The following is a 461373-nucleotide window of genomic DNA, read 5'->3' as shown; positions in this document are numbered from 1 at the left end:
ACGCTGATCAGCTTGTCGCGCTCGCGATACTGCGTGACGGTGTAGCCCGAGAGCGTCATCGCGAGGAAACTCGAGACGTCGTCGGAGGTGACACCGAGTTCGCGCGCCTTCTTCTGATCGATCTCGAAGCGCACCGAACGCTCGGCCGGTTCATCCCAGTCGAACTGCACGTTGGTCGTGTGCGCGTCGGCACGCATCGTTGCGGCAACGCGTTCGGCGATTGCACGTACGGTCGCGATGTCGTCGCCGCTCACACGGAACTGCACGGGATAACCGACCGGCGGGCCGTTTTCGAGCCGCGAGAGCCGCGTGCGGATCGCGGGAAATTGATTGCGCAGGATCGGTTCGAGCCACTGCGCGAGTTTCTCGCGATCTTCGACGCTCTTCGCCGTGACGACGAACTGTGCGAAGTTCGCTTGCGGCAGTTGCTGGTCGAGCGGCAGATAGAAACGCGGCGCACCGGTGCCGACGAAGTCGACCATATGATCGATTTCCGGCCGGCCATCGAGCGTCTTCTCGAGCCGTTGCGCCTGCCGCAATGTTGCTTCGAACGATGCGCCTTCGGGTAGCCGTACGTCGATCAGCAGTTCGGGGCGATCCGAACTCGGGAAGAACTGTTGCGGCACGAGCGTAAAACCCGCGAGCGCCACGACGAACAACGCGACAGTGATGCCGAGCACGACGAAGCGTCGTTCGATACACCAGCTGATCCAACCGCGCAGGCGGCCGTAGAAGCGCGTGTCGTAGATGTCGTGTTCGTGTTCGTGTTCTTCAGTCGTACCTTCAGCGTGGGCGTGCTCAGGCGTTGCGCGCTTGCGCTCGGGCAACAGGTGATACCCGAGCAACGGGATCAGCACGACCGCGGCAAGCCACGACGCGATCAACGCAATGGCGGACACTTCGAAGATCGAGCGCGTGTATTCGCCGGTACTCGATTTGGCGAGCGCGATCGGCAGAAAGCCCGCTACCGTGACGAGCGTACCGGTCAGCATCGGAAACGCGGTGCTCGTATAGGCGAAAGCAGCCGCACGGGTACGGGTCCAGCCCTGTTCGAGTTTCACGGCCATCATTTCGACGGCGATGATCGCGTCGTCGACAAGCAGCCCGAGTGCCAGCACGAGCGTACCGAGCGAGACCTTGTGCAGCCCGATATCGAACAGATACATGCACAGCGCGGTCACGGCGAGCACGATCGGAATCGAGATCACGACGACCATGCCGGTGCGTACGCCGAGCGACACCAGACTCACCACCAGCACGATCGCGATTGCTTCGGCGACCGCTTCGAGGAAGTCGTCGACCGAGTGCGACACGGCGTGCGGCATGCTCGATACTTCGACGAGTTTCAGTCCCGCCGGCAGCGATGCGCGCAACTGCGCCATGCTCGTGTCGAGCGCCTTGCCGAGGCGGATCACGTCGCCGCCAGGCTGCATCGTCACACCGATGCCGAGCACGTCGTGGCCGCCAGCGCGCATGTGCGTCGACGGTGGATCGTCGTAACCGCGTTTGATCGTCGCGATGTCGCCGAGGCGGAACGAACGGTTATTGATGCGGATCAGCGTATCGGCGAGCGCTTTCACGTCGCCGAACTGGCCGGTTGGGCGCACGAAGACGCGGTCATCGGTGGTGGTTAGCGTGCCCGCGGGCGAGACGCTGTTTTGCGAGTTGATCGCCTGGGCGAGCTGCTGCGGAGAGATGCCGAGACGCGTGAGCTGCGTGTTGGCGATCTCGATGTAGACGTGCTGGTTCGGATCGCCGAAATAGTCGACCTTGCCGACGCCAGGTACGCGCAGCAGGACCGTGCGTAACTGGTCCGCGTAGTCGTGCAGTTGTGCCGCAGAGAAACCGTCGCCCTGCAGCGTGTAGATATTGGTGTAGACGTCGCCGAACTCATCGTTGAAGAACGGTCCCTGCACGCCGGGCGGCAGCGTCGCCGCGATGTCGCCGACTTTCTTGCGCACCTGGTACCAGGTTTGCGGCACATCGGCAACCGGCGCGGAGTCCTTCATCGTGAAGAAGATCATCGATTCGCCGGGTCGCGAGTAGCTGCGCAGAAAATCGATCGACGGTGTTTCCTGCAGCTTGCGCCCGATCCGGTCGGTGACCTGTTCCTGCACCTGCCGCGCGGTGGCGCCGGGCCAGAAGGTCTGGATCACCATCACACGGAACGTGAACGGTGGATCTTCCGATTGCGCGAGCCGTGTGTACGCCATGATGCCGAACAGCGTGGCGAGTGTGATCAGGAAAACGACCAGCGCCTGATGCCGCAGCGCCCACGCGGACAGATTGAAGCGTCCTTCTTCGTGTGCTGCGCTCATGACGCGAAGTCCTCGGGATGCAGCGGCGCCATCACGCGTACCTTTTCGCCTGCGGTGACCGTATGCACGCCTTGCAGTACGACGCGTTCGCCGTTCTTCAGGCCGTTGGAGATGGCGACCGTACGTTCCTCGTAGCGTGCGACCTGTACGCGGCGCAGTTCGAGCACGTCGTCGGTGCGCACGACCCATACGGCCGGCGCGTTACCGTCGTGGAAGAGGGCGGTGGCGGGCACCGTGAACGACGCGGCGGACTGCGCGGCGTTGCCGTTCAGCGCGACGTCGGCAGTCATGCCGAGGCGCACGTCGGTGCCGGGGTTTTCGAGCGTGAGCCGCGCGCGCCATGTGCGGCTTTGCGGATCGGCGGCGGGTGACAGTTCGCGCACGCGCGCGGTAAAGCTGCGGCCCGGCAACGCGGCGAGCGTGACCTTCGCGGTTTGGCCGACGGCCAGCGCGGCGAGCGCGCTTTCGGGCGCATCGACGATGATATCGATGTCGCCGCTCCACGCGAGGTTGTAGACGGCCTGTCCCGCGGATACGTTTTGCCCTGTGTCGGCCTGCTCGGCGGTGATCACGCCGGCGTGGTCGGCGGCGAGCGTCGCGTATTGCAACTGGTCTTTCGACAGCGCGGCCTGCTGCGCGGCCTGGTCGCGCTGGGCGCTCGCCGCGGCGTACGAATCTTCAGTCTGTTCGAGCTGGGCTTGGGCGATCAGGTTGTCGCGCGCCTGGGCGCGGTCGCGATCGAGTTGCTGCTTCGCGTACACCAGACGATGCTGTGCGGCGTCGAGCTGGGCTTGCGCGCTGGCGGCGTTTTTCTGCGCATCGGCGGGGTCGAGGCGCGCGACGATCTCGCCGCTCTTCACCGTATCGCCGAGCCGCACCCGGCGCTCGACGATCTTGCCCGCAATCCTGAACGACAGCGGGGTCGAATAGCGGGACTGGACTTCGGCCGGCAGCGTCATGGTGTTGGGCCGTCCGTCCGCCTGTACGGCGGTGGCAACGACGGGCCGCGGCGTGGGCGCGGCAGCTTCTTTCTTCTGGCACGCGGCAAGCAGGACGACGCTGGACAGAACCAGCGCGTACGCTGCGCGGCGCAACGGCACGGGCCGTCGGGACGAAGGGCGCAGCGCCTGTGCTGCGCGAGAACCGGGACGATTCACGATGACTCCGATCTACAGAAAGCGAATAAGGGCACGTTTGTAGACAAGGAGTCGAAGCCCTTGCCTAAAATGCTGACTCGCATTCTAATACATACCTGTATCTGAGTGTGCAAGTGAATCGAAATCCATTCGATGCTAGACTTCGGCCCATGAAACGAACCCGCCTTACCCGTGAGCAGAGCAAGGACCAGACGCGCCAGCGCCTGCTCGATGCTGCGCAAGCCATTTTTATGAAGAAGGGATTCACCGCGGCCAGCGTCGAGGACATCACGGCCGCGGCCGGCTATACGCGCGGTGCGTTCTATTCGAACTTCCGCAGCAAGCCGGAGCTGTTTCTCGAGCTGCTGCGGCGCGACCATGACCTGATGCAGACGGAGCTGGAGGATATCTTCGCGGGCGACAACACGCGCGAGGAAATGGAAACCCGTGTGCTGCGGTACTACAGCCGTCTGCCTCTCGATCAGAAATGTTTCCTGCTATGGGCCGAAGCCAAGCTGCTCGCAGCACGCGACGCGCGCTTTCGCGTGCGTTTCAACGCGTTCATGTATGAGAAGCGCGAACAGCTTGCGGCCTATATTCGCGAGTTTTCGGTGCAGACAGGTATCCCGCTGCCGTTGCCCGAGGAGCAACTGGCGCTGGGGCTGATGGCGCTGTGCGACGGTGTGCAATCGATGGTCACGACCGATCCGAAGAACGTCTCGGACGATATGATCCAGTCGGTGCTCGGTGAATTTTTTGGGCGGGTTGTGTTTGGGCGCGGCGCCGGCTGATTTGCCGGTGCCGGCCTGAAGCGTTGTGCGGCGAACGCCTGGTTTCAGGTTTGCAGATGCTCGTCGGGGGCGTCGAAGGCGTGGCTCAGATGGCGGGACTTCGGCAGCGCAATGGTTTCCCACTGCTGCGGTGCGCTTCCCGCGGCCGTTGAGCCGGCGGAAGCAGGGTTGGTGGACAGGCCATCCGCCCGGTCGGCAAGTGTAGCCTCCGTGCTGTCGCGTGCGGTATGCGCCGGCGCGGCAAAACACGAAGCAGACAGCAGCACCATGGTCATCAGCGTCGAGGTTTTCATCGCGCGACCTCCTTTCCTCATGCGGCGCAAGGGCCGCAGCAAGCGCCGTGCCATTTGCGCCGGCCGCGCAGACACGGACGCCGGGCGCGCAGTCGCTTCGCAGCGAGACGCGCTTTCTACCATCTTATACGGCAATTCTTGCAAGCGTCGGTGGTGGCGACGCACGGTTGCAACCAACCGGGGACGAACAAGCGTTAGTGCGAACGGTCGTGCGTTTTGAGGCTGCGAGCTCTCAGCGCTGCACGTCGAAGCGCGTCCACGGCCACGACGGCCGGTCGCGCATATAACCGTTGAGCCAGTTCCACTGCGGATGGCGTTTCATGAACGCCTGCGCATCGAATGGCCGCCCGCACGGGTGCCCCCAGCGCGCGTAGAACGCCATATCGCGCGCCATCTCGCTGTCGACTACCTTACCGTCGTTGGCTCCCCACGGATTGAACGGCCCGTGGTCCGAGCCGCCGAAGCGCGCGTCGTCCAGCTCGAGATGCCCGCAGACGGTTCGCGAGCACGGGTTATCGGCGCGATCGAGATAGACGTCGTGGTGATCGGCGATCATCTGCTTCGCGAGTTCGGTATCGATCTTGCCGTGATGCTGTTCTTCGAGTTGCATGAAGCGGAGGCGCCGCGCGCCGTTTTTGCGGACGTCCGTATAGTCGTCACCTTCGCCGATGCATTCCTGGTTGCGGATCTTCAGATCGGTGGCGGTGTTGTAGCCGCTGTAGAAGCCGTCCTTGGTGCTCTCGAAGCCCGAGTAATGCAGGCCGAGTTCATAGCGCGCGATCTCGCCGGTTTTCGCGTCGCCGAGCAGCCAGCTGTTCGCGTAGCCGCCGTTGTTGGCGAGCGCGAACATCTCGCACCATTCGGCGATGCTGTTCGCGTACTGGCTCGCGCGCCGCGACCGGTAGAACTCCGGAGCGCCCGCCGGGTTGTAGCCGACGAAGTTCGAGATCGTCGTTTCGGTCACCATCAGTCCGGCCGCAGTGACCCAGAAGTCCGTCAGGCTCGAGATGCAGCCGGGCAGCCCTTGCATCAGGATGCGGTGGCCCGACTCGGGGACGATGTCGAACACGACGTTGAACGCATCGCCGGCCGCGTAGCGATCCCATGAGTTGTGCGCCATCACGATGCGGCCGTCGCGCGTCGCGCTGCCGGTCGCAATGAACGCGCTGCAATGATGGCCGCGCCGGCCGCGCCATGGCTTCACGCCGAGCTGGGGCTGCGCCGCTGTCGCATGGGTCGGCCACCAGCTCTGCAACAGATCCATATAGCCGTTCCACGCGAGCACTTCCGCGAACGGCAGCTTCGCGCCGTCGGCGATGCCCTGGATTTCGTCGGTGAATTCGCGGTCGAGTTTCGGTGCGAACTGCGAGACCGCCGCCTCGACGAACGTGTCGAAGTCTTCGCCGGTGTCCCACTTCGCGAGGTAGCGCGCGGTGTGAACCGCGTTGCGAATCTCCGTGGCGAGCAACTGGCCGTGCTGTTCGCCGCGGTCATACGGCTCGCCTTCGAGGTGGACGAAAATCCAGCCGGCATGATCGCGGCGGGCGGCATCGATTGAGGGTTCGCTCATCTTCGCTCCGGTCGGCAACACAGACGCAACAAACAAGTAACGCGTGCTCACCACTGCGCATCGAAGCTCGGATGCACGGCGGCGGGGGATCGTTTCATTGTAGAAAATCTGCCGGCGCTTTGCCGGTACAGATGCATCGCGAGTGTCGCGCGATCGCTCAGCGGTGCGGATTCATCCTGAAGTACGCATCGAGCAGCGACGTCTTGTAGACAACTCCGGCAAGCAGCGGATGCTGCGCGCTTTCGATCACCGGCAGCCGTTCGCCCTGGAACGCCATGAAGTGCTGAAGCGCGACGCCGAGCGGCATGTCCGGCGTGAGCACGTCGAAGTGCGGTTGCAGGTAATCGGCGGCGGTGCGCGTCGAGGTCTCGCGTCGCTCGAGCAGATCCGAGGTGATGTCTTTCAGCGCCACGACGCCGAGAAAGCAGCCGGCCTCGTCGGTCACATACAGATACTTGACCGGGTACTCGAGAAACACGCGCGTCATTTCCTGCACCGTCGCACCCGGTTGCACGACGGTGTCCGGCGGTTTGATCAGTTCGCGCACCTGGGTCGCGCGCAGCCGCACACGCTCCTGTTCTTCGCGATTCCGATGCAGCGTGATTTCGTACATCGACGTCTTGGCGATCGCGCGCGAGACGAAGTACGCGACCACGCACGACAGCATCAGCGGCAGCACGACCTGGTAGCTGAGCGTCATTTCGAAGATCATCAGGATCGCCATCAGCGGCGCCTGGGTGGCGCCGGCGAGGAAGGCGCCCATGCCGACCATCGCGTAGGCGAACGGCGCGGACGTGCCGTGTGGCCACAGTGCGTGCATCGCCTGGCCGAACAGCGAGCCGAGCACGGCGCCGACGAAGAGCGTCGGTGTGAAGATCCCGCCTATCGCACCGGAGCCCGCAGTTGCCGCAGTGGCGACGAGCTTGAACACGAGCACCAACACGAGTGCGCTCCAGGTCCACGGCGAATGCAGGATCGCGTTGACGACGCTGTAGCCGTTGCCCCAGACGTCGGGCGTCCAGACCGACAGGATGCCGACCACGAGACCGCCGAGCGCAAGCTTCAGCGGTAACGGCAACGCAATGCGATGGAAGCCCGCCTTCGATACATCGAGTAGCCGCAGGAACTGCGGCGCCGCCGCGCCGCACAGCAGTCCGAGCGCGACGAACAGCAGCACTTCGACGCCGGTCACGGGCGGAAAGACCGGCATTTCGTAAGGCGGACGATAGCCGCCGAACTCACGCATCGTGATGTTCGCCACCACCGACGACACGACGACCGGCCCGAAGCTTTCCATGGCGATCGAGCCGAGCACGATTTCGGTGACGAAGAACGCGCCTGCAATCGGCGCGCTATAGGCCGCCGTGATGCCGGCCGCGGCGCCGCAGGCGACCAGCAGGCGCAGCCGCGGCGGGTCGAAGTGCACCCAGCGGCCGATCAGCGACGCAGCGAGCGCGGCAAGCTGGACCATCGGACCTTCGCGGCCGATCGATCCGCCGCTCGCGATCGTGAACAGCGACGACACGCTGCGCCACAGGCTGAGTCGCACCGGCACGACGCCGTCGCCGATCGCGACCGCTTCCATGTAATCGGTGTGATTGTTGCGTTCCGTCCCGCGCCGTGCGATCAGCAGGATGACGCCGGCGATGAGACCGCCCGCTGCGGGTAGCCAGATGCGCACGGTCCATGGCAAGCGGCGCGCCATTTCGACGAGGCCGCCACCCGATTCGCCGGAAATTGCGCGTTGCATGAGCGCGATGGCTTCGCGGAAGGCCATCGTCGCGAACGCTCCGGCCACGCCGACGACCACCGACCAGAGCAGCATCGTGTGCGCATCCGAGAGCCCGAACAGGCGTTGCGCGCGGGTGCGCAGTTTCAGCAGGAATGAGAGCACGGCGGGAGCGTGAGAAGCGTGAAACGTGAGTGGGTTGGCGCGAGCCGAAGGATAGCACCGCGCAAGGCGCGTAATGCGCGCGAGGGCGCCGTCGAGTATGCCCGGAGCGACATGACGTTCGCGCCGCTGCGTCCACTATGCGTGGTAGTTACGATACGACGGCGCACTAGCGCGCAGTTTTGTCGAGTTCTGGGTAGTGCCGGAAGACGCACGCTTCGTTGTGCGGAAGCCGCCGGTCGGAGGCGAGATAGGCGGCGATCCGCGGCCGCGCGATCACCCGGTCGTGCAGGGCGGCAAGCTTTGGATACTGCGTGCCGAAGCGCTTCGTCGCGCGCGGAAACGCGTACATCAATCCGTCGATCAACTGAAACATCGACAGGTCGACATACGTCAGCGCATCGCCGACCAGGAAGTCTTCGCTGGCGGGATTCTGTTTCATCACCCGCTCGAAGTAACGCATGAACTTCGGTATGCGGTGATCGATGAAATCGCTCGCCCGTACTTTCGCGGCGTCTTTCTGATCCTCGTAGTACAGGTTGCCCGCGAGCGGATGATGCGTATCGTGCGCTTCGGTGACCATGTCGGCGATGGTGAGCTGCAGGCCGTTCGCGACGTAGCGCAGGCCTTCGTCGCGCGGTGCCAGACCAAGCTTCGGACCAAGATAAAAGAGGATGTTCGCGGTCTGCGACACGATCAGCTCGCCGTCCTGCAGAAACGGCGGCGCGAACGGTGGATAAGCCTCGTCCTTGCTGCCGAGCCGCGCCATCATCGCGCCGGTGCCGAGCCCGGCTGCTTCGTCGCCGCGTGTCACTTCGACGTAGTCGGCGCCGGCTTCTTCCAGCGCGAGCCGCACGAATTCGCCGCGGCCCTGCAGGCCATCCCAGTAGTAGAGTCGGTAGGTCATCGATCGGTCCTTGCTCAGGCTGTGTGAGTACATCGGGCGAGCATGAAGTATGCCGCGCGCGCAGTGCATCGGCGCACACCGGTGCGCGTAAAAGCGCAGAAGCCCTGCCATCGGCAGGGCTGCGGGCGTGCCGGGCGAGGCCGGCCGCGGGGGGGCGGTTTACGCGAAGAGGCGCTCGACAGCCCATGTGATACCCAGTCCGCCGACTGTCAACCATACGTAGAGAATCAGTCCCGTGGTCAACGCACGCGGACCAGCCTGACGGATCTGCGAGATGCGCGTTTCGATGCCGAGAGCGGTCATGGCCATCGTCAGGGCGAAGGTGTCGAGCGTGTTGATCGTTTGTGTGGCCGGGGCAGGGAGAATGTGCAGCGAGTTGACGACGACCATCGCGAGGAAACCGAGGGCGAACCAGGGCACGGCCAGCTTGCGCGCCGCGTGGGTGCCGGGCTCGCTGTTGGCGCTGTTCGTGCTGTTCGCGCCGTTCAAGCCGCGAGCCGAGCGGTTCAGCCAGATACCGATGACCAGCAACACCGGCACGAGCAGCATGACCCGCGTCATCTTGACTATCGTTGCGACATGCGTGGCTTCCGGACTCACGTTGGCCGCGGCGCCGACCACCTGGGCGACTTCATGAATCGTGCCGCCGAAAAACAGCCCCGCACCGAGGGTATCGAGATGCAACCAGCCGGCCCGATAGAGGGCAGGGTAGAGAAACATCGACAGCGTACCGAACAGCACGACACTGCCAACCGCCATCGCACTCTTGTGCGGTTTGGACTGCAGCGTCGATTCGAAGGCGAGCACCGCGGCGGCGCCGCAGATCGCGCTGCCGGCGGCGGTAAGCAACGCTGTGTCGCGATCGAGCTTCATCAGCTTCATGCCGGCCCACGTGCCAATGACGAGCGTGCTGACGACGACCAGCACCGACTCCGTCAGACCCGGCAGTCCTACCTGGGCAATCTCCTGCAGACTGACTCGCAGACCGAAGAACGCAACGGCGATCCGCAGCAGCCTGCGTGCCGAGAAGTTGACACCGGCAGCCCAGCTGTCAGGCATACCGTCGCGCAACGCATTGCCGTAGATCGCACCGCCGACAATACCGACGATCAGCGGACTGAGCCCGAGTCCGGCGATCGCCGGCAGTTGCGCGATGCGCGTGACGGCTGCCGCGAACAGCGCGACGAACAGGATGCCGTTGAGGTGGCCGCGCGTCGACGAAGCGTTGCTGGGGACGGCGTGTACATGAGCGGTGGACATGGCAGATGGCCTTCGAATAGAGCGATTCCGACGCGATGGCCTAATCCTAGTTTGGATATATCGGTATGAGAAATCGTCATTTGCGACGTAAAATATCGGAAAATATGATATTTCTATCTCATGACCCCAGATCAGCTGATAACCTTCGCCGCCGTAGCCGAGCACCGCAACATCAGCCGTGCCGCCGAGGCATTGCATCTGTCGCAGCCGGCGGTGTCGGGACAGCTGCGTCTGTTGCAGGAGGAATTCGGCGAGCCGCTGTACCAGCGGGAAGGGCGTGGCGTGCGTCTGACGCCGACCGGCGAGCAACTCGCCACCTATGCCGCACACCTGCGCGACACCTGGCGGCAGGCTCACGCCTATCGCGACGCCTTGCGCGGCATGGAGCGCGGCACGCTGCGCATCGGGGCGAGCACGACGCCGGCCAGTTACCTGCTGCCCTATCTGATTGCTGATTTTCATCAGCGCTATCCCGACGTCACGCTGCATACTGCCGACGGCAATACCTCCGAGATCGTCGCAGCGCTCGCTTCGGTCGACATCGCGTTGATCGAAGGGCCGGTCGGCTCGGATCTGCCGCTCGATACCGCGGTTCACCCATGGCGCGAAGACGAGATCGTCGCGATCGTGCCGCGCTCACACCCGCTCGCGCAGGGGCCGCGCCAGGCGACGCTCGCCGAACTCGGTGCGTGGCCGCTGGTTCTGCGCGAGGCGGGGTCGGGCGTGCGTCAGGTCGTCGAGCGAGCTTTTGCGCGGGCAGCGGCGCCGATGCGCGTCGCGCTCGAAATCGCCGGGGTCGAGGGCGTGAAGGAGGCGGTGCGCGCGGGCATGGGCATCGGTTTCGTCTCGGCGATGTCGATGCGCCATGAGGGCACCGCGTTGTGTCTTGTTTCGCTGGCGCCGGAGCCGTGCACGCGCCGGTTCTCGATCCTGCTGCCGCACGCCAGCGCACCGTCGCGCGCCGCGCAGCGCTTTCTCGAACTGTGCATGGCGGAGCACGATCGATATGCCGGATAGGGGATTACCACGATGGCCTGCCATGCTGACGAGGCGCATCATTCGTCGCAACGAGCGCAACTGCGCTTTTTTTCAAAACGCTTTTGGAACCGGTTCCATTTGTGAAAAACGGTGCGAAAAGGGATTTTTGACATGGCTGAAGTCGTAATTGTCGCGAGCGCGTTCGGCGTGGATGCCGTGCGGCGCGACGGTCACCGGGCGTGGCTTGCGACTGCTTCGGAAGCTGGCGCGGCAGGGTTCGAAGTGCGTCGCGAGCTGTTTGCTTCGGAAGCCGACGCCGAGCCGCAGGCATTGCGCGCTCTGGGCGCGGCGATCGACGAACTCGGCATGTGGTCGGTCTATTCGACGCCCGCTGCGCTCTACACGCCGCACGGCGCGCTCGATGCGGCGGCGCTTGCGCTGGCCCTCGACGGAGCCCATGCGCTCGGTGCGCGCTTCGTCAAACTGCAACTGGGCGGCTTCGCCGGCGATGCGGCTGGCGACGCGCTGGCTGCATCGCTCGACGGAGCGCACACGCGTCTTGTCGTCGAGAACGGTCAGTTGAAGGAGGGCGGCACGCTGGCGCAATTCAGCGGGTTATTCGATGGGCTTGCCGGCAGCGGCCACGCAGGATTGATCGGCATGACCTTCGATATCGGCAACTGGCAATGGCCGGGCGAACAACCGGTTGAAGCCGCGCAACGACTGGCGCCGCATGTCGAGTATGTCCATTGCAAGGCAGTGAGAGGCGAGGGCGCAAGACGCTTCGCGGCCGCACCTACCGCCGACGATCCCGTCTTCGCCGCCGTACTGCCATTGTTGCCGCGCACCGTGCCGCGCGGCATCGAATTTCCATTCGACGCGAGCCGACTCGCGGCCGACGCGGCGCATTACGTCACGTGGCTCGCTGAGGCATAACGTACGCACTTGGGCACACAACCGAGCACACAACGAAGCAAAGCAGACAATGACGCAAACACCCGATACCCAGCACCCGCCGCGAGCCACCATGACCTCGACACTCGATATCGTCACCTACGGCGAAGCGATGGCAATGTTCGTCGCAACCGAGCCCGGCCCGCTCGCCGGTGTCGGCCAGTTCACGAAGCGGATCGCCGGCGCCGACCTGAACGTGGCGATCGGCCTGTCACGGCTCGGCTTCAAGGTCGGCTGGATGAGCCGCGTCGGCCGCGACTCGTTCGGCGAATACGTGCGCGAGACGTTGCGCCGCGAAGGCATCGATCAACGCTGCGTGACAACCGATGACCGCTTCCCGACCGCCTTCCAGCTCAAATCGAAGAACGACGACGGCAGCGATCCGAGCATCGAGTACTTTCGCAAGGGCTCGGCGGCGAGCCATCTGTCGATGGACGACTACGTCGCCGACTATGTGCTCGGCGCGCGCCATCTGCACCTGACCGGTGTCGCACCCGCCATCTCGGCGTCGTCGCGCGAACTCGCATTTCATCTGGCACACGAAATGCGCACCGCAGGCAAGACGATTTCGTTCGATCCGAACCTGCGTCCGACGCTCTGGCCGTCGCGCGCCGCGATGGTCGAAGCGCTGAACGCGCTGGCAGCGCTGGCCGACTGGGTGTTGCCGGGCATCGGTGAAGGCGAGATCCTGACCGGCTACACGAGCCCCGACGATATCGCCCGTTTCTATCTCGACCGCGGCGCACGCGGCGTGATCGTGAAGCTCGGCCCACAGGGCGCGTACTACCGCACAGCCGAACGCACCGGCACCGTTGCCGCGCAGCCGGTCGCGAATGTCGTCGATACCGTGGGCGCCGGCGATGGTTTCGCGGTCGGCGTGGTCAGCGCGTTGCTCGAAGGCCGGGCGCTGCCCGATGCGGTGGCGCGCGGCAACCGCATCGGCGGCCTGGCGATCCAGGTGATCGGCGATTCCGAGGGCCTGCCGACGCGAGCACAACTCGACGCGCTCGAACGCGAAGACGATCGGCACAACGGTAACGGGACGACGCCGGCAACGGCAGGGCGAGGCGCGGCCTGAATCGTATCGATTAGTCACATCGCTTAGCGGCATCGCTGAGTCTCGGCACTTTCGCGGCAGCGTCACGATACACGCGTCCACCGCACCCGGACTTCAGAACCAGGAGACAACCCCATGACCTCATCGCTCGCCGTGCGTCGCTGGTGGACGATCATGCCGATCGTGTTCATCACCTACAGCCTCGCGTATCTCGACCGCGCGAACTTTGGCTTTGCATCGGCGGCCGGTATCAACCAGGACCTCGGTATCGGCAAGGGACTCGCGTCGCTGATCGGTGCGCTGTTCTTCCTCGGTTACTTCTTCTTCCAGATTCCGGGCGCGATCTACGCGGAACGTCGCAGTGTGAAGAAGCTGGTGTTCTGGAGTCTGATCCTGTGGGGCGGCTGTGCGTCGTTGACGGGCGTCGTCAGCAATGTGCCGTCGCTGATGGTGATTCGTTTCCTGCTCGGTGTCGTCGAAGCGGCGGTGATGCCGGCGATGCTGATCTTTATCAGCAACTGGTTCACCAAACAGGAGCGTTCGCGCGCAAACACCTTCCTGATTCTGGGTAATCCAGTCACGGTGCTGTGGATGTCGGTCGTGTCCGGCTACCTCGTGCATTCGTTCGGCTGGCGGCACATGTTTATCGCCGAAGGTGCGCCGGCCGTGGTGTGGGCCGTGTGCTGGTGGTTCATCGTGAAGGACAAACCGGCGCAGGTGTCGTGGCTCACGCGTGCGGACAAGGACGCGCTTGACGCAGCGCTGCGCGCGGAACAGGCAGCCATCAAACCGGTGCGCAACTACGGTGAAGCGTTCCGTTCGCCGGCGGTGATCAAGTTGTGCGCGCAATATTTTTGCTGGAGCATCGGCGTCTACGGTTTCGTACTGTGGCTGCCATCGATCCTCAAGAACGGCTCGACACTCGGCATGGTCGAAACCGGCTGGCTGTCGGCATTGCCGTACCTGGCCGCGACGATAGCGATGCTCGTCGTGTCGTGGGCATCGGATAAACTCGATCGCCGCAAAGCCTTCGTCTGGCCGTTCCTGCTGATAGGCGCGGTCGCGTTTGCCGCGTCATATGCGCTGGGCACGACGCATTTCTGGCTCTCGTATGCGTTGCTGGTCATCGCGGGCGCTGCGATGTACGCGCCGTACGGGCCGTTCTTCGCGATCGTGCCGGAACTGCTGCCGAAGAATGTCGCGGGCGGCGCGATGGCGTTGATCAACAGTATGGGTGCGCTCGGTTCGTTCGTCGGTTCGTATGTGGTCGGGTATCTGAACGGCGCAACCGGCACACCGGCGGCATCGTATGCGTTCATGAGCGTCGCGCTCGTCGCGGCGGTAATCTTCACGCTGGCAGTGAAGCCGCAGAGCTCAGCGGCACGTACGCTCGCCACGCCTCTTCATGGGAAAGGAAGCTGATGAAAAAGATCGTTGCCTACAAACCGCTGCCCGACGATGTGCTCGCCTATCTGCAGGAACACCTCGAAGTCGTGCAGATCGACACGTCATCGCGCGATACGCACGACGCATTCGTTGCGGCACTGCGCGACGCCGATGGCGCGATCGGCGCGAGCGTGAAGATCGATTCGTCGATGCTCGAAGGTGCGACGCGGTTGAAAGCGCTGTCGACGATTTCAGTCGGCTTCGACAACTTCGATGTGGCCGATCTCACACGGCGCGGCATCCTGCTGGCAAACACACCTGACGTATTGACCGAATCGACCGCCGACACGGTGTTCTCGCTGATTCTCGCGACTGCCCGCCGGGTCGTTGAACTGGCCGACTGGGTGAAGGCCGGCCACTGGCAGCGCAGCATCGGCCCGGATCATTTCGGTGTCGACGTGCAGGGCAAGACGCTCGGCATCGTCGGTCTGGGGCGGATTGGCGGCGCGGTCGCTCGGCGCGCGGCGCTTGGCTTCAACATGCAGGTGCTGTACACGAACCGCAGCGCGAACCAGGCCGCCGAAGAAACGTACGGCGCGCGCCGCGTCGAACTGTCGGAGCTGCTGGCGGTGTCGGACTTCGTCTGCCTGCAGGTACCGCTCACGCCCGAGACGCATCATCTGATCGGCGCCGCGCAACTACGCGCAATGAAGAAGAGCGCGATCCTGATCAATGCATCGCGCGGTGCGACCGTCGACGAAGCCGCGCTGATCGATGCGCTCCAGGCGGGCACGATCCACGGCGCGGGGCTCGACGTATTTGCACATGAACCGCTCGCCGCAGATTCACCGCTCCTGAAACTGAACAACGTGGTCGCGCTGCCGCACATCGGCTCCGCGACCCACGAAACGCGCCACGCAATGGCGCGCTGCGCCGCCGAAAACCTGGTGGCGGCACTCGCCGGCACGCTAACACGCAACGTCGTGAACCGCGACGTGCTCGGCCGATGAGCGGATCGTCCGCTGGCCGGCAGAGGCCCGCGACGATCAGCGACGTCGCGCGCGAAGCCGGCACCGGCAAGACCAGCATCTCGCGCTATCTGAACGGCGAGATGAGCGTGCTGTCGGCCGATATGCGTACGCGCATCGCCGCGGCAATCGAGCGTCTCGACTATCAGCCGAACCAGATGGCACGCGGCCTGAAGCGCGGCCGCAACCGCCTGATCGGCATGCTACTCGCCGACCTGACGAATCCGTATTCGGTCGAAGTGCTGCAAGGTGTCGAGGCGGCGTGCAATGCGCTCGGCTACATGCCGCTGATCTGTCACGCGGCGAACGAAGTCGAGATGGAGCGGCGCTTCCTGCAGTTGCTCACGACGTACCGCGTCGAAGGCGTGATCGTCAATGCGCTCGGCGTGAGCGAGGAAACGCTGCAGCCGGTGGGCGGCGGTATTCCGGCGGTGCTTGTCGACCGGTTGGTGGAAGGGCTCGCTGCCGATATGGTCGGCCTCGACAATATCGATGCGGCGACCCGCGGCACGCAGCATCTGCTCGAGCGCGGCTTCACCGAGATCCGCTTCGTGGTCCAGCCGTACGAGCAGGTCAGTTCGCGGCGTCTGCGCGAGGCCGCTTTCCATGAAACGCTGGCTCGCTTCGCAGGTGAAGTACACGGCGAAACGGTCGTACTCGATCTCGCGAACGACGTGAGCGCCGAACGTACACTCGCCACGCTCGATCGCACAATCGATACCGCATCGGATCGCCTCGCGCTATTTGCGGCGAACGCGCCAGTCGCGCTACGCCTCGCGCTGCACCTGAACCAGCGGCTGGGTCCGCGCTGGACCGAGCGTGTCGCGCTGCTGTCCGTCGACGATCCGGAGTGGGCCGAACTCGCTGGCGTCACGGCGATTCGCCAGCCAACTTACGCGATCGGCTATCGCGCGGTCGAGTTCCTGCATGAACGGATCGAAGGCGGCAATGCGCCCGCGCGCGACTGCCTTTTGCCCGGCGAATTGATCGTGCGCGCCTCGACCGCGCGCTGATCTGCGATCATTCGGGTTGCGGCGCACGTTGAACATGCGCCGCCTGTTCGCCCGTCACTGCAAGGAAACTCATGGTCGTCGCACCGCTCACGCTTATCTGTCTCTCGCTCGCCACTCTGTTCGTCGCGGCTCTGCCGGTCATCTTGTATCGCCGCTGGACGCGCACGTTTGTCTTTAACCGACGCGACACGATCGCCGGCATTGCGGTGTTCGCGCTGTTTGCCATGGTGGTCGAGCGCGCGGTGAACGACTACGTGCTGGGCATGAATGCGACGACCGCCGGGTGGCTCACGCACCCGCTGACGTTCGTCATATATGGCGCACTGATAGCCGGCGTCTGCGAAGAGGTCGGGCGTTTCATCGCGATGCGGATGATGTGGCAGCGTGCCGCGCCCGGCACCGCGGCCGCCGATCCGTCGTCGGACGGACGCGCACTGGCGTACGGCATCGGCCATGGCGGCGCGGAAGCGTGGCTCGTCGGCGTGCTGGTGCAGTTTCAATGGATCGTCTTCGCGGTACTCGCCAATCGCGGCCAGCTCGACGAGCATCTGACGAACCTGCCGAGCGATTCGATGGTGCGTGTGCACCTGGTACTCGCCACCTTGTCGCCGCTGATGAGCGGCGTCTTCGTGCTCGAGCGGCTTGCGGCGCTGGCGTTCCAGATCGGGCTGTCGGTGCTGATGTGGCGCGGCGTGCGCGCGGGCTGGCGTGGTACCTTGCCGCTCGCGATCGCCATCCACGCGCTGATCGAGTTGCCCGCTACGCTGTTTCAGGCGCGCATGCTGTCGCTGTTCGCAGTCGATGGGATCTATGTGTTGCTGGCGCTAGTCGTGACCGCGGTGCTGGTGCGGCAGGTACGCCGGCCGGCGCGCACCGCGTGAGCCGAATTGACGAAGACCCGAGCCCCGAGAAAATGGAAGCCTACCAATACGACTGCGCAAGTCCCGATATCGAGGAACTGGCGCGTGTCATCAGCGATCTGTTTCCCGAGCAGACCCAGTTCACCGAGCGTCCCGCCGACGACGGCACACCGACGCTCGTCGTTCATTGGGTGGCGATGCGCTTTGGATCGACAGCACGTCGCATCGCGTTGACTGTGGCGATCGCCCCCGCAGCGCTGGCGCGTTATCGCGCGTTGCCGGCGCAATTGCGCGGCCGCAGTTTTGCGGTGCTGCGTGCGTATGTCGAAGCGGCGATCGGATCGCTGGAAGAGCAGTATGCGAACGGCGAGGCAGTCCCGCGCGAAGTGACTGTCGATCTCGATGAAGAGTTCGCGTGAGCGCCGCGCGAACCGATCGTTACTTGTCTCTCGCGAGACGATAGACCTTGGCGAAGCGCGCGGCCTGCACGACGCCGTAATCGCCCGGTGCGTACTGCATGATCCAGTCGCCGGCGGTGCCGTTGAGCACATCGCCGCCGCCCTCGGACCGCGCAAGCGAAAACGCCTCGTCCATGCGTTTTGCGAGCACGATTGCAGGGCGGTTGCGATACGGGCCCGCCACGCCATGCGCAAGTCCGTCGCGCGCCGGGACGTATTTCGCATCGAAGCGTTCACGCGATACGACCCAGCGGTCGCCGGTCGAGCCGGTGATCAACGCGTCCCCGCTCACATAGCGGTTCGGTCCTTCGAGGCTCATCAGTTCGCCGTCGCGGTCAGCGAAATTGACGGTGACGGTTTCGTCCTTGACGACACGCCGGGCGGCGGCGTCGGTGCGCAGGTCGATGTTGCGGAGTTCGATCATGAGGCGGTTGCCCGACACGGTGGGGCGCATGCTGTTGAAATGGCCGCCAGCGTAGCGCGAAAGCGTGGCGCTTGCATGCACCGAATGCCGAAAATGCGCAGCACATGAAAAAACGCCTGCCGGTGAGGGCAGGCGTTCTGTGCCGGGTGAGCAGCGCGGGTACGCCGGTTGGGGCGTACGTCTTGCGATAAGCTTAGCCGGCGCCGTACTGCGGAGCTTACTGGGCGGCTGCGTCGCTGGCCGATGCCGCAGGCGCCTGCGCCTTGCCCGAATGCTTGCGATGGCCGCGCTCAGACGGGTGCGACGACTGGCGGAAGGTCGCATCGGCGAGCTTCTTCTGGTCCGGCGAGAGGGCGTTGTACAGCGGTTCGAAAGCATCGACGAGTTTCTTCGTGCCGTCGGCCTGCGCCTGGGTGATCTGCGCATACTGCTTCATGTCGTCGAGCGCGGTCGCGGTCGTGTTCGCGTGACGCTCCTGGTACAGCTGGCCCATGGTTTGACCATTGCTGCGCATTACGTCAGCGAAAGCGTTCCACTGGGTTTCCTGCTGCGGCGTGATCTTCAACTGCGTACGCAGCCAGGAGATGCGCTCTTCCACGTGCTGTTCGTGCGTGAGCTTGCCAGCAGGCGCGGACGCCGCCGACGGAGCGGGTGCGGCCGGCGCGGAAGCCTGGGCGAAAGCGCCGCTCATCGTGAGGGCGGTGGCGAGAATAGCGAGGGTTTTTTTCATCGAGACTCCTGATGGTCGTTCGTATCGGCGGTAAGGGATCATGCCAACCCCGGCTGTCCGCTTCGCCTTGGGCAATATTAGTATCACGATATCCGCGCATTGCGGCTGCAATGCGACAACTGCTTACAAACGAAACGAACAGGAAATAGCGGGTGGACAAGTTCGCCAGCATGGAAGTCTTTGTGGCCGTGGTCGAGGCCGGTAGCCTGACGGCGGCCGCCACGCGCTTCGGTATTTCGTCGGCAATGGCCGGTAAACATATCCGCTCGCTCGAAACGCGGCTGGCCACGCGGCTCCTGACGCGCACGACCCGGCGCCAGAGTCTGACGGAGATCGGTCGCCAGTATTACGAACAATGTCGACGGATTCTTGCAGAAGTGAAAGAAGCGGAGTCGCTCGCGGAAGCGATGGCATCGGCGCCGCGCGGCGTGCTGAAGGTGACGGTGCCGCTCACTTACGGCGTGGAAGTATTCGTGCCGGCGATGACCGATTACCTGAGCGCCTGGCCCGACGTGATCCTCGAACTGGATCTGTCGAACCGCGTCAGCGATCTCGTCAACGAGGGTTTCGATGCGGCTGTGCGGATCGGGCAGTTGCCCGATTCCAGTTTCGTCGCGCGGCCGTTGAAGCCGTACCGGATGCGCGCGTGCGCATCGCCGGACTATCTTGCGCGAGCGGGCACGCCACGCATTCCCGCCGATCTCGCGCAGCACGAGTGTCTCGGCTTTCTGCACTGGGGACGCGAAGGGTTGTGGCGGCTCGACGGCGACGCCGAAGGCGAGAGTCAGTTGCGACCCGGACGGTTTCGCGCCAACAACGGCCAGGCGCTAAAGATGGCCGCGCTGCGCGGCTTCGGTCTGGTGCTGCAACCCGAAGCGCTGCTCGCGAAGGAGATTGCGAGCGGACAACTCGTGTCGGTGCTCGAAGACTATCTGCCGGCAGGCATTCCTGTGCATCTGATCTATCCGCGCGACCGTCGCGCGGCACCGAAACTCACTACGTTCATCGACTTCGTGATCGAGCATCTCGGCACATGACGCATCGGCTCGCCGCGAACCCGGGCATAATCCGCGTGTGCTGCGGTTCGTACGGTGTTGCTGATGTTGTCGAAGATGCCGCGCGCTTTTCCTTTCCCTTGTTCCTCTGACCTCGATCCTGCCTTCGATGAGACCTCCGCGACTCGACCAACTCGACGATCTCGACCGTAACCTGGTCGCCTTGCTGCAGGCGAATGCGCGCGAAAGCGTCGCAAATCTCGCGCGCCAGCTCGGCGTGGCGCGTACGACCGTGATCGCACGGATCGCGCGCCTTGAGCGGACCAATGTGATCGCGGGCTACAACGTGCAGCTCGGTCAGGATGTGCTCGACGCGAGCATCTCTGCTTACGTCGGCATCATCATCGCGCCGCGGCACGGCGCCGACGTGCAGAAGCGCCTCGCGAAGATGCCCGAAGTGCAACTGCTGTGCGCAGTGAGTGGCGAGTTCGATTACGTCGCCTGGCTGCGTGCCGATTCTCCGGACCGGATCAACGACCTGCTCGATCAGATCGGCGGGCTCGAAGGTGTCGAGCGTACGACGACGTCGATCATTCTCGCGCGCAAGATCGACCGCGGCACGATGGGCAACTGAAGCATCGGATGCGGCCGCGGCCGGCGATTTTCTCGGCCCGGCGCGGCGTGCTGCAGTGCACTTCGACTGATCGACGACCCGCTTCGTCATATCGTCGAAAACGATGGTCATTTCGCAGCATTTTGCGCCTAGGATCTGTCTCTCTTTCTCCTTACACTGTGTCGCAAGGGTTCGGCCCGTACTTTCGGCTGGAGACAGCCCGTCCACACAGAACAAGGAGAAGCGCATGAAAGTAGCCATCGTAGGCGCAGGTTTGATCGGTCACACCATCGCCCACATGCTGCGCGAAACCGGCGATTACGAAGTCGTCGCAATCGATCGCGATCAACAGGCGCTCGACAAACTCGCCGCTCAGGGCATCCCGACCCGTCGCGTCGATTCCGGCGATGCCGCTGCGCTGCGCGCAGCCGTGCAAGGCTTTGATGCACTCGTGAACGCATTGCCGTACTACCTCGCGGTGAACGTTGCGACGGCTGCGAAGGGCGCCGGCGTTCACTACTTCGATCTGACCGAAGACGTCCGCGCGACCCACGCGATCCGCGCCATCGCTGAAGATGCCGACCATGCATTCATGCCGCAATGCGGCCTCGCTCCCGGCTTTATCGGGCTCGCAGCACATGAACTTGCGAACCGCTTCACCGAAATCCGCGACGTGAAGATGCGCGTCGGCGCGCTGCCCGAGTTCCCGACCAACGCGTTGAAGTACAACCTGACGTGGAGCGTCGACGGCCTGATCAACGAGTACTGCCAGCCCTGCGAAGCGATTCGCGACAACCGTACGCAATGGGTGCAGCCGCTCGAAGGTCTCGAGCATTTCTCGCTCGACGGCACCGAATACGAAGCGTTCAATACGTCGGGCGGCCTCGGCACGCTGTGCGAGACGCTCTCGGGCCGCGTCGAATCGCTCGACTACAAGTCGGTGCGCTATCCGGGTCACCGCGAGCTGATGAAGTTCCTGCTCGAAGACCTGCGCCTCTCCAGCGACCGCGACACGCTCAAGACGATCATGCGCAAGTCGGTGCCGTCGACCGAGCAGGACGTCGTGCTGATCTTCATCACGGTGAGCGGCATGCGTAACGGGCAACTCGTGCAGGAAGTGTTCACGCGCAAGATCTTCGCGAAGACGGTCTGCGGCGTACCGATGAGCGCGATCCAGATCACGACGGCCGGCGCGATGTGCGCGGTGCTCGATCTGTTCCGCGAGAAGAAGCTGCCGCAAAGCGGTTTCGTGCGTCAGGAGCAGGTGTCGCTGCGTGAGTTCCTCGCGAATCGCTTTGGTCAGTTGTATGAAGGCCAGACGATGGATGCGATGGCAACGGTCTAATACACCGCTGCTTGAGGGTCGTGCGGATGCGCGGACAGGTCGCATAGACGGCCGCCGGTGTCCGGAGCAGACGACGCGCGTGTCGTGTCGAAGTAGAGACGAAATGCCTCACTCAATTGAGTGGGGCATTTTTGTTGTGGGCGTGCGGTCGTTGCCCGCGTACTGCGGCATTCGCAAATCGCGTGAACACCTCCTATAACCTTTGAAACAGCCCGATGCTTCTACCGAAATGGTAAGCGGCGGAAAGGGTTCGTTCATGGAGTCTCATATGACCACGCGACGCGACGTTCCAGGAGTTCGCCCGTATGACGCACCTGCCGGAGGCTGGGGAGCGCTCCGTGCCACGGCCCAGGCCGTCCGCACGCAAATGGAAAGCGTCGAGGCGCCGATTACGCTGCTGCGTACCAACCAGCCTGACGGTTTCGATTGTCCGGGGTGCGCGTGGCCGGACAAGGAGCACCGTTCTACATTCCAGTTCTGCGAGAACGGCGCCAAGGCGGTCACCTGGGAGGCGACCACCAAACGGGTCGGGCCGGACTTCTTCCGCAGCAACACGGTGACATCGCTGCTGCAACGCTCGGATTTCGAACTGGAGGATCTCGGCCGACTGACGCATCCGCTCGTCTACGACCGCACAACTGACACGTTCCAGACTGTCGAATGGGACGACGCATTCGCTCGCATCGGCGAAGTGCTGCGCGGGCTGTCGTCGCCCGACGAGGCCGAGTTTTATACCTCGGGCAAGGTGTCGAACGAGGCCGCCTACCTCTTTCAGCTATTCGCGCGGGAATACGGGACGAACAATTTCCCCGATTGCTCGAACATGTGCCACGAGGCGACCAGCGTTGGCCTGCCTCAGTCGATCGGGATCGGCAAAGGTACGGTATCGCTGGATGACTTCGACGCAACCGAGCTGATCTTGTCGATCGGGCACAACCCCGGGACGAATCATCCGCGGATGATGGGCACGCTCCACGAATGCTCGCGGCGTAACGTCCCAATCCTCGTGTTCAATCCGCTGCGCGAGCGTGCGCTCGAGCGTTTCGCCGATCCGCAGAGCGTCATCGAAATGGCGACCTTCGGTTCGACCCGGATCGCGTCGACGTATTTTCAGCTGGCCGCGGGCGGCGATGCGGCTGTCCTCAAGGGCATCATGAAAGCGCTGCTGCAGCTCGACGCGGAACAAGGCAACACCGTTCTCGACCACGCGTTCATTGCAACGCATACGCAGGGATTCGAGGCGTTCGCCGCCGATCTGCAGGCGACGTCGTGGGACGACATCGAAAAGGTAAGCGGACTGACACGCGAAGATCTTGGCAAGGTTGCCGTTGCTTACGCAAAATCGAATGCGACGATCGTCACCTACGGAATGGGTATTACGCAGCACAGCAAAGGCACGGCCAACGTTCGCCTGATTGCCGACCTGTTGCTACTGCGCGGCAACATCGGCAAACCAGGCGCCGGCATCTGCCCTTTGCGCGGCCATTCGAACGTGCAGGGAAACCGCACAGTTGGCATTACCGAAAAACCGTCTGCCGCCTTCCTCGAGCAGATCGAAAAGGTTTTCGGCTTCAAGCCGCCGGCAACGCATGGGCACGATACGGTGCGAGCGATGCAGGCGATGATTGCCGGTACCGCGAAAGCACTGATCTGCCTCGGCGGAAATTTCGCCGTTGCGCTCCCCGATTCCGAGCAGTGTTTTCCGGCGATGGGCAAACTCGATCTGAGCGTGCATCTCGGCACGAAGCTCAACCGGTCGCATCTGCTCGTGGCAAAGGAAACGTATGTGCTGCCCGTTCTGGGCCGCACGGAACTCGATATGCAGGTGACCGGCCGGCAGGCCATCACGGTGGAGGACTCGATGTCGATGGTCCACGCCTCGTCGGGCAAGCTGAAACCCGCGTCAGGGCACCTGCTATCCGAACCGGCGATCGTCGCCGGCATGGCCCGCGCAACGCTGCCGGAGAGCAAGGTGGGCTGGGCGGATCTGATCGCCGACTACGACAGGATTCGGGATTTGATCGAGCAAACGGTGCCGGGGTTCGAAGCGTTCAATGCGCGCATTAGAACGCCGGGGGGATTTCGTATGCCGCTTCCTCCGACGCAGCGCGTGTGGCCTACACCGTCGGGGAAAGCCGTGTTCTCGGTGTACGGCGGCGTGAAGGAAGATGCAGATGTGTTCGGCGCGGACAATGTGCTGCGTCTGATCACGATCCGCAGCCACGACCAGTACAACACCACGATCTATGCGCTCGACGATCGCTACCGTGGTGTATTCGGCCGGCGCGACGTGCTGTTCATGAACCAAGACGATCTCGCCGCACGTGGACTCGAACACGGCGATCTGGTCGACATTGAAGCGATTTCAGCGGGACGACAACTGCGCCTGAAGAAGATCACGGCCATTGCCTATAACATCGCGCCGGGATCGGTGGCCGCCTACTATCCGGAAGCCAACGTGCTGGTGCCGCTCGACTTTATCGACAAAGAGAGCGGTACGCCTGCGTACAAGTCGGTTCCGGTACACGTCCTGCGCTCGGCAGAAGCCTGATGTCGGACTAGCTTGATCGGCAGATCAGACCGGCAGCGGCGGCAACATCGCGCCGGTCGCACGCGGCCGGTCGACCAGTTGCGCAAGCAATGCATCGTAGTCGGCCGCAGTTGGCGCGCTGCTGTCGAACATCAGCAGATCGCCGCGAATGTCATCGGCGGGCTCGAAGCGTCGCTCGCGGTAGGTTTCCCAATGAGCAAGCTTCCAGGCATCGTCGGGATGGCCGCGTGCAGCGATGCGCTCATGTGCAAGCGCTTCGGACGTATGCACCCAAACGACGCGAATCGCGACATCGTCCGCGACACCAAGCCACGCGCGATCGATGAGCCGCCGTTCGCGCACTTCGCGCGACAGCGGTGCGACCACCAGGGCACTCACGCCGAGTTCGAGATTGTCACGCGCGGTGTCGATCAAACCGCGGTATTCGGGATCGCGCAGATGCTGCAGATAGAGCGGACTGTCGCGGTCGTTCGGATTGCCGGTCAGCGCGCCGATCGCAGCTGCGCCGGGCGGTCCGTACAACGTGTCCTTGTCGAGCAGACAGAATGGCATGCCGGTCGCGCGCATGAGCGGCGCGGCGAGATGCTTTGCGACAGTTGTCTTGCCGGTGCCGGCATGGCCGCAGAAGAAAAACAGATACGTCATGGGTCGGTTCCTCGCGCGGGGTTGACGATTCCGGTTGCCGCTCTAACCGGTGTGTTCCGGCGGGCACCTTCGCAGGTAGCGGTTCAGCGGGGATCATGAACAAGAAGCGCGCACCGTGCAAGAGCGTACCGGGTTGGCCGGGCGCGCAGGTATCATGGGTACAGATTGCGCCGCGCGGAACGTCATGCAGCGACACAGGACCCAGGCGCGGCACGCGATGTAGCGACCATACAAGAGGGAGACCGTCATGCGAGTGCACCCGGGCGTTGCAGCAACAGCCGTGAGAGTCATGACTGCGGTACGACGCGCATGGCTCGCAACCGCAACTGTCGTTGTTGTTGCGATCACAGCAATCGCAACGGTCGCGCCGCTCGCAGGCTGCGCACCATCACCCGCCGACCCTGTACCGTTCAAGCCGGTGCCACCCGAGCGCATTCTCAAGCGCGAATACACCCAGCCCGCCGCCGGCCTCGTCGCAGTCGAGATACGCCGCGAGCGCTCCGCCGATGTGATCGTGCGTTTTCGCGACGTGCTCGTCTATGTCGACGGCGAGCAGGTCATCGATCTGATGAACGGCGAACACGCCGTCTTCTATCTGACGCCTGGCGCACATCGCCTCGCGGTATCCACGCAGTTCGATCCGGTGCTCGAATTCGCGTTTCCAGTCGACGCCAGCTACACGAATCACGCGAGCATCGTGTTCGACAAGGATCATCGGGTCGGGCTCGTGCGGATGCCGAAGTGACGGTTGATCGAGCGACGCTGCGCTCAAGCGTAGGCAATTCGTAATCTAACGAAACGGTAAGATTCGACACATTCGCGGCATACTGGCTCGCTAATATGCCGGCTGCGCTATGTCCGCACCGCACCGCAATGCGCGAATCCGGCGCGGCGCGTGCGGGCCATTGCTCCGTATCCGTTTTGAAGGTAACCCCCACATGCTGATCAATTGCGCCGCCTACCAGGACGGCAAAAAGCTGGCCGATATCCATATCGACGACATCAGTGTCTATGTGGCGAAGCCTGAGTGCTTCGTCTGGGTCGCGCTGAAAGACCCGGGCCCAGATGAGCTCGAAACGATGAAGGAGGAGTTCGGGCTGCACGAACTCGCCATCGAAGACGTCCTCAACGGACACCAGACACCGAAGATCGAAGAGTTCGGCGAGTCGCTCTTCGCGGTGATGCACACCGTCGAAATGGACGAGCACGGTGAACTGAAGATCGGCGAGGTCGACGTGTTCGTCGGCAGCAACTATGTGCTGTCGATACGCAACCGAACCCAGCTCGGTTTCCAGGCCGTGCGCGAACGTTGCGAGCGCGAGCCGCAACTGCTGAAGGAAGGTTCCGCGTTCGTGCTGTATGCGCTGGCGGACAATCTCGTGGACCGCTATTTTCCGATTCTCGAAGCGATCGGGACGGAAATCGAAGGCGTCGAAGACCGCATTTTCGACAAGCACAATCTCGCGTCGTCGCGCGCGATCATCGAGGACCTGTACTCGTTGAAGCGTCGCCTCGTCATTCTTCAGCATCACATCGCGCCGCTGCTCGAATCGATCGGCAAGCTCACCGGTGGACGGATTCCGCAAATCTGCGTCGGCATGCAGGCGTACTTTCGCGATGTCTACGACCACCTCGAGCGGATCGTGAAGACGATCGAAGGGCGCCGCGAAATGATCGTCACCGCCATCCAGGTGAACCTCGGAATGATCTCGCTCGCGGAGAGCGAGGTGACCAAGCGGCTTGGATCGTTTGCGGCGCTGTTCGCGGTGCCGACGATGATCGCGGGGATCTACGGGATGAACTTCCAGAGCATCCCCGAACTGCACTACAAGTACGGATACCCGATCTGTATCGCGTCGATGTTCGTCGTCGATGTGTTTCTGTGGTGGCGGTTCAGGCGGGCGGGGTGGTTGTGAGCGATCTGTCTGGGCTGTCTGCGGCGACGAACTGTGGGAAGAGCGCGATAAGATATCGAGTTGACATAGTGAGGGCACAGCCATGATCAGAGCAGACCTTGGACAGCAACTCGAGGTGTACGTCGCCAGTCTCGTCGAGACGGGCCGCTATGGTTCGGAAAGTGAGGTCTTGCGTGAAGGCGTGAGGCTGATTCAGAACCGCGAGACGCAGCTTCTCGCACTGGAAGCAGTGATCGGGCACGGCGTCGCCGATTCGGACGCGGAGCGGGGCAAACCTGCTGGCGATGTGTTCGATCGCCTCGAAGCAAAATATCAGGCACTGGCGAACGACAGGCAGTGATCATTCAAGCCCTGCACGGCGCACGCGATTACGCCGCAATACTCTTCGAGTAGACCGGCATAAGCCGCCTCGCCGGATTCGCCGGCTACATTCGCATCCTCCATGCGCCACAGGCCGATCGGCCGACCCCATACTCGCCATCCACCCCTCACACCCTTGCAGCGCCCCCCAGAAAGGGCCAGCATAAGCGGCCCGGCCACGGCACACCTCGCTGCGACCGGGCGTGCTACGAAGTACGATCCGCACCAACGCTACGAGAGACCTTGCCACGCCGCCGCGCGACGCGTCGTGTTCACAACACGCGGTACTTGCCGCATCGGCAGAACACGCAATCGGCCGATGCAGCGCAACACTGCGAAAAGTTGACATTTCGCATAAGCTGCGTCGAGAATAGGCGCTCGCAAACGTTTGCGCGTACGAAAAATAGGGTTTTCCCTGAACCCAACAACTGGAGATAACGCATGAACCACCGCATTCGCCGCCGCGTGCTCGCGGCAGCTGTCGCGCTCACCGCAGTCGTTTCCCTGCCGCTCACCACCGCCGCCCAGGCGCAGACCGCGAAGAAGCCCAAAGTCGCGCTCGTGATGAAATCCCTCGCCAACGAATTCTTCCTGACCATGGAAACCGGCGCGAAGGATTATCAGAAGCACAACCCGGCCATGTTCGATCTCGTGACGAACGGCATCAAGGACGAAACCGACACCGCCAACCAGATCCGCATCGTCGAGCAGATGATCGTCTCGAAGGTCGACGCGATCGTGCTGGCGCCTGCCGATTCGAAGGCACTCGTGCCGGTCGTCAAGAAGGCGGTCGACGCCGGCATCATCGTCGTGAACATCGATAACAAGCTCGATCCGGACGTGCTGAAGTCGAAGGATCTGAACGTGCCGTTCGTCGGCCCGGACAATCGCAAGGGCGCGCAGAAGATCGGCGATTACCTGGCCCAGAAGCTGAAGGCCGGTGATCAGGTGGGCATCATCGAAGGCGTGTCGACGACGACCAACGCACAGCAACGCACCGCGGGTTTCAAGGACGCGATGCAGAAGGTTGGCGCGAACGTCGTGTCGGTGCAGTCGGGCGAATGGGAAATCGACAAGGGCAACGCAGTTGCATCGGCGATGCTCAACGAGTACCCGAACCTGAAAGCGCTGCTCGCCGGTAACGACAACATGGCGATCGGTGCGGTCTCGGCCGTGCGTGCAGCCGGCAAGCAGGGCAAGGTCTACGTGGTCGGCTACGACAACATCACCGCGATCAAGCCGATGCTGAAGGATGGCCGCGTACTCGCCACCGCCGATCAATACGCCGCGAAGCAGGCAGTGTTCGGTATCGACACGGCACTGAAGGCGATCTCCGAGCACAAGAAGCAGTCGGAGCTGTCCGGCATCGTCGAAACACCGGTCGATCTGGTCACGAAGTAACCCAACCAGGAACGCAGCAGAGAACGCAACGAGCAAGTAATGCAGCGATGCGGGCTACACAGCCTACATCGCTGCCGCTCAACCAGCGCTCAAGAAACCCGCTACGCGGCCGATATGCCAGAGGTAAGCGTCATGACGATGCAGACAGTGCGTGCAGCATGTGCGCGCTACCTGCCGCCAGTTCGTCGCGCCTCGCCGCGCTTCGCCAGTTAGCCAGCGAAACGCGCAAGAACCCGCTGCCGCAAGCAGCCCGACGAGCGCGTCATGACACACGAGGCTGTCCGCATCGACCTTGGTCCGGTAACGACCGGCAAGGCCCCGCACGACAGCTCCGGAACCAGGATTGCAATGGATTTGACCGACAACGACGCATCGTCTGCCGTACTGTCCGTCACCGGCATCGGCAAGACCTATGCCGAGCCGGTGCTCGCGGACGTGAGCCTGACCTTGCGCGCCGGCGAAGCGCTTGCGCTGACCGGCGAGAACGGCGCGGGCAAGAGCACGCTATCGAAGATCATCGGCGGACTGGTGGTGCCGACCACGGGCACGATGCGGCTCGCCGGCGCACCGTATGCACCGGCGAGCCGCACCGAGGCCGAAGCGCTCGGCATACGGATGGTGATGCAGGAGCTGAACCTGCTGCCGACCCTGTCGGTCGCGGAGAACCTGTTCCTCAATCGCCTGCCGCAGGTGGGTCCGCTGCGCCTTGGCTGGATCGACCGGCGCAAGTTGCGCGAAGACGCTCGCGAGGCGATGGCGCAGGTCGGGCTCGATGCAATCGATCCCGATACGCTCGTCGGCGAACTGGGCATCGGCCATCAACAGATGGTGGAGATCGCGCGCAACCTGATCGGCGATTGCCGTGTGCTGATCCTCGACGAACCGACCGCGATGCTGACGGCTCGCGAAGTCGATCTGCTGTTCGTGCAGATCGAGCGGCTCAAGGCGCGCGGCGTCGCACTGGTGTACATCTCGCACCGGCTCGAAGAACTCGCGAAGGTTGCCGAGCGCGTCGCCGTGCTGCGCGACGGCAAGCTCGTGCATGTCGATGCAATGGCGCACCTGTCGAGCGATCGTATCGTCACGTTGATGGTCGGCCGCGAGATCGGCGAGCGCATCGATCTCGGTGTGCGCAACATCGGTGCACCGCTGCTGAAAGTGGACGGCCTCGGGCGGGCGAAGGTCGTCAACGACGTGTCGTTTGAAGTGAAGGCGGGCGAGATCTTCGGCATTAGTGGGTTGATCGGCGCTGGCCGGACCGAACTGATGCGGTTGATCTACGGTGCGGACCGCAAGGATCGCGGCACGGTGTCGCTCGCACGCACACCGGGCGAAGCACCACAGTCGGTGCAGATCGACACGCCCGCCGACGCCGTGCGCAACGGCATCGCGCTGATTACCGAAGACCGCAAGGGCGAAGGCCTGCTGCTGCCGCAACCGATCGCAGCGAACGTGTCACTCGGCAACATCGGTAGCGTGTCGCGTCACGGCGTCGTCGATGCGAAACGCGAGAACGCGCTCGCCCAGCAGCAGATCGACGCGATGCGCATTCGCACCTCGGGGCCGGCGCAACCGGTCGGCGAGCTGTCCGGCGGCAATCAGCAGAAGGTCGTGATCGGTCGCTGGCTGGCACGCGACTGCCGTGTGCTGCTGTTCGACGAACCTACGCGCGGCATCGACGTCGGCGCGAAGTTCGATATCTATGGATTGATGGGAGCGCTCGCCCGCGAGGGTCGGGCGCTTGTCGTGGTGTCGAGCGACCTGCGTGAACTGATGCTGATCTGCGACCGGATCGGTGTGATGTCCGCCGGTCGCATGACCGGTGTCTTCAGGCGCGACGAGTGGTCGCAGGATGCACTGCTCGCCGCAGCGTTCGCGGGCTATCGCAGCCGCGACGCCTTGCTGGACAGCCACGATAGCCACCACGGCAACGACAAGCAAGAAGCAGGGAGCCTGTAATGACGAATCAACCGGTGCCGCAAGGCGGCACGAAGCAAGCAGCGAGCGCAGTCGATAAACAAGCCAGTAAGCCCGCCGGCACGCGGTTCGGCTTTTCGAATTACCTCGGTCTCGCCGGCGCACTGCTCGCGATGATCGTCCTGTTTTCGCTGCTCAGTTCGCACTTCTTGAGCTACGACACGTTCAGCACGATCGCCAACCAGATCCCGGATCTGGTCGTGATGTCGGTGGGCATGACGTTCGTGCTGATCATCGCGGGAATCGACCTGTCGGTCGGCTCGGTGCTCGCGCTCGGCGGCTCGGTGGTCAGCGTCGCGGCGCTGAAGTGGGGCTGGGGGCCGATACCGTCCGCGCTGCTCGGCATGATCGCCGCCGCGTTGACGGGCACCTTCACCGGCGCTGTCACGGTCGGCTGGCGGATTCCGTCGTTCATCGTGTCGCTCGGCGTGCTCGAAGGCGCGCGCGGCATTGCCTACCAGATGACGAATTCGCGTACCGCCTATATCGGCGACGCCTTCGACGTCCTGTCGAATCCGATTGCGTTCGGCATCTCGCCGGCGTTCCTGATCGCGGTCGTCGTGATGATCGTCGCGCAGTTCGTGCTGACGCGCACGGTGTTCGGTCGCTATCTGGTCGGCATCGGCACCAACGAGGAAGCCGTTCGGCTTGCCGGCGTCAATCCGCGGCCGTACAAGATCATCGTGTTCGCGCTGATGGGCGCGTTGTCGGGGCTGGCGGCGCTGTTCCAGATCTCACGCCTCGAAGCCGCCGATCCGAACGCCGGAGACGGGCTCGAACTCCAGGTGATCGCGGCGGTCGTAATCGGCGGAACGAGTTTGATGGGCGGTCGCGGGTCGGTGATCAGCACGTTCTTCGGCGTATTGATCATTTCGGTGCTCGCCGCGGGCCTCGCGCAGATCGGCGCCAGCGAGCCGACCAAGCGCATCATCACCGGTGCGGTGATCGTCGTGGCCGTGGTGCTGGATACCTATCGCAGCCGGCGCAAGCGCAGCTAGCGCGCCGGGCACAATCAAGAGAGGCTGTTACCGGGCAACGCGTCGTGCGCAAAGGGTGCACGCGAACGGCGCGCAGGACAGCGGCGACAACACGGATAACAGGCAGGAGAGCAACGGGTTATGGCGACGATCAAGGATGTAGCGGCCGTGGCCGGCGTGTCGTTCACGACGGTATCGCACGTCGTGAACAACTCGCGGCCGGTGTCGGCCGTCGTGCGTGCGAAAGTGGAGCAGGCGATCCGCCAGTTGCACTACGTTCCGTCGGCGGTTGCGCGCTCGCTGAAGGCGCGTTCAACCGCAACGATCGGGCTGGTGGTGCCGAACAGCACGAATCCGTATTTTGCCGAACTGGCGCGCGGCATCGAGGATGGTTGTTCGCGCAACGGCTATTGCGTGTTCTTCTGCAACTCCGACGACGACCCTGCGAAGCAGCGCAACTATCTGCGGGTGCTGCAGGAAAAGCGTATCGACGGTTTGATCGTCGCGTCGGCCGGCGACGACGCGGTGCTGGCGCAGACGCTTGCGCACTCGCGCGAGCCGCTCGTCGTGGTCGACCGGAACATCGAAGGGCTCAATGCCGACCTCGTGCAGATCGATCACGAGAAAGGCGGCTATCTGGCCACGCGTCATCTGCTCGAACTTGGACACGTGAAGATCGGCTGTATTACCGGGCCGATCGCGACGGCCGTGAGCGCGATGCGCGTGCACGGCTTCATCCGTGCGATGGCCGAGCGCGGCATCGAGATTGCGCCGGGCGCGATCGTCGAGAGCGACTTCTCGGGCACCGGCGGCTATCGTGCCGCAGGTCAGTTGTTCGATACCGTGAAGCCGAGCGCGATTTTCGCGGGCAACGACATGATGGGAATCGGCGCGCTGCGCGCAGCCGCGGAGCGCGGCATCCGCGTGCCGGCCGACTGTTCGATCATCGGTTTCGACGACATCGAACTGGGGCGCTTTACGTATCCGGCGCTGTCGTCGGTCGGACAGTCGGTGCGTGCCCTCGGCGAGATGGCCGCGCAGACGCTGATCGAGCGCATCACGCGCACCTCGGCGGGCGGCGAAGGTGCGCCGGCGCGGCGCCGCGTCGTGGCGCCGCAGTTGATCCTGCGTGAATCGACGGCTGCGTGGAACGGTACCGATGCGGGTCATCAGGGGCTGGCCGCGTGATGTGAGACGCTGGCGTACCGCGCGTGCGCTGCGGCGAACCGCGGATCGACATGAAACAAAAAACCGGGCAGTACGCCCCAGAGCAGCGCGGCATGGGCTCCAGATGAGATCCGCGTGTGCGCTGAAGCACTGAGGGTGGCCGACAGATCGAGCGCTAGCGCGGGTCGGTTGCTCTGGACGGGATGGGAGAAAGACGTGACGAACAATGCAGCACAAGGGCGGGTCGCGGTAGTGGGCAGCCTGAACATGGATCTCGTGGCGCGCGCGCCACGTCTGCCGCGCCCGGGCGAAACGCTCGCGGGCCATGCGTTCGCGCAGGTCGCCGGCGGCAAGGGCGGCAACCAGGCGGTCGCTGCCGCCCGGCTCGGCGCGCAGGTTGCGATGCTCGGTTGCGTGGGCGCGGACGCGAACGGTGCGCAGTTGCGCGCGGGACTCGAAGCGGAAGGGATCGACTGCACGGCGCTCGATACCAGCTCCACGGCGCCGACCGGCGTCGCGCTGATCGTCGTCGATGACGGTAGCCAGAATGCGATCGTGATCGTCGCCGGCAGCAACGGCGAGGTAACGCCGGCCTCGATCGCGCGGCACGAAGCCGTGCTCGCCTCCGCCGACGTCGTGATCTGCCAACTCGAAACCCCGGATCCGACCGTCGAGGCGGCCCTCGCGACGGCGCGCCGGCTCGGCAAGACGACGATCCTGAACCCGGCGCCCGCGACCGGTCCGCTACCGTCAAACTGGTTTCCGCTGATCGACTACCTGATCCCGAACGAGCTTGAAGTGGCCACGCTGAGCGGCGTGCCCGTTACCTCGGCGGCCGATGCCGCGCTGGCGGCTGCGGCGCTGCGCAAGGCCGGCGCGCGCAACGTGATCGTGACGCTCGGCGCCCAGGGCGTGTACGTCGCGCTCGAGCACGGTGAGCCCGCGCATTACGCGGCACCGCGCGTCGACGCGATCGATACGACGGGCGCAGGCGACACGTTTATCGGCGGCTTTGCTGCGCAGCTCGCAGGCGGCGCACCGGTCGACGATGCCATCCGCTTTGCGCAGCGGGCCGCGGCTATTTCGGTAACGCGCGCAGGCGCGCAACCGTCGATTCCGACTCGCGCCGAACTCGACAACTAGCTGACAGCAGCACCCACAACGTAGCTGAAACCGCGCTGCCGTGTCGAAAGACGCGGCCGGCGCGGTCGGTCGTTGTAACTTGTACTAACACCTTTCGAGAAATTCCTCCGACCATATAAAAGCTTCAAGTTCACCCCGGTGAGTGCCGTAAACGGAGAAAGAAGCGGGCAGGGAGTGAGGGTCACCGCCCACACGTCCGCAGCCAGAGCGCATGACCACAGGCGCCGTGCAGCCGTACCTCTCCATATGTCACTCTCACAGGGAAGCACATGAACAAGGGCATCACCATCCGGGCGCGCATCGGCCTGACGATGGCTTTTCTCGCCGCATTGCTGGTCGCGATCGGCGTGCTGGGGCTGTTCGGTATGAGCAGCTCGAACGATGCGTACCGCGACACCTTTAGGAACCAGATGCCGAGCGCCGTCGCCATCGACAATGCCGAGCTGTATGCGGCGCGCGAACGGCTGGCGCTCGATCGGGCGGGATTCATGATGGGTACGCCCGAGGCTGCCGGGTCGATCGATCGTTCCCATTTCATGCGCAAGAACGCGGATGAGTGGTGGAAAAAGTATCTGGCGCTGCCGCGCGACGCCGAGGAAGACCGGCTCGCCCAGGCCGTTTCCGCGAAACGCGAGGCGCTGCATCAGGTGATGGATGCGTTTGCCGCGACGGTGATCGCAAACGACCCGTCCAGCCTCGTGGATGGCGCGAAACGCCTGCAGGCCGTCTACACAGAGATGTCCGTCGACGACGACGCCCTGCGGGCGTTCCAGTTCGCCGCGGCCGAAAAAGGCTTTACCCAGGCCCAAACCACCTTCGACACGTTCCGCATGGTGGGGCTTGGCGCGCTGGTCGCCGGTCTTGCCGCGGCCGTGTTCTCGTACCTGACGCTGCGCCGCGCCATCGGCCGGCCGCTCGCCGACGCACTGGGACATTTCGAGGCGATCGCCGCCGGCGACCTGCGCCACGAGATCGTCGTCCACTCGACGGACGAAATGGGGCAGTTGTTACAAGGCGTCGCGAAGATGCAGCGTAGCCTGACCGGTACGGTGCGCTCGGTGCGCATGGGCAGCGAATCGATCGCGACGGCTACGCGGCAGATTTCGGCGGGCAACCTCGACCTGTCGTCGCGCACCGAAGAACAGGCTTCGGCGCTGCAGCAGACGGCCGCCAGCATGGAACAGCTGACCGGCACCGTGAAGCAGAACGCCGACAACGCCCGCCAGGCCAGTTCGCTGGCTGCGAACGCCTCGGAGATCGCCAGCCGCGGCAACGCGGTGGTCGGCCAGGTGGTCGGCACGATGGGCGACATCAATCAGAGTTCTGCAAAGATCGCGGACATCATTTCAATCATCGAGGGCATTGCGTTCCAGACCAACATCCTCGCGCTGAATGCCGCCGTCGAGGCCGCGCGCGCCGGCGAGGAAGGGCGCGGCTTCGCAGTCGTGGCCGGCGAGGTGCGGAGTCTCGCGCAACGCTCGTCGGCGGCGGCCAAGGAGATCAAGGCGCTGATCGATACGTCGGTGGAGCGCGTGCAGGCGGGCTCGGCGCTCGTCGACCAGGCCGGCCGCACGATGACCGAGATCATCGGCGCGGTGCAGCGCGTGACGGACATCATGGGCGAGATTGCCGCGGCATCGACGGAACAGAGCGGCGGGATCGACCAGGTGGCGCGCGCCGTCACGCAGATGGACGAGGTCACGCAACAGAATGCGGCGCTAGTCGAAGAAGCGGCGGCCGCGGCGCAATCGCTGGAGGATCAGGCGACGAAGCTGCGTACGGCGGTTTCGGTGTTCCAGCTCGGCGATGAGGCTTCGGCGGGAGTCGCCGCGAGTGATATGCAGCGCCGGTCTGAGTCCGTGCCGGTGCGTTCGCCGGTAAAGGCGCTTGCGGCAAGTGCCAGGACACGCCCCGCGCCCGCGCCGGCGGTCAGGCCGCTTGCGATGGCGGTGGCCGGCACCGGTACGGAGCGCGACTGGGAGACGTTCTGATCGTGCACCAGTAGCGCGCATGAAAAGGCACGCTGGCGCATGTTGTGCGGCGTGACCGCGCGCGCTCCCGCCAGTGCAACGCGGCGGTGCTTGCTACAGCGGAATAATCCCTGCACATCGACAGCAATAGGTGTTGCTGTAGGGACAATCAAGACCGTGTTTGCCTTGGCAACCACGGTCTTTTTTCATGCCCGGCGGCGAGGGCGCTCCCTGGATCGACTTCTGTTCCGGTACATTGACGGGCGCAGTCGCCACCCGGCGACCGTGCTTCTTCCCTCACCGCTCGCCCCGCGCGATGCCTTCTTGACCCTGCGCCCGCACGCCCGCTTAAAGGACCGACATGACGCATCAAGACCTTGCGCTCCGCCTCGTGGAGGCCCGCCGTCAGCATCGGCTGATCGACGTGTTGCGGCCAGCCAGCCTGCCGCCCGACGCGGCGACGGCCTATGCGATCCAGCAGGCGGTGCTCGCCGGGCTCGGCACGTCGACGGGCGCGTGGAAAATCGGTGCGCGCTCGCCGGGCGGTGCGGCAAACGGGGCGCCGATTCCGGCTCCACTCGTACTCGAATCGCCCGCGCAAGCCGGCTACGACGGATTTTTCCGCGTGCTGGTGGAACTCGAGATCGCTTTTCGCTTCGCCGAACCGATCGCGCCCCGCGGCGAAGCCTATGCGCGCGACGAAGTGCTGGCCCGGGTCGGCACGGTGTTACCGGCTATCGAGATCGTCGACAGCCGCTTCGCCGAATGGCCGGACATCGCGCCGCTCGCACAACTGGCCGATGCGCAGAACAACGGTGCATTGATTACCGGTCACCCGGTGCCGTATGCGGGTTTTGCGCGGCAGTTCGACTTCGTCTCGCCGCAACTCGAACTGACCTTCGACGGCACCTCGCTCGCGCCCGATGCGCCGGGCAATCCCGCCGGCGACCCACGTGAGCTACTGGTCTGGTTCGTCAACCATTGCGCGGCGATGGGTATTGCGATCGAACCTGGATGGACCATCACGACCGGCTCGTATGTCGGCGCGCATCCGATCGGGCAGCGGGGCATCGTGCACGGTCATATCGACGGGCTTGGCGAAGTGGAAGTCGAGCTGACGTAGTTTCGGGCGCACCCATGCGCTCTGTTCGCGTTGCACATGTATCTGTGGCGCGTCAGCTTGCGCATCTTCGACGGCGCGATTGCCTTCCACCTCGCGCCACGCGTGTGTCGCACCCAGCACCGATCATCCTTCATCCTGATATCCGCTTCAGACCATAGGGTCTGCGCGGGTATTCACGCATACGCGGCATACGCCACGTATGCCGCGCACAGCGTCACACGGAACGAAATGCGAAACGCACGGACGAACGTCAGGAGCGCGCGCAGCAGGCACGTGTTGCAGCCGATTTAACGTTTGTTTGTAACCGATGGTTGCGGTGTAGTCCAAAGCGCGTCGCTGCGCGTTGAGGAACAAGGAAGCAGTGCGCATGCATATCGTGTTACACAGCGCGTGTTACACCGCAGGTGTTACAACGCGCGACAGTTGCCTCGTATTCCAGTACAGAGGACGTCCGTGTGCGACAGCAGCGAGGACCGTTGTTATCGGTGCAATTTTTTGCGGTCTGGAGGGAAGATTGTATGTGACCGAATCTGCGTTTCCAAGAGAGGGATGTTACGAACATGCGATGGCACGATTTTCATAACGTAGTTCGTGAAAAAAAATTAGAAAGGGTTTAGGATGAATTCGAGCGATGTCGTTTCCGATTAGCGCGCCGCGCACGACATCGATCCAGACTTCGGCGAGGAGGTAGCATGGATATCTACAGCAGTTTCGCGAGCCGCTTCGAGAAAACGCGAGAAGATGAACTCTCGCTTGAAGAGTATCTCGCGCTCTGCAAAGACAATCCCGCCGCGTACGCCACTGCGGGCGAACGCATGTTGACGGCAATCGGGGAACCGGAACAGATCGATACTCGCAACGACACGCGTCTGTCGCGTATCTTCGCGAACAAGGTGATCAAGGTATACCCCGCGTTCCGTGAGTTCTACGGAATGGAAGAAGTGATCGAGCAGGTCGTGGCTTATTTCCGGCACTCGGCGCAAGGGCTCGAAGAAAAGAAGCAGATCCTCTATCTGCTGGGTCCGGTGGGTGGCGGCAAGTCGTCGATCGCCGAGCGTTTGAAGCAGTTGATGGAACGCGTGCCGCTCTATGCAATCAAGGGCTCGCCCGTCAACGAATCGCCGCTCGGGCTGTTCGACTACGACGAAGACGGTCCAATCCTCGAAGAACAATACGGTATTCCACGCCGCTACCTGAAAAGCATTTTGAGCCCGTGGGCGGTGAAGCGTCTGCACGAGTACAACGGCGACATCCGCAAGTTCAGCGTGGTGCGTCGCTATCCCTCCATCCTGCGGCAAATCGGTATTGCGAAGACCGAACCGGGGGATGAAAACAACCAGGACATTTCGTCGCTGGTCGGTAAGGTCGATATCCGCAAGCTCGAACAGTATGCGCAGGACGACGCCGACGCATACAGCTACTCCGGTGGCCTGTGCCTCGCGAATCAGGGGCTGCTCGAGTTCGTCGAAATGTTCAAGGCGCCGATCAAGGTGCTGCATCCGTTGCTCACGGCGACCCAGGAAGGCAACTTCAAGGGCACGGAAGGGTTTGGTGCGATTCCGTTCGACGGCGTCATTCTTGCGCACTCGAACGAGTCTGAGTGGAAGGCTTTCCGCAATAACCGCAACAATGAGGCACTGCTCGACCGGATTTTCGTCGTGAAAGTGCCGTACTGCCTGCGCTATTCGGAAGAGATCAAGATCTACGAGAAGCTGATCCGCAACTCGTCGTTGTCCAACGCCGTGTGCGCGCCGGGAACGTTAAAGATGATGGCGCAGATGTCGGTGCTCACGCGTTTGCAGGAACCCGAAAATTCGAGCCTCTTTTCGAAGATGCAGGTGTACGACGGCGAAAACCTCAAAGACACCGATCCGAAGGCGAAGTCGTATCAGGAGTATCGCGACTTCGGTGGCGTCGATGAGGGCATGACAGGTGTGTCGACGCGTTTCGCGTTCAAGATCCTGTCGCGCGTGTTCAACTTCGACTCGACGGAAGTCGCTGCGAACCCGGTGCACCTGATGTATGTGCTCGAACAGCAGATCGAACGCGAGCAGTTCCCACCGGAAACCGAGCAGAAGTATCTGTCCTTCATCAAGGACGTGCTTGCCTCGCGCTACGCGGAATTCATCGGCAAGGAGATTCAGACCGCGTACCTGGAGTCGTATTCGGAGTACGGGCAAAACATCTTCGATCGCTATGTGACGTACGCGGACTTCTGGATCCAGGATCAGGAATTCCGCGATCACGACACCGGCGAGAGCTTCGACCGTGCGGCGTTGAACGCCGAACTCGAGAAGATCGAAAAGCCTGCGGGCATCAGCAACCCGAAGGACTTCCGCAACGAGATCGTCAACTTCGTGCTGCGTGCGCGCGCCGGCAACGCAGGCAAGAACCCGGCGTGGATCAGCTACGAGAAGTTGCGTGTCGTAATCGAGAAGAAGATGTTCTCGAATACGGAAGAACTTCTGCCGGTTATCTCGTTCAATGCGAAAGGGTCGGCGGAGGAGCAGCGCAAGCACGAAGACTTCGTCAACCGGATGGTCGCCAAGGGCTACACGCCGAAGCAGGTGCGACTGCTGTGTGACTGGTATCTGCGCGTGCGCAAGTCGTCATGAGATGGTTTGCGTTCCGCCTGCGCGGCGACACCGCGCAGGCACCCGGCGAGGCGCAAGCGGTGTGGACATGAATGAGCATGACCACTTGTGTCTCGCGCGCCCGAAATTAGCGCAGCTGCATGGGGTCGGAGTGAGTGGGCTGCAAATGAGCTGCACACACTCCGATCGACAGCTCTGCATGGGATGGGAGACTGGATGTGCTTCATCAAATCATCGACCGCAGGCTGGCAGGTAAGAACAAGAGCATTGCAAACCGCGAACGCTTTCTGCGGCGCGTAAAGAACTACATTCGGCGCGCCGTATCGGAAGCGGTGCGCGATCGCAGCATCAAGGACATACAGAACACCCAGAGCATCACGATTCCGCGTAAGGACATCGCGGAGCCGTCATTCCGTCATGGTCCCGGTGGCAAGCGCGAAATGGTGCACCCGGGCAACGCGGACTATATCCGCGGCGACAAGATTCCGCGGCCGCCTGGCGGCGGAGGCGGGGGCGGTGGCAACAGCGCCAGCAACGAAGGCGAAGGACAGGACGACTTCGTATTCGAACTGAGCCGCGAAGAATTCATGCAGTACTTCTTCGACGACCTCGAGCTGCCGCGGCTCGTGAAAACCCATCTGCTCGCCGTGCCGACCTGGAAGAGCATCCGCGCGGGCTGGGCTGCCGAAGGTACGCCGAACAACATCGACGTCGTACGCTCTTTGAGAAGCGCACTGGGCCGACGCATCGCACTCGGCGCGCCGCTCGTCAACGAACTCCATGCACTCGAAGAGAAGCTTGAAGCGATGAAGGCCGATCCGGCCGACCGTCGTGACGAAATCAAGTTGCTCGAAGAGGAAATCCATCGTCTGCGCGGCCGCATCTGGCGCATTCCGTTTATCGATCCGTTCGATCTGCGTTACGTGAACCGCGTCAAGCAGCCGCAGCCGTCGAGCCAGGCGGTGATGTTCTGCCTGATGGATGTATCCGGTTCCATGGACGAGCAACGCAAGGATCTGTCCAAGCGCTTTTTCATCCTGCTGTACCTGTTCCTCAAGCGCAATTACGAGAAGATCGAAGTGGTCTTCATTCGCCATCACACGCGTGCGGAAGAAGTCGACGAAGACACGTTCTTCCATTCGACCGAGAGCGGCGGCACGGTGGTATCGAGCGCGCTCGAGCTGATGAAGAAGGTGATGAACGAGCGCTATTCGCCGAGCGAGTGGAATATTTACGGCGCGCAGGCGTCGGACGGCGACAACTGGACCGACGACTCGCCGAAATGCCGCAAGATTCTCGAAGATGACATCCTGACGAAGGTGCGCTATTTTGCGTATATTCAGGTGACGCCCGAAGAGCAGAACCTGTGGCTCGAATATGCGCAGCTGGCGCTGACGGCGCCGCAGATGGCGATGAAGAAGGTCGAAACGGCTGCGGATATCTACCCGGTGTTCCGGGAACTGTTCGAGAAGCAGGTTGCGACTTCATGACCAGCAAGCATCTGCACAACGAAGCGCGCGGCTATCAGCCGGAGCGCAGCAAGAGTAAGCCGGAGCCAGCGCAGGCCGGGGCCGCCGCCGAAGGGTCCATAGAAGGGCCCAATGAAGGGTCAAGCAGACAGCCCACCGCGATGCCCGGCGACGGGCAAAGGGAAGTCCGTATGAACGTAGCCGATAGACGGCCTCTGCCGTGCCCGTCCGACTGGACCTTCGAGCTGATCGAGGAGTACGACACCCATATTGCTCATGTTGCGGAGCAATATGAGCTGGACGTCTACCCGATCCAGCTGGAACTCATCAGCGCCGAACAGATGATGGACGCCTACGCGTCCGTCGGCATGCCGGTCAATTACCGGCACTGGTCGTTCGGCAAGCACTTCCTTTCCACCGAGAAAAGCTATCGTCGCGGCCAGATGGGGCTCGCGTACGAGATCGTCATCAATTCGAATCCGTGCATCGCGTATCTGATGGAAGAGAACACGATGACGATGCAGGCGCTCGTCATCGCGCATGCCGCTTACGGGCACAACTCGTTCTTCAAGGGCAACTACCTGTTCAAGCTGTGGACCGACGCGCACGCGATTATCGATTACCTGGTCTACGCGAAGAACTACATTGCGGAGTGCGAGGAGCGCTTTGGTCTCGACCGCGTCGAGGAACTGCTCGACTCGTGCCATGCGCTGATGAACTACGGCGTCGATCGCTACAAGCGGCCGCAGAAGCTGTCGCTCGTCAAGGAGTCGGAGGCGCGGCGCGAGCGCGAAGCGTATCTGCAGTCGCAGGTCAACGAACTGTGGCGCACGTTGCCGGCTACGCACACGCCGCTGCCTGAGGAAACGGAAGAGCGCTATCCGCCCGAGCCGCAGGAGAACCTGCTGTATTTCGCGGAGAAGAATGCGCCGTTGCTCGAACCGTGGGAACGCGAGGTAATCCGCATCGTTCGCAAGGTGGGGCAGTATTTCTATCCGCAGCGGCAGACCCAGGTGATGAACGAAGGCTGGGCGACGTTCTGGCATTACACGTTGCTCAACACGCTCTATAACCAGGGCAAGCTCGAAGACGGTTTCATGATGGAGTTTCTCCATTCGCACAGCAACGTCGTCTATCAGCCGCCGGTCACGAAACCGTATTACAGCGGGATCAATCCGTATGCGCTCGGCTTTTCGATGATGAGCGACATTCGTCGCATCTGCGAAAACCCGACCGACGAAGACCGCAAGTGGTTTCCCGAACTGGCGGGTAGCCCGTGGTTGCCGGCCATGCACTACGCAATGCGCAACTTCAAGGACGAGAGTTTCGTCGCGCAATATCTGTCGCCGCACCTGATCCGCGAGATGCGCCTTTTCTCGGTGCTCGACGACGACATGCGCGATGCACTCGAAGTGTCGGCGATTCACGATGACAACGGTTATCAGTACGTTCGCCAGGCGTTGTCGAGGCAGTACGACATGCATCATCGCGAGCCGAACATCCAGGTGTGGTCGGTGAATACACGCGGCGACCGTAGCCTCACGCTGCGTCATTTCATGAGCGACAACCGGCATCTTTCCGGCGATAGCGAGGAAGTGTTGAAGCACATGGCGCGGCTGTGGCAGTTCGATGTGTTTCTTGAAAGCGTCGACGAGAACGGGACGGTGAGAAAGCGCTACGACTGCCGGTATGTGCCGCCGAGCATCCGGGTCTAGCGTTCCGCTAGCTCGTGCAGATAATCAAGCCAGCCTTCGGGCTGGTTTTTTTATACGGCGCCCGCCACGCGCAGGCGCACGCGCGGCAAGGATTCGCGCTGTCCTGCGCGCTCTTGCCGGATCACAGCCAGTGTTGTGCCGCTATCCGGTAACATACCGATCCCTCAAACCTTTCAGGTCTGTAAAATTCAACGCGCGTGGCTTCATGCCCGCCAAAGCGGCGATACGACCGCTGTCTTCCGCTCCAGTTCAAGGGAACACATCAGCATGACCGTCCAGACCGACCCAACCGACCAAACCGTCCTCTCCGCGCACGACACCCGGCGACGCATCTTTGCGATCGTCGGCGCGTCGTCGGGCAACCTCGTGGAGTGGTTCGACTTCTACGTGTATTCGTTTTGCGCGCTGTATTTCGCGCCGGCGTTCTTTCCGAGCGGCAATACGACGACGCAGCTACTGAATACCGCCGGCGTGTTCGCCGCGGGCTTCCTGATGCGTCCGATAGGCGGCTGGTTTTTCGGGCGTCTCGCCGACAAGCGCGGCCGCCGGACCGCGATGATGGTGTCGGTGTTCATGATGTGCGGCGGCTCGCTGGTGATCGCCGTGTTGCCCACCTACGCGCAGATCGGCGCGCTCGCGCCGGCGCTGCTGCTGGTGGCGCGGCTGTTCCAGGGGTTGTCGGTGGGTGGCGAGTACGGCACGAGCGCGACCTATATGAGCGAGGTCGCGCTGAAGGGGCGGCGCGGTTTCTTCGCGTCGTTCCAGTACGTGACGCTGATCGGCGGCCAGTTGTGCGCGCTGCTCGTGCTCGTGATCCTGCAACAGTCGCTGAGCACCGAAGAACTGAAGGCGTGGGGCTGGCGCATCCCGTTCGTCGTCGGTGCGGTCGCGGCGCTGGTCGCGCTCTATCTGCGTAAATCGCTCGAGGAAACCACGACCGCCGCAACACGCCAGCGCAAGGAAGCAGGCACGCTGCGCGGCCTGTGGATCCACCGGAAGGCGTTTCTCACGGTGGTCGGCTTCACGGCCGGCGGCTCGCTGATTTTCTACACGTTCACGACGTACATGCAGAAGTACCTCGTCAACACGGCCGGCATGCACGCGAAAACAGCCAGCAACGTGATGACCGGTGCGCTGTTCGTCTACATGCTGATGCAGCCGCTGTTCGGCGCGCTGTCGGATCGCATCGGCCGGCGCCAGTCGATGCTGTTCTTCGGCTTCTTCGCAACGGTCGGGACCGTGCCGCTGCTGCATGCGCTGAAGGACGTCACGAATCCGTATATGGCGTTCGGGCTGGTCGTGATCGCGCTCGCGATCGTCAGCTTCTATACGTCGATCAGCGGGTTGATCAAGGCTGAAATGTTTCCGCCGGAAGTGCGTGCGCTCGGCGTCGGGCTCTCGTATGCGGTGGCCAATGCGGTGTTCGGCGGCTCGGCGGAATATGTTGCGCTGTGGCTGAAGCAGGCCGGCAGCGAGCCGATGTTTTACTGGTACGTCACCGCGCTGTGCGCGATTTCCGGGCTCGTGTCGCTGCGCATGCGCGATCCGTCGAAGGAAGGGTATCTGCGGCACGAGCCGTAAGCGTTTCGCAAGCAGTCATTGCTTGCAGACGGCGGCCTGGGTGTTCCGGGCCGCCGTTTTCGTTTCTAGTAGCGTTCACGAACGGCTCAGGTGCAGCGGCGCTGCATCCGGTCCAGCAGCGGGTTTATCATTTCAGCAGATAACCGTATCCGATTTGCTTGGTTGCCCGCGCGCAAGCCGAGCGGTAGATTCGGGAACTTGCCGCAAAGCGGCACTGCGCATTTTGTAGTTCAATGGGCCATGCGCGCGATGTCGACTCCACCAGGACGCGACGTCAAGCCGGCTCACACCGACCCGACCGGAAACCCCCGTGACGACCGCTCCTTCTTTTGCTGCAACCACTGGCCCATCGCTTCATACCAGCGAACCGTCGCCGATCGAGATCCGTGCCTTCGACGGCCCGCTCGGCGCCGAAGTGCTGGGACTCGATCTGAGCCAGCCGCTCAGCGCGGCCGATTTCACGCGCATCCATCGCGCGCATCTCGATTACCACGTGCTCGTGTTTCGCGATCAGCGCATCACGCCCGATCAGCAGATCGCGTTCAGCCGACGCTTCGGCCCGCTACAGATCCACGTGCTGCATCAGTTCCAGCTAGCGGGACATCCCGAAGTACTGGTGGTCTCGAACGTCGTCGAGAACGGCAAACCGATCGGACTCGGCGACGCCGGCTACTTCTGGCATTCGGACCTGTCGTACAAGGAAAAACCGAGCCTCGGTTCGCTGCTGCATGCGCAGGAACTGCCGGCAGAGGGCGGCGATACGCTGTTCGCCAACATGCACCTGGCGTGGGACACGCTGCCCGCGCATCTGCGCAGCGCCGTGGAAGGTCGACGCGCCGAACACACCTATCTCGCGAAGTACGCCGAGTTGCAGCAACGCAGCCCGTGGCGGCCGAACCTGTCCGCGGAACAGGTCGCGCAGGTCAAACCGGTGGTGCATCCTGTCGTGCGTACGCATCCGGAAACCGGCCGCAAGGCGCTCTTCGTCAGCGAGCACTTCACGACTCGTATCGTCGATCTGCCCGAAGACGAAAGCGCCGCACTGCTCGCCGAGCTCTTCGCACACAGCGTGCGCGAAGAGCATCTGTACCGGCACGTTTGGGCCGAGCACGATATGGTCTTCTGGGACAACCGCTCGTTGATGCATCTGGCTGCCGGCACGCCCGATCATCTGCGTCGCAAGATGTACCGCACGACGATCGAGGGCGACGAACCGTTCTAAGGGTGTAGCGCTGCGGCGATCAATGCGTCATGCAACGACGATGTCGGTCGCAAGTTCGTGCAGCAGATCGCGCAGTGCTTCCGCCTGTGGCATGCGCGCGTTGCTGCGCAGATGGATGCGCAGCGCGTGGCCTTCCAGACCATCGACGGGGCGCAGGAGCCACAGTTCGACGGCGAGCCCGAGGCCCTCGGGTTGATTGTCGACGACGGGTTCGACGACACGTGGTGTGAAACAGGCACTCTCGGACATGGCGGTATTCCTCGCGATGCGGCGCTGGATCGCAGCACCGGATGAGCGCCATCGTAGCGGCCGGCAAGCGTGCGCCCAAACGAGAAATCCACGTATGCAAATGAAAGGTTTGCTTGGAGTTGTCGACGGAACTGTTCTATGACGCTCGCGCAGATGCATGAACATGAGTCTCAGGATCTCGCTCGAAGCCCGCAAGCCGCCCACCGATGCGTTCGCGCTTAACGCGCTATCCTTCCATCTCTCTTCGTCACCTCGATCGCCCCATCATGTTCGCGCTCCAGACCCCAGCCTCATCGCAGCCCAAACCCGCTCACTACGCCGAGCTCGTCGCGCAAGCGCGTTCGCTGCTCGCCGACGAGCGCGATCTGATCGCCAACGCCGCGAATTTTTCAGCGCTGGTGTTTCATTCGCTGCCCGATCTGAACTGGGCCGGTTTCTATTTCCATGACGGCCATGAACTGGTGGTCGGTCCGTTCCAGGGCAAACCGGCCTGCGTGCGGATTGCGCTCGGCCGCGGCGTGTGCGGCACTGCCGCGCAGAGTCGTACGACGCAACTGGTGCGCGACGTGCACGCATTCCCCGGACACATCGCGTGCGACGCTGCTTCGGAATCGGAAGTCGTGGTGCCGCTGGTTGCTGCTGACGGTACGCTCGTCGGCGTGTGGGATGTCGATAGTCCGGTGCTGAACCGTTTCGACGAAGACGACGCGCGCGGCATGGAAGCGCTGTGCGCCGTGTTCATCGAACTCGCGTGGCCACATGCCGAAGCGCGCCGTTCGCATGCGGGCGCTTGAACCCGCGCTTTAGCAGAAAACACGCTTTTTACAGGACCAATGCTTGGTTCTGCGCCGCGCGCGCGACTGTTATCGTAGCCGCCCGTGCATCGTCACAAGCGGTGCACACGGGTCAGCAAACAGATAACGTCTCTCGAACAAGAAGGTTCATAAAAATGAAATTCAAAACTCTCGCTACATGCCTGATGGGGTTGATGGTCGCGGTGTCGGGCGTCGCACACGCCGATCGCCTCGACGACATCAAGAAAGCCGGTGTATTGCGTGTCGCCACGTTCGACAGCAATCCGCCGTTCGGTTTTGTCGATCCGGCAAGCAACCATATCGTCGGTCTCGATGTCGACTATGCGAAGGCGATCGCCGACAAGCTCGGTGTGAAGCTCGAACTGCAACCGACCAATCCGGCCAACCGCATTCCGTTCCTCGCGTCGAAGAAAGTCGATCTCGTGCTTGCAAACTTCACGATCACCGACGAACGCGCGAAGCAGGTCGATTTCAGCATTCCGTACTTCTCGTCGGGCCAGCAGTTTCTTGCGAAAAAGGGCGTGCTGAAATCTGCCGACCAGATTAACGGTCTGCGCGTCGGCGCCGATAAAGGCACGACCAACGAGATCACGCTGCGCGAGAAATTCCCGCAGGCAACCATCGTCGCCTACGACGACACGCCGTTCGCGTTCGCCGCGCTGCGTGCGGGCAACGTCCAGGCCATCACGCAGGATGGTCCGAAGCTGGTCGGCCTGCTCGCCAACGTGCCGGACAAGCAGAACTACGAAATCCCCGCGTTCACGATCTCGAACGACTACATGGGCGTCGGTATTCCGAAGGGTGAGACGCGTCTGACCGCGTTCGTCAACGACACGCTGAAGGGCCTCGAAGCCGACGGTTCGGCGGCGAAGATCTACAACCGCTGGTTCGGTCCGCAAACGAAGACGCCGCTCGTGCGCATCTTCAAGATCGGCGACAAGACCTGAGCTAGATCCGACGATGCAGGCATGGCTCGCTCCGAAGTATCTGATGTGGTTGTGGCAGGGCTTCGGCGTGACTGTTGGGCTCGCGTTGTGCGCAGCCATCACCGCGACGGCTGCGGGCTTCATGCTGGCGCTGGTACGTCAGTCGCCGTACGGCGCGGTACGTCGTGCGGTGGGTGCTTATGTGCTGGCGTTTCGCAATACACCGCTGCTCGTGCAGTTGCTGTTCTGGTATTTTGGCGTGGCGACGTTGCTGCCCGATGCAGTCATGCAATGGCTCAACGCGCCGCACGTCGTGCACCTTGCGACGTTTTCGTTGCGCTGGCCGTCGTTTGAATTCGTCGCGGGATGGGTCGGGCTCAGTTGCTATACCGCTGCGTTTATCGCACAGGAATTCCAGGCGGGCCTGCGCGGTGTTCGTGAGGCCCAACATCAGGCCGCCGCAGCACTCGGCTTGTCGCCGTTGCAGGCGTTCCGCTATGTCGTGCTGCCGCAGGCCGTGCGCATCGCGTTGCCGCCGTTGTTCGGCCAGTACATGAACCTCATAAAAAATTCGTCGCTGACGATGGCGATCGGCCTTGCCGAGTTGTCGTATGCGTCGCGCCAGGTCGAAACCGAAACGTTCAAAACGTTCGCGGCGTTCGGCATTGCAACGATCCTCTACATTGCCGCCGTCGCGACGATCGAGTCGGTGTCGCACGTCGTCGCGCACGCGCGCGACCGCTCGCTGCGTTCGTTCGGAAGGCGTTGAACATGCAATGGTCGTTGTTCGCTACGAATCTGCCGTACCTGCTGGTCGGGGCGTTTCCCGATGGGCCGCTCGGCGGCGCTGCGCTCACGCTCGTACTGGCCGCGACATCTGCGTTCGCGTCGGCGCTGCTTGGTCTCGTGGGCGGTATCGCGCTGGCATTGGCAGGACGCGTGCTGCGCATTCCGCTGCTCGCGGTGATCGGCTTCTTCCGCGCAATCCCTGTGTTGATGCTGATCTTCTGGACATACTTTCTTCTGCCGGTTGTCTTTCATGTCGACGTGCCGGGGTTGGCCGCCGTGGTGTGCGCGCTGTCCCTGATCGGCGGGGCGTATCTCGCGCATTCGGTGCACGCAGGGATTCTGGCGGTCGGCGAAGGGCAGTGGCAGGCGGCGCTGTCGCTCGGCTTCACGCGTGTCGAAGCGCTGCGCTATGTGCTGCTGCCGCAGGCTATCCGCATCATGGCACCATCGTTCGTGAACCAGTGGGTGTCGCTCGTGAAGGACACGTCGCTGGCGTATATCGTCGGCGTGGGCGAACTGTCGTTCGTCGCGACGCAGGTCAGCAACCGGCTCATGGTGTACCCGGCGCAGATTTTCCTGTTTGTCGGTCTGATCTATCTGGTGATGTGTACGGCGCTCGATCGTTTCGCGATGTACTGGCTCACGCGGCCGACGCGCGTAGCGGCATCTGGCGTACGCATTGCTGGGGGCGACATACTGCCCGAACGTGCCGCAGATGCGCGCGACGGGACGCCGGGGTAGCGCCACCGGCGTGCTCAACGACGCGCTGTGATCGCGTCCCGATGCATTACTCACTCAAGCCGACGCAACCGGTCAAGAGCCGCCTGTCGAGCCACGCCCCACACACTTGGCGGATGCGCCCGGCACAACCTCGCCGGGCGCCGCCCAGGTCTCCCCACGTTTTTAAGGTTTTGCCGCGACAGTCGCACGCGCGAGCATCGCCAGGTGATAGTAGAAGCGCGCGCTCAAGCCATAGCGATAGGCGTAGAGATGAGTGAGGGCGACGCGCAATCCGCGCCACGGCGCGGCATTCTTCGCATAGACCGACACGACGATCGGTACGATCCGCCGTAACGCGGTTTTGCGAGCCGGCTCAAGTGCGGCGGGCAATGTCAGCGTGTCGAGGAACGCGTACGCGCTGACGGAGGCCGAGGTGGTCGAACCACGCGTAGTCGTCGACACCGATACCGCGGTTATGCGGTAGTACGACACGTACTCGGGCACGTAGTAGACCTGCCGCGCGGCGAGGCACAACTCCACGCCGAACGCATAGTCGCAGCACATGCCGTACTGCTCGCTGTAGCCGATCCGTTTCACGAGATCCGCGTTGGCGAGCCAGCCATTGTTCGGAAACATCTGGATCAGCCCGGTCTTGCCGGCGAGCGGCTGGATGCCAGCGGCTTCCTTCACACGATGGAAATCGGCGTTCAGCTTGTCACTGACGGCGCTGTCGACGGTGCCGTCCACGGCAACTTCGTACTGGTTACCAAACGCGACTTCAAGAAGCGGATGGGTCTGCCACGGTATGAGCAGACGCTCGACACCGTTCTCCACAAGGTAGTCGTCGTCGTGGATCAACAGGATCTTGTCGCCGGTCGCACGCGCAAACAGGCTCGCGACGTTGCGCGCCTGGCCGAGTCCCGGCGTATTGCGCAGATAGCGGATGCGCGCATCGTGCGCGTAGCGGTTTGCGATCAGCGTCTCGGTGCGATCGTCTTTCGAGTCGTCGCCGATGACGACCTCGATATTCGCATGCGTCTGTGCAAGGCACGAATCGATGCACTGCGAAATCAGTTCAGGCCGGTTATACGTCGGCACGCAAATGGAAACTTTCAGCTCGGTCGTCATGGCTTCGCCTCGATCCTTGGGGGGAGCGTAATGGGTCCGTCCTGCGAACCGCTTCTGTCACCGGTAGCAAGGTAGACGAAAAAAAGACAAAAATAATTCGCCATTAATCGGCAGGTCGTTTCGACTGGTTGCGCGGCGCGGCTCATGTCGATATTTCCGATTGCAAACAGAAAACTTTCGCTAGACCATCTATTCCTTCCCGGTTTGTAATATTGCCCGGGCGGCATCGGCATTGCGCGGTGCTCGTGAAGAACCCATCCATCCCAATCGGCGAACCAGAAGAAATGACTAACAAGAAAATCCGGCCGTACCTGTCGGCGGCGCTGGCGGCGCTGCTGCTGACCTCGTGCGGAGGAGACATCGGAAGCGACGCGGGCTCCGTGCCTGTAAAAGACGTCAGCTGTCTTGCCGTCGACAACAGCGGCTCGGCCGTCGTGGTCGGCTCGAACCAGCCGGGCGACCCATCGCTGCCGGAGGCGGCGTCCGGCTACCGGACCGGTCTCAAGCCTGTCTACGCGAAGACCTACATGGTCGTGACGTCGAATGCCTATGCGAGCGCGGCGGGCTGCAAGGTGCTGAAGCAGGGCGGCACTGCTGCCGATGCGGCCGTCGCGGTCCAGGCCGTGCTCGGGCTGACCGTGCCCGAGGCGACCGGTCTCGGCTCCGGCGGCGTGCTGCTCTATTACGACGCAGGCAAGAAGACGGTGCAGGCCTACGACGGACGCGAAACGGCACCGGCCGCCGCCACCGAGAACTATCTGCGCTATGTCGACGACGCTGCCGATCATTCGCTACCGGTGCCGAGCGCGCGCGCGAGCGGCCGCTCGATCGGCACGATCGGTGTGCCGCGTCTCATCGAGGCGCTGCAACAGGACCACGGCAAGCTGCAATGGAAAGACCTGTTCGGCGATGCGATTACGCTCGCGACGAACGGCTTCCCGATCGGTGGGCGCCTGGCCAGCGCGATTGCATCGAATGCGACGAGCCTGAAACGCGATCCCGACGCGGCTGCGTACTTCCTCAACGCCGATGGATCGCCGAAGGTGCTCGGCACCGTGCTCAAGAATCCTGCCTATGCGCGCACGTTGTCGCTGCTGGCGCAGAACGGTGCGAACGCGCTGTACACCGGACCGATCGCGCAGGATATCGTCGCGAAAATTGCTGTCGCGCGCGGCGCGGACGGCTCGGCGATCACGCCGGGCAAGACCACCGTCGCGGATCTCGCCGCGTATCAGGCGAAGCGGCGGGAGCCGGTCTGCACGACCTATCGGACGTATTGGGTATGCGGCATGCCGCCGCCTTCGTCGGGTGGGATCGCGGTCGCGTCCGCGCTCGGCATTCTCGAGAACTTCGATCTCAAGTCGCTGAAGCCCACGGCGATCGATCTCGAAGGCGGCAAGCCGACTGTCGCGGGCGTGCATCTCGTCACCGAAGCCGAGCGGCTCGCGTACGCCGACCGCGACATGTACGTTGCCGACACCGACTTCGTGCCGCTGCCCGGCGGCACCTGGGACACGCTGCTCAACAAACCGTACCTGCGCTCGCGCGCTGCGCTGATCGACCCCGCACACAGCATGGGGACCGCTCAGCCCGGCAATTTCGGTGCGATAGCGCTCGGTGTCGACCGCACGCTGATCGAGCACGGGACGAACCAGTTCACGATCGTCGATGGTCAAGGCAACGTACTGACCGCGACGACCACCGTCGAATCGAGTATGGGTTCGTTCCACATGACCAATGGGTTCCTGCTGAACAACCAGCTAACGGACTTCTCTGCAAACCCGACCGACAGCAACGGCAATCCGGTCGCCAACCGGTTGCAGCCTGGCAAGCGTCCGCGCAGTTCGATGGCGCCCACGCTTGTGTTCAAACAGGCCGCCGATGGTTCGAAGGGTGACTTCGTGATGGCAACCGGGTCGCCCGGTGGCGGCACGATTCCGCAGTACGTCTTGAAGACGTTGGTCGGGACGCTGGACTGGGGGCTCGATGCGCAGCAATCGGCGGGACTCGTCGACTTTGGCGCGAGCAACAGTCCGACGACGACGGTAGGCGGCGAGCATCCGGACATCAATGCCACCGATAACGGCGCGCACGATCCGCTGATCGCCGGATTGACGGCACTCGGTCACCAGGTGTCGACGTCCGCGCAGGCAAGCGGCGTCAACACGGTGCTGGTGGTGACGAGCGGCACGGGGACGCTGCTCCAGGGCGGTACCGATCCACGTCGCGAAGGGATCGTGCTCGGCGATACGGTCGCGCACTGAGTCGTCGAATCGCGTCGTTGCCTCGTCGCCGGCTTGTTATGCGGCGGCGAGGCAACGCGGTGTTACCGGTCCGAGAAGCACCGCTGTTACTTCACCGCTGATAGCGCTGCGCGGCATGCGTCTGGGCGAAATTCGGCACCATCGCTACGCGCGCAGCCGACAGCGCTTCCCACTGCTTGACGTCGGGCAGCGACGGAATCGTCACGGCTTCGCGGCGATCGAAGCCGACGAGCGCCGCATCGACGAGCTCGCCTACTTCCATCACACCCTGCATCGCGTCGACATCGCGACCCGAACGCTCCCAGATTTCGGTGCGGGTCGCGGCCGGCAGCACGGCTTGCACATAGAGCCCGCGCCCGCCCAACTCCTGTTGCAGCGTCTGCGAATACATCAGTACGTAGGCCTTGGTCGCGCCGTACATGCCAAGCGGAAACTCGGGAGCGAGCGCCACCACCGACGCGATGTTCACGATCGAACCTTCGCCGCGCGCAATGAAGCGGGGAATCACCGCGGCAGCGAGCCGAGTGACCGCGGTGACGTTGAGCTGGATCAGACGATCCTGCGCTTCGACGTCGGAGCCTTCGAATCCACCCGGTGCCGCGGCGCCGGCGTTGTTGACGAGCAGCCCGATATTGGAGTCGTCGCGCAGGCGCGCTTCGACTTTTTCCCGCTCGGCGGGCTTCGTCAGATCCGCGACGATGATGTCGATGCCTACGCCGGTTTCCTTGCGCAAACGGGACGCAAGGGCTTCCATGCGCGCGCCGTCGCGTGCAACCAGCACGAGGTCGTGTCCGCGGTGAGCCAGACGGTCGGCGTAGACAGCGCCGATGCCGGCAGATGCGCCTGTGACGAGCGCGGTGGGTTTGGTCTGTTGAGTCATGACAAATTCCAGTGAAAGGGGGTTAGCTAAGGGTGTGTATCGATGGCCAGCAGGGCCATTCACGCTAATCATTACGATCATCAGCATTACAATAATGATGATCGTAATGTATAATGTCAAGCATCAATTGAAGGGGTAGGCGATGAAGATCAGTCGGGAGCAGGTGGCCGAGAACCGCCAGCGCATTCTGGATGCGGCCTCGCGCATGTTTCGCGAGCGCGGCTTCGAGGACGTGACGGTGGCCGAAGTCATGAAGGCGGCCGGTCTGACGCATGGGGCGTTCTACGGGCATTTCGAATCCAAGGACGACCTGATCGCCCAGGCGTTTGCGCACGTATTGACGCCGCCCGCAGACGGATCGGCCTCCCGACTCCCCGACGACCTGAAAGAATTTGCCGCGTTTTATTTGCGCGCCGCCCATCGGGACGACCCGGGCGGTGCGTGCCTGTTTTCGACCTTGGGAACCGAAGCGGCGCGTGCATCCGACGAGGCGCGCCATACGCTCACGCTTAGCGTGCGCAACCAGATCGAGAAGTTCAGCCGGAGCGCACCGGGGAACACCGACGACGAGCGCCGGCAGGCCGCCACCGGCGCCTGGGCGGCGATGATCGGCGCGGTGATGCTGGCCCGGATCGTCGACGATCCGGCGTTATCGGACCAGTTGATGGCGGACACGAAGGAGTGGATCGACGCGCTCAGTTAGGTGGCGCGTATTGCGGCCGTGTTGCACAGCGCGCGCCGCGCGGCGTTCCGTCAACCGACTGGCGTTTCACCTTCGCCGGGCTTTTTGCCTGGCTTGTCTGCTGGCGATTGTTTGCGCGCGGCGTCGTCGCGCTCCGGCAGCTTGCTCTTTTCGTTGTCGCTATGGTGGACCGGTTGCGGATGCTGCAAATCCGGCGTTTGCGGCTTCGTTTCGCTCATGGTGGTTCTCCTTGTGCATTGAGGCTGGGGCTTTCGACAGTGCAGCAACTCTTGCGCCCGACTTGCCCGGCCGGCTTGATCCGCTCGACACACCCGCCGCCCCCAGAACCCCGGTCCGCCACCTCATCCCGACTTATCGTCAAGCCGCTGGAATAAACCCGGAGCAACGGTGTTCGCCCTGTCATGGCAGTTTCCCGATCCACACATGGACATGCGAACCACTCCTTTTCCCGACTCTGACGTGCTGTCGGAAGCCGATGTCCAGGCTTTCGTCGACGGCAGTCTTTCGCCCGAGCGTAACGAGCAGGTGCAGCGCTATCTGCGCACGCGCCCCGACGAAGCGCGTCGGGTGGGGTTCTACGAGCGGTTGAACCGGGAGATGCAGCAATCGTTCGAGCACCTCGATGGCGGTGCGGCGCAGCCGTCGTTCGCAACGTTCGCGACGTTCTCGCTGATCGTCGCCGGCTGCACCGGCTGGCTGCGTCAGCACCTACGCGCAATCGTTGCGGTACTGCTGCTGGCGGTGTGCGCGGCAGGCGGCTGCGTGTGGGCGACGCGGGTGCCCGCCACGGTGCTCGACGCGGGTGCGCTGATGGTGCTGGAGCACGTGCTGCAACCGGCCAATGTGCCAGCCGCTGCGGCTGCGCCCCTGCTGCATACCACTGCGCCGGACCTGTCGAGCCTCGGCTGGCAGCCGGTCGAACGCAGCACGGCGCAGGTCGGACCATTTGCACGTGCCAATGGTTTTATCTACCGGAATTCAGCCGGCGACTTTGCCGTATTGCTGTCGGTGCGGGACTGGACGGCGCCGGCCCAGCCGCAATGGCAGGCACGACGGGTCGGTGAAGTGCGTCTGCTGGGCTGGACAACGGCGCATACGCGGTTCGTGCTGGCCGGGCGCGCGCAGATGCGCGGCCTGATGCGCGCGGCGGATCTGATGACGATGCGCTGATATCGGCAAAGGCAAAGAGCGAAAAAAGCGCGCAGCGGGAATAAACCGGATGGCGTAGTGTTCACAGGCTATCCCGACACGCTTGAACCCCCGACCATCGGTGTTCCTGCGGTTAGTCGGACTCACTGAAAAGGGAAGGGCGATGAACGTCCGTGACGGACTGATGGATCACGTGCCGCGTCTGCGACGCTATGCGCGCGCACTGATCAACAATCGCGAACTGGCCGACGATCTCGTCCAGGACACGCTCGAACGCGCACTGCGCAACGCTGCGCAGTTCCAGCAGGACACGGATCTGCGCGCGTGGCTCTTCACGATCATGCACAACGTATTCGTCAATCAGGTGCGCAAGGCGAGCGCGCGCGCCGTGCATCTGTCGGTCGACGACGACGTGCCCGAAGGTGAGTTCGCCGTGGCCGGCAACCAGGCGCAGTCGCTGGAAGTCCGCGATCTCGACTACGCACTGCAACGTCTGCCCGACGAACAACGCGAGGTCGTGCTGCTGGTGGGACTCGAGGAGATGAGCTATGCCGATGTCGCGCTCGCGCTCGGTGTGCCGATCGGCACCGTGATGTCGCGGCTCTCGCGCGGCCGCGAGCGGCTGCGGACCTTGATGGCGGGCGCGCAGCCCGGCGTGAAACTGAAGGTGGTGCGATGAACGAACAACCGAGCCCGATCAGCGACGAAGAACTGCACGCGTATGTCGACGGATCGCTGGCGGCGCATCGTCGCGAGCAGATCGACACGCTGCTTGAGAGCAACGACGAACTGGCCGCGCGCATCAGCGACTACTTCGCCTTGAACAACATGTTCCATGAGCGCTACGACCGCGTGCTCGCGGAGCCGGTGCCTGTGCGTCTGCAGATGCCGGAAAAGAAACGCTCGCGCATTGCCGCGAACTGGTCGCAGTTCGCGGGGATGGCGGCCGCGCTGGTGCTCGGTATCGGCATCGGGATCGGCACCGATATGGGCCGCCAGATGCAGGTGGCGGGGCGTTCAACGGGAGCGAACGAGCACCTGGTCAGTGCGGTGAGCGGAGAAGGCGAATCGTTCGCGCGGCAGTCTGCGATCGCTCACGTGATGTATGCGCCCGAGGTGCTGCGCCCCGTCGAAGTCGGCGCCGACCGCGAACAGGAACTCGTGACGTGGGTATCGAGCCGGCTCGGCACCGACGTGCGTCCACCGATCCTCACGCGCACCGGCTTCGAGTTGATGGGCGGACGGATGCTGCCCGGCAACGACGGGCCGGTCGCGCAGTTCATGTATCACAACACGCGCGGCGAACGCATCACGTTGTGCATTTCGCACCGCAAGACGAGTAGCGACGTGACGGAGTTCAAGCTGTACCAGGACGGACCGGTGAACGTGTTCTACTGGATCGACGGCGACTTCGGCTATGCGGTGTCGGGTGCGATCGATCGCAAGGAACTGCGCGAACTCTCGCACGATGTGTACGAGCAACTGACTGCAAGAGGCACGGTGCCGGCTGCGGGGGCTGCGTCGGCGACGCAGGAGTGAAAGGCGTGAGCGCGGCTTTGCGGCGCGCTTTGCATCGGTGAACTATCTGGGAGAGAATGGCGGCCACCTCGACGTTAAACAAGATCGAATTCAAGGAGCCGGCCCGTGAACTACACACTCTACTATTCGCCGAGTGGCGCAAGCATGGCGGTTCATTGGATGTTGATCGAAATGGACATAGCGTTCGAGGCACGGCTTACGGACATCGACACCGGCGCTCAACGCAGTGCCGAATATCTGCGGTTGAATCCGGCGGGCCGGGTTCCTACACTGATCGTCGACGGTGTGCCGCGTCATGAATCGGCCGCACTGCTGATGTTGCTGGCCGAGCGCCACCCCGACAAGGGTCTGGCACCTGCGCCTGGATCGCCGGATCGCGCGGAGTGGCTGCAACTGATGATCTATCTCGCGAATACGCTTCTACCAGCCATGCGCGACTGGTTTTACGCGGACGAGGATGGCGAGCCCGCTGGTGCCGAAGCGGTCAGGACGCTTGCGCGTCGGCGGATCGAAGACGGATGGGCGCGGCTAGATGGACATCTGGCCGATGGTCGCGCGTACCTGGTGGGCGGAAAACTCAGCACGGTTGACCTGCTCGCCGTGATGTTGATGCGCTGGTCCCGTAACATGCCGACCCCGGCAACGACCTGGCCGCACCTTGCGCCCTACATCAAACGGATGCGTGCGTTGCCGTCGTTTGTCGAGGTGAATTCAAGGGAAGGTCTGGTTGACTGGCTGAATCCCGAAGCCTGACGTCAGGGTGAATCGTTAGCACCCCCGCGCCGCCCAGAACGCCCGCTGTACCCGCATCACCTCATCTTCGATTTCCACAACCGGGCCGATCCGTTCGCCTGGTACGCGGTATCGGCACACATGCAGCAGGGCTCGACGGTCGCGTACATCGTGCAGTCCCACAGATACTGCGGCACGTAGTTCATCGCGGCGGGAAAGATTTGTACGTTGATTTCGCCATACTCTGAGCCCATGCGTCACTCAGGTTTGAATTTTTCGGAGTCTGGTTCGTTTATCGTTTGTACGGGTCCACGTGCGCATCTTCCGGAAAATTCTCGACTTGTTCAAATTCGATCACAGTTGGATGATTGTTGCGAAGATCTTTTACCATGTCGAGGCAGTCAACGTTTCGTAACGCGGTGATGGGGGAGTTGCACTTCGATTTTCTCCACGATAGCTTTATTCTCAATTCGACAAAACCAATATGAATGCCCATGCGAACCACGCACGGCCGCGATCACTTCCTGTCGGGACACAGTGGTTGTGGTGGTGGAGTGCGCTTTGGTTGTTGATGGCGTTGAGCGGCCTTGACCAGAATTTCGGATTGCCCGGATACAGACCTTGGCAAGGCATTGTCTTTTTTGTTTCGTCTGCGTTGGCCGCAACCGCCATCGCACTCATACAGTTTCGCCGGTGCACGCTTACCACCAATTTCCGAAACCTATGGCACTGGTTCCGGTATACCTTTGCGTGGATGCCTCTGCAGACGGCGGCTTTTGTGGCGTTTTGCTTTGCCGTAAAAGCAATGATCGGTGTGCCGTGGTGGTACGGTCCATGGAGTCGTGAACTGCCAGGAGATGTCGCGAGCTTCGTGCTCGTCTACGGGGTGACCAGTGGCATTTGGTTTGGCGTCCATTCCTACCGCGTGTGCGTGTCCGAGCGAATTCGCGCCGACCGGCAAGAAAAACTGGCGCAACTTGCACGGCTTGCCCAGTTGACTCAGCAGTTGCAACCGCACTTTCTGTTCAATACGTTGAATACCGTGTCGTCACTGATTCACAGCGAACCGGATACCGCCGACATGCTGCTCGCCAGTGTGGCCACTTTGCTTCGCGCCGCTACCGATTCCAGCAAACGGCCGGAGCAGCCCCTTGCCAACGAACTTGAGTTGCTGCGCGCTTACGCGGACATCATGGAGACCCGATTCTCGGAGCGCATGAGTCTGTCATGGGACATTGATCCGAATGCGCTGAATTGCCAGGTGCCGACGCTCGGTTTGCAGCCGCTGCTGGAGAACTGTTTTCGGCATGTTGTCGAACCACGCAGCAAGCACACGCATCTCGTCGTGCGTGCTGTTCGCGACTCAGGCGTGCTGCGGATCGACATCGAGGACGATGGGGATAGGTGCGTGGTGCCGCGCGCGCGTGGCGTTGGACTCGGCAATCTGGAGGAGCGTCTACATTCGCTGTACGGCGCGCTTGCCAGTCTCAGCCTGGTGGCGCGGCCGGACGGCGGGATGGTCGCACGCGTGGAGTTGCCATGCGCGCGCTGATCGTGGATGACGAGAGACCGGCACGCCAGAAGTTGCGGCGCATGCTCTCCGCCTTCCACGATGTCGAAGTGGCGGGCGAGGCGAGAAACGGCATCGAGGCGTTGGCGCTGGTCGAACAGCTAGACGTCGATGTCCTGTTCCTCGATGTGCAAATGCCTGAGGCCGACGGTTTCGACGTGGCTGCGTCGTTGCCTGATGGAAGTGTAAAGATTGTTTTCGTGACGGCATTCGACTATTACGCGCTGCGTGCTTTCGATGTGCGCGCAACAGATTACCTCCTTAAGCCCGTCGAGACCCAGCGCCTGTGTCGAACGGTACAACGCTTGCGCGAATCGGCGCGCGATCCAGTGCGCCAGCTTGCGAATCGACCCACGCGGCTGATTGTGACGAACCGGGGCCAGACGCGCGTCATAGCATGCGCAGAAATCGACTGGATGGAAGCGTCGGGAAATTATGTATCGCTTCATTTGTCGGGGCGAGTGTTGCTGATGAGGCGTGCGCTGGTCGCCTTGCTCACCGATCTCGGCGATGACTTCGTACGCGTGCATCGCAGCGCTGCTGTGGCGCTGAGTGCCGTGGTCGCTGTACGACCGCTTAGCAAAGGCGATGCCGTAGTGGTCCTGCGAGACGGCGAAGAGATTGCCTGCAGCAGGCAATACCGTGTTTCTTTGATGGAAAGACTGTAGCCGCCACTCGCGGCCATCCAGCTCATCCCCGCAGAAACCCGACTCGTACCAAATCGATTGCCGAGTGCTACGGCAGTAAGTATCGTTTCTCAAAGAACGGAATCGCCGAGATATCAATTCCTGAGCGAAGGAGGTGTTCGGATTTAAGAGATTCGAGAGTGCCGCAACGATAACTCCGGGGATCAGGTTGATAAATCAAATTCAGGAGAGCCAGTTCGATCTAGCGAAGATCCGACTGACGGGAACACTCGCGCCTGTTGCGCCATATTCTCCTTTCCCGAATGCCAGGCGCGAAATCGCGCTTAAGGAAAATATTAATCGGCCTATATGAAAGAACCTATGAGTCGATTAATCACGTTGTTTCGATCAGGTCCCAAGGAAGCATTGATTCGCGATTAAACAGAAAACAGGACCCTTATGAAATCCATTGCGTGGATGGTTATGACCGCTTGTCTTACGCTCACGGCGTGTGGCAGCAACGATGTTTCTACGGCTGGCGGTTCCGGATCGTCTCCCGGTACCGGCACCGGTACCACCGGCGGTACTACCGGTGGCACAACTGGTGGTTCAACCCAGAAGCAGGCCGGCTGGTCGGCGGTGACGGCGTTGGATGGTCAGCCTGGAGAGGGTGAGCCGGCAGTGGTGGTGGACGCGAAGGGCAACGCTGTCGCCACATGGTTAACGGTCGGGAATAGCAGCGTCGATACCAATGAACTTTGGAGCAGCCGCTATGTGCCCGCTCAAGGATGGGGAGCGCCGACACGAGTCGACGCGACCGACGGCTCAGTCAACCTGACCGGACCAGGTGTGAGTCCACCGCAGGTAGTCGGCAACGATGCCGGTCAGGCGCTCGCGCTATGGGTCCAATGGACGCCGGGTCCCAATGTCTACGCGTTGTGGGCGCGTCCGTACGATTCTTCGTCCGGATGGGGAACGGCCGTTCAGATTGCGCTGAACGTCACGAGCGCGACCTCTAACGACTCGAGTGCGTCGTATAGCGCGGGCATGGACGCGAACGGCAATGCGCTTGTCGTGTGGAAGCAGGAGTCGACCCCAGGGTCGTCGTCGATCGCGTGGACGCGCTACACGGCAAATGGTAAGTGGTCGCCGACGGCGCTCGTACCCGAACCCGTGCAAACGGGTCCGGGAGCAATCACTGGCGGTGTCCTCGCGAACATCTCGCCGAACGTCGCTGTGACTCCGTCGGGCAATGCGGTGCTCGCCTGGCAGCAAACCAATTCAACGACACAGTCGGCCCTCTGGACGGCGACTTACGACCCGACTAACGGCTGGACGAACTCGGCGCCGGTCGTCACGGAAACTGCAACTGGGTTGAAGTCGGTTTATTCGCCGGCAGCAGGCATGGACAGCCACGGAAACATCACGTTGATCTGGGGCGAGGGCGACACGGACACTACGGGTTCTCACACGACAACGATGTCGGAACGCTATGTGCCGGGCACGGGTTGGGGCGCCCCACAACCTGTTGCACCTGCCATCAACATGGCCGATGGCGGTTATTACCCGGTGGTAGCCGTCAATCCGCAAGGCGTGGCACTGGCGGCGTGGTACGGAGCGGACGGTGCTCTGTACGCGAATCTGTCCGATACCAATGGTAAGTGGGCGACGGTGCAACAGTTATCCACGCATCTGGACCTGCTTGAAAGTCGTCAGCCGCAGATTGCGTTAGACACTGCCGGAAATGCGACCGTGGCCTGGCACGACACTGGCACACCGGGCTCATCCAACATCCTTGCGAGCCGCTACTCGAACGGAGCGTGGAGCGCACCGACACTGTTCGGGGCCGATCCGCAAGGGGCTTCCTGGGCAGCTCTCGGCAGCAGTTCGAGCGGCGCCATGGCGCTGCTGTGGGTGCTCGACGTGACGGTAAACGGATCGGAGGTCGGCGAGGTGCGAGCGAGCCTTTTCACACCGGGATCGTAAGCCTGCCATCTTTCTTGGAGAGCGGGCGGCCAACGCAGTCTATGGCGGTGGCCGGTCTTCACCCTAACAGGCAATCGTCCGCCTTCCCGATTGACTCTCACGTCGCACCATCGCGAAATGGCACCGCAAGGTTGCCGGCGGGCGAGTCGATTCATTGATACGGCAGGTTCTTCGACCTGCCTGCTCCAACCAGCAACCGTTCAGGAATTCAGCATGTTTCGCAAAATCTTGTGTATCGGCTTCTGCCTTGGAATCTCAGCCTGTGCTGGCATGGGTTCAGACGCAGATCATCCTTCACCATTCGATAGTGCTTATCTGAAGGCTCATGTGATTCCTGGTCAGACCAGCGAAAGCGATATCGCGCAGATATTCGGACCTCCGTTCCAGAAGCAGAGCTTCCCGGCGCTGAGGAAAGACGTCTGGGTTTACTCGAACATGCATACCCCTGGCCAGAGCAACAAGCTGCTGTCGATGGCCGGCTTTGCTGCGGGGCTCATTCCCGGTGCGGGGCTGCTTGCCCAGGCCGGCGCGGTAGGGCAGGCAGCAAGTGCGCAGTCGGGGCCAGGCAAGGCGAACACAATGCAGTTCGAGTTCGACAGCAGCAGTGGGATGGTCAAGGACTGGTTTGGAGATGTGCAGTAACTCGAAGGAACGAACGGGTACCCTGGGGTTGTCATCGTAGTACGCGTACTTCAACGCAGTCACCCCCGCCTCGCCCAGAACGCCCGCTGTACCCGCATCACCTCATCCTCGATTTCCACAACCGGGCCGATCAGTTCGACCGCCTTCTGTCCATGCTCGAACACATAGCGCGACGACACACTCATGGTCGGGTTCTCGTGATGATCGCCGGTCGCTTCGAGCAATCGTTCTTCGGTCATACCGAATACCACACGACCGATGTTCGCCCAGTACGCGGTACCGGCACACATACAGCAGGGCTCGACGGTCGTGTAGAGCGTGCAGCCCCACAGATACTGCGGCGTGAAGTTCATTGCCGCGACGCGTGCCAGCACCGATTCCGCGTGGTTGACCGTATCGACGTTGCCCTGTTCCATCAGCACCGTCTCCTGATCCGGCCCGACGAGTAGCGCGCCGAACGGATGATGCCCGAGCAACGTGGCACGTTCCGCGACGACGCACGCACGACGCAGATGGCGGATCAGTTGCTCGCGGGTCGGCGTGAGGCCCTGGGGCGGCCACGCCGGCGACCCGCCTGCGGATGGTGCCGATGCAACGGTAATCACATGCGCTCTCCGGTGGGATACATCACATCACTTCGGCAAGGTACCGTCCACACCCTCGACGAACCAGTTCAGTCGCAGCAAATCGGCATCGCTCAACGCTTTGCCGGCCGCAACCTTGATCGCACCCGACTGATCCTTGATCGGCCCCGCAAACGGATCGAACCGGCCGGCCACGATGTCGTCGCGTTTCTGGTTGACCGCTTTCTGCGCGACGGCGGAAACCGCGTTCGTATTGATGTCGGCGAGATCGATTGCCTTTTCCTTCAAACCCCACCAGGTCGGCGCATTGGTCCACGTACCGGCCTGCACCTGTTCGACCAGATGCGAGTAGTAGACGCCCCAGTTGCTCACGCACGCACCCAGTTGCGCGTTCGGGCCGAACTTCTTCATGTTGGAATCCCAGCCGAACGCGTGCACTTTCTTTTGCTCGGCGGTCTGCATTGTTGCCGTCGAATCGGTGTTCTGGATCAGCACATCCGCGCCTCCGCCGATCAGCGTTTCCGCGGCCTGTTTCTCGCGACCCGGATCGAACCATGTGTTGATCCAGAGCACTTTCACCTTCGCGTTCGGGTTGACCGAGCGCGCGCCCATCGTGAACGCATTGATGTTGCGGACCACCTCCGGTACCGGAACCGAGCCGACGAAGCCGAGCGTGTTGGTCTTCGTCGTATAGCCGGCGACCACTCCTGCGAGATACGCGCTCTGGTAGGTGCGCACGTCGTAGGTGGCGAAATTCGCGGCCTTCTTGTAGCCGGTCGCGTGTTCGAAGACGATGTCCGGGTAGTCCTTCGCGACCTTCAGCTCGAAGTCCTGGAAGCCGAAGCTCGAACCGACGATGATCTTGTTGCCCTTCGCCGCCAGGTCGCGAAAGACCCGCTCCGAGTCCGCCGATTCCGGCACGTCTTCGACACGCGTCACCTTGATCTTGCTGCCGAACTTCGCCTCGATGGCCTTGACGCCTTGTTCGTGCGCGTAGGTCCAGCCCGCGTCGCCGGGGTTGCCGAGATAGACGAAGGCGATACCGAGCGGTTCACTGGTCGCGGCAGCAGCACTGCACGTAGCGGCGGTGCCGAGTAACACGAGACTGGCGAAGAGGGTGGCCGCGATGCGTAGCGGATGGCGGAAGACGCGAGCCGTCTGGTCTTTCATGAAATCTCCGGGTGCGTGAGCAGGCTGCGATAGATGAACGAGTGGTCTGCAGGCATGGTCGCGAGCCAATTTTCGCGGAAACATTTCGATTTGTTATCGCCTGCATAACAGAGTCGTTATAAAGCATCGCGGACGATCTACGGATAACATGACGGTCCCGACCGATGACGAACCTTGTTCCATGACGACAGCGCTTGCTCTCGATGCCGACTTTTGCGCGCTGCTAGCCGGCAGCTACCTCGACCGCGTCGGCACGCCGTTGCTCGATCCCGCTCTCGCACGCGCCGACGCGGCACGCTGGCTTTACGAAGACGCACCGTTCTGCGTGGTCGCGCACAACACCGAGGCCGACCCGCGGTTCGTCTATGCGAACCGCGCCGCGCAACGCTGCTTCGAATACGACTGGGCGGAGATGACCACGCTGCATTCGCGGCTTTCCGCGGAACAACCGAATCGCGAGGAACGCGAACGCCTGCTCGAATTGGTGCGCACGCGCGGTTTCATCAGCGACTATCGCGGCTTGCGCATCGCGAAGTCGGGCCGGCGCTTCTGGATCGAGAATGCAACGGTCTGGAATCTCGTCGATGGCGACGGTGTGTACCGCGGTCAGGCGGCAACTTTCCGCGAGTGGCGGGACGTCTGAACCTCGGCAAGGTCCGCCGGCCGGACCGGAGCGGAGTGGAACGAAGCGCGCGGCGGTCTGTAATGGACGTTAATATTCGCTAACAACCGGCAACCCGTCCGCAGGGACAGATTGCTATAGTCCATGCTTCATTGACCCCGTCCATATACCGGGCCGGCAAACCATCGCCGCGCAGCCCGCTGGACACACAGCTCGCTCCTTCATCACGATCATGTCCGACACACCTGTCCAGGTCCTGCTCGTCGACGACGACACCGAATTACGCGACCTGTTGAGAACCTTTTTCCAGCAACGCGGCATCGAATTTTCGGTCCTGCACGACGGCGCGCATCTGCAGCGCCGGCTCGAACGCGAACGGCCGTCTATCATCGTGCTCGATCTGATGATGCCGAATGTCGACGGGCTCACCGCGCTCAAACAGCTCCGTGCCGGCGGCGATACGATCCCGGTCATCATGCTGACCGCGCGCGCGGAAGGTATCGATCGCGTGGTCGGCCTCGAACTCGGTGCGGACGATTATCTCGGCAAGCCCTTCATGCCGCAGGAACTGCTCGCGCGGATTCACGCCGTCCTGCGGCGCCAAAGGCGCGAGCCCGAACCGCGCTCGCCTGGGAGCAACGACCCGGTGCGCTTTGGCCGCTTTCGCGTCGACTTCGGCGTGCGTACGCTGTTTCGCGACGGCAAGGCCGTCAAGCTGACCGGCAGCGAATATGCGCTGCTGGAAGTGCTGGTGCGGCATCCGCGTGAGGCGCTCTCGCGTGCGAAGCTGCTCGATATGCTGCATGGGCCGTATGCGGAGCTGACCGAACGCGGTATCGATGTGCCGATCTGGCGGCTGCGGCGTCTCCTCGAAGACAACCCGTCGCAGCCGCGTCTGATCCAGACGTTGCGCGGCATCGGTTATATGTTCGTGCCGGTCGAAAGCGTCAATGAAGAATCCCTTTAACACACTGTTCGGCCGTCTTGCGTTGATGACGGTGAGCCTTATCGTGCTCGTCCATCTCACGTTGACGCTGATGGTCGAACGCGAGCGCGCTTCGCTCGACGTGAGCCAGGTGAGCCGGGTGCTGTCGCTCGCGATGCTGGTGCGCACGAAGCACAACGAAGCGTCGCCGGCCGTCTCCGGGATTCTCGATCTCAGCTACGTCGACCCGCACGACGCGATTGCGTACGGATGTCCCGCACCGTGCACCGATACGCACGGCCCCTACGAAAACAATCTGCGCAGACATTTGCCGCCGGGTAGCCACGTCGTCGGTGCGGGCGACGACGGCACCGTGTGGGTCCGCTTTCCGTCGGGCGGCGACTGGATCGCGTTACATCACATCATGCTGCCGCTCGGGCGCTATCTCGGCGCGTCGACCTTGATGCTCGTGCTGGCCATCGCGGTCGCCGTGCTCGGTGCGTGGTGGCTGCAACGACCGTTGCGCCAGCTTGCGCGTGCGGCGCGCGAGTTTCGTGTCGGCCATCGCGCACCCGTCGTGCAGACGAGCGGCCCGCGCGAAGTGCGGGAACTGATCGGCGATTTCAACGACATGGTTCACGAACTCGAGCAGAGCGAACAGGAACGCGCCGTGATGCTGGCCGGTCTCGCGCACGATCTGCGCGCGCCGATCACGCGCATGCAGGTGCGGGCGGACCTGCTGCCCGACGAAGCCAATCGCGCCGGATTCCTGCGCGATGCCGAATCGCTGTCGGGCATCGTCACGCAGTTTCTCGACTTCGCGCGCGATACCGCCGATACGTCGCCGCGCACCGCCGTCGACACGCACTGCCGGCGGCACTATGGCGACAGCCTCACCGACGAAGCGCTAGTCATGCTGAACCTGCAGGCCGGCGACGGTTTTAGCTTGCCGCTCGTCGATCTCGAACGCATCCTCGCGAACCTGATCGAGAACGCGCTCACCTATGGCGAAGCACCGGTCGAAGTCACGACAGCATCCCATCATGGCGGTTACTCGCTGACGATTCGCGATCACGGCGCGGGCATTCCCGCGGATCAACTCGAGCGTGCACTGCGACCGTTCGTGCGGCTTGATGCCGCGCGAGGCGGCAACGCGCATTGCGGGTTGGGCCTCGCGATCGTGCGGCGGCTCGCGCGCTACAACGGTGGCGCGTTTGCCGCGGGCAACGCGCCCGGTGGCGGTTTTGCGGTTACGCTGACTTTTGCGGAGTCGGCGCGCGGCGCGTGAGCGGCGGTGCCTCGAGTTGGCACAGTCCGGTCTGACGGCAAACGTGTCAGCCGGACTGCAATAACACCCAACGCCGGCTAAAAGCGATGAATGATACCCACGCCCGCCGCAAACTGACTACGCGACGAAGCGGGAGAACTCTGATAACCGTCCCCAATGCTCGGGGTAGCGTTGATCTGCTGATTCACCGTAGCCGGATTCAATGAAGGCGTACCAAGCGTCTTGCCGTTCGCGCGCTGGAACGCCTGCAATGCATACAGACCTGTGCGCTTGGACAACGAGTAGTACTCGGAGAGATTCACCTGCTGATACTGCGCCGGACTCGTGATGCCGTTGGCTTTGGTCGCGCGCGTGTAGCTGTAGCCGGTCGCGAAGTCCCATGCGACGACGGGCTTCCAGTGCAGCACCGCGCCTGCTGTGTTGAAGATTGCCGAATCGGTGAAGCGTGAATTGACGCCGGGAATGTACTGGACATTCGAGTAGGACACCGAGATGTCCCACGCGTTATTGAACTTGTAGCCGCCCGTCACTGCAAAGCGCTGCTGTGACTGCGCGTCCTGGTAACCGTTGGTCACGGCCGAGATCCCCGATTCGCCGCCGCTGTTCATCGTCGAGTCGCTGCCCCATGGGCCGCCGCCGATGGTCGAATTCTTCGTGCGTACGAAACCCGCTGCAATGCCGAACGGACCGTTGACGTACTGCAGCGCGCCGCTCCACGTCGAGCCTTGCGACAGCGTGCCTGGCACGCCCGCCAGCGAGTACGACGCGCTGAACACGAGCCCGCTAATGTTCGGTGACGTGTACATCAGCGTGTTGTTCGCGCGGTACAGCGTATCGAGCGAATCGAGGTCGCCCGGATGCGCGCCGTAGTAACCCGTGAGCCAGGTAGTCGGGCTATACGGCGAGAGCAGCAGGAAATAAGGCGTGTATTGCCGGCCCGCCGTGAGCGTACCGTACGTCGCATTGCTCAAACCGACCCATGCCTGGCGTCCAAACAACGCGTTCGTGTATTGCGCACCGCCGGTGTTCACGTTGAAGCCCGACTCCAGCTGGAAGATCGCTTTCGTACCGCCGCCAAGATCTTCGCTGCCTTTGAGCCCGAAACGACTGCCCGCCCACACGCCCGAGCCGAGCTTGACGCTGGAGCGGCCACCCGAGGTCGAACCGAGCGACGTCTGGCTGCTTTGCCAGGAGATCGAGTCGTCGAGGATCCCGTACAGCGTCACGCTGCTTTGCGCGTGGGCAAGCAGCGGCAGCGTGCCGAGCATCGCGCCGACGCACAGGCTATGGAAGCGCGGCGTGCGGCTCGCTACGTTCGGTTTGCCGGTCGGGACGGACGGGCTGTGGTGTTGTTGTCGTCTGCTCATTGTCGTGCTTTCCTTTTTTGTCGGTGGGAAATGCGTGCGAGTTGTATCGGTCGAGGACGTGTGTCAGCTCGTCGTCGTGATCGGCCATTGCAGCCAGCTCACGGCGTCGGGGAGGTGGTTGCTCACCGCATCGAGCGCGGCTGTCAGTTGCGGGGTCGCGCCGTACAGCAACACCGCCTGCTGCAGCACCGGCAGCACGCCGTCGAATTCGTTGCCATCGCCGTCGTACTCGATGCCGGTCAAATCCTGGTACGGCCAGCTCGATGGATTCGCCACGTAGGGCGCAAGGAATGCGACCGATGCCTGCAGCGATTGCGGGCTACCCGCAACGGCGGACGCGTGCGCAATGTCCACCTTCGCCGCCGCACCGTATTTGGCGAGTCGCAGGAACGCCACGAGGTTGAATACGCTGTAGTGAAACGGCCGGGTGCGCGACAGCTCGAGTGGCTCCTTGCCGGTGCTGTCGAACTGTGTCGGCAGCAGTTTGGTCAGTGCATGATTGAGCGCGTTCTGTGCGGTCGCGGTGTCGCCGGTGAAGAGTGCGAGGTTCGTAACCTGTGCGTCGTAGAACGTGCCGTGATTGTTGGGCGCCGCGGCTTCGTCGGTGCCGTTGCTGCTGGTCAGTAGCCAGTTCAGGTAATCCGCGAACCACAGGTTCAGCGCGCTCAGGTCGCTTGCACTGAGCACATTCGATGAAGCGAGCAGACCGATACCGTCGGTGATCTGCCAGAAGTTGCGGGTGTCGATGATGCCGATGCCGCGACCGCTCGTCACACCCGGAATACCCTGACCGTAGTTGAGATTCGGGTTCATGCGCGTCGTCGGGTCGATGAACCAGGTGCGCAGCAACGATGCGGCCTTGTCGGCATAACGCGCATCGCCGCCGAGAAACCACGCGGTGGTCAGCGTGCCGATGGCCGAACAGAACGCCTGCATCCGCACTGAATCCGAATCGTTGTTCTTCGACGATGGATTGATCTGGCCGTCGCGCTGGATATACGGCAAGCCATTGGGTTTGGTGGGGTCGGGCCACCAGTACGGCGCGAGGCTCAGGTAGTCGTGCTTGTCGCCGCTCGGCGGCACCATGTTCTTGTCGACGACCGAGAACGGTGCCAGTTGAAGGGCAGCATTGGCGCTCGCGAGCAGGGCGGACCAGGACGTTTGCAGCGACGCGTTGCCGGCGGCGACGAGTTGCTTTGCCTTGAGCATTTCGCTTGCGTCGAGCGTAAAGACGACCGGTGGCGTGGGTGCTGCGGGTGGCGGTGTAACCGGAGGTGTGCTCTGCGATCCGGTCGCCGACGATGCGCTCGCCGACGGCGTCGCATCGATACCGCCGCAGCCGTACAACAGCAGACCGAGCGAGCCGGCGCCGAGTGCGGCAAGCGTGCGGCGCCGCGCCGCGAGCGATGGAGCAACAGTCACAGCGTTAGAGCCGGCAGTGGGAAATGCGGGTCGTTGATCGCGACGCGGATGACGCATGAGCTTCTCCTGATGAGAACGCGCGACGAACCCCGTCCCGGACCGGCTCGGCATCGATGCGGAGCGTCCAGCTACACGATTCGTTTGACGAAGCCGGTCTCAGCCGCGAAGCGTTGACAGCTTGCGCGCCAGAAACGGGCGATGAGTAACGGCGGACCGCGCGGTCCGCCGCGAGACGGTTATGCGTTGACGGGTTTGCCCACTGGTGCGAGCGCACGCGTAACGGTCGGCCTGACCAGCGACCAGATCAGTACGACTCCAATCAGGTCACCGAAACCCAGTGCGACGAAGAATGGCGTGTAGCCGATCGTCGCGACGAGTGCGCCCATTGTCAGTGTGAAGAGCAGGTTGCCGATGCCGGCCGCCAGCGCCGCGAAGCCGGTGACGGTAGCCACTTCCTGCTTCGGGAAGAGATCGGCGGACATCGAGATGACGGTGACCGACAGCGTCTGGTGAGCGAAGCCGCCGAGGCACAGCAGGAAAATCGCCATCCCCGGGTCTTTCACGTAACCGACGCCGACCATCGAGATCATGATCACCGCGCCGATCGTGAAGACGATCCGCTTGCCGTTCAGGATCGCGATGTTGAAGCGCCTGTTCAGAAACATCGAGATCGTGCCGCCCATCATGCAACCGACGTCGGCTGCGACGAACGGCAGCCATGCGGTCATGGCAATCGCCTTCAGGTCGAAGCCGCGCGCCTGGTGCAGATAGAGCGGCATCCAGAACACGAGCGTGCCCCACACGGGGTCGGCGAAGAAACGCGGCAGCGCGATGCCCCAGAAATTGCGCTGCTTGAAGATGCGGCTAAGGCGCGGACGATCGCCGTCCGGTACCGGCACGACGCGCTCGTCGCCGGCGATGTAGGCGGCTTCCTCCTGGGACAGCGCCTTGTGCTCGCTTGGATGCCGGTACAGCACGAGCCACAGCACGGCCCACACGAGGCCGAGCGCACCGGCGATCACGAAAGCGGTTTGCCAGTTGTAGCGCAGGATCGACCACGCGATGAGCGGCGGCGCGGCAATCGCACCCACCGATGTGCCGATGTTGAAGACCCCCGCTGCGATCCCACGTTCGTGCGCGGGAAACCAGAATGCCGCGGCGCGCATGCCGGCCGGAATGAACGACGCTTCGACGAGACCGAGCATGCCGCGCAGCACGAAGAGCCCGACCCAGCCGTTCGCCAAACCGTGCGCCATGCACACGATGGACCACAACACGCCGCACAGCAGAAAACCAAAGCGCAGACCGACGCGGTCCATCAGATAACCGGTGAGCGGACCGCCGATCGGATACATCACGAGGAATGCACCGGTGATCCAGCCGTATTGCGCGGTGGTGATGTGCAGGTCCTGCATGACCGTGGGCGCGGCGACGCTGAGCGAACTGCGCGCGAGGTAGTTCATCACGGTCCCGAGCGTGAGCAGGCCGATCATCCACCAGCGAAGGCCCTTTATCTTGTGCGCCATGTGTTGTGTGTCTCCGTGTGTTTTCTATGAGGGGCACTCTTGCGGCCACACGTACCGGGGCAGAAGGACCGGGAGCATGACTCGACAGAGGTCATGCTAAGTCATACGATGTCCGGAGACAATAGTGATGGCGTCAGGGTTTACACGACGAACATTTAGCGTAAATTCGGCACTTTTTCTCGTAACTACGCCTCACGGACTCGTTTTTGGCCGAAATGAGTCAGACAAGATGGCGTGTGTGCCATATTTAGATAAGACGTCGTATGACATCTTGAGTCGCGGAAGACAAATCTGGAGAGGTTTACTGCGATCGGATAACGGCAGATTCTCGAGGTGTTTTTATTGTTTTGTGGCGCAGGCGCAGACGCGCCGGTGTCGCGCGCGGCGTGATGGTCTGTCTGGCGGGGGAAATGGAAGGCGGGCGAAGCGCGGATTGCAGGCGAATTGCGGGCAAGCGGAATCTCGTACCCGGTAGCGGCGTGTCTCTTTCGCGCGATGCCGCTCAGGCCATCGAGGCCGTTTGACCTTCGGCGATCAGCCTTCGCCAGTTTTTCGCGGCATAGGCATGAGCCTGGCGCAATGCGGCCCACAGGCCGACGAGTCGCAGCACTTTCAGCAGGCCGGTGGCCTCGAATTCGGTCGTGCGGCGCACGAGAGTACGGTTGCCGTCGAGCGCTTCGAGCGTGAAGGTATCGATCAGTTTGCCGACCCATTCACGGCACCACACCGTGCTTTGCTGCATCTGATATTGCAGCAGCCGGTTGGGCTCGAGTTGCAGGATGCGCTGGTCGATCGTGCCGCGGTCGGTGGTGCACTGGCGCGTGTTGCCGACTGCCGCCACGCCTTCAAGCACACGACAGCTCATCGGCTTCGGAATGCCGAACCAGAAAAGTAGTGGGCGGGACGAGTCCATCTGGGCGTGCAGAAAGTGCGGCCACACGTGCTGCGGCTGGCACTCAAAAACCCATTGCGATTCGATCTTCATGACAGGATCCCCTTGGCGTCCGATGGCGTTTTAGCAGCAGGCATCCGCCGATGCGGTCTGCCTGCCGTGTGCTACAAGCCGAGCCAGGGGTGCCAGGGGTGGGGAAGCGCCAGAGTTGCAAACGCTGACGCCCCCGCGGGCATTACTCGCCCAGGTACTCCGGCTCGATCTGGATGTTCTTCTCACCCGCGGCCTTCTTTTCCCAGTAGCGCTTGACCCACGACTCGAAGGTCTTGCCGGCCGCCGTATCCTTGCCGGTAAAGCCGAGTACGGCGATGTCCGCGTACGGGATCACTTCCTTCGTTTGCGTGCCGGTCGGAATGATCCGCACGAAGCAGTCCTTGAAAGCCGCACCGTATTGCCGGTCGTACAGATAACCTTTCACCACGACGCCGCTCTTGCGCGTGATCGTCACGTCGCCGCGATAATCGAAGGCTTTTTCGAGCGCTTCGCGTACTTCGGCTTCGGTCGTGAGCGGCGGCGTCCAACCTTCGAGCTTTTCGTGCACCGTGCCCTCGGCGGTCTCCATCTGGTCGGGATTGACCGGAGCCGGCGCGGGTGTGCTGGCAACCGCGGCGGCAACCGGTTCTGCCGGCTGGGCGGTTTGAGCTGCGTTGGCAGCATCGGCAACCTGAGCGGCGCGCGGCGGCGTGGGGACGAACACCATCGGGACTTCACGCGAAGGGGACTTCCAGCCGGCGAGTATTTCGTTCGCTTCCGGGTCCTTGTAGCTATTCAACACCATCGCCTTGACGGTCTGGAACAGCCCCTTGAACGAGCCAAACGTGTAGTTCACACCGCTTGCCTCGTAGCCCGAGTGCACCATGCAGTTCGCGCATTTCGGATTGCCGCTCTCGGTGCCGTATTCGGACCACTTCACGCTTTCCATCAGCTCGTCGAAGGTGTCCGCATAGCCGTCCTGCAGCAGGTAGCACGGCTTCTGCCAACCGAAGATGCTGTAAGTCGGCATGCCCCACGGCGTGCAGGTGAGCTGCTTCTTGCCCATCAGGAATTCCATGAAGATGGGCGATGCATTGAAGCGCCAGCTCTTTTTACGGTTCGACAGGATCGCGCGGAACAGCTTCTTCGAACGGGCGCGGCCGAGGAAGTGCTTCTGGTCCGGTGCCTTGTCGTACGTGTAGCCCGGCGACACCATCATGCTTTCCACGCCCGCCGTCATCATTTCGTCGAAGTGCAGACGTACGCTGTTCGGATCGGCGCCGTCGAAAAGCGTCGTATTGGTCGTGACGCGGAAGCCCGCTGCGACCGCGGCGCGCACGCCTTCCATCGCGATGTCGTAGCCACCTTCGCGGCACACCGCGAAATCGTGGTGCTCGCGCTGGCCGTCGACGTGGACCGAGAACGACAGGTACTTGCTCGGCTTGAACAGATGCAGTTGCTTGGCGAGCAGCAGGGCGTTCGTGCACATGTACACGTACTTCTTGCGTGCCACGAGCCCAGCGACGATTTCCGGCATCTGCGGATGCAGCAGCGGTTCGCCGCCCGGAATCGCGACCATCGGCGTGCCGCATTCCTCGACGGCCTTGAAGCATTGCTCGGGCGTGAGTTCCGACTTCAGCACGTGGGCCGGGTACTGGATCTTGCCGCAACCCGCGCAGGCCAGATTGCAGCGCATCAACGGCTCGAGCATGAGAACGAGCGGATAACGGCTGCGGCGCAATAATTTTTGCTTCAGGACATAGGTGGCAACCGTCCATGCCTGTGAAATTGGCACTGCCATGCTGGGGATTCTCCTCAATAACCGTGTCGCGCCGCCCCGGTGACACCGGCGGCTGTACTCAATAGATCGTTTCGCGCCGGCAACAGGCGCGATCTGCATATAAAAGACTCGATCTCCCGCGCAAAGGGCGGCTGGATCGATGTGGGTGCCGGGTGCGTCGCCGGACCTGGATTTCTAGCTATCCCGAATCATCGCACAAACTGGGGTTTCCGTTCGGCCGGCCGGGCGTCGGCGGCTATTGGCGCGGGCGGGATCGAGCGGCTTGTGGGCAACCCGAGCGGTTCGCTTTGAGGGCTCATCCTGCGTCGTCGACCGCGGCGCCTACCGGTGGAAGGCGGCGTAAGCCGCTTCCAGGGCCCAACGCTTCGATTTATTTAGGATTTTCTTTACGCCGGGCGCGGGTAGCCTTTCAGGAGGCATTTAAAGAGGCGCATCATGCGCGCAAATCCGTCCATTCCGGTGCAGTCCGCGAAATCGCTGAAAATCGACGCGATCCGCTTCATGGCGGCCGCATGGGTCGTTTTCTATCATTTCGGGCCGCCTCCGTTCAAGTCGATCTTCACGGGCCATCTGGCGCTGCTGGGCGGCGCGTTGTGGTCAGGTCTTGTCGTGCTGTTTGCCGGTCCGGCCGCGGTCATCGTCTTCTTCGTGATCTCCGGTTACTGCATTCACAACGCCTACCACCGCGACGCGAGCCTGCGGCCGGTCAGCTATTTCGTGTCCCGTTACGTGCGCATCGGAGTGCCGCTCGCCGTCGTCGCGCTGGTTTCGCGGCCGGTCGGCGATGCGTCGACGCTGCTGGAATCGGTGCTGTGGTCGCTGTATTGCGAGCTCGTCTATTACACCGTTTATCCGCTCGTGCGGCAGCGCTTTCATCGGGTCGGCGAGATGATCGTCTGCGCTGTGATCGGCGGGGCGTTGATGGTGTGGCTCACGCATACGCAAGCGCGGGTCGTCTGCGATCACTGCGTCTATCAGAACTATGGCGTTGCCGGCACGTCGCTGCTGTATTTCCCGGGCTGGTTGCTCGGCAGCCTGATCGCCGACATGCAGCGTACCCGCGGCGGTATCGATGGTCGCCGCGCGTATTCGCAACTGACCGGCTGGATTGTTCGCGTGTTGCGGGCCGTGGTGCGGGGACTGTCCGCACAGCTGGTCGCGGCGCGCGTCGCGCTGGTCGCGGCGGCTTCGCTGACTTTCGTGCTCGCGTCGTCGTCGCACATCAAGCCGGCATTTCTGCCGACCGTAGGCCCCGACATCTCGCTCACGTTGTTCCAGTTCTTTGCCGCCGCATGGATCGCGGCTGAAACAACGACACCGGCGCGGGAATCGTCGCGCGGGGTGTGGGCGCGACTCGCGGGCTCGGTGCATGGTCGTACAGCCTTTACCTGTGCCACAAACTCGCGCTCGCAATCCTCAGCGCGGCGGGCTACCCGCCAGGACCGGCGTGGACCTGGCTCGCAACCGTCGCCTTTGCGTTTGCTCTGAGCTACGCGTTCTATCTCGCCGTCGAGCGGCCGTCGCACCGGTTTGCGGGCCGGTTGCGCAAGCTTGCGCCGAAGGTGCCGGTGCCACCGCCGGGCGCGGTGAACTGACTAACGGCGCACCACCCCCGGCAGCACGCACAACATTTCGTACAGCAGGTTCGCGCCGAGCAGCGACGTATTGCCGGTCGTATCGTAAGGCGGCGACACTTCGACGAGATCGCAGCCGACCAGATCGAGCCCATGACAACCGCGGATGATCTCGATCGCCTGGATCGTCGTCAGCCCGCCGATCTCCGGCGTACCGGTACCCGGCGCCCACGCCGGATCGATACCGTCGATATCGAAGCTCAGATACACCGGGCCGCCATCCACCTTGCGCCGCACTTCGGCCATCAACGGTTCGAGCGACTTGTGCCAGCATTCCTCGGCCTGCACGACGCGAAAGCCCTGTTCGCGGCTCCAGTTGAAATCGTTCGCGGTGTAGCCCTGCGCACGTAAACCGATCTGCACCACGCGTTCGCAATCGAGCAGCTCTTCTTCGACCGCGCGCCGGAACGTCGTGCCATGCGCGATCTTCTCGCCGAACATGTGATCGTTCACGTCCGCATGCGCGTCGACGTGCACGAGCCCGACCTTGCCGTGCCGGCGTTTGATCGCGCGCAGGATCGGCAGGGTGATCGTGTGATCGCCGCCGAGCGTGAGCGGTATCGTGCCGTGTTCGAGAATGCCGTCGTACGCGTGCTCGATGATGCGCACCGAGTCGAGCAGGTTGAACGTATTGATCGCGACGTCGCCGATGTCGGCGACTGCCAATGAATCGAACGGTGCGGCGCCAGTCGCCATGTTGTACGGCCGGATCATCACCGACTCCGCGCGGATGCCGCGCGGCCCGAACCGCGTGCCGGGGCGCAACGACGTCCCGACGTCGAGCGGCACGCCGACAAACGCGGCATCGAGCCCGGCCGCGGAGTCGCGCTGCGGCAGCCGCAACATCGTGGCGATCCCGCCGAAACGCGGCATTTCGTTACCGCCGAGCGGTTGATATAGCTGCTTTTCCATGACGTTCCTCGTGTTCCTTCGTAACGCGCGTGCAGGCTCGACAGGTTCGAGACAGGCTCAATACTGACGACGTCCTCGCCGCGGAAAAATGGCTGGCGCGAAATATTTAGTTCAGTTATTTCTAAAGTATAGGTAACGCTCCCCACCGAGGCGCCACCGCGCCGCGCTGTCACTTCACCACTCCCACTTCATGCACGAGGACCGGGCTTGGCCACTGTTCTGCCGGAAGCGCGACTGTTGCGCATCTTCACCTGTGTCGTGCGTCATCAGGGGTTCGCGGCCGCCCAGCAGGAACTGAACCTGTCGACCTCGGCGATCAGCACCTACATGAGCCAGCTCGAAACGCTGGTTGGCGTGGTGCTGTGTCATCGCGGACGCGGCGGTTTCAGCCTGACGCCGAAGGGCGAAGAGTTTCATCAGGAGGCGCTCAAGCTGCTTGGCGAAGTCGACGGTTTCGAGCGCTATGCAGCGGGTTTGCGCGGCGAACTGCGCGGCAATCTGAAGCTCGGCGTGCTGGATGCGACAGTCACCGACAGCGCGCTGCCGCTTCCCGATGTGATCGGTGCCTTCACGCGCGAGCACCCGGCGGTGCATCTGCATCTGAACGTCCAGAGTCCCTACGAACTGCAATTGAGCGTGCTCGGCAATCGCCTCGATATGGCGATCGGTGCGTTTCCGATTCGCATGAACGGGCTTGTCTATCACGCGCTGCATCGCGAGCAACACTGGCTGTATTGCAGCCATCGCCACGCGCTCTTCAACGAGCGCAACATCCCCGCCGAAGTGATCAGCCAGCAGCGCATGGTAGGACGGGCGTACTGGAGTCAGACCGAACTCGCGCGCCAGGGCTTCAAGCGCAGCGAGGCGACTGTCGACAGCATGGAAGGCCAGCTGATCCTGATTCTGTCCGGCGCTTACATCGGTTTTCTGCCCGAGCATTTCGCGCAATCGCGCGTCGATGACGGCAGTCTGCGCGTGCTGGCGCCGTCCGCGTTCGGCTATCAGGCGCCGTTCTCGCTAGCAGTACGCAGAGGGCGTTCGAAGGAACCGCTGGTACTGAAGTTTCGCGAAACGCTGCGGCGCGCACTGCCAGACTGAACTTGCGCAGGAGCCGCGGGCGGTACCGCTGCGCCATGCGATTCGATACCGATGAAGCGACGCACGCGTTCGGCGCAGACAAGCTCGTCAATCGCCTGCGGCGATCCATCGAATTCGATCGCGCCGTTTTCCATGAAGACGATCCGGTCGGACAGCGACATCGCGAAGTCCATTTCGTGCGTGACGATGAGCATCGTCATGCCTTCCGCGGCGAGTGCGCGAATCACATTGAGCACGTCGCCGACCAGTTCCGGGTCGAGCGCCGAGGTCGGTTCGTCGAACAGCATGATGGCCGGGTCCATCGCGAGCGCGCGCGTGATCGCGACGCGCTGCTGCTGGCCGCCCGACAATTGATGCGGATATTTGTACGCATGCGCGAGCAGGCCCACCTTGTCGAGCAGCGCCAGTGCATGCAATGTGGTTTGCTCGCGCGTGCCGCGACGATGGTAACGCGGTGCAAGCGCGACATTGTCGACGATGGTTCGATGCGGGAACAGGTTGAAGCTCTGGAACACCATGCCGATGCGGCCGACGCCTTCGCGCACGCGCCCGATGCCGGGTCGGTCCGCGGCGGCGATGAACGCTTCGCCGAACAGGACGATTTCGCCGCGGTCGATCGTTTCGAGTGCATTGATCGTGCGGATCAGCGAGGTCTTGCCCGAGCCCGACGGCCCGATGATCGAAATCACTTCGCCTGCATTAACTGCGAGATCGATGCCCTTCAGTACCTCGTGGTTGCCGTAACGTTTGTGCAAATCCTTGAGCAGCAGCGCATGAGGTGTACCGCCACCACCGGGCGTAGCGGTACGCACGCGTGCCGCCACGGGCAGACGGGCGCGCTGCGCTGCGAGCGCGGTGTCGTCGAGCGTCTGTGGTTTGCGCCGCGTCAGATCGAGCGATCGTTCGAAATATTGCAGCAGCCAGCCGAACACCGTGACGATCAGCACGTAGTAGATCGCGATCGCGGATAGCGTCTCCATCACGAGAAAGTTCTGCGAGTACAGCCGCTGGCCGACCATCAGCAGTTCGGTCAGCGAGATGACCGATACCAGCGAGGTCAATTTCACGTTGGTGATGAACTCGTTGATCAGCGTCGGCAGCGCGACGCGGAACGCCTGCGGAATCACGATCAAACGACGCAGCCCCAGTGGGCCGATGCCAAGCGCGCTACCGGCTTCCTGCTGGCCTTTTGCAACCGCCAGCAAACCGCCGCGATGGATCTCCGCCATATACGCGGTCTCGGTGAGGACGAGCGCGACGAGGCCGGAGAAGAACGGATGCGACAGCGCGACGCCGGCGGACGGAATGAGCTGCGGCAGGTTGTAGACGAAGACGACGAGCACCAGCAGCGGCACGCTGCGGAAGAACCAGATATACAGCGCAGCCGGTGCGGCGAGCCAGCGCGCACCGGACATCTTGGCAACGGCAAGCGGGAAGCCCAGCACCATGCCGATCGACCATGACAGCGCGCTGAGTTCGACCACGGTGACGCTGGCCTGCCAGAAGGCGGGCAGGGCGAACAGCGACAGGAAATAGTTGAAGTCGAAGTGCATGAGCGGCTCGCAGTGCGCGGTAACGCAGGCAGAAAACTATGGAATCAGGAGGCTTTCGCCGCGGGCGGCGGTGCGAGATCGTATTTCTTCAGCACCGCGTCGTATTCGCCGTTTTTCTTTAACGCGTCGAGGGCGCGTGTCAGCGCGTCGAAGAGCGGCTTGTTGTCCTTGCGCACATAGATACCAAGTGTCTGCGGATAGATCAGTTGCGTCGACGAGACGACCACTCGCCCGGACGATTTCGCGGACAACGCATGCGCCGCACCGGAGATTTCCATCTGCGCCTGCACGTTGTTCGACAGCAGCGCCTGCAGCACTTCGGGCGCGGACGGATATTCGCTGACGACGATCGGCCCCTTGCCGTTGGCCTTGCAATACGACGTCGACAGCGACTGCAACTGCGCGACCCACGTGGTGCCCTGTTCGAGTCCGACGCGCAGTCCGCACAGGTCTTCGGCGGATTTTGGCTTGAGCGGACTCGCCGTTGGAACCATGATCGCCGCGCCGGTCTGCGCATACGGAATCGCCTGCGCCTGGGCGACACGCTCGGGTGTCACGTACATCCCCGAGATGATCGCGTCGTAGTGGCGCGCGTTGAGCCCGAGGATCAGCCCCGAGAAACGCGTGTCGACGAAGCTCGGGTTCGCGCCCAGTTGTTTCGCGAGCGCTCGCGAGAGATCGGGATCGGAGCCCACCACCTTGTCGCCGTCATACGACTCGAATGGCGGGTAGGTGATCTCCATACCGACCTTGAACTGCCCCGGCGCCAGCGTCGCGGCCGCGCCGTTTGTCTGCGCGGTCGCACCGGTGCACGCGAACGCTGCGAAGATGCTGCTGGCCGTGAAAGCGGCCAGAGCGCGTGTCGTGTTTCGCTTGAAGATCATGGTGGAGCTCCGGTCGTAGTGTTGGCGGTGGTTCGAACAGGGTGCGCGTAACGTTGCGCGCGGGTGGGCGTGTGTTGCTCAGCCGGGCTGACTGCTTTTCTTCAGATGCCCGAAGCTGGCCGGCTTGCGAGCGTGTGCCGGCAGCGTTGCTTCGCCGTTTGCGACGCGCTTGCGCAGGTACTGGTAGGTCTGCAGCGCCTGCCCGTACATGTGCTCGCCGATCGTGATCGCTTCGTAAGTTTCACCGTCCCGCGCGAATGCCGGCAGCGGCTTGATCAGCGTGTGGTAATCGCACGCATAGAAGAGCGGGAACGAATAGCGCTCTTCGCCGACGGTGCGCACGCGGTGTGCCGTCGCGACGAATGCGCCTGCCGTCATCACTTCGAGCATGTCGCCGATGTTCACGACGAAACTGCCCGGCAGCGGCGGCGTATCGATCCACTGGCCGAGGCCGTTCATTACCTCGAGCCCGGGTGCGTCGGCGTGCAGGATCGTGAAGCATTCGTAGTCGGTATGCGCACCGATGCCAGGCGCGTCCTGTGCCGCGCCGTCGAACGGGTAGTGGATCAGGCGCAGCTTCGACGGCGGCCGTGTGACGAGCGCATCGAAGTGATCCTCGGGCAGACCGAGCGCCAGCGCGAAACCGCCGAACAGCCGGCGCCCGAGCGCGAACACCTGCTCGTAGTAGCGCTGCACCGCGGGTTTGAAGCCCGCGAGTTCGGGCCAGTGATTCGGACCGAGCAAGGGCGTGCCGGCCAGCACGAGCGGATCGTCGGCGCGCAGTTCGTAGCCGACGTCGAATGCTTCCTTATGGTCCGGCTTGCCCTTTGCATAGACTTCCTCGCCTTCGGGTACGAAACCCTTGTGTGTCTCGGACGTACCGATGTAATGCGCCATCTTCTGTTCGAACGACTGCGCGAAGTAATCCTTCGCCGCCTGATGCAGACCGTCGATCACTTCCGTATCGATGCCGTGGCCCGAGATATACAGAAAGCCGACGTCGCGCGCCGCCTGCCCGAGTTGCGCGGCGACGGCTTCGCGGTCGGCCACCCGCTCGCTGAAAAGACCGGCAATATCGACGACCGGAATCGACGTGAAATGACTGGCCGGGGTGAGATGCGGGATCGGAGCGGCTTGCATCGCGTGGTTCTCCTGGGTTCAGTGCGGGCCCATTGCCCGATGAAAATGTTCGCGTTCGGTGTGCACCATCCATGTGTTGAGCGCGGCCAGATCGGCAACCGGCGCGTCGGTGAACGGCAGATGGTGTAGATAGCCGTCGGCGCCGAATTCCGGCGTCAGCGTGCTGTGCGTGTAGCCGCGCGCCTGCTGCGCGTGCCACACCGCTTCCCAGTGCCGCTGATGGAATGCGAGCGCCGCTGCGTATTCCGGTGCGCCGGGATGCGGCACCTGCGGCCCCTGGTCGTAGCCGACACGTGCCTGGATGTGATGGACGCGCTCGACGAACGGCGTCAGGTCGTCTGCGGGATCGTCGAGCAGGCGCTCGCAGACCACGACCCAATGGCTGATATCGCTGGTGAAGCGCAGCGCCGGTAACTGGCGGATCAGATCGAGCGTGACCCACGGGCTGTACAACGAACGCGCGCGATGCGTCTCGAAGCTGCAGATCAGCGCATGACGCTGCGCCAGTTCGAGCGCGCCGCCGAAGAAATCGACTTGCTGCGCGAGCGGCCAGCGGTCGTTGCCGGCCAGCACGTTGACGAAGCGCGGCGTCAGTTCGGCGGCCCAGTCGAGCTTGCGGTTCAGGTCGAGCAGATGCGCGGCGGGCGTCGCGTGCTGGTCGGGCAGCACGGCGCTATCGGTGAAGCAGATCGCGATGTAGTCGAGCGCGTGGTCGGCCAGATCCTGGGCGAGTGCAATGCGCGCTTCGACCTCGAGCGGCAGTCGCGCCTCGATGCCGGCGAGCCCAGCGGCGCGTGCGCTGGCGAAGGCCGCCCGACGGTTGCCGCGATAACCCCAGAGCGAACGAAAGATGTCCAGCTGCATGTGTCGAGCCTCGATTCCAGCGGGCGTCGGTTAGCTACCGACAGATTGAAGCCCATGGTGCAGTTGGCCGAAAAAGCGAAGAATCCTGGAAACAAAACAATCACTTCAGGATTTTCTGAACTAACGTATGGGGCTGCGGCTACCATTAAGGCGTTCATCGCAAGGAGTGGATCGGCCATGGCTCGACGGCAGATGGTCTTCGTAATGCCAGCCCCGGCGACTGCCGCATTCGAAGCCTTTCATAACCACGGCAAGCGGCTGGAATGGGACACGTTGCTGTCGAAGGCGGAAGTGGAGGGCGGCGGAACCTACCCGTACGTCGGTGCAGTAACGCTGAACGTCGGCCGGGGTGCGCTACGCGGACCCGGCATGCGAACACGCTTCGTGAGCTATGAATCGCCCCGGCTTGCTGCGGCGACGATCGTCGAACCCAGCGGCCTGTTCGCGTACTGGGGGGCTTCGATGCGCCATCGCGATCTGCCGGACGGCACCTCCGAACTGATTTATACGTTCAACCTGAAACTGCGTCCGCGGTTGCTGGGTCTGCTATTCGATCCGCTGGCCGCGCGAATTTTCGCGCATGAGACGCGGCGCCGGTTCACGGCGATGGCGGCCTGGCTGGAGGCGAACCAGGCCACGAAAAGAGGATGAAAATGAGTTGACGGTACGCATTCTTGCGTATAGCGGAATCGCTGTACTTCCCGCGCAGAGGGTATACAGTGGGTTCAAACCAGCGACTGGTTCTGGAAATCCTTCAGGCCTTGATGCCGGGCCGATTCTTGAGTTAACCGGGTGCGCTCGCACGGTTGGCCGACACAAATCAACGCACCGTTCCTCTGCCTTTTCACCCGCAGGCCAGAGCCATCGAACCTGTCCAGTCGTACTCGTCCTCGCATTCTCTGCGCTGAGAACGCGCATTCGACACTGCTCGCGTGGTTGCGCATGGGGCGGGTCCTCGTCGCGATGGTTGCCGCGATTTACACAGACGCCTTTGTTGCGGGTGAAGCGTTTCACCTCGCCTATTGGGAGCAAATCATGATCGACGATCAAGTTAACCTCGAAGAACTGGAAGAGAGCAGGAAACGACGAACTGCGCAGGAGACCACGGCTGAGGGCAGCACACCGGGAACCCCGGAGGTGCCGGTCCATACTCCCTACAGAAAGCCGAAGCAGTGGATAAGTGAAGCCAGGAAATGGCTCGGCGTCGGTGGTCGCACCGGCTAGTCAACGCTGGCGCGTCGAACGAAACGCCAGGTAGTCGTCTCAGGTCTTCAGGACTGTGTGCGCAACCCAGATTACTGTCTCATAGCGGGAGAACAACGTGATGGATGAACAGGCAAAAGCAGACGAACTGGCGGAACGCAAGAAACAAAAGGAATCCGGAGCGATCGCGACTGACGATGGCATGCCCGTCGGACCAGAAAACAAGCGCGGAGAGGTCGAGACGATTCGTTACAGTGCGCCGAACAAATGGGTGAGAAGTACCAGAAAGTGGCCTGGCGTGCCGGGTGCGGCCATAGAGTCGGTGCGGTCGTCGAGCCCACGGCGCAAGGCCGATCTGTCTTGAGAGCGTGGAGTTGAGGGGCCAGCGAAGCGCCGAACTCCCCGGTTTTTGTGTCCCCGCAGCTAACCTCGTGCAAGTGCCACGAAGCCTCGCCATCTTCGAAACTGTTACTCTCTCGTCTCCCCACCGCGGCAGGCTTGCCCGTAGTGGGCCAACCGCCCGTGTCGGGTGAGACAGGATTTTGAATGTTCGGCTTTCTGCGCAGTTACTTCTCAAACGATCTGGCGATCGATCTCGGTACTTCAAACACACTGATCTACATGCGCGGCAAGGGCATTGTCCTCGACGAGCCTTCGGTCGTGTCGATCCGTCAGGAGAGCGGGCCGAATGGCAAGAAAACCATTCTGGCAGTCGGCAAGGAAGCCAAGCAGATGCTGGGCAAGGTACCGGGCGACATCGAAGCGATTCGCCCGATGAAAGACGGCGTGATCGCCGACTTCACCATCACCCAGCAGATGATCAAACAGTTCATCCGCATGGTGCACGCGCCGCACATTTTCGCGCCGTCGCCGCGCATCATGATCTGCGTACCGTGCGGCTCGACCCAGGTCGAACGGCGGGCGATCAGGGAGGCTGCACACAGTGCTGGCGCATCGAAGGTCTATCTGATTGAAGAACCGATGGCCGCGGCAACCGGTGCTGGCCTGCCGGTATCGGAAGCGACCGGCTCGATGGTGGTCGATATCGGTGGCGGTACCACCGAGGTCGGCGTGATCTCCCTCGGCGGCATCGTGTACAAGGGCTCGGTGCGGGTCGGCGGCGACAAGTTCGACGAGGCGATCGTCAACTACATACGCCGCAACTACGGCATGCTGATCGGCGAACAGACCGCCGAAGCGATCAAGAAAGGGATTGGTTCGGCGTTCCCCGGCTCCGAAGTCAAGGAAATGGAAGTGCGCGGCCGCAACATGTCGGAAGGTATTCCGCGCAGCTTCACCGTGTCGAGCAACGAGATTCTCGAAGCGCTCACCGATCCGCTGAACCAGATCGTATCGGCGGTCAAGATTGCGCTTGAACATACGCCGCCGGAACTCGGTGCCGATATCGCCGGGCGCGGCATCATGCTCGCCGGTGGCGGTGCGCTGCTGCGTGATCTGGATCGGCTGCTTGCTGAAGAGACCGGGTTGCCGGTGTTCGTTGCCGAAGATCCGTTGACCTGCGTCGTGCGCGGCTCGGGGATGGTGCTTGAATATATGGAGAAGTTCGGCGGGGTGTTTACATACGAATGAGCGTGTTGGTCACCTGGCACGATACTCGCGCGGCGAACACCCGATGATGCGCTTGAATGCATGGCTAAACGCACTATCCGAGTCGTAACCGAGTTCCTGCGCGACAGCGGAAACCGATGCGTCCGAGCGTCGTAACTTCCGTGTCGCGAGTTGCATGCGCCAGCGCAGCAGGTAATCGAGCGGACCGAATCCCATCTTTCGCTTGAAGTGCAGCGCGAAGGTCGAGCGCGATACGTTGCAGCGGGCGGCGAGATCGTCGACGGTCCAGCGCCGTGCAGGCTCCGCATGGATCGCATTGAGGGCAGCCGCGATGCGCGGGTCCGCGAGCGCCGCGAGCCAGCCGGCCGCGCCTTGCGCGTACGAGTCGGCGTGGAGCCGCAGAATCTGCACGAGCATCATATGCGCAAGGTGTTGAACCATCAGCGAAGCGCCCGGTAGCGACGTGCTGAATTCCTGCGCGAGTTGCTGCAGTGCCCAGCGCAGTATCGCCGCCTGCTCGGAATGACCACGCACCACGATGAGAGGCGGCAGATCGTCAAGCAGCAGTTTCGCGTCATCCTCGAATGAAAAGCGGCCGCCGATCAGAAAGAAATCATCCGCTTCGCCATAGCGCGAGATGCCACCTTCGGGCGGGACGCGATAGACATCGGCCAGCGCGATGGGTGTGACGGATAGATCGCTCGCCAGCGAATACCTGCGCGGCCTGGCAAGCAGGACGCAGTCCCCTGCGTGCAATTGAACAGGCGGTCCGGCGTCTTCGACCGTCAGCCAGCATGTGCCCTCGACGACGGCGCTGAACTTGATGCCCACCGGCGCTGGAATGTCGAACGCCCAGTCGCCACCCGCCCGCAGTCCGGCGAAATATGAATTGCGCGTTTCCAGCAACGAAAGGACTTCAGACAGTGGGTCCAAGCATCTGCTCCAGACGATAGCGACAGAACTCCGGATTCTATTGCATTCACAGGCTGACATGCAGGCCCGAAAATGGCACGTCACGATCGCATGGATGCGATCGTGGCAGCAGGTCATTTCAAAGGAAACCGGTCAATGCAAAAGCGCAAACTTGGTAACAGTGGGCCCGAAGTTTCGGCTATCGGTCTTGGTTGCATGGGTCTTAGCTTCGGCTTGGGGCCCGCGGTCGAGAGAGCCGACGGTATTGCACTCATCCGTGCGGCGTTCGAGGCCGGCGTCACGTTCTTCGATACCGCCGAGTGCTACGGTCCGTTCGTCAACGAAGAACTTGTGGGCGAAGCCGTCGCGCCGTTTCGCGATCAGGTCGTGATAGCCACCAAGTTCGGGTTCGAGGATGGCGATCCCAGTAAGGCGGTCAACAGCCGGCCCGAACGCATCCGTGCGGTGGCGGACGCGTCGTTGCAACGGCTCAGGACCGATCGAATCGATCTGTTCTATCAGCATCGCGTCGATCCGGGCGTGCCGATCGAAGACGTTGCGGGAACGGTTAAAGACCTGATTCGGGAGGGCAAGGTCAAGCACTTCGGTTTGTCGGAGGCGGGCAGCCAGACAATTCGTCGCGCCCACGCGATACAGCCCGTCGCTGCGCTACAGAGCGAATACTCGTTGTGGTGGCGCGAGCCGGAGCAGTCTGTGCTGGCGACGCTCGAGGAACTTGGCATCGGCTTTGTGCCGTTCAGTCCGCTGGGTAAGGGCTTTCTCACTGGCGCAGTGAGCGCAGGCACTGAGTTCGGCGCGGGCGATGTCCGTCATTTCCTGCCGCGTTTCTCGGAAGATAATCGCAAGGCGAATGCGGCGCTCGTGGACGTGCTCGGCGACATCGCGGCCGGGAAAGGTGCAACGCGCGCGCAGATTGCACTGGCCTGGCTGCTCGCACAAAAACCGTCGATCGTACCGATACCGGGCACGACGAAATTGCCTCGGTTGAAAGAGAACCTTGGGGCTGCAACCGTGGAACTCTCGGTGGACGATCTGGCGGCGCTCGACGTCGCGTTGCGAGGCATCGAGATTGTCGGCGAGCGGTATCCAGCCCGGTTTCAGCAGCTCGTTGATCGCTAGCGCCTTTCCGTTGCGGTCGGTGTTTTGCGAAACGCGTCCCTTTCCACGGTACGCGTTTCGTCGACAAAACATCGATTCTGGCCTGGCCTTACGTCTTCGCGGACCCGATCGTGTCCAGCGACGCCAGGATATCCTCAGGCAAATGAAGACCCGCGCTGCCGATGTTCTGCTGCAGATGCTCGACCGACGAGGTTCCAGGAATCAGCAGGATGTTCGGCGAGCGCTGTAGCAACCACGCCAGCGCAACCTGCATCGGCGTTGCGTTGCATCGATCGGCAGCGTGATTCAACGCATCGGCCTGCAACGGCGAGAAACCGCCGAGCGGAAAAAACGGCACGTACGCAATGCCATCTTCCGCAAGACTGTCGATCAGCGCGTCGTCGTTGCGGAAAGCCAGGTTGTAGCGGTTCTGCACGCACACAATGTCGGTAATCGTGCGTCCCTGCGCGACCTGCCGCGCGGTCGCATTGCTCAGCCCAATGTGACGGATCAGACCTTTCTCCTGCAACTGCGCGAGTGCCGTCAAAGGTTCTTCGATATCACCCTCGGCCGGTGCCAGTACGTCGAACATCACACGAAAGTTCACGACATCCAGCGCGTCGACTCCGAGATGACGAAGATTGTCATGCACCGCCGATTCTAATTCGGCCGCCGATATCGCAACGTTCCATGACCCATCGCTGCCGCGGCGAGCACCGACTTTCGTGACGATGGTGAGCGCATCCGGATACGGATGAAGCGCCTCGCGGATCAACTGATTGGTCACGTGAGGGCCGTAGTAATCGCTCGTATCGATGTGCGTGATGCCGCTTTCAATCACACTACGCAGCACGGCAATCGCCGCGGCGCGATCTTTCGGCGGCCCGAAAGCGCGCGGGCCGGCCAGTTGCATCGCGCCATAGCCGAGGCGTGTAACGGCCAGATCGCCAAGTTGAAAAGTACCGCCGCGCGTCACTTCAGCCATTGATGCACTCCTTCCTTCCGATGGTTGTTTCGTCGCTACAGGACGTTCGAATAGAATACGAACAATCATTCAGATTGTGAATTCGCATATGCGCGTCGATAACGGACAGGGGCTTGACGCCCGCAAACAGCCTCAGCAAGCGCGTTCGCAGGCAACGGTGGACGCGATTTTCGACGCGACTATTCAGGTTTTGCTGGCCGATGGGCTGCAGCGCCTGACCACTATCCGGGTTGCCGAGCGAGCCGGTGTATCGGTGGGGACGCTCTACCAGTACTTTCCGCAAAAGCAGGCGCTGCTCTTCGCGGTGCTGCAGCGGCATCTGGAACGGGTGGCGCGAACGATGGAGGTTGCCGCTACGTCGGCACACGGCGCCTCTGTGTCGACAATGGTGAAGACGGTTGTCGGTGCGTTCGTGAAAGCAAAGACGGAGGACCTGGACGAAGCGCGTGCGCTTTATGCGGTGGCCTTCGAACTCGATTCGCGCAGCTATGTTCACGCAGTGGGGGCGCGTAACCGCGTGGCGCTGGAGGCCATGCTGAAGACCGCTTCCGATGCGGATTTTGCCGACGTGGGTATGACCACATTCATGCTGATGGGCGCATTGCTCGGACCGATCCGTATGCTGCTCGAGGCGAAGTCGCCGCAATCGATGATGCGCAAGTTTCACGAGCAACTCGAGTCGCTGTGTCTGGGGTATCTGGAGCGCGAGGCGCTTCCAAAGCGGCCGGTAGGCTAGCTCTTTACCCGTCGACCCTGCCGCAGGAAAGGCGGCGACTCTCCGTGTTTTCAGCGGATGTCCGAAGATGGTCGCCGATGGACGCAGCGGCCGGATTCGCGCAGCACCGTATAATCCGGCATGACTTTTCTTTTCCCTCCGGCAACAGCCGCGCGAGCGACAGCGTTCGCGATGTTTGCCCGCCAGTCCGCCGCGCACATCGTTGCGGCGCGCTCACGTCTCCCCAACTTCATGCGTAAGTCTCGCGAACTACATCGGGGAGGCGTATGAAAATCCCTAAACGGCTCGCACCGCTGCTCGAAGAAGGGCTTATCGACGAAGTCATCGGCCAGTTGATGAGCGGCAAGGAAGCGACGGTGTATGTGGTGCGCAGCGGCACCTCCGCGCGTTGCGCGAAGGTCTACAAGGATGCGAAGCAGCGCAGCTTCCGCCAGGCCGCGTCGTATCGCGAAGGCCGCAAGGTCAAGAACAGCCGCGAAGCGCGCGCGCTGGAGAAGGGCACGCGCTACGGTCGTCAGGTGCAGGAAGAACAGTGGCAGAACGCGGAGGTCGATGCGCTATTCCGGCTCGCCAACGCCGGGGTGCGTGTGCCGCAACCGTATATCTGCACCGATGGCGTGCTGTTGATGGAACTGGTGGTCGACGGTGCCGGCAACGTTGCGCCGCGTCTGAACGATGTCGATCTGACCGAAGCACGCGCGCTCGAACTGCACACGCTGCTGCTCAACCAGGTCGTGCGGATGCTGTGCGCGGGCATGATCCACGGCGATCTGTCCGAATACAACATCCTGCTGGCTGCCGACGGCCCGGTGATCATCGATCTGCCGCAAGCGGTCGATGCCGCCGGTAACAGCGAAGCCGCCGCGATGCTCAAACGCGACGTCGACAACCTCGCGACATATTGCGGACGGTTCGCGCCGCAACTGCTCGATACCGATTACGGAACGGAGATCTGGGCGCTGTTCGAAGCGGGCGGCCTGCATGTCGACGCGAAGTTGACGGGACACGTCGAAGCCGACACGCGACCCGTCGATCTCGATGCGGTGTTGCAGGAGCTGGAAGACACGCGGCTCGATGAAGAGGCGCGGCTGCGGCGCGAGCAGGAGCTGAACGCGCAGCGGTAAGCCGTAGTATCAGCCGGCGCTTGCGCGCCGCGCACGCTCTCTCGACGCACGGGCGATACCAGACACAGTTCGCCCGTAGCGACCTACCCAGCGCGTCCCGGCATGCCCGTGCCGCTCTCCCACTCAGTGACATATGACGGCGCCTCGGCCCGTGCGTCGTGCGCCTCGGCGGGCCGCGGCGTCAACTCCAGCGGCAGCACACCTGCCCACACCGGCCGGTCGAGGTCTGCCTCGTCATCATTCGGGCCACCCGTGCGGATCTTGCACGAGTACTCGTCGAGCGGTACGCGCAGCACGGTCGTCGCCGCGAGCTCTTTCGCATTGGCGCGCCGCGCTTCGTGCGAGCGGCCGCGGGCGATCTTCTCGACCAGCGCATCCAGCGATTCGGCCTTGTGCTCGCCTTCCACCTGTTCGCAGACACCGTAAATAACAGCGGTCCGATAGTTCATCGAGTGATTGAATGCAGACCGCGCGAGCACCAGCCCGTCGATATGCGTGACGGTGACGCACACCTGGGCGCCGTCGGCGGCGGCTTTCAGCATCTGGCTGCCATTCGAGCCGTGGACATACAGATAATCGCCCTGGCGCCAGCACGCGGTAGGGATGCAGTGCGTACCGCGCTGATCGGTGAAGGCGATGTGGCAGAAGTACGCTGCATCGACGATCGCGTCGAGCACGGCGCGATCGTAGCGCGCCCGTTCCGGTTCGCGGCGCACACGAGCGCGGTTCGAGAGGGGACCTGGTTTTTCGTTCACGGGGAGTCTCATGGTCGGTGAATTTTCCGCCAGCATAATCAATGCATGGCTCCTTCACTAGATCCATCTAGTGCGGGAAATCTGGAGCCAGTCTGAGCGGGCGGTTGCCGCTACTAACGCAGCAACCCCATCGCCGACGCCTTCAACGTCGCCGCTGCCCGCGTCGTGCATTCGAGCTTGCGAAACACCCGCTCGACATGCGTGCGCACGGTGCTCGGGCTGAGATTGAGCGCCCGTGCCGCTTCCTTGTTGCTGGCGCCGTGACTGATCAGGTTCAGCACATCGATCTCGCGCGACGAAAGACGCGTCGTTTCCGCCGCGTAGCGTATGTTGCGCGGCGAAGCCGATTGTGTAGCAGTGGGTTCACCTTCGAGCAGCGCTTCGACGACATCGCTATCGAAGCGTCCCTGTTCGGCTTCGGTACGCAGCAGTTCGCTGGCTGCGACATCGGAGAGCGCGTCGCGCCACGGCCGCTTCGAACGTAACGCGACCCACGCAGCCGACGCAGCAAGAATGCGCGCTTCGAGACCGAGCGCCGGGCCGCCCACAGCGCGGAAATAGCCGCTGCCGTCCAGACGTTCGTACGCATACGAAGCCAGTTCCGTCGCCTGATCCAGCGTGCCCATCTGTTTGCCCGCGCGCGAAGTCCAGTAGGGCACGAGGCGCACCTTTTCCCACTGTGCGGCCGAAAGACGCGTCGGCGTGTCCCAGATCGCATTCGGCACGGCCGCGCGTCCTATCCCGTGGATCAACCCCGCCCGGTACACACGTTCACTCGCTTCGGGATCGGCGACGAGACGCGCGCAGCAGGCTGCGGCAGTCGTCGCGACGGCGCGCGAATAACCGGTCATCCACGGTAGTTTCAGGTCGAGCACATCGGCGATCAGGTCGGGGGACGTGCTGTGCTGCATCTGTGGCGTCAGCAGCGCGGCGTCGAGCGCGGCTGGCGCGAGCTGCGCCAGCGTATCGAGCCACTGTGCCGCGTGCGTATTGACGGGAATCGTCAGCGTAGCCGGATAGCGGAAATTCGCGCGGTGCGCGATCAGTACGAGTGCGTGTTCGAGCCCATAAACCCGGCTGAAAATTTCCAGATCGCCCGCCAGCGCCACGACGAACACCGCTGCCGGTACCGCCTTGCCGTTCAACTGGTTCGGCATGCCGTTGCCGTCCCACGTCTCGAAGATATGCCGCAACGTCGCTTCGGTCTCGCTGCCGAGACCAAGGATGCGTGCGACTTCGCCCGATACCTCGCAATGAATCTGGGCGAGCGGCGCAATCGCCTGTGCGGGGCCGCCTTGCGCATTGAGCAGTTCGGCCCAGTCGGGGCGCTCGGCCAGCATCGCCGCGCGGCCCTCGACGTCGTCGCCAAACGTGTTAGTGAATTCCGCCGCATTTGCGGTGCAGCCCGACCAGCGCAGCAGCGATGCCTCGCGCACCGTGTCGCAGATGTCTGCCCTGAAACTGGCCGCGCCGGCGATCTGCGCGGCGAGCCAGGCCGTGCGCAGTGAGTGATCGGTGGGTTGCCCCATGCTGAGATCGCCGATAAAGGCGAGCGCCTTGACGGCGTCGAAGGTGCGAATGTCCAGGCCGCCGGCCGGCATGATGGGGTTTCCTCGAACGGTAAGCGGGAGCGTGGCGACGACTATACGCGACGCGGCTACCGGCCCGGGTCGGTCATTTGACCGATACCGGCACGCGGCGCCGTTTGCGATGCTCTGGCCTCGACATCACATTTGAGGAGTTGATCCAACATGAATACCCGAATGAAGAAGTGGTTTGCAGCGGCCTGCCTGTTCGGTGGCCTGTTCTCCGTGCAGGCCGCTCACGCTGAGGCGCAGGGCGATCTGAAGGGCACCAACGTCGTCCTGGTTCATGGCGCGTTCGCCGACGGCTCGAGCTGGAGCAAGGTGATTCCGCTGCTGGAAGCGCGCGGCGCACACGTGGTGGCTGTGCAGAACCCGCTGTCTTCGCTGGCCGACGACGTCGCCGCGACGAAACGCGTGATCGACGCGCAGACAGGCCCGGTGGTGCTGGTCGGCCATTCGTGGGGCGGTGTCGTCATCAGCCAGGCCGGTAACGACGACAAGGTCAAGGCACTCGTCTATGTCGCGGCCTTCGCGCCGGACAGCGGCGTGTCGATCAACGACATGCTGAAAGGCAAGCCGGCGCCGGCATGGGTGAGCCAGCTGCAGAAGGATTCCGGCGGCTTCCTGACGCTGTCCACCGACGCGATCATCCATCAGTTCGCACAGGACCTGCCGCTGCCGGAAGCGCGCCTCGTCGCGGCGACCCAGGGCCCGTGGTTCTCCGGCTGTACCGACGACAAGGTCACGACCGCCGCGTGGCACACGAAGCCGTCGTGGTACGTGCTCGCGGAGCAGGATCATATGATCGATCCGGGTCTGCAGCAGGTGATGGCGACGCAGATCGGCGCGACCGTGACGCGCGTCAAGTCGAGCCACGTCGCGATGCTGAGCCAGCCTAAAGCGGTGGCGGCGGTGATCGCTGCGGCGGCGAAGAAGTAAGGCGCATTGCCGCAAAAACAGGTATGACCGGCACAGTCGGGTCTGTTCGGCTCAGGTGCGATCGACGATCGCACCTGAGCGATTGGCTGTACGTTTCAGTTAGGCATGTCTTATGTTTCATTTAGGAGCGAACCGATATCTACGTTCGGAGATATTCGATAAGGTATGGCGTTTCACTGTGCGCAAGATATCGAATATCCATGACCAACTCGCTCCCCACTACTACCTGGCCGTCGACCGACGCTGCAGACCCGTATATCGGTCTGGAAAAACTCGACGATCCCACCGTCGATTCATGGGTACGTGCGCAAACGGCCCGCACCATGGAAACGTTCGGTCATACGCCCAACGCCGACATTCGCACCAGGCGGCTTTTCGAAGCCATGACGGCCCAGGACCGCATCGTTACCTGTTTGCGTTATGGCGACTGGGGCTACAACTACTGGACCGACGAAGCACACCCGCTCTTCTTTGTACGCCGCACGCCCTGGGACGCCTGGATTGAAGGCGTGCCTGAATGGGAAACCGTGCTGGACGTCAATGCACTCGATCTGAACAACCGGGACGGCGACGAAACACGCTGGGTTCTGGCCGGCTTCGATCTGATCTATCCCACCTTCGATCGCGCGCTGGTCTCTCTTGCACCGGGAGGTTCCGATTCGATCATCGTGCGGGAGTTCGACGTCGAAGCACGCGCTTTTGTCGACAACGGTTTTGCACTACCTGATCCAGGTTACCACCGCGTCGGGTGGATCGATCGAAATACGATCTACGTGAGCTGGGATGACAGTGCGGTGAGCGCGGTTCCGGCCGTGACGGTCGCCGGCTATCCGCGACAGGTACGCAAATGGACGCGCGGAATGCGCGTATCCGATGCGCCGATCGTATTCGAATGTGAACCTGACGACCTGTCTGCGGAGGCCTTTTTCGATCCGATTCACAGACGTCATTCCGCGTACCGCAGCGCATCGTTTTACGACGTGGTGTACTTCTGGCTCGACGAGAAGACGGACGAATGGCGGGAATTCGATGTGCCGCGCGATGCAACGCTGTTCGGGTGGAACGACTGGTTGCTCGTTACGCTGCGCACCGACTGGGACGTCGATGCGGCCACGTATCGCAGCGGCTCATTGCTCGCTATCCGGCGTGACGCATTTCTCGACGGTAGCCGCTGCTTCGTGGTGCTTTTCGCGCCTGCGGACGAAAAGGTACTTTCCGGCGCGCACTATACGAAGCATTGGCTGATCGTTGCGCACAAGAGCGAAAGCGTTACCCGTGTGACACTCTGGCGTCCACTCGCGGCCGCCGATGGCACCTGGGAGGCGCGGGACTATCCGCTGCCGGACGGGTGCGAGGCATCGGTGACAGCCATCGACCACACACGCGACGACACCGTGTTGATTTACACCAATCACTTCCTGACACCGCCGTCGCTGCATCTTGCCGATCTCGCCAGTGATACACCCTGGCGTCTGCTCGCGCAGCTTCCCGCCCGCTTCGATGCAAGTGGATTCGTCGCACTGCGCCGGCATGCCGTTGCTGCCGATGGCGTGCGGATTCCCTATTGGGTAATCGGGCGCGAGACGGATCTTCAAGGCGATCCACGGCCGTGCGTGCTCTACGGATACGGCGGATTCGAAATCCCGCTCGATACCCCCGGCTATATCGACACCCTGGGATTCTCCTGGCTCGAACCAGGTGGCGTGTACGTGATCGCCTGCATCCGGGGTGGCGGGGAATATGGACCTGCCTGGCATCGGGCCGCCCAGCGCGAGAAACGTCAGGTTGCATTCGACGATTTCATCGCCGTGGCCGAAGCATTGATCGATTCAGGTGTAACGACGCCCACGCAGCTCGCCATTCAAGGTGGAAGCAACGGTGGTCTGTTGACAGCGGTATGCATGATCCAGCGCCCGGAACTGTTCGGCGCCGTCGTCTCGGAAGTACCGGTCCTCGATATGGCGCGCTTTCACCTGCTGCTGCAGGGCGCCTCGTGGGTCGAGGAGTACGGCGATCCCGACAATGCCGACGACCGCCGGATGCTGATGGATTACTCGCCGTATCACAACGTGAAGCCAGACACGCACTATCCGCCTGTGCTGTTTACGTCGTCATCGACCGACGATCGTGTGCATCCTGCTCACGCCCGCAAGATGGTGGCGAAAATGCAGGCACTCGGGCACGCCGACGTCTGGTACCTGGAACATCGCGATGGAGGGCATGGCGCAGGTGTCGAGCCCGAAACCATGGCCCGCGCAGTAGCCACGACATTCGAGTTCCTGCGCGCGAAGATCGGAGCAGCGTTACAACCGGTTCGCCCGTAGTTTTCAGCCGCGCACGCAGACCCGATAGCGGGTCTGCTGGCGGTACACCTTGCCAGGTCGAAGCACGGTCCGCTCACCGTCGGCCATGTGGACCTGGTCGGGAAACCCGCCGGCTTCGAAGCACAGCCCCGCATGTCGTGCGAGCACGACACCCTGACGACCGCGCACGCCCTGCAGGTAATTGCCGGTATAGAACTGCAAGCCCCACTGGTCTGTCTCGACGACCAGTTCGCGCCCGCTGCCCGGATCGTAGGCACTCGCGACGCGGCGGCAGGGCTGCACATTTCCAGGCTCATCGGCTGCGTCGCGCAGCACATAGCAGTGATCGAAGCCGCCCGCGCGTGCGAGCTGCGCGTGCGGCCAGTCGAGCCGCGCCCCGAGCGGCGCGCTGTGCCGGAAATCGAACGCATTGCCGGCAACGTCCGCGCGCTTCGCCGGAATCATCGCCGGGTCGACTTCGAAGAACGCGTCCGCATCGATCGAGATGACGTGACCGCGCACGTCCGTCCCGGCCTGGCCCGTCAGATTGAAGTAAGGATGGCTCGTCAGGTTGAGCGGCGTCGGGGCATCGGCGAGCGCTTCGTAGTCGAGCGTCAGGGCACCGTCGTCATCGAGTGCATAGCGCACCTGGACCGTCACGTTGCCCGGAAAACCCGCATCGCCCTCCGGCGACTCGAGCCGCATCACGAGCGTGCCGTCCTCGTCGTCGGCTTGCCACAGCGCGCGATGAAACCCGGCAGCGCCGCCATGCAGGCAATTGTCGCCTTCGTTGCGATCGAGCGCGTAGTCGATCCCATCGAGCGTGAAGTGCGCGCCGGCAATGCGGTTCGCCCAGCGGCCGATCAGTGCGCCCATATAGGTCGTCGCCGCGTGATAGTCGGCGGGACTGTCGTGGCCAAGCAGGATGTCGCCGAGCCGTCCTTCCCGGTCCGGCGCGTGCCACGACACGAGCGTCGCACCGAGATCGCTGATGGCGACTTTCATGCCGTGCGTATTGCGCAGCGTAAACAGACTGACCGGATCGCCGCCTGGCAGCCGGCCCCACGTTTCGGTAGATATTTGCGCTGTACTGATCATGTTTCTGGAAGAAAGAGAGAAGAGGGTGCGGTGCGTCAGTTCGCCGATGTTTCCGGGCGCGGACGCTCCTGATATTCGCGCGGCGTACAGCCGAGTTCGCGGCGAAACACGGCATACATGTACTGCAGCGAGGTGAAGCCGCAACGGATCGCGACTTCCGCGCTCGACACATCGCGCTGCTCAAGCAGTGCTTTCGCCGCATCGAGTTTATGGCGCAGGATGGCCTGATGCACGGTACAACTCAGTTCGCGGCGAAAATGTTCTTCGAGCGACGAGCGCGACACGCCGACGTAATCGGCGACCTGCTCGGTGCGAATGCCCTGACATGCGTACTGGCGGATGAAGTGCCGCGCGCGCATCACATAGGGGCTCGCGAGCGGCTGATGACGGCTCGATTCCAGCACGTTGATACCGACCGGTGGCACAAGGATGCGCCGGCCCGGAAAACGCGCGCCGTGCAGCATCTGATGCAAAAGATACGCGGCGGTGCGACCCATTTCCTCGGTACCCTGAATCACCGACGACAGCGGAATACGTGTGAGCGTCCGCGTGAGCGGATCGTTGTCGATACCAATGATTGCCACCTGCTCCGGTACCGCGATGCCCGCCATCAGACACGCCTGCAACAGATGCCGGGCACGCGCGTCGGTCACCGCGATGATGCCGACCGGCTTCGGCAGGCTCGCGAGCCAGCCGGTCAACTGCTCGCTCGCCTGGTTCCACGACGGCGCGCTGGTGGACAGTCCGCGATAAATCTCGGCGCCGATCTCGGCAGCACTGCGCCCGTCGGCGGCGCGCAGATGCGTGAACGCGCGCTCGCGTTGCTGTGCCCAGCGGTTTTCCTGGGCCTCGGGCAGGCTATAGAGCGCGAAGTGCGCAAGCCCGGCGCCGATCAGATGGGTGTAGGCGAGCGAGACGAGCTTCGCGTTGTCGGTGGCGATGTAGGGTAGATCGGGCGGATAGTGCGCCTGGTCTTCGAATGACGAGCCCACCGCGACGACCGGCAGCGCACAGCCGCGCAACGCATCCGACACGGCCGGATCGTCGAAGTCCGCAATGATGCCGTCGCCTTCGAAACGCTCGATGCCGGTCAGGCGGCAACGGAAATCGTCCTCGAGAAACAGGTCCCATGCGACCCGCGTGGACAGCAGGTACTTGCCGATTCCGCCGATGATCTCGCGATCGTAGATCTTGTTCGCGTTGAACAGCAGCGCGATCCGATGGGTCGTCTGAGGCGTGGGGTGCGTCTGGACTCGGGTCATCGGTGGGCGCGGCTCGCGGGATCAAGCGGTTACGAAACGATTACGAAACGTGCAGCAATTCTAGTCCGGGAACCTCCACCCTGCGCGGTATGCGCGGCGAGGCGGTAAGAAACATCAAGCCGCTTACGCAATTTCGTAATTGCCGGTCTTGCGCGGGCACGGCAGCATGGCGTCACCTGGCGAGCCACATTCGCCCCGAGCGCGAGCATTGCGGCGCAGCATAAACATAGAAAGAAAAGGAGACATCGATGTCGTATTTCGAGCACATCCAGCCGATCCACTATGAAGGACCGGACTCGGACAACCCGCTGGCATTCCATCACTACGACAAGGCGAAGATGGTGCTCGGCAAGACGCTCGAAGCGCATCTGCGCATCGCCGTATGCTACTGGCACACGTTCGTGTGGCCGGGCGCCGACGTGTTCGGCCACGGCGCATTCCGCCGGCCGTGGCACGAGCCCGGCGACGCGATGGAGCGCGCCAAGCAGAAGGCCGACGCCGCGTTCGAACTGTTCACGAAACTCGGCACGCCGTACTACACGTTCCACGACACGGACGCATCCCCAGAAGGCCGCAACCTCAAGGAATATAGCGAAAACTTTGCGCGCATGGTCGACTACCTCGCGCGCAAGCAGCAGGACAGCGGCGTCGGGTTGCTGTGGGGCACCGCGAACCTGTTCTCGCATCCGCGCTATGCGGCCGGTGCGGCGACCAATCCGAACCCTGAAGTGTTCGCATTTGCCGCGGCCCAGGTCCGTCACGCGCTCGACGCAACCCATCAACTGGGTGGCGAGAACTACGTGTTGTGGGGCGGCCGCGAGGGCTACGACACGCTGCTCAACACCGAGCTCTCGCGCGAACGCGAACAGTTCGCGCGCTTTCTGCATATGGTCGTCGAGCACGCGCACCGCATCGGTTTCAAGGGCACGCTGCTGATCGAACCGAAGCCGCAGGAGCCGACCAAGCATCAATACGATTACGACGTCGCGACCGTGCATGGCTTTCTGACGCAATACGGTTTGCAGAACGAGATTCGCGTGAACATCGAGGCGAATCACGCGACGCTCGCCGGCCATTCGTTTCATCATGAGATCGCGACGGCATTCGCGCTCGGTGTGTTCGGCAGTGTCGATGCGAATCGCGGCGATCCGCAGAACGGGTGGGACACCGATCAGTTTCCGAACAGCGTCGAAGAACTGACGCTCGCGTTCTACGAAATCCTGCGGCACGGCGGCTTCACGACCGGCGGCATGAACTTCGATGCCAAGGTACGGCGTCAGAGTATCGATGCGGAAGATCTGTTCTACGGCCACATCGGTGCAATCGACAACCTCGCGCTTGCGGTGGAGCGCGCGGCGAAGCTGATCGAGCACGACCGCCTCGAGCAGTTCCGGCAGCAGCGTTACGCGGGCTGGGATACGGAGTTCGGTCGCAAGATTCTGGCAGGCGGTTATTCGCTTACATCGCTAGCTAGCGACGCGCTTGCGCGCGGCCTCGATCCGCAGCATGCGAGCGGCCGCCAGGAGTATCTGGAGAGTGTCGTGAATCAGGCGATCTACGGCGGCCACTGAGCGGCTGCCAGAACTGCAAGAACCGCACGAGCCGAAAGCACGGCAAGCATGACAAAGGCTCGCGTTGCTATCCGGCCGCATGGTCCACCATGCGAGCCGTCCACACCGGCACGCCGGTGATTAAAAGAGAGGAGTGAGACATGAGATTTGCCACCCGCCGTTCCGTTCTGGGTTCGCTCGTCTGTGGAGCGGTACTCGCCAGTCTGTCGCTCGCTGCGCCGCTCGCGCATGCGAGCAAGGATCACCCCGAAATCGGTTTTTGCATCGACGACCTGCGCGTCGAACGCTGGTCGCGCGATCGCGACTACTTCGTCGCCGCCGCCGAAAAGCTCGGTGCGAAAGTGTCGGTGCAGTCGGCGGATGCGAGCGAGGAACGCCAGATCTCGCAGATCGAAAACCTGATCTCGCGCGGCGTCGACGTGATCGTGATCGTGCCGTTCAACTCGAAGACGCTCGGCAACGTGGTCGCTGAAGCGAAGAAGGCCGGCATCAAGGTCGTTTCGTACGACCGGTTGATTCTCGACGCCGACGTCGATGCATACATCTCGTTCGACAACGAGAAAGTCGGCGAACTGCAGGCGAAGGGTGTGTTCGATGCGCAGCCGAAGGGCAACTACTTCCTGCTCGGCGGTGCACCGACCGACAACAACGCGAAGATGCTGCGCGAAGGCCAGTTGAAGGTGCTGCAGCCGGCCATCGATCGCGGCGACATCAAGATCGTCGGCCAGCAGTGGGTGCCGGAATGGAGCGCCTCGACCGCGCTGCGTATCGTCGAAGATGCGCTCACCGCGAACAACAACAAGATCGATGCGATCGTCGCGTCGAACGACGGCACTGCGGGCGGCGCGGTCCAGGCGCTTGCGGCGCAGCATATGGCCGGCAAGGTACCGATTTCGGGGCAGGACGCGGACCTCGCAGCGGTCAAGCGGCTCATTGCCGGGACCCAGACGATGACGGTTTACAAACCGCTCAAGCTGATTGCAAGCGAAGCTGCCAAGCTTTCCGTACAGCTTGCGAAGGGCGAAAAGCCGGCCTATAACGCGCAGTACGACAACGGCCGCAAGAAGGTCGATACGGTGCTGCTGCAGCCGACCCTGCTGACGAAGCAGAATGTCGACATCGTCGTGAAGGACGGTTTCTATACGCAAGCGCAGATCGCGAGCCAGTAACGCTGCGTATGAGTCTCTCCTGAGTGCGTGCCGCCCCACGTCGCGAAGCAGAGCGGCGTGGGGCGCGCCGCGTTTTCTCCTGCAACGGGAACAGTGAATGGCGACTCCCTTGCTGGCGATGCATCGCATCGTCAAGACGTTCTCCGGCGTCAAGGCGCTGGACGGCATCGACCTGATCGTGATGCCCGGCGAATGCGTTGGCCTGTGCGGCGAGAACGGCGCCGGCAAATCGACGTTGATGAAAGTGCTGTCGGCCGTCTATCCGCACGGTACGTGGGACGGCGAGATTCTCTGGAAGGGCGTGCCGCTCGAAGCGCAGAACGTGCGCGACACCGAGCGCGCCGGCATCGTGATCATCCACCAGGAACTGATGCTCGTGCCCGAGTTGTCGGTGGCCGAAAACATCTTTCTTGGCAACGAGATCACCTTGCCCGGCGGCCGCATGAACTACGCGGCGATGTATCAGCGTGCCGACGAACTACTACGTGGGCTCGGGATCGACGGGATCAACGTCGCGCAGCCTGTGATGAACTACGGCGGCGGCCACCAGCAACTGATCGAAATTGCGCGGGCGCTCGCCAAAGAAGCGCAACTGCTGATTCTCGACGAACCGTCGTCGTCGCTGACCGCGACCGAGACGCGCATCCTGCTCGATATCGTGCGCGACCTGAAGCGGCGAGGTGTCGCCTGCGTCTATATCTCGCACAAACTCGACGAAGTGGAAGCAGTGTGCGATACGGTCACGGTGATACGCGACGGCCGGCATGTCGCCACCGAACCGATGAGTACGCTTACCACCGAGCGGATCATCGCGCTGATGGTCGGCCGTGAAATCGCGAACCTGTTTCCGCGCGTCGAGCATGCCGTCGGCGAGATCGTGTTCGAAGCGCAGCATGTCACGGTGTTCGACGTGACGAACCCGCGCCGCAAGCGGGTCGACGACGTGTCGTTCAACGTGCGGCGCGGCGAGATTCTCGGTGTGGCGGGCCTGGTCGGCGCGGGGCGGACCGAGCTGATGCAGGCCATTTTCGGGGCGTGGAATGGCGTCAGCCACGCGACATTGCAGCTCGAAGGCAAGCCGCTGCGTGTGCGCACACCGTTCGATGCAATCCGCGCGGGCATCGCGATGGTGCCCGAAGATCGCAAGCGGCACGGCATCGTGCCGCAGCTCGGCGTCGGCTACAACATCACGCTCGCCGTGCTCAACCGGTTCGCACACGCGGGCCGGATCGATTCGAGCGCGGAACTCGATACGATCCACGCACAGATGAAGCTGTTGTCGGTGCGTGCCGCAAACCCGATGCTGCCGATCGCGAGCCTGTCCGGCGGCAACCAGCAGAAGGCCGTGCTGACGAAGATGCTGCTGACCGATCCGAAGGTGCTGATTCTCGATGAGCCGACTCGCGGCGTCGATGTCGGCGCGAAGTACGAGATCTACAAACTGATTTTCCAGCTGGCGCAACGCGGCGTGGCCATCGTGATGGTGTCGTCGGAATTGCCCGAAGTGCTCGGCATCAGCGACCGCGTGCTCGTGATCGGAGCAGGGCAGTTGCGCGGCGATTTTCCGAACGACGGCCTCACGCAGGAAGCCATTCTCGCCGCCGCGCTGCAGTCCGCGCCGTCTTCCACCCATCCCACTTCAGCGAGTGCAGCATGAGCGGCATGATTCCCGACGCTACCTCCGGCGACGCGAAGCGAACGGTATCGAAACCGTCGTTCGACGTGGCTCAGCAGGCCCAGCAACTCTTCGCGCGTTACAAGATCCTCGCGCTGTTGATCGCAGTGGCCGCAATCTGGGCGTTCTTCTCGTTTCTCACGCAGGGCGCCTTCGTGACGCCGCGCAACCTGTCGAACCTGCTGCGTCAGATGTCGATCACCGGCATGCTCGCGTGCGGCATGGTGTTCGTGATCATCGCCGGCGAGATCGATCTGTCGGTTGGTTCGTTGCTAGGGCTGCTCGGCGGCGTCGCGGCGATTCTCGACGTGAACCGCCACTGGCCGCTTGCGGCGACCGTGCCGGCGGTGCTCGTACTCGGCGTGCTGGTCGGCATGTTCAGCGGCTGGTGGTCGACTTACCGGCGGGTGCCGTCGTTTATCGTCGGGCTTGGCGGCATGCTGGCGTTTCGCGGTGTGCTGCTCGGTCTGACCGGCGGATCGACTATCGCGCCGGTGTCGGACGGGTTCGTGTTTATCGGCCAGGGCTATCTGCCGCGCGCGGCCGGCGATGTGCTCGCAGTCGTGCTGTTCGCGCTGATCGCGGTGCTGACGGTGTCGCAGCGGCGCTCGCGCCAGCGTTATCAATTGCCGGTTGTGCCGCTGTGGCAGGACATCGTGAAGATTGTCGGCGCCGGCGCGATCCTGCTGGCGTTCGTCGCGACACTCGACCGGTACGGTGGCATTCCGGTGCCGGTGCTGTTGCTGCTCGCGCTGCTTGGTGTGTTCACGTATATCGCGACGCAGACCGTATTCGGCAGGCGTATTTATGCGGTCGGCTCAAACCTCGAGGCGACGCGGCTTTCCGGTATCAACACGAATCGCGTGAAGCTGGCCATCTTTGCGCTAATGGGCTTGATGTGCGCATTCGGCGGCATCGTCAACACGGCGCGGCTCGCGGCCGGTTCGCCTTCGGCGGGCACCATGGGCGAACTCGATGCGATCGCGGCGTGCTTTATCGGCGGCACGTCGATGCGCGGCGGCTCGGGTACCGTGCACGGCGCGCTGATCGGCGCGCTCGTGATGGCGAGTCTCGACAACGGCATGTCGATGCTCGACGTCGATGCTTACTGGCAGATGATCGTCAAAGGCAGCATCCTGGTGCTGGCGGTGTGGATCGACGTGGTGTCGGGATCGAACCGGCGTTGAGTGCAGAAGCGGCGCTTGAAGGTGAAGACGATGGCGCGCGCTGCGTTATGACGGCCACGCTAGCAATTTGCGAAGTGAGTCCGCGCGGTTGACGGCCGCCCGTTGCTCGTCGGCGTTACCGATCAGATACTGGTTGACTTCCGAGGTCCCGGTCTTGAAGAGACTCACCTGCAACAGCGCCAGCGTGTTGCGCGTCAACTGCGCATCGGTGCAGGCTTTGGGCGAGGCGCACCACTGGCTGAGCAGCGCGAGCGCGCTTGCATTGCCGTGGGCCGCGAGTGTCAGCACCCGGTCGCCCAGCGTATCGCTGCCCGCAAGCGGGACGTTGAGCCATTCCGCGGGGTAGAGGTTCGCAAGCGCGAGTACGGCTGCGGGTTGACCGGCTGCAGCGGCCTTGTGCAGCAGATCGTCGGCGTACTTCGCGTCGCGCAGGCGCGTATCGCTGCAGCGCAACGACTGCTCGTTCGCGCTCAGGGTGCCGCGCACGCAGGCATCCGCCCATGCTGCAGCTTCGAACAGACCCTCCGCATCGGCGCGATTCTCCAGCGCGCTGAAGTTCGGATAGGAAAACGCATGCTGCAGCGCATCGGCCATGGTGTCGCTTGCGATGCCGCCGGGCTGGAATGCGGCGTTGCTACGCGCAGCTTCCAGCCGCGCGAGCATGTCGACAGGACTGCCTGCCGTAGGTCCTTGCGACACAGGTAGAGAAGGCGCAACCGGTGCGGCGGATTGGCCCGTCTCCACTGGCCGCGGCTGGGTTGTCGCACGCGTCACCGCCGCCACGATCCCGCCGGATTGTGCAGGCGCCAACCATGCCATCAAGCCTAGCGTCACTGCGATCGTCGCGACTCCGCAGGCGATCCATCCCAGCCATCCCGACATCGATGTTGCAGTGCGTCTTTCAGCAATGTTTTTCCCGGCAGTGCTTTTTCCAGCGTTATGCAATAACGGCATGCATGCTCTCCGATTTAACTATCTGGCCAGACGCATTGACGACGGATTGTGCCAAACATGAAGCGGCGGGTGGCCGTTATTCACAATAACTCATATTGCATCGCGAGACGTATTGATGGCCGGGTTCGGCACGTGTGCCGATTAATTCGACTGTTTGAAACATTGCGGAGAACGAATCTGGACAATACCATCCACTGTCTGCACCGGTTTGGATCAAAGGCTCTATGTACACCCGGCGCCAGCGGGACTAATGTACGCCCAGCACAATTATCCGAATACAGGCCAGCGAGGACACGGTGCAGACAACGTCCATAGCCACGAGGAACCACATCGCATAAGAGACGCGCACACTTTCGGGTGTGCCGCGAGGGTATCGCTCGATCAAATGCAATGTGCATTTTACGTATGACCGGTCTCCCTTAACGATAAAAGGGAGTGGGAAGAGCGTTGCTTAACGGACCGGTTTGATCCGGAAACCGTTTAAGACACCGGCCGTAAATGCAAAACGAATAAAAATAGCGATATAGCTAATAATCGTTGAATGGAGACATGGATGGCAGATCACTTCAATGGACGCGAGCGCGGGTCGCACACGATGCCACCTATCGCGCAATCGAATCCCAGCCGCGTCGGCTTTGCAGCGACGCACCTGGCATCACGCAATTCCTCGATCCACGTTGTCGGCAATACCGGCGCGACGCCGCTCTTCGTCGCGCCCGGTTCGCTCGTGCAATAGACCTTCGTATCAGGCATGCGGTCCGACCGTCCGCGGTATCTACCCGATACCCGGCTGAACGGGCGACACCGGCGGCAGCGTGGTTACGAAGCGCGTTGCGCGGTCCGGTCAGCGGAAGTTTGGCAGTTCAGTAGTTCAGCAGGGCAGTGTTTCGAATAGCGGCGCCCCCGTGCATCGCTGTGCTGTGTTCATCCTCCGGCAACTCTGTTGCCACAAATAAGGAAGTTAAATCATGAAATCCTTGAAGATGCGTGTGTGCAGTGGTGCTGTTGTCGCGATGTGTGCTTTTTCGTCGGTGGCGTTTGCCGCGACGATCGCACCGGCAGGTGGTTCGTTCAGCGCGCCTGGCACGATTGTGGTGAGCAACCCGATCGCCGCGAATGTGTCGTGCGGCATCACGCTGAGCGGCGTGGTCGCTTCGGACGGCTCGTATGCGCAGATCAATTCGGTAGTCGTAACAGGTGGCGGGCTGTGCGGCGTGCCGCAGATCATCGGTCTGCCGTGGAAGCTGGTCGCAAGCAGCACGACGGCCGGCAGTGTCGCAAACGTCGGCTTCAGCGTGCTCGGCACGAACTGCGGTCCGTCGACGATCAACGGCAGCTGGAACAACGCGACCGACACGCTGACGGCGACCAATCAGCCGCTTAGCGGCAACTGCACGATCAACAGCCTGTCGGTCAAGCCGAGCCCGGCCTTTACGGTTTCGCCGTAACTTCGCAGTAACGGGGATCGGTCTGCGCCGGGTTACGCGGCGCAGACCGGCTTAAGGACATAAATTATGAAATCGTTGAAGATGCGTGTGCTCGGTGGTGCCGTCATCGTGATGTGTGCCGCCGTTTCTGCAGCGACTTTCGCCGCAACGATCGGACCGGCAGGCACTTCGTTTAGCGCGACCGGCTCGATCATAACCAGCACTCAGTTTTATGCGAACTCAGGCTGTGGCATAACAGTGAGCGGCGTGGTGGCTTCGGACGGCTCGTATGCCCAGATCAATTCGGCGGCTATCACCGACGGGGGGTATGCGGTTTACCGGTACTCAATGGTCTGCCGTGGAAACTGGTTGCAACCAGTGCAACGACGTTCAGCATCGAAAACTTCGGATTTGGCTACGCAATTAGCGGCCTCGGCGAGTGCGGTCCGTCGACCATCAACGGCAGCTGGAACGTCGCGGCGAACACGCTGACCACGAGCAATCAACCACTCGGCGGCAAGTGCACGGTCAACTACCTGTCGATCAAGGCGAGTCCGGCTTTGACGGTCTCGCCGTAACAGGGATCGGTCTGCGCCGTATCGCACGGCGCCGCACAGCTTTTCGTCGCGTTTCGCGCGGACCGGATTTATCGGTCCGCGCAAACTCGACCCGTTGTGCCGGCAACCAGCCCTATCCCTGCTGCACCCGCCACCCCAGCCCCAGACTCTTCTGCAGCGACACAAAATCCTTCAGCAATTCCGCCTGCCCAGCGACCACATTCTGTTGCGCCGTGAATTCCTCACGCTGCGTATCGAGCAGATCGATCAGGTTCGACACGCCGGCCGTGTAGCGTTGCCGCATCAACGTAGCCGAATGATCGGCGGATGTTTCCACCTTCTGTAACGTCACCACATGCTCGCGCTGGTGCCCGTAGCGCGACAGCGACGAATTCGCATCCTGCAGCGCGCCGAGCACAGCCTTCGTATAACGCGCCTCGGCCTCGTCGCGCGACGCTTCGGCGGCATGTACGGTCCCAAGCGTGCGGCCGAAATCGAGCAGATTCCATTGCAGATACGGCACGCCGACCCAGCTGAAGTTGCTCTTGCGCAGCAGATGCCCCGGGTCGCCCGCACTAAATCCCAGATCGCCAAGCAGCGTGACCTTCGGGAAAAAATCGGCGATGTGTTCGCCGATCTGCGCATTGCTCGACGCGAGCCTGCGCTCCGCCGCGCGAATATCGGGCCGCTGTTGCAGCAGCGATGCCGGGTCTCCAATCGCCACCGACTCAGGCATCGCCGGCAGCGGCTGCGTGCCGGCCAGCTGTGCATCGAGCGCGCCGGGCGCGCGGCCCGTCAGTACGGCGAGACGATCGAGCGAATCCGTCACTTGCGCATCGAGCGGAATCAACGTCGCGCGCGTGTTCTCGACCTGCGTGGTCAGACGTTCGATGTCGATGTCGGCAGCCGTGCCGCGTGCGCGTCGTTGCTGCGTCAAGGTCAGCATGTGCTGTTCGACTTCGGCCTGGTGCTGCGCGAGCACGAGACGCTGTTGCTGGTCGCGCAGATCGACATAGGCACTGGCGACTTCGGCCGCGAGCGAGACCTGCGTGTCGGCGAGGTCCGCGTCGGTGGCCTGTGCTTCGGTCGACGCAGCTTCGATCGCGCGTCGCGTGCCGCCGAACAGATCGATCTCCCATGTCGCATCGAAGCCGGCCGTGTAGAACTGCAACGGCCCGCCACCCGTCGACGAACCCGCACCGCCTGGCGACTGCAACGCACTGAACGAACCGAGATCGGGCTCGCGTGTGCGCAGTGCGGCGGCATCGGCGGAGACCTTCGGCAGTTCGTTCGCGCGCTGCTGTTGCAATTGCGCTCTCGATTCGCGCAGACGCGCCTGGGCGATATGCAGCTCGGGGTTGTGAGCGAACGCCGCGTCGATCAAGTCGTTGAGCTGTGGGTCACCGAGTGCGAGCCACCACTGATTCGGTGCGTGGGTGACCACGACGCCCGCGGCCGGCGCGCGCACGAACGTGCCGCTGCTGGTCGAGTCGCTCGCGACGGACGGGGCGCCGCGATAGTCGGGGCCGACCGAGCAGGCCGTCAGCGCTGCTATAGAAGCCAGCGCAGCAAGGGATAAAGCGGAAAGGCGGAAAGACATCATGGCGATCGTTTCGATTCTCAGTGGCCGGCGGACGGCGGAGGCACATTCCGGGGCGGCGTTCTCAGCAGCAGCGCGAGCGGAATGCACGCGAGCAGCGCGATACCGAGCAGGTAAAAGGTTTCCGAGTAGGTCATCACAACGGCCTGCTGCTGGATCTGCACGGCGATCTGCCCGAGCGCACGCATCTGCGAGTAAGCCATGTCGCCGGTGCGCGCGAACCAGCCGGCCGCGCTCGCGGCGATATGGTCCTGCCCGAGCAGCGAGTTCGCGCTCAATGATTCGCGGATGACCGCGGTGTGGAACGTCGTGCGCCGATCGATAACCGTGCCGATGACCGCAAGGCCAATCGAGCCTCCCAGGTTGCGCGCCATGTTGTAGAGACCGGCGGCATCGCCGGAGTCTTCGCGCGACACGGCGGCCATCGACGCCTGGTTCAGCGGCATCATCGCGAGCATCTGCGCGGTGCCGCGTATCAGCTGCGACCAGAGGAAGTCGTGGCCGACGCTCTGCGCGGTCAGACCGATATCGAGCATGCAGCTGAATCCGAACAGCAGCAGCCCGCTGATCACGAGGATCCGGAAGTCGACCTTGCTGAGCAGCTTCGGCAGGACCGGCATCATCAGGAAGGCGGGCAGCCCCGATAGCAGCATGATCGCGCCGGACTGCTGTGCGTTGTAGCCGGCTACGATGCCGAGAAACTGCGGCACCAGATACGACACACCATAAAGCCCGGCGCCGACCGCGGACACGATCACGATCACGCTCGCATAGCGCGGATTGCTCATCAGGCTCAGACGCATAATCGGTTTTTTTGCGGTGAGCTGCGACAGCGCGATCAGCACGAAGCCTGCGACCGTGAGCCACGTCAGCCCGACGATCACGCTCGATTCGAACCAGCGTTCGCGCTGACCTTCTTCGAGCACGACAGTGAGCGAACTCAAGCCGATCGCCAGACCGACGATGCCGAGCCAGTCCGCCTTGAAGAACGCTTCCCAGTGTGGCCGGTCCGACGGCAGCCCGACGATCAGCAGCGTCATCAACGCGAGACAGACCGGCAGGTTCAGGAAGAAGCACCAGCTCCAGCTGATGTTCTCAGCCAGCCATCCACCGACCACGGGGCCCAGCAACGGCCCCAGCAGCACGATCAGCCCGAACATCGTCATACCGACCGGCAACTGCGACAGCGGCAGCCGCGTACGGATGATGGTCTGTGCCGTGGGAATCAGTGCGCCGCCGGTGAAGCCCTGGCCGATGCGGCCGGCGATCATCATCGGCAGGGTGTGCGACCAGCCGCACATCATCGAGAATGCGATGAAGAGCGCGGAGTTGGCGAGCAGGAAATTGCGCAGACCGAACACGCGCGTGAGCCATGCGGCGAGCGGGATCATCACGATCTCGGACATCAGGTAGCCCGTCGAGATCCACGTGCCTTCGGTGCCGGTCGCGCCGATTTCGCCTTGAATCTGCGGCAGTGCCGAGTTCGTGATCGAGATGTCGAGCGTTGCCATCAACGCACCGAGCGAGCCCGCGGCCACCGCGATCCAGTCGGTTACGCTCGCGCGCTCCGGAGCCGGTGGCGCCGCAGGTGTGGCTTGCGGTGCGTCGGACATTGCGTTGGCAGTCGGTTCAGCCACGGTGATTCTCGGCTTCGATGCGCTGATCGCGTTCGCGTGCGGAACGCGTGTCGACCTCGACGTTCACCGACAGCCCCGGCAGCAGCACGCTGCGGGTTTCCGGGCCGGTGTCGATACGGATGCGCACCGGCACGCGCTGGACGATCTTCGTGAAGTTGCCGGTGGCGTTTTCCGGCGGCAGCAGCGCGAACTGCGAACCCGTGCCCGGCGAAAAACTATCGACGACGCCGTGCAGCGTCTGGCCCGGCAGCGCATCGATATGCATCTCGACCGGCTGTCCCACGTGCATGTGGCCGATCTGCGTTTCCTTGAAGTTCGCTTCGAGGTAGGTGCTCTGCACCGGCACGACCGTCAGCATCCGCGTGCCGGGTTGCACATACTGGCCGACCCGCACCGAACGATCGCCGATCTTGCCGCCGAGCACGCTGCGCACGACCGTGTTCTCGAGATCGAGTCGTGATTGTTGTGCGCTTGCCTGGGCGGCTTCGAGCTGGGCGCGGGCCTGCGCGAGCTGGGCGTTGGTGGAGGCGATCTGCGTGCGGGCCGCATCGACCGCGGCCGCGTTCGCAGTGAGCGTGGCGGCGGCCTGATCGCGCGTGCTGGTCAGCTCGGCAAGGCGTTCGCTGGTTTCGGCGCCGGTCGCAACCAGTGGGGCGTAGCGCTGTACTTCGTCGCTGGCATGGCGGGCGCTGACGCGCGCCACCTGTTGCTGGGCCTGCGCCTGTTCGATATTGGCTTGCTGCTGTTTGATCTCGGCCTGGGCGCGCGCGATGTCGGCATTGCGCGCATCGACGGTGGCGAGCGCCTGGTCGAGTGCGACCTGGTATTGACGCGCATCGAGGTGCACGAGCGGATCGCCGGGTTTGACGACCTGGTTGTCGGCAACGTAGACCTCGGTCACGTAACCGGCGACTTTCGGCGCAACCGTGACGCTGTCGGCTTGCAGATAGGCGTCGTCGGTGGTTTCGATGAAGCGGCCGACGGTCCACCAGCGCCCGAGCCAGACCGCGGCGACGATCAACGCGACGATTCCAAGGCCGATCAGCAGCGTGCGCCGCCCGGGGCGGCGGCTGGGCACGGCGGATGCGTCATCGATGGGCAGATTGCCCGGGGAGGTGCCTGCGGTGGTTGACATCGGTTTTCCAATTTTTTCCAGTTGGCATAATTATTCCAGTCGTTAAAATTGTGTCAAGTGATATATTTGTATCTGTCTGAAACGAGAGGGGTCTATGAACGACATCAAGAAGCTTCGTCGTCCGCAGGAGGGCGGGTACGCGCGAGGCGATGAGACGCGGCGCAGGATCATCGACGCGGCGGTCGATCTGTTCGGCGAGAAAGGTTTCGATGGCGCGTCGACCCGCGACATCGCCGCGCTCGCCGGCGTCAACGCACCGGCGCTGCAGTACTACTTCGAGAACAAGGAAGGCGTCTATCGCGCCTGTATCGAAGCGTTAGCCGACGACGCGTGGGAGATTTTCGGCCCCGCCATCGAGAACGCGCACGAAGTGCTGAGCAACGACGACGCGGATACCGACGAGCTCATCGAAGCGTTCATCCGTATCCAGGAAGCCACCGCGGACAGCATCTGCGTCAAGGCCACGGTGCCGGGCCGACGGCTCTTTTTTGCGCGCGAGCAATCGGGATCGGAGCCCGCCAGCGCCACCGAAATTCTCATGAACCGGGTTCGCAAGCCGTTCAACGCCGCGGCCGCGGCGCTCGTTGCCCGCATCTCGGGCCGCGCGGTCGACGATCCGATCACGCTGATCCGCATGTTCAGTCTGCACGGGCAAATGGTGATCTTTCACGTCGCGCATCGTACGACGCTGACGTTGCTCAACTGGGAAACCTTCGACGCCGACAATGCCGCGGTCCTGAAGACGACGGTCGCCGATCAGACCCGCATGTTGCTCAGGCAATGGAGCCTCGAGCGGGCGTTGCATGAGGGCGAGGCGAAGCGCAAACCGGCGGCGAAGCGGCGTGCTGGTAGTGCGGCGCGCAAGAAGACCGAGGCGTAACCGCGCGACCGGCTCACCGTCACCGGTTGGGCACGTCGGTCCATTTCCGCGCGAGGTCGAGCCGTTCGACCCGCTCGATCAACCCTTCGGTAAACACACGAATCTTCGCTGGCTGGTGCCGTCTGCTTTGATAGGCGAGATTGATCGTGAGGCGGGGCAGGTGCCAGTCCTCGAGCACCGGCACGAGGCGTCCGGCGACGATGTCGTCGTGCACGATATACAGCGGCTGGATCACGATGCCCATGCCCGCATAGCCGGCCGCGCAGATCACCTGGCCTTCGTTCGAATCGAGTGCGCTCGCGATCGGGACATCGCGCGTTTCAGCGCCGCGCGTGAGGTGCAGCACGTACGGGTCTGCCGCCAGGTGATAGACGAGCATGCGGTGGCGGGCGAGATCGTCGGGAGTTTGCGGGCGGCCGTGTTTCGCCAGATAACCGGGCGACGCCGCCAGCACACGCCGCGTTTCCGCGAGCCGCCGCACCGTGATGCCCGAATCGCTTTCATGCTCGCGTGTGCGGATCGCGACGTCGATGCCGGCTTCGATAAAGTCCGGATACCGGTTGGCCGCCACGATCTGCACCGACAGTTGCGGATACTGCTGGCTGAATTCCGGCAGCCACGGCGCGATATGCATCATCGCGAACGAAACCGAACTCGTCACCCGCAACGTGCCGCGCGGATTCATCGCGGTATCGCCGGCGGCTGCATCGGCTTCGGCCATTTCAGCCAGCAGCGCACTGCAGCGCCGGTGATATTCGCGCCCCGCGTCGGTCAGCCAGAGCCGGCGCGTGGTCCGCTCGATCAGCCGCGCGCCGAGCCGGTCTTCGAGCGCGGCCAGGGTCCGGCTTGCCGCCGCGTTCGACATGTTGAGCTTTTCCGCCGCCTTCGACAGGCTGCCGGTTTCCGCGGTCAGGACAAAAAACTCGATCTGGGTCCATCGGTCCATACGCTTACTCTTCCGCCTGGTGGAAATATCATTTCACTATAGCGCGTTTTTTTCCAGGCGATCGGCGACTACTATCCGCATATAGCGCGGCTTGCGGCCGCGACAAACGGAGACGCCCCGCCATGCGCAATATCAGTGAAGACACGATTACCCAGGCGGTGCTCGCCTCGATGGACGGTTGCCGCGACGAGCGACTGCACACCGTGATGACGAGCCTCGTACAGCATCTGCACGCGTTTGCCCGCGAGGTGAAACTCACTGAAGCCGAGTGGTTTGCGGCGATCCAGTTCCTGACCGATACCGGTCATATCACCGACGACAAACGCCAGGAATTCGTGCTGCTGTCCGACACGCTCGGCCTGTCGATGCTCGTCACGACGCAGAACAACCGCAAGCCGGCTGCCTGCACTGAAGCAACGGTGTTGGGGCCGTTTTTCGTGGACGGCGCGCCCACCTATGAGAACGGCGACGATCTGTCGAACGAGGCGCTTGGCGCACCATGTTTCGTGCGCGGCCATGTGCGCGGCGTGGACGGCGAACCGGTGGCAGGCGCGTCGCTCGATGTCTGGCAATCCGACGAAGACGGCTTTTACGACGTGCAGAAAACCTCGGCCGAAGTCGGCGAGATGGTCCATAGCGCACGCGGCAAACTGCACACACAGGCCGACGGCAGTTTCCATTTCCGCTCGATTCTCGCCGAAGCCTATCCGATCCCTCACGACGGTCCGGTCGGGCGCATGCTCGATGCGCTCGGGCGCCACCCATGGCGGCCCGCGCATCTGCACTTCTGGATCAAGGCGCCGGGCTACGAAACGTTGATCACCCATGTGTTCCGTCAGGGCGACCAGTACCTCGATTCGGATGCGGTGTTCGGCGTGCGCTCGACGCTGGTGGTCGAATGGGTGAAGCACGCGCCCGGCATCGCGCCCGACGGTACGTCGATGAGCGTGCCGTTCTATACGCTCGACTACGACTTCGTGCTGAATCCCGCTCCTGCTGGAGCGACCGTATGATCCGGCACATCGTCATGTGGCAGGTGCGCGGCGATACCGCGCAGGAAAAACGCATTTCGGGCGAACGCGTGAAAGAGGCTTTTGAAGGATTGCGCGGACGGATTCCAGGCATGCGTCATCTGGAAATCGGCATCGATACCAGCACGGTCGATTACGCGTGCGACGTCGTGCTCGTCAGCGACTTCGAATCGCGCGAGGCGCTCGAGGCGTATGCGAACCATCCCGAGCATCTGCGCGTGAGGCAACAGCTCGGCGATGTGCGCACGGCGCGGTATCAGGTGGACTACGAGGTGAGTCAGCCGATCACATCATCGTTGGTGTCATCCGTGTCGCCCGCAGCGGAGGCAAGCGATGCCAACGCCTGATTTCGTCTACACGGCGCGTGCCGCACGTGTCGTGTTCGGTTCGGGAAGTCTGCAGCATCTCGAGCGCGAGGTACTGCAACTCGGTGCGATGCGCGCGCTGATTCTCTGCACACCCGAACAGCGTTCGCTCGGCGAGGCGATCGCCGCGCGGCTCGGCACACGTGCCGCGGGCATCTTCGATCGAGCCGTGATGCACGTGCCGCTCGAACTCGCGATCGAGGCACGCGCCGTTGCGCAACAACTGAACGCAGACTGTGCGATCGCCGTAGGCGGCGGTTCGACGATCGGGCTTGGCAAGGCGATCGCGCTCGACTCCGGTCTGCCGATTCTCGCCGTGCCGACCACCTACGCCGGCAGCGAGATGACGCCGATCTTCGGATTGACGGAAGACGGCCTGAAACGCACCGGCACCGATCTGCGCGTGCTGCCGAAAACCGTGATCTACGATCCCGAACTGACGTTGACACTGCCCGCGCCGATGTCGGTCACGAGCGGGATCAACGCGATTGCGCATGCGGCCGAAGGACTCTACTCACGCGATGCGAACCCGGTGATCAGCCTGATGGCCGAAGAGGGCATCGCCGCGCTGGCGCGTGCGCTACCGAAGATCGTCGAGCAGCCACTCGATCTCGAAGCGCGTTCGGATGCGCTATACGGGGCGTGGCTATGTGGTCACGTGCTGGGTAGCGTGGGGATGGCGCTGCATCACAAGCTGTGTCATACGCTGGGCGGCAGTTTCAATCTCCCGCATGCACAGACCCACACGATCGTATTGCCGCACGCACTCGCTTATAACGCGGCGGCCGCACCGCACGCGATGTCGCGTATCGCCCGCGCTGTCGGACACGACAACGCGACGACCGGCATCTACGAACTGGCGCGCGCGAACGGCGCACCGGTTGCGCTCAAGGACATCGGCATGGAGGCCGGCGATCTGGATCGCGCGGCGCAGATTGCGAGCGCCAATCCCTACTGGAATCCGCGCGAGATCGACTACGCGTCGATTCGCGCGTTGCTGCAGGATGCGTTCGACGGCGTGCCGCCGCGGCAGGTCTGACAATCCTTATCGCTGCGTCGCGCGACTGAACAACCGGTCGCGCGCGAGCACGATCAATCCACCGCACGACGCGAGCGCAGGTACTGCTGCAGCCAGAAATAGATGCGCCGACGACCAGTGCAACTCCATCAGCGTGCCGGCAACGATCGGCCCGACGATCGATCCCGCGCGACCCACACCGAGACTCCAGCCCACTCCGGTTGCACGCAGTGAAGTCGGATAGATCGAAGCTGAAAGTGTGTTGTTAGCCGGTTGCCCGCCGACGATACCGAAGCCGCTGATCGCGACGCACACGAGCGTCAACGCAAGCGACATCTGCGCAGTCTGTCCGATCGCAGCGATCGCGATGCAGGCGATCAGGTAGCAGGGCGCCAGCACGCGGAAGAACCCCCAGCGGTCGATCAACGGTCCCATGACGATCGTGCCCACTACGCCACCGACCTGCAGGGTCGTGCCGATCACCGCAGCGTGCGCCACGTCATAGCCGGCATCGGCGGCGATGGTCGGCAGCCAGTTGGCGAGGAAGAACAGGTTCAGCAGATTCAGGAAATTCACGGCCCACAGCAGCAGCGTGACGCGTGCGCGGCCGGCTTCGAAGAGGGCACGGACCGGTGTGCTGCCGGTCGTCCGTTCGTGCACGAGATAGCGGGTGCCGGGCGGACACGGGAGATCCGGTGCGATCTTGCGCAGCCACACACCGACGCGCTCGAGGCCGCATTGCCGCAGCACGAGGAACTGCATCGACTCCGGCAGGAACGCAACCATTGCGGCGGCGATCACGAGCGGAATCGCGCCGCCCAGCAGAAAGACCGCCTGCCAGCCCGCGACAGGAATCAGCGCGGCCGAGAGCACACCGCCGAGCACGGCACCCCCGGTGAAACCGCAGGACACCCACATCATCAACGTTGCCCGTTTGCGCGCGGGGCTGTACTCGCTGACGAGCGCAATCGCGTTACCCATGATGCCGCCGAGCCCGAAGCCGGTGATCAGGCGCATCGTCAGTAACTGGGGCAGCGTCGTGGTGAAGGCGGTAGCGAGCATGCAGACGGCGAGGAACGCGGTCGAGCCGATCAGGACCGGCCGGCGCCCGACCCGGTCGGCGAGCGGCCCCAGTGCGAGCGAACCCAGCAGCATGCCGACGAGACTGGCACCGAACACCGGCCCCATCGCCGCGCGCGACACACCCCACGCATGGATGATCGACGGTGCGACGAAACCCATCGCCTGCACGTCGAAGCCGTCCATCACGACCGATAGACCCACGAGTACCATCAGCCACACCTGGAAGCGACCGACCGGACGCGCGTCGACGATTGCCGCGATATCGATGGCGCCGGTGGAGCCGGCGCTTATGAGGTCTGCGGGCACGTGCTCTCTCATTGCAGACCAAACAGACGGACGGCATTATCGCGGCCGATCTTGCGCCGGTCGTTCTCGCTGATTTCGCAGTGATCGAACCAGCGCGCGGCATCTTCGTGTTTCTCGAACGGATAGTCGACCGAGTACATCACGCGGTCGCTGCCCACTTCGAGCAGCGTGGACAGCAGCGTCGGCGTGCGGAAATTGCCACTGGTGGTGATGTGCACGTTATTGCGCAGGTAATCGCCGATTTCGCGCTCGCACGGCATGCCGCGCCGGCCTTTTCGAAGGATGTGATCGATCCGCCAGACATTGAACGGGATCCCTTCGCCGAAGTGCCCAAGAATCATCTGCAACTGCGGATGACGGTCGAACAGCCCGCTCGACATCAGACGCAACGCGTGCACGCTCGTCTCGGCAGCGAAGGCCCAGGTCGGGCCGGTCAACCACGGCTGGCCTTCATAAATCGGCTCGCGTTCCGGCAACGGATCGCGCGGGTGCATGTAGAACGGTTTGTTCAGCGCCGCGGCGTGCTGCCAGAAGTCGGCGAAACGGGGCGCGTCGTAGTAGGCCACCGTGCGTTCGTCGCCGACCTGCGAAAAGCCGTTGACGAGAAAGCCGTGAAACCCGAGTTGCGTCACGCAGCGTTCGAGTTCGCGCGCAGCAGCGTCCGGGTCCTGCAGCGGTACCGCGGCGAAACCGCCGAAGCGCGCCGGATGACGGCTGATCTGTTCTGCAAGGATATCGTTGGCTTTCTGCGCGACGACGAGCGCCCTGTGCGGATCGGGGATGGCCTGCACGGCGGGCGAGTTCAGCGACAGGATCGAGAACGCCGTACCCCATTCGTCCATTTTTTCGAGTCGCTGCTGCTCGAAATCGAGCAGATTGGCGCGCAGATGCGTCCACACCTCGGGGCGTGCATAGACCTGCGAATCGCCGATGGTCAGGTCGATGGCAAAGTGTTCTTCCAGGGCGATTTTGTCTTTCATAGCGGCATGGTTGAAAAATCAAGTAATGGAACGTGCAGTCTATACTTGAATTTTCAATTAATCAAACGGGAACACCCTGGGTCGCGAGGACGGGAGTCCGGGTCTGGTTTCCGTGAGGTCGTCGAGGGTATACTTGAATCGGCAATCAAATCACGACGGGCACGGTGGACATGGCAAAGAGAAAGCAGACCTCGATCATCGTCGATCACGATCTGGAAGCGGCGATTCCCTACCTGGTGGCGAGGACCGGCAGCCGGATGGGCAACGCTTTTTCAAAGGCGCTCAAGCCCTATGGGTTGAGCCTGACGGAATGGCGTGTGTGCGCGTCGCTCGGGCATACGCCGCATCAGCGGCTCTCCGAACTGGTCGTGCGGGCGTGTGTCGATATGTCGGCGCTGTCGCGCATCATCGATCGTCTGATCGAACAGGGGTTCGTGTGCCGCGAGCGCAGCGAAGAGGATGCGCGCGCGCTGCGGATCTCGCTGACGGAAGAAGGGGCGGCGCTCGCGCGCGAAATCGTGCCGCTTGCGCAGCACTATGAGGCGATTGCGCTGAACTGTTTCACGAAAGCAGAAGTGAAGGTGCTGCGCACATTGCTCGATCGTCTATACGAAAACACCGAAGTGCTGGTGTGACCGGGCGATGCGTCGTGGGCGAACCAGATGACTAACCCGAACCGGAAGAACCGTGCCGATTCAATTGGGATCGTGGGCCGGTTCATTCGCTGTTTGCGCATGCAGCCACGTGATGAAAGCTCGCGCAATATCGGATAACGGGTACGAGGTCGGATAAACCACGTAGTAATCGAGACGTGCCTGAATGGCCGGACCGGGCAAGCGACGTAAAACGCCGTCTCGAATAGCATCGGATACGAGCCAGTTACGCCCCAGCGCAATTCCCTTGCGTTCTTCTACTGCACGCAATAATAGTGACGAGTCTTCATAAGTGGTGCCGTGAAGAGCAGACGCGGGGTTGACTCCGGTTCGCTTGAACCAGCGCTCCCACTCGTCGTATGGGTTCAGCAATGGGTAACGGAGCATGTCATTCGGGCAGGAGGGTAAATCGTCATAACCCTCGACACCGGCAGACGATATAACGGGGAATAGCGTCTCGGTAGCCAGCTTTTCTGCCGCCAGCCCATCCCATTTCCCATTTCCGGTACGGATGCCCAATGGAATCTGTTTCTCGGAAAGATCGAGCGCCGCAATCGTAACGACCAGTTCTACAGTGATGCTCGGGTGGTGCGCATGAAAGTCCGCAATCCGTGCCATCAACCAGCGGTTCGCAAACGATGGAACCACGGTCACCCGAAGCCGACCCGGCGATGGCCGGGTTTCCTGGCGCAATTCATTGACGGCGTCGGAAATGAGTTGCAGCGCGCCTGACATCGCGAGCTGTAGACGCTGCCCATGCTGGGTCAGCACGACACGCCGTCCGACCCGGGCAAAAAGCTTGATTCCCATTTCTTCTTCGAGCGCCTTTACCTGCCTCGTTACCGCGCCGTGTGTGAGAAACAGCGATTGCGCGGCTTCACGGAAACTCTGATACCGGGCTGCGGCTTCGAAGACCTGCAAATTTCTCAAAGAAGGTAGTCGCATAACTGGTTGGTGAGTTTAAATCACCATCACGTTAGCAAATTTTTCATCTTTACCAAAAATAATTTTTGTTAATATTGGTTGTGCGTCGCACCAACCAGAAGAACAATCAGATTTATTGTGCCAAACCGTTTTGAGAAAGATTGATTTTTAAGTGATCTTTTCTGAGGTGCCTAGAGTTTTTCTTCAAGCCGTCACAAAGTTTTATTGATTTGGTGTATCCGCCAGAAGCTTGTCTGGCGGGCGTATGCGAGATACATACTTTATATGCCGAATGAATAAAGCAGAATTTCCTGGCACCCCGCAATCTGTTTGTATATGTCCGTTTGCGTACGGACCATTAAGTTTGCATCGCTTGACGTTGCAGTAAAACCCACCAATCTGAATCGAGTTATGAATTCGACTACTTCTCCTATGGCGACGTCACCGTCCCGGCAGGTTCTGGTTCTTATTGCCGTCATTCTGGCGTGTTTCAGTGTGCCGCTGAATTTCACTGCCGGCCCAACCGCCCAGCCGTATATCGCGAAGGATCTGGTAGGTGGAGCGGCAGCGCTGTCGTGGATCACCAATGCGTTTTTCCTGAGTTGCGGCAGTACGTTGATGGCGGCCGGCGCGATGGCCGACCAGTATGGCCGCAAGAAGATATTCGCCATCGGCATGGTGGTGTCGACCGTCATGTCGTTCCTGATGCCGTTCGCGTCAAGCGTGTTCACGCTCGACCTGCTGCGGGTGCCGCAAGGGTTGGCGGCGGCATGTGCCTACTCAGGCGGCATTTCGATCCTGGCACAGGAATTCGAAGGTCACGCCCGCACGAGGATTTTTAGTGTGATCGGCATCACGTTCGGCGCAGGACTGGCGTTCGGTCCGACCATTGCCGGCATCCTGATCACTCTTCTCAGCTGGCGAGCGGTGTTCTTCGGCAGCACCATCATCAGCCTCGTTGCCCTTGTGCTGTGCGTGACGTCGATGACCGACAGCAAGGATCCGAACGCGCGCGGCCTCGACTGGTGGGGAGCATCGATCTTCACGCTGATGTTGTCGTGCTTCACGTTTGCGATGATCGAAGCACCGACGGCAGGCTGGACAGCCCCGTTGACCATCGGCCTGTTCGCGCTGTCTGCTGTGGCGTTGGTGGTGTTCGTCGTTGTCGAGAAGCGCGTCGCCAACCCGATGCTCGATCTCTCGCTGTTCGCCTATCCGCAGTTCGTCGGGGTGCAGTTGTTGCCGCTTGCCGCCGCATATTGCTATGCGGTGCTACTGGTCGTGCTGCCGCTGCGCTTCATCGGCATTGAGAATCTGAGCGCACTCCAGTCGGGCGTGTTGATGATTTATTTCTCCGGCTCGCTGCTGTTTATTCCGTTCGTCGCCGCAAGCATGACCCGCTATGTGCCCGTCGGCGTTCTGGCTGGCGTCGGTATGCTGATTTCGGTGATCGGCATGTTCTTTCTGATGCATGTACCGATCGGCGATCACGGCATGGCGATGCGCATCAATCTTGCCGTGATCGGCTTCGGTGTAGCAATCCCCTGGGGGTTAATGGACAACCTCGCGGTTTCCGTGGTGCCGAAGGAAAAAGCGGGCATGGCAATCGGCATCTTCGGCGCATTACGTGTCTCGTTCGACACGACTGCAATTGCGATTGTCGGCTCGCTGCTCGCATTCTTCATCGCACGAAATCTGGGCGCGATACCTGGACTCGATCCGCAGGCGGTCGCGGTGGCCTCGGCGCAACTCTCGGCCGGTGCGGTTCCCAAGGCGCTCAGTCAGTTGCCTTCGGTGACGCACGCCCAGTGGCTGGACGCGTATGACCTGGCGTTTCGCCATCTTCTGATTGCGTTGATGACGTTGACGAGTGCCGCCACGCTGCTCGTGTTCGGGTTGCTCGGGCGCGTCAGTCTCAATCACGACGAGAGCAACGCAGAGTCGTCGCTCGGCGTGACGCTGACAAAAGAACTGAGCGGGCAGGAATCATGATTCTCCAAGACATACTTCCGCAATTACTGCACAAGGGATCGGCAGACGACGTCCTGATTCACCGCTACCGGCCGGCTGCGCCACTCTATCTGGATGCTGCTGCTGCGCCACGTACAGACGACGACGTGCTCGCCAGCGTCTACGCAACTCACGACGAAGCGCGCCGTCGGCTGGACGTACCGCTCGACGAGCGCGGTCACTTTGTCGCCGATGCGTCGCTGTCGAGCAGCGTGCCGTTCGATCCGGCCTGGAACACACTACGCGCCGTGCCGTATCAGGTACTCGAGCCGTGGTTTGCGCAGCGCCGCGATGGGTCGCACGACTCGCAGTCGCAGTCACAGTCGCAGGACGACGCGTTCGCATGGATTGCCCGCGCGTACGGCGAAGAGCGACGCTGGTCCAGTTCGTACGAAATGATCAATCGCGCCGATCACTACTATTTCTACCGCAAGGAACACGAACACGTACCAGGCGTCATGCTGATCGAAGCGCAGCGCCAGGCGGTCTACCACCACCTGTACAAGCACACCCGTCATCAGCGCGGCAAGGTAACGGTCAGCCTCAACGAGCTCAATTCGGCGTTCTACGCGTACGCGGAATTGATGTATCCGATCGAGCTGGTGGTCGACGATCTGACGCCGGGCAACGCGCCGTGTCCGAGGAATATTCACTACCGGGTTTCGTTCTATCAGCGCAGAAACCTGCTTGCCGTCATCGATACGAAGGCCAGCGTCATCGAGATGAGCAGCTTCGAGAAGATCCGCAACATCTTTCTCACATCGGACGACTGGTACACGCCGCTTGACCCACGTCTCGTGCAATCCACGCTCACGGAGAGCGATGGAGCGCGCAGCGATGTTGCACTGATCGCCGTTTCCAGAGACGCCTGCGTGACAGGCCGTCTGAATATCGAGCACGGGAATGTGCGGTCCATCGTCGTATCGGACAGGGAAGGCGTCACGTTTTCGCAAGACGTCGCGTTCGAGCGCGAACTCGGCGACCAGACGCTGTGGCGCTTTGTGAATCTGACGCCGGGCAACGTAATCGACATCGGCAAGGTGATCAAACGCGGGTTCATCGTCGCTGCGGGGACGCCCGACGTCGCGTCGAACAGTTGATCTTTTTCGTATCGATCAGGTAGTTCGAGTCAATCGAGTTAATCGAAGTATCCGAGTTCTTCATTACCCAACGCATCCGCCTACGAAACTTTCAAGGATAAATATCATGAGGCAAGAGATCCGGGACATCATCAATCGAGCAATCGACTCGCAGGAAACCCTGTTGCCAGCCGCGGTCGATCGCTCCGCAGGCGACGCGACACCGATCTTCGGCGAGGGCGCTCCGTTTGACTCCATGGGGCTCGTTTCGCTGATCGTCCAGATTGAAGAGATGGTCGAAAGCGAGACGGGTACGGCGATTACGCTCGTCAGCGAGAAGGCGATGTCGGCACATCGAAGCCCGTTTGCGACGATCTCCTCCCTCGGAGAATTCATCGAGTCGCTGCTGCTGGAGGACGCACGTGTCTGACACTCCCATCACACTGATCACCGGCACGCGCAAGGGCATCGGCAAGTATCTCGTCGAACACTATGTGTCGCTTGGGCACCGGGTGATCGGATGCAGCCGCGAGAACGCGGACTGGACATTGCCGGGCTACGATCACATGTGCGCGGACGTGGCCGACGAATCGGCCGTGCGCAAGATCATGTCGTCGATTCGCGAGAAGCACGGCCGGCTCGACAATCTGATCAACAACGCCGGTATCGCGAGCATGAACCACGTCATGCTCACGCCGCTCGCGACCGTCAACCAGATCCTCAACACCAACGTCGTCGGCACGTTCCTCTTTTGCCGCGAAGCGGCCAAGTTGATGACGAAAGAGCGCAAGGGACGCATCGTCAACTTCACGACCGTCGCGACGCCGCTCAAGCTCGAGGGCGAGGCCATCTACGCCGCGTCGAAAGCGGCGATCGGCTCGCTGACCGAAGTGATCGCGCGAGAACTTGCACCGTTTGGCATCACGGTGAATGCCGTGGGACCGACGCCGATCGAAACCGACCTGATCCGTTCGGTGCCAAAGAGCAAGATGGATCGTCTGCTGGCACGCCAGGCGATTCCGCGCTTCGGCACGTTCGCCGATGTTTCCAACGCGATCGATTTCTTCCTGCGTCCCGCTAGCGACTTCGTGACCGGGCAGAACATCTTCCTGGGTGGGGTATGAGCGCGCCCGACGCCCTCGACGCCCTCGACATTCTCGACGCGCGGTTTGCCGACGCCGGCGATGCGGTTGCGCTTGTCATCGGTGGTGACCGGTTTACCTATGCGCAGTTGCGCGCCGAGGTGAGGCGAGTCGAGCAGTTGCTGGCCGCAGAGAGCTGCACAGCGGGGACGGTCGCGCTCGTGGCCGACTATTCCCTGCAGTCGGTTGCGTATCTGCTCGCGCTCTGGCGGTTGCGTAACGTAGTCGCGCTGTTGAGCGGGCGTCAGGCGAACCAGGAGCGTGAGCTGATCCGTCTCGCCGAAGCGGGTTGGGAGATCCGCGTGGACGCAGGAAAAGACGTCGAACTCACGCGCACCGGCGTCGCGACCACGCATGCATTGCTGACGGGGTTGGGTAGCACGCAGGAACCGGGTTTCATCATTTTTTCCTCGGGCTCGACCGGAAGTCCGAAAGCGAGTGTCCATCGGGCAACGCCGTTTCTCGACCGGCACATCGCCCCCAAGCGGTGTCTGCGCTCGATTTCGTTCCTGCTGTTCGACCACATCGGCGGTCTGAACACGCTGCTTTATGTCCTGTTCAATCAGGGTACGTTGGTCGTGCCCGCGTCCCGTCGTCCGGAAGTGGTTGCGCAGGCAATCGAAACGCAACGCGTGCAGGCACTGACGACATCGCCGACGTTTCTCAATCTGCTGATCTTTAGCGGAGCGCTCGAGCGTTTCGACCTGGGTTCGCTGCAGGTCGTGAACTACGGTACCGAACCGATGCCCGAGCGCGTGCTGGAACGGCTTACCGCTGCGCTGCCCGCAACGCGCTTCTCGCAGGCGTATGGGTTGACGGAGACCGGTGTCGTACCGACCCGTTCAGAATCGTCGACGTCGAACTGGCTGAAGATCGGCGGCGAGGGGTGCGACGTGCGCGTCGTGGATGGTCTGCTCGAAATCCGCAGCGAAACGACGATGCTCGGCTATCTGAATGCCGAGAATCCGTTCACCGCCGACGGCTACTTCAAGACCGGCGATGCCGTCGTGCAGAAAGGCGATCACTTCAGGATCGTCGGTCGCCAGTCGGATCTCATCAACGTCGGTGGCGAGAAGGTGTATCCGGCCGAGATCGAACAGGTGCTCAAGGATGTCGACGGTGTGATCGACGTCATGGTGAGTCGCGCCGAGCACCCGCTCGTCGGTCACATGGTGGCGGCGATTTTTCGTCTCACCGAGCCCGAACCGCTCGAAACATTTCGTCAACGGCTGTACGCGTTCTGCCTGGACAGACTTCCGGCAGCGCGGATTCCTCGCAAGATTCGTATCACGACCGAGCCGCTGCACGGCGAGCGCTTCAAGAAAATGCGCACACCGCTCAGCCACGATTCACTTGCCAACGAAGAGGCCTGATGTCATGGACATGGAAGAACTACGGGTGGAGCTTGCTGCGCTCCTCGAAGTGCCGGTCAGCGAACTGACGGATGACGCGACGCTGCAACAGTTTGCCAACTGGGACTCGCTTGCGATGGTTTCGTTGATCGCGGTGCTGGCCGGCGGCGGCGTGAACGCGTTGAACGTACAGAAGCTCGAGAAACTCGAGACAGTGGGCGAGATTCGCGGCCTGCTTGTGCCAGTGTGCGAGAGCGCTGCGCGATGATCGTGTCGATCGATCGTGTCCGCGTGTCCGCAATCACGGCCGCGCTGCCGGCCGCGAGGCTCGACATGGCGAGCCTTGCCGACGAGCATGGAGCGCTCGAGATCCGCCGCATCATCGAGAGCACCGGGATTCGCGCGGTGCGCGTCGCAGGTGCCCTGTCGACCGGCGATCTATGCGAGGCGGCCGCACGGCACCTGCTCGCCGCGACGGACGTGCGAAAAGAGTCCATCGATGCGGTGGTGGTCGTCACGCAGACTCCCGACGATTTCATGCCGGGCGCGGCGGTTGGCCTGCAAGCGCGGCTCGGTCTGTCGGAAGAGTGCCTTGCGTTCGACATCGACTACGGTTGCTCGGGTTATGTCTATGGTTTGTTGCAGGCGTCGATGCTCGTGCAGGCCGGTTGCCGGTCGGTCTTGCTGTGCACGGGCGACGTGACGACGAAGCTGCTCAAGCCCGGCGATCGTCACGTGCAGATGGTGTTCGGCGACGCGGCGAGTGCGTCGCTGATCGAGGCGGGCGACGGGCGAATCGACTATGCGTGCCGTACCGACGGAAGTGGCGCAAGCCACCTGCGGACGCCGCTCGACTACGCCAACGGCTCACACGGCTCGGCGCAGGTTGGACATCTGCATATGAGCGGCAACGAGGTCATGAATTTCGCGTTGACGCGCGTGCCGCCGCTGATCGACCAGTTGCTGGCGCACTGCGGTATCGACAAGGCGGCACTCGATCTCGTGGCGCTCCATCAGGCCAACCAGTTCATGCTGCGCTACCTGCGCAAGATCATGAAACTCTCGGAAGCGCAGACACCGATCGGCTTGTCCGAAGTCGGCAATACCGGACCTTCGTCGATTCCGCTGTTGCTTGCCGGCGGTCACGGTCTTGCCGGGCGTGCGCGCAAGGAATCGCTGTTGTGCGGATTCGGAATTGGCTTGTCGCTGGCGGCGGCGCGGCTCGATCTTTCTGCGACGCGCCTGATCGCACCGGTCAATGTCGTGGCGCCGCTCGTGCCCGATCGTCTTGCCGCGCAGGTGTCCGTATGACAGGACCGGTACTTTTCCATCGCATCGCAGGCACCGGCACCGGCGAGGACGCGGTCATCCTGCTCCCGGGCCTACAGGCGGATCACCGGATCTGGCGCGCCGTCCTTTCCATACTCGCGGCCGACTGGCGAACCGTGGCGGTCGACAATCGCGGCTTCGGTCAGACCCGCTTCTGCGGCGAGCCATTGTCGATCGAGGCGATGGCAAACGACGTGCTCAGATTGATGGACACACTGTCGGTGTCGCGTGTCTGTATCGCGGGACATTCGATGGGCGGCGCAATTGCCCAATGGCTCGCCTACCACCACCCTGAGCGTGTACGCGCGCTGGCACTGTGCAACACGTTTCGCGCGATGCGCAGTGTCGAACTCGCGGCCATCGCGGATCGCCTGAAAGAGCCGTGCGACGCGCGCGACTGGGCGGACATCCAGCGGCAGCTGACGAGCCGTCTGTTCGCGGGCGGGGCGCTGCTAGGCGCGGCAGGCGCTGCAATCGCCGAGCGGCGTGCCGCCACCACGAATGCAATTCACGCGAGCGGCCTGCGCCGCCAGATCGAGGCGCTGCTGTCGTTTGATTCGCGAGACTGGGTCGGGCAACTGAGCCTACCCACATTGATCGTGGATTCGGCCGCCGATCGTCCGTTCTTTGCAGAGGAAGCCAGTTCGCTGAGCCGCGCCATCCACGCTTCGCGGCGCGTCACGTTGCCCGGCGGTCATGCCAGTACAGTCGAGCAATGGCGAGCGCTTGGCCATCTGTTGAAAACATTTTTCGGCGAGTTCGGTCAGCCGGACCGAAGCCCTGTGTCTGTGTACGGCGGACAGGGCGTCCCGCGGCTTCAGGGCGTGTCGCAGAACAGGCAGGTTTCGAGGAACGTTGCACCGTTGTAGCAAGGGCTTCAGACGCACATGACCGTCTCGCCGTCTTTTCAATCACTTCACAGGAGTATTTATGTATTTGATCGTTTCCCAATACGTCGTTGAACCGACCGAGGTCGATCCGCATCGCAAGTCGCACGCGGAATGGGTGACGAAGTACATCAGCGACGGCACCTTCATCGCGGCCGGCCCGCGCGAATCGAAGACGGGTGGCGTGATCATCGCGAAGGGCATCGAGCAGTCGGCGCTTAACGCGATTGTTGCCGAGGATTCGTTCGTCGAACACAAACTCGTGAAGATCGAGATCATCAGCTTCGATCCGGTGTTCGCCTCCGAGCAGTTCGCGGCGCTCAAGGAACTGTGACGCGCCCGGCACTGTAAGCGGGTTTCCGGGCTCGCTGCGAGCCCGGAGCGAGGACCGATCCTGGCCGCGCCGGGCTGCACCTGCTGTGCCCGGACGCGCCGTACTCTATCCACGAACCACACTGATCATGACGCACTCACGGACGCACTATGACGTCGTCGTCGCGGGCGCCGGCCCCATCGGGCTGCTGCTCGCCGCCAACCTGAAGCGGCTCGGCCTGCATGTTGCGGTGCTCGAGAAGCGTGCGACGCGTTCGACACAATCGAAGGCGTCGTCGATGAACGCCTATTCTCTTGCGATCCTCCACGCACTCGGTGTCGTGCCGCGTTTTCTCGCGGCCGGCAAGCCGATCGAGGAACTGGTGGTGTACTGGGACGAACGCAGGCTGGCCCGTGTGGACTACCGGAATCTGCCGTCGCGCTACCGTTACATCCTCGGTCTGTCCCAGCCCGAAACGGAGGCGCTGCTCGAGGAATACTTCGTCGAACTCGGCGGCGATCTGCGCCGTAGCACCGAGCTGCTTGGCTTTACCGAAACCGACGATGCGGTGTTGCTGGATATCTCGCCCGGACAGTCGTTGTCGTGCCGTTATCTGGTCGGCTGCGACGGCGGGAAGAGTACCGTCAGGTCCCAACTCGGTTTCGACTTCGACGGGCTCGATCACGGCGTCGGATTCATCATGTTCGACAGCCAGATCGACTGGGACGGCGATCTCGATCAGGTTCACTACTTCGTGAAGGAAGGCAGTTTCCTGATCGTCATCCCGCAGGCGACCGGTACGCATCGAATCATCATCAAAACGCGCGACGGTGAAGTCGTCGAAGAAGACGAGCCTGCGAAGGCCGCTGCGTATCAGACCCTGGTCGACAAATACGGGCCGCCCGGCATACGTGTCGAAGCGGTGCTCTGGGAATCGAAGACGCAGTACTACAACCGCCTTGCGGAGCATTACGCGCGCGGCCGGGTATTTCTCGCGGGCGACGCCTGCCATCTGTTCAGCTCGATCGGCGGTCTCGGCATGAACACGGGCTTTCAGGACGCGTTCAGTCTTGCGTGGCGCCTCGCCGGCGTGATCAAGGGGCGTTTCAACACGCGCGTGCTCGAGTCGTATACCGAAGAGCGCCGCGGCATCACACAGCAATTGATAGCCAGCACCGATATCAACACGCGGCTCATCACGAGGCTCGACAAAGACGAGCGCGGACCGCTGCGCGACTGGTTGCCGACCATGCGTAACCGGCAGCGTCTCGCGCACGATTTTCCCTACAACTTCTCCGGGCTCGGTCAGCGCTACGTGAGCGGGCTAATTCGTGCCGGGGCAGGGCTGGTCGGAAAACTGGTGCCCTACACGGAGTTTTTCGTCGGCGGTACGCGGATCAGCAGTTACGACCTGATCGACAGCGAGCACTTCATATTGTTGAGCGCCGCCGATGCAGCGGGCGCGCTCGCAGCGCGCCTGTCGTCCAGTCCACTGGTGAAGGTTGTTGCGATCGATCGCACGGCGGTGAACCTGGGCGCGCTCGACGTGCTCGGGCTCAGCGGGCAGCACGCGCTACTCGTACGTCCCGACGGCATCGTGTGCGTGCAGGACGTCGCGACGAACGAGACGGTATTTGCGTCGTTTGTCGACGAGGTCGCGCTCGAAGCGGAAGCCTTGCGTTGCGACTGATTGGCGCTCGTCAGGCGCCCATGTCCGCGACGCTATTCGTACCGCTTCATCCACTTTCAATCGAGGATCAAAATGAAACCTCTTCTGGTGTTCGATCTTGACGGCACCCTGGTCGACACAGCCCGGGATCTCGTGGGCACGCTGAACGCACTGTTGCGCGAGCACGATCTACCTACGGTCGACATGGCCGACGCGCAAAACCTGATCGGCCGAGGCGCTACGGCGTTGATCGAACGTGGCTTCGGGGCGCATCTGCAAGACTATTCGAGCGAGCAGAGACAGGCGCTGCTGCCGCGCTTCGTTGCTTACTACGAAGCGCACCTGCTCGACAACACGGTCGCGTACGCAGGCGTCGCGACGATACTCGAGCAACTGCGCGTGGACGGCTACGAAATGGCTGTCTGCACGAGCAAGGGCACGGGCCCTGCAAAGACCATTCTGGAAGGACTCGGCATCGCGCATTTCTTCCTGGCGGTATGCGGCGGGGACTACTTTCCCGGTGTGAAGAAACCCGAGAAGGGACATGTGCTCGGCACGATCGAGGCGGCAGGTCGTACGTTCACACAGGGCGCGATCTATATCGGCGATTCCGGCGTCGACGTAAAGACCGCACGCAACGCGAGTCTCCCGCTTATCTACGCAACGTATGGCTACAACGACGTTGTTGCGGAATCGATCGACTGCGCCGGTGTGATCGCAACGTTCTCCGAACTGCCGGACGCAATCGCAGCGCTCGAAGCCCGCATCTGATGGGCGCGTCGATTCGCTCCCTGACTCCGACGATAACGATAACGACAAGACTCCTATGAATCGCTTCAAGAAAATCAAACTGATCGCGGTGGACACGAACGGTGTGCTGCTAAAGGACACCTTCGGCGTCACGATCAAAAGATTCATCGAAGGTCACGGCGGCGTCTATACGGCCGAACTGGAACGACTGGTGCTTGGGGCACCGCATATTGCAGGAGGACACATCATGTCGCTCGCCTGCAGGTTGCCGTGGACGGCGCAGGAGACCATCGATGCGTTTCTTGCCGAGCACAAGATCTACACGCGCGACGATCCCGTGGTGGTCAATCCTGGCGTGGACGATGCGCTGGCGTTGCTGCATGGCACGGGTGCCCGCATCACGACCTATGGCGGTCGCCCCGAAGACTCCATGTTCAGCGAATTCCTGCATCCGTTTCGTCAGTACTTCGACCGGGACATCCCGTACGTCAACATCGATCAGATCCGCCCGGGCATGAAAGAGATCGTCGAGCGTTTCGGTTACCGCTCCGACGAGGTGCTGTTCATCGACGATCTCGGCAAGGTCGGAGAGGTGTGCAAGACCCTGGGCTGCGGATTCATCGGCGCGCCCGTCACGGCTTTTCAGCGGCAATTGATGCAGGAGGCCGGCGTCACGCATCTCGTCGACTCGATCGCGGAGATCAGCGTGGAACTGCTCGATCGCATCGACGACGCGTTGTATCACGCTCACGCCTGAACGAATGGCCAACGGGCACATCAATTTAAGAGGTGGGTTCGCATGTCCCAGCAGGTTTCGAATTTATTGCCCGATGGAATCGACCACACGCCGTATGCCGTCTATACGGACATGGAACTGTATCGACGGGAGCTGGAAAGGTTTTTCTACACGGGCCACTGGTGCTACCTCGGACTCGAAGCGGAGATTCCCCAGCCGGGCGATTTCCGCTTGACCGAAGTGGGCGAGCGTCAGGTCATCATGACGCGACTCGAGGACGGTTCGATCAGTGCGGTCGAAAACGTCTGCGCGCACAAGGGCATGCGGTTTTGTCGCGAGCGGGCGGGCAATGCGACCGAATTCAGATGTCCGTACCACCAGTGGAGCTACAACCTGAATGGCGATCTCGAAGGCGTACCGTTCCGGCGCGGCGTGAAGCAGGGCGACCGTGTGAATGGCGGGATGCCCGCGGATTTCCGTCTTGCAGATCACGGTCTCGTCAAGCTGAAAGTCGCGACACGCGGCGGCGTCATATTCGGCAGCTTCGATCACGATGTCGAATCGCTCGAGGACTTTCTCGGCCCGGCCATCCTGAAGTATTTCGACCGGCTGTTCCATGGGCCGAAGCTGACGCTGCTCGGGTACACCCGTCAGCGCATCCCAGGCAACTGGAAGCTGATCCAGGAGAACATCAAGGACCCGTATCACGGCGGCTTGCTGCATACGTGGTTTGTCAACTTCGGTCTGTGGCGCGTGGATAACAAAGGCGAGATGGTCATGGATGCGCATCACCGGCATGCCGCGATGGTTTCGACCCGTAGCGAAGGGGGAAGCGGCGCGGCAACGGAGGGCATCACGAGCTTCAAGAACACGATGGAGCTTAACGACCGCCGGTTGCTCGACGTGCAGGCGGAAGCATGGTGGGGAAATTCGACCGTGGTCATGCTGACGCTGATGCCGAGCGTGATCATCCAGCAGAACGTCAATACGCTCGCTACCCGGCGGATTCGCCCCGTTTCGCCCGGCGTGTTCGATTATGTGTGGACCCATTTCGGCTTCGAGACCGACGACGCAGCGATGACCGAGCGACGCCTGCGCCAGGCGAACCTGGTCGGCCCGGCCGGCTACGTGTCGGCGGATGACGGCGAGGTGGTCGAGTGTCTGCAGCAGACCTTCGCGGCGAGCCCGGTCGGTTCGACCGTCAGCATGCTCGACGGCAAGGGCACCGAAGAATATACCGGTCACATGGTGACCGAGACGCTCGTGCGTGGCATGTACGACTACTGGCGTCGTGTGATGGAGGCATGAAGACCGTGGATTTCAAGGACTATTACGCACTGGTCGAACTGTATGCCGGCTATAGCGCCGCGCTCGACTCCGGCGACTGGGACCGCTGGCCGGAGTTCTTCACGGACGACTGTCTGTACCGGATCGTGCCGCGCGAGAATCACGAGCAGAATCTGCCGCTCGCGCTGCTCGCGCTCGAAACGAAAGCGATGCTCAAGGATCGGGCCTATGGCATCAAGGAGACGTTCTTCTACGACCCGTACTACCAGCGGCACATCGTGGACAACCCGCTGATCCGCGCAACCGACGGCGATGTCTGGGAGGTGGAAGCGAACTACGCGGTGTTGCGTACGAAAACCGCCCAGCTCAGCGAGGTCTATAACACCGGGCGCTATTTCGACCGGATCAGGAAAACGCCGGATGGTTTGCGCTTCGCCACGCGCGTCTGCGTTTTCGATAGCGAGCTGATTCCTAACTCCATGATTTTTCCGCTATGAGCACGTTGACCGATGCATCCTGGGCGCTCGTCGCGCTGCGCAATGACCTTCCTGCGGACAGCGTGACGGCGGTGACGGTGGACGGTCGCGAGATCGCACTGTATCGGCTCGCGGACGAAGTGTTCGCCACCGCCAACGCGTGCACGCACGGCAACGCGCGCCTGTGCGACGGTTTTGTCGAGGCTGGCGAGATCGAATGTCCGTTGCACCAGGGCCGCTTCGATATCCGCACGGGAAAGGCGATGTGCCGCCCGCTCAGGGAGGATCTGCGGATCTATCCGGTGAAGCTCGATGGCGAGCGTGTTTATGTCGGTCTGAACCATTCAGTCAACCCACAGTGAGTAAGCGGCGCTATTTTTTATGAACATCAATTTTTTGCGGATTTCCAGAGTCGTTGCGTTGGCAATCGGTCTGACAGCGGGCCTGGCGGGAGCAACAGACGCGATGGCGCAAGACACGATCAAGATCGGGGAGATCAATAGCTACCGGGCGCAACCGGCGTTTCTCGAACCGTACCGCCAGGGCTGGCAAATGGCGCTCGATGAAATCAACGCGTCCGGTGGCGTACTCGGCAAGAAGCTCGAGGTCGTCTCGCGCGACGACAACGGCAATCCCGGCGACTCGATCCGCGCGGCGCAGGAACTCGTCACGCGCGAACAGGTTTTGCTGCTGTTCGGCGGCTTTCTGTCGAATACAGGGTTGGCACTCACCGATTTCGCGAAGCAGCACCAGATATTTTTTCTCGCCGCCGAGCCGCTGACAGACAAGATCGTCTGGGAGGATGGCAACCGCTATACCTACCGCCTGCGTCCGTCGACCTACATGTTCGTTTCGATGCTCGTCAACGAGGCCGTCAAGCTCAAGAAGAAGCGTTGGGCGCTCGTCTACCCGAACTACGAATACGGGCAATCTGCGGCGGCGACCTTCAAGCAGCAGATGAAGCTCGCGCAGCCCGATGTCGAGTTCGTCGCCGAACAGGCGCCGCCGCTCGGCAAAGTCGATGCCGGTGCAACCGTGCAGGCACTGGCCGATGCGAAACCGGACGCGATCTTCAATGCGCTGTTTGCGGCCGATCTTGCCAAGTTCGTGCGTGAAGGCAATACGCGTGGTCTGTTCGAAGGACGAGAGGTGGTATCGCTCCTGACCGGCGAGCCCGAGTACCTCGACCCGCTGCAGGCCGAGGCGCCCATCAACTGGCTGGTGACGGGGTATCCGTGGTACGCGGTGTCGAGTGCCGACAATCAGCGTTTCGTCGATGCGTATCGCAAGCGCTACGGCACGGCGCCGCGCATGGGTTCCGTAGTCGGTTATACGGCGCTGATGTCGATCGCGGCCGGCCTGCGCAAAGCGGGTAGCCCGGCAACGGAGCCGATGATCGCGGCGTTCAGCGGACTTTGTCTCGGTTCGCCGTTCGGCCCGATCTGTTACCGCGCGCAGGACCATCAGTCGACGATGGGTGCTTTTGTGGGCCGTACCGCGCTCAAGGACGGTAAGGGCGTGATGACGAAGTTCGTCTATGTGGACGGCGCCGCTGTGCAGCCGTCCGACGCGGAAGTCCGCAAGCTGCGGCACGCCGATTGACCCATTGCCGGAGGAGACAAAATGAATCGACGATTTTTTCTGAAGACCGCGAGCCTGTGCGGCATGACTGCGGCAGCTGGATTGGCTGCGCGTGTCGCCTTCGGCCAGAGCGCACCGGCCAGCATCGAGCCCGGTGCCGACAGCGTACTGCTCGTGGTGGATACGCAGAACTGCTTTACGTCGGGCGGAACGCTCGCCGTCAAGGACGGCGAGCAGATCGTTCCGGTGATCAACCGCATCGGCAAGGCGTTCGCGAATGTCGTGCTGACCCAGGACTGGCATCCGCGCGGGCACGTGTCGTTTGCGTCGTCGCACCCGGGCAAGAAGCCATTCGATACCGTGCATCTCTCGTACGGCACCCAGGTACTCTGGCCCGACCACTGCATTCAGGGCACAGAGGACGCCGGGTTGCGCCAGGACCTCGATGTCCCGCAGGCGCAGCTCATTATCCGCAAGGGTTATCACAAGAATGTCGATAGCTACTCCGCCTTCATGGAGGCGGACCGGCACACGTCGACGGGACTGGGTGTCTATCTGAAGGCACACGGTATCCGGCGCGTGTTCGTCACCGGGCTGGCAACCGATTTTTGCGTGGCGAACAGCGCACTCGACGCGCGGGCAGAGGGGTTCGATGTGTATGTGATCGAGGACGCCACGCGTGCTGTCGATCTGAACGGATCGCTTGCCGAGGCTTGGGACGCTATGCGTCGCGCAGGTGTCAAGCGCATTCAGTCGAGCGATCTTCGTCTTGTGTCCGGGCCTGTCAAATCATGAGCAAACAGACTCGACGCCCCGACATCGACGGGCTGCGCGCCGTCGCCATCCTGTCCGTGATGGCCTTTCACTTCAATCCCCGCTGGCTGCCGGGCGGTTTCGCGGGGGTCGACATTTTCTTCGTGATCTCGGCATACCTGATCACGAGCATCATCCACGCAGGGATGCTCGACGGGAGCTTCTCGTATCAAGCCTTCTACGTGCGACGGATCAAGCGCATCTTTCCTGCGTCGATTCTCGTGTTCGGTGTCACCGCGTTTCTCGCCAGCCAGTTGAACGGCCTGTTACTGTCCGATGCGAAGTACGTGCTGCTGTTCCTGTTCAATTCCCACACGAGCAACTACTTTACGCAGAACAGTCAGACCAATTTTTTCCTGCACTACTGGTCGCTGTCTATCGAAGAGCAGTTCTATTTCATCTGGCCGCCGTTGTTGGGGCTTGCCCTGTGGGGCGGCGCACACCTGTTCGGGCCGAATACATGCCGAAGATGGTTGCGTGCGCTACCGCTTGCGATCGCCGTGACCGGATTCGTACTCGGCGAAATCTGGGTTCACGATCCTGCTTCATCGGGCACGGCCTACTTTTACTCGATGCCGCGGTTTGGCGAACTGGCCATCGGCGCGTTCGCCGCCCTGTTGCCACGTTCGCCGTCGCTCGGCAGGCTGGCGGGCAATCTGCTCAGCGCCGCGGGCGCGCTGGCGATCGCGCTGGCCTTCGTGTTCCTCGACGAGAAAGTTTATCCCGGCGTTCAGGCGCTCCTGCCGTGCGTCGGCGCCGCGCTGATCCTGTATTGCTGGAACCCGGCAGGCGGCGTTGCGCTCGTGAATCGCGTTCTTGGCAGCCGCCCGCTTGTCCTGATCGGGCTCATCTCCTATTCGCTCTATCTGTGGCACTGGCCGGTGTTGTCGATCATGCGCTTCTGGCGTGGGCAGAACGCGCTGCCCGCGTCGTGGATGGCGAGCGCGCTCGGGCTGATTTTCCTGCTGTCGATTGCGACTTATCACTTTGTCGAGCAACCGTTCATCCGTTCGAAACCCGGCTTCAAGGTCGTATTTCCGGCGTTCGTGAGTACGACGCTCGCGGGAGTCGCCCTGATCCTGATGATGACCGGCGTCGACGCGTACAACATTGCACCGGTGCTCGGCAGGACCTTCACCAACGTCACAATCGACGGCCAGAACACCCACCTGACAAGCGGCTGGATCGACCCATGCTTCGACAAGAGCTTTCATGGCAAGTCGAAAGACGTAGTCGACAGGACGTGTGCGATCGGCGCGGCCAGGTCGCCGTCCATCCTGCTGGTCGGCGATTCGCACGGCGCCGCGATCGGCGCGTTCATGGACCAGTTGGGCAAGCGCGAAGGATTCGCGTTGACGTCGTACGAAGTGGGCGCGTGCCAGATCGCCGAATGGGGGCTCGCGGCGCGCGCGCCCGACGTGGTCCGTACGCCGGAGCGTATCCGCAACTGCCAGGACATGCTTGCCTTCATCAAGGCTAATCACGAGAAATACCAGGCAATCTTCGTCGTCAATGCGTTCAATCTGTTCGCGGGCGACTACAACGTGTTCTCGCATGCGCCGGAAGCGGCGCCGAGTGTGCGCGTCGACATCCTGAGCGAGATTGCGAAGACGACGCCGATCTATTTCTTTTACGACAGTCCGGTTATCGACCGCTCGATTCAATACTCGCCATTCTTCGCATGGCTGCACTTGCCGACCGGCGGGTACCCCGTGAAAGACGGCGATCGGGGCAACCCGCTTATCGCGCGCGCCGTGGCGTCGATTCCCGGTGCGCACTGGATCGATCTGGGCGACAGCTACCATGCCCTCACGAAGGATCATTTCGTCTACAAGGGGTACCCGGTGTATGTGGACAGCAATCATCTGAATGGCTACGGCGCCCGCTCGCTTGCCGACATCTTCATACAGGGCGACGATGCCTGTTTCTTCTGCCGTGTTCTGACCGCGCAGTCATCACGATGACGCCGGTACACTGGATATCGCCGCTGGCAGATCGACGCGGCGGCGCGGTCCATTTTTACAATCATCATTGGTCAGGAGACCGCTGTTCATGACTGGAGCACAAACCAAACCTGACGCCGTGCATCGCGTCGCCATTGCCGGTGCGACGGGCCGGATGGGCCTCATGCTGCTCAAGGCGGTCATTGAGGCCGACGACTGCCGCCTGAGCGGCGCCTTTGCGGGCGCCAGCGCGCATGGCCAGGATGCCGGCACGGCGCTGGGCATCGAGAGCGGCATCGCGATCGTGGCGGACCCTTACGCCGGATTGAAAGGCGCGCAGGTTCTGATCGATTTCTCGCGCCCCGAAGCGACGATGGCGAACCTGGCCGCGTGCCGCGAACTCGGCGTGGGTCTCGTGATCGGCACGACTGGTTTTAGCGCGGAACAGAAGGCGGACATCGCCGATGCAGCACACCATATTCCGATCGTCACGGCACCGAACATGGGGATCGGCATCAACATCACGTTCAAGCTGCTGTCGATTGCCGCGAAGCTGCTTTCGACCGGCTATGACATCGAGATCATCGAGGCGCATCACCGCCATAAGGTCGATGCGCCGTCAGGCACCGCATTGAGAATGGGCGAAATCATCGCCGAGGCATTGGGCCGCGATCTCGACACGTGCGCAGTCTATGCACGCGAGGGCGTGACCGGCGAGCGCGATCCGTCGACGATCGGCTTCTCATCGATTCGCGGCGGCGACATTATCGGCGATCACACAGTGATGTTCGCGGGAACCGGCGAGCGCATCGAAATCACGCACCGTTCCGCCAGTCGCAGCGCTTACGTGCAAGGTAGCCTGCAGGCGGTGCGCTTTCTCGCGGATCGGCAAACGGGTCTGTTCGATATGTTCGATGTGCTCGGTTTGCGTTAGTGCGCAAGCCGGACTAGAGGGGTAGGGACACCATGTACGACGTATTCCAGACGGACCGCCTGATCGACCTGTGGTTGACCGAGGACATCGGCTACTGCGACCTCACTGCGCAACTGATGATCGAAGCGCACGAGACCGGCGCGTTCTACATGAATGCACGCGAACCGCTGATCGTCGCCGGTATCGATGTCGCCGCGCGCGTATTCCGGCGCTATGACTCGACGCTCGATGTTGTCGTGCACGTGAAGGACGGCGACAAGGTTGGCCCGGGTACGGTGCTGGCCGACGTGCGCGGCAATGCACGCAGCGTGCTGACCGCGGAGCGCACGGCATTGAACATCGTGCAGCGTTTGTCCGGCATTGCGAACCTGACCGCGCAGTACGTCGCAGCCATCGCCGGTACGCGGGCACGGCTGATCGACACGCGCAAGACGATGCCGGGTCTGCGGATGCTCGAAAAGCATGCCGTGACGTGCGGCGGTGGGTTGAATCACCGGCTCGGTCTCGACACCGGTGTGATGATCAAGGACAACCACATCGCCGTGTGCGGCGGTATCGCGAAGGCCGTGCAGCGCGCGCGCCGGCAGTTGCCGGTGCTGACGAAGCTGGAGGTGGAGTGCGATCGCCTGGAACAGGTCGGCGAAGCGCTCGAAGCGGGTGTCGACGTGATCATGCTCGACAACATGTCGATCGAGGACATGACGCGCGCTGTCGAGATGGTCGGCGGCCGTGTGCAGATCGAGGCATCGGGTGGCATCAGTCTCGCGACCATCGGTGCGATCGCGAAGACCGGTGTCGACTACATCTCCACGAGCAAGATCAACCAGGCGGCGTCATGCGTCGACATCGGCCTGGATGATACGAAATAGCCGCCATGACGGCGGCCATCTCGCGGCGTTGTAGCTCGAAGCCTGGCATCGAGCGATACCGTCAGATCGACCGGTATCGCTCACTACTTGCGACTAGTGTCGCTGCTCTTCGTGGTGACCACCACCACCTCCGCCGCCGCTCGGGTGCGCTTGCGGTTGCGGCCGCGGTTGTGGTTGTGGACGCGGCTCGAAGTGCTGCTGCGGTTGGGGCTGCGGACGCGGCTGGAAGTGCTGCTGTTGTTGCTGCGGTTGAGGCTGAAAGTGTTGCGGTTGCGGTTGCGGACGTGGCTGTTCCTGAGGACGCGGTTGCTCCTGCTGCCGCGGCTGTTCTTGAGGACGCTGTGCTTCACGCGCCTGTCCCGCTGCGGCCTGATTCGTGCGCTCCTGATTCATCCCGGCTGCACGCTGCTGCGCTTCGGCTTGCCGCTGCTGTTGCTGTTGTTGCTCCTGCTGCTGCCGTTGCTGCTCGTTGTGTTGCTCCATCGCAGCTTCACCCTGCGGCCGTTGCCCGCCATTGAATTGCGCTTCGCGCCCAGCCTCGCCACGCGGCTGCTCGTTGCGCTGCGGCGCCGCGGCACCGTTTGCGGGGCGTTGCGCGCCAGCGGCGAAGTTGTTCTCACGAGCGCCTTCAGGACGCGGCGGCTGGCCGGCGCGCTGCGCTTCAGCCGGCGCCGGACGGGCGCCTGCGCGCATGTCGTTCTGCGTGAAATGCGGCATCGTCATCGGGCCGGAGTGGGCCTGATTCTGCGCTACCCGGGCCTGCTCCTGCGCGCGGTTCAGGTTCGCCGGGTTGGCGCCGAAGTTCGGCCGACCCTGGTTGTTGTTCACGACGTTGTTCGTCGTGTTGTTGCGCGCGAAGTTATTGTTCGTGCCGTAGTTGTTGTTGGTGACGCGCGAGTTGTTGATGTTGTTGATGTTGTTCACGCGATTGATGACCGTAGTCGACTTCGAGACGTAAGTGGTGTTGTTATAGACCACCGACGGACGATGCCATCCACCGCCGCCGCCACCACCGCCATACCCTCCGCCGCCGCCATAGCCGCCGCGGTCGCCACCCCAGTTCATGCCCCACGAATGCCATCCCCATCCGTAGTGATGGCTGATCGCCGCGCCGACGATAATGCCGACGCCGAACGTAATGACGCCTGCCGCGACGATGTCGCCGGTGGAGTAGACCGGCGGGCTATACGCATAGCCCGGGTAGACCGGCACCGGTTCGCCGTACACGACGGCCGGATTGTAGGTCGGGACATAGACCACATCGGGCTGGGTCGGCTCGATGACGATGGTCTGCGGCGGCGCTTGAACGATGGCCGGCCCCGCATACACATCCGGCTCGTCCGGGTCATTCGAATAGACTTGCGGCGGCGGTGCGGAGCGTGCAACCGACGAAACCGCCTGTTGCGGCGTCGACTTCAGGTTGCCGTCCTGCTGGGCGCGTTGACGCATCACCTGGATCGCGTTCATGACGTCGTTCGGATCGTTCACGTAGGCTTCGCCGAGCGCGGTCGTCCATTGCGGGTTGCTTGCCATCTGGTTCAATACCGCGGGGAACGCCGTCAGCGATTTCACGCTGACGTCCCAGGGCTGCTGGTTCGCGGCGTTCTGCAGGGCGTCGCCCTTCAGCGACGGGTTCTGCGTAAGCCATTGGTTAGCTGCGGTGACCTGGTCCGGGTAGGTCGCGCCGGCCAGTACCTGGGCCACGAGCTTGTCGGGGAACAACGCGATCGGCGCGACCATCTGTTCGAGTTGATCGGCGGTCGGCGGCGTATAGGCGCTTGCAGCAGCGGAGGCCGGCTCGGCTGCGGATGCCGCGGAAGCCCCCGATGCCGCCTGGCTCGCGTCGGTCGAGCCGGTCTTGTTGCAGCCGGCCAGAACCAGCAGACTTACGATCAGCGACGACGCCACGACGTTGCTGAAAACCTTCCTGTTCGCTTTCATATTTCCCCCAGTGTGTCCAGTGTCGCTATCCCTAGCGATTCAGTACTAATTAACGCACTGAAGGCTGTATTGGAGTATCCAGAATGTGTTACAAGCATGATTTTGTGTTTTTGAAAGAATTCCGCGTGAACTTGAATAACCCGTGAAATAGACCGGCAAAATGGACAGACTGCAGACAAAACGGAGCCGGCATTCCGACCGGCTGCCGGCAGGGGCGAAAAGCGGGTAGTGCAGACAAATGCTGACAAGCTGACAAAGCCGGAAGGTAAAACCGTGTGTGCAGCGCAGCGCCCGGAAACGCTTCGGCAAGGGGATCGGTTCGGACGGATACGGAGTGTGCCAAAATCAGAGCGGCATTTCAAATTTTACGAAGTCCGGGTCGGTTACGCATAAATGGCTGTGGTAACGTGCTGGCCGACGTCGGGCAAATACCCCGTGCATCGGCGTTTACTCTAATCCAGAGCTGATCAGGTTCGCGCGTGCCATCATTTTTTATAGACCGCCCGGTCTTTGCGTGGATCGTTGCACTTGCCATTATCGTGGCGGGTGCGCTGGCGATTCCGCAATTACCTATTGCCCAGTATCCGCGCCTCGCTCCGCCGCGGATCATCATTTCGGCCACCTATCCGGGTGCGTCGACCGAGAACGTCGACAATAACGTCGCGAGCGTGATCGAGGAAAGCCTCGACGGCGCGGACGGCATGCTCTACTACGAGACGACCAGCGACGCGCTCGGCAACCTGGAAATCGACGCGACGTTCACGCCCGGCACGAATCCGGACATCGCGATGGTCGACATCCAGAACCGTCTGAAGCAGGTCGAGCCGCGCTTGCCGCAACAGGTCGTGCAGCAGGGGATCGGCGTTTTCAAGGCCGCCAATACGTTCCTGATGCTGGTCGGGCTGACCTCGACCGACGGCACACTCGATTCCGTCGAACTCAGCGATTACCTGAGCCGCTACGTACTGCGCGAACTGAAGCGCGCACCCGGCGTCGGTTCGGCCCAGCTGTGGGATGCGGACGAAGCACTGCGTATCTGGATCGATCCGGTGAAGCTGCGCGAATACGATATCGCCGCGGGCGACGTCAACACGGCGATTGCCGCGCAGAACGCCGCGATTACGGCGGGCACGGTCGGCGATGCGCCGTTTGTTGCCGGCCAGCAGACCACAGCGTCGGTGATCGTGAAGGGACAGCTCCTGTCGCCAGCCGAGTTCGGTCAGATCGTGCTGAAGGCGAAGCCCGACGGGTCCGCCGTGCGTTTGCGCGACGTCGCGCGCATCGAAATCGGTCGCGCCGACTATTCGTTCTATTCGCGGCTGAACGGCCACCCATCGGCTACCGTCGGCATTCAGCTCGGGCCGCGCGGCAATGCGCTCGAAACATCGAATGCGATTCGCGCACGGCTCGGCGAACTCGCGAAGAGCCTGCCGCCTGGCGTCAAGGTCGAGATCCCGTTCGACGGTGCGCATTTCGTGCAGATTGCGATTCACGAAGTCGTGGTCACGCTGCTCGAAGCCGTGGTGCTGGTGTTCTGCGTGATGTGGCTGTTCCTGCGCGACCTGCGCTATACGCTGGTGCCGACCGTGGTCATTCCGGTCACGCTGATGGGCGCGTTTCTCGCCATGTACGCGCTCGGCCTGTCGATCAATGTGTTCACGATGTTCGGCCTCGTACTGGCCATCGGGATTCTGGTCGACGATGCGATCGTGGTCGTCGAAAGCGTGCACCGGGTGATGGACGAAGAGGGGCTCTCCCCACGCGACGCGACCCGCAAAGCCATGTCGCAGATCACCGGCGCGATTATCGGCGTGACCGTCGTGCTCACCGCCGTGTTCGTGCCGATGGCATTTTTCCCGGGCGGTGTCGGTGGGATCTACCGGCAGTTCTCGGTGGCGATGATCGCCTCGATGTTGGTGTCGTCGTTCATGGCGATGTCGTTGACACCGGCGCTCTGCGCCAACCTGCTGAAGGCGCCGAAGCAGACGCCGCAACAACGCGATGCGCGACGTGGTCCGCTCGGGTTTGCCGCGCGCTGTGCAACCGGTTTCGCTACGGGTTTCGAGCGTGCCTCGAACGGCTACCGCTGGCTTACCTCGCGCACCGTGCGACGCGTGGGCCCCGTGCTCTGCGTGTATGCCGTGCTGGTCGGTATCTGCGCGGTGCTGTACTGGCAAATGCCCGGTGGCTTCCTGCCCACTGAAGACGAAGGGCAGATGCAGGTGATGATCCAGATGCCGGCGGGCGCGACCCAGGCGCGCACGCTGGCTGCAGCCGAACGTGTCGAACAGATCCTGCATCGCGAGTCCGCGATTGCGAACGTGACGACGGTGATCGGCTGGAGTTTTCAGGGTAGCGGTCAGAACGTTGCGATGGCCTTCGTCGAACTGAAGGACTGGAGCAAGCGCAATATCACCGCGATGGCACTGCGCGACAAACTGAACGAACAGTTTGCCAAGATTCTCGACGGTTCGATCGATGCTCAACTGCCGCCTGCCGTGCCCGGTCTCGGTCACTCGGATGGCTTCGTACTGCGGCTCGAAGATCGTGGCGGGGTCGGCATCGAAGCGCTGAAAGCCGCGCGTGCGCAGTTGTTCGCCCAGGCCAAAGCCGACCCGATGCTCGCGTCGATACGCTCGGAGGATCTGCCGGACGCGCCGCGCATCGAACTCGATATCGATCGCGCCAAGGCCTATGCGCTCGGTGTGCCGTTCGACAAACTGTCGGACCTGCTCGGCAGTACGTTCGGTTCGTACTACGTCGACGATTTTCCCGCGTCGGGCCGGATGCGTCGCGTGATGGTGATGGGCGATGCCGCGACGCGCATGAGCGTCGACGACCTGATGAACCTGGCGGTGATCAATTCGTCGGGCGCGATGGTGCCGATGTCGGCGATCGCGTCCGTGCACTGGACGGTCGGCCCCGTCGTGCTGAGCCGTTATAACGGCTATCCGTCGCTGGACGTGAGCGGCCGCGCGGCGCAGGGCTACAGCTCCGGTGCGGCGATGGCCGAGATGGAACGGCTTGCGGGGTCTTTGCCGCTCGGCGTTTCCTACGACTGGGTCGATGCCGCACGTGAAGAAACGGTGGCAGCGAAGTTGACGCCGCTGCTCGTCGGTCTCTCGCTGCTTGCGGTTTTCATGGCGCTGGCCGCGCTCTATGAAAGCTGGACGATTCCGCTGTCGGTCCTGATGGTGGTCCCGCTTGGGGTGATCGGTGCGGTTTCGGCAGTGCTGTTGCGTGGCATGCCTAACGACGTGTACTTCAAGGTCGGGATGATCACCGTGATCGGCCTGTCCGCGAAGAACGCCATCCTGATCGTGCAGTTTGCGCGCGATCTGCACGCCCGCGGCGCCCCGCTGATGCGCGCCGTCACCGATGCCGCGGCGATGCGCTTCCGGCCGATCGTGATGACGTCGGCGGCGTTTCTGCTCGGTGTGGTCCCGCTGGTGATCTCGAGTGGCGGAGGCGCCGAGAGCCGTCGTTCGATCGGTACCGGTGTGTTCGGCGGGGTGCTGGCCGCCACGCTGCTGGGGCTCGTATTCGCGCCGGTCGCGTTCTATGCGGTCGTCTCGGTCACGCAGGGCAGACGCCGGCTCGCCGAACTGAATCGTCGACGCCGCGAGCGTGGCGCACGACGCAGCGCACCAGCGCTCGGCGAGCGCGACAGACGGTTGCAATCCGGCAAATAATCTCTGCGCCGGCCGCCGTGCGAGCGCGGCCGGTTCGTCGTGCTACACGTCGCAAACGACGTGTCATGTTGCTGACACAGGTTCTGCCCACTTGGGCGTATACCCGCAACGCGTCTATCCACAACTCATAAAAACTCTCACTTGATGGGATAGCACGAAAAATCTGGAAACCCGCTGCACTGCTGAATATAGTCACCTCCGAAACCCATCCTGCATCACGCGGCGACGCGATTTCAACAAGGAGACTGACATGGCTTTGTCTGGCTACAGGCAGTGTATTGTCCCGTTGTTATTAGGACTGGTATTGAGTGTGTCGGGGTGCGGTGGCGACTCCGGTTCGAGCGGCACGGCCGCCAGTGCGCTGAAAAGCGCGGCGAATGCGAGTGCTGCTCCCGCCAGCGCCGCTCCTGCGGCCGAATCCGCCGCAATGCAGCAACGGCGCACAGCGCGTCAAATCGCCGTGGTTCCGCCGCCGATGGGCTGGTCGTCCTGGAACAGCCTCGCGGAGAACGTCAACTTCGACACGATCAAGGGCGTGGCGGACGGCATGGTCCAGTTGAATACGCAGATCAAGAGCGGCGCGAAATACCAGTATGTGAACATCGACGAAGGCTGGTGGACCTCCGGCACACGCGATGCGAACGGCAACTTCATCATCGACAACACGCAATGGCCGGGCGGTATGCAGGCGATGGCGCAATACATCCATAGCAAGGGTCTCAAGGCGGGCATCTATATCGATGCCGGTCCGCAGGGTTGCGGCACGCGTACCGACGGCACGCATTTCGTCGGTAGCGATTTCGCGCACTACGAGCACGATTTCCTGCAGTTCGCGCAATGGGGCTTCGACTTCGTCAAGGTCGACTTCTGCGGCGGCAACAACGCAGGCTACGACCCGCAGCAGGCTTATACGGCCATTGCCAACGCGATCGACGACGCCTTCATCCAGACCGGACAGCTCATTACGTTCAGCATCTGCGACTGGGGCACCATCGGCAGCAACCCCGCCTATCCGGACTACAAACAAGGACCGTGGGACTGGGCAGCCGGTGTTGGCCGCATGTGGAGAACGACCGGCGACATCTACGGGCCGAATAGCGGTGCGCCGAACTTCGGCAGCGTGGTGGGCAATTTCCTCGGCAATTACCATCCCGAAGGACAGCACACCGGCTATTACAACGATCCCGACATGATGGTGGCGGGCATGGGCATGACGGCGGTGCATGACCAGGCGCATATGAGCTTGTGGGCCATCGCGGGTGCACCGCTGATTCTCGGTGACGATCTGTCGAAGCCGATCTCGGCCGACACGCTCAACGTGATGACGAATCCTGAAGTGATCGCGATCGACCAGGATCTGCTTGGCGTGCAGGGCGTGATGGTCGCGCAGTCGGGTGCGCAACAGGTCTGGTCGAAGCTGCTGGCCGGCAGTGGACAGCGGGCTGTCGTGCTGTTCAATAACGGCGCCGCCGATGCGCCGATGACGGTCACCTGGCAGCAACTCGGCCTCGTGCCGAATGCGCGGACCACCGTGCGCGATGTGCTGGCGATGCAGAACCTTGGCTCGTTCAAGAGTTCCTATACCGCACCCGTTGTGCCCGCGGGCGGTGTCGTGATGCTGCTGGTCAACGGCACGGATGTCGCCTCGACGACTTACCGGCCGAGCTCCGTCGGTGGTGGTGCGACGATCACGCGTTGCCCGACTTGCGATGGCGGCACGATCGTGAAGGGCCTCGGTACGGTGACGTTCAACAACGTGACATCGACAGCGCCGGGCGGTTACATCGAGATCGCGTATGTGAACCGTAGCCGCGAGACGCTGAAGGCGGAACTCAGCACGAACGGCGGGACGCAGACCACGCTCGCGTTCCCGCCGACCAGCCGGGAAGGGCGTGTCGGTACGGTGACGGTGTATGTGGGCCTGCAGACTGGACAGAACTCGCTGACGATCTCGAGCGCGGACAGCTCGGCGCCGACGCCCGAGATCAGCACCGTTGCACTGGTTGCCGGTCCGGTTCGCCTGCCGCCGTTCAAGGCCGCGTACGAAGCTGAAGCGTCCAGCAGCATCCTCGCAGGCGGTGCACGGGTATCGTCGTGTTCCGCGTGCTCGGGGGCGCGGACGTCGGCTATATCGGCAACGGCGGGACGCTGACGATGACCGGTATCTCCGTGCCCACGGACGGCAACTATACGGTTCAGATCGGGTATGCGAACGGAGACTCCACACCGCGGACCGGGCAAATCAGCTTTAACGGTGCAGCACCCATCACCGTCTCGTTTCCGCCGAGCGGCGGCTGGGGCACGATCTCGAGACTCTCTGTGAGCGGAGCGTTCAAGGCGGGTGCGGCGAACACGCTGATCTTCTCGAATCCGTCGGGATGGGCGCCCGACATCGACGGCATCACCGCACCGACGGCGCAGTAGTAGCAGGCTGATTGCAACGCGGTAGCAGAATGACCCGGCACGGGTGAGTACGTGCCGGGTCATTTTTTTTCAGGCACGATGGGGCGGTCGGTGCAGGTTGCGCGGGTGGCACGATATCGTGCTTAGCAGCGCCGCACCTATGGTTGTACGGATTTATTGTTAGCGATCCGCTGCGCAGCCTACGAGAATCTCCGGCTGCAACTCATTGTGCAATCCACTCTTCGCCTTCGAATGACCCACTCATCCTCACGATATCTCGCGCGCACGGCCCGTTGCGTTGCTGCTGCCGGCCTGCTGGCCGCCTCGCTGGTTTTTGCCGCGCACGCCGAAGCGGCACCGGGCAAGACCCTCGTGTTCTGCTCCGAAGGCAGCCCCGCGGGCTTCGACCCAGGGCAGCACACGACGAGCACGGACTTCGACGCCAGCACCTACACGGTCTACAACGAGCTCGTGCAGTTTCGCCGCGGCACGCTCGATCTCGAACCCGCGCTCGCCACAAGTTGGGACGTATCGACCGATCAGCGCACGTACACGTTTCATCTGCGGCACGGCGTGAAGTTCCAGACAACCGCGTGGTTCAAGCCGACGCGCGACTTCAATGCGGATGACGTGCTGTTCACGTTCAACCGCATGCTCCATGCAGACGATCCGTTCCGCACCGCCTATCCGGTCAGCTTCCCGTACTTCAGCGATCTGGGTTTCGACAAGAACATCGACAGTATCGAGAAGGTCGACGACTACACCGTGCGCTTTCATCTGAAGCAGCCGGACGTGATCCTCGTGCGCAATCTCGCGATGAGCTTCGCATCGATCCTCTCCGCCGAATACGCGGCGCAGTTGAGCCGCACGCATCGCGAAGCGGACATCAACCAGTTGCCGGTCGGCACGGGGCCGTTCGTGTTCCGCTCGTATCAGAAGGACGCGCTGATTCGCTTCGATGCGAACCCCGACTACTGGCGACCCGACGATGTGAAGCTCGCACATCTGATCTTCGCGATCACACCGGACCCTGCGGCGCGCATCCAGAAGCTGGCCAGCGGCGAATGCCAGGTGTCGGCATTCCCGCGTCCCGCCGACGTCGAAGTCGTGAAGCGCAATCCGGCATTGAAGTTGGTCTCCGGCGTAGGCTTTAACGTCGGCTTCGTCGGATACAACACGCAGCACCCGCCGCTCGATCGCGTCGAGGTGCGCCGCGCGCTCGATATGTCCATTGACAAGCCGGCTATCCTCAACGCGGTGTTCGCGGGCAACGCGAGCATTGCAACCAATCCGATGCCGCCGTCGCAATGGTCCTACAACGAGAAGCTGAAGGACGCACCGTTCGATCCGGCGAAGGCAAAGGCACTCCTCGCACAGGCCGGCTTTCCGAACGGTTTCGACATCACGCTGTGGGCGATGCCGGTGCAACGTCCGTACAACCCGAACGCACAACTGATGGCACAGCTGCTGCAACAGGACTGGGCGAAGATCGGTGTGCGCGCGAAAATCGTCAGCTACGAGTGGGGCGAATACAACCGCCGGGCAAAGGCAGGCGGCGAGCATGACGTGATCCTGTACGGCTGGTCGGGCGATAACGGCGACCCCGACAACTGGCTCGGCGCATTGCTCGGCTGCGATGCGATACACGGCAGCAACGTGTCGAAGTGGTGCGATCCCACGTTCGATGCGCTGATCGCGAAGGCGCGTTCTACCTCCGACGTCGCGACACGTACTGCGCTATACCGGCAGGCACAGGAGATTTTCAAGCAGCAGGTGCCGTTCACACCGATCGCGCATTCGATCGTGTCGTTGCCGGAGTCGAAGCGGGTGAAGGGGCTCTTGCTGTCGCCGCTTGGCAGCCACCGCTTCGATGGCGTCTCGCTGGACTAGTCGTGCCTAGGGGGCGCTGTGCGACGAATGCGTCAGCGCCCCAGTGCGGCAAGATTCAACGGATACGAACGGCCAATCCACACGGCGGCATCGCGATGATCGCGTAGCGAGTCGCCCGTGTTCGGATGCAGAAACACATCCAGTACGCCGTGATTCAACGTGAGCCACTCGAAAATTCCAACCAGATGCTCACGGTCGAACGCGAGTTGATACGACCACTGCGGGTGAGGACCGACCGGGCGTTCATGAAAGCGGCCCAGCTGTAGCACGTCGGCAAACCGCGCTTCGATCGCTTCCCTTAACACCAATGCCGCGTCGCGCCGCTCGGCGTCGAAGTAGACATGTGCGTGCCAGCCCGCAATTTCGTTGACGTCGAGATAGGTCATCGTGGACTCGAGAGGGTGGGGAGCAAAGAGTCCTCATTGTAAGCGCAAGCGCATGCGCCGCCGGATCGTGCGTATGGGCTGCTGGTCCTGGAAACTCGCTAGCTCATCGAGCGTCATGTTTGCATCAACCATTACTGCGTTTTAACCGACTGTAGTTAATTCGAAAGAATTGGCGTGCCAAACGAGGTGCCAAACAAGGTGACAAAGCCTCTTTAATAAATATCAAAGCCGGCAGCGAATTCTCATTAAATTCTCAATTCCATCTGATATGTGCCAAACCTTGAGCGAAAGAGGTTGACCGTCATTTTTCGTCCTCATAGATTCCCTGCACGATATCGAAGGTCTGTTTTATCAAAACCGTATCTTCACAACAGAAAGCCGTTAATTGTCTTTTAGCAATCATCAGGGGAGTGCATTAACAATGCAAAAGATCACGTCTTGGGGCGTGCCGTTAACCCTCGCTGCACTGGCTCTATCGGGTTGCGGAGGAAGTGTCGACAACACGGCGACCACGCATACCACCGGTACGACGCCATCCAGCACGGCATTTGTGTGGCCCGCCGATTCCGCCGTCAAGGATTCCAATGCCTACGCCGAAGGCAACGATCAGGACGCGCTCACCGGCGACCCCAGCTATCAGAACGGTCCCAACGGCGCTGCGGGGTCCACGAATGCCCAGGTTGCGGCGGGTAACCTTCCGTTGAGTTCGGTGAATGAAACGCCCGCGCAAAAACACCTGACCATGACGTTGAACGGTCAGACATTCGGGTACGAGGCTCGCGCAGGACATCTGATCGCTGCTGCGCCGCCCACATCGCCGACAGGTTCCGCGAGCGCCGAAGCGTCGATCTTCTATATGTCCTATACGCGCGACGATATCCCGCACGATCAGCGACCCATCACGTTCGTCTTTAACGGTGGCCCCGGTGAGCCTTCGATATGGCTGCATCTAGGCTCATGGGCGCCGCAGCGCCTCGACCTGAATGCGCCGGCTGTGCCGCCCGGTCCCTACGCGCAGGACAGCTATCCGCTGATCCCGAACGCCGAGTCGATGCTGGATCAGACCGATCTGGTGTACGTCGATATTCCCGGCAGCGGTTTTTCCGAAGCCATCGCGCCACTGACCAACCTGGATTTGTGGAACACCAATATGGATGCGCAGGTATTCCGCGACTTCATTACGGCCTACATCAACCGCTACAACCGTCAGAGCTCGCCCAAGTATCTGTATGGCGAATCGTATAGCGGTATCCGTACGCCGATCGTGGCGAATCTTCTGGAGCAGGCGGGCACCAGTCACTATGTGACCGACCCGACCGGCAAACCGCCGGTCGTGCTGACCGGCTATGTCCTGCAATCGCCGGTGATGAACTATGCAACCAATCAGAACGTGAATACGGTTGGCATATTCCCGACCGAAGGTATGGTGTCCAGCTGGTATGGGCTCGGTTCCGCACGTGGAAACCTGTCGGAAGCGGACTATTCGAACTCGCTGAGGAATTTCACTACCACTCAGTTTATTTCCCAGGTAGGCAATGCGAATCCGCCAGCCCAATATTTGAACGATTTACAAGGAATAACCGGAATTCCATTGGCCACTTTGACAAAAAATAGCCAATTCAGTGGTTTATCGCAATATAACAATTATTACAGCATGATTGGTCTTTCAATATATCCGTCGAGTGTCCAGTCTTCGGGGCTTTCGAACTCCGCGTTCGATGCGTACGATGGCCGCATTAGCACGGCATCGCCGCAAAAATACGGCATCAGTAATTACGAGGACGCCGCTTTCTATGGCGCGATCAAGCCGCTCATTCAAAGCGAAACCGGCTATCAACCGAGCGATCCTACCCAGCTGTATGGCTCCGACATTGGCGCGAACTACTGGGTACACAATCACAACGGTGCCTTGTCGGACACCAGTGTCCCCGACCTTGTCGAAGCCATGACGATCGATCCAAAACTGAAAGTCCTCGTGCTGCACGGCTACCACGACAATGTCTGCCCGTTCTTCCAGACTGAGCTGGACCTGCAAAACGGCGGGGCGCTACCGGCTCTCGCCGGCCGGATCACCATTGCCGATTTCGACGGCGGTCATATGATCTATCTAACCAACTCGTCCCGTGCTCCCATGCGTGCGCAGCTTCGGACCTTTTACTCGAGCCCGACCACTGCTGTGCAGACAGCTGCGGCCCGTTGAAGCAAGGAGATCGACCATGATGATGAGGGCTTTGCGTAATTTTTCGCTGCTGGCCGCCGTGATGATGGCGCCTGCGGTGCTGACCCCGGCGTTTGCTACCCCAGCGTTGCAGGGTGGCTTCGTTCGGGTGGGCGAGCGCCTTGACCGCGTGCCGCCGCCCGCGCCCGGCACGCCGTCGCTGACACCCGATCTGACCCAGAGCACGATCGTGAGTCATCTGCAAACGCTGTTCGACAAGGCTGCCAATCCGTCGACGCATCTGATGACGAAGCAGGGCGCACTCTCGAGCGGCTGGGGATGGGCCGCGAGTCATTTCGGCGAGATCGACCGCCAGAACAAGGGCGCAGTGAGCTTCGGCGACGTGCTCGATTACCTCAATGGACATTCGAATTCGCCGATGATCTTGCGCCCTGTGCAGGGCACATGAAATGTCCGCACCCTGACGACGGGTTAGACGGCAGGGTGCCTTTTCTGGAAATTCTCATCACGGTGCTGCACGGCTGCTGTGATTACTCACGCGCCTCATGCCGCGCTACTAATTGCGCAAACCAATCATGAAATTGTTCCCGCTAAGTCCCCTGGCCGCCGCCGCCCTGTGCGTGGCCCTTGCTGCCTGTGGAGGTTCGAACTCACCCGGCACGTCCCCGTCGACATCGTCAGGACCACCGACAACAACGTCAACCTCGGCGGCACCCCCTGTGTCGCCATGGCCCGGCTTCACCGTCAGCGGAACCGTTGCCGGCCTGTCGGGCGGGGAGACGCTCACGTTGCTGGACAATGGTTCAGATAGCCTGACGCTGACCGGCAACGGCGCGTTTACTTTTGCGGCGCTCGTTCCCGCAAACATTAAAGCCGGCTACGTGGTGACGGTAGGTTCGCAGTCACCGACAATCTACTGCTCGGTCAACAACGGTAGCGGCTCAGTGACGGCCAACGTGACCAACGTTGCGGTGATCTGTGCGCCTGCCACGTACTCCGTCTCGACGTTCGCGGGTTCGCTGGCGTCCGGCGCGACCGACGGCACTGGCTCTGCCGCTTCGTTCAACGGCCCCGCTGCTGTGGCGACGGACGCAATCGGCAACGTCTACGTGGCCGACAGCAACAACAACACGATCCGCAAGATCACGCCGGCTGGCGTGGTCACCACGCTGGCTGGTTCCGCGACGGCGGGCTCGACCAACGGTACGGGTGCGGCCGCCTCGTTCAACGGTCCGTTTGGCGTAGCGGTGGACGCAAACGGCAACGTGTACGTAACCGATAGCAACAACAACGAGATCCGCAAGATTACGGCGGCTGGCGTGGTCACCACCCTGGCCGGCTCCGGGGCGGTCGGCTCGGCCGACGGCACCGGCGCGGTTGCCTCGTTCAGCAATCCCAATGGCGTGGCGGTGGATGCCAGCGGCAACGTCTACGTGGCCGATAGCGGCAACAACAAGATCCGCAAGATCACACCTGCTGGCGTGGTCACTACACTAGCCGGCGCTGGAGCCGCCGGCTCGGCTGACGGCAGCGGTCCGGCCGCCTCGTTCAACTTCCCGGGTGGCGTAGCGGTTGATGGCGCGGGCAACGTCTACGTGGCCGATGTCAGCAACAACGAAGTCCGCAAGATTACGCCCGCGGGGGTGGTCACCACACTGGCCGGGTCCCCAGCATTGGGCTCGACCGATAGCACGGGCTCGTCCGCCTCGTTCAACGGTCTGTTTGGCATATCGGTGGACGCAAGCGGCAATCTCTACGTGGCCGATAGCAACAACAACCTGATCCGCAAGGTCACACCGGCGGGCGTGGTCACCACACTGGCCGGGTCGACGAAGTCTGGCTCGGCCAACGGCATCGGTAGTGCTGTCTCGTTCAACGATCCGTTGGGCGTTGCGGTGGATACCAGCGGCAACCTCTACGTGGCCGATATCGCCAACAATGAGATCCGCAAACTGACGCCTCCCGCTCCGTAAACCGAACGAGGCGTCGCCAGGATCGACGCCTTCGTCCGAAACGGCATCGCTGCGCTAACGTGGCAGGTGTCACAAGAAGTGACCACTCGATATTCCGCATGCATGAGTCATCACCGCGTTCTGGGCAGACGCGGTTGACTCGTGTGAATCAACCCGTCTACACTCAGCCGCATACTCTAACCGATTGAATATAAAGAGATTGTTTAGCATACCTGCTAAACATCGGTGAGACGTTTCGTTTAGCGGATGTGCTAAACGAAATTGAAAAAGCGGAGACGACAGTGAGAAAAATCAGGGAGATTATCTTCGTGCTATCCATGGCCAGTGTACTTGCTGGTTGTGGTGGCGATGTTCATTCCATGAATGGCGCGGTGAATACGCCGGTAGCGGTCGGTGGCGGTGCGGCTGCGGCAGCGCCGGCTGCGGGTGGTACAACTAGCGGTGCAACGGTTGGCCCAACGGACAGCGCAGCCACACCTACTGCTTCCCCGGCGCCCGTTGCACAGGCACCTGTCGTCATGCAACTGACGCAGTACGTCAATGAGCGGATCGGGACGAACAACGGCGGCGGTACCTCGCTTCTTGCTGGGCTACCCGCCGGTATGGTCCAGTGGGGCCCCGATACGCCGAACCCAGGCGGTATCAACCAGTGGACCACGACGGGGTACTTCGACGGCGCCACGACGATCAGCGACTTCAGCCTCACGCATCTGAGCGGTACAGGTTGCCACGATGGCGGCGGTGGGCTACCGGTCATGCCGGGCACGGCAAGCGGAAGCCCCGGTGCGTTTTCCTCGACGAACGAAACGACGAAGCCCGGCTACTACGGCGTAACGCTTAACAACGGTATTCATACGGAACTGACGGCGACGCAGCGCAGCGGGCTCGGACGTTTTACGTGGCCCGCGGGCCAGTCGGCGCAACTGACGTTGACCGCTCGGTCGGAGGATTATTCGTCCGGTGGCAAGATTGCCTGGGGTGGCAAGAGCGCGCCAGCGACGGTATCGGGGTCGTTCTCCGGCGGCAATTTCTGTAACGACGGCCAGTCCTACACCGTCTATTTCTACGCGACGTTCGACCAGTCGTTCACGGCTAAAACACAGGGCTCGAAGGCTACGTTGACGTTCAAGCCAGTAGCCAGTACACCGCTCGTCGTGAACATGCGCGTGGGTCTTTCCTACACCAGCGTTGCCAATGCGCAGGCAAATCTGCAGCAGGAGCAGGGCGGCACGAACGGCGCGCTGGTCACATTCGATACCGCCGCGGCAAACGCCGACACCGCATGGAATACGCGGCTGAACACGATCCAGGTGAGCGGCGGCAGCACAAGCGATACGACGAAGTTCTACACAGCGCTTTATCACGCATCGCTTGCGCCGTCCGTGATCAGCGACGTGAATGGAAACTACCCGGTGTTCGGCAGTTCGTCGGGACTCGATGCGAGCGGTAATCCGGGGCAAACCGGCAAGAACAGTGCGGGCCAGACCCGCGTGCAGTACACGACGTTCTCGAGCTGGGACACGTATCGTTTACTGATGCCGTTGCTCGCAGTGATTGCTCCGCACGATGTCAGCGACATGATGCAGTCGCTCGTCAACGACGGTCTTGCGTGTGGCAACGCATTCCCGCAGTGGATCGAAGGCACGAACAACAGCAACGTGATGCCTGCCGATACCGTGTCGACCATCGTCGCTCAAAGTTATCTATACGGCGCAACCGATTTCGACACGGCCTCCGCACTCAAGATCATGCTCAACGACGAGACCAACCCGTCGGCCGAATGCGTGAGCATCTCCGTGCTGCCGGGCCTGAGCGATTACACAAAGCTCGGTTATCTACCCGACGACGACAACATCGTCGTCGATTCGAGTCATTCCAACGGCACGTCGTCGACCACGCTCGAATATGCAACCACCGATTTCGCCGTCTCGCGTTTCGCGCAGGCAATGGGCGATTCGGCGAACGCAACGATGCTGCTTGCACGTTCGCACAGCTGGGTCAATCTGATGAAGCCGGATGCGACCCAGGTGAACAACGTGTCGGTCACACAGTTGCAGCCGCGCAACCAGGACGGCAGCTGGCCGCCCTACACGTCGTCGGACCCGGTCGAGGGAACAGCCGAAGAATATACGTGGATGGTGCCGTTCAACATCGGAGGTCTCTTCAACATGCTCGGCGGCGACCAGGCGGTGATTAGCCGGCTTACCGCATTCGAGCCGCAACTCGTCATGACCAACGAGCCGATGTTCGCCACGCCGTGGCTCTACAACTGGACGAGCCGCCCCGACAAAACCCAGGCAGCCGTGGCCAACATCGCCGCGACCCAGTACCTGGCTACGCCGTCCGGCTTGCCCGGCAACGACGACGAAGGCGCGACATCGGGCTGGTTCGTCTGGGCGGCACTCGGCCTGTACCCGGTCATTCCCGCGGAACCCGGCTTCACGGTTGCGAGCCCGCTCTTCACGAACGAGACGATCTACTTCGGTAACGGCAAAACGCTGACGATCACCGCCAACACGCCGCAAACTTACATTCAGTCGATGAAGGTCAACGGTGCTGCGTACAACAGCACCTGGCTGCCGTTCGACACCGTAAAAAACGGCGCAACAATCGATTTCAATCTGGGCGCGACCGCACCGGTCCCCGCATGGGGCGCGTATCAATCGGCACAACCGGTGCCGCCTTCGCCAGGCGGTGCATAAGCGTTGCTACGACCGCGGGCTCCCGTCGCTCGAACGGAGCCCGCACGATTTGCTTGAGTTTCGCACTCCGGCACGCTAAATTCGGCTCGCCTGCCACAGGCGATGCCCAATCAATCCTGACAAGCAACATACAGACAGTACCGGTCAGGTGAAGCCCACCGGGGATGTCCATGCCGCATGAGTTGCAAGGCGACAACGAGCACACGCACAGCGATACGGTTGGCGCTGCGCGGATGACATCGATCAGCCTGGCGCTGGCGGTATTGCTCGGCGGTCTGCTGTTTGTGCAGGGCGTCTGGTTCGATACCCGCTGGTGTGCTGCGCTATCGAGCGCATGGTTCAACGTGCTGGCGGTTGCGCTTGCCGCGCGACTGGCGAATCTCGGCGTGGCCGACGTGGGTGATGCGCACGATCCGCTGCCGCTGCCACGTTCTCTCTCTATCTGGCGACTTTCCTGGTGGACCGCTATCGGCGCTGCCGTACGCGCGGCCTTGCGTGCGATCCGCTGGCAACCTCTGGCCGTGCTGGCATGCGCGGCGCTCTCGGTCTATATGGCGTGGCTTGCGTGGAATCCGCCGATCCGGCTGGTTCTTGCAGCGGCCCTGCAACCGCCTGAGGCGGCGCTCGTGCTCGCCGTTGCCGCGCTGGCGCTGGCCTTCGGCACGCTCGTCGCCGAGCTGTTCCAGTCGATGCGTGCCGAGCGCGGGCGCGCATCGGCGTCGCTGGCCAATGTGCTGCGCGTGGCGCTTGCGGTTGCGCTCGTGGCTGCTGCATCGTCGGCATGGCTTGCTTACGCGAACGTTTCCTCGCGCTGGCCGCTGCGCATCGCGGCGGCTTTCAGTGCGGCAATCGCGATCGAATTCGCACTGCGCGCGGTGCTCTCATGGTTCGCTCCGCCACGTACACGCGAAGGCGATGCCGGCATACCCGACAGTCTGCTGGCAAGCCTGCTGCGCTGGCGGCCTTCGCCGCTCGCGCGTTTCAGCACCGAGTTACGCAAGCGTTACGGTATCGATCTCCGGCAGAACTGGGTGTTGCTGAGCTTCGTGCGCCTGCTGCCCGCAGCGTGCGTCACGGTCGGCGTGTGCGCATGGCTGCTCACCGGCATCGCGATCCTCGGTCCCGATCAGCGCGCGGTCTACGAGCGCTTTGGCGCACCAGTATCGGTCTGGCAACCCGGTTTGCATGTCGGGTTGCCGTGGCCGTTCGGTACGACCCGCACGATCGATAACGGCGCGGTTCACCAGGTCGTCGTCTCCGGTTCGCTGGCGGACAGCAGCATCGCCGCGCCGCGCGTTCCCGCCGATGCTCGCACACCCGAAGTGTTCAACCGTCTGTGGGACGTCGCGCACCAGGGCGAGACGAGCCAGGTGATCGCGGGCGGAAGCGGCGACCGGCAGAACTTTCAGACGGTGAACGCCGATGTGCGGCTCGATTACCGGATCGGTTTGTCCGATGCGGCTGCGCGCGCGGCGTTGTATCGCGTCGCCGATGTGCCGGACACGGTACGCGCGATTGCCAATCGCGAGGTGGTGCGCTACCTCGCGTCGCATACGCTCGAATCGCTGCTCGAAACACGTCAGACCGCCATGGCCGATAGCGTGAAGCACGCGATCCAGGCGCAACTCGACAGCGCGAGAAGCGGTATCGATGTGGTCGCGGTGATCATCGAGAGCGTGCATCCGCCGGCGGGCGCATCGGTCGCGTACCACAGTGTGCAGGCAGCGCAGATTCTCGCTCAGGCGAGTGTCGCGCAGGCGAGCGGTGCCTCAGCGCAAGCGCTTGGCGAGGCACAGCAACAGGCCCATTCGGCCACCGCGCGAGCGGATGCGGAGGCCGCAGAGATTACGTCTGCCGCGCGGGTACAGCAGACCAGTTTCAGCGCCGACATGGCGGCGGCTCAGGTGGGCGGTCCGGCGTTCGCGTTCGAGTACTACCTGCATGGCTTGCAGAAGGGCCTGCTGAATGCGCACGTGACGATCATCGACGACCGGCTGATGGACGGCAATCGCGCGACGCTCGACCTGCGGCCGTACGGCCCGGCCGCTGCCACCGCTGCCGCAGACGCAGCCGGCAAACACAGGATCTACTGACACATGCGCCGCTCATCGACACAGACAGTTCTGCTGCACACAGCGTTGCATCGGGAGATATCGTGAGTCTTCATCATTCGCATGCACACGGTCATCACCACCATCACGGCGCTGACGACGATCACGATCACGGCAGCGCATCGGCGGGTGGGGGCGGCTACTACTGGCGCATCGCGCTGTGCGTGCTCTGCGTCGCCGCGGCGTTCGCGGTCGCGAGTTTCATCCAGGTGCAGGCGGGCGAAGCGACGGTCGTCACGCGCTTCGGCGAACCGGTACGCGTGTTGCTCCAACCAGGGCTCGCGTGGCGGTTGCCCGCGCCGATCGAAGCGGCCGAAGCGGTCGATCTGCGCTTGCATACGACGTCGAGCGGCATGCAGGACGTCGGCACGCGCGATGGCCTGCGCATCATCGTGCAGGCGTACGTTGCGTGGCGCGTGCCGGCCAACGCGAACGACGTCGGCCGGTTTGTGCGCGCCGTGCGCAACGAACCCGACGAAGCCGCGCGCCAGATCCGCTCGTTGCTCGGCTCCGCGCTGCAAACCACCTCGGCTGATTTCGATCTCGCGTCGCTCGTGAATACCGATCCGGGCCAGGTGCGTATCGCCGCTTTCGAAGAAGAGTTGCGCCGGCAGGTCGACGCACAGGTCTACGCGGCCTATGGCGTGCACGTCGAGCAGGTCGGCCTCGAGCGACTGACCTTGCCGGCGGTCACCTTGTCGGCAACCGTCGAGCGCATGCGCGCGGAACGCGAGACGGTAGCCGCACAACGCACCGCGGATGGTCGTCGCGAAGCGGCGCAGATTCGCTCGGACGCCGATCGCGACGCACGCATCGCGATCGCCGATGCGAATGTGAAGGCCGCGGAAATCGAAGCGTCGTCGCGCAAGGATGCGGCAGCGATCTACGGCAAGAGCTACGCGGGCGACCCGCATCTCTACACGATGTTGCGCTCGCTCGATACGCTGAACTCGGTGATCGGCGCGAACACGAACCTGATCCTGCGCACCGATGCGGCGCCGTTCAACGTGCTGGTGCAGGGGCCCGGTGGCCTCGGCGTCGGTGTCGGTGCACCACCGCCGGCGAAGAACGGCAAACGTACGCCATGAATACGACCACCGAGACCGCCAACACTCCGTCGCTCGGACCGGGCGCCCAGGCGGTGCGCGTCGCGTTCTGGTTCATTGCGGCGATCACGGTGCTGGCCGCGTGCATGTGGGCCGCGTCGAACATCCGGCGCATTCCCGCCGACAGCCGCGCAGTCGTCATGCGTTTCGGTGCCTTCGTGCGGACTCAGGACGCAGGCTTGCTGGTCGCATGGCCGCGGCCGTTCGAAAGCGTGCTGCTGATACCGGGCAGCGCACGCGTGCTCGAGCAGCGCGTTACGTCGCTCGAACGCGACCCACGCGCGAAGGCCTTCGATCCGACCGCGGCCGAGTTGGCCGCACCTGCGACGTCACTTGAAGCCGATGCGGCGGATGCTGCGCATACCGACGACGAAACAGCGCTGCTCGAGCGCAAACCGGTGTTGTCCGATGCACTGGCCGGGTCCGGCTACGTGCTGACCGGCGACAACGGTATCGTCCAGTTGAGTGCGACGCTCTATTACCGCGTGACCGACCCGTATGCCTATGTGTTGCAGAAAGAGCGGCTCGACGCGGCGCTCGAGCGGATCGTTGCGGCCGCGGTCGTCGAAGTAACGGCCGCGCGCAATCTCGATGCGATTCTCGTGGCGCGCCCCGAGCGGTTGTCGGTGGATGCGCAGATGGCCGCGAAACGCGAGCGGCTGCGCAGCGATATCGCGCAGGCCGTGCAGCGCCATCTCGACGCGTTGGCGGCGCAACACGCGGGCCTCGGTATCGAGGTGGCGCGCATGGACGTACAGGCGTCGTTCCCGGCCACAGCCGTCGATGCCTTCAACGCCGTGCTGACCTCGCTGCAAACCGCCGACCGGAATATCGCCGAAGCCCGCACAGCCGCCGAAACGATACGCCAGAACGCGCAGCAGACCGCCGATCAAACCTTGCAGAACGCTCAGGCCAACGCCACTGAACGCGTCGGCACCGCGCAGGCCGAGACCACCACGATCCTGCAACTCGAAACGCCGCTCGATAGCGAGCGCGACCCGGGCCTGCCGGCGCGCGCTTATCGCGAGCGCATCCAGCAGATCTTGTCGAAGGCGGGGCGCGTAACGACGATCGATCCGCACGACGCATCGAATCTGGTGCTGCCGGGGAAAATTCAATGAACGTGCAGAGCGAGTCCGTTGAAAGCGCGCTGGGCGATGCCGCCACGCTGGACGCAGGCGACAACGTGGACAACCACGCGGACGACAACCAACCTTCGATCGCACTGTCCGCGGCCGAACGGCGCGCAGTGACGCGACAGATCGCACTGGCGCTGCTCGCCGGTGGGCTGCTGGTGCTGTCGCTGGCGTGGCGCTATCTCGTGCCGGACGGTGCGCAACTCGCTGAGATTCTTGCAGGACTCGCATCGCTGCTGGTCGCCGGGCCGGTGTTCGCGGGTGCATGGCACAGCCTGAAATCGCCCAGTCTGCACGGCGTCACCGACCGCCTGATTGCGCTCGCGATGCTCGCCGCGTGGGCGATCGGCGACATGACGACCGCGGCGTTGCTACCGATCGTGATGACCTTCGGCCATGCGCTCGAAGAACGCAGCGTACTCGGCTCGCAGGAAGCGATTCGCGCGCTCGGCCGGTTGACATCGGGCAAGGTGCGACGCGTGCGTGCCGACGGCTCGATCGAGGAAGTGGCCTACGAAGCGATCCGCGCGGGCGATCTGGTCGAGGTCGCAGCCGGTGCGCGGATTCCCGCCGACGGCGTCGTGCAGCGCGGCCGGTCCAGTGTCGACAACGGACCGATTACCGGCGAGTCGTTGCCGCTCGACGTCGATGAAGGGATTGCGGTGTTCGGCGGTGCGATGAATCTGGACGGCCCGCTGCGCATCGAGGTCACCCATGCCGGCGCCCAATCGACGCTCGGCAAGATCATCGAACTGCTGCAGCGAGCCGAGCAGGTCAAGCCACCGATTACGCAGGTGCTCGAGCGCTACATGGGTGCTTATCTCGCGCTCGTGCTGCTGATTGCGGCGATTGTCTGGTTCACGTCGGCCGATTCGTCAGCGATGCTGGCTGTGATCGTTGCCGCGTGTCCGTGCGCGCTCGTGCTCGCCGCGCCGTCTACGGCGATCGCGGGGATTGCGGTCGGTGCGCGGCACGGCGTGTTGTTCAGGAACGCGGCGTTTCTCGACAGGATCGCCGAAATCGATTCGCTGGTGATCGACAAGACGGGCACGCTGACGCATGGCGAACTGCATGTGTCGAAAGTGTTCGCGCAGCCCGGCGTCGATACCGCGCAAGCGGTCGGGCTGGCCGCGCGGCTGGGGGCGGGCAGCGCGCATCCGGTGAGCCGCGCGCTCGCGCGCTACGCGGCAGCGGCCGGGCACGATGTAACGCCCTACGAGCGGACCCGCGAGTTGCGTGGACTCGGTGTGGTCGCTGAGACACCCGAAGGTCTAGCGGCGCTCGGACGCGCGGATCTGCTTGCGGAGCACGTCAACCCGTTGCAACCGCCGCCGGACGAGATCGACGGACCTTGTGTCGGACTCGCGTTGAACGGGAAACTGCTCGCGTGGTTCGGTTTCGCCGATGCGTTGCGCGCGGAAGCCGCCGATGCGCTCGCGAGCCTGCGCGAACTCGGTCTCGAACGACAAACCTTGCTGACCGGCGATCGCGATGCGGTGGCACACAAACTCGCCGCGCAGGTCGGGATCGATATCGTCGTCTCGCAGGCGCTGCCGCACGACAAACTCGACTACGTGATGCACGAACTCGAAGCCGGGCACCATCCGCTGGTGGTCGGCGACGGGCTGAACGACGTGCTCGCGATCAAGGCCGGCGCGACGAGCATCGCGATGGGCGAGCGGGGGATCGATATTGCGGTGGCGTCGGCCGATATCGTGCTGCTTGGCGACGATCTAAGGCGTATTCCGATGTGCATCCGTCTTGGCCGTCGCTGCCGCAGTACAGCGACGATCAATGCGGCGATCGGCCTGATCTGGACCGTCGAGATCATCGCGCTCGCCGCGTTCGGTGTGCTCGGTGCGGTGTGGGTGGCGATCCTGCATAACGTCGGGACGTTTATCGTGATCGCCAATGCGGGGCGGTTGCTGCGTATCGATGAGGATGCGCCGGTGCGCGATCGTGGCAAGACGATGTGAGTTGCGAGCGGCCGAAGGATGAGTCGTGCTGCGGCGTCCCGGACGTTACGCGTTAGTGGTAGTCGCGTGAGACGCCTGTGTCGTCGTCGGCACGGTCACCAGCGTGCGTAGCCATTCCATCGTCATTTCAGGCTGCGTGATCGGTAGCATGTGACCACCATCCACCAGATGCAGCGTCGCGTGGTCCACCTTGCGCGTTAGCGCTTCGCCGTGATGACGCCAGTCGAGAATCTCATCGCCGCGGCCATACAGCACATCGACCGGCACGCGCAGCGTCGGGTAACGACGTTCCTGCGCGGGCAGGTCGTCGTTCACCGCCACGAGGTCCGACGATGCCGCACGGAAACCGCGCGGGCGCAAACCCAGCAGGCCGCCGCCTTTCATCGCGAAGTCTTTCGGCGCCGCCTCGGGAGCGAACACGGCCTTCAACGCCGCGGGACCGTTGCGGATACCGAGCGGCACGGCAAGCGTGACCGACACGATGCCGCGCACCCACGACGACGGGATCACCAGTTGAGTAAATACCCGAGGCGGCTCGATCATATGCGTGAGCGGTGCGATCAGCGCGAGACGGCCGACACTGCGCGGATGGTTCAACCCGAGCGCGAGTGCAATCGCACCGCCCAGCGAATGACCGACGATCGTCGGCTTGTAGAGTCCAAGCACTTCGATAAACCGCGCGATGGTCTGCGCCTGCGCGGTAATCCCCGCCGACGAACCCGCACCGCGAACGGAGTAGCCGGAGCCGGGTCGGTCCAGCACGATCACGCGATGTGTCTGTTCAAGGTCCCGTAGCGGCAGATACGCGAAGTTGTGCAGCTGTCCGCTCAAGCCGTGAATGAATACGAGCGGTGGGCCGTTGCCGCGGTCGACATAGTGAATCCGGTCGGCACCAATATCCACGAATTTGCCCCGTGGAGGAACCGCCTGTTCGACGCGACGTGCGACGTAGGCTGAAAACACCATGAGCCCGACGGCTACAAAAATGCAGATCGCAGCCGCGGCGATCAAGCCCAGCATCACGACCGTCATGATTGCACCTGCGCAGTCTGCTCCAGCACGGTTGCCGACTGCTCGCGTCGCTCAAACTGCATCGCGCCGTCGCTCAGGGTTCCAAACTTCAGCAATGCGAGATCGCGCAGATAGTTCTGAGGGTTATTCCATGGCTTGTGCAGCCCTTGCCGCGGCAGAATGTTCGCCGCACGCTGGATATAGCCCGACGTCAGATCGACGGCCGGCAACGCGCCGGCTTCGTCGTCGGGCAGCCGCGGCACGCAGCTATCGTAACCGTGCGACTTCATATGATTGATGAGCCGGCACACGTACTGCGCGATCAGCTCCGCCTTCAGCGTCCACGATGCGTTCGTGTAGCCGAACGACGACGCGAGATTCGGTATGCCGCTGTACATCATGCCCTTGTAGGAAACGGTATCGCTGAGCGACACCGGGCGTCCGTCGATGGAGACCGTCGCGCCGCCCAGCATCTTGACCTTCAGCCCGGTCGCGCTGACGACGATGTCGGCGTCGAGACGCTTGCCGCTGCGCAGTTGCAGACCGGTTTCGGTGAAGCGTTCGATCTCGTCGGTCACGATCGATGCCGATCCCGAGCGCACCGTCTTGAACAGATCGCCGTTCGGCACGAGACACAGACGCTGGTCCCATGGGTTGTACTTCGGCGTCATATGCGTGGCGACATCGAAGTCGGGACCGAGTTGCCGCGCAGCGGCCTTGATCAATAGCCGCTTGGTTTCTTCAGGCTTGCGTCGCGAGCGGTGGTACAGATAGGTCGTCAGCAACACGTTCTTGGTGCGCACCAGGCGATGCGCGAGTTTCGCCGGCAACCAGCTGCGCAGCTTGTCCGCGATCGCGTCGCGTGCGGGCAGCGAGAGGATATAAGTCGGCGAGCGTTGCAGCATGGTCACGTGCGCGGCTTCGGGGGCCATCGCCGGTACCAGTGTGACCGCCGTCGCTCCGCTGCCGATCACGACCACGCGCTTGCCCGCATACGCGAGATCGTCAGGCCAGTGCTGCGGGTGCACGATGCGGCCCGCGAACTTCTCCATATCGGCCCAGCGCGGCGCATGTCCTTCTTCGTAGTCGTAGTAGCCGCTGCACATATAGAGAAACGAGCAGGTGTAGCGGATTTCGTCGGCGGGCGCTGTGCCGGTTGCATCGCTGCGCTGCACGCGCACAGTCCAGCGCGCCTCCGACGAGTTCCAGTCGGCGCCGACCACCCGGTGGCCGAAGCGGATCGACGAATCGATACCAAGCGCGTGCGCGGTGTCCTTGATGTAATCGAGGATCAGTCCGCCCTCGGTAATCGCCTTGTCGCCGGCCCACGGACGGAAGCTATAACCGAGCGTGAACATGTCCGAGTCGGAGCGCACGCCGGGGTAGCGAAACAGGTCCCATGTGCCGCCCATCGTTTTGCGGCTTTCGAGGATCGTGAAGCGGGCCGACGGGCATTGGGTCTGCAGGTAATGGGCAGCCGCGACGCCCGACAATCCCGCACCGACGATCAGTACGTCGTAGTCGGTTTCGCTGCTGGTCGTGCGCGCTGCGCGTTGCCGTTGGTCGTGCGATGAAGCGGTGCGCTCCAGGGTAGCGGGCGTCATGCGATGTCCTTGCGGGAGGGAAGAGCGGTCGACGCGGGACGCGCCGTGTGAGACTGGCCGCGGCGCTTCATCAGCTTGCGGTGAAAGCGCAGCACGTACCGCTGGTACGCGGAACCCAGCACGCGCGCGATGAGGTCCACGCGCCGTGCATCCTGGCCGATCAGCACGCGTCGCGCGTTGCGTTCGACGCCGGCGAGTATCTGGCGTGCGGCATCGTCGGGTTGCGTCGCGTTGATCAACCGGTTGGCCTGGCGCCGGTGCGCGTCCGCATCCTGTCCCGTCAACTTCTTGATGCTGTCGTCGACGCGCGATGCCGTCGCGATGTTGGTCGCGACACCGCCCGGATGGACGCAGGTCGCGCTGACGGGAGCGCCCTCGAGTTCAAGCTCCATGCGTAGCGCTTCGGTATAGCCGCGCACCGCGAACTTGCTCGCGTTGTAGGTGCTCTGCGTGGGCATTGCGATCAGGCCGAACAGGCTCGATGTGTTGATGACGTGACCCTCTCCCGACGCGCGCAGGTACGGCAGGAACGCCTGCGTACCGTGCACCACGCCCCAGAAGTTGATGCCCATGATCCATTCGAAGTCTTCGATTTTCGCGGTCTCGGCAGGGGCGGCCAGCGCCACGCCTGCGTTGTTGAAAATCAGGTTGATGCGTCCGTGCGTTTGCGCTGACCGCGCCGCCCACGCGAATACCGCCGCGCGATCGGCGACGTCGAGCCGTTGCGTGGTCACGTGTACGCCATACGTGGCGCAAGCCTTCAGCGTCTCGGCGAGCCCGGCTTCGTTGATGTCGCTCAACGCGAGATCGCAGCCGCGCCGCGCCAGTTCGACGGCGAGACTGCGGCCCATGCCCGAGCCCGCACCGGTCAACGCCGCCACTTTCCCTTTAAAGCTCTTCATGTCGATCCTTCTGGTGAACCGTTTGATCGTCTGCAGCGATGCGCTGCGCATACCGTCCGTAGGCGCAATTGGCGATCATGGTGCCGCCGTAGTAGGAATCCCCCAATGGTGCGACGGGACAACTGCATTAGTATTTGGGCCAGATAGTGTTCTCTAAGGGTATCTCCCGATGAGCTTCTGGGACTTCACACGTGGCCCGGCGCGCACCCGTATGCTGTTCGACTACGGATGCTGGCTGGGCTTCTCCACCACCGACATCCTCGGTGGTAGCGGTCTCTCGCCCGAGCAACTCGCTGACCCGAATGCCGCGCTGTTCGCCGAACAGGAATTGCAGGTGATCCGCAATCTGCTGAAGCTGACCGGCGCACCGCCGCAACTCGGCGTCGAGCTCGGCCTGCGATATCACTTCTCCGCGTACGGCGTGTGGGGTTTCGGTCTGATCAGCAGCGCGACGATGCGCGATGCGTTGCAGCTCGCCTTGCGGTTCCTGCCGCTGACGTTCGCCTTCACGACGATCTCGTATCACGAAGAAAACGACCTCGGCGTCATCACGTTCGGCGAACCGGATCTGGAGCGCGAACTGACGCGCTTCCTCGTCGAAGGCGACATGGCGGCCGCGGCTACGCTGCTTGCGGAAGTCGCCGGCCCGGACTTCCGGATCGAACGGATGACTTTCAAGGCGGAGCCGGTTCGCGGCCACAAGGTGCACAGCGTACTCGGCGCACCGCTGCATTACGCCGCGCCGTCGAACAGCGTGGCATTCCGGCTCGAGTATCTCGACCGGCGACTGCCGCATGCGAACCCGACCACGGCCGCGCAGTGCGAGCAGATGTGCGCCGACCTGATTGCGCGCCGACGTGCACGGTCCGATCTCTCGACGATCGTCCAGCAGTATCTCAACGTGCCCGGGCGACCTCCGCCCGATCTCGCGGCGATGGCTCGCGTCGTCAACGTGAGCGAACGTACGCTGAAGCGTCGCTTGAAGGACGAGGGCACGTCGTTCAGGATGCTGCTCGAGGAATCGCGTCGCGCGAGCGCCGAAGTGCTGCTCAAGGAACAGCGGCTCAGCATCGCGGACATTGCGGCGCAGCTCGGCTTTAGCGATGCGTCGACGTTCTCGCAGGCGTTCAAGCGCTGGCATGGCGTTGCCCCTAACGTTTACCGGCAGGCTGCCGCAGGCGCACTGCAAGCGCCTCCTTGATCAATCCAGGTTCCGCGAGAAGGGCGCGCGGAGTATGCTGACACGCCAAAGTACGGCAAGTACGCAGCGTACATTGCGTACGCTGCGCACGATTACCCTTCAGGACATCGCGATGGAAACCTCACGCTCCAGACCAGGACTCGCGGCCGCGTTGCTGTGGGCCGTGCTGTATCTCGCCGGCGGCTACATCTCGCACCTGTTCAACGGCCCGGTCCAGCAGACCGGTTATATCTGGCTGCCCGCCGGCATCGCGGTCGGCGCATTCATGCTGCGGCCCGTGCGGGAGTGGCCCGCAATCGGCGTTGCGTTCCTCGTCGCGCAACTAGTACTGAGCGCCATCGAGCGGGGCAATCTGTTCAACGCGCTACTGTTTGCGATTGACGAGGTCGGTGCAGCGGCGCTTGCCGTCTGGCTCGTGCAGCGCGTGCGCTTCTCACTTGAGGGGCTGTATTTCCTGCGCTCCGTGATCCTGTCCGGGCTCATCGCCGGGGTGCTCGGTGCGCTCGGCGGGGCGGGCTGGTATGCAATTCTGAAAGGGGCATCGTTCTGGCAGGTCGGCTTCGTATGGGCCGCGTCGGACTTCGTCGGCGTACTGCTGATCACCCCGGTGCTCGCGTCGTGGGCGCGCTTTCGCGCACACCGCTCGGGCGATCACGAACGGTTCGACGTGGTGCTTGGCGTCGTGACGTTCGTGCTGCTCGCAGTCGGCTCGGTCATGATCTTCAACGGCGACAGCACGGAGAAGTTCGGCCTCGGCGCAGGTTACGCGATGACGTACCTGCCGATGTTCCTGACCGTCGTGATCACGGTGCTGCTGGGCGGGCGTATCGGTTCGTTGTCGGTGCTCGTGCTGGCATTGATCGTCATCCTCCAGACGGCGCAGGGCAATGGCCCGTTCGCGCTGCTCGACGAACATCACGGCCGTTCGCTGCTGGAAGCGCAACTGTATCTGGCTATCACGTCGCTGCTGGTGTTGACCGTCAGCACGTTGAAGACCAACCCAGAGCGCGCATACGAGCGGGCGGCGATCGTGCAAAACAACATGGAACTCGCGCTCGCGGGTGCCGGCCAGGTCGCTTACGTGCTCGACCCCCAGTCGGGCCGGATCGACTGGAGCGGCGACGTGCAGCGCGTGTTTGGTGTGGGCGCCAACGCGGAATCGCTGGCGAGCGTGCCGGACGTACTCGCACACGTTCATCCCGACGATCACAAGACATTGCGCCACCATTGGCGCGTGGCGGCGGTCGACGAGAATCGCGCCGCGGTGTCGTTGCGCATCGTGTTGCCGGGCGGCGACACGCGCGTCGTCATCGATCATGGCGAACCGCTGCTCGATTCGAACCTCGACGTCACGGTGGTCGCCGGTATCTGGCAGATCGAGCGCGCGCGCCAGTACGCGGCGGCGGATCAGTAAGCCACGGAGCGCACGATCATCATGACCGGCCGCACCGGCGTTTTGCTGATCCACGGGCTCGGCGGGACGCAATACGATCTGGGTACGCTGCACAAGGCGGTGCGGCGGGCAGGCGGCGACGCGCACATGATCACGTTGCCGGGACATGGCACGCGTCCCGAAGACCTGGTCGACGTGCGCGCGGAGGCCTGGCTCGATGCAGTCACGCAACAGTATCGCGAGCTCGAGGCGCAGTACGACACGCTGCATGTGGCGGGCATGTGCATGGGTGCGCTCGTCGCGCTGCTGTTGTGTCATCGCGTGCAGCACGCACGCGGCAGGCTCGCGCTGCTGGCCGCGCCCGTGTATATCGACGGCTGGTCCACCCCCTGGTACCGCGGGCTGCGCCACCTGTTGTATCTCGCACCGGGCGCCGCGGCGCGCATGCGCGTGGACGAGGGCGAACCGTTCGGCATCAAGAACCCGCTGATCCGCGCGATCGTGAAGAAGAAGTTCGAACGCGGCGACAATTTCCATTACCCGTGGGTGCCGCTTGCGTGCGTGCACCAGGTCGACCGGATGCGCGACTGGGTGCGCACGGCCGCGCCGGCAACACCGTGTCCGACGCTCGTCATGCATGCGCGCGAAGACGAACTGACGAGCCTGCGCTCGGCGGAGTTTCTGCAGGCCGCGCTACCGGATGCGCGCAGTGTCGTGCTGGAGAACAGCTATCACATGATCTGCGCGGACAACGACCGCGACATCGTGGCGCGCCATGTGCTGGAATTCTTCGGCTTCGATCCCGTCCATGCGGTGAGCCCCGCGATGGCGCGCAGGCAGGAGCAACGTACGGGCTAGCAGGTCTCCTTACCCGTTGACAGGCGTTCAGCGAATCTCAACCCTGCATGCCCGCTTCCGACCGCGCAGCACCGCGACGCCTCTGCAACTTCAACCGCAACCGCTCCACATACAAATACACGATCGGCGTCGTATAGAGCGTCAGCAACTGGCTCACAATCAAACCGCCGACAATCGAAATGCCCAGCGGCCGACGCAGATCCGCACCTTCGCCATGTCCTAGCGCAAGCGGCAACGCACCGAGCAGCGCCGCGCAGGTCGTCATCATGATCGGCCGGAAGCGCATCAGGCTCGCCTGATAGATCGCGTCGCGCGACGATAGTCCCTCACGCGAGGCATCGATCGCGAAGTCCACCATCATGATCGCGTTCTTCTTGACGATACCGATCAGCAGAATCACGCCGATCAAGGCCATGACTGTGAACTCGACGCGAAACAGCATCAACGCGAGCAGCGCGCCGACACCTGCCGAGGGTAGTGTGGACAGGATAGTCAGCGGATGCGCGTAGCTCTCGTACAGCATGCCGAGGACGATATACACCGCGGCCAGTGCGGCGAGGATCAGCAAAGGCTCGTCGGAAAGCGATTGCTGATAGGTGCGCGCCGTGCCCGCAAAGCTACCGTGTATCGACGAGGGCATGCGCAATTCGGCCATCGTCCGGTCGATCGCCGCCACGGCAACCGACAGCGGTTCGCCAGGCGGCAGGTTGAACGAGATCGTAGTGGCGACGAAGCTGCCCTGGTGGTTCACGCCGAGCGGCGTGTGTCCCGGTGCAAAGTGTGCAAATGCGCTGAACGGGATCATCGTTTCGATCGCGGTACTGACCGAGGTGCCGGCGGACGCGCTCGAATGGCCGCTCGCCGCGAGCGAGTTGATCGCGAGATTGCGTGCGGAATCGGTGGCGACTGTAGCAGCGGTAGTGGTGGTGCCCGTGGTGGTCGTAGTGCCAACCGTGCCGGCAACCGCATTGGTCGACTGCGTACCGCTCGGACTGCCCGCCGACGTACTCACGTACAGGTCGTTCAGCGTCTCAGGATGCTGCCAGTACCGCGGCGCGACCTCCATGACGACGTAGTACTGATTGAGCGGATTGTAGATAGTCGATACGAGCCGCTGACCATAAGCGTCATAGAGCGTGTTGTCGATCTGCGCGGGCGTGATACCGAGCCGCGCAGCGGTAGATCGATCGATATCGACATCGGCCTCTAGTCCGGCCTGTTGCTGGTCCGAGTTGACGTCCTCGAGTTCAGGCACGCCTTGCAGTGCCTGCGCGAGCCGCGGCGCCCATTGGTACAACTCCGCGCGCGAATCGCCGAGCAGGGTGAACTGATACTGCGCATTGCTCTGCCGGCCGCCGACGCGAATATCCTGCACCGCCTGCAGATAGAGCCGGCCGCCCGGCACCGCATTCAGTTGTGGACGCAGGCGTGCAATCACCTGGTCGGCGGTCTCGCGACGCTCCGACAATGGCTTGAGCGCGACGTACACCGAACCGGTATTAGTTTGCCTGCCGCCGGTAAACCCAACGACATTGTCCACTGCCGGATCGCCACCGATGATCCTCATGATCTGCCTGAGCTTCGGCTCCATTGCCTGGAACGAGATGCTTTGATCCGCCTGAATACCCCCGATCAGGCGCCCCGTGTCTTCCTGTGGAAAGAAACCCTTCGGAATCGCCGCGTACAGATAAACATTCAGCGCGATAGTCGCGACGAGCACACTCAACAAGAGCAGCGGGTGCTGCAACGACCAGTCGAGCGAGCGCGCATAGCCGTCGTACAACGCCTCTAACGGTCGCGCGAAAAACCGGCCAACCCGACCGACAGGCCGTGCGCCGCGCGTGCGCAACAGGCGTGAGCACATCACCGGCGTAACAGTCAGCGACACCACGAGCGACACGACGATCGCAAGCGACAGCGTGATCGCAAATTCGCGAAACAACCGCCCGATGATGCCGCCCATCAACAGGATCGGAATGAACACTGCGATCAGCGAGATCGAAATCGACAGCACGGTGAAGCCCACTTCGCGCGCACCGAGTAGTGCGGCCTGCATGCGCGACATGCCGGCTTCCATATGACGGGCGATATTCTCCAGCACGACGATCGCATCGTCGACGACGAAACCGGTTGCGATGGTCAGTGCCATCAACGACAGATTGTCGATCGAGTAGCCGAGCAGGTACATGAACGCGAACGTGCCGACAATCGACACCGGCACGGCCGCGGTTGGAATCAGCGCGGCGGGTCCGTTGCCGAGAAAGACGAACACGACGAGTATCACCAGCCCGACTGCGATCAGCAGGGTTGCTTCGGTGTCGTGCAGCGATGCGCGGATCGTGGTCGAGCGGTCCGACGCTTCGACCACGTCGACGTCGGCGGGCAGGGCGGGTTTGAGCTGACGGATCAGCGTGCGCACGTTATCAACGGTGTCGATGATGTTTGCGCCCGGTTGGCGGTACAGCATGACCAGCACCGCAGGCTGATTGTTGCGCGCAAGGCCGAGATTGCGCAGGTCTTCGACCGAATCGACGATCTCGGCCATGTCGGACAGTTTGACGCCCGCGCCGTTGCGGTACGCGATGATCAGATCCTTGTACTGGGCAGCGGCACGCGCCTGATCGTTGTCGTAGATCTGGTAGCGCTCGCCTTCGCTTTCGATAGCTCCCTTAGGGCTATTCGCATTTGCTGATGCGAGCGCCGCGCGCACGTCTTCGAGCCCGATACCGTAGTGATAGAGCGCAGTCGGATTCAACTCGACGCGCACCGCGGGGTTAGCCGATCCATTGACGTCGACTTCGCCGATGCCCGGCAACTGCGACAGCGATTGCGCGAGTATCGTCGAGGCGAGATCGTAGAGTTTCGCACGCGGCAACGTGTGCGAGGTGAGCGCCAGAATCAGGATCGGCGCATCGGCGGGATTGACCTTGTGATACGTCGGATTGCTCTTGAGGCTCGCCGGCAGATCGGCACGCGCTGCATTGATCGCGGCCTGGACATCGCGCGCCGCTCCGTCGATATCGCGATCGAGCCCGAACTGTAGCGTCACACGCGCAGAGCCGACGGAGCTTTGCGAGGTCATTTCGGTGACGTCGGCAATCGTGCCGAGGTGTCGTTCCAGCGGACTTGCCACGCTGTTTGCGACGGTATCGGGGCTCGCGCCGGGCAGACTGGCCTGCACGGAAATAGTCGGAAAGTCGATCTGAGGTAGCGGCGCGACCGGTAGTCTGACGAAAGCAAACACACCTGCAAGCGCGACGCCCAGCGCAAGGAGCGTCGTCGCAACAGGGCGTTCGATGAAGGGGCGTGAGAGGTTCATCGGCGATCGTCAGGGCAGGGGCGGGCAGCGTGCGACGATGCTAGGCAACCCGCTGTGGATGCGGGTTACGGGTCTTTTTCCCGCAGTTACGCGGTAACAACGGAGAAATAATTGTCAGGTGCCGGGCCACCGGGCCGGTCGACGCTGCAAGGTTGGTCACGGCCGGTAATCGCAGCGCTGGCTAACGTGCAATGTGTGCGTGCGCACAGAGCGAAAGACGATTGCCGGTTAAGCGTTGCAGGCTGCCGGCAAGCGGTCGGAATGCACGCTCGTACGGAACAGCCCGAAATTGAAAATGACCAGTAAGCAGCCGTCTTTAGCTGCGTAGGGGAGACAAGGCGCCATGGCCATTGCGGCATGGCATTTCACTATGCGACAGCAGGAGGAACGACACATGTACGACATGAAGAACATGACGAAATTGCCCGCGCTGGGTGCGAAGGCGTCGGGCGCGTGGGATGCGTTTGTTGCATTCGACAAGGCGGCGCTGGCCGACGGCGCGGTGCCGCGCAAGTACAAGGAACTGATCGCACTGGCCGTCGCGTTGACGACGCAATGTCCTTACTGCCTCGAGATTCATCGTGGCGCTGCGCTCAAGGCAGGCGCAACCGAGGCCGAACTGGCCGAAGTGACCTTTATCGCCGCAGCGTTGCGCGCGGGTGCCGCGATCACGCACGGCACACATCTGATCGAAGGATGAGCGCGAAGGCCGGCGCGTCGTTTGCGTATTGCCACGCAGCGATGCGCCGGACTGTGCGATTAGTGGCCGACTAGTTACCGACTAGCGGCTACGAATTTGCGAACGCCGCACCCTTTTTGGCCTTGAGGTAACGCTTGAGGTCGTCGAAGCTCACGTAACCGCTACCCGAGCGATCGATCGCGCTGAAGTGGTCCGCGATATAGCCCCAGCCCGAACGCTTTGCGTCAGCGAGCGAGAGAAGGTGGGTCGACGGATCAGCGGCCGCGTCGAAACGCTGCTTCATGTTGGCGAGAACCTGATCCCGCAACGTTTGTCCCTCGGCCTCGGGGACTGCGGTGCCCACAGGATCGGGGGCGGTGTGCCGATCCGGTCACCCACCTTGAGCAACTGCATCGGCGCATCGGCATCGACGCCGGTAGCGCCCGCGCTCACATACGGATTCGCAAGCGCTGCCGCTACGGAAGTCAGACCGACTGCGGCCAGAAGCGCTTTTAAGCAAAGAGTTTTCATTGCTGCCTCATTTCAATCGAAGTGAATGCTGTCGAAGTCAGTCCTGAAGCGCCACTGTCGACGCCGAACTAAAGAAGGTGTCGATTGCCTGCTTCATCGGGTGTCGCGAGTCCTTTGTCAGGTAGATCATGTGGCCGCCGGGGAATGCCTTGACGGGCACGGTCGCGGCCAGATCGGCACCGCCCAGATCGAGCTCGCTCTGATGAAGCGGGCAAGCGAGATCGTGATACCCGTGGAACACGACCACTTTCAGCTTCGGATCGAGCGTGAGTGCATCGGTCAGATCCGGTAACGAGGTCGGGTGATTCGACTTGTCGCTACCGTGATTCCAGTCCCATCCCCAGTAGGGATCATCGGGCTCCACCGCGTACGCCGTTTTGCTCGTGTACTTCAGGAAGTTCGGCAGAAAGTCCTTGATCTGGTTCTGGAAGGCGAGATCGTTGTAGCTCTGCGCATCGTAGGTCGCGCTCTGCGGGATGGTGACCATACCGTTGTACCGGTCCATATGCGAAGCGTCGTTACCCAAACCGAGCTTGGTGATCATGCTCGATTCGAATTTCTGCGGTTGCATATTGAAGCTGGCTGCCCAGTTCGCGGTGCTGAGTCCGGTCTTTGCAGCCAGCAAGCCGAACAGGGTTTGCTGGTCTTGAGGAAACGAGCTAGGGTCCTTCGGTTTCCATTTCCCGCTAGCAGTGTTCTGAAGATACGGCGACAGCGACGGAACCCAGTACTGTGCCGAGAACAACCGCACCTGGTTGACGTAGTCGGGCAGTGCAAGTGTGCCGGCCAGCGGGTCGGTCGCAACTTTCTTCGAGAAGGCGACGGCACCATAACTCGGGATGAACCCCTCGCACGAGAAACTGCTGGAGCGTTCGCAGTTGGTCTTGTAGCTCAGGATCGGCGAATTCAATATCACGCCCGTCAATGCCGGACCGCCTTGCCCAGGACTACCTGCCTGTTCGAGCAGGTCCGCGACGATCGGCGTACGGATGCCGCCATACGATTCGCCGTACAGATACTTCGGCGAGGTCTGCCGTTTGTTGACCGCGATATAGCGCGTAATGAAGTCGCGGAAGGCCTTGGTATCCTCATCGACACCCCAGAACTCGCTGTTCTTGTGCGGCGCGATCGCTTCCGAGAAACCGGTGCCCGGTGCATCGACGAAGACCAGATCGCTGTCGTCGAGCATGCTCACGTCGTTGTCGACCATGGGGAAACTCTTGGGCTGCGTCTGCAACTGGTCGGGCGTAAAGCTGGCCTCGTCGACCTGAAACGTTTTCGGCCCCCACGAACCCAGATGCAACCAGATCGTCGACGAGCCCGGTCCGCCGTTCCAGAAGAACGTAACCGGGCGCTTGCCGAGCGGCTGGTTGTCCTGCGTATAGGCGACATAGAAGAACGACACCTCCTTATCGGCCGGTTTGGACGCATCGGCATTCGGTGCGATCGCTGTCAAATGACCCGCCGTAGCCGTGTAGCTCACGGTCTTGCCGTTCAGCGTCATCGTGTGATGCGTGACGGCGGCCTGATCGAAGGCGCTGTTTGCCGGTAGTCCGTCATCGGGATCGGTGCTGTATTGATTCGGATCTGCGTAGGCCTGATCGGCCGCCACCGCGGGCGTACTGGCCGGAGCGGGCGCGGCCGGGCCGGGTTGCTGCGGACTGCCTGCTGCCTGATTCGATGCCGGATTACTCGCGATCTTGTTGTCGCCACCGCATGCGCTGAGCAGCGAAACGAGCAGACCGAATGCACATCCATAGCGAGCGTAATGAATAAGTCTGTCGACCATTCCAGAACCTCTAAGTTATGTTGAGTAGTTGTACGCGGCTTCTACGCGGTGAGATCTGTGGCACGCGTTTGATGAGCTGTACGCCGATCGATGTTCGTGCAAGGACCGGCTCTCCGCTAACCGGTCCTTGCGATCTTGTTCTAAAGACGAATGCGAAATGAAAGGGGACCAGTCGGGCTCCGGAAATTTTCACTCGTGTGTGAATTGAGTGTGAGTTCGGAGCCCTGACAATTACATCCGGGCACCCATGCCGCGCATGTAGCTGGCGATTTCATCGAAGCTGACGGTGCCGCGGCCCGCCTTGTCGATCTGACCGAAGTGATTGACCAGATAACCCCATCCCGCGCTGCGCGCCTGATCGACGCTGATTCGACCGGTATGGTCCGTATCGGCGGCGTCGAAGCGTTGCTTCAATTGCGTCAGGACATGCGCGTCCAGCGCCTTGCCCGACAATGCGGGCTGGCTGGAGCGTGGCACACCCGGCTGCACGTGAATCTGTTCGGGCGAGCGCGCCGGACTTTGTGCGCTGTCCGGTGCCGATGCAGCACTGTCGTCGCTGCCAGCCTGGACCCATTGAGGAACACAAACCATGGCGCCGATCATCGCGATCGATGCCCACACACCACGAGAATTCTTCACTGATTGCTCCTTGTTCGAATCTGTTTTGCCGGCGCGAGGCGACGTTGAAGAGGTCGCCTCGCGCTTCGATAGCCGGATCAACGAACGGCGGTGCCGGTCGCGTTGTAGAACGTGTGCAGTTCGGTCTTCATCGGTGCGCGCGAGCTTTCGTTGAGGTACGTCATATGCCCGCCTTCGAAGAGCCGCACGCGCAGATTCGGCACATTGCCCATTCGGCCCAGTTCCATTTCGGTCTGGAAGTACGGACAGTTGAGGTCGTGATAACCATGCATGACCAGTACTTTCAGCTGCGGGTTCTGCGCGATGGCGGAGGCGAGATCCGGTACCGAATCGGGCTGCGGCAGGCCGTCGTGCTGCCAGTCCCACGTATCGCCCGCGGACATCGAGTAGTCCGTCTTCACGCTGTAGCCCAGCCCTTGCGGCAGGTACGTCTTGATCTGGTCGGAGAACGCGCTGTCGTAGTAGCTGGTCGGAGCGCCGCCCGTGAGCGCGTTGAGCCGGCCGTCGTTGACGTCGACGGCATAGCCCGGTTTGATTTTCGAGCGATACGTACCGGGGTCCATGTTGAAGTTGTCGAGCCACACCTGCGATGCGAAGCCCGTGTAGCCGGTCAGTTGCGCAAGCACGCCGCCCGATGGTGGCGTCTTGCTCGCGAGGAACGACTTGACGGCGGGCTGATACGAGCCCGAGGCGAAGCCTTGCAGTTGCTGAATGTAGGTAGGCAGCGTGGTGGTCGAGGGTTTGCTGCTTACCCCGTAGTAGGTGGACACCGCGCCGAAGCTGGGCAGAAAGCCGGTGCAGTCGGTGCCGTAACCGGTATCGCACGCGGTGTTGTAGTTCATGATCGGCGAATTCAGCACGACCCCCGCGAGATCGACACCGGCGGTTTCCAGCATGTTCGCCAGCACCGGTGTGCGGATGCCCGCATACGATTCGCCGTAGAGGTACTTGGGCGACGTCTGCCGCTTATTCACCGCGATGTAACGCGTGATGAAATCGCGGAACAGTCGCGCGTCCTCGTCCACGCCCCAGAACGTCTGGTTGGTGTTCGGCGCGATGGCTTCGGAATAGCCGACACCGATCGCGTCGATAAAAACCAGATCGCTGTCGCTGAGCAGGGTGTCCGGACTGTCGACGAGCGGGAAGGACTTCGTGCTGGCATCGGGCACGTGGGTGACGATGCGCTTCGGTCCCCACGAGCCCAGGTGCAGCCAGACTGTTGCGCTGACTGGACCGCCGTTGAACAGGAACGTCACAGGGCGACTGCCTGGCGGCTTGCCATCGGCCGTGTAGGCGACATAGAACACGGAAGCCTCTGCTTTACCGTTGGCGTCGCTAGCGGTCAGATGCCCGGTGGTGCCGGTGTAGGTCAGCGTCGAGCCGTCATTCAACTTGAGACGACGATGGACTACGGCTGCGCGCTCGGCTACGGGAGCGGTCAACGAAGCATCCGCCGCGGAGGAGTAGCTGAGTGGATCGCTGTACGGCTGGTCGGCGGCTAAAGACTGCTCCGGTGTGCTGGGTGTGGACGGCGTGCTGGGTGGTGCCGCGCTCGCTGGTGCACCGGGTTGCGTGGACGCAGTCGATGTCGATGAGCCGACGTCCCCGCCGCACGCGGCTATCAGCATCGTCGTCAGAAACAGTGCGAACGGCAATCGCATACGTTGTCTTGATGAAGCTTGAATACCCCGGTCTTTATTCGTTGTCCCTTGCATTGTCCTTTGTGTGCCGGTACCCGGGCGCATTGGAATCCTGTCGACCATTCCAGAACCTCTAAGTTATGTTGAGTAGTTTTAAGTAGGGGCCGCGCGACGATCGATGCGCGTGCAACGACCGGCTTCTCCAGTAGCCGATCCTTGCGGTCCTGTACTAAAGACGAATGCGAAATGAAAGGAGACCAGTCGAGTGCCAAAGATTTTTTGCTTGACTCTCAATCCGCATCGTTCGCAGCAGCGCTTGAGAAATATTTAGTTTTCCGACTGGCCCTGGATGAGTGCCCGGACGTCTTTACACGCATCGCCCGTGAAGACCCGATCCGAGTGCACTCGTCAGGAGTGACAAAGAGGAGGGGAGTCGCAGGCGCCAGAATCAACGAAAACAACCGGAGAGCGTATGAATCATGCGGAATGGCTGCCATTGCGGCTGACGCGGAAAACCGCCGCGTCGATGCTGATCACCCTGATGTCACTGACTGCGTGCGGAGGCGGGCATGACGTATCGAGTGTCGCCAGCAAGGCTGCCGCTACGCCGCCGCAAACCATCACGACGACACCAGACCCCGCACCGTTCAAGCCGCCCGTGCCGACCGCCGGCGTCGGCGCGCAGTTTGCGAGCTCGCCGACCGGCATCGCCTATCCTGCGCTGAACACGCTCTATCCGGGCCATGACGGCCCGACGGTGGACGACGGCATGGTCTTGCCGTGGCTATCGATGCGCGCGCCGAAGAAATACAGCGTGACCGTGGAAACGCCGTTCGATACCGATCACGACGGCAAGAAGGATCGCATCGCGCTGCGCATCGTGCAGCCTGCGGAAGTCGATGAAGGGTTGAAGACGCCGGTGATTGTTCGACCGTCGGTCTACTACGCGGACCCGGACTATGCGGCGAACGAACGCGAGCCGTTCCTCGGCGAAGAGGAATATATCCGCATGGGGTTCACCGTCATTTATGCGGACTCTCTTGGTACCAATCTCTCCGATGGTTGCTGGTCGGTGATGGACTCGACCGAAGGTCAGGCAATGGCCGCCGTGGTCCGCTGGCTCACCGGCGACAAGTCGGCGCCGGGTTTCGACGACAAGGGAAATCTGCTGGCTGCGAGCTGGTCGACGGGGCACGTCGCGATGGAAGGCATCTCTTACGGCGGCACCTTGCCGTCGATGGTCGCGATTACCGGCGTTCCTGGTCTCGAGGCGATCGTACCGGTGGAGGGAATCAGCAACGGCTACGATTACTTCCGCTACAACGGTGTGATCTCCGACGTGATCGGCACGATTGGGCTCACCGATTACCTCGCGGCGGAGCAATCGACCCGTACCGCCAAGGCATGTGCATCGTTCTATCAAACGCTTTCTACCGCGTCCGACGACGCGACGTTGGCCTATAACGACTTCTGGAAAGCGCGCAATACCCTGAAACACGTCGATCAGATCAAGGCGGCGACCTTGGTCACGCAGGGGCAGGACGATAACAACGTCAAGACGAAGAACGGCGTGCAGCTGTACGACACGTTGTACAAGTTGAAGAAACCCGTGCAGCTCTGGCTGCATAGCCGGAACCACGATGATCCGGTCTGGCAGAAGGAGTGGGCAAAAGAAGTGCTGCTCTGGTATTCGCGCTATCTGTTCGGCGTGAATAACGGTGTGGAAACGCAACCGACTTATGCACGCGAAACTCCGGCAGGCGATCAGCCGACCGGCGGCTCTGACACGAGCAACAATCCGGACAACAATGGCAACACGTTGACCGGGCACTGCAAGGACGGACACAACCCGAGAGACTGTATTCCGACGGGTGAGCTGATCGTGAAGGAAAGCGCGTGGCCGACAACGACGACGGCACCGTATTACCTGCGCGGGGATGGCACGACTGGTGGGTTGTTCACGTCGAATCCGTCGGAAGGTGTCGACAGCCATGCTGTCAGTTTCGATAGCAGGAACACCGTGACGTATACGAGCGCGCCGCTCGCCAACGCGACACGGTATGCCGGCACGATCATGATTGTCGTGACCGGGAAGTTCTCGCCGGCTGTGACGGACGTTAAGGCGACGCTGTCGGTGGATGGTAATAATGTGACCTACGGGTGGGCGAATCCGCAGTTCTACAAGGGCCTCGAGCATCCGCAGCCGATTGTGCCTGGCACGAACTACAGCTTCGCGCTGGAGATGATGCCGCGGGACTTCACGGTATTACCGGGTAGCAAGATCGCTCTGAAGCTCGAAGGCTTCAACGGCACTGCTCAGGTGACGCTCGATCTGGATCACACGGCTGTGAATATGCCGGTGGTGCCGAAGGCGAATGTGGTTGAGGTGATGAAGTTGAATTGATCTGCATGGTTTGCGATTGGGGAACCGCGGCGAAGGGCGGTTCCCCGATTGACGGTATATGTCATTTGGCACGTCTATAAAGAACCGTGATGGAACATTTTTCGTTCACGTCAACGATTTAAATCGAGGTATTGCACTTTGGTGACGGCGTATCGGCCGAGACCGGTTAATCTGACAAATCGCACCAAATTCAAAGAAAGCGATTCAACGGTGGATTTTCTTGCGGTATCGGCATGCACGGCTACTGGCTAACCCAGAATTTATGCACACCTCCTTGAGGACCGCACTCCCATACGAGACCTGTGGGATGCAGGACGATCGTTCACGGCAGCGATCCTGAAATATTTAGCTTTTCGACTGGTCCCAAGTTGGGCCTCATACGTCTTTACACGAGTCGCCCATCAATATCCGCTCTGTGGGCGTCCGTCGGGAGCAGTAAAGAAAGACCAATTCATCGCCTGCGGTAGGGCCAAAAGCCAAGGTGGGTTAGCGGATCGATCATTTGAAACCCGTCGTTGTGAGGACACATCTGCGTTGACCATCAGCGGCGAAATGCTGACTTTCATTGGCGGCAGACCGTGACCGAGGGCTAAATGGTTTGTGTAGATTTGTGGAGATGTGTCGTAAATCGAGTCAATTTAACAATGTTTCGAGAGCTTTTCAGCTAGCATCGCGCAGCAATCGCCAATGTAGGCGTCTTGTGCGATCGGGGATATAACAAACGGCATCCATGAGGATGTCGGCAATGGGCGCGGGATTGATTTCCTGACGCTTGAAGCGCACTGAATTGATTGTATTGAATATGAGAATTTCGATTGATCTTTCGCTACACCTCCTTGTTAAGGTCATCGTCGCCATAGTTGCGTTGACCGCGGGAGCCAACATCCAGTCGATGAGCGGAAACAATATTCAATCGATGGAAACAGCGGGCCTGATGGAGGCCATCGTATGACTTATCAAAGAATCAATTACGTTTACTCGCGGGCGTGGAACACTGTCTTCATTTCACTCCTTGCCTACGCCTTCATCTCCACCGCCACTTTTCCTGATTACTTCAACGGGCTGTCCGCAAAACTCGCTTGGTTATGCGTAGGCATGGATCTGGGACGCTCACATCCGTGGGTCACCTTTGTGGGTCTCCCATGGCAAGCGACACTCGATCTGCTTGGGGCCGCATCCGGCGCGTTCCTTCTTCTCAGTCTGATCTGGATCTGGCTTATCGCCATGACGCTCCGCGAGAGCGCCGGACCGGATGGTGTGTTCGGACGCTCCGTTTATCTGAGACAGGCCAGATACAGACAGGCACCTGCATTCGGATCTTCGAACGGCGGCGCTGGAGGACGGCTCCTCGCATGTTCCATATTGCTTGGGGCGGGCGGTTTTTCCTTTGTGCGCAGTTTTACATGGGGCACCCCCGTCACCGTGACGAATAGCCTCGATCTCGTTTTCCAGATCGCGGCGGCTGGCCTTTCTGTGTTGATGGTCGCAGCAGGTCTCTATGGGCTGATTCTGATTCTCAAATACTTCTTCACCAACGGAGCCCACGATGGCAAATAAAGCGTCTCCTTCAGACGTCACAGGTTCACCGGTTGACGGCGGCACGTTGCCGCCAATTCATGTGAAGCCGGGTCAACCGGCAACGGCTGCCGGTGGTAACTCATTCTGGTCCACGCTCGATTCAGCGTCTGCCACATCATCAGCGTACAGCCTCTTACTCGGGAAACTTGCGTCTGCCGGCGCGTCACTAGAGAGTGCGGGACAAGCGGCCAGTGCATACACCCGCAGCCTCGATCTTCCCATCTTCAACGCTCCCTTTATGCTGGCAGACGCGATCAACACGTCGAAGAGCGGCGGGGTTTGGGGGGCGGTGAAGAGTCTTGCCTCGGACGGTATCGGTTACGGTACAACTTCTGTCGTCGACGAAGCACTCGTGGCAATGTTCGTGGCCGGATCGACAGTCACGCTTGGAACCGCGCTTGGAGTTTCTGCTCTTGCGGCGGTATCTGGTGTTCTCGCTGCGAAGGGAATAAGCGCTGGATTACAGTACATTGCTGACCACTCTCAGGGTGCCTCCATCTCAGCGAATGGGGCAAAGGTTTTCCCGGACGGCACTACAGCACTGACCCTGGCAAATGGTAGTACGCAGTATGTGTTCAGCAGTGGTTTGACATATGTCGCCCAGCCGAACGGTTCCAGTACAGCAACCACGGCGTCCGGGACCGCATATACCTTTGACAGCAGCATGAATGTGCTTGGGGTCACCCTGTCGAATCGCGTCGCTGTCGGCTTCTCGGCAAATGGCCAGACCGGCACCGTGACTGACGCCTTGGGGAGTGTGACTACGCTAACCACGCTACCCGGCACGAGCGGTGGTAGCAGCTATAGCGTATCGACCGCTGGTGCCGCACCAACCGTCGTCAACCTGACTACAGGAGGCGATGGCAGCGTGAGCATCAGTGCGAACGGAACGCAGATCGGTGCTTCGGTACGAACCGACAGTCAGGGAAATCCGGTAATCACAACGACCGACGCGTCAACCGGGAAGACACAGACCGTCTCGACAGCCGCCGATGGCACGCTGGTCACGACAACCACTCTTCATTCAGGTGATAAGGCCACGCAAATCTACAATGCGGCGGGGCAGGTCACGGGTGAAACGGTCAACATGGCCAACGGTGCTCGCACTGACGTTTCACTTGACCCCGGCGCCGGAACCGGTACTTCGAACAGTTACAACGCGTCGGGCATCTTGATTGGCCAGACGTCGTATGCGCCGAGGGGTGACGGTGGCTATGCGGTAACCGTGTCCGGTGCCACCGGCGAAAAAGCCAGCGTCACGACTTTCGACGCATCGAACCAGCGCATATCCGAGACGATCTACAACCCGGACGGCACGACCGCAAACAGCTCCAACTATGGCTATGACGCGACCGGAACACTGAAGACGCTTACACAGTTCGATGGAGCCGGCAAGACAGCGAGCATTACGACGTACGGCGCGAACCAGCAGGTGACGAGCGTCGAAAGTTTTACGTACGGTGCGAATGGTGCCCTTGTTTCGACGTCGACAACGGACGCCAATGGTGCACCGGTTATTGCGCCGCCGCCTCCGAGTACTACTCCCACCGGTGCCGCAGACCCGATCCATACTTCGGTGACGGCTCAGGACGGAGCGGGGCGGCCAACGCAGGTGACTTACTACAATGCAGCGGGGCAAAACATTGGAGGAGACAGTATTGTCTACAATGCGGCCGGTCAGGTAATCGGTTTCACGCTGTCGAGCGCCGCGTACTCGGAGACGACAGGCTGGTACGCACCGGCAGCAAGAGATGGTTCGTGGTGCGAGGTGCTACGCAACGGCGACGGCACCATCTCCCGGATTATTTCGCACCTGGCCAATGGCTCGTTGGGCAGTACGACGAATTTTGTGTACCACGACGATGGTTCGCGCACTTTAGCGATCGTGCAGCCCAACGGTCAACCGCTGCTGACCTCGACCTTCGACACGTCCGGGCACTTTACTTCCACTCAGGTAGGAACCTCGAAAGCACACGTGGATTACGGTCGACTGGCCGACGGAGGATATACGCTGACGAAGTACGATGACAGCGGCAAACAGGTCCAGGTGGATCACTTTGGTGCAGACGGCAAGGAAATCGATCAAACCGTCATCAACCACAATCCCGATGGTTCGGTATCCGGCAAGACTGTGCTGAGCTTCGCGACGGACGCAAAGGGCAACCGGAGCTCAACGACCTACGACGCAAGCGGCAGAATCGTCGAGACAGCGAGTGTCGGTATGGGTAATGTCAAGGTGGACATCAACACCTATCAATTCAATCCCGACGGCAGTCGCGACGTGACGCATACCGACAGCATGGGGAACATCATCAGTAAAGAGCATCTTGCACCGGACGGCTCTGTTCAGGACAGGTTCGATCAGTTCAATGATGCTCAAGGTCGCCTTCACGTCAAGATCACACATCCGGATGGCAAGTATCTTGAGACGATTCATGCGAATACTAGCCCGACCTCTCCTGTCGTAGAGCAAAGGTGGATTGACCGAAACAACGCTACGCATGTTCGCACGCCCTCTACCGAATATCGCGGTGGATTCCACGAGACGTTTAACGATCCCAATCTGGGGCCGGTCGAACTTATGCAGATGGGTCCAGGAGGACAGATAGTGCTCTGGGCGCGTCACGCAGTACTAGCGAGACTCCCGGCCTCTGCTGGCGCAATTGGATTCGATTTCAGCTCGGTGGACGTGACAAGCCTGACTCGCGCTTCGCAAGGAGGAACCGTGTTACCGGGGATGGGGATCGGCTCGATGATTCCCGGAGAACCTGTCCAAGGTTCGCCCTCGGATGGGTCCTCCGTGCCGATATTTGCTCCGGAGCCCGGGACCTGGTCAGTAACTTCTGGCTTCCCCGGGGACCAGATAACTTCGTCCGGTTCAATAAGTAGTCTGGGGGATGGAGATGGTCAGACGTCGCCGCCTCAAGCCGTCAATAACCATCAGACTGTTCCGCCAGCGGGCAGCCAAGCTGGCTCACCGGCTACACCGTCGTCCGGCGCGCCGGCAAATTCATCGCCTCCCGTTTCTACCGGATCTCCAGTAACACCAAGTCAACCTGCCGCTGGCGCGCCGGGCGAAACGCCCAGTGCAGGCGTCCCGTCTCAACCCCCGGTAACGCAACAAGGGCCGACGCGTTTCCAGATGGTCGATGCGGCGCTCGCATGGACAAGTGCACCAGTGAACTCGCTCTTTTCCGGCGACGCATCCTTTGTCCCTGCCACGTATACGGTCACGCTGGCAAACGGCGAATCGTTGCCTGCCTGGGTCACGTATGATCCGACCGGACATACGCTCAAGGGAACACCCGGCAAGGGCTCCGTCGGCACACTGGATATCATGGTGACGGCGACCGACGCGTCCGGCAAGAACTCTCGTTCCGGTTCGCTGGAACTGCTCATCCAGTCGAACGTGTATAACGTGGGCGCACCCGGTATCGGTTTTAACGCCCCGCCTCCGGCAGGCGTCGTGCAGCCGACGGCGGCTATTAACGAAAACGGGGATAACTCGACTGTGACGTCTTACGGCGGGAGCAGCGTCGTCCTGATAAGCGGCGCTCACTCGAAAGCGCTCTTTGGCGGCAACAGTGTCAGGAACGACATCACGGTAACAGGCGAGGACGATGGTGTTGCGATTCTCGCGACCCCTAAGGATACGATCCGTCTGGAGGGCGCGCGCACGAACCTTTTCACAGCGGGTACCGATACGATCACGGGTCACGAGACGGGCGCCAATATCACGTTTGCGGTGGGGAGCCTTTCCGGGAAGTTCGACGCGAGCGTGATCAAGACCGCGCAGGTGGCAGGCAATGTCACCGTCGACAATTCGGGTTCTGACACAACGCTTGAGCTGGGTATTGGTCACGCGAGCGCAAGACTCACTGGCGCAAACGCTGTTGTGAAAGCAGGCAGCGGTGTCTACGAGCTGGAATTCGGAGGAAGTGGTGGAGTGCTCTCGTTCGCAAGCGGTGTAACTGCGGATCACCTCTGGTTGCAGCATACAGGTAATGACCTGAAGGTCTCGGAGATCGGCACGACCGGCGCCGTGACGCTGAAAAACTGGTATGCAGCTACGCCGGAGCGGGCCAGTCTGGCAAGCGGAGACGGCAAGACGCTATCAAGCGCCAATGTCGAGAAACTGGTTCAGGCGATGGCTGCCTTCGCTCCCCCCGCGCCGGCCACGACGAGCCTGACACCAGATCAGCAAAAAACGCTGCAACCGGTCCTCGCCGCTAACTGGCACTGACCCCACAACATTGGCAGTTGCAACGACGCCCGCGGCTACGGTCGCGGGCGGTTTCTGTTTGTCTACCCATCGGTTCACCGCATGAATGCGCCTCACCCCAACGTGCCCCAGCCAGACGATCCTGGCCTGGTGGCGCTCGTCCTGATTGCCCAGTTTCACGGTATCGCCGCCAGTGCTGAACAGTTGAGTCATGCCGCTGGCGCCGGGTCCGGTCCGCTCGACGCAAGAGATCTCGAACTCGCAGCGCGCTCGCTTGGCCTGAAGACCCGATGCGTACGTGTAACGCAGGATCGTCTGTCCCGCACACCGCTACCTGCGCTCATGCTCGACGACACTGGCCGGCACTTCATCCTCGCCCGCTGTGAGTCCGATCAGGCCTTGATCCTCGAAGCAGGTGCGAGCGGCCCGACCGTGAGCACGACAACGGATGTAATGGCCCGATCAGGTGGCCACGTGATGATGTTCACCTCACGCGCGTCGCTCGCCGGCGAACTCGCCCGTTTCGATTTCTCGTGGTTCATTCCCGCAGTCGTCAAGTACCGACGTCTGCTGCTTGAAGTACTACTCGTCTCGATGGTGCTGCAGCTGTTCGGCCTCGTCTCGCCGCTGATGTTCCAGGTCGTGATGGACAAGGTGCTGGTCAACCGTGCATTCAACACGCTCAACGTGGTGTGCATTGCCACGCTGGCCAGTGCGATCTTCGAGGTACTGCTCACAGGGATTCGCAATTACGTGTTCTCACACACGGCGAGCCGCATCGACGTGGAACTCGGGGCACGTCTGTTCCGTCATCTGCTGGCGCTGCCGCTTGCGTATTTCGGCGCGCGTCGCGTCGGCGATACCGTGACGCGTGTACGCGAGCTCGAGAACATCCGTAGCTTCCTGACGGGGCAGGCGGTTACCGCGGTGATCGACCTGTTTTTCTCAATCATCTTTCTCGCCGTGATGTGCACGTACAGCGTCTGGTTGACGCTGGTCGTGGTCGTTTCGATGCCGGTGTATGCGGCGATCTCGATGGCCATCACGCCGATACTGCGCAACCGCCTGAACGAGAAGTTCGCCCGCACCGCAGACAACCAGTCGTTTCTCGTCGAGGCAGTCTCTGGTGTGGAGACGGTCAAGTCGATGGCGGTCGAGCCTCAGTTCACGCGGCGCTGGGACAACCAGCTGGCGGCCTATGTTGCTGCGGGCTTCCGGGTCAGCTCACTGGGCAACATCGGACAGCAGCTGATCCAGCTGGTCGGCAAGCTCGTCACCCTGGTGACGCTGTACCTCGGCGCACGTCTCGTCATCGACGGCAGGTTGTCGGTCGGCCAGCTGATTGCCTTCAACATGATGTCGCAGCACGTCGCGGCACCGGTTCTCCGGTTGGCCCAGCTCTGGCAGGATTTCCAGCAGGTTGGCATTTCCATGGGGCGCCTGGGCGACATCCTCAACACGCGCTCCGAATTGCCGCAAAGCCGTCAGGCGTTACCGGCTGTTCGCGGCGACATCAGCTTCCAGGACATCCGTTTCCGCTATCGCCCGGATGGCCCGACGATCCTGGATGGCGTATCGCTCGAGATTGCAGCAGGCGAGGTCATCGGTATTGTCGGACGCTCGGGTTCCGGCAAGAGCACGCTGACGAAGCTGTTGCAGCGTCTCTATCTGCCGGAGCAGGGGCGGGTACGTATCGACGGTATCGATCTGACGCTTGCGGACCCTGCATGGCTGCGCCGTCAGATCGGTGTAGTGCTGCAGGAGAACCTGCTGTTCAACCGGTCGATCCGCGAGAACATCGCCGTGACCGATCCGGGCGTATCGCTGGACGTCGTGATGCACGCCGCACGACTGGCCGGCGCGCACGACTTCATCTCCGAGTTGCCGGAAGGTTACGACACGCTCGTTGGTGAACACGGTTCGAACCTGTCAGGCGGTCAGCGACAGCGGATCGCGATCGCCCGTGCGCTCGTGACGAATCCGCGCATCCTGATCTTCGACGAAGCAACGAGCGCGCTCGATTTCGAAACCGAACGGATCATTCAGGACAACATGCGTGCGATGTGCCAGGGGCGCACCGTCATCATCATTGCTCACCGGCTGACTTCGGTACGCCACGCGAACCACATCATCGCGATGGACAAGGGACGGATTGTCGAAACCGGTACGCACGAAGCGCTGCTCGACAAACGCGGCTATTACGCGCACCTCGTCTCCCTGCAGAACGCATAACCACGTATTCCCGGTCTTCTCATGAAATGGATTCACCTGCAGGCCCTGCGGGACCTGACGAGCCGCTACGCGACTGTATTCCGCGCAGCCTGGACGATGCGGCACGAACTTGATACGCAGCCGCGTCTTGCGCACGAACGCGCTTTCCTGCCGGCCAACCTCGAACTCGTCGAGACGCCGACCCACCCGTTACCGCTGTGGACGATGCGTGTCATCGTGGCGCTTGCCGCGCTCATCGTCCTGATTGCCTGTTTCGGCCAGCTGGACATTGTCGCGACCGCGGGTGGCAAGCTGATTCCGGACGAGCAGGTCAAGCTCATCCAGCCGGCGATTACCGGTGTGGTCAGGCGGATTCTGGTCAACGATGGACAGCGCGTATCGGCTGGCCAGTTACTGATGGAACTCGACACCACCCAGGCAGCAGCCGACACCGACAAGGCGAGACGCGAGCGGATCGACGCGACACTTGCGGCGGAGCGCTCGCGTGCGCTTCTCGACGCCCAGCAGCACACCCATTCACCGTCGTTGACAACGGTCGATGGAGCCTCCGTCCAGCAGCAGCTCGAAGCACAGCATTTTGCTGAAGGTCTCTATAACGAGTACCGCGACAAGTTCGAAAGTGCACAGGCCGAACTGCTGAAACGCGAGGCAGAACTCGATACGACACGCCAGCAGATTGCAAAGCTGTCCGCAACAGCGCCGCTTGCACGGCAGCAGGCCGACGATTACCGTTCGCTCGCCTCCGACCGGTATGTCGCACGCAACGACTATCTCGACAAGGAACAGGCAGCACTCGGGCAGGAGCACGAACTGGACGCACAGCGCAGCCACGCCCGTGAATTACTGGCCGGCATTGCGCAGCAGCGCGCGGAGATCGCAGCCGCTTCGTCGGAATTCAGGCGACAGCAGCTCGATACGCTGGACAAGGCGACGCAACAACTTGGACAGAGCCGTAACGACGAAACCAAGGCGGATGCACGCCAGAAACTGCTGAGCCTCACCGCACCAGTGGCGGGAACCGTGCAGGAGTTAAACCTCCATACGCTGGGTGGCGTTGCGACTGCAGCGCAGCCAGTCATGAAAATCGTTCCCGACGATACGCTGGAGGTCGAAGCGAACATCGAGAATCGCGATGTTGGTTTCGTGAAGGCAGGGCAGCAGGCAATCGTGAAGATCGAGGCGTTTCCGTACACCCGGTACGGTTACCTGACTGGGCAGGTCGTCTCGGTATCCAACGACGCGGTACAGGACCGCAAGCGCGGCCCCACCTTTGTCACCCGGATTCGCCTGCCCACGAATCGCATCCGCGCGAACGGCACCTGGATCAATCTGACTCCAGGCATGACAGTCAGTGCGGAGATCCGGACTGGCAAACGCAGCGTGCTGCACTACTTCCTCGATCCGGTGATTCAGACGGGACAGGAGAGTTTGCATGAGCGCTAGGTCAACTTTGAAATCGGCGCACCTGCACCGGAACACGCACTCGCGCCTGAGTGTTTTGATCGTTCCGCTGACCATAGGCGTGACGTCGTCAGCGTGGGCAATGGATCCGCTATTAACCAGCAGCGCTGTGTCCCCGACGGCCGCCGCCTCGATGCTCGACGGCAGCGATGCGGACATCTGCGTGTTCACTGCTGTCTCGAACCCGCTGAAGCTGCAGGAGGCAGTAGAGCGCGCACTGTGCAACAACCCGAAGACCCGCGAAGCGTGGGCGAGTGTGAAAGTCCAGGCTGCCGCGGTTGGCACGGGCCGTGCGGCATTTCTGCCCACCGTCTCGGGCAACTGGCAGGGCACGCGCGACAACGTCACCAATAACGTGAAGGGGTATCCCCAGTACGGTTCTCACTACCAGACGAATCTCCAGAACGCGAGCGCTTCACTGACATGGGTTCTGTTCGATTTTGGTGGACGTTCGGCCGCGCTGCGTAACGCGAACGCGTTGCTTGCCGCTGCACAGGCGACGCAACGCGCCACGCTCGAGACCGTATTCGCTGCTGTGGCGAAGGACTATTACGCCGCGCAGGCCGCACAGGCTGCGTTTGTCGCGGCACGCGAAGTCGAGCAGACGGCCGGCGACAGTTTTCATGTTGCGACCGCACGCGTCGACAAAGGAGTAGCAGCCGTCAGTGATGAACTGCAGGCGCAGACCTCATATGCCGAAGCCGTGGTCAATCGCACGAAGGCGGAAACAGACTGGCAGGGCGCACTAGGTACGCTCGCCTCCGACATGGACTTGCGCCCTGATGTACCGCTAACCATGCCTGCCGTCGCGGACGGTGTTGCACCCGATCATGAGTTTGACTCGTCGGTGGCCGAACTCATCGAGGAGGCTCAACGCACGCATCCGGCCGTGATGGCCGCACAGGCACAGGTCGATGCGGCGAGGGCGAAAGTGGAGCAGACGCGGGCTGAAGGACTTCCAGTTTTGAGCCTCGTTGGAAAGTACAGCTACAACAACCAGCCGACCAGCCTGCAACTCGGGTTCCCGGTTTTCCCGGCGAACAGCCATGAGTGGTATCTGGGTTTCCAGGTCACGATACCGATCTTCGAGGGGTTTGGACGTATGTATCAGGTCCGGCAAGCCCAGGCGCAGACCGAACTGCAGCTGGACACACTCGATGAGGCTCGCCAGCAGGCGGGGCTTGATGTCTGGACCAGCTATCAGGCGTTGCAGGGTGCGACGAAGAACGTGACGAACAGTGAGACCTTGCTGGACATTGCGCAGCGGTCATATACCGCGGCACAGCGGCGATATCAGGTGGGAGCCGGCAACATCCTCGAGTTACTAAACGCCCAGTCGTCGCTAGCCGGTGCGAAACGCCAGCGGATTCAGGCGCTCACCGACTGGCGTTCGGCTCGGCTTCAGCTGGCGGCACATCTTGGCAGACTGGATATGCGGGACATCAAGACTGCCCCGCAACTTTCAGAACAACCATAACGCCCGCAAATCCGGCCTTAAGAAGCAATGCTCAGTTCGCTAAAAAAATCATGGAATCGGATCGAGAGGTGGCGGCCTTTTACCGAATCCCGGCCGACCCTCCAGACGGTGGCGGCACGCCTCCTTTAATTCGATCAGATACCTCATGAGAAGAGCGTTAAACGTCTGGAGTGCAGTCGGCACAGTTCTGTTCCTGATGTCCGCCTGGTGTTCGTCTGCGATTCCCTCGCATCGAGGGCTCGTCTGGACGTCCTTGTTCCAGTTGCTTTTAGGCACCGGATTCATTATCCAGGGCGTATCAAGAGACGATTCCTCAAAACCATACCGACGCGCCTTTGTGGTCGCCTGCGGATTTTATTTAGTCGGCGCGACGGGTTTCCGCTGGATTCTCTGTTTAACTGGGCACGTTACGTGACTTGTCCCGGGATGCACATGGAACTCCCCACCACCGTCGTCTGCTTGCACAAGTGTTTCGCGTCACACAGCCGTTCCGTTCTGTCGATTACCCTGTCGACTCTAATACTCGCCCTGACAACAGCCTTTCACCCAGCAACCGCAGCAACCCTGCGCGACGAATCGGTGATGGTGCCCAAGGGTCACGGCCTGTTCCACGTCGAACTGCAGACGCAGATTTACGCGCCCACCGGCGATGGTCCGTTCCCACTCGTCGTCATCAACCACGGCAAAGACCTGGGCAACCCGCATTTCCAGCAGGCATCGGCTTACTACGGACAGGCACTCGAATTCGTCAGGCGTGGTTACGCGGTGATCGTCCCCATGCGCCAGGGTTTTGCGGGCTCGGGCGGCTTCTATCTTGACAGCAGCTGCAACGTCGAGGACAACGGACTTGCTCAGGCCGACGATGTGCTGGCAGCGATTGCGTATGCCCGGACCTTGCCCTACATCGACGCGACACGCATCGTCGTAATGGGCCAGTCGCACGGCGGGCTCGCCACGATGGCATTAGGCTCGCGCAATCCACCCGGCGTACTCGGTCTCGTCAACTTCGCGGGTGGCCTTCACTTTGAGAACTGCCCGGGGTCGCAGCGCAATCTGATCAACGCGTTCGGCAGTTACGGCAAGGAAACGCGTGTGCCTTCGTTGTGGATGTACGGCGATAACGACTCGCTGTTCCCGCCACCGCTCGTACAACAGATGCTGTCGGCCTATACAGGGGCAGGGGGCCATGCACAGCTGATCGACTTCGGCACCTTCGAAAGCGACGCTCACGCCATGTTCGGTTCATACGCAGGCACATCGATATGGCTGCCCGCAGTTGCGAAGTTCTTTCGCTCGCTCGGATTACCGTTCGACATTCGCTCCGATCTGCGCGCCGATACTCACGGACCGGACGTGGAGGATGTGCGCGCAGTACCGTATCTGAAGGAAGATGGCCGCGCGGGTTATCGACGGTTTCTGTGGATGGCGCCACCTCGGGCGTTCGCCTTGTCGACCGATGGACATTGGGCGTGGCGTGTCGGCAAGGATGCCTCCGCACAGGCGCTGGCTGCCTGCTCGCAACACAGCAACACGCCATGCGAGCTTTACGCGGTCGGTCAGGAACTCGTCAAGCACTGACAACCAGGAGACGAGAAACGAGCTAGCGGCGCGAAGCTGCCGGCTTGGTCGGCGTCTCCGGTTTCGCGCGTCTTGCCTTGACCGGAGAAATACCCGCCGCAGCCTGCAAACGGCCGATCTCTTCCATCATGAAGTCAATGAACGCCCGCACCCGCAGAGGCAATAAACGTCCGTGCGGGTAGAGCAGGCTATAGGGCCGCGAGCGACCGCCAAACGGCTGCAGCACCTCAACGAGCGTCCCATCGGCCAGATCTTTCTCGACGACGAACCGGTACGCCTGAAACAAACCGGCGCCGGCCTTCGCGAGCGTCACGCCGGCGAGTACGTCTTCCGAGCACGAATAGTTGCCGTTCAACGACATTTCCTTCTCGTGCCCATCCTCGTTGAACAGCCAGGAAATCCGCCGCCCGCTGCTGGGCAGATCGAACTGGATGCACTCGTGCTGTTCGAGCTCGGCGAGCGTACGCGGCACGCCTGCACGCTTCAGGTAGGCGGGGCTCGCGACCATCACGAGCGGCGCATCTTCGAGCAGCCGAACGATCATCGTCGAGTCCGGTTGTGCGCGTACGCGAATGGCGAGATCGTAGTTCTCGTCGTGCAGATCGACATTGCGGTTTCCCACGTGCACTTCGAGCTTGATCAACGGGTACTTCGCGCGGAAGGCCGGGAGCATCGGCAGCAGGCGGTGATGGCCGTAGGTGGTCGGCGCAGTGATGCGCAGCGTGCCGCCCGGCTGCGCCTGTTCGCCCGTGACGTTGCGCTCCGCCTCGACGAGCTGGTTCAGCGCCTGACTGCATTCCTCGTAGTAGGACTTGCCGCTTTCGGTGAGCCGGATGCTGCGCGTCGAGCGCACAAAAAGACGCACGCCGAGGCGCTTTTCGAGCCGCGCGATCGATCGGCTGACCGCGGCCGGCGTGACGCCACCAGCGAGAGCGGCGGACGTGAAGCTGCCTGCTTCCGCGGCAAGGCAGAACAACTCAATGCTTCCCAGCTGGAGATCGTCGAAATATCGTTTCATGACTCTTCGGAAAGACGCCAGGTCGCGTCGAGTTGGAGGGCACTCTTTACACCATGTATCAAGAGAAGTGTACCAACACCCGTTTATCGCTTCCATCAGTATCAATAGAATTCATTTCAAGCAGTCGCGTGCGCGTTTCAGAATCCATCCCGCTCGAACGGCGGAAACAACCGAACGGAGTCGAATCATGCCATTCGTCAGCATTCGTATCACCCGCGAAGGTGTGACCGCGGAGCAGAAGGCTCAGGTCATCAAGGAAGTCACCGATACGCTCGAGCGTGTGTTGCACAAACCGCCCGAGTGGACCCACATCGTGATCGAGGAAGTCGACACGGATAACTGGGGTTTCGGCGGCCGGACGACGACGGCCATTCGCAAGGAACAGGCAGGCTAGCGTGCCTGCCACGGCCCGGGAGCGATCTCCGGGCCGTGTCGCGTCCAGCCGGCCGAAACCGACCGATAACGGACCGATACCGCCACACGATCGCGCAGCAACCAGGAGTACGCAATGAGCGAATCCACAACGAAAACCTTTCTGATCACCGGTGCGAGCGCCGGTTTCGGTCGGGCCTTCGCCGAAGCCGCGTTGGCAGCGGGACACACGGTGGTCGGCACGGTGCGCCGCGAGGACGACCGGATCGAGTTCGAAGCGCTGCATCGGGAGCGCGCGAAAGCCGTGATCATCGACGTCACGCGTTTCGATGCGATCGAACCGATGGTGCGGCAGATCGAAACGGAAATCGGCCCAATCGACGTGCTCGTCAACAACGCGGGCTACGGTCACGAAGGCATCCTCGAAGAGTCGCCGATGACGGAGTTGATCCGGCAGTTCGAGGTCAACGTGTTCGGTGCGGTGGCGATGATCAAGGCCGTGCTGCCGACAATGCGTCAGCGACGCAGCGGTCACATCATCAACATCACCTCGATGGCAGGCTATATCAGCATGCCGGGTATCTCGTTCTACAGCGGCAGCAAGTTTGCGCTGGAGGGCATCAGCGAAGCGCTGAGCGCTGAAGTCGAAGGACTGGGCATCAAGGTCACCGCGATCGCACCGGGTTCGTTTCGCACCGAATGGGCCGGGCGCTCGATGGTGCGCTCGGGACGTTTCATCGCGGACTACGACGCGGTGTTCGATCCGGTGCGCGAACGTCGGCGGCAATATAGCGGCCATCAGAGCGGCGATCCGGTGCGCGCCGCCAAGGTGCTGCTCGAGATCGTCGAATCCGACGATCCTCCCGCGCATCTGTTGCTCGGCAGCGATGCGTTGCAGCGGGTCAAGGCACGACTGCGTTCGCTGGGAAACGAGATCAAGGCGTGGGAGCCGCTGTCGCGTTCCACCGATTTCACGTAATTCGTATCGATAGCCGCCACGTTCCAGTCGGCGAGGTAAAGGACATGTCAACTCAAGTCGATCAACCCGCATACGGCCTGGGCACGCCTGCCAGTCGACCGGGCTATGCGGAGCGCAATGCCACGCACTGGCGGCGCAATCTCGCTGTCTGTGTCTTCGGTTCCTTCACGACGCTGGTCAGTCTCAGCATGCTGCTGCCGTTCCTACCGCTGTATGTGCAGCAACTCGGCGTGACGTCGCCGTCCGCCGTGATCCAGTGGTCGGGCGTGGCGTTTGGCGCGACGTTCTTTGGCACTGCGATTACGGCGCCCGTCTGGGGGCATCTCGCCGATCGCTACGGGCGCAAACCGATGCTGATTCGCGCGGCCATCGGCATGGCAGTCGTGATGTCGCTGATCGGGGTCGCGCACAACGTCGTCGAACTGGTCGTACTGCGGCTCGCCGCGGGCCTGGTCGGCGGATACGCATCGGCGGCGATCGTGATGATCGGCACGCAGGCGCCGCGCGAGCGTGCCGGCTGGGCGCTCGGCATACTGTCGACCGGTGCGTTGACAGGCAACCTCGTTGGCCCGCTCGTGGGCGGTTTTCTACCGACGTGGGTCGGCATTCGCGGAACATTTTTTGTCGGCGGTGCGATGATTGCGGTGGCGGCTGCGGCGACGATCTTTCTGATTCGCGAAGACTTCGACCGCCAGTCCGATGCAAAGAGCAAGGCGCCGAAGACGAGCGCACCGATGAGCGCGGCCGATCGCAACCGCATCGGTGCGCTGCTGGTGACCGCGATGATGGTGCTGCTCGCCAACATGTCGATCGAACCGATCATCACGGTGTTCATCGGGCAGCTCGGCGTGGCAAACGATCACGTTGCGCGCACGGCCGGCATCGTGATGGCCGCTTCGGCGTTCGGCAGCCTGTTGACCGCCGCGCGGCTCGGGGCGCTGGCGGATCGGGTCGGTAGCTGGAAGGTGATCATCGGTTGTCTGCTCGCAACCGGACTCGTGATGGTGCCGCAGGCATTCGTGACACACTGGTGGCAACTCGCTGCGTTACGCGGGCTGATGGGCATGACGATCGCCGGGCTGCTTCCCGCGATCGCAAAGCTGATGCGGCAGACGGTGCCTGAACGGAGTACGGGCAAGGCACTCGGGTATCTGCAATCGGCCCAGTTCACCGGACAGGTGGTCGGTCCGTTGATCGGCGGACAGATCGGCGCGCATGTCGGCCTGCACCAGGTGTTCTTCGTAACCGGTTCATTATTGGTGCTGTGTGCTGCGTTGAATCAATGGGTTCAGTCGCGCAGCGCCCACTAAACGACAGATATTCAGGAGCTTTGTCATGGCATCTTCATCGTCGCAACCGCTACTCGAACTGCTCGATATCGAATGGCCGATCATCCAGGCACCGATGGCCGGGATCTCGACGCCCGCGATGGCGGCGGCCGTGTCCAACGCGGGGGACTCGGTTCGCTCGGCCTGGGTGCCGCGACTCCGGCGAGTGCCCGCGAAATGATTGCCGCGGTGCGCGAGCGTTCCAGCCGGTCGTTGCACGTCAATATGTTTTGCCATCAACCGGCGCAGGCCGACGCTGCACGCGAGACCGCGTGGCTCGAGCGGCTGCGCCCGGAATTCGAGCGGGTGAAGGCAGAACCACCAGCTGCGATTCGCGAGATCTACAAGAGCTTTCTTGTGGATGAAGAGATGTTCAAGGTTCTACTCGAGACACGGCCGAAGGTCGTGAGTTTTCATTTCGGCGTGCCGTCGCGCGAATGGATTCAGGCATTGCGCGAAGCCGGCATCGTGCTGCTTGGCTCTGCGACGAATCTGCGTGAGGCGCGTCTTGCGGTGGCGGCCGGCGTCGACGCCGTAGTGGCTCAGGGTTATGAAGCAGGGGGCCACCGCGGCATGTACGACCCGGATGGCGCCGACGAGCAGCTTGGGACGATGGCGCTCGTGCGGATACTTTCGCGCGAACTCGACGTGCCTGTGATCGCTGCCGGTGGAATCATGGACGGTGCGGGCATCGCGGCGGCGCTGCGGCTCGGCGCGAGCGCAGCGCAACTCGGTACGGCATTTGTGGGCACGGACGAGTCCGCAGCAGACGCGGGATACCGGGCCGCGCTGTTCAGTAGCGCAGCACAGCACACGGTGATGACGCGGGTCATCTCAGGTCGGCCGGCGCGCTGCCTTGCTAACCGCTTCACCGCATTTGGCGAAAACGTCGCGCCGAACGACGTGCCCGCTTATCCGATCGTCTACGACGCAGGGAAATCTCTGAATGCTGCCGGCAAGGCGGTAGGAGAGTTTGGCTACGGCGCTCAATGGGCCGGGCAAGGTGCGCCGCTGGCCCGTGCCATATCGGCCGGAAAACTGATGGCCGAATTGATCGCCGAACTGTCGGAACATTGATCGCGTCAAGGACGATCTGCGGGGAAGAGACCAGATCGACTGCAACCTCGAACATCTCGTGGGATACCCACCATGACGAACACACCACTGACACTCGGCGTCGATCACATCGGGCTGACGGTTCGCAATCTGCAGGCCACGCGCGATTTCTTTGTCGATTGCCTTGGCTGGAATCAGGTTGCGGAGCGACCCGAGTACCCGGCTGCTTTCGTGTCCGACGGGCACACCGTACTGACGCTGTGGGAAGTACAAAATCAGCAGGGGCGCGTCGAGTTCGATCGTAAAAGCAATGTCGGCCTGCATCATCTTGCGATGAAGGTTGGCAGCGAAGAAGCGCTCGAAGAAATTTTCAGGCGCGTATCGGAGTGGCCTGGGGTTGTCGTCGAGTTTGCTCCGGAGAATCTGCGGCAAGGACCGAAGCGCCATACGATGGTGTATGAGCCGGGTGGTATCCGGCTCGAGTTTGATTTCGATCCGCGGCAGTGACAGATACGCTTGCGCTATTTCTCGAGGTAGTGCGTAGGCGACGCGCCAAGCACGCGCCGGAATAGCGCAGTGAACGCACTCGGACTGCCGTAGCCGAGATCCAGTGCAACGCGCGTAACGGACTCTCCATTGCCGAGACGGTTGATCGCCGCAAGCAAGCAGGCCTGCTGGCGCCACTCCGTAAAACTCACCCCGGTTTGAGCGCGGAACAACCGCGTAAAGGTGCGTCGACTCAGACCCGCGTCGGCGGCCATCCTGTCGATATCGACTGCAAGCGACGGATGATCGATCAGGTGTCGGCACAGGCGCGCGAGACGGGGCTCTTCGGGTAACGGCGTATTGAGCGAGAGCGACGGCATGGCCGCAATTTCGTCCAGTAGCAGGGACATGATCTTGCCCGCCCGTGCATCCAGTTCATAGAGCGCCGGCAACTCCACTGCCTCCAGCAAGAGATTCTTCAGAAACGGCGACACGCCGAGCACCCGGCAGTCGTCGGGTAGTCCAGCGATCCGGGCGGCCTCAGGAATAAAAAACGCGTTTAGCATGGTCACCGGACCGCGCATATGCATCTGATGGTCGATGCCCGCGGGTATCCAGCATGCCCGTTGTGGCGGCACGACCAGGTTGCCACGTGAAGTAAACACGCTAATCGTCCCGGAAGCAGCGAATGCAAACTGCCCGCGGCGATGCGTATGAACTGAAAAAGTCGACGACGCGGGATAGTCATTCGCCGTCACGACGGCGGCGCGGGCGATGTCCTCGTAGGGACCGAGCAAAGTATTGCGCATGGCCCAAACTCTATATCAATTGACCCGATGTCGAAAGCGGGCTCACGCCGCAGATTCTACGATTGTCGCCGCGATGCAATGAGCGCAACGCCCATGCCGCCAGCCTGTCCGCTGGCGCATCCCGCTTACTTTCCATGCTTCGGAGTCGACATGTCCAACACATTTCACCGGGTAGGTACCGGCCCGCATCCCGTCATGGTGCTTCACGGATGGTTCGGTGACTGCCACGCTTTTGCGCCGATGGAGGACGCCCTCAGCGGCGACGAATTCTCTTACATCTTCGTGAACTACCGCGGCTACGGGAGCAGGCATGCCGTAACCGGCGCCTACACCATGGATGAAATCGCGGCCGATACGCTCGCGCTCGCATCCGAACTCGGCTTCGACACGTTCAGCCTGATCGGTCACTCGATGGGAGGCATGGCCATCGAGCGGGTAGCGATGCTGGCTCCGGAGCGCGTGCGCATGCTGGTTCCGGTCGCGCCGGTTCCGTCCTGTGGCGTGACGTTCGATGACACCGCGCAATCGTTGTTCGACGGTGCGGTTGAAAACATCGAGAACCGCAAGATCATCCTCGACCGTAGTACCGGGCAGCGCCTGCCACGAGCGTGGATAAACCGCAAAGCCGCGTATTCGATGGAGCATGCTTCGAGGGCCGCGTTTGCCGGCTATTTGAAGGCGTGGAGCAACACTGGTTTTAGCGACGAGGCTCAAGGCTTGCCGCATCGGGTCAAGGTGTTGATCGGCGAGCACGATCCGAAATTCAATGCGGAGTTGATGCGGTCCACGTACCTCGCGTGGTACCCGCGGGCGGAACTCGAGATACTCACGAATGCCGGCCATTACCCCATGGATGAAGTACCGCTCACGCTCGTGACGAGTATCGAGCGTTTCCTGCGGCAAGCGTGATTGCCTGGCGATCTGAACGCTCCGGACGCTGCGCAGTCAGCGTCCGGACGATAACGCGCTGTTCAATGCGCACCGGCCGCCGCATCGGCACCACCACCGCCTTTTGCCGGCCGCGTGATCCAGATCAACGGAATGATCACGATGAAGATGACCGCCGAGATATAGAACACATCGTCGAGCCCCAGCATCGCAGACTGATTGTTCACCGTGGAATCGAACAGTGCGTGCGCGGACTGCACATTCAGATGCAACAGTGATTGCGTCGAATCGATCCAGTGGTTAAACAGTGGATTGTTGGCGTCAGCCTGCTCGCTGAGCCGCGTGTGATGCAGCACGGTCCGGTTGTTCCACTCGTTGCTCGCGAGCGAGGTACCGACCGCGCCGCAAAACACCCGCGCGAAATTCGACAGCCCCGCGGCCGCGGGAATGCGGTGAGCCGGTTGGCCGGACAGAATGATGGCGGTCAGCGGCACGAAGAATAACGCCATCGGAATACCTTGCAGCAGCGTCGGCAGTACGAGATGCCATGTATCGATGTCGGTCAGGTAGTGCGAGCGCATGAAAAAGACGCCGGCAAACCCGGAGAACGCAAGCGTCGCAATGATGCGCGCGTCGAGGCGCCCCATGATACGACCCATCGCTGGCGCAAGGAGCACCGCGAAAACACCGAGCGGTGCGGTGACGAGTCCCGCATCGACGGAACGGTAATTCAGGTATTCCTGCATCCACTGCGGCAACAGCACGAGATTGCCGAAAAAGACCGCATACGCAATCGAGATCGCAATCGTTCCGCCCAGGAAGTTGCGCTGCCCGAAGAGCCGGAGATCGACGATCGGATTCTCTTCGGTCAGTTCCCACATCACGAAGAACGCAAAGCTGATCAGCGCAACGATGGCGAGCACGACGATGGTCGTCGAATTGAACCAGTCGAGATCCTTGCCCTTGTCGAGCATCACTTGCAACGACGCGACCCACGCGATCAGCAGACCGAGTCCGACCACATCGATCGGCAGCTTGCGGGTTTGCGTCTCGCGGCTGCGGTAGATCGACCATGTCACGCCGGCCGCAAAAATGCCGACGGGGATGTTGATATAGAAGATCCACGACCAGTTGTAGCTGTCGGTGATCCAGCCGCCGAGCAGCGGCCCCGCAATCGGACCGACGGTGGCGGTCATGGCCCACAGCGATAGCGCTGTCGCCGATTTATGTTTCGGATACGAGCCCAGCAAAATTGCCTGCGACAGCGGAATCAGCGGACCGGCCACCACGCCTTGCAATACACGCGCGCCGAGCAGGATCGGCAATGTCGGCGCCATGCCGCACAGCCACGACGCAAGCACGAATGCGAGGATTGCGCCGACGAACAGCTTAACCTGGCCGATGCGCTGCGTGAGCCAGCCGGTCAGCGGAATCGATACGGCGTTGGCAGCGGCGAACATGGTGATGACCCACGTGCCTTCATCGACGGATACGCCGAGATCGCCCGAAATATTCGGAATTGCAACGTTGGCAATCGACGAGTCGAGCACGGTCATGAACGTGGCCAGTGCAACGGCGATCGTGGCAAGCACGAGCTTGCCGCCTTGCAGTGGGGGAGGTGCGGCGGGTGCCTGAGCCTGGGCCATGGGAAGTCTCGTAGGGTGTCGATGTTGAGGTCGATGTCGAGGTTGCTTACATCACCTTCGAACCGGTCTTTGCCGCATGGGCGGCCACCTTTTGTGCGGCACCGTTCGTCGCGGCATTCCCCGCGTTTTCGGCGATGATGCGGGCGATCTCCGCGTCGGCCTCGTCGCCGTAGTTCTCGAACACGCTGGTCTGATACACGGTGTTCTTTGCGCTCGCGAGTTCGCTGCCCGAGTCGCCCTTGATGTTCACGTCGACCTGCATCGACAGGCCAATGCGCAGCGGGTGCTGCTCGAGTTCCTGCGGATCGATCGCGATACGCACCGGCAGGCGCTGCACGACCTTGATCCAGTTGCCGGTCGCGTTTTGTGCGGGCAACAGCGAGAACGCCGAGCCGGTGCCGGCTGAGAAGCCGACCACCTTGCCGTGAAACACCACCGATGATCCATACGCATCCGCGGTCAGCTCAACCGGCTGGCCGATGCGGATGTGCTTCAGTTGCACTTCCTTGAAGTTCGCATCGATCCACACGCCGTTCAGCGGCACGACGCCCATCAGTGGCGTGCCCGGCGACACGCGCTGGCCGACCTGCACCGAGCGTTGCGCGACGTAACCGGTGACCGGCGCGGGCAACGTGTTGCGCGCGTTCGCGAGGTACGCGTCGCGCACTTTCGCGGCCGCGGCCTGCACATCCGGATGGCCCGCGATCGTCGTATTCGCCGTCAACGCGCGGTTTGCGGCAAGTTGCTGCTGGGCGGCGTCGAGCGCGGCTTCTGCGCTCTTCACGGCATCGCGTGCGTGCGAGATGTCTTCCTGCGATACGGCGCCCGTACCGGCAACCGTCAACCGACGCCGCAGATCGTCCTGCGCACGCGACAGATCCGACTGGCGGACGGCGACCTGGGCGAGGTATTGATCGTCGTTGGCGAAGAGGCCGCGAACCTGGCGCACCGTTTGCCCCAGGTTCGCTTCCGATTGCTGGAGCGCGACGCGCGCATCGGCGGGATCGAGTACGACGATCGGATCGCCGGCCTTGACGGTCTGCGTGTTGTCCGCGTTCACCGCGATTACCGTGCCGGTCACCTGTGGCGTGATCTGTACGACGTTGCCATTCACGTAGGCGTCGTCGGTGTCTTCATGGAAGCGGGCGATGAGGAAGTAGTACAGACCGTACGCAATCGCGGCGATCAGGATCACGATGACGAGTAACACCGTCATGCGTTGGCGTTTGCCGTTGTTGGTGGCCGGTTGAGTGTCGGCGGCAACTTGTTGCGGGGTGTTCATGGTGGACTCCGTACGCTTTCAATCTGTGTCGTTCGTTGGGAAGAAAATTCGGCTTCAGTTCGCTGCGCGCTGGGGCGTATTTGTCGCCGCGACCGGGCCATCGCCCGGCACCACGAGACCGCTCTGCGTTGCATCGAAACCGCCGCCGAGCGCCTTGATGAGGCCGATCTGCATATCGCGGCGGGTCATCTTGAGTGTGGTCACCGTCTGTTCGGCGGCGAGGCGGTTTTGATCGGCGCTCAGTACCTGCAACTGTTCTGTCAGGCCCGCCTTGTAGCGGATCGTGGCGAGCTGGTACGCCTTGGTCGTGGCATCGAGTGCGCGCTGCGCGTCGCCCATCTGTTGATCGATCGAACGGATCGACGACACCTGGGTCGCCGCATCGGTCAACGCGTTGATCAAGGTCTGGTTGTAGTTCGCGACATCGAGATCGAAGTCGGCATAGCGACCCTTCAGTTGAGAGCGCAACTCGCCGGCGTCGAAGATCGGCAGATGCACGGCCGGGCCGAACTGCGCCTGGCGGCTCGCGGAAGTCAGGAAGCGACCCCAGCCGAATGCATCGAAACCGAAGCCGGCCGACAGATTGACGTCCGGGAAGAACTCCGCCTTCGCTTCCTTCACGTCGTGCATGGCCGCTTCGACCTGCCAGCGCGCCGCGACGATGTCGGGACGGCGCGATACGAGGTCGGCGGGCAGGTTGTCCGGCAGCGCGACTGTCGCACCGGCGCTCAGTACCGGCTCGGCAATCTGCAAGCCGCGATCGGGACCCTTGCCGAGCAGCGCGCCGAGTTGGTAGCGGGTAGTCGTGATCTGGCCGTCGAGGTCGCTCAGGTTCGAGCGCGTCGTCGCGATGTTGCCGACTGCGGTCTGCTTCTCGACATCGGTATCGAGACCGGCGCTGACGCGGCCGTTGGTGATCCGGCTGATGTCTTCGCGATTGCGGATTTCACGCTGGGCGATATCGCGCAACGCATACAGCTGCGCCAACTGGTTATAGGTACTGGCCACCGATGCGGCCAACGTCACGCGAGCCTGCTGCACATCGGCTTCGGCAGCCTTTGCCTGCGACACAGCCTGGCCAAGCCGCTGACGATTCTTGCCCCACAGGTCGAGATCCCACGACGCACTGGCGAGCGCATTGTTCTCGCTATACCAGGTGCCGCCGTAAGGAGGCGGGTAGAGCCCGTTGGTCGAAAATAGCTCGCGGTTCCACGAATAGCTCGCATCGACCTTCGGCGACAGCGCCGAACGCGTGCTTTCGATATACGACGAAGCCTTGGCAAGACGCGCCTGGGCTTGTGCGATCGACGGGCTGCCTTCGAGCGCTTCGGCGATCAGCTTCGGCAGTTGTGGATCGCCGAACTGGTTCGCCCAGTCGAGCGACGGCCATTGACCGCCCTCGGCGGGCAGGCTCTGCGTCGACTCGACCTGCGCCGGCGACACGATCTGTTTGTCGCTCTTGATGCCGATGTAATTCGCGCACCCTGTGAGGGCGAGAGTCGTCATTGCGGCAGCGAGAACCATCCGGCGCGACAGCCCGGACGCGGATAGCGAAAGACGTCGCATCGCCGGATCTTGCGTATGAAAATATTGCTTAATAGTGGACATAGCAATTAAATTCTTACGAATTTCTATCAAAATTGGTTGCCGTAACATGATTTATCTCGATCGATTGAGCGTGGTTGGCGAGCAGGCGGCGCAGCATGTTTTTTAGAAATCCGACTTCCTCGGGCGTGAAGCCGGACAGCATCCGGTCGAGCACGTCGTTGAAAATGGCGGGCATCCGCGCAGCTATGGCCTGGCCGTCCGGCGTCACCGCGAGCCGGACGACGCGCCGGTCCGTCGTGCTGCGTTCCCGGGTCAGCAGCTCGCGTTGCGCAAGGCGATCGATCAGGCGCGTGACCGCACTGGCGTCGGTACCGAACTCCCGTGCGAGCTCGACGGCGAGGACGCATCGGCCGCTGGCGACCATGTACAGCGTGCGTCCCTGAGTGGCCGTAATGTCGAGTTCGGCGAGGGTGCGCTGCGTGACGAGGTGGGTCAGTGCCGAGGTCACCCGGCCAACTAGGTAACCCACGTTTTCACCCAGCTCGTAGTCGCCGATCGCGGACGAGGGAGGAACGATTTCGGTCATTTTCGAAGTGCCTAATCAATAATTGCCTAGGCATTATAGTGATACAACCGAGAATTGCCGCAGAGATTTGTTGCCGAAGCTAGAACACACAGTTGCAATTCGAGGCACCGCGAACCCGTCTACGCGGCGCTGTCCTTAGCTTTTCTGTAGCGTCGCCATGAAATAAACCTATTTCCACCCTAAGATGAGGGCCATTAGGATGTAAGAGTTGCCGCATTGAGTGGGCGCGCCGTGCGGGCGCTCAATGCGGCCGCACGGCCACGCATGATCAACGGAGGAGACGTATGTCGACTGAAGCAAAATGCCCTTTCAAATTCACCGCTGGCGGCGGCACGACGAACCGCGAGTGGTGGCCCAATGAGTTGCCGCTGAAACTCCTGCGCACGAATTCATCGCTGTCCGACCCATTGGACAAGGGTTTCAACTACGCCGAGCAGTTCAAGAGCCTCGACCTTGCGGCAGTGAAGAAGGACCTGCTCGCAGTGATGACCGACTCGCAGACCTGGTGGCCGGCCGACTTCGGCCACTACGGACCGTTTTTTATCCGCATGGCGTGGCACAGCGCCGGCACCTATCGCACCGGCGATGGCCGTGGCGGTGCGGGCTCCGGCCAGCAGCGCTTCGCGCCGCTCAATAGCTGGCCCGACAATGTCAGCCTCGACAAGGCGCGCCGGTTGATCTGGCCGGTCAAGCAGAAATATGGCCAGAAAATCTCGTGGGCCGACCTGATTGTGCTGACGGGTAACGTCGCGCTCGAGTCGATGGGCTTCAAGACGTTTGGTTTTGCCGGCGGCCGCGAAGACGTGTGGGAACCGGATGAAGCCGTCTACTGGGGCGCCGAAACGACGTGGCTCGGTGGCGACAAGCGCTACACGGGCGTGCGCGATCTGGAGAATCCGCTCGGCGCCGTGCAGATGGGGCTGATCTACGTCAATCCGGAAGGCCCGAACGGCAATCCCGATCCGCTCGCAGCAGCCGTCGATATTCGCGAGACGTTTGCGCGCATGGCGATGAACGATGAAGAAACGGTCGCGCTGATCGCCGGCGGTCACACGTTCGGCAAAACGCACGGCGCCGGTCCTGCGTCGCACGTTGGGCCTGAGCCGGAAGGCGCACCCATCGAGCAGCAGGGTCTCGGCTGGAAGAGCAACTTCGGCACAGGCGCGGGCAAGGACGCGATCTCGAGCGGTCTGGAAGTGATCTGGACCAGCACGCCGACGAAGTGGGGCAACGAGTTCTTCCACAACCTGTTCGGCTACGAATGGGAACTGACGAAGAGCCCGGCGGGCGCGCATCAATGGACGCCGAAGGGCGGTGCAGGGGTCGATACCTTGCCAGACCCGTTCGACCCGGCGAAGCGTCGCACGCCGTCGATGCTGACCACCGATCTCTCGTTGCGATTCGATCCCGCCTACGAAAAAATCTCCCGGCGCTTTCACGAGCATCCGGAGCAGTTCGCCGATGCATTTGCTCGCGCATGGTTCAAGCTGACGCATCGCGACATGGGTCCGCTCGCGCGTTATCTCGGCCCGGAAGTTCCGGCTGAAGAACTGCTCTGGCAAGACCCGATTCCCGCGCTCGATCATGTGTTGATCGATGAGCAGGACATCGGCGCGCTGAAGGGCAAGATCCTGGCGTCTGGGTTGTCTGTGTCGGAACTGGTTTCGACCGCCTGGGCGGCGGCATCGACGTTCCGCGGTTCGGACAAGCGCGGCGGCGCTAACGGCGGCCGCATTCGCCTCGCGCCGCAGAAGGATTGGGAAATCAACCAGCCGGCTCAGCTGGCAAAGACGCTGGAGACGCTCGAAGGAATCCAGAAGGCGTTCAACGGTGCGCAGTCCGGCGGCAAGAAAGTTTCGCTTGCCGATGTGATCGTGCTGGCCGGCAGTGCAGGCGTCGAGCAGGCCGCGAAAAACGCCGGCCATGCGGTGACGGTTCCGTTTGCACCGGGGCGCATGGACGCGTCGCAGCAGCAAACCGATGTGGAAGCCTTCTCGGTGCTTGAACCGTTTGCAGACGGTTTCCGCAATTACGTGAAAGGTAAATCTTCGGTATCGGTTGAGTCGCTGCTGGTCGACAAGGCGCAACTGCTGACTTTGACTGCGCCGGAACTGACCGTGCTGGTCGGCGGGCTGCGCGTGTTGAATATCAACTACGGACAGACGCAACACGGTGTCTTTACGAAGCGCCCCGGGACGCTCACCAACGACTTCTTCACGAACCTGCTCGACATGAGCACGGAGTGGAAGCCGGTGTCGGATGCCAACGACGTGTTTGAAGGTCGCGATCGTGCAACAGGTGCGGTGAAGTGGACGGGCACGCGGGTCGATCTGATCTTCGGTTCGAACTCACAGCTGCGTGCGCTGGCCGAGGTTTATGGAAGCTCGGATGCGCAGGAGAAGTTCGTTCTTGACTTCGTCGCGGCCTGGGGCAAGGTGATGAATCTCGATCGCTTTGATCTCAGATAGTGGGCGCTGGCGATAGGCCTTAGCGGTCTTTCCTGCATCGAAGTAGAACGGCTGATCGCGAGATCGGCCGTTTTTGTCTGGCGGTCGTGTCCGGTCGGCGCGGCAATCGCGCTTGCCAACCACCGGACGGGCACTATCAGGCCGGCCGATAAACCTGCGCCACCGAACCGAGCGGAAAAGTTTTCGAGCTGATCAGCTTGAGCGGTCTCGGCACAGGCAAATCGGAGAAGATCGGCACGCCTTTGCCCAACGCAACTGGATGAACGAGCAGGGCGTATTCATCGACCAGGTTCTGCGCGATGAGGCTACGCGCGAAGGCCGCGCCTCCGAGAGCGATGATCGGCTTGCCATCCTCAGCCTTCAGCCGGTTGATCTCGTCGGCCAGGTCGCCGCTGGCCACGTAGGCCTGTGCCCAGCTTTCCGCACCGGGTTGAAATTGTCCGGTTTGCGCCTGGGCCTCTCCGGGTTCTATGGTCGTGTCAGCTGCCTTCAGGATCGCCGGTCCCTGTTTTGAAAAGACCGCCTTGGGGATCTGGTTCATCGGCGGCGCGAACACCATGGTGGAAGTGGGCCAAAAGGTAGCCATGCTCCGAAAGGAGTTACTGCCCATGATCAGGAGACTCGCGTTCCATAAGTTCTCCACCTTCCACGCCACCGCTTCCTCGTCACCGGTAAATACCCACTTGATGTCGCCATTGGCGCCGCTGACAAAGCAGTCGAGCGATACGGACATCGTCAGGATCAACTTTCTCATTGCTTTCTCCTTGCCCTGGTGGTGTGCCGGAGATGGCCCGGCTTTCACTATCACGACGAACGGCGGGACTCGAATTCGACATGTCGTCAAAAAATTGGCGCCCGTTGCGATCGGCGCACGAAATATCGCACAACGCTCACAAAATTCAACAATCGTCGGAATCCATCACCTCTATATTTCGAACGACTGTCGATTCATGCCTATAAAACAACCATTCACGAGCGGGGAGTCCTGACCCGGGAAGCGGGTTGCCAACAATGAGACCCCTATGCAAGTCACATCGAAGAAATATTCCCGCATATACGATGGAAAGCCGATGCAGGGTGCCGTTTCATCACGGAAGGCACTCTGGGTATTGATGATTTGCCTGCCCCTGTCGGCCTGTGGCGGCGACTCACCCGGCAACGCAGCGTCAGCAGCAAAATCGTCGAAGACGTCAGCGGCATACAGCAAGGAACTCGCTGTACCGCCGCGCCTGCAATGGGAGGGAAACTATGGCTATTGCGGTGAAGTCTCGATGATTTCGGCGGGGCTTTACTACGGGCAATATATCTCCCAGTACGACGCACGCGCGATCGCCAGCAAAAATACGCCGCAGTACAAGGAGAACAGCCAGTTGCTGCCAGGCGTAAACGATGCGTACGCTGCCGCGCAGATGCATCTCAAAGCGATCGAGTGGGATGCGGCGGCCGAGACCGACACCAACAGCTTTCTCGCGTGGGTCAAGCAGAATGTGCTGGCCAGCTACCCGGTGATCATTGCGATTTATACCAATCGTTATCTGTTTGCTGGTTCCAGTAATCCCAATGCGGGCGATCCGGAGTACGACCACGTCGTGCCGGTCACCGGTATTGCGTCGAAACATCCACTGACGCGTCCCGCCACCTACTTTGGCGATGACGTCATCACCTTCAACGACGACGGTCACTGGACCCCGAAGGGCAAACCGGGCTACGTTTTCAGTTACTCGTTCGGCGACTTCCAGAAAAACCGTGCACAAGCCAATGCGCCGACAGGCTCCGTGTATTCGCTGCCCAATAACGGCACGAACTACGGCATTGCGATCACCGGTGTTATCGATCGGGACAATGAAACGGTGCCTGTCCGCTTGACGGTTAACCGCAACTACGAGAAACCCGACATCAAGCCCGGCTCCGGTCTGCGCCCGGCATCCATGCCGTTGATCCTGAAGGTGGAAGTTTCTGGTCTCAAGCCTGACGTAGCGTACAAGCTGTATCGCTACAACCGGATGGACGCCGTTCCGGATGGCGCATTCAATGCGCACGCGTCGCAAGCCGATAAACAGTGGGACATCTACATCGCTGCGGGATCGACCTACGTCATCACCGAGCCGATTCAGTCCAGTGATGTCGCGGTCTATCGGGCGGTTGCTGCGGACGCGAAGTAGATCGGCGCGTACCATTGGACAAAGACGCCGAAGCGGTAGTGGCGTTCACGGTGTTGAACGTCGGCCGGGAATATCCGCGGAGGAACGACGATGGCGCGATTGATGTCTGTCAATGTTGGCCTGCCTCGCGATATTGAGTGGAAGGGCCGCACCGTTCACACCGGCGTCTGGAAAACTCCTGTGAAAGGGCAGTGCTGGGTTGGGAAAACTAATCTGGCAGGCGATGGTCAAGGCGATCTTCAGGGGCATGGAGGCCCTAATCGCGCGGTTCTGGTCTACCAGTGCGAGTCGTATCGGCATTGGAAGACGCAGCTTGGTCGCGCAGACCTTGCTTTCGGCCACTTTGGAGAAAACTTCACGGTGGACGGACTATCCGATGCGGAGGTTTGTATCGGGGATCGATATCAGATCGGGCAGGCGTTGTTCGAGGTCACGCAACCTAGAGTGACCTGCTATCGGGTCGGTATTCGCCTCAATGAACCGAGGATGCCCGCATTGATGACATCGACTGGACGGCCGGGCTTTTACTTGAGGGTGCTGACGGAAGGCGTAGTCGGTGCAGGAGACGAAATACTGAAAGTGGGTGAGGCACAACCACGTATGAGCGTGTTTGAAGTCAACAACCTGCTGTACTCGAGTGCCCATCCTCGCGATCAGCTTGAGCGTGCGCTTCAGATTGATGCGCTTTCGCCGGGTTGGAGGTGTTCGTTTGAACAAATGCTTCAGGCCGGGCCGAACGGAAGAGGGCAGGCCCATGCTGGTTTGAGTCCATCGGGAGCAATGTACCCGGCAGCACCGGGGTTCCGTTCGCTTGCGGCCGTGAGGGTAGAGCGGGTGAGCGAAGACGTGGTCGCACTGACATTGTCGGATCTGCACAACCAGCCGCTGGATGTTCCGAAGCCCGGGCAATTCATCGTTCTACGCCTGCTACTTCCACCGGACGGTCGTCCCTCTTTTCGTAGTTATTCGCTGTGCGGTAGCCCATCGGCGTCGCAGTATCGAATCGCGGTCAAAGTTAACTCCGGGAGTGTTGTCGGCTCTTACCTGAGGGACCGGTTGCGCGAAGGTGACACGATCGAGGTTAGCGTTCCACGCGGTGCGTTCACGCTCAACACAGCAGACCACCCGATTGTATTTTTGAGTGCCGGTATTGGCGTCACGCCAGTTCTCGCGATGCTGCATGACGTGGTAGCAGCGCGTGTCGAGAGTCCGGTCTTGTGGCTGCATTCGGCTCGCGATGGACAACACCATCCGTTTGCAGACGAGGCGCGAGAACTGGTTAAGGCGTTACCGCATGGTCGGAGCTGCATCGCCTATAGCCGGCCATTGGCTGCGGATCGGCTTGGCAAAGGTTACGACGTAGCGGGTCACTTTTCTCGCGATGTCCTCCAGAGCATTGGGCTTGAGCCGAACGCTCAGGTTTACATTTGCGGACCCGGCAGGTTCATGGATGACATGACGAGTGCCCTCAAAAATCTGGGCGTAACGTCCGACCGTATACATTCCGAGGCCTTTAGCGGCGGTGAGTCGTTAAAACCAGGTATCGTAGGAGATTCGAACCGGAAGCCTCATACGCCTTCGAACGACGCCGATACAGGTCACCTGGTGTCCTTTGCGCGAAGCGGGGTTTCGGCGCATTGGGATTCGCGTGTCTACGGTAGCTTGCTTGAACTGGCGGAGGCGTGTGACGTCCCGGTTCGCTGGGCATGTCGGAGTGGTGTGTGCCATAACTGCGAGACGGGATTGATCGAGGGAGAGGTTCATTACGAGGTGGAACCCATCGATTTACCGCCGAAGGGGAACGTGCTTGTTTGCTGTGCGCGGCCGGAAGGGAATGTGGTTCTCGACGCCTAGAACTGTCGTAAGGATGCCAGCCGGATTCACGATATGCGGCGTCGAGAAGAAGCGTACTGAAAACGTGAAGTGAGACTACATGGAACGGGATGGATTGATATCGGGAGCATCGTGGGAGCGTGTCGTTGGTAGCTACTTCGCCAGCGTGACTGCAGGGGCCCTAACGGTAGTTGCGGCAATCGAGCTGAGCAGGATCACGAGTTTCGAGAGCGCGACGAATTTTAGTCTGCAGCACAAGGCTGTCGACCTGCTAACCATGACGGGAATCGAGTTCGTCCTGATATGGGTAATCGGGCTCGCGACTATGGCAATTCCCTGTGCGCTTCTTTCGATGATTGCGCGGGCATTCGCGATTCGTTGCTGGGTCTTCTACGCGGTTGCGGGGATAGCCGTAGTGATGCTGGTGATATGGGTGAATACTGCATTTATCGACGTACCTAACCAGTACTCCAGTCCCGATGGCGATACGCCGATTACCGTACTTCAGGAGCTGCTGACGGCAGGTCGATATTTCGGGTTGGCTGGTGGGGTCGCTGGTCTTACGTTCTGGAGATTGGCCGGTCGTTACTACTGGTAACGGAGTCGCGGATCACAAGCTACGAGCGCCTTGAGAAGAAACAACGCGAAGGATCGCGTAAGCGGTTGTGCATCTTCCGCTACGCACTCCTCCGCGCTCGTTTCAACGGTGTGACGTTGTCTTTGGGAATCGCACTGGCTATTTTCTTGCCGCCGCCTTTGGGCGCAGATTGATCATTCGTAGGGACCAAAGGGCATCGAATTCAGCTATCAAGCTTTCTCGCGTTGCACTTCGCTCACCTCGCTCGATCAACTCATCGATCGTGGCTTCGCCATCCGCGAGTTCCAGTAACGCGTGTGCGTCCCGGGAAAGCGATTGTTCTTCGGCAGTCACCATATTGACGAGGGAAAGAACCGGAACGGCCGTGGAATTGCCGGCGTAAGACTGGGCCTTCTTAAGATATATGTGGTCGGGAATTGCAACAGTGAACTCGCCAAAGCGGCTTCGCCAGGTCGGTTTTCTCGCAATCAGATAGTTATCGACCACAAGGTAGTTCAGTTCGGTGGTAAAAAAACATGCGAATGCATCTTGAACGGAATCTATGATCGGTTCGGCGTTGTTGTTAAAAGAGGTATTCAACAGGACCGGAACACCCGTTTTCTCGCGGAACGCATTGATCAATTCCCAAAAACGCATATTGGTCGATTTGGAAACGGTTTGAACCCTTGCGGTCCCGTCAATATGGGTCACCGCACCAAGCCGAGGAGACGACCGCCTTGTTCGAAGCACGAATGTCATATATGGGAAATTTACCTGAGATTTTCCCACTTCGAAATATTCCGCCACGTATTCTTCAAGCACGGAAGGTGCGAACGGACGATATGCCTCGCGTTTCTTGACTATGGCATTGATAATCCGTTTATTCTCTTCCGGGCGAGGATCAGCCAGAATGCTTCGATTACCCAACGAACGTGGACCGAATTCCGAGCGCCCCTGGACCCATCCGATCACCGCGCCGTCTGCGATCAGGGACGCAACTTCTTTCGAGCGATCGGTAAGCTCGACAACATCGGCAAATGCACTCCAGAGCGAAACCTCATTCTCGATTTCTTCGTGAGGTCCAATATCCTTTCCTAGAAAAACATGCGGCAAAATCGTTTGTCTGCTTTCCATCCGAAAATTTCGATCGATTTCGAGGGCAGCTCCCAGCGCGCAACCCGCATCGTGCGCGGCCGGTTGTACGAAGATCTCGTCAAACATTCCCTCATATAACAACTTCCCATTCATGCTGCAGTTATGCGCCACGCCCCCCGCGAGAGCGAGATTTCGCATCCCGGTGTGCTGCTGGAAGTGGCGGGCTATATGAAGGCCGATAGTCTCGAGTACATCCTGCAACGCAGCGGCAATGTCTTTGTGCTCTTGCGTAAAGGCTTCACCTTTCTGCCGCGGCGCCGCGCCCGGACCTAGCGCCCCGAGAATTGCATGGGGGATTTCAAAGAAATTAAGGTCGTACTCACCATCCGGCTTCAGGGAATAAAATTGATCGAATATTGGTTTGAAGCGATCTGGATTTCCGTACGGCGCAAGACCCATCACCTTATATTCATCGAACATTCTATAACCAAGCAACTTTATGACATGATCGTAGAAGAGTCCAAGCGATTGGGATCGTGAATAGCTGTGAATCTTTTGCAGCTGACGTTCCTTGCTTAAATACACGGTCCCCGAATCATAATTTCCGAATCCATCCAATGTTATGATGAGGCCTGTGTCGAACGTCGACATCGCAAGCGCGCTGACAGCATGACACTGGTGATGATCCACAAAATTTATCTTATCAGCATCGATATCAACACCGAGATCCGCACTCAGATTGTCACGGAAAAACGCCCTTATTGATTTCATGGGCGGCAATTTTCCGTTGTGCAAATACATGTCTCTTATAATGAAATCGGTAAATGATTCATCGTTATAATATGCAAATGCATCGACATCGGAAGCGCGCACTCCGTGGATATCCAGACAGGCACGTATCGCCTGCGAAGAGCGTTTGTTGGAATGCTTGATGCGATCCAGTCGCTCCTGCTCAATGGCCGCGACTACCACTCCGTCTTCTACAAGAACAGCCGCCGAGTCGTGCCCCAGTTGAGTATCATGCGGATACGTCACATCATGGACGTTATTTATTCCACCACTAAACCCGATTGTGAGCATTTTATAATCCCGCACTCTGAAGTTTAAATAGCAATCAAGACGAACCGCCCCCGATTTGGCGGAGGCTCGAATGGAGCCATGAATAAATCGAACAAGTTTTCTGCTGAAATTCGCGAACGGGCCATACGCGTAGTGCAAGAGCTTTGCGGCGAGCGTCCCTAACAGGGCAAGACTGACCGGCCGAACCAGCTCCGGGTTTCAGATTTCACCTACGTTTCGACGTGGCGGGACGGGCGCTATGTCGCGTTCGCGATCGACATCTTCGTCCTGCGCATGGTCGGCTGGCGCGTGAGTTCATCGATGACCACAGACGTCGTCCCAGATGCACGCTTTACAACACCACAACGGAAGTACGTTGATCCAATACTCCGATAGGAGACCTCAATACATCAATACAACGAACGACTAGCCGCGGCCGGCATCAAGCCATCCGTCGGTAACAGCTGGGGCAATGCACTGGCCTGGGCGATCAATGGCCTGTACAAGGCCGAACTGATTTATCCGCACGCTCCACGGAAAATTCGAAATTCACGGAGCGGTTCAATGCTCAAGAATCCTACAGTTGCCCCTAGACAGCGTCAACGATCCAAATTGCAACTTTCGCCGACCTGTCGTGTGATTCGGGTACAAATATCAACTCGACGTTTGCGAGCGCGATCGTGGTGTTCCTGAACGTTTTCGGCCGGGCAGGGCGCCGGTGCAAGACTTGACGTTGTGATGGTGCTGGTCGAACCACGGGTGATCGCTGCCATCTATCTGGACCAGTTCGCCCAGGCACGCGCGCCGTGCCCGCGGCGGGTAGATCTTCGGTGGACGTTGCCGGCGTGGGATCCATAAGCCGGCATCCGTCATCAGATGCCGCACGGTTTCCTTCGACAACGTGATCCCACTGGGTAAACCCCGCCTATGTGAGCGGCAGGGCGGGCTAGTGCCAGATGAGGAATGCGTAAGCGCAGGTAGCGAGGGCGGCGGCCGTGATGATGATGAGGCCGGTTGCGGTCCATCCAGCTTCATAGGCTGTCTTGCCGGATAGCCAGGCCGCGATGATGGGCACACCATAGATGATGGGTTTGTACATGGTGTGGCGCTCTCCCTGTGTGTGTCGCTGGTTTATATGACGCGCGGCGCGATTCTAGCGGTCTGAGAAATTCGGATGCGGCGCGGTCGGAAGAATGGTCTACAAAAGCGAACTGACTCGGGGGTGATTTGTGCCTACAAATCGAGTTCACGGCTACACGCAGCACGCGCATACGCGTGTTGCAACCGTCGAGGTCCGCGCCCGCGATGACGAATGCGCGCGAGACAAGGCCCGCACCGAGTTGTATCGGCAGGGCCGTCAGCCGAATTTCCTCACCCTCGCGCCGGTTGAAGTCGATGCGCCGGTCAATTCCTTCCGTAGTTAATCGACATGTCTAGATGCCCGGCCGATCACGTGACGCCTGACCTGTTCGACGGTCGTACTGGTGATTCGCGGTCGTAACGTCGGCGATGGACAGGTGGAAAAACGGCTAGGCGGTTTGATCGGCACATGGGGGCTCAGCGCCTCTGTGCGATGCCGTAGACGAAGCGCGGTGAGATTGAGTATCAGGACGCCGGTGTGATTTTCAACGTTACACCGCTGGTGATGGAGGACGTTATTCGGTTGAACGTAGATGAAGAGATTTCGAGCTTTGTCAGCACGACATCGGGCGTCAGTGGGTCGCCGACAAAGAACACGCGCTCATTGCAGGCGGTGGCGAATCTGCGCGATGGTGAGGTCGTGGTGCTTGGCGGTCTGATACAGCATTCAGACACGGCGTCGAACAGCCGTGAGCGCTTTCTACCGGCGCTTTTAGTGGGTCATGCGACGTTGAAAGGACGCACTGAGGTCGTGCTGGTGCTGCAGGTCCAGAAGATCTGATTCCAGCTGTGCCAAAAGACGGTGTTTGTTCGGGTAGTGTGCTGGTTTCGTAAAAAACGGCAGGAAGATCAGTTATGAGATATCGCATAGTGACGGCGCTGGCTGCTCTTGTGGTGGGTGCATGCTCCTCGGGGCCGCAGTCGTTCAAAGTGGATGTGTACGACACGAAACCGGCTTCGCCGGATCAGGAGTCTCAGACGGTTGTCAGGCCGTTACACCCAATTGCAGCCGGTCGCCGTAGCTGTCAAATGGCTAGTCCGAAATATCCGAAAGCGTCTTTCGATGCTGGAGAACGGGGAGTGGTCAAGGCGAGAATCTTTCTTGATCCAGACGGCAAGTTTGAGAAAAGCGAGGTAGTCCAGAGTAGTGGATATCCTCGCCTTGATGAGGCTGCCATTGAGTCGTTGAAGTACACGTCGTGCGAACCCCTGATGATTGATGGTAAGCCCGTTCGCGCCTCGTATGTTCTCCCGATCTCCTTTGACATCAATGGGCGATAACGTGGCGTGCGGTTGCGGTGGAGAAGCTGACTGTTCTCGAAATACTGCGACTAGCGTTGGGAGTGTCCGGCACGTTGCCGGAGCGATGGGCGGCTGCAGCGGGCCTGCGGAGTGGTGGCGGTTATCGCGCGGCTCAGCGCGGCCCGCCGGACCGAGTAGCGGGTACGGACGCGAGCGGAGAAACGAAGACATTGCGGCTGGCGGGCAACCCCTCGCTGCAAAGCCGCTGTTATGGGCGCTGGTGCGCCGCAGTGGCTTGTGAGTGGGGCGCGCGGGCGCCGTGCTGCAAGCGAGTCCCTAAACTTGAATCAGGGACACTTAACGTAGAAACACCGCCGACAACGGCGCAGACCGGGACACGGTGAGCAGGTAGCGGTTAGGGAAGGGTGGTTGCAGGAAAAAGAAAGCCCACATCGCAGCAACGGTGTGGGCTTGGTACAGCAGCGCATTACAAGGGAATTTGCAATGCGCGTCGAAAGTATAGGGGATTTCTCGGCGTTCCGGCGCGAGTGGGTGATTCGTGGCCGTAACTTCGGTGATGGACAGGTGGAGATCACGGCCACGCGGTTTGACCGCTACATGGGCGCTCAACGTCTCAGTGCGATGCCGAAGGCGAAGCGCGGCGAGTCTGAGAACACCGAAGACAATTTGATGGACGCGGCCAAGCGTGCGAAACAACAGGTCCGGCTTCGCTGCAAGGCGATTGGCGCGGACCGGATGATTACGCTGACCTACCGCGAGAATATGGAGGACAAGACGCGGCTGAAACGTGATTTCGATACACTAAGGCGTCGACTGGGGGCACTTGGCGGGTTTCAGTATGTCGCGGTGGCCGAACGGCAGAAACGGGGCGCCTGGCACCTTCACGTGGCCGTCTGTGGCCGGCAGAACTATCGTGTGTTGCGCTCGATCTGGCAAAGCGTTGTTGGGTTCGACAACGGCAATATCCACGTGCGTAACCCGTTCAAGGAAAGGGGATTGAGGCACAAGCTCGCTGCCTACCTTGCCAAGTACATCGCGAAGGGCTTTTCAGAGCACGCGATGAACGAAAAGCGCTACTGGACGAGCCGGGGCGTCGTGGTGCCGGAACGCATGTCGATCGATCACATCCTGTCGGACGATCCCGTGCAGGCTCTCAAGATCGCTTTTGCGGCGGCGAAGCGGGTTGGCGCGACGCTTGACCGGTGTCAGACGTTCTGGCGGCAGGAGTTGGGGTGCTTTTGGCTCTCCACACGCGAGCTGTAAGCTGGACGTAACGAAACGGGCGGCTGTTGGGCCGCAGCGGGCGAGAGGGCGGAACTAAAGAAGGCAGAATCACGGTCGTAATTGGGTACGTGGTCGGTACCGATGCCGATGTCCGGTATTTGTCGCAGACAGTCCCACCTGCTGTGATAAATTCTGCCAAACTGGTAATCATTTAGGGCGGCGAGGTAATTATGGCGCGCGTTGCGCTGGAGCGTTGGCAGGCGGAATTTGTTCGAGTCACCTGTTTTTACGGGGTTGGTCGACCCATGCCGACAAAAGTATGGGAAGTTCTGACAACGATTGCACCGGAGACGAGGAACGAACTGCTGGCGGCTCAAGCAGTGACTGAACAAGGCCCGTTTAGGGATGGGCGGTTGATCTGTTCCACTACTCCGGGCCGAATGGACGTTGTATACCATGGCGTGGCGACGGGGGGCTTTCCGTCGCTTGGTTCGGTGCAAAGCGCTCAGTCTGCACTTGTTGACTTGATTTCTGAGCACGTCGAGTTCTTTACACATGCGTCACGTGTCGCTTTTGGGATGACCGCAACGATACCGGTTTCAGCGCGTGAGGACGGTTATCGTATATTGGGCGAGTTACTATCAGGTGTGACGGTGGATGTCGAATCGAGGGATTTGTTTTATCAGATCAATCGTCCTCGCGAATCTCGTTTGATGCCAGGAACGGAAATTAACCGACTTTCAAAATGGTCGGCAGCTCAGATTACACAGTTTTCGACTTCCACTGGAGCATCTTCGGCGCTTCCTATTTTCGGTGTGAGATGTGAGGTGGATCTCAGCACTGCGCCGGAGGTGCTTCTCCAGTTGAATACTCAAGATTTGCGGGGATTGCTGGACGAGTTTACGGCGTTGAGTCGCGAGATGTTCGAGGAAGGGGATATAAAATGAGCGAGGTTGCTTATAGCGCTGCGACAGATCAATGTTTTGGTGCGGATGGCTCACTCTTTGACCTTGGTGAGTTTGAACGTCAATTTGTTGTTACGCCAGCGGTGGAAGGGTTAACACGCCTCGGGATCGAATATTTACCTGCCACAGCATTTTATCAAACGGGTGAAGCCGGACAATGGTTTGAGCGATTGCGCGTCGATGCGGGATCGTTGGCAGGTTGGTGTCGGCATGCCGAGAGTGAAACGACTATAACGTACGTGAATTTTCCGATGGGCCGTGTTTCGCGCACGGGTGCGACGGTCGTAGGGTACGTGGATTTATCGATGGACCAGATCTCTCTTACGATGGGTTGCTCAAGAGATTTGCGTTTGTATTGGTCGGGTGTGCAGGAAGATTACCGTGAATCGCAAGCTGACACTTCATATGTATCAGAGACGGACCAGTTTCTGTCAGCGCTGTACCGTCTATCTGTAGTTGACGATGGACAACCGGCGCTGGAATTCGGCTTTGATTTTATCGAGCGCGCGTTTAGAGCGAACAATCTAGCTAGGATTGATCGGGTGTTAGCTCACGCGCAACCTAGTCAGATCACCGTTTGGGCTAGTGTGGGCATGCTGCGCGCCACCTTTCGGGCCAAAGACAAACTCGGTGCTTGGCAACGGTTTTTCGAAGGTACTCGAACGGTGCTGAGGGAAAAGAATCTCAACGATAAGAAGATGCTGCGCGGACTTTAATGAGATGCTAGATGTTCATGTTACGGGTCCGCTAGCGGAGGAGATGGGGCGTATCGGGGTCGCGATCGGTGGCGCGTTGGATCAGCGCCATGTCGGTCTGCTGTTTCGAGCTGGTAGTCGCGACATCCAATTTCTTCATCTCGCCTGGCATCATCACTTGAAGTGTGGCCGCCCCGACCCGGGATACGGTTGGGTTGCTTGTCCGTCGTTTGACGACGAAGAGGCAAACATGTTCGCTACATGGGCGCTAGCAGTCTATAACGCAAATGTAGGCTCGATGCCTTATGGGCTAAACTATGCGCTTGGATCGCAATTTGACGATGCTGGCAAATTCATCGCATCGACGGACGGTGAGGGCCTTACGTGTGCGACCTTCTTAATGGCACTATTTAGAAGCTTCGGTTACGACGCGGTCGAGGAACAATCTTGGGTTAATCGCGAGAGTGACCGTGCCTTCCACGAAAAAATAGTCACTGCCTTACGGAGTGCGCCATCGGCTGATCCTCAGCACGTTGCAGCGCAGGAGAGACACATTGGTACCGCACCGCGTTTTAGACCTGAAGAGGTCGCAGTTGCTTTGAACGCATACGTTGATGATCCGATTTGCTTTGCAGATGCGGAGCCACTTGGAAAGACGGTGATTAACATTTTGTGGGTACGAGGGAAAATCAAGTAACCATAGAGCGATGAACGGTGCTTTGCGTTTGTTGAAGCTACAGGCGGTTACAGTATTAGCGTCCCCAAAGTCCTCGAAAATCTGGCGTGAGTCTATGCGTCAAGATGATGCAGCGGTCGTGGCTGGCAGTCGCGATATCAGGTGGCGGCTCGTCGGTGATAGCTGCGAAAGATAGTAGATCCGCCTCTCCGTCGTCCGACCAGTGCGACCGCAGGCAGGCAACTATCATCAGCTCGCTGGTCTTTTCTGTACTAAATCTCGTTATTAAAATACAGAGATATTTCATAAAATGCCTCGACAAGAGTCGCTCGGACATGGATTTAACGTATAAGGGTAAAATCCAGTGGGCTCAGGCGTCGTTACCACGTATTATTAAAGCGGCATTCTTGTCCAAAGAGCAAAAAAATGACAGACCAAGGCACACCGGGCGATAGTGGTATACCACATGAAGGAACCGGGCGTAGAGTTGCACGGGGTGCGCTCCAGATCGCTGGTGGCGCCGTTCCGGTTGTTGGAGGGGTTCTCTCTGCCATTGCTGGAGCTTGGTCCGAAAACGAACAAGCAAAGGTCAATCGTTTCTTCGAGCAATGGGTCAAGATGCTTGAAGAGGAAATCCGAGAAAAGGAAGCAACGGTAATTGAGATAATGGGGCGCCTTGATCTGCAAGACGAGAAAATCACCACTCGGGTTGAGAGTCGAGAATATCAATCTTTACTTAAGAAGACTTTTCGGGAGTGGTCAGGTGCGGAGAGTGAAGACAAACGCGTTCTGATTCGGAACGTACTAAGCAATGCCGCTGCATCCGCCATTTCTAGTGATGATGTCGTTCGAATGTTCATTGATTGGATAGGACAATACTCAGAGCTTCATTTTAAAGTTATCGGTGCGATCTACGAATCGAACGGAATTAGCCGTGGCGCCATTTGGAGAAAAATCGGGAAAGGCAGGGTTCGCGAGGATTCTGCAGATGCTGATTTGTATAAACTGTTATTTCGTGATCTGAGTATGGGTGGTGTCGTGCGTCAGCATAGAGACACTGATTATCAAGGAAACTTCATTGCGAAACCAACAAGCAAGAAATCTTCCGGAAATAATTCTAACGTGCTTAAATCTGCATTTGATGAAGAAGAATTGTACGAATTAACGGAACTTGGGCGGCAATTCGTTCACTACGCAATGACTGAGCTTACGTCGCGCATTGAATATAAATATAATCCAGATATTCAAGAAAGGGCTGGAGAGGGCTAGCAGAGGTTGCGCGCAATATAAATATTTGATCTTGTATGATTTCATCGTTTTATCAAGGGGATTTGAAATGACGAATTTCTCAAAAGGCGACGTGGTACAAGTCAAAAGCGGTGGTCCGGCAATGACTGTTTCAGATACCGGTGACTATTCGGTTACGGGAATGGGACCGAAAGACGGCGTGCAATGTATCTGGTTCGATGGACCAAAGAAGGTCCGAGACGTATTTGATGCTGCGACTCTCGAAAAGATTGACGAGTGAAATCGCGCAGACTTGTCGTGGACACAACCGGTCTCGCGTTGTGAGAAAGAGCCAGTCGTCGACGCTGGTGATGAGCGCGTTACTAGCGAACGAGTGTGGTTATAGGTAAGACGGCCCCGCAATGCGGGGTTTTTTCGTTGGTCTCAGGCGGAATTCAAAGGGCGAAACCGGGTAACGAAAGCTGGTGCCGCGTTCGTGGTTCGTAAACGGTTTCGTTCGCGGCGGGTGTCCTCTGTTTCAGCGGGATGGTTGGCGGCCGCTGTGCCTCGCGCTTACGCTCGTATTCGCGCTCGAGGGCCGTGTATCCCATCTGGTCGCGCATGAGCTGGTGCTCGAGTATCTGCAAGCGTAGCGTGGCGACGGCCCAGGGCGGAATAACGGCATGCCCGTGTGTCCAGCGGCTGATAGTGCGCGGATGCCGGTTCAACATCCGGCACAGGTGATCTATGGGTATGCCACGCGCGTAGTAGAGAAATTCGTTGAGCGACGCGGCGTTGTATCGCGTTAGGAATCGGTGTTTTCTGGCTGGCATGCGGGTCTCTCAGGTCTGCATTCGGAAGGTAAAAAAAAAGACCGGATGGTGGGTCCGGTCCTGTCTTTACGGCTGGATTCAGCGAGCGCTTAACCTGTATTAACAATTCGCCTAACTTTCGCTTCTTGGCATCTATGGTGTGATGTTGCGTTGGTTTGGTTTTTCAGGTTTTGTTATATTTCAACGGGTAAGGCGGCCGACTTATCCACAGGATATTCACATTTTCAGGCATTTCCTGTTGCGTGACCGCACCACGGGCGTTTGTTGCGTCGATGTCTATCCGGAGACGCAACGGGATAGATCGTGGCAGCGGGTTATTGCCAGCCTCAGTGTTGCGTTCCTGCCAGCACCTAGTACATCTTTGACTTCACACCCAATTCCCACAGCATGTCGATGTTCCTGAGATACGTCGCGACGTTCTCAGCCGAACTGTGGATGATCGAATGTTCGTGTCCGTCAGCGCTGTCGATTTTCGCAGACCACGGGTCTTCCAGACACTGGCAGATGCCGTCGATATCGTCGCGATATTGCCTCAAGGTTTCCGGGTCCCAAGTGCGCACAACGTCAGATGCCAGGAGCACCGAGAGCGTGCCTTTCCGTTCGCCGATATACCGCACCGGTGTGAGCAGTCCACTGATGTAGAGCACCATAATCGCGTCAATCACGCGATCGTCGTGATCCTCGTCCCAGATGATGGCGAAGTCGAGGAACGCGCAACGTGCAAGCGTGTTCATGGACTCGTCGTGCCAGACTGGCGCCCGCAGGACAGAGTAGTGAGTTCCCTTGCCGAGATTGCCCACGGGGCGCGTTTCATCGTGCAGGGTCTGGAAGAAGGGGCAATAGGACATGTGATACTCCTTTCGGGAGAGAGGCGGTTTCCACCGCGGAGCCGCAGCCATTTCGTGGCTGAGGGGATCACGCAAACATTGTCACACCTACCAGACAGTCATAGAGATTTTGTTTTTCCCCGACGCTTCGGGTTTTCCGCCGGCATTGGCGACACAGTCGATTCGGGTATTGCGCCAAGCTCGGCAAGTTTGTCCCGTGCATCGCGATACTGTTCATAGAACCTCGCCCACTTGCTAAAGCCACCGAGTTCGCCAACGGCACGTAGCATTGCAAGGTGGGAAGCGGTCAGCAATTGCACGGTGGCTTCGAGTTCTGCAATCCTGATGTCCTTGTCGGCGAGTGAAGCCGCGGTATCGGCGCCGGACCGTTTCGCAACGCGGCCGCGCCAACGTCGGTACTCGCTCTGTCGCCGCTGATATTCAGCGAGCAGCTTGCTTCGGGACTCACTACGTGTGATCGACGACGCTGCGTTGATGGATGGGTGCAGTCGCGCGACCGCGCGAGCCGTGATGTCTTCGTCATTGGCCAGCAGCGTTTCAAGAATTTCACGCATCTGGTCGTCGTCACTGGATGGCGTAATCTCTTTAGGTTCAGTCATCAAGTACTCCGCGTTGCCGGGGCCGTGACAGATCAACGCCGTCAGGGAAGGGGTGTTCACCTGCAGGTGTTGCAAGAAGCTTCTGTATACCGGCCAGCCGCTTCTCTGCGTGGTCGAGCTGGTTTTTCCAGCCGATGCTGGTCGATGGTCTGGCGTTGATCGACTCGAGGGCGAGCTTGAACTTGCCCTCGAGCCGGACCAGGTTCTGCCGGTGCTCAGGAAGGTCGGTCGCCGAGAGGTGACGGCAGTCGGCGAAGCACTCGAGATGTTTGGGACACGGATCGACCGTAAATGAATTCAGGCAATGCCCATACGGTGTGGCATGGAAACCGTCCGCTTCGGCACGCAGGTACTCGTACGCGGCAACGTCGCCATCCGTTTCCTGGATGCGTCGAAACGCATCGACGATCGGACCGTTAGCCTTGCCGCCCTTGATGAGCCGGGCAACCGTACTGGTCTTTGCGCCGAGCATGATCTCGATGTCCTGCGGGATCTCGATCTGCTCCAGATCTTCTGCGAGGCTGCGATGGTCGTACTCGTAGCTTTGTGCGACGCTGCGCCGGTTGAAGCGCTTCGAGATGATTGTGTCGGCGACGCCCAGCCGGAACAACTCGGTGTTTTGCAGATGACGCAGCATGTGTGACTCGATCTTCAAAGCCCGGTCTTCGTCCGTTTGCCCGTATTTTTCAAACAGCGGTGGCAGGTACTTCGCGTCGCCGAGCGCCTGTCCGATGAGTGTAGGATCAGGGCGGTTGATCGACATATAGCGCGTCACATCGCACAGGCCGTCGTTGCGCTCCTCGGCAAGTGAGCGCTTCGGATGCACAAACAGAAACTCCCACGGCTGAACGGACCCAACTGCCAGTGGCAGGGGATCGAGATCGGATACCTTCGTCGGCGTTTTGAGCCGGATATGTTCCTCGAGCTCGCCGACGTGCAGATGCGCCGCATGCCACTCCATCCGATCAAGGAGTTTGACCTGCGAGCCGTCACCATGTCGGAAGCGCAGACCTGTTTTGCCCTCCAGCATTGATGTTTTCAGTCGATTCCCGAACATGTAGACGGCCATGTCCAGCCCCAGGTCACCGCTGCGCCGCCGCACATGCTGGTATTCGTGGAGTTCAGCAAGAACCGCCGGATCGAAGCCATCCCGATAGCGTTCAATGAAGGGCCTCCGTTCAATTTTCAGCCAGAACGGATTGCCCATGAGACGTGTGTAGATTTCGGTGACGGGCACGACACTATCGACGGGATACCAGGGCAGCAGCCGACCCGTTTCGCATTGCAGCTTCAATGTCGCGCGCAGTGGTTCCGTGATCCGGGCCACGTGGTCGAGTGTTTCGGTCAACAACGTCCGGAACATCTCGGGCACGGGCTGGGTCGCCTCACGCAACACGCGACTGTCGGTCTCATCCTCCTGCTGCTTTTCAGCGAAGTGACGCACCATCAGGGATGTCGAGATGCCGCCGGACTCGCCGGCTGGCCGTCCCTTCGAATCCAGGTACGTGCGCTCCCGTTTCCAGTCAACCGGCAGCAACGCGACCTCACCCGCCCGCATACCGGTCACGATCAAGACGCGCATCGCGGCGAACCGCAAATCGTCCATGAATGTTCTCGGCTGCTCGGTCATTACGATGCGCGTCAGTTCCCAGAACGCCCGGCGCTCCGGCAAGCGCTCGTCACGTTTGCGAGCTTCGAGGTCATCGCGGAGCTTCTCCGCGGACCACGTATGCTTTGCCTTGATCGCGCTTTTGCCCTTCATTCTAGGAACAGCAAGCGCGGCGTATAGCGGGCCCGCGTCACAGATGTGCTGGGCGTCAAACACGATCTTTACGATGCCGACCACCATATCGCCCAGCTTCCCCGTAGCCTGGATAGCTTTACCAACACGCACGGCAACGTGCAGGTCATCGACAGTCAGCTCCCATGGTTCCTTGTCCACGCACGTCGCAATGACCCGCAGGGGACGGGCTATGCATTGCGCTATATGTCCAGTCGTGTTGCGCCTGAACAGCAACTGTTCGGCGACTGCCGCCTTGACCAGATCCTGCCACGCGGTCGACAGCGGCCGTCTGGCTAGCGATGCCAGTCCGCGCTCAACACGCTCCGCGTTGACGATCGCCAGCGCCTTCACCTCCGTGCCAAGATCTCGCATGTAGTGCGCCGGTGGTGGTACATCGCCGGCGGCGACCGTCAGGTTCCAGCCGACACCGTCGAGAGCAGCACCGGTCTCATCGAGTGGTATTTCCCAGCCCAGATCTTTTTCACGAGCGAGAGCCTTGCCGAGCTCGATGAACGCCGAGTAGTGTGGGTTCATCAGTCATCGCCCTCCAGTTCGCCGATGACCGTCTGAATTTCGGCAATCGTGCGCTGCAACTGGAGATAGGTCGGGGAACGGGTGTCGCCACGAGAACTCTGTTCGAAGAACGCGACCACCTCACGCATCGAGGCCAGCACGCTCTCGTGCATCGCCTTGTCATGTAAGGGCATGAACTTCCTGCATCCGTAGCACGACGTCACTGGGTTATAGGGGCACGCAGGTTGTCCCGACGTGCAACCGCCGATGCCCGCGATCGGAATGCCGTGAGGCACACCAGCAATCTGCTGTTCACCTTTGAGTAAGGTGAGCTCTTCCGGGGAGATGAATCGGTCGTGCGCGATCTTTGCCACGCGTCGATATATGTCCGACGCGCCGAGCGCCCGGTTCACCCTTTCCGCGTGGGTAGCCGATGTCTCGTAATACACCAAGCCCGTTTGTATGTGCGAATGACCCAGAAACTCGGCCAGCTCTTCGTGGCTTGCGCCGGCGTCGACGAGTCTCTGCGCCGCAGTGTGGCGCAGGTCGGTCGCCGTACCGAGGTCTTCGGAGTCGATAAGTTTTCTGACGAGTGCGGCAATCCGCGATCCCGCCTCATAGTTCGATTCGACAGCAAAGAAGCGCCCGGCGCCCGTGAGACCCGCAGCCCTTCGTTGGGCATTGAGCGCAACGAGGATCGGAGCCCATTCACGCTTGACCCGACGCGTGAGCGGCTTTCGTTTCGTGTCGCTTTTCTGCTTGGCCATATGGAAGGTTAGATGAACCGTCGGCGGTTCATCAGGTACGTCCACCCAGATACGTACATTTCTCATGGTCAGCATCGCGATCTGGATTGGGCGCATGGCGAACTGGTAAGCGCACAGCAACATGCCCGCGTCGCAGAGATCCTCGTGCTCTGGATGTGCATTCATGGGCAACGTGAGAGCTGAAACGGTTTCGTCCAGATGCCTCACGATCATAGCTTCCTCGTCGACCGACAGAAAGACATCCCCGGAACGAACCCCGGCGTGCGAATCCATCACGGGGCCGGGCAGGGAAGAGCGTATAAATTCTTCATACGTCGTGGACCAGCCACAAAGCCGATGGACGCGCAGCAACCGCAGCAGTGTTTTGCCGAACCGGTACCCGTCTTGAGGCAAGTGGCGGGCACGCATGACGGTCCATTCATGACCGATCTTGTGTGGGCCGGCGTCGATCAGCTTTTCGACTTCGGAAGCCGAGAAGTGCATCGCTCCGCCGGCTGCCTTGAAGGCGGACACGACATGAAGTCCTCTGCCCAGCAGAAACAGGAAGAGATGCTTCACCAGCATGCCGTATGCACCTGGATAGCGATCGAAGTCCAGCCTATGCAGTCGCCCGTAGATCCACAGTTCGAATACCTTCGCTTCCGTGGGCGCGGCGATCGAACGGGTGGTGTCATCAAATTCGTCGTAGTAACGGATGACGGGAGGAAGGGCTGGAAGTCGTGAGACTATGTCGGCAATCAACTCTCCAGCATCGCGAGCGACACCCGTAACGCCGATACTACGAGACAGTTGCATGGTCAGAGTCCTTACGGAATTGCGCGCAGCAACGCTACGCGCTCATCAAAGCTGTCATTCCACACGTCCGCTAACCGATCCTCGAACACGGCCCGTGCGTAGCGCGAGGGCATCACCGATTTCTTCGACCACCCGAAGAACGTTCTCATCTTCTGCAACGCCTCGTCCATCGGGTCACCGTTATCCAGCAATTGATGTAAGCGAACGACCGCACAGGTGTGGCGTAAGTCATGCGGCATAACGGAGTCCTTGTCACTGCGATCGCTCAATTCCTGGCGTACCGGGTCTGGCAATGCCTTCGAAACTTCGCGAAACGCTTTCGTCAGTGACTCAGTCGCGAGCGGGTTGCCGACAGATGAATTGAGCAGGAAGGGGTGGCTAGGGCGACCGCGGTAGTTTTCAACGTAGGTCTGAACCAGTTGCGCCGTTAGCGGGCTGACAGGAATCTGTCGGAGAGAATGGACTGTTTTAATGCTTGGCTTCGAATACCGTGAGTCGATTGACTCGTCGGCTTCTGCGTCATCGTATTCATTTTCTTGGACGTTGAGCCAATAGCGCAGCGTTTGTCGTTTCCTGTCGAAACCGGATTTCACACAGTCTGCCGTAAGCAGCAGCAACTCGCCGCGCCGCAGACCTTGATGCAGCATCAGCACGAAGGCAATGTAAACACGCCAGCGGGTCCTCGCATGCTTGAACGGATTCCGACCGGACTCCGGGTCCAGCAGATCGTAAAGCGCCTCCACGACGGAGGCTGGCAACGAGCGGACAGTTTCAGCCTGACTGCTTTTTCGCACGTGCAATTGGCTGTACAAGGTCGAAAGCCTATGTAGCCGCGCCTCTATGCCTCGCAGACGATCGTCCGGAATCCGGCTCCTGGAAAGCCAGGTCAGCACATCAGTTACAAAGCCGAGGCCAGCGTGCCAGCGCAACTCGTCGGCTCGGGTTGCTCGCGACCGGTTCCGGATCGAGACAAACCACGATTCAAGAACGTCGGCCAGCGCGCCGTCATCGACATCAGCAAGAGCATCGTCGAGACCGTTTGGCCCCAGAATCCGGTCCGCATGCTGGTACAGATCTTCAATGTACCGAAGCTTGCCGGTTTGGGTCGATTCGGCCAGGTGGCCCATCGACATGATCAGCCAGACGCTGGCCCAATATCGCGGTATCGGAGGTTTGCCGACAAGCGTGACGCTTCTCAGTTGCCCTGGAACCAGCGAATCCGATAACTGAAGGAAAGTCATTGATCGACGCAACATAGAAAAGGTGCCAAATCATACATGGCCGTTGCGTTCGATCCTGGGCAAAAAGGCAAAACCCGCAACACTCCTTTAGGTACCACTGATGTTGCTAATTTATATTATGTCAAATTTGTTGTCCAAGCTGCGCCGTCTGCGGCGAGCAGCCAAGGCAACCTTTTCCGCAACACTGCTTCGACCGGCAGCAAGCTAGAAAATCCAGAATCTCCCGCTTCGAGACGCCTGCAACCTGCAGGCGTTTTTTTTGGACCTCGATCTTACGATAAACCTGCCGACGCCGCGCATCGTGCATACCGCGACGCGTGTTCCGGATATGCCAGTACAGGTTTCGAATTTCTCCCACCACGACAGCCAACTCGGCAGCAGACACCGCTTCACGCGGCCAAAGCTCAAGCTGAGTCACGCAACCTCCCGGACAGACTTAAATCCGGGAAAACGTCCCCCAAACAGCAAAACTGAAGGCTTTTTGACAGTCTTATTCAATGTTATGCCCAATGCATCATCTAAATAATTGTCGTTGCAGAACTCTCATGGCATGCTCGAACCCGCTCTAATCGATCTCAAAGGCTTGCCTGTCATGCCAACACATACCGCTCACAAACACCACAAAGCGCACTCGACGCCGCCCCAGGTGCAGGCGTTCCTAGACACCCATCTTGCCAGCGCGCAGGACATCCAGAGGCGCTACGGCATCCCGGCCGGGATCGTCCTGGCACAATCGGCACTCGAGACCCGCTGGGGAACACGCGTTGTAGCCAATGCGTATTTCGGCATGAAAGGCCGAGCCCCAAACGGCGCTTCCGCTACGTTTGCTACACACGAAAACATCAACGGAACAGCTACCCTCACCCAAGGCACGTTCCGCGCTTACTCCAGCTATGACGACGCCGCGCAGGACTGGGCCGACCAGGTTCGAGACAACCCTCGATTTCGAGAATGCTACCAACGGCAGCGGACTATCACGTGTGCCATGATTCTCGCCCAGAACGGATACGCAACAGATCCACATTACGCAGCAAAACTGCTTACCATCATCCACTCACACCACCTCGACCAGTACGACACGACGGCCCCGTAATGAAACGACGCGCCACTATCTTCGCACTCGCCCTCATTGCCTGCACCGCTGCACAGGCGAAACGACTTGCAGTACCGGATGAAAACGCCGCGACGCTCAAAGCGTCAGCGCTCATTGAAAAATACGAGTTAACGTCAGACAAGATCGAGTGTCTGGACTTCCAGATCACAGATGAAGGCAAGGACTTTCTTATACAGGTCCGGGAGAATCACACACCCGCTTGCGGTGGCGATCCCAATTTCGCACCGACACTGTTTTTCATGAAAATCCGTAAGAGCGATGGCCGGGCGCTCACAGACGACTACGACGCTGAGACTTTCCAACCACTGCGCAAACCAAAACACTGACTGTCAACAATATGAAGCGATGCTCGAACAAATAAAAACAATACTAACGCAGCAGCGGCTAATCCAATGGGTACTCATTGTAGTGACCGTCTGGGTGTTACTTACTCTGCTCGAATACCTAGGTCACTTTCTCAAAAGCACGATGCGGAGAAGGCTCGTATCGTTCAAATGGCGAACACTGACCCGCAAAGGCTTTCTGATCGCACCCGATCCGCGACAGAAACAACGGCTACTCAGACGACTCAATAGATACTCAAAGCACCCTGCTGTGTTGGTCGCAGTCGGATTCGTCCTGACAGGCATCATCGGAAATGGGCTCGTAGCTCTGCAGGAACACCTCCAGCGTGAACGCGAATCTCTTGTGAAAAGCATGAGTGAACTGCGAACGGCATATGACGATCTGTCCGTAGGTTTTGCCGATTACTCGTACCGTGGCAGGCTATTGATTTCGCTGCAGGAACACGGAGCAACACCAAACGAAATAGCCGAAGCACGCAAGACATTCGACGCGGCCAGCGAAAAATGGCAAGAACGGCTTGTCGCCGACTCCCCTACGATTGCCACTCTTCATCAGTTCGCCACCGGCGACTACGGGGCGCTCACAATCACCGAGGACATGAAAGTTGCCACTGATTTGGTCGACGACTGCATTACAAACAATCGACAAGTACACGACCCTAGTTCAACACAACTCGTGCTCGAATGTATGCCTAAGAAGGACGGAGTTACGGCATCTATGCGGTTAGGAATACTGTCTAACTGTATGAAGGTTTTCTCGATGTTCTTACGACCCGACCCGCGACTTGACCTCTACGTTAATGGCGATAATCCTGCGATAAAACGTGCGTCAGGTGTACTCGAAACAGCCTGCGATGTTAAACGTTACTTCGAAACCATAGCAGAGATTTCAAACGCGATGGCCGGTACAGCACCGAGCGCGCGAACTCCAACGCCACCGCTTGTACGGGTACCCACGCATAGATAGCGTCCAATCCGTCGAACTTCGACGCTCTGTACGCGATCCTCGATGACCGTGTGCAGCCGCTCTATGAACACAGACTAGCCGCGCAACAACCGGTAGGGTCACCAAGGCTTGACTCCCGAAATCGACTGAACGTACTCGCTCAGTTGACGATTGATAGATATAGCGATGCCAGCCACGAACATCGCGTAGTCCTTCACGTCGTCCTTCATAATCGCCGCCTTAGCCTTTCCCCGGTGCGCGATCTCACCCCGTAGCGTCACCATTTCATCGAGCTTCTTTCGCGTCGCGTCTGCATCCATCAATATAGTTTTACCCGGTTCTGTACAGTACTCTATCGTCCACCCCGAGGACACGCCGGGAAGCCCAATTGCTGATTCAAAAAGATCATCGATATTCTGCGACTTGGGAGTATTCAACTTCTTGTTTCGAGCGTCCTGAAGAGCGGCAAGTCGTGTCTGCAGCAACACCCTCCAATTGTCACCAGCCAAGTCCCATACCGCAACTTCGTTCGAATTCGCCTTCAATTCTCTCGCTATCTGTTTTTTGATCTCTTTGGGTAGAACGCTCGCATCCTTTGCTGACGCAACAATCTTTTCGAGCGCCTCAGCCGCCACGTCCTCACAAAAAGCCTCCCAAAAAGACGTGGTCAGAACGATACCCGCCCGATTTAGAACTTCCGTTTCTGGTGGGGCCGACGAGTCAGTCATCGCAACCCTGGTATGCAGGTTGTGAAGCGTAATGACATCTTTAATATTTTTCTCGAACGTATTCCAAGCTTCGCTTGCCATTTGTATTCCCCGAATAAAAATTCCCGTAGCCGACTCATTCGAAACCGTCGACGCCCATACACTCTGGGTTTGCGACTAGTCATTGTTAGCTACAACGAGCCCCCTGTCGAGCAAAGGTCGCCGCACAGATCTACCACTCTTCGTATCATCAGAGTTCCCGCGTAACAGCAGTTTTGCAGTGAGGGGTTGCCTAGCCAGCCACAACGCCTTCGTTCCTCGCTCGCGTTACTACCCGCTACTCGGTCCGGCGGGCCGCGCTGAGTCGCGCGATAACCGTTCGCGCTTCGCAACACCACCGCAGCGGTCCATCGCTTCGACAACGTGCCGGACACTCCTGACGCTCGACGCCCAAAAACAGAGGTGCGATACACTCGCCGCAAACAACAGACACCGGGGAACCACATGTATGCGTTATACATCAGGTACGTCGAACTACGCGCCCGCATCGATCGCTTCCGACGCAAGCGCCTGCGAGTAACTCGGCGCGACCAGCAAGCCGCGCTACTCGCCACCATCGCATTAACCGTTATCGGTGGCCTCGCCGCGTTCTCAACGAAGATCGTCCAGGCGGCAATCGCCGCTTTCCAGCAGTTGCACTAACGCGTCAGATTTTCTGAACCTGCAACAGCAGCAGGATTTCAGTTTTCGCCGTCGTTCCCGTATGTCCCGCCATCCATCGCGGCAGGAACGACAAGCCGCTGTTCACACGCGTGTCCTGATCCTGCGTCAGTCCGCCAATCAGCAGCACATCACCATCGGCCACGCTGAACGAGCTTTCGACCTTGCGCGTGTCCTTGGTCGGAGAGTCGTTCACGCCCGTCGTTGTCTTCACGAAACTGCTGATTTCCTCAACGAGGTGCAGGTCTATCGTGTCGCGCTTCACGGTCGGCTGCACCTGAAAAATCACACCCGCGTCCTGATACTGGACGCTCTGCACCGGCGCGGCCGATGCGCTCGGATACGACACCGAGCCGATCACCGGCACCGACTCACCAACGTTCAGACTGGCCGTATCGCCCGAGCGCACGCGAAGATTGGGCGACGTCAACACCTTGAACCGCGAGTCACTGTTCAACGCAGCCAGCGCCGCGCTAAAACCGCCCACAGACAGCCGTATCGCGTTGTCGGTGTCGTGGATGCTCCCGACGTTCAGCGAAGCCCCCACGCGCCCACCTAGCACGCTCATTGCAAGCTGGAACGCCGAATTGTTGTTGCCCGTTTCTGTGACCTCATAGACCCACGCACGCACCGATACATTGCCTACCGGCGTATCCAGATCGGGCAGCAGCTTTTTCAACATCACCACCTCACGCGCCGAACCGACGAACACCAGTACATCGGCCGACTGGTCGATAAGCCCCGCGGCCGATGTCTGCGGTACGTCGCTGGCGACCTTCGCCCCTTCCGGCGTCGCTACCGGATGGTTTTCGGTAAAGCGGCCCTGGAACATCGGTGCGACGAGACGCGAGAGGTAATCGGCATTCCGGTATTTCGGCGTGTACACGAACGTATCCCGGTCGGCCTGTTCTTTCGAGAGCTTCGCCTTTGCCACGTAGTCGACGCCATCGCGTTGCGTCACGCTGTAGCCGAGCGAATCGAGAAACGACGACAGGAACGCGCGTACGTCGCCCTGTGCGCGGTCAAAGCGGAACGACACCGGCCGCGTATCGGTCAGCACGTCCGGATCGATCACATAGGGCGCCTGCAGCAGATCGGCGTAAATCAGGTCGACCACCTGCGCGACCGGCACAAACCGCAGATCGATGCGCGAGCCACCGATGCGCGGCAATGCACCCATCGACGCAATGGTCGGCGTTATCGCAGGGGAAGTAACCGGCGGCATGCCTGGCGGCAATGGAGGCATGCCCGCCGTGCCGGTCGACGGGTCAGCCATTGCCAGGCGGCAGACAGCCAGCAGCGTGACAAGCCAGCGTTTCATTTGGCCGCCCCTGCGAGCAATGAACCCGACTTGCCAGCACCGGACCATTGAGTGACACGCTGGCCGTCGACCACGCCAACGCGCGTAATGCCACTACCGATGAACGCGGCCGGCGACTCGACGCGCAGATGTCCTGCAGCGTCCGCGAGCAGTACCCACGACAGGCCATCTACTGTGTAGCCACCGACCACACGCCACACGTCTGATACGGGCGGCACTGCAGGCGTCGTACTCACCGCTGATGTGCCCGAAGCGGCCGATGCGTGAGCAGCGCTCGCAGCCGCTTTGGCCGCAGCCGGTCGGCCAGGCGGATGAAAAAACCGCCACGCGCCCCACCAGCCCACCGCAACCACGACGGCCATACCGCCAACCAGTAGCCACAGCATCGGATTCGCAAGGACGTTCTGACGCTTGTCAACGGTGCTTTCCTTGCCCGCTCCACCCGCATAGCTCTTGTACAGCGGAAAAATCTCCGGCCGGTACTTGCGCACGAACGTTCCTGTGCGATTGCGGTTCGTCTGTTTGCCCGTTTCGTACATCTCGACGCGATAGCCCTTCGAGATGCCCAGGCTCTTGAGCTTGACCATCACGAACGATAGTTCGATGACGGCGCGAATCGAACGGTGCAGGTCCGCAATGCTCTGGATCATGAGCACCACGTCGCAGGCCACACCCGTTTCCTCATGCACGAAGTGGCGATGCATACGAAAGAAATTCATGTGTTCCGGACTGACCTTTTTGTCGGTCGCCCACAGCTTCCACGCCTCATCAACCACAACGAGGTCACCCGGTTTGACGAAACCCGGTGTCACCGTCGCACCACCCGAGCTTTCCATTTCGACCGGAAAGAAGTCAGCCGCGCGCATGTCGTCGGTGCGAACGTGGACGATTGCGCCGAGGTGTTCCAGTGGCACGCCGCGCTTGCCGTGCAGATAGTCGTGAATCACGTCCTCATTCACGCCGTCGATGTTCGTCACGACACGACGGCCTGCCGCGACCGCATCGAGCAGCGGCCCGGACACAACCTCATACGACTTGCCGGAACCCATCACGCCGCAGTAAGCGTTAATTGCCATGTCGTTAGCCGATCACGGGAATACGGCGGATGATGAAACGCGTGGCGTACGCCGACACCAGCAGCGGCACACCGTAGCCGAACGCGCACAGATCCATGAAGTACCACACGTCGCTACCGATGCCTCCAAACGCGCCAGTCAGTGCCGAGGCGGACGGCAGTATTCCCGCGCTCTGGAGAACGGCGACGAACTCGGTCGTGATGAAGTACATCACGAAATAGGCAAAGAAACGCGCGATGATCGAGCGCACCACGAACCCGAGAACAACATTGAACGCACTAAGCAGAATCCCGAACATGTGCGGCTCCTATGCAGTCAGCAGGACGAACAGCGCCCCGAGCGTGAAAACGAGTACGCACGTCACGTAGATCTGCGTGCGGAATTCTTCGGACAGCGTGCATTGAGCCGTCATCGTGACCGTGCTTCCAAACACTGTCACCGAAGGTTCCGGACACGCTGCGTTATGCGCAGGCAAACCGTAGTGCTGGAAGTCCGGCAGCATGCCGAGGATCGGCGCGAGGATCTGTGTCGCGGTAGGTGTCTGTTCAAGACCCGGCGCACCAATGCCCGGATCGGGACCGATATTGATCTGTGCGCCGCTGCCCGGATTCGTTGCGACCGGCACTGACGATGCAGGATTCGAGGCAGCAGGAATCGACGTACTGAACGGGGCCGTACTCGATCCACCGGCAGCGGTCGTACCCGCACCGCCTGTAAAGCTGCCCACAGTCGGCCACGACGCGCCAATCGAAGATTCAACGCCCGCAGCCTGAGCGCCGGTCACGGGCGCATTCACAGGATACGGAAGCCCTTGATACCCCGGCTGTGACGCGACCGACGACCACAGTGCATCAACGGTTGCAGCCGCAACTTTTGGATTCAGCGAGTCAGCCTGATCCGCAGCACTGGTGCCAGCCGCAGCAGCTGACGGCGACGTTGTCACAGGTGGCGGTGGAGGCGGGGGTTGTTGAGGCGTAAAGGCAGCACACGTCCCTTTCGACGTACCCATACCGGACGCACAAGTTGGGCCCGCCCAGACCGATCCGGATTGAGCAACGGAGAAGCTCGGTACCAAAACCCGCCCGTCAGACATCGTCTGCGTCCCGGTGCAGACCGCTTCGGTGGGCTTATCGAGCGGGCATTTGATATTCCACGATGTGGCCCCGGACGTCTCCATCAATGCTTCCCCCGCCGCATCCGCCGAAGAACCAGTGACCTGACCCACAAACCAGTATCCAGCCCCGGCCGTCAGCGCCGCATAGGGCGACACCGACCCGCCAATGGGCGAGCTTCCGCCCCCCGGAGGCGCACCGGTAGACGGCGGATACACCGACACAGTTCCATCGTGATTGAATTGCCACTTCGTCAACGTGTCGTTGCCGAGCGACACAGGGTACGCACCAAGCATCGCGCCAATACCAGCAGCGGCAGCAACTGCGCCCCATGACACCGCCCCTAGCGCCTCCCCGGCAGCAGAGGCGGCAGCAGCAGCGAGCGCCTCAGCACGTGCACCGATTGCAGCAGCCGTTGCTGCAACACGCGGGTCCGCAGCAGAGAACCCGTTAGCCGCCGCATTCGCCGCGACCAGCGCCCCGAGCGTCGACCCAAACGAGCCGGGAGACGTCTGTGCATACGCCACCTCATGCGGCCCGGTGTACAGCACACCAAACAGCAGCACAGGACACACTGCAATCAACGAACGCACACGCATATCACCCCCTCATGCCCTGAATGACTGCCCATCCACTGAGCAGGCCCCACACGAACATCACGATGTACCAGGCCGTGTTTGAGTCCATCGCTACACCCCGTAGCTGGAAGAAAAAAGGGCGAGCACAAGGCCCGCCCCGCCCCACCTCACGCAGGCACTCGGAATCAGCCCCCGCGCACCATGCCAATGACGATCTTCGCGCCACGCGTCGCCAGCACCACACCGACCACCAGCGCAGCAATCGACAGCACCGCCGCGATGGTCGTGGTGAAGTCGACACCGGCCAGCAGTGCCGTGTAGTCCGGACCCGCAGTCGCAGCGTTCGCAGCAGGCGCAACCGCCACGCCCGCACCGATTGCCACAGCCACACCAGCAGCACGACCCGCAACACCCTTGAGACGACGGAACATAGAACCTCCTGTTTGCAGAAAAACCGGGAAGCGCCCGGTGCGCATGTCACGCTCGCCGCAGAAAATTGACGACCGTTCCAATCCCTAGACACGCGAAATACAGACCGACGACTGACGTAAAGGCGACGCTCCAGAAACCGAACGCCTGTGTGTAGTCGAACGGCGTTGCGATGGCATCGAAGTAGCCCGCGCTCGCCGGATCGACCACATACGCCTGCACGGTGCTGAGATACAGCGGGTTCCCCTTCGCGTCAGTGCCGCATGACACCGGCCCGCCAGCCGACGTCACCGCTCCCGACGCCGTAGAACAGACAACCAACGCTTGCACCGTGCCCGCTGTCATCGCCCAATCCCTCAATGCATCCGTCGTGCGAAGAACACGAGCGGCACCACATCAAACGCCCCGTCGCAGTGATCGCAGCCCGCGTGAACCGCTTCGTCCGCATCACCGAAACCACCCGCATCACGTAGCCGGGGCGTAAAGCTCACGTCACCATCGCGCGCACACAGAAACTCGCCGCTCGTCAGTTCCTGCACCACGTACACCACGGCCCCGTCCACGATTACGCCTTCGTGGCGGCCGAACGCTGAACCGGCTTCAACGCGTGCATCAACGTCTTTTGCGTCTTACCGTTAGTCACGATTTCCAACTCAGCCATCGCGTCGAACGGAAAGGGCAGATGCTTGTACTTCTCGAACTCAACTGACGTGCCGAGCGTGAACTCGCCAACCGCGAAACCCTTGGCGTTACCCTTCGACTCGTCAAGCGCCGTTTCGGTGTAGACCTTGGTGCTATCGAAGGTCGTCCCGTTGTCCATCGAGCCCTTGCTCGCCTTCATCCCCAGTACCTTCACCTGACTCTCGAATTTCATTGCTCCACCTCTCGGTAAAATCGGCTGGACTAAAGACCGTTTCCTCTGGCCAGCCATCATCAGAGGGGTCTAGATCGTTGAACGCATTGACGTGCGGACGCTCATGCATCGGCCTGTCGCACAGTTCGTAATCGGGGACTTTCAGACGCTCGGGCCATTCGCCCGATGTGTTTGTGATCGCATCGAGAAACGCCTCATCGCCGAGCAGCGGACGCAGCACACCAACGTACTTGCCGTACGACGCCAGAATGTTTCGCAGGCTCGCATCGACGTTGATTTCGGCAGACTTGCGCTTGACCTCGATCACCTGCGGAGTGCGGTCTTTCTCGAAGAACCGAAGACATGGATAGCTACCCACGAAGTAGCCGGACGGATCGACCAGCACATCGAGAGGAATCACCCTTTTTTTGTTGTGTAGCTCGACCTCGAAGCGAACCCAAGGCGAGGATTGGTCGCCTTGCTCCATGCCCTTTTCGTAGACGCGGCAGAGCTTGCCGTTACGACGTAGCCCGACGTAGAGGCTACGGCCCTTGCCCACAGGGTTACGCCAGTCGCCGCGATGCTCATGGCTTGGCGCTCGACCCGACGATGAAAACAGTCCATCGTCGTACCACTCGTCAGCCTGATCGACCGTGTACTCACCGTTCATGCAGTCGTGTGCCAGATCGACGCGTGTAATTCCCGGACGCCTGGCAACCTGCGTAAGAAACTCATGCAACCGACCTTCCCAACCCGGTTTTGCAGCAACGCACCCTTGCCCAGTCAGGTTCACGAGCATCGTCCCGCGCTGGCTTGCCCCGCCCATTGCGACATAGCCATAACCGTCGCCAAGCTCCCACGCGTTCAGGTAGAAGTCTCGCCCACGCCTCATATCCGCAGTGACACCGAAGCCGAAAATCTCCGTGAAATGCCTGCTTGCCTCGAACACGAAAGCGTCATCCTCGACCAACTGGATACCCGCCGTTCGGCTCCACGTTTCTTCGCCAATGGTGAATCGAAGCGTATCGATCATCGCGACATGGCCCGCCGTAGGCACACGAACCGCAATCGTTTTGAGTTCGCCGGACTCTGTAACGACGATCTGCAACCGTTCGAGGCTCGCGAGCGGCGCTTTCGCCATTCCCCCCCTGTTAGTCGTGGGGGGGAGAAAGACCGGAGCGCCGCCGCGTGCGTCCTCGGCACTGCGGGCGCACGCGGCGTCGTTCCGGTCAGACATGCAGTTAGCATTACTAACTGAGTGCGTCAAAGTCGAATTCTTGAGTTTGCCCATAGCCCTATGCACTCACCTGAACTGGAACCAGCGTCAACCGGTTCGGCTGGCGGCCCTGGTGGTACAGCGCTGCACGGGCTTTGTCCCGCGCCTTGTCGACGGACACGGCGCGGACCTCGACGGTCGCGATCCGTGTTCCGGTACTCGTGTACGCATGCACTCGATATGCAGACACAGCCACCCCGTTCGGTTCGTTTTTTGGACCGGCCTACCCTGCCGGTTTACCTTTTTGCCGAAACTGCTAGACTGCCGATATCTACAGCAATGATATCTATGGCGTGGATAATAATCTATGCCATAGATAAGTCAAGCCCTTGGAGAACAACATGCGGTCATCGCGCTATCTGGACCAGCTTCGACAAGCGAAGGGATTTACGAACGACACGGAGTTGGCCGACTTTCTGGGCGTGAAACAAAACACGATCAGCCAGTATCGGCACGCCAAAGGCTTCATGAGCAATGACGTGTGCTTGAAAGTAGCTGCGGGGCTGGACATGGACAACCCGCTGCCCGTCATCATGGCGGCCGACATGGACCGCGCCGAGAAGACGGGGCAGAAATCGCTTTGGGAAGTTTTTTTGCCGAGGATGGCGGGACTTAGCGCGGCGCTTGTCCTCGGGGTTGTCACAAATTTTGTGACGCCCTCACCCGCGCAAGCCGCATGTAACCTAGAAAATGGGGTCGGGGCTGTTTATATTATGTAATATCACATATAAACCCATCCACCATCACCTTTAACCACTGGCCAACAAGCCGGTGAAGATGAACTACGCGTAGCGCGCCAGAAACATATCCGCGGCCGCTTCAGCAACCTGCCTCTGTTCGCGTTCACCGAGCGGCCCTTGCCCCATCGTCACTTGCGGCCAGAACGCGAACGCCTTCACCAGCGCCTGTAACTGCAGCGCCGCGAAGAGCGGATCGTCGGTCTTGAGGCGACCATCGGCGGCGGCTGTCCGGATCCACACGGTCAGGTCTTCTTCGCGCTCGCCAAGACGCGCAACCATGTCTCGCGCCCGTTCCGGCGAATGGATGCCAGCCGCGATCGCCACACGTGCCAGCGACAGAAAAGACTCGTCGGTTAGAAGCCGCAATTTGCGGTTCAGCAGATCGAGTAATTGCGCGCGCAACGGTTCGTCGGCGCGGTATGCGGGCGCATCGCCTTTCTGGCTGGCATCCCAAAGCTGATGGAGGATTGCTGCAAAAAGCAGTTCTTTGCTCGGGAAATGGTTATAGACCGTGCGCTTCGAAACGTCCGCCCGGGCAGCAATACGGTCCATGCTGGTCGCGTCGTACCCGGTTGCGAGGAATTCCTCGATAGCGGCGCTGATGATGGCGTCGCGCTTGCGGTCGGTCAGGCGTTGGGGGTTCGTACTCGAATTCATGGTCTAATTTTACACTGATGAGTGTACTTTTCTCGAAAATAAACTACACTGCGGAGTGTAATTTCTCTCCGGATGAGCTATCTCATGACGTCGTTTCAGGGTTTTGTCCGTCGCGCGCTCGGCATGACCACCGCGCAACGCGGCCGCACGCTGTTCACTTCCTCGCCGCAACATGATGGCGAACGCTTTCGCAACGTCAAGCCACGCCCGGTTGAGGGATTCCGCAAGACGCTCGGTATCGCGTGGAACCTGTTGCTCAACAAACCGCGCGGCACGGTGCCGACAGGCACGTTGCCGGTCGAGACGTTGACTCGCGCACAGCTCGATGCGGCGCCCGATCGCAGCCTCTTCCGGCTCGGTCATTCGACGATTCTGCTCAAGCTGCGCGGCCAGTTCTGGCTGACCGATCCGGTGTTCGCCGAACGCGCGTCGCCGTTCCAGAACATGGGCCCGAAACGATTTCATGCGCCGCCCATCGCACTCGCCGATCTGCCGCCGTTGCGCGGTGTGATCCTTTCGCACGATCACTACGACCACCTGGACCGCGAAACCGTGCTCGAGCTTGCGCAAAGCACGGGCGTGTTTCTCACCACGCTCGGTGTGGGCGACCGGTTGATCGAATGGGGTATCGATGCGTCGAAGGTCCAGCAGTTTGACTGGTGGCAAGGCACCGAGGTCGACGGTCTGCAATTTACCGCTACGCCCGCGCAGCACTTTTCCGGCCGCAGCTTGTTCGACGGCAACAGTACGTTGTGGGCGTCGTGGGTGATCGTCGACGATGATCTGCGCGTGTTCTTTAGCGGCGACACCGGCTACTTCGATGGCTTCAAGGCGATCGGCGAGCGTCTGGGACCATTCGACATCACGCTGGTCGAGACCGGCGCATACGACGCGCAGTGGCCATACGTTCACATGCAGCCCGAAGAAACCGTGCAGGCGCACATCGATCTGCGCGGCCGTTGGCTCGTGCCGATTCACAACGGCACGTTCGATCTCGCGATGCATCGCTGGCAGGAGCCGTTCGAACGCGTGACAGCACTGGCTCTCGTGCGCGGTGTCGCGCTGTCGACGCCGCGCATCGGTGAGCGGCTGGATCTGCGCACGCCGCATCAGGGCGAACGCTGGTGGCGTCGTGTCGTCGAGACCGCGGCGCAGCCAAGGGCTAAATGGCGGCTATGCGCTTCGCGTGATACCGGAGATGCGCAGTCTTCGTGATCGCTGGTTCTTGTAAGCGCCACCGCCCCAACATCCGATGAACTTAGGGCGGTCGGCGCGCACCGCGTAACGCTGAGCCCCCAACACTCAAGGGCTACTCACCGACAGCCGCGCCCCCGCCACACACTGATAGCTGCTCGCCAGCTTCGTATCGCCCGTGCCGCTGTACTGCGGATAATCCGGATACACGCACACGGGTCGTTCAAACGCGACACCCGACGCAGGCAGGAAGTTGTCGACGTAGTGCGTCGCGACGAACGACTGCGGTGCGCTCCCCTGCTCCACCCACGCCTGCAGAGCGCTCACGACGTCGCGACTTGCGTCGTAGCTAACGGGTGCAGCATAACCGCCGATCGTATTCGCCCCCGGACCTCCTCCGCAGTGATCCATACCGGGCACCATCACCAGCCGGAAGAATCGCTGCGTCGTATCGAGATCTCCCTGTTGTTGCACGACGTTCTCGAAGTATTCGATCGGCAGCGTCTGCGCGTTGTAGGAATCCACCCATCCCTGCGTCATGACGAGCTTGCCGCCGCGCTGCTGGAACGCAGTGAGATCAGGGCTCGTCGCATTGATATACGGCGTGAGCTTCTGGTCGACAAGATCCGCGCCGCCGGCGAAATCGAACGATGTCCAGTCCCAGTTCGGGTTGTTGAAGAGCACGGTGCCGAGCAGCGGCTTTGCATAGGTCACCGCGTTGACACCCTGAATCAGGGTCCACTCCGGTTCGCTTCCGAATGCGAAACCCGGATAGATCTGTTTGCCGTTGCGCGGGTCCAGCACGGGCGAGTACACCTGCTGCGCCTCGCTCACTTGCGCGGCGCTCAGACACGACGAAGCGTCCTGCCCGCTCTTGCATTGCAACTGCGTGACATCGAAATGGCACGCTAGCGGATTGGCGAGGTAGCCATCCGCAAGCGCGGAAGTCCCCCCGCAGTTCGTCAGTACGGCATGACTCATCACCGACAGCGCAGTCGACGTGAGCAGAGACGCCGGCTGTTTCGCCGGAAGCACCCCGCCCCACATGAAACTCTCCATCAGATGGCTATAGGCCATCCCCGGCGATCCCGCATGAATGCCGTCATAGTCGGCGGGAAAATACTCGGCTTCCTCCATCCCCTCGGCGCCACCGGTCGAACAGCCCTCGTAGTACGCGTGCTGCGCACCGTGCCCGTAGTACGTTTGCGTGATCGCTTTGGCTGCAATCGTCATTAGATGAATCGACGTATGGCCCCAGTCGCTCAACTGAACCGGGTTGTTCATCCACGTGAACGTCGTGGAAGCGATGTGTCCGGTGTCGGTTCCCGCCGCGACGAACCCGCGCGCGGCGGCTGACACGATTCCGCTGTACGGGATTACGCCGCCGAAGCCTCCCGAGCCCACTCCAAACAGACGGCCGTTCCAGCCGCTTTGCGGCAACCACACTTCTATCCCCACCTGCTCTCCGGGTTGCGTGCTGACGGTCGCGACCACTCGGCAGGTTGGCGCAGCCAATGAGCCGGAAGTGCCGGTGATGGACTTGAGATCCGTGCCCGCGGGTATCAACGTGGCGGTCGTGATCGTGGTGTTGGCGATCTGCGTATGCAACAGGCTCGCGCAGTCGGGTGCGATGGCGCTGGCCTCGATTCCATCGCTGGAGCAGCCTGAAAGCGCGGCGACCGACAGCACGACCGCGAGAGATATCAACCCGAATAAATGCTCGCGAACACCGCACGTTGCACGACGGCATAACTGCGTCACGACATCGCGATCGACGCGATGCCACACGAACACCGGGATTCGCGGCATGATTGTCTCCGATTTGTTGTAGATAGCCGGAGCAAGCGTAGAAGTCGCGCATCGATCAAACAATTGAAATGATTTTATGGCAGCAATCACGATGTGTGATCGATGGACAAGGCGGGTCATCGCCCGTTGAGTCGGTCCGACCGGCGATGTCAGTTGTTTCAGGGACAGACATTGCAGCGCAAGCTAGGTTTAATGGTCGCCGATGTCGATTGGATCGTCTGGACGTGTTATGTCTTTTCCATAACGCGGCCGGGTTCAATCTGAAACCGCAACCGCCGCCACCATCGCCCCGTCAATCGATGCTGGTCCCCATCCAACGTTCGTGAACCATCGATGTCGAAATGAGCTCTGCACACGCAGCAACACCCTTCTGGCTCTGGATCGTGCTCGCGCTGGTCATCTGGCGCGCGGTTCGTTCGTTGCGCCCGAGAATCATGTCGGTGACCAGACTATTGATCTTCCCCGCGCTGTTTTCGGTCTGGAGTCTGGGCAATATCGAGCAGCGCGTCGAAGGGCACGCGGTTTCCTTCGTGCTGTTGCTGATCGCGATCGCGGTCGGTTTGTGGGCGGGCTGGATCGTTGCCACTGCGGGTGCAGTCCGTGCCGATCACGAACGCAAGCTGATTGAACGACCCGGCGGAATCGTTCCGTTGATCGTCGTGCTGGTCAGCCTTGGCGGCAAGTTGCTGTTTTTCTCTGGAGGCTCACCAGGCACGGTGGGCATCCTGTTCTCTATCGTGCTTCTGGGCCTGCTGTGGGGACGCACGCTGCACTACGGGATCCGCTACATGCAGGCGCCTCAGACGCCGCTGGGCATGGCGCTAAGCTGAACTGAATTCACGCGCCCCACGCGATGCAACAAACGTAGCCCGCCCGCCCATCGATCCAGCGAAAACAGAGCGGCTGCGGTGCGCGTTCCAGCGAACGCACCTGCAGGCGCTGCACATCGTCCGAGCGAGGATCGACGGTCGTGGCGCGCAGCACATCGGCAACGGCAATACCGAGGCCCGTCGCTTTCAGCAGTGCTTCCTTGGCGGTCCAGCAACGCAGGAACATCTGCGGTTGCACGTCGTCCGGCATGTGGTCGACCTGTGTGTATTCATCCGCGCTTAGCGCAACTTCCGATATTTCCCGCCAGTCCAGCGTGGCATCGAGTTTCTCGATGTCGACGCCGACCGTGCGCCGCGCCGACAGCGCGACCAGCGCCTGGTTGCCCGAATGCGACACGTTGAATGCAAGTGTTGGGTAATCGCGCAACGATGGCTTCCCGTGTGCATTGGTTTCGAATTGCAACGCTTGCGCAGGCTCCCCCGTGCGCGCCGCGAGCAGCGCGCGCAACATGTGGCGGGTGACGATAAAGCATGCGCGGTCCACGAGACGGTGGTATTGGCTCGCGCGCTGCAATTCGGCCGCGTCGAGCGTATGCCGCATCGGCAGTAGCGCGGCTTCGTCTTGCGGGATATCGAGGCGCCACAGTTCAACGTCGAGCGGAAGATCCACGTGCGAGACACGTGTGGCGATAGCGGGATCCAGTCTCACGCTTCCTCGTCCTCTTCCAGCCCCGCCAGCAGATCGTCGACCGCGCGATACACACGCTCGACAACCTCGGGACCGACCTTGCGCTCCAGTTCGCGATAGTTCGCCTCGAGGTCTTTCGATATCACGCGCACGAGATCGATGCTTGCGTCGGTCAGCTCGACAAGCACGCGACGTTGATCGTCAGCGAAGCGTTCTTTTGTAACGAGCCCGAGGCTTTCCATACGCGCCAGCACCCCCGCCATACTCGGACTCGAAATCGTACAGATGTCGGAGATCTGGCGCGGCTCCATCGGCCCCTGCTCATTGAGCGCGCGGATGATGCGCCATTGCTGTTCGGTCAACCCATGTGCGGTGATCAACGGGCGAAAGCGCTCCATCATCTTTTCGCGTGCGCGCAGCAGCAGCATCGGCAGGTTGCGGTGCGAAACGAGCGTGGCATCGGTGACTGGCATGACGGGACCGTTCAATAGCGAGAAAAAGCCGGTGGGCATTCAGCGGTGGAGCGACGCTCTCTGTCAGCTTCGGGGAAAACCCGTGCATGAAGAAAAGTCTGTTGACCGCCAATCTGAGCAGGCTCAATAATACTAACATGTTAGTGTTTCTCGAAACCTCGATGCGCTACCCCTTGTTTGCAGACGTTATTGAACCTCATGTTCGCACTTGCCGACTATCTGTTTCACGTTGAAGGTGACCCGCTACCGCGCGATACCGATGCGCGGACAGCGGCCGCGCTGCTGTCGCAACGTGTGACGTGCGCGGTTCCCATTACAGGTACGGTGTACGGCACACTGCTGAACGACCGTGCCGCGTTGTCCGCACTCGGTGATGCAGTGCATGAGGCGCCCTACAAGTCTCCCCCTAAAGCGCCGATTCTCTACGTCAAGCCGCGCAACACGCTGACCGGTCATGGCACGTGCGTCACGGTGCCGGAGAACGTCGTCGGTGCGAGTGAATCTGGCATCGAGGTCGGTGCATCGCTGGGCATCGTGATCGGACGCACGGCAACGCGCGTTGCTGCCGCGGAGGCATTCGAGTACATCGCCGGGTACACGATCGTCGCCGATCTCAGCATTCCACACGCAAGCGTGTATCGCCCATCGGTACGTTTTCGCGCACGGGATCGCTTCTGCGCGATCGGCCCCGCTATCGTCGCGCGGCGTCACGTCGCGGACCCGGACAATCTATCGATTGCGGTTCACATCGAGGGGCGTGCGCCTTTCGTCGCGAACACGGCGACAACCGTGCGCAGCGTCGCGCGACTGCTTGCCGACGTCACGGAGTTCATGACGCTGTCCGCGGGTGATGTGCTCACGTTGGGCGTGCCGTACGGCTCGCCTGTCGCGCACGCCGGCGATACCGCGATCATGACGATAGCGGACTGGCCGGCGCTGCGTCTGTCGTTCGTCGGCGCGGATGCCATGCAAGGAGACCGGTCATGATGCGCGCCCGCGTTGCCTATGCCGGCGCAATTCATGAGGCGCATCCTGCCGGCAACGGCGTGCAACTCGCCGATGGCCGCGTGCTGCGTGAAGAAGAAGTCGTATGGCTCGCGCCGTTCGAGGTCGGCACGATCTTCGCGCTCGGCCTCAACTATGCGGAGCATGCGAAAGAGCTGCAATTCTCGCAGCAGGAAGAGCCGCTGGTTTTTCTGAAAGGCCCTGGCGCGGTGCTTGGACATCGCGGCTTCACACGTCGCCCCGACGGCGTAGCCTTCATGCATTACGAGTGCGAACTCGCCGTCGTGATCGGCCGCACGGCACGCAACGTCTCGCGCGATGCGGCAATGGCCTGTGTAGCCGGCTATACGATCGCGAATGACTATGCGATCCGCGACTACCTCGAAAACTACTACCGCCCCAACCTACGCGTTAAGAATCGCGACGGCGCGACCGTGCTCGGCCCCTGGCTCGTCGATGCCGTCGATATCGCGGACGTCACGCAGCTCGGTTTGCGCACCTACGTGAACGGCACGTTGCAGCAACACGGCAATACGCGCGACCTCGTCACCGATATCCCCGCGCTGATCGAATACCTGAGCAGCTTCATGACGCTGGCACCTGGCGACGTCATCCTGACCGGCACGCCGGAAGGCGTCGTCAACGTCGAAGCCGGCGACGAAGTCGTCTGCGAGATCGACGGACTGGGGCGACTCGTCAACACGATTGCAGCGGATGCGGTGTTCGGTCGCCGCCAGGCACGGCCCTGATCTGCTTCGCTCCCCGAGAACAAGGACATTGCCATGCGCATCGAACATCTGATCAACGGCCGCGAGCAAACGGGTGCCGACTATTTCGAAACCGTTAACCCGGCGAATCAGCAGGTTCTCGCCGAAGTTGCGCGCGGCACAGCGGCCGAAGTCGATGCCGCGGTGCACGCGGCAAAAGATGCGTTCCCCGCGTGGGCAGGCAAACCCGCGGCCGAGCGTGCGAAGCTGATCCGCAAGCTAGGCGAGCTGATTGCGAAGAACGTGCCGGAAATATCCGCCGCGGAAACCAACGACACCGGCCAGACCATTTCGCAGACGCGCAAGCAGCTCGTGCCGCGTGCAGCCGATAATTTTCATTACTTCGCGGAGATGTGCACACGGGTCGACGGCCATACGTACCCCACCGATACGCATCTGAACTACACGCTGTTCCATCCCGTCGGTGTGTGCGCGCTGATTTCGCCATGGAACGTGCCGTTCATGACGGCAACATGGAAGGTCGCGCCCTGCCTCGCCTTCGGCAATACCGCAGTCCTGAAGATGAGCGAGCTGTCGCCGCTCACGGCTTCGATGCTGGGCCAGCTCGCACTCGAGGCCGGCATTCCGGCCGGCGTGCTCAACGTCGTGCACGGCTACGGCAAGGAAACCGGCGAGCCGCTCGTCGCGCATCCGGACGTGCGCGCCGTGTCGTTCACCGGATCGACGGCAACGGGCAACCGGATCGTACAGACCGCGGGCCTGAAGAAATTCTCGATGGAACTCGGCGGCAAGTCGCCGTTCGTGATTTTCGACGACGCGGATTTCGAACGCGCACTCGATGCGGCAGTTTTCATGATCTTCTCGAACAACGGCGAGCGCTGCACCGCGGGTTCGCGGATTCTCGTGCAACGCTCGATCTACGCGCGTTTTGCCGAGCGCTTTATCGAACGCGCGAAGCGCCTGACTGTTGGCGATCCGATGGCGGACAGCACCACGATCGGACCGATGATCAGCCAGGCGCATCTCGCCAAAGTGCGCAGCTACATCGAACTCGGGCCGAAGGAAGGCGCGACGCTTGCGTGCGGCGGGCTCGATGTGCCGGATCTGCCCGATGCGTTGCGGCAAGGCAATTTTGTGCCGGCCACGGTATTCGTCGATGTCGACAACCGGATGCGCATCGCGCAGGAAGAGATTTTCGGCCCGGTTGCGTGCCTGATTCCGTTCGACAACGAAGCCGATGCAGTACGACTCTCGAACGACATCGCCTACGGTCTGTCGAGCTACATCTGGACCGAGAATGCCGGTCGTGCACACCGCGTTGCCGCTGCGATCGAAGCCGGTATGTGCTTCGTCAACAGCCAGAACGTGCGCGATCTGCGGCAGCCGTTCGGCGGGACGAAGGCATCGGGCGTGGGTCGCGAAGGCGGGACATGGAGCTATGAAGTATTCCTCGAGCCGAAGAACGTGTGTCTGTCGCTCGGCTCGCATCACATTCCGCGCTGGGGCGTATAACCGATCGGCATGCGCATCGCGTTACCACGCGGCGCGTCACTGGAGACATCGATGGGCAAGCTCGCGCTGGCGGCCAAAATCACGCATGTGCCGTCGTTGTATCTGTCGGAGCTGGACGGTCCGCACAAAGGCTGCCGCCAGGCGGCGATCGACGGTCATCATGAGATCGGTCGTCGCTGCCGCGCACTTGGCGTCGATACGATCGTCGTGTTCGACGTGCACTGGCTCGTGAACAGCGAGTATCACGTGAACTGCGCACCGCATTTCGAAGGCGTCTATACGAGCAACGAGCTGCCGCATTTCATCCGCAACATGCCGTATGCGTACCCGGGCAACGTCGAACTCGGCCATCTGATCGCGGACGTCGCCAACGAAATGGGCGTGAAAAGCCGTGCGCACAGCGAGACCACGCTCGAGCTCGAATACGGCACGCTGGTGCCGATGCGCTACATGAATGCGGATCAGCATTTCCGCACGGTATCGGTGGCCGGCTGGTGCATGTGGCACGACCTCGCGACAAGCGCCCGCTTCGGCCTCGCCGTGCGCAAGGCTATCGAGGAACGTTACGACGGCACGGTCGCGATACTTGCAAGCGGCTCGCTGAGCCACCACTTCGCGGACAACGGCACCGCCGAGCAGTTCATGCACAAGGTCTGGAGTCCGTTTCTCGAGCAGATGGACCGCAAGGTCGTCGATCTCTGGGAGGCCGGCGACTGGTCGACCTTCTGCGCGATGCTGCCGCTCTACAACGAGAAATGTTGGGGCGAAGGCGGTATGCACGATACGGCGATGCTGCTCGGTGCACTCGGTTGGGACCGTTACGACGGCAAGGCCGAAGTGATCACGCCGTATTTCGGCAGCTCGGGCACCGGCCAGATCAATGCGATTTTTCCGGTCACGGCATTGCCCGCCTGACCCGATCGCGACCAGAAACGAAGGAGTTCGCCATGCCCCATCTGACGCTCGAATACAGCGCAAACCTCGCCGACGATGCCCGCCTCGGCCCGCTCTGCAAAGCGCTCGCACACAGCCTCGACGGACAACGCGACAGTGATGGCGGCGCACGCGTTTTTCCGACCGGCGGCATCCGCGTGCGGGCGATTCGCTGCGAGCATTACTGCGTTGCCGACGGCCGGCCCGACAACGCATTCCTGCATGCGAACCTGAAGATCGGCGCGGGCCGCTCCGAAGCGGTCCGGCGCGCGACCGGCGACGCGCTGTTCGAGATCATCAAGCAGCACTTCGCCGCCGACTACGAACAACACGGCCTCGCGCTCTCGCTTGAAATCAACGAGTTCGGCGAAGCCGGCACGTGGAAGCACAACAACCTGCACGCCCGGCTTAAGGCCTGAGTGAGCACACTGCCCCACGGGATCCTCATGCTAGACGAACAGACTATCCGCGACCTCGCCGCCCAGCTCGATCACGCCGAGAAAACCCGCACGCAGTTGCGCCATTTCTCGCGCACCTATCCGCAGATGACCGTGCAGGACGGTTATGCAATCCAGCGCGAATGGCTGAAGCTGAAGCTGGCTGAAGGTCAGGTCGTGAAGGGCCGCAAGATCGGGCTCACTTCACGCGCCATGCAACGGGCATCGCAGATCGACGAACCCGACTATGCACCGCTGCTCGACAGCATGTTTATCGAAAGCGGTCAGGATATCCGTGCAGACCGCTTCATCGCGCCGCGCGTCGAAGTCGAACTGGCGTTCATCCTGAGTCGCCCGCTAACCGGACCGGGCGTGACGCTGTTCGATGTGCTCGACGCGACCGCCTGGGTCACGCCGGCCGTCGAGATCATCGATGCACGCATCGAGCAGTTCGATCGCGAAACCAAAGCGCCGCGCAAGGTCTACGACACGATCTCCGACTTCGCGGCGAACGCCGGCATCGTGCTGGGCGGCCGGCCGATCCGGCCGCTCGACGTCGATCTGCGCTGGGTCGGCGCCCTGCTCTATCGCAACGGCGCAATCGAGGAAAGCGGGCTCGCGGCGGCCGTGCTCAATCATCCGGCGACCGGCGTGGCGTGGCTCGCGAACAAGATCGCGCCGTACGACGAACATCTGAACGCCGGCGACGTGATCCTGAGCGGCTCGTTCACGAGTCCGATTCCGGCGCGCGCCGGCGATACCTTCCACGTCGACTACGGGCCGCTCGGCGCAATCGGCCTGAACTTCGTCTGAGCGCATCCAGTACGGCATCAGAACTGATAGTTGATCGACATGTCCGCCACCCCATTCGTCGAACGCTGCGTGATCGGGCTATGCGCTGCACGGCCCACAAGCTGCTCGATCGCGCCGTCGGCGGTCATGAACCAGTGCTTGTTGATGAACCAGATCATCGTGATACCAGCGCCGACCGACTTGAGCCCCGCATTGGCCGAATAGCTCGGGTAGCCTGAGCGCGCAGACTGCGCGTCGGTCACGCCGAACCAGCGGTTCATGTAGCGCGAATCCGCAAAGGTGGCGGTCGGTCCGCCAAACCAGAAGAACTTCTTCGAGCTGCCGGGCAGCGGCATATACGCGCTGATGTCGCCGATCCATCCATCGGTGCCCCCGAGACTGCGTCGCAAATCCGCGCGCAGCACGAGCGGAAAGTCTTTGGATATGACGTAGTCGGTGGCGATCTTGATCTCGGCCGCCGGGTTGATATTGCCGAGGCCGTTCAGGTGCTGCTGATCGTCGGCGGCGCGGCGCCCCAGGTCGTAGGCAATCGCAATGCTCGTGCGCCAGTGGTCGGTGTTGATCACGTTGGCGCCGACGCCCTCGCCGGTCGACGCGAAAAACAGATCGCGATAGCGCAAGTCGATACTCGGGCCTGCCAGCACGCGGTAGCGGTCCGAGCCATCGGAGCGCGGCTGGAAGGCGGCCGCCGCGCCGAAACTGAACTGCCAGTTGGGTGTGCTGGCTGGGTCGGGGTCAAACATTTTTTGCAGCGGCACCCCGGCCGAATACTGCCATTCCGCGAGTGGTGACGGCGTTTGTGCATGAGCGGGCGCCATCACCACACCGCAGCCGCACGCGATCGTCCACACGAGCATGCGGGTCGTCGGCTTGCACAGCGGTTTTTTCCTTGTTATCCACATTCCACGAACTCCCGGCTACGCACCGTCAACTCTTGCATGCGAGCGATCGGCAAAAATGGCATCGGGCGGCGCCATGATGCGGCGCTACGGTTGCCATCACGTAACAACGACACGGCGCAATGCAGAAGTTGCCGCGGCCGGAATGCGCTAACAGCGATTTCGCTGCGAACAGGTCAGATTTGCGCGTCCGGCTGTCGCATTCAAGCAAGTGGTGTACCTGGCGCGAACACGTGTGACTCAACTCGCGAGGCTCGGCAGGAATATCTCAGAGAGAATCGCCGAAGGCGCACGCCACTGGTCTGGGGAGTTGTAGTTGCCCGAAGTCACGCACAACACGAAATCGAGTCCGGGAAAGACAAAGAGCCGCTGCCCGCCGTTGCCGATCGCCGCGACGAAACGTTCGCCGTAGCTACCGCCCTTGCCTTCCTGCAATGCCTCGCCGACGTACCAGAGGTAGCCGTAATGCAGCCCGGGATAGCCGATATCGACGAGCGCAGCCGGGCGGAAACTCTCGTGCAGCCACCCGGCCGGCACGACCGTCTTGCCGTTCCACTGGCCGTCGGCGAGCACCATCTGACCGATCCTTGCCAACTCGCGTGGCGTCAGCCGGAGGCCGGACGCTGCGTAGACTTCGCCGTCGGCGCCTTTCGCCCATTCCGTCGAACCGATCCCGAGCGGTGCAAAGAGCACCTCGCGCGCGAAGTCGGGCAAGTTGCGGCCCGTTCCCTTCTCGATGATTTTCGCCACCAGTGCGACGTTGCCACCGCTATAGATCCAGCCCTTGCCTGGGTCGCCGACCACCGGACGAGAGAGCACGTAGCGGTATCGATCGGCGGCGGCGTCCATCGCGGTCTCGCCGTTCGCTGGATCGGTGTACGGCAGCTTCTCGTTCCATTGCATGCCGAGCGTCATCGACAGTGCGTCGCGGATGGTCAGGCGGGCGCGCTGCGGGTCGGCGGCGAGATCGGGATACTCGGGGAACTGCGCAAGCAGCGACTGTTCGACCGCGGGAACCTGGCCGCGGGCGAGCGCGATACCGTACAGCAGCCCGACGATGCTCTTCGTCACCGAGCGAATATCGCGCAGTGTGTCGGGACCGAACTCGACCTCGCCTAACGGGCCGCGCCGGCTCGCATCGTCGCCTTTGAAGTAGCGCTCGAAGACGATGCGACCACTTCGTAGCGCGACCACGCCGTGCACCCCGGCAAGCCGGCCGCTTGCCTCGAGCTTGTCGAAGCGGCCCACGAGACCCGGTTTGAACCCGGCTGCTTCCGGTGTGATGGTTTGCCAGTCGGTTGCGGCAGGAACCGCTGCCTGCGTGGGTGTGGCGAGTAGCGTTAGCGAATTCGCAGCGCACATTGCGCCGAGGTTTTTCAGAAACGTCCGTCGACTGGCGGTGTTCATGGGGCGATGTCTCCTGGAAGAAATCGTGCAATCCGCGTGTCGCTGCGCGCGCAACGTTTGCGGTGAGCCAGTCTAGCAAATACCGTCGGGTCGATCATCAACGTCGTGCTCGGCGGCGTCAATGAACTGCCCACGTCCGCCACATCTGCCGGTAGGCGCGCTCTACCTGGTACGCGAAGCGGCTACCGTCCATCAGCGGCGATGCTTCAAGGCGCGTACGCAAACCGCTGCGCAGGGCCGACAGCCGCGGCAGATCGCGCGCCAGTTCGACGGCGATACGCACGAATTCTTCGTCGGTATACGCCGCGAGTTCGGACAGGCCGAGATTCGCGAGCTGGCTCAGGCCGCCCCGACCGACCGCTGTCTGTCCAACCCGCGTGACGACCGGCACGCCCATCCATAACGAATCGAGACTGGTTGTGTGGCCGTTGTAGGGAAACGTGTCGAGACCGAGATCGATGTCGTGATACGTGGCCAGATACGCGGCGCGCGGACGGAACGGTACGAAACCTACGCGCGCGGTGTCGATGCCCTGTGCGTCGGCACGTTCGACGAGCCGTTCGCGGCCCTCGCCTGCCGCCGACATCAGCACCAGTCGTGCGTACGGCAACGCTTGCATGACACCGGCCCACATCGCCAACGTGCGATCGGTCAGCTTGCACGGGTTGTTCAAACAACCCAATGTCACCTCGCCGTTAGACACGCGCTTCGATGCGGGCAACGCGTTGACCGCGGGCGTGTCGGTCAGCGGGTCGTAGCACCAGAACGACTCCAGCGCGCGAACCGATTGCTCGCTGTAGTGGCTATCGTGCCAGGGCGGATCGAGATGCGCATCGGTGAGTCTGTAATCGATCGCGTCGATGCCGGTCGTGCCCGGATAGGCGAGCCACGCCACCTGCACCGGCGCTGGTTTGCGCACAAACAGCAACGGGCGCCCGTCGGCCATATGCATCGTCAGATCGATCAGGATGTCGATGCCGTCGGCGCGGATCGTCTGCGCGAGTTGTTCGTCGTCGAGCGTGCGTACGTCGCGCCAGACGTCGGCATAAGCGGCGATGCGCGCCGTGACCGCGTCCGGTCGCTCGACGCTCGAGTAGCAGACGATCTCGAACGCGTCGTGATCGTGATGCGCGAGCAACGGAATTGTGAACAGCGCCTGGCAATGGTCGCGGAAATCGGCGGAGACATAGCCGATGCGCAGTCGCCGGTTGGGCGAACGATCGTTGCTGTGCGGTTTCAGTGTGGTTCGCAAAGGGTCTTCGTACCGCGCCGACCAGCGACGCGATTCGTCGCGCACCGTCTGCGCGTCGTCGCAGCGGAACGTCAGCGCATACAGCAGGTTGCTGTGCGCGATCACATTATCCGCATCGCAATCGAGCGCACGGCGATAACTGGCGATCGCATCGTCGAGCGCCCCGCCGTCCTTCAGCACGTTGCCGAGATTGTTGTGACTGACTGAATGCGTCGGATCGATCGCTATCGCGCGGCGCAAGTATGTTTTTACGTCGTCTGTTCGACCGAGTGTGCGATACAGGTTGCCCAGATTGTTGCACGCAGCAACGCTGTCGGGACGCAGCCGCAACGCACCGGCGAATGCGTCGGCCGCGGCCGCGAATTCGCCGAGCGAACGGTGCGCGTTGCCGAGGTTGTTGTGCGCGTCCGCGTGATCGGATTTCAGCTCGATTGCGCGACGGTACTGGACGATTGCATCGCGCGGACGACCGGTTGCGTGGGCGGCATTGCCGAGGTTATACGCGGCCTCTGCCGAAGTGGGATCGAGTTCGACTGCGCGTTCGAGCATCGCCAGCGCCTCTGGATAGTCGCCTCGCTCGCATAGCGCCACACCGAGATTCACGCGTGCCGCCGCACTGCACGGCTCGCAATGTACTGCATCGCGGAGCAGCGCAATCGCTTCGTCGAAGCGCCCGGATACGCGCAGCACACTACCTAGGTTGGTCAGCGCGTCCGCGTTGGCGGGTTGCACGGCCAGCGCGCGACGATATGCATGTTCCGCTGCGCTCAGGTCACCAAGATGCCGATATGCATTGCCAAGCGGATTCAGCGCCTCGACGCATGCAGGGTCGAGATCGAGAACGCGAAGCCACGTATCGACGGCTGCGCGCATGTCGCCTTTTGCCTGCAGCGTATGGGCCAGGACGAAAAGTATGTCGGCGGATGCAGGTTGCCCGGCGAGCAGATCGCGGCAGACGTCGATTGCATCGTCGAAACGCTGCAATGCGACGAGTACCTGAGCGCGACCGAAGCGGTAGCGTGTCTGATGCGGCTCGCAGGCAAGCGCGCGCTCGACCGATATAAGCGCGCGCCCGGCGTCGCCGCATTGCAGGTCGAGGATGCCCAGTCTGAAGCTCGCGTCCGCATGCGCAGGCTGCTCGGTGAGCACGGCTTCGTAGAGGCTACGTGCGGTAATCAGATCGCCGGCCAGATGATGGCTTTTCGCCTGCGCAAGTAAAGCGGCGATGCCCTCTTCCGTTGCGCGTGCATCCGGATTCGCAGCAGCGGCCGGCCAGTTACTCATGCAACGGGTGTACCCATGCGCGACACCTGCAACCGTTCAAAAGCATCGACGATCGGTTGCACGAACGCATTCTTGTGCGCAAGCGGACCATCGGCCGCCTCGCGATGAATCAGCATCGTCGCGTTCGCTTCGAAGACAAAGACTCGTCCATCGGGCAGCAACGTGAAGTCGATGCCGCCATAGTCCAGATCGAGCCGGCGCCCGATCGCCGCGATTGCCTTCGCCGCGCGTTCGCCAAGCGCGGTTCGCGGGTCCTCAAGAAAGCGTCGTTCCTCGTCGATCTTCGCGCGGTTCGTCGTCATATCCGCGGAAAAATAATGCACCATCCAGTGCGACGAGATCGCGAGGTGATAGGGAAACGGCTCGCGATCGACGAACACCGTCCGGTACTTGCGGTAATGGCCGTCCGTGCTGCGAAAGTCGATGAATTTCGTCAGATAGCACGGTGCGGAGAGCGCCTTGAGCGCGCCCCATAGTGTGTCGAACGATTCATGCAGCACGAGTCCGTCGCCGCCGTGCGTAGCAAGCGGACGCATCAATAGCGGAAAACCGATGCCCGCAACCTCGAGCCGCTCGGCCAGCGTGCGGTATGAAGCGGGCCGCGCTTCGACGCGAATGCACGGCGCGGTCACGACGTTGTCGATGCCGGCCAGCAGCAACGCCATCCGGTGACGCTGCGTACGGGCAACCCTGTCTGGCCGGTTCAGCATCGCCTGCCCGCAGCGCTGCGCAAAACGCTGCAGCCTTGCGGTGAGCGGCTGCGCGATGTCAGGCTCGCCGATTGCGTTGAACACGAGATCGAACGGCGGTAATTGCGCGTCTTCTGTGTCGTGCGCGTAGTCGATCGCGTACTTGATGCGGTAAGTGGTATCGAACGGCAGCAAGGTTTCGAACGGCACGTTGCCGCACGCGTGCCCCGAACACAGGATCAGCAGATGCCGCCGCGCATTCTGTGCCGGCTCGATAAACACGCGCTGCAGGCTGTATGCACGCGAGCGGTGTTGCTGGGCATCCGCAGCCTGCCCTTGCGCTTCGAAAATCGCGGCGAGATTCTGGTGGGCGATCGCGAGATCGGGGTGCACCTTCAGCGCTTGGCCATACCAGTGCTTCGCCGCGTCGTGTTCGCCCTTCATGTAGTAGACGGTGGCGAGGTTGTAGAGCGGAATAGCTGCAAGGCTGGGCTCGCCGGCAGCAATCGTATCGAAGGTGGCGAGAGCGATGCGGTGGGCGAGAAAACCGGTGTCGTCGCCCGCCGCTTGCAACGCTTGCGCCAGCGCGGCATGCAACGCGAGATTGAGCGGATCGTCGTCGAGTTGTCGAGCGAGAGCGGTCACGGCGGTCGGCGAGTCTGGCGCCCCTGCGACGGCAACGGCATCGTCGCACGCGGTATGGAGTGTGCTCATACGTGCTGCAGCGAGAATTCGGTTAGCGTGTCGCACAGCGTATCGACTGCCGCTTCCGTCACCGCGTTGTACAGCGACGCACGCAAACCGCCGATCGAGCGATGTCCTTCCAGTCCGACAATCTGCCGCTCGCTCGCCGTTTCCAGAAATGCACTATCGAGCCGGCTATCGCCGAACGTAAACGCAACATTCATCTGCGAGCGCCACGACGGCTGCGCATGGATCATGACTACATCGCCGAGCGCATGCAGCGTGTCGTAGAGCCGCGCAGCCTTGCGCGCGTTGATGCGCTGCATCGCCTCGAGTCCGCCGATCTCCGTACGCAACCAGCGCGTCACCAGCGCCAACACATAGATCGCGAACACCGGTGGCGTGTTGTAGTTCGAACCGTGAGCGATATGCGTGCGGTAATCGAGGATTGCAGGGAGTCCGTCGGGAATGCGTTCGATCATCTCGCGATGAATCGCGGCAACCGTGACGCCGGCCGGTCCGAGATTTTTCTGCGCATGGGCGTAGATCATCGAGTAGCACTCGGTGCGCACCGGTTTCGACAGAAAATCCGACGACATGTCGGCGATCAGCGGTACCGGCAACGTATGTTCTCGCGCGGGAAACTGCAGACCTTCGACCGTCTCGTTCGTCACGTAGTGCAGATACGCCGCCGATGCTGCGACGTTCAAAGCGTCGAGATCGGGCAAGCGGCAATAGCCACTATTGCGGCCATCCCACGCAATCTTTGCGGCCCCAACACGTGTCGCTTCTTCTGCGGCCCGCCCGCTCCAGTAACCCGACGCGATGTATTCGGGCGCACCCGCGTCGGCAATGGCGCCGGCCGCGAAGTTCATCGGGATCATCGCGAACTGCAGGCTGCTGCCGCCTTGCAGGAACGTCACCGCGTAATCGTCGGACAGCGCGAGCAGCGCGCGCAGGTTCTGCTCCGCTTCATCGAGGATCGCGCGAAACCACGCCGACCGATGGCTCATGCCGAGCACGGAGAGCCCGGTTTCCGGCAACGCCACAATTGCCTCGCGGGTTTGCCGCAATACCGATTCCGGCAATGCGCCGGGACCGCCGGAGAAATTAAGGGCATTGGTCATCGTCGGGGACCGGAATAAATTCGTTAGCTCGATGCAAGCAAGGTCGCGCGCGGACGCACGACGAACCGCACTGCCAGACCAGACTAGCAACGCGTTTCGTCATGCAAACAATCGATGAAGGGGGTGAAGCGCCGTCAATTCGGCGATATAGGCGGGATTGCGTAGCGCGAAGGCGCAGATCGCGGCTTTTGTCCGGCCACGTGGTTGCTCGACATATAGACGCAGGTCGCGAGCGATCCTCGATACTTGCGGATTACGCCAGAACAGCTTTCAAATTACTTCCGTCAGCAGCGGGGAATTTTGCTAACTGTCAGCTACGGAGATGCTAGTTGCCGTGTCGGGTGCCCAGTCGCAACGCTGCGACAGGCGCACAAAGCGCCCGCCCCGTCACGCCCTTAGCAAGACCCTACCCCCCACTTCGCTGAAGAACGATGCTTTGATCGAACGATCCCCACACCGCTATCGAGCGAGGTCTGCTGTTATCCCAACTCCTGATCGGTGCTGTCACAACGCCGGACAGACTGCTTGTAAGCGCACTGCCGGGGAAGCTGAGCGCAAGCCCGCTAAACCGGTTGACGATGCGATACGCGAAGGCATCGCCGGTGACGACTTTCTGGAAATACCACTGCTGCTGCACCGACGAACCGGCCGGCGAGAGTTTGACCGGTGCGCCCCAGGCTCGACCCGCGTCGCTATTGTCCACGCCAAGGTAAGCACCGTCGATCGAGATCGTGAAGAATCCGTCGCCCGTCGCTTTGAACCTCCACGCGCCAGATGCGAGTGCCGGCACATTAGCCCGCGGATTGCCCGGATGTGCAATGAAGTATTCGCCGTTGGGCGAGTCAGCGGTAATCGAGTGACCAGCGGCATCCGCGTAGTAGACCGGTACGGGATCGGTCGACGAATCGAGGTGTGCGGTGATGTCGATATATTCGCCGTCGGACTGCGAGCAACTGTATGCGCAATAGGTACGGAAAGTCTGGCCAAGCGGGCTGGATGACGTTTTCGTTGCGGTGTCCACGAACCATCTGTACCAGGAGGCCGAACTGTACGGGACACTACCGGCATAAGTCCATTGCTGGGTAGCAAGATCACTCGACGTATATAGTTTTAGCGTCGTGGCAGGCAGGCCGTAATCGAAACTGGGGGTTCCGGGCTTTGAGATCGTTCTGTCCTCGGCTACCGCGATGTACTTCTGCAGATAGACGTTCCATGAAATGCTCATAACCCGCAGCGTTGCGTTGGTGTAGCCCGCGTCAAGCAAACTGCCTGTGTTGCCCGTGGGGGTGACAAAAGTCTCGCTTCCGGTGGCGTCGGCCGCGGGACCGCCCTGAGCAGTGAGGTCGACAGACGGGCCTTGAATATTCGATTCGAGCGAGCTCGACACAGGGGCGCGCGCGCAGGGAGTCGTAGCCGCGCTCGATGCGTCGCAAGTCCAGTTCGTTCCCAGTACCTGTTGCCATTTCCCGTTGTAGAACTTCTGCCACGACGAAGACGTCATCTTGCGGCTAATCGGCGCTCTTGCGACATGTGCCCACATGTAGTTGTCAAAGCCAGACGGAGCGCCGTTCTGACCGAGTATTCGACTCGTATAGAAGATATAGAAATATCCCGATGCGTAGTCGACGAACAGCCGGGGGTCCCCGTCGCCATAGTAGTAGTAAGGCGTATGAGGGTCGCCTTTGCCGTACGGCGAGGTCACGATCGGAGACTGCAGGGTCCAGCTCGCCCCACGGTCTCTCGAGATAGCGTAGGAAATCGCGTCGACCCGCGGATTCGTGCCGAACAACTCGTTATGCACGATGCCATACCAGTCCCCTGTATCGGGATCGACCCAGACGCCGATCATGTCGCAGTAGTCGGCCTGCGTATAGGAGGTTTGCGATTTGACCGGTTTTCCGAACAACTCGATTGCTACCGGGTTACCGTCGTTGCAAAGCACGCGTGTATCGTACTGGGAGTGAGCCTGCGACAGCGAAACGGAGTCGGCATTTGCGCCGCTATAGAAATCCCACACGTGATCGGCAGGGACATCGTCGTACTGCGAGTAGGCGTTTTCGAGGAAGAACGTGCCATCCCTGTCGATGAAGAGCGAGTTGGGGCTATCCGAGTAGATGCTCATCGGTACCGGCGCCGACGCACGGAACGTGACGGCCTGCGCGGGCGCGGCCTGCAGCAGCCCGAGCAGGATCGCTCCCAGTGCGGTCAGCGAAATACGGCTTCCAGATCGCTTCATGATTCCCCTCGTTTCCATAGAATCGACGTACATCGGTAGACATGGCCGATGCGTTGGCGCGCTACCGTCAGGCAAGCGTCGCCGCGAATTCGATCGGCTGCGCATCCAGCTGATGGAGATCGAACACGATGATTTCGTTGTAGCCCGGCCTGAGCCACGGTGCCGGGCAATAGAGTCTGGTCTGCGGACCGATGTGCCAGTAGCGGCCGAGATTCCGGCCATTCGCCCACACCATGCCCTTGGTCCAGCGACTCATATCGACATAAGTATCGCCAACCTCGTTCAGTTGAAACTCCACCTTGAAGAACAGGCCGCCTTTTCTGGCATTCGTGGTCCCAGGACGAAGATTCGCTATGAATGCGTCATCCATCGGCAACAGGTGGACCTCCCATCCGGTCAGCACGCTGCTCTGGCCGCTCTGATCCTGCAGCGCGACCGATTCGAGAATGCCTTTGCGATCGACGATCGCATGACCGAAATTGACCCGCCCCATGCCTTCCACCAGGATTTCGAGTACAGGAGAAGCCGACGTCACTGCGGTTGATAGCGGCAACGGCGCATGGTGCGTGACGTGCAGACGCTGCGCGTAGGCGGCCGGTATCGCCGCCCGCGAAATGCCGCCCATGTACTGATCGCCGATGCACACCGTCGCGTAATCGTGAACGTCTGTGACGGTAAGCGCCCCGCCGTCGTAACGTGGCAACTGCTTGCGGTACAGAATGAACCCGAACGCCTGGCCGTACATCTCGAACGGCTGCGGGTTGACCGTTTGGGAAGCAGGCAGTGCAGCAGGCAGGTTGTCCCAGATAGAAGCATAGGGAACGGGCGCGAGTGCCTCGGACCGGTTGCGCGTGATCGTGGCAATCGGTCGCGGCACCGCAGGAAGCGAGGATGGCAGATAGCCAGCGATGAGATTCCGGTACCTCGTGTAGTGCGCGGTCGCAACACCTTGTTCGCTAATTGGAGCCGCGTAGTCGTAGCTCGTGATATCGGGCTGATACTCGCCGGTATTGACATCGGTATTGGCGCCGGAGAAGAAGCCGAAACTCGTACCGCCATGAATGACGTACAGATTGAACGACAGCTTTTGCTGCATCAGCGTGGTTAGCGTTGCAGTGATGTCGGTGGCGGTGCCTTGCAGGAACGGGTCGCCCCAATGCGTGAGCCAGCCTGGATAGACTTCGCCCGCCATCGCCGGCACGCCCGGATAGGCATGCCGCGACGCCGCGATATCCGTGGCCGTTCCGCCGCTCAACCCGATCGCGCCACCTGTCACGTTCGAATGATTCTGCTCGAGCTCCGTGAGACCGTCTTCCGTATAAAACGGCCCCTGTATCCCGCCTTGAACCCAGAGCTGGCGAACCTCCTCCATATAGGTCGGGTCGTTCGCATAGGAGCCAAATTCATTCTCGATCTGGATCATCAGGATCGGTCCGCCGTTGGCGACGAGCAAGGGATTGATGCGCGGTATCAGTTCGTTGATATAACGCGTAACCGCGGCCATGTAATGCGGATCGTTAGCCGAATTTGTCCTTAGCTTGATGTCACGATGGCGCAGCAGATAAGACGGAATACCACCCAGGTCCCATTCGCCGCAGATATACGGACCGGGACGCAGCAGCACCCACATATCCTCATCCTGACAAAGCTTGATGAATGCTTCGATGTTGCGATTTTCCGTTTCGAAATCGAAGTGACCTGGCGTCGTCTCGTGGTAGTTCCACATGATGTAAAACGCGACGGTGTTCATGCCCATCGCCTTCGCCATCCTGATCCGATGCCGCCAGTATTCGACCGGGATGCGTGCAGGATGCATTTCGCCGCTGCGAATCTGCAGCGCGCGCCCATCCAGCAGAAACTGACTGCCGTCCGGGCTAAACGAGAAGGTATGGCGTTCTTTCACACGTGGACTGACAGATTCGGCGGAAACGTTTTTAGCGGTGTTCGTGGAATTCAGGGTGCCGCTATCGTTCTCGCTACCGTATGCCGATATGAACGGCACCAGCGCGGCCAACGAGACAAATCTTCTTCTATCCATTTCGCCTCCTCCAGCAAGTTCGACTTTGCGTAACCGGTTTTCTTAAGCCCATCACTGTGGACTGCCGGGCGACGATACACAGCGGATAGAGAGGTATGCAAACTTTTGATGACGATTCCAGATACTGGATGCTTTGGCATCATCACGCCATGTCGCAAGCTTCAACAATACTCAAAGCCACTGGTCCTTCCATGTTTCCCGAACGACTCTATATAGCGAACCAGCGCGCAAGCGACCTTCGTAAAGCGGTATCCAAACTCATTCAACAGGGATAGAGATGAAGCCAGACAGGAGCTGTAACGGTAGCAAGCAGGGCCGGCTAGCTGCACTCAGTATCGTGACGATCGGAATGCTGGCGCTGGCGGGATGCGGCGGCAGTGATGGTGGTTCGTCCTCGAGTAGTGCCGCGAATCTGAAGCAAACCTCAAACAACCAAGCAAACCCCGCAGCAAGCAATCAGCCTTACGTCGATACGATCGCCTATTCGATGAACGCCACCGATGGTCTGGCCGCGTCACAGGTCACCGAAAAGGCCGCCGTGATGCAGCACCAGTGGAAATCCGGCAGTACGACGATCGACTACACGACCACCACCGGTCACCTGACCGCCGCGGACGCGCAAGGCAACCCGGAGGCGTCGATGTCCTACGTCGCCTACACCGCGCCGAGCACGAACGGTGCGCCGCGCCCGGTGACGTTCATCTATAACGGCGGCCCGGGTTCGTCGTCGATCTGGCTGCGTCTCGGTTCGTTTGCGCCGACGCGCGTCGCCACGCCCGACCCGCTGTTCGGCAACAACTGGCCGAACTATCCGCTCGTCGACAACAAGGAAAGCATGCTCGACGTGTCGGACCTGGTGTACATCGATCCGCCGGGAACCGGGCTCTCCGAAGCCGTTCTGCCGAACACGAACCAGGTCTTTTGGGGCTGCGATCCGGACGTCAAGGTGATACGCGATTTCGTCGAGCGCTATATCGCCGTCAACAATCGCAGCAAGTCGCCGCTGTATCTGTACGGGGAGTCGTACGGCACGCCGCGCACCGACATGCTCGCGCTGTCGCTCGAGTCCGCCGGTGTCCATCTGACGGGGATCGTGTTGCAGTCTTCGATCCTGAACTATGGGTCAACCGACGATGCCGCCGACGACCTGCCGAGCTACGCGGAAGTATCGGCCTACTACAACCAGGTTTCGCCGGCACCGGTTAGCCTGAGCGCCTATGCACAGCAGATGGAGCAGTTTTCGACCGCTCAGTATCGTCATCTGAACAACGGCACACCGCCTTTGCGCACGCTGCAGTCGTGGTCGCAAACATCGGGCATGAGCGTGCAGGCATTGCAGAGCTACTTCAGTCAGAACTGGTTCTCGGACACGCTGGTCAGCAACGGGCAGATCGGCCGTTATGACGGACGCGTGACGTTGCCGGACTCCGACCCGCGGCTGCAGAGCGACAACGATCCGTCGGACATCCTGATCTCGCAACCGTTCACGAACGCGCTTGCAACACAGATGCCGCAATATCTCGGCTACACGGCGCCGAACTCGACCTACGTGCCGTTGAACGACGGCATGACCTGGGACTTCTCGCACGGTGGCCAGTCTTATCCGGACACGATCCCCGATCTGCTCGGTGCACTGACGCTCAACCCACGGCTCGAGATCCTGTCGGAAAACGGCTATCACGATCTGGCCACACCGTTCTTCAATACCGAGAAGCAGCTCGCGCGACTCCAGACAGTGCCTCATCTAAATCCGAACCTGCAGGTGACTTTCGTCCAGGGCGGTCACATGATCTATCTCGACGACGTGGCACGGCCGCAGGTGAAAGCGCACCTCAAGCTGTTCTACGCGGCGAAGCAGATTCCGGGTGCCCTCACGCTGACGACGCTGCCGCAGCCGTGGCGTGACGAAAGCCCGGCGAGTTCACCGACCGTTAGTACGCCCAGCACTGTGACGCAGGCGGCCGCGCCCTGAGCGCTGCAGCAGTGCGCGTTTTTAACAGCAACCTGCTGTTCACCCATCTAATGCGAGTGATCATGTCTCTTATCAATTTGCTGCGACGTATGTCTCCGTTGATTGTCCTCGGTGCTGTCATGAGTAGCGCTCACGCGTTGCCGCCGCAAGCGGTCGCGCCCGTGACGTTGCCGCATGGCAGTCATGGTGTCGACGGTCCGTTCTTTCCGCAGAACCGTGTGGCGGCCGTGACCCCGTCCACCGGCGCGACCTTGCAACAGCAGGCGCAGCAGCGCGTCGAAGCACGACTCGGCGCCAACACGGCGCTCAGCAATGGCGCCTCTGTCACGAAGGCACAGGCGCAAAGCAGCGGTCTCGGCTATGTCGCCAAACATTTCGAAGAGATCGATAGTGCCCATACCGGGCGCGTGTCGATGAGCGATGTCAGGCAGTATCTGCAGCAGCAACAGCGTTAAGCGATAACAGCGCGACAACGCGATAACAGCGATCCGGCCGCTCCCGGATCGCTGTTTACCACCTTTTTACTTGCCGCCGAGATACAGATATCTACAATATCGGCAACATCAAACCGCGAACGGGTCCCATGAATAACCGATGTCGTCGATCGTCGAACCATCTCACTGCCTGACCGGCAGGACGTCCGCGTGCCCTTTCTTCTAGCCGCCGTCTTGCCAGCAGGCAGATGGTGCGCGCCGCAGTAGTCTTTTCAAGCCCTTTATCTAGCGCCACCTGAACGCGGGATTGCCCCGCGTCTGGATGATCGCGTCTTGCGAGCGAGACTCGCAGCGCGGCGGGATGAGTGTGCGCGCATCGAATGCGGCATCGCCCTGTATTTAGCGCTGCCAGGTCAATGCTTTCTACGTAGCAACCCTGCACTACGCATCACACCGAGGTCTCTCATGTTTGAAATGAACAAAAACTATAGCCGCGAGTACATCCACACCGTCTGCGGCGGCAGCAAGCAGGCTTTTCTTCCGACGAAGAATGGCAAGGTAGTCGCCGCGTGCCTGCGGCCCGACCTGAACCCACACGCACCTGAGGTCATCCTCTGCGACGGCGGTGCCGCGGCACGTGCCGCCGGCAGAACGCTCGCAAGACAGGCCGGCGAGATTCCGGTGTTCATCAAGATCGAGACCGATTCGTTTCGCTACGTGGGTCAGTTCGCCGTAAGCGAATCTTTGACTGCGCCGCTCGACTGCGCGCCCTATGCTCATAGGAGCAGTTTCACAGCGGCCCAGATCTCGCGCGTGATCAAGATGAACCGTTGCTAGCTTGCGCGAGGCGTGCTGAAATGAAGCGCCGCCGTTTCCAGACCGGCTATGCGTCCGCATAGCGTGGCTGAAAACGGCGGCGTATCGCGCACAACGCGTGCACGACGCGTGCGCAAATCGTGGAGGTATTACGCAGCGGCCGCCGTCAACTGCACCGGCAGATAGTTCTGCAGATACTCCTCGAATTCCGCCCGCACCTCGGGATGCCGCAGCGCGAATTCGACGGTCGCCTTCAGATAGCCAAGCTTGCTTCCGCAATCGAAGCGCGTGCCGAAGTAGCGATATGCCAGCACCTGCTCTTCGGCAAGCAACGACTGCAATGCATCGGTGAGTTGCAGTTCACCGCCTGCACCGGGCTTCAACGCGCGAATGTGCTTGAAGATGGTCGGCATCAACACATAGCGGCCCACTACGCCGAGATTGGACGGCGCCTTTTCCGGTGCGGGCTTCTCGACGATGCCCGAGAGCTTGATCACATCCTCTTCCCACTCGCGACCATCCACCACGCCATACGAGCGGCTGTCTTCGCGGGCGATCGTTTCGACGCCCACCACCGAGCTGTGATAGTGGTTGAACACGTCGACGAGCTGCTTCATGACCGGCTTCGTGCTGTGCAACAGATCGTCCGCGAGAATCACGGCGAACGGGCTCTCGCCGACCAGTTTTTCGGCACACAGCACCGCGTGTCCGAGACCGAGCGCGGTGGCCTGTCGCACATAAAAACAATCGACGTTGGCCGGCTTGATGCTGCGCACGAGTTCGAGCAACTGGTCCTTGCCGCGTGCCTCGAGCTCGGCCTCGATTTCATACGACTTGTCGAAGTGATCTTCGATCGCGCGCTTGCTGCGCCCGGTCACGAAGATCATCTCGGTGATGCCGGCCGCGATGGCCTCTTCTACCGCGTACTGGATCAGCGGCTTGTCGACGATGGGCAGCATTTCTTTCGGACTGGCCTTGGTGGCCGGCAGGAAGCGTGTTCCGAGGCCCGCCACGGGAAACACGGCTTTAGTGACTTTCAGCATGGTCTGCATTCCCACATCGGTTAATCAATCTTTGCGGTCCGTTAGCGTGGACGACACTGAACGCCACGCGGTCCGGAAACTGTCCTCAAAAAGGTTAGCGGAAAAATATTCGTTTTCCGTAATGAATTCATGCGATCGATCGTGAATCGGGCCTTTCGATCGCATGCTGTCACATCGCGAAATCTGATCGGGAAGTGTTACGTGATGAAGCGGCTGATTAAAACTCAATGCGCAATTATTACGTGAAATACGGGCACTGCTTATTCGCTTTCGTCGAACGGCGGAAGCTTGCCCGGATTCATCCGGAAGCGTCCGATCGGTTCGTTGCGCAACGCTTCCCGGTAGGCGGATACGCCCACCAAAACCAGCAGGACGGCGATCCCCGCGAGCAAGTGCATGTTCATGGCTTTACTCCTGGTCAAATGAGTCCGAGACTCAAACTAGCACGAAAAAATCGACAAATAATTCAGCGACCCCGCCAGTTAATTTTTTCAATCCATTCGAGTCATCAATTCGACTTGTTATTTCAGTTCGTGAGAAATTTTTATTCATTTTTCGAATTGCCGTTGCTCTACGATAGACCATGCGAGCCCGTGCCTGCAGAACATGTCGTGCGCCGGGTCTGCGTTGTGTATATAAGCAAATCACGCGGTATGGATAAGGAGCGCGCATGAGCGATTCGGCCTTCGAAGCAACCGGCACTTCGCTGCCCTTTCAGGCGCTGCCGGCCAGCGAGGCCCGCGCGGAAAGCGCCAGCAAGGATCACGTCATCGACGCCATGCGCGGTTTCGCGGCGCTGCTGGTGGCCTATTTTCATTGCCGGCAGGTTGAATGGATCGGCATGCAAAGCTTTCACCAGACGGTGGGCCGGTCGCTCGATTTCAGCAACATCGTCGCGTATCTGACGTTTCCAGTGGCCTGGGGGTCGGCTGGTGTGCCGATCTTCTTCGTTATCAGCGGTTACTGCATTCATCGCGGCGCGGCGTTGCGGCTTGCCCAGAACCCGGCCTGGCGGCTCGACGCCACTAACTTCTGGGCGCGCCGCTTTGCGCGCATCTATCCGGTGCTGTTCGCGGCACTGCTTCTGACGCTCGCGCTCGACTGGGCCAGCCTGCAATTGCCGCCGGTCAGCCATAAGATCCGCGAGATCGGCCTGCAGGCGTTCCTCGTCAACCTGTTCTCGCTGCAAGGCGTAGCCGGCAAGACCTATGGTTCGAACGGCGCGCTCTGGACACTGTCGCTCGAAGTGCAGTTCTATGCGATTTATCCACTGTTGTTCGCCTTGCGGCGGCGTATCGGCATCACGCCGGTGCTGGTGCTCGTCGCGCTCGTCAATGTCGTGTCGGCATTTTGCCTCGAGCGCCATGACATCCAGTTCTTCACGTCGTACTGGCTGTCGTGGACGCTCGGCGCGTGGATCGCCGATACGAAAGCGCACGCGGTTGCTTCTACGCAACGGCCGTCGCTATTGCTCTACGGTGCGGCGGCGGTGTTCACGGCACTCGGCTGTGTCGCGTTCCATTTCGGGCAGTACGTTGCGTTCCAGTTGTGGGCGCTCGGTTTCGCCTGCTACCTGTATCGCGCGCTCGACACGCGCCGTACCGCCGGCGGCACCGCGATGCGCGCACTGTCGCGGCTCGGCGATTTCAGTTTTTCGCTGTACGTCGTGCATCTGCCGATCTTCGTGCTGCTGTCGTCGCTGCTGTTCCGCTCGGCGCTGCAACAGTCGATCTGGCCTTCGTTCGGCTATATGCTGGTCGCCATTCCGGTTGCGTATGGGTTTTACCGACTGGTCGAGCTTCCGGCGATGAAGTGGTCGGCGAGTCTGAAACCGCGCAACGCCAATTCCGGCAAAACCTCGAAAACGGCAGTGCGGGCCTGACGTCACGCAACGCAACGAACGTCAACGATCGGCGCGGCAACCCGGCAAAGCGCCGGGTACCGCTGCGCCTACCTGATTTCGCCGCAAGGCAAACGCATACCTCGCCGCGCGGTTTTGCGCGCGGCAGCAGACCCTCAGCCCGCGACCGCCTTCAAGATCCGCTCAACCGACGCCACATAGTTGCCCGGACCGAAACGCTGACGAGCGACACGGTTGCCGTTCGCGACCAGTTGCTCGCGCAGGCTCTCATTGGCGCGCAGTTCGGCGAGCGTATCGGCAAGCCCATGCGCGTCGCCCGGCGTACACAGCAGACCGTTCACCCCGTCGTCGATAATCTCGACCACACCACCGGCGCGTGCCGCGACGACCGGGCGCTGCGCAAGCATCCCTTCGACGATCACCCGGCCGAACGGCTCGGGCGTAATCGACGTATGCACGACGACGTCGACGGCTCGCATGCAGGCCGCGATATCGTTCTGGAAGCCGACAAAATGCACGCGGTCGCCGATCCCGTGATTGACGACGAACGCACGCAGCGTAGCCTCGTAATCGTCCTCGCCGAACAGCGGCGCACCGACCAGCACCGCATGCATATGCGGGTTCAGCACGACGGCTTCGAGCAGCACGTGCTGGCCTTTCCAGTGCGCGAGACGGCTGAACGAGCCGACCAGGAAACCTTGCTGCGGCAGATTCAGCAGCGCACGCAACGTTGCTTGCGGGACATCGGCCAGCGCGTCGAACGGCGCAGCGGAGATGCCGTTGAACACCACGTCGACGCGCTTGCTGTCGAAGTTCGTCAGTTCGACGAACGCGCGCTTCGACGCGGCGGAATTTGCAATCACATGAGCGAGCCCGAGTTTCGCGCACCACTTGATGATCGCGAGTTGCTTGCCGCCAAAGTGCTCGCTGGTGACGATATCGCGCAGATGCCAGACAACCGGCTTGCGGGCAAAGCGGCCGGCGAGCGCGCCGATCACCATCGCGCGCTGCGTGTTTGCATAGATCACGTCGGCGCGCCGGGCCTGTTTCACGACCGCGCGCACCAGTGCGACGATGTCCTTGAACGCCGCCCACTTCGGCACCGACCCGCCGCGCTTGCGTACCTCGCGCAGCGCACCCGATTCGAATACGTTGACGGTAACGCCGGCCTGGTCGAGCGCGGTGCGAAACGGACCGTCGTCGAACAGCACGACCTCGGCACGCGCCCGCAGCGCCTTCATGATTTCGAGCAGCGACAGCTCGGCACCACCCAGCACGCCGGTCTGATCGACGGCGAGGATGCGTGGGGTATTCGCCGACGGTACGTGCGTGTCCGCGGGCGGTGCATCGAATGCAGGGAGTGACGCGCCCTGCATCTTGGGCACCGCAGCGCGTACATGAGCGAAGAAACGCTCGCGAAAATGCGCGGCGGAGAAACGCTCGGCGTTACGGCGACAATCGGCGGCGATAAAGCGCCGTGGATTGTCGGCGAAATCTTCGACTGCCGCGACAATCGACTCCACGCTCTGCTCGGCGAAGAACAACCCGGTTGGCTGCGGGTGCGTGAGATCGCGGACCGTTTCGAGTGCGCCGCCCTTGCCGTAGGCGATGACCGGGGTGCCGCAGGCCTGCGCTTCGACGACCGAAATACCGAAGTCTTCTTCGGCGGCGAAGACAAAAGCCTTCGCGCGACGCATCCGGTCATGCAACACCGCAAACGGCTGATAGCCCATGATCTCGATGTTCGGCGTCGCCTTCGCGCGAATCTTCTGCATGTCGGGACCATCGCCGATCACGACAAGCTTGCGCTCGGGCATCTGCGCAAACGCTTCGACGAGCAGATCGATCTTTTTATACGGCACCATTCGCGACGCGGTCAGATAGAAATCTTCTTTCTGCTCGTTCAGCGTGAACGCATCGACGTCGACGGGCGGAAAGATCACGTCCGCTTCGCGCTGATACACCTTGTGAATCCGCCGCGCGATAAACGCCGAGTTCGCGACAAACGAATCCACCGAATTCGACGTACGGACATCCCAGTTGCGGATGTAGTGCAGGACGAGGCGTGCCAGCATCGACTTCGGTCCGCGCGTCAGTTGCGACTGTTGCAGGTACTGATGCTGCAGGTCCCATGCATAGCGGATCGGCGAGTGCACGTAGCTGATGTGCACCTGGTCGGGACCGGTCAGGATGCCTTTGGCAACGGCGTGGCTGCTCGAAATCACGACATCGTAGGCCGATACGTCGAGCTGCTCGATCGCGAGCGGCATCAACGGCAGATAGCCGCGATAGCGGGTCCGCGCGAACGGCAGGTTCTGGATGAACGACGTCGTGGCCGTTTTGCCGCGCAGGAACGTGCGGTCGTCGAGAAAATCGACGAGGCTGAACAGGTCGGCATCCGGAAAGCACGCGACGATCTGCTCGAGCACCCTCTCTGCGCCGGCATAGGTCACGAGCCAGTCGTGCACGATTGCGACACGCACTTTGCCGTGCGCACCTTGCGGCGTGCGTACGGCGGCTACAGGGGTACTGACAGCCGGCGCGAGCACCGGTCCAGTCAATCCGCTACGCGCGGCAGGACGCAATGCGGCTTCTTCGACGAGATCGTGGTTCATGCGCTTTTCCTCGAGTTCAGTCGCACCAGCAGCGAGCGCGCGAGATCGCGCAAAGCAGGCGTCATCGTGAGCGACCAGCCCACGTTCGCGCCGACCACCAGCACCACGGCGAGGGCCGCGGCACCGATACCGGACAGGAACGTCGACAGCCACAGCGTGCCGAGCAGGAACGCGAGATGCGCGAGCATGTCGAGCACGATCGGACGCATACGGATCGCGGACAGCCACAGCAGCACGCCGTAATCGAACAACGCGCGGGCGGCCACGATCACCGCCGCACCGGTCAAACCGAAGTGCGAGATGCCGATCCACAACGCACCTGCATAGAACGGCAGCTCGAACAATCCGACCCGCGCAGCCACCGCGGGATTGACCTGCGACTGCACGAGAATGCGCGTCACACCGGCCTGGCCGACGAGCCACACACCGATGATCAGAATGCGGCCTACCGGGCCGGCTGCATTGGCGATCTCGCTACCTACCCACAGATGCAGGAACGGTTCGAGCACGATGATCGCGACCAGCGCGATCGGTGTGAACACGCCGTTGAGGAATTCGAGCGACTGCCGCGTAATCGTGTCCGCATGATCGCGACCGACAGCGGAAAGACGCGGAAACAACGTGCGCGCCAGCGCGGTCGGAACGATGTTCAGACGCGTGACGAGGTTCTGCGGCACCGTGTAGTAGGTGACGAAACGCGCGCCGAGCGACGTGCCGAGCATCACGCGATCGAGCGATTCGGCGATCATGTTGGTAACGCTCGCAATCAGCATCCAGCCGCCGAAACTAAACAGCCCCTTCGCGACGCCGAACTGCGGCGCAAGAATGCGTTTGATATCGAGCACCTGCAGCGCGGAATAACCCATCAGTAGCGCGGCAACCAGACGCGCGAACACGGCAGCCGCCAGCACGAATTGCAGTTTCGGCGCAATCAGCCACGCCGCGGCGAGCGGCAGCAACTGAAACAGGAACGTGCCGAGCGTCTGGTTCGTGTTGTAGACCCCGAAGCGCTCCGCACCGTTGATCGCCCCCGCAAAGACCCACGACACGTTCGCTATCGGAATCGCGACCGCGAGCCACGGCAGCGCCATATAGACCTCATGCTGCAACTCGGGCGAGACCTTCGTGAAGTAGGCGGTGTAGATGAACGCGCCGAAGTAGATCGTCAGGCCGCCGAGGATGCCGGTCGCGAGGTTGAGCCACGTCGCGCTCCAGAACACGCGTGCGCTTTCGGTGGTATCCGCGCTCGCGCGCGCCTTCGAGATGTGATTCTGCGCGGCCATGCTCATGCCGAGATCGAGAATCCCGAAGTAGCCGATCAGCGTCCAGACGAGGCTGATCACGCCATAGCGCTCGACGCCGAGCAGCTTGATATAGGCCGGCACCGTGACGAGCGAGACGAACGTGGGCAACACCAGCCCGAGGAAATTGATCGCTACGTTCTTGAGGATGCCTTTGTCCATCGAGTCCTTCCGGTTCGGTCACGCGCGCTTGCAGGTGCGCGATCGCATCGAGTAAAGCACGTCAAAACGCTCGTTGTGCGGTGCGGAAAATGAAAATAAATCGGCGCTTGCATGCTTTATGCATGCTCAGCGCATACGAGGCGGATGCGCGTTAAGCCGGTTTCCAGCGATACATCATCACTTTGCCGCGCGCGTCCTCTTCGACGAAGATCAGGTACTCGCCGTCGCTGCGGCGATACGCGCTGATGCCGTTCGGCACATCGACCCAGCCGGACGCGCGACCGACCTCGGGACCCGGCCGGATCACGCCGACTTCCTTGCCCGAGTCGCGCTCGTACACATGCACCGCGCCGACCGGCTCCACTGCGAATACGTACTGCCCCTCCACCGTCAAACCGATCACGGTGACGATCGGTTTGCCCTTCGTGTCCCACGGCAAGGTGATCGTGTAGCGCGGCACCGGCTTGCCCGTCGACCAGTGGTCGTAACGCACCAGCTGGCGTCCGACCTCCTTCCAAAAGCCGGGATCGAACTTCAGGTCGGCGGTATAGCCGCTGACATACAGCGAATCGGTCGCGGGGTCGTAGATCGCGCGGCGCAGCTCCGTGAACGGTTGCGGTACCGGGTAGGCCGTGATGCTGTCGTACGAATAGATGGGATTGCCGCGCCCATCGAGCCCGCCAAAGCGGAAGCGAAACACGCCCTTGTTGTCGCGCGCGCGCCAGATGTCGCCGTTCGTATCGACCCACCAGCCCCAGCCACCGACCAGTTTCGGACCACTGGTATTCGGCGTGAATTCGTTGCTGTCGAACTTGCCGTCGCCGTTCGCATCGCGCCACATCCAGTCGCCGCCGGCCGGCGCGTTCGGGATCTGCGCGACGCCGCGCGGGCGGCCTGCAATCAGGCCCGACGGCGCGGCGACTTCGCCGTCGTGCGCCGGGTCGAAGCGATAGATCACGAGGTGATCCGCATACATGTCGGTCAGATACAGAAACGTGTGGCCCTTCAGCTTGCGGGCGATCGGCAGGCCCGGCCGGTCGGTATCGAACACGGGGTCCTGCGGGTACTTGAAGCGGTTCGACAGAAAACCCGCATAACGCCAGTCCTGGCCGGCCGGCTTCGACAGATCCAGCTCGAAACGCTTGTTGCCCGTATAGACGCTGTCCGGTCGCGACGGGTCCATCCACGCGCCGTCGACGAACAACAGCCCTTCCGCTTTCCACAAGCGCTGGCCGTCGGGCGCGTAGCTTTCGAGCGTCGCACCGAGCCCCGCGCCGATCGATGCGAAGCGCGGTCCGACGCCATTGGTCGACACATACACATTGCCGCGCGCATCCACACCGACGCCTGTCAGGCCGTTAAAGCGTTGCGGTCCCGGCTTGCCCGCGATGCCGGAGAAAATACCGCCGCGCTCGCCGAGCGTGCCCGATTGCGTATAACGCCCGCCCGCGCCGTCCGCCTTGCTGAAAAACAGGATCTGCTGACGCGGTCCGTTGTCCGCGATCAGCACACGACCGCGCGGATCGACGGCGATGTCCGCGGCATCCGTGTCCGTGGGCAGTGGCAGCGTGTCGCCGAGGCGCTCGCCGCTTGCGCTGAAATGCGCGACGCGCGCACTCTTGCCGGTCGCCGTATCGGTCAGCACCCACAGCGAACCGTCCGCGGCCAGCGCGAGATGGCCGGGTTCGTGAACCGTCCACGCCGCCTTCTTCAGCATCGATTCCGCGTCGCACACCTCGATGCGGTCACGCGATGTGTTCGATACGTACAACGTCGTGTCGCTTGCAGCGAGGCCGCCGATGTCGCTGCTCACGGGCGTGACGTCATTCGCAGTGCTCGGCGTACTGTCCGCGCGTGTGGGCGTCGGCACGTCGTTGATCATCAGGAAACTGGCAGCGAGTTTTGCGCGCAGATCGAGCGGGTTCGCGGCCGGTTGAAACGGCGCGCTGAGTTTGGTGTCGCCGATCTCGCGCCGCGAAATGCCGTACCACTGACGTCCCTTCTCCGGCCAGATGCCTGGCGAGACCAGGTGCCCCTTCTCGTTGCCCACCGATATCGCCACAAACGCATAGCGCCGGTTGATCGCTACCGCATTGCCGCCGCCGTTGCCCCAGCCATGCGTGCCGCCCGCGAAGCCGAGCATTTTGCCGTCCTGATAGACGCTCGCTTCGGCACCGCTCTCGTCCCACGGCGCATTCGTGTACACCTTGCCGTCGGGCGCCACGGCGATCGCCGTGATGTTGATCTGCGTCCACGTGCCGTCGCCGAACCCGAACGTGTTGCCGATCCACGAGGTTCGCGCGTTCAGCGCGGTTTCCGCACAGGCCGCCGATGCGACGAGAAAGACAAGGCTCGAACACAGGAGCCGGGCAAACCGGGGACGCAGCAAACGGGGATCTCCTGTAGCGAGGTCGAACGGGACGGGAACAGCAAACGGGCACAAGCCGGGCACAAGCGGGCAGACCTGCCCTGACTGCACATGACGATACGTGCAAGTCTCGCTCCAAAGAAAATCTAAAATAATTCAAAAATATTCAAACGTGCCGTGAATCCGCCCGATAAGCAGAAAGAAATAGATCGAAATGAAACAAACCGTGTTATTTGTGCACACGGCGTACCTGGCAGATCGTTTTTACCGCCTTGCGCGGAGCGGGTTTGCAGTTTTTGCAGATATATCCTGAAGTCAATCCGCTTCACTGCGCCGTTAATCCGGCCATTCACCCGATGACGGTGTGATGTCATTCGCGGCATTCGACTGTTTCATTCCGGTTTTTTTGCAGTTTCTTTTCCTTAGAATGGACTCCACTTCCGTGGCCACGCGGAAAGCGTCAGCGTGTGCGCGTCACGCGCCGCATGTGGGGTTTTCCGCGGGCCGGTACGGTGCACTTTCCGGACGGTTCATGACAGCCAGCGCATTGCCTGCCCCACCCTCCCACCAGCAGCGCATCGTGCAGCTCGACGGTTTGCGGGCGATCGCCGTGCTCGCGGTGTTTGCCCAGCATGCGCTCAAGGCGCCGCTGTGGATGGGCGTCGATCTGTTCTTCGTGCTGAGCGGCTTTTTGATCACCGGCATCCTGCTCGAGCGCAAGTCGCGTCAGCAGAGCTACTTCGGTTATTTCTATGCGCGGCGTGCACGCCGCATCCTGCCGCCCTACGTGCTGCTGATGATCGTCTCGTCGCTGCTGTTCGGCCTCGGATGGGCGCAACACTGGCAGTGGTACGCGTTCTTCGCGACCAATATCGGCGACGCGCTGAACCAGAGCGGACATGACAGCCTCAATGTGCTGTGGTCGCTGGCGGTCGAAGAGCAGTTCTACATCGTCTGGCCGTTTGTCATCCTGCTCGTGCCGCAACGTTCGCTGGCATGGGTCGCGGCGGCGTTGATAGTCGGGGTGCCCGTATTGCGCGCCATTGCGACGCCCTGGTTCGATTCGTTCTGGCCGATCTACTACCTGACGCCGTTCCGCATGGACCTGCTGGCCGCCGGCGCCTTGCTCGCGGTCACCGTGCGGCGCGATCGCGATGCGCTCGAACCGTTCAAGCTGCTCGCCGTGGTTGGCGCGCTCGTTGCACTGGCGGTGCTTGCGTGGCTGCATCTGCACTATCCGCGCTTTCGTGCCGCGAATACGCCGCTGTCCAATGCGGCGCTGTACAGCATCTCTCTGGTGCTGTGCACGTCGCTTGTCGTCATCGCGTTGCAAAGCAAGGGGATCGTCAAACGCCTGCTGAGTAACCCGGTGCTCGTGTATATCGGCACCATCAGCTACACGATCTACCTGATTCACCTGACCGTGCTGTACGCGCTGTGGCCGCTGCATCACAGCCGTATCGTCACCGCGGCGCTCGCGCTGATCGTCACGCTGGCGTATGCGAGCGTGAGCTGGTTCGCGTTCGAGCGGCGGCTGATTCACGGCGCCGCTCGACGCGGGTTGGCCGTACCGGTTGTACCGGTTGTACCTGTTGCAACGGTGCGCCCTGCGCCTGCCGATGCCACGAGGACCAGCGCATGAGCGGCCGCACGCGTTTTAGCGCGTGGCTGGCCCGAATCTCGATCGCTGCAGTGGCCGCGACGGCATCGCTGCACGGCGTCGCGGCCGGCACACGACAGGTCCTGATCGAAGCCTACGGAGACTCGACCACGCTCGGCATCACGTGTCGCAACGGCGGCTGCGGTCCGCAGGCGGACAACGCAGTCACGTTCCTGCAAGACCAGTTGCACGATGTGCACGGCGAGCGTGTCAGCGTGACGAATCTCGGCGTGGGCGGAACGATGGCTACGCAATTGCTGAGCGGCACCGGGCGTGGCGCCGGCTTGCAGTGGAACGAACGGATCGCCGCATCGCATGCGCAGATCGTGACGTTCAACTACGGCATCAACGAAGTGATGCAGAACCAGACACCCGAGCAGTTCTACGAAGCGGAAACGGCGCTCGTGAAAGCGGCGCGTGCGCAAGGCAAGTTGCCGGTGCTCGAAACGTCGAACCCGATGCCGGACAGCCGGCGCAACGCGCGACTCGCGGAGATGGTCGCGATGACGCGACGCGTGGCCGCCGAACAGCACGTGCCGCTCGTCGACCAGTTCGCGTATATCACTGGTCTGCCCGCCTGGCAGACGATGATGTCCGACGGCGCGCACCCGAAGCCGGAGCTTTATCGACTGAAGGCGCAGCAGGATTTTCGCGTGCTCGATCCGCTCGTGGCGCGCATGCTTGATGGCAGCTCGTAGCAACGCGTAGCTATTCGTAGCTGTTTGCAACGGCGCGCAGATTCCGATTATTTACTACCGAAGGCAACTCATGACCAACCAGCGCAAAGCGATCATCACCGGCGTGTCCGGCCAGGACGGCGCATATCTGACGAAACTGCTGCTTGGCAAGGGCTATCAGGTGACCGGCACCTATCGTCGCACCAGTTCCGTCAATTTCTGGCGCATGGACGAGCTTGGCGTGACCGACCATCCGAACCTGCGGCTCGTCGAGCACGATCTGACCGATCTTGGTTCGACGCTGCGGTTGCTCGAGAACGCGCAGGCCGACGAGCTGTACAACCTTGCGGCACAGAGCTTTGTCGGTGTGTCGTTCGACCAGCCGGTGACGACCGCGGAAGTGACGGGTATCGGTGCGTTGAATCTGCTTGAAGGCATTCGCATCCTCAACCCGCGGATGCGTTACTACCAGGCCTCGACCTCCGAGATGTTCGGCAAGGTGCAGGCCGTACCGCAGCGCGAGGACACAGCGTTTTATCCGCGCAGCCCGTATGGTGTCGCGAAGCTGTTTGCGCACTGGACGACGATCAACTATCGCGAGTCGTACGATATTTTCGCAACCAGCGGCATTCTGTTTAATCATGAGTCGCCGTTGCGTGGTCGTGAGTTCGTTACGCGCAAGATCACCGACACGGTCGCCAAGATCAAGCTTGGCAAGCATGACGTGCTTGAACTGGGCAACATGGATGCGAAGCGTGACTGGGGGTTTGCGCAGGAATACGTCGATGGTATGTGGCGGATGTTGCAGGCTGACGAGCCCGATACTTATGTGCTCGCGACTAATCGTACGGAGACTGTGCGTGATTTTGTTCAGATGGCGTTTGCTGCGGCGGGTTATCAGCTGGAGTGGTCGGGGAAGGCGGAGAGTGAGACTGGTATTGATGTTGCCACTGGCAAGGTGCTGGTTCGTGTGAATCCGCGGTTTTATCGGCCTGCTGAGGTTGAGTTGCTGATCGGGTGCGCCGATAAGGCGCGGGAGAAACTGGGTTGGGTGCCGGAGACTACGCTTGAGCAGCTCTGTCAGATGATGGTTGCTGCGGATGTTGCCCGGAATCAGGTGGCAGAGACGTTTTAGGTTTTTTGCCTGCAGCAGGCTTGTTTTGTTTGCCTGGGCAGGCGGCTTTTTCTTGGCGCCTCGCGGCTGGTTTTCGTTTGCCTGTGCAGGCGGCTCGTTATTAGCGCCTCGCGGCGCGGGCGTTGCCCCTGTGCGGGGCGGCACTTACTTTCTTTGCGCGGCAAAGAAAGTAAGCAAAGAAAGCCGCTCGAGACGTTACCTGGTCCTTTCCGTGTGCCACCTTCGTGGCCCGCATCTAAGTGTCGTCCTCGCACTGAAACGGTAGTGGTCCGAGACGAGATCATCCCTCGCACCGCAACCGTTAGTGACCAGGCAGTCATTCATCCCACTCGCACTACGTGCTCGCGGTTCGGTGACTTCGACGCTTGCGGTACACCTCTACCCTAAAGCAATCGCCTCTTCGTAAACCTCGGCCACTCTGCCGGCAATCACGCTGTTATCGAAATTAGCGCGTGCGTAGGCTTTGCACGCCTGTTCGTCCGGCAGTTTCAACGAACCATTCAGCGCGCGTGCGAGTCCATCCGCGATCGCGTCCGCGCCCGTCGTCGGTAGTACGAGGTCCTGCGATAGCCCTGCAACCGCTTCGGGCAAGCCACCGACCGGTGTCACCAGTACCGGTGTACCCGATGCCAGCGATTCCACCGTGATCAACCCGAATCCCTCCAGCGCCACCGTCGGTACGACACTGATCGTTGCCGCGCGGTACAACGCCGCCAGATGCTGATCGGGCACGAAGCCGAGCAGCTTCACGTTCTCCCCAAGACCCGCTTCGTCGATACGCGTCTGCAGTTCGCCTTCAAGCCGACCCTTCCCTGCAATCAGCAACAGCACGTCCGGTTCGCTGCGCTTTAACAGCTTCACCGCGTCGATCAGATCTTCCAGCCCCATACGTCGCACGAGGCGTCGCACCGCCAGTACGATCGGTCGTCCAAGCGGTAGTTGTAGTTTCAGACGCGCTTCGTTTTGCGACATCGGTAGATCGAACTGGTCGACGTTCACGCAACCGGGCACTACGCGAATGCGGTCCTGTGGAATGCCGTAGCGTGTCGTCAGGATCTTGCCGAACGCGCTGGACAGCACGATCAATCGCGACGAACGTGCGTACACGGTCTGCTCAAGATAGCGCTTCGCGCGCTGACCCAGCGAATCGGCACCCTCCACGTGGCTTTCGTCGGCCCACGGTCCCTGGAAATGCGAAACCTGTGGGATGCCGCGCGTCACATCGAGACCGGGAAACGTGTACAGCGCAAAGTGCGACGAGATCACATCGGGACGCTGCGCTTCGACCTGCCGACGCAGCGCGCGGCGCGCGGCCATCAAACGCAACGGCAGCGACTGCGCAGCCGATCCGAAACCTTCGATTGCGCCATCCGTGTCGGCCGCGACTCGCGCCGAGCCCGCAACCACGCCGCGCACCGCGACGCCCGCGCCCGGCAGCGCGCCGACCAGCGAGTAATACATCCGGTCGAGACCGCCGGCACGTTCGGGAAACCAGTGCATCCCGATCTGCAGTGAACGGATCGAACGGATAGGCGTGGCGGCTGGAACAGCTCTCAGTGTGGTGGCCTGCATTATTTCGCTCCCTCGTGGCCTGCGTTGTGACCTGCGAACAGGTTCGTTGCGGTTGTAGCGGTTGTTGTATTCGTCACGCTAGCGACCTTCGCGACATCCGCGGTATCGGTGGCACTGCCGGAGCCGGACCGCACCGTACGCTGTCCCGCCAGTTGCCGGTACAACGCAATGTATTGCGCCGCCATCCGCGGCCAGCCGAAACCGGTCGCGAGATCATGCGCCGCGATGCCCATCGCACGGCGTGCGTCGTCGGCACCGGCCAGCTTCGCAATCGCTGCCGCGAGCGCCTTCGGATCGTCCGGGTCCTCGAGCACGATGCCGCACTCGGGCGTAATGATTTCGGCGCCGCCCGCCGTGCGCGCGGTGACCACCGGCAAACCCGCTGCCATCGCCTCGAGCAACGACAGGCTCATCGCTTCATAACGCGACGGAAACACGAAGGTATCGACCGAATGCATCAGCACCGGCATCTCCTTCACGAGCCCGAGAAAATGCACGCGATGTGCGATGCCGAGCGCCTTTGCCTGTTCCGGATAGGGACTGCCGGGCAGATACCCGGCCACCGCGATCTGCACACGCTCCGGCAGATGCCGCAGCGCTTCGAGCACGGTGCCGAGATTCTTGCGCGGCGTGCGCAGATCGCCGACGAAGAGCAACAGAAACGCATCCGCGGGCAGATTGAACTTCGCGCGATTACCCTCGGCCGCTGCAAAGCCCTGCGTATCGACGCCGTTGTAGATCACATCGAGCCGGTTATCCGGCGTGAGCCCGATCGCAGCGATCTCCGCGGCGACTTTCTGCGAGACCGCGGTAATCACGCGCGAGCGCCGGTACGCACCGCGTTCGAGCCACGCGTTCAGACGCGTATAGATCGCCTGGTAAGCGGACCACAGCCCCTTCGTGATCCCGAACGGGTAATACGGGCTACGCAACCAGCCGCTGTGCACGAAGTGCGCGGTGTTGACGTCGGCGGTGGCCCAGGTGATGAAGCCGTTCACGTGCAGTACGTCGTACTCGCGGCGATGCAGCCGCAACCACAACGCGCTGCGCAGTGCGAAGACCTGCTGGCGCAGCAGATTGGTCGGCCACCAGCGGCCGATCTTGATCGGTACCCAGCGCACCAGCGGATGTGCCAGCAGATCCGGCGCGACATGCGATGCGACTAGCGTCACCGCGATGTTCTCGTTAAGCGCCGCTTGCGCGATCTCGTGGTTCACGCGCCCCTGGCCGTCGTTATGGCGAACGACGTGCGTGACAATGGCGACTCTCACTCAGGTGCCTCCGTTAAGAATCAGATTGTGTCTGCGGTTCTGTTTTTGCCAGTGGGCCGCGGAAAGAATCGAAAACATGCTCATGAAAAGCAGCAGCCCGCCGGTGCCGACCAGCGAATTGGTGAACACCAGCATCCCGACAATCGCCACACTCAAGCTGACACAGGCCGACGCGAACTTGTCGTCGCGCAGGCGGAACGATGCGCGGATCGCCCGCGCCAGCACCCACAGGATGCCGGACAGGTACAGCAGCGTGCCGGGCCAGCCGAGCACGAACGGAATGTTCATCACGCCGCTGTCGAAGTTGCCGTATTTGCCGAGTTCGCCGCCGTCGTTGGAGAGCTTCGTCGAGGAGCCGGTCGCGCCGAGACCCTCGCCCGATACGTCGGTGAATGCGGTCTTCGCAAACGATGCGTAGAACTCGTTGCGTGCCGCGTAACTCGCATCGTCGTTGAGATTGACGAGCGTTTGCAGGCGCGCCTGCATCCGGTCGGCAACCGGACCGACCGCGAGCAGCGGCACACATAGGCCGGCCAGCAGCACCGCACTCACGATAATGCGGATGCGGATGCGGTTGTTCGACTTCAGCAGCTGGATGGCCAGCGCGATCACCCAACCACCCCATGTCGAGCGCACGAGACTCAGCGCAAACGACAGGAAACCGAGCGCGCCGGCAATCCAGCGCACACGGTGGTTGGCCGCCATCACATAGACCATCGCGCCCATCATCGCGAACGCGAACGGTCCCGACGAGTTCATCGTGCTGAACACGCGCACGCCGTACGGCACCGGGTCGCCCTGCGAATTCATCTGCGAGCCGATCATCCACATCGCGTCCCACTGCGGCATCAGGAAGAACTGCACGATGCCGTAGCCGCCCATCGCGAGCATGCCCCAGATGAAGGTGTTGACGATCGTGTCGCGGTACTCGGGGTACTGGCGCGGGTTCGCCATGATGTGAAAACCGATCAGGATCGGATAGATCCAGTTGGCGAGATCGTAGGCTGCAGCAAGTGGCCCGCTCGACATCACGCCGATCAGAAAACCGTAGCCGAGGCCGAGCAGGATCAGGAGTACCGGCAGGCCGCGTCGCTGCGCGAGCACCGGGTAGTAGCGCACCAGCGACAGCCCGCTGATCAGCGTCACCGCCAGCGGCGCGATCTGGATCAGACTGGTCGGCGTGAAGCCGCCCTTCGACCAGTCGGCCAGACGCCGCACTTCGGGGCTCAGGAACCACAGCCACCACATGAAGCCGATATAGCGCACGGGGCTCTTGAAGTAGAGCCAGAAGCCCGTGAGGATCGACAGCACGGGGAACGCGAGCGTCAGCACCGTGCCCTGGTGCGCGAGGATCAGCGCGGCCGTGATCACCCACAGCAGCACGGGTGGCAACCAGACCTGCGGATCGCCGCCGAAGGGACGCGCCGCACCGGTGGCGGCAGCTCGCATGATCGACGACATCGCTTACCTGCCCCCGCGGGCTTCACCCGACGATGTGTGCTGCGCAGTGACGGGCGACGGTGACGAAGGCGTAGCGCCCGCGCTCTGCCTGGCGCGCGCGGTCGGGTTTCGCTGCAACAGTTCCTCGGTGATACGCACGTGCTGGAGCGCGAACTGGCGCGTTGTGAAATCGCGCGACATCAGTTGCAATGCTGCCGATTGCGCCTGGCGCAGCGCCTGGGCCGGCTGCGCGACGAGACGATCGGCGGCTTCGCGTAGCGCAGTCGCATCGAACGGCGGCACGTAAGCCGCCGCCTGCGCCGAAAAGTAATCCTCCAGTGCGCCGACCTGCGTGACGATCATCGGTTTGCCCACGGCCGCGGCCTCGAGCATCACGGTGATACCCGACGCGTGCGAGTTCGGGCGCAGCGGCACCACCACGACATCGGCCCAGTCGTACAACTCGCGTTGCTTGCGCAGACCCGCGGCGGCTGCGATCTCCACGTTCGGCGCCCTCAGCGTCTGCGGGATCTTGCGCCGCGTCGCAAGCCGTACGCTGTAACGCGCGTCGTTGCCGAACGCGGCAATCAGCGTCTCCCAGTCGCGGTCGCGATCGTTGCCGATCGCGGCAATGCGCAGCGGCGTGTGCGGCAACCATTCGGCGGGCGTTTGCACCGGGAAATCCTGCGTGTTGAGCCCGTAGTACACATGCGTCGCTTCACGGCCGAGATAGCGCCGGCACAGTTCCGCGTTCTCGCTTGCGAGCGTCGTCAACACGTCGGCACGCGCAATCAGCTTGCGATACAACCAGCGCCGCAGCGCGCCATAGTGCGGCCACTTGTCGAGCAGCCAGACACTTTGCGCAAGCAGCAACGGCGGCGCGGCACGCCGGCCGGCCAGCAACAACACCAGCGCAACCGACAGATACTCCTGCTCGGTATGCGTCCAGATCACATCGGAGGCGAGGATCTCGCTGCGGTTGCGCCAGGTATGGATCAGGTCGAAACCGAGCACCGCTTTCAGTCCGCGACGAAACAGTCGCACCGGCGCGCTTTCTCGCGCGTCCTGCGAATAGCTCAGCGCGAATTCGTCGGATTCCGCGTGGTGATAGCCGTACAGGCAACCGAAGTTTTCGCCCTTGCGGTAAGACCGCGGGTCGGCGCCGTAAAAAAGATGCACGTGAATGTTCGTCGTCATGCAGATACTCCGGACCGCCAGTGCAGCCAATAGTTAGTGCTCGTCGTATGCATCGACAGCGATGACTCGACGCATGCAGCAACAACGCTCACGACAGCGCGCGCCGTGCTTCATGCGCACCTCCGCGCACCGCGCGCCAGCGCGACCATTGCGAGCGCCCCCGTTTCGACAGCAGCGCGAGCACCGCATGTGCGAGACCGGGATAGACGCGCGTGCCGACCAGTGCGTACCACCACCACGCCGTCTCGCGGTGCAGCGGCGGCAGTTTCTCGCGCAGGATCAGATGCAGGTTGTACGCGGCGTTGCGCACCGCGGTGAGTGTCTGTGCGTCGCGGCGGTCCTCGTCGAAACGCTCGGCAGGATAGTGATCGACGGCGACGCGCGGGTCATACACGAGCTTCCAGCCCGCGTTTCTCACGCTCAGACTGAACGCCATGTCGTTGTGCACCTGGGCGCCGCTGCCGCGCAGCCGCGCATCGAAGCGGATCGAACCGATCGCGGCGCGCCGGTAGCTCATGTTGGCGCCCTTCAGCAGATCGACTTCGCGCGCTTCGCCCACACCCAGATGGTGATTGCCGATGATCTTGCCCGACGGCGTCAGCTTGCCGACCAGCGGTCGCGAGCCATCGAGGATGCGTCCTCTTTCGTGGACCCAGTCGCGTCCGCCGAGTGCACCGAGCCGCGTGTCGCCGGCGAATGCCGCGGCGATGCGCTGCACCCATTCCGCACGCGGTGCTGCGTCGTCATCGGTGATGGCGATCACGTCGCCGGTCGCGGTATCGAGCCCGCAGTTCAGCGCGGCCACCTGGCCGGGCAACGCGACCGGCGCGACCCGCAACGGCAAATTGCCGGTAACGGCCGGGTCGCGCAGGCAAGCATGCGTTGCGTCGTCGTCGGCGCGCGCGACCACCACCACTTCGTCAGGCGCGCGCTGCTGCAGCTGCAGCGCCGCGAGGCAGCGCGCGAGATCGGCCGGGCGGCGGAACGTCGGAACCAGTACCGTCACTTTCATCAGTTGTTCTCCAGTCTTATCGGATGAATTTCACGTACTCAGATATTCCTGCACAGCTGCATAACTGCGGTCATAGCCGCGCGCACGCGCCGGCATCGCGTTGAAGATGCCGCCCTGCACGTGCACGCCGGCCACCTTCAGGCGCTTCAACGCATCGCCGATCTCGCCTTCGTTGTGCATGCCCGAGCGCATCACGAAGAACGTCGAACCGGCATAGCCGCCGATGATCGACGCGTCGGTCACGGCCAGCACCGGCGGCGTGTCGATCAGGATCACGTCGTAACGCTTCGCGAGACCGTCGAGGTATTGCGGCAGACGCGGCGACATCAGCAGTTCGGACGGGTTCGGCGGACGCTGGCCGCACGAGATGAAGTTCAGGTGTTCGACGTTGGTCGGGCGAATCGCTTCTTCCAGCGATATCTGCCCGGACAGCAGTTCCGACAGGCCGTTTTCCTGCGGCCCGCCGATATGACGTTCGAGCGAGCCGCGCCGCATGTCGCCGTCGATCATCAGCACGCGCTTGCCCGAGTGCGCGAGCAGCACGCCGAGGTTGATCGTCAGAAAGCTCTTGCCGACGCCGGGCATGGGCCCGGTCAGCACGATCACGCGGTTGCGCGCATCGAGCAGCGTGAACTGGATCGACGTGCGCAGACTGCGCAGGCTCTCAATGCAGACATCCTTCGGGCGCGCGACTGCCAGCACCGCGCGCTGCCGGTCGCCGCCACGCACCACCGCCTGTTCGAGCGCCGCCTGTTCCGTGCTCAACGGGATGAGGCCATACACCGGCAGATGGAACGTACGTTCCACATGTTCCGGATCGTCGATGCCCTTGAACATGTTCCGGCGCAGGAACACGAAACCGGTCCCCACGATCAGCCCGAGGATCGTCGCCGCCGACAGGATCAGCACCTTCTTCGGCTTCACCGGCGAACCGGGACGCAACGCGGCATCGACCAGATGCACGTTGCCGCCGGTACCGGCCTTCTGCACCGCCAGTTCCTGCACACGGTTGAGCAGCAGCACGTAGATGTCTTCGGCGACCTTCGCATCGCGCTGCAGCTGCACCGCTTTCACTTCGGTGGCCGGCAGATCGCGGAAGCGATCGCTATATTTCGTACGCTGCGATTTGAGTTCGGCCAGTTGCTGGCGCGCGGCCTTCAACATCGGATGGTCTTCGCCGTAGCGCTGCTCGAGCGATGCGATCTCAAGACGCGTCGACGAAATCTGGTTCTCGTACTGGACGCTGCCTTCCAGATAGACCTTGGCTTCGTCGCTTGCGTTGATCGAGCCGGACTTGCTCTGATACGCGGTGAGCGCCGCTTCCGCACGCTCGAGATCGCTCTTCAGACGCGGCTCTTCGCTCTTCAGGAAGTCGAGCATCTTGCTCGCGTCGGCCTGCTTGGTCGCGATGTGTTCGCGCAGATACGACTGCGCGAGTGCGTTGGCAATCTGTGCGCCACGCGCCGGGTCGCCGTTCTCGAGCGAGATCTGGATCACGCCAGTGCCCTTGCCCTGCTCGGTCACCTGGATCGCGGACTGGAACGCCGTGATGGCGTCGAGATCGTTGGCGCGCATGACGTTGAACTGCGTGCCGGGCCGTGCAATCAGCTGATTCACGAGGATCGACACCCCACCGCCCTGCGCGAGTTGACCCGTTTCGCCATTCAGCAGCACGGTGCCGTTAGGTGCCTGCAACTGATAGCGGCCGTCGCCGAGCGCGGTCAGCGTCATCTTCTGGCCTTCGAGCGCCGGGGTGACTTCGACGGAATCCACGTCGGCCACTTCACCGCCCCATGCGTACGAACTCATGCCGAGCCACGGACGCCCCGGCTTTCCCGGCGTCGCGAGCCGCGCCGCAAGACTGCCGAGTATCGGCAGCGTTTTCGGCCCGACCATGAAGTTGAGCTTGCATTGCTGCACGACCGGCGCAAGCACGCCGCGGCTCTTGATGATCTCGATCTCGGCATCGGTGGGCAGTGCCGTCGAGCCGCTCGTGATGGCCGCGCCAGTCTGCGTCTGCGTGAGCGCCTGCGACGTGTTGTCGGACTGCTCCACGCGCACGTGCGCATCGGCCGAATACACGGGCTTCGCGATGTAGCAGTAGAGGCCGGCCATCGCGACGACGATCGCCGCGATGCCGATCAGCCACCAGATGTCGTCGACGATGACCTGCAGCAGCTGACCGAGGAGAACATCCTCTTCCTCGGTCTTCGCCATCAAGGCCAGATGCGGATTTACTTGATTACTCATCATTCGGTCCCGGGTGGGTCGCCGCGGATATGTGCTCCGGAGGGAACGCATGCCGCACGGCGGTTCAGGCCTCTAGTGGGTCAACTGCTTCACGTAGAACATGGTCTGGATGGTTGGCAACACCTGGTTCAGCACGCGGTTGAACGTCGCCGATGCGGCCGTGCCGACGTAGATCACGTCCTGCGGCTGCAACTGGAATTGCGCCGACAACATGATCGCGTCCGGCTGCGTCAGGTCGAGCCGGTACGCTTCAGGCTTCGTCGGGTTGTCCTTCATGCCGCGCAGCACGTAGATCTGCCGCGGGTTGGCGTCGGTGTCGAGAATGCCGCCCGCCTGCGACAACGCATCGGCAATCGACAGACGGCCCTTCAGCATGTACATCGGCTGCGGCGACTTCACTTCGCCGAGCACGAACACGCGGCTGTTGGTGTTGTCCGGTACGTTGATGATGTCGCCTGCCTGCAGCATTACGTTCTGCGTGGTGTCGCCACGATCGAGCAGGCCGTTGGCGTCGAGCACGTACAGCTGCTTGTTGCGCGTGAGGCGCACGCGCTGCAGATCGGCATCGGAGTTCGTGCCGCCCGAGCGCGTGATGGCATCGACAAGCGTGAGCGGCACGTCGCTGATCGCGAGCGGCCCCGGCGTCTTCACTTCACCGGTCACCTGGACTTTCTGGCCGCGGTACGACAGCACGCGCACGTCGACCTGCGGATTCTTGATGTAGGGCGTGAGCCCCGCGGCGATCTGGTCGCGCAGCTCGCCGGCGGTCTTGCCGGCCGCGCGGATGCGGCCGATGAACGGAAAGTAGATCGTGCCGTCGGCGGAGATGGTCTGGCCGAACGGATCCGCCTGACCAGGCAGCGCCGTCGTGTACGGTTGCTGCAGCACCTGGCCAACCGACTGGGTGGTATTGCCGCCCGCCGACAGCGTGGTGCCGTTAGGTGTGGTCAGTTCGGGGTGATCCCACACGGTCACGCCGAGAATGTCCTGCGGCGAGAGCCGGTAGATGTACTGCGCGGGGTCCGCAAAGCGCGACGGCGGTAGCGCCTGCGACGCAGCTGCAGCCGCCTGCGCCTTCGCCTCGGCAAGCACGAGATCGGAGTCGATCACCTTGACCGGATAGGTTTCCTGCGGCGTCGTACGCGGTTCCTCCTTGAGCCGCGACGTGTCGAGAAAGTATCCCGGCACAGTCGAGCAGGCTGACAGAAAGGTCGTCAGCAAAATGGGCGCCGCAAGCGCAGTGAGCGACTTAAGCGAGGTGAGCGGCGTAGGCTTGCGCATCAACATATTCAGCATATTTTGTTCAGCCATCCCATGACCAGTCGATCGATAAACATCAGGCTCTTCCGGTAGTCCGACTCGGCGCGGCCGTGCGGATCGACGACGTCGGCGTCTTCCCACTTGCCGAGCGGATAGACCTTGCCGCGGGCGGCCGGGTCCAGCGACTCGACGTCCTCCACCTGACGACGTTCGGTGACGAGCACCAGATCGGCGTCGCGCACGATGCGGCGCGTGAGCCGCCGCGACCGATGCTGCCCGGCGCGGATACCCTGCTGGGCCAGCAGCCAGCTCATCACCGGGTCGATGTCGGCGCCGTCCTTCGCGCGCAGACCGGCTGACTGGAAAGCGATCGGCTGCGCCACGTCGCTGCGCTGGCGCGCCTTGAAGAGCGCTTCAGCCGCGGGCGAACGGCACACGTTGGCGTGACAGACGATCAGGACATTGGCGAACATAGGCAGCTCCTCTTGACACCCATCAAAGCGCGGCAGTGGTACGCGCGGGCTCGTGCGACACGGCCTGCGGTACCTCGTCGCGGCCGGTGGTCGGCGAATGCTGGCGACCGATCGCGTGATACTCGATGCCGAGTTCGCGCAGCGCATCCGGTTCGTACAGGTTGCGGCCGTCGAAGATCAGCGGGTTCTTCAACAGCTGTTTCAGGCTGTCGAAGTCCGGGCTCTTGAACACCTTCCACTCGGTGAGAATGACCAGCGCGTCGGCGCCGTCGGCCACTTCCATCTCTTCGTTCGCGAACGTCAGTCGCGCGAGCTGCTCGGGCGCATGCTGCAGGTCGAGCGCGAACACGCGGCGCGATTCGTCGCGCGCCACCGGGTCGTAGGCCTTCACGGTTGCGCCGCGCGAAAGCAGCTCCGCGATCAGCGGACGGCTCGGCGCTTCGCGCATGTCGTCGGTATTCGGCTTGAACGCAAGGCCCCAGACGCCGAACGTGCGGCCGCTCAGATCGTCGCCGAGCCGCGCGACGATCTTGTGCGCGAGAATCTTCTTCTGCGCTTCGTTCACGGCTTCGACGGCTTGCAGGATGCGCAGGCCTTCGTCGTATTCGTCGGCGGTGCGGATCAGCGCCTGCACATCCTTCGGGAAGCACGAGCCGCCGTAACCGCAGCCCGCGTACAGGAAGTCGTAGCCGATGCGCGGATCGGAGCCGATGCCGCGGCGCACGGCCTCGATGTCGGCACCGACGCGGTCGGCGAGATTCGCGAGTTCGTTCATGAACGAGATGCGTGTGGCGAGCATCGCGTTGGCTGCGTACTTCGTGAATTCGGCGGAACGCACATCCATGTACAGCGTGCGTTCGCGATTGCGGTTGAACGGCGCGTACACGCGCTTCATCAGTTCGCGCGCTTTTTCGCCGGGCACATCGTCGTCGCAGCCGAGAACGATGCGATCGGGCCGCGTGAAATCTTCGACAGCCGCGCCCTCTTTCAGGAATTCCGGGTTCGACACGACCGAATACATGTGATGCTCGCCGCGCGTGGCCAGTTCTGCCGCGATCGCTTCGCGCACACGCAGCGCAGTGCCGACCGGCACCGTCGACTTGTCGACGATCACCTTGAAGCCGTTCATGTAGCGACCGATGTTGCGCGCCGCGGCGAGCACGTATTGCAGGTCGGCGGAGCCGTCCTCGTCGGACGGCGTGCCGACCGCGATGAACTGGATATCGCCGTGCGCGACGGCGGCTTCGACATCGGTCGAGAACTTCAGACGCCCCGCCTTGCGGTTGCGCGCGATGACCTCCAGCAGCCCGGGTTCATGGATCGGTACGCCGCCGTTGTTGAGGACGTCGATCTTGCGCGGATCGACGTCGAGACAGAACACGTCGTTGCCGATGTCGGCAAGACAGGCGCCCGTCACAAGGCCTACGTAACCGCTACCAATGATCGTCAGGTTCATGAATTACACCTCGGAGATTGAATGCGTCCAAAACGGAGAAAGTGGGCTGCGATGCGCGGGCATCGCATGCGGAAATGGATCTGTGCCTGTTGCAGCCCGCGTGGGTGCACCGGCGGCATATGAATCGGTCAATACGCGTTGCGGCCGGCGAAACCCTTCCATAGCGTCAGCACGACGATCTTGATGTCGAGCCAGAAGGTCCAGTGCTGCATGTAGTACAGGTCGAGCTTCACGCGCCCCATCATCTTTTCGATGCGGTCGGTCTCGCCCCGGTAGCCGTTGATCTGGGCCCAGCCTGTGATGCCGGGCTTGATCCGGTAGCGGTGCATATAGCCCTTCACCAGATCCTTGTAGATGTCGTCGTGTTCGAGTGCATGCGGCCGCGGTCCGACCACCGACATCTCGCCCTTCAACACATTGATGAACTGCGGCAGCTCGTCGAGACTCGTGCGCCGCAAAAACGCGCCGACCGGCGTAATGCGCGAATCGTGGCGCGTCGCCTGGGTCACCTTGCCCGCGACCTCCGCGTGCACTTTCATCGAACGAAACTTGTAGATCTCGAACTCGTTTCCATCGATGCCCTTGCGCTTCTGCCGGAAAAACACCGGCCCGGGCGAAGTCGTCTTCACGAGCGCCGCGATCACGAGCATCACCGGCGCGAGCGCGGTGAGCGCGCCGAGTGCGAACAGCCGGTCGAACACGCGCTTGGGCAACACGCGCAGATCGGTGATCGGCGACGCGGCCAGGTTGATCGCGGGCACGCCGAGCAGATCGACCATCGGTTGACTGAACAGCGTCAGACTGCGCACATCCGGAATGAAGCGGATGTTGACGAAGTCATGCCGGAACTCCATGACGAAACGATGAATCGCACGCTCCTTCGAAATCGGTAACGCAAGCCACAGTTCGCGAATCTCGTGGGTTCTCACCAGCCGGATCATCGCCGCGTAATCGCGCTCCACCGGCACGCCTTCGATCGCTTCCGCCGCATCCGGGTCCTCGTGATGATTGCGCGAGCCTTCTTCGTCGAACACGACCACCGGGCTGAAACCCGCTTCCGGCCGGCTGCGAATCTGCTCGATCAAAAACTTCCCATACGGCGCACCGCCGACGATGGCCACCGCCTTCAGGTTGAAGCCCTCGCGGCGCAGGCTCTTCAGCACCGTGTAGACGAGCACCTTCGTGATCACCAGCAGCAGCACCGTTGCCAGTGCCCAGTACGCGAGCCACAGCCGCGACAGCAACTCGGCACGGTGCAGGCTGAAGCTCATCAGAATGCCGGTGCCCTCCACCATCAGCCAGCCACCCGTCACACGCCACAGCAGGTCGTACAGCGGCTTGCCGCGCCACGACTGGTAGATGCCGAGCGCCGGAAAGAACACGACCACCAGCAGGCAGTTGAACGTCAGCGTGACGCTCTGCATATCGTTCAACCAGCCAAACTGCCCGCTGTGGAACGCCGCCGCGAGCCACGCGCCGAGTCCGACCATCGCAATGTCGATGATTCTCGATAACACGCTCAGCATGAGCCGTACCTCAGTTCGTCATTCAAGTTCCGTCACCTGGTTGCGTTGCACGGGAATCGTTGTCCGAATGAGTGAATACCCCTGTACAGGGTTAGATAAAGCGGCATTAAAATTCGCGCTGCAAGGCCGCAAAATATCTCAAAATGTATCGGTAATCCTTGCGCTATTTTTGTCGAATTTTGTTCGGCAATTTTTACCTTTTTACTGATGTTGCAGGGCGGAAACGGGGTTCTGTACGTCACTTCCTGTACGAATTTCCACCATCTGCGGAAACGCTTCCGGAACATGTTGCGTGGCCGCAAAAATTCCAGAAAATTTCCCCACTGGATTTCATCGATTATTTTTTCGATTCTATTTTTTATTGAAATAAAACCGTCGCACGTTTACCGGAATTGATCATTTCCTTATTCCATTTCCGATATGGAAATTTCTCATTCTTTTATTGACTATTTACGTCGTGATACAACTCGTCGCATTGACCCAGCCCCGAGGAGTACATCATGACCGCTCCGGTTACGGCGCCCGCCGCCGACACCCGGTTTTCGACTGTCACGTCCCAGAACGTCAAGCTGAAGGTCCATCCGGTGATTCTGGCCGGCGGCTCCGGCACACGCCTATGGCCCATGTCGCGCGAACAGTATCCGAAGCAGCTGATCGGCCTGCTCGGCGACGATTCGCTGCTGCAATCCACGACACGCCGGCTCGACGGACTCGAAGCAGGTCACCCGCTGGCGGACCAGTTGGTAGTGGTCAGCAATGAAGAACACCGCTTCACGACCGCCGAACAGCTGCGCACGAGCGGCAAGACGAGCCGGCTGATTCTCGAGCCGGTCGGCCGCGACACGGCGCCTGCGTTAACGGTGGCCGCCCTGTCGATCGTCGCGGAAGACAGCGACGGCATCATGGTCGTGATGCCCGCCGACCATGCCGTCACCGACATCGCCGGGTTTCATGCGGCCGTGGCCGCCGGCGTGCAGCATGCCTCGAACGGTCATGTCGCGACGATGGGCATCGTGCCGACGCACGCGGAAACCGGCTACGGCTATATCCGCATCGGCGAAGCGCTGACCGGGCCAGTCAATGCGCCCGGCGTCGCGGCGCACCGGCTCGACCGCTTCGTCGAGAAGCCGCATCTCGAACTCGCGCAGCGCTATGTCGCCTCGAACGAGTACTGGTGGAACAGCGGCATCTTCATCATGCGCGCGTCGACATGGCTCGCCGCGATCGCCCACTTCCAGCCCGCGATTCACGATTCATGCGTCGCGGCCTATGCCGGCGGCAAAACGGACGGCGACTTCTTCCGGTTGCAACGCGATGCGTTTGTCGCCTCGCCGTCGAATTCGATCGACTACGCGGTGATGGAGCAGCTCGGCAACGATCAGTCGGTCTGCACCGGCGTGGTCGTGCCGCTGCAGGCGGGCTGGTCGGATGTCGGCTCGTGGGATGCGATCTGGCAGATCCTGCCGAAGGACGAAGCAGACAACGTCGGCCGTGGACGTGTGATGTTCGAAGGCGCCGAATCGACCTTCGCGCATTCGGAAGGCCGGTTGATCGCCTGCGTCGGCACGCACAATCTCGTCGTGGTCGAAACCGCCGACGCGATTCTCGTCGCGGACAAGGCGAGCGTGCAGGACGTTAAAAAGATCGTTGGCCGGATTCGCAGTGAAGCGGGCCCCGAAGCGGCGAACCATCGCAAGGTTCATCGCCCGTGGGGCCACTACGATTCCGTCGACACCGGCGAGCGCTTCCAGGTGAAACGCATCGTCGTGAAACCGGGTGCGCGTCTGTCGCTGCAGATGCATCACCACCGCGCGGAACACTGGATCGTCGTGCGCGGTACTGCGCTCGTCACACGCGGTGAAGAGCGCTTCATTGTCTCCGAAAACGAATCGGCTTATATCCCGCTCGGTGTCACTCACCGACTCGAGAATCCCGGCAAGATGCCGCTGGAAATCATCGAGGTGCAATCCGGTTCATATCTCGGCGAAGACGACATCGTGCGCTTCGACGATACGTACGGACGGCAGTAAGTCACATACTCAACGGGTGGTGCGGTAGTGCGAATCCTGCGGCGGCTGCTCCTGCCGTCCGCGGGTTGCTGCTGTGCTCATCCCGCGTGGGAGACGAGTTCTGGGGCTTTCGGGAATCGATCGCCCGCGTTGTTGTTGTCTGCCTGCTCGGCGGCCGGTGTGCCGGTCGGGTAACGACGTAGCGCGACCCTGCATGCGTGGGTGTACGCAGCGACATGGGCGTTGGCCGAATAACTGTTCACGGGTTCCGGCACGCTACGAACAGCGGGCAGCGTGCGCGGCGCGCTTTGCACCGGTACTGCGTTGACGCTTTCGTGCCTGGCTTCGATCCTTGTTTCGATCTGCACTGCCGCCGGCGCGGCTGCTGCGTTATGCCCTGCCTCCTGCCGCGCTTCATGCCCTGCTGCGCTGATCGCTTCGTCGATGCCCGCAACGGCCGCGAGCGTGCGGCAATGACGATCGATCCAGTCGTCGGCCCAGCCGAGCGCGAACTCCTGTGCCGCATCGGCCTGCGCGAAACGCGGACCGATCAGACCAGAACGCTCGACGCGCTTGCCGTCCTTCATGATCTCCGCCCATGCCCGGAACATCGCATTGGGCACCTGCTCGAGCGCAACGTAGATCGTATAGCCGCGCCGGTCGACCACCTGCTTGCCGCGCGAGGTCATGTTCATCCACACCGGACGATGCTCGCAATCGAGCGGCCGCTCCGCGCCGACATGCGCGCGGTCTTGCAGCAGTTCTTCATCGGTGGATTCGTCTGTTGCCGTGCCGGAGAGCTGTCGCGTGATGTCGGCGATCGGGTCGAGCGAACGCCACTCGTGCGCGGGGTGTGCCGCACGAGGCGAGGTTTGCCACGACTCGGGACTTCTCCAGAACACGCCACGCAGACCATCGTCACGCAGCGCGGGCGTGTGCGGCTGCGTGTCGACAACTGGTTTGGGCGTGGCGACAGGTACGCCGGGTTCGGGCACATAGGCGAAGCTGCGCCCGACCTGCGATAGCAGACGGATCATCTCGGTCAACGTACCGTTGATCTGCCATTCTTCGAAACGGCGCCGGCACGTCGGACCCGACGGATAGCGGCCTGGCAGTTTCGACCAGGGCTCACCGGTTGTCAGGATCCAGAGGACCGCATTCGCAACGATGCGCGGTTCGGCTCGGGGTCGGCCACGTCTGTTAAGACGGATAGCCGGCTCATCAGAAACAAGCACAGCAAGCTGCGCCCATTCGTCATTGCTTAGCTCATCGAAAAACATGCGTTTCTCCACGCAGCCTGGCCTGGCCGCGGCGAGGGGCACTCGCGATTATTGATCTAGCGTCATTCGCGCTATGCCCCAGGTTGCACAATATGCTTTACGTTTTAGCCCGTTTGCGAAAATCAGCACAGCCTTAGTGCGGACTTTCCCATTGACGAAGCACAAAACATGGTCTCACTCGTGCATGGGAGAATTTGTGCACGAAGCATACCATCCCCAGGGTTTGCGTGAATATGACAGAGACAAGTGTTACTGAAAGAAACAAACTTGTCCTTTTCGCTGCGTCGTTTCCTTTGCTGCCCAGGCAGATGGGCTGGCAGTCCCGGCGGCTCTAAACACGGTGTGGCAGCGCATTGGCCGCTGGATGGGCGAATTGGCGCGCTACGCGGCCGTTGGGCCGGTGCAACGGCACTTATTAACGGGCGCCGAGCTGTTGCGAACGGCTGGCGCGGTGAGCCTGGTTGATCCTGGCTGATCCTGGTTATTGCCGGCGGCGGATGCAGCGGCATCGCTGGATCGATGCACGTTGCATCGTTTGGATTCCTGTGCGATTGCGCCGCCGCCCTTCGCCCATGCGCTTCGCACGACCGCTGGCGTTGATAGACCGCTAGCGCACCGGCGTCGCGGCCTGTTCGCCGACGACGGTTGTCCACGGACGCACGCGCCAGCGCGTGACGAGCCCCTCGCGTACATACGGATCGGCTTTCGCGAACGCCTCGGCGACCGCCGGCGACTCGCCGCTAAAGAGCAGCACCGCGCCATCGACGGGATCGGCCAGCGCCCCGGCCAGCAGCAGTTCGCCGCGCTCCGCCGCGGCCCACGCGAGCTGCAGGTGCGCCGCGCGGTAGTCGCCGCGTCGCTCGAGGTAGTCGGCGGCGAGGTCGTAGAACATCAGGTAGTGCATCGTCGGTCTCCTTTCCTTGGTTGGGGATGGGTAATTGCGCTGAGGGAATATCCTGCCTCGCCGCTGTCAACCAATGCAACTATTTAGCCGTTCTGGCAGACAGCTTTGCCATAATGGTCATCGCGCCAGGCTTGGGATGCCGGAGACGCCCTCCTGGTCGCAACGACTACCAATAACGTTCAATATCGTGGGAGTGTCAAATGAAAATCCAATCCGCTATCGCTGCCCTCGTCCTTGGCGGTCTGCTGACCAGCGCGCCTGCCTTTGCCCAGAATGCCCAGCAATCGAAGATGGCCACCTGCAACACGCAGGCCACCGGCAAGAAAGGCGATGATCGCAAGGCGTTCATGAAGAGCTGCCTGTCGAGCGCGCCTGTCGCCGCATCGGGTCCGATGAGCCAGCAGGACAAGATGAAGATGTGCAACACGCAGGCGACCGGCAAAAAGGGCGACGATCGCAAGGCGTTCATGAAGACCTGCCTCAGCAACAAGGGCTGAGCCACGACAGTATTGTTTCTGGGCCCGCTGGGCCGGCTGTCACGCTACACAGCCGGGCCGGCGGGCCTTCTTTGCGTTTCGGACCCGCAGTACGCGGCTCACTTCATCGTCCGTCAAGCCGTCATTTCTTACTAAATACCTTCAATCGCCTGCATACCCGCACCGCGGTGATCGAAACTTCCACAGAATCATCCCCTCGCCGCTCGTCCACCCTAGACCGCACCGATTCGCCGGGCTCAGATTGAGCTTGGGATGCACCCGGCAGTTCTCATCTACCTGGGATCGGCTCGACGGCGTCTAGCGCAGCATCTCCACGATCTCGTCAACATGTTCGACGACACAGATTCGGCTTGATGCCATGGCGCGCGTGGATTCGGATGGCCGCACCAGAAAACCTCGCGTCGCAAGCTTCAGCATTTCCAGATCATTGAAGGCATCCCCTACCGCTACGACTTCGCTGCCAGCGTCGAGAAACGCCGTCACCACGTCTTCCTTGCCCCGACGGGATGGTGCGAATTCACAGCGCACGATGAATCCATCATCGTCGGTGACAAGGTGGTGACATAACGCCGTCGGCCGCCCGAGCAATCCCAGTACCGGATCCGCCAGCTCGTAAAAGCAATCGGAAAGAATCCGCACGCTGTATTGCTCGCCAATCCTGGCGAGAAAGTCCGTCGACTCGGGAAACGGAGCGATCTCCGCCAGGATTTCCTGCATCTGCGGCAGCGTCACACCGTGACTTCTGAGTGCAGAAATCCGCCTGGCCATTAACAAGCGATACTCCGGAACCTCCCGCGTCGTCTCGTGGAGCACATCGATACCTGTGCGTTGGGCGATATACGGCCACATCTCCGGAACCAGCACACCCTCAAGATCGATACACGCCACTTTCTCGAGTACTTCGCTCATTTGAATCCCACGGCAGTGAAGGCCAGCGACAGTCCCAACGCAATCAACGCTGTCCCGATGATCCGGTCGACAATACGCTGCCTCTCCAGCATTGCCTGGCGCAAGACTTCGGATGAGAAAAAGATCGCTACGAGACTGAACCAGGCCAGATGGGCCAGCGACATGAAAGCGCCATAAGCAAAATCGATTGCTAGAGGACTACCCGGTTTGACGATCTGCGTGTATGAACTCACGACAAACAGCATTGTCTTCGGGTTGAGCGCATTGGTCAGAAACCCGTTGCGAAAGGCGACCCACATGCCCAGACGATGCCCTGTCGACAAGTCGAGCGTCAGACGCGACTTGTTCGTCAGCGACCTGTATCCAATGTAGATCAGATAGCCCGCACCGAGAAATTTCATGACCAGAAAGAGAACGGGCGAATGTGCGATAACGACGGCAATACCGAGCACCGTATAGAGCACGTGCAGTTGTACGCCGAGGGCAACACCAAGCGCCGAAATCAGTCCGGAGCGACGTCCATATGCGTAGCTGTTCCGGGTAATCATCGCGAAATCTGGCCCAGGGCTGATGACAGCGAGAATAGTGATCATTGCTACCGCGAGTAATTCGTTCATTGAAGTTCCAGGAAGAGGACGGCGGATGACCTCCGCCGGGATGTTTTCTTGAGCTACATCTATTTTTTGCAGAACGTGACCACTAGCACGTCACGATTCGCGGGCTGGGCATCGTCCAGCCGCGCAATTGGCGTTACGCCGTGCATCACGCGTTCGTCGTTGACGATCGCGGCGTCAAGCGGTGCCATCAACGTGTACGCGGACAAAGGTTGGCGGGCGCGATCGTAGATCTTTGTCTCACCGTTCACGATGTTGCTTCGGCTCACCATCATCATGAACACGAAGTTGACTCCATCGCGATGGATACCTTCTGGCGTCGGATTAGCCGTTGCCTGTGATGCATCGATTCGAAACTGGTGAACCTCGATGTGCCAGCCATAGAAGGGAGCAAGCCTGCCAAACAATTCACAGCAGAACGACAAAATTGCCGTAAGGACATCCCCCTGCGCGATGTCACTCGCGATCGGCGCAAAATCCCGGGCAACCCCGCCGTTCAGATGGTTGTAGTCGAGACTCTGATAGTGCGGCTGGTGCGATTCGCGAATGGCGCAACGCCCGGACGGGAGTGCGCTGAAGGTTGCGTGCCGCCGATAGCGATAGGTGCCGCCGTCGGCCATGTGGAGATCGGGTTCCAGTCGATTCCAGCTATCTTGAAATCGCTCCCAGCTCTCCAGAGTGGTTCCCGTTATTGCCTTCAGCAAACGTTCCGTTTTGGCTGCCGGCAGGAAGCAGAAATCCTTCCGTGCAATAAACTGACATAAATTCTCGGCTTCCCTCGCTGCCCGGTTAGCCTGGTCGCTTGACTGGGCATGAGATTCGTCCTGGTACGCGTGTTCCATTTGGTATCCTCGCTTTCTATAATCTTTGTTCGCCGGTTGCACGACCGGCAAATCATTGTCGAGGACTCCTGCGATTATAAAAATCGATTTGTGGTACATTGAATCGGTGATTTTTTCTCACACAAATGGAAAATGAAACTTCCCCCACTGACCTCTTTTCGGGTGTTCAATGTCGCCGCCCAGGCAGATAGTTTTGTCCAGGCGGCAGAGCAACTGCATGTCACGCATGGCGCCGTCAGCCGTCAGATCAAGCAACTGGAAGATGCGTTGGGCACGGCGCTGTTTGAACGACGCAATCGTGCGGTGTTTCTTACCCCAGTCGGTCGCCTGTTGCTGACGACGACCCAGTCCGTCTTCGAGCAACTGGAAGGCACCGTTTATCGGATCAGGCAACAAACCAACCAGAGTGTGATCGTGTTGTCGTGCGAACCAACAATCGCGATGAAGTGGCTGATTCCGCGACTACCGGCATTCGAAGACGCCCATCCCGACATCCAGCTGCATCTGTCGGCGGCGGGAGGTCCTATTGATTTCCAGAAATCGGGAGTTGACGTAGCGCTGCGTCGCAATGATTTCAATTGGGGCAGCGAGATTCATTCGCTGAAAATTAGCGATGAATGGGTCGGGCCGGTGTGTCGAGCCGATCGGCAAGGCTTTTTGCGCGCAAACCCCGTACTGCTGCATACCAGGTCGCGGCCGCTTGCGTGGAAAAACTGGGAAAGCGCCGGTGGAGCGCCGATAAAGAAGGGCAAACGAGTGGACTACGAGCACTTCTATCTCTGCATTCAAGCTGCCATGGCAGGACTTGGCATGGCCATGGCATCGTACTTCATGGTGCAGGACGAATTGCGTGCGCAGCAGCTGGTTGCACCCCACGGCTTCAAAAGGGATCGCTCGGCTTACTACCTGCTCTCGCCCGACCCAATCACTCCTGAATCGAAGCTCGCACGTCTGGCGAACTGGGTTCTGGGAGAAATGCAGGCGTGCTCTTCCCAGATTGGGAGCAAGGCAGGTTAGGTTTCGCGGCACGTAGTGCCATCCACCCAGCATCGATCGTGCCCGATCGGCGTTCCGCTGCAGCGCGACATGCACACCACCGCCGGATTTCTTCTATGATGGCTGCGGAGACGGCCCACCCCACATAAAACATCATGCGCCATCGGGCCGCCGTCTTGTCGTTGATGCGAGCGCGCATTGAACGGAGGCAAGAATGGCATGGAGACAAAACCGCTGGTTCAGGCGATGGCTGGTCGTCATCGTGTTCTGGGCCGTGCCGGTACTGATCGTTGCGGTCCGCGAGATCCACGAGGAGATGGCCTACAACGCCGTCGATCTCGAGCACGCGCTGACCACCTGGGACTTCACCGATGCACAACGCGCCGCGGGAGCACCCGTGCGCTGTCACGGCAAGCCCGACGAGGCACGTGCCGCGGGCTGCCCGGCCGACGTGCTGGCCGCCAACGCACCGCGTCAGCAGGAAGCCATCGACGAGTATTCGGTTCGCCGCAGTACGCTCGCCGGCTACCTGTGGCATGCGTTCGTTGGCTACTGGGTGGTGCCGGCCGCGGTGCTGTTCGGCTTCGGTCTGGTGATTGCCGGCGTTCGCCGCGCACTGCGCCGACCCGCTGTAAAAAGCAGCACGCCGCATTGAAATGCGGTAATCGATGCCGGATCACGTTGCGAAAAACCTACGCGTGGGGAAGCGCGCCAGACTTTCAAAGTCTTTTCATCGAACGTGCAAATCACCCGCTTCCGGTAAAAAAAACCGGCACCGGCGGCGTTCGGGCAGGCCGTAGACGGGGCGTCGAAATCAGGGCGATAGCAGGCGAAATCGCTGCGAACTGCCAGTTGCCGCATCGCTTCGACGCATCCTCAATTCGGTCAAAGTTACGTTGCACGATTTGCGCATTTTCCCGCAAACGCCCGTCCGACAAGGCTTTTCGCCGGTCAGGCACGCGCATTGCTGCGCTTCTCATGTGTTATAACCCAATGGCCAACCGTCACCACTGATCAGGTTGCCCTGGAACCACGATGGAGAAAAAAGATGCAAAGACGAAACTTCATTCTGAAAACCACCGCTGCACTTGCTTTCGGAGGCCTTACGCTCGCGGGCTGCACCACAACGCCCAATAGCACGCCCACTGCCTCGGGCAATGCGTCGAAGCGCGACTCGATCAACGCCAGCGTCGACGGCGCGATTTCCAAGCTGTATTCGACGGTACCAGGCTCCCGCGAACTCGTCTCGAAGTCGCGTGGCATCCTCGTGTTCCCGTCGGTCCTTCAGGCAGGCCTGATCGTCGGTGGCCAGTATGGCGAAGGCTCGCTGCGCGTCGGCGGCAGCACGGTCGGCTACTACAGCACGGCGTCGGGCTCGTTCGGTTTGCAGGCCGGTGCGCAGTCGAAGGCAATCATCTTCCTGTTCATGACGCAGGACGCACTCGACCGGTTCCGCAACTCGGACGGCTGGGCAGCCGGTGGAGATGCTTCCGTGGCGCTCGTGAAGATGGGCGCGAACGGCTCGATCGACACGACGACCGCAACGGCTCCGGTCGAAGTCTTCGTGATGACCAATGCCGGGCTGATGGGCGACATCTCGATCGCCGGCACGAAGGTGACGCGTCTGAACATCTGACGCGATATCGTTCCAGTGTGTTCCGGCGGCAGCGTCGCCGGAGCACTGCCCCCACGGAGGGGCTGCTGCAAGACAAAACGGCGTTACCGCAAGGCAACGCCGTTTTTTATGCGCGTTTTGTCTGTGCGCCAGCGGATCTAGTTCGACGACGTATCGATCACCTTGAACCGCGAACGCTTCTGCGCGCGAATCACCGACTGATACGCCTCGACGTATTGCTGCGCCATCCGGTGCGACGTGAAGCGCTCCTCGAAGCGCTGCCGCACACCCGCTCGCGGCACCTTGTGCAGGCGATTCACGGCGGCCACTGCACCGATCTCGTCCTCGACGATGAAGCCCGACACACCGTCGTCCAGCACTTCCGGCACCGAGCCGCGATTGAAGGCGATCACCGGTGTGCCGCACGCCATCGCTTCGATCATCACGAGACCGAACGGCTCCGGCCAGTCAATCGGAAACAGCAGCGCGTGTGCGCCTGACAGAAACTCGGCCTTCTGGTTGTCGGCGATCTCACCGATATATTCGACATACGGCAGATCGAGCAGCGGCTTGATATCGCGCTCGAAATACTCGCGATCGGCGGCATCGACCTTTGCGGCGATGCGGATCGGCATACCGCAGCGGCCCGCGATGCGGATCGCCGTATCGACGCGTTTTTCCGGCGATATACGGCCAAGGAACGCAAGATACTTCTGCTCGACCGGCTGCGGCGTATAGAGCGCCTCAGGCAGGCCGTGATAGACCGTGGTCAGCCATTTCGCCTGCGGCAGCGGATGGCGCTGCGCATTCGAAATCGAAATGACCGGCGCGGTGTTGAACGTATCGAATACCGGTTGCTGCTCGGGCAGATCGAGGCGGCCGTGTAACGTCGTCACAAACGGCGTGTCCTGCCGCTTGAAGACCGAGAACGAGTAGTAGTCCATGTGGAAATGCAGCACATCGAACTCGTCGGCCTGACGGCGCACCAGTTCCATCAGCAGCATGTGCGGCGCCACCCGATCGCGAATGCCGGGGTCGAGCCGCAACGCGCGCGGCCAGACGGCTTCGAGCTTCGCGCTCGTGACCGAATCGCCGCTGGCGAACAGCGTTACGTCATGGCCGAGTTCGACCAGCGCCTCGGTGATGTACGACACGACGCGCTCGGTGCCGCCATACAGCTTGGGAGGGACCGATTCGGTCAGCGGGGCGATCTGGGCAATTCTCATTGAGTGTCTCCATGAATCTGATGGCCGCCCGTTCGGGGCGTGCCTCGTGCGCGCCAGGCGCTAATGTGCCAATCAGGCACCAGCGGCGGCGCCCGAGTATGCCAGCGCCGCGGCAACCGATCAATGCAGCCAGATGTGGCCAATGCCGATCGATCACGCCGGGCCTGTTGCAGGACAGGTACCTTCAGCTACGCCTCGTACCTGACGAGTATTGTCAATTGTGCACGCAAACGCGCGACGTATTGCATTTCCTGTGCGCTGTTACAGTCGCGAAACATCTGCGGCGCTTCGCCGATATGCCATTTAGTACGGCCTGTCGCTCAGCGCGATGGCCACTTCCACGCGGGAATATCAAGCTCGTCGCTGTTGGCAATCCGCGTCGAACCGAGCTGCTTTCCGAGCATCACCGACTGGCTGCCCGCCTCGCGCTCGAGTGCAGCGATGAGCCGTGTCGCGTGCGACACCACCAGTACCTGCGAACGCGTCGACGCATGCGCGATCAACCGCGCGAGCGCCGGCAGCAGGTCCGGATGCAGGCTCGTCTCCGGCTCGTTCAGGACCAGTAATTGCGGCGGTCGCGGCGTCAGCAGCGCGGCGACCAGCAGCAGGTAGCGCAGCGTCCCGTCGGACAGTTCCGCGCCGCTCAGCGCACGCAACAGGCCATGCTGCCGCATCGTCACTTCGAAGCGGCCGCTGTGATTGACGATTTCGATGCGCGAGCCGGGAAATGCGTCTTCAATCGCGGCGTCGAGTGCGGTCGCTTCGCCGATTTCGGCGATCGTCTGTAGTGCGGCAGCAAGATCGGTGCCGTCGTCGCTGAGCACCGGCGTATGCGTGCCGATTTGCGGCAACCGCACGGGGGCCTCGGCGTCGGTGCGAAAGTGATCGTAGAACCGCCACGAACGGATCTGTTCGCGCACCGCAATCATTTCGGGCGCGCTTCGCGGGTCGGAGAACTCGGTCATCATGCTGTCGAAGCTCGCCACGGGCTGCGGCACCGTCTGCCATTCGCCGTCGGCGTCGCGTGCGCGCAGCACCGCACCGTGCCGCTCGACCAGCAGCGCGGACGGCCGCAGCACCGGCCCGTTCCAGATGGACTCGCGCTTGATCACCGGGTCGAGCGAGAATTGCGAGCTCTCGGCGGGAATGGGTAGTCCAAGATCGATCGCGTAGCCGAAGGTGTCGCCGGCAAAGCCAAGCCGCAGGCTCACCGGTTCGTGGCGGCGCACGCCCGTGACCGGCTCTACGCCGGCCAGCATGCCGCGCGAGAAGCGTTCGGGGCCTGCCCACAACGTGGACTGCAGACCGCCCTCGCGCGCCAGCGACGGAATCACGCCGCCGCGCGCAGTAACTGCAAGCAGCCTCAATGCACGATAGACGCTCGATTTACCGCTGCCGTTCGGTCCCGTCACGACGTTCAGCTTGCCGAGCGGCACGATCAGCTCGCGCAGCGAGCGGTAGCCGGCGATAGCGAGTGTGGTCAGCATGAGCGGCCCATGATCGCCAGTGTGCGAATAGAAATGAGCGTAGCGCCGCGCATCAACGTCCCTCGCCTGCCGGCACGTTGCGCAGATCGCGCAGGAACGAATCGCGCCACACGCCCAGATCGTTCTTGCGCAATGCCGCCATGTTCACCTGATGGCGACGCTGACGCTCTTTCAGCGGCATCGATAGCGCCTGCTGCAGTGCTTCGCACATGCCCACCGCATCGTGCGGATTCACGAGCAGCGAGCCGGTCAGTTCGGCGGCCGCGCCAGCGAAGATCGACAGCACCAGCACACCGGGGTCGTCGGGGTTCTGCGCGGCGACATATTCCTTCGCGACGAGGTTCATGCCGTCGTGCAGCGGCGTCACGAAACCGATCTGCGATTCGCGGAACAGCGACATCAGTTTCCAGCGGTCGTACCGCTGGTTCAGGTAACGGATCGGTGTGTAGTCGAGCCCCGAGTAACGCCCGTTGATACGCCCCGCCTCGCCTTCGAGTTCCTGGCGTATCAGCTGATACGTTTCGACGTCCGAACGCGTCGGTGGCGCGATCTGCACGAGCGTGACATTGCCGCGCCATTCGGGCGAGCGCTCGAGCAACTGTTCGAAGGCCCTGAAGCGCTCGACCAGTCCCTTCGAATAATCGAGCCGGTCGACGCTCATGATCAGCTTGCGCCCTTCGAGACTCTGCTTCAGATCCAGTACATGCTGGCGGCTTTCGTAACGCTGCGCCTGCTCGGCGATCTCATCGGGAAACACGCCGATGCGATAGACGCCGGTGCGCAAATGGCGGCCGAACGCTTCGATGCGATCATCGACACTCACCGTGCCGCGCGCATGACGCGTGATGTAGTCGTGGAACGCGAGTTGATCGGTGGCGGTCTGGAAGCCCAGCAGATCGAAGCAGCACAGCGACTTCACCAGTTCCTCGTGCGGTGGAATGCTGAAGATGATCTGCGGCGCCGGAAACGGAATATGCAGAAAGAAGCCGATGCGATTCGTCACGCCTTCCGCGCGCAGCGCTTCGGCAAACGGGATCAGATGGTAGTCGTGAACCCAGATGATGTCGTCGGGTTCGAGCAGTTTGATCAGCTTGTGCGCGAGCCATGCATTGACGCGCCGGTAGCCCGCGTATTCGTCGCGCTCGTAGCGCGCGAGGTCGTTGCGGTAGTGGAACACCGGCCACAGCGTCGCGTTCGAGAACCCACGGTAGTACTGATCGTAGTCCTTGCGCGTCAGACCGACGGTCGCGAACGTCACACGGCCTTCGTGCACGATAGTGGGACCCGCATGCGCGACGGTTTCGCTGACGACGTCGCCGCTCCAGCCGAACCAGACCCCGCCGGCATCCTTCAACGCGCCGAACACGCCGACGGCGAGGCCGCCCGCCGAGCCCTTCGTTTCGGTCGGTGTGGCGACGCGGTTCGATACGACGATCAGTCGGCCCATGTGGTGTTTCCTCCGTGGTTCGGTCGATGCGCACACGCGGCGTACGCATTCGGTGACGGGTGAGCGGCGCATATCGCCGGCGGCGCCGCTACTGCAATCGCCGCTTCAGCAACGATGGAGAGCACCGGCAGCGGCCATGCTCAGTTCGACCGGCTCGCCGCTGGATCGTTTGCGATTTCGTCCGGCGGCCGGCTCGCAGCCGATGCGGCGCGCGGGTCGCGAGTTCCACCGCGATTTCCACCCCGATTCGCCACCGGATCGGCTTCGGTGCGCGCGGCGGTACTCGAAGCAGCTGCCCGCGCATGAGCCGGCAACCAGTCGAGTGCGCCCTCCGCGGCTCCGAGTTCCGCCGACACCTCCGCACGCGAATGCGGCAGATACTGCGGATAGTGCGTCTGCACGAACGCGAGCAACCCTTCGCGCACACGGCAACGCAAATCCCAACTGAGACCCGAATCCGCGGAGCTGACAAGCACGCGCAGTTGCATCGAACGTTCGGTTGCGTCGGTGACCTGCAGCACCTGCACACGGCCGTCCCATTCGGGCGCCGCCTCGACGAGACGCCCGAGTTCCTCGCGCAATGGCGCGAGCGGCATCCGGTAATCGACGTACAGAAAGACCGTGCCGATGATCTGCGCGCTGCTGCGCGTCCAGTTCGCGAACGGGTTCTCGATGAACCATTGCAGCGGCACGATCAACCGGCGCTGATCCCACAGCCGCACCGACACATAGGTACCGGTGATTTCCTCGATGCGCCCCCACTCGCCCTGGATCACGACGACGTCTTCGAGGCGGATCGGTTGCGACAACGCGATCTGCAGCCCGGCGATCAGGTTGCCGAGTACCGGCCGCGCCGCGATACCGGCGATCAAACCGGCCACGCCCGCCGACGCCAGCAGGCTCGCGCCGATCTGGCGCACGCCCGGAAACGTCATTAGCGCGCCGCCCACGCCGACGATCACGATCACCACCATCACCGAGCGCGCCAGCACGCGCGCCTGGGTGTGGATCCGGCGTGCCTCGAGGTTGTCTGCGGTGTCGAGCGGGTGCGCCTGGATGATCGCTTCGCCGATCGCGGCCGCCGAGCGCATCGACAGCCAGGTCAACGCGCCGATCAGCACGACGCCCGCCATGTTGCGCAGCACGCCGACGAGCGGCAGCGTATCGGGCGCTTCCCACCAGATGAATTCGAGGCCGACGATCGCGAGCACCACGAGTGCGGGCCGGTTGATGTAGCGCAGGATCACGCTCATCAACGGATACGGTCGGGCGATCCGCACGAGAATCCGCGCGCCGATGCGATGGACCGCAAATGCGAGCGCGAGAACGACGATGGACACGACGACCGCGCCCGGCCAGGTATGCAGCGGGGCATCGGCGATGCGCGTGATGTCGTCGGTGGTGAGCATGAAGCGCGTTTTCCTCGGGTCGTGGGTTGTGGTGGGTGGCGCCGCGTCGACGCCCAACCCCGCTGCGCCAACCGCGCTCAGCTACCCGTCTTGCAGGGGAATGCCTTGCCGAGCCCCAGTGAAATCGCGGTGCTCGCGTTGTAGCCCGCGACGTTGGGATTTTCCGCGATGTAACGGCGCACCGCGTCCGTCAGTTGCTGCGAACGCGCGTCGGCGGGCAGGCAAAAGTACTGGCCGACCCGCGGGCCGGTTGTGCCGCCAATTGCATCGATGGTGTTGAAGACGCCGTCGGCCGCGCCTTCGATGTAGGCCGCGCACGCGCTGCGTGACGCGATATCGGTTTTCGTACACAGCCTGTTGAGGTCGCTCGCGGTAAACGCGGCTGCCGACAAGGGTATGGCCAGCGCGCTCGCGCAAATCAAAGCCCGCAGCATGGTGATCCTTTATGTGAGCAAGCGGTTATCGGGCGATCTCGTGTCGCATCCGGCGGCGCGTTCCGGCCTGAGACCGGACGCGCCGCAACCGTTATTTTGCACCGTTTTGCGGGGCTGCCGGTGGCTGGCTCTGCATTTGCTGGAGCCGTGCCGTCAGTCCTTCGACGACATCGGGTGCCTTGTAGTGCTTCGCGAAGTCGAGCGCGGTGAGACCGAGCTGGTTCTTCACGGTCAGATCGGCGCCGTTATCGAGCAGCAGCTTGACCGTCGATACGTGATTGGCGCGTGCGGCCATCATCAGCGGCGTGGTGCCGTTCGGCGAGCCAGCGTCGACGTACGCCGAGTGGTCGAGCAGCAGCTTCACGATATCGTCATTACCGTTCGATGCCGCGTAGTGCAGCGGCGCCCAGCCCTTCTTGTTGACTTCGGCGTCTTTTGAAATCAGCAGGTTGACGAGGTTGATGTCGCCGTTCAGCGACGCCAGCATCATCGCGTTTTCGCCGGCCTTGTCCTCGATTTCGATGTTGGTCTTCGAATTGGCGATCAGTGCGGCAGCGACCTTGTCGGATTTTTCGCGTGCAGCGAGCACGAGCAGCGGCATGCCCTGATCGTCGGTCATGTTCGGGTCCATGCCGTTGGCGAGCTGCTTCGTCACTTCCTTCACGTCGTCGAACTTGACGGCCTTGATCATCGTGTCGGCGGGTGCGGCCTGCACCGGCAACGCACCGCAAGCCGCCCACGCGAGCCCGCCGGCCAGCGCGAGCCGGGATGCCCCGCGTTTGAACGCGGACAGGCGGATGAAAGGAGCGACGGAGGCTGAACGAATGACGATCTGACTGGAGTTATTTCTCATATTCTAGTTTAGGTATCTTCCCTATCCTGTTGATAATATTGAATATCAAGACCGCGGCATCGGGATCTTGAACAGCCGGAAGAAGTTCGCTGTGGTCGCCGCGGCGAGTGCGGCTTCCGGCATCTCACGCTGCTGCGCGATGAAGCGTCCGACATGGCTGACGTACGCAGGTTCATTCGGCTTGCCGCGATACGGCACAGGAGCCAGGTACGGCGAGTCGGTTTCGATCAGCAGACGCTCGAGCGGCACGCGGCGCGCGACGTCCTGAACCTCGGTCGCGCTCTTGAAAGTGACGATGCCCGACAGCGAGATGTGGAAATTCTGCGCGAGCGCCCGTTCGGCGACCGGCCACGCTTCGGTGAAGCAATGCATCACGCCGCCCGGCACGTCGGCGTGTTCCTCGGCCATGATGCGCAGCGTGTCGTCGGCGGATGCGCGCGTGTGGACGATCAGCGGCTTGCCGGTGGCATGCGCGGCGCGGATATGGGTGCGAAAACGCTCGCGTTGCCATTCCATGTCGGCAATGGTGCGGCCTTCGAGCCGGTAGTAGTCGAGCCCCGTCTCGCCGATCGCGACGACCTTCGGATGCCCGGCCAGCTCGACGAGCCCGGCCACGTCGGGCTCCTGCGCATCCTCGTGATCCGGATGCACGCCGACCGACGCGTAGACGTTGTCATAGGTGCGCGCAATGTCGAGCACGGACGGCAACGTTTCGAGGTCGACCGACACGCACAGCGCGTGGGTGACCGAATGCATGCGCATGTTCTCGAGCACCTGCGGCAGACGCTCGGCGAGACCTTCGAAATTGATGTGGCAATGCGAGTCGACAAACATGAGAGTGTCCTGCGATGAATCGGGAAAAGTGCCTGCCCGGGTGGTACTGAGCTAACGTTCAGGCGACAACCCGGTGCCCGAGGATCACCAGGTCGCGCTCCACGCCGTCCAGCACCGCGACGCGCGGCAACGTGCCCCACACGTCGAAGCCGAAGCCGCGGAAGAGTCGCAGGCTCGGTTCATTGTGGCCGAAAATGAAACCGAGCACCGTATCGATGCCGAGCCCAGGCGCGGCTGCCAGCGAAGCCGCCAGCAACTGTTTGCCGAGCCCCTTGCCGCGCGCGTCTTCGTGCAGATAGATGCTGACTTCGGCGCTGCGCGAATAGGCTGGCCGCCCGTAGAAGTTCGAGAAACTGAGCCACGCGATGATCTGCCCGCCGTCCTCGACGACCCACAGCGGCCGCTTGTCCGGCCCATGCTCGTGGAACCACGCGAGCCGGCTCTCGACACTGACCGGCTCGAGATCGGCGGTCACGTTTCGCGACGGCACCGTCGAGTTGTAGATGGCGACGATGGCGGGCAGATCGTCGAGCGTGGCATCGCGGTATGGAAGATTCGTGGTCATGGAGGAAATCGGCTAGCGGGGTTAGGCAAACGGCGGACGAGAGTCAGGCAAACAACGCGCGATAACCCAGGAACAGCTCCTCGAACACCAGACGCGCATTGAGCGGATGGTTCTCGACCGCGCGCTGCCGCGTCACGGTGCGGATAAAGCGCGCGAACGTGCTCGCATCGACCTGCGCCGCGCAGCGCTCCAGCGCCGCCGCGGCTTCAGGAAAATAGCGCGGCGTGCCGGCCGTGCGCTGTGCCAGCAAGTCGTATAGCCACCTCTGCAGCCAGCCGAGCACGAGCGGCACCGGCAGCTTTTGCAGCGCCTCGCCGACCGCGAACGCATCGCATGCGGCCCCGCTGGCCAGCTGTTTGAGCGTCCAGTCGCGCAGCGCGCGGTTTTCATCGGCGGCGAGCGCCAGCGCGGCCAGCGGTGCGCCGCCTGCCTGGGCGAGCAGCGCCGGCGCATCGTCGACACCTTGCGCGGCGAGCCATCTGACGGCGACATCGGCGGCGGGCGTGGCGAGCGGCCATTGCCGGCAACGACTGATGATGGTCGGCAGCAGCCGGTCGATGCGCGCCGACACCATCAGGAACACGACACCCGACGGCGGTTCTTCGAGTGTCTTCAGCAATGCGTTGGCTGCTGCGACATTGAGCGCTTCGGCGGGATACAGCACGACCACGCGCGCCCCGCCGCGATGCGAGCCGACGCCGCAAAAGTCGAGCAGCGCCCGAACCTGTTCGATCTTGATTTCCTTGCTTGGCGCGCGGCTCTTCTTGCCGTCATCGTCGCCTTTGTCGGCCTTGCTGGCCTGATCGGCTTTGTCGTCAGCACTGGTGACAAAACCCGATTCGGCCGCCAGCGCCTCCGGCAGCACGATCCGGTAATCGGGGTGATTGCCCTGCACGAACCAGTTGCACGCCGCGCACGCGCCACACGGCTCGCCGTTGGCAAGCGGCGCTTCGCAGAGCATGCCCTGCGCGAGATGCTGCGCAAAACGCAGCTTGCCGATCCCCGTCTGCCCATAGAGAAGCAACGCATGCGGCCAGTGCGCGCGCAGCTGCTGCATTCGGTTCCAGTCGTCGGCTTGCCACGGATAAATCATCGTTCTCTTTTGATTCAATAGGTTACGAGGTGGATGTGATGTATTGGCTGAGTTATTTCAACACCCATGACAACAACTTATATCAGTTAAAAATCATAGCGTTGCGACCAATTTCTCAAGTTGACTCTGAATTTGCGGGATGCTCTGCGTCGAATCGACGATGGCAAACCGGTATGGCGCCTCTTCGGCACGGCGCAGGTATTCTGCCCGCGTCCGTGTGAAGAACGCATCCGACTCGCTCTCGAACCGGTCCGGCTCGCGCGCCGCGCTGCGACGCTCGCTCGCGGTTCCCGGCGGTACGTCGAACAGCACCGTCAGATCGGGCTGGAAACCGCCCTGCACCCAGCGCTCGAGTGCTTCGAGCTTGTCGCGCGGCAAACCGCGCCCGCCGCCCTGGTAGGCGAACGTCGCATCGGTGAAACGGTCGGACAGCACCCAGTCGCCGCGCGCGAGCGCCGGCTCGATCACCTGCGCCAGATGCTCGCGGCGTGCCGCGAACATCAGCAGCGCTTCGGTTTCGAGATCCATGGTCCGGTGCAACAGGATTTCGCGCAGCGATTCGCCGAGCTTCGTGCCGCCCGGCTCGCGCGTCATGACGACCTCGCGCCCGGTGGGTGCGACCTTCGCATCGAGCCGCTCGCGGAACCAGGCAAGGTGCGTCGTCTTGCCCGCCCCATCGATGCCTTCGAACGTGATGAATTTGCCCCGCGCCATCATTGACCTCGGATGTACTTGTCGACGGCCTTGTTGTGATCGCCGAGCGTGTCAGAAAAAATGCTTAAGCCGCTGCCGTCGCCGCGGGAGACGAAGTAAAGCGCGTTGGTCTGCGCCGGGTTCAGCGCCGCCTGAAGCGACGCTACCCCCGGCAGCGAGATCGGTGTCGGCGGCAAGCCGGCACGGGTGTACGTATTGTAAGGAGTGTCGGTCTGCAGATCGCGCTTGTGCAAACGCCCCGCGTAGCTGTCGCCGAGCCCGTAGATCACGGTTGGATCGGTCTGCAGCGGCATGCCGAGCCGCAGACGGTTCGCGAACACCGCGGCAACGAGCGCGCGGTCGGACGTCTTGCCGGTTTCCTTTTCAACGATCGACGCCATGGTCAATGCATCATAGGCGCTCTTGTACGGCAGCCCCGGCGCGCGGGCAGCCCACGCCTCGTCGAGACGCACCTGCATCAGCCGGTACGCGCGACGGTACACGTCGAGGTCACTCGTGTTCTTGTCGAACAGATACGTGTCCGGGAAGAACAGCCCTTCCGCGTTGCCCGTCGGGGCCTCAGGCGCGCCGATCGCCTTCAGCAGATCGGCGTCGGTCATGCCCGCCGTGTCGTGCTTCAGCGCCGGATTCGCGTCGATTTCGGAGCGCATGTGGCGAAACGTCCAGCCTTCGATGATCGTCGCCACATACTCGTTGACGTCGCCGCGGGCCAGCTTCTGCAGCACGTCGTACGGCGTCACGCCGCTCTTGAACTCGTAGTTGCCCGACTTGAGCTGGCTTTGCAGGCCGAGCAGGCGTGTCATCCACACGAACAGTTCGGTCGCGACCGGCACGCCGCCGCGCCGCAATTGCAGTGTCACGCTGCGCAGGCTGCTGTGCGGCTTGATCGTCACGTCGAGCTGCTGAGGGGTCAGTACGAGTGGGGCCTGGGACCAGTAATATCCGCCGGCTGCTGCGGCAGCGGCCAGCACGACGAGCGCCGTGCCGGCAACGAGACATTTTTTCAGGAGGGACATGCAAAACGTGGCTGGGGAGGACCCCATATAATACTTGCTTGCCCCAGCTAAAGTCACAACTGACTGCGCCACCCATCCATGACCGCCCCGCTCGCACCCGCTCCCGCCCATTCTGTGCCGCCCGTTGCCGCCGCCGTGCTGCCGGTGCTGCCGCGCCCCGGTGGCGCGCAATTCGAGGCCGTGCTCAAGAGCGGCGCGTATATGCCGCTCACGCAGTTCGGCGTGATCTCCGTGTCGGGCGACGATGCCGCGACCTTCCTGCACGGCCAGCTCACGAGCGACACCCAGCATCTCGATGCCGCCAACGCGCGCCTCGCCGGCTACTGCTCCCCCAAGGGTCGACTGCTCGCGTCGTTTCTCGTGTGGCGCGACAGCGAGGCGATCCGCCTGCTGGTGTCGAAGGATGTCCAGGCCGCGGTGCAGAAACGGCTCTCGATGTTCGTGCTGCGCGCCAAGGCGAAGCTCAGCGATGCCAGCGCCGACCTGCTCGCAGTCGGTCTGGCCGGCGACGTGCGCGCGGCGCTCGGCGGCATCTTCGATGTGATTCCCGACGGCGTGCATGTGAAAGTCGATGGGCCGTTTGGTTCGCTGATCCGCGTACCCGATGCCGAAGCGCGGCTGCGTTATCTGTGGATCGGGCCGCGGGCCGAGGTCGAAGCGCAGCTGCCGGCGCTCGATAGCAAGCTCGTGCGCGTATCGCCGGCCGTGTGGGACTGGCTCGATATCCGTGCTGGCGAGCCGCGCATCACCGGGCCGGTCACCGAGCAGTTCGTGCCGCAGATGGTCAATTTCGACGTGCTCGGCGGCGTGAATTTCCGCAAGGGCTGCTATCCGGGCCAGGAGATCGTCGCGCGCAGCCAGTATCGCGGCACGATCAAGCGGCGTACCGCGCTCGCGAATGTGACGGGCGAAACGTTATCTGTGGCGGCGGGCACGGAGCTGTTCCATTCCGCCGATCCTGGCCAGCCATGCGGGATGGTCGTCAACGTGGCGTCCGCACCGGCGGGCGGCGTCGACGTGCTGGCCGAGATCAAGCTCGTGGCGCTCGAAGGCGGCTCGGTGCATCTCGGTGCCGCCGACGGCCCCGCGCTGCGCTTCCTGCCGCTGCCGTACGCGTGGCCGACGGAAGTCTGACGCGTTGATCGCGGGCGGTCGGCCCGCTGCTCCCGGAGACTTCGACCGATGTGCCTGATTGTGTTCGACTGGCGCCCCGACGCAACCGACGGCGCGCTCTTCACGCTCGCGGCAAACCGCGACGAATTCTTCCGCCGCCCGGCCGAACCGATGCAATGGTGGAGCGATGCGCCGGGGTTACTCGCGGGACGCGATCTCGCCGGCGGCGGTACCTGGCTCGGCATGACCCGCGACGGCCGCTTCGCCGCCCTCACCAACTACCGCGCGCCGCACGAGATGCGGCCCGATGCGCCGACCCGCGGTGCGCTCGTCAGTCGTTTTCTGAGCGACCTTGCGCAGACGCCGCTCGATTATCTGCAGCAGGTCGCGCGTACCGGCAGTCTGTATAACGGCTTCAATCTGCTGGTCGGCGACTGGACCCGGCGCGAACTCGCGTGGTACTGCAACCGCGCGGATGCCGCGCCGGCCCTACTCGCAGCCGGCACGCACGGCATTTCGAATGCGGTGCTCGATACCCCCTGGCCGAAGCTCGTGCGCAAGCGCGCGGAACTCGGGGCATTGCTCGCGGAAGATCCTGCAACACCGCTCGAGCAGTTGATCGATCTGATGCGCGATCCCCGCCTCGCACGCGATGACGAATTGCCCGCTACCGGTCTGTCGCTCGAACGGGAACGTGCGTTGTCGGCGGCTTTTATCGAGGGGAGCGAATACGGAACGCGCGGTACGACCGCGCTGCGTGTCGTCGCTCGACGCGAGCAGATCAGCGTGACTGCGGCCGAGCGCAGCGACGACGACGGTTCGCATCGCATCGTGCGACCGGGCGACTTCGAGCGTAGCTTCGCGTTTAACGTCGAGCGCTAGCGCAGAGGTTCGCGCCAGATGGCCCGCTGCGTGGGCTCAGTCGCTGCCGAACGTTCCAAACGCACGCCGCAGTGCGCCCGTCGCATCCGCATGCGCACGCGCGACGTCCGGCACGAAGCCGCCCATCTTGAAGAACTCGTGGATCATCCCGGCGTAGCATTCGAGCGTGACTTCGTTGCCCGCCGCGCGCAGTTTCTCCGCATAGGCCACGCCTTCGTCGCAAAGCGGATCGTATTGCGCCACCGCAATCCAGGCCGGCGCGACACCGCCGAACCCTGGCGCCCCGCGCGTGCCGTCGAGCGGCGCGAAACGCCAGTCGTCGCGATCGCCCGGGTCGCGTACGTACTGCTCGAAGAACCACTGGATCGTCTTGCCCGACAACAGGAAGCCGTCGGCCAGCCGCGCATGCGAGGCGGTCTGTTGATGGCCGCCCGTACCCGGGTAGACGAGCAGTTGCAGCGCGAGCGCAATACCGGCATCGCGGGCCAGCACCGCGCACACCGTGGCGAGCGTCCCGCCCGCACTGTCGCCACCCACCGCGAGCCGCGCGGCGTCGATGCCGTACGAGGCGGCGTTGGCGTGCAGCCATGCGAGCGCATCGAATGCATCGTCCACGGCAACCGGAAACCTGTGCTCGGGCGCGAGCCTGTAATCGACCGACAACACCGCACATTGCGCATCGCGCGCGAACATGCGGCACAGCGCATCGTGCGTGTCGACGCTGCCGACCGTGAAGCCGCCGCCATGAAAATAGACGAGCGCGGGGATAGGGTCCGCCCAGCCCGGTTCGACCGGTTGATAGAGCCGTGCGCGGATCGACGCACCGTCGCGCGTCGGCACGATGCAGTCTTCGACCGCATACATCGGCGCGCTCGCGATCTCGAGAATCGGCGCGCTCTTCTCATACGATGCGCGCGCCTGCTGCGCGGACAACGTGTGGTACGGCGGGCGCCCGGCACGCTCGATCAGTTCGAGCACCTGGGCGATCTTCGGATTCAGCGGCATGGGGTGGTGAAACGGCGCGCTCGCGCCGCGCATTGGAATGAGCGCCGTATGATGCCACGGCGCGCAGGCAGCACGCAGGTAGTGCCTGCGCGGCGCGCTCCGTCTATTCGCTGGCTTTTACTTCGGGCTTCAACGACATCGGATCGATCGGGTTGCGCAACTGTTCGATGTCTTCGTGCCGCATCCGTACCGTGTCCATGATCGGCGGATGCGTGACGATATAGAAGCGGCCCTCGTCGATTGCTTCGAACGTGATGTTCGCGACATCGGCAGCGTTCAGTTTGCCGGACTCGACCGCGCGATGCAGTTGCTTGGCGGCGGCGACCTGCGAGCGGGTCGGCGCGGCGTCGTTGCGCAATCCGTCGGGACGGCTGCGCTCCGCATTCGCGATGCCGGTCGGCACGAAGGCCGGACACAGCAGCGAGCAACCGACCGGCCCGCCCACGAGCTTCAGATCGTGATACAGCGTCTCGGTCAACGACACGACCGCGTGCTTCGACGCGTTATAGACGCCCATCGACGGCGGCGAAAGCAGCCCCGCCACCGAAGCCGTGTTGACGATATGCGCCGGTTCGTTCTGTCGCAGCATGATCGGCGTGAACACGCGTACACCGTGCGCGACGCCCATCACGTTGACGCCGAACACCCACGCCCAGTCGTTCGCGCTGCTTTCCCAGACGAAGCCAACCGAGCCGACCCCGGCATTGTTGAACAACAGATGAACCTTGCCGAACGCATCGAGCGCGGCGAGCGCCAGCGCTTCCACCTGCGCGGGATCGGTGACGTCGGTGGGCACGCCGATCGCGTCGGCGCCAGTTGCACGCAACGCATCGACGGTCTGCGCGAGTGCCTTGCCGTCGACATCCGCGAGCACGAGCTTCATGCCGAGCGCCGCGCCCTTCTCCGCAAAGGCCCGACCGAACCCGCTTGCCGCGCCGGTAATCACGGCGACCTTGCCGTCGAACTGAAACATGTCGTCTCCCAGAGAAATCGTTCTTGTCTTTCGTATTCGATGTGGCGGCCTGGCATCATCCATACATCAACCGGGCCGCTACACCGCTGTCACAGTCACACGAGCTTGACGAGCTGTTTGCCGAAATTCTTGCCCTTCAGCAGCCCCATAAATGCTTCCGGCGCATTCTCGAGTCCGTCAGCGATCGTCTCGCGATAATGCAGCTTCTTCTGCGCGACCAGCATACCGAGTTGCCCGAGTGCCTCCGGCCACACTTCCATGTGCTCCGAAACGATAAAGCCCTGCACGAGCAGGCGCTGCGTGAGCAGCAACGCCGGATACTTCAGCGGCAACGGTTCGCCGTCGTAGCCCGCGATCATCCCGCACAACGCGATGCGGCCAAACGCATTCATCCGTGCGAGTACAGCGTCGAGCACTTCGCCGCCGACGTTCTCGAAGTAACCGTCGACGCCGTCGGGCGTGACCGCCTTCAGGTCCTTGTACAGGTTGCCGGCCTTGTAATCGACGCACGCATCGAAGCCGAGCGAGTCGACCACATAGCGGCACTTGTCGGCGCCGCCCGCGATGCCGACCGCGCGGCAGCCGGCCAGTTTGGCGAGCTGCCCGACCACGCTGCCCACCGCACCGCTCGCCGCGCTGACGACGACCGTTTCCCCGGCCTTCGGCGCGATGATCCGGTTCAGGCCGTACCACGCGGTGACACCTGGCATGCCGACCGCACCGAGATAGGCGGACAGCGGCACGTGAGTGTCGTCGACCTTTTGCAGACCCTTGCCGTCCGACGTGCCGTATTCCTGCCAGCCGAACATGCCGACGACCTTGTTGCCGACAGCAAACTTCGGGTGCTTCGATTCAACGATCTCGCCGACCGTTCCGCCGATCATCACTTCATCGAGCGGTTGCGGCGCCGCGTACGACTTGCTGTCGTTCATCCGGCCGCGCATATACGGATCGAGCGACAGGTAGTGATTGCGCACGCGCACTTCGCCGTCGGCGAGCGGCGCGAGCGGTGTCTCGACGAGCTTGAAGTTGTCGGGCGTGACGCCGCCTTGCGGACGGGATGCAAGCAGGATCTGCCGGTTGATCTGGGTCATGACGAATCTCTTTGATAAAAATGGGCACAGCACCTATTGAACGAACCGACGCGATGGCTCTAACCGTCGCTCGGGCCAGGTGTGGCGGATGGATCGCTGCGCAGACGTTGCAGCTTGACGTCACGGCCGACCGCAAGCCGCCGCATGTACTTGAACGTGCCGAGCGCCTTCGCGACGAAATGGCCTTCGCTGTCGCGGATCTCGCCTTCGCAGTAAGCCATCGTCGTCGAGCGGTGCAGCACGCGTGCGTGGGCACGCAGTTCGCCGCGGCCCGGTTGCATGAAATTGACCTTCATTTCGACGGTGACGACGCCTACGCCGTCGTCGGCGAGCGAACGTGCGGCCATCGCGAGTGCGACGTCGGCGAGCGTCATCGTGACGCCGCCGTGCGCGACGTCCCAGGTGTTCATGTGGTCGTGTGCAAGCGGCAGCATCACTTCGCTAGCACCGTCCGCCGCACTGACGAGACGCAGGCCGAGATGATCGACGAACGGGCTTTCGAGTATCGGCTGCTCGGCGCTTGCAGCAGCGGATTTACGCGGTGAGGTCATTGCGCTGCGTCACACTTCGAAGTCGACGCATTCGCGCGTCTCGCGCACTGCACCGACGAACGACTTGAGCGCTTCGTGTACCGGATGAACCTGGTAAGCATCGAGTGCGGCCTTGTCCGTGAAGTCGGAAACCAGCACGACGTCATAGGTCGAATCGAGACCCGGTGCGGCGACGCCGGCTTCCAGATGCAGAATGCCGGGCACGATGTTGCGGCAACCTTCGAGCCGTTCCTTCAGCTTCAGCGCATTTTCCGCACGGCTCGCGCCTTCGGCGTGTTCTTTCAGCTTCCACATCACAATATGGCGTATCACGGTGTTCCTCGTCGTTCGGTAAATGGGGCGATAAGTGGTTCTATCGATGCAGCAGGCTATGAGCGCGTAAGCCTATCAAAATAACAGTGGCGACGTACGGCGGGAGGGCATGTTTGCACTGCCTGTCCAGTCCGCGTAATCGCATGTAATCGCCACTCAACCAGCTTCACGTGGTGTCGCAGCCAGCGCAATAAATTCGTCGAGCAGCGTCATATCGACAGGCTTCACCAGATGCACGTCGAAGCCCGCCTCGCGCGTACGCTCGCGATCGCTGCTCTGACCGAAACCTGTCATCGCGGCAAAGCGCGTGCCGCGCAACTCGGGCAGCGCGCGTAGCATGCGCAGCACCGTGAAACCGTCGATGCCGGGCATCGCGAGGTCGATCAGCGCAATGTTCGGCGTCAACCGGCGCGCAGCCTCGACTGCATGTTCGCCGCGATAGACCACCTGCGCCCGATGCCCCTTCATTTCGAACAGCATCGCGAGGCTGTCCGCCGAATCGCGATTGTCGTCGACGATCAGCACACGCAAGCCCGGCGTGCCATACCGGGGCTCGCTCGTCTTGTCGTCCATCGACAAAGGCGCGAGTTCCGGATGCGCCGGCAGACGCACCGTGAATACACTGCCTTTCCCCAGTCCGGCGCTCGCCGCGAAAATCGAACCGTGATGCAACTCGATCAACGAGCGGCACAGCGTAAGCCCGATACCCAGACCGCTTTCGCCGGTGTTCTGCGCCACCGGCACCTGCGTGAACAGACTGAAGATCGTATCCAGTGCGTCTTGCGGAATGCCACAACCGGCATCGGAAACGCGCAGCACGGCCATGCGGTTTTCGATCGCCATATGGATGCCGATGCAACTTCCCTCCGGCGAGAATTTGGATGCGTTGTGCAACAGGTTCTGCACCACCTGGACGAGCCGCGTCATGTCACCGCTCACGACAATCGAAGTACGCTCCATCTGCAGATCGATACTCTGCTGGCGCGCATCGATAAACGGCTGCGCGGCTTCGACACTGCGCACCAATACGTCGCGCAGTTCGACCGGTGCGATTCGCAGCTCGACCTTCCCCGACGTGATCCGACCGACGTCGAGGAGATCCTCGACGAGCCTCGTCAGATGCGTGATCTGGCGATCCATCGTGTCGCGGCAACGGCGCACCGTCTCGCTCACGCCTTCTTCGAGTTGCATCGCCGCGAGCGCATTGCGGACCGGCGCGAGCGGATTGCGCAGTTCGTGCGCGAGCATGGCGAGGAATTTCTTCATCCGCTGGCTCGCCTGCTCGACCTCTTCCAGGCGCTTGCGCTCGCTCATGTCGCGCGTGACTTTCGCGAAGCCGCGCAACTCGCGCGCCTCGTCGTAGATCGCGGTGATCGTTACGTTGGCCCAGAAGGTCGTACCGTCCTTGCGGACACGCCAGCCTTCGTCCTCGGCGCGGCCCTGTTCGCGCGCAAGCGTGAGTTCGCGCAACGGCTTGCCAGTCGCCACGTCTTCGGCGGCGTAGAACACCGAGAAATGCTGACCGACGATTTCATCGCGCCGATAACCGTTGATATGCGCTGCGCCGGCGTTCCAGCTCATCACGCGACCGTCGGGGTCGAGCATGAAGATCGCGTAATCGCTCACCCCTTCGACCAGCAACCGGAAGCGTTCCTCACTGCGGCGCAACGCCTCGTCGGCCTCGCGCTGCGTGGTCAGATCGCGCGTGACCTTGGCAAAGCCGACTACCGCGCCGCCTGACCCGCGCCGCGCCGTGATGATCACGTTCGCCCAGAACAGCGTGCCGTCCTTGCGCACGCGCCAGCCTTCGTCCGCGAAGCGGCCGAGCAGTCGCGCCTGCTCGAGTTCATAGGCGGGCCAGCCGCGCTCGACCGCTTCCGCGGTATAGAAGCGCGAAAAGTGCGAACCGAGTATCTCGTGCTCCGCATAGCCCTTCAGCTTCGCCGCGCCCGCATTCCAGCTGATGATGCGGCCCGTGGCATCGAGCATGAAGACCGCGTAGTCCTCGATTGCCTGAACCAGCGCGCGAAAGCTCTCCTCGGTCGGCACGGCGATCGGGCTGAGCGGCGCACCGGAGATCGGACCGACGTCGCCGGACAGGCGGGAGGGATTGGACGGATTCATGGAGTGTCGACACGACGCGCGGGGGGAACGCGGCAAGCATACACCGTGCAAACCGTTGCGCGCACACCCTTGGTGGGCCAGCGTTGCCGGTTGTTTCGATGCGCTGGAGCCGCGCCTGCGACGCGCCCCGGCAACATCGGGTACGGACTGGTTCGATCTCGCATTGAACGGCAAACCGTTCGCAGGCGGCGTCAGCGACCAGATCGGCACCGGCTGTCCGGTGCCCTGGCCCTCAGTACCGCCGTATCGCAACACGCGAACGACTTCAGACGACTTCGAAGAGCCCCGCAGCGCCCTGCCCGCCACCGATACACATCGTCACGACGACAAACTTCGCGCCGCGCCGCTTGCCTTCGATCAACGCATGGCCGGTCAGGCGCGCGCCGGACACGCCGTACGGGTGACCGACTGCGATCGCGCCGCCGTTGACGTTGAGTCGTTCGTTGGGAATGCCCAGCTTGTCGCGGCAATAGAGCACCTGCACCGCGAACGCTTCATTCAGCTCCCACAGATCGATGTCCTCGACCTTGAGGCCCGCCTGCTTGAGCAGTTTCGGCACCGCGAACACCGGGCCGATGCCCATCTCGTCGGGTTCACAACCGGCCACCGCGAAGCCGCGGAAAATGCCGAGCGGTTGCAGCCCTTCGCGCTCCGCGACCGTCGCATTCATCACCACGCAGGCCGAGGCACCATCGGAAAACTGGCTGGCATTGCCCGCCGTAATCACGCCGCCGGGCAGCGCCGTACGAATCTTCGATACGCCTTCGAGCGTCGTGTCGGCGCGAATGCCTTCGTCGGCGGAGATCGTCACTTCCTTCGTGAACAACTGGCCGCTCGCCTTGTCCGCGACGCCGGCGAGTACCGTCATCGGCACGATTTCGGCGGTAAAGCGGCCAGCTTCGAGCGCGGCCGCCGCGCGCTGCTGCGACTGCACGCCATATTCGTCCTGACGTTCCTTCGCAATCGAGTAACGCTTCGCGACGGTTTCCGCCGTCTGCAGCATCGACCAGTAGACTTCCGGCTTGTTCTTCGCGAGCCATCCTTCGGCCATCATGTGGCGGTTCATCTCGTTCTGTACGCACGAGATCGATTCGACACCACCGGCGACGAACACATCGCCTTCGCCCGCGATCACGCGTTGCGCAGCCAGTGCGATGGTTTGCAGCCCCGACGAGCAGAAGCGGTTCACCGTCATGCCCGGCACACTGACCGGCAGCCCGGCGCGCAGTGCGATCTGCCGTGCGATGTTCGCGCCAGTCGCGCCTTCGGGATTCGCGCAGCCCATGATCACATCTTCGACGCGGGCCGGGTCGATCTTCGCGCGCTCGACCGCTGCCTGTGTGGCGTGCCCGCCGAGCGTCGCGCCGTGCGTCATGTTGAAGGCGCCGCGCCACGATTTGGCAAGACCCGTGCGGGCGGTCGAAACGATTACGGCGTCAGTCATGGTGTCTCCTGCTTCCAATGTGAAATGAGGTTCGTCGCGCGTCCCGCTGGTTGAACAGCAGGACGCAGCGGCACAATCAGCGCAGCACTTCGGCAGCCTGTACGCGGGCCACGCCCGCTGCATCGAGCTGTCGCCATGCGGCGTCGAGCGAACCGTTAAGATCGATCGCGCGCGACGCGTCTTCGATCAGTGCAACGTCGAATCCGGCTGCGCGTGCATCGAGTGCGGACCAGGCGACGCAATAGTCAGTGGCGAGCCCACAGCACCAGACATGCTGCGCGCCAATCTCGCGCAGATAGCCGGCCAGACCCGTCGAGGTGGTGCGATCCGCTTCGACAAATGCCGAGTAACTGTCGACCTCCGCGCGCAGTCCCTTGCGAATGACCAGTTGCGCATGCGGTATGTCGAGATCGCGATGCAGTGCGGCGCCCGGTGTGTCCTGCACGCAGTGCACCGGCCACAGTACCTGGTTGCCATACGGCAGCGCGATGCTATCGAACGGCTTGCGGCCCGCGTGATTCGCGGCAAACGAACGGTGCCCGGCCGGGTGCCAGTCCTGCGTCAGCACCACGTGCGCGAAGCCGCGTGCGAGCTCGTTCACGACCGGTACGATCTCGTCGCCGTGCGCGACGGCAAGCGCGCCGCCCGGCATGAAATCGTTCTGCACGTCGACTACCAGCAGCACGTCGCCTGCACCCTTCATCGCTGCACCTCGTTCGCCAAATTCGCGCGCCGTTCTCAGCTGCTTTTAGCTATTGAAACCGCGTCCCTGCGCCGCCAGATCGGCGATGCTCTTCGCGATCTGCCAGCCGTCGCCGTTCGCCTGCGCCGCATAGCGCCCGATGGCGCGCTCGACGTTGTAGAGGCCAACAGTGTCCGCGTACAGCATCGGGCCGCCGCGCCACAGCGGGAAGCCGTAGCCGGTCAGGTACACCATGTCGATATCCGATGCCTTCGAGGCAATCCCTTCTTCAAGGATCTTCGCGCCTTCGTTGGAGAGCGCGTACACCAGACGTTCGACGATTTCCGCGTCGGAAATCTTGCGGCGCGTCGCACCGGTTTCCTGCGAATAGCCGACGATCATCTCGTCGACGAGCTTCGACGGATACGCGGTGCGGTCACCCGCCTTGTAGTCGTACCAGCCGCCGCCGGTCTTCTGCCCGAAGCGGCCCGTCTCGCACAGGCGATCGGCGATCTTCGAGTAGTTCAGGTCCGGATGCTCCTGATAGCGGCGCTTGCGGATCGCCCAGCCGATGTCGTTACCGGCGAGATCGCTCATCCGGAACGGGCCCATCGCGAAGCCGAACTTCTCGATGGCCTTGTCGATCTGCGCCGGCAGCGCGCCTTCTTCGAGCATGAAGAGCGCCTGACGGATGTACTGCTCGATCATGCGGTTGCCGATGAAGCCGTCGCACACGCCCGACACCACCGCGGTCTTGCGGATTTTCTTCGCGACCTGCATCACGGTGGCGAGCACGTCTTTCGCCGTGTCCTTGCCGCGCACGACTTCGAGCAGCTTCATCACGTTGGCCGGGCTGAAGAAGTGCATGCCGACCACGTCCTGCGGACGCTTCGTGAACGCAGCGATCTTGTTCAGATCGAGCGTCGAGGTATTGGAAGCGAGGATTGCGCCCGGCTTCGCCACTTCGTCCAGCCGCTTGAACACCTGCTCCTTCACGCCGAGTTCTTCGAACACGGCTTCGATGATCAGGTCCGCGTCTTTCAGATCGTCGTACGAGAGCGTCGGTGTGATCAGCGCCATGCGTTGTTCGAGCGCTTCGGGCTTCAGCTTGCCCTTCTTGACCGTGCCTTCGTAGTTCTTGCGGATCGTCGCGATACCGCGATCGAGCGCGTCCTGCTTCGTTTCAAGCAGCGTGACCGGCAGGCCCGCGTTGACGAAGTTCATCGCGATGCCGCCGCCCATCGTGCCCGCACCGATCACGGCGATCTTGCGAAGCTCGCGCACAGGCGTGCTCGACGGTACGTCGGGAATCTTGCTCGCCGCGCGTTCGCCGAAAAACGCATGGCGCAACGCATGGCTTTCCGGCGTTTGCACGAGCGCGATGAAGCATTCGCGTTCGAACGCGAGACCCTTGTCGAAGCCGTTTTTCACGCCGGCTTCGACTGCGTCGATACATTTATGCGGAGCGGGGAAATTCTTGGCGATGCCCGCGACGCTATTGCGCGCGAACTGGATGAAGCCTTCGGCGTTCGGATGCTCGATCTTGCGGTCGCGCACCTTCGGATGCGGACCCGCCTGCGCGCCGACCTTGCGGGCAAATGCGAACGCCGCTTCGGCCAGATCGCCCTGTACGACTTCATCGAAGAGCCCGCTGCCAGCGAGTTTCTCCGACATCACCGGCGCACCGGACACGATCATGTTGAGCGCGGCTTCGAGCCCGATCGCGCGCGGCAGACGTTGCGTGCCGCCGGCGCCCGGCAGGATGCCGAGTTTCACTTCGGGAAGCGCGATCTGCGCGCCAGGCGCCGCGATGCGGTAGTGCGCACCGAGTGCGAGTTCCAGACCGCCGCCCATTGCAACGCTGTGGATCGCCGCGACGACCGGCTTCGCGCTGCCCTCGACCGCCTTGATGACGGTGGCGAGCGTCGGTTCCTGGGTGGCTTTCGGGGTGTTGAATTCGGTGATGTCGGCACCGCCGGAGAACGCCTTGCCGGCGCCCGTCAGCACGATGGCCACGATGGCCGGATCGTTCTGTGCCCGCTCGAGCCCTTCGACGATGCCGGCCCGGGTCGTCAGACCGAGCCCGTTGACCGGGGGATTGTTGAGCGTAATGACGGCGACGCCGTCATGAGTCGTGTAGTCCACTGCCATCTGTCTGCCTCCATGCCTCGATGCGAACCGGAGAAAGACGCGACGCGCTGTCGCGCCCCAACCGGATCATTGTCCGTCATTCGCGGGCCAGCAGGCAGGATACACAAAAAAGCACGCTCGTTCAATTCGAGTGCGCTTACAGTCGGATTTATTATCGCGGTGCAGGGTTTGCCCTAGGTTTGTCGGTCTCTTCATCGGTAAGCGGACAATTGTCGACGGCCAGCGCCGACGGCAGCACGTAGTCGCGGAACAGCTCGCGCAGCTTCAGTTTTTGCAGCTTGCCGGTCGCGGTATGCGGCAGTTCGTCGACGAATGCGACATCGTCGGGGATCCACCACTTCGCCACCTTGCCATCGTAGAACGCGATCAGTTCGTCGCGTGCCACGTTCATGTCCGGGCGTCGGACGACGACGAGCAACGGCCGCTCGGTCCACTTCGGATGCGAGCACGCGATACAGGCGGCTTCCGCCACCGCCGGATGCGCAATCGCGACGTTCTCGATATCGATCGAGCTGATCCATTCGCCACCGGACTTGATCACATCCTTGCTGCGATCGGTGATCTGCAGGAAGCCGTCGCGATCGATCGTCGCGACGTCGCCGGTCGGAAACCAGCCGTTGATCAACGGCGAATCGTCCTTGCGAAAATACCGGTCGATTACCCACGGGCCGCGCACGTGCAGGTCGCCGAACGCGACGCCGTCCCACGGCAGGTCGCGCCCGTCTTCGCCGACGATCTTCATGTCGACGCCGTAGATGACGTGGCCCTGCTTCTCGCGCAGCTTGCGTTGTGCTTCGGGCGGACGCTGCGACTGTTCCCACGTAAGCTTCGCGAGCGTGCCGAGCGGCGACATCTCCGTCATCCCCCAGGCATGGATCACCTCGACGTTGTAGACGTCCTCGAACGTGCGCAGCATCGCGGGCGGACAGGCCGAGCCGCCAATCACCGTGCGCTGCAGCGTCGAAAACCGCTGGCCCGCCTCCTTCACGTAATTCAGCAAACCGAGCCACACGGTCGGCACGCCAGCGGAATACGTAACCCGCTCCGCTTCCATCAGTTCGAACAACGACTTGCCGTCGAGGTCCTTGCCAGGAAACACCAGCTTCGCACCGGTCAGCGCCGTCGCGTGCGGGATGCCCCACGCGTTGACGTGGAACATCGGCACGACCGGCAGCACCGCATCGCGCCCGGACAGGCCCATCGCGTCGGGCAGCGAGGCGCCGTACGCATGCAGCACAGTGGAGCGATGCGAGTACAGCGCGCCCTTCGGATTGCCGGTGGTGCCCGAGGTGTAGCAGAGGTAGGAGGCAGCGCGCTCGTCGAGCTGCGGCCACGTGTACTCGCCGTCCTGGGCAGCGAGCAGCGTTTCATAGCTGAGCACCGGCGTTTTCATCGACGACAGATGCTCTGCAATACACGCTTCATCCCCCAGCGCTATCCAGCCGCGCACTTTCGGACAATGCGGCGCGAGCCCATCGACGAGCGGCGCAAAGGTCATGTCGAACAGCACGTAGCTGTCGTCCGCATGATTGATGATGAACGCGATCTGCTCGGGAAAGAGCCGCGGATTGATCGTGTGGCACACGGCGCCGAAACCGGTCGGACCGTAATACGCCTCGAGATGCCGGTAGCCGTTCCATGCGAGCGTGCCGACCCGTTCGCCCGGTTGCACACCGAGTGCGATCAGCGCCTGCGCGAGTTGCTTCGCGCGTCGTTCGCAGTCGCGCCAGGTGTAGCGATGCACGTCGCCCTCGATGCGCCGCGAGACTATCTCCGTGTCGCCGAAATGCCGCGCGGCGTGCGCGATCAGCGACGACACGGTGAGCGGCACATCCATCATTTGTCCCAGCAACGGCGTCGTCATATGCGGGCGTCTCCTCGCCATGTTGTCGATTGAAGTATCGGGCCCGAGCCACACGATTCGCTACGCAGCCGCGCTCGCGGCACACCGGCAATCCCCGTCCGTATGCGCAGCGAATCGGCGTCCTGCGGGCCGGCAGGCGCCGCCTTACAATATCGGCTAACCCAGAGGCGCTCAACATGTCGTTTTCCCCAAGCAGTTCCACCCTGTCGGCATCGATGCAAGCCATTGCCGACGGGCTTGGCAGCCCGCGCGACGGCGCCTTCGCGCAGCTTGGCAGCCGCTTTCTCACGCGCCTGCCGGCGGCGCCGCTGCCGGCACCGTATGTCGTCGGATTTTCCGCGGATACCGCCGCGCTGCTCGGCCTCGAACCATCCGTCGCGGACGAACCGGACTTCGCCGAGCTTTTCTCCGGCAACACGACACGCGACTGGCCGGGCGACGCGCTGCCTTATGCGTCGGTGTATTCCGGTCATCAGTTTGGCGTGTGGGCCGGCCAGCTCGGCGATGGCCGCGCGCTCGGGCTCGGCGAGATCGAACATGCGGGCCGGCGCTACGAGTTGCAGTTGAAGGGCGGCGGCCGCACGCCCTATTCGCGCATGGGCGACGGCCGCGCCGTGTTGCGCTCGTCGATACGCGAATACCTGTGCTCGGAGGCGATGCACCACCTCGGTATCCCGACGACGCGCGCGCTCTGCGTGATCGGCTCCGACCAGCCAGTGCGTCGCGAGGAAATGGAAACGGCGGCTGTCGTCACACGCGTGGCACCGAGCTTCGTGCGCTTCGGCCATTTCGAGCATTTCTACTCGAATGACGATACCGATGCATTGCGCATGCTCGCCGATCATGTGATCGACCGCTTCCATCCGCATTGCCGGGAAGCCGACGATCCGTACCTCGCGCTGCTGAACGAAGCCGTGCATTCCACCGCCGATCTGCTCGCGCAATGGCAGGCCGTCGGCTTCTGCCACGGCGTGATGAATACCGACAACATGTCAATTCTCGGCCTGACGATCGACTACGGCCCATTCGGTTTTCTCGATGCGTTCGATGCGAACTACATCTGCAACCATTCCGATACGCAAGGCCGCTACGCGTATCAGCGGCAGCCGCAAGTCGCGTACTGGAACCTGTTCTGCCTCGCTCAAGGGTTGCTGCCGCTGCTCGGCGGCCCGCACGACGAAGCCGTGCGCGGCGAGCGCGCGATCGAGGACGCGCAGCGCGTGCTGGAAGGTTTCAAGACGCAGTTTGCGCCCGCACTCGAAGCGCGGATGCGCGCCAAGCTCGGCCTCGAAAACGAACGCCCCGGCGACGACGCGCTTGCGAACCGCCTGTTCTCAATCATGCAGGCGAACCGCGCGGACTTCACGCTGACGTTCCGCCACCTCGCGCGGATCTCGAAGCACGATGCAAGCGGCGACACTTCGGCGCGCGACCTGTTTCTCGACCGCCCGGCATTCGACGCGTGGGCGAACGACTATCGCGCGCGGCTGTCCGAAGAAACACGCGACGATGCGACGCGGGCCATTGCAATGAACCGCGTGAACCCCAGATTCATCCTGCGCAACCATCTCGCCGAAACGGCGATCCGGCATGCGAAGGAAAAGGACTTTTCGGAAGTCGAGCGGCTGGCAGCTGTACTGCGCCGCCCGTTCGACGAACAGCCGGAGCACGACGCGTATGCGGCGCTGCCGCCGGACTGGGCGAGTACGCTGGAAGTCAGCTGCTCGTCGTAAGGCGCAAGTGCTGCGCCGTAGTACAGCCGTAGTACCGCATGACCGCGAACCTCACGAATATCGCGCGGAGTTGCCGGCAACGAGCCGGCCCGCGCTCTTCACCGTAGCTGGAGACAAGACCGACCATGAATCCGGACGATACTAAAGCCGACACCTACCCCGTCGAGAAAGACGACGCCGAATGGCGTAAACAGCTATCCGACGTCGAATACGAAGTGACGCGCCACGCAGCCACCGAGCGCCCGTTCACGGGCCGCTACTGGGACCACTGGGACCGCGGCATCTACGACTGCGTCGCCTGCGGCACACCGCTCTTCGAATCGGACACGAAATTCGATGCCGGTTGCGGCTGGCCGAGCTATTTCAAACCGATCAACGGCGAGGTGATCGAAGAGAAGACCGACCGCGCGCATGGGATGCTGCGCATCGAAGTCCGCTGCAAGAACTGCGGCTCGCATCTGGGCCACGTGTTCGAAGACGGTCCGGCGCCGACGGGGCTGCGCTACTGCATCAATTCGGCTGCGCTACAATTCGACCCCAAGTAACGCGACCCGATACGCATGCCCTGCTGATTGATGGACTTGCGGGGCAACCGGACGGCGGTGTGCCGGACTGCGAGCCGATCGCCGTCCGTGCCCTTCACTCTTCGTTCATTCTCCGTTTTCCCGACCCGACAATGAAATTTCTGTTCGATCTGTTCCCGATCATCTTGTTCTTCGTCGCGTTCAAGATATGGGGCATCTTCACCGCGACCGCGGTCGCGATCGTCGCCACGCTTGTGCAGATCGCATGGGTGGCATTCCGGCACCGCAAGGTCGACCCGATGCTGTGGGTGAGCCTTGGCGTCGTGACGGTGTTCGGCGGTGCGACGCTCGTGTTGCACAACGACACCTTCATCAAGTGGAAGCCGACCGTGCTGTACTGGGCGTTTTCCGTCGCGCTGATAGTTTCGCAACTGGCGTTCGGCAAGAACCTGATCGAAGCGATGATGGGCAAGCAGATCACCTTGCCGCATCGCGTGTGGGGGCAGTTGAACATCGTGTGGGCGATCTTCTTCGTGCTGCTCGGCATCGTGAACCTGTTTGTCGCCTATCACTTCACCACCGATGCCTGGGTGAATTTCAAGCTGTTCGGCGCGACCGGGTGCCTCGTGGTGTTTATCGTCGGACAGAGCCTGTGGCTCGCGAAGTACATGAAGGAAGAATGAAATGAATGAGACGAGCGAGGCGTTCCTGAACGCCGGTGCGGCAGAACGCATCGCGTTGATCGAAGCGCGCCTCGGTGCGGCACTCGCGCCGGTCGTGTCGCTTGAGGTGCGCGACGACAGCGCGCAGCATGCGGGCCACGCGGGTGCATCGGCGGGCGGCCATTACAGCGTGACGATCGTCGCGGCTGCGTTTGCTGGACGCGCGCGCGTTGCGCGCCATCGCATGGTGTATGATGCGCTGGCCGACGCCATGCAGCGCGGCATTCATGCACTTGCCATCACGGCCTACACGCCAGAAGAATTCAATTCCCGTTAGGAAACTTCCGATGACCTTGAACAAAACCCGCGTCTGGGTATTGCTGGCTGCGTTTGCAGCTGCACCTGCGTTTGCGCAGAACATCGCCGTCGTGAACGGCACACCGATTCCGAAGTCACGAGCCGACGCGATGATTGCGCAGCTCGGGAAACAGGGTCAGCAGGACACGCCGCAGCTGGAAGCCGCTGTGCGCACTGAACTGATCAACCGCGAAGTCCTGATGCAGGAAGCGGTTCGTCGCGGCATCCCGGCGCGTGCCGATGTGAAGGCGGAAGTTGCCGTGGCGCAGCAGACCGTCGTGCTGCGCGCGCTGATCGAAGATTTCGTGAAGAACAACCAGCCGACCGACGCCGAGATCACAGCGAAGTACAACACGCTCGTGAAGAATGCCGGTGGCAAGGAATATCACCTGCACCACATCCTCGTCGACAACGAGCAGCAGGCGAAGGACCTGATCGCGAAGATCAAGGGTGGTGCGAGTTTCGAGGCGCTGGCGAAGCAGTATTCGAAGGACCCGGGATCGGGCAAGAACGGTGGCGATCTCGACTGGTCGGACCCGAAGGCATATGTGCCGGAATTCGCGGCTGCGGCGACGAAGTTGCAGAAAGGTCAGATGACCGATGCGCCGGTGCATACGCAGTATGGGTGGCACATCATTCGACTGGATGACACCCGCGCAGTTACGCCGCCGCCGCTGGATCAGGTTAAGCAGCAGGTGGTGCAGCAGATCCAGCAGGAGAAGTTGCAGGCGTTTGAGGAAGGTTTGCGGAAGAACGCGAAGATTCAGTAGTTTGTGGGCCGTCGGCCGGGGTGTTGTTTTGCCTGAGCCGGCGGCTTTGATTTAGCGCCTCGCGGCGCAGGCGTTGCCCCTGTGCGGGGCGGCACCTACTTTCTTTGCGCGGCAAAGAAAGTAGGCAGAGAAAGCCGCTCGAGACGTTACCGAGTCCTTTCCGTGTGTAGCCGAAGTGGCCCGCATCTAAGTGTCGCCCTCGCACTGACGCGGCAGTGGTCCGAGACGAGATCACGCCTCGCACCTTTGGCGGCAGTGACCAGGCGCTCATCCGTTCCGGCGGGCTTCGCCGCCGACGGGCATAACACACTTCGTTTGACTCTCTCCCAGCCTTCCCTGCCGCTGCTTCCTTGCCGCGGCGTCTTCAGTCTTCCTCTGCGTCCCGCCATTGCTTTCCGATGTGGTCACCCGACCGCGAGCACGTAGTGCGAGCGGGATGAATGACTGCCTTGTCACTACCGTTGGAAGCGCGAGGGACGGTCTCGTCTCGGACCACTATCGTGTCATTGCGACGGCGACACTTAGGTGCGGGCCACTTCGGCTACACATGGAAAGGACTCGGTAACGTCTCGAGCGGCTTTCTTTGCCTACTTTCTTTGCCGCGCAAAGAAAGTAGGTGCCGCCCCGCACAGGGGCAACGCCCGCGCCGCGAGGCGCTAAGTCAAAGCCGCCAGCTCAGGCAAAAACCAAAACCGCAAAATTAAGGCCGCCGCCCTAGGCAAAAGCCAGCAGCCTGCACAGGCAAAAAACCCTTTACGATACCCACCGCCGCGCATTCTGAAACACCCGCATCCAGGGGCTACCATCAAGCCCCTTCCACTCGGACGGCGCCCAACTCATCTGCACCGAGCGGTGCACCCGCTCCATATGCGGCATCAACACCGCAAAGCGCCCATCCGCAGTCGTCACCGACGTAATCCCCTGCGGCGAACCATTCGGATTGAACGGATACTGTTCGGTCGCCTGCCCACGATGATCGACAAACCGCATCGACACAGCAACCTGCTTCGCATCGCCCTGCTGCGAAAAGTCGGCGAATCCCTCACCGTGCGCAATGGCCACCGGAATCCGCGAGCCTTCCATCCCCGCGAAGAAAATCGACGGCGATGCCTGCACTTCGACCAGCGATGAACGCGCCTCGAACTTCTCCGACTTGTTGCGCGTGAACTTCGGCCACGCCTCGGCGCCCGGAATCATCGATGCAAGGCTGCTCATCATCTGGCAACCGTTGCAGATGCCCAGCGCAAACGTGTCCTTGCGACTGAAAAATGCAGCAAACATATCAGCCAGTTGCGCATTGAAACGGATCGTCTTCGCCCAGCCTTCACCCGCACCCAGTACGTCGCCGTACGAGAAGCCGCCGCACGCAATCGCTCCCGTGAAATCGGCCAGCGTTGCGCGCCCGGCCAGCAGGTCGCTCATATGCACGTCGTACGCGTCGAAACCGGCGCGGTCGAATGCATACGCGGTTTCGAGGTGCGAATTCACGCCCTGCTCGCGCAGGATCGCCACGCGCGGACGTGCACCCTTACCAATGAACGGTGCCGCCACATCCGCGGCCGGATCGAAACTCAGTTGCGGCGTCATGCCCGGATCGGAGGCATCGAGCAGTCCGTCGTATTCCGCATCGGCACACGCCGGGTTGTCGCGCAGACGCGAGATGCGCCAGCTCACTTCGCTCCACGCACGCTGTAGCTCGACGCGCGGCGCATCGTAGATCTTCTTCGCGTCGCGATAAATCTCGATCGTGTCGCGGTCGTTCAGCTTGCCGATCACATGTGAGCACGCCGACAGCCCATGTTCGCGTAACGCGGCCAGCACGGCGTCGCGATCACCGGCACGCACCTGGATCACTGCACCAAGCTCTTCGCTGAACAGCGCGCGGATCGTGCGATCCTCGCGGCGGCCGCTCGTCTGCTTCGTCCAGTCTTTCGCGTCGCCGTAGTCCGATTCATGATCCGGATCGAGCGTCAGCATGTCGACGTTCAACGACACGCCCACGTGTCCCGCAAACGCCATTTCGCAGACGGTCGCCCACAGGCCGCCGTCCGAACGATCGTGATACGCGAGCAGTTTGCCATCGAGGTTCAGCGCCTGGATCGCCGCGAAGAAGCGCTTCAGGTCTTCGGGATCGTCGACGTCGGGCACCGTATCGCCGACCTGCTGCGTCACCTGCGCGAGAATGCTGCCGCCCATGCGCAGCTTGCCGCGACCGAGGTCGATTGCAATCAGCACACTGTCGCCTGCTGCATCGGCACGCTGCAGTTGCGGCGTCAGATGGCCGCGCACGTCTTCAACCGGAGCGAACGCCGAAATGATCAGCGACACCGGCGCGACCACTTCCTTCGCAACACCGCGGTCGTCCCACTTCGTGCGCATCGACAGCGAATCCTTGCCCACGGGAATGCTGATACCGAGCGCCGGGCACAGTTCCATGCCGATCGCTTTCACGGTGTCGTAAAGCGCAGCGTCTTCGCCGGGGCTGCCGCAGGCGGCCATCCAGTTCGCCGACAGCTTCAGTTTGTCCAGCGATGCGATCGGCGCCGCCGCGATATTCGTGATCGCCTCGCCGACCGCCATGCGGCCCGATGCGGGCGCATTGATGACTGCGAGCGGTGTGCGCTCGGCCATCGTCATCGCTTCGCCGCGGAAACCGGCGTAGTCCATCGTCGTAATCGCGCAATCGGCAACCGGCACCTGCCACGGGCCGACCATCTGGTCGCGCGCAGTCGTGCCGCCCACCGAGCGGTCGCCGATCGTGATCAGAAACGACTTGTTAGCCACCGTCGGATGACGCAGCACGCTCATCGCAACCTCGGGCAGCGCGACGGTCGTGACGTCGACCGGTTGTAGCGTTGCACTAACACGCGTCACATCGCGGTGCATGCGCGGCGCCTTGCCGAGCAGCACTTCCATCGGCATGTCGACTGGCTGGTGCGCGTCGTCGTCGTGTAGCTCCGTGTCGATCAGTTTCAGCTGGCGTTCTTCGGTCGCAACGCCGATCACCGCGAACGGGCAGCGCTCGCGTTCGCACAGCGCTTCGAATGCGGGCAGATCGGCCGGCGCGATGGCGATGACGTAACGCTCCTGCGCTTCGTTCGACCAGATTTCGCGCGGCGACAGGCCGCTCTCTTCGAGCTGGATCTTGCGCAACTCGAACCGCGCGCCCTTGTCCGCGCCGTCGACCAGTTCCGGGAACGCATTCGACAGACCGCCCGCGCCCACGTCGTGAATGCTCAGGATCGGATTGCGTTCGCCAAGCTGCCAGCACGCATTGATCACTTCCTGCGCGCGCCGTTCGATTTCCGGGTTGCCGCGCTGCACGGAGTCGAAGTCGAGTTCGGCGGTATTCGTGCCGGTCGCCATCGAGCTCGCCGCGCCGCCGCCCATGCCGATCCGCATGCCGGGACCGCCGATCTGGATGAGCAGCGTGCCGTCGGGCAGATCGTGCTTGTGCGTGTGCTGGTCGGAGATGTTGCCGATGCCGCCGGCGATCATGATCGGCTTGTGATAACCGCGCACGAGGCCCGCCACGTTCTGTTCGTACGCGCGGAAATAGCCGCCGAGATTCGGCCGGCCGAATTCGTTGTTGAACGCAGCGCCGCCGAGCGGCCCGTCGATCATGATCTGCAGCGGCGAGGCAATCCGGTCCGGCCGGCCGTACGCTTCGCTCTGTTCGTCCGGACGACGATGTGCGAGCGGCTGCACGGCATCGCGGGCGTTTTCCCATGTTTCGCGCGCGTCGGGTAGATCGAGATTCGATACCGTGAAGCCGGCGAGCCCGGCCTTCGGGCGTGCGCCGCGGCCCGTCGCACCCTCGTCGCGGATTTCGCCGCCGGCGCCGGTCGACGCGCCGGGGAACGGCGAGATCGCAGTTGGGTGGTTGTGGGTTTCGACCTTCATCAGCGTGTGCGTCAGTTCGACGTGGCGGCCGTAATGCTCGGCCAGCTCATCCGCCTGCGCCCCCGCCTGCCCGGGCTGGCGCGGAAACCAGCGCTCGGCCATGCCGCCCGCCATGATCGCGGAGTTGTCCGAATACGCGACGATCGTGCCTTGCGGATGCAGCTTCTCGGTATTGCGGATCATGTTGAACAGCGAGATGTCCTGCGCCTCGCCGTCGATCGTCCATTGCGCGTTGAAGATCTTGTGGCGGCAATGCTCGCTGTTCGCCTGCGCGAACATCATCAGTTCCACGTCGGTCGGATTACGGCCGAGTTTCGTGAATGCGTCGACCAGGTAGTCGATTTCGTCGTCGGCGAGCGCGAGGCCCAGTTCGGTGTTCGCCGTTTCGAGTGCGCCACGTCCGGCGCTCAGGATATCGACGGTTTGCAGCGGTCGCGCCGGCAGTTCGTCGAACAGATGCAACGCGTGATCGCGCGACGGCGCGACGCTTTCGGTCATCCGGTCGTGCAGCGCCGCCGCCACCGCGGCGCGCGCTTCATCGGACAAGGTCTTCTTGCCGCCGAGCAGCCCCGTTTTCAGCGTCACCGTGTACTCGATGCCGCGCTCGATGCGCCGCACCTGTGCGAAACCGCAGTGACGGGCGATTTCCGTAGCCTTGCTCGCCCATGGCGACACCGTGCCGAAGCGCGGGACTACGAGAAAGGTTTCGGTCGTACCGCGTTCGTTCGCGGCTTCGAACGGATCGCCGTAGTGCATCAGCGCTTCGATCTTCGCGCTGTCTTCGGCTGTCAGCGGCGTCTGTGCATTGACGAAATGCAGGTACTGGCCGCGCACGCCGGTGATACCGGCGTCAATGCCGGTCAGCGTGTCGAGCAGGCGGGTTTGACGGAAATCGGAAAGGGCCGAAGCACCGGGGAAACACGAGAAGTGGGCCATGGACTTGACGTTGGGTCGCGCAGTTGCGTCGCTTAGTTGCGTCGACAAGTCGCGCTTGCGGCGACCTGAGGCGGAAAGGAAGTTCGAGATTATACCCCGGGAAGACCCGCCCACGGCCGGTGGCATGGCATTCCGGCGGGCATCGGGGGCGTTTGCCGGGGCGCCCCCGCCTTCTCTGGAATCCGCGCACGACGCATGCGTCCGCGCCGCCGAAGCCCCGGTTGGGGACGTTCGACGAAAGGGGCGCCGAAGTCCAGACAGCGCCCTTCTCTACCTGCTACCGGTCAGCCCAGACGCTTGATTGCCAGCAGATAACCATGGCTTGCCGCATACAGCGACGGTTTGTACCAGGACGGAAGGCTGGCTGCAACGACCCGCCATACCGAAAGATGCTCGGGATGAATGTCCTCCACCACCAGATGACCGCCGCGCTTCAGCTTCGGTAGACCGATCAGCAAGCTGGCCAGATTCGCATTGGGCGTGTGCAGGCCATCGTCGATGATCAGGTCGAATTCCGCCGGTAACTTGCGGCCCAATGCAGCCATGGTGTCGAGTTCGGTCTGATCGACGAAGTACGTCTCGATCCTGTCCTCCTGAAACAGGATACGTTCGTCGATATCGGCGCCAAAGATCCTCGCATTGGGCAGAAAATCCCGGAACGCGCGCAGCGACGCTCCGGGCCTTCCCTGCGCACTCATGTTGGAGACCACGTCCTCGTTATTGGTCCCCATACCGATTTCAAGTACATGGGTCACGGCGAGCGGTTCGCGCAGCACATGCCCGTACAGGAAGTGATAGTTGTGAGGGTTGGCCTTGTCGCTGCCGTAGTGATCGAACAGCGTCTTCAGTTGCTGCGCGGCCGTATGCGCGGCCGCAGAGGTGAGCGCGGCCTCTACCGGCAACGCATGAAGCTCGTGCTGACTGAGCTCGGAAATGAGCGTGGCCAGCAACGGAAAACTCTGGTTGGCTGACTTCAGCGCAAGCGCGGCCACCGCCGATGCCGTGCCGGCCGAGTTGACGGAAAAAACCGGCAATGCGGCGATGATGTCTTGATCGGTCATGGGCTCAATGGATGGAAGAACGTCACGGGTTAGGGGCTTGTGTCCAGCGTCTTGCGTTGTATGGGCGTCCGGTGTCGCGTCCGCGGCACTGTGCCGGAGGCTACCCCGGTCCTGGGCGGCCATCATCAGGGCCCGGAGTTCGGTGGCCATGCCGTAGTAATGGACCATCAGGCTCGAGTCCTGCTGGAAAAACCACGGTGTGTTCAGACTGACAAGATCCAGTCCGGTGTCGAGATTCCAGCCGAGCTCGTTCGTGAGGATATCGGCGACAACGGTCTGGTCCCCGCCGCTCGCATACGTGCTCGACTTGTCCGGCACGGCACAGATCGACTCGAAGATCCGCGCGACCAGTTCGAGGTTGCGGCTGGTCCGCCGAAACCCAAGCGCGCCGGCGTTGATGATCCATGACCCGATATCGTGCGCGGCGACAATGTCGTGGCCCTCCAGCAGAGGTTCCAGTTGCTTGGCCTGGTTGACAAAGAGAATGTCGGCGTCGACCCATAGCACCCACTCATGGTGTGGCAAATACTTGTTCAGAAGCCACATCTTGAGCCAGGTTCCGGTGAGCCCCGGCCCGGCTTCAGCCGGTGTCTCGCGGTGCACGTAGAGCGTATAGCCGTGCCGTTTGCAGTAGCGCAGAAAATTCGATTCCGCAATCGCGCCGAACTGGCGGATATTCGGCGTGTAATACATCACGATCGCCACGGGTCGTCCAGGGTCCTGGACGCTGAAGCCGCCCTGCTCAACACCGGCATACGCCGGGAATTCCAGCAGAGGCGCACCGTTTTGCTGCCAGTCGTTCACGTGTTCGAAAAGTGCCGCGCGAAAGCGCGGATGCGTTCCGGCGTACAGCTCGATGTCCGACAGTACCAGTGTCCATATGTTCGCGTGCCCATTCCACGCCGGGTGACGGCGCACGTTACACATCACGGCGCAGTAGCATCCGGCGAGCTGTGCATAGGGCGGCAGATAATCGATGCCGGCGTAAAGATCCAGCTCGCGCTCAAGTCCGGTCGTGATCTTGGCTCGTGCAACGAAGCCCGTGATCAGCGCGCGGATCGCCGCCGTGTTGCGCCAGACCTGAACGGCCGTCTGCCTGTCGTAGCCTTCTCCATCGATCCCCGGCAGAACATGGTCGCGTCCTTCGGCCATGTTTTCGATCGAATGCATGCCGAAGATCACGCAATCTTCAGTGAGGCAGGCAAGCAGCGCATCTTCGGGCAAACGCCGCAGGTGATGCAGAATCAGCTCGTACTTGTAGAGAATCCGGTGCGCGACACTCTGCAGGCCGGCGTACGACACCGCTTCATGCTCATACCCCATCTGCGAACAGTAGTGCCGATGGTTGATCAGGGCCTGTGGCTCGTCGTACTCAAAAATGCTAAGGCAAAGAGTCGTCATTTTGCAGAGCGGTAAATATTCGCGAGAAGTTCGTTTGAAATGGGCCCGGCGCCTTCGGCCGACGCAAGAGCGTACGGCAATCCGACTGGCAGCGGGTCCTGCGCCAGCTTAGCGTATTTTGGCGCCCCAATCGTCGAACGCCCCGGCGTTTGACTGCTATCATTCGGCCTTTCACCAGCCCGGCGCAACGGCTTGCCGCATGCCCGGCCTGTCACGCAATACGGGGAGCGCCGGACGTCTCGCGTCGTGCCGGTCAATTGCACACACATGGATGTCATCGTCATTGGCGGCGGGATCGTCGGCGTCGCCACCGCCTATCAACTGCGCGCAGCCGGGCATCGGGTGTGCGTGGTAGAACGCCACGCGACCGTCGCCCAGGGCGCGACCTACGGACACGGCGGCACCGTGCTGCCGACGCCGCTCGACGTCTGGTTCGGCCCCACCTTCATGGCGCATCGCCAGGATGCGAAGAACGGCGTGATCCGCAAGACCGGCTTCAACGGCGCGGCACGCGACTTCATCCGTCAGTTGAACACGCTGCAAGAGCCCGACGCTTTCGCCCGGCAATATTCTCGGCTGCGGCCGCTCGTCGAGTCGGCGCGCGATGCGATGGCCGACATGGAAGCGCGCTTCGGGCTCGAATTCGAGCAATCGACCGGTCAGCTTTATCTCGTACGTACCGCGCAGGAATGGGAGCGCGCGCAGTCCGCGCTCGATCTGCTGCGCCGCTTCGAAGTGCCGCATCACGTGCTGAGCGCCGCCGAATGCGCGGCGCTCGAACACTCGGTACCGACCGAGCCCGCTTTTGCCGGTGGCGTGCTGTTCGAGACCGAGCGCACGGCAAATTGCCCGTTGTTTGCGAAGCTCATCAAGCAGACGCTCGATGCCCAGGGCGGTGTCCAGTTCCAGCTCGGCCGCGAGGTGGCGGCGATCCGGGTCGACGGCGAGCGGGCTGCCGTCGAACTCGTGCCGCGCGTCGGCGAACCGCTGCGCTCGCGCGAAGTCGACGTGATCAGCGCCGATGCGGTCGTGGTGGCCGCGGGCGTCGGCAGTCTGCCGTTGCTCGAACGGCTTGGACTGCATCTACCGCTGCATCCGCTGCGGCTCCATACGCTGGTCGCACCGATCGCACATGAGGAATGCGCGCCGCACATCACGGTGATCGATGCCGTGAAGCGCATTACGGTCACGCGGAACAATCACCGGCTGCGCATTGCCGGCGGTGCGGTTCTGCAAGCTATTGGCCAGACCGACAAGCCACTCGGTGAGCCGCTGACGAAAGAAGCACTCGCGCTGCTTGGGCAGGCCACTCACGACTGGATTCCGGGCGCGGCCAAGATTTCCGCCGCGATGCCGTGGGAAGGCGTGAAGCTGCTGTCGCCGGACGGCTTGCCGGTGGTCGGCAACGCGCTGCATCCGCGGCTTTTTGTGAACCTCGGGCATGGCCCGGCGGGTTGGGGGCTCGCGTGCGGGTCCGCGCGGCTCGTCGCGGACCTCGTGTCGGGAACGGTGCCGGATCTGCCGCCCGATACGGTCGCGGCTTTGGGTGCGGAGCGCTTTGGGCGCTGAGTCGGGTGGCGCGGTCTGGATTTCCGGAGCCCGTGAGCGGCCTGGGCTGCTGAACCTGTCGAATCCGGGAGAAAGCCCGCACCGCCACACCACCATCGCGACGTAGCGGCACCCCAAGCCCATTCGCACTACCATGAGCGGATTCACCGACCTTCCCCGGCTTCCGCTCACACCATGACCGACGCGTCGTCCGATTTCTCCGCGCTGCTACCTGCTACCGACCAGCCCTTGCCGCTGCTGAGCGTCGCCGACCTGCGCACGCTGGAACACGCAGCGGCAGCCCAATTGCCGCCCCACACGCTGATGGCACGCGCCGGCGCAGCCGCCGCCCGCTTCCTGCTCGAGCAGATCGACCGCAAGGGTTCTGTCGATGCCGCGTACCCCGTGTGGATCGTGGCCGGCCCGGGCAACAACGGCGGCGACGCACTCGTGGTCGCGACGCACTTGCGCAAGGCGGGCATTGCCGTCGAGGTCTGCATGCCGGTCGAGGTCAAACCCGACGACGCCCGCTGGGCACTCGACAACGCCCGCGCCGCAGGCGTGCCGATCGCGGCGACAGCGCCGGCAACCTTCGCGCGTTATGGCTGGCTCGTCGACGGGATGTTCGGGATTGGGCTCACGCGTCCGCTCGACGGCGTGTTCGCCGGACTTGCCGAACGTCTGTCCGAACGCGCGCGCGACACCGGACGCGTGCTGGCACTCGACATACCGAGCGGACTCGACAGCGACACCGGCAATCCGATCGACGGCAGCGCGGCGGTGCGCGCGACCCACACGGTCACCTTTATCGGCGCGAAGCCCGGGCTCTTCATGGCTTCGGGCCGCGATCTGGCGGGCGCGGTCAGCGTTGCGCAAATCGGAATCGACGCGGCCGCGCACGGTGGCAACACAACCCCGACGCTGAACGCGCCCGCCCTCTTCGCCGCGCATCTACCGCCACGCGATTTCTCCACGCATAAAGGCACGTTCGGCAGTCTAGCGGTGGTCGGTGGCGATACCGGTATGTGCGGCGCGCCGATACTCGCCGCGCGGGCCGGGCTCCATGCCGGCGCGGGCAAAGTGCATGTGGCATTCCTCGGGACCGGCGCACCGGCCTACGACCCGCCTCACCCCGAATTGATGCTGCACACACTCGACAACCTGCCGCTCGATGAAATGGACGCACTGGCGATAGGCTGCGGCATGGGCACACGCGAACCTGCCACGCGCGCGCTGCACAACGTACTGCGTCTCAACGTACCGAAGCTGCTCGATGCCGACGCGCTGAACCTGCTCGCGAGTGATGCATCGCTGGCCGCCGAGGTCGCGGCATGCGGCGCCCGCGGCGATCCATGCGTGCTCACGCCGCACCCGCTCGAAGCCGCACGACTGCTCGCGAGCGATACACGTCATGTGCAGCACGACCGGCTCGCCGCGGCGCGCGAACTCGCCACGCGGTTCGCGAGCGTTATCGTGCTGAAAGGAACCGGCACGGTGATCGCCGCGCCCGACGGCCGCATCGCGATCAACCCGACCGGCAACGCGGCGCTCGCCACCGGCGGCACCGGTGACGTGCTCGGCGGCCTGATCGGCGCGCTGCTCGCGCAGCGCCTGCCGCGCTACGAAGCGGCACTCGCGGGCGTCTACCTGCACGGCCTCGCCGCCGATACACTGACTGCCCGTGGCGACGGCCCCGCCGGTCTGACCGCCGGCGAACTGGCGCCGATGGTACGCACGCTGCTGAACCGGTTGTTCTATCCGCCACGCGATTGATCGCACTATGTGAACCGCGACGTTCCGTCTGCCCGCTGTCACTCAACGCCGCTATACTGAACAACTGCGCCGGCCGGATTACCCGAAGCGCGCCGCCTCAAGCAGCGGCACACCGGCGCCGCACCTTGGGCGGTGCGTTCACCCCGCCGCCTTTCATCCTGCCTCTTCGTTAGACGGACAGTTACGATGCCGAACTCGCTCCCCGCCTGGTCCTCGCTGCAAACCCATTACGAACAGATCCGCAATCAACGCCTGCGCGACTGGTTCGCCCCCGAGAACGACCCTGCGCCGACCCGCGCCGAACGCTTCACGTTCGCGGGCGGCGGTCTTGCCATCGATTTTTCAAAGAACCGCATCACCGCCGAAACGCTAAAACTGCTCGTGCAACTCGCGCGTGAAGCCGGCGTCGAGAAACGCCGCGACGCGATGTTCGCAGGCGAGATCGTCAATCCGACCGAAGGCCGCGCGGCGCTGCATACCGCACTGCGCGCGACCGATCCGCAAGCGCCCTTTCACGCCGAGATCAAGGCCGAGCGCGCGAAGATGGCGGCGTTCGCCGACCAGTTGCGCAGCGGCGCGTGGACCGGCTACACCGGCAAGCGTATTCGTCACGTGGTGAACATCGGTATCGGCGGATCGGATCTTGGGCCGAAGATGGTCGCGCATGCGTTGCAGCATCTGTCGACACCCGATATTTCGACGCACTTCGTATCGAACGTCGACGGCGCCGATCTGTATCGCGTGCTGCAGCATCTCGATCCGGAAGAAACGCTCGCGATCATCGTATCGAAGACCTTCACGACGCTCGAAACGATGACCAATGCGCGCTCGATGCGCGACTGGCTCGTGCAGGGCGGCTGCCCCGAAGGCGAACTCGCGAAGCATTTCGTCGGTGTGTCGGCGAACCCGACCGAAGTCGTCAAGTTCGGTATCGCGAAGGAAAACGTGTTCGAGATGTGGGACTGGGTGGGCGGGCGTTACTCGCTGTGGTCATCGGTTGGGTTGTCGATCATGATCGCGATCGGACCGCAGCAGTTCGACGAACTGCTGCTCGGCGCCAACGACATGGACCGGCATTTCCGCGAAGCGCCGCTCGAACACAACCTGCCGGTGCTGCTCGGCATGATCGGCATCTGGTATCGCAACGTCTTCGGCTCGCAAAGCTATCTCGTCGCGCCGTATTCGGAGGCGCTGCATTTCCTGCCGTCGTATCTGCAGCAGCTCGAGATGGAAAGCAACGGCAAGTCGGCGCGGCTCGACGGCGTGACGGTCGACTACCCGACCGCCGCTGTCACCTGGGGCGAACCGGGTACCAACGGCCAGCATGCGTTCTTCCAGATGCTGCATCAGGGCCCGACGATCGTGCCGATCGATTTCATCGCGTTGCTCACGTCGGAACACCCGCTGCCTGGCCATCATTCGAAGCTGCTGGCGAACTGTTTCGCGCAAAGCGAAGCACTGATGCTCGGCCGTACCGTTGAGGAAGCGACCAAGGTTGCGGGTCCGGACAAGCCGGAACTCGTGCCGCACCTGGTATTTCCGGGCAACCGGCCGACGACGACGATCCTCGTCGAGGCGCTCACTGCGCGTTCGCTCGGTGCGCTGATCGCGCTGTACGAACACAAGGTGCTCGTGCAGGCGTCGGTATGGAACATCAATCCGTTCGATCAATGGGGTGTCGAGCTGGGCAAGATCCTCGGCAAGGTCGTCGATGCCGATCTGGTCGCGCCGGCTGCCGAGGTTGGCAAGCACGACTCGTCGACCTCCGCGCTGATCGCACGGGCACGTGTCGCATTGAAGTCGCCGAAGTAAGGATGATGGCAAAGGCAAGCGGCTACTGAGTCGCTTCGCTTTACCTGCTGGAATACGGTCCGCCAATGCGCGGGCCGTTTTTTTGAACGCAACCGATATACGGCGAACGCGGCGCTATCCAGCCGGAGCCGGCCGAACCCAGGCAAGATTCAAACGAAACTCAGGCGAGACGCCCCGCCTCGATCGTCACCGTGCTATCGCAACGCCGCGCCAGTTCGACGTCGTGCGTGACGAGCACGAGCGTTGCACCATTCGCACGATTCATCTCGAACATCAAATCGATCACCGCATGCCCGGTTGCCGCATCGAGGCTGCCGGTCGGTTCGTCGGCAAACAGGATGGCCGGATGCGTGACGAACGCGCGCGCAAGCGCCACACGCTGCTGCTCGCCGCCCGACAGCAGCTTCGGATAATGCCCGGTCCGCTTGCCGAGCCCGACCTGCTCAAGGAGCGCTCTGGCACGCGATGCGGTATCGCGCGACGTCATGCCGCCCTGCAATTCGAGCGGCAGCGTGACGTTTTCGAGCGCCGTAAGATGTGGCATCAGTTGAAACGACTGGAAGACAAAGCCGACCGAACCATTGCGTAGCGCGGCTCGCTCGTCCTCACCAAGCCCGGTCAACTCCTGGCCGAGCAACCGAACCGACCCGGAACTTGCGCTGTCCAATCCCGCTAGCAGCCCCAGCAACGTAGACTTGCCCGAGCCGGACGCACCGACGATCGCCACACTGCTGCCGGATTCGATCGAAAGATCGATATCATCGAGGATCGTCAGTTCGCCCGTTGCATCCTGAACCCTCTTGCACAAGCCCCGTACTTCAATGACTGGATCAGTTTTCTTTTGCATGGTGAAGCGTAGGTTGAGAGCGTGCTTCGTTGCACTGGGCGTAGCAGTGGGAACCGTCGCTGCGGGTGTTACGGTGATTGCGCTCACGCCTGCGGCGTATGCCGCCGATACAACGGCAGCAGCGGCAGCACCGGCCATCGTCGTACTCGGCGACAGCATCTCCGCCGAATACGGTCTGCCGCGCGACAGCGGCTGGGTCGCACTACTGCGCCGACGTCTTGCCGATGAGCGCATCGATTATAGCGTTGCCAATGCAAGCATCAGCGGCGACACCACCGCAGGCGGACTCGCGCGCATGCCCGCGTTGATGCAGCGACTCAAACCGTCCATCGTCATCGTCGAACTCGGCGCGAACGACGCACTACGCGGCATCCCGCTCGCCACCACCGAAAACAACCTGCGCTCGATCGTCCAGCTCGCGCAGCAGGGCCACGCGAAGGTCGTACTGGTCGGCATGTACGTGCCGCCCAACTACGGCCCCGACTACACCCAAAAGTTCCACGCTATCTACGACGACCTCGCGAAGCAGATGCGCGCTCCGCTAGTGCCGTTTCTCCTTGCCGGCATCGAAAGCAAGCCGGACATGTTCCAGGCCGACCAGATGCATCCCACCGTTCAGGCACAGCCCGTGCTACTCAACAACGTGTGGCCAGCCCTCAAGCCGCTGCTTCGCACAGGTGTCGCGCTGACAAGCGCGCCCGCGTCCTGTTGCGAAAGACGGGGAACACCACCGATATCGGTTATTCCGACACTATCGCGTGACCTTGAAAATCCGGCTCATTCTTGAGCGATCTTGGAAGGAGATAGCGTGAAATATTTATCACTTATCGCGTTGACCGTTGCCGTTTCCGCGTGCGCCGCGCAGCCGGCGGCGAATGTGCAATCCGTCGGACAAAGCCAGCAGCCCCCGGGCGCGGTCGCTCAATGCATCGCGAAGAAATGGGCGGATTCGACGCAACAGCAGGTCGTGTCGCAAAACGAACTCGCCAACGATCAGGCCGTCGACGTGTACGTTCCGGGACAACAACCGCCGAATGGCGCAGCCGCTGTCGTGCGTCCGGGACGCACGGGCCAGGGCTCGTGGGTTGGTTTCCGGGCCGGCAGCGGCGCCAGTAGCGACGCCTCAGGCAGCATCAGCGCGTGCCTGTAACAACGTCGTCTGATGAATGCAACGGGTAACGTGAGGTCGTGTCTATGTAAATTCGACATGCTCTAGCTGTGGGGCGGTTGTCTCGCAGGTGTCGGTTAGCAACCGCCGGCCGGCAAAAGAAAAACCCACATTGAACTGCACCCCAAGGGTTGGACATAGATCCAACCTTTGGGGTGTTTTTCATGGCGAAGCACGATGAGCGGTTCAAGCTCAAAGAAACAGCACATCCCCGGGTTTCGTCGCTTGCTATTTGTATCTTATGGGATACAATTCGGTATGCGTATCGAACAGACAGAAGTTTTCGTGACGTGGATGCGCGGACTGCGGGACGGGGTTGGCAGGGCCAACATCGTCAAGCGTATCGAGCGGCTCGGAAACGGGAACACCGGCGACGTGAAGGCAGTCGGCGCCGGCGTCATCGAAATGCGAATCCACTATGGCCCCGGCTACCGGGTCTACTACACGCAGCGAGGCAATGTGTTGGTGGTCTTGTTATGTGGTGGCGACAAGTCGACGCAGCAGCGCGACATCGAGCAAGCGATCCGGCTCGCAGCCGAACTGGAGAAATGACATGGGAATCAAGACGACGCCATTTGACGCGGCGGACTACCTGGACACGCCGGAAGCACAGGGCGAGTACCTTCGCCTCTCCTTCGAATCCGAAGATCCCGGCGAGATCCAGGAGGCGCTCGGCACGGTCGCGCGCGCGCGCGGTATGTCGCAGATTGCACGCGATGCCGGCGTCGGCCGCGAGAGTCTGTATAAGGCGCTGAGCGGAACCGGAAATCCCGAGTTTGCGACGGTTATTCGCGTGCTTCACGCGCTTGGTCTGCATCTGACCGTGACGCCTCGGCACGATCCGGTTTAAGCGGCCGTTTGTCGACCGATTTGATCGATAAAAAAAGCCCCGCGAGAGTGGGGCTTTTTTCGTGTCTCAGCAAAACGCGTTACTCACTATCGGCCTGCGAACTGTCGAGGTTGCCGTACGTTTTCACCTTCGAGCGCGCCTTGACCGCTTCGATATACGCTTCCACTTCGGACTGCGCATCGACCTGCCCGATCTGCTGCTGGGCGGCGGCGAGACGCGGACCGTCGACAGGCGTGCCCGGCAACACCGCATTCACACGATAGATCGCATAGCCGGCGTCGCCGAGATCGACGCCAACATAAGCCGGCAACTTCTGCGCATCGACCTTGTAGATTGCGCTCAGCGCGGCGGGCGGAACGCCTTGTGCGTCGTTGCGTGAAACCTTGAGCGCCGACGAGAACCCGGCCGTCGACTTCGACTTCTCCAGTTCGGCGAGCTTCGCCGCCCCGTCCTTGCGAGCCAGGTCCGCCGATTGCGTGGCGATAACCTTCTTGCTCACGGCATCCTTGATCGCAGCAAGCGCTGGCACCGCAGCGGGCTTGTAGTCCGTGACGTGCGCGGCGATCAACGTGCTGCTGCCGGTATCGATAGCCTGCGTGTTGTTGCGTGCCGTCGTCGCGTCGTTTGCAAATACCGCAGCGAGGAACTTCGCGTTGTTCAGCGGATTATCGGGCGGCAGCGCGGGGTTCGGCTGCGGCGTAACCGTCGCGGTCTGGACCTGGAGCTTGTACTTGTCGGCGGCCGGTTGCAGGGTCTTCGCCTGTTCGTAGACGGTCGACGTGAAACCTTCCGCGTCGTCGGCAAACGTCTTCGCTGCCTGTTGCGCCTTCACGTCCTTCACGATCGAGTCTTTCACTTCGTCGAACGACTTCGTGACCGCCGGCTTCACGTCAGTCACCTTGACGATGTGATAACCGAAGTCGGTTTGCACGATATCGCTGACCTCGTCCTTCTTCAGCTTGAACACCGCGTCGTCGAACGCCTGACCGCCGGCGATCATGCCGCGCGTGAAGTAGCCGAGATCGCCGCCCTTCGATGCCGAGCCCGGGTCCTGCGAATTCTGCTGGGCGATCTGCGCGAACTGGTCGGGGTGAGCCTTGACCTGCGCGAGCACGGCTTCCGCCTTCTCTTTCGCTTTTGCCTTGTCGGCAGCGCTGGCGTCTTTCGGCGCCGAGATCAGGATGTGGCTCGCGCGCACTTCGCCTTCGGTGCGATAGTGCGCGACGTTGTCGTCGTAATACTTCTTCAGATCGGCATCGCTCGGTTGCGCGGCGTTAGCGAGCGATGCCGGCGAGAGCACCAGGTACTGGATCGTCGCAGTAGCCGGCGTGGCGAAGTCGTTGCGGTGCGCATCGTAGTACGCCTGCAGTTGCGCATCGGTAGGCTGCACCTTCGCAGCGTAGTCTTGCGCGTGGAATGCGAGGCCCTGCACTTCGCGCTGCTGGTCGGCCAGCGAGGTCAGATGCTGCACGAGCGTCTTCGACGTGAACGCGCTCGACACGATGCTCGACGGCAGTTGTTGCGAAGCGAGGCTGTAACGCACGCGCTCGTCGTACTGCTCGGGCGTCATGCCCTGCATCGCCAGTAATTGTTTATAACGATTGACGTCGATCGAACCGTCGGGATTTTTCAGCGACGAGATGATCGGATCGTTCAGCAGGACGCGCCGCACGGCGTCGTCGGAAGCGGTCAGATGCGAACGTTGTGTTTCGTCGGCCAGCACGCGCTGCTGGATCAGCCCGTCGAGCACATCGCGACGGCGCTCCGGCGTATCGAGCACTTTCGGGTCGAACTGCGCACCGAGTGCCTGACGTGCCTGATCGAGCTGCTGACGCATCGCGTTGTCGTAGTCGGCGCGGGGAATCTTGTGCCCGTTGACGCTCGCGACGTTCGCGCTCTCGTCAAAGAAGCCGCGGAAGCCCTGAATGCCCACGAAGCCCAGTCCCGGCAGAATGACCAGGATGAGCATGAACATCATCAGGCGTTGGTGATTGCGGAAAAAATCGAGCATGCGTGCAGGTGCCAAAAACAGAACGCCCGATATTACAACAGCGGGCAATAAAAAAGGCGAACCGGAGTTCGCCTTTCAACAGTGTGCTGGCGGAGTGGACGGGACTCGAACCCGCGACCCCCGGCGTGACAGGCCGGTATTCTAACCAACTGAACTACCACTCCTCGAACCCATGTGCCAAAGCGGAACCGGTGCGTTTCCACGCGATCCCCGATTTGGCCCCGCGGGCATGACAAAACCCGCAGCAAACCGCGATTCTAGCCGAAACCGTCACAAAACTACAATCTACGGATCGGGCGAGGCAGGCTTTCAGCCTCGCCACGCCCCGCAACCGGCATCAATAAACGAAATGCCCCTGCGCGTAGACCATACGCGGCGCGCCGACCATGCGCCCTGCGTTGCCGTCGACATTGCGCGTGTAATAGCGCTTGTCCGCGATGTTGTTGATGCCGAGCGTCAGGCTGCTGCCCTTCCAGCCAGGAATCTTCCAGTCGGCCTGCACGTCCCACACTCTGAAACCCGGAATCCGGCCGATGCGTGCATCGGGCGTTTCCGCGACGGTGTTGGCCGTATCGGAATACTGCGCACTCTGATGTGTGCTCGATACGTTGAAAGTCCATCCGTGCGTCGCATAGCGCACGCCCAGCGTATCGGTGAAACGCGAGTAGAACGGCACATCGAGACCCGACGTCGCACCCGACTCCTGGATCGCTTTCGTATAGGTGAAATTCGCGTACAGGTCGAGACCGCGCAATACGCTGTCTTCGGCGAACGCGTAGTCGATCGCGGTTTCCACACCTTGATGGCGCGTCGCGCCGATGTTCTGGAACGTGACCGGCACGATACCCGGGATCTGGATGATCTGGTTATCGAAGCGCATGTTGAAAGCGCTCAGTTCTGCATGGATCCGTTTGCTCGTCCAGCGCGCGCCCACCTCATAGGTCTTCGCCAGTTCGGGACGCAGCGGATTGGTCGCCGATTGCGAGTTCAACTGTATGTTCTGCACCGGACCGAACGACGTGCTGTAGTCGGTGAACAGCGTCAGCGACGAATTCCACAGGTACGACAGGTTCACCGATGGCAACGGCTTGTTGTTGTTCGTCTCGTAGGTCTGGTTCAGCACGTCGTTACGGCGCGTCGATTCGATGTGCTCGAAGCGCACACCCGGCGTAAGACGCCAACGCCCATAAGCGATGCGATCGTCGATGTAGAACGCGTGCGCGTCCGTGGCGTTGTCGAACCGGCTGACCGGGACAGTCACGCCGGTTGCACGAATCAGGTTGTTGATGTTGTCGTCGCCGCGCTCGCGGATGTAGCGATAACCGAGCGTTACATCGTTTTTCGTCGGACCGAGCGAGAAGCGCTGCGTGAAGCGCGGTTCAATACCGAGCGTGTTGTAGTTACGCGGTTGATTTTGCAGCACCTTGCCGGTCGTATCGATCAGCGTGCTACTGCGATAGCTCTCGTTGTAGTACGCGCGCACCTCGAATTCCTGATTGGCCGACAACGTATTGACGTAACCAAGATCGACCGCCTTGCGCTCGCCGTTCCAGTAGTCGGTTGGACGCGTGTTCTGGAACGGGTCGGCATTGTATTGCGCGACGGTGAGGCCGCCTGGTGTGCGCGACTTCACGTCGTAGTACGAAAATTTTCCGTAGAACTCGGAGGTCGGTGAGAGCTCGTAGCGAAACTTGAGCGCGAGATCGTTGACGCGTTCATCGCTGCCCGCGCGCCAGTCGCGCCCGGTCATACCCGAGTACAGCAACGCGAGACCGAGACCGCTGTCGAGCTGCGTACCGAGGAACGTGCTGTACACCGTGTTGCTGCCGCCACCGCTCGTGTAGATGTTTTCGCGCACCGATGCATCGGCGGTCAGGCCGGGTTTGCTGGGAATTTCGCGGGTCCTGAAGTTGATCACGCCGCCGACGTTTTGCGGACCGTAGCGCACCGCTCCACCGCTGCGCACCACATCAATCGATTCGATATTGCCGAGGCTCACCGGCGCAAACGACAACTGCGGTTGACCATACGGCGCGACCGCGAGCGGAATGCCGTCGAGCAGCACCGTCGAGCGCGGCGTGTAGCGCCCGCTCAAGCCGCGCACACCGACGTTCAGCGAGACGGCGCTGCCGGCCGTGCCGGAATTGTCGGTGGCCTGCACGCCGGGAATACGCCGCAGCACATCGCCGATGCTCGTTGCACCGCTCTGGTTGATCGCCTCCTTGTTGACGACCGTACGTGCGCCGGCAAAGGACTTCACGCTGTTGTGCAGACCGGTTCCGAGCCAGTCTCCCGAGACGACGATCGAATCGAGCATGACCGGCTCGCTGCTGCTTGCGGTTGGGCTTGCGGATGCGCCTTTGGTGGACGTGGAAACGTCCTCGGCGGATGCGCGTTCGGGTTGCGCAAAAAAGGCAAGCGCGGCAACTGCCGCAAAACGGGTCAACGAGCTGAGCGCATCGACGCTGCGGCGTTCGGCAAAAATCATGATTCCAGATGTCCTTCGTCCTGTCCGGCGGCGCGGTTCGCGCGACGTACCCCGCCAGGACCAAGGTGCGCCGCTATCGGAAATTGTTACCAGATATTCCAGATGAGTAGGCGCAAGTATAAATGCGAATCAATTTCAATTGAAAGGTTTATGGAAGCCTTTGTTGCAGATTTTCGTTAAATCAAGATGAAAATGCGTTGCTGTTCGGGCATGACCAGCAGATTTCGCGTGTAAAGCGCCGCAGGCAACCGCCGCGCATAACAAAGCGACATGCCCCGTCTTTGTCCCATTTTCCCGTTGCAGACGCGACCTGGCGTGCGTGTTCCAATCCGCCCGTACTGTCACTGCATTGGCTAGCACGAAGCGACCCTCGCGCACCAGTGTCCATAAATCCGCTTTGCAAGCCGGATGACTGCAGATGGAAAAACTCAAGTACCTGAAGAATGTCGAGTCGAAGGCACGGACCTACGCGACATCGTTCCCCCGCCTGTTTACCCACGCCAAAGGAATCCGCGTACGCGACTCCGAGGGCCAGGAATACATCGACTGTCTGTCCAACGCCGGCACGCTCGCGCTTGGGCATAACCACGCGGAAGTCAACGAAGCTGTGATGCAGTTTCTGTCTTCCGATCAGATGCAGCAGGCTCTGGATCTAGCGACGCCAGCGAAGTATGCGTTTGTCGAACAGCTTTTCTCGCTCCTGCCGAAGAAGATTGCCGAGACCGGCAAGATCCAGTTTTGCAGCCCGAGTGGATCGGATGGCATCGAAGCCGCGATCAAGTTGAGCAAACACTACACGGGCCGCTCGACGATCATGGCGTTCCATGGCGCGTATCACGGCATGACAGCCGGTGCGCTCGCCGCGTCGGGCAATCTGGGGCCGAAGGCGGCGGGCGGCAGCGGCCACGGCGTTCACTTCCTGCCCTACCCCTACGCGTTTCGCTGTCCCTTCGGCACCGACGGTTCGACGACCGATCAACTGAGCATCAACTACATCCGCACCGTCCTGTCCGATCCGGAGAGCGGGATCACGAAGCCGGCGGCGATCATCGTGGAAGTCGTGCAAGGCGAAGGCGGTTGCATTCCCGCGTCGAACGCGTGGCTCGTCGAATTGCGCGAGCTGACGCTGCGCCACGAAATCCCGCTGATCGTCGATGAAGTGCAAACGGGTCTGGGCCGAACCGGCGCCCTCTTTGCCATCGAACACTCGGGCATCCGCCCAGACGTACTCGTGTTGTCGAAGGCGTTCGGCGGCGGCTATCCGTTATCGGTCGTCGTCTACGACGAGCGCCTCGACACCTGGCCGCCCGGCTCGCACGCGGGCACCTTTCGCGGCAATCAGATTGCGATGGTGGCGGGCCTGTCGACGATGCGCATCATCGATCGCGACGATCTGTCGGGGCACGCGGACCGCGTAGGCAAACTGCTGGTTGCGGGTCTCGAGCGTATCGCCGAGCGTTTCCGGTGTCTTGGCCAGATCCGCGGCCGCGGCCTGATGATCGGTGTCGAAGTCGTCATCCCCGGCACGCAAGGCCAGACCGGCCCGACCGATGGCGCGCTCGCCAGGGCGATCAAGCTGAACTGCCTGAACAACGGACTGATCATCGAGACCGGTGGCCGCAACGGCGCGGTACTCCGCTTCCTGCCACCGTTGATCGTGTCGGAAGCCGATATCAACGAGATTCTCAACCGCTTTGAACAAGCAGTGGAAACGGCCTGCCGCGCATAAACGCGCGACGGGCACGGGCGTCGATCACGATCACGATCTGATCGGATCGGATCGGATTACGCCGCAGCATCCACGTTCGGAAAAGGAATAGCGATCATGCAGGACATAGCGCAACGCAAGCTGCTTGCCGACGGATATTCGCCGTGGTTGCTCGAACCAACCTCGAACGAGCGCGATATCGTGCAGGTGGTGAATCACAACCGGGCGGAGCTCGATGCCCTCGTGCTGGAACATGGCGCTGTGCTGCTGCGCGGCTTCGACGTTGCATCGGTGGATCGATTCGAACTGTTTGCGAACGCCGTGTCGGCCCAGAAATCCGATTACGTCTATCGCTCCACGCCGCGCACGTCGATCGGCAACGGCGTCTTCACCGCCACTGAATATCCGCCGAACGAGACCATCTCGCTGCATTGCGAGAACTCGTATCAACGCAACTGGCCGCTGCGCGTCGCGTTCTGCTGTCTCACTGCTGCGAGGACCGGAGGCGAAACGCCGATCGCCGACATGCGCGAAGTTACGCGCAGGATCGGAGCACGGATCCTCGAGAACTTCGAAACGAAGAAGGTTCGCTATGTGAGGCACTACCGGCCGCACATCGACATCCCTTGGCAAACCGTGTTTCAGACCAGCGACCGCAGCCAGGTTGCGGCCTTCTGCGAAGACAACGGCATCGAGCACGAATGGCTCGACGACGACACGTTGCGTACCTCGCAGATCAACCAGGGCGTGGCCTACCATCCGCGCACGCACGACAAGGTTTTCTTCAACCAGGCGCATCTGTTCCATATATCGAACCTCGAAGCCGCGCTCGCCAGTTCGATGGTCAGCTTTTTCGGCGAAGATCGACTGCCGAGAAACGCGTTCTATGGCGACGGCAGTGCGTTCGATCCCGCCGACCTCGAGCGGATTCGCAATGCCTATCGGGAAAGCACGATCGCGTTTGCGTGGCAACAGGGCGACGTTCTGCTCGTCGACAACATGAGAGTCGCGCACGGGCGCAATCCGTTCGAAGGCGAGCGCAAGGTCATCGTGTCGCTTCTGGACCCGTACTCTCCTGACGCAACAGAGTTGCACGCCGGCGACTATCACACCCGCGAGGCGGCTGTATAAGCGATGGCGACATTTGCGCGAGCGACGCGCGAACTGTCGCCCGATTTATTAACGGGTTTTACTGAAAACCATATGGCGATCTGAGCGCAATTCAATAAACCGTCATATGCCGCATAGCTAGCATGCTTGATCGATATTTAATGGAAAACCCTGTTCCTCTATTCACGCGATTAATTTCCGAAAAGACCAACGAACCCGACGCGTTGTCCCGCATTTCCGGTGCAGACATCGTGTTGTCGAGATGCTCTAATTTCTACAGGAAAATCGGCCCCGTGCAAGACGGCGGCACGATAGCAAACGCAATCTGCGCCTGACACATGCTCGCAAGACGACCTGTCATCGCCCGTCGGAAAAACCGCGCGTGACTTCAACGGTAGCGTGCATTCAAATCAACGCTCAGCCTACAACAAAGGTTCAGCATGTTTCCCGACAGAAAATTCAGAACTGTTACGGAATTACTGCGGTTTCGCGGCAATAACGCGTCGGACCAGACAGCGTTTATTTTTCTCGATAACGGCGAATCCGAATTAGCGCGTCTCACGTTCGGCGATCTCGACAGGCGTGCGCGCGGCATCGCCGCGCGACTGCAAGGCATGGCACAACCGGGCGATCGTGTCCTGCTGGTGTATCCGCCTGGACTGGAGTTCATCAGCGCGTGGGTTGGGTGCCTGTATGCCGGATTGATCGGTGTGCCCGCCTATCCGCCGCGCAAGAATCGTCCCGCCGACCGTCTCAAGTCCATCGTCACCGATGCCACGCCGATCGTCGCGCTGACCGACGCGGCGACGCTCGATGGTATGGAGCATCGCGCGGATGGCTATTCGGAAACGCTCGAACTGAAAATCCTCGCGACCGATGACGGGTTCGATGCACCGCTCGAGCAGTGGCGCGAACCGGAGATCACACCGCAAACGCTGGCGCTGCTGCAATACACGTCGGGCTCCACGGGTACGCCCAAAGGCGTGATGATCAGTCACGCGAACATCCTGAGCAATGTCGAAGTCATCACCGAGGCCAACGATTGCGACGCGTCGACCGTGTTCGTGAGCTGGCTGCCCGTGTTCCACGACATGGGTTTCTTCGGCAAGGTGCTGCTGCCGATCTATCTCGGTGTGCTGTCGGTGTTGATGGCGCCGGCGGCGTTCGTGCAGAAACCGGTCCGCTGGCTGAACGCGATCACGAAGTATCGCGGCACGCACTGCGCCGCGCCGGATTTTGCCTATGACCTGTGCGCACGCAAAGTGTCCGACGAAGCCAAAGCGCAACTCGATCTGAGCAGCTGGCGAGTGGCATTCAACGGTGCCGAACCGGTGCGCGCCGAAACCGTGGCGCGGTTTGCGCAGGCATTCGCCTCGTGCGGCTTCGAGGCGGAAACCATGCGGCCGGTGTACGGGATGGCCGAAGCAACGTTATTCATCTCAGGTCAACCGGCACGCTCGCGGCCCCTCGTCGTGGACTTCGACGCCGACGATCTCGCCCAGGGTGTCGCGACGAAAAGCACTCAGGGCAAGGTGCATGCGCTGGTTTCCTGCGGCCGTGTCTGGGCGGAACACCGCTTGCGCATCGTGAACGCCGATAGCGGTGTGCGCTGCGCGCCCGGGCAGATTGGTGAAATCTGGTTGAGCGGTCCGAGCGTCGGCGTCGGCTACTGGAACCGGGCCGAGGAAACCGAACACACGTTTCGCGCGAAGCTCAGCGACGACGACTCGGCCTATATGCGCACCGGCGATCTCGGTTTTGTCGACGGCGAGGATCTCTTCGTCACCGGTCGGTTGAAAGACCTGATCATCGTCGCCGGGCGCAATCACTATCCGCAGGATCTCGAGCAATCGGCGGAAGCCTGTCACCCTGCTCTGACGCCGAGCGCATCGGCTGCGTTCTCGATCAATGTCGATAACGTCGAGCGGGTGGTCATTGCGTGCGAAGTGCGTCGCGAAGCGCTCAACACGTTGAACGCGGAAGCGGTCGCCGCCGAAATCCGCCGCACGCTTGCCGAAGTGCATGACGTCGATCTGTACGCGGCGGTCCTGTTGCGGCCCGCTACGATCCTGCGGACTTCCAGCGGCAAGATTCAAAGGCGCCGGACGCGCGACGCGTTCCTGAGCGGACAGGGTCTCGCTATCGCGGGCGAGTGGCGCCGTTCGTTTGCCGCGGAGCATGTGCAACCTGCGGCCGTTGCGTCAGCAACTACAGCAACCGCTGCAACCCTCGCAGCTTCTCCAGTCACCACGCGCGACAGCAAAACCCTCGTGCAATGGTTCATCGAGCATGTCTCGCGGCTCGCCGGAATCGCGCCCGCCGCCATCGACCCCGATGCGCCGTTCAGCGCTTACGGGCTCGAATCGAAGGACGCCATCGCATTGTCCGGCGAGTTGCAGGACTGGCTTGGCGTACCGATCGCCCCTACCGTTGTCTACGATTTTCCGAGCATCTCGATCCTCGCCCGCCATTTGAGCGGCACCACGAACGATTCGTCGGACAGCGCCTCCACCTCTACCGGAACGCGGCCCGATATCGCGATCGTCGGCATGGGCTGCCGTTTCCCTGGTGCGAATAACCCCGCGGAATTCTGGCAACTGCTACAGGAAGGCCGCGATGCAGTCGGCGCCTCGAAGAAGCGCGCCGACAACCTGCCGACCACCGGGCTACTGGACCAGATCGACCAGTTCGATGCCGAGTTCTTCGGCATCAGCGCCCGCGAAGCCGAGACGATGGACCCGCAGCAGCGCCTGCTGCTGGAAGTCGCGTGGGAAACGCTCGAGCACGCGGGAACCGCCCCCCGGGATCTCGCAGGCGCACAGACTGCCGTGATCGTTGGCATCAGCAATACGGACTACATCCGTCTCGCGCAGCAGGAAGCCGCGGATGTCGGCCCCTATGTCGCGACCGGCAACGCGCTCAGCGTGGCCGCTAACCGCATTTCCTACACACTCGATCTGCGCGGCCCGAGCTGGGCCGTCGATACCGCGTGTTCGTCGTCGCTCGTGGCCGTTCATCAGGCATGCCGCGCGTTGCTGCGCGGCGAGTGCGACGCCGCGCTGGCCGGCGGCGCCAATCTGATTCTCGCGCCGCAACTAAGCGCCTCGTTCACGCAATCGGGCATGCTCTCGCCCGACGGCCGATGCAAGGCGTTCGACGCGTCAGCGAACGGCTACGTGCGCGGCGAAGGTGTCGGCATGGTGTTGCTCAAGCGTCTCGACGACGCGCTCGCGAACGGCGACACGGTTTTCGCCGTGATCCGCGGCTCCGCGGTAAACCAGGACGGGCGCAGCAATGGCCTGACCGCGCCGAACGGCCCGGCCCAGCAAGCCGTGATTCGCAGCGCGCAGCACGATGCCGGCGTACGACCGCAGGACATCGGCTATGTCGAGGCGCACGGTACCGGCACGCCGCTCGGCGATCCGATCGAACTGAACTCGCTGACAGCTGTGCTGAGCGAGTCGCGTCGGCCGGACGAGGTCTGCTGGATCGGCTCGGTCAAGACCAACATCGGGCATCTGGAGTCGGCGGCGGGTATCGCCAGTCTGATCAAGACCGCGCTTACGCTGCATCATCGCGAGATTCCGCCGAATCTCCACTACCGCACGCTCAATCCGCACATCGCGCTCGACAACACGCCGTTCCGGATCCCGCAGCAGGTCACGCCGTGGCATTCGGAACACGCGCCGCGTATTGCCGGTGTGAGTTCGTTCGGGTTCGGCGGCACCAATGCGCACGTGATCCTGTCGGAAGCGCCGCGGCCGATAGAAGAGATCGAAGCCGATTCGACGACGACGTCGGTGGCGAGCCTCGTGACGCTTTCCGCGCGCACGCCCGAAGCATTGCAAACGCTGGCAGCGTCCTACGCGGCGTATCTCGACGCGAATCCTCAAGTCTGTGTGCAGGATTTCGCGTTCACCACCAACACCGGACGCACACACTTCGCGCGGCGTGGCGCCATCGTCGCATCGAGTCGCGACACGTTGCGAGCGCAACTGGATGCGCTCGCGGCAAGTGCCGCCACCGAAACCCCGCCTTCGGTAACGTTCCACTTCGCAACCGACGACGGTGCGAGCGCTGAAGCCGTTCGACAGCTGCTGTCGGTCAGCCCAACGTTCCGCGCCTTGCTGCACCGGCACTGCGAGGCGCCGGAACTCGCCGCGCCCAACGCACTGTACGTAGCGTTCCAGCAGGCGCTCGCACAACTGTGGATCTCTTTCGGCATCGCACCGGACGCCATCAGTAGCGCAGGCGCTGGACAACGTGCCGCAGCGTCGTTCACAGACGTGCCGCAAACGCCAGAAAGCAGCACAGCAGCCACTCAAAACATCGTCATCGAGATCGGCGCACAGGCGGGCACATGGGACGCCATCCTGCACAAGCTCGGCGAGCTCTACGTGCACGGCGCAACCATCGACTGGAACGCCTTCGAGCAGGACCACCCGCGCCGGCGGCTCGCCCTGCCGACCTACCCGTTCGAGCGTCGTCGCTTCTGGATCACGCCACGCGAGCCGCAACATCCGCTGCTCGGCCGCCTCATGGAACAGCAGGCCCATTTGCCCACGACATGGACCTGGGAATCGCGTTTCGACGCACCGGCCACCACGTTCCTCAGCGGTCACCGCATCAAGGGGGCGCCTGTCCTGCCCTATTCCGCCTATGTGGAAATGGCGCTGGCGGCCACCTCGCAGATCGGTTCCGCCAGTCACACCACGCTGAAAGACCTCGCGCTGCACGCGCCGTTGTCGCTGCGCGAACATGAATCGCACACCGTGCAGACCGTGCTGAGCCGCGAGTCCTTCGGACCGTTTTCGTTTGCCGTCTATCACCGGATCGAGGACACAGGTGCTGCCGCGCAATGGCAGATGTGCGCCAGCGCCGAAATTCACGAATCGGATCGGAGCCACGTATGAAGTTCGGCTTGATGTTCTTCGCCAGCAGTGAAGAGGCGTTGTCCGGCAACAAATACCAACTGGTCATGGAAAGCGCCCGCTTCGCCGATGCGAACGGCTTTTCCAGCGTCTGGGTACCGGAGCGCCATTTCACCGAGTTCGGCTCGCTGTACCCGAATCCCGCGGTCCTGCATGCCGCGCTCGCCGCTTCCACCAAACGCGTGAAACTGCTCGCGGGCAGCGTGGTCGCCGCGTTGCACAACCCGATCCGGATCGCGGAAGAGTGGTCGATGGTGGACAACCTCTCGAACGGTCGCGTGGGCATTTCGTTCGCCTCGGGATGGAATCCCGACGACTTCGTGTTCTGCCCGGAGAAGTACGCGACCCGGCAGGACGAAATGCTGACCAATATGCGTGCGGTTCAGCATCTGTGGCGCGGCGGCATGCTCGACGCGCAAAACGGCAATGGCAAACCGGTGCAGTTGCGGATCTATCCGACGCCCGTGCAACCGGAGCTGCCGGTCTGGGTGACTGCCGCTGGCAATCCGCAGACGTTCGCGCGCGCCGGTGAAGTCGGCGCGAACCTGCTGACCCACGTGCTCGATCAGGATCGCGATCAGCTCGCGCACAAGATCAAGCTCTACCGCGAAGCACGCGCGCAGCACGGCTTCGATCCGGCCACCGGCATCGTCTCGGTGATGCTGCACACGTTTGTCGGCGCAGACCCGGTGCTCGTGCGCGAGCAGGCACGCGCGCCGTTCTGCAACTACATCCGCAGCAATATCGGTCTGTTGAATGGACTCGCGCAAAGCCGCGGTCAGACCGTGGACGTGCGCAGCATGGGCGCGCGCGAACTGGACGAGTTCGTCAATTTTCTCTATGAACGCTTCGCGCAATCGCGTGGGCTGATCGGTACGCCGGAAACCGGTGTCGAGCTGGTGCGCGATCTGGAATCGATCGGTGTCGATGAAGTGGCGTGTCTGCTCGACTTCGGTCCGTCGGCGGATCTGATCCTCGGCAATCTGCCGCATTTGCTCCGGCTGCGCGAGATGTGCGCGCCAAAGCGTGTCGTTCCTCAGGGCAAGTTCGACCCGGCTCCGGTGCAGGCTCGCTGCACCGATATCGTGTCGGGCGCGGACTTCAATGGCGAAATCCAGCAACACGGCGTGCAGATCGACGGCGTGTTCCATGCAATCGAACAGATCTGGCGCAGTGCCGGGGAAGCGCTCGGAAAAATCAGTCTGCCCATCGATGCGCTCGCATCGTCGCAATACGAAGTCCATCCCGCGTTTCTCGACGCCTGCAGCCGCGTGCTCGCCGCCGCTATCGATACCGACGCGCTGGACGCGAACGGCATCTATCTGCCGAGCTCGATCGGTGCAGTACGTGTTCATCATCAACCGTCGGCGCCCGATGCATGGAGTCATGCCACGCTGCGCCAATCGACCGCACAGGGCACGCTCGAAGGCGATATCCGCGTCTATGACATCGCCGGGAAACTGCTGATCGAAATCGACGCGCTGCGGTTGCAGCATGTACATTCCGCGCAGCCGGTCGAGCGTCATGAGTTTGCGCCTCTGCTGTATCAACGTGTCTGGAGAGCGTCGAGTGCGGAGGCGACAACCGCCAGCGCAGCTGCGACTGCGGCCGGCGAATGGCTGATCTTCGCGGATCGCGGTGGCGTTGCTAAAAAAGCCGCGGCGTTGCTCGAAGGCACCGGCAATACGTGCTCGTTGCACTACGTCGATGAAACACTCGCCCTACCCGCACTCGACCGGCCGTTAAAGGGCATCCTGCATCTCTGGAGTCTCGATCTCGCGCTTGCCGACAGCGCGACGAGAAAACATGTCAGCATGAGTGTGCTGCACCTGGTCAGAACGCTCGCATCGGGTGACGCGGCAGCGCGGCAAACGCGTCTGTGGCTGGTGACGTCGGGCGCGATGCCGATACTCGACGGCGAAGCGACGGCTGTGTCACAAGCCCCGCTGTGGGGTCTGGGCCGTGCGATCGCCGTCGAGCACACCGCGATGTGGGGTGGACTGATCGACCTCGATCCCGCGCAGCAGTCCGCCACGCACATCGTGGAAACGCTTCAGGCTGCCGGCCGCGAAGACATGATCGCGTTCCGCCACGGACAGCGTTACGTTGCGCGTATCGCCCGCGACGATCGCGAGTTCGTCAGTCACCGCCCGATCCGGTTCCACAGCGATGCGACCTACCTGGTAACCGGCGGCCTCGGCGGCCTCGGTTTGCGGCTCGCTTCCTGGCTCACCGCGAACGGCGCCGGCAAAGTCGTGCTGCTCGGGCGCGGCGAGCCGAAGCCCGCGGCCGAAAAAATTCTGCGCACGCTCGACGCGCATGTCGTGCGCGCCGATCTGTCGCAGCGCGAAGAAGTCGCCGCGGCGATCGACGAGATCGCTCGCTCGATGCCGCCGCTCAAGGGCGTGTTCCATCTGGCCGGCGCGCTCGACGATGCGCTGCTCACGCGCCAGGACGACGACTTTTTCCACCGCGCCGGTAGCGGCAAGGCCGACGGTGCGTGGTACCTGCACGAGCTGACTGCCGACCTGCCGCTCGACCACTTCGTCCTGTTCTCCTCGATGGCCTCGCTGCTCACGATGCCGGGCCAGGGCAACTACGCCGCCGCGAATGGCTTCCTCGACGCGCTCGCACATCACCGTCGCGCGCAGGGAAAACCGGGGCTCAGCGTCAACTGGGGACCATGGGCCGAGATCGGCCACGCCGCCACCGACTACGGACGTCGCGCGCACGAACAGCTCGCCGGATTCGGCGTCACGCCGTTGCCGCCCGAGTTGGCCATTGCGGCACTCGAACGATTGATGGCGTCAGGCGTCGCCCAGTCAGGCGTTGCGAGGATCGACTGGCCGACGTTGTTCCGCGTCGATGCACCAGCCGCGCAGTCGGCGCTCTTCTCCGAACTCGCGCAACCGGCCGCACAGCCGGCGCAGCAAGAAACGGAATTGCTCGGTCAGCTCAAGTCATGCGCGCCGCGCGAGCGGCTCGAACTGGTCACGAGCACGCTCTCGCAGATGCTCGTCAAGACGCTGCGGCTGTCGCGTCCCGATGCGATTCCGCCGGGCCAATCGCTGTTCGATCTCGGTCTCGATTCGCTGATCGCGCTCGAACTGACCGACCGGATCACGAAGGTGTTCGGCAGACCGTTCCGCGCCACGCTGTTCTTCTCCTACCCGAATTTGCAATCGCTGGCCCAGTACATCCTCAACGAACTGTCGCCGTCGCTGCCTGCTGCTGTTGTCGAGGAAGCCTCCGACGAAGACCTCAGTGAGGACGAACTGTCCGAACTGATTGCCCAGGAGATCGGCGCCCAATGAACTCCAAAGCCACCACTGCGCTGAAAGCCGCGCTCGACGAACTGCGCCTGCGGCGCGCGGAAATCGCGGCTCTGCGCTCGGATCGTAACGAGCCGATCGCCGTCATCGGTATGGCCTGCCGTTTTCCGGGCGCGAGCGATACGCCGGATGCGTTCTGGCAACTGCTCGATAACGCCCGCGATGCCGTCACCGAAGTGCCGCGCGAGCGCTGGGACATCGATCGTTACTACGATGCGGACCCCGCTACGCCCGGCAAGATGGCGACTCGCCACGGCGCGTTTATCGAACGCGTCGATGAATTCGACGCCGCGTTCTTCGGCATTGCGCCGCGCGAAGCGACGTATCTGGACCCGCAGCAACGCCTGCTGCTCGAAGTGGCCTGGGAAGCGCTCGAAAACGCCCATCTCGCGCCCGAGCGCTTCAGGCAATCGCCCACCGGCGTGTACGTCGGCATCACCTGCTTCGATCATGCGATCCAGGTGTCCAGCGCGTCGACGCCGTCGAGCAGCTACGCGGGCACCGGTAGCGCATTGAACATGGCCGCGGGCCGACTGTCGTTCGTGCTCGGTCTTACCGGCCCCAGCATGGCTATCGATACCGCGTGCTCGTCGTCGCTGGTCTGCCTGCACCTGGCGTGCGAGAGCCTGCGTTCGCGCGAAAGCAACATGGCGCTCGCGGGCGGCGTCAATCTCATGCTCTCGCCCGAGGTCATGATCAGTTTCTCGCAGGCTCGCATGCTGTCGCCGGATGGGCACTGCAAGACCTTCGATGCATCCGCGGACGGCTACGTACGCGGCGAAGGCTGCGGCATGGTGGTGCTCAAGCGCCTCTCCGACGCGCTCGCCGACGGCGACCGTGTGCTCGGCATCGTGCGCGGCACAGCCGTCGATCAGGGCGGTGCGGGCGGCGGACTGACCGTTCCGAGCCGCGATTCGCAAGAGCGTGTGATCCGTCGCGCGCTGAATCAGGCTGGCCTCACGCCGGGCGACATCTCCTACGTGGAAGCGCACGGCACCGGCACGTCGCTCGGCGATCCGATCGAGGTCGAAGCACTGGCCGGCGTTTATGGACCGGGACGCGCGGCCGCCGATCCGCTCATGATCGGTTCGGTCAAGACCAATATCGGGCATCTGGAATCGGCGTCCGGCATCGCGGGGCTGATCAAGGTCCTGCTGTCGTTCGAGCACGACCGGATTCCCGCGCATCTGCATTTCAGGCAGCCGAACCCACACACGCCGTGGCAGGACATCCCTATCCGCGTCGCCGCCGATCCGGTTACGTGGCAGCGCGGCGAACGCAAGCGGGTCGCAGGGCTAAGCGCGTTTGGATTTAGCGGCACGAATGCTCACGCCATCATCGAGGAACCGCCTGTCGCTAGCGCGCACGATGCGCAGCGAGCAGTTCTGCTGCTGTCGGCCAGATCGGAGACGGCGCTGAGCGCACTGGTACGACGCTACGAGAGCGTGCTCGCGAGCGCAGCGCCGCAGGAGTTGTCCGCGATCAGTCGCGCGGCGGCCACAGGACGTAGTCACTATCCGTTCCGTGCGGCGTGGACATCGTCGGGTGTGAAACAGATCGCGACCGATGCCGCGCGTACCGCTAAAGCTTCGCGCATGGGCTTCAGCTTCGGCTTCGACTCGCAGGAACCGGGTGTCGCAGATATCGCGCGCGAACTCCACGCAACCGAGTCGCATTTCCGCGCAGCCTTCGATCGTTGCGCGGTCCCGCTGAGCGCACTCGATACCGACGCGGGCCGCTTTGCCATCGACTTCGCCTGGGCGGAGTTGTGGAAGGCGTGGGGTATTCAGCCGTACGTCTTATCGGGTCATGGCATCGGCGCCTATGTCGCGGCTTGCGTCGCGGGTGTCATGAGCGTTGCCGACGCGCTGCGTCTGGTCGCCGTGCGATCGGATCCCGAGGCGCTGCGCGCAACGCTTCAGGACATCGCGCTTACGCGTCCCTCTGTCCGCCTGATCTCCGCGCATTCCGGCGCCGAGGTAACCGACGAGGCCACGAATCCGCAGTACTGGTTGCAGCATGCCGCTTCGTCGAGTCAGAGCGAAGCGCCGCGCAGGGCCGAAGAACTCGCCGCCGCCGATGGCTGGTTACCGGCGCCCTGCTCCGGCTCCGCCCTGGAGCAGGCCATTGCGAGCCTCTACGTGCAAGGCTGGCACTTCGACTGGAGCGCGTTGTTCCCGACGTCCGCCCAACCCGTCACGAACCTGCCGAATTATCCGTTCGAACGGCAACGTTTCAGTCTTGGTGAAACCCAGTCGCCGACCGTCGGTATGGATGCCGCCAGCATCCAGGAAGCGCTGCGGCAACTGAAGAAGTCCGGCAAGTATTCGGACGAGTTGCTGGCCACGTTCCCGGAGTTGTTGCAGACCGCCTTCGCTCCGACTGAAACCGCTGCTTCGTCGGATGCAAATCCGCTTTATCACGTGGTGTGGGAACAGCAAGCCGCACTGCCGGTGGCCGAGTTCGCTGGCGAGCCCTCTTCGTGGTTGATCTTCGCGGATGAGAGCGGTGTCGGCGAGCGCTTTGCGACGCTGCTGCGCGAGCGTGGCGCGTCCTGCTCGCTGGTTCGCCCTGGCAGCAAATACGGCGAGCGCAAAGACGGCGCCTGGTACGTCGATCCTGCGAAGGCTGAGCATTTCGTCCGCTTGCTGAAGGACGCAGCGGTCCCAGGACAGCGCATCGTCTTCCTGTGGGCGCTCGACGAAGTGGTCGGTGCGGCGCGCATGTCGACGGCCTTCCTGCATCTCGTGCGCGCACTGGGTGGTAGCGAGCGCGAGTGGGCGCCGCAAACCCGCCCGAAGATCTGGGTGGTCACGCGCGACGCGGTCGAAGCCGGCGAAGCGCCGCTCGTATCGGGGCTCGCGCAGTCCGCGCTGGTGGGGCTTGCTCGCGGCGCGATGATCGAGCATCCGGAATTGTTCGGCACCGCCATCGATCTCGATCCGGCTGCACCGGAGAACGAAACACAAACGCTGCTGCAGGAAGTGCTCGGCGAGAGTCGCGAAGAACAGGTCGCCCTGCGGCACGACGCGCGCTATGTCGCACGATTGAGCCAGCTCGCTCAAGCCGAAACAAGCGCGCTACAGATCGACCCGGAAGCGGCGTATCTGATCACCGGTGGCTTCGGCGCACTTGGATTGCACACCGCCAGATGGCTGGCCGCGCACGGCGCGGGCACCCTGATCCTGGTCGGCAGGCAAGGCGCGGGTAGCGAGGAAAGCCAGCGCGCGATTGCCGAACTGCACGACCAGAACGTGACCGTGCGTTGCGAGCGCCTCGATATCGCCGACTCCACCGCTGTCGAAGCTTTCTTCGCCGCGCTCCAGCGCGAAGGTGTGCCGCTGCGCGGCATCGTGCATGCGGCCGGTGTCATTGGCTACAAGCCGATCCTGCAGGTCGAGCGCGAGGAACTCGAAGCCGTGCTGCAGCCGAAGGTAGCCGGCGCCTGGCTGCTCCATCAGCACAGCGGGCCATTCCCGCTCGACTTCTTCATTCTCTTTTCTTCGATCGCCTCCGCATGGGGCTCGCGCGACCAGGCGCACTACAGCGCCGCGAACCGGTTCCTCGATGCGCTCGCGCATCATCGCCGCAACCTCGGCTTGCCGGCCCTGAGCCTGAACTGGGGACCGTGGGCACAAGGCGGCATGACCTTCCCCGAAGCCGAAGCGTTGCTGCGGCGTGTCGGTATCAAGACGCTTGCAGCCGAACGCGCACTCGATGTGCTCGATCATCTCCCGCTCGTGCCGCAGGTTGCCGTCGTCGATATCGATCTCGCGCTGTTCCAGGGCTCCTACGAGGCGCGCGGACCGAAGCCGTTCCTCGACCGCGTGCGGGTCGGTGCCTCCCCCGCCCCCGCAAAGACGCTTGCGATGCCCGCCTTGAGCGACAAATCACCGCGCGAACGCAAGCGTCTGCTCGCGGAGATCATCGAACGAGCGGTGGCTCAGGTGCTCGGCTTCGGCTCGACGGCGCTGAACCGCGATCTCGGCTTCTTCGAGATGGGCATGGATTCGATCATGGCGCTCGACCTGCGCACGCAACTTGAAACAACGCTGGGTACCGCGTTGTCGGTTGCGCTGCTGTTCGATCATCCGACGGTCAACGCCCTCGCGGATTTCCTCGTGGAGCAGTCGTCGGCCACCGCACCCGATGCGCCTGTCGCACCTGCGGCAATCGCGTCGACGCAACCGATTGCGCAAGCACCGGCGACACGCGAAGCCGGCACGCCCGAACCGATCGCGATCGTCGGTATGAGCTGCCGCTTTCCGGGCGCCGCGCACGATCTCGACGCCTACTGGCAACTGCTCAGCAACGGCGTCGATGCGATTACCGAAGTGCCGCGCGAGCGCTGGAATATCGACGCGTACTACGATGCCGATCCGGAAGCGCCGGGGCGCATGTATTGCCGCTCCGGTGGCTTTATCGACGACGTCGACCAGTTCGACCCGGCATTTTTCCGCATCACGCCGCGCGAAGCGGCCGCGATGGACCCGCAGCAGCGCCTGCTGCTCGAAGTCAGTCACGAAGCGCTCGAACACGCGGGCATTCCGGTCGACAGTCTCAAGGGCAGCCGGACCGGTGTCTTCGTCGGCATCACCACCAACGATTACGCGAACCTGCAGCTCAACAACGGCGACGGCAGCGGCATTGACGGTTACTTCTTTACCGGCAATCCGCTCAATACGGCGGCCGGTCGCATCTCCTACGGTCTTGGTGTGCACGGCCCGAGCATGGCGATCGATACCGCCTGTTCCTCGTCGCTGACGGCGATCCATACGGCCAGCCAGAACCTGCGCGCGGGCGACTGCGATCTCGCGATCGCGGGCGGCGTCAATCTGATCCTCTCGCCCGATAACTCGATCGCCGTCTCGCGCACGCGGGCACTGGCGCCAGACGGCCATTGCAAAACCTTCGATGCGGCCGCGGATGGTTTCGTACGCAGCGAAGGTTGCGGCGCACTGGTGCTCAAGCGTCTGTCGGATGCGCAGGCTGCCGGCGATCGCGTGCTGGCGGTGATTCGCGGTTCGGCGGTCAACCACGACGGTGCGTCGAGCGGCTTTACCGCGCCCAATGGACGCGCCCAGGAAGAAGTCATTCGCAAGGCACTGGGCGGCATTCCCGCTGCATCCATCGATTACGTGGAAGCGCACGGCACCGGTACTCCACTCGGCGATCCGGTCGAAGTACAGGCACTCGCGACCGTGTTCGGTCCCGACCGCGACGCGAGCCGGCGGCTGCGCGTCGGCTCGGTAAAAACGAACATCGGCCACACGGAATCGGCCGCCGGTATCGCGGGGGTCATCAAGGTCGTGCTATCGCTAAACCACGACCGCATTCCCGCGCACCTGCATTTCCGTAATCCGAGTCCGCTGGTGCGCTGGAACGAGATTCCCATCGAGGTCTGCGCCGAAGCCAGCGACTGGCTGCCTGGCGACCAACCGCGGCGAGCCGGTGTCAGCGCGTTCGGCGCGAGCGGCACCAACGCTCACCTGGTGCTCGAAGAAGCGCCCGCACCGGCACTGCAAGCAACGCCGTCGCGACACAAGGTGCATCCGCTGGTCCTGTCGGCGAAGACGCCCGCGGCACTGCGCGAGCTCGCTGGGCGCTATCAGCGGCAGCTCGAAGCCGAACCTGCGCTCGATGTCGCGACGGTCGCGTTCTCGGCGTCGACGGGCCGCTCGCATTTTGCGCATCGGCTGGCGCTACCGGTGTCGTCGATCGAAGACGCGATTGAAAAGCTGCGCGACTTCCAGGCGAAGCAGACGAAGGAACCCACCGGTACGTCACAACCGAACACGCGGGTGAAGATGGCGTTCCTGTTCACCGGCCAGGGTTCGCAATACGCCGGCATGGGGCGCCGCCTGTACGACGCGTACCCCGTGTTCCGCGCGGCCATCGACCGCTGCCGCGCTGTCGCCGATCCGCTGCTCGCCAAACCGTTGCTCGATGTGTTGTCCGCCCAGAACGAGGACATCCATCAGACCGGCTACAGCCAGCCCGCGCTGTTCTCGCTGCAATTCGCGCTGACCACCTTGCTCGCGTCGTTCGGCGTCGTGCCCGATGCCGTCATGGGACACAGCGTCGGCGAGTACGCGGCAGCCTGCGCCGCCGGCATCTTCTCGCCGGAAGATGGCCTGCGCCTGATCATCGAGCGCGGTCGGCTCATGCAGGCGTTGCCGCATGGCGGTGAAATGGCGGCGATCTTCACCGACCTCGCGACCGTCGAGCGCGCAATCGCAGCGTATCCGCACGACATCGCCGTCGCCGCCGTCAACGGTCCCGCCAGCATCGTGATCTCCGGCAAGCGCGAGAGCATCGCGAAGGTGATCGAAGCGTTCGCCGCGCAAGAAGTGCGCTCGGTACCGCTCAACACCTCGCACGCGTTTCACTCGCAGCTGGTCGAGCCGATGCTGGACAGCTTCCAGGCCGTGGCGAAAGAAGTCCACACGAATCCTCCGGCAATCCCGTTCTATTCCAATCTCACGGGCACCGCGCTCGACGAAGCGCCCACCGACGAGTACTGGCGCCGTCACTGCCGCGAGCCGGTGCAGTTCGCGAGCAGCGTCGAGCGTCTCGCCGAAGCCGGCTTCAACCTGCTCGTCGAAATCGGTCCGAAGCCGGTGCTCGCGAATATGGCGCGTGCCTGCTGCGCCGCGGACGCCGGCATCCAGTTCCTCAGCCTGCAGCGACCGCAGGTGGAGCAGCAAGCCCTCGTTGAAACTCTTTTGAATCTGTATGCCCGCGGCGTGAATGTCGCCTGGGCCTCTGCCGAAACGCCTGCGCTCAGGCGTGTTTCATTGCCTTCCTATCCCTTCCAACGCAGTCGTACCTGGTTCCAGATCCAGAAAGCGGACAAGCCCATGACTCAGACAAGCGCACTCTCCATCGCCGAACCGCTGCCCATCGACCGCAGCGCCGAGGTTCTCGAATGGCTTCGCGGCAAGATCGGCGAATTGATCCAGGCCGATCCTGCCAGCATCAATATCGAACTCCCCTTCCTCGAGATGGGCGCCGACTCGATCATCCTGATCGAAGCGATCCGTCACATCGAAAAGCAGTACGGCGTGAAGCTCGTCATGCGCCGGTTCTTCGAAGACCTGGCAACCGTGCAAGCGCTGGCCGAATATGTCGCCGACAACCTGCCGCAAGAGGTGCCGGAAGCGGTGCAAGCCGTCGAGGCTGCACCGGTAGCGGACGCAGTCGAGGTAGCTTCGTCCACCGCAGTGGTTGCGCCGGTCGCACATGTAACACCACTCACGCTCGTCCCGACCGGGTTGCCTGCAGCCGAAGGCGGCTCCGCGGTGGAACGCGTGTTGCGCGAGCAGAACCAGTTGCTGTCGCAGGTCATGAGCCAGCAGATGGATCTGCTGCGCACGTCCCTGACGGGCCACGTCGAAGTGCGGCAGACGGTCGCCGCGCAAGCCATCGCGAGCACGGTGCTCAAGGCTGCTGTTGCTGTGCCGGCTCCGAGTCCCGTGAAAGCGGTCGCGCCCGTTGCGAAAGCCACGCCGGCCGCTGCGGCCGCAGAAGCCCCGCGCAAACCGATGATGCCGTGGGGTAGCCCCGTCGAACAACGCGCGCGCGGTCTGTCCGCCGTACAGCAGGAACACCTTGAATCGCTGATCGTGCGCTACACCACGCGCACGAAGAAATCGAAGGAATCGGTGCAGGCGTCGCGCTCGGTGCTGGCCGATAGCCGCGCCACGGTCGGTTTCCGCTTCTCGACCAAGGAAATGCTGTATCCGATCGTCGGCGATCGCGCGGCTGGTTCGCGGCTGTGGGATATCGACGGCAACGAGTACATCGACTTCACGATGGGCTTCGGTGTGCATCTGTTCGGCCATACGCCGGACTTCATCGAGAAGCAGGTCACACGCGAATGGCAACGTCCGCTCGAACTCGGCGCGCGCTCCGCGCTCGTCGGCGAAGTGGCGAAACGTTTTGCGCGCGTCACCGGTCTCGATCGCGTCGCGTTCTCGAACACGGGTACCGAAGCGGTCATGACCGCGATGCGTCTCGCGCGTGCGGTGACGGGGCGCGACAAGATCGTGATGTTCACGCACTCGTATCACGGCCATGCCGACGGCACGCTTGCCGCGGCGAACGCGGAAGGCGTCACGGAAGGCATCGCTCCGGGTGTGCCGTTCGGTTCGATCGAGAACATGGTTCTGCTCGACTACGGCACCGACGCGGCGCTCGAAGCGATCCGCGGGATGTCGTCGGAGATCGCTGCCGTGATGGTGGAGCCGGTGCAAAGCCGTAACCCGTCGCTGCAACCGGTCGCGTTCCTCAAGGAACTGCGCCGTATCACCGAAGAAGCCGGCGTCGCGCTGATTTTCGACGAAATGATCACGGGCTTCCGCGTTCATCCGGGTGGCTCGCAGGCCATCTTCGGCATCAAGGCCGACCTCGCGACGTACGGGAAGATTATCGGCGGCGGTCTGCCGCTTGGTGTGATCGCCGGCACGCGACGCTTCATGGACTGCATCGACGGCGGCATGTGGGAGTACGGCGATCACTCGTTCCCGGCTGCCGACCGTACCGCGTTCGGCGGCACGTTCTGTCAGTATCCGCTCGCCATGGCGGCCGCATTGTCGGTGCTCGAGCATATCGAACAGGAAGGCCCGGAACTGCAGGCGAAGCTCAACGACCGGACCGCGCAGATCGCCGAAACGCTGAACGCGTTCTTCAAGGAAGCCGAAGCGCCGATCAAGGTCACGTGGTTCGGCTCCATGTTCCGCTTCGAGTTCACCGAGAACCTCGACCTGTTCTTCTATCACATGCTCGAAAAGGGCATCTACATCTGGGAATGGCGTACCTGCTTCCTGTCGACCGCGCATTCGGACGCCGATGTCGACCGCTTCGTCCGCGCGGTGAAAGACAGCGTCGCCGACCTGCGTCGCGGCGGATTCATCCGGCCGCACTCGAAGCACGGCACGGTCGCTGCGCTGAGCGAAGCACAACGCCAGTTGTGGGTTCTGTCGGAAGTCGATCCGGAAGGCTCGCTCGCCTATAACGTCAACACCACGCTCGAACTGAACGGCAAGCTCGACGAGCCGGCCATTCGCGCGGCGGTCCAGGGTTTGGTCGACCGGCATGAGGCGTTGCGCACGACGTTGACACCGGACGGTTCCGGCCAGATCGTGCATCCCACGTTGACGCTGCAGATTCCGTTGATCGACGCGGATCAGGATGCCTGGCGCGAGAGCGAAAGCCGTCAGCCATTCGATCTCGTGAACGGCCCGCTGTTTCGTGCCGCGCTCGTGCGTGTGAACAGCGAGCGTCATCTGCTGGTGATGACCGCGCATCACATCATCTGCGACGGCTCCACGTTCGGCATTCTGCTGGAGGACCTGGCGCTCGCGTATGCCGGCGCTGCCCCGGCCGCCGCGCCGCTGCAGTTTCGCGATTACCTGAAGCAGGTCGACGCGCAGCGCAACAGCCCGGAGATGAAAGCGAATCGCGCGTACTGGCTCGCACAATGCGCCGACGAGACCGAACCGCTCAACCTTCCACTGGACTATCCCAGGCCCCCGGTAAAGGCGTTTCATGGCGAGCGCGTCTCGTTGCATCTGGACGCAACCTCAGCGGCATCGCTGCGCACGGCCGCTCGCAAGAACGGCTGCACGCTGTACATGATGCTGCTCGCGGGCTTCAATCTGTTCCTGCATCGCATTGCCGGGCAGAACAGGATCGTCACCGGCATTCCGGTGACCGGTCGTTCGGTGAGCGGGAGCGATCGACTCGCGGGCTACTGCACGCACTTGTTGCCACTGCGCTCGACGCTGCCGCACGATGCCACCGTGAAGAGCTTCCTCGCCGGCACGCGACAGAGCTTGCTCGATGCGCTCGATCATCAGGACTTTCCGTTCGCCGAACTGGTCCGCGAAATCGGCGCACAGCGCGATCTCAACGCTGCGCCGCTGGTATCGGTGGTATTCAATCTGGAGCCGGTGTCGGCATTGCCCGAACTGCCCGGCCTCAAGCTCGATCTGGTCGCGCCGTTGATCCGCTATACCGCCTTCGATCTGAACGTCAACGTCCTCGATGCGGGCGAGGAACTGCTGATCGATTGCGACTACAACACGGATCTGTTCGAAGCGAGCACCGTGCAGCGTCTGCTCGGCATCTACCGGAAACTGCTGACGAGTCTTGCCGACGATGCGACGGCCGCCGTGGCGAAGCTGCCGTTGCTCGACGCTGCGGCACGCGACACGCTGACGGTCGAGTGGAATCGCACCGAGACGGATTTCGGCGCGGCCGCCGGGCAACCGTTGCATCGTTTGTTCGAGCAGCAGGTCGAGCGCACACCTGAGGCCATCGCTGCCGTCTTCGAGGATGCTTCGCTGACTTACGCCGAGCTCAACGTTCGCGCGAATCGTCTCGCGCATCGTCTTATCGAACTTGGTGTCGTGCCCGATGCACTCGTCGGTGTATCGATGGAGCGTTCGCTCGACATGATCGTTGCCCTGCTTGCAGTGCTCAAGGCAGGCGGCGCCTATGTCCCCGTCGATCCGGATTACCCGGCCGATCGCGTGCGCTTCATGATCGACAACGCGCAACTGCGCTGGCTCCTGACGCAGCAGCATCTGCTGCCGGCGTTGCCTGAGATCGCGGCGCAATTGATTGTGGTTGATCGCGATGCAGCGGATATTGCTGCCGCGCCCGCGACGAACCCGACAGCAGCGCTCACCGGCGACAACCTCGCCTACATGATCTACACCTCCGGCTCGACCGGCAGGCCAAAGGGCGCTCTCAACACGCATCGTGCCGCGACCAACCGCATCGTCTGGATGCAGCACACGTACGGTCTCGACGCGCAGGATAGCGTCCTGCAGAAGACCCCGTTCAGCTTCGACGTATCGGTGTGGGAATTCTTCTGGCCGCTGATCGCCGGTGCCCGCCTCGTGTTTGCGCGCCCCGGTGGCCAGCGCGAGGCCGACTATCTGATCGACCTGATCGAGCGCGAGCAGATCACCACCGCGCACTTCGTGCCTTCGATGCTGCGTGCGTTCCTCGATCAATCCGACGTCGAGCGCAGCACGTCGCTGCGGCGCGTGGTGTGCAGCGGCGAGGCCCTGCCCTTCGATCTGCAACAGCGTTTCTTCGAACGTCTGGATGCGCAGCTGTACAACCTCTACGGCCCGACCGAAGCCGCCGTCGACGTCACCGCGTGGGAATGCCGGCGCAACGATGTGCACCGCACGGTCTCGATCGGAAAGCCGATTGCCAATGCGCGCCTCTACATCGTCGACGCACAGATGCAGCCGGTGCCGGTCGGCATCGCGGGCGAACTGCTGATCGGCGGTGTGCCGGTTGGGCGTGGCTACTACGGCGAACCTGAACTGAGCGCGGCGAAGTTCATCGCCGATCCGTTCTCGAGCAATCCGCAGGACCGGCTCTATCGCACCGGCGATCTCGCGCGCTACCGTCCCGACGGTAATGTCGAGTTCCTCGGCCGCATCGATCACCAGATCAAACTGCGCGGCCTGCGTATCGAACTCGGCGAAATCGAGGCCACGCTAGCGTCGCACCCGTGGGTCGATGCAGCGATCGTGGCCGTACGTGGCGAAGGCGACGACGAGAAACTCGTCGCGTGGCTGCTGTCCGCGCGTCCCGAAGCCGAACTGATCGGCGCAGTACGCGGCCACCTGCAGCAGCGTCTGCCCGATTACATGGTGCCGTCCGCGTTCGTCGTTCTCACTGCGTTCGAACATCTGCCCAACGGCAAACTCGACCGCGCGAGCCTGCCCGAACCGAAGAGCGATCTGCACCACGTCGCACCCGACAACGAACTCGAAGCGCAGCTCACGGCAATCTGGCGCGAAGTGATCGGCAAGACGCAAATCAGCACGACGGCCAATTTCTTCGAACTGGGCGGCAATTCGATCACTGCGACGAAGATCGCCGCGCGCATCCGTCGCGATCTGCATGTGAAGCTCGAAATCCGCAGCATGTTTTCGCACCCGACGATTTCAAGCCTCGCGAAACGCATTGCCCATACGCAACCCATCGATTACGCCCCGGTGACACCGCTGCCGGCGCAAACGAATTACGAACTCTCGCCGGCCCAGACACGGCTGTGGGTTCAGGATCGCCTCAGTGGTGCGCAGGCCGGTGGCCCATTGCCTGCCTCGCTGCTGTTCGAAGGCGTGCTCGACGTCGACGCGCTCGTGCGCTCGTTCCGCGCGCTCAGCGAACGCCACGAAATCCTGCGTACACGCTTCGTCCTCGCAGGCAATCAACCGCTGCAACAGGTGCTGCCGCCCAGCGAAGCCGCTTTCCCGGTCGAGATCGTGGACCTGCAGGAAGCCGCCGATCGCGATGCCCAGGTCAAGACAATCGAAGCGCGCGAACTGCTCGCCCCGATGGATCTCGCCACCGGACCGCTGTTCCGCGTCAAGCTGCTGCGCCTCTCCGAAATCCGTCACGTCTGCATCTGCACGATGCATCACATCGTCAGCGACGGCTGGTCCACCGAAGTGCTGCTCGACGACCTGTCGCAGATCTATAACGCGTTCATCCAGCGTCAGGACAATCCGCTACCCGCACTGTCGATCCAGTACAAGGACTACGCCGGCTGGCTGAACCGGCTGCTCGCCGGGCCGGAAGGCGCGCGCATGAAGGATTACTGGCTGACGAGGCTTGGTGGCGGTCTGCGCGCGCTGGATCTGCCGGGCGACGTCGAGCAACCTGCCGCACCGAGCTGGAAGACCTGGCAGTTCGAGCTGCCGGCCGCGACGACGACGGCACTCGAAGCGCTGGGCAAGCGTCATGGCGGCACCTTGTTTATCGCGTTGCAGTCGGCCATCAAGGCGCTGTTCTATCGCCGCTCGGGCCAGGAAGACATCGTAATCGGTACGCCGGTTGCGGGCCGCGAACTACCCGAACTCGAGTCCCAGGTCGGCCCCTACCTGAACGTGCTCGCGCTGCGCGATCGCGTCGCGGGCGACGATCATTTCGATACGCTGCTCGGTCGCGTGCGCGACACCACCATCGAAGCGTTCTCCAACCAGCTTTATCCGCTCGACCGCCTGATCGACGAGCTGCATATCAAGCGTGTGCCGGGACGCAATCCGCTGTTCGATATCGGCTTGACGTTACAGAACCAGCGGCAGGACGCCGTCGATCGCTACGCAGGACAGGTGCGCATCTCCGAGCTGCCGAACCACGACCTGCAGGGCGCGAATGCCGAAGCCGCCACCCATTTCTGGTTCCTCGCCGAGCCGCGCGCCGAGGGTCTTGCGATCAGCGTCGTCTATAACGGCGGCCTGTTCAGCGAGTCGCTCGTACACGACCTCGCCGGCGAACTGACATCGATCGTCGACGAAGTGCTCGCCAACCCGCGAGTGCGCATCCGCAACCTGACCTTGGGCCAGCGCGCGCTGCGTGCCGAGACCGGCCAGCTTGCCGTCGAACTCAGCGCGTTCTAAGGAGCATCGAGTGACTATCTCGTCCAGCACGCAAGTCTATCTGCGACCCAACATTCAGTTCGATCCGCTGATCAATGGCTGGTACGCGTGGTTTCACACCCTTCCGCCGTTGACCTCCGCCCTCAATGTGGCCGAGCGGTTCCTGCCGCGGATGAAGTCTTACGTTGCATCGCCGATGATGCATGCGGCCGCCATCAACAACCCGGCCATGCGCGGCGGTCCGTTCATCAACCTGGGTGGCCAGCGTGTCGATGAAATTCGCGCGTTGATCGAACAAACCACCGAGCGCGCGGCGAAGCAGCTCGAACTCGCCGCCGCTTACAAGGCATTCTCGACGCTCGTGCTCGAACAGGCGAAGGGGATGGCCACGGACCCGATCTATCCGCAGATTCCCGAAGCGTTGAAAGGCTTTGTCGAGATCTATTACGACCTCGAACACAACCCCTCCTTCCGGGTCTTCGAGAGTCTGCTGTATGCGAGCCCGTTCTATGCGCGCAATGCCCAGAGCATTGCGCTGTCCGCGATCGACGAAAACACGCCGCGCCCGTTCATTCTCAGCACACCGCGGCTCAAGGACGAGCGCACGGTGTTCTGCAACATGCCCTTCGATAGCCGCGCGCTCGATACGCTGTTCAGCATGCGCGAGAAACCGGGCAGCTACGCGAAAATCGTCGACCTGATGCGTATCGAGGAGAAGGACGAGCCGCTGTTCCGCTCCTTCTTCGTCGAGGAAGCGCCTGAGCTCAAGCAGGATCGCTCGTTCGACGGCGACGATATCCGCATCCGTTACTACGGCCACGCCTGCATGCTGATCCAGAGCCGCGGCGTGAGCATCCTGCTCGATCCGGTCATCAGTTACGGCTATGACACGGATCTGCCGCGCTACACGTACGCCGATCTGCCCGATCAGATCGACTACGTGCTGATCACGCACAGCCATCACGATCACATCGTGCTCGAAACGCTTTTGCAGCTGCGCCACAAGGTCAAGACCGTGGTGGTCGGCAGGAATTGCGACGGCTTCCCGCAGGACCCGTCGCTGGAACTCGCGTTGCGCAACGTCGGTTTCGACAACGTGATCGAGGTTCGCGATGCGCAGGAACTCAAGGTGTGCGAAGGCGGCAGCATCACCGCGATTCCGTTCATGGGCGAACACAACGATCTGGCGATCCAGAGCAAGGCGGGTTTCATGATCCGCTTCGGTACGCGCTCGGTATTGAGCATCGCCGATTCGTGCAACCTCGACCCGAGCCTGTACGAGCATATTTTCCGCATCACCGGTAGGCCGGACACCCTGTTTCTCGGTATGGAAACCGAGGGTGCGCGGCCGTCGTGGGTCTATGGTCCGCTGTTTCCGAAGGCGCTACCGCGCGACATCAACAACTCGCGCCGCGCGCGCGGTTGCAACGTCGCCGAGGCAACCTCGCTGGTCGATCACTACCCGTTCAGCGCGGCCTATGTCTACGCGATGGGTCAGGAGCCGTGGCTGAACCACCTCCTTGACAACACCTTCGACGAAAACTCGCCGAGCCTGATCCAGTCCACCCAGTTTGTCGAGCACTGCAAGGCGAAAGGCATCACATCCGAAAGCCTGTACGCGCAGAGGGAGATCGTGCTTTGTCAGAACTAAATCTCAACACGCTCGCGACCAGCGGGCAGTACCAGGACCACATGGCGTTCTGGCACGACGCGCTCGGTCGCATCGAAGGCGACTTTCGTCTTCAGCAATCGTGGCAGGCGTATGCGCTGCCGCTTGGGCCCGAACCTGTCGAGACGCTCAAGCTCGATGGCGCCGCGGCGCAGGTGCTGGAGAAACTTGCTGCAGGCAAGGACCTGAGCGCGTTCGTCGTGGTGCTGGCGGCTGTCTTCCATGTGCTCAGACACTACGACACCCACTCCGGGCTGTTTATGGATTCGCCGCACCTGATCGTCGAACCGGCAGCGGAAACTGGCGGCACCGTTCCGCTGATCGACGGTATCCGTTCGGGTGCCACGGTTCGCGAGTATCTGAACCAGGTTCGCGACCGCGTGCAGCGCAGCTATTCGTACCAGGATTTCCCTATCGCGGCGCTCGCCCACAAGCTGCACGGCGAAACGCCCACGACCAATGTCGCGATTCGCTTCGACGGGCTGCACGAAGCCTCGCGCACGACTGACCACGATCTGTCGATCGAGATCAGCCATCGCGCAGGCTACGAAATTGTCCTGACGGGCCGACCGACGGTTTTCACGCGGCATTATCTGCAGCATTTCGCACGGCATCTGCGCAACGTGCTCGCCAGCTTCGATGCACTGGATGCGCCGCTCGATACGGTCTCGCTGCTCGACGACGAAGAGCGCGCGCGCCTGCGTTCGCAGGCGGCGCCCGTTGCGGTACAGGGCACCTTCCTCGCGCAGTTCGCGCAACTTGTGACCTCGGCGCCGGACAGCATTGCAGTCGCGACCGTCGACACAACGCTGACCTACGCGCAACTCGACGACCAGGCGTCGCGCCTCGCCGGCTTCCTGCTCAGCGAATACGCAATCGAACGCGGCGACACGGTCGGCGTAGTGGCCGACCGCTCGGAACGCTGGATCGTCGGCATGCTCGGCGTGCTCAAGGCAGGTGCGGTCTATCTGCCGCTCGACCCGGAGTTTCCGCAAGAACGCCTGCGCTTCATGATCGAGGACGCTAAAGTCAAGGCACTGCTGACGCACTCGACACACCTGTCGTTGCTCGCCGATTTCTGGGAAATCCCCATCTTCGCGCTCGACTTTCAGCTCGATACGCTGGAAGCTGCGCCTACGTCTTCACCGGTAGATGTCCAGCCCAACGACGCGGCATACATCATTTACACCTCCGGCTCGACGGGTGTGCCGAAGGGTGTCGTGCTCGAACACGCGGGTCTGCTGAACATGGCGCAGTACCACGTCGACACGTTCGGCTTCGATGCCACCGACCGCTTCGTGCAGTTCTATTCGCCGGGCTTCGACGGCTCGATCATGGAGATCTTCGTCACGCTGCTCGCGGGCGCACGCCTCGTGCTCGCGAAGACTTCGGTGATCAAGGACGCACCGCGTTTCGTCGAATACATCGCGCAGCAAGGCGTCACCACGATCAATGCGGCGCCGGCTTATCTCAACGCACTCGACTGGGACTTGCTCGGTAGCGTCAAGCGGGTTATCAGCGCGGGCGACAACGCGCGCGTGGCCGATATCTGCAAGCTGGCCCAGACACGCTCGTGCCACAACTCGTATGGCCCCACCGAGGCCAGCGTGTGCATCACCGACTATGTGGTCGACGCGACCACCGCGTACGGGACCCGTCTGCCGGTCGGCCGGCCGATCCACAACATTCACCTCTATCTACTCGACGAGCACGGCGCGCTGGCTCCAGAGGGTTGCGTCGGCGAGATCTGCGTGTCCGGCATCGGACTCGCGCGCGGCTATGTCGGCCGCGACGACCTGACTGCCGCGGCGTTCATCGCCCACCCGTTCGAAGCGGGCGAGCGCCTGTATCGCACCGGCGATCTCGGCGTCTGGCTACCGGACGGCAATCTGGAAATCACCGGCCGTCGCGACGCGCAGGTGAAGATTCGCGGCTATCGCATCGAACTCGGTGAAATCGAAGCGGCGCTGCGGCAGCACGCCGACGTTGCCGAAGCGATCGTGCTCGTGCGCGAAGACGCTGCGCAACACAAGCAACTGGTTGCCTATGTCGCACCGGCTACCGCAAGCACCGCCGGCCTGCGCGAACATCTGAAAGAACGCCTCCCCGAATTCATGGTGCCGGCGTCGATCGTGACGCTCGAACGCATTCCGTTCACGCCTAACGGCAAGATCGATCGCAAGGCGCTGGCCGCCATGGAACTGGCACCGGTCGAACGCGAAACCGGCTACACGGCGCCCAGCAACGATATCGAAGCGCGTCTCGGCACCGTCTGGTCCGAAGTGCTGGGCCACGCTCAGATCGGCGTGCACGACAACTTCTTCGAACTGGGTGGCGACTCGATCCTGATCATTCAGGTGATGTCGCGGGCGCAGCAGATCGGCCTCAAATTCACCGCCGAGCAGTTTTTCGCTCATCCCACGATTGCCGAACTGGCACAGGTCGCCGTGGATGCGCCGGTTGTCAGCATTTCGCAGGAGCCGGTCGCCGGCCCGGCACCGCTCACGCCGATCCAGCACTGGTTCTTCGAGCAGGACGTGGAAGATGTGCACCACTACAACCAGTCGACCATGATCGAAGTGCCCGCGTCATTGCGGGCGGACGTGATCGAGCAGGCGCTGCTGGCTGTCGTCACGCATCACGACGCGCTGCGTTTGAACTTCGAACGCACCGGCGATACCTGGCAGCAATCGCATGCGGCAGCCCCTCTCGCGATACCGCTCGCGGTCACCGTGCTGGCCGACATGACGCCCGCTGCGCAGCAAGCCGCCATGCTCGCGATCGCCACGCAGATGCAGGAAAGCTTCACGTTATCCACAGCGCCACTGCTGCGCGCACACCTGTTTCAGTTCGGCCCGGCGCAACCGCAGCGTCTGCTCGTGGTCGCGCATCACCTCGTGATCGACGGCGTTTCGTGGCGCATCCTGTTCGAGGATCTGTACGCGGCGTGTCGTCAGATCGAAGCGGGCAATGCCGTGCAGCTTCCGGCGAAGACGACGGCCTGGCGCGACTGGTCGAACCGTCTCGGCGAACTCGGTGCCACGGCTCTCGAGGGTCTCGACTACTGGCGCGAGAGCGACGCCGAAGCGCAGGCGTTCTTCGCCGACATGCTTCCTGGCACCATCGGCGACGCCGGGTCGGTCGTCGTCGAATTCGACGAACAGCAGACGCACGCGCTGTTGCAGGACGTGCCGCGCGCCTTCAATACCCAGATCAACGAAGTCCTGCTGACCGCGTTGCTGCTCGCGTTCGGCGACTGGACCGGCAATGCTTCGCTGGTGGTCGATCTGGAAGGCCACGGCCGCGAGGACATCTTCGAAGGTGTCGATACGTCGCGCACCATCGGCTGGTTCACCTCGCATTACCCCGTGTTGCTGAATGCCGGCGACGCCAGCGTGGCCGCCGAGGCGTTGCGCAACGTCAAGGAACAACTGCGCGCGGTACCGCTGCGCGGACTCAGCTATGGCGTCGCACGCTATCTCGGCAAGGACGCACGCATCGCCGCGGAGCTGGCCCAGCAGCCGCCCGCGCCGGTGCGCTTCAACTACCTGGGCCAGATCGATCGCCTGCTCGCCGACGATACCGGCTGGAAACCGGTGCTCGATTTCCATAGCCCCGAACACAGCCCGCGCGCGCAGCGCGCCCACCTGTTCGAGATCGACGGGATTGTGTTCGAGGGCCGTCTGCGCCTGACCTGGCACTACAGTCGCGCAGCCTGCGAACCCGGCGTCATCGAACACCTGACGCAGTGCTACCGCAGCCGTCTGCTGTCGATCGTCGCCGCCAGCAGCGATGGCGACGCTCAGCCCGGGCTGAGCCCAACGGACTTTCCGGCTGCGCGCATCAGCCAGCAAGCGCTGGACGTTCTGGTCTCGAGGATCAAATCGTGACAACCCCCACCATTGCCGACATCTACGAGCTCTCCCCCATGCAGGAGGCGATGCTCTTTCATGCCGTGCATTCGCCCGGCTCGAGAAGCAGCTTTAATCAGCTCGGTTGCCGCATCGTCGGTAGTCTCGACTCCGCGCTGTTTCGTGCGGCGTGGCAGCAGCTCGTCGATCGGCATCCGGTGATGCGCACGTCGTTCCACTGGGAGGAATTCGACAAGCCGATGCAGGTCGTGCACGCGCACGCCGCGCTACCGTGGGTCGAGGACGACTGGCGCGATCTCGCGGAAGACGAGCAGCACACGCGCTGGAGCGAGCATCTCGAGCGCGATCTGAGCGAAGGCTTTGCGCTCGATCGCGCACCGCTTGTGCGGTGCCGTCTCGTGCGGGTAGCGGACGAGACGCATCTGTTCAGCTGGAGTCATCATCACATCCTCGCCGATGGATGGTGCCTGTCGCTCGTCATCGAAGAGATCTTTCAGGTCTACGGTGCGCTCACGCAGGGCCTGCCGTCGGCGCTCCCGGCGGTGCGCCCGTATCGCGACTATATCCAGTGGCTCCAGCAACGCGAACCGCAGGCCGCGCGACACTACTGGACGCGTTACCTCGAAGGTTTTCACTCGCCGACTCCGCTGCCCACGGCGGCACGTGCAGAGGCAAGCGAGCGCTTTGGCCAGGGCCTCGCGCAGGTTCAGGCCGATCTGTCGGTCGATCTCAGCGCGCGCCTGCGGCAATTTGCAGCACGCCATCAGCTCACGCTCAACACGCTCGCTCAGGCGGCCTGGGCGCTCGTGCTGTCGCGCTACAGCGCGGAAACGGACGTGGTGTTCGGCGCTGTAGTCTCCGGTCGGGGCGCCAATCTGCCGGGTATCGAAAGCATGCTCGGCCTGTTCATCAACACGGTGCCGGTACGCGTGCGCGTCGACCCGCGGCAGCCGCTCGTGCCGTGGCTGAAGATGATCCAGGCGCGCGTCGCCTCGCGCGCGCCGTTCGAATACACCCCGCTGCCCGATATCCAGCGTTGCAGCGAAGTGCCGCTCACGACGCCGCTGTTCGAGAGCAACGTGACGTTCATGAACTACCCGCTCGACGAGTCGCTGACGCACGGCGCGCACGGTCTGGCGGTCGACGACGTACAGCTCTATAACCGTGCCGACATTCCGCTCGAATTCGTGGTGACGGCGCGCGACGACTGGAAGATGGAGCTGTCGTTCGATCCGCAGCGTTTCGATGAAGACACGATGCGGCGCATGCTCGGTCATGTGGCCGCGACACTCGACGCGTTCGAGGCCGATCCGAACCGTCTGCTCGGGCGCCTGCCGATGCTCTCCGAGGCCGAGCGTCATCAGCTTCTGGAAACGTTCAACGACACCGAGGTGCCGTTCGACGCCGAACTCACCGTCGTGCATCGGCTGGAACAGGCCGCCGCCGTCTACCCGGAACGACCGGCCGTCGAGTACCGCGATACTGTCCTGAGCGCAGGCGAGCTGAATGCGCGCGCCAACCGCACCGCGCACCGCCTGCTGGCCGCGGCGGAGCTAAAGCCCGACTCGCTCGTCGCCATCTGCATGCACCGCTCGGAGCGCCTGATGGAGGCGATTTTCGCCGTGTGGAAGTGCGGCGCGGCCTATATCCCGATCGACCCGAACTATCCGCCGAGCCGCATCCGCACGATCCTCGAAGACTCCGGCGCCGATGCGATCGTCACCTGCGACGGCCTGCTCCCCACCGATCTGGCCGCGCTCGCGCCGGTCGTGTACCTCGACGCCGACTACGCCGTCGACAACGAGATCGCCGATGCGTCCAACCCCGGCCGGCCTGTCTCGCCCGACAGCCTCGCCTACGTGATTTACACGTCCGGTTCGACCGGCAAGCCCAAAGGGGCGATGGTCGAGCACGCGGGCATGTTGAATCACATGCTCGCCGAGATCGACGAGTTTTCGCTGTCGCCCTCGTCGGTGATCGCGCAGACCGCGCCGCATTGCTTCGATATTTCGGTCTGGCAATTTTTCGCAGCACCGCTCGCCGGCGGCAAAACCGTGATCGTCGACGACGAGCTCGTGCGCGATCCCGCACGTTTCCTCGAGTATCTCGAAGCCACGAAGATCAGTCTTCTCGAACTGGTGCCTTCCTACCTGGCCGCCCTGCTCGAACGCGCGTCGGAACAGCCGGCGCTGCTGCGACACCTGCGAGACATTCTCGTCACCGGTGAGATGGTCAGCCCCGCGCTCGTCGCGCAGTGGTTCGAGGCGTTCCCCGACATCGCCATGGTCAACGCCTATGGTCCGGCCGAAGCCTCCGACGATATCGCGCAGCACAGCATGGATCGCGCGCCGACTACACCGTATGTGCCGGTCGGCAAGCCGATCCGCAATGTGCGTATCTATGTCGTCGATCCGCAGATGAATCTGTGTCCGATCGGCGTATCCGGCGAGCTGTGCGTGTCCGGCGTCGCGGTCGGTCGCGGCTATCTGAACAACGAAGCGCGCACACGCGAGACCTTCCTCGAAGATCCGTTCCATCCGCGGCGCGGTGTCCGCATGTATCGCACCGGCGACATCGGTTGCTATCTGGCCGACGGGACGATCCTGCTGCATGGACGCAAAGATCATCAACTGAAAATTCGCGGTTATCGCATCGAACTGGGCGAGATCGATAACGCACTGGCTGCCATTCCCGCCATCCGCCAGGCGGCTGCGCTCGATTACCGCGACGCAGGCGGCCGTGCCGCGCTGTGCGCCTATGTCGCCTTCCGCGAAGGCGTGTCGCTGAGCGACGCCGAGATCGCTGCGGCCCTGTCGACCACGCTGCCGGACTACATGGTGCCGGGCATCTATGTCGTGCTCGACTCGCTGCCGTTGAGCAGCAACGGCAAGATCGATCGCAAGTCGTTGCCGGCGCTCGACCGGTCGACGCTTGCTGCCGCCGGACCGGAACCGACGCTGCCGCGCAACGCCACCGAAACGCTGTTGTGCCGCATCTGGGGCGAGGCGCTCGGTATTCCGTCGCCGGGCATTCATGACAATATTTTTGCGCTGGGCGGCGACTCGATTCTCAGCATGCGCATCGTCTCGCTGGCGGCAAAAGCGGGCCTGAAAATCACGACGCGGCTGATCTTTCAGCATCCGACGGTTGCCGAACTCGCCGCTGTGGCGACCCACAGCGAAATCAAGGCGGCGGAGTTTGTCGCGGCTTCCGGTCCGCTGCCGTTGACGCCGATTCAGAAGCAGTTCTTCGCGCAGCGCAAAGTCGACCAGGACCAGTACAACCAGGCTGTGCTGCTCGAAGTTCCAGTGGATCTGGATGCAGGCTCGCTACGTCATGCGTTGCGGCACGCGGCACGCTGGCACGATGCGCTTCGGCTGCGCTTCCACGCCGGAGCATCCGATCCGTCCAGTTGGGTACAGGAGGTCGTCGACGATCAGGAGATTCCCGTCGGTGTGTTCGATATCGCGGCCGATCAACTCGAGCAGCATGTCGCGCAGTCTCATGCGAGCCTCGATCTCTTAAGTGGTCCGGTGTTGCGTGCGGATCTGTTCCGCCTCGATGGAGGGCGATCGGCGCGTCTGCTGCTGGTTGCGCATCACCTTGTGATCGACGGTGTGTCGTGGGGTGCGCTGCTCGAAACCGTGTACGAAGCCTATACCCGCCTGCGTAACGGCAATGCGCCCGAATTCGCCGGTAGTGGTTCGTCGTGGACCGCATGGACCCGCGCGATCTCGAACTGGGCCGGCTCAGGTGCCGCCGATGCCGATCTCGCGCACTGGCAGGCGCTCTCACATGCAACCGTGCCCGGTCTTCCGCTCGATCGCTCCGCTGCCGCCGACGCCAACTCCGTGTCGTCGGCCGAAACGATCGTGGTCGAACTCGGCGAAGCCGCGACCACGGCACTGCTCGGCGCCGCACCGCGTGCCTATGAAGCGCAGATCAACGATGTATTGCTTGCTGCGCTCGCGCGAGCCGTCAGTGACTGGAGCGGATCGGCCGAGGTGCTGCTCGATCTCGAAGCACACGGCCGCGAAGAAGTCACTACGGACCTCGACGTCTCGCGCACGGTCGGCTGGTTTACGTCCCTCTTCCCGGTCCTGCTGAAAGTCGAGGCGGAAGCGCACGATCCGGCTCGCCTCGTTGCGTCGATCACGGCGCAACTGCGCACCGTACCGTCGGCGGGTATCACTTACGGTCTGCTGCAGGATCGGCTTATCGGTGCGGCTCCGCAGTCCCAGTTGCTGTTCAACTACCTCGGGCAGACCGATCAGGTGTTCACCGGTGCGCGAGACTGGAAACAGGCGACCGAGGCAAGTGGCGATGGTCGCAATGCGGACCAGCAGCGCGAGCATCTGCTCGATATCAACGCCTACGTCACCGGCAACCGTCTGCATGTGGCCTGGGAGTTCAGCCGGGCCTTCCATGACACGGCCAACATCGAGCGCCTCGCGCAGGGCTATATCGCGGCGCTCGAATCGCTCGTCGCTGGGCATACGGCCCAGTCCGTCGCGGACCACCGCTCCGCTTCAGGTTCTTCTGTTGCAGATTACGCAGCGACCGGTCTGTCACCGGCCTCACTGCAGACGCTCATCACGAGCATCCCGGACGAGATCACCGACATCTACGCGCTGACGCCGACCCAGCAAGGCATGCTGTTCCACAGCCTGTACGAGCCGGAATCGGACGCGTATTTCAGCAGCCTCAATTTCCGTATCGACGGGGATCTCGATGTCGAACGGTTCCGCCGCGCGTGGGATGCGGTGATACACCGGCACGACATCTTGCGCACCTCGTTTCATTGGGAAGAAATCGAAAACCCGGTGCAGGTCGTGCATCGTCGCGTCGAATTGCCGTGGCATGAAGAAGATCTTCGCGCGGTCTCGGTCGTCGAGGCAGAGCAACGCTGGGACGCATATCTGACGCAAGACCGCGAACGCGGCTTCGACTTCACGCGGGCTCCGTTGACGCGCCTCGGACTCTTCCGCTTGGGTCCGCAGGCATGGCGTTTCTACTGGAGCCACCACCATATCCTGCTCGATGGCTGGAGTTCCGCGCTGCTTCTAAGCGAAGTAGTGGCCACCTATCAGGCCCTGCCCGACAACACGGGCGCAACGCGCGCCGCACCACCGGTTTTCCACGACTACGTGCGCTGGCTGGAACGCCAGGACCCTGCGGCCGCCGAGCATTTCTGGAAGACGAAGCTCGAAGATTTCCCCACGCCGACGCCGCTCGTGCTGGGACGCCCCGAACTCGATGGAACGGCGGCTCCTGGCACCTATGTGGAAGAACAGCTTCTGCTCTCCGCAGCCGATACGCGCAATCTCGTCGCGTTCGCGCAAACCAGTCGTGTCACGCTCAACACGATCGCCCAGGGCGTATGGGCCCAACTGCTGAGCCGCTACAGCGGCGAAACGGATGTGGTGTTCGGCACGATCGTCTCCGGTCGCCCGGCTTCGCTACCGGAGTCGGACCAGATGGTCGGGCTCTTCATCAACACGCTGCCGGTGCGCGTACGCATCGACCAACGCCCGACGTCCGCGTGGCTCGCGCAGTTGCAGATCGATCTCGCGCAGCAGGAGGACTATGCGCACTATCCGCTCGCCGAAATTCAGAAGTTCGCCGATCTGCCGCCGGGCGTGCCGCTGTTCCAGAGTCTGCTGATCTTCCAGAACTATCCGGTCGAGGAAGCGCTGGCCGATGCACTCGACGGCCTGCGGATCGGCGAATTCCAGATTGCCGATCCGAACAACTACCCGCTAACGCTGGTCGTGACACCGGGTGAATCGTTGTCGTTGCAGGTGCTGTACGACGATGGCCGGTTCGATCGCGACACGATCGTCCGGCTGCTGCGCCATGTCGAAACCCTGCTCATCGGCCTGACTTCTGCCGACGATCGTCCGAACGGCAGCATTCCGCTACTCACCGAAGCCGAGCGCAACGAAATCCTGCTCGACTGGAACGACACGTTCACGGCGATTCCTTCCGACAGGACGCTGCCTGAACTGATCGAGGCCGTGGCGGCCGCTCATCCTGAGCGCGTCGCCGTGCGCTACGGTACGGTGGTTCGTACCTATCGGGATCTCGTCGAAGGCGCCGATCGCATCGCGCGGCATCTTCTGCAAACGGCAGCGATCCAGCCCGACGACCGCATCGCCGTCTGGATGCCCCGCTCGGACCTGATGCTGGAAACCATTCTGGCCATCTGGAAGGTGGGTGCGGCCTACGTTCCCGTCGACCCCGCCTACCCTGCGCAACGTGTCGAGGCCATCCTCACGGCGGCTGAACCGATCATCATCGTCGCGAGAGACTGCGTGGCACCAGCGGCGCTGTCGTCGATCCCGATGATCGATCCCGCGCACCTGCCCGACGAACAGCACGCAGACGCGCCCTCGTTGCCTTGTTCCCGGCCCGCGAACCTCGCGTATGTGATCTTCACCTCGGGTTCGACCGGCAAGCCGAAGGGCGCCATGGTCGAACATCGCGGCATGCTGAATCACGTGCTCGCGATGGCGCGTCGTGTCGAACTCGGCGCGCACAGTGCGGTTGCGCAAACCGCTTCTCATTGCTCCGACATCTCCGTCTGGCAATGCTTCGCTGCGCTCGTGTCGGGCGCCACCACGGTGATCTATCCCGATGCCGTCATCCTCGAGCCCACGCTCCTGATCGACAGTCTGCATCGTGACCGCATCACGGCGATGCAATTCGTCCCGTCCTATCTGGCGACCTTTCTCGTCGAACTGGAACGCCACGCGCTGCCGACCTTCCAGCACCTCGACACGCTGGTAACGATCGGCGAGACCTTGCAGGTGTCCTCCGCACAGGTCTGGTTCCACCTGAATCCGACGGTCCGGCTCATCAACGCCTATGGGCCGACCGAAGCGTCCGACTCCGTCGCGCACTACACGATGGAACGTGCCCCGAACCTGCCTGCGATTCCGATCGGCAAACCGATCGCCAACCTGCGCCTCTACGTCGTGGACGCGGACATGAATCTCTGTCCGGTCGGCGTCAAGGGCGAGATCTGCATCGCGGGAACCGGGGTTGGGCGCGGCTATCTGTTCGACGAAAAACGCACCAAGGCCGTGTTCCGCGACGATCCGTTCAGCACGGAACCCGGCGCACGGCTGTATCACACGGGAGACATAGGCTGCTTCGGGTCGGACGGCAATATTCACTTCTTCGGACGCCGCGACTTCCAGGTCAAGGTCCGCGGATATCGCATCGAGCTTGGCGACATCGAAGCGGCGTTGACCAGTCTTGCAGGCATCTCCAATGCCGTCGTAGTCGCACGTGAGGGCACAGGCGGCGACAAATACCTGTGCGGCTACGCATCGGGAACCGGTTGGACATCCGCGCTTCTGCGTGAGGCGTTGCGCGAAAAACTGCCGGCCCACATGGTGCCCGACTTCGTGATGCTGCTGCCGGCCCTGCCCGTTACGCCCAACGGCAAGATCAATCGCGCTGCGCTGCCGCTTCCGGATACCTCCTACGTACCCGAAGCCGTGTCGGCCGAACCCCAGACACCGACCGAAGCGGCGCTACTGCGCATCTTCGCCGAAGTGCTCGGACGGCAGCCGAACGGCATCGACGACAACTTCTTCGAGCAAGGCGGCCAGAGCATCAAGGCGATCCAGATGGTGAGCCGGATCAGGCGCGAACTGAAACTGGGCGTCGCGATCGTCGATATCTTCCATGCGCCGACGCCGCGCGAGCTTGCGAAGAAGCTGGTTGGCACAACGACCGTCGATGCCGAGGAAATCATCCCGGCGCTTCCCGCGCAACCGTCGTACGCGGTGTCGAGTGCCCAGAAGCGCATCTGGCTTGCGAGCCGCAGCGCCGATCCGTCGACGTACAACATGGCCGGTGCGCTGCAACTAAACGGCGCGATCGATACCGAGCGCCTTGTCCGTGCGTTCGATGCGCTGGTCGATCGGCATGAGAGCTTGCGCACAGTGTTTGCGATGATCGAAGGCAGTCTCCGGCAACGCGTGCTGACGCGCGCGGAATCCGGCTTCCGGGTCGAGCAGATGCAGTTCGCGCAGGAAACTTCGACGGAGGAAATCGACCGGCTAATCCGCACGGAAGCGGAGCAACCGTTCGATCTCGCCGCAGGCCCCCTGCTGCGCGTCAAGCTGATCCGGCTCTCGTCGGTGCAGCATCTGCTGTTGCTGAACATGCACCACGTGATATCGGATGCGTGGTCGATCCGCGTTCTAACCGACGATCTGCATGCGCTGTATGCCGGTCGCGATCTGCCGGCGCTCACCATCCAGTACCGCGACTACGCCGCCTGGCACAATGCGCATCTGGAAAGTCCGCGCGCGGCCGCGCATCGCGACTACTGGCTCGAGAAGCTCGCGGCGCCGGTACCGCGCCTGCAACTGGCACTCGATTACCCGCGTCCCGAGCGACTCAGCCATACCGGACAGACACTCGATCTGCCACTGTCGGACACCCAGCTTGCCGGACTCGCGGAGCTGGCGCGCGCTCGCCATACCTCGACCTACTCCGTCATCCTGGCCTCGTTCTGCGTGCTGCTGCATCGCTATACGGGACGTGAGGATATCGTGATCGGCAGCGTGTCGGCCGGGCGCGACAGTGAGCAGCTCGAAGCGCAGATCGGGGTGTTTCTCAACACCGTTGTATTGCGTGTGCCGCTGCACAAATCCGCAACAGTGAACGAGGTGATCGACGCTGTTTCGAAAGCGTCTACGGAAGCCATCGAGCACGCGTCTTATCCGTTCGATCTGCTGCTGGAAGATCTGAAGGTACGCACGCCGGCGAATCACTTCCCGTTCTTCGATATCCAGGCGAACTACATCTCTGTACCGCCGGCGCGGCAGGATCTCCAGATCGCCGACATCTCGCAGACGGACACGACGGCGAAGTTCGATCTGTCCTTCCAGATCGTCGAGAGCGAAGGCAAGCACCTGATCCAGTTTATCTACAACACCCGCCTGTTCCGTCCCGCGACCATCGCCGCGATGCGCGATCGACTGCTCGACATACAGGAAGTCTTCCGGCGCGATCCGGACACGCCTGTCGATCGTATTGCGCTCTCCAGCAATGCGCCCGCCGCCAGCCCACGGGTTCGTGTCGGTCTTCGTCTGAAGACCGCACCCGAGCCCACCGCCGACGACGCGCTCGAGGAGAAAACATGATGCGGGCCGGTGCAGTGGGTTTCACGTTGCTTTGGGTGAACACAACGTCTCAAGGAGTTTTCTGTGCAAGACAATAACGTCCTGGTCACCGACCGTCGCTTTGAGCAAACCGCGACTTTCTGGCGCGAGTGTTTGTCTCTGGTTACGGGCGTTTATCGTATTTCGCCGCATGCATCTAACGCTTCGGGTGCTTCAGGTACGCAACAGGGTGGCCTGCTATCGCGCACGGTGTCGCTCACGCCTGCTTCGCTTGAGGTGTTGAGAAGCATCGCCGACGGCGAGCTTGCCGAGTTTGCGATCACGGCCGCCGCCGTCGCGCTGCTGCTGTGGAAATACTTCCGTATCCCCGTCACGGTGCTTGGCACGCCGGGGCTTGGCGAACATGCACCGGCCGCTGCGACCACCGTTCCGCTGATCATCGAGGTACGTCCCGACGAACGCATCGAGGACTATCTGTCGCGCGTGGCCGGGATCGTGGAGGACAGCTACGCCGAGCCGCATTTCCCGCTCGCAACGCTCGTGCGCAACGAAAAGGATATGGACCTCACGCAGCTCACGAAGGTCTCGCTGGCGGATGAACGGGTGCACGACGCCCTGACGCGGCAAGACGACGATTTGCAGTTGCACTTGCGGCTCGCGCACGGCGAAATCGAAATCCGTTACTCCGGCACGATCGAGCCTGTGTTGCTCGACGGTTTTGCCGGCAGTCTCGACACGGTTCTGCACGGATTCGAACACCTTCAGAAGACGGTCGATGAAATCGACTCGACCCCGCCCGAAGAGCAACGCACGCTGGCTGCCTTCAACGAAACCGCGACGCCCGGCCCGAGCCACCCCACGGTCGTCGCGATGTTCGAAGCGCAGGTCGCTCGCACGCCGTCGGCGCCGGCGCTCGTCACCGACAGTTCGCTCATGACCTACGCGGACCTGAACGCGAAGGCCAACAGCCTCGCGCATCAGTTGCGCAGCAACTATGGCGTCGGACCGGAATCGCTGATCGGCATCATGCTCGACCGCTCCGAACTGATGATCGTGGCGATTCTGGGTGTGTTGAAGGCGGGCGCTGCGTTCGTACCGCTCGACCCGGCATACCCGGCCGAACGGATCAATCACATCCTGAGCGATACCGGTTTGTCGCTGCTCGTGACGCAATCGGGTCAACTGACGCAGTGGTACGAATTCTCCGGCATCACCCTGTTGCTCGACCAGGAGCTTCCGCGCTGGAAGCCGTTGCCGGCCAATCCGTCTTACACCGCGTTGCCGGAGCAGCTCGCTTACGTGATCTACACGTCGGGTTCGACCGGGCGGCCGAAAGGTTGTCTGCTCGAACACCGTAATCTCGCCCACTACATCTCCTGGGCCACGCAGTACTACTTCCCCGACGGCGCGTCCGGCAGCTTCGGCCTGTATAGCTCGCTGTGCTTCGACTTCACGCTGACCAACGTCTTCTGCCCGCTCGTGCGCGGAAAAACGCTGCGCATCTATCCGCAGTCGGACAGCATCGACACGATACTCTCGAGGGCGTTCCAGCCCGGTAGCGGCGTCGATACGCTCAAGCTCACGCCGACCCACATTCACCTGCTGGAGTACATGAACCTTGCCCGCTCCGGCGTGCGCAAGGTGATCGTGGGTGGCGAAGAGCTGACGTCGCAGCACATCGCGATTCTGCGCAAGATCGACCCTGCGATCGAGATCTATAACGAGTACGGCCCCACCGAGGCGACGGTCGGTTGCATCGTGAAACTCGTCGACGACGAGGCTTCTTCGGTGCTAATCGGGCGGCCTATTGCCAACACACGTGTGTACATTCTCGACGAAGCACTGAAGCCGGTTCCCATCGGTGTGGCGGGAGAAATCTGCGTGGCGGGTCACGGCCTCGCGCGTGGATATCACAACCGCCCCGACGTCACGGCCGCGAAATTTGTCGAGAACCCTTTCGCCGGAGAGCAGCGCATCTATCGCACCGGCGATATCGGCCGGTGGCTGCCCGACGGGCAGATCCAGTGCTACGGACGCATCGACGATCAGGTCAAGATACGCGGACACCGCGTCGAACCGGGCGAGATCGAAGCCGCAATCGCCACGCATACCGATGTCGTCGGCGCAGCGGTCATGCTGCGCGAAACGGCGCATGGGGTGCGCAAGCTGGCCGCCTATGTCAAGGGCACGCCGGACCTGAGCGTGGCGGACCTGCGGACCTTCCTCGCCGGCAAGCTGCCCGACTACATGGTCCCGTCGGATTTTTTCCTGATCGCCGAATTTCCGCTCAATGCCAACGGCAAACTCGATCGCCGGGCGCTGCTCGCGATCGAACCCACTGCGGCAGCCGATGCAGCCGACACCCTCGATCTCGATGCCACACCGATCCAGCTAGAACTGGTGCGCATCTGGCGCGAGGTGCTCGACAATCCGGCCATCGATCTGACCGGCCGCTTCTTCGACTACGGCGGCGATTCGCTGCAGGCCATGCAGCTCGTCTCGCGAATCTGGAGCAGTTTCTCCGTCGAGATCGGCATCGATGCGATCTTCGAACTGCAGACTGTGAGCGCGGTTTCCGATCTGATCGAAGCATCGTCGCCGCTGTCCGGTTCGATGGCCGGCAACATCCAGCCGTCATCGCGCACCGACGACCTGCCGCTGTCGTTTCCGCAGCAGCGCCTGTGGTTCCTCGCGCAACTGGAAGGTCCGTCGGCCGCCTATAACATTTCGAGCGCGCTGCGTTTCGAAGGCGCGCTGGACGTGCAGCGTCTGCAGGCGGCCGTGTCCGAAATCAGCCGACGTCATGAGATTCTGCGCACGACGTTCCCTGCTATCGACGGTCGCGGCGTGCAACGCATCGCGGCGCCGGCGCCGGTCACGCTCGCCGTGGTCGATATCGCCAGCGAGTCCGACTCGCTCACGCTACTCGCCGAGGAAACCGACCGCCCCTTCGATCTCGCCACCGGACCGCTGTATCGCGCCGTGCTGTATCGCGTCCGTGAAGACCTGCATATCTTCGGTGTCGTGATGCATCACATCATTTCGGATGCGTGGTCGTCGGGCATTCTCATCGGCGAGCTGGCCGCGCTCTACGACGGCCAGTCCCTGCCCGATCTGGCCGTGCAGTACGCGGACTACGCCGTCTGGCAGCACGAACGACTCGCCTCCGCCGACACGCATCAGGAGCTCGCGCTTCTGAGCGCATCGCTGGCCGATGCGCCCGATCTGATCGAGCTGCCCACCGACCGTCCGCGGCCCGCGATCCAGAGCTTCCGCGGCTCGGTGCTGCCGTTCCAGCTGGAAGGCGCCCTCGCCGATCGCCTGCGCTCTATCGCCCATGCTTCCGGCACCAGCACGTATATGGTCGTGCTCGCCGCGTACTCGCTGCTGCTCTCGCGCTACAGCAATCAGCAGGATATCGTCGTCGGCTCGCCGATCGCCAACCGGCGCTCGAGCATGACCGAGCCGCTGATTGGCTTCTTTGCCAACACCCTCGCGTTGCGCGTGGACCTGTCCGGCAATCCGACTTTCGATGAGTTGCTGGCGCGCGTTAAGCGTGTTGCGCTGGACGGTTACAGCCGCCAGGAGATTCCGTTCGAGCAGGTGGTGGAGTCGCTCAAGCTCGAGCGCAATCTGGGCCGCACGCCGATTTTCCAGGTGATGTTCGCCTACGAGAAAGTGCCGGCCAATGGGCCGACCTTTCCTGGCCTGAGCGTCACGCCGGTGTCGGTGGAGACCTTCACCGCGAAGTTCGACCTCACGCTCTATATGCAGGATTCCGACAGCGGACTCGCGGGCGCGCTGGAATACAACACGGATCTGTTCGACGCCGCCACGATCGAGCGGATGGCACAACACTTCCGCAATCTTCTCGATGCGGTGGTCGAGGGTTCGAATCAGCCGCTTAACGGGCTCTCGTTGTTGAGCGATGCGGAACGCGACGTGCTAACGGTCGAGTGGAACAGCACCGGGACGGATTTCGGCGCGGACGCCGAACAACCGTTGCATCGTTTGTTCGAGCAGCAGGTCGAGCGCACACCCGAAGCCATCGCTGCTGTCTACGAGGGTGCGTCGCTGACCTATGCCGAACTCAACGTTCGTGCCAATCGCCTGGCGCATCGCCTTATCGAACTCGGCGTCGTGCCCGATGCGCTCGTCGGTGTGTCGATGGAACGTTCGCTCGACATGATCGTCGCCCTGCTCGCGGTGCTCAAGGCAGGCGGCGCTTACGTCCCCGTCGATCCCGACTACCCCGCCGATCGCGTGCGATTCATGATCGATAACGCGCAACTGCGCTGGCTTCTCACGCAGCAGCATCTGCTGCCGGTGTTGCCTGAGATCGAGGCGCAGTTGATTGTGGTTGATCGCGATGCGGCCGAGATTGCGGCGGCTAAAGCGACCAATCCCGCGCCAGCGCTCACCAGCGACAACCTCGCCTACATGATCTACACCTCCGGCTCGACCGGCAGGCCCAAAGGCGCGCTCAACGCCCACCGCGCAGTCACGAACCGTATTCTCTGGATTCAACACGCGCACGCCATCGGCGCCGGCGACAGCGTCCTGCAGAAAACGCCGTTCAGCTTCGACGTGTCGGTGTGGGAATTCTTCTGGCCGCTCGCCGCCGGTGCCCGTCTGGTATTCGCGCGACCGGGTGGCCAGCGCGAGGCCGACTATCTGATCGACCTGATCGAGCGCGAGCAGATCACCACCGCGCACTTCGTGCCTTCGATGCTGCGCGCGTTCCTCGATCATCCGGACGTCGAGCGTTGCACGTCGCTGCGCCGCGTGGTTTGCAGCGGCGAGGCGTTACCGTTCGATCTGCAGCAGCGTTTCTTCGAGCGCCTGGATGCGAGGCTGTTCAACCTCTATGGCCCCACCGAGGCCGCCGTCGAAGTCAGCGTCTGGGAGTGCCGTCGCGACGACCCGCAAGGCATCGTCCCGATCGGGAAGCCGATTGCCAATGCGCGCCTCTATATCGTCGATGCGCAGATGCAACCGGTACCGGTCGGCATTGCGGGCGAACTGATGATCGGCGGTGTGCCGGTTGGGCGCGGCTATTACGGCGACCCCGAACTGAGCGCCGCGAAGTTTATCGCCGATCCGTTCTCCAGCAATCCGCAGGATCGGCTCTATCGCACCGGCGATCTCTCGCGTTTCCGACCCGATGGCAACATCGAGTTCCTTGGCCGCATCGATCATCAGATCAAGCTGCGCGGTTTTCGCATCGAACTCGGTGAAATCGAGGGAACGCTGCGCAAGCATCCGGCGGTCGGCGACTGTGTCGTGATCGCAAAGATCGACGGTCCGCGGACGTCGCTGATCGCCTATGTCGCGACTTCATTGTCGGACACGTCCGGGTTGCGCGGCTATCTGCGCGAACACCTGCCCAGCTACATGGTGCCTTCGACGTTCGTCGCACTTGAATCGCTGCCGCTGCTTCCCAACGGCAAGATCAACCGCAAGGCGCTGCCGGTTCCCGCCGAAATCGTCGACGATACTCACACCGACGCGCCTGCCGTCACGCCGCGGGAAGTGCTGCTGTCGTCGATCTGGAAAGACGTGCTGCAACTGTCGTCGATCGGTATCCACGACAACTTTTTCGAACTCGGTGGTGATTCGATCCTGAGCATTCAGGTTGTCTCGCGCGCCAACCAGGCTGGGCTGCGCATTACGGCGAAGCAGCTGTTCCAGTATCAGACGATCGCCGAACTAGCGGGCGCGCGTGATGAACGCAGCGCATATGCATCGACGGTCGATCCGCTCGGAGACGCGCCGCTTACGCCGGTCCAGCACTGGTTCTTCGATCAGGATGTCGATACGCCGTCGCACTTCAATCAAACGGTCCTGATTCAGGTGCCGGCCGATATCGACGAATCGCGGCTCGCCGATGCGATCCAGCAGGTCTACGAACACCATGACGCGTTGCGCCTGCGGTTCTCGCGCAGCACGGGCTACTGGACCCAGACGGTTGTCGGCGGCGGCGACAAGCCGGCTCTCTTCGCGAAGCAAGCGATAACCGCCGACGCCGCCGATGACCGTATCGCAGCGATGCGTGCCGCCGCGGCCGACGCCGAACGTGGCATCGATATCGAACGTGGCCCGTTGCTGGCCGCCCGTCTTTTCAGCTTCACCGACGAGCCGCTCGCCCGTCTGTTCGTATCGATTCATCACCTTGCGGTGGACGGTGTCTCGTGGCGCGTGCTGCTCGAAGATCTGCATGCTGCGTACCACGGCCAGCCGCTGTCGGAGAAGACGACGTCGTTCCGCGAATGGGCGCTGCATCTGCAGCAACTGGCGCAATCGCCGGCTATCGGTAACGAAGCCGGACTCTGGCAGGAGATCCTCTCGCAGAAGATCGAACCGATGCCGGTCGATTATCCGGCTGCGCGTGCGGCCAACTATGTCGGCAACACGGCGACCGTTTCGTTCGAGCTGGACGAAGCCGAAACCACCGCGTTGCTGCGCCGCTTGCCGCAGGCCTACGACACCCGCATCAATGACGTCCTGCTCGCCGCGCTCGCGCAAGCCTGCAGCATGGTCACGGGTAACTCGCGCACGCAGATCGATCTCGAGAGTCATGGCCGCCACGTGTCGGACGCGCCGATCGACCTCACGAGGACCGTAGGCTGGTTCACCTCGATTTACCCCGTCGTGCTCGAAATCGCCGCCGTGCAAACACCGGAGGAAGCGCTGCGCGCCGCACGGCAACAGCTACGCCGCATTCCGAACGAAGGTCTCGGTTATTCGCTGCTGCGCTACCTGAGTCCCGACGACGCCGTACGCGACAGCTTCGCCCAACTGCCGGGCGCCGACATCCTCTTCAACTATCACGGGCAGCTCGATACGGTGTTGCAGCGATCGGATGGCTGGAACCCGGCGACCGAAGACCTCGGTTCACTACGCTCCGACAAATCGCTGCGCACGCATCTGTTCGAGATCGTTGCTTCGGTGTCCAACGGCAAGCTCCAGGTGGACTGGATCTACGGTGAGCGTATCCATCGACGCCAGACCGTGCAGAACCTGGCCGCACACTTCAAGGACCGTTTGCTCGACTTCGTGGCGTCCGTTCCCGACACGGTTGCGGCGGGCTGGGACAACGTCGAAGACAGCTATGCGCTCTCTTCGCTGCAACAGGGTCTACTGTTCCATACGCTGTACGACCTCGATCCTGCCGCTTACTTCCAGCAGTTCAGTTTCTCCGTCAGCGGTGCGCTCCAGGTTGCAGCGCTCAAGCAAGCGTGGACGAATGCGCTCGAGCGCCATGCGATCCTGCGTACCGCATTTGTCTGGGCCGATCGCGATCAGCCGGTGCAGACCGTCTTGCGCAACGTCGAGCTGACGTGGGAGTCGCACGACTGGCGATCGCGCAATGCGTCCCGTCGCGACGATGACTTCGATGCGTTCCTCGCCGAGGACCGGCGACGCGGCTTCGACTTGCAGCAGGCACCGCTATTTCGCTGCACGCTGATTCAGGAAACCGAGCAGCGCCATCGCTTCTGCTGGAGCGGGCATCACATCATTCTCGACGGCTGGAGCACCGCCACGCTGATGAAGGAGGTCTTCGAGGACTATGTTTCGCTTGCCCGCACCGGCGTACCCGCCGTGGCGGCGTCGGCTCCGGGCTACCGCCGGTATATCGACTGGCTCTCGCGTCACCCGCGTTCGGCGGATGAATCGTGGTGGCGTAACGAGCTGGCGGGCTTCCGTGCCGCGACGCCGATCCTTGTGGACGCCAATGCGGGCAAGCAAGCCGCCGGCGACGCTCCGCGGCAAGACAAGCGGCGCGAACAACACTTCCTGCTGGACGAGGCACTGACCACGCGGTTGCAGGCGCTGATGCGATCCAATCGCCTCACGCTCAACGTTTTGATGCGCGCGGTCTGGGCTCTGGTGCTGCGCCGCTATTCGAAAACCGACGATGTCGTGTTCGGCGTCACCGTGTCCGGCCGGCCGGCGACGCTCGACGGTGTCGAATCGATCGTGGGGCTGTTTATCAATACGCTGCCGTTCCGCGTGCGTATCGCGCCGCAGCGCCCGTTCACCGAATGGCTTGCGACGGTCCACACAGCGCAGACGGAGATGGAGCCGCATTCGTATAGCTCGCTCGTCGATATCCAGAAGTGGAGCGAACTGCCTGCTCGCGACAGTCTGTTCGACAGCCTGCTGGTGTTCGAAAACTTCCCGGTTGCCGCCGCGCCCGATCTCGGACCGGATGAAATCGAAATCCACGACACGCGCGCTTTCGCGGAATCGAATTACCCGCTGACGTTGACCGTGCATCCGGATACGCGCCTCGCGTTCCGCATTTCCCACGATGCGAACCGTTTTGCGCCGGACGTGGTGCGGCAGATGCTCGATTACATCCGTGGGTTGCTGGAACGGTTCGCTGAAGATCCGGTGCAGCTTACCGGTAGTCTCGCCGATGCTCTGGTGTCAGATGATGGTGGTCGTAACGACTCCGACTCCAGGTCCGACTCTCGCTCCAGCAGCAAGCCGGATTCAAGCACTGCAACCGGCGAACCTGGCGCACAACCGGACACTGCTGTTGCATCCACAACCGCACGCGGCGTCGCCCCTACGCCGGACGAAAGCACGTTGCTCAAGATCTGGCAGATGGTCTTCGAAAGAAAGGACATCAAGCTCACCGACAACTACTTCGACCTCGGCGGACACTCCATCACTGCGATCCGGCTGATGGCCAACGTCGAGAAAGCATTCGATCGCCGGCTGCCGATTTCCTATCTCTTCGAGAATCCCACGATCGAGAAACTGGCAGCAGCACTCGGCAAGAAAGATTCGTCCGCGACTTCCGGTGGGCTCGTGCCGATCAGGGACGGCGGTCCCGCTGCGCCGCTCTTCCTGCTGCCGGGCGCCGGCGGCAACGTGATCTACTTCCGCCCGCTCGCGAACAGCCTCGTCGACACACATGCTGTGTACGGGCTGGAAGCGCTCGGCCTCGATGGTTCGTGCCTGCCGCTCACCAAGGTCGAAGACATCGCGGCGCGTCATATCGAACGCATCTGGCCGCTGGTCGGCGCGGGCCCCTACTACCTGGCGGGCCACTCGTTCGGCGCGCAGGTGGCGCTGGAAATGAGCCGGCAACTCGTCGCCAAGGGCGCTACCGTGAAACTGCTGGCGATCTTCGATGCGTCCGCGCCGGTCGTCACCACGGGCGAAACCTACTGGCACAACTGGGACGACACCGAGTGGCTCGTCGCGATCGCGCACGAGATCAGCACCTTCCTCGGAACCGACCTCCAGGTGACGCGCGCAGATCTTGTGGACCTCGATCCCGACAGCCAGGCTGGACTGATCCTCGAGAGAATCGGTGACCGCGGTAACTGGTTTGCCGATACGGGATCGGACCGCCTGCGCGCTTATCTGCGCGTCTACCAGGCCAATTTCAAATCGGACTACGCACCCGCAGCAGAACCGCTGCCCGTACCGATCACGTTGTTCCGTAGTACCGAGCGCGATCCTGGCGATTTCGATCCGTCGCCCGAAGTCGCACAGCTGCATCTCGATCCGACCTGGGGATGGTCCGGTTTCTCGACACTCCCGGTCGAGGTAGTCGACGTACCCGGCGACCACCTGACCATGCTGCTCGATCCGCACGCGAGCGTCCTTGCAACCCATGTCAATCAGTCTCTGGAGAAGAATCGCCAATGAAAGCCACGCCGACAATCGATAACTCCTTCGCTCGCAAGGTCTGCATCAATCTGGACCGGCGGCCCGACCGCTGGGAAGCCATGCAACAGAAGTTTGCGGAGCAGAACATCCTCACGGTGGAACGTCTGTCCGCCGTCGATGCAAAGCTCGTTCCCGTGCCGGAAGCGCTGAGCCATATGCGTCCGCAGGATTTCGGCTGCACCATGAGTCACCTCAATGCAGTGAAAGAGGCCAAGGCCGCCGGCGCGAGCGAAGTCATGATCTTCGAAGACGACGCGTTCTTCGACGCCGACTTCGCCACGCGCTTTCCGGAATTCATCGAGCAGGTGCCGGACGACTGGCACATGCTGTTCCTCGGTGCGTATCACTTCGCCCAGCCGATCCCGGTCGCACCCAACATCGTCAAAACCGTGGAGACGCTCACGGCGCACGCCTATGTCGTCAGAGACACGCTTTACGACGCATTCATCGCGCTGAACGAAAACCCGCCGGCCATCGTCGACCGCAACAACCTGCTCCTGCAGCAGAAATTCAATTGCTATTGCTTTGAACCGAATCTGGTCGGTCAGGAGTCCGGTTACTCCGACATCATGGAAGAGGACATGCCGGAGAAGCCACTTGCTTATCCGTTTCCGATTCCTAATGGTGGTAACGGCTGGTAGCGCCAGGGGACACCCGCCGAAGTCAACCGGCCGGCAACGCCGGTTGACCATTTGAATACCTCAACGGGCCACTGAACATCATGGAAATGACCACCGTCGACGTCAAGGAAGAGTTTGTCCAGTCCGTGCTCGATTCGCTGCATCGGGATCGCAGGCTCGGCGAGGCCATTTCGCTGGCCCACGGAAAATGCGAATCGGCTGCCGGCGTGATCGATCTGATTTTTCCGTTGATCACACAGAGATTGCGCATCGATTACATCCTGATGCTCAGCATCGAGAACAACCCTCGTGTGCTGTTGCAGTTTCTTCGGCTGGTCGAATCGCGGCTCGTACAGAACGACAGCTGGACCGTTGCGTCGGTCGAGGCATCGCTGCGTAGTGCGGTCGGCTCGTTGAACCTCGGTTGGGATCGTGCGCAGCGCTTGCTCAAGTGCTGCATCCTGTTCTCCGATTCGCCGCTGGAAATCGTTAGAAGCATCATGTGCCTCGGAAAGCAGGAAACGTCCCTCAGGTTGCGATCGGCCGCCGAGAACATCGAGCTTAGCCACCTGATCAGCTGAGTACCCTTCGTTCCACCATAAAAACTACTCACCAATATGCCGACAATTTTCGAATGTATCAATGCGGAGATGAACAATGGTTTTAGTCAACGAAACAGAAGCCGTTGCGGGTGTGGCTAGAGAAGACGCGGTGTTTTCCTTCCGAAGGATCATCGACTTTCTGGTTGCCGAAAAAGTTAACCACCGGGTCATGGTGCATCCACCGGAAGGGCAAACCGTTGCGGCCAGCTTGCTACGCGGACATAGCGTTGAACAGGCTGCCAAATGCATGGTGGTGGAGGTCAAACATGACAATGGCCAGCTGTCCTACGTACTCGCCGTTGTGTCCGGAAACAGAAGGGTCGCTTTAAAAAACGTGGCCGGTTTTCTTGAAGGCGTCAAAGCCAAGCTGGCACCGAGCCATATAGCGTCCCAGTTGACCCGGTGCGTGATGGGGGCTGTCCCGCCCATATCGTTCGATGACCGTCTTCAGGTCGTGGTCGACCGTGGACTGCTGTCCACCGAGGAAATCGTATTCAGTGCGGGGCGGCTCGATGTGTCGATCGGCGTCAACACCGACACCTACCTGAATGTCATTCGACATCAAATCGGCAGTATCTCCGAATAGTGACCCATGGACTCCGCTCAAAATAAATCGCCGCCGTGGCATTCGGTCATCGCCCTGATGTGGCGCAGCCACCCCTGGCTTACCGTAGGTACCGTCGTCACAGGTTTGATTAGCGGCGTTGCATCGATTGTCGGTGTGGGACTGATCACCAGAGTGCTGCACGATCAGAACAACCGGCAAACGTTGCTGCTGATCTTCATCGCACTGAATGCGATTGCAATTTTGTGCAGGACCGCTGCTGCTGCGATGCCATCGTATGCCTGCATGAAAATCATGACGAGGCTGCGCGTCGATCTATGCAAGAGGATTCTGGCGACGCCGCTGGAGGAAATCGATAGACGTGGCGCGCCCAATGTTCTGACTATGTTGACGCAGGATATTCCACAGCTCAGTCAGACCTTGCTGACCATTCCCACGATCATCGTTCAGGCCGTCGTGCTGGTGTGTAGCATCCTCTATCTGGCGTATCTCTCCTGGATCGTCTTTATCTCGACCGTCACGTTGATAGCCGTCGGCGTGGTGCTTTATCTATCGTTCTATCGGAAAGCAATCAACTTCACCGAAAGAGTGCGTGATGAATTCGTTCAATTCAACGAATACACACATGGCCTCGTGTTCGGGATCAAGGAACTCAAACTCAATCGGGACAGGCAACGCTGGTTCACCAAGGCAGCGATCGAACTATCGTCGAAGCGTGTGGCGGGATACAACTACACCGAGCGTTTCTGGTTCATGGGCGGCGACAGCTTCGGTCAGTTCACTGTAGCGGTACTGCTCGGGTTTCTGCTTTTCGGCGTACCGGCGCTGGGCGTCGTCGACCCCACGGTACTCACGGCAAGCATTCTGGCAGTTCTTTACACGATGGGACCGTTGACGGCGTTGATCAGTATTTTGCCGGCCATGGCCGAAGGCAGAACGGCGCTCGCGCGGTTGTCGGACTTTGGGTTCTCGATTGATGAGGCGCAAGATTCGCCTAAAAAGCCGCAGCCCTCCGGTGTCAAGGAGTTTCCTGCGGCGAAGCCGTGGCAGTTCATCGAGTTGAAAGACGTGAAGATGAATTACCACGACTATGACTCGTCAGCCGACTTCGCGCTGGGCCCTATCAACATGACGATTCATGCTGGGGAGCTGGTCTATATCATCGGTGGGAACGGCAGCGGCAAGAGTACGTTGGGCAAGATACTGAGCGGCCTCTATGCGCCTACCGAGGGCCATATTCTTCTCGATGGAAAGGTCGTCGACAACGATGGCCGGGAGCGTTATCGCAATCTGTTTTCCGCGGTGTTTACGGATTTTCATCTGTTCAATCGCATCATCGGACCGGCTCAGAGGAGCTCAAGCATCGAGCTTGCGCAGAAATATCTCGAGACGCTGAGGCTGGCGGATAAGGTTGAGATTCGCGGGAAAACTTATTCGACCACCAAGGCTTTGTCGACGGGACAACGTAAAAGGCTCGCGTTGCTGTGTGCCTATATCGAAGATCGCCCGATCTACATTCTCGATGAATGGGCTGCCGATCAAGACCCGGTCTTCAAGCGGTTTTTCTATGAGGTGCTGGTTCCCGATCTGAAGTCGCGTGGAAAATGCGTGATCATCATTACTCACGACGATCAGTATTTCAAACTGGCGGATCGGGTCATACATCTCGATAGCGGTCGCATCTCTTCCGATACCGCGATGTATGCCGTGCGCGCCAAAGTTGCCGGATGATTGTTGGGTCGCCGTCACGCTACTGTCCGGCTTCTGCGGGACAGTAGCGAATCGTTTCGATGTTGCGAATGCCGGCCATCACGCGGGCACCTGTTGCGCGTTCATCGGCCGCGTCAGAGCTGTATGAAATTCGACAACATTCTTTTGTTCTGCCGGCGCTTAATGGCAAACGACCTTCGGACTAGACTGGCTTCACTGAATCGCAAACGGGTGTTTGCGAAGAAACGAAGTCTGGAGGTAAATATCATGAAACTCGTTCAATCACTGATCATCGCCGCTGCTCTCGCTGTGCCGGCTGTTTCGTTTGCTGCATCGAATGGAGCGGATAACGGCGTCGCACAAAACGGCTTTGTAGCGGGCACTCATCACGCGCTGCATACCGTGGACCAGGCACTGGTTCGCGTCGATCACAAGATTCGTGCATCGATCCGTCCCGACGCTAACGACGGTATGAAGTCGATTTATTTTGGCGCGTGAAGTGGTGATGCTGCTTTCTGTTGAAGCCGTTGCACGACGGAAAGCAGCCCTTTGTTGGCCACGATGATGAAACACGCAATTGCATGAGCCGCGCACGGTTTTCGCTGTCTGGCGCGCCGAAACGCGGGCAACAAAAAACCCGCGGAGCGGATAGCCACGCGGGTTTCGGTGTACTACAGCAAGTCACTGCGGACCTACGTGGAAGCGAATCGCGAAACGGTTGGTGGGTGCTGAGAGGCTCGAACTCCCGACCTACGCCTTGTAAGGGCGCCGCTCTACCAACTGAGCTAAGCACCCGTTCCGCGACTTCCACTTGCCACCCGTCTGATTAGCGCTAAAACCCTCAGCGCTCACAACCGTCAATCAGGTAACAACAGCCCGCTAGTTTAGCGCATCTTTCAGTGCCTTGCCAGGCTTAAATTTGGGTACCTTGGCGGCCTTGATCTTGATCGCGGCGCCCGTGCGCGGATTGCGCCCGGTACGCGCGGTACGTTTGCCCACGGCGAACGTACCGAAGCCGACCAGCGTGACCGAACCGCCCGTTTTCAATGTCCCTTTGACACCGCCGATCACCGCATCGAGCGCGCGTCCCGCCGCTGCTTTGGAGATGTCGGCTTGCTGCGCAATATGGTCGATCAATTCCGTTTTGTTCATTCCAACCCCCGAGAATGTTTTGGGCAATCATGACAGCGCAGGAATGCGCCGAACAGGTATCCATTTGGTCCGACAGAACGCCGGGCCAACTCATTAGAATGGGCCGAAACCCTTGTGTCAAGCGGGGTTGAGCCTGATAACCCCGACTGACGCCGCGCCGCTTCATGACAGGGTATTGCGCGGAGTCGATGCGCGTGCAACGACCTGATAAACGGGGGAAACTGCTCAGAAAATGGGATCGAATGAATACGACCGATTAAACGGCGAAACAGCCGCCCCTCTACGCTTCAATAATCGTTCGGGCAATAAAAAACCCGCGGACAAGGCCGCGGGTTTTGCTGGCGAAAAACTGCCTGAGCGTCAGTGCTTCACGAACTCGCTTGCGCCAGCATCCTTCGCCGGCTCGGCGACCGGAGCAGCGGCTGCCGGTTTCGCTTCTTCTTCGGGCAACGGCTGCGGCGTGCGTTCGAGCGCCAGTTCGAGCACCTTGTCGATCCAGCGGACCGGCATGATTTCGATGGCGTTCTTCACGTTATCCGGAATCTCCGTCAGATCCTTGACGTTCTCTTCCGGAATCAGCACCAGCTTGATACCGCCACGGTGCGCCGCAAGCAGCTTTTCCTTCAACCCACCGATCGGCAGTACTTCGCCACGCAGCGTGATTTCACCGGTCATCGCCACATCTGCGCGCACCGGGATGCCGGTCAACACCGACACCAGCGCCGTCGTCATGGCCACACCGGCGGACGGACCGTCCTTCGGCGTCGCACCTTCCGGCACGTGGATGTGGATGTCCCGCTTCTCGAACGCTTCGTCCTTGATGCCGAGACGGCGCGAACGCGAACGCACGACCGAGCGCGCCGCTTCGACGGATTCCTTCATGACGTCGCCGAGCGAACCCGTGCGGATCACGTTGCCCTTACCAGGCATCTCTGCCGCTTCGATCGTCAGCAGATCGCCACCGACTTCCGTCCACGCGAGACCGGTAACCTGACCGATCTGGTTTTCCTTCGCGGCCAGACCGAAGTCGAACTTGCGCACACCGAGGAACGTGTCGAGGTTGCTGCCGTCGACCTTCACCGCGCCTTCCGCCTTCTTCAGCAGAAGCATCTTCACGACCTTGCGGCAGATCTTCGAGATTTCACGCTCGAGCGAACGCACACCGGCTTCACGCGTGTAGTAACGGATGATGTCGCGAATCGCCGTCTCTGCGACGTCGATCTCGTCGGTACTCAGCCCGTTGTTCTTCTTCTGCTTCGGCAACAGGTAACGCTGCGCGATGCTGACCTTCTCGTCTTCCGTATAACCCGACAGACGGATCACTTCCATCCGGTCGAGCAGCGGCGGCGGGATGTTCAGCGAATTCGACGTCGCGACGAACATCACGTCCGACAGATCGAAGTCGACTTCCACATAGTGGTCGGCGAACGTATGGTTCTGTTCGGGATCGAGCACCTCAAGCAAGGCCGACGACGGATCGCCGCGGAAGTCCTGCCCCATCTTGTCGACTTCGTCGAGCAGGAAGAGCGGATTGCGCACTGCGACCTTGGTCAGGCTCTGCAGGATCTTGCCCGGCATCGAACCGATGTAGGTCCGACGGTGGCCGCGAATCTCGGCCTCGTCGCGCACGCCGCCGAGTGCCATGCGCACGAACTTGCGGTTCGTTGCGCGCGCAATCGACTGGCCCAGCGACGTCTTGCCGACACCCGGAGGCCCAACCAGGCACAGGATCGGCGCCTTGACCTTTTCAACGCGTTGCTGGACCGCGAGATATTCGAGAATGCGTTCTTTCACCTTCTCGAGACCGAAGTGGTCTTCGTCGAGTACACGTTCCGCATTCGCGAGGTCGTTGTTGACCTTGCTCTTCTTGCGCCACGGCAAGCCGATCAGCGTATCGATGTAGTTGCGCACCACGGTCGCTTCGGCCGACATCGGCGACATCAGCTTGAGCTTCTTCAGCTCGGCATCCGCCTTCTTCTTGGCTTCCTTCGGCATGCGCGCAGCGGTGATGCGCTTCTCGAGTTCCTCGAGATCCGCACCTTCTTCGCCTTCGCCGAGTTCCTTCTGGATCGCCTTGACCTGCTCGTTCAGGTAGTACTCGCGCTGGCTCTTTTCCATCTGGCGCTTCACACGCCCACGGATGCGCTTTTCCACCTGCAGGATGTCGATCTCGGCTTCGAGCTGCGCGAGCAGATGCTCGAGCCGTTCGATGACCGGGAACATTTCGAGGATGTGCTGCTTCTGGTCGAGCTTGAGCGGCAGATGCGCCGCGATCGTGTCGGCCAGACGCCCGGCTTCGTCGATGCCCGACAGCGAGGTCAGGATTTCCGGCGGGATCTTCTTGTTCAGCTTCACGTACTGATCGAACTGCGACACGATGGCGCGGCGCAGCGCTTCAGTTTCAGCGCTGTCGGCATGGTCGGGTTCGAGCGGCATGACTTCGCACGAAAACTGCGTTTCCTGTTCTTCGATGGAAAGCGTCTTCGCGCGCTGCAGGCCTTCTACCAGCACCTTCACGGTGCCGTCAGGCAGCTTCAGCATTTGCAGGATGTTCGCAATACACCCTACTTCGTACATGTCTTTTTCGGTCGGCTCGTCTTTTGCCGCCGTTTTCTGGGCAACCAGCATGATGTGCTTGCCGCCCTCCATTGCCACTTCAAGTGCTTTGATCGACTTGGGCCGGCCTACGAAGAGCGGAATGACCATATGCGGGAAAACCACCACGTCGCGCAGCGGGAGCAGCGGGAGCGTAATGCGTTCCGGCGGGAGGAGTTGGGTTCCTGACATTTCATTTCCCCATTAATGGAATCAGTTCGTTCGATAGTTGAGGCCAGCAGAAAAGATTGCAAGCCTCCGCGGGTGGGAAAAGTTCAGTGACCACAAAAAGTACTGCCTGACCACAAGATAAACGAAAAAGCCGTTCATCACTCGTATGAACGGCTTTTTTCCGGAACTCTTTAAGCCGATCAATTCGATCCTGCCACCTTGGGCGCGTCTTCGTAGATCAACAGGGGCTTTCCATCGCCGTCGATGACGTTGTCATCGATGATGACCTTGCTGACGCCTTTCATGGCCGGCAGGTCGTACATCACGTCGAGCAACGCCTGTTCCAGGATGGAGCGCAAACCACGGGCACCGGTCTTGCGGCGAATCGCCTTGCGCGCTACGGCTTGCAGCGCGGCCGGACGAATTTCCAGCTCGACCCGTTCCATGTTGAACAGCTTGTGATACTGCTTCACCAGCGCGTTCTTCGGCTCCACGAGGATCTTCATCAGCGCGACTTCATCGAGCTTGCCGAGGGTCGCGACAACCGGCAGACGGCCGATCAGCTCGGGAATCAGGCCGAACTTGATCAGATCTTCCGGTTCGACTTCGCGCAGCACTTCGCCCGCATCGCGATCCTGCTTGCTCTTCACGCTCGCGCCGAAGCCAATGCCGGTCTTTTCCGTCCGGTCGACGATGACCTTTTCGAGGCCATCGAACGCACCGCCGCAAATGAACAGAATGTTCGTCGTATCGACCTGGATGAAGTCCTGGTTCGGATGCTTGCGCCCGCCCTGCGGCGGCACCGACGCCATCGTGCCTTCGACCAGCTTCAGCAGCGCCTGCTGCACGCCCTCACCCGATACGTCGCGGGTAATGGACGGGTTGTCGGACTTGCGGCTGATCTTGTCGATTTCGTCGATATAGACGATCCCGCGCTGCGCCTTGTCGACTTCGTAGTTGCAGTTCTGCAGGAGCTTCTGGATGATGTTTTCGACGTCCTCGCCGACATAGCCCGCTTCCGTCAGCGTGGTCGCATCGGCGATCACGAACGGTACGTTCAGGAGGCGTGCGAGCGTCTGCGCGAGCAGCGTCTTGCCCGAGCCAGTCGGGCCGATCAGCAGGATGTTGCTCTTCGACAGCTCGATTTCGTCCTTCTTCTCGAGATGCTTGAGCCGCTTGTAGTGGTTGTACACCGCGACCGCGAGAATCTTCTTCGCGCGCTCCTGGCCGATCACGTATTGATCGAGGATTTCACGGATTTCCTGCGGGCTCGGCAGATCGGACCGCGACAATCCGGCCTCGACACCTGCACCTGCCGCTTCATCGCGGATGATCTCGTTGCACAGGTCGATACATTCATCGCAGATGAACACCGACGGGCCGGCAATGAGTTTCTTGACCTCATGCTGACTCTTGCCGCAGAACGAGCAATACAACAGCTTTTCGCTGTTAGAACCTTTCTTGTCCGCCATAGATGTATGAGCCTCCGGACACTCGTGTGACATGATACGCCGTTTGCCCCACCCCCGCAGTCTGGGCGGGGATGACAGGGCAATGGCAGGAACGGCGTGGGCCGCGGGCGCTCAGGGCGGGCTTCGCTGGTTTTGCGGATTTTTCCGGCCAGGCGCCCCAAAACGGGGCAACCCGGGCCAGATCAAATCCGTTCAACCTGTCAGGGGCGCTTGTGCAGCACCTGATCGACGAGGCCATACGCCTGCGCATCCTCGCCGGACATGAAATTGTCGCGGTCGGTGTCGCGCGCAATCCGTTCGACCGGCTGGCCGGTGTGATGGGCGAGCAGACCGTTCAGGCGCTCTTTCAGGTACAGGATTTCGCGCGCCTGAATTTCGATGTCCGACGCCTGACCGCGTGCGCCGCCAAGCGGCTGGTGGATCATCACGCGCGAATTGGGCAACGCGAACCGCTTGCCCTTCGCGCCGGCTGCCAGCAGGAATGCGCCCATGCTGGCCGCGAGCCCCATGCACAGCGTCGATACGTCAGGCTTGATGAACTGCATCGTATCGTAGATCGCCATGCCCGCCGAAACGGAACCACCCGGGCTGTTGATGTAGAAATTGATGTCCTTGTCGGGATTCTCGCTTTCGAGAAACAGCAACTGTGCGACGACGAGATTCGCCGTCTGGTCGTTCACTTCACCGACGAGGAACACGAGACGCTCTTTGAGCAGCCGCGAGTAGATGTCATACGAACGCTCGCCGCGACCGCTCGTCTCCACGACGATCGGCACGAGACCGAGCGCCTGTGCTTCGAGATCCCGCGACGACTGGGAAGTCAACGTGTCCAGCATTTGGGCGCGAAAAGTCATGCAATGGATCCTTGTCTGGGAATATCTGTTCGGGACTGGACAGGTGAGTGCGAGGTGGGTCCTGTAACGCTGTATTCAAGTACACGAAACCGCACGACCGCACGACTCCGACACACGCTGCGCACCAGCTTCGCAAACGCCGCACAACACTGCAGCGGGCATGACGGCCCCAGCACACGCAACCTGAAAAAACGGCGTGCCGGCTGTCTGCTCCGACAGCCGGCACGCCGTTTCAGCGATGCTTACGCTTGCGCGGTCGCGCTTGCCAGTTCTTCGAAGCTCACTTCCTTGTCCGTCACCTTGGCCTTCTCGAGCACGAAATCGACGACGTTGGCTTCCACGACGTACGCTTCCATCTCGGCGAGGCGCTGCTGGTTGGAATAATACCAGCGGACGACTTCCTTCGGGTCCTCGTAGCTTTTCGCGAATTCGTCGACTTCGGCGCGGATCTGTTCCGGCTTCGCCTGCAGTTCGTTCGCCTTCACGAGTTCGGCCAGCACGAGGCCGAGCTTGACGCGACGCTCAGCCTGTTCCTTGAACATTTCAGCGGGAATCGGTGCGGTTTCGGCGTTCGGCACGCCACGTTGCGCGAGGTCCTGGCGCGCCATTTCGACGAGACGCTGCTGGTCCTGTTCGATCAGCGCGTTCGGCACGTCGAGCTCGGAGATTTTCAGCAGTGCATCCATCACCTGGTTCTTCACGATGGACTGCATGCGGCGCTTCGCTTCGCGCTCGAGGTTGTCCTTGATTTCGGCGCGCATCTTCGTCAGATCGCCGTCTGCAATGCCCAGCGACTTCGCGAATTCCGCATCGATTTCCGGCAGATGCGGCCACTCGATCTTCTTCATCGTGATCGTGAACTGCGCGGTCTTACCGGCGACATCCTTGCCGTGGTAATCGGCGGGGAACGTCAGGTCGAATTCGCGTGCTTCGCCGACCTTCTGGCCAACCGCGGCCTTTTCGAATTCCGGCAGCATGCGGCCTTCGCCGAGCACGAAGGCGAAATCTTCAGCGCTGCCGCCCTGGAACACTTCACCGTCGATCTTGCCGACGAAGTCCACCGTGACGCGGTCGCCGTCTTTCGCCGCGGTGTCAGCACCGCCGTCGCCATGCTCGCCGGCTTCGCCGCGCGCGTGGAAATGCACGCGCTGCTTGCGGAGGATGTCGAGCGTACGGTCGATTTCGGCTTCGCTGATCGTGGTCTTCGTGCGTTCGATTTCAGCGGTGGCGACGTCGCCCAGCTTCACTTCCGGATACACCTCGAACGTGGCGTCGAAAGCGTAGTCGCTTTCCGGTGCGTCGACCTTCGGGGCAAAGCTCGGTTGGCCGGCCACGCGCAGGTTTTCTGCGCGGCTGATGTCGAAGAACTCCTTGCCGACCTTGTCGCTCAGAACCTCGGCTTCCACCTGACCCGAGTACTGCTGGGTGACCATCTTGAGCGGCACCTTGCCCGGCCGGAAGCCCGGCATCCGCACGTTCTTTGCAAGCTGACGGATACGGGAATCCACTTCCTTCTGCACGGTGTCCTTCGGCAGGGAAATCGTCACACGGCGTTCGAGCTTGCCGAGGTTTTCAACAACGTTAGCCATGGCTTCAATCGTCCTAAAATTATTCGAGCGAATCAGTTATCTTTGCCGTGCCGTCTGTCGAGGTTCGTCCGGGCCTGGTGTGCGTCCTGTCTGAACGCCACCTGGGTGCCCCCCAGGAGCAATGAGCCGCGGCGTCGCCGGATATCCGGGAACGATCGCGCGCCTGTCGCCGCGGGCTCTCAGGCCGCCTGCAGCACGGTTTGGGTCAAAAGAGCCGAATATTTTAGCAAACTATTCGCGCGCCTAACCGGGAATCGATGTTTGGCGGGCTTTTTGTCTGCTTTACAGCGCATTTTCGGGCCGTTCCAACGGACTTTTCCTGCTTTGGCGGCTCATGGACCGCCTGGCGACCACGCAACCACCGCCCCATGCCGGTCATGCCGTCCCACATATTCAGCGGCGCGCGTCATGCTGATAAGCTAGCGGGCGCGGCGCGCGAGTCGGACCACCGCGTGCCGCAGCACGATTCCAACCCTCCAGAGACACTCGAGACACCATGCCCAGTCCGCAGTCCACGCCCGTCGTCGTCATTGCCCCCGATTCGTTCAAAGGTTCGCTGAGCGCCGAGCAGGTCGCCCAGGCGATCGCCACCGGTATCGGCCGGGCCCGTCCCGACGCGGTCGTACGAATCTGCCCGATGGCCGACGGCGGCGAAGGCACGCTCGATGCCATGCTCACGCAAGGCGGCGAACGGCGCATCGTGTCGGTGCGCGGTGCGGCAGGTGCGTTGCGCGACGCCACGGTCGGCGTGCTGGCCGACGGCGGCGCGATCGTCGAAACGGCGGAAGTGGTCGGCATCACCGATCCAGTCGGCATGGGCGTGCCTGTCGAAGCACGCAGCACACGCGGCATGGGCGAAGCGATCGTCGCGCTGCTCGATGCAGGCGTACGGCGTTTCTTCGTCGCGCTAGGCGGCAGCAGTACCAACGACGGCGGCGCCGGCCTGCTCGTCGGGCTCGGTCTGAAGCTGTATGACGCGCAAGGCGAAGCACTCGAGCCGACACCGGCCCAGCTCGCGCGGCTCGCTCGTGTCGATGCGTCGCAACTCGACACGCGGGTGGCCGAGGCGACCTTCATCGGCATGTCCGACGTCGACAATCCGCTCACCGGCGAACATGGCGCCACCGCCGTGTTCGGTCCGCAAAAAGGCGTGCAACCGGAACAGATCGCACCCATCGATGCCGCGCTCGCGCACTTCGCCGATCTGCTCGAGCCGGCGCTGAACCGCACCGCCCGCGACGAACCCGGCGCGGGCGCGGCCGGCGGCCTCGGCTTCGCGCTGCGCATGCTGGGCGCGCAGTTCGAACCGGGCGCGGAAGTCGTCGCGCGGCAGATCGGTCTCGATGCCGCACTCGACGGCGCGCACTGGCTGATCACTGGCGAGGGCCGCTCGGACGTGCAGACGCTGCACGGCAAGGCGCCGTTCATTGCCTGTCGCCATGCACAGGCGGCACAGGTGCCGGCCACCCTGCTCTCCGGCGCCGTCGATCCGGCCGCACTGCCGCGACTCGCCGAGCATTTCAGCGGGTGTTTCTCGCCGGCGCCGGGTCCGATCACGCTCGAGGTCGCGATCCGCGATGCGGCGACGCTGCTCGCCAACGAAGCCGAGCAACTGACCCGCCTGAAGTACGGCACGCGTTGACCCGGTCGGCGGATGCGGCAACAATCACACCGCCAGCCGCATCCACCTACTACAGGGAAGACCATGAAGGCAGCCGACAAAGCCGGACTCGACCAGTTTCTGACATATCGCCTGCACGTACTGAACAAGCTCTCCGAGCGCGGCATCGGCGAACGGTATCAGGCGAAGCTCGGCATCACGGTGCCGGAAGCGCGCGTGATTGCCTCGGTGGGATCGTTTGGGCCGTTCTCGATCATGGATCTCGCGCGTCACGCCAATCTCGACAAGAGCCAGGCGAGCCGCGCAGCCGAAGCGCTGATCAAACAGGGGCTCGTGCAACGCGAAGCGAGCGACGACGACGGCCGCGTCGTGCTGGTGTCGCTCACGACCGAAGGCCGCGCGCTGTATCGCAAGGTGATGCCGATCGCGCGCAAGTGGAACGAGGATTTCTTCGACTGCCTCGACGACAAGGAAAAGGCGCTGCTCGGTCACGCGCTGGACAAGGCGATCGAAAACGCGCTCGCCCGCATGGCGGGTGAAGTCGAGGCGCGCGCATAACGGCTGCTGCGCCGGGTTATCCGGCGCTCGCTTCGTTTTCATCTCATCCTTCGCTTGTTAGCGCTCGCCTGTCATCCGCGGCTCGCTCCGCGAGCCAGCCGCCAGGCCATCGCGCCGAGCGACCCGACTGCCAGGATCAGCGCCGCCCACAGCACGTAACGACGCTTTGCGTCGCGGTCTGCCGCAGGCGGCGCGGGTGCGTCCTGCGGCAACGCCGGCAGCGCGGCGCCGACCCGCGCGGATGCCGTGCTGGACGACTCGTCGATCACGATGTCTTCGCGTTTCGCCGCCACCGAAGTCAGCGCGCCATTACCCACACCCAGTGTGAACGGCGCTTCACCGCGTGCGACGAACGTCAGCACCGCGGGTCGCCAGCCCACGGCGACGGTCAACGCACCGGCGCCTAGGCCGCCGTTACGCATATCGACCGATACACGCCATTGGCGGTCCGAATCCGGTTCTACCTCGAGCGGCGGATTCACCTGTTCGCCGGTCGCGCCGTGCAAGCGATACAGCGTCGCCTGCGTGAGCTCCCGCCACGGCGTCTGCGCATCGGGTCGCGAGTAGATCGAGACGCGGGCAACCGTGTTCGGTTGCGGTAGATTCAAACGCAAACGGTCTACCGGGTACGCACCGCCGGTGTCGAAAAGATAGTCGCCCGCGGCGGCCCCAGGCGTCGCCGCGACCCCTTCGCGCCATTGCCGCGGCGCGCTTGCGTTCGCCGTTGCCGCCGTGTCGCCCGGTTGCACTTCGACGTCGATCGACGCAATCTGCGGCGCGCGATCGAGCCAGTGCAGACGAACATAGCGCACCCGCAAACCATCGAGCGCGATCCGCTCCTGGGTCAGCGTGTCGCCGTCACGGCCGACCTTGAGCAACTGCGCATCGGGCAACGCCTGCCAGTCGCGCAAATTGGCGCTGGCGTCGACACTCACGCGCCCCTGATAACTGTCGTTACCCAGATGAACCTGCAACGCATCGGCACTGCCGTCGAGCCGGCCGAGATCGATCAGATCGGCCTGCGTGCCCGCCGCTGTACCGGCCGCTTTCGCCGCAGGCGCGGCGCGTAGCGAGCCGTCCGACGCGATCGTCACGCCGAGCGCAGCCGACGGTGCTGCCGCATCGGGCGTCGGCAGCGCGAACCATTTCACTGCACGCAGCGTCGGCGCGGGCGCGGCCGCACGACGCCCATCGAGCGAATACGGCACCGGCTCCCCTGCACCGTTGAACACCCGCACGTCGCCGAGATCGGTACGCTGGCTTGCCGCGTAGACGGTATCGGGCAACGTCAGCGTGTAGTACGCGGCGTTACCGTCGAGGTCGAGCGCGAACCGCTGGGCGAAATGGTCCGTGTCCGCAGCCGCCCATGAGGACAGCGCACCCAGCATCAACGTGGCAACAAAACGCTTCATTGACTGCCTTCTCCGATTTCTCCGCTCTCCGCCCGCACCGCGCGTTTAGGCGGCAGCGGCGAAAAATAGCCGATCAGCAACAGCATCACACCGATGCCGATGAACGACACGATGCGCGCAATGCCCGTGACGTGCGACAGGTCGAACAGAAACAGCTTGACCACAGTCAGCGCCAGCAATCCCGCACCGACGAACCACAGCGTACGCGTCGCGCTGCGCGTGGCCCAGATCATCGTCGCGAGCGCGCACACCGTCCAGAATACCGATACCGAAGCCTGCACGAGCGTCGACTGCGCCATCGCGTCGAACTCGTACGGGATGCCGGTCCAGTGATGCAGCGTGCGCAGCAGCATCGTATTGAGCCACAGGAACGCGGTCGCACCGACAACAATCTGCAGCGGCAAACGATAGTTGCGCACCGGCACACCGAGCCGGTTCACGCGTACGAGCCACAGTGCGGCGAGCGCGTAGATCACGACCTGCACGAGATCGAGCGGATTGAGCAGCGGCAGGCGGCCCCAGCTGCCGCCGTCCTGCGTGAGATTCGCGTAGAACGTCCAGAGCCACATCACGGCGACGAGCGGCGTCGAAGCAATCGCGCACAGCCGCACGATACTGTCGCGCCGTGCGAGCCATAGGCCGGCAAACGCGAACGCACTCCAGCCGACCACAAACACCTGCTGGTAACCGAACGATTCGAATACCGCGTCGACGTCGTACGCCGCGCCGAACCGATGATGCAGCGTGCGCAGCAGTACCGCGTTGAACCACAGGAACAGTGTGGCGAGCACCGCGTAGTCGAAAGCGCGTGGATGCCAGCGCACACCGAGTGCGGCAAGGCGCCGCAACCACACCCCGACGGCCATGAACGCCAGCAACTGCGCGACATCGAGCGGGTTCAGGATCGGCAGCCAGAAGAGCGGCGCGGCATTGCCGTCGCTCGTCACGCTGGCGATACTCCAGACCCACAGCAACGCGGCGAGCGGTGCCGCGCCCCATACCTGATACGCGAACGCAAACCGGGCGACCGGCCAGCGCACCCGCGGGCCCACACCGGACACCAGCAGGAGCAGCACACCGAACCCGTACGCCCACGCACTCCAGCTCCATGCGCCTTCGGGCACATAGCTGCTCAGACGCCAGTAACCTTCCAGCGCGAGCAGCACGCAGCAATTCCAGAACATCAGCGTATGCAGCGGCGCGAGAATCTTCTCGCCGATGGTGCGCTGCTCACGCCACAGCAGCCAATACGCGCCCACCACGGCGGCGAGCCATACGACCCAGCCGAACGCCGCGAACGGCGCCTGGTTCAACGTGAACACACTGAAAACCAGCAGCGACAGCACGGGCGCCAACGCGAGCGCAGGCCATTCGGCAAGCGACCACTTGAGTCTTGCGCACGCCGCATGCGCAAGCCACGCAGTGAGTACCGCGAAGAGCACGAAAGCTTCGGTCGTGAGACGCACGTAGCTACCCAGCGCGACCTGTTGCGGCATGTAGGCAACAATCTCGTTGGCACCCCCGCCGATCCACCACGCAAGCCCCCACGCCGCGGCCGCAAGACCGATCTGCGGCATCCAGTCGTGCCATGCGCGTGCTTCGTCGCGCCCGTGCAGCCACCAGCCCGTGAACAGACCGCCCAGTGCGATCAGCAGCGTCGCGAGATAGGCGCTGTTGAGGACAGGCAATCCGTGCGCCGGTGTATCGATCGCGAGCCCCGTGACGAACGCGCCGGCCGCGGCGATCTGCATCGCAATGCCGAAACCGAACGGCGCGAGACGCCGCTGACGTACACCGAGCCACACGATCGCCGCGCCTTCGATCGCCCACGCCGCGCTCGTGGTCGGGCCGGAGAATGCGAGCGGTATCGCGAGCGTCGCGAAGATCACGGCGAGCGCGAGCATCGCTTCGAACAGCAGCTCGAGCCGGTCGCGCCGGCGCATCAACCATGCCGCGACGACCAGATAGAACGCGGCGAACCCCACCGCGCTCCATGCGAGACCGAACTCGACGTCCTTGAGCAACGCGGCCTGCAGACCCATGACGACGACCGGAGTACCGAACACGAGCGTCCCGTCGACGTAGTGCTTCAACGCAAGCTCGCGATGCACCGCGTAGAGCAACGCGATGCCCACGTACATCAGGAAGAACAGGATGAGGAACGGCTCGGTGCTCGCGAACAACCCGGGATGGTAGGCAGTCACGCCCCATGCCGTGCCGATCGAAAACGTGAAGACGAAACCAAGAAGGTTGAGCGGCCGCCACGCCTTGAACCACGCGATCGCAAAGATGCCCGCGTTCAGCAGCGCGTAGTAGCCGAACAGCAGCACGTGGCTGCCGCCACCGCTCGCCAGCAATATCGGCGCGAGAAAGCCGCCTGCGCTGCCCATGAACGCAAGCGCACGTGCATCCTGGCGGACCGCGAGGAACGCGCTCAAACCGCAGATCGCGACCATCAGCGGAAACGCCGCGCCGGCGGGCAACAGGTGATACAACTTCGTCGCGGCGAATACGGTCAGATACAGCACACCGACGCCACCGCCCTGCAGCACGAGCCCGTACGCGCCGCGACGATCGCCGACGCGCCAACCGACCGCGAGCAACGCCGTCGCGGCGAGCGCCACACCGGCGAGACGAAACTCGATTGGCAGCATGTTGTTGTCGGCCGCGTACTTGAGCAGAAACGCGAGACCGAAAAACAGCACGATCATGCCGACGCGCACGACGGTATTGCCGCCGACCAGCCAGTCCCGGCCTGCCTTGAAAAGGCGTTCGACGAAGTCGGGTTCGCGCGGGACCGGTGGTTGTGGCGGTTGCGGCGGTTGCGGTGACTTGGATGGCTCAGCCGGTGCGGTGACGGGTTTCGCGACCGCCGGTTCGTCTGTCTCTGCGGACGGCAATGCTGGCCTCGGTGCGACCAGAGTGCTGGCTGTCGGAAGCGATACCGCCGCGGGTTGTGCAGGCAACGCCGTCTCGCGTTCGGGCGGTGGCGCAGCGCCGGTTCTAGTTGCAGCGAGGGGTTGGGTATCCGGCGCTTGCGACACCGGCGCGACATCGGTCGCGGCGGCAGCATCCGGCTGTCCGCGCAGTTGCGCAAGCTCCCGTTTGAGTGTGGAAACCTCCCACTCGAGCCGCTCTACGCGCGCCTCCAGGGGAGCCGGGCGGGTCCAGTCGTCGGTGGCAGGTGGCGCTATGGCCGGTTCCGGCGCTTGCCCCGTTGCCTGACTGGTGCGAGGTTTCCTGCTGGATAGCAGTGCGCCTGACGCTGCACCGACTATCGCACCGGCGATCCCGCAACCAAAGATCCACCAGTCGTTCACGAACCCCACCGCGACGCCGATCAAGAAACCGATCACACCCAGAACCCAGATCATTCCCTCTCCCCTTTGCCGGCTACTTCTGTATCGGCCGGTCGATATGCCGGAGTCCGATATAGCCACTCAGCCTTATTTTCGATTATCGCCGTCGATCTACCCCGTTAAGAACGAAGTTGCTCGCCGAATACTGAAATCAAGGATCCTTCGTGGCGAATTTTCAGCATGATCCTCCGATCTGATACAGCGGTACTTCACAAGTCATAAAAAAGCCCGCTTTTTCGCGGGCTCGCATCTCAAACATCTCAAACGTATCGCTTCACAGTCCGCTATTCGCCGCGCGCTGTCGTAGCAAACCCAGCACCGCGTCGCAAAACGGCGTCGGCACGTTCAAGCGGCGTCCGAGTTCCGGAAACACGCCCAGGATCGGGCCGATTTCCAGCGCGCGCCCCGCTTCGAAATCCTGCAGCATCGACGTGCGAAATGCGCCGAGTTCGCGCGTAACCGCGACGCGCGCCGGCGCGCTCATGCCCGTCGACAACCCCAGTTGCGTACCGATCGCGTCGGCCTCCTCCATCATCCGCAGCACGAGCGCGTGCGTGTACGGATCGTCCAGCAGAAGGTCCGCTGTCGAACCGCTGAGCGCGCTCAGCGGGTTCATGTTCATGTTGCCCCACAGCTTCGCCCAGATCTCAGTGCGGATGTCTTCGGATTCCTCGACGTCGAAGCCTCCCTCCTTGAGCGATGCAGACAATGACCGGGTACGCTCGGCCAGTTCCGCACGAGCAGCACCGACGATCAACCGGTTGCCGCGCCCGCGACGCACGACGCCAGGCGCATCGGTAGATGAAGACAGATGCACGACGCAGCCCACCGACTGCGCAGACGGCAACGCCGCCGAGACGACGCCGGCCGGATCGACCGCTTCGATGTGCTCGCCGGCGAGCACGCCCGTCGTCCCATTGAGAAACCACCAGGGCAAGCCGTTCATCGCAGCGACGATCACGGTATGCGGTTCCACGAGTGGGCGCAGGCTCCCGGCGATTGCCGGCAGCACCTGCGCTTTCAGCGCCACGACGACGAAATCCTGGACACCGAGCGCAGCGGCATCGTCGCTTGCCGCGACTGCCGCCGTCGACTCACTGGTCCCGTCAAGAACACGGATACCGTTCGCCCGGATTGCGTCGAGCGTCTTGCCGCGCGCGAGCACACTCACCGTGTGTCCGGCACGTGCAAGCGCGGCGGCGATCAGGCTGCCTATCGCGCCGGCGCCGACAATGGCCGTGCGAGGGGAATGCTGATTCATACGTGCCTCAATCGCGATAGGAAGGATCGATCCGGTCGACCTGCCGCAGCAGCGCGTCCAACACATCGCGGCCTGCGCCGTGACGCGGATCGAACTGCAGCGAGTCTCGTGTGCAACGTGCAGCGACGTCGTCCGGAATGCGACGGGCCGGCCCGAGCGCCGCCGTCGCGAGCTGGATTTCGCAGGCGCGGTTGAGCGTCCAGAGTCGTGCGAACGCCTGGGCGATTGTCGTGCCGAGCGCCAGCAAACCGTGATTGCGTAAAACCAGCAGGGATTTGTCACCGAGGTCGGCGAGCAACCGCGGACCTTCGTCGGCGCGAATCGTGATGCCTTCGAAGTCGTGATACGCCACCATGCTGTCCAGTTGCGCGGAATAGAAGTTCGAGTTCTCGAGCCCCGCCTGCGAGCAAGCGACGGCGAGGCCCGCCGTCGTATGCGTATGCATCACACAATGCGCGTCGGGCCGCGCACGATGGATCGCCGCATGCACCACGAAACCCGCCGGATTCACCGGATAAGCCGATTCGCCGATCATGCGACCATCCAGATCGATCTTGACGAGATTCGACGCGGTGACTTCGGTGTAATGCAAGCCGAACGGATTGATCAGAAAGTGCGTCTGCGGACCGGGCACACGCAGCGTGATGTGGTTGTAGATCAGTTCGCTCCAGCCGAGCATCGCAAAGATGCGATAGGTGCCGGCCAGCTGAATACGCAATGCGCGCTCGGTCTGCGCTGCGTCCGCGGCATCTGATGGCGCGGCAGTCTCGGGATGAGGGGTGTCGACTGCTTGCACGGCACTCTCCTGGTTCTTGGTGGCGAGCATCGGATAGCCGCCTTCGCCATTCTACCCAATCGGCCAATCTCGTTGTGCGCGCAACGAGATTGGCGATCGTCGGCGCCGTCGTGCAAAGGCACGATCGCCGGACAGCAACAGCAAATAACCGCTCGACGCCGCAAAAAAAGAAAGCCCGCATAAGCGGGCTCGATGTGCGTCGAGGTGCGTTTTCGCTTCTCTCGGACGCATGGTTCAGCAGTCTGGGCGGAACGGCTTTGCGCTTCTTTTATTCCTGATGCCCGTAGCCCTCGGAAGGCAGTAGGAGATTGCATCGCAAGCAATTTCACAGCAACGGGTATAAATACGGACGTCTTTTCATGTTGCATCGAAACAACGGTAAAAATGGGCAATGCGTAGACAAAATGTCCTTGTACCGGGCTTCGAGACGACATCATCGGCGAAAGCTGGAAATTTCCTTGCTACGCCACATTGTTGGAATTTCGCATGCGATGACCGGATCTACGAACAATTCGCCACGGCGCACGGGACACGATATCCCGGTAAACGACGAGCCCGCGCCTCCAGAGAAGCGCGGGCCCGCTAACCACCGAGCGCGGCAAGCCGCCACGCTCTGCTACGTCATTTACTGACCAGCTTGCGAAGAACCGCTCGTCGACGAGCCGTAACCGCTTGCTTTGCTCGCGTCCTCAGCGGCAACGCGCGCTTCGGCAGCCTGAATGTTGGCCGGATAGTTCATCCAGTCGTGCGGGTTGTAGCCGGCCTTTTCCAGGCGAGCGAGGTCCGCGCGGACTTCGGCGCGGGTCAGCGGCTGATTGGACTGCGCGAACGCGGCGAGGGGCACAGTGATCAGGACAGCGATGGCAATTGCTTCGAACAGAGACTTCATGGTTGATACCTCCGAAGATCGTTTTGTAGGGCGTCGCACGCGTACTGGTGCGAGTCGATGCAAGCATTCTACGTAAATACCCTTATAGGGTAAATACCTAAATCGGAAATCACTATTGCTTGAAGTGATGCCAATCGAGATCCAGATCGCTCAAAAATAACGCCGATAGATATGCGCTGCGCCTGATCGCAGAATGGGCGGCTCAAATACAAAACCCCGCAAGTCCAAGACTGGCGGGGTTCTGGGGAGCGTCCATGTGAAGCTCGGGAAAAATACTGGTGCGAGGAGGGGGACTCGAACCCCCACACTCTTGCGAGCGTCAGGACCTAAACCTGGTGCGTCTACCAATTTCGCCATCCTCGCAGCCGGGCGATACGTGCAATGTTTTCCGCTCGCGCATCACCCGATGTCTGCCTCGCCAGCGGCTGCGCGCCCTTGTAAGAAGCGGCACCCGAAAGCGTAAGCGCGAGATTCTAACTGATCGTCATCCGCTTGTCTGCATTTGCCCATGCGGGGCGGTGCTACAATTTCGCGCTCGCTGAGGCCCGCCGCACCTGACGGCCCGAGCCTGGCAACCCGGGCCCAGCGACAACCCCACACGCTTTCCATCCCGTCCGTTTCCCCACACGCCCCATCAAGTGAATTTCGACGACTATTGCCAGCAGAAGGCAGCCCCGCCCGGATCGAGCACCTACTACGCGCTCCGTCGCGCTTCCGCCGCACGCCAGCCGCTGTTGACCGCCCTCTTCGCGTTGCGTCGGGAGTTCGAGGAGACGGTCAAAGAGACCAGCGATCCGACTATCGGCCGCACGCGGCTCGCCTGGTGGCAAAAGGAACTGGCTGCGCTGGCCGCAGGTACGCCGTCGCATCCGGTGTCGAAAGCGCTGGCGGCCCATCTCGGCGATGTCTCCGAAGAGGCCCCGGCGCTCGAAGCGCTGCTAGCCGGTTTCGAAATGGACCTGGACCAGGCGCGCTACCTCGACTATCCGAACCTGCGGCGCTATTTGGAAAGTGTCGGCGGCACGTTTGCATCGATGGTCGCCCGCGCGGGTGCCGTCGATCGCGCACAGGCGTCGAGCTGGGCCGCACCGCTCGGCAACGCGCTGATGCTCGCGCAGATCGTCGCCGAACTGGGCAACGATGCGCGGCACGGTCGCATCTACATTCCCATCGATGAGATGCAGCGCTTCAACGTAACCGCCGCCGATGTCATCAACCGGCGCTACAGCGATGCGTTCACCGAGCTGATGCGCTTTCAGACCGACCGTGCACGCAACGCGCTGCGCGAGGCGCTCGCGAACCTGCCCACTCAGGAGCGCCGCGCACAGCGCACGTTGCGTGCACTCGTTGCGCTGGCGCTAGCGTTGCTCGATGAGATCGAGCGCGACGGCTACCAGGTGCTGCATCAACGCATTGCCCTTACGCCGATCCGCAAGCTGTGGATTGCTTGGCGCGCCGCGTGACGGCTACACGTCCCGCCGCATCGCACGCAACGGATTCATCGAACGCAGCAGCAAGCAACACGTCACATCACGCGCGCAGCAGCGGCAAGGTTTCGAACCGCTGCTGAAGAATCGATGTTGCATCGAGTCCCCACCACGGCCCCAGCACGGTCGCATACAACTGCTGGAAATCGACGCCGACTGGCAAGTTGCCATTGCCGTCGAGCCGCGCCAACACCGGCGGCACACCATATAGACCACCCCGCACCCGTCCACCCGTCACGAAATGCGGCGCAACGGTACCGTGATCGGTACCGTTACTCTGATTCTCACGCGGTCGCCGGCCGAACTCGGCATAGGTCATGACGAGCGTGTTGTTCCATCGACCGAGTTCGGTGAGCGCATCCTTCATTGCAACGAGACCGTCGGCCAGTTGCTTCAACAACGCCGCCTGCTGGCCGGGCTGATTCTGATGCGTATCGAAACCGTTCAGCGTCAGGCGAATCACTGCGACACCCTGCCCTGCAACCGGCATCCCCTGCGGCGTACCGCTTGCCGCGAGCACCTGCATCGCCGTCTTCACCGATGTGCCGAATGCGCCATTCGGAAAATGCGTCGTGAGCGCGTATTGACCGGCACGAGGCCGCAGGCGATCGGCGGCCTTCACGATGTCGTTCTCCACATCGAGGATATGAGCGAGCTCGGGGTTGCGTTCGTGCAGCGACACCGGCGTGACGAGCCGCGACGCGCGCACGAACTGCGCCGGGTTGACGAGCGCGATAGCCTGCGCACCGTTGGCGAGCGGCCCCATCTCCGCACTACCGATCACGACACCGTCGGCCGCAAACCCCGCGGGCACCGGACGCTGCCCAAACGCGCGCGTGAGCCATCCTTCGCGCAGATACTGATCGGAGCGCGACGCGGTGTCCCATATCTCGATCGAACGGAAATGCGACAGATTCGGTTGCGTATAACTGACGCCCTGCACGATCGCCAACTGGTGGTTTTGCCAGAGCGGCATCAGCGGCTGTAGCGCGGGATGCAGCGCGGTGCGTTCATCGAGCTGGATCAGTTGCTCGCGTTTCACACCGATGTTCTTGCGCAGCGCGTAATACGTCGGATCGGCGTAGGGCACGACCGTGTTCAGGCCATCGTTGCCGCCCTTCAGTTCGACGAGAATCAGCAGGTTCGCGTAGCCATGCGCCGTTGATGTCGATGCCGATGTTCCACCGAAAACACCGGACGCCGCCCCCTGCGCTGCGAATACGCGCGGCAACCACAGCGACGTGCCGGCGGCCGCGGTCATCGAGAGAAAGTTGCGTCGTTTCATGCTGCACCTCGTCTGTGAGCGTCGTTCTACTTCAGTTGATACGCCGGGTCCATCAGCAGCGCCTCAAGATAGGCGCTCGCCGTCGAATCGGTTTCGATTGCATCGACCGGCGCTATCGGCAGCACGGCGTGCTGCAGTTGCAGTTCGGTCGACAAGTCCGCCTTTGCGGCCGGCGCAGTGTTGTAGCGCGCGAGCCAGCCGTCGATATCGAAGCGTACGCCACCCTCACCGGTACGCGCGGCTACGCGCTGAAGCGGCGCACTCGCCTGCATGCCGGCATTTGCACCTTTGGCTCCCGGATGCGGCCGTGCCGCTTCGGTCGCGCGAAACAGCTGCTCGACGAACTGTTTGCGCGCGAGCAGCGTCGTGCTGTTGATCCACGTTTCGCCGCCAGGCCAACCCTTGACGTTCGGCGGATAAAACAGGTTCTCGCCGAAATTGCGGATCGCGCCGGCGAACGGCGTCGTCGTGTCATAGCCGATATCGAACGCGCGCAACGTGCCGACGACAAACTCCGCCGGCGATTTCACGAGCACGCCGCGATTGCTGTCATCCCAGAACGCGTCGGACAGAAAGAGTCCACGCAGCGCCACCTTGATGTCGTAATGACTCGCGCGAAAGCGTTCGGCGATCGGTGCGATGACGGCGGGCTCAGGCGTATCGGAGATGAACTCGCGCCACAGTTTCGTCGTGACGAAGGTCGCGGTCTCGGGGCGCGCGAGCAGGATGTCGAGCACCTGATCGCCGTCGAACGGACCGCTCTGCCCGAGCACGGTCTTGATGCCGTCATCGTGCAAGGGGGCGCGCCACACATACGCCTGCGTATCGGGATCGAGTGTCCAGCCGGTATAGGCGCGTGCCGCTTCCGATACGTCCCGCTGCGAATAATGCCCTTCGCCGAGCGTGAACAGCTCCATCACTTCGCGGGCGAAATTCTCGTTGGGCTTGCCCTTGCGGCTACCGGCTCCGTCGAGATACAGCAGCATCGCCGGATCTTTGGCGACGCCATGCAGCATGTCGCCGAAATTGCCGAGCGCGTCCTGGCGCAGCAACATGTTCTGGCGCGCCATCATCTGTGGATATCCGACCTTGTCCTGCCCCGACGTGAAGTGGTCGTGCCAGAAGAGTGCCATGCGCTCGGTCAGCGGCGACGGCGTCGTCACCATTTCGCGCACCCACCATGCGCGTAACTCGTCGTAACGCTGCCCGCGCACGCGCTGCTCGTCGCGTCGCTGGTCGGGTGTCCATGCATTGCGTTCCGCGCGTGTCGGAATCGGTTCGGCGACCCACGCGAGTGGCGGCGTCACGGACTCGGTGCGGGTCGACGCGAGCACACGGTCGACTGCCTGTTCGCGGGTCAGCCCGACGTACTGCACGACCTCCGCGCTATCGGGTGCAAAGCCGACACGCGTCAGAAAAAAACGCGCATCGTCGGCATCGAGCAGCGCTTCGTCTGCGATGGGAGTCTTTGCAGTGGCAGTTGTGCTTGCGCGGTGTTTGGGTCGCAACGGATGAAGCGCGTCCTGCTGCGCGGCAAGCACCGCGACACTCGAGACCGCAACGACCACGCCGACCGAAAGATATCGAGCGAGCCTGGGAAAGAAGTTCATCGTCCGGGTTCCATCCACGTTGTCGGGGCACCGCGAGCCTGAGACGACAGCGCAGGCGTCTCCTGCGATTCAACGAAGCGTCGAGGACACACGTTGACGGATGAATTGCAACCGAAACTTTCACGCAACATCGATGTGTCGACGCACCGGGACGTCGAGCATGCACCAACCGAAAAACCTAGCGCTTGTACAACTCACGCACGGCGTCTTCAATATGCTGGCGCAACAGTCGTCTTTCTTCGGGCGTCATATGGCCGTCGCGGCGACGCTGGTCGAGATCGGGGGGAACGGCAGGACGCATCGGTTCTTCGGGCGCGGCATGCTCGGGGTTGCGCGGCTGCCTCGGAGGTTTGAAACCGCTGAAGCGCGGCGGCTTGTGTGGGTTCGCGGGGTTGTCGGCAGGAGGCTGGGCGCGAGCGGGTTGCGGGCCAAGGGTGCCTGCGAGCGTACCGGCCACAGCCAGCGCGATCATGCTTAGCCGAACGTTCGGCCAAACCCCTCCCTTCATCTTGTTCCCTTCGTCGCGCGGCAACCGGCTACCTCAAAAGCGTATGCAGACCCCGCTGCAAAGCCGGGTGCGAGAGTTTTAACCGGCTGAAGTATCCACCGAACTACCGCATTCAGTAAAGGAGTCTACGCGTGACCGCTTTACGTCGTGCCACCATGCGGGTAAATTTTGTAACTGACTGTAACCCCCGAATTGCTGCAATCGCGCACCCCTTTCTAATCGCGCTAAGATGCCGACCATGGAAACCAAAAACCCTTCGAAAATCCTCGTCGTCGATGACGATCCGCGTCTGCGCGATCTGCTGCGCCGCTACCTCGGCGAACAAGGCTTCAACGTCTACGTCGCCGAAAACGCTCCGTCAATGAACAAGCTGTGGGTACGAGAGCGTTTCGATCTGCTCGTGCTCGACCTGATGCTGCCAGGCGAAGACGGTCTTTCCATCTGCCGCCGTCTGCGTGGCAGCAACGACCGCACACCGATCATCATGTTGACCGCGAAGGGTGAAGACGTCGATCGCATCGTCGGTCTCGAGATGGGTGCCGACGACTATCTGCCGAAGCCCTTCAACCCGCGCGAACTCGTCGCGCGCATTCACGCGGTGCTGCGCCGCCAGTCGCCTTCCGAGTTGCCGGGTGCGCCGTCCGAAACTACCGAGGTCTTCGAGTTCGGCGACTTCGCGCTCAATCTCGCGACGCGCACGCTCACGAAGGCCGGCCAGGAGATTCCGCTCACCACCGGCGAATTCTCGGTGCTGAAGGTATTTGCCCGCCATCCGCGGGCGCCGCTCTCGCGTGAGAAGCTGATGGAGCTCGCACGCGGTCGCGAATACGAAGTGTTCGACCGCAGTCTCGACGTGCAGATTTCGCGTCTGCGCAAACTGATCGAACCCGATCCAGGCAGCCCTCGTTTCATTCAGACCGTCTGGGGTCTTGGATACGTGTTCATTCCTGACGGTGCGGCCTGAGTTTGATTCTTGAGGTTGATCCCGCTTCTCTCGACATGAAGGGCCCATGCGGACTGACCGGCGCCTCCTGACGCTTGCGTTCGGCGGCCTTTTCTGGCGGACCTTCCTGCTGATCGCGCTGCTGATCGCCGTGAGCCTGGCTGCGTGGTTCCAGAGCTTCCGGGTGATCGAGCGCGAACCGCGCGCGCAGCGCGTCGCGTTGCAGCTCGTCGCGATCGTGAAGCTCACGCGCACCGCCCTGCTCTACTCCGATCCCGACTTGCGGCGCGCGCTGCTGCAGGATCTCGAGAGCAATGAAGGCGTGCGCGTGTACCCGCGCGAGACCACCGACAAATACCGCCTGCAACCGGACGAATCGCTGAACCGGTTGATCGAACACGACATCCGCGGCCGGCTCGGCGACGATACGGTGATCGCGCAATCGGTCAACGACATTCCCGGTGTGTGGATCAGCTTCAAGATCGACGACGACGACTATTGGGTCGCGCTCGATCGCGATCAACTCGATAACGCAACCGGGCTGCAGTGGGCAGGCTGGGGGTCTTTGCGCTCACGCTGTCGCTATTCGGCGCCGCATTTATCACGAGCCTCGTGAATCGTCCGTTCGCGCGACTCGCGCTGGCGGCGCGCAAGGTCGGCTCCGGCCAGTCACCCGAGCCGCTGCCCGAGCGCGGCATGGGCGTCGCCGCCGAAACCAATCGCAGCTTCAACCAGATGGTGCAGGACCTCGATCAGCTCGAGGCCGATCGCGCGTTGATGCTGGCCGGTATCTCGCACGATCTGCGCACACCGCTCGCGCGACTGCGGCTCGAAACCGAAATGAGTCCATCCGATCAGACCACCAAAGATGCGATGGTCGACGACATCGAGCAGATGGACATGATCATCGGGCGCTTCCTCGATTACGCGCGCCCGGTGCAACGTATGCCGGAGCCCGTCGATCTCTCGGTGATCGCTGGAGAACTCGCCGCGCGGCTCTCGAATGAAGACGGCATGCGCCTGATCACCCGGCTCGCGCCTACGGCGATGATTGAAGCCGACGAGACCGATATGCGCCGCGTGGTCGGCAACCTGATCGAAAACGCGCGCAAGTATGGTTTAAGCGAAGCCGACGGCATTCCGCACGTGATTCTCGAAACGCGGGTGTCGCATGCCCGCGTGGAACTGTCGGTGGTCGACGAGGGCCCCGGCATTCCGGAAGATCAGCTCGCGCTCGTTACACGGCCGTTCTACCGCGTCAATTCGGCGCGCACCCAGGCAAACGGCACCGGCCTCGGGATGGCCATCGTGCAGCGGCTCGTCAGCCGTTATCGCGGTACGCTGCGCCTGCGTAACCGCACGCCAGGACCCGGGCTCGAAGTGACGATCGAGTTTCCTGCGGTCAAGAGCCAGACGTCTTCGAACAAACCGCAAGAATCCCGCTGACACTCCCCGCAAACCGCTGTGCCAACGCAAGCTATCACCGCGGTGAAGAAAATCTATCCGCCTCGTTAGTTAAAAACTATTGAATAGATTGCTTAATAGAGTTATAGTCGAGGCCATGTAACGCCTTCGTTACAGCACGCAGGTAGCTTGATCAGCTGTATCTCAACCCATTTGCAACCTCTCACAGGAGCATCCGCATGAAAACTGTCGGCGATAAACTCGAAGCTTTCACCGTCACTGCTGCGAAGCCGGGCTTCAACCATCATGAAGAGAACGGCGTGTCGGCGTTCGAAGAAATCACCGAACAATCGTTCCCGGGCAAGTGGAAGATCATCTATTTCTACCCGAAGGACTTCACCTTCGTGTGCCCGACGGAAATCGTCGAATTCGGCAAGCTTGCCAAGCATTTCGAAGAGCGCGATGCCGTATTGCTCGGCGGTAGCTCGGATAACGAGTTCGTGAAGCTGGCGTGGCGTCGCGAACACAAGGATCTGGACAAGCTGAACCACTACGCGTTCGGCGACGTCAAGGGCGAGCTGATCGACCAGCTCGGCGTGCGCGACCGCGAAGCCGGTGTGGCACTGCGTGCAACGTTCATCGTTGACCCGGACAACACGATCCAGCACGTGTCGGTGAACAACCTGAACGTCGGCCGTAACCCGGACGAAGTGCTGCGTATTCTCGACGGTCTGCAAACGGACGAACTGTGCCCGTGCAACCGTTCGGTCGGCGGCGCAACGCTGTAAGCGTGGTGCTCCCGAGGCCCGCATGCTTGAAAGAGCCGGCGGGCTTTTTTTGCGACAGATTGATAGGAGAAGTTAATGGAATTCTTGAACGCGATTAAGGAACTCATCCCCGACTACGCGAAGGACATTCGCCTGAATATCGACGGCACGATTGGCCGTTCGTCGCTGGAAGGCAGCGATGCAGTCGGCGTTGCGCTGGCCGCTGCGTTCGCGGCGAAGAGCAAGACGCTGATCGACGCGATCCGCAACGCGGGCGTGCTGTCGCCGGAAGAAACCCATGCCGCGCTGACTGCAGCCGCGCTGATGGGCATGAACAACGTGTGGTACCCGTACGTCGAGATGACCGGCAACGCCGACCTGAAGTCGCAACCGGCTGGTCTACGGATGAACGCCTACGCGTCGCACGGCGGCGTCGACAAGCGCCGCTTCGAGATGTATGCGCTGGCTGCGTCGATCATTGGCAAGTGCCACTTCTGCGTGAAGTCGCACTTCGATACGCTGCTCGCTGAAGGGATGAGCTCGACCCAGGTGCGCGACGTGGGTCGCATCGCGGCGGTGGTTAACGCGGCCGCTCAGGTTATTGAGGCTGAAGGGAAGTAAACCGCCGGCGGTCGCCGTTACGGCTCTGCGGGACCTCTGCAGCACTTCATTTTGCAAGCCCTGCTTTCGTTCGAAAGCGGGGCTTTGTCTTATGCGCTGCGTGCGACGTGCTCAATGCCCTTCATTCCGCTCACACGCGATTCAACAACACAGCAGCCTGCGCTTCGATCCCCTCGCCTCGCCCGAGATAACCGAGCTTCTCATTGGTTTTCGCCTTCACGTTGACTCGATCGAGCGGCAACGCAAGATCTTCAGCGATATTCGCGCGCATCGCATCGATGTGCGGCGCGAGCTTCGGCGCCTGCGCAATCACCGTGCTGTCCACGTTGACGATCGAGAAGCCTGCTTTCACGACCCGTGCCACGCATTCGCGCAGCAGCACACGGCTGTTGGCGCCGAAAAACTGCTTGTCGGTGTCAGGAAAATGACGCCCGATGTCGCCAAGCGCGGCAGCGCCGAACAGCGCATCGGTGATCGCGTGCAGCAGCACATCGGCATCCGAATGGCCGAGCAGCCCGCGGTCGTAAGGCACCGTCACACCGCCGATAATCAACGGCCGCCCCGGTACCAGCGCGTGCACGTCGTAGCCTTGTCCGATCCTGAAGTCCATATGCCTTGAATCCGTCTGTTGATGATGAATGTGCTGTGTATTGGTCTATGACGCGCCGGTCTACGACGCCGCCGGCCGGCTCAGAATCGCCTCGGCCAGGTCGAAGTCTTCCGGCCACGTGACCTTGAAATTGCGCAGACTGCCCTGCACGAGCCGCGGCGCGTGGCCGAGCCATTCGATCGCGCTCGCTTCGTCGGTAAGATCGTGGCCGTCCTGCTGGGCCCGCAGAATCGCTTCGCGCAGCATGCCGATGCGGAACATCTGCGGCGTCTGCGCCTGCCAGAGCCCGTCGCGCGGCTCGGTGCGCGCAATCCGGCCGTCGCTGTCGGGTGCGATGCGCTTGAGCGTATCCGCGACCGGCAACGCAATGATCCCGCCCACCGGGTCGTCCTTCAGCGCACCGATCAGCGCGCGAATCAGCTCCGGCGTGATACCGGGCCGTGCGGCGTCGTGTACGAGCACCCAGTCGTCGTCGTGTGCGCCGAATTCGGTGAGCGCGTGCAGCCCGTTCAGCACGGTTGCCTGCCGCGAAGCGCCACCGCAGCGGCGTACCGCGAAGCGCAGCCCGGCGAAGCGGCGTGCGTCGAAGTGCGGGTCGTCGGGTGCGATCGCGACGAGCGTCTGCGCGAATTCGCTGCAGGCGTCGAACGCGGCGAGCGTGTAATGCAGGAGGTCGCGGCCGGCGACAGTGCGATATTGCTTGGGCATCGCGGAGCCGGAACGGCTGCCGGTGCCGGCGCACGGGATCAGGGCAAAGAGGCGTGAAGTCACGAAGGCGGACGCCGCGAAATGAAAGTGAAGGACGGATTTTATAATAGGTGGCTCGGGTCAACACCCGAAAATCGCCGCCCGAAGATGGGCAATCCACGGGCAACACGCGTAGACTTCCCGCACATTCGACGCCCACCGGCCGCTTTTTTTCTATGCCAGACACTGCTGCTTCTTCGTCTTCCCTGTCGCCGGTCGCTCTCGTCAAGGCCGGCCAGCGCTTCGTTTTCGACGGTACGCACGGTTCGTCCGACGCGCTGCTGATCGCCCGCTACCACCTCGCATACCGGCAACAGGTGCCGTTGCTGGCGGTGGTGTGCGCCAATGCCGTCGACGCGCAGCGACTCACGCAGGAAATCGCTTTCTTCGCGCCCGAAGCGCGCGTGCGTCTGCTGCCCGACTGGGAAACACTGCCTTACGATTCGTTCTCGCCGCACCAGGACCTGGTGTCGGAGCGGCTTGCGACGCTGCACGACCTCGGCGAAGGTCGCTGTGACATTCTGCTCGTGCCCGCCACGACGGCGTTGTATCGCATGCCGCCCGCGTCGTTCATGGCGGCCTATACGTTCTCGTTTTCGCAGGGCGAGCGCCTCGACGAAGCGAAGCTCAAAGCCCAGTTGACGCTGGCCGGCTACGACCACGTGAGCCAGGTGGTGCGGCCCGGCGAATACTGCGTGCGCGGCTCGCTGATCGATCTGTTCCCGATGGGTTCGCCGCTGCCTTACCGGATCGATCTATTCGACGATCAGGTCGATTCGATCCGCGCATTCGATCCCGACACGCAGCGCAGCCTGTACCCGGTACGCGATGTACGCCTCTTGCCCGGCCGCGAGTTTCCGTTCGACGAAGCCGCGCGCACCGCGTTTCGCAGCCGCTGGCGCGAGGTGTTCGAAGGCGATCCGAGCCGCGCTTCGATCTATAAGGACATGGGCAACGGTGTGCCGTCGGCGGGTATCGAATACTATTTGCCGCTGTTTTTCGACGAGACCGCGACGCTGTTTCACTATCTTCCGGACAATGCGCAGCTCGCCTTCGTCGGCGATCTGGATACGGCGATCAAGCGCTTCTCCGCCGATACAAAACAGCGCTTCAATTTCCTCTCGCACGATCGCGAGCGGCCGATTCTCGAGCCGCAGCGGCTGTTCCTCTCCGACGACGATTTCTACACGTTCGCGAAACCATTCGCACGGCTAGCACTGCCGTCGAACGCAGGTGGCGGCTGGTCGACGCCGCTGCCGAACCTCGCGATCGATCGTCACGCCGACGACCCGGTCGCCGCACTGCGCGCGTATCTCGCCACGACGCCAAACCGCGTGCTGTTCGCGGCCGAATCGGCGGGCCGCCGCGAGACCATCGCGCAGTTGCTGATCGACAATCACCTGCAACCGGGCTCGAGCGACAGCTACGAAGACTGGTTGACCTCGGACACGCGCTTCGCACTCGGCGTGGCGCCGCTCGGCATCGGCTTCACCGTGCCGGCCGAAGGCTTCGCGATCGTCACCGAAACGGAACTGTACGGACCGCTCGCGCGCCGCGCGGGACGCCGTCGCCAGGAACAGGCCAGCAACGTCGACTCGATGGTGCGCGATCTGTCCGAGCTGAAGATCGGCGATCCGGTCGTGCATTCACAGCACGGCATCGGCCGCTACATGGGGCTCGTGACGATGGATCTCGGTGAAGGCGACACCGAGTTCCTGCACCTCGAATACGCGAGCAACAGCAAGCTCTACGTACCGGTCTCCCAGTTGCACGTGATCTCGCGCTACAGCGGCGCCGATCCGGAAAGTGCGCCGTTGCACTCGCTCGGTTCGGGCCAATGGGAAAAAGCGAAGCGCAAGGCCGCACAACAGATTCGCGATACCGCCGCCGAACTGCTCAACCTGTACGCTCGTCGCGCCGCACGCGAAGGTCATGCATTCTCACTCGAACCGCGCGACTACGTGAAGTTCGCCGAAAGCTTCGGCTTCGAAGAAACGCCCGATCAAGCCGCCGCGATTGCGGCCGTGATCGGCGACATGACAAGCGGCAAACCGATGGATCGTCTCGTGTGCGGCGACGTCGGTTTCGGCAAGACCGAGGTAGCGTTGCGCGCGGCGTTTATCGCGGTGATGGGCGGCAAACAGGTCGCGCTGCTCTCGCCGACCACGCTGCTCGCCGAGCAGCACACGCAAACCTTCACCGACCGCTTCTCCGACTGGCCCGTGCGCATTGCCGAACTGTCGCGCTTCAAGTCGACGAAGGAAGTCAACGCGTCGATCCAGCTGATCAACGACGGTAGCGTCGATATCGTGATCGGCACGCACAAGCTGCTGTCGTCGGATGTGCAGTTCAAGCGGCTCGGGCTTGTCATCATCGATGAAGAGCACCGCTTCGGTGTGCGCCAGAAAGAAGCGCTGAAAGCGCTGCGCGCCGAGGTCGACGTGCTGACGCTGACCGCGACGCCGATTCCGCGCACGCTCGGGATGGCGCTCGAAGGGCTGCGCGATTTCTCGGTGATCGCCACCGCACCGCAAAAGCGCCTCGCGATCAAGACCTTCGTACGGCGCGAAGAAGACGGCGTGATTCGCGAAGCGATGTTGCGCGAACTGAAGCGCGGCGGTCAGGTGTACTTCCTGCACAACGAGGTCGAGACGATCGAGAATCGTCGCGCGATGCTCGAAGCGCTGGTCCCCGAAGCACGTATTGCAGTGGCGCACGGCCAGATGCACGAGCGCGAACTCGAACGCGTGATGCGCGATTTCGTCGCCCAGCGCGCGAACGTGCTGTTGTGCACGACGATCATCGAAACCGGCATCGATGTACCGACCGCGAACACAATTCTGATCCACCGCTCCGACAAGTTCGGTCTGGCGCAGTTGCACCAGTTGCGCGGTCGCGTCGGTCGCTCGCATCACCAGGCGTATTCGTACCTGCTCGTGCACGATCCGCAGGGTCTGACGAAACAGGCGCAGCGCCGGCTCGAAGCGATCCAGCAGATGGAAGAACTCGGTGCAGGCTTCTACCTCGCGATGCACGATCTCGAGATTCGCGGCACCGGCGAAGTGCTTGGCGACAAGCAGTCGGGCGAGATCCAGGAGATCGGTTTCCAGCTCTACACGGACATGCTCAACGACGCTGTGAAAGCGCTCAAGGAAGGTCGCGAACCCGATCTCACGGCACCGCTCGCCGCGACTACCGAGATCAATCTGCACGCCCCCGCGATCCTGCCCGCCGACTACTGCGTCGACGTGCAGGAACGGCTGTCGCTGTACAAGCGGCTCGCGAGTTGCGAATACGACGACGCAATCGACGGCATCCAGGAGGAACTGATCGATCGCTTCGGCAAACTGCCGCCGCAAGCACAGGCACTCGTCGAAACGCACCGGCTGCGGCTCGCGGCAAAACCGCTCGGCATTTCGAAGATCGATGCGGGCGAAACGGTTATCGGTTTGCAGTTCGTACCGAATCCGCCTGTCGACGCGATGCGGATCATCGAGATGGTGCAGAAGCACAAACACATCAAGCTCGCGGGTCAGGACAAGCTGCGCATCGAAACGCGCAGCCCCGATCTGTCGGTGCGCGTCGCGACGGTCAAGGAAACGCTGCGCGCGCTGGGTGCGCCGGCGCGTAGTACAGCGGCTGCAGCGCGTTGACAGAGTCTTGCAGGGGCCTGGCGGTGGCTCGATAACGAATCGCCAGGCTCGTTCGTTCGATCGCACTTCACGCCGCACGGGCAGTAACGCGCGGTAACGTTTCAAACACTTGCTGCGACGCGCCATCTAGCGCAGTAGCATGCGCGTTACATAGCTCGCCCGACGCTTTTTGGGTATGATCGAAAGACCCTATGCAGGAGTCTCCGTCATGTCCCAGGTCGCTGAATCAGCGAAGCCCGTGTCTTCTTCCCCCGCTTCTGGCAGTTCCTCCACACCGTCTCCCGTTTCACTTCCGTGGGTTACGCAGCTCGTGTCGATCGACACGGTCAGCCGCAATCCGAATCTCGGTCTGATCGAAACCGTACGCGACGCGCTGCGCGCACGCGGTGTAGAAGCCACGCTCACACACGACGACAGCGGCAAATGGGCCAACCTGTTCGCAACGATTCCCGCGCACGACGGCGAGACCAACGGCGGCATCGTGCTGTCGGGTCACACCGATGTCGTGCCGGTCGACGGCCAGCAATGGGACAGCGATCCGTTCAAGCCGGAGATTCGCGGCGACAAGCTGTACGGGCGCGGCACCTGCGACATGAAGGGTTTTATCGGCGCAGCGCTCGCGCTCGTGCCGCAGATGCAGGAAACGAAACTCGCGAAACCGATTCACCTGGCGCTGTCGTTCGACGAAGAGATCGGTTGCGTCGGTGCACCGCTGATGATCGCCGACCTGCTCAAGCGCGGCATCAAGCCGGACGGCTGCATCGTCGGCGAGCCGACCAGCATGCGCCCGATCATCGCGCACAAAGGAGTCAACGCGTACCAGTGCTGCATCCGCGGCCACGCCGCGCATTCGTCGTTGACGCCAAAGGGGCTCAACGCGATCGAATACGCGGCGCGCCTCATCTGCCATATCCGCGATATCGCCGACCGGTTCCGCGCAGAAGGTCCGTTCGACGAGCTCTACGACGTCCCGTTCACGACGGCGCAAACCAGCACGATCAAAGGCGGCAACGCGATCAACACGGTGCCCGCCGAATGTCACTTCGAATTCGAATTCCGCAATCTGCCGACGCTCGCGCCGGAACCGATCTTCGCGCGCATCGAGCAATACGCACGCGATACGCTGCTGCCGAAGATGCTCGCCGAACATCCGGCCGCCGCCATCGAATTCACGAAGCTCGCAGCCGCCCCGGGTCTCGATGCAGCCGAACAGGCCGCGATCACACAACTCGTGCGCGCACTGACTGCGGATCAAGACCGGCGCAAGGTCGCCTACGGTACCGAAGCCGGCCTGTTCTCGCTCGCGGGCATTCCGAGCATCGTCTGCGGGCCTGGCGACATTCAGCAGGCGCACAAGGCCAACGAATTCGTCGAGCTCGAACAACTCGTCGCGTGCGAACGTTTTCTGGCCAGGTTCGTACACAGCATGTCTGTCGACGCTCATACCCACTAAACGCGCAACCGCCGGCCACGACCGGCGGTCAGTCCCGCTCACCTGCTCTCTCGTCTATCCGCACCATGTCCACCACTACGCCGCAGCACACCGACCACACGATCGACGGCGAACCGATCCCGACGCTCGATGACATTGCCACCCAGCACTTCGCGTTGACGCCCTGGGTGGTGCGCACGCCGGTGTTCGACCGGCTCGACTTTCCGTCGCTGGAAGACACGGTCATCAACTTCAAGTTCGAGTTGCTGCAAGCAGCAGGCAGCTTCAAGGCGCGCGGTACGTTCACGAATCTGCTCGCACTCGACGAAGCGCAGCGTAATGCCGGCGTAACCTGCGTGTCGGCCGGCAATCATGCAATCGCGGTTTCGTACGCGGCGATGCGCCTCGGCGTCAGTGCGAAAGTCGTGCTGTTCCGCTCGGCAAATCCGGCGCGGATCGCTTTGTGCAAGGCGTACAAGGCCGATATCGTGATGGCGGACAACCCGGCCGAAGCGTTCGAGTTCGTGCGTCGCATCGAGGCCGAAGAAGGTCGCTACTTCGTTCATCCGTTCAACGGCTATCGCACGGTGCTCGGCACAGCGACGCTCGGTTACGAATGGGCGACGCAGACGCCCGATCTCGACGCGGTCATCGTACCGATCGGCGGTGGCGGACTCGCGGCAGGCGTCTCGACCGCACTGCGCCTCGCGAATCCACATATCCATGTGTATGGCGTCGAGCCCGAAGGCGCGGATGCAATGAGCCGCAGCTTCGCGGCCAATCACACGATCAAGATGGGTCCGATGCAAGGCATCGCCGATTCGCTAATGGCACCGCACACCGAGCAGTACAGCTACGAATTGTGCCGACGTCATATCGATCGCATCGTCACCGTCAGCGACGACGCACTGCGTGCCGCAATGCTCACGCTGTTCGCGCAGCTCAAACTCGCGGTCGAACCCGCGTGTGCGGCCGCAACAGCGGCGTTGCTCGGACCGCTGCGCGAAACCTTGCAGGGCAAGCGTGTCGGGGTGTTACTGTGCGGTACGAATACCGATCCGCAGACCTTCGCCACCCACATCGAACGCGCCCGCACTCAACACTAAGCAGGCATCGAGCGTACGAAGCGCACACAGCTTGTAGCAAAAAACTACCCGTTCTCCTGATCGTTGGCTATTATTGCGCCATCGACATCAAGGAGGAATCCCAATGAGCATGTTCAAGGAGTTCAAGGAATTTGCCCTCAAGGGCAACGTAATGGACCTCGCGGTTGGTGTGATCATCGGCGCGGCGTTCTCTACGATCGTGACTTCAATTGTTAAAGACCTGATCATGCCGGTAGTCGGTGTCGTGACGGGCGGCCTCGATTTCTCGAACAAATTCATCCTGCTCGGCCATATTCCCGACAACTTCAAGGGCAACCCCGATTCGTACAAAGACTTGCAGACTGCGGGCGTCGCTGCGTTTGGCTACGGCTCGTTCATCACGGTGTTGATCAACTTCATCATCCTCGCGTTCATCATTTTCCTGATGGTCAAGTTCATCAACAACCTGCGCAAGCCCGCTGCGGATGCGCCGCCGCCGGCTCCGGCCGAAGATGTGCTGCTGCTGCGCGAGATTCGCGATTCGTTGAGGAATCGTTGAGAAATCCGCGCTAAGCGTGCCTGGTCGCTAGTCGACAAACCCGCAGGCAAAAGATTGGCCCGCTGTACGCGATGCGTCAGCGGGCCTTTTAACGCGTGCGAGCGTTGTGCACTCGCATCGATGATGAAATAGCGTCAGCGTGACGCGCCGCCGGCCGCTGCCGGTGCGTGGTTCTCCCCTGCCTTCAGGTTCGCCGTGCTTTCGATCAGCTGTTCGAGCTGCGAGAAGTTAACCGGTTTGGTCAGATGCGCATTGAAGCCCGCCGCGAGGCAGCGGCGCACATCTTCATCGGTGCCGAAACCGGTCAGCGCGATCGCTGGCACATCGGAATGCTCGCGATACGCCTTGATGAAATCGATCCCCGTGCCGTCCGGCAGCCCCACATCGCTGACGACGAGATCGAACACCCCTACACGTGTCGCAGCGAGCGCATCGGCCACACAACCGACCACGGTCACGTCGTGCCCCAACCCGCGTATGAGTTGCGCCATCACTTCGGCGGTATCGACGTGATCCTCGACGAGCAGAATGGTCAGCAGCTCCGGCGGATGTTCCTCGCTTGTCGTCGCCACGACGGGCTCTTCGACCGGCGGCTCGGCTGTCGGCATCGTGATCGCGAACGTCGCGCCACAGTGCGCGCCCGGGCTGCGCGCGGTCACGGTACCGCCGTGCGCGTCGGTCAACGCTTTGGTGATCGCTAGTCCAAGACCGAGCCCGCCGAACTGCCGCGTCATGTTCTGGCTGCCCTGCTCGAACGCATTGAAGAGCTTGCCGATCTGTTCGGGTTCGATACCGATGCCGGTGTCCTCGATCGAGATCTGTATATGCATGCGCTCATCGGACGTGCGCACATAGATGTGGCCACCGTCCGGTGTGAACTTCGCGGCGTTGCGAATCAGGTTCCATAGCATCTGCTGCAGTCGCGCGCGATCGGCGAGCACGTAGTGATGTTGCGCATGCTTCTCGACATGCACGTCCTGTTCCTTGACCTGGATTTCGCTGCGGAACAGTTCAAGCACACTGTCGATTACTTCATGCACATCGACCGTTTCCAGCGACAGACGCAGCTTGCCGTTCGCAACGCGCGTGAGATCGAGCAGATCGTCGATCAGCCGCGCCTCGAGTTCGATGTTGCGGCGGATCATCCGCACGCTGGAGCGCGCGCTGTCCGGCAGCTCGGCAAGCATTTCGAGGATGCGCGTGCCGGCCAGCACCGGTGTGAGCGGCGTGCGTAGCTCGTGCGAGAGCATCGCGAGAAAACGGTCTTTCGCCCGGTTTGCTTCTTCGGCGTTTTGCCGCGCGGCCTGCTCGGAGGCAAGCAGTTGCTCGCGCTCTTCGATCGCCTCGCGCTGCTGATGCACGTCCGTGCAACTGCCGAACCACTTGCTGACCACGCCGTCCGCGTCGCGCATCGCGACGATCCGCGCATCGAACCAGCGGTAAGCGCCGTCATGACGACGAATCCGCAGTTCATGCCGATAATCGACGGCGCCGCTGCGCACGGTTTTCAGCCAGGTCCGGCGAATCTCGTCGCGATCTTCCGGATGAACTGCATCGAGCCATGCGAGCCCTTGCGACATGCTCTCGCTCAGGCCCGTGTATTCGAGCCACTGCTTCGACAGGAAATCGCAATTGCCGTCGGCGTTGCAGGTGAGCACAAGGTGCGGCAGCGCTTCTGACAACGTGCGGTAATGCGCTTCGCGATCGCGCAGCAACAGCGCTTCTGCCGATGCCTTCTGCAACCGCACCTGCAACAGCACACGTTCGACCGCTTCGGGCAGGTAGTCGAGGTAGTCGCCCGATTTCGGCACGACATCCGACACCCCGGCGCGCAATGCTTCGATCACGCGCGACTCGTCGGTGAAACCGGTCACGAGGATGGCGGGAATGCGAATGCCTTCGGCACGCAGGCGCCGGAAGAAATCGAGCCCTGTCTCGGGACCGTCGAGCTGATAGTCGAGCACGAGCAGATCGGGCTCGCCTTCGGCGATACGCGCGCGGGCGTCGCCGACCGAGCGGCTCGCGGCTACCCGGCAGCCGGCGCGCTCGAGCGACTTGCGCGCAAGCCGCAGAATGCCCTCGTCGTCATCGACGACAAGCACAAACGCGGGCGAATGCGTGGAAACGTCTTCGGTCATGCGGGTTCTTCCATCTTGCGCTTACGGCCTCGAAAGGGGATGCCCGGGCGGCAGCTTCACCACCTGCAGGAAAAAGCCGAGGCGGCGCACGGCCTCGATAAACGCGTCGTACTCGACCGGCTTGGTGATGTAGACGTTGCATCCGAGTTCGTAGCAGCGGGCGATTTCGCGCGGATCGTCGGTTGTGGTCAGCACGATCACCGGCACCGCTGCCGTGGATGGCGACGTCTTCAGACGGCGCAGCACCTCGAAACCGTCGACGCGCGGCATCTTCAGATCGAGCAGCACGACGAAATTGGTCAGCTCGCGAGGTGCGGGACGCCCGGTCGCGTCGTCGGCTGCGGCCGGATCGCCGAAGAAATAATCGAGCGCTTCCTGGCCGTCCGAGAAACGCAGGAAGCCGTTCGAAACGCCTGCACGTCGCAGGTTACGTTCGACCAGCGTCGCGTGTCCGTCGTCATCCTCGATCAGGATGATGCCAACGGTTTCACCATTTGTTGCCATACTGGCTCCAGGACTGCTGTCTGTCTGCGTCACGATCGTCGTTGAATAGGTCATGCGATACGCACCGGTTGTTCTGGCAAGACAATGAAGAAGGTCGAGCCCGCCCCTTCCGCCGATTCCACCCACACCCGCCCGCCATGCCGCTCGACGATCCGCCGCACCAGCGCGAGGCCGATGCCGTCGCCCTTGGCGACGTCGCCGTGCAGACGCTGAAACGCGCGGAACGTTTTCGACATATAGGCCGCGGGAATCCCGAGCCCGTTGTCGCGCACGTAGTACGTGCGCGTGCGCGGCACGCCCGGTTGCGGCACGTCGACGACGCCCGGCTCCAGCGCACCGACTTCGATACGGCCTGGCCGGCTGGGGTCGAGGTAGTTCACCGCATTGCCGATCAGGTTGCTGAAAATCTGTTCGATTGCCGACGGATCGCCCCACGCGGGCGGCAGGTCGCGCACCGTGACGAGCGCCGCGCGCTCGCCGATCGCCGCCTGCAGCGTGTCGACCACCTTGGCCACTGCCCGCCCGACGCTCACGCGCTGCCACTGGTACTCGAGCCGCCCGGCGCGCGAAATGCGCAAGAGTGCATCGATGATCGCCGCAGCGCGAGTCACCGCCGTGCGCAGAAACTGCAGCGACTCGCGGATATCGCCGTCGAGCACCCGCGTCAACCGCCGGTGCTCGTTCTCCGGCAGTCGTGCCGCATCGACGACGCTGTTCAGCTCATCGCAGGATACCTGCAGCTCTTTCGAAAACCCTTGCAGGTTCACGAGCGGCGAGCGCAGATCGTGCGACACGCTGTAGATGAACATCTCGTTGTCCTGGGTTTCCTGGCGCAATTCCTCGTTGACACCGGCCAGTTCGGCGGCGCGCGCTTCGAGGCGCGATTTCAGCACCGCCTGGTCGCGCTCGGCGACCCGCAGCCGCGCGCCGGTCCGATGCAGCACGGCGTCGAGCGAGGCGATTTCGTCGTTGCCCGAGAGCGGCGGCATCAGCGGCTCGCCGTCGCCGAGACGCTCCGCGTTGCCGGTCAGCACATCGAGCCGGCGGCCGATATTGCGCGCGAAAGCCGCCGCGGTGGCCGCCCAGATCAGCATCGAACCGACCACTGCGGCGATCAGCGCATATTGCTGGCGCGTGCGGGTTTCGTTCAGCGACTCGCTGCGTTGCGCATCGAGCCGCGATTCCTCGGCGATCAGCGCATTCAGCTCGTCATTGAAGATAGCGATCTGCGCCGGCATGTCGCGACCTTCGTCGGCGGTAAACGGGCCGATGTTGCGGCCGTCGTGGAGCGCCTGCGAGATCTCGGTGGCCTGCTTGCGATACGCCTCGATAGCGGCGCGCATGCGCTGGACCCGCGCGGTCTGCTGCGGCGTATCGGCCACCAGTTGTTCCAGATGGGTCAGGCGGTCGGACAGATCGACCCATACCGCATGGCGATCGATGAACGATGCATCGCCGACCACGATCCCCGTCCTCACCCGGGCGGCCTGACGCAGCAGCGGGTCGATCACCGAAGCCGCCTGATAGAGGATCTGCTTGCTGTTGGTCGACCACTGCGCGGCCTGCGTCGTCTGTTCCTGCGCGTCGAATACGACCCCGAGCAGCGCCAGTTCGACCGCGCTTGGCACTGCGATCAGCAGCAGACCCTTCGTGAAAAGTTTCATGTACGCCTGACAGACCTTTTAGCCGTTTGTCGGCCGCGGCGGCATGGCCGCGCGCCGAAGGCGGATCTCGAAGCCCTGTCGCGCTGCGGCACCTTGCGCAGCGCCGTCGGGACGACGCCAATTATCGACGCGAATTTGAGATATTTCAATGTGCGCCGGACGGGCGCTGGAGCACAGAAGCCGTGCTTTTTTATCGGTGACGGAAGACATACTTCGGCGCGTGAGTCTATGATGAAGACAGCGGTACAGGGAATGCGAAGGTGTGCGGGGTGCCGGTTCGGCATGGTTCGCACGGCGACAGTAGTCCGACTGGGTCGCCGCGAGCGGTCGAATCGTCGTGAATCCGGCATTTTCGTATGCTATAAAAGATCGACGTGCGGCGCGCGAAGCCGGGAGTGGTCGCATGAGGACGCTGCGTTTTTTGCAATTCTTTTTCAGGCGAATTTTTATGTCCTTCCCGAAGAAGCGTAGGCGCGCGAAGGCGGACGGCGACGAGTCGTTCCTCGCCGTGCTGAAGCATTTCAAGCCGTTCGGCCAGCTCGACACGAAAATCACGCGGGCCCGTGCACAGGACGAGCCGGTGCTTTATGCACATGTGCTGCCGGGGCTCGACGTGCTGTTGTGCAGCGTCCGCGGGGCACAGCCGCCGTACCCGGCCGTGGCGGAACTGCGCCGCCGCTGCATCGAATCGATTGCCAACGCGCTGGAACAGCCGCTCGATGGCCTCGAGAACGGCGGTTACTGGTACGAAGCCGATGGTTTCGGTTTTCTGGTGTTCGCGAGCCGTGCACGCAGCCGTGTGCTGCCCGAATTCGGTGCAACCCGCGCGGCTGGGGGTGGCGCGCGGCGTGGTGTGAGGCGCAACGCGGCAGGAGATGCTACGCCGCGCTCGCTGCGCTGAGACGCGCGCGCCGTAGCCTGTCGGCCCCCGCCAAGCCGCGCCTCTGGGCTGTCAGATCCGGCAAGTTCTCCAACGCCTCAAAGCACGACGCCCCGTTACCGGGGCGTCGTCGTATCGGGCATCCGCAGCGCTGCTACGCCGCGGCGATCAACTTCCCTTGTATGCGGCGGCGTCGGCGGGTGCCGGTGTGCGAGCCGTGGCGGGCTTGGCCGCACCGGCCGGCGATGCGCCGGGCGCTCCCTTGAGCGGCGGCTTCGGTTTTTCCTTCTGCCCCGGCGGCGGCGCGACCGGCTTGCTGTTCACCTGAGCCAGCAATTCGCTGCATGGTAAGGCCTTGTTGTTGCTCGGTGCGATCAGCGGAATCAGCGCGGCGAACGGATTGAGCAACCCCAACCCGACCATCGCGCCGCCGCGCAGCGCCAGCGCGCCCACGTCCACGCCGACATGCGGGTCCTTGAACGTGCCCTTCACATACAGCGGCGAACGTAGCGAAAAGATGCGGAAGCCCTTCGTGTGCGGATGGACGCCGAGATCGAGCGACTCGTCGCGCAGGTCGATGTGGCCGTCGATATTGATCACCGCATCGTCGGTATCGAGCGCAAATACGCGCGCATCGAGCACACCGTTGGTCGCGACGAAATCCGCCGCCGCGCAATTGATCTTCACGTCCTTGCCGCCGAACAGCTTCTCGTAGACCACATTCGCGACGTTCAGCCCCGCTGCCTCCATGAGCAGGCGGCTCACCGTGCCCTGCGTCACGAGCGTCTTCACCTCGCCGTTCGACGTCGCGGCAAGCGCCGCCGGCGAGTTGCCGGTAGCCGACAGCGCCGCATCGCCGTTGATTTCGCCGAGCGCGCTCTGCATCGTCTTGAAGGTCGGGAACAGCTGCTTGAGCTTCAGGTGGCGCGCCGACGTCGATACGCGTCCCTTCAGCGGCGTCGAGCTGCCATCGAGATGAATGTCGGAGCTAAGCGTTCCGCCCGCCACACCGAAGCGCAGCGGCGTCAGCGACAGCACGCCGTCGGTCATCACGATATGCGTGTAGAGGTCGGTGATCGGCAGATCCGCGTCCTTGACGATGCGCCGGCCCGTGAACTTGACGTCGGCGTCGATTGCTTTCCAGCGATCGGTACGGAACTGCTCGACCGGCAGCACCCTGCCGGCCGGCTGCTGCGTGGTGTCGCCGCGCTTCGCTTTGCTCGCCTTGCTGTCGGCGCCGATGATCGGTGCAAGATCGGCGAATTGCAGCAGGTTCGACACCAGTTCGCCCTGTAGCAGCGGCCGCGGCTCGCGCTGCGTATAGCTCAACGTACCGTTCAGATCGCTGCCGCCAACCCGGCCCGTAAAGTTTTCATAGCGGAACGTGCTGGCGCCGCGGCGGAACTGGCCGATCAGGCGGCCATCGGTTGCGTAAGGCGGGGTATCGGGCAGGGTCACGCCGGTCAGCGCATACAGATGCGCCATGCTCGTACCTTGCAGCCACAGGCGCAGGTCGAGTGCGGCGAGGTGCGCCGGATCGGTCAGCGTGCCGACCAGGGCGACGCGCAGGTCGCCGGCCTTCACGTCGGCCTGGATCGGGAATGGCCGGTCCGCATCCTGCAGCGCCAGCACACCGCCTACCTTGCCGCTACCGGACAGCGGCGTGTGGTTGTAAGTCCCTTTGATGGTCCAGCCGAGCGAATACGCCTGCACGTCCGGTTTCGCCGAGCGCGGTGCCGTGGTTGCGCTTGCGGAAGAAGCCGTGGACGCGGTCTGCGCTCCAACTGCCGCGCCGGACACTGCTGAAGACGCCGAAGCGGTCTGCGTGCCCGTCGTTGCGTCGGACACCCCTGAAGCCGCCGTGGCTTCCGACGCTGCCGCAGCCGATGCCTCCGAAGCCGCTGCCGCAGCCGTTGCCGCCGCAGACTGCGCCGCCAGCCGTCGCGCCCCCTGCTTGCCGACCACCTGCGCCGACGCACTGCGCGACGCCGCCTCCTGCTGCTTCATCACCTCGCCGACCGGGATCGGCTGACCGAGCGTATCGATCGTCACCTTCACATCGGTCTTCGACTTCTGGTCGGCCAGCGCGACATAGCCTTTCGAAAACACGATGTCGTGCAGATCGAGCTTCCACTCGGAGGGCCCGGACGACGCCGGCAGTTTGAAGGTCCAGTTATTGCGGTTATCGACAAGCCGTTCGAGGTCCACCGACGGATTCACGAGATTGATGGAAGGAATGACGATGTCGTGCGCAAGCAGCGGCAACACCTCGACCTGGAAATCGATCTCATCGAGGGTCGCGAAATGCGGCTGTTTCGTCCAGTCCGGATTGGCCACCGTGATATTGGCCGCCGAGAAACGCGGCCACGGCACCCACGCACGCCAGCCGATCTCGCCCACCGGGTGTTGCCAGTCGACCTTCAGATCGCCCTCGATCGCAAACGGCCGGCCAATAGCCTGACTCACTTTGTCGTTGACCCAGGGACGCGCGTGATTCCAGTCGAAAGTCACGATGAAAACGGCCAGCGCAGCCACCAGAACCACGATAATCGCCAGCAGCCATGCGATGATCTTGCCAACCGTTCTTCCGAGGTTGAGCGACGACACCATGAAAACTCCCTTGTTTTTCTGATAACCGGTAGGACAGCACAGCCCGTGCCCGGTTCGCACCAATATCCGCCCCGCACTGCAAAAGGCGCACCAGCCCAGCCCCCATGACTTCCGCGTCCCCTCTCGTTGCAGCAACCGACATCGCGCGCCGCGATCCGCAGCACGGCCGCTGGCTTCTGCATCCGGCCAGTCTCGCGCTACATGGCGGCGAGCGCCTGTCGATCACCGGGCCGTCGGGTTCGGGCAAGAGCGTGTTCCTGCGTGCGCTCGCACTGCTCGATCCGCTCGACGGCGGTCATGTCGAGTGGCACGGCAAACGCGTCGCGCGCGCAGCCATTCCGCGCTATCGCCGCAGCATCGCCTATATTCGTCAGCGGCCGGCGCTGCTCGACGGCACCGTCGAAGACAACCTGCGTTATCCGTTCACACTGCGCGCCTACCGCGACCTGCAGTTCGAGCGCGAGCGTGTCGCATCGCTCGCGCTACAGGCCGGCCGCGACAACGATTTCCTCGACCGGCGGGCAAGCGAGCTGTCCGGTGGCGAAGCGCAGATTGCTGCATTGATCCGCGTGTTGCAACTCGACCCTGAAGTGCTGCTGCTCGACGAGCCGACTGCTTCGCTCGACCCGGCATCATCGCATGCGATCGAGGGACTCATAGGCGCATGGTTCGACGCTGGCACAGCGAGAGACACGGCGCGTGCCTCGGTATGGGTATCGCACGATCCCGCCCAGGCCGAACGCATGAGCGAACGGCATCTGAGCATGCAAGCGGGTGTGCTCGATGAAGCTCCTCTGATTTCCCTGGACCGCGAGCGCGCCACACGATGATGCTGCAGAACCTCAGTCTCTGGGATGTCGGGATCGCGGCGCTGCTGATCGTCGTGAACGGTGCGCTATCGGTGGCGCTGAAGCTCGATCTCGAACGCAAGCTCGCCTGGGCCGCATTACGCACTGTCGTGCAGTTGCTGGCGATCGGTTATGTACTCGGCTGGGTCTTCAGCTACGACCGCTGGTTCGTCGTGCTACCGCTGATGGCGCTGATGACGCTGATCGCCGGCTTCGCGGGCGCACAACGCGGTCCGTGGACCTACGTGGGTCAGCGTGCCGACAGCATCGTGTCGATCTGGGTCAGTTCGTGGCTGGTGGCAGCGGTTGGCCTCTTCCTCGTGATCCGGATTCGTCCGTGGTACGAGCCGCAATATGCGATTCCGATACTCGGCATGATTCTCGGCAATACGCTCACTGGGGTATCGCTGGGTATCGAGCGGATGATCGATGAACTGACCGCGCGGCGCGACCGCGTCGAGATGGCGCTCGCGCTCGGCGCGACGCGCTGGGAAGCGGCGCAGGAACCGGCACGCCAGGCCGTGCGTGCAGGCATGCTGCCCACGCTGAACCAGATGGCCGTTGTCGGCATCGTGAGCCTGCCCGGCATGATGACGGGCCAGGTGCTGGCCGGCCAGTCGCCGTTGCAGGCAGTCCGCTATCAGATCGTCATCATGTTTCTGATCGCGGCGTCGTCGGCGCTCGGCACCGTCGGTGCCGTGCTGCTCACATACCGGCGCGTGTTCTCGCCGGAGCATCGTTTTCTTGCTTCCCGGCTGGTGGAACGCAGCACGTCAGCGCGCCGTTGATGCAGTGTGCGCGCTAGCGTTTGGCCGACAGCACGATCTCCGTGCCGTCGCTGAGCGTGACCGCTTTGGTGCTGCCACTGGTCGGCATCGTGAAGCGGACGATCTGACTCGTCATCAACGCATTCGGACACTTCAGCGTCTTGCCCGCCTGGGTCACGCTCTTCGTGCCACGCGGCGTCTGCGCCTGAAAATTCAGTTGGACAGTCGCGGTACCGTCAGCACCGACGACCGGCGCAAGGCGCACCTGAATCTGCCGGATCATGGCGCCGTTCGCATCGAGCGGTAGCGACGCGTAGTCGGGACAGGCCTCGGGAGCGGCAACCGGACCGCCTGGCGGCACGGTCTTCCATGTGTAATCGTCGGACTGGCCCGAGCGGATCGTGCGCGTGTCCTGCGCGTTGCCGAACTGCTTCGAGGTGATCTTCAGCGTGTAGCGGATCGGGCCATCGAGTGCGGCCTGGGACGTGATCTTGATCGGCGTCGCCGCGAGCGCGGAAGACGAAATCGTGACAAGCGCGCAGGCAAGGCAGGCGGCAGAAATAGCAGCAACGGCGGAAAGTCTGAAGCTCGGGCTCATACTGTCACCTCGTTGTTGTGCCGCTGCGCGGTCCGTCGAGGTCGCGCAGCCGTTCTTAAGCATGAAGCCCTGCCAGTCTACCGCCAAGCGACGGCTTGCGCGCCTCGCGTGGATCAGGTGTTACCCCGCTTGCGGCGGCGTCGTTTCCCGTTTTGCGTTTGCCATTTCCGGGTAAGCGACGCCGTGCCGCAAGCACGTTAGCGACCCAACATCAGAACCCGCTCAGCACCAGCTTGCCGATCGCGCGCCCTTCCTCGAGCATCCGGTGCGCGCGCCGCACGTTGTCGGCATTGATCGGGCCCAGGTTCTCGCCGACGGTCGTGCGCAGCGTGCCTGCATCGACGAGTCGCGCCACTTCGGTCAGCAGCTTGTGCTGTTCGATCATGTCGGGTGTGCCGAACATCGAGCGCGTGAACATGAATTCCCAGTGGAACGCCGCGCTCTTCAACTTCAACAGTTCGATCTCGACCGGCTTGCTGTTCTCGACGATCGTGCAGATGCCGCCCTGCGGTTTCACCACCGCTGCCGCTGCGGGAAAATGCGTGTCCGTATCGTTGAATATCAGCACATAGTCGACCTGCTCGATACCGAATTGCTTCAACTGTGCGGGCATGTCGCCGAAGTGATCGACGATATGGTCCGCGCCCAGTTCGGTGGCCCACTTCGCCGACGCTGGCCGCGACGCGGTTGCGATCACCTTCAGCTTGCCGAGCTGCTTCGCGAGCTGGATGCCGATCGAGCCGACCCCACCCGCCCCGCCGATGATCAGCACCGAGCGCCCTTCATCCTCGCCCTGCGGCGATACACCAAGCCGGTCAAATAGCGCTTCCCACGCGGTGATTGCGGTGAGCGGCAACGCGGCAGCGTGTGCAAAATCGAGTGAAGCCGGCTTGCGCCCGACGATGCGCTCGTCCACCAGGTGATATTCGCTGTTCGCACCGGGCCGCGTAATGCTGCCCGCATAGAACACCGGATCGCCGACCTTGAACAGCGTCACCTCGGGACCGACTGCGGCGACCGTGCCGGCCGCGTCCCAGCCGAGCACGCGCGGCGTTTTCTCGACGGCGTCCTTCGGCGAACGCACCTTGTAATCGACGGGATTCACGGAAATGGCCTCGACCTTCACGAGCAGATCGCGACCGCTTGCCTGCGGTTGCGGCAGTTCGACGTCGAGCAGCGCTTCGGGGTGATCGATGGGCAGATAGCGATGCAGACCTATGGCTTTCATGACAGCTCCTGTTTCTTGATGCGGATCGATAAGGATGGGGACGCCAGGACCGGCAGCGCCTGGGGTGACAAGTGCGCGTCGCCGATCCGATGAATGCCATCGTAAGACCTTGGTTATTCTTTGAAAACAGTCATAATTACTGAAACATTTTTTTGATTTTCAGAATAATGGCGCTTTCCCCTGCTTCCCACACCGAACGCGACCGGCTCGATCTGCTCGATGTCGCGTTGTTCACGCGTGCCGCGCTGCTTGCCAACGTATCGGCTGCGGGGCGGGAATTCGGGCTGTCGGCGGCAGTGGCCAGCGCGCGGATCGCCCAGCTCGAACGGCTGCTCGGCGCGCGGCTGCTGCATCGAACCACGCGCCGCATCAGTTTGACCCAAGACGGTGAAGTCTTCATGGTGCAGGCGCGGACGCTGCTCGATGCGGCCGACGCGGCGCGCGCATCGGTTGGACGGGCACAGGCCGAGCCGCAGGGGCGGCTGCGCGTCGCCATGTCGTCGTCGTTTGGGCGGCAACATGTGTCGCCGGTCATACCCGAGTTCCTGCGTCGTCATCCGGGCGTGAGCGTCGATCTGCGTATCACCGATCAGCTTGTCGATCTCGTCGACGCCGGCATCGATGTCGCGATCCGGCTCGGCGCGCTGAAGGATTCGTCGCTGGTTGCGCGCCGGCTCGCCGAGAACCGGCGTGTGATCTGCTGCTCGCCCGCGTATCTGGCCGAGCGCGGCACGCCGCATCATCCATCTGATCTCACCGAGCACGAATGCATCGTGTTGTCGAATCAGCGCGACTGGGGCTTCGTCACACCCGCGGGTCATCTCAATGTGCGCGTGAGCGGCCGCCTCGACGTCGACAACGGCGAAGTGATCCGCGACGCGCTGCTGGCAGGCTTCGGTATCGCGCTGAAATCGACCTGGGATGTCGCGCCCTACCTGCGCAGCGGCGAACTCGTCGCCGTGCTCGACAGCTATCCGCTCGCGGAAACCGTTGCGATCTGGGCCGTCTACCCGAGCCGCGCGTTCGTGCCGCCCAAGACCGTGGCATTCATCGATTTCATCGCCGCGCATTTCGGCGATCCGCCGTATTGGGATCGCGAGCCTGGCGCTTAGGCGCGGCCCGGTTGCGCCGCGCCGACCCGGTACAATGCCGGATTGCCTGTTGTCACGCGCATCCTGCGCCTGGCTGGCCCACTCCGCGTCCCTGCCCCGCGTCTTCATGAACCTCGTCATCCAAAGTCTCACGCCAATCGGTCCGGAACATCACAAGCCGCTCGTCGGGCTTGCACGTGGCAAACATGCGACGGTCATCGATACGCAGGCGATCCGCATCGACGGCGCCGACCCTGCGCAGCGCGGCGATCTCGACGTGTACTGTCACACGCACGAACTCGACTATGCGTTCGTCGAGCCGGGCAAGCACCTGCGCGACTTTGGGCTGTTGACGATGGACATGGATTCGACGCTGATCACGATCGAATGCATCGACGAGATTGCGGATTTCTGCGGCCTGAAGGCGGAAGTCGCGGCCATTACCGAGGCATCGATGCGCGGCGAGATCAAGGACTTCAACGAGAGCCTGACGCGCCGCGTCGCATTGCTCAAGGGACTCGACGCAAGCGCGCTCGAACGTGTCTACGACGAGCGGCTGCAGCTATCGCCGGGCGCGGAGCGAATGCTGGCCGGCGTGAAAGCCACCGGCCTGAAAACCCTGCTCGTGTCCGGCGGCTTCACGTTCTTCACCGAGAAACTGCGTGCGCGCCTCGGCCTCGATTTCACGCACGCGAATACGCTTGAAATCGTCGACGGCAAGCTGACGGGTCGTGTCACCGGCGAGATCGTCAATGCGGAAGTGAAAGCGCGGACATTGCGCGACACGTGCGCGCAACTCGGCATCGAGCCGTCGCGCGCGATTGCGATGGGCGACGGTTCAAACGACCTGAAGATGATGGCAGTAGCCGGACTATCGGTTGCGTTCCGCGCCAAGCCCGTCGTGCGCGAAGCGGCCAGCGTTGCATTCGATCACGTTGGGCTCGACGGGCTGCTGCGGTTGTTCTGATACGGCGGGCGGGCCGGCCGTTTTACGGATACGCATACCGGGCCCTCGCGTATCGCCCTACGTCAGCGCGACGAGACGCGCTTCGATATCCGCGCGCAGGTCGGCCTCTTCCTCAAGACCGATAAAGAAACGCACCAGCGTGCCGCGATGCGGCCATTGCGCCTCGGTGCGCATCGAGGCGATGTCGTACGGCATCGCAAGACTCTGCGCGGCACCCCAGCTCCAGCCTATCGCAAACAGTTCAAGCGACTCGCAGAACGTATCGATCTGCGCGGCGCTATAGCGTTCATCGAACACCACCGAGAACAACCCACCTGCGCCGCTGAAATCGCGCTTGTAGAATTCGTGACCCGGACAGTCGGGTAGCGCGGGATGCAGCACCGCGGCGATCTCCGGCCGCGTCTTCAGCCACTGCGCCAGCGCGAGCGCGGTGCGGTCGTGCTGCTCGAAGCGCACCTTCATGCTCGGCAGGCTGCGCAGGACCAGCGAGCAGTCGTCGGCCGACACGCCGATACCCATGCGCATGCGCGCAAGTTTCAGCTTCAGATGTAACTCGCGATCGACGGTGATCGTCGCGCCCATCAGCACATCGGCACCGCCCGACTGATACTTCGTCAACGCCTGCACCGAGATGTCGACGCCGTGATCGAACGGGCGAAACGCAAGCCCCGCCGACCACGTGTTGTCGATCGCAGTCACGACGCCGCGTGCGCGTGCGGCTGCGGTAATGGCCGGCACATCGGGCACTTCCATCGTCACCGAACCGGGTGCCTCGATCCAGATCAGCCGTGTGTTCGGCAGGATCAGATCGGCGATGCCCGCGCCGATCATCGGATCGTAGTAGCGCGCCGTGATGCCGAAATCTTTCGCGAGCCAGTCGCCGTGGTCGCGGTTTGGCGAATACACGTTGTCGGGAATCAGCACGTCGTCGCCGGCCTTGACGAGGCCGAAGTACACGTTCGAGATCGCCGACAATCCTGACGGCTGCAGCAGCGCATGATTGCCGCCTTCGAGCGCGGCAAGACGCTGCGCGAGCGTCATCGAGGTCGGCGTGGCGTGCAGGCCGTAGCGCCATGCGGCATCGTTGCGCCAGTCGAGTGCGCGCATCGTTGCAAGATCGGGAAACACAACCGTCGATGCACGCGTCACCGGCACCGAGAACGAGGCGTAGCCCGGCGGCAGATCGTCCTCCGGATGCACGATGCGCGTTTGCAGCTCGTGGCTGGAATGGGATTTCGTCATGATGGAATTTGGGTTGGATCTTCTTCAGGGACTGCAGGCGACGTCGCGCGACGTGTGCAACGCGGGTTCATTCGCCGGTGGTCAGGTTGCTGACACCGCCGACGGGCTGGGCGCCTGTCTTCGCTGCAGTTGCAGATGCGCCTGCGGTTGCCGGTGACGGCGCGGTTTGCCCCGCCGCAAGCGGGCGCAGATCGAACGGTTGCGGATCGGAATCGTCGACGTTCATGCGGTCGCCGGCCAGCGACCCGTCGGCGGCGAACTTGCCGACCCAGTTGCCGGTGATATGCGTGCCATCGTTGGATTCTTCGACCTCGAGCGTATCGTTGTCGCGGTCGCCGGCGATCAGGATCACTTCGCCGGTATCGGCGAACTGGTATTCGCCGTGTACGCCGGATGGGTCGTCGGTTTTCGGGCCGAGCCGCAGTACGATCTGCCGCTTGCCCAGCGTGCCTGCATAGCGCGGAAATTTTGCGAATTCCACACTGGGTTTCAGCGGTAGCTGGATGGGTGCGGGAGCGGCCAGTTCCTTGACTGCATCGCTTTGCGCCCATGCGTGAACCGGCATGGCGAGCGCGACGAGCACGGCACAGGCGACGCACGCTGCAGCCGTCGCATTCACCCTCCATCCGCGCGGCGCTCCGGCCTGCTTCATCGATCCTGAATCCTGCATGCTTGTCTTCCTTGCTTGCTTTTGACTGCGCGACGGCCTGCCTGCGCAACCGCCTCGCAACCGGTCAGAGCCGTTCGAATATCGCAGCGATGCCCTGCCCGCCGCCGATACACATCGTCACGAGCGCATAACGTCCGCCGATACGTTGCAGTTCGTACAGCGCCTTCACGGTGATCAGCGCACCGGTCGCTCCGATCGGGTGACCGAGCGAAATGCCCGAGCCGTTCGGATTGACCTTCGCGGGATCGAGGCCCAGTTCCTGGGTCACCGCGCACGCCTGGGCGGCAAACGCCTCGTTCGCTTCGATTACGTCGAGATCGGCAACGGTCAGTCCCGCGCGTTCGAGCACCTTGCGCGTGGCCGGGACCGGGCCGATGCCCATGTAGGCCGGGTCCACGCCGGCATGCGCATAGGCGACGAGCCGCGCGAGCGGCTTGATGCCGCGTCGCTCAGCCACACTGCGCTCCATCAGCACGACCGCCGCGGCTGCATCGTTGATCCCCGATGCGTTGCCCGCTGTCACCGTGCCGTTTTCTTTTGCGAACACAGGGCGTAGCTTCGCGAAATCGTCAGCGGTCGCGTTCATACGCACATGCTCGTCGGTTACGAAAAGCGTATCGCCCTTCTTCGATGCGAGCGAAACCGGCAGGATCTGCTCGGTGAAGTAACCGGACTCGATTGCGTGTGCCGCGCGGCGGTGCGACTCGAGTGCCAGGGCATCCTGCGCATCGCGGCTAATGCCGTATTTCTGCGCGACATTTTCTGCGGTCACGCCCATGTGAATCGACTGGAACGGATCGTTCAGCGCGCCGAGCATCATGTCGACGATGCGCGCATCGCCCATGCGCTGTCCGAAGCGTGCGGCCGGCATCGTGTACGGCGCACGGCTCATGTTCTCGGCACCGCCGCCGATCGCGATATCCGCATCGCCGAGCAGGATGCCCTGCGCCGCCGACACGATGGCCTGCAGGCCGGAGCCGCACAGACGGTTCACCGTGAGTGCGGGCGCATGCTGCGCCACGCCGCCGTTGATGGCCGCCACGCGAGCGAGGTACATGTCTTTCGGCTCGGTATGCACGACGTTGCCGAATACGACGTGGCCGACTTCGTCGCCCGCGACGTTCGCGCGCGACAGCACTTCGCGCACGACCCGCGCGCCGAGATCGGTGGGAGAGAAATCCTTCAGGCCACCGCCGAAGTCGCCAATTGCGGTACGTACGCCGCTTGCCACCACCACGTCACGTTGCATGATTCGCTCCTCGCTCTCTCAGTTTCAGGTTGATCTGCCTGGTTGATCCGAATACTGTGTCTCGCGCCGTGAGGCGCGGCGTCTGATGTGTCGTGTCGGTTTGCCAGCGCCTGCCCGACGGTTGCGCGATCGTCCTAGACCTCGCCCCACAGATCGTGGCCATCCGCACCGGTGATCTTCACCGACACGAAATCGCCGACCTTGTAGCGCTTCGATGCTTTCTTCGCCGGCTCGATATACACCACGCCGTCGATCTCCGGCGCATCGGCCGCGGTCCGGCCCACGCCGCCTTCTGCATTCAACTCATCGACGAGTACCTTCAACGTCTTGCCGACCTTGCGGGCGATACGCTGCGCCGACACTTCTTCTGCGACTTCCATGAAGCGCGCGCGACGCGCTTCACGCACCTCGTCGGGCAACGCACCGTCGAGTTCGTTCGCGCTCGCGCCTTCCACCGGCGAATAGGCAAAGCATCCCACGCGATCGAGTTCGGCCTCGCGAATAAAGTCGAGCAACGTCTCGAACTGCGCTTCGGTTTCGCCCGGAAAGCCAGCGATAAACGTGCTGCGGATAGTCAGATCCGGGCAGATCTCGCGCCACGCACGCACGCGCTCCAGCACTTTTTCCGCGTTCGCGGGACGCTTCATGCGCTTGAGCACCTCGGGATGCGCGTGCTGGAACGGCACATCGAGATACGGCAGCACGTGGCCCTTCAGCGGGCCTTCGGCCATCATCGGAATCACTTCGTCGACGCTCGGATACGGATATACGTAGTGCAGACGGACCCACGCACCGTACTGCGCGGCGAGTTCGCCGAGCGCACCGACCAGATCGGTCATGCGCGTCTTCAGCGGGCGGCCGTTCCAGAAACCGGTGCGGTACTTCACATCGACGCCGTATGCGCTCGTGTCCTGCGAGATGACGAGCAGTTCTTTCACGCCCGAGCGGAACAGGTTCTCCGCTTCGAGCATCACCTCGGCAACCGGGCGCGAGACGAGATCGCCGCGCATCGACGGGATGATGCAGAACGTGCAGCGGTGATTGCAGCCTTCGGAGATCTTGAGGTAGGCATAGTGGCGCGGCGTGAGCTTGATGCCCGCGGCCGGCACGAGATCGACGAACGGGTCGTGCGGCTTCGGCAGATGGTTATGCACTGCCTGCATCACTTCGCCGAGCGCGTGCGGGCCGGTCACGGCCAGCACCTTCGGATGGACTTCTTCGATCAGACCCGAACCGCTCGCGCTCTTTTTTGCGCCGAGGCAGCCGGTCACGATCACCTTGCCGTTCTCGGTCAGCGCTTCGCCGATCGCATCGAGGCTTTCCTGCACGGCTTCGTCGATGAAGCCGCAGGTGTTGACCACGACGAGATCGGCACCGTCGTAGGTACCGGAAATTTCATAGCCTTCGGCGCGCAGCTGCGTGATGATCTGCTCCGAGTCGACCAGGGCTTTGGGGCACCCGAGGCTAACGAACCCCACTTTCGGCGGGGAAACGGGCTTGGGATTGGATTCCAGGTGGGTTTTCAACGGTCACATCCAGTTCTGTACGGGGGGCCGACCGGCGGTGCCGGTGGCTGGGGAGTTGCGCTATTTTACCTTCGTGGCGCAGAGTGATCCGTTGAATCGGGAAAAGCGTCGTGCCGGGATTTTTTTGACAGGTTGTGGGCACCTGTGCGTCGTGAATGATCGCGTGTGCATCTCGCCTCATCTGGCACCGACGATCCGCACCAGCGTTTCTTCCAGCGGACTCCGATCCGCGGCACGCTTGGCGTCGGTGCGCCGTGCCAGGTTGCCCAGTTTGTGCCGCACGGCCGGTAGTTCGGCAGCGTGCGGAAGTCCGATTAGATCGAAGTCTGGCCGCTCATCTTCGATGGATCGCAAAAACGCACACGACGGCTCGTCCAGCCACCCGGCCACACGCGACAACAGGTGCTCATGGATGACCAGCAAGGCTTCGGCTTCGACAGGTTCAGCCGTCATACCCCTGAAGTGAGCCTCGAAGGTCGCTGTGAAATCCGCAGGCATGCGAGGCGCCAGCATCTCCCAGGCAGGCTTGGGGCTACAGGTGAGATAGACGAGGAAGGTCCGCCAGAGCACCTGATTCGCCCGTTCGTCTTCCAGCAATAAACCGACATCGAAAAGATCGCGCGGATGCTGTCTCGACAATGCCGCCGCCAGCTTGCCAGCATAGAGATCGGCGAAGTTCAGCACCTGCACCGAAGCAAAGCCAAATACCTCCTGGACCCTCGGGCGTACCACCATGTCCCGCGCGGGATGAACCGTGCCGCGCATCACCGGCGTCGTCTCGATCTGGACACGCGCACGACCACGACTGGCCACCAGCCGGGTGACACCTGCGCCCTCGCCCGCCGACAATTGCACCTGCAACTGCAGGGGCCGGGCACGCAACATATCGGCCAGCCGCCCAAGTGCTTCAGCAATGAGCCTCGCGTCCTCGGCATAGTCATGCACCGGCAACCAGGCTAGATCAATGTCTACCGACAACCGGGGCAGGTCGTGCTCGAAGAGGTTGATCGCCGTACCGCCTTTGAGCGCAAAGCATGGCTCCTGCGCGAGCACCGGCAAAATCTCGACGAGCAGTCGTACGCGGTCGGTGTAACGGCGATCCCAACGATCAAGCCAGGTGTTCATCGAGGTCCCCCGGCAAGGTAATCTGGTAAATCGGATGCAAGCGGCCGCCAGGCACTAGCGAGCGTTTTCCCCGCCCCAGATCGACGCTATCCAGCGGCACATGCGACAGCCATGCATGCCGATGGCGCTCGGCCAACGCCAGGAACAGCCGTTTGGCCTTGATGCTGCGGCAATGGCGCAGTAACAAACCGACCCGCTGCGGCCGCAGGGTGGTCATCGCCTGCATCAGCTCATCCACCTCGTAGATCAAGGCAGCGTCCGACACGTCATCGCACAACTCCAGGATGGCGCGTTCCGGCGTGGAACAAACCAGCGCATCGGCGCCGGGCGCGGCCTGATGCCACGCCAGCCCCTGGTCGGACAGCGCCGTCGCCAGTACCTCCGCCGTGAACGAGACCGGCGGCCAATCGAATGGCCCCTTGCCCAGATACTCGAAGCGCTGCGCCAAAGACAGATTGCCCAGCCATGCCGGTGGCCGCTGCCCCCCATACAGGGTGATCGTGCCGGCATCGCCTAGACGCAGGTAGTGCTCGTGCCCCTGCAGGCTTAGCGCATAGCGCCCCCCCACGTGCAGCGGCATGCCCTCGCCGACCTGCAGGCTACGAACCACGCCTTCCCACTGCAGGCGCCCACCCTTGCGCATGTAGACGCCGCGCGTCGGTGACACCAGCCAGCCGCTGCGCACGTAGCGCGCGACGAGGCTGTTAGAGTAGCCATGAACCCTCAACCAGCGACTCGACACCAGGCTCGTATCGCCCAGTTCGGCCAACAGCAGGTTTAATTTTCCTGTATTTTGATCACTCATAGTGCTCAAAATACACTTTCTTTAAACTTTCGCCAAGTCGTGGTGGTTTGATCAGGAAGAAAAAAGATCACCCAGAGTGATCTTTTTTTGAGAAAGATAAACCAGATGTCAGTCAAGCTGCACTGGGCACAAGGGAATCCTCCGGCCCCTCCTCACCCTTACAACGTCGAGTTGGCTTATTTCGACTGCCTTATTGAGGCCAGTTGAAGCTGACGAATGCCACTTTCGGCGGAGAAACGGACTCGGGTTTGCTATTTGATTTCCGTCCACACCGCGAAGCATGACGCGCGCAATCCAGCGCGTCATGTCCGCCCAGTGCACTCAAGGAAGGAGAAGAATGGGCGCATCACGCCCAACCGGAGTCGCAGGCGGCCTACTGCAGCCGCGCCGGACCGACATCATTACAGCGCCACACCACTCACTTCTTCTCAGGCTCCGTGCTACTCGACGCCGGCTGCGTAAACGGAAAATTGCTGAACATCGATTTCGCCTGGGTCTGCATCTGCTCCTGCATCTGCACGAACATGTTCTTCGACTGCTCGATGTAGCTGGTCATCATGCCTTGCATCATCGGTGCCTGCATGTTCATGAACTGCGACCAGACCTCCGGGTTCATCGCCTTGCCTTCAACCAGGTTCTTCGACTGGTCGGCGAGCTTTGCCTGAATATCGATGAATGCCTGAATGTTCTTCTCCAGGTAGGTGCCCATCATGCCCTGCATAGCGTGGCCGTAGAAACGGATGATCTGCGACAGCATCGATGATGAGAACATCGGCAGGCCGCCGCTTTCCTCTTCGAGAATGATCTGCAGCAGGATGGCCCGCGTCAGGTCTTCGTTGCTCTTCGCATCGATGACCTTGAAGTCTTCCTGATCGAGCACGAGTTGCTTGACGTCGGCCAGCGTGATGTACGTGCTCGTCTCCGTGTCATACAGCCGACGGTTCGGATATTTCTTGATGAGTCGTTCGGCCGTCTTCTTTGTAGTAGTCGTCATGTAACGCCCTTGAGCGCCGATAAAGCGCAATGACGACGCCCTGCCACACGCAACGGATCATTGCGCGCACGAGACGCCGCCGGAAACATCTGAACCATCCGGCGCCCACCCACGACGGGCGCCGCATGGATCAGCCCATATGCAGGCCACCGTTCAGCGAAAAATCGGCGCCCGTCGAGAAACCCGCTTCGTCCGATGCCAGCCACGAGACGATCGAACCGATTTCTTCCGGTTGCCCAAGGCGTCGCACCGGAATCGTCGCAACGATCTTTTCGAGCACGTCGGGGCGGATCGATTTCACCATGTCCGTGCCGATGTAGCCCGGCGAAACGGTATTCACCGTCACGCCCTTGGTGGCCACTTCCTGCGCCAGCGACATCGTGAAACCGTGAATGCCCGCCTTCGCGGTCGCATAGTTGGTCTGCCCGAATTGCCCTTTCTGGCCGTTCACCGACGAGATGTTGACGATACGGCCCCAGCCGCGCTCCACCATGCCGTCGATCACCTGCTTCGTCACGTTGAAGAGGCTCGTCAGGTTCGTGTCGATCACGGCCGTCCAGTCTTCGCGCGTCATCTTGCGAAACACGACATCGCGCGTGATACCGGCATTGTTCACGAGCACGTCGATCTCGCCGACTTCGGCCTTGACCTTGTCGAACGCATCTTTGGTCGAATCCCAGTCGCCGACATTGCCTTCCGACGCGATGAAATCGTAACCGAGCGCCTTCTGGTCTTCGAGCCACTTGACGCGACGCGGACTGTTCGGACCGCAGCCGGCCACGACTTTCAGGCCCTCCTTGTGCAGACGCTGGCAGATGCTCGTGCCGATGCCGCCCATCCCGCCTGTTACGTACGCAATTCGCTGAGACATAAACCACACTCCATTATCGTTTTGCGAGGCTGCCGCCCGGCAACCTCCGTCCTCGCCTTTACTGCCCAGCCACTCCCCGTTGCTTCAGGGGCGCGGCTGCATCCTGCTTCGAGTGCGCCCGCAGTGCACGGACGCGCTCTTCATCGAATTACACGCGTTCGACGGCCAGCGCCACACCCATGCCGCCGCCGATGCACAGCGACGCGAGGCCGCGCTTTGCATCGCGCTTCTGCATTTCATGCAGCAGCGTCACGAGAATACGGCAGCCGGATGCGCCGATCGGATGGCCGATTGCGATTGCGCCGCCGTTCACGTTGACCTTCGACGTGTCCCAGCCCATCTGCTGATGCACCGCCAGCGCCTGCGCGGCAAACGCTTCGTTGATTTCCATCAGGTCGAGATCGCCGGGCGTCCAGCCGGCACGCTCGAGACAGCGGCGCGAAGCCGGCACCGGGCCCATGCCCATCACCTTCGGATCAACGCCCGCGCTCGCATAGGCCTTGATCCGCGCGAGCGGCGTGAGGCCAAGCGCTTCCGCCTTCTTCGCCGACATCACGATCACCGCGGCCGCGCCGTCGTTGAGCCCCGACGCATTCGCCGCCGTCACGGTGCCTTCCTTCGTGAACGCCGGCTTCAGACCCGCGAGCGATTCGGCCGTGACGCCGTGGCGCACGAATTCGTCGGTGGCGAAGCGCAGCGGCTCGCCCTTGCGTTGCGGAATTTCGACCGGGACGATTTCAGCATCGAAACGGCCGGCTTTCTGCGCGGCCTCTGCCTTGTTCTGCGACAGCGCTGCGAACGCGTCCTGCTGTTCGCGTGTGATGCCGTATTCCTTTGCGACGTTCTCCGCGGTAATGCCCATGTGGTACTGGTTGTACACATCCCACAACCCGTCGACGATCATCGTGTCGATCAGCTTCGCATCGCCCATGCGGAAACCGTCGCGCGAACCCGGCAGCACGTGTGGTGCCGCACTCATGTTTTCCTGGCCACCGGCGATCACGATGTCGGCGTCGCCGGCAATGATCGCGTTAGCCGCGAGCATCACCGCTTTCAGGCCGGAGCCGCAGACCTTGTTGATCGTCAGGCCCGGTACCGCGGTGGGCAAGCCGGCCTTGATCAGCGACTGTCTCGCCGGGTTCTGGCCGGAGCCCGCGGCCAGAACCTGACCCAGGATCACTTCACTGACCTGCTCGGGCTTCAGGCCCGCGCGTTCGAGAACTGCACGGATTACCGTGGCGCCGAGTTCGGGTGCGGCGATTTTCGCAAGCGAACCGCTGAATTTGCCGACTGCCGTACGGGCGGCCGATACGATCACTACATCAGTCATTTCCGTTTCCTCCGGGTGCTGCGGCCAGTCGCTCCGCCACCCGTCAAGTTAAAAAACCACCCACTTCTCTATGTCCGCGTCGGCATGCAGTCGGCGCTCAAACATTCCTTTGCTTCAGTCGCGCTTTTGCACATAGCGTCCAGGCGCCGCCTCGATGACGGGGTAGTCAGCGGAACCGGCCTGTGCAGGCGGCTTCACCTTCTTGCCGCCGTACTGGTCGAGCCACTGGGTCCATTCGGGCCACCAGCTGCCGGGGACCTCTTCGGCCGCTTCGAACCAGCCGTCGGCGGTGTCGGGCAGCTTTTTGTGGCCGCTCTTTGCCGTCTTCGCAGCGGTCTTGCCGGTGCTTTTCGCTGTTTCGTTGTCAGAGTCCTTCACCACCCAGTAGCTGCGCTTGTTCTTGGCCGGCGGATTGATCACGCCCGCGATGTGTCCCGACGCACCCAGCACGAAATGCCGCGGCCCGGTGAGTAGCGGCACCGATGCATAGGCTGTCTTCCACGGCACGATGTGATCTTCGCGCGAACCGTAGACGAAGGTCGGTACATCGATACGCGACAGGTCAACCGCTTCGCCGCACACAGTGAGCGCGTTGGGTTCGCGCAAGCGATTTTCGAGGTAGGTATTGCGCAGATACCAGACGTACATCGGTCCGGGCAGTCCGGTCGAATCGCTGTTCCAGTACAGCAGGTCGAACGGCACCGGCGTGCGGCCCTTCAGGTAGTTGTCGACGACGTAGTTCCATACCAGATCGTTCGGACGCAGGAACGAGAACGTATTCGCGAATTCGAGGCCGCGCATCAGGCCCGGCTGCGACCCGTTCTTTCCGCCGATCGTCTGTTCGCGCATTTGCACATGCGCCTCGTCGACGAAGACATCGAGCACACCGGTGTCCGAGAAATCGAGCATCGCGGTGAGCAGCGTCATCGACGCCGCGGGATGCTCCCCACGCGCCGCCGCAACCGAGAGCGCCGTAGCGAGCATCGTGCCGCCGACGCAAAACCCGAGCGTGTTGATCTGCTCGCGCCCGCTGATACGACGCACCGTTTCGATAGCAGTGAGCACGCCTTCGTCGACGTAGTTGTCCCACGTCTTGTGCGCAATCGATGCGTCCGCATTGCGCCACGAAATCATGTACACCTGATGGCCCGAGTCGAGCCCGTGCGCGACGAGCGAGTTCTCCGGCTGCAGATCGAGAATGTAGAACTTGTTGATGCACGGCGGGACGATCAGCAGCGGCCGTTCGCGCACGGTTGCCGTGCGCGGCTTGTACTGGATCAACTGGATGAGATCGTTCTCGAACACCACCGAGCCCTCGGTGTTCGCAAGGTTCTTGCCGACGACGAAACCCGATTCGTCGGTCTGCGAAATCTTGCCGCGCTG

General features: G+C 62.1%; 362 protein-coding genes, 3 tRNA genes and 6 pseudogenes (2 of these 371 cut by a window edge). 198 read left to right on the top strand and 173 right to left on the bottom strand.

Annotation, left to right across the window (positions count from 1 at the left end):
• A protein-coding gene (locus tag FNZ07_RS24145; protein WP_091013504.1) for an efflux RND transporter permease subunit crosses the window boundary here: on the bottom strand, nucleotides 1-2318 show its 5' portion. Its footprint begins 829 nt before the window's first position; only the first 2318 of its 3147 coding nucleotides appear in the window; its start codon is at nucleotides 2316-2318; its stop codon lies off the left edge, out of view.
• Nucleotides 2315-3418, bottom strand: coding sequence for an efflux RND transporter periplasmic adaptor subunit (locus FNZ07_RS24140; protein WP_407670679.1), 1104 nt, complete (start codon nucleotides 3416-3418; stop codon nucleotides 2315-2317). The genes FNZ07_RS24145 and FNZ07_RS24140 overlap by 4 nt, the downstream gene beginning before the upstream one ends.
• Before the next feature lie 206 nt (nucleotides 3419-3624).
• On the opposite strand from FNZ07_RS24140, the gene FNZ07_RS24135 reads away from it, so the two are divergent.
• Entirely contained in the window at nucleotides 3625-4245 is a 621-nt protein-coding gene (locus FNZ07_RS24135) for a TetR/AcrR family transcriptional regulator (RefSeq protein ID WP_091013495.1), read from the top strand.
• Between the two features lie 44 nt (nucleotides 4246-4289).
• On the opposite strand, the gene FNZ07_RS24130 is transcribed toward FNZ07_RS24135, so the two are convergent.
• The 5 genes from FNZ07_RS24130 to FNZ07_RS24110 all read right to left on the bottom strand — a co-directional run bounded on the left by FNZ07_RS24130 (nucleotide 4290) and on the right by FNZ07_RS24110 (nucleotide 10166).
• On the bottom strand, nucleotides 4290-4538 hold the full coding sequence (locus FNZ07_RS24130) for a hypothetical protein (protein ID WP_091013491.1): 249 nt from the start codon (nucleotides 4536-4538) through the stop codon (nucleotides 4290-4292).
• Between the two features lie 232 nt (nucleotides 4539-4770).
• Nucleotides 4771-6108 carry a C45 family autoproteolytic acyltransferase/hydolase gene (locus tag FNZ07_RS24125; protein ID WP_091014741.1) on the bottom strand — a complete coding sequence of 446 codons (1338 nt, stop codon included), beginning with the start codon at nucleotides 6106-6108 and terminating at the stop codon, nucleotides 4771-4773.
• Between the two features lie 157 nt (nucleotides 6109-6265).
• Nucleotides 6266-8002 (bottom strand): ClcB-like voltage-gated chloride channel protein, encoded by a 1737-nt coding sequence (locus FNZ07_RS24120; protein ID WP_091013487.1) that lies wholly within the window; start codon nucleotides 8000-8002, stop codon nucleotides 6266-6268.
• Between the two features lie 166 nt (nucleotides 8003-8168).
• A complete protein-coding gene (locus FNZ07_RS24115; RefSeq protein ID WP_091013483.1) occupies nucleotides 8169-8906 on the bottom strand; it encodes a glutathione S-transferase in 738 nt (245 codons plus the stop codon).
• A 159-nt stretch (nucleotides 8907-9065) separates the two neighbouring features.
• Nucleotides 9066-10166, bottom strand: a complete 1101-nt coding sequence (locus FNZ07_RS24110) for a YeiH family protein (protein ID WP_091013480.1) — start codon at nucleotides 10164-10166, stop codon at nucleotides 9066-9068.
• Between the two features lie 120 nt (nucleotides 10167-10286).
• Here FNZ07_RS24110 and FNZ07_RS24105 point away from each other — a divergent pair, with 120 nt between their 5' ends.
• The 8 genes from FNZ07_RS24105 to FNZ07_RS24070 all read left to right on the top strand — a co-directional run bounded on the left by FNZ07_RS24105 (nucleotide 10287) and on the right by FNZ07_RS24070 (nucleotide 17861).
• A complete protein-coding gene (locus FNZ07_RS24105; protein ID WP_091013476.1) occupies nucleotides 10287-11183 on the top strand; it encodes a LysR substrate-binding domain-containing protein in 897 nt (298 codons plus the stop codon).
• A 132-nt stretch (nucleotides 11184-11315) separates the two neighbouring features.
• Nucleotides 11316-12080, top strand: coding sequence for a TIM barrel protein (locus tag FNZ07_RS24100; protein ID WP_091013473.1), 765 nt, complete (start codon nucleotides 11316-11318; stop codon nucleotides 12078-12080).
• A gap of 91 nt (nucleotides 12081-12171) precedes the next feature.
• A complete protein-coding gene (locus tag FNZ07_RS24095; protein ID WP_091014740.1) occupies nucleotides 12172-13176 on the top strand; it encodes a sugar kinase in 1005 nt (334 codons plus the stop codon).
• Between the two features lie 114 nt (nucleotides 13177-13290).
• Nucleotides 13291-14577: an MFS transporter gene (locus tag FNZ07_RS24090; protein WP_091013470.1), complete on the top strand. Its 1287-nt coding sequence runs from the start codon at nucleotides 13291-13293 to the stop codon at nucleotides 14575-14577.
• Complete coding sequence (locus FNZ07_RS24085; RefSeq protein ID WP_091013466.1) at nucleotides 14577-15551, top strand: 2-hydroxyacid dehydrogenase; 975 nt, start codon at nucleotides 14577-14579, stop codon at nucleotides 15549-15551. Before FNZ07_RS24090 ends, FNZ07_RS24085 begins: the two co-directional genes overlap by 1 nt.
• On the top strand, nucleotides 15548-16582 hold the full coding sequence (locus FNZ07_RS24080; protein ID WP_091013460.1) for a LacI family DNA-binding transcriptional regulator: 1035 nt from the start codon (nucleotides 15548-15550) through the stop codon (nucleotides 16580-16582). Before FNZ07_RS24085 ends, FNZ07_RS24080 begins: the two co-directional genes overlap by 4 nt.
• A 71-nt stretch (nucleotides 16583-16653) precedes the next feature.
• A complete protein-coding gene (locus tag FNZ07_RS24075) occupies nucleotides 16654-17463 on the top strand; it encodes a YhfC family intramembrane metalloprotease (RefSeq protein ID WP_091013456.1) in 810 nt (269 codons plus the stop codon).
• Nucleotides 17464-17495: 32 nt separating this feature from the next.
• A complete protein-coding gene (locus FNZ07_RS24070) occupies nucleotides 17496-17861 on the top strand; it encodes a DUF3022 domain-containing protein (RefSeq protein ID WP_091013451.1) in 366 nt (121 codons plus the stop codon).
• A gap of 19 nt (nucleotides 17862-17880) precedes the next feature.
• Here the strand turns inward: FNZ07_RS24070 and FNZ07_RS24065 are convergent, their stop codons facing one another.
• On the bottom strand, nucleotides 17881-18324 hold the full coding sequence (locus FNZ07_RS24065; protein WP_091014739.1) for a PGDYG domain-containing protein: 444 nt from the start codon (nucleotides 18322-18324) through the stop codon (nucleotides 17881-17883).
• A 217-nt stretch (nucleotides 18325-18541) separates the two neighbouring features.
• A complete protein-coding gene (locus FNZ07_RS24060; protein ID WP_091013447.1) occupies nucleotides 18542-19054 on the bottom strand; it encodes a Spy/CpxP family protein refolding chaperone in 513 nt (170 codons plus the stop codon).
• A 152-nt stretch (nucleotides 19055-19206) separates the two neighbouring features.
• On the opposite strand from FNZ07_RS24060, the gene FNZ07_RS24055 reads away from it, so the two are divergent.
• From FNZ07_RS24055 to FNZ07_RS24040, 4 genes are all read left to right on the top strand, one after another.
• On the top strand, nucleotides 19207-20091 hold the full coding sequence (locus FNZ07_RS24055) for a LysR family transcriptional regulator (RefSeq protein ID WP_091013444.1): 885 nt from the start codon (nucleotides 19207-19209) through the stop codon (nucleotides 20089-20091).
• A 127-nt stretch (nucleotides 20092-20218) separates the two neighbouring features.
• A complete protein-coding gene (locus tag FNZ07_RS24050; protein ID WP_091013440.1) occupies nucleotides 20219-20683 on the top strand; it encodes an Lrp/AsnC family transcriptional regulator in 465 nt (154 codons plus the stop codon).
• 226 nt (nucleotides 20684-20909) lie between these two features.
• On the top strand, nucleotides 20910-22007 hold the full coding sequence (locus FNZ07_RS24045) for a saccharopine dehydrogenase family protein (RefSeq protein WP_091013438.1): 1098 nt from the start codon (nucleotides 20910-20912) through the stop codon (nucleotides 22005-22007).
• A 268-nt stretch (nucleotides 22008-22275) separates the two neighbouring features.
• A complete protein-coding gene (locus tag FNZ07_RS24040; protein WP_091013437.1) occupies nucleotides 22276-24558 on the top strand; it encodes an FdhF/YdeP family oxidoreductase in 2283 nt (760 codons plus the stop codon).
• Nucleotides 24559-24582: 24 nt separating this feature from the next.
• Here FNZ07_RS24040 and FNZ07_RS24035 read toward each other — a convergent pair whose 3' ends face one another.
• Entirely contained in the window at nucleotides 24583-25203 is a 621-nt protein-coding gene (locus tag FNZ07_RS24035; RefSeq protein ID WP_091013434.1) for an AAA family ATPase, read from the bottom strand.
• 247 nt (nucleotides 25204-25450) lie between these two features.
• On the opposite strand from FNZ07_RS24035, the gene FNZ07_RS24030 reads away from it, so the two are divergent.
• The 15 genes from FNZ07_RS24030 (at nucleotide 25451) to FNZ07_RS23960 (ending at nucleotide 45818) form a co-directional block, all read left to right on the top strand.
• Nucleotides 25451-25948 carry a DUF2846 domain-containing protein gene (locus tag FNZ07_RS24030; RefSeq protein ID WP_245811516.1) on the top strand — a complete coding sequence of 166 codons (498 nt, stop codon included), beginning with the start codon at nucleotides 25451-25453 and terminating at the stop codon, nucleotides 25946-25948.
• A gap of 193 nt (nucleotides 25949-26141) precedes the next feature.
• Nucleotides 26142-27119 carry a magnesium/cobalt transporter CorA gene (gene corA, locus FNZ07_RS24025; RefSeq protein WP_091013424.1) on the top strand — a complete coding sequence of 326 codons (978 nt, stop codon included), beginning with the start codon at nucleotides 26142-26144 and terminating at the stop codon, nucleotides 27117-27119.
• Between the two features lie 82 nt (nucleotides 27120-27201).
• Entirely contained in the window at nucleotides 27202-27459 is a 258-nt protein-coding gene (locus FNZ07_RS24020) for a type II toxin-antitoxin system ParD family antitoxin (RefSeq protein WP_091013419.1), read from the top strand.
• A gap of 461 nt (nucleotides 27460-27920) precedes the next feature.
• A complete protein-coding gene (locus FNZ07_RS24015; protein ID WP_091013416.1) occupies nucleotides 27921-28880 on the top strand; it encodes a sugar ABC transporter substrate-binding protein in 960 nt (319 codons plus the stop codon).
• A gap of 348 nt (nucleotides 28881-29228) precedes the next feature.
• Nucleotides 29229-30839: a sugar ABC transporter ATP-binding protein gene (locus FNZ07_RS24010; protein ID WP_091013413.1), complete on the top strand. Its 1611-nt coding sequence runs from the start codon at nucleotides 29229-29231 to the stop codon at nucleotides 30837-30839.
• Entirely contained in the window at nucleotides 30839-31855 is a 1017-nt protein-coding gene (locus FNZ07_RS24005) for an ABC transporter permease (RefSeq protein ID WP_091013410.1), read from the top strand. The genes FNZ07_RS24010 and FNZ07_RS24005 overlap by 1 nt, the downstream gene beginning before the upstream one ends.
• A gap of 120 nt (nucleotides 31856-31975) precedes the next feature.
• Complete coding sequence (locus FNZ07_RS24000) at nucleotides 31976-33022, top strand: LacI family DNA-binding transcriptional regulator (protein WP_091013406.1); 1047 nt, start codon at nucleotides 31976-31978, stop codon at nucleotides 33020-33022.
• Between the two features lie 246 nt (nucleotides 33023-33268).
• A complete protein-coding gene (gene rbsK, locus FNZ07_RS23995; protein WP_409373403.1) occupies nucleotides 33269-34144 on the top strand; it encodes a ribokinase in 876 nt (291 codons plus the stop codon).
• 269 nt (nucleotides 34145-34413) lie between these two features.
• Nucleotides 34414-36135: a methyl-accepting chemotaxis protein gene (locus tag FNZ07_RS23990; RefSeq protein ID WP_091013404.1), complete on the top strand. Its 1722-nt coding sequence runs from the start codon at nucleotides 34414-34416 to the stop codon at nucleotides 36133-36135.
• 340 nt (nucleotides 36136-36475) lie between these two features.
• A complete protein-coding gene (locus FNZ07_RS23985) occupies nucleotides 36476-37237 on the top strand; it encodes a 2-keto-4-pentenoate hydratase (protein WP_091013400.1) in 762 nt (253 codons plus the stop codon).
• Between the two features lie 692 nt (nucleotides 37238-37929).
• Nucleotides 37930-39852, top strand: a complete 1923-nt coding sequence (locus FNZ07_RS23980; RefSeq protein WP_091013392.1) for a PrkA family serine protein kinase — start codon at nucleotides 37930-37932, stop codon at nucleotides 39850-39852.
• Between the two features lie 197 nt (nucleotides 39853-40049).
• Nucleotides 40050-41321 (top strand): YeaH/YhbH family protein, encoded by a 1272-nt coding sequence (locus tag FNZ07_RS23975; protein ID WP_091013389.1) that lies wholly within the window; start codon nucleotides 40050-40052, stop codon nucleotides 41319-41321.
• The gene (locus FNZ07_RS23970; RefSeq protein WP_091013387.1) at nucleotides 41318-43015 is read left to right on the top strand and encodes a SpoVR family protein; all 1698 of its coding nucleotides are present in this window, start codon (nucleotides 41318-41320) and stop codon (nucleotides 43013-43015) included. The genes FNZ07_RS23975 and FNZ07_RS23970 overlap by 4 nt, the downstream gene beginning before the upstream one ends.
• Before the next feature lie 267 nt (nucleotides 43016-43282).
• The gene (locus FNZ07_RS23965; protein ID WP_091013384.1) at nucleotides 43283-44596 is read left to right on the top strand and encodes an MFS family transporter; all 1314 of its coding nucleotides are present in this window, start codon (nucleotides 43283-43285) and stop codon (nucleotides 44594-44596) included.
• Between the two features lie 376 nt (nucleotides 44597-44972).
• The gene (locus FNZ07_RS23960; protein ID WP_091014737.1) at nucleotides 44973-45818 is read left to right on the top strand and encodes a TauD/TfdA dioxygenase family protein; all 846 of its coding nucleotides are present in this window, start codon (nucleotides 44973-44975) and stop codon (nucleotides 45816-45818) included.
• Between the two features lie 27 nt (nucleotides 45819-45845).
• On the opposite strand, the gene FNZ07_RS23955 is transcribed toward FNZ07_RS23960, so the two are convergent.
• Nucleotides 45846-46067: a hypothetical protein gene (locus tag FNZ07_RS23955; RefSeq protein WP_091013382.1), complete on the bottom strand. Its 222-nt coding sequence runs from the start codon at nucleotides 46065-46067 to the stop codon at nucleotides 45846-45848.
• Nucleotides 46068-46333: 266 nt separating this feature from the next.
• Between FNZ07_RS23955 and FNZ07_RS23950 the strand changes: the two genes are divergently transcribed.
• From FNZ07_RS23950 to FNZ07_RS23935, 4 genes are all read left to right on the top strand, one after another.
• Nucleotides 46334-46861 carry a GAF domain-containing protein gene (locus FNZ07_RS23950; RefSeq protein WP_091013380.1) on the top strand — a complete coding sequence of 176 codons (528 nt, stop codon included), beginning with the start codon at nucleotides 46334-46336 and terminating at the stop codon, nucleotides 46859-46861.
• A 155-nt stretch (nucleotides 46862-47016) separates the two neighbouring features.
• Nucleotides 47017-47829, top strand: a complete 813-nt coding sequence (locus FNZ07_RS23945; protein WP_091013377.1) for an ABC transporter substrate-binding protein — start codon at nucleotides 47017-47019, stop codon at nucleotides 47827-47829.
• Nucleotides 47830-47842: 13 nt separating this feature from the next.
• Nucleotides 47843-48577 carry an amino acid ABC transporter permease gene (locus FNZ07_RS23940; RefSeq protein WP_091013373.1) on the top strand — a complete coding sequence of 245 codons (735 nt, stop codon included), beginning with the start codon at nucleotides 47843-47845 and terminating at the stop codon, nucleotides 48575-48577.
• Nucleotides 48578-48579: 2 nt separating this feature from the next.
• On the top strand, nucleotides 48580-49338 hold the full coding sequence (locus FNZ07_RS23935) for an amino acid ABC transporter permease (protein ID WP_091013370.1): 759 nt from the start codon (nucleotides 48580-48582) through the stop codon (nucleotides 49336-49338).
• A gap of 162 nt (nucleotides 49339-49500) precedes the next feature.
• Here FNZ07_RS23935 and FNZ07_RS23930 read toward each other — a convergent pair whose 3' ends face one another.
• Nucleotides 49501-50445: a glycosyltransferase family 2 protein gene (locus tag FNZ07_RS23930; protein ID WP_091013366.1), complete on the bottom strand. Its 945-nt coding sequence runs from the start codon at nucleotides 50443-50445 to the stop codon at nucleotides 49501-49503.
• A 284-nt stretch (nucleotides 50446-50729) separates the two neighbouring features.
• On the opposite strand from FNZ07_RS23930, the gene FNZ07_RS23925 reads away from it, so the two are divergent.
• The gene (locus FNZ07_RS23925; protein WP_091013361.1) at nucleotides 50730-52709 is read left to right on the top strand and encodes a gamma-glutamyltransferase family protein; all 1980 of its coding nucleotides are present in this window, start codon (nucleotides 50730-50732) and stop codon (nucleotides 52707-52709) included.
• Nucleotides 52710-52800: 91 nt separating this feature from the next.
• Here FNZ07_RS23925 and FNZ07_RS23920 read toward each other — a convergent pair whose 3' ends face one another.
• On the bottom strand, nucleotides 52801-53589 hold the full coding sequence (locus FNZ07_RS23920; protein ID WP_091013358.1) for an SDR family NAD(P)-dependent oxidoreductase: 789 nt from the start codon (nucleotides 53587-53589) through the stop codon (nucleotides 52801-52803).
• Nucleotides 53590-53752: 163 nt separating this feature from the next.
• Here FNZ07_RS23920 and FNZ07_RS23915 point away from each other — a divergent pair, with 163 nt between their 5' ends.
• Nucleotides 53753-54292 (top strand): TetR/AcrR family transcriptional regulator, encoded by a 540-nt coding sequence (locus tag FNZ07_RS23915; RefSeq protein WP_245811515.1) that lies wholly within the window; start codon nucleotides 53753-53755, stop codon nucleotides 54290-54292.
• Between the two features lie 50 nt (nucleotides 54293-54342).
• Here the strand turns inward: FNZ07_RS23915 and FNZ07_RS33745 are convergent, their stop codons facing one another.
• The gene (locus tag FNZ07_RS33745) at nucleotides 54343-54510 is read right to left on the bottom strand and encodes a hypothetical protein (protein WP_170275829.1); all 168 of its coding nucleotides are present in this window, start codon (nucleotides 54508-54510) and stop codon (nucleotides 54343-54345) included.
• 169 nt (nucleotides 54511-54679) lie between these two features.
• Here FNZ07_RS33745 and FNZ07_RS23910 point away from each other — a divergent pair, with 169 nt between their 5' ends.
• The 4 genes from FNZ07_RS23910 to FNZ07_RS23895 all read left to right on the top strand — a co-directional run bounded on the left by FNZ07_RS23910 (nucleotide 54680) and on the right by FNZ07_RS23895 (nucleotide 57733).
• Complete coding sequence (locus FNZ07_RS23910; RefSeq protein ID WP_144269489.1) at nucleotides 54680-55462, top strand: anti-sigma factor family protein; 783 nt, start codon at nucleotides 54680-54682, stop codon at nucleotides 55460-55462.
• A 142-nt stretch (nucleotides 55463-55604) separates the two neighbouring features.
• Nucleotides 55605-56120: an RNA polymerase sigma factor gene (locus FNZ07_RS23905; RefSeq protein ID WP_091013347.1), complete on the top strand. Its 516-nt coding sequence runs from the start codon at nucleotides 55605-55607 to the stop codon at nucleotides 56118-56120.
• Nucleotides 56117-56980, top strand: coding sequence for an anti-sigma factor family protein (locus FNZ07_RS23900; RefSeq protein ID WP_091013342.1), 864 nt, complete (start codon nucleotides 56117-56119; stop codon nucleotides 56978-56980). The genes FNZ07_RS23905 and FNZ07_RS23900 overlap by 4 nt, the downstream gene beginning before the upstream one ends.
• Before the next feature lie 105 nt (nucleotides 56981-57085).
• The gene (locus tag FNZ07_RS23895) at nucleotides 57086-57733 is read left to right on the top strand and encodes a glutathione S-transferase family protein (RefSeq protein ID WP_091013339.1); all 648 of its coding nucleotides are present in this window, start codon (nucleotides 57086-57088) and stop codon (nucleotides 57731-57733) included.
• Between the two features lie 15 nt (nucleotides 57734-57748).
• Here FNZ07_RS23895 and FNZ07_RS23890 read toward each other — a convergent pair.
• Nucleotides 57749-57924: pseudogene (locus FNZ07_RS23890) on the bottom strand (nucleoside deaminase); the annotation flags it as partial.
• 359 nt (nucleotides 57925-58283) lie between these two features.
• Here FNZ07_RS23890 and FNZ07_RS23885 point away from each other — a divergent pair.
• The 4 genes from FNZ07_RS23885 (at nucleotide 58284) to FNZ07_RS23870 (ending at nucleotide 62536) form a co-directional block, all read left to right on the top strand.
• Complete coding sequence (locus tag FNZ07_RS23885; protein WP_245811539.1) at nucleotides 58284-59264, top strand: sensor histidine kinase; 981 nt, start codon at nucleotides 58284-58286, stop codon at nucleotides 59262-59264.
• Complete coding sequence (locus FNZ07_RS23880) at nucleotides 59252-59950, top strand: LytR/AlgR family response regulator transcription factor (RefSeq protein ID WP_091013333.1); 699 nt, start codon at nucleotides 59252-59254, stop codon at nucleotides 59948-59950. The genes FNZ07_RS23885 and FNZ07_RS23880 overlap by 13 nt, the downstream gene beginning before the upstream one ends.
• Before the next feature lie 441 nt (nucleotides 59951-60391).
• Complete coding sequence (locus FNZ07_RS23875; RefSeq protein WP_322788647.1) at nucleotides 60392-61894, top strand: hypothetical protein; 1503 nt, start codon at nucleotides 60392-60394, stop codon at nucleotides 61892-61894.
• 270 nt (nucleotides 61895-62164) lie between these two features.
• Nucleotides 62165-62536: a hypothetical protein gene (locus FNZ07_RS23870; RefSeq protein ID WP_245811514.1), complete on the top strand. Its 372-nt coding sequence runs from the start codon at nucleotides 62165-62167 to the stop codon at nucleotides 62534-62536.
• 59 nt (nucleotides 62537-62595) lie between these two features.
• Here the strand turns inward: FNZ07_RS23870 and FNZ07_RS23865 are convergent, their stop codons facing one another.
• Both FNZ07_RS23865 and FNZ07_RS23860 read right to left on the bottom strand, forming a co-directional pair.
• On the bottom strand, nucleotides 62596-63141 hold the full coding sequence (locus FNZ07_RS23865) for a nucleoside deaminase (protein ID WP_245811513.1): 546 nt from the start codon (nucleotides 63139-63141) through the stop codon (nucleotides 62596-62598).
• Nucleotides 63142-63168: 27 nt separating this feature from the next.
• Complete coding sequence (locus tag FNZ07_RS23860) at nucleotides 63169-64290, bottom strand: BMP family ABC transporter substrate-binding protein (protein WP_091013321.1); 1122 nt, start codon at nucleotides 64288-64290, stop codon at nucleotides 63169-63171.
• A gap of 181 nt (nucleotides 64291-64471) precedes the next feature.
• Here FNZ07_RS23860 and FNZ07_RS23855 point away from each other — a divergent pair, with 181 nt between their 5' ends.
• The 3 genes from FNZ07_RS23855 to FNZ07_RS23845 all read left to right on the top strand — a co-directional run bounded on the left by FNZ07_RS23855 (nucleotide 64472) and on the right by FNZ07_RS23845 (nucleotide 67125).
• Complete coding sequence (locus FNZ07_RS23855; RefSeq protein ID WP_091013318.1) at nucleotides 64472-64933, top strand: MEKHLA domain-containing protein; 462 nt, start codon at nucleotides 64472-64474, stop codon at nucleotides 64931-64933.
• Nucleotides 64934-65144: 211 nt separating this feature from the next.
• On the top strand, nucleotides 65145-65879 hold the full coding sequence (locus FNZ07_RS23850; protein WP_091013315.1) for a response regulator: 735 nt from the start codon (nucleotides 65145-65147) through the stop codon (nucleotides 65877-65879).
• Nucleotides 65863-67125, top strand: coding sequence for an ATP-binding protein (locus FNZ07_RS23845; RefSeq protein WP_091013312.1), 1263 nt, complete (start codon nucleotides 65863-65865; stop codon nucleotides 67123-67125). The genes FNZ07_RS23850 and FNZ07_RS23845 overlap by 17 nt, the downstream gene beginning before the upstream one ends.
• 77 nt (nucleotides 67126-67202) lie before the next feature.
• On the opposite strand, the gene FNZ07_RS23840 is transcribed toward FNZ07_RS23845, so the two are convergent.
• The 5 genes from FNZ07_RS23840 to hpnH form a co-directional block, all read right to left on the bottom strand.
• The gene (locus FNZ07_RS23840) at nucleotides 67203-68393 is read right to left on the bottom strand and encodes a porin (RefSeq protein ID WP_177228300.1); all 1191 of its coding nucleotides are present in this window, start codon (nucleotides 68391-68393) and stop codon (nucleotides 67203-67205) included.
• A gap of 162 nt (nucleotides 68394-68555) precedes the next feature.
• Nucleotides 68556-69971 carry an alginate lyase family protein gene (locus FNZ07_RS23835; protein ID WP_170275827.1) on the bottom strand — a complete coding sequence of 472 codons (1416 nt, stop codon included), beginning with the start codon at nucleotides 69969-69971 and terminating at the stop codon, nucleotides 68556-68558.
• A gap of 179 nt (nucleotides 69972-70150) precedes the next feature.
• A complete protein-coding gene (locus tag FNZ07_RS23830) occupies nucleotides 70151-71440 on the bottom strand; it encodes an MFS transporter (RefSeq protein WP_091013300.1) in 1290 nt (429 codons plus the stop codon).
• 502 nt (nucleotides 71441-71942) lie between these two features.
• Nucleotides 71943-72425 (bottom strand): SRPBCC family protein, encoded by a 483-nt coding sequence (locus tag FNZ07_RS23825; RefSeq protein WP_091013297.1) that lies wholly within the window; start codon nucleotides 72423-72425, stop codon nucleotides 71943-71945.
• Between the two features lie 142 nt (nucleotides 72426-72567).
• Nucleotides 72568-74166, bottom strand: a complete 1599-nt coding sequence (gene hpnH, locus FNZ07_RS23820) for an adenosyl-hopene transferase HpnH (RefSeq protein ID WP_211367932.1) — start codon at nucleotides 74164-74166, stop codon at nucleotides 72568-72570.
• A 435-nt stretch (nucleotides 74167-74601) separates the two neighbouring features.
• Between hpnH and FNZ07_RS23815 the strand changes: the two genes are divergently transcribed.
• A complete protein-coding gene (locus tag FNZ07_RS23815) occupies nucleotides 74602-75654 on the top strand; it encodes an acyltransferase family protein (protein WP_249040669.1) in 1053 nt (350 codons plus the stop codon).
• A 107-nt stretch (nucleotides 75655-75761) separates the two neighbouring features.
• Here FNZ07_RS23815 and speB read toward each other — a convergent pair whose 3' ends face one another.
• Nucleotides 75762-76712: an agmatinase gene (gene speB, locus FNZ07_RS23810; protein ID WP_091013290.1), complete on the bottom strand. Its 951-nt coding sequence runs from the start codon at nucleotides 76710-76712 to the stop codon at nucleotides 75762-75764.
• Nucleotides 76713-76919: 207 nt separating this feature from the next.
• On the opposite strand from speB, the gene FNZ07_RS23805 reads away from it, so the two are divergent.
• Complete coding sequence (locus tag FNZ07_RS23805) at nucleotides 76920-77810, top strand: LysR family transcriptional regulator (protein ID WP_091013286.1); 891 nt, start codon at nucleotides 76920-76922, stop codon at nucleotides 77808-77810.
• Here the strand turns inward: FNZ07_RS23805 and FNZ07_RS23800 are convergent.
• The 4 genes from FNZ07_RS23800 to FNZ07_RS23785 all read right to left on the bottom strand — a co-directional run bounded on the left by FNZ07_RS23800 (nucleotide 77714) and on the right by FNZ07_RS23785 (nucleotide 82251).
• Nucleotides 77714-79363, bottom strand: coding sequence for an amino acid ABC transporter permease/ATP-binding protein (locus tag FNZ07_RS23800; RefSeq protein ID WP_091013281.1), 1650 nt, complete (start codon nucleotides 79361-79363; stop codon nucleotides 77714-77716). The two genes, FNZ07_RS23805 and FNZ07_RS23800, sit on opposite strands and share 97 nt — an antisense overlap.
• Before the next feature lie 44 nt (nucleotides 79364-79407).
• Nucleotides 79408-80247 (bottom strand): ABC transporter substrate-binding protein, encoded by an 840-nt coding sequence (locus FNZ07_RS23795; RefSeq protein WP_091013277.1) that lies wholly within the window; start codon nucleotides 80245-80247, stop codon nucleotides 79408-79410.
• A 78-nt stretch (nucleotides 80248-80325) separates the two neighbouring features.
• Nucleotides 80326-81387, bottom strand: a complete 1062-nt coding sequence (locus FNZ07_RS23790; protein ID WP_091013271.1) for an isopenicillin N synthase family dioxygenase — start codon at nucleotides 81385-81387, stop codon at nucleotides 80326-80328.
• A gap of 18 nt (nucleotides 81388-81405) precedes the next feature.
• Entirely contained in the window at nucleotides 81406-82251 is an 846-nt protein-coding gene (locus FNZ07_RS23785; RefSeq protein WP_091013266.1) for a sugar phosphate isomerase/epimerase family protein, read from the bottom strand.
• A gap of 54 nt (nucleotides 82252-82305) precedes the next feature.
• Here FNZ07_RS23785 and FNZ07_RS23780 point away from each other — a divergent pair, with 54 nt between their 5' ends.
• The 4 genes from FNZ07_RS23780 (at nucleotide 82306) to FNZ07_RS23765 (ending at nucleotide 85044) form a co-directional block, all read left to right on the top strand.
• On the top strand, nucleotides 82306-82902 hold the full coding sequence (locus tag FNZ07_RS23780; protein WP_245811512.1) for an SRPBCC family protein: 597 nt from the start codon (nucleotides 82306-82308) through the stop codon (nucleotides 82900-82902).
• 291 nt (nucleotides 82903-83193) lie between these two features.
• Nucleotides 83194-83475, top strand: a complete 282-nt coding sequence (locus FNZ07_RS23775; protein ID WP_245811511.1) for a hypothetical protein — start codon at nucleotides 83194-83196, stop codon at nucleotides 83473-83475.
• Nucleotides 83476-83572: 97 nt separating this feature from the next.
• Complete coding sequence (locus FNZ07_RS23770; RefSeq protein ID WP_091013255.1) at nucleotides 83573-83818, top strand: hypothetical protein; 246 nt, start codon at nucleotides 83573-83575, stop codon at nucleotides 83816-83818.
• Between the two features lie 182 nt (nucleotides 83819-84000).
• Nucleotides 84001-85044 carry a rod shape-determining protein gene (locus FNZ07_RS23765; protein ID WP_091013251.1) on the top strand — a complete coding sequence of 348 codons (1044 nt, stop codon included), beginning with the start codon at nucleotides 84001-84003 and terminating at the stop codon, nucleotides 85042-85044.
• Between the two features lie 9 nt (nucleotides 85045-85053).
• Here the strand turns inward: FNZ07_RS23765 and FNZ07_RS23760 are convergent, their stop codons facing one another.
• Complete coding sequence (locus FNZ07_RS23760; protein ID WP_091013248.1) at nucleotides 85054-85956, bottom strand: AraC family transcriptional regulator; 903 nt, start codon at nucleotides 85954-85956, stop codon at nucleotides 85054-85056.
• A 135-nt stretch (nucleotides 85957-86091) separates the two neighbouring features.
• On the opposite strand from FNZ07_RS23760, the gene FNZ07_RS23755 reads away from it, so the two are divergent.
• Nucleotides 86092-87075, top strand: coding sequence for an aldo/keto reductase (locus FNZ07_RS23755; RefSeq protein WP_091013245.1), 984 nt, complete (start codon nucleotides 86092-86094; stop codon nucleotides 87073-87075).
• 88 nt (nucleotides 87076-87163) lie between these two features.
• Here the strand turns inward: FNZ07_RS23755 and FNZ07_RS23750 are convergent, their stop codons facing one another.
• Nucleotides 87164-88039 carry an aldo/keto reductase family oxidoreductase gene (locus FNZ07_RS23750; protein WP_091013242.1) on the bottom strand — a complete coding sequence of 292 codons (876 nt, stop codon included), beginning with the start codon at nucleotides 88037-88039 and terminating at the stop codon, nucleotides 87164-87166.
• A 157-nt stretch (nucleotides 88040-88196) separates the two neighbouring features.
• Between FNZ07_RS23750 and FNZ07_RS23745 the strand changes: the two genes are divergently transcribed.
• Nucleotides 88197-88775, top strand: coding sequence for a TetR/AcrR family transcriptional regulator (locus tag FNZ07_RS23745; protein ID WP_245811510.1), 579 nt, complete (start codon nucleotides 88197-88199; stop codon nucleotides 88773-88775).
• Between the two features lie 266 nt (nucleotides 88776-89041).
• Nucleotides 89042-89899 (top strand): PA4780 family RIO1-like protein kinase, encoded by an 858-nt coding sequence (locus FNZ07_RS23740; protein WP_091013236.1) that lies wholly within the window; start codon nucleotides 89042-89044, stop codon nucleotides 89897-89899.
• 83 nt (nucleotides 89900-89982) lie between these two features.
• On the opposite strand, the gene FNZ07_RS23735 is transcribed toward FNZ07_RS23740, so the two are convergent.
• On the bottom strand, nucleotides 89983-90654 hold the full coding sequence (locus FNZ07_RS23735) for a pyridoxamine 5'-phosphate oxidase family protein (RefSeq protein ID WP_407670677.1): 672 nt from the start codon (nucleotides 90652-90654) through the stop codon (nucleotides 89983-89985).
• A gap of 113 nt (nucleotides 90655-90767) precedes the next feature.
• Entirely contained in the window at nucleotides 90768-92255 is a 1488-nt protein-coding gene (locus FNZ07_RS23730) for an HD domain-containing phosphohydrolase (RefSeq protein ID WP_091013232.1), read from the bottom strand.
• A 150-nt stretch (nucleotides 92256-92405) separates the two neighbouring features.
• Between FNZ07_RS23730 and FNZ07_RS23725 the strand changes: the two genes are divergently transcribed.
• Together FNZ07_RS23725 and FNZ07_RS23720 are read left to right on the top strand one after the other, a co-directional pair.
• A complete protein-coding gene (locus FNZ07_RS23725) occupies nucleotides 92406-93179 on the top strand; it encodes an alpha/beta fold hydrolase (protein WP_091013229.1) in 774 nt (257 codons plus the stop codon).
• 200 nt (nucleotides 93180-93379) lie between these two features.
• On the top strand, nucleotides 93380-95503 hold the full coding sequence (locus tag FNZ07_RS23720; RefSeq protein WP_091013225.1) for a prolyl oligopeptidase family serine peptidase: 2124 nt from the start codon (nucleotides 93380-93382) through the stop codon (nucleotides 95501-95503).
• A gap of 3 nt (nucleotides 95504-95506) precedes the next feature.
• On the opposite strand, the gene FNZ07_RS23715 is transcribed toward FNZ07_RS23720, so the two are convergent.
• Both FNZ07_RS23715 and FNZ07_RS23710 read right to left on the bottom strand, forming a co-directional pair.
• Nucleotides 95507-96580: an aldose epimerase family protein gene (locus FNZ07_RS23715; RefSeq protein ID WP_091013221.1), complete on the bottom strand. Its 1074-nt coding sequence runs from the start codon at nucleotides 96578-96580 to the stop codon at nucleotides 95507-95509.
• Between the two features lie 35 nt (nucleotides 96581-96615).
• Nucleotides 96616-97842: a XylR family transcriptional regulator gene (locus FNZ07_RS23710; protein WP_091013217.1), complete on the bottom strand. Its 1227-nt coding sequence runs from the start codon at nucleotides 97840-97842 to the stop codon at nucleotides 96616-96618.
• A 248-nt stretch (nucleotides 97843-98090) separates the two neighbouring features.
• Between FNZ07_RS23710 and xylA the strand changes: the two genes are divergently transcribed.
• The 4 genes from xylA (at nucleotide 98091) to FNZ07_RS23690 (ending at nucleotide 103444) form a co-directional block, all read left to right on the top strand.
• Nucleotides 98091-99413, top strand: a complete 1323-nt coding sequence (gene xylA, locus FNZ07_RS23705) for a xylose isomerase (RefSeq protein ID WP_091013214.1) — start codon at nucleotides 98091-98093, stop codon at nucleotides 99411-99413.
• Nucleotides 99414-99553: 140 nt separating this feature from the next.
• Nucleotides 99554-100582, top strand: coding sequence for a D-xylose ABC transporter substrate-binding protein (gene xylF / locus FNZ07_RS23700; RefSeq protein ID WP_091013210.1), 1029 nt, complete (start codon nucleotides 99554-99556; stop codon nucleotides 100580-100582).
• Between the two features lie 97 nt (nucleotides 100583-100679).
• Nucleotides 100680-102239 carry a D-xylose ABC transporter ATP-binding protein gene (gene xylG, locus FNZ07_RS23695; protein WP_091013205.1) on the top strand — a complete coding sequence of 520 codons (1560 nt, stop codon included), beginning with the start codon at nucleotides 100680-100682 and terminating at the stop codon, nucleotides 102237-102239.
• 5 nt (nucleotides 102240-102244) lie between these two features.
• Nucleotides 102245-103444: a sugar ABC transporter permease gene (locus tag FNZ07_RS23690; RefSeq protein WP_091014729.1), complete on the top strand. Its 1200-nt coding sequence runs from the start codon at nucleotides 102245-102247 to the stop codon at nucleotides 103442-103444.
• Nucleotides 103445-103489: 45 nt separating this feature from the next.
• On the opposite strand, the gene FNZ07_RS23685 is transcribed toward FNZ07_RS23690, so the two are convergent.
• On the bottom strand, nucleotides 103490-104326 hold the full coding sequence (locus FNZ07_RS23685; protein ID WP_143098096.1) for a hypothetical protein: 837 nt from the start codon (nucleotides 104324-104326) through the stop codon (nucleotides 103490-103492).
• A 625-nt stretch (nucleotides 104327-104951) separates the two neighbouring features.
• On the opposite strand from FNZ07_RS23685, the gene FNZ07_RS23680 reads away from it, so the two are divergent.
• Together FNZ07_RS23680 and praB are read left to right on the top strand one after the other, a co-directional pair.
• Nucleotides 104952-105134 (top strand): hypothetical protein, encoded by a 183-nt coding sequence (locus tag FNZ07_RS23680; RefSeq protein WP_091013195.1) that lies wholly within the window; start codon nucleotides 104952-104954, stop codon nucleotides 105132-105134.
• 232 nt (nucleotides 105135-105366) lie between these two features.
• Nucleotides 105367-105846 (top strand): alkane oxidation protein activator PraB, encoded by a 480-nt coding sequence (gene praB, locus FNZ07_RS23675; protein ID WP_091013190.1) that lies wholly within the window; start codon nucleotides 105367-105369, stop codon nucleotides 105844-105846.
• Between the two features lie 32 nt (nucleotides 105847-105878).
• Here the strand turns inward: praB and FNZ07_RS33735 are convergent, their stop codons facing one another.
• The 4 genes from FNZ07_RS33735 to FNZ07_RS23660 all read right to left on the bottom strand — a co-directional run bounded on the left by FNZ07_RS33735 (nucleotide 105879) and on the right by FNZ07_RS23660 (nucleotide 110754).
• Nucleotides 105879-106040 carry a hypothetical protein gene (locus FNZ07_RS33735; protein WP_170275826.1) on the bottom strand — a complete coding sequence of 54 codons (162 nt, stop codon included), beginning with the start codon at nucleotides 106038-106040 and terminating at the stop codon, nucleotides 105879-105881.
• A gap of 475 nt (nucleotides 106041-106515) precedes the next feature.
• The gene (locus tag FNZ07_RS23670) at nucleotides 106516-107985 is read right to left on the bottom strand and encodes an efflux transporter outer membrane subunit (RefSeq protein WP_091013185.1); all 1470 of its coding nucleotides are present in this window, start codon (nucleotides 107983-107985) and stop codon (nucleotides 106516-106518) included.
• Nucleotides 107986-108002: 17 nt separating this feature from the next.
• Nucleotides 108003-109595, bottom strand: coding sequence for an MDR family MFS transporter (locus FNZ07_RS23665; protein ID WP_091014728.1), 1593 nt, complete (start codon nucleotides 109593-109595; stop codon nucleotides 108003-108005).
• A gap of 16 nt (nucleotides 109596-109611) precedes the next feature.
• Nucleotides 109612-110754 (bottom strand): HlyD family secretion protein, encoded by a 1143-nt coding sequence (locus tag FNZ07_RS23660; protein ID WP_091013181.1) that lies wholly within the window; start codon nucleotides 110752-110754, stop codon nucleotides 109612-109614.
• A 94-nt stretch (nucleotides 110755-110848) separates the two neighbouring features.
• On the opposite strand from FNZ07_RS23660, the gene FNZ07_RS23655 reads away from it, so the two are divergent.
• Nucleotides 110849-111634 (top strand): CerR family C-terminal domain-containing protein, encoded by a 786-nt coding sequence (locus tag FNZ07_RS23655; protein WP_091013178.1) that lies wholly within the window; start codon nucleotides 110849-110851, stop codon nucleotides 111632-111634.
• 19 nt (nucleotides 111635-111653) lie between these two features.
• Here FNZ07_RS23655 and FNZ07_RS23650 read toward each other — a convergent pair whose 3' ends face one another.
• Nucleotides 111654-112580 carry a LysR family transcriptional regulator gene (locus FNZ07_RS23650; RefSeq protein WP_091013174.1) on the bottom strand — a complete coding sequence of 309 codons (927 nt, stop codon included), beginning with the start codon at nucleotides 112578-112580 and terminating at the stop codon, nucleotides 111654-111656.
• A gap of 122 nt (nucleotides 112581-112702) precedes the next feature.
• Between FNZ07_RS23650 and FNZ07_RS23645 the strand changes: the two genes are divergently transcribed.
• From FNZ07_RS23645 to FNZ07_RS23635, 3 genes are read left to right on the top strand one after another with little or no spacing between them, the layout of a single operon-like run.
• The gene (locus tag FNZ07_RS23645) at nucleotides 112703-113593 is read left to right on the top strand and encodes an intradiol ring-cleavage dioxygenase (RefSeq protein ID WP_091013170.1); all 891 of its coding nucleotides are present in this window, start codon (nucleotides 112703-112705) and stop codon (nucleotides 113591-113593) included.
• Nucleotides 113590-113958 (top strand): Dabb family protein, encoded by a 369-nt coding sequence (locus tag FNZ07_RS23640; protein WP_091013168.1) that lies wholly within the window; start codon nucleotides 113590-113592, stop codon nucleotides 113956-113958. The genes FNZ07_RS23645 and FNZ07_RS23640 overlap by 4 nt, the downstream gene beginning before the upstream one ends.
• A complete protein-coding gene (locus FNZ07_RS23635; protein WP_091013165.1) occupies nucleotides 113945-115015 on the top strand; it encodes a maleylacetate reductase in 1071 nt (356 codons plus the stop codon). Before FNZ07_RS23640 ends, FNZ07_RS23635 begins: the two co-directional genes overlap by 14 nt.
• Before the next feature lie 6 nt (nucleotides 115016-115021).
• On the opposite strand, the gene FNZ07_RS23630 is transcribed toward FNZ07_RS23635, so the two are convergent.
• Nucleotides 115022-116383, bottom strand: a complete 1362-nt coding sequence (locus FNZ07_RS23630) for an MFS transporter (protein ID WP_245811509.1) — start codon at nucleotides 116381-116383, stop codon at nucleotides 115022-115024.
• Nucleotides 116384-116391: 8 nt separating this feature from the next.
• The gene (locus FNZ07_RS23625; RefSeq protein ID WP_091013158.1) at nucleotides 116392-117363 is read right to left on the bottom strand and encodes an amidohydrolase family protein; all 972 of its coding nucleotides are present in this window, start codon (nucleotides 117361-117363) and stop codon (nucleotides 116392-116394) included.
• A 170-nt stretch (nucleotides 117364-117533) separates the two neighbouring features.
• Here FNZ07_RS23625 and FNZ07_RS23620 point away from each other — a divergent pair, with 170 nt between their 5' ends.
• Nucleotides 117534-117998: a MarR family winged helix-turn-helix transcriptional regulator gene (locus FNZ07_RS23620; protein ID WP_091013154.1), complete on the top strand. Its 465-nt coding sequence runs from the start codon at nucleotides 117534-117536 to the stop codon at nucleotides 117996-117998.
• A 60-nt stretch (nucleotides 117999-118058) separates the two neighbouring features.
• Here the strand turns inward: FNZ07_RS23620 and FNZ07_RS23615 are convergent, their stop codons facing one another.
• Nucleotides 118059-118961 (bottom strand): LysR substrate-binding domain-containing protein, encoded by a 903-nt coding sequence (locus FNZ07_RS23615; protein ID WP_091013151.1) that lies wholly within the window; start codon nucleotides 118959-118961, stop codon nucleotides 118059-118061.
• A gap of 390 nt (nucleotides 118962-119351) precedes the next feature.
• On the opposite strand from FNZ07_RS23615, the gene FNZ07_RS23610 reads away from it, so the two are divergent.
• The 20 genes from FNZ07_RS23610 to nadC all read left to right on the top strand — a co-directional run bounded on the left by FNZ07_RS23610 (nucleotide 119352) and on the right by nadC (nucleotide 138110).
• Entirely contained in the window at nucleotides 119352-120932 is a 1581-nt protein-coding gene (locus tag FNZ07_RS23610; protein ID WP_170275825.1) for an MFS transporter, read from the top strand.
• Nucleotides 120929-122050 carry an AfsA-related hotdog domain-containing protein gene (locus FNZ07_RS23605; protein ID WP_091013145.1) on the top strand — a complete coding sequence of 374 codons (1122 nt, stop codon included), beginning with the start codon at nucleotides 120929-120931 and terminating at the stop codon, nucleotides 122048-122050. The genes FNZ07_RS23610 and FNZ07_RS23605 overlap by 4 nt, the downstream gene beginning before the upstream one ends.
• A 106-nt stretch (nucleotides 122051-122156) precedes the next feature.
• Entirely contained in the window at nucleotides 122157-122459 is a 303-nt protein-coding gene (locus FNZ07_RS23600; RefSeq protein ID WP_091013140.1) for a hypothetical protein, read from the top strand.
• A complete protein-coding gene (locus FNZ07_RS23595; protein ID WP_091013137.1) occupies nucleotides 122452-123153 on the top strand; it encodes an SDR family NAD(P)-dependent oxidoreductase in 702 nt (233 codons plus the stop codon). Before FNZ07_RS23600 ends, FNZ07_RS23595 begins: the two co-directional genes overlap by 8 nt.
• Nucleotides 123150-124544: a class I adenylate-forming enzyme family protein gene (locus FNZ07_RS23590; protein ID WP_091013134.1), complete on the top strand. Its 1395-nt coding sequence runs from the start codon at nucleotides 123150-123152 to the stop codon at nucleotides 124542-124544. The genes FNZ07_RS23595 and FNZ07_RS23590 overlap by 4 nt, the downstream gene beginning before the upstream one ends.
• 4 nt (nucleotides 124545-124548) lie before the next feature.
• On the top strand, nucleotides 124549-124791 hold the full coding sequence (locus FNZ07_RS23585) for a hypothetical protein (protein ID WP_091013131.1): 243 nt from the start codon (nucleotides 124549-124551) through the stop codon (nucleotides 124789-124791).
• Between the two features lie 23 nt (nucleotides 124792-124814).
• Nucleotides 124815-125834 (top strand): 3-oxoacyl-ACP synthase III family protein, encoded by a 1020-nt coding sequence (locus FNZ07_RS23580; protein WP_170275824.1) that lies wholly within the window; start codon nucleotides 124815-124817, stop codon nucleotides 125832-125834.
• A complete protein-coding gene (locus FNZ07_RS23575) occupies nucleotides 125831-126721 on the top strand; it encodes an alpha/beta fold hydrolase (protein ID WP_091013123.1) in 891 nt (296 codons plus the stop codon). Before FNZ07_RS23580 ends, FNZ07_RS23575 begins: the two co-directional genes overlap by 4 nt.
• Nucleotides 126722-126782: 61 nt before the next feature.
• Nucleotides 126783-127073 carry a YciI family protein gene (locus tag FNZ07_RS23570; RefSeq protein WP_091013121.1) on the top strand — a complete coding sequence of 97 codons (291 nt, stop codon included), beginning with the start codon at nucleotides 126783-126785 and terminating at the stop codon, nucleotides 127071-127073.
• A 127-nt stretch (nucleotides 127074-127200) separates the two neighbouring features.
• A complete protein-coding gene (locus tag FNZ07_RS23565; protein ID WP_091013118.1) occupies nucleotides 127201-128742 on the top strand; it encodes an FAD-dependent oxidoreductase in 1542 nt (513 codons plus the stop codon).
• 72 nt (nucleotides 128743-128814) lie between these two features.
• Nucleotides 128815-129492 (top strand): HAD hydrolase-like protein, encoded by a 678-nt coding sequence (locus tag FNZ07_RS23560; RefSeq protein ID WP_091013116.1) that lies wholly within the window; start codon nucleotides 128815-128817, stop codon nucleotides 129490-129492.
• 55 nt (nucleotides 129493-129547) lie between these two features.
• Nucleotides 129548-130228 (top strand): HAD family hydrolase, encoded by a 681-nt coding sequence (locus FNZ07_RS23555; protein WP_091013113.1) that lies wholly within the window; start codon nucleotides 129548-129550, stop codon nucleotides 130226-130228.
• A gap of 42 nt (nucleotides 130229-130270) precedes the next feature.
• Nucleotides 130271-131515, top strand: coding sequence for a Rieske 2Fe-2S domain-containing protein (locus FNZ07_RS23550; protein WP_091013110.1), 1245 nt, complete (start codon nucleotides 130271-130273; stop codon nucleotides 131513-131515).
• Nucleotides 131512-131991, top strand: coding sequence for an aromatic-ring-hydroxylating dioxygenase subunit beta (locus FNZ07_RS23545; RefSeq protein ID WP_091013107.1), 480 nt, complete (start codon nucleotides 131512-131514; stop codon nucleotides 131989-131991). Before FNZ07_RS23550 ends, FNZ07_RS23545 begins: the two co-directional genes overlap by 4 nt.
• The gene (locus FNZ07_RS23540; protein WP_177228289.1) at nucleotides 131988-132332 is read left to right on the top strand and encodes a non-heme iron oxygenase ferredoxin subunit; all 345 of its coding nucleotides are present in this window, start codon (nucleotides 131988-131990) and stop codon (nucleotides 132330-132332) included. The genes FNZ07_RS23545 and FNZ07_RS23540 overlap by 4 nt, the downstream gene beginning before the upstream one ends.
• A 19-nt stretch (nucleotides 132333-132351) precedes the next feature.
• Nucleotides 132352-133572 carry an ABC transporter substrate-binding protein gene (locus FNZ07_RS23535; protein WP_091013104.1) on the top strand — a complete coding sequence of 407 codons (1221 nt, stop codon included), beginning with the start codon at nucleotides 132352-132354 and terminating at the stop codon, nucleotides 133570-133572.
• Nucleotides 133573-133593: 21 nt separating this feature from the next.
• A complete protein-coding gene (gene pncA / locus FNZ07_RS23530) occupies nucleotides 133594-134346 on the top strand; it encodes a bifunctional nicotinamidase/pyrazinamidase (RefSeq protein ID WP_091013103.1) in 753 nt (250 codons plus the stop codon).
• Nucleotides 134343-136328 carry an acyltransferase family protein gene (locus tag FNZ07_RS23525; RefSeq protein ID WP_091013099.1) on the top strand — a complete coding sequence of 662 codons (1986 nt, stop codon included), beginning with the start codon at nucleotides 134343-134345 and terminating at the stop codon, nucleotides 136326-136328. Before pncA (FNZ07_RS23530) ends, FNZ07_RS23525 begins: the two co-directional genes overlap by 4 nt.
• 154 nt (nucleotides 136329-136482) lie before the next feature.
• Nucleotides 136483-137241 carry a 4-hydroxy-tetrahydrodipicolinate reductase gene (gene dapB / locus FNZ07_RS23520; protein WP_245811538.1) on the top strand — a complete coding sequence of 253 codons (759 nt, stop codon included), beginning with the start codon at nucleotides 136483-136485 and terminating at the stop codon, nucleotides 137239-137241.
• A gap of 32 nt (nucleotides 137242-137273) precedes the next feature.
• Complete coding sequence (gene nadC, locus FNZ07_RS23515) at nucleotides 137274-138110, top strand: carboxylating nicotinate-nucleotide diphosphorylase (protein ID WP_091013092.1); 837 nt, start codon at nucleotides 137274-137276, stop codon at nucleotides 138108-138110.
• Nucleotides 138111-138203: 93 nt separating this feature from the next.
• Here nadC and FNZ07_RS23510 read toward each other — a convergent pair whose 3' ends face one another.
• Nucleotides 138204-140051 carry a DUF3300 domain-containing protein gene (locus FNZ07_RS23510; RefSeq protein WP_091013089.1) on the bottom strand — a complete coding sequence of 616 codons (1848 nt, stop codon included), beginning with the start codon at nucleotides 140049-140051 and terminating at the stop codon, nucleotides 138204-138206.
• A gap of 479 nt (nucleotides 140052-140530) precedes the next feature.
• Between FNZ07_RS23510 and FNZ07_RS23505 the strand changes: the two genes are divergently transcribed.
• From FNZ07_RS23505 to FNZ07_RS23495, 4 genes are all read left to right on the top strand, one after another.
• On the top strand, nucleotides 140531-143743 hold the full coding sequence (locus FNZ07_RS23505; RefSeq protein ID WP_091013086.1) for a multidrug efflux RND transporter permease subunit: 3213 nt from the start codon (nucleotides 140531-140533) through the stop codon (nucleotides 143741-143743).
• 250 nt (nucleotides 143744-143993) lie between these two features.
• Complete coding sequence (locus tag FNZ07_RS23500; RefSeq protein ID WP_249040668.1) at nucleotides 143994-145895, top strand: alpha-galactosidase D; 1902 nt, start codon at nucleotides 143994-143996, stop codon at nucleotides 145893-145895.
• Nucleotides 145838-146167: a carbohydrate-binding protein gene (locus FNZ07_RS34190; RefSeq protein ID WP_249040686.1), complete on the top strand. Its 330-nt coding sequence runs from the start codon at nucleotides 145838-145840 to the stop codon at nucleotides 146165-146167. Before FNZ07_RS23500 ends, FNZ07_RS34190 begins: the two co-directional genes overlap by 58 nt.
• A 231-nt stretch (nucleotides 146168-146398) precedes the next feature.
• The gene (locus FNZ07_RS23495; RefSeq protein ID WP_091013082.1) at nucleotides 146399-148036 is read left to right on the top strand and encodes an ABC transporter substrate-binding protein; all 1638 of its coding nucleotides are present in this window, start codon (nucleotides 146399-146401) and stop codon (nucleotides 148034-148036) included.
• 32 nt (nucleotides 148037-148068) lie between these two features.
• Here the strand turns inward: FNZ07_RS23495 and FNZ07_RS23490 are convergent, their stop codons facing one another.
• Nucleotides 148069-148422 (bottom strand): DOPA 4,5-dioxygenase family protein, encoded by a 354-nt coding sequence (locus FNZ07_RS23490; RefSeq protein WP_091013079.1) that lies wholly within the window; start codon nucleotides 148420-148422, stop codon nucleotides 148069-148071.
• Between the two features lie 421 nt (nucleotides 148423-148843).
• Here FNZ07_RS23490 and FNZ07_RS23485 point away from each other — a divergent pair, with 421 nt between their 5' ends.
• The 8 genes from FNZ07_RS23485 (at nucleotide 148844) to FNZ07_RS23450 (ending at nucleotide 161605) form a co-directional block, all read left to right on the top strand.
• On the top strand, nucleotides 148844-150622 hold the full coding sequence (locus FNZ07_RS23485; protein WP_091013076.1) for a S10 family serine carboxypeptidase-like protein: 1779 nt from the start codon (nucleotides 148844-148846) through the stop codon (nucleotides 150620-150622).
• Between the two features lie 16 nt (nucleotides 150623-150638).
• On the top strand, nucleotides 150639-151049 hold the full coding sequence (locus FNZ07_RS23480) for a hypothetical protein (RefSeq protein ID WP_091013072.1): 411 nt from the start codon (nucleotides 150639-150641) through the stop codon (nucleotides 151047-151049).
• 271 nt (nucleotides 151050-151320) lie between these two features.
• Nucleotides 151321-152574 (top strand): NHL repeat-containing protein, encoded by a 1254-nt coding sequence (locus FNZ07_RS23475; protein ID WP_211367930.1) that lies wholly within the window; start codon nucleotides 151321-151323, stop codon nucleotides 152572-152574.
• A gap of 371 nt (nucleotides 152575-152945) precedes the next feature.
• Complete coding sequence (locus FNZ07_RS23470; protein WP_170275823.1) at nucleotides 152946-155276, top strand: GH92 family glycosyl hydrolase; 2331 nt, start codon at nucleotides 152946-152948, stop codon at nucleotides 155274-155276.
• Between the two features lie 164 nt (nucleotides 155277-155440).
• Nucleotides 155441-157369, top strand: coding sequence for an SPFH domain-containing protein (locus FNZ07_RS23465; RefSeq protein WP_091013063.1), 1929 nt, complete (start codon nucleotides 155441-155443; stop codon nucleotides 157367-157369).
• Between the two features lie 62 nt (nucleotides 157370-157431).
• Nucleotides 157432-158475 (top strand): protease modulator HflC, encoded by a 1044-nt coding sequence (hflC, locus tag FNZ07_RS23460; protein ID WP_091013060.1) that lies wholly within the window; start codon nucleotides 157432-157434, stop codon nucleotides 158473-158475.
• Nucleotides 158472-159614 (top strand): SPFH domain-containing protein, encoded by a 1143-nt coding sequence (locus FNZ07_RS23455; RefSeq protein WP_091013057.1) that lies wholly within the window; start codon nucleotides 158472-158474, stop codon nucleotides 159612-159614. The genes hflC and FNZ07_RS23455 overlap by 4 nt, the downstream gene beginning before the upstream one ends.
• On the top strand, nucleotides 159611-161605 hold the full coding sequence (locus FNZ07_RS23450) for a heavy metal translocating P-type ATPase (RefSeq protein ID WP_091013052.1): 1995 nt from the start codon (nucleotides 159611-159613) through the stop codon (nucleotides 161603-161605). The genes FNZ07_RS23455 and FNZ07_RS23450 overlap by 4 nt, the downstream gene beginning before the upstream one ends.
• A gap of 45 nt (nucleotides 161606-161650) precedes the next feature.
• On the opposite strand, the gene FNZ07_RS23445 is transcribed toward FNZ07_RS23450, so the two are convergent.
• Genes FNZ07_RS23445 through FNZ07_RS23435 form a run of 3 tightly spaced genes read right to left on the bottom strand, consistent with a single transcriptional unit; the run spans nucleotide 161651 to nucleotide 165122 of the window.
• Nucleotides 161651-162637 (bottom strand): alpha/beta fold hydrolase, encoded by a 987-nt coding sequence (locus tag FNZ07_RS23445; RefSeq protein WP_091013048.1) that lies wholly within the window; start codon nucleotides 162635-162637, stop codon nucleotides 161651-161653.
• On the bottom strand, nucleotides 162634-164220 hold the full coding sequence (locus FNZ07_RS23440) for a flavin-containing monooxygenase (protein WP_091013044.1): 1587 nt from the start codon (nucleotides 164218-164220) through the stop codon (nucleotides 162634-162636). Before FNZ07_RS23440 ends, FNZ07_RS23445 begins: the two co-directional genes overlap by 4 nt.
• Nucleotides 164217-165122, bottom strand: coding sequence for an SDR family NAD(P)-dependent oxidoreductase (locus tag FNZ07_RS23435; protein WP_091014725.1), 906 nt, complete (start codon nucleotides 165120-165122; stop codon nucleotides 164217-164219). The genes FNZ07_RS23440 and FNZ07_RS23435 overlap by 4 nt, the downstream gene beginning before the upstream one ends.
• Nucleotides 165123-165291: 169 nt before the next feature.
• Between FNZ07_RS23435 and FNZ07_RS23430 the strand changes: the two genes are divergently transcribed.
• The 3 genes from FNZ07_RS23430 to FNZ07_RS23420 all read left to right on the top strand — a co-directional run bounded on the left by FNZ07_RS23430 (nucleotide 165292) and on the right by FNZ07_RS23420 (nucleotide 168574).
• Complete coding sequence (locus FNZ07_RS23430) at nucleotides 165292-166323, top strand: AraC family transcriptional regulator (RefSeq protein WP_091013041.1); 1032 nt, start codon at nucleotides 165292-165294, stop codon at nucleotides 166321-166323.
• 112 nt (nucleotides 166324-166435) lie between these two features.
• Nucleotides 166436-167737: an MASE1 domain-containing protein gene (locus tag FNZ07_RS23425; protein ID WP_091014724.1), complete on the top strand. Its 1302-nt coding sequence runs from the start codon at nucleotides 166436-166438 to the stop codon at nucleotides 167735-167737.
• A gap of 21 nt (nucleotides 167738-167758) precedes the next feature.
• On the top strand, nucleotides 167759-168574 hold the full coding sequence (locus FNZ07_RS23420; RefSeq protein WP_091013039.1) for an alpha/beta hydrolase: 816 nt from the start codon (nucleotides 167759-167761) through the stop codon (nucleotides 168572-168574).
• Between the two features lie 37 nt (nucleotides 168575-168611).
• On the opposite strand, the gene FNZ07_RS23415 is transcribed toward FNZ07_RS23420, so the two are convergent.
• The gene (locus FNZ07_RS23415) at nucleotides 168612-171893 is read right to left on the bottom strand and encodes an efflux RND transporter permease subunit (protein WP_091013036.1); all 3282 of its coding nucleotides are present in this window, start codon (nucleotides 171891-171893) and stop codon (nucleotides 168612-168614) included.
• 394 nt (nucleotides 171894-172287) lie between these two features.
• Here FNZ07_RS23415 and FNZ07_RS23410 point away from each other — a divergent pair, with 394 nt between their 5' ends.
• Nucleotides 172288-172593 carry a carboxymuconolactone decarboxylase family protein gene (locus tag FNZ07_RS23410; protein WP_091013032.1) on the top strand — a complete coding sequence of 102 codons (306 nt, stop codon included), beginning with the start codon at nucleotides 172288-172290 and terminating at the stop codon, nucleotides 172591-172593.
• A gap of 88 nt (nucleotides 172594-172681) precedes the next feature.
• Here FNZ07_RS23410 and FNZ07_RS23405 read toward each other — a convergent pair whose 3' ends face one another.
• From FNZ07_RS23405 to FNZ07_RS23385, 5 genes are all read right to left on the bottom strand, one after another.
• Nucleotides 172682-172876, bottom strand: coding sequence for an EF-hand domain-containing protein (locus FNZ07_RS23405; protein ID WP_144269488.1), 195 nt, complete (start codon nucleotides 172874-172876; stop codon nucleotides 172682-172684).
• Nucleotides 172873-173103: a hypothetical protein gene (locus FNZ07_RS23400; RefSeq protein ID WP_144269487.1), complete on the bottom strand. Its 231-nt coding sequence runs from the start codon at nucleotides 173101-173103 to the stop codon at nucleotides 172873-172875. Before FNZ07_RS23400 ends, FNZ07_RS23405 begins: the two co-directional genes overlap by 4 nt.
• A gap of 37 nt (nucleotides 173104-173140) precedes the next feature.
• Nucleotides 173141-174892: a S10 family serine carboxypeptidase-like protein gene (locus FNZ07_RS23395; RefSeq protein WP_091013025.1), complete on the bottom strand. Its 1752-nt coding sequence runs from the start codon at nucleotides 174890-174892 to the stop codon at nucleotides 173141-173143.
• Between the two features lie 231 nt (nucleotides 174893-175123).
• Nucleotides 175124-175531, bottom strand: coding sequence for an EF-hand domain-containing protein (locus tag FNZ07_RS23390; RefSeq protein WP_143098095.1), 408 nt, complete (start codon nucleotides 175529-175531; stop codon nucleotides 175124-175126).
• Between the two features lie 77 nt (nucleotides 175532-175608).
• On the bottom strand, nucleotides 175609-177192 hold the full coding sequence (locus FNZ07_RS23385) for a S10 family serine carboxypeptidase-like protein (RefSeq protein WP_091013018.1): 1584 nt from the start codon (nucleotides 177190-177192) through the stop codon (nucleotides 175609-175611).
• Nucleotides 177193-177877: 685 nt separating this feature from the next.
• Between FNZ07_RS23385 and FNZ07_RS23380 the strand changes: the two genes are divergently transcribed.
• From FNZ07_RS23380 to FNZ07_RS23345, 8 genes are all read left to right on the top strand, one after another.
• Entirely contained in the window at nucleotides 177878-179575 is a 1698-nt protein-coding gene (locus FNZ07_RS23380) for a CocE/NonD family hydrolase (protein WP_245811537.1), read from the top strand.
• A gap of 772 nt (nucleotides 179576-180347) precedes the next feature.
• A complete protein-coding gene (locus FNZ07_RS33900) occupies nucleotides 180348-180527 on the top strand; it encodes a hypothetical protein (RefSeq protein WP_143098094.1) in 180 nt (59 codons plus the stop codon).
• Nucleotides 180524-181132 (top strand): hypothetical protein, encoded by a 609-nt coding sequence (locus FNZ07_RS23370; protein WP_091013014.1) that lies wholly within the window; start codon nucleotides 180524-180526, stop codon nucleotides 181130-181132. Before FNZ07_RS33900 ends, FNZ07_RS23370 begins: the two co-directional genes overlap by 4 nt.
• Nucleotides 181122-185396 carry a beta strand repeat-containing protein gene (locus tag FNZ07_RS23365; protein WP_143098093.1) on the top strand — a complete coding sequence of 1425 codons (4275 nt, stop codon included), beginning with the start codon at nucleotides 181122-181124 and terminating at the stop codon, nucleotides 185394-185396. The genes FNZ07_RS23370 and FNZ07_RS23365 overlap by 11 nt, the downstream gene beginning before the upstream one ends.
• A gap of 81 nt (nucleotides 185397-185477) precedes the next feature.
• Nucleotides 185478-187607 (top strand): type I secretion system permease/ATPase, encoded by a 2130-nt coding sequence (locus FNZ07_RS23360; protein WP_091013006.1) that lies wholly within the window; start codon nucleotides 185478-185480, stop codon nucleotides 187605-187607.
• A 21-nt stretch (nucleotides 187608-187628) separates the two neighbouring features.
• A complete protein-coding gene (locus FNZ07_RS23355) occupies nucleotides 187629-189050 on the top strand; it encodes an HlyD family type I secretion periplasmic adaptor subunit (RefSeq protein WP_091013004.1) in 1422 nt (473 codons plus the stop codon).
• Between the two features lie 127 nt (nucleotides 189051-189177).
• Nucleotides 189178-190545: a TolC family protein gene (locus FNZ07_RS23350; protein ID WP_245811507.1), complete on the top strand. Its 1368-nt coding sequence runs from the start codon at nucleotides 189178-189180 to the stop codon at nucleotides 190543-190545.
• 432 nt (nucleotides 190546-190977) lie between these two features.
• Nucleotides 190978-192123: a dienelactone hydrolase family protein gene (locus FNZ07_RS23345; protein ID WP_170275822.1), complete on the top strand. Its 1146-nt coding sequence runs from the start codon at nucleotides 190978-190980 to the stop codon at nucleotides 192121-192123.
• Between the two features lie 22 nt (nucleotides 192124-192145).
• Here FNZ07_RS23345 and FNZ07_RS23340 read toward each other — a convergent pair whose 3' ends face one another.
• Nucleotides 192146-193141, bottom strand: a complete 996-nt coding sequence (locus tag FNZ07_RS23340) for a LysR family transcriptional regulator (protein WP_091012998.1) — start codon at nucleotides 193139-193141, stop codon at nucleotides 192146-192148.
• Between the two features lie 187 nt (nucleotides 193142-193328).
• Between FNZ07_RS23340 and FNZ07_RS23335 the strand changes: the two genes are divergently transcribed.
• From FNZ07_RS23335 to FNZ07_RS23315, 5 genes and pseudogenes are all read left to right on the top strand, one after another.
• Nucleotides 193329-193535, top strand: coding sequence for a tautomerase family protein (locus FNZ07_RS23335; RefSeq protein WP_091012995.1), 207 nt, complete (start codon nucleotides 193329-193331; stop codon nucleotides 193533-193535).
• Nucleotides 193536-193649: 114 nt separating this feature from the next.
• The gene (locus FNZ07_RS23330) at nucleotides 193650-194492 is read left to right on the top strand and encodes an oxidoreductase (RefSeq protein ID WP_091012991.1); all 843 of its coding nucleotides are present in this window, start codon (nucleotides 193650-193652) and stop codon (nucleotides 194490-194492) included.
• Nucleotides 194493-194536: 44 nt separating this feature from the next.
• Nucleotides 194537-195802 (top strand): MFS transporter, encoded by a 1266-nt coding sequence (locus tag FNZ07_RS23325; protein ID WP_091012987.1) that lies wholly within the window; start codon nucleotides 194537-194539, stop codon nucleotides 195800-195802.
• 25 nt (nucleotides 195803-195827) lie between these two features.
• Nucleotides 195828-196897: pseudogene (locus FNZ07_RS23320) on the top strand (NAD(P)H-dependent flavin oxidoreductase).
• 72 nt (nucleotides 196898-196969) lie between these two features.
• Nucleotides 196970-197383 carry a VOC family protein gene (locus FNZ07_RS23315; protein WP_091012978.1) on the top strand — a complete coding sequence of 138 codons (414 nt, stop codon included), beginning with the start codon at nucleotides 196970-196972 and terminating at the stop codon, nucleotides 197381-197383.
• Between the two features lie 14 nt (nucleotides 197384-197397).
• Here FNZ07_RS23315 and FNZ07_RS23310 read toward each other — a convergent pair whose 3' ends face one another.
• Nucleotides 197398-198171 carry an AraC family transcriptional regulator gene (locus tag FNZ07_RS23310; RefSeq protein ID WP_091012976.1) on the bottom strand — a complete coding sequence of 258 codons (774 nt, stop codon included), beginning with the start codon at nucleotides 198169-198171 and terminating at the stop codon, nucleotides 197398-197400.
• A 150-nt stretch (nucleotides 198172-198321) separates the two neighbouring features.
• On the opposite strand from FNZ07_RS23310, the gene FNZ07_RS23305 reads away from it, so the two are divergent.
• On the top strand, nucleotides 198322-199080 hold the full coding sequence (locus FNZ07_RS23305) for an alpha/beta fold hydrolase (RefSeq protein ID WP_091012972.1): 759 nt from the start codon (nucleotides 198322-198324) through the stop codon (nucleotides 199078-199080).
• Between the two features lie 62 nt (nucleotides 199081-199142).
• On the opposite strand, the gene FNZ07_RS23300 is transcribed toward FNZ07_RS23305, so the two are convergent.
• Genes FNZ07_RS23300 through FNZ07_RS23285 form a run of 4 tightly spaced genes read right to left on the bottom strand, consistent with a single transcriptional unit; the run spans nucleotide 199143 to nucleotide 204121 of the window.
• Nucleotides 199143-200705 (bottom strand): DHA2 family efflux MFS transporter permease subunit, encoded by a 1563-nt coding sequence (locus FNZ07_RS23300; RefSeq protein WP_091012971.1) that lies wholly within the window; start codon nucleotides 200703-200705, stop codon nucleotides 199143-199145.
• Nucleotides 200706-200751: 46 nt separating this feature from the next.
• On the bottom strand, nucleotides 200752-201987 hold the full coding sequence (locus tag FNZ07_RS23295) for an HlyD family secretion protein (RefSeq protein ID WP_091012967.1): 1236 nt from the start codon (nucleotides 201985-201987) through the stop codon (nucleotides 200752-200754).
• A 54-nt stretch (nucleotides 201988-202041) separates the two neighbouring features.
• The gene (locus FNZ07_RS23290; protein ID WP_091012964.1) at nucleotides 202042-203553 is read right to left on the bottom strand and encodes an efflux transporter outer membrane subunit; all 1512 of its coding nucleotides are present in this window, start codon (nucleotides 203551-203553) and stop codon (nucleotides 202042-202044) included.
• A gap of 55 nt (nucleotides 203554-203608) precedes the next feature.
• Nucleotides 203609-204121 carry a MarR family winged helix-turn-helix transcriptional regulator gene (locus FNZ07_RS23285; protein WP_091012960.1) on the bottom strand — a complete coding sequence of 171 codons (513 nt, stop codon included), beginning with the start codon at nucleotides 204119-204121 and terminating at the stop codon, nucleotides 203609-203611.
• A gap of 284 nt (nucleotides 204122-204405) precedes the next feature.
• On the opposite strand from FNZ07_RS23285, the gene katG reads away from it, so the two are divergent.
• Nucleotides 204406-206589 (top strand): catalase/peroxidase HPI, encoded by a 2184-nt coding sequence (gene katG / locus FNZ07_RS23280; protein ID WP_091012957.1) that lies wholly within the window; start codon nucleotides 204406-204408, stop codon nucleotides 206587-206589.
• Nucleotides 206590-206725: 136 nt separating this feature from the next.
• On the opposite strand, the gene FNZ07_RS23275 is transcribed toward katG, so the two are convergent.
• Nucleotides 206726-207343, bottom strand: coding sequence for a dihydrofolate reductase family protein (locus FNZ07_RS23275; RefSeq protein ID WP_091012954.1), 618 nt, complete (start codon nucleotides 207341-207343; stop codon nucleotides 206726-206728).
• A gap of 268 nt (nucleotides 207344-207611) precedes the next feature.
• On the opposite strand from FNZ07_RS23275, the gene FNZ07_RS23270 reads away from it, so the two are divergent.
• The 3 genes from FNZ07_RS23270 to FNZ07_RS23260 all read left to right on the top strand — a co-directional run bounded on the left by FNZ07_RS23270 (nucleotide 207612) and on the right by FNZ07_RS23260 (nucleotide 211182).
• Nucleotides 207612-208751 carry a hypothetical protein gene (locus FNZ07_RS23270; protein ID WP_211367996.1) on the top strand — a complete coding sequence of 380 codons (1140 nt, stop codon included), beginning with the start codon at nucleotides 207612-207614 and terminating at the stop codon, nucleotides 208749-208751.
• A gap of 90 nt (nucleotides 208752-208841) precedes the next feature.
• Entirely contained in the window at nucleotides 208842-210605 is a 1764-nt protein-coding gene (locus tag FNZ07_RS23265; protein WP_091012951.1) for an MOSC and FAD-binding oxidoreductase domain-containing protein, read from the top strand.
• A gap of 79 nt (nucleotides 210606-210684) precedes the next feature.
• Complete coding sequence (locus tag FNZ07_RS23260; protein WP_091012947.1) at nucleotides 210685-211182, top strand: hypothetical protein; 498 nt, start codon at nucleotides 210685-210687, stop codon at nucleotides 211180-211182.
• 138 nt (nucleotides 211183-211320) lie between these two features.
• Here FNZ07_RS23260 and FNZ07_RS23255 read toward each other — a convergent pair whose 3' ends face one another.
• Nucleotides 211321-213336, bottom strand: a complete 2016-nt coding sequence (locus FNZ07_RS23255) for a carbamoyltransferase family protein (protein ID WP_091012944.1) — start codon at nucleotides 213334-213336, stop codon at nucleotides 211321-211323.
• Between the two features lie 162 nt (nucleotides 213337-213498).
• Here FNZ07_RS23255 and FNZ07_RS34185 point away from each other — a divergent pair.
• Nucleotides 213499-213867 (top strand): annotated as a pseudogene (locus FNZ07_RS34185) (DDE-type integrase/transposase/recombinase); the annotation flags it as partial.
• A gap of 195 nt (nucleotides 213868-214062) precedes the next feature.
• Here the strand turns inward: FNZ07_RS34185 and FNZ07_RS34180 are convergent.
• Both FNZ07_RS34180 and FNZ07_RS33730 read right to left on the bottom strand, forming a co-directional pair.
• Nucleotides 214063-214224 (bottom strand): annotated as a pseudogene (locus tag FNZ07_RS34180) (ISNCY family transposase); the annotation flags it as partial.
• 37 nt (nucleotides 214225-214261) lie between these two features.
• A complete protein-coding gene (locus FNZ07_RS33730) occupies nucleotides 214262-214414 on the bottom strand; it encodes a hypothetical protein (RefSeq protein ID WP_170275762.1) in 153 nt (50 codons plus the stop codon).
• A 519-nt stretch (nucleotides 214415-214933) separates the two neighbouring features.
• On the opposite strand from FNZ07_RS33730, the gene FNZ07_RS23245 reads away from it, so the two are divergent.
• The 6 genes from FNZ07_RS23245 (at nucleotide 214934) to FNZ07_RS23220 (ending at nucleotide 219299) form a co-directional block, all read left to right on the top strand.
• A complete protein-coding gene (locus tag FNZ07_RS23245) occupies nucleotides 214934-215236 on the top strand; it encodes a type II and III secretion system protein (protein ID WP_245811506.1) in 303 nt (100 codons plus the stop codon).
• Between the two features lie 74 nt (nucleotides 215237-215310).
• A complete protein-coding gene (locus tag FNZ07_RS34570; protein ID WP_091012936.1) occupies nucleotides 215311-215736 on the top strand; it encodes an energy transducer TonB in 426 nt (141 codons plus the stop codon).
• A 465-nt stretch (nucleotides 215737-216201) separates the two neighbouring features.
• The gene (locus FNZ07_RS23235; protein WP_091012933.1) at nucleotides 216202-216981 is read left to right on the top strand and encodes a rolling circle replication-associated protein; all 780 of its coding nucleotides are present in this window, start codon (nucleotides 216202-216204) and stop codon (nucleotides 216979-216981) included.
• 191 nt (nucleotides 216982-217172) lie between these two features.
• Nucleotides 217173-217889: a hypothetical protein gene (locus FNZ07_RS23230; RefSeq protein ID WP_143098092.1), complete on the top strand. Its 717-nt coding sequence runs from the start codon at nucleotides 217173-217175 to the stop codon at nucleotides 217887-217889.
• A complete protein-coding gene (locus FNZ07_RS23225; RefSeq protein ID WP_143098091.1) occupies nucleotides 217886-218623 on the top strand; it encodes a hypothetical protein in 738 nt (245 codons plus the stop codon). The genes FNZ07_RS23230 and FNZ07_RS23225 overlap by 4 nt, the downstream gene beginning before the upstream one ends.
• Before the next feature lie 43 nt (nucleotides 218624-218666).
• Nucleotides 218667-219299, top strand: a complete 633-nt coding sequence (locus tag FNZ07_RS23220) for a hypothetical protein (protein WP_177228288.1) — start codon at nucleotides 218667-218669, stop codon at nucleotides 219297-219299.
• A gap of 103 nt (nucleotides 219300-219402) precedes the next feature.
• On the opposite strand, the pseudogene FNZ07_RS34630 reads toward FNZ07_RS23220, so the two are convergent.
• Nucleotides 219403-219528, bottom strand: a pseudogene (locus FNZ07_RS34630) (SOS response-associated peptidase family protein); the annotation flags it as partial.
• A 176-nt stretch (nucleotides 219529-219704) separates the two neighbouring features.
• On the opposite strand from FNZ07_RS34630, the gene FNZ07_RS23210 reads away from it, so the two are divergent.
• Nucleotides 219705-220547: a hypothetical protein gene (locus FNZ07_RS23210; protein WP_091012920.1), complete on the top strand. Its 843-nt coding sequence runs from the start codon at nucleotides 219705-219707 to the stop codon at nucleotides 220545-220547.
• Nucleotides 220548-220614: 67 nt separating this feature from the next.
• Entirely contained in the window at nucleotides 220615-220806 is a 192-nt protein-coding gene (locus FNZ07_RS23205; RefSeq protein ID WP_091014715.1) for a YodC family protein, read from the top strand.
• 154 nt (nucleotides 220807-220960) lie between these two features.
• On the opposite strand, the gene FNZ07_RS23200 is transcribed toward FNZ07_RS23205, so the two are convergent.
• The 7 genes from FNZ07_RS23200 to FNZ07_RS34175 form a co-directional block, all read right to left on the bottom strand.
• Entirely contained in the window at nucleotides 220961-221338 is a 378-nt protein-coding gene (locus tag FNZ07_RS23200) for a hypothetical protein (protein ID WP_143098089.1), read from the bottom strand.
• Nucleotides 221339-221688: 350 nt separating this feature from the next.
• Nucleotides 221689-222186: a hypothetical protein gene (locus tag FNZ07_RS23195; protein ID WP_091020668.1), complete on the bottom strand. Its 498-nt coding sequence runs from the start codon at nucleotides 222184-222186 to the stop codon at nucleotides 221689-221691.
• Nucleotides 222187-222284: 98 nt separating this feature from the next.
• Nucleotides 222285-222785 carry a hypothetical protein gene (locus tag FNZ07_RS23190; protein ID WP_091020670.1) on the bottom strand — a complete coding sequence of 167 codons (501 nt, stop codon included), beginning with the start codon at nucleotides 222783-222785 and terminating at the stop codon, nucleotides 222285-222287.
• Nucleotides 222778-225102, bottom strand: coding sequence for a hypothetical protein (locus FNZ07_RS23185; protein WP_091020672.1), 2325 nt, complete (start codon nucleotides 225100-225102; stop codon nucleotides 222778-222780). Before FNZ07_RS23185 ends, FNZ07_RS23190 begins: the two co-directional genes overlap by 8 nt.
• Nucleotides 225102-226643 (bottom strand): site-specific integrase, encoded by a 1542-nt coding sequence (locus tag FNZ07_RS23180; RefSeq protein ID WP_091020675.1) that lies wholly within the window; start codon nucleotides 226641-226643, stop codon nucleotides 225102-225104. Before FNZ07_RS23180 ends, FNZ07_RS23185 begins: the two co-directional genes overlap by 1 nt.
• Nucleotides 226644-226654: 11 nt before the next feature.
• Nucleotides 226655-227884, bottom strand: coding sequence for a tyrosine-type recombinase/integrase (locus tag FNZ07_RS23175; protein ID WP_091020677.1), 1230 nt, complete (start codon nucleotides 227882-227884; stop codon nucleotides 226655-226657).
• Nucleotides 227885-228005: 121 nt separating this feature from the next.
• Complete coding sequence (locus FNZ07_RS34175; RefSeq protein WP_249040683.1) at nucleotides 228006-228302, bottom strand: hypothetical protein; 297 nt, start codon at nucleotides 228300-228302, stop codon at nucleotides 228006-228008.
• Nucleotides 228303-228434: 132 nt separating this feature from the next.
• Here FNZ07_RS34175 and FNZ07_RS23165 point away from each other — a divergent pair, with 132 nt between their 5' ends.
• The 3 genes from FNZ07_RS23165 to FNZ07_RS23155 are packed head-to-tail and all read left to right on the top strand — an operon-like array spanning nucleotide 228435 to nucleotide 230309.
• Nucleotides 228435-228977, top strand: coding sequence for a glycoside hydrolase family 73 protein (locus FNZ07_RS23165; protein WP_091016823.1), 543 nt, complete (start codon nucleotides 228435-228437; stop codon nucleotides 228975-228977).
• A complete protein-coding gene (locus FNZ07_RS23160; protein WP_091016821.1) occupies nucleotides 228977-229324 on the top strand; it encodes a hypothetical protein in 348 nt (115 codons plus the stop codon). The genes FNZ07_RS23165 and FNZ07_RS23160 overlap by 1 nt, the downstream gene beginning before the upstream one ends.
• Nucleotides 229325-229343: 19 nt before the next feature.
• Nucleotides 229344-230309, top strand: coding sequence for a hypothetical protein (locus FNZ07_RS23155; protein WP_091016819.1), 966 nt, complete (start codon nucleotides 229344-229346; stop codon nucleotides 230307-230309).
• Nucleotides 230310-230407: 98 nt separating this feature from the next.
• On the opposite strand, the gene FNZ07_RS23150 is transcribed toward FNZ07_RS23155, so the two are convergent.
• The 11 genes from FNZ07_RS23150 to FNZ07_RS33720 all read right to left on the bottom strand — a co-directional run bounded on the left by FNZ07_RS23150 (nucleotide 230408) and on the right by FNZ07_RS33720 (nucleotide 238550).
• Nucleotides 230408-231097 (bottom strand): HEPN domain-containing protein, encoded by a 690-nt coding sequence (locus tag FNZ07_RS23150; protein WP_091016816.1) that lies wholly within the window; start codon nucleotides 231095-231097, stop codon nucleotides 230408-230410.
• Nucleotides 231098-231701: 604 nt separating this feature from the next.
• A complete protein-coding gene (locus tag FNZ07_RS23145) occupies nucleotides 231702-233036 on the bottom strand; it encodes a type II secretion system protein GspD (RefSeq protein WP_091016812.1) in 1335 nt (444 codons plus the stop codon).
• Nucleotides 233033-234112, bottom strand: a complete 1080-nt coding sequence (locus FNZ07_RS23140) for a zonular occludens toxin domain-containing protein (RefSeq protein ID WP_091016808.1) — start codon at nucleotides 234110-234112, stop codon at nucleotides 233033-233035. The genes FNZ07_RS23145 and FNZ07_RS23140 overlap by 4 nt, the downstream gene beginning before the upstream one ends.
• A 4-nt stretch (nucleotides 234113-234116) precedes the next feature.
• Nucleotides 234117-234410 (bottom strand): DUF2523 family protein, encoded by a 294-nt coding sequence (locus FNZ07_RS23135; RefSeq protein ID WP_091016805.1) that lies wholly within the window; start codon nucleotides 234408-234410, stop codon nucleotides 234117-234119.
• A gap of 9 nt (nucleotides 234411-234419) precedes the next feature.
• Entirely contained in the window at nucleotides 234420-235823 is a 1404-nt protein-coding gene (locus FNZ07_RS23130) for a hypothetical protein (RefSeq protein ID WP_091016803.1), read from the bottom strand.
• 164 nt (nucleotides 235824-235987) lie between these two features.
• A complete protein-coding gene (locus FNZ07_RS23125; protein ID WP_211367994.1) occupies nucleotides 235988-236233 on the bottom strand; it encodes a hypothetical protein in 246 nt (81 codons plus the stop codon).
• Between the two features lie 46 nt (nucleotides 236234-236279).
• The gene (locus tag FNZ07_RS33725) at nucleotides 236280-236576 is read right to left on the bottom strand and encodes a hypothetical protein (protein WP_170275761.1); all 297 of its coding nucleotides are present in this window, start codon (nucleotides 236574-236576) and stop codon (nucleotides 236280-236282) included.
• 11 nt (nucleotides 236577-236587) lie between these two features.
• Nucleotides 236588-236794 (bottom strand): hypothetical protein, encoded by a 207-nt coding sequence (locus tag FNZ07_RS23115; RefSeq protein ID WP_091016801.1) that lies wholly within the window; start codon nucleotides 236792-236794, stop codon nucleotides 236588-236590.
• 2 nt (nucleotides 236795-236796) lie between these two features.
• A complete protein-coding gene (locus FNZ07_RS23110; protein ID WP_322788659.1) occupies nucleotides 236797-237072 on the bottom strand; it encodes a hypothetical protein in 276 nt (91 codons plus the stop codon).
• Nucleotides 237026-238225, bottom strand: a complete 1200-nt coding sequence (locus FNZ07_RS23105; protein WP_245811642.1) for a replication initiation factor domain-containing protein — start codon at nucleotides 238223-238225, stop codon at nucleotides 237026-237028. The genes FNZ07_RS23110 and FNZ07_RS23105 overlap by 47 nt, the downstream gene beginning before the upstream one ends.
• Before the next feature lie 154 nt (nucleotides 238226-238379).
• Nucleotides 238380-238550, bottom strand: coding sequence for a hypothetical protein (locus FNZ07_RS33720; protein ID WP_170275821.1), 171 nt, complete (start codon nucleotides 238548-238550; stop codon nucleotides 238380-238382).
• A 151-nt stretch (nucleotides 238551-238701) separates the two neighbouring features.
• On the opposite strand from FNZ07_RS33720, the gene FNZ07_RS23100 reads away from it, so the two are divergent.
• Nucleotides 238702-239079 carry a helix-turn-helix domain-containing protein gene (locus FNZ07_RS23100; RefSeq protein WP_091016792.1) on the top strand — a complete coding sequence of 126 codons (378 nt, stop codon included), beginning with the start codon at nucleotides 238702-238704 and terminating at the stop codon, nucleotides 239077-239079.
• 63 nt (nucleotides 239080-239142) lie between these two features.
• On the opposite strand, the gene FNZ07_RS23095 is transcribed toward FNZ07_RS23100, so the two are convergent.
• The gene (locus FNZ07_RS23095) at nucleotides 239143-239757 is read right to left on the bottom strand and encodes a TetR/AcrR family transcriptional regulator (protein WP_091016789.1); all 615 of its coding nucleotides are present in this window, start codon (nucleotides 239755-239757) and stop codon (nucleotides 239143-239145) included.
• 84 nt (nucleotides 239758-239841) lie between these two features.
• Between FNZ07_RS23095 and FNZ07_RS23090 the strand changes: the two genes are divergently transcribed.
• Complete coding sequence (locus FNZ07_RS23090) at nucleotides 239842-240972, top strand: MBL fold metallo-hydrolase (protein WP_091016907.1); 1131 nt, start codon at nucleotides 239842-239844, stop codon at nucleotides 240970-240972.
• 87 nt (nucleotides 240973-241059) lie between these two features.
• On the opposite strand, the gene FNZ07_RS23085 is transcribed toward FNZ07_RS23090, so the two are convergent.
• Nucleotides 241060-242760, bottom strand: coding sequence for a tannase/feruloyl esterase family alpha/beta hydrolase (locus tag FNZ07_RS23085; protein ID WP_091016785.1), 1701 nt, complete (start codon nucleotides 242758-242760; stop codon nucleotides 241060-241062).
• 341 nt (nucleotides 242761-243101) lie between these two features.
• On the opposite strand from FNZ07_RS23085, the gene FNZ07_RS23080 reads away from it, so the two are divergent.
• Complete coding sequence (locus FNZ07_RS23080; RefSeq protein WP_091016783.1) at nucleotides 243102-243590, top strand: hypothetical protein; 489 nt, start codon at nucleotides 243102-243104, stop codon at nucleotides 243588-243590.
• A gap of 7 nt (nucleotides 243591-243597) precedes the next feature.
• Here the strand turns inward: FNZ07_RS23080 and FNZ07_RS23075 are convergent, their stop codons facing one another.
• Both FNZ07_RS23075 and hpaR read right to left on the bottom strand, forming a co-directional pair.
• The gene (locus FNZ07_RS23075) at nucleotides 243598-244299 is read right to left on the bottom strand and encodes a 4'-phosphopantetheinyl transferase family protein (RefSeq protein WP_143098139.1); all 702 of its coding nucleotides are present in this window, start codon (nucleotides 244297-244299) and stop codon (nucleotides 243598-243600) included.
• Nucleotides 244296-244706 carry a homoprotocatechuate degradation operon regulator HpaR gene (gene hpaR, locus FNZ07_RS23070; protein ID WP_091016904.1) on the bottom strand — a complete coding sequence of 137 codons (411 nt, stop codon included), beginning with the start codon at nucleotides 244704-244706 and terminating at the stop codon, nucleotides 244296-244298. The genes FNZ07_RS23075 and hpaR overlap by 4 nt, the downstream gene beginning before the upstream one ends.
• A 243-nt stretch (nucleotides 244707-244949) precedes the next feature.
• On the opposite strand from hpaR, the gene FNZ07_RS23065 reads away from it, so the two are divergent.
• From FNZ07_RS23065 to hpaH, 6 genes are read left to right on the top strand one after another with little or no spacing between them, the layout of a single operon-like run.
• Nucleotides 244950-245738 (top strand): fumarylacetoacetate hydrolase family protein, encoded by a 789-nt coding sequence (locus FNZ07_RS23065; RefSeq protein ID WP_091016779.1) that lies wholly within the window; start codon nucleotides 244950-244952, stop codon nucleotides 245736-245738.
• Nucleotides 245735-246505 (top strand): fumarylacetoacetate hydrolase family protein, encoded by a 771-nt coding sequence (locus tag FNZ07_RS23060; protein ID WP_091016777.1) that lies wholly within the window; start codon nucleotides 245735-245737, stop codon nucleotides 246503-246505. The genes FNZ07_RS23065 and FNZ07_RS23060 overlap by 4 nt, the downstream gene beginning before the upstream one ends.
• 33 nt (nucleotides 246506-246538) lie before the next feature.
• Nucleotides 246539-247996, top strand: a complete 1458-nt coding sequence (hpaE, locus tag FNZ07_RS23055) for a 5-carboxymethyl-2-hydroxymuconate semialdehyde dehydrogenase (protein ID WP_091016775.1) — start codon at nucleotides 246539-246541, stop codon at nucleotides 247994-247996.
• A 51-nt stretch (nucleotides 247997-248047) separates the two neighbouring features.
• Nucleotides 248048-248911 carry a 3,4-dihydroxyphenylacetate 2,3-dioxygenase gene (hpaD, locus tag FNZ07_RS23050; RefSeq protein WP_091016773.1) on the top strand — a complete coding sequence of 288 codons (864 nt, stop codon included), beginning with the start codon at nucleotides 248048-248050 and terminating at the stop codon, nucleotides 248909-248911.
• A 32-nt stretch (nucleotides 248912-248943) separates the two neighbouring features.
• The gene (locus tag FNZ07_RS23045; RefSeq protein WP_091016771.1) at nucleotides 248944-249348 is read left to right on the top strand and encodes a 5-carboxymethyl-2-hydroxymuconate Delta-isomerase; all 405 of its coding nucleotides are present in this window, start codon (nucleotides 248944-248946) and stop codon (nucleotides 249346-249348) included.
• Nucleotides 249349-249375: 27 nt separating this feature from the next.
• Nucleotides 249376-250179, top strand: coding sequence for a 2-oxo-hept-4-ene-1,7-dioate hydratase (gene hpaH / locus FNZ07_RS23040; RefSeq protein ID WP_091016768.1), 804 nt, complete (start codon nucleotides 249376-249378; stop codon nucleotides 250177-250179).
• 17 nt (nucleotides 250180-250196) lie between these two features.
• Here hpaH and FNZ07_RS23035 read toward each other — a convergent pair whose 3' ends face one another.
• The 7 genes from FNZ07_RS23035 to FNZ07_RS23005 form a co-directional block, all read right to left on the bottom strand.
• A complete protein-coding gene (locus tag FNZ07_RS23035; protein WP_407670693.1) occupies nucleotides 250197-251075 on the bottom strand; it encodes a MipA/OmpV family protein in 879 nt (292 codons plus the stop codon).
• A gap of 243 nt (nucleotides 251076-251318) precedes the next feature.
• Entirely contained in the window at nucleotides 251319-252485 is a 1167-nt protein-coding gene (locus FNZ07_RS23030) for a serine hydrolase domain-containing protein (protein ID WP_211367991.1), read from the bottom strand.
• A 118-nt stretch (nucleotides 252486-252603) separates the two neighbouring features.
• Nucleotides 252604-255021 carry a tetratricopeptide repeat protein gene (locus FNZ07_RS23025; RefSeq protein WP_091016762.1) on the bottom strand — a complete coding sequence of 806 codons (2418 nt, stop codon included), beginning with the start codon at nucleotides 255019-255021 and terminating at the stop codon, nucleotides 252604-252606.
• Nucleotides 255018-256424: a tetratricopeptide repeat protein gene (locus tag FNZ07_RS23020; protein ID WP_091016760.1), complete on the bottom strand. Its 1407-nt coding sequence runs from the start codon at nucleotides 256422-256424 to the stop codon at nucleotides 255018-255020. Before FNZ07_RS23020 ends, FNZ07_RS23025 begins: the two co-directional genes overlap by 4 nt.
• On the bottom strand, nucleotides 256421-257521 hold the full coding sequence (gene serC / locus FNZ07_RS23015; RefSeq protein ID WP_091016756.1) for a 3-phosphoserine/phosphohydroxythreonine transaminase: 1101 nt from the start codon (nucleotides 257519-257521) through the stop codon (nucleotides 256421-256423). Before serC ends, FNZ07_RS23020 begins: the two co-directional genes overlap by 4 nt.
• A 406-nt stretch (nucleotides 257522-257927) precedes the next feature.
• A complete protein-coding gene (locus tag FNZ07_RS23010; RefSeq protein ID WP_170275820.1) occupies nucleotides 257928-259757 on the bottom strand; it encodes an RICIN domain-containing protein in 1830 nt (609 codons plus the stop codon).
• A gap of 67 nt (nucleotides 259758-259824) precedes the next feature.
• A complete protein-coding gene (locus FNZ07_RS23005; RefSeq protein ID WP_091016752.1) occupies nucleotides 259825-261795 on the bottom strand; it encodes a beta-galactosidase in 1971 nt (656 codons plus the stop codon).
• 277 nt (nucleotides 261796-262072) lie between these two features.
• On the opposite strand from FNZ07_RS23005, the gene FNZ07_RS23000 reads away from it, so the two are divergent.
• The 3 genes from FNZ07_RS23000 to FNZ07_RS22990 all read left to right on the top strand — a co-directional run bounded on the left by FNZ07_RS23000 (nucleotide 262073) and on the right by FNZ07_RS22990 (nucleotide 265038).
• Complete coding sequence (locus tag FNZ07_RS23000; RefSeq protein ID WP_091016750.1) at nucleotides 262073-263767, top strand: S10 family serine carboxypeptidase-like protein; 1695 nt, start codon at nucleotides 262073-262075, stop codon at nucleotides 263765-263767.
• 50 nt (nucleotides 263768-263817) lie between these two features.
• A complete protein-coding gene (locus FNZ07_RS22995; RefSeq protein ID WP_091016900.1) occupies nucleotides 263818-264222 on the top strand; it encodes a 2-oxoglutarate dehydrogenase in 405 nt (134 codons plus the stop codon).
• Between the two features lie 444 nt (nucleotides 264223-264666).
• The gene (locus FNZ07_RS22990; RefSeq protein WP_091016748.1) at nucleotides 264667-265038 is read left to right on the top strand and encodes a DUF6697 family protein; all 372 of its coding nucleotides are present in this window, start codon (nucleotides 264667-264669) and stop codon (nucleotides 265036-265038) included.
• 128 nt (nucleotides 265039-265166) lie between these two features.
• Here FNZ07_RS22990 and galU read toward each other — a convergent pair whose 3' ends face one another.
• Both galU and FNZ07_RS33715 read right to left on the bottom strand, forming a co-directional pair.
• A complete protein-coding gene (gene galU, locus FNZ07_RS22985) occupies nucleotides 265167-266060 on the bottom strand; it encodes a UTP--glucose-1-phosphate uridylyltransferase GalU (RefSeq protein WP_091016897.1) in 894 nt (297 codons plus the stop codon).
• A gap of 260 nt (nucleotides 266061-266320) precedes the next feature.
• The gene (locus tag FNZ07_RS33715) at nucleotides 266321-266464 is read right to left on the bottom strand and encodes a hypothetical protein (RefSeq protein ID WP_170275818.1); all 144 of its coding nucleotides are present in this window, start codon (nucleotides 266462-266464) and stop codon (nucleotides 266321-266323) included.
• 266 nt (nucleotides 266465-266730) lie between these two features.
• Between FNZ07_RS33715 and FNZ07_RS22980 the strand changes: the two genes are divergently transcribed.
• Nucleotides 266731-267942: an acyltransferase family protein gene (locus FNZ07_RS22980; RefSeq protein ID WP_091016746.1), complete on the top strand. Its 1212-nt coding sequence runs from the start codon at nucleotides 266731-266733 to the stop codon at nucleotides 267940-267942.
• Nucleotides 267943-268076: 134 nt separating this feature from the next.
• Here the strand turns inward: FNZ07_RS22980 and FNZ07_RS22975 are convergent, their stop codons facing one another.
• The 3 genes from FNZ07_RS22975 to FNZ07_RS22965 form a co-directional block, all read right to left on the bottom strand.
• Nucleotides 268077-270536 carry a glycosyltransferase family 4 protein gene (locus FNZ07_RS22975; protein ID WP_091016745.1) on the bottom strand — a complete coding sequence of 820 codons (2460 nt, stop codon included), beginning with the start codon at nucleotides 270534-270536 and terminating at the stop codon, nucleotides 268077-268079.
• Complete coding sequence (locus FNZ07_RS22970) at nucleotides 270533-271999, bottom strand: flippase (protein ID WP_091016743.1); 1467 nt, start codon at nucleotides 271997-271999, stop codon at nucleotides 270533-270535. Before FNZ07_RS22970 ends, FNZ07_RS22975 begins: the two co-directional genes overlap by 4 nt.
• A gap of 151 nt (nucleotides 272000-272150) precedes the next feature.
• Complete coding sequence (locus tag FNZ07_RS22965) at nucleotides 272151-274385, bottom strand: NHL repeat-containing protein (RefSeq protein WP_407670692.1); 2235 nt, start codon at nucleotides 274383-274385, stop codon at nucleotides 272151-272153.
• 514 nt (nucleotides 274386-274899) lie between these two features.
• Here FNZ07_RS22965 and FNZ07_RS22960 point away from each other — a divergent pair.
• From FNZ07_RS22960 to gmd, 3 genes are all read left to right on the top strand, one after another.
• Nucleotides 274900-276009 carry an acyltransferase family protein gene (locus FNZ07_RS22960; RefSeq protein WP_091016739.1) on the top strand — a complete coding sequence of 370 codons (1110 nt, stop codon included), beginning with the start codon at nucleotides 274900-274902 and terminating at the stop codon, nucleotides 276007-276009.
• Entirely contained in the window at nucleotides 276006-276725 is a 720-nt protein-coding gene (locus FNZ07_RS22955) for an SGNH/GDSL hydrolase family protein (RefSeq protein WP_091016737.1), read from the top strand. Before FNZ07_RS22960 ends, FNZ07_RS22955 begins: the two co-directional genes overlap by 4 nt.
• Nucleotides 276726-276795: 70 nt before the next feature.
• Entirely contained in the window at nucleotides 276796-277839 is a 1044-nt protein-coding gene (gene gmd / locus FNZ07_RS22950; RefSeq protein ID WP_091016735.1) for a GDP-mannose 4,6-dehydratase, read from the top strand.
• 378 nt (nucleotides 277840-278217) lie between these two features.
• Here gmd and FNZ07_RS22945 read toward each other — a convergent pair whose 3' ends face one another.
• The 10 genes from FNZ07_RS22945 to FNZ07_RS22900 all read right to left on the bottom strand — a co-directional run bounded on the left by FNZ07_RS22945 (nucleotide 278218) and on the right by FNZ07_RS22900 (nucleotide 291296).
• Nucleotides 278218-279411: a glycosyltransferase family 4 protein gene (locus FNZ07_RS22945; RefSeq protein ID WP_091016733.1), complete on the bottom strand. Its 1194-nt coding sequence runs from the start codon at nucleotides 279409-279411 to the stop codon at nucleotides 278218-278220.
• Nucleotides 279411-280682: a glycosyltransferase family 4 protein gene (locus tag FNZ07_RS22940; protein ID WP_091016731.1), complete on the bottom strand. Its 1272-nt coding sequence runs from the start codon at nucleotides 280680-280682 to the stop codon at nucleotides 279411-279413. The genes FNZ07_RS22945 and FNZ07_RS22940 overlap by 1 nt, the downstream gene beginning before the upstream one ends.
• Entirely contained in the window at nucleotides 280683-282143 is a 1461-nt protein-coding gene (locus tag FNZ07_RS22935) for a glucose-6-phosphate isomerase (RefSeq protein WP_091016729.1), read from the bottom strand.
• 3 nt (nucleotides 282144-282146) lie between these two features.
• The gene (locus FNZ07_RS22930) at nucleotides 282147-283319 is read right to left on the bottom strand and encodes a glycosyltransferase family 4 protein (protein ID WP_091016726.1); all 1173 of its coding nucleotides are present in this window, start codon (nucleotides 283317-283319) and stop codon (nucleotides 282147-282149) included.
• A gap of 88 nt (nucleotides 283320-283407) precedes the next feature.
• Nucleotides 283408-284331, bottom strand: coding sequence for a glycosyltransferase family 2 protein (locus FNZ07_RS22925; protein WP_091016724.1), 924 nt, complete (start codon nucleotides 284329-284331; stop codon nucleotides 283408-283410).
• 30 nt (nucleotides 284332-284361) lie between these two features.
• Nucleotides 284362-286581 carry a polysaccharide biosynthesis tyrosine autokinase gene (locus tag FNZ07_RS22920; RefSeq protein ID WP_091016895.1) on the bottom strand — a complete coding sequence of 740 codons (2220 nt, stop codon included), beginning with the start codon at nucleotides 286579-286581 and terminating at the stop codon, nucleotides 284362-284364.
• Nucleotides 286582-286653: 72 nt separating this feature from the next.
• The gene (locus FNZ07_RS22915) at nucleotides 286654-287862 is read right to left on the bottom strand and encodes a polysaccharide biosynthesis/export family protein (RefSeq protein WP_091016893.1); all 1209 of its coding nucleotides are present in this window, start codon (nucleotides 287860-287862) and stop codon (nucleotides 286654-286656) included.
• A gap of 8 nt (nucleotides 287863-287870) precedes the next feature.
• The gene (locus tag FNZ07_RS22910) at nucleotides 287871-288314 is read right to left on the bottom strand and encodes an arsenate reductase/protein-tyrosine-phosphatase family protein (RefSeq protein WP_091016721.1); all 444 of its coding nucleotides are present in this window, start codon (nucleotides 288312-288314) and stop codon (nucleotides 287871-287873) included.
• Between the two features lie 22 nt (nucleotides 288315-288336).
• Nucleotides 288337-289770 (bottom strand): UDP-glucose dehydrogenase family protein, encoded by a 1434-nt coding sequence (locus tag FNZ07_RS22905; protein WP_091016719.1) that lies wholly within the window; start codon nucleotides 289768-289770, stop codon nucleotides 288337-288339.
• A gap of 128 nt (nucleotides 289771-289898) precedes the next feature.
• Nucleotides 289899-291296, bottom strand: coding sequence for an undecaprenyl-phosphate glucose phosphotransferase (locus tag FNZ07_RS22900; protein WP_091016718.1), 1398 nt, complete (start codon nucleotides 291294-291296; stop codon nucleotides 289899-289901).
• 500 nt (nucleotides 291297-291796) lie between these two features.
• On the opposite strand from FNZ07_RS22900, the gene FNZ07_RS22890 reads away from it, so the two are divergent.
• Nucleotides 291797-293326 carry a mannose-1-phosphate guanylyltransferase/mannose-6-phosphate isomerase gene (locus tag FNZ07_RS22890; RefSeq protein WP_091016716.1) on the top strand — a complete coding sequence of 510 codons (1530 nt, stop codon included), beginning with the start codon at nucleotides 291797-291799 and terminating at the stop codon, nucleotides 293324-293326.
• A gap of 77 nt (nucleotides 293327-293403) precedes the next feature.
• On the opposite strand, the gene FNZ07_RS34565 is transcribed toward FNZ07_RS22890, so the two are convergent.
• Nucleotides 293404-294585: a transposase gene (locus tag FNZ07_RS34565; RefSeq protein ID WP_091016714.1), complete on the bottom strand. Its 1182-nt coding sequence runs from the start codon at nucleotides 294583-294585 to the stop codon at nucleotides 293404-293406.
• Between the two features lie 607 nt (nucleotides 294586-295192).
• Nucleotides 295193-295489 (bottom strand): YciI-like protein, encoded by a 297-nt coding sequence (locus FNZ07_RS22880; RefSeq protein ID WP_091016713.1) that lies wholly within the window; start codon nucleotides 295487-295489, stop codon nucleotides 295193-295195.
• Between the two features lie 200 nt (nucleotides 295490-295689).
• On the opposite strand from FNZ07_RS22880, the gene FNZ07_RS22875 reads away from it, so the two are divergent.
• Nucleotides 295690-295986, top strand: coding sequence for a PsiF family protein (locus FNZ07_RS22875; protein ID WP_091016710.1), 297 nt, complete (start codon nucleotides 295690-295692; stop codon nucleotides 295984-295986).
• Between the two features lie 297 nt (nucleotides 295987-296283).
• On the opposite strand, the gene thrH is transcribed toward FNZ07_RS22875, so the two are convergent.
• From thrH to FNZ07_RS22860, 3 genes are read right to left on the bottom strand one after another with little or no spacing between them, the layout of a single operon-like run.
• Complete coding sequence (gene thrH / locus FNZ07_RS22870) at nucleotides 296284-296895, bottom strand: bifunctional phosphoserine phosphatase/homoserine phosphotransferase ThrH (RefSeq protein WP_091016708.1); 612 nt, start codon at nucleotides 296893-296895, stop codon at nucleotides 296284-296286.
• On the bottom strand, nucleotides 296892-297512 hold the full coding sequence (locus tag FNZ07_RS22865; RefSeq protein ID WP_091016705.1) for a LysE family translocator: 621 nt from the start codon (nucleotides 297510-297512) through the stop codon (nucleotides 296892-296894). The genes thrH and FNZ07_RS22865 overlap by 4 nt, the downstream gene beginning before the upstream one ends.
• Before the next feature lie 59 nt (nucleotides 297513-297571).
• Nucleotides 297572-298351: a 2OG-Fe dioxygenase family protein gene (locus FNZ07_RS22860; RefSeq protein ID WP_091016891.1), complete on the bottom strand. Its 780-nt coding sequence runs from the start codon at nucleotides 298349-298351 to the stop codon at nucleotides 297572-297574.
• A gap of 132 nt (nucleotides 298352-298483) precedes the next feature.
• Between FNZ07_RS22860 and FNZ07_RS22855 the strand changes: the two genes are divergently transcribed.
• The 3 genes from FNZ07_RS22855 to FNZ07_RS22845 all read left to right on the top strand — a co-directional run bounded on the left by FNZ07_RS22855 (nucleotide 298484) and on the right by FNZ07_RS22845 (nucleotide 300983).
• The gene (locus FNZ07_RS22855) at nucleotides 298484-299368 is read left to right on the top strand and encodes a LysR substrate-binding domain-containing protein (RefSeq protein WP_091016703.1); all 885 of its coding nucleotides are present in this window, start codon (nucleotides 298484-298486) and stop codon (nucleotides 299366-299368) included.
• A gap of 193 nt (nucleotides 299369-299561) precedes the next feature.
• A complete protein-coding gene (locus FNZ07_RS22850; protein ID WP_091016701.1) occupies nucleotides 299562-300002 on the top strand; it encodes a hypothetical protein in 441 nt (146 codons plus the stop codon).
• Between the two features lie 393 nt (nucleotides 300003-300395).
• A complete protein-coding gene (locus FNZ07_RS22845; RefSeq protein WP_091016699.1) occupies nucleotides 300396-300983 on the top strand; it encodes a BPSL1445 family SYLF domain-containing lipoprotein in 588 nt (195 codons plus the stop codon).
• Nucleotides 300984-301120: 137 nt separating this feature from the next.
• Here FNZ07_RS22845 and FNZ07_RS22840 read toward each other — a convergent pair whose 3' ends face one another.
• From FNZ07_RS22840 to mltG, 11 genes are all read right to left on the bottom strand, one after another.
• A complete protein-coding gene (locus FNZ07_RS22840) occupies nucleotides 301121-302188 on the bottom strand; it encodes a glycosyltransferase family 4 protein (RefSeq protein WP_091016696.1) in 1068 nt (355 codons plus the stop codon).
• A 320-nt stretch (nucleotides 302189-302508) separates the two neighbouring features.
• Entirely contained in the window at nucleotides 302509-303675 is a 1167-nt protein-coding gene (locus FNZ07_RS22835; protein ID WP_091016694.1) for an AAA family ATPase, read from the bottom strand.
• Between the two features lie 52 nt (nucleotides 303676-303727).
• Nucleotides 303728-305122 (bottom strand): alpha,alpha-trehalose-phosphate synthase (UDP-forming), encoded by a 1395-nt coding sequence (otsA, locus tag FNZ07_RS22830; RefSeq protein WP_091016691.1) that lies wholly within the window; start codon nucleotides 305120-305122, stop codon nucleotides 303728-303730.
• 140 nt (nucleotides 305123-305262) lie between these two features.
• Nucleotides 305263-306531, bottom strand: a complete 1269-nt coding sequence (locus FNZ07_RS22825; RefSeq protein ID WP_091016689.1) for a mechanosensitive ion channel family protein — start codon at nucleotides 306529-306531, stop codon at nucleotides 305263-305265.
• A gap of 77 nt (nucleotides 306532-306608) precedes the next feature.
• Complete coding sequence (locus FNZ07_RS22820) at nucleotides 306609-306965, bottom strand: Rap1a/Tai family immunity protein (RefSeq protein WP_091016687.1); 357 nt, start codon at nucleotides 306963-306965, stop codon at nucleotides 306609-306611.
• Nucleotides 306966-307056: 91 nt separating this feature from the next.
• Nucleotides 307057-307818, bottom strand: a complete 762-nt coding sequence (locus FNZ07_RS22815) for an ankyrin repeat domain-containing protein (RefSeq protein ID WP_091016685.1) — start codon at nucleotides 307816-307818, stop codon at nucleotides 307057-307059.
• Between the two features lie 45 nt (nucleotides 307819-307863).
• Nucleotides 307864-308652 carry a TatD family hydrolase gene (locus FNZ07_RS22810; RefSeq protein ID WP_091016683.1) on the bottom strand — a complete coding sequence of 263 codons (789 nt, stop codon included), beginning with the start codon at nucleotides 308650-308652 and terminating at the stop codon, nucleotides 307864-307866.
• Between the two features lie 58 nt (nucleotides 308653-308710).
• On the bottom strand, nucleotides 308711-309217 hold the full coding sequence (locus FNZ07_RS22805; protein ID WP_091016681.1) for a GNAT family N-acetyltransferase: 507 nt from the start codon (nucleotides 309215-309217) through the stop codon (nucleotides 308711-308713).
• A gap of 43 nt (nucleotides 309218-309260) precedes the next feature.
• Nucleotides 309261-310310, bottom strand: coding sequence for a DNA polymerase III subunit delta' (locus FNZ07_RS22800; RefSeq protein ID WP_091016678.1), 1050 nt, complete (start codon nucleotides 310308-310310; stop codon nucleotides 309261-309263).
• Nucleotides 310311-310403: 93 nt separating this feature from the next.
• On the bottom strand, nucleotides 310404-311024 hold the full coding sequence (tmk, locus tag FNZ07_RS22795) for a dTMP kinase (protein WP_091016676.1): 621 nt from the start codon (nucleotides 311022-311024) through the stop codon (nucleotides 310404-310406).
• The gene (gene mltG, locus FNZ07_RS22790; protein WP_091016673.1) at nucleotides 311024-312040 is read right to left on the bottom strand and encodes an endolytic transglycosylase MltG; all 1017 of its coding nucleotides are present in this window, start codon (nucleotides 312038-312040) and stop codon (nucleotides 311024-311026) included. Before mltG ends, tmk begins: the two co-directional genes overlap by 1 nt.
• Before the next feature lie 78 nt (nucleotides 312041-312118).
• Here mltG and ygfZ point away from each other — a divergent pair, with 78 nt between their 5' ends.
• Together ygfZ and FNZ07_RS22780 are read left to right on the top strand one after the other, a co-directional pair.
• Nucleotides 312119-313174 (top strand): CAF17-like 4Fe-4S cluster assembly/insertion protein YgfZ, encoded by a 1056-nt coding sequence (gene ygfZ, locus FNZ07_RS22785; protein ID WP_091016672.1) that lies wholly within the window; start codon nucleotides 312119-312121, stop codon nucleotides 313172-313174.
• Nucleotides 313175-313222: 48 nt separating this feature from the next.
• Complete coding sequence (locus tag FNZ07_RS22780) at nucleotides 313223-314035, top strand: NRDE family protein (RefSeq protein WP_091016670.1); 813 nt, start codon at nucleotides 313223-313225, stop codon at nucleotides 314033-314035.
• Nucleotides 314036-314071: 36 nt separating this feature from the next.
• Here the strand turns inward: FNZ07_RS22780 and FNZ07_RS22775 are convergent, their stop codons facing one another.
• From FNZ07_RS22775 to FNZ07_RS22730, 10 genes are all read right to left on the bottom strand, one after another.
• Complete coding sequence (locus FNZ07_RS22775) at nucleotides 314072-315040, bottom strand: alpha/beta hydrolase (RefSeq protein WP_091016888.1); 969 nt, start codon at nucleotides 315038-315040, stop codon at nucleotides 314072-314074.
• A 103-nt stretch (nucleotides 315041-315143) separates the two neighbouring features.
• Nucleotides 315144-316013, bottom strand: a complete 870-nt coding sequence (locus tag FNZ07_RS22770) for an SDR family oxidoreductase (protein WP_091016667.1) — start codon at nucleotides 316011-316013, stop codon at nucleotides 315144-315146.
• 95 nt (nucleotides 316014-316108) lie between these two features.
• Nucleotides 316109-317107 (bottom strand): NADP-dependent oxidoreductase, encoded by a 999-nt coding sequence (locus FNZ07_RS22765; RefSeq protein ID WP_091016665.1) that lies wholly within the window; start codon nucleotides 317105-317107, stop codon nucleotides 316109-316111.
• Nucleotides 317108-317166: 59 nt separating this feature from the next.
• The gene (locus tag FNZ07_RS22760; protein WP_091016663.1) at nucleotides 317167-317658 is read right to left on the bottom strand and encodes a PaaI family thioesterase; all 492 of its coding nucleotides are present in this window, start codon (nucleotides 317656-317658) and stop codon (nucleotides 317167-317169) included.
• A 9-nt stretch (nucleotides 317659-317667) separates the two neighbouring features.
• Nucleotides 317668-317970: a Dabb family protein gene (locus FNZ07_RS22755; protein WP_096716386.1), complete on the bottom strand. Its 303-nt coding sequence runs from the start codon at nucleotides 317968-317970 to the stop codon at nucleotides 317668-317670.
• A gap of 156 nt (nucleotides 317971-318126) precedes the next feature.
• Nucleotides 318127-320094 carry a PAS domain-containing hybrid sensor histidine kinase/response regulator gene (locus FNZ07_RS22750; RefSeq protein WP_091016660.1) on the bottom strand — a complete coding sequence of 656 codons (1968 nt, stop codon included), beginning with the start codon at nucleotides 320092-320094 and terminating at the stop codon, nucleotides 318127-318129.
• 265 nt (nucleotides 320095-320359) lie between these two features.
• On the bottom strand, nucleotides 320360-321538 hold the full coding sequence (locus FNZ07_RS22745; protein WP_091016658.1) for an acetyl-CoA C-acyltransferase: 1179 nt from the start codon (nucleotides 321536-321538) through the stop codon (nucleotides 320360-320362).
• Nucleotides 321539-321614: 76 nt separating this feature from the next.
• A complete protein-coding gene (gene pncA / locus FNZ07_RS22740) occupies nucleotides 321615-322241 on the bottom strand; it encodes a bifunctional nicotinamidase/pyrazinamidase (protein WP_091016656.1) in 627 nt (208 codons plus the stop codon).
• A 45-nt stretch (nucleotides 322242-322286) separates the two neighbouring features.
• Entirely contained in the window at nucleotides 322287-324371 is a 2085-nt protein-coding gene (locus FNZ07_RS22735; RefSeq protein WP_091016653.1) for a 3-hydroxyacyl-CoA dehydrogenase NAD-binding domain-containing protein, read from the bottom strand.
• A gap of 151 nt (nucleotides 324372-324522) precedes the next feature.
• The gene (locus FNZ07_RS22730) at nucleotides 324523-326235 is read right to left on the bottom strand and encodes a 3-(methylthio)propionyl-CoA ligase (RefSeq protein WP_091016651.1); all 1713 of its coding nucleotides are present in this window, start codon (nucleotides 326233-326235) and stop codon (nucleotides 324523-324525) included.
• A gap of 176 nt (nucleotides 326236-326411) precedes the next feature.
• On the opposite strand from FNZ07_RS22730, the gene FNZ07_RS22725 reads away from it, so the two are divergent.
• The 5 genes from FNZ07_RS22725 (at nucleotide 326412) to FNZ07_RS22705 (ending at nucleotide 330281) form a co-directional block, all read left to right on the top strand.
• Complete coding sequence (locus FNZ07_RS22725; RefSeq protein ID WP_091016649.1) at nucleotides 326412-327968, top strand: protein adenylyltransferase SelO; 1557 nt, start codon at nucleotides 326412-326414, stop codon at nucleotides 327966-327968.
• 125 nt (nucleotides 327969-328093) lie between these two features.
• Entirely contained in the window at nucleotides 328094-328513 is a 420-nt protein-coding gene (gene msrB, locus FNZ07_RS22720) for a peptide-methionine (R)-S-oxide reductase MsrB (RefSeq protein ID WP_091016647.1), read from the top strand.
• A 131-nt stretch (nucleotides 328514-328644) separates the two neighbouring features.
• Nucleotides 328645-329175 carry a septation protein A gene (locus tag FNZ07_RS22715; protein ID WP_091016645.1) on the top strand — a complete coding sequence of 177 codons (531 nt, stop codon included), beginning with the start codon at nucleotides 328645-328647 and terminating at the stop codon, nucleotides 329173-329175.
• A gap of 1 nt (nucleotide 329176) precedes the next feature.
• Nucleotides 329177-329491 (top strand): BolA family protein, encoded by a 315-nt coding sequence (locus tag FNZ07_RS22710; protein WP_091016642.1) that lies wholly within the window; start codon nucleotides 329177-329179, stop codon nucleotides 329489-329491.
• A gap of 10 nt (nucleotides 329492-329501) precedes the next feature.
• The gene (locus tag FNZ07_RS22705) at nucleotides 329502-330281 is read left to right on the top strand and encodes a peptidylprolyl isomerase (protein ID WP_091016639.1); all 780 of its coding nucleotides are present in this window, start codon (nucleotides 329502-329504) and stop codon (nucleotides 330279-330281) included.
• Nucleotides 330282-331034: 753 nt separating this feature from the next.
• Here the strand turns inward: FNZ07_RS22705 and purL are convergent.
• Together purL and FNZ07_RS22695 are read right to left on the bottom strand one after the other, a co-directional pair.
• Entirely contained in the window at nucleotides 331035-335120 is a 4086-nt protein-coding gene (gene purL, locus FNZ07_RS22700) for a phosphoribosylformylglycinamidine synthase (RefSeq protein WP_091016637.1), read from the bottom strand.
• Between the two features lie 284 nt (nucleotides 335121-335404).
• Nucleotides 335405-337582, bottom strand: coding sequence for a bifunctional glycosyltransferase/class I SAM-dependent methyltransferase (locus FNZ07_RS22695; protein WP_091016635.1), 2178 nt, complete (start codon nucleotides 337580-337582; stop codon nucleotides 335405-335407).
• 267 nt (nucleotides 337583-337849) lie between these two features.
• Between FNZ07_RS22695 and FNZ07_RS22690 the strand changes: the two genes are divergently transcribed.
• The 3 genes from FNZ07_RS22690 to pgi all read left to right on the top strand — a co-directional run bounded on the left by FNZ07_RS22690 (nucleotide 337850) and on the right by pgi (nucleotide 342715).
• Nucleotides 337850-339151 (top strand): FAD-dependent oxidoreductase, encoded by a 1302-nt coding sequence (locus tag FNZ07_RS22690; RefSeq protein ID WP_091016633.1) that lies wholly within the window; start codon nucleotides 337850-337852, stop codon nucleotides 339149-339151.
• A gap of 174 nt (nucleotides 339152-339325) precedes the next feature.
• Nucleotides 339326-340903 (top strand): NAD(P)H-hydrate dehydratase, encoded by a 1578-nt coding sequence (locus FNZ07_RS22685; RefSeq protein ID WP_091016631.1) that lies wholly within the window; start codon nucleotides 339326-339328, stop codon nucleotides 340901-340903.
• Nucleotides 340904-341089: 186 nt separating this feature from the next.
• Entirely contained in the window at nucleotides 341090-342715 is a 1626-nt protein-coding gene (gene pgi / locus FNZ07_RS22680; protein WP_091016629.1) for a glucose-6-phosphate isomerase, read from the top strand.
• A gap of 160 nt (nucleotides 342716-342875) precedes the next feature.
• Here pgi and FNZ07_RS22675 read toward each other — a convergent pair whose 3' ends face one another.
• Nucleotides 342876-343562 (bottom strand): ABC transporter ATP-binding protein, encoded by a 687-nt coding sequence (locus tag FNZ07_RS22675; RefSeq protein ID WP_091016627.1) that lies wholly within the window; start codon nucleotides 343560-343562, stop codon nucleotides 342876-342878.
• Between the two features lie 46 nt (nucleotides 343563-343608).
• On the opposite strand from FNZ07_RS22675, the gene FNZ07_RS22670 reads away from it, so the two are divergent.
• The 4 genes from FNZ07_RS22670 (at nucleotide 343609) to FNZ07_RS22655 (ending at nucleotide 345580) form a co-directional block, all read left to right on the top strand.
• On the top strand, nucleotides 343609-344349 hold the full coding sequence (locus FNZ07_RS22670) for an arylesterase (protein WP_407670691.1): 741 nt from the start codon (nucleotides 343609-343611) through the stop codon (nucleotides 344347-344349).
• A 21-nt stretch (nucleotides 344350-344370) separates the two neighbouring features.
• The gene (locus FNZ07_RS22665; RefSeq protein WP_091016623.1) at nucleotides 344371-344712 is read left to right on the top strand and encodes a hypothetical protein; all 342 of its coding nucleotides are present in this window, start codon (nucleotides 344371-344373) and stop codon (nucleotides 344710-344712) included.
• 276 nt (nucleotides 344713-344988) lie between these two features.
• Nucleotides 344989-345282: a type II toxin-antitoxin system RelE/ParE family toxin gene (locus tag FNZ07_RS22660; RefSeq protein ID WP_091016621.1), complete on the top strand. Its 294-nt coding sequence runs from the start codon at nucleotides 344989-344991 to the stop codon at nucleotides 345280-345282.
• Between the two features lies 1 nt (nucleotide 345283).
• Nucleotides 345284-345580, top strand: a complete 297-nt coding sequence (locus FNZ07_RS22655) for an addiction module antidote protein (protein ID WP_091016619.1) — start codon at nucleotides 345284-345286, stop codon at nucleotides 345578-345580.
• 79 nt (nucleotides 345581-345659) lie between these two features.
• Here FNZ07_RS22655 and FNZ07_RS22650 read toward each other — a convergent pair whose 3' ends face one another.
• The 3 genes from FNZ07_RS22650 to FNZ07_RS22640 form a co-directional block, all read right to left on the bottom strand.
• Nucleotides 345660-347591 carry a SurA N-terminal domain-containing protein gene (locus FNZ07_RS22650; protein WP_091016617.1) on the bottom strand — a complete coding sequence of 644 codons (1932 nt, stop codon included), beginning with the start codon at nucleotides 347589-347591 and terminating at the stop codon, nucleotides 345660-345662.
• An 87-nt stretch (nucleotides 347592-347678) separates the two neighbouring features.
• A tRNA-Asp gene (locus tag FNZ07_RS22645) sits at nucleotides 347679-347755 on the bottom strand.
• Between the two features lie 173 nt (nucleotides 347756-347928).
• Entirely contained in the window at nucleotides 347929-350079 is a 2151-nt protein-coding gene (locus tag FNZ07_RS22640; RefSeq protein WP_091016615.1) for a TonB-dependent receptor family protein, read from the bottom strand.
• Between the two features lie 418 nt (nucleotides 350080-350497).
• Here FNZ07_RS22640 and FNZ07_RS22635 point away from each other — a divergent pair, with 418 nt between their 5' ends.
• The 14 genes from FNZ07_RS22635 to FNZ07_RS22570 all read left to right on the top strand — a co-directional run bounded on the left by FNZ07_RS22635 (nucleotide 350498) and on the right by FNZ07_RS22570 (nucleotide 402941).
• Nucleotides 350498-351808, top strand: coding sequence for a diaminobutyrate--2-oxoglutarate transaminase family protein (locus FNZ07_RS22635; protein WP_091016613.1), 1311 nt, complete (start codon nucleotides 350498-350500; stop codon nucleotides 351806-351808).
• Nucleotides 351809-351904: 96 nt separating this feature from the next.
• Entirely contained in the window at nucleotides 351905-352918 is a 1014-nt protein-coding gene (locus tag FNZ07_RS22630; RefSeq protein WP_091016611.1) for a TauD/TfdA family dioxygenase, read from the top strand.
• Nucleotides 352919-353337: 419 nt separating this feature from the next.
• The gene (locus tag FNZ07_RS22625) at nucleotides 353338-357810 is read left to right on the top strand and encodes a hybrid fatty acyl-AMP ligase/type I polyketide synthase (RefSeq protein ID WP_091016609.1); all 4473 of its coding nucleotides are present in this window, start codon (nucleotides 353338-353340) and stop codon (nucleotides 357808-357810) included.
• Entirely contained in the window at nucleotides 357807-361142 is a 3336-nt protein-coding gene (locus tag FNZ07_RS22620; protein WP_091016607.1) for a type I polyketide synthase, read from the top strand. The genes FNZ07_RS22625 and FNZ07_RS22620 overlap by 4 nt, the downstream gene beginning before the upstream one ends.
• Nucleotides 361139-374593 (top strand): hybrid non-ribosomal peptide synthetase/type I polyketide synthase, encoded by a 13455-nt coding sequence (locus tag FNZ07_RS22615; RefSeq protein WP_091016605.1) that lies wholly within the window; start codon nucleotides 361139-361141, stop codon nucleotides 374591-374593. The genes FNZ07_RS22620 and FNZ07_RS22615 overlap by 4 nt, the downstream gene beginning before the upstream one ends.
• A 10-nt stretch (nucleotides 374594-374603) precedes the next feature.
• Nucleotides 374604-376223 carry an MBL fold metallo-hydrolase gene (locus FNZ07_RS22610; RefSeq protein ID WP_091016603.1) on the top strand — a complete coding sequence of 540 codons (1620 nt, stop codon included), beginning with the start codon at nucleotides 374604-374606 and terminating at the stop codon, nucleotides 376221-376223.
• On the top strand, nucleotides 376211-380131 hold the full coding sequence (locus FNZ07_RS22605; RefSeq protein WP_091016601.1) for a non-ribosomal peptide synthetase: 3921 nt from the start codon (nucleotides 376211-376213) through the stop codon (nucleotides 380129-380131). The genes FNZ07_RS22610 and FNZ07_RS22605 overlap by 13 nt, the downstream gene beginning before the upstream one ends.
• 38 nt (nucleotides 380132-380169) lie before the next feature.
• Nucleotides 380170-389277, top strand: coding sequence for a non-ribosomal peptide synthetase (locus FNZ07_RS22600; RefSeq protein WP_245811659.1), 9108 nt, complete (start codon nucleotides 380170-380172; stop codon nucleotides 389275-389277).
• A gap of 63 nt (nucleotides 389278-389340) precedes the next feature.
• Nucleotides 389341-398925: a non-ribosomal peptide synthetase gene (locus FNZ07_RS22595; protein WP_091016596.1), complete on the top strand. Its 9585-nt coding sequence runs from the start codon at nucleotides 389341-389343 to the stop codon at nucleotides 398923-398925.
• Entirely contained in the window at nucleotides 398922-399587 is a 666-nt protein-coding gene (locus FNZ07_RS22590; RefSeq protein ID WP_091016594.1) for a glycosyltransferase family 25 protein, read from the top strand. The genes FNZ07_RS22595 and FNZ07_RS22590 overlap by 4 nt, the downstream gene beginning before the upstream one ends.
• Nucleotides 399588-399667: 80 nt before the next feature.
• A complete protein-coding gene (locus FNZ07_RS22585) occupies nucleotides 399668-400147 on the top strand; it encodes a hypothetical protein (protein ID WP_091016590.1) in 480 nt (159 codons plus the stop codon).
• A 76-nt stretch (nucleotides 400148-400223) separates the two neighbouring features.
• Complete coding sequence (locus FNZ07_RS22580) at nucleotides 400224-400754, top strand: YbaK/EbsC family protein (RefSeq protein WP_091016588.1); 531 nt, start codon at nucleotides 400224-400226, stop codon at nucleotides 400752-400754.
• A 6-nt stretch (nucleotides 400755-400760) separates the two neighbouring features.
• Complete coding sequence (locus FNZ07_RS22575; RefSeq protein WP_091016586.1) at nucleotides 400761-402464, top strand: cyclic peptide export ABC transporter; 1704 nt, start codon at nucleotides 400761-400763, stop codon at nucleotides 402462-402464.
• A gap of 246 nt (nucleotides 402465-402710) precedes the next feature.
• Nucleotides 402711-402941 carry a hypothetical protein gene (locus FNZ07_RS22570; protein WP_091016583.1) on the top strand — a complete coding sequence of 77 codons (231 nt, stop codon included), beginning with the start codon at nucleotides 402711-402713 and terminating at the stop codon, nucleotides 402939-402941.
• 221 nt (nucleotides 402942-403162) lie between these two features.
• Here FNZ07_RS22570 and FNZ07_RS22565 read toward each other — a convergent pair.
• From FNZ07_RS22565 to tig, 6 genes are all read right to left on the bottom strand, one after another.
• Nucleotides 403163-403238, bottom strand: a tRNA-Val gene (locus FNZ07_RS22565).
• 84 nt (nucleotides 403239-403322) lie between these two features.
• Nucleotides 403323-403595 (bottom strand): HU family DNA-binding protein, encoded by a 273-nt coding sequence (locus FNZ07_RS22560; protein ID WP_091016581.1) that lies wholly within the window; start codon nucleotides 403593-403595, stop codon nucleotides 403323-403325.
• Between the two features lie 360 nt (nucleotides 403596-403955).
• Entirely contained in the window at nucleotides 403956-406382 is a 2427-nt protein-coding gene (lon, locus tag FNZ07_RS22555; RefSeq protein WP_091016579.1) for an endopeptidase La, read from the bottom strand.
• 179 nt (nucleotides 406383-406561) lie between these two features.
• Nucleotides 406562-407833: an ATP-dependent Clp protease ATP-binding subunit ClpX gene (clpX, locus tag FNZ07_RS22550; protein ID WP_091016577.1), complete on the bottom strand. Its 1272-nt coding sequence runs from the start codon at nucleotides 407831-407833 to the stop codon at nucleotides 406562-406564.
• Nucleotides 407834-408033: 200 nt separating this feature from the next.
• Nucleotides 408034-408687: an ATP-dependent Clp endopeptidase proteolytic subunit ClpP gene (gene clpP / locus FNZ07_RS22545; protein ID WP_091016575.1), complete on the bottom strand. Its 654-nt coding sequence runs from the start codon at nucleotides 408685-408687 to the stop codon at nucleotides 408034-408036.
• A 242-nt stretch (nucleotides 408688-408929) separates the two neighbouring features.
• Nucleotides 408930-410276, bottom strand: a complete 1347-nt coding sequence (gene tig, locus FNZ07_RS22540) for a trigger factor (RefSeq protein ID WP_091016573.1) — start codon at nucleotides 410274-410276, stop codon at nucleotides 408930-408932.
• A 496-nt stretch (nucleotides 410277-410772) separates the two neighbouring features.
• Here tig and FNZ07_RS22535 point away from each other — a divergent pair, with 496 nt between their 5' ends.
• Nucleotides 410773-411918: a glycerate kinase gene (locus FNZ07_RS22535; RefSeq protein ID WP_091016571.1), complete on the top strand. Its 1146-nt coding sequence runs from the start codon at nucleotides 410773-410775 to the stop codon at nucleotides 411916-411918.
• A gap of 63 nt (nucleotides 411919-411981) precedes the next feature.
• Nucleotides 411982-412455, top strand: coding sequence for a MarR family winged helix-turn-helix transcriptional regulator (locus FNZ07_RS22530; RefSeq protein ID WP_091016568.1), 474 nt, complete (start codon nucleotides 411982-411984; stop codon nucleotides 412453-412455).
• A gap of 71 nt (nucleotides 412456-412526) precedes the next feature.
• Here the strand turns inward: FNZ07_RS22530 and FNZ07_RS22525 are convergent, their stop codons facing one another.
• The 6 genes from FNZ07_RS22525 to FNZ07_RS22500 form a co-directional block, all read right to left on the bottom strand.
• Nucleotides 412527-413867 (bottom strand): DUF3999 domain-containing protein, encoded by a 1341-nt coding sequence (locus tag FNZ07_RS22525; RefSeq protein WP_091016566.1) that lies wholly within the window; start codon nucleotides 413865-413867, stop codon nucleotides 412527-412529.
• The gene (locus tag FNZ07_RS22520) at nucleotides 413864-417241 is read right to left on the bottom strand and encodes a DUF2339 domain-containing protein (protein ID WP_091016563.1); all 3378 of its coding nucleotides are present in this window, start codon (nucleotides 417239-417241) and stop codon (nucleotides 413864-413866) included. The genes FNZ07_RS22525 and FNZ07_RS22520 overlap by 4 nt, the downstream gene beginning before the upstream one ends.
• Before the next feature lie 259 nt (nucleotides 417242-417500).
• Nucleotides 417501-418487: a 2-dehydropantoate 2-reductase gene (locus FNZ07_RS22515; RefSeq protein WP_091016561.1), complete on the bottom strand. Its 987-nt coding sequence runs from the start codon at nucleotides 418485-418487 to the stop codon at nucleotides 417501-417503.
• Between the two features lie 7 nt (nucleotides 418488-418494).
• A complete protein-coding gene (locus tag FNZ07_RS22510) occupies nucleotides 418495-419313 on the bottom strand; it encodes a class II aldolase/adducin family protein (RefSeq protein WP_091016559.1) in 819 nt (272 codons plus the stop codon).
• A gap of 595 nt (nucleotides 419314-419908) precedes the next feature.
• On the bottom strand, nucleotides 419909-420172 hold the full coding sequence (locus FNZ07_RS22505; RefSeq protein WP_091016557.1) for a DUF4148 domain-containing protein: 264 nt from the start codon (nucleotides 420170-420172) through the stop codon (nucleotides 419909-419911).
• Between the two features lie 276 nt (nucleotides 420173-420448).
• Nucleotides 420449-420535, bottom strand: a tRNA-Leu gene (locus FNZ07_RS22500).
• Nucleotides 420536-420810: 275 nt separating this feature from the next.
• On the opposite strand from FNZ07_RS22500, the gene FNZ07_RS22495 reads away from it, so the two are divergent.
• On the top strand, nucleotides 420811-421635 hold the full coding sequence (locus FNZ07_RS22495) for a squalene/phytoene synthase family protein (RefSeq protein WP_091016555.1): 825 nt from the start codon (nucleotides 420811-420813) through the stop codon (nucleotides 421633-421635).
• Between the two features lie 67 nt (nucleotides 421636-421702).
• On the opposite strand, the gene FNZ07_RS22490 is transcribed toward FNZ07_RS22495, so the two are convergent.
• The 3 genes from FNZ07_RS22490 to FNZ07_RS22480 form a co-directional block, all read right to left on the bottom strand.
• On the bottom strand, nucleotides 421703-422944 hold the full coding sequence (locus FNZ07_RS22490; protein WP_091016553.1) for a DUF1501 domain-containing protein: 1242 nt from the start codon (nucleotides 422942-422944) through the stop codon (nucleotides 421703-421705).
• Nucleotides 422945-422970: 26 nt separating this feature from the next.
• Entirely contained in the window at nucleotides 422971-424554 is a 1584-nt protein-coding gene (locus tag FNZ07_RS22485) for a DUF1800 domain-containing protein (protein ID WP_091016550.1), read from the bottom strand.
• A gap of 178 nt (nucleotides 424555-424732) precedes the next feature.
• Nucleotides 424733-425062, bottom strand: a complete 330-nt coding sequence (locus FNZ07_RS22480; protein WP_091016886.1) for a hypothetical protein — start codon at nucleotides 425060-425062, stop codon at nucleotides 424733-424735.
• A 229-nt stretch (nucleotides 425063-425291) separates the two neighbouring features.
• On the opposite strand from FNZ07_RS22480, the gene ompR reads away from it, so the two are divergent.
• From ompR to FNZ07_RS22460, 4 genes and pseudogenes are all read left to right on the top strand, one after another.
• The gene (ompR, locus tag FNZ07_RS22475; RefSeq protein WP_372342658.1) at nucleotides 425292-426026 is read left to right on the top strand and encodes an osmolarity response regulator transcription factor OmpR; all 735 of its coding nucleotides are present in this window, start codon (nucleotides 425292-425294) and stop codon (nucleotides 426024-426026) included.
• 46 nt (nucleotides 426027-426072) lie between these two features.
• Nucleotides 426073-427451, top strand: a pseudogene (locus FNZ07_RS22470) (ATP-binding protein).
• Between the two features lie 197 nt (nucleotides 427452-427648).
• Entirely contained in the window at nucleotides 427649-428197 is a 549-nt protein-coding gene (locus tag FNZ07_RS22465; RefSeq protein ID WP_091016546.1) for a peroxiredoxin, read from the top strand.
• Nucleotides 428198-428272: 75 nt separating this feature from the next.
• Entirely contained in the window at nucleotides 428273-428797 is a 525-nt protein-coding gene (locus FNZ07_RS22460; protein ID WP_091016544.1) for a carboxymuconolactone decarboxylase family protein, read from the top strand.
• A gap of 130 nt (nucleotides 428798-428927) precedes the next feature.
• On the opposite strand, the gene ispF is transcribed toward FNZ07_RS22460, so the two are convergent.
• Nucleotides 428928-429407 carry a 2-C-methyl-D-erythritol 2,4-cyclodiphosphate synthase gene (ispF, locus tag FNZ07_RS22455; RefSeq protein WP_091016542.1) on the bottom strand — a complete coding sequence of 160 codons (480 nt, stop codon included), beginning with the start codon at nucleotides 429405-429407 and terminating at the stop codon, nucleotides 428928-428930.
• A gap of 60 nt (nucleotides 429408-429467) precedes the next feature.
• Nucleotides 429468-430178 carry a 2-C-methyl-D-erythritol 4-phosphate cytidylyltransferase gene (gene ispD, locus FNZ07_RS22450; protein ID WP_091016539.1) on the bottom strand — a complete coding sequence of 237 codons (711 nt, stop codon included), beginning with the start codon at nucleotides 430176-430178 and terminating at the stop codon, nucleotides 429468-429470.
• 152 nt (nucleotides 430179-430330) lie between these two features.
• On the opposite strand from ispD, the gene mfd reads away from it, so the two are divergent.
• The 4 genes from mfd to mscL all read left to right on the top strand — a co-directional run bounded on the left by mfd (nucleotide 430331) and on the right by mscL (nucleotide 436883).
• Nucleotides 430331-433807 carry a transcription-repair coupling factor gene (mfd, locus tag FNZ07_RS22445; protein WP_091016537.1) on the top strand — a complete coding sequence of 1159 codons (3477 nt, stop codon included), beginning with the start codon at nucleotides 430331-430333 and terminating at the stop codon, nucleotides 433805-433807.
• A 208-nt stretch (nucleotides 433808-434015) separates the two neighbouring features.
• Nucleotides 434016-435260 carry an acetylornithine deacetylase gene (gene argE, locus FNZ07_RS22440; protein ID WP_091016534.1) on the top strand — a complete coding sequence of 415 codons (1245 nt, stop codon included), beginning with the start codon at nucleotides 434016-434018 and terminating at the stop codon, nucleotides 435258-435260.
• Nucleotides 435261-435325: 65 nt separating this feature from the next.
• Complete coding sequence (locus FNZ07_RS22435; protein ID WP_091016532.1) at nucleotides 435326-436345, top strand: threonine/serine dehydratase; 1020 nt, start codon at nucleotides 435326-435328, stop codon at nucleotides 436343-436345.
• 103 nt (nucleotides 436346-436448) lie between these two features.
• The gene (gene mscL, locus FNZ07_RS22430) at nucleotides 436449-436883 is read left to right on the top strand and encodes a large conductance mechanosensitive channel protein MscL (protein WP_091016530.1); all 435 of its coding nucleotides are present in this window, start codon (nucleotides 436449-436451) and stop codon (nucleotides 436881-436883) included.
• Nucleotides 436884-437017: 134 nt separating this feature from the next.
• Here mscL and FNZ07_RS22425 read toward each other — a convergent pair whose 3' ends face one another.
• The 3 genes from FNZ07_RS22425 to FNZ07_RS22415 are packed head-to-tail and all read right to left on the bottom strand — an operon-like array spanning nucleotide 437018 to nucleotide 441189.
• Nucleotides 437018-439021: a hybrid sensor histidine kinase/response regulator gene (locus FNZ07_RS22425; RefSeq protein ID WP_091016527.1), complete on the bottom strand. Its 2004-nt coding sequence runs from the start codon at nucleotides 439019-439021 to the stop codon at nucleotides 437018-437020.
• Nucleotides 439022-439042: 21 nt separating this feature from the next.
• Nucleotides 439043-439525, bottom strand: a complete 483-nt coding sequence (locus tag FNZ07_RS22420) for a response regulator (protein ID WP_091016525.1) — start codon at nucleotides 439523-439525, stop codon at nucleotides 439043-439045.
• A 50-nt stretch (nucleotides 439526-439575) separates the two neighbouring features.
• Nucleotides 439576-441189, bottom strand: coding sequence for a sensor histidine kinase (locus FNZ07_RS22415; protein ID WP_091016522.1), 1614 nt, complete (start codon nucleotides 441187-441189; stop codon nucleotides 439576-439578).
• Between the two features lie 403 nt (nucleotides 441190-441592).
• On the opposite strand from FNZ07_RS22415, the gene FNZ07_RS22410 reads away from it, so the two are divergent.
• Nucleotides 441593-442090: a hypothetical protein gene (locus FNZ07_RS22410; protein ID WP_091016520.1), complete on the top strand. Its 498-nt coding sequence runs from the start codon at nucleotides 441593-441595 to the stop codon at nucleotides 442088-442090.
• A gap of 147 nt (nucleotides 442091-442237) precedes the next feature.
• Here FNZ07_RS22410 and FNZ07_RS22405 read toward each other — a convergent pair whose 3' ends face one another.
• A complete protein-coding gene (locus tag FNZ07_RS22405; RefSeq protein WP_091016518.1) occupies nucleotides 442238-444679 on the bottom strand; it encodes an AsmA family protein in 2442 nt (813 codons plus the stop codon).
• Nucleotides 444680-444783: 104 nt separating this feature from the next.
• On the opposite strand from FNZ07_RS22405, the gene FNZ07_RS22400 reads away from it, so the two are divergent.
• Nucleotides 444784-445509 carry an ABC transporter ATP-binding protein gene (locus FNZ07_RS22400; RefSeq protein WP_091016515.1) on the top strand — a complete coding sequence of 242 codons (726 nt, stop codon included), beginning with the start codon at nucleotides 444784-444786 and terminating at the stop codon, nucleotides 445507-445509.
• The gene (locus tag FNZ07_RS22395; protein WP_091016513.1) at nucleotides 445506-446315 is read left to right on the top strand and encodes an ABC transporter permease; all 810 of its coding nucleotides are present in this window, start codon (nucleotides 445506-445508) and stop codon (nucleotides 446313-446315) included. Before FNZ07_RS22400 ends, FNZ07_RS22395 begins: the two co-directional genes overlap by 4 nt.
• A gap of 13 nt (nucleotides 446316-446328) precedes the next feature.
• On the opposite strand, the gene FNZ07_RS22390 is transcribed toward FNZ07_RS22395, so the two are convergent.
• Both FNZ07_RS22390 and FNZ07_RS22385 read right to left on the bottom strand, forming a co-directional pair.
• Complete coding sequence (locus FNZ07_RS22390; RefSeq protein WP_091016511.1) at nucleotides 446329-446892, bottom strand: DUF6013 family protein; 564 nt, start codon at nucleotides 446890-446892, stop codon at nucleotides 446329-446331.
• Nucleotides 446893-447103: 211 nt separating this feature from the next.
• Entirely contained in the window at nucleotides 447104-448120 is a 1017-nt protein-coding gene (locus tag FNZ07_RS22385; protein WP_091016509.1) for a zinc-binding alcohol dehydrogenase family protein, read from the bottom strand.
• Between the two features lie 167 nt (nucleotides 448121-448287).
• On the opposite strand from FNZ07_RS22385, the gene FNZ07_RS22380 reads away from it, so the two are divergent.
• Entirely contained in the window at nucleotides 448288-449232 is a 945-nt protein-coding gene (locus tag FNZ07_RS22380) for a LysR family transcriptional regulator (RefSeq protein WP_091016506.1), read from the top strand.
• A 106-nt stretch (nucleotides 449233-449338) separates the two neighbouring features.
• Nucleotides 449339-450178, top strand: a complete 840-nt coding sequence (gene serB / locus FNZ07_RS22375; protein ID WP_091016504.1) for a phosphoserine phosphatase SerB — start codon at nucleotides 449339-449341, stop codon at nucleotides 450176-450178.
• 57 nt (nucleotides 450179-450235) lie between these two features.
• Here the strand turns inward: serB and FNZ07_RS22370 are convergent, their stop codons facing one another.
• From FNZ07_RS22370 to phaC, 10 genes are all read right to left on the bottom strand, one after another.
• Nucleotides 450236-451420 carry a cystathionine beta-lyase gene (locus FNZ07_RS22370; protein ID WP_091016500.1) on the bottom strand — a complete coding sequence of 395 codons (1185 nt, stop codon included), beginning with the start codon at nucleotides 451418-451420 and terminating at the stop codon, nucleotides 450236-450238.
• A 67-nt stretch (nucleotides 451421-451487) separates the two neighbouring features.
• The gene (locus tag FNZ07_RS22365; RefSeq protein WP_091016498.1) at nucleotides 451488-452090 is read right to left on the bottom strand and encodes a hypothetical protein; all 603 of its coding nucleotides are present in this window, start codon (nucleotides 452088-452090) and stop codon (nucleotides 451488-451490) included.
• A gap of 64 nt (nucleotides 452091-452154) precedes the next feature.
• Nucleotides 452155-453339, bottom strand: coding sequence for a beta-ketothiolase BktB (gene bktB / locus FNZ07_RS22360; protein ID WP_091016496.1), 1185 nt, complete (start codon nucleotides 453337-453339; stop codon nucleotides 452155-452157).
• Nucleotides 453340-453473: 134 nt separating this feature from the next.
• Nucleotides 453474-454865 (bottom strand): 30S ribosomal protein S12 methylthiotransferase RimO, encoded by a 1392-nt coding sequence (rimO, locus tag FNZ07_RS22355; protein WP_407670690.1) that lies wholly within the window; start codon nucleotides 454863-454865, stop codon nucleotides 453474-453476.
• 177 nt (nucleotides 454866-455042) lie between these two features.
• Nucleotides 455043-455990, bottom strand: coding sequence for a nucleotidyl transferase AbiEii/AbiGii toxin family protein (locus tag FNZ07_RS22350; RefSeq protein ID WP_091016494.1), 948 nt, complete (start codon nucleotides 455988-455990; stop codon nucleotides 455043-455045).
• Entirely contained in the window at nucleotides 455974-456795 is an 822-nt protein-coding gene (locus tag FNZ07_RS22345) for a type IV toxin-antitoxin system AbiEi family antitoxin domain-containing protein (RefSeq protein WP_091016492.1), read from the bottom strand. The genes FNZ07_RS22350 and FNZ07_RS22345 overlap by 17 nt, the downstream gene beginning before the upstream one ends.
• A gap of 418 nt (nucleotides 456796-457213) precedes the next feature.
• Entirely contained in the window at nucleotides 457214-457789 is a 576-nt protein-coding gene (phaR, locus tag FNZ07_RS22340; protein ID WP_091016490.1) for a polyhydroxyalkanoate synthesis repressor PhaR, read from the bottom strand.
• 130 nt (nucleotides 457790-457919) lie between these two features.
• Nucleotides 457920-458660 (bottom strand): 3-ketoacyl-ACP reductase, encoded by a 741-nt coding sequence (locus FNZ07_RS22335; RefSeq protein WP_091016488.1) that lies wholly within the window; start codon nucleotides 458658-458660, stop codon nucleotides 457920-457922.
• Nucleotides 458661-458808: 148 nt separating this feature from the next.
• Nucleotides 458809-459990 (bottom strand): acetyl-CoA C-acetyltransferase, encoded by a 1182-nt coding sequence (locus FNZ07_RS22330; protein ID WP_091016486.1) that lies wholly within the window; start codon nucleotides 459988-459990, stop codon nucleotides 458809-458811.
• 114 nt (nucleotides 459991-460104) lie between these two features.
• On the bottom strand, nucleotides 460105-461373 hold the 3' portion of the coding sequence (phaC, locus tag FNZ07_RS22325) for a class I poly(R)-hydroxyalkanoic acid synthase (protein ID WP_091016483.1). 657 nt of this gene lie beyond the right edge of the window; 1269 of the gene's 1926 nt are visible here — the last part of the coding sequence; its start codon lies off the right edge, out of view; its stop codon occupies nucleotides 460105-460107.

It is taken from the genome of Paraburkholderia megapolitana, from assembly GCF_007556815.1.
Taxonomy (GTDB): Bacteria; Pseudomonadota; Gammaproteobacteria; order Burkholderiales; family Burkholderiaceae; genus Paraburkholderia; species Paraburkholderia megapolitana.
Note: the sequence above shows the minus strand (reverse complement) of the source record. Positions and strands in the feature narration are given on the sequence as shown.

Bases quoted from the DNA above. Each gene is read 5' to 3' on its own strand.
- FNZ07_RS24135 (WP_091013495.1), top strand. From the start codon at position 3,625: ATGAAACGAACCCGCCTTACCCGTGAGCAGAGCAAGGACCAGACGCGC.
- FNZ07_RS24130 (WP_091013491.1), bottom strand. From the start codon at position 4,538: ATGAAAACCTCGACGCTGATGACCATGGTGCTGCTGTCTGCTTCGTGT.
- FNZ07_RS24125 (WP_091014741.1), bottom strand. From the start codon at position 6,108: ATGAGCGAACCCTCAATCGATGCCGCCCGCCGCGATCATGCCGGCTGG.
- FNZ07_RS24115 (WP_091013483.1), bottom strand. From the start codon at position 8,906: ATGACCTACCGACTCTACTACTGGGATGGCCTGCAGGGCCGCGGCGAA.
- FNZ07_RS24110 (WP_091013480.1), bottom strand. From the start codon at position 10,166: ATGTCCACCGCTCATGTACACGCCGTCCCCAGCAACGCTTCGTCGACG.
- FNZ07_RS24105 (WP_091013476.1), top strand. From the start codon at position 10,287: ATGACCCCAGATCAGCTGATAACCTTCGCCGCCGTAGCCGAGCACCGC.
- FNZ07_RS24100 (WP_091013473.1), top strand. From the start codon at position 11,316: ATGGCTGAAGTCGTAATTGTCGCGAGCGCGTTCGGCGTGGATGCCGTG.
- FNZ07_RS24095 (WP_091014740.1), top strand. From the start codon at position 12,172: ATGACCTCGACACTCGATATCGTCACCTACGGCGAAGCGATGGCAATG.
- FNZ07_RS24090 (WP_091013470.1), top strand. From the start codon at position 13,291: ATGACCTCATCGCTCGCCGTGCGTCGCTGGTGGACGATCATGCCGATC.
- FNZ07_RS24085 (WP_091013466.1), top strand. From the start codon at position 14,577: ATGAAAAAGATCGTTGCCTACAAACCGCTGCCCGACGATGTGCTCGCC.
- FNZ07_RS24080 (WP_091013460.1), top strand. From the start codon at position 15,548: ATGAGCGGATCGTCCGCTGGCCGGCAGAGGCCCGCGACGATCAGCGAC.
- FNZ07_RS24075 (WP_091013456.1), top strand. From the start codon at position 16,654: ATGGTCGTCGCACCGCTCACGCTTATCTGTCTCTCGCTCGCCACTCTG.
- FNZ07_RS24070 (WP_091013451.1), top strand. From the start codon at position 17,496: ATGGAAGCCTACCAATACGACTGCGCAAGTCCCGATATCGAGGAACTG.
- FNZ07_RS24065 (WP_091014739.1), bottom strand. From the start codon at position 18,324: ATGATCGAACTCCGCAACATCGACCTGCGCACCGACGCCGCCGCCCGG.
- FNZ07_RS24060 (WP_091013447.1), bottom strand. From the start codon at position 19,054: ATGAAAAAAACCCTCGCTATTCTCGCCACCGCCCTCACGATGAGCGGC.
- FNZ07_RS24050 (WP_091013440.1), top strand. From the start codon at position 20,219: ATGAGACCTCCGCGACTCGACCAACTCGACGATCTCGACCGTAACCTG.
- FNZ07_RS24045 (WP_091013438.1), top strand. From the start codon at position 20,910: ATGAAAGTAGCCATCGTAGGCGCAGGTTTGATCGGTCACACCATCGCC.
- FNZ07_RS24040 (WP_091013437.1), top strand. From the start codon at position 22,276: ATGACCACGCGACGCGACGTTCCAGGAGTTCGCCCGTATGACGCACCT.
- FNZ07_RS24035 (WP_091013434.1), bottom strand. From the start codon at position 25,203: ATGACGTATCTGTTTTTCTTCTGCGGCCATGCCGGCACCGGCAAGACA.
- FNZ07_RS24030 (WP_245811516.1), top strand. From the start codon at position 25,451: ATGCGAGTGCACCCGGGCGTTGCAGCAACAGCCGTGAGAGTCATGACT.
- corA (WP_091013424.1), top strand. From the start codon at position 26,142: ATGCTGATCAATTGCGCCGCCTACCAGGACGGCAAAAAGCTGGCCGAT.
- FNZ07_RS24020 (WP_091013419.1), top strand. From the start codon at position 27,202: ATGATCAGAGCAGACCTTGGACAGCAACTCGAGGTGTACGTCGCCAGT.
- FNZ07_RS24015 (WP_091013416.1), top strand. From the start codon at position 27,921: ATGAACCACCGCATTCGCCGCCGCGTGCTCGCGGCAGCTGTCGCGCTC.
- FNZ07_RS24010 (WP_091013413.1), top strand. From the start codon at position 29,229: ATGGATTTGACCGACAACGACGCATCGTCTGCCGTACTGTCCGTCACC.
- FNZ07_RS24005 (WP_091013410.1), top strand. From the start codon at position 30,839: ATGACGAATCAACCGGTGCCGCAAGGCGGCACGAAGCAAGCAGCGAGC.
- FNZ07_RS24000 (WP_091013406.1), top strand. From the start codon at position 31,976: ATGGCGACGATCAAGGATGTAGCGGCCGTGGCCGGCGTGTCGTTCACG.
- rbsK (WP_409373403.1), top strand. From the start codon at position 33,269: ATGGATCTCGTGGCGCGCGCGCCACGTCTGCCGCGCCCGGGCGAAACG.
- FNZ07_RS23990 (WP_091013404.1), top strand. From the start codon at position 34,414: ATGAACAAGGGCATCACCATCCGGGCGCGCATCGGCCTGACGATGGCT.
- FNZ07_RS23985 (WP_091013400.1), top strand. From the start codon at position 36,476: ATGACGCATCAAGACCTTGCGCTCCGCCTCGTGGAGGCCCGCCGTCAG.
- FNZ07_RS23980 (WP_091013392.1), top strand. From the start codon at position 37,930: ATGGATATCTACAGCAGTTTCGCGAGCCGCTTCGAGAAAACGCGAGAA.
- FNZ07_RS23970 (WP_091013387.1), top strand. From the start codon at position 41,318: ATGACCAGCAAGCATCTGCACAACGAAGCGCGCGGCTATCAGCCGGAG.
- FNZ07_RS23965 (WP_091013384.1), top strand. From the start codon at position 43,283: ATGACCGTCCAGACCGACCCAACCGACCAAACCGTCCTCTCCGCGCAC.
- FNZ07_RS23955 (WP_091013382.1), bottom strand. From the start codon at position 46,067: ATGTCCGAGAGTGCCTGTTTCACACCACGTGTCGTCGAACCCGTCGTC.
- FNZ07_RS23950 (WP_091013380.1), top strand. From the start codon at position 46,334: ATGTTCGCGCTCCAGACCCCAGCCTCATCGCAGCCCAAACCCGCTCAC.
- FNZ07_RS23945 (WP_091013377.1), top strand. From the start codon at position 47,017: ATGAAATTCAAAACTCTCGCTACATGCCTGATGGGGTTGATGGTCGCG.
- FNZ07_RS23940 (WP_091013373.1), top strand. From the start codon at position 47,843: ATGCAGGCATGGCTCGCTCCGAAGTATCTGATGTGGTTGTGGCAGGGC.
- FNZ07_RS23935 (WP_091013370.1), top strand. From the start codon at position 48,580: ATGCAATGGTCGTTGTTCGCTACGAATCTGCCGTACCTGCTGGTCGGG.
- FNZ07_RS23930 (WP_091013366.1), bottom strand. From the start codon at position 50,445: ATGACGACCGAGCTGAAAGTTTCCATTTGCGTGCCGACGTATAACCGG.
- FNZ07_RS23925 (WP_091013361.1), top strand. From the start codon at position 50,730: ATGACTAACAAGAAAATCCGGCCGTACCTGTCGGCGGCGCTGGCGGCG.
- FNZ07_RS23920 (WP_091013358.1), bottom strand. From the start codon at position 53,589: ATGACTCAACAGACCAAACCCACCGCGCTCGTCACAGGCGCATCTGCC.
- FNZ07_RS33745 (WP_170275829.1), bottom strand. From the start codon at position 54,510: ATGAGCGAAACGAAGCCGCAAACGCCGGATTTGCAGCATCCGCAACCG.
- FNZ07_RS23905 (WP_091013347.1), top strand. From the start codon at position 55,605: ATGAACGTCCGTGACGGACTGATGGATCACGTGCCGCGTCTGCGACGC.
- FNZ07_RS23900 (WP_091013342.1), top strand. From the start codon at position 56,117: ATGAACGAACAACCGAGCCCGATCAGCGACGAAGAACTGCACGCGTAT.
- FNZ07_RS23885 (WP_245811539.1), top strand. From the start codon at position 58,284: ATGGCGTTGAGCGGCCTTGACCAGAATTTCGGATTGCCCGGATACAGA.
- FNZ07_RS23880 (WP_091013333.1), top strand. From the start codon at position 59,252: ATGCGCGCGCTGATCGTGGATGACGAGAGACCGGCACGCCAGAAGTTG.
- FNZ07_RS23875 (WP_322788647.1), top strand. From the start codon at position 60,392: ATGACCGCTTGTCTTACGCTCACGGCGTGTGGCAGCAACGATGTTTCT.
- FNZ07_RS23870 (WP_245811514.1), top strand. From the start codon at position 62,165: ATGGGTTCAGACGCAGATCATCCTTCACCATTCGATAGTGCTTATCTG.
- FNZ07_RS23860 (WP_091013321.1), bottom strand. From the start codon at position 64,290: ATGAAAGACCAGACGGCTCGCGTCTTCCGCCATCCGCTACGCATCGCG.
- FNZ07_RS23855 (WP_091013318.1), top strand. From the start codon at position 64,472: ATGACGACAGCGCTTGCTCTCGATGCCGACTTTTGCGCGCTGCTAGCC.
- FNZ07_RS23850 (WP_091013315.1), top strand. From the start codon at position 65,145: ATGTCCGACACACCTGTCCAGGTCCTGCTCGTCGACGACGACACCGAA.
- FNZ07_RS23845 (WP_091013312.1), top strand. From the start codon at position 65,863: ATGAAGAATCCCTTTAACACACTGTTCGGCCGTCTTGCGTTGATGACG.
- FNZ07_RS23840 (WP_177228300.1), bottom strand. From the start codon at position 68,393: ATGCTCGGCACGCTGCCGCTGCTTGCCCACGCGCAAAGCAGCGTGACG.
- FNZ07_RS23835 (WP_170275827.1), bottom strand. From the start codon at position 69,971: ATGCGTCATCCGCGTCGCGATCAACGACCCGCATTTCCCACTGCCGGC.
- FNZ07_RS23830 (WP_091013300.1), bottom strand. From the start codon at position 71,440: ATGGCGCACAAGATAAAGGGCCTTCGCTGGTGGATGATCGGCCTGCTC.
- FNZ07_RS23825 (WP_091013297.1), bottom strand. From the start codon at position 72,425: ATGAAGATCGAATCGCAATGGGTTTTTGAGTGCCAGCCGCAGCACGTG.
- hpnH (WP_211367932.1), bottom strand. From the start codon at position 74,166: ATGGCAGTGCCAATTTCACAGGCATGGACGGTTGCCACCTATGTCCTG.
- FNZ07_RS23815 (WP_249040669.1), top strand. From the start codon at position 74,602: ATGCGCGCAAATCCGTCCATTCCGGTGCAGTCCGCGAAATCGCTGAAA.
- speB (WP_091013290.1), bottom strand. From the start codon at position 76,712: ATGGAAAAGCAGCTATATCAACCGCTCGGCGGTAACGAAATGCCGCGT.
- FNZ07_RS23800 (WP_091013281.1), bottom strand. From the start codon at position 79,363: ATGCACTTCGACTTCAACTATTTCCTGTCGCTGTTCGCCCTGCCCGCC.
- FNZ07_RS23795 (WP_091013277.1), bottom strand. From the start codon at position 80,247: ATGATCTTCAAGCGAAACACGACACGCGCTCTGGCCGCTTTCACGGCC.
- FNZ07_RS23790 (WP_091013271.1), bottom strand. From the start codon at position 81,387: ATGCAAGCCGCTCCGATCCCGCATCTCACCCCGGCCAGTCATTTCACG.
- FNZ07_RS23785 (WP_091013266.1), bottom strand. From the start codon at position 82,251: ATGCAGCTGGACATCTTTCGTTCGCTCTGGGGTTATCGCGGCAACCGT.
- FNZ07_RS23780 (WP_245811512.1), top strand. From the start codon at position 82,306: ATGGTGCAGTTGGCCGAAAAAGCGAAGAATCCTGGAAACAAAACAATC.
- FNZ07_RS23775 (WP_245811511.1), top strand. From the start codon at position 83,194: ATGGGGCGGGTCCTCGTCGCGATGGTTGCCGCGATTTACACAGACGCC.
- FNZ07_RS23765 (WP_091013251.1), top strand. From the start codon at position 84,001: ATGTTCGGCTTTCTGCGCAGTTACTTCTCAAACGATCTGGCGATCGAT.
- FNZ07_RS23755 (WP_091013245.1), top strand. From the start codon at position 86,092: ATGCAAAAGCGCAAACTTGGTAACAGTGGGCCCGAAGTTTCGGCTATC.
- FNZ07_RS23750 (WP_091013242.1), bottom strand. From the start codon at position 88,039: ATGGCTGAAGTGACGCGCGGCGGTACTTTTCAACTTGGCGATCTGGCC.
- FNZ07_RS23740 (WP_091013236.1), top strand. From the start codon at position 89,042: ATGAAAATCCCTAAACGGCTCGCACCGCTGCTCGAAGAAGGGCTTATC.
- FNZ07_RS23730 (WP_091013232.1), bottom strand. From the start codon at position 92,255: ATGCCGGCCGGCGGCCTGGACATTCGCACCTTCGACGCCGTCAAGGCG.
- FNZ07_RS23725 (WP_091013229.1), top strand. From the start codon at position 92,406: ATGAATACCCGAATGAAGAAGTGGTTTGCAGCGGCCTGCCTGTTCGGT.
- FNZ07_RS23720 (WP_091013225.1), top strand. From the start codon at position 93,380: ATGACCAACTCGCTCCCCACTACTACCTGGCCGTCGACCGACGCTGCA.
- FNZ07_RS23715 (WP_091013221.1), bottom strand. From the start codon at position 96,580: ATGATCAGTACAGCGCAAATATCTACCGAAACGTGGGGCCGGCTGCCA.
- FNZ07_RS23710 (WP_091013217.1), bottom strand. From the start codon at position 97,842: ATGACCCGAGTCCAGACGCACCCCACGCCTCAGACGACCCATCGGATC.
- xylA (WP_091013214.1), top strand. From the start codon at position 98,091: ATGTCGTATTTCGAGCACATCCAGCCGATCCACTATGAAGGACCGGAC.
- xylF (WP_091013210.1), top strand. From the start codon at position 99,554: ATGAGATTTGCCACCCGCCGTTCCGTTCTGGGTTCGCTCGTCTGTGGA.
- xylG (WP_091013205.1), top strand. From the start codon at position 100,680: ATGGCGACTCCCTTGCTGGCGATGCATCGCATCGTCAAGACGTTCTCC.
- FNZ07_RS23690 (WP_091014729.1), top strand. From the start codon at position 102,245: ATGATTCCCGACGCTACCTCCGGCGACGCGAAGCGAACGGTATCGAAA.
- FNZ07_RS23685 (WP_143098096.1), bottom strand. From the start codon at position 104,326: ATGTCGGGATGGCTGGGATGGATCGCCTGCGGAGTCGCGACGATCGCA.
- FNZ07_RS23680 (WP_091013195.1), top strand. From the start codon at position 104,952: ATGGCAGATCACTTCAATGGACGCGAGCGCGGGTCGCACACGATGCCA.
- praB (WP_091013190.1), top strand. From the start codon at position 105,367: ATGAAATCCTTGAAGATGCGTGTGTGCAGTGGTGCTGTTGTCGCGATG.
- FNZ07_RS33735 (WP_170275826.1), bottom strand. From the start codon at position 106,040: ATGATCGAGCCGGTCGCGCTAAACGAAGTGCCTGCCGGTCCGATCGTT.
- FNZ07_RS23670 (WP_091013185.1), bottom strand. From the start codon at position 107,985: ATGATGTCTTTCCGCCTTTCCGCTTTATCCCTTGCTGCGCTGGCTTCT.
- FNZ07_RS23665 (WP_091014728.1), bottom strand. From the start codon at position 109,595: ATGTCCGACGCACCGCAAGCCACACCTGCGGCGCCACCGGCTCCGGAG.
- FNZ07_RS23660 (WP_091013181.1), bottom strand. From the start codon at position 110,754: ATGTCAACCACCGCAGGCACCTCCCCGGGCAATCTGCCCATCGATGAC.
- FNZ07_RS23655 (WP_091013178.1), top strand. From the start codon at position 110,849: ATGAACGACATCAAGAAGCTTCGTCGTCCGCAGGAGGGCGGGTACGCG.
- FNZ07_RS23650 (WP_091013174.1), bottom strand. From the start codon at position 112,580: ATGGACCGATGGACCCAGATCGAGTTTTTTGTCCTGACCGCGGAAACC.
- FNZ07_RS23645 (WP_091013170.1), top strand. From the start codon at position 112,703: ATGCGCAATATCAGTGAAGACACGATTACCCAGGCGGTGCTCGCCTCG.
- FNZ07_RS23640 (WP_091013168.1), top strand. From the start codon at position 113,590: ATGATCCGGCACATCGTCATGTGGCAGGTGCGCGGCGATACCGCGCAG.
- FNZ07_RS23635 (WP_091013165.1), top strand. From the start codon at position 113,945: ATGCCAACGCCTGATTTCGTCTACACGGCGCGTGCCGCACGTGTCGTG.
- FNZ07_RS23625 (WP_091013158.1), bottom strand. From the start codon at position 117,363: ATGAAAGACAAAATCGCCCTGGAAGAACACTTTGCCATCGACCTGACC.
- FNZ07_RS23620 (WP_091013154.1), top strand. From the start codon at position 117,534: ATGGCAAAGAGAAAGCAGACCTCGATCATCGTCGATCACGATCTGGAA.
- FNZ07_RS23615 (WP_091013151.1), bottom strand. From the start codon at position 118,961: ATGCGACTACCTTCTTTGAGAAATTTGCAGGTCTTCGAAGCCGCAGCC.
- FNZ07_RS23610 (WP_170275825.1), top strand. From the start codon at position 119,352: ATGAATTCGACTACTTCTCCTATGGCGACGTCACCGTCCCGGCAGGTT.
- FNZ07_RS23605 (WP_091013145.1), top strand. From the start codon at position 120,929: ATGATTCTCCAAGACATACTTCCGCAATTACTGCACAAGGGATCGGCA.
- FNZ07_RS23600 (WP_091013140.1), top strand. From the start codon at position 122,157: ATGAGGCAAGAGATCCGGGACATCATCAATCGAGCAATCGACTCGCAG.
- FNZ07_RS23590 (WP_091013134.1), top strand. From the start codon at position 123,150: ATGAGCGCGCCCGACGCCCTCGACGCCCTCGACATTCTCGACGCGCGG.
- FNZ07_RS23585 (WP_091013131.1), top strand. From the start codon at position 124,549: ATGGACATGGAAGAACTACGGGTGGAGCTTGCTGCGCTCCTCGAAGTG.
- FNZ07_RS23575 (WP_091013123.1), top strand. From the start codon at position 125,831: ATGACAGGACCGGTACTTTTCCATCGCATCGCAGGCACCGGCACCGGC.
- FNZ07_RS23570 (WP_091013121.1), top strand. From the start codon at position 126,783: ATGTATTTGATCGTTTCCCAATACGTCGTTGAACCGACCGAGGTCGAT.
- FNZ07_RS23565 (WP_091013118.1), top strand. From the start codon at position 127,201: ATGACGCACTCACGGACGCACTATGACGTCGTCGTCGCGGGCGCCGGC.
- FNZ07_RS23560 (WP_091013116.1), top strand. From the start codon at position 128,815: ATGAAACCTCTTCTGGTGTTCGATCTTGACGGCACCCTGGTCGACACA.
- FNZ07_RS23555 (WP_091013113.1), top strand. From the start codon at position 129,548: ATGAATCGCTTCAAGAAAATCAAACTGATCGCGGTGGACACGAACGGT.
- FNZ07_RS23550 (WP_091013110.1), top strand. From the start codon at position 130,271: ATGTCCCAGCAGGTTTCGAATTTATTGCCCGATGGAATCGACCACACG.
- FNZ07_RS23545 (WP_091013107.1), top strand. From the start codon at position 131,512: ATGAAGACCGTGGATTTCAAGGACTATTACGCACTGGTCGAACTGTAT.
- FNZ07_RS23540 (WP_177228289.1), top strand. From the start codon at position 131,988: ATGAGCACGTTGACCGATGCATCCTGGGCGCTCGTCGCGCTGCGCAAT.
- FNZ07_RS23535 (WP_091013104.1), top strand. From the start codon at position 132,352: ATGAACATCAATTTTTTGCGGATTTCCAGAGTCGTTGCGTTGGCAATC.
- pncA (WP_091013103.1), top strand. From the start codon at position 133,594: ATGAATCGACGATTTTTTCTGAAGACCGCGAGCCTGTGCGGCATGACT.
- FNZ07_RS23525 (WP_091013099.1), top strand. From the start codon at position 134,343: ATGAGCAAACAGACTCGACGCCCCGACATCGACGGGCTGCGCGCCGTC.
- dapB (WP_245811538.1), top strand. From the start codon at position 136,483: ATGGGCCTCATGCTGCTCAAGGCGGTCATTGAGGCCGACGACTGCCGC.
- nadC (WP_091013092.1), top strand. From the start codon at position 137,274: ATGTACGACGTATTCCAGACGGACCGCCTGATCGACCTGTGGTTGACC.
- FNZ07_RS23510 (WP_091013089.1), bottom strand. From the start codon at position 140,051: ATGAAAGCGAACAGGAAGGTTTTCAGCAACGTCGTGGCGTCGTCGCTG.
- FNZ07_RS23500 (WP_249040668.1), top strand. From the start codon at position 143,994: ATGGCTTTGTCTGGCTACAGGCAGTGTATTGTCCCGTTGTTATTAGGA.
- FNZ07_RS23495 (WP_091013082.1), top strand. From the start codon at position 146,399: ATGACCCACTCATCCTCACGATATCTCGCGCGCACGGCCCGTTGCGTT.
- FNZ07_RS23490 (WP_091013079.1), bottom strand. From the start codon at position 148,422: ATGACCTATCTCGACGTCAACGAAATTGCGGGCTGGCACGCACATGTC.
- FNZ07_RS23485 (WP_091013076.1), top strand. From the start codon at position 148,844: ATGCAAAAGATCACGTCTTGGGGCGTGCCGTTAACCCTCGCTGCACTG.
- FNZ07_RS23480 (WP_091013072.1), top strand. From the start codon at position 150,639: ATGATGATGAGGGCTTTGCGTAATTTTTCGCTGCTGGCCGCCGTGATG.
- FNZ07_RS23465 (WP_091013063.1), top strand. From the start codon at position 155,441: ATGTCCATGCCGCATGAGTTGCAAGGCGACAACGAGCACACGCACAGC.
- FNZ07_RS23455 (WP_091013057.1), top strand. From the start codon at position 158,472: ATGAATACGACCACCGAGACCGCCAACACTCCGTCGCTCGGACCGGGC.
- FNZ07_RS23450 (WP_091013052.1), top strand. From the start codon at position 159,611: ATGAACGTGCAGAGCGAGTCCGTTGAAAGCGCGCTGGGCGATGCCGCC.
- FNZ07_RS23445 (WP_091013048.1), bottom strand. From the start codon at position 162,637: ATGACGGTCGTGATGCTGGGCTTGATCGCCGCGGCTGCGATCTGCATT.
- FNZ07_RS23440 (WP_091013044.1), bottom strand. From the start codon at position 164,220: ATGACGCCCGCTACCCTGGAGCGCACCGCTTCATCGCACGACCAACGG.
- FNZ07_RS23435 (WP_091014725.1), bottom strand. From the start codon at position 165,122: ATGAAGAGCTTTAAAGGGAAAGTGGCGGCGTTGACCGGTGCGGGCTCG.
- FNZ07_RS23430 (WP_091013041.1), top strand. From the start codon at position 165,292: ATGAGCTTCTGGGACTTCACACGTGGCCCGGCGCGCACCCGTATGCTG.
- FNZ07_RS23425 (WP_091014724.1), top strand. From the start codon at position 166,436: ATGGAAACCTCACGCTCCAGACCAGGACTCGCGGCCGCGTTGCTGTGG.
- FNZ07_RS23420 (WP_091013039.1), top strand. From the start codon at position 167,759: ATGACCGGCCGCACCGGCGTTTTGCTGATCCACGGGCTCGGCGGGACG.
- FNZ07_RS23415 (WP_091013036.1), bottom strand. From the start codon at position 171,893: ATGAACCTCTCACGCCCCTTCATCGAACGCCCTGTTGCGACGACGCTC.
- FNZ07_RS23410 (WP_091013032.1), top strand. From the start codon at position 172,288: ATGTACGACATGAAGAACATGACGAAATTGCCCGCGCTGGGTGCGAAG.
- FNZ07_RS23405 (WP_144269488.1), bottom strand. From the start codon at position 172,876: ATGAAGCAGCGTTTCGACGCGGCCGCTGATCCGTCGACCCACCTTCTC.
- FNZ07_RS23400 (WP_144269487.1), bottom strand. From the start codon at position 173,103: ATGAAAACTCTTTGCTTAAAAGCGCTTCTGGCCGCAGTCGGTCTGACT.
- FNZ07_RS23395 (WP_091013025.1), bottom strand. From the start codon at position 174,892: ATGGTCGACAGACTTATTCATTACGCTCGCTATGGATGTGCATTCGGT.
- FNZ07_RS23385 (WP_091013018.1), bottom strand. From the start codon at position 177,192: ATGCGATTGCCGTTCGCACTGTTTCTGACGACGATGCTGATAGCCGCG.
- FNZ07_RS23370 (WP_091013014.1), top strand. From the start codon at position 180,524: ATGACTTATCAAAGAATCAATTACGTTTACTCGCGGGCGTGGAACACT.
- FNZ07_RS23365 (WP_143098093.1), top strand. From the start codon at position 181,122: ATGGCAAATAAAGCGTCTCCTTCAGACGTCACAGGTTCACCGGTTGAC.
- FNZ07_RS23360 (WP_091013006.1), top strand. From the start codon at position 185,478: ATGAATGCGCCTCACCCCAACGTGCCCCAGCCAGACGATCCTGGCCTG.
- FNZ07_RS23355 (WP_091013004.1), top strand. From the start codon at position 187,629: ATGAAATGGATTCACCTGCAGGCCCTGCGGGACCTGACGAGCCGCTAC.
- FNZ07_RS23345 (WP_170275822.1), top strand. From the start codon at position 190,978: ATGGAACTCCCCACCACCGTCGTCTGCTTGCACAAGTGTTTCGCGTCA.
- FNZ07_RS23340 (WP_091012998.1), bottom strand. From the start codon at position 193,141: ATGAAACGATATTTCGACGATCTCCAGCTGGGAAGCATTGAGTTGTTC.
- FNZ07_RS23335 (WP_091012995.1), top strand. From the start codon at position 193,329: ATGCCATTCGTCAGCATTCGTATCACCCGCGAAGGTGTGACCGCGGAG.
- FNZ07_RS23330 (WP_091012991.1), top strand. From the start codon at position 193,650: ATGAGCGAATCCACAACGAAAACCTTTCTGATCACCGGTGCGAGCGCC.
- FNZ07_RS23325 (WP_091012987.1), top strand. From the start codon at position 194,537: ATGTCAACTCAAGTCGATCAACCCGCATACGGCCTGGGCACGCCTGCC.
- FNZ07_RS23315 (WP_091012978.1), top strand. From the start codon at position 196,970: ATGACGAACACACCACTGACACTCGGCGTCGATCACATCGGGCTGACG.
- FNZ07_RS23310 (WP_091012976.1), bottom strand. From the start codon at position 198,171: ATGCGCAATACTTTGCTCGGTCCCTACGAGGACATCGCCCGCGCCGCC.
- FNZ07_RS23305 (WP_091012972.1), top strand. From the start codon at position 198,322: ATGTCCAACACATTTCACCGGGTAGGTACCGGCCCGCATCCCGTCATG.
- FNZ07_RS23300 (WP_091012971.1), bottom strand. From the start codon at position 200,705: ATGGCCCAGGCTCAGGCACCCGCCGCACCTCCCCCACTGCAAGGCGGC.
- FNZ07_RS23295 (WP_091012967.1), bottom strand. From the start codon at position 201,987: ATGAACACCCCGCAACAAGTTGCCGCCGACACTCAACCGGCCACCAAC.
- FNZ07_RS23290 (WP_091012964.1), bottom strand. From the start codon at position 203,553: ATGCGACGTCTTTCGCTATCCGCGTCCGGGCTGTCGCGCCGGATGGTT.
- FNZ07_RS23285 (WP_091012960.1), bottom strand. From the start codon at position 204,121: ATGACCGAAATCGTTCCTCCCTCGTCCGCGATCGGCGACTACGAGCTG.
- katG (WP_091012957.1), top strand. From the start codon at position 204,406: ATGTCGACTGAAGCAAAATGCCCTTTCAAATTCACCGCTGGCGGCGGC.
- FNZ07_RS23275 (WP_091012954.1), bottom strand. From the start codon at position 207,343: ATGAGAAAGTTGATCCTGACGATGTCCGTATCGCTCGACTGCTTTGTC.
- FNZ07_RS23270 (WP_211367996.1), top strand. From the start codon at position 207,612: ATGCAAGTCACATCGAAGAAATATTCCCGCATATACGATGGAAAGCCG.
- FNZ07_RS23265 (WP_091012951.1), top strand. From the start codon at position 208,842: ATGGCGCGATTGATGTCTGTCAATGTTGGCCTGCCTCGCGATATTGAG.
- FNZ07_RS23260 (WP_091012947.1), top strand. From the start codon at position 210,685: ATGGAACGGGATGGATTGATATCGGGAGCATCGTGGGAGCGTGTCGTT.
- FNZ07_RS23255 (WP_091012944.1), bottom strand. From the start codon at position 213,336: ATGCTCACAATCGGGTTTAGTGGTGGAATAAATAACGTCCATGATGTG.
- FNZ07_RS33730 (WP_170275762.1), bottom strand. From the start codon at position 214,414: ATGTACAAACCCATCATCTATGGTGTGCCCATCATCGCGGCCTGGCTA.
- FNZ07_RS34570 (WP_091012936.1), top strand. From the start codon at position 215,311: ATGAGATATCGCATAGTGACGGCGCTGGCTGCTCTTGTGGTGGGTGCA.
- FNZ07_RS23235 (WP_091012933.1), top strand. From the start codon at position 216,202: ATGCGCGTCGAAAGTATAGGGGATTTCTCGGCGTTCCGGCGCGAGTGG.
- FNZ07_RS23230 (WP_143098092.1), top strand. From the start codon at position 217,173: ATGGCGCGCGTTGCGCTGGAGCGTTGGCAGGCGGAATTTGTTCGAGTC.
- FNZ07_RS23225 (WP_143098091.1), top strand. From the start codon at position 217,886: ATGAGCGAGGTTGCTTATAGCGCTGCGACAGATCAATGTTTTGGTGCG.
- FNZ07_RS23220 (WP_177228288.1), top strand. From the start codon at position 218,667: ATGGGGCGTATCGGGGTCGCGATCGGTGGCGCGTTGGATCAGCGCCAT.
- FNZ07_RS23210 (WP_091012920.1), top strand. From the start codon at position 219,705: ATGACAGACCAAGGCACACCGGGCGATAGTGGTATACCACATGAAGGA.
- FNZ07_RS23205 (WP_091014715.1), top strand. From the start codon at position 220,615: ATGACGAATTTCTCAAAAGGCGACGTGGTACAAGTCAAAAGCGGTGGT.
- FNZ07_RS23200 (WP_143098089.1), bottom strand. From the start codon at position 221,338: ATGCCAGCCAGAAAACACCGATTCCTAACGCGATACAACGCCGCGTCG.
- FNZ07_RS23195 (WP_091020668.1), bottom strand. From the start codon at position 222,186: ATGTCCTATTGCCCCTTCTTCCAGACCCTGCACGATGAAACGCGCCCC.
- FNZ07_RS23190 (WP_091020670.1), bottom strand. From the start codon at position 222,785: ATGACTGAACCTAAAGAGATTACGCCATCCAGTGACGACGACCAGATG.
- FNZ07_RS23185 (WP_091020672.1), bottom strand. From the start codon at position 225,102: ATGAACCCACACTACTCGGCGTTCATCGAGCTCGGCAAGGCTCTCGCT.
- FNZ07_RS23180 (WP_091020675.1), bottom strand. From the start codon at position 226,643: ATGCAACTGTCTCGTAGTATCGGCGTTACGGGTGTCGCTCGCGATGCT.
- FNZ07_RS23175 (WP_091020677.1), bottom strand. From the start codon at position 227,884: ATGACTTTCCTTCAGTTATCGGATTCGCTGGTTCCAGGGCAACTGAGA.
- FNZ07_RS23165 (WP_091016823.1), top strand. From the start codon at position 228,435: ATGCTCGAACCCGCTCTAATCGATCTCAAAGGCTTGCCTGTCATGCCA.
- FNZ07_RS23160 (WP_091016821.1), top strand. From the start codon at position 228,977: ATGAAACGACGCGCCACTATCTTCGCACTCGCCCTCATTGCCTGCACC.
- FNZ07_RS23155 (WP_091016819.1), top strand. From the start codon at position 229,344: ATGCTCGAACAAATAAAAACAATACTAACGCAGCAGCGGCTAATCCAA.
- FNZ07_RS23150 (WP_091016816.1), bottom strand. From the start codon at position 231,097: ATGGCAAGCGAAGCTTGGAATACGTTCGAGAAAAATATTAAAGATGTC.
- FNZ07_RS23145 (WP_091016812.1), bottom strand. From the start codon at position 233,036: ATGAAACGCTGGCTTGTCACGCTGCTGGCTGTCTGCCGCCTGGCAATG.
- FNZ07_RS23140 (WP_091016808.1), bottom strand. From the start codon at position 234,112: ATGGCAATTAACGCTTACTGCGGCGTGATGGGTTCCGGCAAGTCGTAT.
- FNZ07_RS23135 (WP_091016805.1), bottom strand. From the start codon at position 234,410: ATGTTCGGGATTCTGCTTAGTGCGTTCAATGTTGTTCTCGGGTTCGTG.
- FNZ07_RS23130 (WP_091016803.1), bottom strand. From the start codon at position 235,823: ATGCGTGTGCGTTCGTTGATTGCAGTGTGTCCTGTGCTGCTGTTTGGT.
- FNZ07_RS23125 (WP_211367994.1), bottom strand. From the start codon at position 236,233: ATGTTCCGTCGTCTCAAGGGTGTTGCGGGTCGTGCTGCTGGTGTGGCT.
- FNZ07_RS33725 (WP_170275761.1), bottom strand. From the start codon at position 236,576: ATGACAGCGGGCACGGTGCAAGCGTTGGTTGTCTGTTCTACGGCGTCG.
- FNZ07_RS23110 (WP_322788659.1), bottom strand. From the start codon at position 237,072: ATGAAGGCGAGCAAGGGCTCGATGGACAACGGGACGACCTTCGATAGC.
- FNZ07_RS23105 (WP_245811642.1), bottom strand. From the start codon at position 238,225: ATGGCGAAAGCGCCGCTCGCGAGCCTCGAACGGTTGCAGATCGTCGTT.
- FNZ07_RS23100 (WP_091016792.1), top strand. From the start codon at position 238,702: ATGCGGTCATCGCGCTATCTGGACCAGCTTCGACAAGCGAAGGGATTT.
- FNZ07_RS23095 (WP_091016789.1), bottom strand. From the start codon at position 239,757: ATGAATTCGAGTACGAACCCCCAACGCCTGACCGACCGCAAGCGCGAC.
- FNZ07_RS23090 (WP_091016907.1), top strand. From the start codon at position 239,842: ATGACGTCGTTTCAGGGTTTTGTCCGTCGCGCGCTCGGCATGACCACC.
- FNZ07_RS23085 (WP_091016785.1), bottom strand. From the start codon at position 242,760: ATGCCGCGAATCCCGGTGTTCGTGTGGCATCGCGTCGATCGCGATGTC.
- FNZ07_RS23080 (WP_091016783.1), top strand. From the start codon at position 243,102: ATGAGCTCTGCACACGCAGCAACACCCTTCTGGCTCTGGATCGTGCTC.
- hpaR (WP_091016904.1), bottom strand. From the start codon at position 244,706: ATGCTGCTGCTGCGCGCACGCGAAAAGATGATGGAGCGCTTTCGCCCG.
- FNZ07_RS23065 (WP_091016779.1), top strand. From the start codon at position 244,950: ATGTTCGCACTTGCCGACTATCTGTTTCACGTTGAAGGTGACCCGCTA.
- FNZ07_RS23060 (WP_091016777.1), top strand. From the start codon at position 245,735: ATGATGCGCGCCCGCGTTGCCTATGCCGGCGCAATTCATGAGGCGCAT.
- hpaE (WP_091016775.1), top strand. From the start codon at position 246,539: ATGCGCATCGAACATCTGATCAACGGCCGCGAGCAAACGGGTGCCGAC.
- hpaD (WP_091016773.1), top strand. From the start codon at position 248,048: ATGGGCAAGCTCGCGCTGGCGGCCAAAATCACGCATGTGCCGTCGTTG.
- FNZ07_RS23045 (WP_091016771.1), top strand. From the start codon at position 248,944: ATGCCCCATCTGACGCTCGAATACAGCGCAAACCTCGCCGACGATGCC.
- hpaH (WP_091016768.1), top strand. From the start codon at position 249,376: ATGCTAGACGAACAGACTATCCGCGACCTCGCCGCCCAGCTCGATCAC.
- FNZ07_RS23030 (WP_211367991.1), bottom strand. From the start codon at position 252,485: ATGAACACCGCCAGTCGACGGACGTTTCTGAAAAACCTCGGCGCAATG.
- FNZ07_RS23025 (WP_091016762.1), bottom strand. From the start codon at position 255,021: ATGAGTAACTGGCCGGCCGCTGCTGCGAATCCGGATGCACGCGCAACG.
- FNZ07_RS23020 (WP_091016760.1), bottom strand. From the start codon at position 256,424: ATGAGCACACTCCATACCGCGTGCGACGATGCCGTTGCCGTCGCAGGG.
- serC (WP_091016756.1), bottom strand. From the start codon at position 257,521: ATGACCAATGCCCTTAATTTCTCCGGCGGTCCCGGCGCATTGCCGGAA.
- FNZ07_RS23010 (WP_170275820.1), bottom strand. From the start codon at position 259,757: ATGAAGCGATCTGGAAGCCGTATTTCGCTGACCGCACTGGGAGCGATC.
- FNZ07_RS23005 (WP_091016752.1), bottom strand. From the start codon at position 261,795: ATGGATAGAAGAAGATTTGTCTCGTTGGCCGCGCTGGTGCCGTTCATA.
- FNZ07_RS23000 (WP_091016750.1), top strand. From the start codon at position 262,073: ATGAAGCCAGACAGGAGCTGTAACGGTAGCAAGCAGGGCCGGCTAGCT.
- FNZ07_RS22995 (WP_091016900.1), top strand. From the start codon at position 263,818: ATGCGAGTGATCATGTCTCTTATCAATTTGCTGCGACGTATGTCTCCG.
- FNZ07_RS22990 (WP_091016748.1), top strand. From the start codon at position 264,667: ATGTTTGAAATGAACAAAAACTATAGCCGCGAGTACATCCACACCGTC.
- galU (WP_091016897.1), bottom strand. From the start codon at position 266,060: ATGCTGAAAGTCACTAAAGCCGTGTTTCCCGTGGCGGGCCTCGGAACA.
- FNZ07_RS33715 (WP_170275818.1), bottom strand. From the start codon at position 266,464: ATGAACATGCACTTGCTCGCGGGGATCGCCGTCCTGCTGGTTTTGGTG.
- FNZ07_RS22980 (WP_091016746.1), top strand. From the start codon at position 266,731: ATGAGCGATTCGGCCTTCGAAGCAACCGGCACTTCGCTGCCCTTTCAG.
- FNZ07_RS22975 (WP_091016745.1), bottom strand. From the start codon at position 270,536: ATGAACCACGATCTCGTCGAAGAAGCCGCATTGCGTCCTGCCGCGCGT.
- FNZ07_RS22970 (WP_091016743.1), bottom strand. From the start codon at position 271,999: ATGGACAAAGGCATCCTCAAGAACGTAGCGATCAATTTCCTCGGGCTG.
- FNZ07_RS22960 (WP_091016739.1), top strand. From the start codon at position 274,900: ATGACAGCCAGCGCATTGCCTGCCCCACCCTCCCACCAGCAGCGCATC.
- FNZ07_RS22955 (WP_091016737.1), top strand. From the start codon at position 276,006: ATGAGCGGCCGCACGCGTTTTAGCGCGTGGCTGGCCCGAATCTCGATC.
- gmd (WP_091016735.1), top strand. From the start codon at position 276,796: ATGACCAACCAGCGCAAAGCGATCATCACCGGCGTGTCCGGCCAGGAC.
- FNZ07_RS22945 (WP_091016733.1), bottom strand. From the start codon at position 279,411: ATGCAGGCCACCACACTGAGAGCTGTTCCAGCCGCCACGCCTATCCGT.
- FNZ07_RS22935 (WP_091016729.1), bottom strand. From the start codon at position 282,143: ATGTCGTCGATCATGCGAGCTGCCGCCACCGGTGCGGCGCGTCCCTTC.
- FNZ07_RS22930 (WP_091016726.1), bottom strand. From the start codon at position 283,319: ATGACGACGAACATTCACGTGCATCTTTTTTACGGCGCCGACCCGCGG.
- FNZ07_RS22925 (WP_091016724.1), bottom strand. From the start codon at position 284,331: ATGAAAGTGACGGTACTGGTTCCGACGTTCCGCCGCCCGGCCGATCTC.
- FNZ07_RS22920 (WP_091016895.1), bottom strand. From the start codon at position 286,581: ATGAGTAATCAAGTAAATCCGCATCTGGCCTTGATGGCGAAGACCGAG.
- FNZ07_RS22915 (WP_091016893.1), bottom strand. From the start codon at position 287,862: ATGCGCAAGCCTACGCCGCTCACCTCGCTTAAGTCGCTCACTGCGCTT.
- FNZ07_RS22910 (WP_091016721.1), bottom strand. From the start codon at position 288,314: ATGTTCGCCAATGTCCTGATCGTCTGTCACGCCAACGTGTGCCGTTCG.
- FNZ07_RS22905 (WP_091016719.1), bottom strand. From the start codon at position 289,770: ATGAACCTGACGATCATTGGTAGCGGTTACGTAGGCCTTGTGACGGGC.
- FNZ07_RS22900 (WP_091016718.1), bottom strand. From the start codon at position 291,296: ATGCTGAGCGTGTTATCGAGAATCATCGACATTGCGATGGTCGGACTC.
- FNZ07_RS22890 (WP_091016716.1), top strand. From the start codon at position 291,797: ATGACCGCTCCGGTTACGGCGCCCGCCGCCGACACCCGGTTTTCGACT.
- FNZ07_RS34565 (WP_091016714.1), bottom strand. From the start codon at position 294,585: ATGTTTTTCGATGAGCTAAGCAATGACGAATGGGCGCAGCTTGCTGTG.
- FNZ07_RS22880 (WP_091016713.1), bottom strand. From the start codon at position 295,489: ATGCACTACCTGATGTTCTACGACCTCGCCGCCGACTACCTCGAGCGA.
- FNZ07_RS22875 (WP_091016710.1), top strand. From the start codon at position 295,690: ATGAAAATCCAATCCGCTATCGCTGCCCTCGTCCTTGGCGGTCTGCTG.
- thrH (WP_091016708.1), bottom strand. From the start codon at position 296,895: ATGAGCGAAGTACTCGAGAAAGTGGCGTGTATCGATCTTGAGGGTGTG.
- FNZ07_RS22865 (WP_091016705.1), bottom strand. From the start codon at position 297,512: ATGAACGAATTACTCGCGGTAGCAATGATCACTATTCTCGCTGTCATC.
- FNZ07_RS22860 (WP_091016891.1), bottom strand. From the start codon at position 298,351: ATGGAACACGCGTACCAGGACGAATCTCATGCCCAGTCAAGCGACCAG.
- FNZ07_RS22855 (WP_091016703.1), top strand. From the start codon at position 298,484: ATGAAACTTCCCCCACTGACCTCTTTTCGGGTGTTCAATGTCGCCGCC.
- FNZ07_RS22850 (WP_091016701.1), top strand. From the start codon at position 299,562: ATGGCATGGAGACAAAACCGCTGGTTCAGGCGATGGCTGGTCGTCATC.
- FNZ07_RS22845 (WP_091016699.1), top strand. From the start codon at position 300,396: ATGCAAAGACGAAACTTCATTCTGAAAACCACCGCTGCACTTGCTTTC.
- FNZ07_RS22840 (WP_091016696.1), bottom strand. From the start codon at position 302,188: ATGAGAATTGCCCAGATCGCCCCGCTGACCGAATCGGTCCCTCCCAAG.
- FNZ07_RS22835 (WP_091016694.1), bottom strand. From the start codon at position 303,675: ATGCTGACCACACTCGCTATCGCCGGCTACCGCTCGCTGCGCGAGCTG.
- otsA (WP_091016691.1), bottom strand. From the start codon at position 305,122: ATGGGCCGACTGATCGTCGTATCGAACCGCGTCGCCACACCGACCGAA.
- FNZ07_RS22825 (WP_091016689.1), bottom strand. From the start codon at position 306,531: ATGCTCACCACCGACGACATCACGCGCATCGCCGATGCCCCGCTGCAT.
- FNZ07_RS22820 (WP_091016687.1), bottom strand. From the start codon at position 306,965: ATGCTGCGGGCTTTGATTTGCGCGAGCGCGCTGGCCATACCCTTGTCG.
- FNZ07_RS22815 (WP_091016685.1), bottom strand. From the start codon at position 307,818: ATGAGAAATAACTCCAGTCAGATCGTCATTCGTTCAGCCTCCGTCGCT.
- FNZ07_RS22810 (WP_091016683.1), bottom strand. From the start codon at position 308,652: ATGTTTGTCGACTCGCATTGCCACATCAATTTCGAAGGTCTCGCCGAG.
- FNZ07_RS22805 (WP_091016681.1), bottom strand. From the start codon at position 309,217: ATGACCACGAATCTTCCATACCGCGATGCCACGCTCGACGATCTGCCC.
- FNZ07_RS22800 (WP_091016678.1), bottom strand. From the start codon at position 310,310: ATGATTTATCCGTGGCAAGCCGACGACTGGAACCGAATGCAGCAGCTG.
- tmk (WP_091016676.1), bottom strand. From the start codon at position 311,024: ATGGCGCGGGGCAAATTCATCACGTTCGAAGGCATCGATGGGGCGGGC.
- mltG (WP_091016673.1), bottom strand. From the start codon at position 312,040: ATGTCCCTCCTGAAAAAATGTCTCGTTGCCGGCACGGCGCTCGTCGTG.
- ygfZ (WP_091016672.1), top strand. From the start codon at position 312,119: ATGACCGCCCCGCTCGCACCCGCTCCCGCCCATTCTGTGCCGCCCGTT.
- FNZ07_RS22780 (WP_091016670.1), top strand. From the start codon at position 313,223: ATGTGCCTGATTGTGTTCGACTGGCGCCCCGACGCAACCGACGGCGCG.
- FNZ07_RS22775 (WP_091016888.1), bottom strand. From the start codon at position 315,040: ATGCCGCTGAATCCGAAGATCGCCCAGGTGCTCGAACTGATCGAGCGT.
- FNZ07_RS22770 (WP_091016667.1), bottom strand. From the start codon at position 316,013: ATGTTTCAGTTCGACGGCAAGGTCGCCGTGATTACCGGCGCGGCAAGC.
- FNZ07_RS22765 (WP_091016665.1), bottom strand. From the start codon at position 317,107: ATGACCCAGATCAACCGGCAGATCCTGCTTGCATCCCGTCCGCAAGGC.
- FNZ07_RS22760 (WP_091016663.1), bottom strand. From the start codon at position 317,658: ATGACCTCACCGCGTAAATCCGCTGCTGCAAGCGCCGAGCAGCCGATA.
- FNZ07_RS22750 (WP_091016660.1), bottom strand. From the start codon at position 320,094: ATGAATCCGTCCAATCCCTCCCGCCTGTCCGGCGACGTCGGTCCGATC.
- FNZ07_RS22745 (WP_091016658.1), bottom strand. From the start codon at position 321,538: ATGACTGACGCCGTAATCGTTTCGACCGCCCGCACGGGTCTTGCCAAA.
- pncA (WP_091016656.1), bottom strand. From the start codon at position 322,241: ATGAAGGGTGCAGGCGACGTGCTGCTGGTAGTCGACGTGCAGAACGAT.
- FNZ07_RS22735 (WP_091016653.1), bottom strand. From the start codon at position 324,371: ATGGCAGTGGACTACACGACTCATGACGGCGTCGCCGTCATTACGCTC.
- FNZ07_RS22730 (WP_091016651.1), bottom strand. From the start codon at position 326,235: ATGACGACGCCGTTGCTGGGACAAATGATGGATGTGCCGCTCACCGTG.
- FNZ07_RS22725 (WP_091016649.1), top strand. From the start codon at position 326,412: ATGTCGTTTTCCCCAAGCAGTTCCACCCTGTCGGCATCGATGCAAGCC.
- msrB (WP_091016647.1), top strand. From the start codon at position 328,094: ATGAATCCGGACGATACTAAAGCCGACACCTACCCCGTCGAGAAAGAC.
- FNZ07_RS22715 (WP_091016645.1), top strand. From the start codon at position 328,645: ATGAAATTTCTGTTCGATCTGTTCCCGATCATCTTGTTCTTCGTCGCG.
- FNZ07_RS22710 (WP_091016642.1), top strand. From the start codon at position 329,177: ATGAATGAGACGAGCGAGGCGTTCCTGAACGCCGGTGCGGCAGAACGC.
- FNZ07_RS22705 (WP_091016639.1), top strand. From the start codon at position 329,502: ATGACCTTGAACAAAACCCGCGTCTGGGTATTGCTGGCTGCGTTTGCA.
- purL (WP_091016637.1), bottom strand. From the start codon at position 335,120: ATGGCCCACTTCTCGTGTTTCCCCGGTGCTTCGGCCCTTTCCGATTTC.
- FNZ07_RS22695 (WP_091016635.1), bottom strand. From the start codon at position 337,582: ATGACGACTCTTTGCCTTAGCATTTTTGAGTACGACGAGCCACAGGCC.
- FNZ07_RS22690 (WP_091016633.1), top strand. From the start codon at position 337,850: ATGGATGTCATCGTCATTGGCGGCGGGATCGTCGGCGTCGCCACCGCC.
- FNZ07_RS22685 (WP_091016631.1), top strand. From the start codon at position 339,326: ATGACCGACGCGTCGTCCGATTTCTCCGCGCTGCTACCTGCTACCGAC.
- pgi (WP_091016629.1), top strand. From the start codon at position 341,090: ATGCCGAACTCGCTCCCCGCCTGGTCCTCGCTGCAAACCCATTACGAA.
- FNZ07_RS22675 (WP_091016627.1), bottom strand. From the start codon at position 343,562: ATGCAAAAGAAAACTGATCCAGTCATTGAAGTACGGGGCTTGTGCAAG.
- FNZ07_RS22660 (WP_091016621.1), top strand. From the start codon at position 344,989: ATGCGTATCGAACAGACAGAAGTTTTCGTGACGTGGATGCGCGGACTG.
- FNZ07_RS22655 (WP_091016619.1), top strand. From the start codon at position 345,284: ATGGGAATCAAGACGACGCCATTTGACGCGGCGGACTACCTGGACACG.
- FNZ07_RS22650 (WP_091016617.1), bottom strand. From the start codon at position 347,591: ATGCTCGATTTTTTCCGCAATCACCAACGCCTGATGATGTTCATGCTC.
- FNZ07_RS22640 (WP_091016615.1), bottom strand. From the start codon at position 350,079: ATGATTTTTGCCGAACGCCGCAGCGTCGATGCGCTCAGCTCGTTGACC.
- FNZ07_RS22635 (WP_091016613.1), top strand. From the start codon at position 350,498: ATGGAAAAACTCAAGTACCTGAAGAATGTCGAGTCGAAGGCACGGACC.
- FNZ07_RS22630 (WP_091016611.1), top strand. From the start codon at position 351,905: ATGCAGGACATAGCGCAACGCAAGCTGCTTGCCGACGGATATTCGCCG.
- FNZ07_RS22625 (WP_091016609.1), top strand. From the start codon at position 353,338: ATGTTTCCCGACAGAAAATTCAGAACTGTTACGGAATTACTGCGGTTT.
- FNZ07_RS22620 (WP_091016607.1), top strand. From the start codon at position 357,807: ATGAAGTTCGGCTTGATGTTCTTCGCCAGCAGTGAAGAGGCGTTGTCC.
- FNZ07_RS22615 (WP_091016605.1), top strand. From the start codon at position 361,139: ATGAACTCCAAAGCCACCACTGCGCTGAAAGCCGCGCTCGACGAACTG.
- FNZ07_RS22600 (WP_245811659.1), top strand. From the start codon at position 380,170: ATGCAGGAGGCGATGCTCTTTCATGCCGTGCATTCGCCCGGCTCGAGA.
- FNZ07_RS22590 (WP_091016594.1), top strand. From the start codon at position 398,922: ATGAAAGCCACGCCGACAATCGATAACTCCTTCGCTCGCAAGGTCTGC.
- FNZ07_RS22585 (WP_091016590.1), top strand. From the start codon at position 399,668: ATGGAAATGACCACCGTCGACGTCAAGGAAGAGTTTGTCCAGTCCGTG.
- FNZ07_RS22580 (WP_091016588.1), top strand. From the start codon at position 400,224: ATGGTTTTAGTCAACGAAACAGAAGCCGTTGCGGGTGTGGCTAGAGAA.
- FNZ07_RS22575 (WP_091016586.1), top strand. From the start codon at position 400,761: ATGGACTCCGCTCAAAATAAATCGCCGCCGTGGCATTCGGTCATCGCC.
- FNZ07_RS22570 (WP_091016583.1), top strand. From the start codon at position 402,711: ATGAAACTCGTTCAATCACTGATCATCGCCGCTGCTCTCGCTGTGCCG.
- FNZ07_RS22560 (WP_091016581.1), bottom strand. From the start codon at position 403,595: ATGAACAAAACGGAATTGATCGACCATATTGCGCAGCAAGCCGACATC.
- lon (WP_091016579.1), bottom strand. From the start codon at position 406,382: ATGTCAGGAACCCAACTCCTCCCGCCGGAACGCATTACGCTCCCGCTG.
- clpX (WP_091016577.1), bottom strand. From the start codon at position 407,833: ATGGCGGACAAGAAAGGTTCTAACAGCGAAAAGCTGTTGTATTGCTCG.
- clpP (WP_091016575.1), bottom strand. From the start codon at position 408,687: ATGACTTTTCGCGCCCAAATGCTGGACACGTTGACTTCCCAGTCGTCG.
- tig (WP_091016573.1), bottom strand. From the start codon at position 410,276: ATGGCTAACGTTGTTGAAAACCTCGGCAAGCTCGAACGCCGTGTGACG.
- FNZ07_RS22535 (WP_091016571.1), top strand. From the start codon at position 410,773: ATGCCCAGTCCGCAGTCCACGCCCGTCGTCGTCATTGCCCCCGATTCG.
- FNZ07_RS22530 (WP_091016568.1), top strand. From the start codon at position 411,982: ATGAAGGCAGCCGACAAAGCCGGACTCGACCAGTTTCTGACATATCGC.
- FNZ07_RS22525 (WP_091016566.1), bottom strand. From the start codon at position 413,867: ATGAAGCGTTTTGTTGCCACGTTGATGCTGGGTGCGCTGTCCTCATGG.
- FNZ07_RS22520 (WP_091016563.1), bottom strand. From the start codon at position 417,241: ATGATCTGGGTTCTGGGTGTGATCGGTTTCTTGATCGGCGTCGCGGTG.
- FNZ07_RS22515 (WP_091016561.1), bottom strand. From the start codon at position 418,487: ATGAATCAGCATTCCCCTCGCACGGCCATTGTCGGCGCCGGCGCGATA.
- FNZ07_RS22510 (WP_091016559.1), bottom strand. From the start codon at position 419,313: ATGCTCGCCACCAAGAACCAGGAGAGTGCCGTGCAAGCAGTCGACACC.
- FNZ07_RS22505 (WP_091016557.1), bottom strand. From the start codon at position 420,172: ATGAAGTCTCTGTTCGAAGCAATTGCCATCGCTGTCCTGATCACTGTG.
- FNZ07_RS22490 (WP_091016553.1), bottom strand. From the start codon at position 422,944: ATGAAACGACGCAACTTTCTCTCGATGACCGCGGCCGCCGGCACGTCG.
- FNZ07_RS22485 (WP_091016550.1), bottom strand. From the start codon at position 424,554: ATGAACTTCTTTCCCAGGCTCGCTCGATATCTTTCGGTCGGCGTGGTC.
- FNZ07_RS22480 (WP_091016886.1), bottom strand. From the start codon at position 425,062: ATGAAGGGAGGGGTTTGGCCGAACGTTCGGCTAAGCATGATCGCGCTG.
- ompR (WP_372342658.1), top strand. From the start codon at position 425,292: ATGCCGACCATGGAAACCAAAAACCCTTCGAAAATCCTCGTCGTCGAT.
- FNZ07_RS22465 (WP_091016546.1), top strand. From the start codon at position 427,649: ATGAAAACTGTCGGCGATAAACTCGAAGCTTTCACCGTCACTGCTGCG.
- FNZ07_RS22460 (WP_091016544.1), top strand. From the start codon at position 428,273: ATGGAATTCTTGAACGCGATTAAGGAACTCATCCCCGACTACGCGAAG.
- ispF (WP_091016542.1), bottom strand. From the start codon at position 429,407: ATGGACTTCAGGATCGGACAAGGCTACGACGTGCACGCGCTGGTACCG.
- mfd (WP_091016537.1), top strand. From the start codon at position 430,331: ATGCCAGACACTGCTGCTTCTTCGTCTTCCCTGTCGCCGGTCGCTCTC.
- argE (WP_091016534.1), top strand. From the start codon at position 434,016: ATGTCCCAGGTCGCTGAATCAGCGAAGCCCGTGTCTTCTTCCCCCGCT.
- FNZ07_RS22435 (WP_091016532.1), top strand. From the start codon at position 435,326: ATGTCCACCACTACGCCGCAGCACACCGACCACACGATCGACGGCGAA.
- mscL (WP_091016530.1), top strand. From the start codon at position 436,449: ATGAGCATGTTCAAGGAGTTCAAGGAATTTGCCCTCAAGGGCAACGTA.
- FNZ07_RS22425 (WP_091016527.1), bottom strand. From the start codon at position 439,021: ATGACCGAAGACGTTTCCACGCATTCGCCCGCGTTTGTGCTTGTCGTC.
- FNZ07_RS22420 (WP_091016525.1), bottom strand. From the start codon at position 439,525: ATGGCAACAAATGGTGAAACCGTTGGCATCATCCTGATCGAGGATGAC.
- FNZ07_RS22415 (WP_091016522.1), bottom strand. From the start codon at position 441,189: ATGAAACTTTTCACGAAGGGTCTGCTGCTGATCGCAGTGCCAAGCGCG.
- FNZ07_RS22410 (WP_091016520.1), top strand. From the start codon at position 441,593: ATGAGGACGCTGCGTTTTTTGCAATTCTTTTTCAGGCGAATTTTTATG.
- FNZ07_RS22405 (WP_091016518.1), bottom strand. From the start codon at position 444,679: ATGGTGTCGTCGCTCAACCTCGGAAGAACGGTTGGCAAGATCATCGCA.
- FNZ07_RS22400 (WP_091016515.1), top strand. From the start codon at position 444,784: ATGACTTCCGCGTCCCCTCTCGTTGCAGCAACCGACATCGCGCGCCGC.
- FNZ07_RS22395 (WP_091016513.1), top strand. From the start codon at position 445,506: ATGATGCTGCAGAACCTCAGTCTCTGGGATGTCGGGATCGCGGCGCTG.
- FNZ07_RS22390 (WP_091016511.1), bottom strand. From the start codon at position 446,892: ATGAGCCCGAGCTTCAGACTTTCCGCCGTTGCTGCTATTTCTGCCGCC.
- FNZ07_RS22385 (WP_091016509.1), bottom strand. From the start codon at position 448,120: ATGAAAGCCATAGGTCTGCATCGCTATCTGCCCATCGATCACCCCGAA.
- FNZ07_RS22380 (WP_091016506.1), top strand. From the start codon at position 448,288: ATGGCGCTTTCCCCTGCTTCCCACACCGAACGCGACCGGCTCGATCTG.
- serB (WP_091016504.1), top strand. From the start codon at position 449,339: ATGAACCTCGTCATCCAAAGTCTCACGCCAATCGGTCCGGAACATCAC.
- FNZ07_RS22370 (WP_091016500.1), bottom strand. From the start codon at position 451,420: ATGACGAAATCCCATTCCAGCCACGAGCTGCAAACGCGCATCGTGCAT.
- FNZ07_RS22365 (WP_091016498.1), bottom strand. From the start codon at position 452,090: ATGCAGGATTCAGGATCGATGAAGCAGGCCGGAGCGCCGCGCGGATGG.
- bktB (WP_091016496.1), bottom strand. From the start codon at position 453,339: ATGCAACGTGACGTGGTGGTGGCAAGCGGCGTACGTACCGCAATTGGC.
- FNZ07_RS22350 (WP_091016494.1), bottom strand. From the start codon at position 455,990: ATGAACACCTGGCTTGATCGTTGGGATCGCCGTTACACCGACCGCGTA.
- FNZ07_RS22345 (WP_091016492.1), bottom strand. From the start codon at position 456,795: ATGAGTGATCAAAATACAGGAAAATTAAACCTGCTGTTGGCCGAACTG.
- phaR (WP_091016490.1), bottom strand. From the start codon at position 457,789: ATGACGACTACTACAAAGAAGACGGCCGAACGACTCATCAAGAAATAT.
- FNZ07_RS22335 (WP_091016488.1), bottom strand. From the start codon at position 458,660: ATGTCTCAGCGAATTGCGTACGTAACAGGCGGGATGGGCGGCATCGGC.
- FNZ07_RS22330 (WP_091016486.1), bottom strand. From the start codon at position 459,990: ATGACTGATGTAGTGATCGTATCGGCCGCCCGTACGGCAGTCGGCAAA.